The organism is Pseudactinotalea sp. HY158 (assembly GCF_009660225.1).
In the GTDB taxonomy this organism is placed as follows: domain Bacteria; phylum Actinomycetota; class Actinomycetes; order Actinomycetales; family Beutenbergiaceae; genus HY158.
The window spans coordinates 1373603-1834975 of sequence record NZ_CP045920.1 but is presented as its reverse complement, the minus strand read 5'-3'; the positions used below and the strand labels follow the sequence as shown (position 1 = coordinate 1834975).

Below are 461373 nucleotides of genomic sequence, written 5' to 3'. Positions count from 1 at the left end.
CGCGAGCAGGAACGGCCACAGCTGCTTGATCACCGGTTCGATCCGCAACCGGGCCACGCGTGCCCCGACGAAGAGCACATTGCCCACCGGCGGGGTGATCACCCCGACCGACAGGTTCATCACGACCATCGCACCGAAGTGCACCGGGTCGACTCCGAGCTCGAGCGCGATGGGCAGGAAGATCGGCACGAAGATGAGGATCGCCGGCGTCGGGTCCATGAAGGTTCCGACGATGAGCAGGATGACCATCATGATGAGCAGCACGACGACCTTGCTGTCCGTGGCCCCGAGGATCGTGTCGGAGATGACGTCCGGGATCCGCGCGAAGGACATGACGAAGGACAGCGCGGTCGAGACCGCCACGAGCAGCATGACGATGGCGGTCGTGCGGCCGGCGTCGATGAGGATGCCCGGCAGTTCCCGGAACTTGATCGAGCGGTAGATCGCCGAGAGCACGAGGCAGTAGACGACGGCGATCGATGCCGACTCGGTGGCGGTGAAGTAGCCGAAGATGATGCCCCCGACCACGACGATGATCATGAGCATCGAGGGCACGGCGCGCCAGAACACGAGCATCGCCTGGGCGAAGGTCACCCGATCGGTGGACTTGAGCTTGCCCTTCTGGCGGCGCGCGTACAGGTACACGATGACCATGCAGGCCAGGGCCCACAGGATGCCCGGGAAGACCCCGGCCATGAACAGCGCCGCGATCGACGTGCTCGAGACGAGCGAGTAGACGATGAACGTGTTCGAGGGCGGGATGAGCATCCCCGACGGCGCCGAGGCGACGTTCACCGCGGCGGAGAACGGCTTCTTGTATCCCTCGGCGGACATCCGCGGGTTCATGACCGTGCCGACCGCCGCGGCGGCGGCCACCGCGGCCCCCGAGACCGCGCCGAACATGGCGTTGGCCACGACGTTCGTCTGCGCGAGCGAGGCGGGCATGCGCCCGGTGACGACCTTCGCGGCGTCGACGAGCCGGCCCGCGATGCCGCCGTTGTTCATGATGACGCCCGCGAGCACGAACAGCGGGATCGCCAGCAGCGGGAAGGAGTTGATCCCGGTGAACATGCGCTGGGAGGTGACGAGGACCGCCTCCTGCATCCCGAGCAGGGGCACGGCGGCGATGAACGAGACGGCGCCGATGACGACCGCGATGGGCACCGAGAGCACGATGCCGATGATGATGCCGAAGAGCAGGATGAGTCCGGCGAGCGTTGCGGGATCCATGGTCAGCCCTCCCTGGTCTGGTCGATTGCCTCGGGCGACTGGGTCGATTCCGGCAGCAGCTCACTGCTCGCCGAGTACTTGCTCAGCTGCACTTCGGGGTCGTCCTCGGACTCGACGTCGGGATAGGGGGAGACGTCGCCCCGGACGAGCCCCCTGAGGTAGAAGATCGAGTAGAACGCCATGAGGAGTCCGGAGACCGGCAGCGCGAGGTACATCTGCCCGAACGTGAACGGCAGCGCGCTGAGCTCCTGGGTCCAGGCGTTCTGCGAGGCCCGCCAGCCGCCCCAGACGAGCACGATGAGCGCGAAGGCGAGCACGATGAGCTGCACGACGATCGCGATGATCTGCTCGGTCCGCGGCGGGAAGCGCCGCACGATCACCTCGACGGCGATGTGCCCGCGTTCCCCGAAGAGGAACGCGGAGGCGAACAGGCCGAGCCAGACGAAGGTCTGTCGGGCTCCCTCATCGGTCCAGGTGGCCGGGCTGCTCAGCACCTGTCGGCTGAACACCTGCCACACGACGATGAGTACGAGGAGTGCGAAGAGGACGACGGTGATCCAGTAGAGGGTCCTGTCCAGGCCCTTCTTGATCGATTCCATGGTGCTCCTCCCTTCTTGAATGTCCGGCTCGGCCCGTTCGGTCACTGGCCTTCGCGGGCGTTGTCGTAGAGGGCCTGCTGGTTGTCGGTCTTGATGAACTCCTCGGCGACGGCGGCCAGGGCGTCGGAGAAGGCGGCGTCGTCGACCTCGGTGAACGTGGCCCCGCCGGCGGTCGCGCCGTCGATGGCGTCCTGGGTGGCCTGCGTCCACAGCTCGGTGTGCTCGGCCCAGGCGGCGGCCCAGCCCTCGTCGAAGGCGGCGCGGTCCTCATCGGTCATGCTCTCGAGCTTGTCCGTGTTGATGATGACGTAGTCGAGGCCGACGACGTGGTTCGTGTACGAGAAGTACGGGGCGACCTCGAAGTGCTTCTGGGTGAAGTAGGAGACCTCGTTGTTCTCGGCGGCGTCCACGACCCCGGACTGCAGGCCCGTGTAGAGCTCGCCGTAGGCCATCGGCGTGGCGGCGGCGCCGAGCGCCTCGGCGATCGCGACGTTCAGGTCGGACTCCTGCACGCGCATCTTCTTGCCGGCCAGGTCGGCCGGGCTCTCGACGGCGCCGAAGGTCGTGTAGACGCTGCGGCTGCCCTGGGTCAGGCCGCCGATGACGGTGAGGTTGTTCGACTCCTCGAGGGAGGCGAACAGCTCGCTCGTCAGCTCGCCCGGGTTGTTGATCACCTGCATCTGGTGGTCGATGTCGGTGAAGACCTTGGGCAGGTTGTAGGCGGTGAAGTCGGCGTTGAGGTTCTCGAGCTGGGCGCCCGAGACGACCGCCATGTCGACGCTGCCGTCGGAGACGAGCTGGAGGGCCTCGGCCTGGGCGCCGAGCGTCTCGTTCGGGAAGACGTCGATTCCCCAGCGGCCGTCGGTGCTCTCCTCGAGGGCCTGACCGAAGTTGTCGAGGGCGATGTAGGAGGGGTGCTCCTCGGTCTGGTTGAGCGCGAGGCGCATGGTCGAGCCGGAGCCGTCGCCGCCGTCGCTGCTGCCACCGCCGCTGCACGCTCCGAGCAGGAGGCCCGCGGACGCGATGCCGGCGACGAGGATCGGAGTCTTCTTCATACGCATGGTGCGTTCCGTTCGTAGAGTCGGGGAGCAAGCCCAGTGCGGGGGGAGTGTGACCGCATTGTCCTGGGATCGCCGTCAGATGAGCGGGCCGGTCGGGAGGCAACCACCGCCGACCCTGCTGACTAGGATTCAGCCAGATCGACGGGCTCGGTCGCTAACGGTTGCCAGGGGTTGCCACGGGCGTGCGGTCCGCGGAGATCTGGGCGGCGAGGTGCCCGGCGCCGTACCCGTTGTCGATGTTGACCACGGCGACCCCGGGCGCGCAGGCGTTGAGCATCGTGAGCAGCGGGGCGAGCCCGGCGAAGGCCGCGCCGTAGCCGACGGAGGTGGGCACGGCGATGACCGGTGCGCTCACGAGGCCCGCGACGACACCCGGTAGGGCGCCGTCCATACCCGCGGCCACGACGATCGCCGAGGCCTCGCGCAGCCGATCGACCTGGGCGAGGAGGCGGTGCAGGCCCGCCACGCCGACGTCGGCCAGGAGGGAGGCCTCCCGCCCGAGGTGGCGGGCGGTCAGCTGCGCCTCGAGCGCCACCGGCACGTCGGAGGTGCCGGCGCTGAGCACGAGCACGGAGCCCCCGGGGCGCGGGCGGCCGCGCGGGCCACGCCACGAGGCGGGCCTGCTCGTGGTGGGCGGCCTCCGGGAGCGCGGCGCGGATCGCCTCGACCTGCTCGGGTCGCACGCGCGTGAACAGGGTCGGGGTGCCGGCATCCGCGACCCGGGCCGCGACGAGGGCGACCTGCTCGGTCGACTTGGGCTCGCACAGCACGGCCTCGGGGTAGCCGCGCCGGCGGCCGCGCTCGAGATCGAGACGGACCTGCTCGAACTCCGGTCCCGGCGCCCACGCCGGTGTCGGCTGATCAGGCACGGGTGGCCCCGAGCACGAGCGGCAGGGTGAACGCGCCGGACTGGATGCCGCGCAGGTCGAGGGCCGCGAACGTGAACCCGGCGGCCGTGACGAGGGTGTGGATGGCCTCGTGCTGCCGGGCCGCGGCGGGGATCTCGGCGATGGGCACCTCGATGCGGGCGATCTCGCCGTGGTGACGAACCCGACAGTCGGTGAACCCGAGCCGGCGCAGCCCGCCCTCCGCCTCGTCGATCTGGCGCAGCTTCTCCGGCGTCACCTCCTGGAAGTGCGGGATACGGGAGGCGAGGCACGGCGCGGCGGGCTTGTCGGCGACCGGGACGCCGAGCTGCCGGGCCGCCTGCCGCACCATGAGCTTGGTCATGCCGGCCGCGGACATCGGCCGCAGCACCCGGTGGTCGACCGCGGCCTGCGCGCCGGGGCGGTCGGGGCGGCGGGCGTCGTCGGCGTTCTCGCCGTAGGCGATGGCCGCGAGCCCGAGCTCGTCCACGAGTTCGTCGGAGATCCGGGTGAACAGCTCGTCCTTGCAGTGGAAGCAGCGGTCCGGGCCGTTCGCCCGGTACGACTCGTTCTCGCCCTCGTGGGTGCGGATCTCGACGACCCGGGCGCCGATCTCGCGGGCCGTCGCGTGGGCTCGCTCACGCTCGTCGGTGGCCAGGCTCGGGGAGACGCCGAGGATCGCGACCACCTGGTCGGCCCCGAGCTCCGCGACCGCGAGGGCCAGCAGTGTGGCCGAATCGACGCCGCCGGAGTAGGCCACCCCGAGCGGGGCGTGACCGCGGAGATCGGCTCGCGCTCGGGCGAGGGCGCCGGTCAGGGCCTCGGGGGTCGGTTCGGTTCGCGGTGTCATCGGTAGCCTCCAGCTCGAGCGGCGCGGCCGGGGCCGGACTCGGGGCGGACGCGCCGGGATTCGATGGCCATCCTGCTCGGCGCTCGGACGGCCTCACCACATGTTGCCACTGGTTGCCGTTGACCCTAGCGTGTGCGCCATGGACTCCGGGAACGAGATCGTCGGGCGGGCAGTGACCATCTACGACGTCGCCACGGCCGCGGGCGTTGCCCCGTCGACGGTCTCGCGGGCGCTGGCACGGCCGGGCCGCGTGAGCGCCGTCACCGCCGCGAAGGTGCGCCGGGCGGCGGCCGAACTGGGCTATCAGCGCTCGTCCGCCGCGCCGACGCTTCCGCACGCCCCCTCCCGCCGGCTTGCGATGCTCGTCGCCGACATCGCCAATCCCGTGTTCGTCGAGGTGATCCGCGGGGCCGAGGCGGCCGCAGAGGCCGCCGACCATTCGCTCGTGCTCATCGACACCCGCGAGAGCAGCGTGCGGGAGCGGTTGGTCGAGCCGCTGCTGCCGATGCTCGACGGGCTCCTGCTCACCAGTCCGCGACTGTCGGACTCGGGAATCCGGATGCTCGCCAAGCAGCGCCCGGTCGTGGTGCTCAACCGGATCGTCCAGGGCCTGCCGTCGGTGCTCACGGATTCGGCGCGGGGGGCCCGGCGCGCGGTCGAGCATCTCGGTGCGCTCGGGCACGAGGAGGTGACCTACCTCGCTGGACCGGAGGCGTCGTGGACCGACGGTGTGCGCTGGCGGAGCATCCAGGAGGCGGGGATGGAGTTGTACCTGCGCACGAGGCGGATCGGGCCGCAGGAGCCGACCATCCAGGGCGGGCTACGCGCCGCGCGTCGCTGGGCCGCGCAGCCGACCACCGCCGTCGTGGCCTTCAACGACGTCATGGCGATCGGCTTCATCCAGGGGCTGCGGGCCCTGGGCATCGAGGTCCCGGGGGAGGTGAGCGTCGTCGGATTCGACAATTCCCAGGTCGGGTCGCTCACCACCCCCGCGCTCACCTCGGTCGCCTCCCCGCTGCGATCCCAGGGGGCGACCGCGACCCGCAACCTGCTCGCGATCATCGGGGGAGCCCGGCCGACGTCCGAACCGGTGCTGCTGCCCGTCAAGCTCGTGCCGCGGGCATCGACCGGCAAGGCCCGCCCCGGCCGGCTCGTCTTCCGCTAGGGCTGGCGCTGGTCGGCCGGCGCTGGTCGGTCGGCGCGGGTCACATGGACCGGCTTGCGTGCCGCCGCCCGGTCGCCTTGAGCACGATCGCGCCGAGCGCGGCGGCGAGCACGGAGCCGAGGATGACCCCGATGCGGGCGTGCTCGCCCTCGACGGCGGTGGGATCGAACGACAGCTGCGCGATGAGCAGCGAGACCGTGAACCCGACGCCCGCGAGCAGCGTCATCCCCGGCAGATCGCGCAGCCTCAGTCCGTCGCCGAGGAGGAGCGGGGTGAACGCGACGAGCAGGGCCGTCCCGCCCCAGATCCCGATGAACTTGCCGAGCGGGAGTGCGAGGCTGACGCCCACCGAGACGGGATCGGTCAGTACGGAGCCCAGCCCCCCGGCGTCCACGATGTTGATCCCCGCGGCGAAGAAGGCGAAGATCGGCAGCACGAAGCCCGCGGAGATCCAGTCGATCCGGCTCGCGAACCGGTCGACGAGCGGCATCGCCTCCTGCGGGCGGGTCGTGGCCGGCACGACGAGGCCCAGCAGCACGCCCGCGACCGTGGCGTGCACACCGGCGGCGTGCATGAGCGCCCACGCGAGCACCGCGAGGGGAACGAGGACCCACCAGTGCATGATCCGGGCCCGCAGCAGCAGGGCGAAGACCGCGATGGTCGCGAGCGAGGCGAGCAGCAGCAGGATGCTCACGTGGTCGGTGAAGGCCACGGCGATGATCGTGATGCCGAGCAGGTCGTCGACCACCGCCAGGGTGAGCAGGAAGGTGCGCAGCGCCGGTGGGAAGGAGCGCCCGAAGATGCCGAGCAGCGCGACCGCGAAGGCGATGTCGGTGGCGACCGGGATCGCCCAGCCCTGCCACACCTGGGCGCCGCTGACCCACTGGACGAGCAGATACACGGCGGCGGGGCCGAGCATCCCGCAGACGGCGGCGATGACCGGCACCGCGGCCCTGCGCAGGTTGTGGAGCGAGCCGTTGACGAATTCGTTCTTGAGCTCCAGGCCCACCACGAAGAAGAAGAGGGCGAGCAGGCCGTCCGCCGCCCACGTGGACAGCGAGAGCGACAGTCCCAGCGACTCCGGCCCGATCGTCACCGCCGACAGCGCGGCGTAGGTCTCGCGCCAGGGGGAGTTGGCCCACGCGAGGGCCACGACGGCGCCGCCCAGGAGGACCATGCCTGCGAAGGTCTCGGAGCCGAGTTTGCGGCGGTAGCCGGCGAGGGGGCCGCGAGGTGCAGGGGTGGTCGTCACGAGGGGTGCTTCTTTCGTCGTCGGGGCCGGCGGCGCGCGGCCATGTCACGGTACCCGGTCACCGGGCCGCCACCGGGCTCTCACCCGGTCCGGGGCGCTCAGCCCTCGTAGCGTTCGTGGTCGGCGCGGGCCAGCAGCTTCTCGCGCGTGGCCCACAGGCCGGCCGACGGGGTGGAGATGTAGAAGACCTCCTCGCCGTCCGGCATGGTGTTCCAGCCGTCCTTCATGACCGCCGGATCGTAGCGCCGCAGCGCCTCGTTCACGTCGAGGTAGCGGTAGCCGACCGACTCGATCTCCTCCCGGCCGAGGTGGCCGGGGGCGTACGTGATCGTGAACCGGCCCTCGCTCGACCCGTGCACGAGGTGGGCCGTGCCGTGGGGGATGTCCTGCATGTCCGCCTCGGTCCGGTACAGCTCGACCGCCTCCGCCTGGGAGATGTAGCCGTATTTGCGCACGAGGTCGTCGACCTCCGGCTGCTCACCGAACCGCTCGACCCCGGGTGCGATGACCACGAGCTCGCCGCCGTCGGCCAGCGCCATCCGCGTGCGGTACACCGCCTTGTTCGCGACCCAGGTCGCGCGGAACTCGTCGGCCTGCATGACCGCGACGATCTTGTGGGCGGGCTCGTCGAAGATCGTGAAGTTCTGGTCCCGGGAGGCGCGCGCGGCGTCGTAATAGGTCTCGAGGTCGTCGCCGACGTAGACGCCGGTGTGGGCCAGGCGGCCCTCGTCGTCGTAGTCCATGACCACCTGCAGGTACACGTCCGGCAGGTCGGCGAGGAAGTGCTCCTCGGCGTAGTTGAAGCAGGCCCGCACCGGGGTGAGGAGGTTGCCGAGGTTGTTCTCGATCCCGTACACGGCCGAGGCCATGTGGGAGGAGCCGAGCAGGCGCTTGCCGCCGAGTCCGATGAAGTAGTTCTTGTTGTGGTTGGCGAACCCGAGCACCTCGTGGGGCACGACGTGGCCGACGTTGACGATCAGATCCCACTGCTCGGTCATGAGCATCGTGTTCAGGTCGATCGGCATCTCCCAGTCGACCGCGCCGCCGGTCTGCTCCCGCACGAATTCGGCGGGCACGGTGCCGACGTGGGTCACGCCGTTCTTCCAGTCGTGGGCGTGGATGCGCTCCTCGGGGATCGACCCGAACATCCACTCGTTGTCGGCGCGGGTGTGGGGAACGTGCTGGCCGAGCGTGGGGATGACGTGCACCTCGGCCCCGGAATCCGTGAGCCGGTGATAGAGGTACTCGGTCATCCAGCCCGTGCCGGAGTGGGCGCGGGTGAGGTCGGGCGGCAGCAGCAGCACCCGGCGGTACTCGACGATGCCCAGCCGCTCGGCGGCCTCGTCGAGCAGGCGATCACACAGACTCTCGATCTCGGGCCGGGAGATGAACCGGGCCTCGTGCTTGAACCACGTCATGGCTCCCACCGTAGACGCCGGCCCGGGGTACACGGGAGCGAACACGGCCGCGGCCGGTCGCCGGGGGCGCGGATCCGAGCGATGACGCCGCTGCCGCCGTGGCAAGCGATGGCAACCTGTTGCCGTGGTCGCCGGCCGATCAGCACGATGTTGGGCATGCCTGCACCTGCACCGCTCACGGTCCACCCCGACCGCCTGCTCCCGGCCGACCCGACCGTCCGGGGGATCGCCCGGAGCCTGTACGAGCACACGAAGAGCCTGCCGATCATCTCCCCGCACTCTCACGTGCCCGCCGACTGGCTCTCCACGAACGAGCCCTTCGCCGACCCCACCCACCTGCTGCTCCAGCCCGACCACTACGCGCTGCGCCTCCTGCACGCGAACGGGGCGGACCTGTCGGATCTCGGTCGGGGACCGGGCGGGTTCGCCCCGCTGGCGGAGGAGGCGGCCCGGCGGGCCTGGCGGATCCTCTGCGAGAACTATCACGTCTTCCGCGGCACGCCCGTGAAGTACTGGTTCGACACCACCTTCGCCGAGGTGTTCGGGGTGAGCCGGGCGCCGAGCGCGCAGACCGCCGATGCGCTCTACGACGAGATCGCCGCGGCCCTGACGACCCCCGAGTTCCGCCCGCGCGCGCTCTTCGAGCGCTTCGGCATGAGCGTGCTGGCCACGACGGACGACCCGCTCGACGACCTGAGCGCGCACGCGGCGCTCGCCGCCGACGGCACGTTCACCGGGCGGGTGCTGCCCACATTCCGGCCCGACCGGTTCCTCGAGCCGGCCCGCGCCGACTGGCCCGACCTCGTGCGCCGGCTCGGCGAGGTGAGCGGCGTCGACACCGGTGACTACCGCGGCTACGTCGCGGCCCTGGAGAACCGCCGCGCCTATTTCAAGGCCCACGGCGCCGTCTCCAGCGACCACTCCCACGCCGACGCGGGCACCGAACCCCTCGAAGCCGGCGAGGCCGCGGTGATCTACGCCGCCGCCCTCGCGGGGGAGGCGACCCCCGCCCAGGCGACGGCGTTCCGTCGGCACATGGTCCACGAGATGGCCCGGATGGCCACCGAGGACGGCCTGGTCATGACGCTGCACCCGGCGGTGCGGCGCAACCACGACCCCCGCACCTTCGCCGAGTACGGCCCCGATACGGGCGCCGACATCCCTACGAGCGTCGAGTTCACCCACGCCCTGCAGCCGCTGCTCGGACGGTTCGGCAATCACCCCGACTTCACCCTCGTCGTCTTCACGATCGACGAGACGGTCTACTCCCGCGAGCTCGCCCCGATGGCCGGGTTCTACCGCTCGATGCACGTGGGCGTGCCCTGGTGGTTCCTCGACGCGCCGGACGCGATCCGGCGGTTCCGCGGCGCGGTGACCGAGACGGCCGGGTTCTACCGCACGTCGGGTTTCATCGACGACACCCGGGCGTTCCTCTCGATCCCGACCCGGCACGACATGGCCCGCCGGCTCGACGCCGGATATCTCGCCGGGCTCGTCGCCGAGCACCGGCTGAGCGAGGACGAGGCACACGCCGTCGCCCTCGACCTGGTCACGACCATCCCCGCGAAGGTGTTCAAGCTATGAAGAGACTCGCCCGCGACGTGTCGCACGAGCCCGCCCCCGTCCGCATCGTCCACCTGGGACTCGGGAACTTCTTCCGCGCCCATCAGGCGTGGTACACCGGCCGGGCGCCGGACGCCTCCGAGTGGGGCATCGCCGCGTTCACCGGTCGCCGCCCCGACGGGGCGCGCGTGCTCGCCCCCCAGGACGGCCTCTACACCCTCATCACCCGCGGTCCCGCTGAGGACTCGTTCGAGGTGGTCGACTCCGTCAGCGCCGTGCACACGGCGAGCGACCACGCCGCGCTGCTCGACTATTTCCGGGATCCGGAGGTCGCGCTCGTGACCATGACGGTGACCGAGGCCGGCTACCTGCACCGCGGCGGCGCGCTCGTGCTCGACGACGAGCAGGTCGTCGCCGACCTCGCGGCGCTCCGGGCCGATCCCTACCGCGCCGTGGTCACGGTGCCGGGGAAGCTCGTGGCCGGGCTGCTCGCCCGCCAGGTCGCCGGCGCCGGACCGATCACGCTGCTGCCGTGCGACAACCTGCCCGGGAACGGCGAGGTCGTCGAGCGGGTCGTGCGGGACTTCGCGGCCGCCGCCGACGGCGATCTGCTCGAGTGGATCGACGAGCACGTCGACTTCGCCTCGTCGATGGTCGACCGCATCACCCCCGCCGCCTCGGCCGAGGACGAGCGGACCGTGCGCGAGCACCTCGGGATGGAGGACGCGAGCCCGGTGCGCACGGAGCCGTTCAGCGAATGGGTCATGTCGGGCGCGTTCCCCGCCGGCCGGCCCCGCTGGGAGGACGCGGGGGCGAGCATCGTCGCCGACGTCGTCCCCTACGAGCAGCGCAAGCTGCTGCTGCTCAACGGCTCGCACTCGCTGCTCGCCTACAGCGGCCCGCTCCTCGGCCACGAGACCGTGGACGAGGCGATCGCCGATCCACGCTGTCGCGCATGGGTGAACGAGCTCTGGGACGACGCGACCGCCACCGTGCCGCTGCCGGTCGCCGAGGTGGCGGCCTACCGGAGCGCGCTGCTCGAACGGTTCGACAATCCCCGGATGGGCGACGCGCTCGCCCGCATCGCCATGGACGGCTCACAGAAGATCCCGGTCCGGATCGTGCCCGTGGTGCGCACCGAGCGGGGTGCCGGCCGGATGCCGACGGGCGCCGCCCGGGCGCTGGCCGCATGGATCGCGCACCTGCGCGGCCACGGCACCCCAGTGACGGACGTCGAGGGGGCAAGCTGGCAGGAGAGCGCCGCGGGGGAGGCGGGCGCCGCGGTCACGGCCGTGCTCGAGCGGCTCGGGATCGGCGGCGACGCGGACCTCGAGGAACTCGTAGGGCGGTACCTGGCGGAGTTCGAGCAGAACCGCCGCGCCTGACGCCCGGCGGTCGGGGCCTCCCAGTGGACCTGGGAGGCCCCGACCCCGTGACGCGGGGTCGGGACGACCCGGGTCCCGGCCGCTGGGGGAGCGGGGAGGGACCTACAGGTCGAAGTACATCTCGTACTCGTAGGGGTGCGGGCGCACCCGGATCGGGTCGACCTCGTGGGTGCGCTTGTAGTCGACCCACGTCTCGATGAGGTCGGGGGTGAACACGCCCCCCTCGGTCAGGTAGTCGTGGTCCGCCTCGAGGGCCTCGAGCACCTCGGGCAGCGACGCCGGCACCTGCTCGATCTGGGCGTGCTCGGCCGGGGGGAGCTCGTAGAGGTCCTTGTCGATCGGCTCGGGCGGCTCGATGCGGTTGCGGATCCCGTCGATCCCGGCCATGAGCATCGCCGAGAACGCGAGGTAGGGGTTCGCCGAGGGGTCCGGCACGCGGAACTCCACGCGCTTGGCCTTGGCGGAGGTGCCGGTCACGGGGATGCGGATGCACGCGGAGCGGTTCCGGGCCGAATACACGAGGTTGACCGGCGCCTCGAACCCCGGCACGAGCCGGTGGTAGGAGTTGACCGACGGGTTCGTGAACGCGAGCAGGCTCGGCGCGTGGGCGAGCAGGCCGCCGATGTACCAGCGGGCCAGGTCCGACAGGCCGCCATAGCCGCGCTCGTCGTAGAACAGCGGCCGGCCGCCCTTCCACAGGCTCTGGTGGCAGTGCATGCCCGAGCCGTTGTCGCCGAAGAGCGGCTTGGGCATGAACGTGGCCGCCTTGCTGTTGTTCCAGGCCACGTTCTTGATCACGTACTTGAACTTCATGAGGTCGTCGGCGCTGCGGCGCAGGGTGTCGAACGTGTAGTTGATCTCCTGCTGCCCGGCCGTGCCGACCTCGTGGTGGGCGCGCTCGACGTTGAGGCCCACCTGCCCGAGCACGCCGACCATCTCGTCACGCAGGTCGGCCATCTGGTCGTTCGGCCCGACCGGGAAGTAGCCGCCCTTGAAGCGGGTCTTGTAGCCGAGGTTGCCGCCGGGCTCCTCCCGGCCGGTGTTCCACGCGGCCTCGGCCGAGTCGATGTGATAGAAGCTCGACTGCGGCGTGGACTGGTAGCGAATGTCGTCGAAGACGTAGAACTCGGCCTCCGGGCCGAAGAACACCGTGTCGGCGATCCCGGTCGAGGCGAGGTAGGCCTCGGCCTTGGCGGCCACGGTGCGCGGGTCCCGGCTGTAGGGCTCACCGGTGAACGGGTCGACGATCGAGAAGTTCATCACGAGGGTCTTACGGGCGCGGAACGGGTCGACGTAGGCCGTGTCGACGTCCGGCACGAGCTTCATGTCGGATTCGTGGATCGCCTGGAAGCCCCGGATCGAGGAGCCGTCGAACATGAGCCCCTCGGTGAACGCCTCCGCGGCGAAGGCACCCACCGGCATGTTGAAGTGCTGCATCACCCCCGGCAGGTCACAGAACCGTATGTCCACGAACTCGACGTCGTTCTGCTGGATATACGCGATCGCTTCGTCGGGGCTGGTGAACATCCGCGGCTCCTCGGGGGGATGAGTGGGAGGGTGATCTGGTCTGCAATGCCGTCCGCGGTGCTCGCACGCCGCCCGGGCGGGTGGAGGCTGCGTCAGCGGCCGCGCATGCCCTTGCGGTCCGGCCGCGCCTTCATCGGGTCGACACCCTTGGGAATCGGCAGGCGGGACTGCTGCAGGGCACGCAGGCGCTTCGACACCTCGGCCACCTGCAGCTTCGTCAGCTGGGCCTTCTGCTTCTGCACGGCACGCGCGATCTTCGGCAGCGGCACCTGCCCCTCCCCACGACCGGCCTCGATCTCGATGACCGGCACGTTCGGCACGACGCGCGTGACCCGACGGGTCTCCTGGGTGAAGAGCTTGCGCACCCGGTGCGAGGGCCCCTCGGACACGAGCACGACGCCGGCGCGGCCCACGGCCCGGAACACCATGTCCTGATGGCGCGGGTCGACGGCGACCGGCTCGGACTCGATGTTCCAGCCCCGGCGGATCGTTCCGAGCGCGGCGGAGACGGCACCCGGCTGCCCCTCGATCCGCCCGTAGGCGTGCCGTTCGGCCTTGCGCCCGAGGATGAGCATCGCGATCGGCAGCGAGATCATGAATCCGAGGATGCCCGCGTAGATCGGGTGGTCGAGCAGGAACCCGACGGCCACGCCGAGGGCGGCCAGGCCGAGGATGATTCCCAGGAGCTTCCAGGTGATCGACGGTTCGGACCGGCGGACGTCCCGGAAGATCTCCCAGACCTGGTGGTACCACCGGCGCTTCTTGACCTTGGGGGCCTTCGGCTCGGTTGCGTTCTTCTTTGCCATGATGTGCACAGCGTACCGGGGAACGGCGACACGATCGCGCCCGGGCGCGGGCGTCGCTGTGGTGGTCGACACGCCCGGGGCGTAATCTTGTCTCCCATGGACATCCAGTGCGCGGCGGTCGTCGTCTGCGTGCGCCCGGGGGAGGAGTGGCCCACGGCCGCGGGCGGACGACGCGTGGTCGCCGCGTATCTGCGCTCCCCTGCCGCGGGTGCCGGGCCTGCCGACACTGCCGGCCCTGCCGAGACTGCTGGCAGGGCCGGTCGAGTCGCGGTGTACGACTATCCGGCCGGCGTCTCCCCGGCCGGCGCCGTGGGCGAGATCGCGGACCGGCACCGCGGCGAGGCCGCGGTCGCGGTCATGACGGAGGAGGAGCTCGCCGCGCTCGGCGTCTCGAGCGGCACCGCCCTGGCCGTCGACTCGGAGGGCTTCGTCCGCACCACCGCCTCCTGAGCCCGCGTCGGGTCGACCGGACGGTGTATCCGGGGGAGTTCCTGTGGATAACGGCCACGGCCCGGTTCGATCGGATTCGATGGTGCCATGTCCGGATCGGCCCCGTTCCCGCTTCCCGCCGCCGCGGCGGCGGACCTTCGCGTGCTGGGGCCGCTGGGCTTCGGCATCGGTGGCACGCTGTGGTCGGCGGCCCTTCCGGGCGGGGAGCGGGTCGCCGTCCGGCACGTCGCGCCGCCCGAGTCCGGCCGGCTGCGTTCCCGCGAGCGGTTCGAGGCCCTGACCGAGGTGCGCAGCGCCCACATCGCCCGGGTGCGGGAGGTGCGCCCGGTCGAGGGCGGCCTGCTCGTCGTCTCCGATCTGGTGCCCGGGCCCACGCTGGCGACCGTGCGGGCCGGAACGGCGGGCCTGAGCAGGCCCGAGTGCTGGCGCCTGCTCGTGGACCTGTGCGAGGGCCTGGCGGCCCTGCACGCGCGCGGACTCATCCACGGTGACGTGGCCCCGGCGAACATCGTGCTGTGCCCGACGATGGGCGACGGCCGGGTGCGCGAGGCACCGGAGGTTCGCGGGGTCGACGAGGGGAACGAGGGGCACGAGGGGCACGGTGGCCATCGGGGAACGCGCCCGGTGCTGGTCGACCTCGGCGGCTCCGGCGACTGGGAGGACGGAACGGCCGGATTCCGTGCGCCGGAACTGCGCACGGGCGCGCCCGCGGGTGCGGCGGCCGACGTCTGGTCCGCCGCGACGGTGGCCCTGTGGGCGGTGGCGGAGCACGAGCGTGCCCGGCTGAGCGCGGAGCTCGCGGCGGCGCTGGCCGCCGAGCCCGCCGCCCGGCCCACGGCGCGGGCGCTGCTCGACACCGGCCGAACCGTGGCGGCGGAGACGATCGAGATCCCGGACCCGGCCGGCCTGGCCCGGGCACGTCTGCGGGAGCAGGCTCAGCGAGATCCCACCCGGCTCGCCCGCGGCCACCGTGCCCGCCGTGCCCACCGTCCCCGCCGTGCCCCCAGTACCCGTCCCATTCGCCGTGCCGATCGGCACCGCCGACGACCCCGGCGCGACCCGGCCCGCAGCCCTGAGCGACCCCAGCTGCCCCACCTACCCCACCGGCGCGACCGGCAGGACCGGCAGGACGAGTACCACCGACGCTGGATCGTCCGGCTCGCGCGGGTCGTGGCGATCGCGGTCACGGCGGTCGCCGTCGCCCTCGGGGCGGGAACCATCGCCGGCGGCCCCGAACGGGCGCCCACCGGGCCCGAGGTGGGCCGGAGCGACGCCCCCGCGTCCACGGTCGAGCCGGCGGACGCCGTCCGTGCGCTCACACGACTACGAGACGCCGCCCTGAACGACGGCGACGGCCCGGCGCTGCTCCGGCTCGCCGCGCCGGGCTCGCCCGCGGAACGGGGCGACGCCGCCCTGGCGGAGGCGTTGAGGCGGCGCCACCCGCTCGATCTGGAGACCCGGACGGAGGTCGTCGCGATCGGCGGTTCGGCCGCGGCTCCACGGGTCCGAGTACTGCTCAGTCAGGAGAAGCACGAGCGGGTCGACGCGGCGGGCCGCACCTGGCAGGTGGCGGGCAGCGGGGCGAGGTGCGTCGAGCTGGAACTGTCCGCGTCGGCGGGCCGCTGGCGGGTGTGGGAGGTGGAGGCCTGCGGAATCGGCTGAGGGTCAGCGGCACATGACGGCGCGGGCGGCGGAGTCCACCTCCGGATGGACGAAGGAGTAGCCCAGCTCGGTCAGCACGTGCGGCACGGCGCGTTGGGAGCGGAGGATCTCCTCGCCGAAACCGTCGAGTGCGACCCGCAGGGCCCAGCCCGGCGCCCGGATGAGGGAGGGGCGGTGGGCGGCCCGGGCGAGTGCGGCGATGACGTCGCGGTTGCGGCTCGGGTGGGGCGCGGTGAGATTGACGGGGCCGACGTGATCGCTCTCGAGCACATGGATCACGGCGCCGACCCAGTCGTCGACGTGGATCCAGGCCCACCACTGCGTGCCCGGGCCGAGGGGGCCCGCCAGTCCCAGCTTGATGAGCGGGAGGAGCGGGCCCATGGCGCCGCCGTGGGGGCTGAGCACGATGCCCGTGCGGAGCGTGACCACCTCGGCCCCGGCCTCCCGCGCCGGCCCGGCCGCCGCCTCCCAGGCGCGGCACAGGTGGGCCAGTGGCGTGGAACCGGCGGGCATCGACTCGGTGAGGTCGTGCTCGCCGCCGTCGCCGTACCAGCCGATCGCCCCCGCCTGGAGGTAGCGGATCCGGGAGCCACCGGCCACCTTTCGGGCGATCGCCCGGGAGAGGGTCGACGTGGGACCGACCCGGGAGTCGAGGAGCAGCCGCTTGCGGGCGCGGGTCCAGCGGCGGTCCGAGACCCCGGCCCCGCCGAGGTTGATCACGGCGCTCACGCCGTCGAGGACCTCCCCGTCGAGGTCGCGGGAGGGGTCCCAGCGGACCTGGCCGGGCGCGGTGGGCTCGCGGCGCACGAGCCGGCGTATCGTCTGCCCGCGCGCGGCGAGCGATCGGGTCAGCGCGGATCCGAGGAGGCCGGAGGCGCCGGCGAGGAGGACGACCATGGTCGCGACCCTATCCGAGGACATGCCGAAGGGGACCCCGCGAGGTGCGGGGTCCCCTTCGAGTCGGTGCGCCGGTGCGCGGAGGGTCAGAGGCCCAGGTCGGCCTCGAACGCGCCCTCTTCGAGCCGGTTCTTGATCGCGGTGAGGAATCGCGCCGCGTCGGCGCCGTCCACGAGCCGGTGGTCGTAGGAGATCGCGAGGTAGACCATGTGGCGGATCGCGATCATGTCGGCGCCGTAGTCGTCGGCGACGACGACGGGCCGCTTGACGATCGTGCCGACACCGAGGATGCCGACCTGTGGCTGCAGCAGGATCGGGGTGTCGAAGAGCGCCCCGCCGCTGCCCGTGTTCGTGATCGTGAACGTGCCGCCGCTCAGCTCGTCCGGTCCGGCCTTGTTCGACCGGGTCCGGGCGGCGAGGTCGCCGATCTTCCGGGCGAACCCACCGATGTTCAGGTCGCCGGCGTCCTTGATCACGGGCACCACGAGGCCGCGCTCGGTGTCGACCGCGATGCCGAGGTTCTCGGAGCCGTGGTAGACGATCTCGTCGCCGTCGATGCTCGCGTTGAGCTTCGGGTAGGCCTTGAGCGCCTCGGTCGCGGCGAGCGTGAAGAACGGCAGGTAGGTGAGCTTGGCGCCCTCCCGGGCCAGGAACTCGTCCTTCGCGCGGGCCCGGAGACGGGCCACGTTGGTCATGTCGACCTCGAGCACGGTGGTGAGCTGCGCGCTCGTCTGCAGCGACTCCACCATCCGGGACGCGACGACCTTACGGAGCCGGGACATGGGCTCGCGGGTGCCGCGCAGCGGCGAGACCGGCTGCTTCGTGCTCGGCTTGGCCGGGACCGACTGCGCCGCAGGGGCAGCCGCCGACTGGGTCGACCGGGCCGCCTGGGCGGCTTCGGCCGCCTTGCGGGCCTCGGCGGCCTCGAGCACGTCCTGCTTGCGGATCCGTCCGCCGACGCCGGTGCCGGTCACCGACGACAGGTCCACACCGTTGTCCGCGGCGAGCTTGCGCACGAGCGGGGTCACGTAGGACGACGCGGCCACGGCCGCCGGCGCCGGTGTGCTCGGAGCGGCAGCGGACGCGGCAGGAGCCGCGGGTGCCGGCACGGGAGCCGAGGCGGCGGGTGCTGCGGGCGCCGGAGCCGCCGAGGCGGCAGGCGCTGCGGGAGCCGAGGCGGCCGGCGCGGCACTGGCCGGGGCGGCTGGTGCCGACGCGGCGGGGGCCGGGGCCCCGGAGCCGACGTAGGCGAGGGTCGTGCCGACCTCGACGGTCTCGTCCTCCCCGACGACGATCTCCAGCAGGGTGCCCTCGACCGGCGAGGGGACCTCGGTGTCGACCTTGTCGGTCGCCACCTCGAGCAGCGGCTCGTCCAGGGCGACGTCCTCGCCGACGGCCTTGAGCCAGCGCGTCACGGTTCCCTCGGTCACACTCTCACCGAGGGCAGGCATCGTGATGGCCTCACCGCTGCTGCCGCCGCCGGCGGGGGCGGACGGCTCGGCGGGAGCGGATTGTTCGGCGGGAGCGGGGGCCGCTGCCGCGGAGGCGGGCGCCGACGCCGGTGCTGATTGCGGTGCCGGCTCCGGGGCCGGGGAGGCCGGGGCGGACTGCGCGGGCTCGGCGGGAGCGGACTCCGCGCCGGCGCCGGAGCCGTCGCCGATGAGGACCAGGTCGGTCCCGACCTCGACGGTCTCGTCCTCCTCCACGAGGATCTTCTCGATCACGCCGGCGACCGGGGAGGGAACTTCGGTGTCGACCTTGTCGGTCGCGACCTCGAGCAGCGGCTCGTCGACCTCGATGGTGTCACCCACGGACTTCAGCCAACGGGTGACGGTGCCTTCGGTGACGCTCTCGCCGAGGGCCGGCATCTTCACAGACTGTGACATGAGGATGAGTCTCCTTTGCGGACTTCAGTTGTGGGAGTGCAGCGGCTTGCCGGCGAGTGCCAGCGCGGCCTCGCCCAGGGCCTCGTTCTGCGTCGGGTGGGCGTGGATGAGGTTGGCCACGTCTTCGGGGTAGGCCTCCCAGTTGACGATGAGCTGCCCCTCTCCGACCTGCTCACCCATGCGGGTGCCGAGCATGTGGACGCCGACGATCGGGCCGTCCTTGGCGCGGACGAGCTTGACGAAGCCGGTCGTGCCGAGGATGGAGCTCTTGCCGTTGCCGGCGAGGTTGTACTCGACGGTCTCGACCTCGCCGTGGGCCTCCTTGGCCTCGGCCTCGGTCAGGCCGACGGAGGCGACCTCGGGCTCGCAGTAGGTGACGCGGGGGATTCCCGACTCGACGATCGGCATCGGGTTCAGCCCGGCGATGTGCTCGGCCACGAAGATGCCGTGCGCGAAGCCGCGGTGGGCGAGCTGCAGGCCCGGAGTGATGTCTCCGACGGCGTAGATGTTGCCGACGCCGGTGTGGAGGTTGTCGTCGGTGAGCACGAAACCGCGCTCCATGCGCAGGCCCTGCGCCTCGTAGCCGAGGTCGGCCGTGGCGGGGCCGCGGCCGACGGCCACGAGCAGCACCTCGGCCTCGAGGGTCGTGCCGTCCTCGAGGCTGACGACGACGCCCTGGTCGTTCTGCTCGACGCCGGCGAAACGGACGCCGGTCGATGCCTTGATGCCGCGCTTGCGGAACGCCCGCTCGAGGCCCTTGCTCAGCGCGATGTCCTCGTTCGGTACGAGGTTCGGGAGCGCCTCGACCACGGTCACCTCGGCGCCGAAGGAGCGCCAGACGCTGGCGAACTCCACCCCGATGACGCCGCCCCCGAGGATGACGGCGCTGCCCGGGACGTAGTCGAGGGTGAGCGCCTGATCCGAGGTGATGACCCGGCCGCCGATCTCCAGGCCCGGCAGCGATCGCGCGTAGGAGCCGGAGGCGAGCACGATGTTCTTGCCCGTGAGGGTGCGGTCGCCGACCTGCACGGTGTTCGGGCCGGTCAGGGTGCCCCAGCCCTGCACGAGCTCCACCTTGCGGGCGGAGACGAGGCCTGCGAGGCCCTTGTACAGGCGGGAGACGACCCCGTCCTTGTAGCTGTTCACCTTGGGCATGTCGATACCTTCGAACGTGGCCTGCACGCCGAAGTCGCCGCTCGACTTGGCCGAATCGGCCACTTCCGCCGCATGCAGCAACGCCTTCGTGGGGATACAGCCGCGGTGGAGGCACGTGCCGCCCACCTTGTCGGCTTCCACCAGGGCAACGCTCATTCCGAGCTCGGCTCCCCGAAGGGCCGCGGCATAACCGCCGCTGCCGGCGCCCAGGATGACGAGGTCGTAGGTCTGGCTCACGCTCGCTCCTCAGTTCTCCCGCGGCGATCCGCCGCTCTATGGGATTGTGTCAGACCGGTGCGGTCGAGTGTCGCCGTCCACACCGATGGTCGTTCTGCTCCAGTCCATCTTGTCATCACCGGCACTGGGCCCCCAGCTCTATGGAGTGGCGATCTGGGTGGGATGCGTCACGCGGCCCGGCGGGCCGCATTCTCCAGGAGTGTCAGCAGCGTGCGCACCCCGGCGCCCGTGCCACCCTCGGCCTCGTAGTGGCGCGGCTTGCCGCTGTTGAACGAGGGGCCCGCGATGTCGAGGTGCGCCCACGGCCGCGAGCCCGTGAACTCCTTGAGGAAGAGGCCGGCCACGAGCATGCCCCCGAACCGCTCACCGATATTGGCCAGGTCGGCCACGGCCGAGTCGAGGGAGGCGCGCAACGCGACCGGCAGCGGCATCGGCCACATCTGCTCGCCGGCGGCATCCGCGGCCGCGATCACGTGCTCGCGGGCATCGTCGGTGCCCATGACCGCACTCACCTGGTTGCCGAGCGCGACCATCTGCGCACCCGTCAACGTGGCGATGTCGACGACCACGTCCGGATCCTCCTCGCCCGCGGCCACGAGTGCGTCGGCGAGCACGAGGCGGCCCTCGGCGTCGGTGTTGAGCACCTCGACGGTCGTGCCGCCCCGGATGGTGATGACGTCGGAGGGGCGCTGGGCCGTTCCCGAGGGCATGTTCTCGGCGAGGGCGAGCCAGCCGGTCACGCGCACACCCACGCCCAGCGCGGCGGCGGCGAGGACGGTGTGCAGCACCGCCGCGGCGCCCGCCATGTCGGACTTCATGGTCTCCATCCCCGCGGCGGGCTTGATCGAGAGCCCGCCCGAGTCGAACGTGATGCCCTTGCCCACGAGCGCGTAGTGTGCGGCCGGCTTGGCGGGGGTGTAGCTCAGCTTGACCAGGCGCGGACCGCGCTGCGACCCCTGGCCGACGCCGACGAGGCCGCCGTAACCACCCGCGCGCAGGTCGTCGCCCGCGACCACGGTCATCTTGATCCCCGTGCCCTTGACGAGGGCGCGCGCACGATCGGCGAAGCTCTCGGGGAACAGCACGTTCGGCGGGGTGTTGACCAGGTCGCGGGTGCCGTGGACGGCGGCGGCGACGACCCGGGCGCGGGCCAGGGCGTCCTTGGTCTGCTTGGGCTTGAGTGGGGTGGCGACCGTCACGTGGCCGAGGGGGAGTGTGCCTTCGGACGACGCCGCGCGGCTCTTCCCGCCCCTCGCCTCGAGCTCGGGGCGCACCCGGTAGGCGCCGAGGAGGGCGCCCTCGGCGACCGCGCCGAGCTGCTCGGGGGAGTGGGCCGGCAGCGCGAGCACGGCGCCGTCCCTGCCCGGGAGTGCGCGGGTGGCGGCGCCGGCGGCGCGGCGCAGGCTCTCGAGCGAGGGCTCCTCGGCCTCCGCGAGATCGCCGAGGCCGGTGAAGGCCACGAGCCGGGCGGCGACCGGCTCCGGGGCGGGCAGTCGGACGACCTCGTCGGCCTTCCCGGTCACCTCGAGCACGGCGATCGCCTGCTCCAGCGCCGCGCGGGCGGCGGGGGCGAACATGCCGGCGTTCGCCAGGCGCGCGGTGGTGCCCGCGGCGACCGCCACCACCAGGGCGTCGGCGCTCACTCGAGCCGGATCCTTCGAAGTCACATCGATGTTGGTCACCGGGTCATCCTAGGCGAGTCCACTAGGATCATCGGTTGTGCCGTTCCTCAACTGGATTCTCTTCGCCTGTTCCCTGGGCCTGGCGGCGTGGGCCGGTCTGCGCACCGCCCGCGATCAGCCCGTCGTCTTCAAGCAACTCATCGTCGCCGGCGGGATCCTCGTGCTCCTGTTCGCCACGATGATCGTCGCCGGCATCCAGCTCGGCCGCGGCCACGAGATCGCCGACGGGGTCACCTTCTGGGGCTACTTCATCGCGGCGGCGCTGCTGTTCCCGCTCGCCGGGGTGTGGGCGATCGCCGAGCGGACGAGGTGGAGTTCGGTCGTGCTCATCGTGGCGGGGGTCGCCTTCGCCGTCGTGCAGCTGCGCCTGCTGCAGCTGTGGGGCACGCTCGGCGCGATCACCCAGATCGGTGCCCCGTGAACGCCCCGCTCGACGGCGACCCCGCGGCCGGCGCCGCCGTACCCGACACCCGCAGGCCCGCCTACGGCGCCGGCCGGGCGCTCATCGCCGCCTACGGCGTGTTCGCCCTGGCGGCGAGCGCGCGGGCGAGCGTGCAGTTGATCCGGGACTCCTCGGAGGCACCGCTGGCGTACACGCTGTCGGCCTTCTCGGCGCTCGTGTACATCGCGGCCACGATCGCCCTCGCCCACAACGGCAGGCGGATGCGCCGCGTGGGCTGGATCGCGGTGGCGATCGAACTGGTCGGCGTGGTGCTCGTGGGCACTCTCAGCCTCACCCATCCCGAACTGTTCCAGCACGACTCGGTGTGGTCGTTGTACGGGCGCGGCTACGGATTCGTGCCGCTCGTGCTGCCGGTCCTCGGCATCACCTGGTTGTGGCGGTCGAGCCCCGGTCGGATAGCGGCCGGCGACACACATCGCTCGGGCCGGGCGGGCGCCGTCCGTCAGCGTGCGAATCGAGACGAACGACAGGAGAAGGCGTGAGCCCCTATCGGAAGCTGTTCGACAAGGTCCTCGTGCGGATGGATCCCGAACGCGCCCACCACGGTGCGGCCGCGCTCATCGCGGCCGCCGGGAGGGCGCCGCTGCGGCCCGTCGTCTCGGCGGCCCTGACCCGCACGGACGGTACGCCCGGTGGCGCCACGCGGGCGTGGGGCCGGGAGCTGGCCGGGCCGCTGGGGATCGCGGCCGGGTTCGACAAGGACGCCCGGATGGCGCTCGGGCTCGCGGCGATGGGGTTCGCGTTCGTCGAGGTCGGCACCGTGACGGCGCGGCCGCAGCCCGGGAACGAGCGTCCGCGGATGTTCCGTTTTCCGCAGGAGCGGGCGATCGTCAACCGGATGGGCTTCAACAACGAGGGCGCGGTCGCCGCGGCCGCACGGCTGCGGCGACTGCGGCGCACCCCGGCCGGCAAGGCGCTCGTGCTCGGGGCGAATATCGGCAAATCGAAGGTGACACCGGCGAGCGAGGCCGTCGGAGACTACGTGTTCAGCGCACGCCGGCTCGCCCCGTTCGTGGACTATCTCGTGGTGAACGTGTCGTCGCCGAACACGCCGGGGCTGCGGGACCTGCAGGCCTCCGAGTCCCTGCGGCCGATCCTGGACGCCGTGACTCAGCAGGCGGCGTATGCGGCGGGGCGCGACGTGCCGGTGCTGGTGAAGATCGCCCCGGACCTGGCCGATGCCGATATCGACGCGGTCGCGGACCTGGCGCGCGAGCTCGGCCTGGCGGGCGTGAGCGCCGTGAACACGACGATCGACCACGACCACGGCGCGGGCGGAATGAGCGGCCCGCTGCTCCTCGAGCGCGGACTCACCGTGGTCTCCCGGCTGCGCCGGCGGCTCGGCGTGGGACCGTTGATCATCGGAATGGGCGGGATCAGCTCGGCCACCGACGTGCGCGCCTACCTCGCGGCCGGCGCCGACCTGACACAGGCCTACACCGGCTTCATCTATGGGGGCCCGACCTGGCCCGGGCGGATCAACAGGGAGGCCGCGGGGCCTCGCTGAGCCGCTGAGGAACTGAGCCACTGGGCCAGTGGCCCACGGAGCCACTGAGCCACGGGGCTACGGGGCTACGGGGCTACGGCGGATCATGCGGCGACCCTGCGCGGGCGCTCTCGAGTGGTGGGTCGCAGCAGCCCGCCCGAGCAGTGGTCCCGGGTAGTGGTCCCGGGTAGGGGTCCCGGGTAGGGGTCCCGGGTAGGGGTCCCGGGTAGGGGTCCCGAGGTCGACATCAGTGCCGCGGGGGCGAGCCCGCGTCAGCCGGGTAGGCATGTTCGGGTGCCGTGATCGTGCTGCCGTCGATGCGGGTGAAACGCCAGTGGCCGTCCCGGCGGGCGATCGTGATCTCGCGTCGGTGGACGAGCTCGTGATGGGTCCAGCACAGGAGGATCCCGTGGCTCACGGCGGTGGGGCCGTCGTGTCTTCCCCACCACAGCGAGTGGTGGATCTCGCCGAATCCCGGTGGTTCGTGGCAGCCTGGATACTGACAATGTCGATCCCGAGCGATGACCGCGCGGGCCTGATTCGCCGGGAAGATGCGCTGTTCGCGGCCGACGTCCAGCACCGTGGACTCGGGACCGAACACGACCCGGGCCAGGGACGAATCACAGGCGAACCGAGCCAGTTGCGCCGGTGCCAACGGCGTTCCGTCGGGGAAGGTCGCCGGTTCCAGTCCGCGCATCCGCCCGGTGTCGAGCCGAGTGGAGATCACGGCGTCGTCGTCGGACGTTCGGGCCCGCGCCCACGTGTCCTCCATGTCCTCAGCGTCTCCCGTGGCCCCCGTGGCCTCCGTCTCCTCAGGGGGGCGCGTCGTGTCGGACTGCGGCGCGCCGGGGTCGGCACTGCCGACACTGCCGACAGTGCCGACAGTGCCGACATTGCCGACACTGCCGGCGGCGGCGACCATGGCCTCAAGGGTGAGCCAGGGGACCGTGATGGTCAGGTGGGGCCGAATCCGAGCGGAGGACTGCTGCCGCCCGGCGGTGAGCGATTCCTGCGCGAGGGAGGTGAGGGCTGCGGCGCGTCGTTGGGCGGGGGTGCGGGCGTCGTCAGCGCTGGGCCGGCCCAGGTGCGCCGAGAGCGCCTCCTGCACGAGGCGCCCGCTTCCGGGGTCGAGCCAGCCGGTCAGGTGATAGCCGCCGGTGGTCTCGGCCAACGTGACCTGCTCCTTCGCGCCGTCCTCGCGCCAGGCGCGGTCCGCCGCCTGCGGATCGGCGGCGATCGCCCAGGCCTGGCCGATCCGGGCGAACGTGGTGGCGTCGAGACCCCGGGCATGACTCAGGAGGAAGTCCTCTCCGGCCTCGTCGCTGCGGAGCTGTTCGCGCATCCGCCCGGTCCGCGTGGTCTCGCGTACGAGAACAGCGACGTGGTCGGCGCCGACCTGCCCGGCGCGCAGCGCGTCGAATGTACCCGGGAGGTGGTCGCGCAGGCTGCGCGCGGTCCGCACCGTCCGCAGCGCGCTCCCGCGGCTGGCACCCGTATGGGTCTGGAGCCAGACCGGCAGGGTCCGCGACCCGTCCAGAGCCCACAGTCCGTCGGATTCGGCAGCGGCGGTCACCCGTGCCTGCAGTGCCTCGAGCCGGCGGGTCAGCTGCTCCACGCCGGTGAGGGCATCGAGCGCGGACTGCCCCGGGGCGCCGGCCCAGTCCAGTCCGGCCAGGGCCTCCACCTCGTCCGTGAGCCGTTCCAGGGCGGCGACCGCGGCGGCGTCTGCCACCTGACCGTCGCGCCGGCGAACTGCGGTGTCACCCGTGCTGAGGTCCTCGTCCGGGGACTCGGTCACACGACTGTCCCCCGATGCGGGGCGGTCGCCCGGCGCGGAGCCGGGCCTCACGATCGTCATGATCACCACGCTCCTTTCGCCTCCGTCAGCGGGAACCATCACCATCCATACTATCGAACAGATGTGCTAATCACAAGGGTTGGCGCGATATCGACCCGAGACAGTCTCGCCACGACCGTGTACCCCGCGGCGCGCCCCCGTTCCGCTGCCCGACTCGCATCAAGGGCCGGCGGGATCAGGACCCGATCGGCTTGTGAGACGGCGCCGGGCAGGCCGGACTTCGAGCGACACCTGGTCAACTCCCGCGTCGCGTGACGTCGACCCCACCCTCCCGGAGACGTGGGCGGTCGATCACGATGCCACGGACGCGCTGGTGCGAGTGCCCGCGGGACCAGCGCGCATGCGAGAGGGTGGGAGAGCGTCGTCTCGGCCTCCCGACACCACGGGGCGACGTGAACAGGGTGAGCCGCGGGCCCGCCCGGCCTACCCGACGACCGGAGCCGTGGACTCACGCGCGAGGGCGCGCATGAGCCGACCGCCGCCGGCCGCAGCCGGCGCGCCGCCGGGGGTACGGCGGGCTACCCCATGCGACGGGGGTCGACCGCACGAGGCCGCGGGCGTCGTCCGTACGCGTGAGCGAGGACCGGAACCGGTCGCCTCCCGCTCAGTGCGGGAACTCGCCCCTCTTGACCTGCGGCTTGGGCAGGCGCATCCGGCGCATCTGCATCGCGCGGCCCACCGCGTACATGTGGGTGCCCCGCGCCGACCCGAACTTCTTGATCAGTTCCTTCTTGATCGCGAACGAGACCCAGACGGCGTGGGCGAGGGTGGCCAGCACCACGACGTAGAGAGCGATGAGGATGAGGACGCCCGCCTCGGGGGAGAGGACGCTCTGGGCCACGAGGAGCACGAGCACGATCACGAGGGTCAGCGGGAAGAACCACTCGCCGAGCATGAATCGGGCGTCGACGGAGTCGCGGATATAGCGCCGGACGGGGCCGCGGTGGGCCGCAGGGAGATGTTGCTCATCGCCCGTGACCAGGGCCTCGTTCACCTTCATGCGCTCGATCCGTGCCGCTTCGCGTGCCGCGCGCTTGTCGGCCTTCGGATCCGCCGAGATCAGGGGAGAGCGATTGCGAGCCTCCGCCTCCTTGCGGGAGGGCGTGGGACGGCCCTTCCCGCCGAGCAGGGGCGTCTCTTCAACCGGGGCGGCCTCAGCCGACTTCTTGCGTCCGAACACACGGCCAGTCTACTGGGCATGTGGGCCGGGGCAGACGGCGAGGCTGTGCGCCCGGTGGCCGACGAGGTTGTGCACAGGGGCCGTCGGCGTGCTGCGGGATCGGGTCGGATTGTCTACCGTGGGGTGATGCTGACCAGAGTCGGGAGCAGACGAACGGGGATCGCGGCGACGATCCTCGCGGGGACCATGCTGGTGACGGGCTGCTCGGGCGGCGACGAGCCGTCGGCCGGCCCGCCGACCACAGACACGGCAGGCCCGACGACGACGGCGCCACCGACGACCGAACAGACGACGCCCAGCGAGGAGCCGGTACCCGAACCGAATCCGCTTCCCAAACCGGAAAGGCCCGCCGCGATGGACGACACCGGTGCAAAGGGCGCCATCGCCGCAGCCGAATACTTTCTCGAGCTTCACAATTACGCCGCCTCCACTGGAGATATATCCGACTTTCAAGCTATGGGCCGTGACGCGTGCGATTTCTGCAACGCGATGACCGCAACATTTAAGGACGTTTACAGCAACGATGGTTGGATTGTTGGAATATCGGCTCATATTTCTAACCCGGTCGCCACTCGCACCATTGATGACTTGGCATATGAGGTAGCTTTCGACTTAAATCTTGACAGCGGAGCCTCCTACACGAACGAGGGTCTAGTCAAACGATACGGTGAAAGCCAAGAGGTCGGCACACGTATCGTCGTTCAACATTTTGCGGATTGGCAGGTCGTGGCTCTCTTTTCGGGAACGGAGATAGAATGATCCGCGCTCTGGCAGTTGCGATGACACTCGTGGGGATCGCCGGGCTCGGGCTAGATACCAGCTTCGACGACTGGGATGACCCCGATACGGCGTGGAAAGGGAACACTGACGGCGACCAAGCGACGATAGGAATTGGCGAGGTCGACCAGCATAATCCTGGTGCTGATCGGAGCGCCGGCGGTGCGCCGGATTGGGAGCCTGGTGGTGCTGCGGTGGATGAGCCGGGCGATCCGGTGGATGCGGATCGGTGGTTGTCGCAGTGTTCGAGTCTGGGGGACCGGTTGTACTGCGGGATCGAGTTCGAGCTGAACTCGGACGACCCATGGGCCGCGGGCCCACCGGAGGAGCCGATCGACATCGTCGCTGCGGTGCTGGCACGAATCGAGCTGGCGACGTTCACGATCGAGCCGTCACCGATCCACGTCCAGCCCGCCGGTGGCCAGGTGCTGGTGGGGATGTACACGATCTTCTACACCGAACCGACGGTTCAGCGCTTCTCCACGAGGCTGCTCGATCGCCGTGTCGTGCTCGAGGTCGAACCCGTCCAGTACGTATGGGACTTCGGCGACGACACCGACCCGGTCACCACGACCGACCCGGGCCAGGCCTACCCGCAGCACACGATCACCCACACCTACACCTCCCAGGCCACCGTGACCCCCGAACTCGCGACCCGCTGGGTCGGACGCGTCTGGATCGAGGGAATCGGAGGCTGGTTCGCCGTCCGCGGCCAAGGCCTCACCACCGGCCACGGCACCCCGATCGAGACCATCACCAAACAAAACCGCCTCGTCGCCGGTCGGTGACGCTCGCACTGATCGGGGCCAAGCTGTCCACAGGGCAGCCGGGGTGGCTGCGAGATCGACCCCGAGTGTCTACCGTGGGGTGATGCTGACCAGAGTCGGGAGCAGACGAACGGGGATCGCGGCGACGATCCTCGCGGGGACCATGCTGGTGACGGGCTGCTCGGGCGGCGACGAGCCGTCGGCCGGCCCGCCGACCACAGACACGGCAGGCCCGACGACGACGGAGCCACCGACGACCGAGCAGACGACGCCCAGCGAGGAGCCGGTAACCGAACCGAGTCCGCTTCCCAAACCGGAACGACCCGCCGCGATGGAAGACACCGGCAAGAAGGGCGCCATCGCCGCAGCCGAATACTTCTTCGACCTGTACAACTATGCGGCGTCGACCGGAGACGTCGAAAGCTTTCTCGCCATGGGCCATACAAGTTGTGATTTTTGCACCAAGACTGCGAGCCAATTTTCCGCGCGCTACGACGCCGGCCAATGGCTTACAGGATTGATCGCGACTCCTCGACACCTGACCGCGAAGCGGACCATCGACGATTTGGCATACGAAGTAACACTCGACATCGAGGTCTCAGCCGGCACCGTGTACTCCGAGAGCGGTCTCGAATCGTCCGTAAAAGCGTTAAGCCAGCAGGACGCCAGGATCATCATGCAACATTTTGACGACTGGAGAGCAATTGGCTACTTTTCAGGAATTGATGCCCAATGAAGACAGTCGGTCTGATCGCCATCGCATTGGCCATGGGCACACTAATTCCGGACGGAGATCTCGACAATCCGTTTGAAGCGAACGTTGACGGAGATACCGCAAATGTCGGCCTCGGCGACCCGGGCGGCGCCCCACATCCAAAGCCTCAAGATCCTCGATCTGGGAACGGCGGTGCGCCCGAGTGGGAGCCTGGTGGTGCTGCGGTGGATGAGCCGGGCGATCCGGTGGATGCGGATCGGTGGTTGTCGCAGTGTTCGAGTCTGGGGGACCGGTTGTACTGCGGGATCGAGTTCGAGCTGAACTCGGACGACCCGTGGGCCGCGGGCCCACCGGAGGAGCCGATCGACATCGTCGCTGCGGTGCTGGCACGAATCGAACTGGCGACGTTCACGATCGAGCCGTCACCGATCCACGTCCAGCCCGCCGGTGGCCAGGTGCTGGTGGGGATGTACACGATCTTCTACACCGAACCGACGGTTCAGCGCTTCTCCACGACCCTGCTCGATCGCCGTGTCGTGCTCGAGGTCGAACCCGTCCAGTACGTATGGGACTTCGGCGACGACACCGACCCGGTCACCACGACCGACCCGGGCCAGGCCTACCCGCAGCACACGATCACCCACACCTACACCTCCCAGGCCACCGTGACCCCCGAACTCGCGACCCGCTGGGTCGGACGCGTCTGGATCGAGGGAATCGGAGGCTGGTTCGCCGTCCGCGGCCAAGGCCTCACCACCGGCCACGGCACCCCGATCGAGACCATCACCAAACAAAACCGCCTCGTCGCGGGGGAGTAGCCGCCACCGATGTCCTGCGACATAACGGCCACCGGCGACGCGGTCGACCTCCCCACCGCGACGTGCCCACGTCGACGGAAGAGGCCGGCCGCGAGGCCGATCACACCCCTGCACCGGAACGGCTCACGAGGTCCACGCCCGCCACAACGCCGCGTATTCGCCGCCCGCGCCCATGAGCTCCTCATGCGAACCGAGTTCGACGATCCGACCCTCCTGCACCACGGCGATCCGGTCCGCGTCGTGCGCGGTGTGCAACCGGTGGGCGATCGCCACGACGGTTCGGCCGTCGAGCAGGGCGTTCATGGACCCCTCGAGGTGCCGGGCCGTGCGCGGATCGATGAGCGAGGTGGCCTCGTCGAGCACGAGGGTGTGCGGGTCGGCGAGAATGAGCCGGGCGAGCGCGATCTGCTGGGACTGCGCGGGCGTGAGCGCCTGGGATCCCGAGCCGAGCACGGTGTCGAGCCCGCCGGGAAGCGCCTGCACCCAGCGCCACGCATCCACGGTCGCCAGCGCCGCAATAACGGCGTCGTCGCCCGCGCCCTCCCGGGCCAGCACGACGTTGTCGCGGACCGTGCCGCGGAACACGTGGTGCTCCTGCGTCACGAGGGCGACCTCTCGGCGCAGCCGCTCGAGCGGGAGCTGGATGAGATCCGCCCCGCCGACCTGCACCGATCCGGCCCGGGGACCGTGGATCCCGGAGAGCAGCCGGCCCAGCGTCGACTTCCCGGAGCCCGAGGGGCCGACGATCGCGAGCCGCTCCCCGGTCCGCAGGTTCAGGTCGATGCCGTGGAGCACGTCCTCACCCTCGCGATAGGCGTACCGCAGACCCGTCCCCGCCAGCTGCCGGTCGAGCGGCAGCGCGTCGCCCGCCTGACGGTCCGGCGGCACGGAGGCCAGCCCGAGGAGCCGGGTGGTCGAGGCGATCCCCACCTGCAGGTTGTCGATCGTGACCACGAGCCGGTCGAAGGGCCCGTAGAACGCTTCCACGTACAGCATCCCCGTGGTGATCTGCCCGAGGTCGAGCCGGCCCTCGAAGTATGCCCACGCGCCGATCGCCAGCGTGATCACCCGCGGCAACGAGAAGGCCGTGTCCATGACCGTCAGCAGCACGACCCGCAGCGAGAGTCCGTATCGCTCGGCCTGCCCGGAGGTCTCGAGATCCTCCCGGCCATGACGACGCCGCCGCCGGCCCAGGCGCAGCGCCTCGAGGGTCCGGGCCCCCTCGACGGTCTCGGTCAGGGTGGTGTTGATCCGGGAATAGGTGGCCCCCTCGTACAGGTACGCCGTCGGCGCCTCGCGGAGGTACCGGCGCACCTGCAGGGTCGCGAGCCCGGCGAGCACGAGCGAGGGCAGCGCCAGCAGCCAGGAGTTGATCACCATCGCGACCATCGTCAGCGCGACGGTGATCACGGCGATGATGCCCTCCGGCAGCGCCCAGCGCACCGTGGCGCTCATCGAATTGACGTCGCGGGTCACCCGCGTGACCAGGTCGCCGGTCGAGGCCGATTCGACCGTTCCCAGCGGCAGCCGCAGCACCGACCGGATCACGTACTCGCGCGCCTGGGCGAGCACGTCCTGGCCGAGCATCGCCGCGACCGCCCGCGCCGTGAACGTGAGCGCCGTCTGCAGCACGAGCAGCACCGTGACGATCGCGACGAGGCGCAGCACCGCCGAATCCTCGCCTGCTCCGCCCGCGACCGTCGTCGTGTTCACGAGGTCGCCCAACAGCTTCGGGACGGCGAGGGCCGTGGCCGCAGCGGCGGCGTTGGCGAGCACGAGGCCCGCCACGATCGCCTTCCGCGACGAGAACAGCCCGCCCAGGAACGAGACGACCTGGCCGCTCGTAGCCACCGGCAGGCCCTTGTCCGGATCGAAGGCGCGGGCCCGATGCTCCTGGGCGCGCCGCCGCCGGGCTGCGTGCCGCGCCTGGTAGGCGCGCCACCGGGCGCGTGGATTACGGACGGCGCCCGGTTCCGCGGGCGCGCCGGTGACCGGTCGGTCCGTGGCGGGGGCGGGGTCGGCCGCGGCCAGCCAGGTGCGCGCGGAGTCCGCGCGCAGGTCGTTCGAGAGCGCATCGCGCACTGCACTCGGCTCAGTCATCGCGGCCTCCGCACTGCCCGCCGCCCACATCCGGGACCGTTGAGCTCGGCCGGCCCGCGCGAGGCGATCCCGGGCCGGAGCCTGCCGCACCGTCGAGTTCGTCGGAGCCGCGCATGACCACGGCCCGGTACCGGGGGCTGGTCGCGAACAGGTCCGCGTGCGTTCCCCGCTCGACGATCCGCCCGCCGGCGAGGAGTTGGACCTCGTCGGCGTGGCGCAGCAGCAGCGGAGAGACGGTCATGACGGCGGTCGTGCGTCCGGCCCGCGCCGCGGGAAGGCGGTCGGCGATGACCGCCTCGGTGTGGGCGTCCACCGCCGAGGTCGGCTCGACCAGCACGAGGATCGGCGCGTCCGCGGCGAGGGCCCGGGCGAGCACGAGCCGCTGGCGCTGCCCGCCCGAGAGGCCACGGCCACGCTCATCCAGCCGGCCCTGCCAGCCACCCGGGGTCGCGTCGTAGACGTCCTCGCCGGCCGCGGCCGCCAGCGCGTCCTCGGCCTGCTCGCGTGTGAGTCGCCCGGTCGGATCGAGGGCCTGCTGGAGGGTGCCGGCGAACACGGTCGATCCTGTGTCGCTCACCAGGATCGCGGCCCGCACCTGCTCGATCGACGCCTCCGCCAGGTCCACGTCGCCGAGCCGGACCCCCCAGGGGGCGTGCGCCCGGGCGTGGTCGTGTTCGGCCGCCGCCCGCCGCCGGCGCGCGTTCGCCCGGCGGGCGGTCCTCGCGGCCCGGCCCGTGAGGTCCTCGCCGGCGTCGAGCGAGGTGGGTTCGGCCTCCGCCGGCAGGTAGCGCCCGAACCGGTCGGCCAGCGCCGCGGCCTCGTCCGGGTCGGCCGAGACGACCATCGTCAGCAGCCCCGGCGCGAGCCGCGCGCCGGAGGCCTCATCGAGAAGGGGAGCGGCGTCGTCCATACGCCTGTTCCGATCGCCCGGCCAGGGCGAGCCGTGGGCGAAGATGTTGATCGCCTTCTCGGCGGAGACGAGGGAGCGCACGAACTTCTGCACGAACTCGAAGAACACGCGGATGGGTTGGAGGAGGAAGAGCGCGTAGCCGAGGAACGCGACGAGGCCGCCGATGCTCAGCTCGCCCGCGTGCACGGCGCGCACGCCCAGGTACATGAGCGCGACCACGAACAGGCCCGAGAGCAGCACGCCGGCGGCCTCGACCACCGCGCCCCAGACCCCCGCGCGCACGCCGGCGCCGCGGGCGCGCTGCGACTGAACTGCGTAGTTCCGCCCGAACGTGGCCTCCCCGCCGACCCCGCGCAGGATCCGCAGGCCGGCCACGATGTCCGTGGCCATCGAGGTGAGCTCGGACGTGCGGGAGCGCTCCTGCGCCTGGGAACGCTGTAGCGGGCGCAGGATCGGGCCCGTGACGGCCACGAGCAGCGGCGCCACGAGCAGCACGATGACCCCGAGGCGGACGTTCGTCGTGAGCACGATCGCTGCGACCACGAGGTAGGTGAGCGCGTTCGCGATCGCGCGGGTCGTCACCTCGAGGAACGCCGCGAACTGGTCGGCATCGGAACCCGCGACCGAGAGCACCTCGCCCGTGGGTGTGCGCCGATGCAGCACGTGCCCGAGTTCGGTCGACTTGTTCGTGACGAGCCCGATCGTGCCGAACGAGGCGATGAGCCACGACCGCACCTGCGCGATGTGCCAGATCCCGCCGGTCAGCGCGCCGGCGAGGGTGACGACGGCGAGCACGCCGATCCACAGCAGCACGGCGCCGGTGTCGCGAGCCGTGATCCCCGAGTCGATGACGTTGCCGAGGGCCCACGGCGCGACCGCGGCGGGCAGGGCGAACAGGGTGGCGAGCAGGATCGTCCACCAGAGCACCGAGCCCTGCTCCCGCAGCAGCCACAGCAGGAAGCGGACGGGGGAGCGCGTGTCGGGGTGTTGGGTCGAGCCCGCCGTGAAGGCCGTGGTCTCGGGAGGGAAGTCACGCACGAGTATCCAGCGTAGGTCTCGGTGTAGGGGAAGGCGAGAGGATTATGGACGACGGCCGCCGCGGTTCGCGCGCGCCGTTCAACTCGCGTCGGGCTGCTTCGGGCGGCGGGCACTGCGCTCGACGGGCGCGCGGCATGGGCACGGTGAGGCGGTGTGGCGTGCGTCTCACCCGCGGGGCCGCGCGGATTACCGGTTGGCGCCGGGCGTGCGGTAGTCTCATCACGGTTGAACGGGCTGTGGCGCAGCTTGGTAGCGCACTTGACTGGGGGTCAAGGGGTCGTGGGTTCAAATCCCGCCAGCCCGACCATGTGAAAGAGGCAGAGAATGCCTGCAAAGACGCGGTTTAAGGACACTGGGGCACTGTCCACCCCGGACCCCTTCAACACCCCGCCAGGCCCCCTGGACGCCAACTTGGACGCCATCTTTGGCGGCCCGAGCAGACGCCATCGGACACTCTCGGAAAATCCCGCACACATGACGTGCATGGATGATGATCTACCCACTGGCCAGCGGATCCGAGACATCCTGACCGGGCTCGGTGTGAAGGGGCCGGGGAAATGGTGGGAGTACTGGGTTCCAGCCCGCAGCGAAGCGACGAGCGGGACCAGGCAGGCCACCACCGACGGGTCGGCATCGCGGTGCGGCGACCGCTTCGACAGCATTCGCAGGCCCGCCCGGGCCGGGACCGTCCGTGCCCCTGGTGTGCGCAGCCCCAGAATCAATGCTGCATCAGTAGCGACCGGATGCCGGGCCAGGGTCGGGTTGCCGGCGAGGGCGGCCAGTTGCTGAGCCGACAACCACTGCGACGCCTGACACCTGGACCAACGCATCGCGCTGCGATACGCCCTGACCTTGATGACCCAGACCGAGACGAAGAGCTACCTCGCTCATCACCTCGCACTGGCCGGCCGCTTGGACCCGATCTTCTCCGATGACGCCACCACCCTGATCCGCCAAGTAGGACGCGGCACCCGCCGAGCAGTCAACAACCTCGCCGTCCAAGCACTCGGCGCCGCCTCTGCCGGTAACGCCGTCGTCGGCGAATCAGCCGCACGCGCCGCCGTCACCGAGGTCACCGCCGAATAGCCGCCGCGACGACATGAGGACCATCACGACAGCGTGACCATCAAGGCCCCACCGGCAACCCTCCGGTGGGGCCTTCCCTCAACCCGATACATCCTCACCGAGAACGACGCCTTCGTCCTCAACGGACGTGGCCGCCAACACCAGACAGGACTCTTGACCGCCACCGGGCGGGCCCTAGGACCACCTATGGGCAAAACTCGATGGTTCTTGACACATACCTGGTAGCCTCATGGGGAACTGGCATCGCCGCCCGTGACTCCGCGACATCTCGGAGGCTGGAGGATTCAATGTTATCGAATTCAGAGGCAAGTGCACGGTCTGTGATGCCCTCGGAGTGGGCGGAAGCGGTCGCCATCGTCGGGATCGGATGTCGCTTTCCCGGAGGTGTCCACGACACTGACTCCTACTGGGATCTATTGCGCCGTGGCAGGGATGGGATCGTCGACATTCCTGCGGATCGCTGGTCGGCGCGAAAGTTCTATGACCCGGATCTCGGGCCAGGGCACTCGCGGGTTCAGCGGGGGGGCTTCCTCGAACAGAACGTGTCCGAGTGGGACGCCCAGTTCTTCGGGATCAGCCCCCGCGAGGCGGATTTCGTTGATCCCCAACATCGCTTCCTGATGGAGGTGGCCTACGAGGCCATCGAGGACTCAGGAACTCCCGTGGACACGCTCGCCGGTTCGCGGACCGGCGTGTTCGTCGGCGGTTTCACGCTGGACTACAGCCAGCTGCAGTTCTCCGGTGCCACTGGGTCGCGCGGGCTGTTGCGTGCCCACACCGCGACCGGTGTCGTGATGACGATGTTCTCCAACCGCATCTCCCACGCGTTCGACCTGACCGGGCCCAGCATGACCGTCGACACCGCGTGCTCCTCGTCGCTGGTCGCCGTACACCTGGCCTGTCAGTCGCTACTCACGGGCGAGAGCACCATGGCCATCGCCGGCGGGGTGAACCTGATGTTGGCGCCTAACTTCACGATCGCGGCGTCCCAGGGAGGCTTCCTGTCGCCGACCAGCCGGTCGCGTCCGTTCCACGCGGAGGCGGACGGCTACGTGCGAGCCGAGGGCTGTGGTGTCGTCCTACTCGAACCTCTCTCGGTCGCAATCGGATCCGGCCGCCGCATCTACGCGATCATCCGTGGGTCGGCCGTGAACCAGGACGGGCGCACCAACGGCATCACCGTCCCCAACGGCACGAGTCAGAAGAAGGCCATGAAACACGCGCTGGCGGTCTCCGGCATCGACCGGGACGCGGTGGGCTACGTGGAGGCGCACGGCACCGGCACCCCGGTGGGAGACCCGATTGAGGCGAACGCGATCGGGGACGTCTACGGCCGGGGGCGTGATCCGCGCAGCGCCTGCATGATCGCGTCCGTCAAGTCCAATATCGGACACACCGAGGCAGCAGCCGGTGTGGCAGGCCTGATCAAGGCAGCACTGGTGCTGCGCCACAGGGAAGTCCCGGCCCACCTTCACCTCACCGAGCTCAACCCGAAGATCGACCTGGAGGACCTGAGGCTGCGGATCCCTACCAAGTCGTGTGCGTTGCCGGTGTCGGACGGTGTCGGGTTCGCAGCAGTCAACTCGTTCGGGTTCGGTGGGACCAACGCGCACTTGATCCTGCAGGAGGCCCCCGACCCAGCACAGGTTGACGGGGACGCTGAGCGGTCACCGGCCAGTCGTGGCATCACACCGATCCTGCCACTGGCTGCCCGGAGCAACGGTGCCCTGTCCGCCCTGGCTACCCAGGATGCGCGGATGCTCACGAGTGGCGCCGCGGCAGACCAGATCGCCGCCGCCCGTGTCCACCACCGGGCACTGCACCCGCAGTCTCGGGCGGCGGTGCTCGTGGGAGATCTCGAGTCGACCCGGGCGGCCCTGGATGCTCTGTCCCAAGGTTCCCCGCACGCCGACCTGGTGACCGGTGGCGCTGCCGGGTCGACGCTCGTCTGGCTGTTCACAGGGATGGGCCCGCAGTGGTGGGGCATGGCCCGCGACCTGCTCGAGCGCAACCCCATCTTCGCAGCTCAGGTGGAACGGGTGGACGCCGCGTTGACTCCGTTGGCGGGCTGGTCGATCGTCGACGAGCTGCGACGGGATGAGGACTCCTCGCTGATGGGCCGGACCCAGATCTCCCAGTGCGCGAACTTCACGGTGCAGCTCGGCCTGGCCGCCGTGTGGCGCGAACTCGGAGTCCCCATGGACGCGGTGATCGGCCACAGCGCCGGTGAGGTCGCAGCCGCCTACGTCACGGGCGCGCTCTCCTTCGACGACGCCGTGACCGTGGTGTTCCACCGGGCCCGCCTGCAGCAGAGCACCTCCGGGCAGGGCAGACTGCTCGCAGCGTCGATCTCACCGCAGGAGGCGCAGGGCCTGGCGCCCGTGGTCGACGGGAGGCTGCACTTGGCCGCGATCAACGGCCCGGAGTCGATCGCGCTGGTCGGCGACGTGGACATCCTGGTGTCGGTGCAGGAGGATCTGGAGAAGCGCGACGTGTTCGCACGCATGGTTCCCGGTGACGTGCCGTTCCACGGGCCCGGCATGGACCCGCTGGAGGAGGAGCTACGCGAGGTGCTGGCCGACGTCGTACCGTCGGCGCCGACCTGCCCGATGTACTCGACCGTTACTGGAGAGTCCGTCACGGGCCCCGTCCACGACGCAGATTACTGGTGGCGCAACGTGCGCCAGCCGGTCCAGTTCGCGCATGCCGCGCGGTGCGCCATTCGTGACGGCCACCGCGCTTACCTCGAACTCGGACCCAACCCGGTGCTCGGGTATTCGGTGCAGTCCTGCCTGACAGAGGCCGGCGTGGACGGAGTGACCGTGTCCTCGCTCCGCCGCAAGGACCCGGATGCCCAAGCCATGGCCGTGGCGTGCGCACGACTGTTCGTGAACGGCCTCGGTCCAGACTGGCGGGCGTTCTACACCACCCCCGGTTCACTGCGGCTGCCGCTGTACCCGTGGCACCGCGACCGCTATTGGATGGAGAGCGAGGCGACCCGAGCCGACCGGACGGGTGATATGCCGCACCCGCTGCTAGGCAGGCGGCAGGACACGGCGACGGCGGCGTGGAGCCGAGAGCTGGACGGATCCCGGCCTGCCTACCTGTCCGACCACATGGTGCACGGCGCGAACTTGTTCCCCGGCGCCGGCTACGTGGACATGGCGCTCCGTGCCGGGCAGGAGGAGGCGCCTGCCGCCAGGCTCTCCATCTTCGACGTCACGTTCCACAATCCGGTCGTGATGCAAGGCACCCTGTCCGGTGAGTTGGAGACGGTCATGGACCGCACGACCTCGATGGTCCAGATCAACGGTCGTGCCACCTCGGACCGTCCGTGGACGCAGCACATGACGGGGTTCCTCGCCCCGGCGCGGGGTGCGGCGCGTCACTTCGACATCGCGGCTGCCCGCGACCGCTGCCCCTCCCTACAGAAGCGTGCGGAGTGCTACAGCACGTTTGCGGGGGGTGGCTTCGACTACGGGCCGCAGTTTCAGATGATCGAGGCCCTGTGGCTGGGCGATGGAGAGGCGGTCGCGCGATTCGACTCGCAGTTGTTGGGCGGGGAGGCCCGGGCCGAGCGCGGCGAGTCAATCCTCGACCCGATCCTGTTGGACGGCTGCTTCCAGCTTCTCCTGCCGCTGGCCCAGGCGCAGTCGGTGGACCTGACCCAGGCGATCCCTGTCGGTGTCGGGCGGATCGAAATGCTGCCTGCCCTGGATGACCACGTGCCGACCGCGACGGTCTGGACGCGTGCACGGATCAGCGAGGTCGGGCCGGACCTCGTCGCCGGGGACGTCGTCGTGACGGACGACGCCGGCAACGTGCTGCTGCAGGTCGATCGATTCCAGGTCCGGCTCGTGGACCCCGACGCGCAGGTACCCCGTCAGGGTCATCACTGGCTCTACGAGGTCGACTGGGAGGCCGCGGAGTCGCAGGGGTCAGAGCACCTGGCCGGCGCCCTGTCCGCCACCTCGTCGGCGCCCGTGGAGGACGAGGGGACGGTGACCACGGACCCGCAGCCTGAACCCGGGCCGCTGCGCCGGGCCCGGCACTGGCTGATGCTGAATCCCGGCACGGGAGCGGGGGAGCGACTGGCGCACATGCTGACTGCCCGCGGCGACCGGGTGCTGATGGCCACCACGGACTCCCGTGGCAAGGCGTTAGCGCCGGGATCGTGGGTCGCCGACCTCAACCACCGCAGCGACCTGGAAGCAGTGCTGGCCTGGGCAGCAGCCGAGCTCGTAGGCGAGACACCGGGAGTCATCGACCTGCGCGCGCTGGGCGCGCCGGAGGCGAGCCTTGACCGGTCCCCGTCACTCGCCCACCAGTACGCCGGCGGGCTGCTCGACCTGGTCCAGGCGATGGATGCGCGCGACCTGGCCTGGCCACTGACCCTCGTGACCGCGGGAGCGCAGCCGGTGACCGGTCCGGTCCACCCGGCCGGGGTCGGGCAGGCGGCCGTGTGGGGCATGGGCCGGGTCTTGCACCAGGAGTCGGTGGAGCTGGCTCCCCGACTGGTCGACCTGGACCCGGACGATCTGCAGAACTGCCTGCCCGCGCTAGTGGACGAACTGCACGGCGACACGGGGGAAGACCAGCTCGGCCTGCGTAGCGAGGGGCGCTTCGTTGCCCGGCTGCAGCCCTCGACGGAGCCGGACACCTGGCTCCCCGCGCGGCTGGCCCCATTCGGCACCTACCTGATCACGGGCGGCCTGGGTGCCCTGGGCGTGGTGTGTGCGCGATGGTTGGCCCGTCGGGGCGCTCGTCGGGTCGTGCTGACCAGCCGCAAGGGTCTGCCACCCCGTGACCAGTGGGACAGGGTCACCGACACCCGCCAGCGCGAGCAGATCAATACGGTCCTCGGGATTGAGCAGGAGGGGACGACCGTGGAAGTGGTCGCCCTCGATACCACCGACGCTGAGCAGGTGCGGGAGTTCGTGACCCAGCGGCGTCGCGCGGCGCTGCCACCGCTCCACGGCGTGTTGCACGCGGCCGGTGTCCTGCACGATACCGTCATGGTCCGGATGAGTCCGGACGACCTGCACACGGTCCTCAACCCCAAGGTAGAGGGCACCTTGGCCCTGCACCACGGGCTGGAGGGGGAGCCGCTGGACTTCTTCGCGCTGTTCTCCTCCGTCAGCAGCGTGGTGGTGACCAGCGGCCAGGCGAACTACGCGGCCGCCAACGCCTACATGGACGCCTTCGCATCCCGCCTGCGGGCGGCAGGGGTTGCCGCCGTAAGCATCAACTGGGGTCCGTGGGACGTCGGCATGATTGCCGAGATGAACCTGCAGGCCTTCTACGGCCGTCGCGGCATCGACCTGATCCCCGAGCGGGTCGGCGTCCAGCTACTGTCGGTGATCCTCGGCAAGTCCACGGCCCAGCAGGTGATCGTGTCCGCCGACTGGCCGACCCTGATCGCCAGCTACCCGGTCGTCCCCCGGATGATCGAACACCTCGGCCAGGCCGGTGCCGACGACCAGGACAACGGGGAGGGCGTCGACTGGAAGTCCGCGATCGCCGGCGCTGAACCCGACCAACGCCTGCCCGTCGTCACCGACGGCGTCGCGAACGTGCTGGGAGCAGTGCTGCGGATCGGCCCCGACGAACTGAACCGCGACGTCCCGCTGAACCAGCTCGGCCTCGACTCGATGATCGCCGTCGAGGTGCGCATCCGCATCGAACGGGCGCTCGGCTACTCCCCAAAGGTGGTCACCCTGCTGCAGGGAGTGACGGTCAGCGACGTCGCAGCACTCATCGACAGTGAGCTGGCACCGGCCGGCGACGAGACACCCGATGGCATCAGCGAAATGGTCCAGAACGTCGACCCGGACGTGCTGGAGGCGCTGTTGAGTGAGATCGAGCAGATCGGCCCGAATGGAACGGCGTCATGACACAGCTGAGCGAACGACTCGCCAACCTCTCCCCTGAGCAGCGGGAGATGCTGCTGGCCCGGCTGGGCAAGACTCGCACCAGACCGGACCGGATCGTCGCCGAGGAGCACGATCCGGTCCGGCCCCTGTCCTCTACCCAGCAACGGCTGTGGTTCCTCGAACAGTTCGCCCCGAGCGAGCCGTTCAACGTCATGTCGGGAGTGGCGCGGATACCCTTCACCATCGAGCCGGACCCGTTCATCGAATGCCTGCAGCGGGTAACCGCCCGGCACGACATCCTGCGCACCGCATTCGTTATCGACCAAGGCGTGCCCCGGGCACGGGTCGAGCCGTCGGTGACGGTGCCGGCCACCGTGCTGATCGGCCTGGAGGCGGCGGAGCTAGAGGCACGGTTCGAGCAGGACGCCCACACCCCGTTCGACCTCGCGCAAGCGCCGCTGTTCCGAGTGGCCATCGTGCCAGCCCCGGACTACACGCTCGTCCAATTGACAATGCACCACCTGATCTCCGACGGCTTCTCCAACGGTGTGCTGTTCAACGAGCTGGCCAGCGAATGGGCCGCCCACCAGTCGCGCAATGCGGTGGCCCGCCCGGCTCCGCCGCAGTTCCAGTTCGCCGACGTCGTCAGCTGGCAGCAGCGGAGGTTGCACGACTCCGACCACGGGAAGGCCAGTGTCAACTACTGGGTGCGGCACCTGACCGGAGCACCGGAGCGGCTGACGCTCAAGACCACCTGGCAGCGTCCCGCGCACATGTCCTACCGCGGCGGGCGGCTTCCCGTAGCCTTCCCGCCGGAGCTGGTCGAGCGGGTCCGCAAAGCCGCTGCCGAGCAGGCCGTGACGCCTTTCAGTGTGGTTCTGGCCGGATACGTCGCCGTGCTGTCCCGGTTCGCCGACCAGCAGGAGATCATCGTCGGCATCCCCGTGGCCGGGCGTGACGAGCCGGGCACCGAGGCACTGATCGGCCCGTTCCTGAACACGCTGGCGATGCGTTTCGACGTCACCGACCAGCCGACCTTCGCCACGCTCGTGGGTCGGGTCGGGTCGGTCGTCAATGACGGTATGCACCATCAGGACGCGCCGTTCGAGGAGGTCCTGCGTGCGCTCGCAGTGGCTCGCGACCCATCCCGCAGTCCGGTCTTTCAGACAGTGTTCAACTTCCAGTTCAACCAGACGGGCCGGGTCGGCGAGTTCGAACTGCGCGACATCCACAACGGGTCCGCTCAGAGCGACCTGCGGCTCGACCTGGTCTCCGCCGGAAACCAGCTGACCGGTCACGTCGACTACGCCAGCGACGTGTACAGCCAGGCCGCGGTGCAGTCGATCATCGACGCCCTCGACGCCTTCCTGGACGCCGCCCTGACCCGCCCCGGCACCCCGATCCGGTCGCTCCCGCTGATGAGTCCCGAGCGGGCCGGGCATCTAGTCGCGGACGGGTCGACGCGGATGGATGACCCGCCGGTCGACGCCGGTGCCACCGCGGCCTCGATGATTATCGAACAGTGCCGCCGCACTCCGCAGCGGACCGCCATCACCACCGAGACGATGCACCTGACGTACGCCGAGCTGGACACGGCCAGCGCCGCCCTGGCCGCGAGGCTGCGAGAGCAGGTCACCGCGCCTCACGCCCGAATCGGACTGTTGCTGCCCCGTAGCCCGCACACCATCGTCGCGATGCTTGCGCTGATGCGGGCCGGCTGCTCCTACGTGCCACTCGACCCGGACTACCCGAGGGAACGCCTCTCGTTCATCTGCCAGGACGCCGACCTGGCCGCCCTGATCACCGTGGACGAGCACGCTGCGACCGCGGGCGAGCTGGTGGCGTCCGGCGACGTGCCGGTGCTCGTCGCCGACGCTGCGCAGGAGCCAGCGCACGACGGGCAGCCCGACACCGTCGGGCCGGAGGTGGACGCCGTGGGGGACGGGGCGAGCGAGGCTTACACGATCTACACATCCGGGTCGACCGGCCTGCCCAAGGGAGTGCAGATCAGCCACACCAGCCTGGTCAACTTTCTGACCTCGATGCAGCACGAGCCCGGCATCGGCACCGACGACGTGCTGCTCGCCGTGACCAGCCCATCATTCGACATCGCCGCGCTCGAACTGTTGGCGCCGCTGACGGTGGGGGCAAACGTCGTGGTGGCCAGCGGGCGGGACGCCGGGGACGGGCGCCGGCTCGCGGCCCTCCTGGATGCCCACCACGTGACAATCATGCAGGCTACCCCGGCCACCTGGCAGATCCTGCTGGCCAGTGGCTGGCCTGGCAACCCTCGGCTCCTTGCCCTCTGCGGGGGTGAGGCCCTGCCGAGTGCTCTGGCCCAGGGCCTCACCGACCGCGTGTTCCGGTTGTGGAACATGTACGGGCCGACCGAGACCACTATCTGGTCCACCATCCATCCGGTGACGCCCGACGACGCCGGCGCGACGGTCCCCATCGGCCGGCCCATCCGGCGGACCGCCGCCATCGTGGTCGACGAGAAGCTGCATCCCGTGCCTGCGGGCGTGTTCGGTGAACTTTGCTTGGGGGGCGACGGGCTGGCCATCGGCTACCTGGACCGCCCCGAGTTGACCGCCGACCGGTTCGCTCACCCGGACTGGCTGGAAGGGCGGCCGCTCTACCGAACCGGCGACCTGGTCGTGGCCCGCGCCGACGGGGTCCTGGAGTACGTCACCCGGATGGACACCCAGGTCAAGGTGCGCGGCTACCGCATCGAGCTGGGGGAGATCGAGACGGTCTTGGATACCCATCACGCGGTGGACCGGTCGGTGGTCGTCGTGGCTGGTGCTGACCAGAACACCCAGCTGGTCGCCTACGTCCAAGGCGCCGTCCCGGAGCAGGAGCGTCAGGTCGACCTACCCGGCTGGCTCGCCGAGCGGCTGCCGCAGTACATGGTGCCGACGCAGGTGCTGTGGCTCGACCGGCTGCCGTTGACCCCGAACGGCAAGATCGACCGCAAGGCCCTGCCGGAACCGCACACCGCCTCCCGGGAGTCCACCGGCGGCGGGCACACCGAACCGGTGGTGCCCCCTTCCACCGGGACCGAGCAGGCGGTGATCGGCATCTGGCAGGAGCTGCTCGACCGGCACGACTTCGGCGTCGACGACGGCTTCTTCACCCTTGGCGGGCATTCCCTGATGGCCACCAAGCTGATCTTCCGGATCCGGGAGGTCACGGGTGCCGAGCTGCCCCTGCAGGTGCTCTTCGAGGGGGAGCCCACCGTGCGACGGATCAGCGCCCTGCTTGACCAGGGCCAGGACGCGGCGGCCGCACCGGCGGATGACCTGGACCTTGCCGAGGAGGCCGTGCTGCCCGACAGCATCCGGCCGGATCCGTCCGCGCACGTGCACAGCGTGTCCAGCCCGCAGCACCCACTGGTGACCGGGGGCACCGGATTCATGGGGTCCTTCCTGCTCGCGGAAATCCTGGAGACCACCGACGCGGCGCCGTTCTGCCACGTGCGGGCCCCGAGCGAGGCCGAGGGCCTGGCCCGGCTGCGCGAGTCCATGTCACAGTACGGCATTTGGCGGGACGGATACGCCGACCGGATCATCCCCGTGCTGGGAGACCTGCGCCGCGAGCGGATCGGCCTATCCACCCCGATGTGGGACCACCTGTCTGAGAGCGTGGACGAGATCTTCCACTGCGGCGCCGAGGTGAACTTCCTCAGCCCCTATGCGACCCTCAAACCGGCGAACGTGGACGGCACGCTGGCCGTCTTGCGGCTGGCGGTGAACCGCACGACCAAACCGGTCCACTTCGTGTCGACCACCTACGTGTTCTCTCGCTTCTCCTATCCCCCGGACACCGTGTTCACCGAGGACATGGCGCCGATCCACGACCTCAACCACACGTTCGGCTACACCCAGTCCAAGTGGGTCAGCGAGAGCATGGTGGCCGAGGCCGGCCGGCGAGGTGTGCCGACCTACATCTATCGGGCGGGACGCATCGCGGGGCACAGCCGCACGGGGGCCTGCCAGACCTACGACTTCGTCTGGCAGGCCGTCCGTGCCGCGGTGGAGATGGGCGCTGCGCCGTACGTCAACATGCAGGTGGACGTGACACCGGTCGACTACGCGGTAGCGGCGCTGGTCCGCATCGCCCGACAGCCCGGTCAGGGCGGCAAGGCGTTCCACCTAGTGGCGCCTCAACCTGTCGAAGAGCCCACCCTCGTGGAGTGGATGCTGGAGCGTGGGTACACCGCGGAGACCCTCACGTTCACCGAGTGGTGCGCGCGGATGGTCGAGCGGGCCGCGCAGTTGTCCGACCGCACCGCCGGCGCGCTCGCTCCGTTCTTCTCCGGCATCCTGCCCCTGGACCAGATGCCGCCGGCGGAGTTCTCCACTGACAACGTCCAGTCGGCCCTCGTAGGCACCGGCATCAGGTGCCCGGACATCACCCAGGACCTGATCAACCTCTACCTCGACTACTTCGTCGATGTCGGGTTCCTTCCCCCGACCACCCAGCAGTTCAGTGACCCCCAGCCCCGGGAGACATCATGAAGGCAATACGGATCCACGAGACGGGCGGCCCGGACGTGCTGCGCGTCGAAGAGCTGCAGGTCCCGCCCACTGGGCCGGGCACGGTGCTGATCCGAGTTGGCGCGAGCGGCGTCAACTTTACCGACGTGCTAGCCCGCCAAGGGATCTACATGTCCCGCGAGGCCGGGAACCGCCTACCGCACACCATGGGCACCGAGGCGGCCGGTGTCGTCACCGGTGTGGGTGACGGGGTTGACCCAGGCCTGGTCGGGACCCGGGTGGTCGCGTTCGTCGACGGCGGGTATGCGGAGTACGCCCTCGCGGACCACCGGCTCACCTACCCTCTGCCGGACAGCATCGACTTCGTCGACGCCGTCGCGTTCCTGGTGCAGGGCGTCACTGCCTGGGAGTTGGTGCACGAGCGAGGTGCAGTGCAGCCCGGCGAGACCGTGTTGGTCCACTCGGCCGCCGGTGGCGTCGGTGGCCTGGCCGTGCAACTGGCCCGGCTGGCGGGCGCCGAGCTGGTCATCGGCACCGCTGGGTCCAACGCCAAACTGGAGCTTGCCTCGGCCCTGGGCGCTCACGAGACGGTCAACTACAGCCAATCGGACTGGGCCGACCGGGTGCTGGAGCTGACCGAGGGCCGTGGTGCCGACCTGATCGTCGAGGCCGTGGGCGGCGAGATTGGTGAGCAGAGCCTGCGCTGCCTCGGCGACCACGGCCGGCTCATCGTGTACGGTGTCGCCAGCAAGCGGCTGTCCCCGTTCGCCGGCACCCAGCTGATGCAGCACAACCAGTCGGTCACCGGCTACTGGCTGACTAGCCGGCTGGCGCCGGACTCTCCCACGGCCGCGGTGGTGCCACAGTTGCTGCACCTGGCCGCCGAAGACAAGCTGCAGGCCACGATCAAGCACGTCTACTCGCTGGAGCACGCCGCCGATGCGCATCGAGCTCTGGCCAACCGTGCCACCGTCGGTAAGGTGGTGCTGGTCGGATGAGCGTGTCACCTCGTAGTGCGGCCGTCATCGGCGCGGGAGTGATCGGCCAGGTCTACGCCGGTCGCCTGGCCGCAGCCGGCCACTCCACCTGGCTCCTCGCGCGCGGGGAGACCCTGGACCGCATGCGAGACCGCGGGGTCACGCTCATCCGGGATGGCCAGTCCACCACGGCGCCGGTCACCGTGGTCGGGTCCGTCGAGGAGATCCCCCCGGTGGACGTGGTCTACCTGGCTGTCCGGGGCGACCAGGTGGTTGAGGCCCTGCCGGTGGTGCAGGGAGTCCGGGCGACCACTGTCGTCACGCTGGTCAACCTCGCCGGTGACGCCCTCGAGGTCGCCGAGCGGATCGGGGCCGACCGGGTGGTGCTCGGGTTCCCCGGCGTCGGAGGGACCCGCACCGATGACGCGGTCACCTACCAGGTGGTGAAGCAGCAACCCACCACCCTCGGCAAGTACGACGGTCGGGAGGAACCGGTCGTGGCGGACCTGCACGACGCCGGGTTCGCTGTCGAGGTAGTCGATGACGCAGCTTCCTGGCTGGCCACGCACGCTGTGTTCATCGCAGGCGCCGGCGCGGCGATCCTCGCCGCCGGGAGCAGTCAGGCCGTCGGCGAGGACCGGAAACGCACCGCGGCCATGGTGGCGTCGGTGCGCGACGGGTTTGAGGCGATCGCCCAGCACGGCGTCACGGTCACGCCCACCCCGCTGAAGGTCATCTTCACCGTGGTGCCGAAGTTCTTCGCCGTGTACTACTGGGGCAAGCAGATGCGGGGTGACCTCGGGCGACTCGCGCTGGCCCCGCACGTCCTCGCCACTCGCGACACGGAGTTCTCGCTGCTCGCCAGGGAGGTGCGCGACCTGACCGGAGGCGACGCCCCGCTGCTGGACGCCGCCCTCGAGCAGGCCGGCTTCCCGGACGCAGATCTGCCCGGGGCGGCCACATGAGCAGAGCCGCCTCGCAAGACAGCAGGGTCCACCAGGCTCGTTGGCTGATCCTGACGATCATGTGTCTGAGCGTCCTGCTGGTCGCCATCGACAACACCATCGTCAACGTCGCGCTGCCCACCATCTCCCGTGACGTCACCGCCTCCACCTCCGAGCTGCAGTGGATCGTCGACGCCTATGCCATGGTGTTCGCCGGGCTGCTGCTGGTGGCGGGCAACCTCGGGGATCGCTTCGGCCGCAAACGGGTCCTGCAGGTCGGCCTGGTGCTGTTCGCGATCGCGTCCCTGGTCGCCACGTGGTCGGGCTCGGTGGGGAACCTGATCGCCAGCCGGGGAGCGATGGGCGTGGCCGCCGCGATGGTGTATCCCTCGACCCTGGCCACCGTTCCCCAAGTCTTCCGCAACCGGCAGGAGCGAGCGGTCGCGATCGGGGTGTGGGCGGGCGTGTCCGGGCTGGCGATCGCCCTCGGCCCGGTCGTGGGCGGACTGCTGCTCGAACACTTCTGGTGGGGCTCCATCTTCCTGGTGAATGTGCCGATCGCGGCCGTTGCCCTGGTCGCGGGCGCCATCCTCATCCCGGAGTCCAAGGATCCCGACCCCGGCAGATTCGACTACGTCGGGGCGATCTCGTCTTCCGCGGGGATCGGGCTGCTGGTCTGGACCATTATCGAAGCTCCCGACAACGGATGGGCCAGTGCCACCACACTGACCGGGTTCGGCATCGCCGCGATCCTGTTGGTGTTGTTCGGTTTCTGGGAGACCCGGTGCACCGACCCTCTGCTGGAGGTCCGGTTCTTCCGCAATCCCCGGCTCAGCGCGGCAGCCGCCACCACTGGGATGGCGTTCTTCGGGCTTTTCGGGTTCATATTCATGATCACGCTGTACTTTCAACTGATTCTCGGGTGGGACGCACTCAAGGCCGGTCTGGCGACCCTGCCGTATGCCCTGGTCATGGGGGCGATGTCGCCGATCGCGATGATCTTCACCAACAAGATCGGTACCAAGATCATCGTCGGCGGCGGGATGGCTCTCAGCGCTGCCGGGTTCCTGCTTGCCTCCTGGGCGGAGGTGGACTCGCCCTATTGGAGCTTCATCGTCGTGTGCATGGTGCTGATGGCCGCCGGGATGGGCTTGGCAACCGGGCCCGCGACCGACGCGGTGCTCGCGGCCCTGCCCAAGGAGAAGTCAGGCGTGGGTTCGGCCATCAACGACACGACCCGCGAGGTGGGCGGCGCCCTGGGCGTGGCCGTGGTCGGCTCCGCCCTAAACTCCGTGTTCGGGCACCACCTGGCGCAGCAGTGGACGGCTCTGAACATCCCGCACGAGGCCATCGAGCAGTCCAAGGGATCCGTCGCCGTTGCCCTGACGGTGGCAGGGAGCCAACCCGATGCGCTCGCCGCGCGCGCGGTGGCCGAGGTCGGCAACGCCTTCATCGAGGGGCTCCGCCTGGGCTGCTACATAGTCGCAGGCGCCATCCTCCTGGCGTCCCTCGCCGCGTGGCTGTTCCTGCCGGCCCGCGACACGCCCGCCCTGCCTGCGGACCCGCAGACCGAGCCGCGGTCCAGCGAAGCCCCGTGAGCACAGGATGCCTGCACCGGTTTGGGCCGGAGCGCCGTGGCGCTCGGCTGCTCTGTGTGCCGCACGCGGGGGCCAGCGCTGACGCCTACGCACCCTGGGTGCGCGACCTGGGCGGTGCACTGGAGCTGTGGGCGGTCACCCCTGCCGGACGGAGAGACCGCGCAGACGAGCCATTGAACCGCGACCCACAGCGGCTGGTCACGGAAGTGGTCTCTGCGCTCACCGCGCTCGATGAGCGGCCGCTGTTCGTCTTCGGGCACAGCATGGGTGCCCTGATCGGCTTCGAGGTTGCAGCGGAGCTGGCTGGATCGCCCCACCAGCCGCGGGCGGTGATCGTCTCGGGGTCACCAGCTCCGCATATCCGCTCCCGTCACCGCGAGAACGACTACACCGACGACGACCTTGCCGAGTCCCTTGTCGACTGGGGTGGCACCGCGCAGGAGCTCGTGGGCGACCTGGAGCTGAGGGAACTACTGTTCCCGCCGCTACGAGCGGATCTACAGCTGTGCGACCGCTATCACCGCACCGCACCGTGGGCGTCGCCTGTCCCACTGGCTGCGCTGGCTGGACGCGACGACCAGGTGGCGCCGCCTTCCGACGTCACCCCGTGGGAGGACTACACGACCGATTTTCTCGGGCTCAGGACCTTCACCGGCGGCCACTTCTTCCCCGCCACCTCCCGTCGGGAGGTCATCGATCACGTTGTGAGCCTGGCCATGCAGGTACTCACGCGACACTGACCGCGGCCGGTTTTGTCATGGGAAGACCCACCGGATCCCGGCCGTCTGCTGCGCGACCGCGACCGCGATCACCAGTCCCGGCGGCGCGTTGTCGCCTGTGAGTACCACCACTCGATCGCGCTCGCCGTCGACCTCGAGTGACGCGAAGTCCTGGGTGAGCCCGACACCGCTGCGCTTGGTCACGGCCTCCTTGAGGCACCAGCGGGTCAAGAACCACCGAGAGGCCGCCAACTCGTCCAGCCGGTCGAGACGGGCACGTTCCTCGGCCGTCAGCGCGAGAGCGGCCATCCCGCGCAGCTCCGTGACCCGGCGGTCCACCTCCACGTCTACGCCTATCGGCCCATCGACAGTCATACCGACGAGCACATTGCCCTCTCGGTGAGCGACCGACACCTGGACGGCCTCTACGCCACGGATGATCGGCCTGCCGTGCGTGGTGCTGCCACAGACGACACACTCCTGCTGGATCTGCACCTGACTCGGGTGACTTCCCGAAACCGCACCGGCGAGCGTCTTGGCTACCGCTCGCCCGGTCACGAACTCAGCGCGCTGTTCCTTGCTACGGATCGCTGCCGCCCGGATCGATTCGGACCCGCTCAGCAACGAAGCCCAGGCCGCCGCGTCTGCTCGCACGAGCGCGAGATGCACCAATCCCGAGATGCGTAGGTTGGGCGCTGCACGGTATAACCGGGCCGAATCATGCCACGCCTTCACCGCGACGCCGTCCACACCACACCTCCACGACTTGACGTGTTTCTGAGTTAGTGCCGCACTTCGGTGGTCCCATGACACAACGTCGTCGGGCTCCTTGTGTGTCTCATCTTCTCGGGCGTGGCGGTGGTAGGCAAGTCGTCGTGTCCGTGCTCGCTCAAGGCTTTGGCGGCGGGCGGCACGGATTGTGGGCCCGCGTCCTTGGTGCTCGTCGCTGGGAGTGACGTAGCCGATGCTTGTCCCGCCCCGGGGATGATGGAGGCATCGAAGCCACGGAAGGCCGCACAGCGACCCGCCGTGGCCCGCGTCGCCGCGGCGGACGATGCGAGTCTCCGCCGGGTCTCTTGGACACTCCGCCCCGATCCGGCATGATCAGGGCCGGATGGATCCGTCCATCGATTCATGCACCACCCTGCTGCGAAAGGCCTTCGACATGGCGCGACCCGCTCGATTCCCCACCATGCTCGCACTCGCACTGGTCGCCGCCGGCACGCTCGCCGCGTGCGCGAGCCCGGCCGCCGACGGCGGTTCGCCCACGCCCGGTTCGCCCACGCCGGACACGCCGACAGCGGAACCCGCCGGCACCGACCTGAGCGGCGCGTGGCTCGACAACGGCCGCATGATCGGCCTCGTCACGCAGGGCAGCTCGACGTGCGTGCCCGTGGCCGACGGGGTCACGGCCACGGGCGGGACCATCGAGGTCACTTTGGCGACCCCCGACCCGAACGCCGACTGCACGGACGACCTCGTGCCTCGGGTGACCCTCGTAGGCACACCCCCGGGCGTCGACCCGACGCAGGACGTCACGATCCACCTGACCGGAGGCGACCTCACCGGGAACACCGACCTCGCCGGCGTCGCCGGCCTCTCCCTCGAGGGCATGACGGACTACGAGCCGTCGGCCGGCTGGACGGGCGAGCCGGGGGAGTTCGTGCTGCTCTCCTGGGGTTCGTCCAGTTGCCCTCCGATCATCGGGGCGGTCGAGGTCGGCTCCGCGACCGAACTCGCCGTGACCGTGATCGACCCGCCCGCCGACCAGCCCTGCACCGCCGATATCGCCCCCCGGACCGCGGTGCTTCAGGTCGCCGATACCGCGGAGTTGAGCGGCGACACCGTCGCCGTGCTCACGGGCGGCGGGTTCGACGGCGTCCGCGTGCCGATCGTGGGAGCGCGATGAGCGCGCGCGTCGGCGTCGTCTGGAATCCGGCGAAGGCCGAGCGCGGCGAGCTCGAGGTGGCGCTCGCCGAGGTCCACACCGGCCCGGCCCGCTGGTACGAGACCACCGAGGACGATCCCGGCCAGGCGGCCTGCCGGCGCGCCCTCGACGACGGCGCCGACCTCGTGCTCGCGTGCGGGGGAGACGGCACCATCAGAGCCGTGACCGAGCACCTCGCCGCCACGGACTCGGCGGCGGAGATGGGCATCGTCCCCCTCGGCACCGGCAACCTCCTCGCCCGCAACCTCGACGTGCCGCTCGCCGACCTCCCCGCGGCGATCGCCCGCGCACTCGAGGGCACGGCCCGGCCAATCGACGTCGGCTGGCTCGAGGCCGATCTCGACGGCGGCACCGAGCGGCACGCCTTCGCCGTGATGGCGGGCTTCGGGATCGACGCCCACATGATCACCGAGACCGACGAGGACCTCAAGGAGAAGGCGGGCTGGCTCGCCTACGTCGAGTCCCTCGGGCGGGCGGTCTCGGCGAGCGAGGTCATCGGCCTTCGCCTCGCCCTCGACGGCGGCGCCGCGGAGGCGCACCAGGCCCACACGCTCATCGTCGGCAACTGCGGCAGCCTCCAGGGAGGCCTCACCCTGCTGCCCGACGCAGACCCGGCGGACGGGCGGCTCGACCTCCTCGTGCTCCACGAGGGCGGCGTCTCCGGATGGCTCGACACGCTGCGGAACATGGCCTGGGACAACGGCCTCAAGCGGCTGCTCCGGCGCGATGACGAGGTCACCGCCGAGAGCACCGACGCCACGACCCTCGGCCGACTCACCCGGGCGAGGGTCGAGCTCGACGAGCCGCGCGTCGTCGAGGTGGACGGCGACGACCTCGGCGAGACCACCCGAATCGAGATCAGCATCCAGCCGAGCGCCGTCCGCATCCGATAGCCGGCCGGTCGCCGTGATCGCCGATCCGGACGGGGCTGCGGCCGACCACGCCGCCACGGGATCCCCGCTGCACGGCGTCGTGGCCCAGGGCCCTGCGGCGCACGGGTACGGAGGTGGGCCACGAGGGCGGCCGCCGGCTTTCCAGTTCCTCGGCGAGCCGGGCGAGGCAGTCGCCCGCTCACAGCCAGGTCGATGCCCGGTGGCCGGTCCGGCTTCTACACCCAGGAGGAGTCCCGCGCCATCGTGGCCTACGCCGCCGCGCGCCACATCGAGGTGATCCCCGAGGTCGAGACCTCGAGACACTCCTCGGCCGCGATCGCCGCCTATCCGGAGTTCGCCTGTGGCTCCACCGGCACGCTGTGTACGACCTCGCCGGTGGTCGGCCAGTACTTCACCGCCGTCATCGGCGAACTCGCCGCGATGAGCAGTTCCGACCTCGTCCGTATCGGCGGCGATGGGTCGATCTGCGGGCAGGCGTACATCGACTTCGTCAAGAAGGTCGAGGGATCGTCATGGCCACGGGCAAGCGCATGGTCGGCTGGACCCCGCTTCCCATAGCGGGCCTCGATCCGAGCTCCGTGCACCAGTAAGACGACTCGAACGAGGTGATCCTCTCGCGCACCGCGCGCGCCTACCTCTACTACTGGTACCCGTCGCACAACTCGGTCACGACCCACGACGGGGTCCGGCGCCCGAGGGGCCGCCGACCACTGCGCCCACCGATCCGACTGGCGACCGGACGCTCTGACCGCCCCGGTCGTACTCGGGCTCGCCGGGGCCGGCCTGAGCGCCACCCTCGCCGCTCACGGCACACGGGCCACCCCTCCGGCGGATGATCCCGACCAACTGCCGGCGACGATCGACTGATCACGGCCGGCGGGCTCAGCCGAGGATCGCCGCGAGATCGAGCCGCTCGAGGCGCGCGGGATCGGAGAGCACCTCGATGCCGGAGATGCGGCCGGCCCGGAGTTCGAAGGCCATGATGGAGACGAGTCGGCCGGCCATCACGGCGGCCACCCCCGGGCGGCCATCGATCCGGATCGGAGTCGAGTGCGCGGCGAGTCGGGCCGCGAACATGGCCTGCTGCGCGATCTCGCGCGCGCCCCGGAGGATCTCGGTACGCGCGCCGTCGTCGGCCCGGAGCACGGCCCCCTCGTCGAGCAGGGCGAGCAGCGCGTCGAAGTTTCCATGTTCGACGGCCGAGAGCCACGCCCGCACGAGAGAGTGTTCGGCGCTCCACGCCATCGGGCGCGGGGGAGGGGCGTCCCGCACAAGCCGCCGGCCGCGGGAGGCCGACTGGCGCGCCGACGCCTCGGACCTGCCCATGATCTCGGCGATCTCATCGAACCTCAGTCCGAACACGTCGTGCAGCACGAAGGCCAACCGCTCCGCCGGTGACAACGTCTCGAGCACCACCATGAGCGCGACCGCCACCCGGTCGTTGTCCACGGCCCGGGTCTCGGGGTCGGGCGCGTTCGCGGCGGGCTCGGACCAGGGCTCCACCAGCCACGAGCGTTCCCGGGCCCGCCGGGGCGTCCGGAGCAGGTCGAGGGCGATCCTCGAGACCACCGTCGTGAGCCACGCGTCGAGGTTGTCCAGCGCACCGGCATCCGTGCGCTCGAGCCGGAACCAGGCCTCCTGCACCGCGTCCTCGGCGTCCGCAGCCGAACCGAGCAGATGGGTCGCGATCGCGATGAGCCGGGGGCGCTGCACCTCGAACCGTCTCGCCAGGAACCGTCGGTCGACCATGTCACATTCTCCCTCTCGCATCCGTCACGAAGATGACGGGGCACACGTCCCGTTCGTGACAAGGAGGCAGACATGATTCTCGTGACAGGCGGAACCGGCACCCTCGGCACCCACGTCGTGGCGCGGCTGCGGCGGGCCGGCAGACCGGTGCGCGTGCTCACCCGCGGCAACCATCCGGACGGAGGTCTCGATGCTGGTGCCGGCGGCGGTGTGGAGTACGTTCGCGGCGACACGGTCGCGGGCCTCGGCCTGACGGAGGCCTTCGCGGGGGCCGAGACCGTCGTGCACCTCGCAGGCGGCGCGAAGGGCGACGATGTGGCGGCGCAGAACGTCGCGTACGCAGCCCGGTCCGCGCGCGCGGACCACCTGCTGCTCATCTCGGTCGTCGGGGCGGATGCCATGCCGATCGGCTACTTCCGTGCGAAGGCGGCGGCGGAGGAGACCGTGCGGCACGCACAGGTGCCCTACACGATCCTCCGTGCCGCGCAGTTCCACGAGTTCGTGGCCAGGACGATCGCGCCGCTGGCGAAGTGGCCGGTCGTTCCGGTACCGGGCGGGCTGCGGTTCGAGCCGATCGCGGCCACGGAGGTCGCGGAGCGGCTCGCGGACCTCGTCCTGGCAGGGCCGCACGGGGACGTGCCGGATCTGGTCGGCCCGGAGGTGCTGGACGTGCGCGAGATCCTCGCCCCGCTGACCGGTGGGCATCAGCTGCACATACCGGTGCGGATCCCGGGTGCGATCGGGCGGGCGTACCGGGGAGGCGACAACCTCGCCGCTCCGGGGGCCGACCGGGGCGAGCGGACGTGGGCGGAATTCGTCCTGGGCCGGGGAGTGTCGGCGTCGGCATGATCCGGGCGCTCGCCCGTGGCGGGGGCGAGCAGCGCCGTCCGGAAGCGGGCTGCGCGGGGCGAGCTACGCCGTCCCGCCGCGGGCGCCGCGCGCCCCAGCTCAGCCCCGCAGCACCTCGTGCACGAACCGGACCGCGACCGATCCTTCGCCGACCGCGGAGGCGACCCGCTTGACGGAGCTCGCCCGCACGTCGCCGACGGCGAAGACCCCCGGGGCGCTCGTCTCGTACAGGAACGGGTCGCGGTCGCCGTCGAGGGTGTGGTGGCGCCGGGCTCCGAGGCCCGGGCCGGTGAGGATGAAGCCGCGCCCGTCGCGGGCGATCTGTGGCGGCAGCCAGTCGGTGTGCGGGGAGGCGCCGATGAACACGAACAGCGCCGACGTGGCCAGCTCCTGCGTGTCTCCGGTGGCGGCGTCGGCGATCGTCACGCTCTCCACCCGGTCGGTGCCGCCGACGGCGCGCACGCTCGCGCCGCAGCGCACGACGATGTTCTCCCGGGCGGCGATCTGCTCGACGAGGTAGCTCGACATCTTCGCGCCCAGCCCGCCCGCCCGGCACAGGATCGTGACCGAGCGGGCGTAGTCCGAGAAGAAGACGGCGGCCTGGCCCGCCGAATTCGCCCCGCCGACCACCACGATGTGCTCGCCCGTGACCGTGTCCCGCTCGCTCACCGCGGCCCCGTAGAACACGCCCCGGCCCTCGAACTCGGTGCTGCCCGGAACGTCGAGGCTCCGGTAGGAGACCCCGCAGGCCAGGATCACCGCCCCGCAGTTGATCGCCGACCCGTCCACGAGTTCGATCCGCGGATACGGGCCGGTCAGGTCGAGGCCCGCCGCCGCCGTGGGGGCGAGCAGGTCCACGTGGAAGCGTCGCGCCTGGGTCACGGCCCGCCGCGCCAGATCGCCCCCGGAGATCCCGCTCGGGAAGCCCAGGTAGTTCTCGATCCGGGAGGACTGCCCGGCCTGCCCGCCCGGCACGAGCTGCTCGAGACACACGGTGCGCAGCCCCTCGCTCGCGCCGTACACCGCCGCCGCGAGCCCCGCGGGCCCGGCCCCGACGATCGCCAGGTCGAAGGACTCCGCATCCGCGCGCGTCTTCTGCCCGAGCGCGGCGGCCAGGTCGGCCAGGCCGGGGGAGTGCAGGGCCGCGCCGTCCGGGGTGATCACGAGCGGCAGCCCATCGGGCCCCGCCGCCCCCGACAACACCCGGGCCTCCTCGCTCGAATCCACGTCGAGCCACTGCATCGGGATCTGGTTGCGCTGCAGGAAGTCGCGGATCTCGTGCGTGCGGGCCGACCACCGGCTGCCGACCACCCGCGTCACGACGTGGCCGGGCCGGTGGTGCGCGTGCCAGTCCTCGAGCAGGTCGTCCACGATCGGGAACAGCCGCTCCTCGGGCGGATCCCACGGCTTGAGGATGTAGTAGTCCAGGTGCAGGTCGTTGATCGCGCCGATCGCCACATCCGTGTCGGCATAGGCGGTCAGCAGCACCGTGCGCACCTCCGGGAAGAGCCGCCGCGCCGCGCCCAGCACCGCCGTCCCGCTCACCTCCGGCATCCGTTGATCCGAGACGACGACGGCGACCGCATCGCCGCGTAGCTTGAGCGCGTCGAGCGTGTCGATCGCCTCGGCGCCGCCGCCCGCGGTGAGCACCCGGTAGTGGCGGCCGTACCGCCCGCGCAGGTCGCCCCGTACCGCGCTGAGCACGGCCGGGTCGTCGTCGGCGGCGAGGATGACCGGGCGCCGCGGCGCGGCCTGCGCGCCGGTCACGCGGGCTCTCCCTGCGGGCGGCGCGGCGGCAGCCACACCCGGAACACGGTGCGGCCCGGCTCGGACCGCACGTCGACCGTGCCGCCCGAGCCCGTGATCATGTTGAACACGATGTTCAGGCCGAGGCCGGTGCCCTGCCCGGGCGGCTTCGTGGTGAAGAACGGATCGAACACGTCGGCGACCACCTCCCCCGGGATGCCCGGGCCGTCGTCCTCGATCTCCACGGCGACCCCGCCGCCCGCCGCCGCCCGCGTGCGGATCGTCAGGTGACCGGAGCCGCCCATGGCGTCCGCCGCGTTGTCGATCAGGTTCGTCCAGACCTGGTTGAGCTCGCTGCCGAGGGTCTCGATGCGCGGCACGTCCCGGCCGTAGTCGCGCCGCACCTCGATGCCCTGCGTGAGCTTGGACTGCAGCATCACGAGCGTGCTGTCGAGGCCGTCGTGCACGTCGACGTCCTGCACCGGCGCTCGGTCCATGTAGCTGTACTCCTTGAGCGCCGCGACGATCCGCGAGATCCGCTCCGAGCCGTGCCCGATCTGCGCGATGAGCCCGTACGCGGTGCGCGCCCGCGACAGCGCCGTGATCGCGGCGCCCAGGTGGCCCGGCGCGAACGTGTCGGCGAGGGCGTCCAGGCCCGCCGCGTCCATGCCCAGGTCGACGAGGGCACCGGCCGCCTCCCACTGGTCCTCGAGCCAGTGGGCGGCCAGCCAGTCCTCGACCTCGGCCTCGCGGTCGCCGCGCGCGAGCGGATCCAGATGGACGGCGTCGCTCGCCCGGGTGGCCGACGCGCCGAGGAGTTCGGCCAGCCGGGCGGCCTCGCCGGCGCCCTGCGCCGAGCGGGCGAGGGTGAGCAGCGCCGTGCACGTGGCGGTGAACGCCTCCTCCAGCAGCAGCGCGCCGCGCCGGGCCGCGGCGGCCGGGTTGTTCAGCTCGTGCGCCATGCCCGCGCTCAACCGGCCGAGGGTCGCGAGCTTCTCGCTCTGCACGAGCGCGGCGGAGCGTTCGGCCACCTCGTTCTCGAGCCGGCGCCGGTAGTCGGCCTGCAGGGCCTCGGCCCGGCGGCGGTCGCTGATGTCGCGGAAGAACGTGTGCGTCGCCACGAACACCCCGTCGCGGAACCTGCCCGTCGCGTTCCCCTCGACCGGGAAGGTGTGCCCGTCCTTGGCCACGAACGTGATCTCGACGTGGTCGAACGAGAGCCCGCTCATGATCTGGCCGATGAGGATCGTGCAATGGTCGTGATCGGCCTCGTCGACGATGTCGAAGAGCGTGAGGTCCGGGAGCTCCTCGGGGGTGTAGCCGAGGTGGGTGTGCCAGGCGTGGTTGACGAACTCGAGGTGCCCGTCGGGCAGGATGCTCTGCACGATGTCGTGGGCGGACTCGATCAGGTCGAGGTATCTGCGCTCGCTCTCGTGCACGAGCGCCTCGGCCTCGTGGCGGGGCGTCAGGTCGCGGGCCACGGCGCGGTAGGCGCCCTCGCCCGGCACCCCGATCGCCGTCCACGCGAGCCACCGGACCGCCCCGCCTGCGGTGAGGAACCGGTTCTGGAACCGGGCGATCGCGCGGCCCCCGCGGGCGGCCTCGAGTCGGGCCGACGTCGCGGCGACGTCCTCGGGGTGCACGAACTCGAGCAGCGGCCGGGAGAGGAGAACCTGCGCGCTCCAGCCGAGCAGCGCCGTCCATTCGCCCGTGACCTGGCGCAGGTAGCCGTCGAAGCCGGCCACGCACGCCAGGTCGGCGCTCAGGTCGAGCAGGCGCGCCGCGACATCGTGCGGCCAGGTGTCGATACCAAGGCCCTCGGGCGGCATGTCGGCCTCCTCCACTCCTCGGCCCCGCCGGTCAGAACACCCGGTAGGAGACCTCCGCGGGGGCGGTGAGCAGGGGGGCGAGCTCGTCGTCCACCCTGAGCATCGTGAGCGAGGCGCCGGCCATCTCCAGGGAGGTGCAGTACTCGCCCACGTAGCTGCGGAACACGGAGATCCCGCGCTCGGCGAGCTTGCGGTGGGCGATCCCGTAGAGCAGGTACAGCTCGCCGATGGGCGTGCCGCCGAGCCCGTTGAGCATGAGGGCCACCCGGTCGCCCGAGGAGAACGGCAGATCGGGCACCACCGAATCGAGGAGGAGGTCGACCACCTCGTCCGCCGACACGAGCGTCGTGCGCCGGCGCCCCGGCTCGCCGTGGATGCCGATGCCGACCTCCATCTCGTCCTCGGCCAGTTCGAACAGGGGAGTGCCGCGCTGCGGCGGGGTGCAGCCGCTGATCGCGATGCCCATGCTGCGCACGCCGGCGATCACCTTCTCGCCGATGCGCACCAGCTCGTCGAGTTCGGCGCCGTTCTCGGCGGCGGCGCCGGTCGCCTTGATCACGAAGAAGTTGCCGGCCACGCCGCGCCGGCCCACGGTGTACGTCGAGTCCTTGACCGCCACGTCGTCGTCGACGAGGAGGGCACCCACCTTCATGCCCTCGTCCTCGCACATCTCCTTGGCCATCTCCCACGCGGTGCGGTCGCCCGTGTAGTTGTTGACGATGTGCAGGATGCCCTTCGGCGTGTAGAGCAGCTTGGTCGTCTCGTACACGAACTCCACCGGGGGACCCGCGAACACGTCGCCCGGGCATGCGCCGTCGAGCATTCCCGGGCCGACGATCATCGTGTGCGCCGGCTCGTGTCCCGAGCCGGAGCCCTGGATGATCGAGACCTTGTCGGGGCGCGGCGCGTCGGCACGATAGATGAGGTTGTACGCAGGTTCGTATCTCAGGGCGCCGCCGCTGGCCAGCTGGATGCCGGTGAGCATCTCCGGGACGTACTGCCGGGGATCGTTGATGAACTTCTTCACGGTGAGACTCCTTCGCTGTGTCGTGAATCGCGCCAGGCGGCGCTGATCGCCTGCAGGATGACGCCGATGGCCGTGGCGCCCGCGTCCACGGAGTCGCGGCTCCGTTCCCCCGTATAGGCCGCCCGCCCCCGTTTGGCGAGCATGCCGAGCGTTCCCTCGGCGGCCGTGACCGCGGCGTCGGCCGCGTGTTGGAGGGCCGTGGCGCCGTCGTCGCCCGCGGTGAGGGCCGCCTCGAGCGCGTCGATCGCCGGCACGAGCGCGTCGAGCAGGGTCTTGTCGCCGACCTCCGCCTGGCCCCGATGCTTGACGCCCTCGACGGCCGCGCGCATCGCCTCGACCACCTCGGGGCCGGTCAGTTCCGTGCGGTCGCCGGCCGCGGCACCCGCCCGCATGAACGCGGTGCCCCAGATCGGCCCGCTCACGCCGCCGACCTTGCCGGCGATCGTGAACCCGATCTTCTTGAGCAGCGCGCCCACGCTCGAATGATCGAAGGACTCGTAGTCGGCGAGCACGACCTCGAAGCCGGCGCGCAGCGAGAAGCCGAAGTCGCCGTCGCCGGCGACGGCATCCAATTGGGCGAATTCCTCCGCATGGTCGACGATCGTTCGCGCCGCCGTGAGCAGCACCAGGTCGACGTCCGTGCCTACCGCATCCATGGGACCTCCTCGGGTTCCAGCCGTCCGGTCATTCCAGGCAGCGGGCCAGGTCGGCCAGCGTGACGACCTCGCCGGGAGTGGCCCTGCTCCGGTTCGCGATCACGCGGGTGTGTTCGCCGTCGGGATCGCCGAGCGTGGAGACGACGAGGATCGCCTCGTCGTTCGGCTCACCCTCGGTGTAGCCGTTCACGGTGAGCAGGCAGCGCAGCCCGGCCGCGGTCGCGGCGAGGAGACCGTTGCGGGAGTCCTCGACGACGAGCACGTCGGCCGGGTCGACTCCGAGCCGCTCGAGGGCGAGCAGGTAGATGTCGGGGGCCGGCTTCTTCGCCTTGACGACGTCGCCGGCGAGCACGGCGTCGAAGCGGGCCGCGCGCTCCGGGCCGACGGCGGCCTCGAGGATGGCCCGGACCGACGCCTCGGCGGAGGTGGAGGCGACCGCCAGGGTCCAGCCCGCGTCCTGGGCGGCCGCGATGATCCGGTGCACGCCGGGCCGCGGCGGCAGCTTCCCGGCCGCGGCCATCTGCGTGTAGATCGCCGTCTTGCGCGCATGCCAGGCGGCGATCGTGGCGGCCTGGCCCTCCGGGTCGGTGGGCAGGCCGTTGGCGCGCACGAACTCGGGGGTGAGTTCGCTCGCCATCCGCTCCTTGCCGCCGGCGATCTGCAGCTTGTGCGCGTACTCCTCCTCGGACCAGTCGAGCGGCACACTCATCTCGGCGAAGGTCTGGTTGAATGCCGGACGGTGCCCGTCCCGCTCGGTGTCGGAGAGCACGCCGTCGCAGTCGAAGATGAGGGTGGTCACGACGCCCGCCCGGCCTTCCCGTCGCTGCCGAACATGCGGATGTGGTTCGCGGCCATCTCCTTGACCGCCGCATGCTGGACGGCGAACTGGGACGGCGGATCGAAGGCGCCGGGATGGTCGTTCATGAAGGCCTGACCGGCGGACATGAGGGCGATCTTCAGCGCCGTGGAGATGTTCACCTTCGCGCAGCCCCGGGAGATGAGGTCGCTGAACTGCTCGGCGCTCATGCCGGTCCCGCCGTGCAGCGCCACGGGGATGCCGGTGGCCGCCACGATGTCGGTGACGCGCTGGTTGTCGAGGGTGGGCGTGGCGCGGTACATCCCGTGGGCGTTGCCGATGGCCGGGGCGAACACGTCGACGCCCGTGTCGCGGATGAAGTCGACCGCGGCGGCCAGGCTCAGCTCCGGTGGGGTGATGCCCGCCTCGCCCGTGTCCTCGATCCGGGCGAACGGCTCGATCTCACCCTCGACCAACGCGCCGTAGGGGCGGGCCTCCTCGACCACCTCGCGGCACTGGCGCTGGTTCTCCTCCACGCTCAGCTTCGAGCCGTCGAAGAGCACGGAGTTCCACCCGAGCCGGAGGCAGGTCGCGATGACGGCCCGGTCGGGGCAGTGGTCCAGGTGCAGCGCCACCGGCACCGCGACCTGGGCCGCCATCGCCCGCCACATCGCGTAGAGCACCTCGGCGCCGATGCTCCGGACCGTCTTGACCGAGGTCTGCACGATGAGCGGCGCGGCGAGCTCCTCCGCCGCCGCCAGCACGGCCGCCATGCTCAGGTCGTTCACGACGTTGATCGCCGCGACGCCGTAGCCTTGATCGAAGGCGCGGGAGACGATCTCCTGGGTCGGCGCGATGGGCATCATCCACCTCCTGGTCGGGGATGCCCGGTCCCTCCGAGCACCGTCGGGACGAGCACTGCCGGCACTGTCAGCAGGGGGAGCACGGCGAATCGACGGTCGCCGACGCGGGCGGGGCGCGGGCCGCGCAGCCCGCACCGGCCGCGCGGCAGTGGCGCGTGCTCCTCGTGAGCCGACTGCACCGACATCGACGCCTCCAGCGCTCATGCGCTCGACCTACCCGGGATCAGCAGCCGCTCATCACCGAGACCACGATCAACGTAACACCGTGCTCACCGAGCGTCGAGGTAGGAGGCGTCTTTAGTCTCATCGATATCGACCAACGTCGACCAGCGTCGAATGGCCGCCCCGCGGGGCCGCGCCGGTGACCGAGCTGGCCGGAACCGGCGATCAGGGCCGCTCCGGATTCGCGGGTCCGCCGGCCTCGGTTCGGATCGAACGGCCGGCGGGGATGAAGTAGAACAGCCCCAGGGTGATGCAGACGGCCAGGGTGAGATACGGCGTCACCAGTCCGAGCAGCGCCGCCACGAGGTAGACGGGCGGGGCGAGGAGGCCTCGGCGCAGGAGCGCCCGGCGCCGGGCGGGGGTCAACTCGGCGGGCAGCAGGTGCGCCCGGCGCATGAGGATGAGCCATTGCAGCGCGAGGAACACGAGCGAGGTCACGAGGAAGGAACCCGCGTACACGACCGCCGCGAGGTGACCTCCGGCCGGTTGGTCCAGGTAGGTCGCGAAGAGTGAGGTCGTGAACGGCAGGGCCACGATGCACAGCAGCAGGAGCAGGTTGACCACGATCACCGCGTGATCCACGGCCCGCAGCCGGCGAAGCGCCGCATGGTGGTTGATCCAGAGGATCCCGATCGCGAGGAACGAGATGACGTAGGCCAGGTAGTTGGGCCACAACTGGCCGAGCCGGGCGGCCAGGCCGATCCCCGCCTCCGGGGCCGGCACGCGCAGATCCAGCACGAGCAGCGTGATCGCGACGGCGATCACCCCGTCCGAGAGGGCCTCGGTCCGGCCGATTCCGAACGACTCCCGGCCCGGCGCGGCGGTCATGGCGCATCCGGTGACATGGGCTGCTCCTTCGCGGAGTCGCCGCTCGGCGTGCGGGAGCGGTGTCCCTCGGACGATACACCCGGGGGCGGTCCGTGGTTGACTGGGCGACCATGACCGAAACCGCTGCCACCTCGAGCCACCTTCGCCGGTCCCTCGAGGGTGTCGCCGCCGGAGTCGTGGCGGCGGCCGCCGGCCTGCTGCCGTGGCTCGTCGGCGGGGGCCGGCTTCCGCTCCAGAACCTCTGGGCGAACGAGACCCTCCCCGGCGGCATGCCGTTCGTGCTCCTGCCGGTGAGCCAGTACAAGGCGATCACGCTGCTCGTGCTGCTCGTGGTGCCGGCGGTCGCCGCCGGGCTCGCCGTCCGGGCGGCGGCGAGCCGGGTCGCCCTTCCCGCGTGGAGCGTGGCGGCCGGGCTGCTGCTCGCCCACGCCGGCGCCACGGCGCAGAGCTTCGTGGTCGTGGCCCGCGGCCTGGAACTCGGGCAGACGGTCGACGCCCGAGTGGGGTTGTACTTCTTCGGTCTCCTCGGCGGAGTCGTCGCCTCGATCCTGCTCGCGCAGGCGGGATTCCTGCTCACCTCTCGGGCCTCCCGCGGGCCCGCCGCGCTCGGACTGTCCCTGGCGGCCACGCCGCTCGCGTACTGGCTCAACGAGGCGGTCGCCGCGCTCTCCGGCCCGGGCCAGTACCCCGCAATCATGTCGGGCGTCGTGCGCTGGCTCCCGGCGGTCGTCGTCGGGCTGACCCTGGCCTGGTACGGGCTGCGCCCCGGCCGGCAGATCGCGGTCTGGGCGGCCGCGCTCGCGGCGCTGTGGGTGACGCCGGCCCTGTTCGTCTCGCTCCAGTACGGCCTCGGGATGCGCATCCTCCGGGGAGACGTCGGCGAGATGCTCTCGGCGTCCGCACAGCTCTTTCCGCAGGTGCTCGAGCTCATGGTGGCCCCGGTCGCCGTCGCGCTCGCGCTCGGTCTCGCCGCAGCGGCCGCCCGCGCCGGGCTCGCCCGGCGGGGCCGACCCGGACGGGTCGCCCCGGAGGGGAGACGGCACGCGAATCAGCGTGAGGCGCGCAGGCTCGCCTCGCCGATGCGGGCGAGCTGCACGCGGGAGTCGGCCCCCGTCTTGGCGTAGAGCGCGCCGACGTGGGTCTTGACCGTGGTCAGCCCGATGTACAGCTCGGCGGCGATCGCCTGGTTCGACAGCCCCCGGGTGAGGAGCTCGAGCACCTGACGTTCCCGCGTCGTCAGCTCATCGACGTCGACCGCCGCGCCGGCCGGCGCGGCGGGGTCGGCCGGCTCCCCGGCGTTGAGGCGCGCGATGACGGCCCCGGCCACGGCCGGGTCGAGCACGTGCCGATCGGCGGCCACGTGGCGTACCGCCGCGATGAGCTCGGCGCCGCTCGTGCTCTTGAGCAGGTACCCGCGGGCCCCGGCCGCCAGCGCGCGGGTGAGGAGGTCGTCGGAGTCGAAGGTGGTGAGCACGAGCACCCGCGCCGAGGTCTCGGCCGTGATCCGCTCGGTCGCCCAGATCCCGTCGGTCCCCGGCATCCGCAGGTCGACGAGCGCCACGTCGGGCCCGTGCCGGTGGCAGGCGGCCAGCGCGTCGAACCCGTTCTCGGCCTCGGCCATCACCTCGATGTCGGGGTCGGTGCCGAGGATCGCCGCGACGCCGCTGCGCACCGCCTCGTGATCGTCCGCGATGACCACCCGTACGACCCGCGTCATGCCGGCCTCCCTCGTTCCACGTCCGATTCCGCCGGGAGCCGCAACCGTGCGCGCCACCGGCCGGTGGGGGAGTCCCCGCCGGGCTCGACAGGCTCGACCTGCTCGACCGGCTCGACCGGGCCGGCGTCCAGGCTCGCGCCCGTGCCGCTGAGCAGGAGCACGGCCCCGCTGATCCCGATCCCAGTGCCCGGCCGGACCCGCCCGGCGGGTGCCCGGTCGTTCGTCACCGTGACCTCGAGACCGTGCCCGCCGGCGTGCTGCGCGTTCGGGCCCGGCCCCGCCTGCATCGGCCCCACGTCGACCTGGACGTCTCCCGTGCCGTGCTTGGCCGCATTCGCCAGCAGCTCCTGCAGCACGCGCATGACCACGTGCGAGCGCGTGGCCGGGGCCCGGTCGAGGGCGGCCCACAGCCCCGCGCGGCCCTGCCCCGACCAGCGCAGCGCGCGACCGGCCGGCAGCAGCCGCGGAAGGTCCTCGAGTGCCTCCGCCGGGGCGATCAGGGCCACCTCGTCCAGGTCCTCGACCGCCGTGAGCACGGTGATGAGGCCCCGCAGCTGCCGGTGCGCCTCGTCCGTGCCGCGCTTGGCCTGGTCGAGGCCGCGGGTGAGGGCGGCGGAATCGACGCGTGGCCCGGCGGACTGCAGCTTCGCGGCCTCGATGTGCAGGCCCGCCACGGCGATCTGGTTGGCCACGAGATCGTGCAGATCGTGGGCGATCCGGTCACGCAGCCGCCGCGTCGCCCGCCCGTGCTCCTCGCTCATCGTCGCCCGGGTCCGCAGGCGTTCACGGCGCACGTTCCAGCCCCACAGCCCGGAGACGAGCAGCACGAGCCCCCACTGCACCCCGAGCACCACGACCCGGCCGTCGTCCGGGCGGAACACCACGAGGGCCGCACCGCAGCCGATCGCTGCGACCAGCGCCCACCGGAACAGCAGCCGCACGCCCCGGTCGCCACCGTATTTGACGGCGGCGTAGATCAGGTCGGTCAGGATGAGCACGACGCCGAGGGATCCGCCGAACATCAGGTCGACCCCGGCCACCGCCGCCCCCGCACCGAGCGCCGCGAACGGGCGCCGGGAGCGGCGGGTCGCGATGAGGGCCATGCCCAGCAGCGTGAGCAGGAACACGCCCCCGGTCGACTGCCAGGGCGTGAGGTCCCCCCACAGGCCGTAGCCGCCGAACTGCAGCGCGGCGAGCCCGACGAGCAGCCAGCTCGCGCCGATGACGGCGTCGCGACTGGCCGGGTGGGCGTCGAGCTGCCGGAACCAGCGCACGATCATGACCCCATCCTCGCCCATCCTCCGACCGTCCCGCCTCCTCCGATCGAAGGAGGTGGGACGGGCCGCCCGGAGGATCCGCGCCGGAGGGAGGAGGGCCACGCTCGAATCATGACCCTCCTGGTGATCCTCGCGTGTGAAATCGGCTTCTGGGTGCTGCTCGTCTCGGGCCTCGCGGCCCGCTACCTGCTGCGCCGGCGGCGGCTGTCGAGCGCCCTGCTGCTGTGTGTGCCGCTGCTCGACGTGGTGCTCCTCACGGCGATCGGCTGGGACCTCCTGGCGAACGGGACCACGGCCGAGTTCACGCACGGGCTCGGCGCCGTCTACCTCGGCTTCACGGTCGCGTTCGGACACCAGATCATCGCCCGGGTCGACGCCTGGTTCGCCCACCGGTTCGCCGGCGCGCCGGCGCCGGTCAAGGCGCCGGCCGCGGGCACCGCCCGGGTGCGCCACGAATGGGGCCAGTGGCTGCGGATGCTCCTGTGCGCGGCCGTGGCCAGCGCCGTTCTCGGCGGGATCGTGCTGCTCGTGGCCGACCCCGCCCGCACGGGCGAGCTCCTCGTCTGGTTCGCCCGCATCTGGCTCGCGACCGGGATCTGGCTGATCGTCGGGCCCGTCTGGGAGGGCGTGCGCCAGGCGGTGACGGCCGTGCCCGTCCTGCGGCCCCTGCTCGCCGAAGCGCGCGGCCCCGTTCGCGAACGGACGCGCGACAACGCGCGGTGAGCTGCGTCGTCCCCACGCCGTGCCCACGCCGTGCCCAGGCCGTGCCGACGCCGTGCCCACGCCGCGGGATGGCCGCTCCCCGGCGAGCGGTAGCGTGGTTCGCACACCACCGAAGAATGAGGAGTCATGTCGGCAATTGTCGCGGCGCACGGTCCGTTCGACGAGCAACTCGGGCGCAGGATGCTCGACCGGATGCGGCACCGAGGCCCGGACGGCTCGGGAACCCGCAGGGTCGGGCAGGCGTGGCTCGGCAGCCACTACCTCGCGATCATCGACCCCGACGCGGGCGAGCAGCCGATCGGGAGCAGCCGGCCCGGCAGCTGGCTCATCGGCGACGGCGAGATCTACAACCACCAGCGCATCCGCGACCGGCTCGGTGCGGACCGGTTCAGCACCGACTCCGACCTCGAGGCGGCCCTCGAGCTGTTCGAGGACGAGGGGGTCGCCGCCTTCGAGCGGCTCTGGGGAACGTTCGCCCTCGTCGTGGCGGCCGAGGACGGCCGGTTCGCGGCCGCGCGGGACGTGCTCGGGATCTCGCCGCTGTACTGGGCGCGGCGCGGGGAGACCGTCGTGTTCGCCTCCGAACTCAAGGCGTTCGACGAGGACTGGCGCGCGCTGGTCGAGCCGTTCCCGCCCGGCCACGCCTGGACCCCGCAGGACGGCCTCATCGCCGGGCCCGCACTACCGGGCGCCTCGCCCGTGCTGCTCAAGAGCCGCGCCCCCTCCGAGCAGCCGCCGGCCTGGGTGTTCGCCGCGCTGCGCGAGACCCTCGTGCGGGCGGTCGAGCGCAGCCTGCCGAGCCGGTCCTCCGTGGGGATCCTGCTGTCCGGGGGCGTCGACTCGAGCATCATCACCGCGATCGCCGCCCGCATCGCGCGGGAACAGGGGCGGGTCCTGCCCACGTTCGCGGTCGGGATGGCGGGCAGCGGCGACCTCGCGGCCGCGCGGCTCGTGGCCGAGCACGTGGGCACCGACCATCACGAGCTCGTCTACACGGCCGAGGACGCGATCGCCCTCGTGCCGCGGATCATCGCCGAGCTCGAGTCCTTCGACCCGACCCTCGTGCACTCGGCCGTGCCGCACCACCTCGTGGCCTCCCTCGCCGCCCGGCACGTCACCGTGGTGCTCGCGGGGGAGGGCGCGGACGAACTGTTCGCCGGCTATTCCCACTACGGGCGCCACGACACCGGCGAGGCGCTCCACGAGGATCTGCTCGCGACGCTCGAGGGCATGCACATCGGCGGCCTGCAGCGGGTCGATCGGGTGGCCGGGGCCCACGGCATCGAGCCGCGGCTGCCGTTCCTCGACCTCGACTTCGTGGAGCTCGCCCTCGCGCTCCCGCCGGGCTGGAAGCTCCTCGAGGAGGGCCGGCCCGCGAAGTGGCTGCTGCGGCAGGCGTTCGACTCCTGGCTGCCGGCCGAGGTGCTGTGGCGCCGCAAGGAGCAGTTCGGCGAGGGAACGGGCATGAACACGGTGCTGAGCGAGCACTACGAGCAGACCGTCACCGGCGCCGAGCTCGACCGGGCCGCCGCCGAGCTGTCCCACCTCGACCCGCCGCTGCGCACGCGCGAGGAACTCGCCTACTACCGGCTCTTCACCGAGGCGCTGCCGGGGATCGACGCGCAGCGCACCGTCGGCCGCTTCGCCGAGGCCTGAGAACGGGACCGGCCGGCCGCCGCGGGAAACCGCGGGGGCCGGCCGGTGCGCGCCGGGGGCGGGTGGTCAGCCGAGGAAGCCCTCGTCCGTGAGCCACTCCTCGGCGACGTCGCGGGGCTGCTCGCCGTCGTTGTCGACCTGGCCGTTCAGGCTGGTCATCACCTCGTTCGTGAGCGCCTGCGAGATCGGGTCGAGGATCTCGGCGATCTCGGGGTAGGCGTCGAGGGTCTCCTGACGCAGGGTCACCGCGCCCGCGTACTGGATGAAGAAGTCCTTGTCGTCCTCGAGCACGAGCAGGTCGTTCGAGACGATGCGGGCGTCGGTGGAGAACACCTCGCCGAACTGGCAGGAGTCGCCGACCTGGGTGTAGATGAGGTTGAGGTCGAGCTCGACGATCTCGGTGAACTCGAAGCCGTAGGCCTCCTCGAGGCCGGGCAGGCCGTCGTCGCGGTTGATGAACTCGCTCGCCGCGCAGATCGCGCCCTGGTCCGGGTTCGCCTGGATGAACGCGGCCGCGTCGCTCGTGGTGGTCAGCCCGTTCTCCTGGGCGAACGCGGCGCTCGTGGCGAGCCGGTAGGTGTTCTCGAAGTTCGCCGGGGGCAGCCAGGCGATCCCGTTGGCCGCGTCGGCCTCCTTGACCGCCTCGTACAGGTCGTCGGGGACCTCCTCGGTGCTGTTGCCGAGGATGTTGACCCAGCCCGTGCCGGTGTAGTCCCAGTACAGGTCGATCTCGCCGGTCTCGAGCGCCTCGCGCACCGTGGCGCTGCCGGACAGCCCGGTCTGGTCGGTGATCGAGGCGCCGGCGTGCTCGAGTGCGACGGCCGCGATCTGGCCGAGGATCTCCGACTCCGTGAACTCCTTCGAGCCGACGGTCAGGTCCGCTCCGGCGAGCGGCCCGTCACCGCCGCCGCTGCCCGAGTCGCCGCCGCAGGCCGCGAGGGTGAGGGCGAGGCCGAGGAACGCGGCGGTGGCCGCGGTGGTTCTGTGCAGTCTCTTCATGGGTATCTCCTTCGTGGGGACGACGGCCGGTCGAGTCGGGCCGAAACGGTTGCGTTCCGTCGCTCTCGCGCTGGCGTGCGTGGCGTGTGCGGCGCGGCCGGTCAGAGCCCGCGCGGGCGCAGCAGGTCTTCCGTGATCCCGGCGAGGTAGTCGATGACCAGCGCCAGGACGGCGGTGAGGGCGGCGCCCACGAGCTGCACCGTGAAACGGTTCGTGGACAGGCCGCCGACGATGATGTCGCCCAGTCCGCCGGCATTGATGTACGTGACCAGGGTAGCCGTACCGACGTTGATGACCAGCGCCGTGCGGATGCCGGCGAGGATCACGGGCACGGCGAGCGGCAGTTCGAGCCTGCGCAGCACGGTGAACTTCGACATGCCCATCCCGCGGCCGGCCTCGAGCACGGCCGCGTCGACCTGTTCCAGGCCGACCATCGTGTTGAGCAGGACCGGCACGATCGCGTACAGGACGAGCCCGACGATCGCCGCATTGAAGCCGAGGAAGAGGAAGGCGACCGCGAGCAGCACGAGGATCGCGATCGTCGGAACCGCCTGCCCGAGGGTGAGCAGGCCGATGAGGAACGGACGCACGCGGCGGGCGAACGGCCGGGTGAGGATCACCCCGAGCGGGACGGCGATGACGAGGGTGAGCACGGTGGAGACCGCGGTGAGCTGGACGTGCTGCCAGATGGCGGAGCCGAGCCGGTCCGCGTTGAGGAGGCGTCGTTCGATGGAATCGAGATCCCGGCTCGCGACGTACAGGTACAGGGCGAGGCAGACGGCCGCCAGGATGAGCGGCATCGTGATGTAACCGCCCACGGTGCGCCGCCGCCCGCGCAGCACGGGCGACGCGAGGCGCTCGGGGGCGGCGGTGCTCATGCGCCCTCCCGCAGGCCGGACCGCTCGGCACTGACGGCGCTGGCCCGCATCTCGCGGATGGCCTCGTTGATCTGGTCGATGTCGACCACGCCGAGGAGGGCGCCGTCGTCGCCGGTCACGATGGCGACCGAGTGCCGGGCCGTGATGAGCTCGTTCAGGGCGTCGGAGAGCGTGGCCCGGGGGGTGATCGCGGGTGAGATCGGGCTCCCGACCCCCGCGAGGTCCGGCCCGGTCGCGCGGCGCAGGTCCGCGGCGCCGACCCAGCGCGCGGGTGTGCCGGATCCGTCGAGCACGAGCAGCGCGCTCTCGGGCACGTCGCGGAGCCGGTCGAGGGCGGCCGCCGGATCGGTGGCCTCGGGCACGGTCGGCCAGCTGCGCAGCTGGATGTCGGCGACGTGGGTGAGGTTGAGCCGCTTGAGGGAGGCGCCCCTGCCGATGAAGTCGGAGACGAACGGGTTCGCCGGGGCGGTGAGGATCTGCTCGGGGGTGTCGTACTGGGCGACCCGCGAGCCCTCCTGCAGGATCGCGATGCGGTCGCCGAGCTTGATGGCCTCGTCGATGTCGTGGGTCACGAACACGATGGTCTTGCGCACCTCGGACTGCAGCCGCAGGAGCTCGTTCTGCAGCCGGTCCCGGGTGATCGGGTCGATCGCGCCGAACGGCTCGTCCATGAGCAGCACGTCCGGGTCGGCCCCGAGCGCCCGGGCGACGCCGATCCGCTGCTGCTGACCGCCCGAGAGCTGCTTGGGGTAGCGGTGCCGGTACTCCTCGGGGGGCATGCTCACCATCCGCATGAGCTCGTCCACCCGCCGGTCGATGCGTGCGGCATCCCAGCCCAGCAGCTTGGGCACGGTGGCGATGTTCTCCCCGATGGTCATGTGCGGGAAGAGGCCGATCTGCTGGATCACGTATCCGATCCGGCGGCGCAACCGATCCGGATCGGTGGTGGTCACGTCCTCCCCGTCGAGGAGGATGCGCCCGCCGCTCGGTTCGATGATGCGGTTGATCATCTTCATCGTCGTGGTCTTGCCGCATCCGGAGGGGCCCACGAGCACGACGATCTCGCCCTCGTGGATGTCCAGGTCGAGGGCGTCGACGGCGTTGGCTCCCTGCCCGGGGTAGCGCTTGGTCAGACCCTGGAGGCGGATCATCACCCGGTCGCCGGTGGTGGCTGCGTCGGTCATCGAATTCCTTCGGAGGTGGTGAGTCGGCGGGCGGCGTGGAAGATCAGGTCGAACAGCACCGCGAGGATGATCACGCCGAGGGTTCCGGCGAGCACGAGGTTGACGGCGACCGGGGTTCCCACGCGGTTGAGGCCGGTGAAGATGAGGTCGCCGTAGCCGGGACCGTTGACGATCCAGCCGATCGCCGCGATCCCGAGCAGCACGAGGGTCGTCACCCGGATGCCCGTGATGATGACCGGCCACGCGAGCGGCAGCTCGATCCTGCGCAGGCGCTGGAACCGGGTCATTCCCATGCCGCGGGCGGCCTCGACGATCGCCGGATCCACGCTCTGCAGTCCCGTGACCGTGTTGCGGATGATCGGCATGAGGCCATAGGCGGTCAGGGCCACGACGACGGGCTTCGCCCCGAGGCCGAGCGGCCCGAGGAGCAGGATGAACAGCGCGAAGGAGGGGATCGTGAGCATCGCCCCGCTCAGGGCGAGCACGATCTCGCGCGGTCGGGCGTGCTGATAGGTGAGCACGCCCAGGGAGATGCCGATGATCGCGGCGAAGCCGACGGAGACCGCGACCACCGCGGCGTGTGCCAGGCCGAGCTCGACCATGTCGTCGCTGCGTTTGATCAGGAATTGGACGAAGTCCATCAAGCCTCCTCGTGGCGTCGTGAGACCGTGTGCCGCACCCCGTCGTGGTGCCGGTCAAGTCTAATCGCGGATCCGAACGGCGACGGCTCGCGCGTACCGGTACACCCTCGAGTGCGCGTCGCGGGCGAGCGCGCGCCACAGTTGGATGGCGAGCCGGGGATCGCGATCCTCAAGCTCGTCGATCGCCTCCGCGTCGAGCACCATGACCTCGACCGGGCCCGTGGCCTTGACGGTCGCCTCCTGGCGATCCTCGCTCGCGAGGGACAGGTCGCCGAAGGTCATCCCGGCCCCGAGGGCGGTGACCCGCACCCTGTTCCCGTCGGAGTCGGTCGTGATCGTGCTGATCCGGCCGGAGAGGATGAAGAAGACGCCCCCGAACCGCTGGCCGACCCGGCGGATGATCTCCCCGTCCGCGAAGCTGCGGCGCTCCATGAGTCCCGCGAGTGCGTCGACGTCCTCCTGGTCGAGCATCGCGAGCGCGGGGGAGTCGGCCACGAGCACGCGCCCCGGGTCGAGCAGGGCGCTGCCGTACCGCTCGAGCAGGAGGTGCTCGCACCGGGCGATCGCCCCCTCCCGGGATTCGAACGTCGCGAGCTCCGGCAGGGCGTGGGCCAGGGTGTCCTCGGGATCGACGAGGAGCAGGGTGGCGCCGCCGCGCGCGAACTGCTCGGCGATCGTGCCGAGCATGTCGAGGGCGACCCGGCCGAACTCGTCCACCCGGCGCACGTCGAGCACCACGAGCTCGACCTGCGGGTCGAGGCCGGTGAGTTCCCGCACGACCGATTCGGTGCCGGCGAAGAAGAGGTCCCCGGCGAGCTCGACCACCACGGCCCGGTGTGCGTGTTCGGCCAGCAGTTCGGTGGCCTCGTCGGTGCGCCGGATCGCGCTCGGCTCGCGATCGATCGGGTAGGAGTCGCGGATCGCGGATCGGCCGATGCGGGCCGACCGCACGAAGTGCATCTCCATGTCGCGCGAGAGCTGCCGGCAGGCCGCCACGCCGCGCACGCTGTTGCCGTGCCGGTCGAGCGGGGGAGAGTAGACCGCGAGGCCGGCCTGGCCCGGAAGCACCGCGATGATGCCCCCGCCCACGCCCGATTTCGCTGGCATCCCCACGTGACTGGCCCAATCGCCGGCGTCGTCGTACATTCCCGAGGTCATCATGACCGAGAGCACGCGCTCGACCGCGTCGAGCGTGAGCGCCTGCGTGCCGGTGATCGGGTGGGTGCCGCCGTTGGCGAGGGTGGCGGCCATGAGCGCGAGGTCTCGGCAGGTCACCTGCACGGTGCACTGGCGCAGGTAGGTCGCCAGCGCCTCCGTGGGCCTGCCCTCGATCACGCCGACCGAGCTGAGCAGGTATGCCAGTCCGTGGTTGCGGTCGCTGTGACGACGCTCGGCCTGGTAGGCGCGCCCGGCGCTGCGCAGCGGGCGGCCGGCGCACTGGGAGTACAACTCGGTGATCCGTTGCACGGCGCTACGCCCACCGCCGCCCTTGATGAGGGAGGCGACCGCGAGTGCCCCGGCGTTGATCATCGCGTTGGCGGGCCGGCTCGTGCCCGAGGTGAGGGAGAGGTCGTTGAACGCGTCTCCGGACGGTTCGACGTCGATCTTGGCGTCGACTGCCGCCATGCCGAGGTCGTCGAGCGCGAGTCCGTAGCTGAAGGGCTTGGAGATCGACTGCATCGAGAACTCGTGATCGGTCACTCCCACCTCGTAGACGTAGCCGTCGACCGTGGCCAACGCGATGCCGAAGTGGTCCGGATCGATCAGGGTCCCGGCAGGGCCGACCTCATAGGGGACGCCGTCGCGCACCCGGGCGATACGCGCGTGGATGTCCTGCAGGTAGGTGGTGATCGGGGACGACGTCATGGTTCCGAGCGTAGGGGAGTCGTCAGAGGCCGGCTTGGTCGACTCCGTATGTGGCCTGGTCGAGGGTGTAGCCGTCACCGTATTCCGACGTCAACTGCTCGATCAACCCCTTGCGTGAGAAGGCCATGAGGTCGAGGTAGTTCGCGGCGGCCTTGGCTGCCTGTTCGTTCCAGTCCACCTCGACGTTGTCCGCCGCGAATGTGGCATCCTCGACGGAATATCCATCGCCGTACTCCGATGACAACTGTTCGATCAAACCGTTCCGTGAAAACGGCATGAAGCTGAGATACGACTCGGCAGCGCGCAGCGCATTCGACTGACCGGCGGTGAGCGCTGCTTGAGCCGCAGCCTCCTCCTCGGCTTTGGCGGCTGCCTTCGACGCCTCTTCCTCCGCGGCTCGGGAGGACTCCTCCTCCGCGGCCCTCGACGCTTCTTCCTCCGCGGCCCTCGATGCCTCCTCCTCCGCGGCCCTCGCGGACTCCTCCTCGTCCGCGGCCTCGGTCTCTGTCTGCCCGGCAGTCGCCGACGGCGCCCGACCTTCGCCTTCCACCTGTGCCGATGGCACCGCCGTCCCGGGATCGTCCCGCCCACCACCGACGATGGCGATGGCCACGAGGAGGGCGACACCGCCAAGAGGCAGGATGAAGCGCTTCTTCTTGTACCAAGGCCGCGCCGTCGGCTGACGGTCTGTCGATTCCGTGGCGCCGTATCCGGGGGCGTGCTGCTGATATTCGGGTGCCCCGTCGTCCACCAGCAGCGGCCAGCCCTCCGGTGCCGGCGGCCATGACGCGGGTGGTATCCAATCGGGCGGGGGCAGCCAGCCCTCGGGAGGTATCGGCCACCCAGGGGCCGGATTGAATCGGAGTGTCATTTCATGACCCTATCCGAAGCGGTCCGCGCGAGAGTGGGATTCAGCACGTCGACCGGAATACATTTCCCAGCGGGCCCGGACGGTTTCGAGTGCCGGTTTGTCGGACGTGCGCGGCTCCGTGATACTCCGGCTTCCTTCGACCTGGAGTCCGCGGCCGGCGCTATTCGCGCGAGAGGTCGCCGATCTGGGCGCCGTCGGAGTCGTAGAGGTGCATCGTGTCGCCGTCCACCACGGCGCTCGCCGGATCGATCAGCCAGACGTCCACGTCCGGGCACGCCATGAGCGTGGTCGCAAGGCCGGCGAGGGTGACGTCGTCGCCGTCCTGCTGCCACGTGCCCGAGAGCCGGTTGCAGCCGTCGGTGCCGGTGATGAGTCCCTCCCCGGTGAACGTCAGCCGGGTCTCGTCCCCGCCGGAGGACCCCCAGGTTCCCTGTGCCGACGTGGCCGCCTCGCCGCAGCCGCTCAGCGCCGACGCGGCGACGGCCAGGACCACCATTCCCACGCGAAGACGACGCATCGGTCCGACCTCCTGCCAACGGCTACATTGCTCGTGTCAGCCTACGCTCGATTCCGCGCCGGTGTCGGCCCCTCGGCTGCGAGGAGGTCGGCGAGGCGGAACGAGATGGCACCGCGCACCCGGCGGCGCCCCAGCGGATCGACCGGTCGATCGCCGCGACGGCCGGGAGCACTCGCGCCTCAGGCGGGTGCGGCCGAGGGCTTCTTCTTGAGAAGCAGCGGCGGCAGGATCCAGCCGCCGACGGCGGTGACGAACCAGACGATGACGGTCGCGAGGATCCACGTTCCCAACCCGGCGATGGTCAGCCCGCCGGGAACGAGCGAGGCGAGGAGCAGGGCGATGAACGTCGAGATGAGCCCGACGCCGCTCATGAGGGCGGCGGCGCGCTTCTGGGTCTGGTGCACCACGAACGGCGAGACGAGCGCCTGCGCGAGGGTGAAGACGAGGACGGCGACGACGAAGCCGGACGCCGCGAGCGTGAGCCGCTCGAGTAGGAACGCGGCGAGCAGGAACCCGAGGGCCGCCGTGGCCAGGTGGATGAGCGCTCGGAGGATGGATCGGATCATGGCGTTCCTCGTTTCGGGAGCCCGTCATCGGGGCGGTCGGGCATCGACATATCCAACGCCGCGAGTCTATCGGAACCGGTCCTGCACGCGTGTGGGTCGTCGGCCTCCACCGAGGAGTGGCTGCTAGACTCCGGTGCCCGGCCCTGAGCCGACTGTCGACGCCCGACTTCGTGGCTTGCCTCGTCCAGCGAGCGGTTCGGCACACGGTTCGATCACTGCGTTCTTGGAGGACATCGGATGGGATTCATCAAGGCATTCGCGGGCGCGATCGGCGGCACGTTCGCGGATCAGTGGAAGGACTTCCTCGTTCCTCCGCACAACCTCGCGCCGACGGCCGCCATCTTCCCGGCCGTTCCGCAGGGCCAGAACGCCGGGCGCGGGTCGAACACCAAGGGCTCCGAGCACATCATCACGAACGGCAGCCGGATCATCGTTCCCGAGGGCTACGGCCTCGTGACGTTCCAGGACGGCCAGCTCACCGGGTTCATCGCCGAACCCGGTGGCTTCATCTTCACCTCCGACGACCAGAACTCGCAGTCGATCTTCGCCGGCGACGGGATCGTGAGCCCCACCGTCAAGACCTCCTGGGAACGGTTCAAGTTCGGCGGCCAGCCCGGCTCGCAGCAATTGGCGTTCTACGTCAACCTCAAGGAGATCCCGAACAACCGCTTCGGCACCCAGTCCGAGATCTATTGGGACGACGCCTACCTGGGCGCGCAGGTCGGTGCGATCACGCGCGGCAGCTACACCATGCGCATCGTCGACCCGATCCTGCTCGTCAAGCAGTACGTGCCGCTCACGTACCTGAGCGCGAGCCCGCGGGTCTTCGACTTCTCCGATCTCGACAACGACGCGGCCAGCCAGCTCTTCAACGAGGTGGTCGGCTCGCTCGCGCAGGCGTTCTCGATCTACACGAACGATCCGAGCCAGGGGAACCGGATCACGCGGATTCAGTCGGACTCGGTCGGCTTCGCCCAGTCGCTCAGCCAGGCCGTCGAGCAGGGCTACAGCTGGACCACCGATCGCGGCCTGACGATCGTCAAGGTCGCCCTGCAGTCGATCGAGTACGACGAGGACACGCGCGCGCTCCTGAGCGACGTGAAGAAGGCCGATGCGCTCGGAGGCGCCCGGGGGAACTCCTTCATGCAGCAGGCCGCCGCCCGCGGTTTCCAGGCAGCGGGGGAGGGTGGCGGGGGAGCCGCCAACATGGCCTTCCTCGGCATGGGACTCAACGCGACCGGCGGCGCGGCCGCCGGACTCCAGCAGCCGGTGCCGCAGCAGGGGTACCAGCAGGTGCCGCAGCAGGGATACGGGCAGCAGCACCCGCAGGGTTATGGGCAGCAGCCACCCCAGGGTTATGGCCAGCAGCCCCCGCAGGGTTATGGACAGCAGCCGCCCCAGGGCTATGGACAGCAGCCACCCCAGGGCTACGGTCAACAGCCGCCCCAGTCGCCGTCGGCGCCGGAGGATCCCGTGGCGAAGCTGACCCAGCTCAAGACGATGCTCGACCAGGGGCTCATCACGGCGGACGACTATGAGGCCGCCAAGGCGAAGATCCTCGGGATCTAGAGGACGTCGGAGTGAACCCGAGCAACCCGAATTCAGAAGCCACCCCGCCCGCGAACCCGGGAGCGCCGGCGACGACCGGCGGTGCGGGGTATGGGATCGACCCCGCCCAGGGCGCGCCGCGTCCGTCCGCCGACGGCTACGGGATGGTCGATCCCGCAGCGGCGGCGGCAACCGGTCTGCCTCCGGTCTCCCCGGCGGGGCCGCGCATCATCGAGACGGACGCCGCGGCGAAGGACGGACTGTCCAAGTGTGCCCGGTGCGGTGCAACGGAGATCTCGCTCAACCCCGCCACCGGCATGCTCCGGTGCGGCTTCTGTCGATTCGAGTGGGCCACCGGGAGCGCGGAGCAGGCGCTGGGGCTCAACAGCGACATCTCCGAGCTGTCCGGCCTCGTCATGGGATCCGGTTCCCAGGACATCGTGCCCTCGACCGATGTGGTGCTCACCTTCAAGTGCAGCGCCTGCGGCGCCGAGGTCGTGATCAACACCGATGAGAGCACACAGGCCCGGTGTCACTGGTGCCGCAACAAGCTCTCGATGAATCAGCAGATCCCCAACGGCGCCGTCCCCGACATGGTGCTGCCGTTCGCGCTGCGCAAGGAGCAGGCGACCGAGAAGATCTCGCAATTCGTCAAGAAGCGTCGGTTCTACGCGCATCCGAAGTTCCTCAAGGAATTCGAGCCGGAGAACGTCATGGGCGTGTACCTGCCCTACATGGTGGTCGACATCAACGCCCATGCCCGGCTCACCGGGCAGGGTGAGCATCAGACGCGGACCTACACCGTCAAACGTGGCGACAACACCCAGCGCGTCTACGACGCCGACATCTACCACGTCATGCGCGATTTCGACGTCTACATCAATGATCTGACCGTCGAGTCCTCGAGCGAACGGCGCGACCAGGACTCCTCCCGCAACACGAACAACATCATCAACACGATCATGCCGTTCGATGTCGAGAATGCGGTCCGGTACGACTCGAACTACCTCGCCGGTTTCACCTCCCAGCGACGGGACACGAATATCGACGACCTCACTCCGCTCGTCGATGCCCAGGCACGGGACATCACCCGCTACCGGGTCAACGACACCCTCAGGTTCTACGACCGCGGGGTTCGCTGGGATTCGGAGCAGGTCGACGTCAAGGGTCAGCGCTGGGCCTCGGCCTATCTTCCCGTGTGGCTCTACAGCTACCAACAGCGCCGGTCCAACGGGCAGACCTTCCTGCACTACGTCGCGGTGAACGCGCGCACGGGCGAGACGATGGGCAGCGTGCCGATCAACAAGCCGAAACTGTTCGCGGTCTCCGCCGTCGTGCAGGTGGTCGGTATGGTTCTCGGAACGATCATCATGGTGGTGGGTGGCTGATGGGCATCGACGTTCTCGCTGCGGGTGGCCAGGTGTGGGCGAGCGGATCCTCCGACGGTGGCGGCGGCAGCATCGGCTGGGTCTTCTTCCTCGCCGGCTTCCTCTACTACGGGATGATGTACCTGCGCTACCGCAACTCCGACAAGCGGCACCGGCACGAGCTCGAGACCGAGGCGACCCTGGACAACGTGCAGGTGGCCGACGATTACGCCGGTTCCCTCAAGGGCGTCTCGCACTCGCGGATGCGCGGCGCGAACTACAAGCAGGTCGAGGGCGCGCAGAACAAGCGCCCCTGGTAGCCCTCATCGGGCCCTGCTCGAGCACCGGTCCGGATCTGCTTGGGCCTTGCTCGAGCACTGATCAGGCCGTGATGGGCCCTGCGGAGCCGGCGCAACCGGTCAGCCGCGTTCGCACACCCAGCCCGCGGGAATGCGGCCCTCGCGAAGGAACTCGCGCAGATGCACCTGCGCCGGATCGTCCAGGTCCGCGTCGAGATGCGGATAGATGATCGGCTCCTCCTTGCTGTTGTGCACCTCGAGCAGGTGGAGCATCCGGTGACAGGCGGCGATCACCTCCGAACGGGCGGGTTCCTCGATGGCGGCAGGCCCGGCCAGCCGTGCCTCGAGGGCATCCATGGCCCGCCAGAGTTCGCCGTGCTCGCGGAGCATGACCATGACCGGCATCATGAGCGCGCCGGTGTTGATCCGCGGAAACACGATCGCCTCTTCGAGGTAGATGTGCCGCCGCAGGGCCCTCATCGCCCCCACCAGCGGCTGTGCCCAGTCCCGCACCGTTTCGGTGGTGCGGGACTGGGCGATGAACAGCTCGATTCCGGCGTCGATCTCATGGTGTTCGCGGGTGAGCGCCTCCGCCAGTGAGGGAGGATCGGATTCGAGCGTGCTCATGGCGGTCTCAGGCGGTGGCGAGCTGGGCGTCGACCGTGATCGTGGCGCCAGCGAACAGCCGCGAGACCGGACACAGGGCCGAGGCCTTCTCGATGACGGCCTGGAACGCGTCGTCGGCAATGCCCTCGACGGTCGCCCGAACGGTGAGCTTCGACGTGCTGATCGTGGGGACGCCGTCGACCTCCTCGAGCGTCAGGGTGGCGCTCACGTCGAGCTTCTGCGGCGGCGTGCCGTTCTCACCCAGGGTGAGCGAGAGCGCCATCGCGTAGCACGAGGAGTGCGCCGCCGCGGCGAGTTCCTCCGGACTGCTCTTGCCCGCCGGAGCCTCGGTGCGCGATCCCCAGGTGACCTGCAGGTCGTCGAGGACCCCGCTGCTCGTCCCGTTGAACGTTCCGGTTCCGGAGGCCAGCGGGCCCTCCCATGTGGTCTGGACGGTACGTGCGGCAATGCTCATGATCATCCCTTTCGGCGTCATAGACGCAATTCTGCAACAAGATATTGCTCTAAATGATAGGGGACCGTGTCAAGGAGACTCGGGACCATCGGCCCGCGCGCCCGGCCCGCGTGGATGCACCGGGGCGCCGCCCGACCGCGCTCGTGCGGAGGGACGGCGCCCCGGGGTGCGGTGCGCGTCGAGGTCAGCTCTCGCGGGCCGAGCGGTACCTCGCCAGGATCAGCGCCAGCCCACCCGCGGCCAGGAGGAGGCCCGTGACCACGACGACGGGGCCGAGGCCCGCGCCGGTGTCGGGCATCGCGTCGAGGTCGTCGCCCCGATCCGGCCCGGCTTCCGGCCCCGCTTCCGATCCGGCGTCCGATCCCGCTTCCGATCCGGCGCCTGATCTGGCGTCCGCGTCGTCGGTCGGCGCGGGGTCGGTCGGATCGGGATCGGTCGGATCGGGATCGGAGCCGCCCCCATCTGAACCGGCCTGGTCACTGCCACCGGAGTCGGTGGTTCCACCGGAGTCGGCGGTGCCATCGGCCTGGTCGGTGCCACCCGAGTCGGCAGTACCACCCGAATCAGCGGTGCCGTCCGCCTGGTCGGTGCCACCCGAGTCGGCAGTAGCACCCGAATCGGCGGCGCCACCGGCCTGGTCCGTGCCGTCGGCGTCGGCAGAGCCGCCGGCCTGGTCGGTCCCATCCGAGTCGGCGGTGCCGCCGGCCTGGTCCGTGCCGTCCGAGTCGGCAGAGCCACTCGCCTGGTCGGTCCCATCCGAGTCGGCGGTGCCGCCGGCCTGGTCGGTCCCGTCCGAGTCGGCGGCGCCGTCCGCCCGGTCCGTGCCACCCGAGTCGGCGGTGCCATCGGCCTCGGCGGCGCCGTCCGCCTGGTCGGTGCCACCCGAGTCGGCGGTACCACCGGCGTCGCTCGACCCGTCGGGATCCCCCGAGCCGGAGTCGTCCTGGCAGACGAGCCGGGCGTCCCCCCAGATTCCGTGGGCGGCAGCGACTCCGTTCGGCGCCTCGATGATGAGGTCGAGGTACATCGCCCCGCTCACGTCGACGTCGACCTCCTCGGGCGCCATGGCACTCGTGAGCGTCTTCCCGTTGAACAGCTTCTGCCCATCCGCCTCGACCCGGAAGATGACGTTGCCGGCGAAGCCGTCCTCCTGGGTCGCCTCGGCCGTGAAGGAGAGGCAGGTGCCGCCGAGGTAGTAGCGGATCTTCCCGTTCGCGTGGACGCCCAGGCCCTTCTCGTAGGTCCGTGGCTCACCCGTCTCCGGGTCCACCCACAGGCTGGTCAAGGGAGCGTCGGGGGAGTCGGCGGAGTCCTTGTTGGCCACGTCCCTTCCGATCACGCCCCAGCCGTTCGTTGCCGACTCCCATTCCAGATCGGAGATCCAGTTCTCACCGGTCGGGCCCGGCTCGAGTTCCCGATCGACCACGGTCCAGCTGAACAGCTTGACGGCGGGGGCGGTGGGGAGCTCGACCGCGCGAACCGTCTTGTTCGGGTCGAGATAGATCGAGTTCTCGTAGATCTGGTAGCCGTAGGTCTCGTACTCGTACTCGCCCGACGCGTTGTTCCGCCCCATCGACGTCAGGGCGACCCGCGCGCTGCCGAGGCCGCTCGCCTGCGGGAGCCAGTTCGGGAAGAAGATCGACTCGGTCGACCTGGTCCCGTCCTCGTAGACCACGGTGAGCGGCAGCGAGACGCCGCTGCCCGCGGCCGCCGAGGCGAGCACCGACAGGTGGTTCCCGGAGCCCGAGACGGAGATCGTCTGGCCGGCCGGTTCGACCGAGTTCGGAGCCGACACGGACTCGGGCCAGGGGTACTCGGCGCCGTCGAAGGCGACGGTGCCACCGGCCTGAGCGCCCGCCTCGGCGAGCGCCGCCGCGGAGAACGTGGCGCCGCCGCCGTCGAAGTCCCCCTCGCCGGCGTGTTCGAGGTCGGTGATGGAGATCGCGTTGTACGCGGACTGGAGCGAACCGTAGGCGACCCCGATCTGGTTCGCCCCCGTGAGTTCCAGGGCCTGGCCGGAGGCCGAGGTGTACGTCGCGTTCACCCGCACGGTCTGCCGGCCACCCGCCGAGCCCGCCTCCGGACGGACGACGAAGGTCGCCTCGCGCCGTTCGCCCGCCGGCACGGTTCCCACCTCGGCGCCCTCGCTGCTCACGACGGTCCATCCCGCCGGGAGTTCGGGGGTGAGCGTCACGTCGGTCTTGTCCTGGTTGCCGAAGTTGGAGAAGGACGCCGTCACGGTCGTCTCCTCGCCCTGGAACACCTGGTCGGGCACGGCGACGCGGACCTGCGCGGCCCCGGCGTCGCCGTCCTCGCCGCCGACGGCGGAGGTCCCTGCGAGCGTGACCGTGGCGGCCGAGTCCGAGGCCACCGGCCCGAGGTTGACGGTCACGACGCCGTCGGCGTACGACCAGCCCACGGAGTCCGTGGCGTCCGCGACCTCGCTCAGGTCGGTGCCGTCCACGTCGACACCGTCCGGCGCGGAGTCCGTGTGGGCCTCGATGAGGTACGGCCGGCTCGGCGCCATGCCCGTGTACGAACCGTTCCGGTCGCCGATGGTCACGACGACGTCGCCGGGCCCCACCTCGGGGGCCGAGACGTCGAACCGCTGGGTCGCGAACGCGCCGTCCTTGTACTCACGGGTGACCCCGTCGTCCTCGTACAGCTCGAACGAGGCGTCGCCGCTGGGGTAGACCGCCAGGGTGAGCGGGGCGTCCTCGGCAACGAGGGAGGCGTTGCGGGCGATCGGTCCCATCGGGACGAGGGCGCCGGCGCGAACGAAGATCGGCAGCCGGTCGAGCGGCGCCGGGTGCCCGTCGAGCACCTGGCCGCCCTCGTAGCGCCGTCCGGTCCAGAAGTCGACCCAGGTGTCGCCCGCGGGCAGATAGATGCCGTTGCGGACGTCGGTGTCGGTGAAGACCGGGGCGACGAGGTAGTCGGTGCCGAGCAGGAACTCGTTGTTCGCCTCGACCGAGTACGCGCCCGGATCCTGTGGATACTCGAGGGCGACCGAGCGCATCATCGGCGTGCCGGTCGCGTGGGAGTCCTGGGCAAGGCTGTAGATGAACGGCATGAGCTGCTGGCGCAGCTGGAGGTAGAACCGGTTGATCTCGGTCGCCTCCTCGCCGTAGAGCCACGGGCGCTTGTCCACCGATGCCCAGCCGCTCATCGAGTACAGGGCCGGGGCGAAGGCCTTCCACTGCAGGTCGCGCACGTAGCTCTCGGTGGAGCCGCCGAAGATGCCGTCGACGTCGCCGGTGGTGAAGGCCAGCCCGGAGTTCCCCGCGCCCGTGAGCGCCGAGACCTGCCAGCGCACCGCGTCGAGGTTGCCGGAGTGGTCGCCGGTCCACTGCATGCCGCACCGCTGGGAGCCGGCCCAGCCCTCGACCATGAGCGAGGTGCCGCGCGCGTCCGAGTACTGCTCGAACCCGTCGTAGGCGGCCTCGCAGCCGGTCAGCGCCATCCGGTACCCCTGCCCGACCCAGGCGACGTCGAGCTTGCGCATGCGGATCCCCGCCTCACCGACCTCGAACTCCTGCTCGGTCAGGCTGCGTTGGGTCCACAGGCCGGTCTTCAGGCCGGTCTTCTCCTCGATCTGCTCGACGGTCTCGGGCAGTTCGACGTACTCGCACCCGTAGCCGTCGTTCACGAGCATCCAGCCGGCCGGCATGTCGTGCTCGACGAACTCCTCGGCGATGGCGACCGCGTCGGGGGTCCGGAGCTTGCCCGGGGTGGCCGCGCCCTCGTAGGTGGGGCTGCTGCGGTTGTAGCAGTCGGCGTCGCCGTATTCGAGGGCGTAGACGGGCGGCAGGAGCGGGCGGCCGGTGAGCCGGGTGTAGGAGTCGAGCGCCTCCTTGTAGTCGCCGGCGAAGTAGTACGCGTCGAACCGGGCCTCGGCATGGGTCGTGGTCCCGGCCGCGAAGTCGTACGTGCCGGGGGCGAACGTGTTCCGCAGCACGCCGTAGCCGGCGGAGGACATGTAATACGGCACCGCGTTCGGGTAGCCGTCGTCGTCCCAGTCGAAGTTCCTGGCGATGTTGATCGTCGCGCCGGTGTGGATCGAGCGGCCGTTCTGCATCCCGCCGCCGAGGAACTGCTCGCCCTCGTCGATGGCCAGGTGCTGGGTCGCGGCCGCCCCGGTGAACGTGAGCGGGGAGGATTCGGCGAAGATCGGCGTGCCGTCGGTGCGTTCGGCCGCCAGGCGCCCCGTCGCCTTGTCGATCGAGACGCGGACGGCGTCCGTGGCGAGGGTGGCGACGTCGCCGTCGGTCAGGGTCGGGGCCGCGCCGGCGAAGTCGCCGGCGCCCACCACGATGTCGGCCGAGCGTTCCGGGTCGCCGCTCGGGCTGTTGGCCGGGTCGGTGAACTCGCCGCCCGGCACGGCCTCGATCCGGAACGTCTCCGCGTCGAGGAAGCTGATTCGGATCGCACCGCGCTCGGTCGTGACGAGGGCACTCGCCCCGTCCTGGGTGACCGCGGTGACCGCGCCGAGGGTGTCACCGTCGGCGACGGGCACCTCCGCCGCGACGGGCCCGGGAGCGATCGGGGTGGCCCCGACCGACTCGGCCCCGTCGACGGTGAACGCCGAACTGGAGGTCGCCGTGCCCGTCACCGCGGCGGCGACGCCGGAGGTCACGATCAGGCCGGCGGTCAATGCCGCCGAGAGCCATCGGCGCTGCTGGGGACTGCGTTGTCTCACGGTCGAGGCTCGCTTCCATAGGGAGTCATTCGATGATTGATTCTCGCCTAATATAAGCAGCAATGCTCACGCGTGCAAGCGTGAGCCCGCACGCGTCCGCCGTCCATTCCGGCGCGCGAGCGCCCGTGGCCCGGCGCGATTCCATTCGCGCCGGGCCACGGGCCGGATCGGGGTGGGGAGCCCTCAGGCGTTGAGAACGGCCGAGAGGAAGTCCCGCGTTCGCTGCTGGGTCGGGGCGGTGAAGATCGTCTCCGGATCCCCCTCCTCGACCACCTTGCCGCCGTCGAACATGAGCACCCGGTTCGACACGTCCCGCGCGAACTGCATCTCGTGGGTGACGATGAGCATCGTGATGTCCGTCGTGCGCGCGACCTCGCGCAGGATGTTGAGCACCTCCCCGACGATCTCCGGGTCGAGGGCCGAGGTCACCTCGTCGAGGAGCAGGATATCGGGTTCCATCGCCATCGCCCGGGCGATCGCGACCCGCTGCTGCTGCCCGCCGGACAGCTCCGACGGGTGCGCATTCTCCTTGTCCGTCAGGCCCACCTTCTCGAGCAGCTCGCGGCCCGTGGCGATGGCCTCCGCCTTGCTCTTGCCGAGCACGTGCACGGGCGCCTCGATGAGGTTCTGCATGACGGTCATGTTCGGGAAGAGGTTGAAGTGCTGGAACACCATCCCGATCCGCTTGCGCATGATGTTCTTGTGCTTCTCCCGCAGCTCCACCCGCTTGCCGTCGCGGTCCTCGTGCGTCAGCGGCTGGCCGTCGATGTAGATGAAGCCCTCGTTGGCCTCCTCGAGGGTCATCACGAGGCGCAGGATCGTGGTCTTGCCCGAACCACTGGGCCCGATGAGCGTGACCCGGTCGCCCTTGGTCACGGTGAAGTCGAGGTCGTGCAGCACGACGTTGTCGCCGAAGCGCTTCTCCACCTTGTCGAAGCGGATCGCGGGTTGGGCATCAGGTTGTGAAGGCAAGGCGCTTCTCCAATCGGCCGATGAGCAGTGAGGTCGGGTAGCTGGCGAGCAGGAAGATGACGCCCGCCAGGGTGAAGGCCTCGACATACCGGAAGTGGTCGCCGCCGTAGGTCAGTGCCGCCCGCACCAGTTCGACCACGGAGATCGAGATGAGGAAGGGGGTGTCCTTGAACAGCGAGATCACGTAGTTGCCGAGGGAGGGGATGGTCGCCCGCAACGCCTGCGGGATGATGACGGCGGTCCAGGTGCGGCCCGTGGACATCGACAGGGCCCTGGTCGCCTCCCACTGCCCCCGGGGCACGGACTCGATGCCCGCCCGGTACACCTCCGCCATGTAGGTGGCGTAGTGGATGCCGAAGACCACGACGCCGATCGTCAGCGGCGAGAGCTCGAGGAAGAACGCATAGGCGAACATGAGCTGGACCACGATCGGGGTCATGCGGATGAAGTTCACCACGAAGCCGAGGATCGCCGGGATCGGCTGCGGGGCCGTGCGCCGCAGCACGGCGATGACGAGGCCGAGGATGGCGGCGATGATGCTGCTGAGGACGGTCACCACGAGGGTGGCGGTGAGGAATGCCTCGAGCAGGTGGGGGAGTGCCTCCCAGGCGGCGCTCCAGTGCCAGAGGGAACCGTTCACGAGGCCACCTCCGGCTGGCGCGGACGTCGGAAGCTCAACGCCTGACGCAGCGACTCGCCCTGCCCGAGGCGATGCTTCGCGCGCACCTCGAGCGCGTTCATGATGAGGGTGAGCACGTAGGCGAACACGAAGTACAGCAGCAGGCTCACGGTGTAGGCGAAGATCGTTCCGGTCGAGTGCCGCAGCTTGTCCGTGGCGTAGGTGAGGTCGGTCAGGGTGATGAAGCTGACGATCGCGGTGCCCTTGAGCAGCTGGATGAGCAGGTTCGTGAGCGAGGGGATCATCAACGCCCACGCCTGCGGGAAGATGATCCGGAACATTCGGCCCCACCGGCCCAGGCTCAGCGCCTTCGTGGCCTCCCACTGCCCCTGCGGCACCGAGTTGATCGATCCGCGCACGACCTCGGCGCCGTAGGCGCCGTAGTTGAGGCCGAGGCCCGCGATGCCCACGAGCACCGCGGGCAGTTCGACCCCGACCTGCGGGAGCACGAAGAACAGGAAGAACAGCTGGACCACCAGGGACGTCCCCCGGAAGAACTCGATCACCACCCGCGCGAAGCCGCGGATCGCCAGCTTCTTCGAGCGCGCCATGAGGCCGAGCACGATCGCGAGCACGATCGCCAGGGCGGCGCCGCCGATGGTCAGCAGGACGGTGATCTTGAATCCGTCCAGGATCATCGGCAGCGCCCCCTGGAGCGCTGAGAGCTTGTCGCCCAAGGTCAGCTCAGATCACTCAGGTCACCGGAGCACAGCTGCTCGGTGGTCAGGTCCGCCGGCGGCAGGTTCTCGGCGGTGAAGCCGTAGTCGCCGACGAGGCCCAGGTAGGTGTCCACGTCCGAGGTGATCCCGGACAGCGCCTCGTTGTAGGCCGCGAGCAGCGCGGTGTCCTCCTTGCGGAACACGGTCGACCCGGCACCGATCTGCTTGACGTCGTCGATCACGGCGACGAAGGCCGGGGTGACCTCCACGCCCGCGTCGGGGGAGTTCGTGGCCATCCAGTTGAGCGAGATCGCGGTCATCGCGAACGCGTCCGCCCGGCCGTTGGACACGGCGTCCATGCCGTCCTGGGCGTTGTCGACCTTCATGGTGTTGCCGATTCCCAGGTCGTCCGCGTATCCGGATTCGATCCCGCCCGCGAGCACCGCGAGCTTGACGTCGCCCGCGTCGACGACCGAGTGCAGGTCCGACAGCCCCTTCGGGTTCCCCTCGGGAACCATGAGCGCCGTCGTGTACATGATCTCCGGATCGGAGAAGGCGGCCTGCGCACACCGGTCGGGCAGGATCGACATGCCCGCGCTCACCGCGTCGAAGCGGCCGGCGTTGAGGCCCGGGATGAGCGAGTTCCAGTCGACCTCGACCACCTCGATGTTCGGGATGCCGACCTCCGGGAAGATCTTCTCGTGCATCGCGATCGTGGCGCCCTGCGGGGTGCCGTCGTCGCCGACCCAGGAGTAGGGCCGCTCGTCGGCGATCGCGAGCTTGATCGTGCCCTCGTCCCGGAGACGGTCGAGCGTTCCCGATCCGCCGGCGTCGCCGGAGGTCTCGCCGCCATTGGTCTCGCCACCGGTCGTCTCGCCCCCGGAGCCTGAGTCGGACCCGCACGCTGCGGTCATTCCGAGAGTAAGGGCGGCCACGGCGGCCAGTCCTGCGAACTTGAGTCGCTGAGTCATCGGTTTCCTCTTTCGGTTTCCAGGGGCCCAATCCCCTCACGCCCCTGCCAGGCGCGGGGTCCGAACCCGAGTGCGGTGTGGCCGTGACCCACCATATGCACATCTCTGGACAGGCGGATAGTCTGCAAGGCAGAGTGTCTGATTGTATACAAACTTGTTATAGTCGGTGGACGGCGAGCCGGTCGCTCCGGACAGCCCGTGACCTCATGAGGGCCGACGCGGGCGTGCGCAGGCGCGCATGGATCCGCTACGCGCTGCACGGAGCGGGACGCCCATAATGTGATTCGTGCCGGGCCGTGCCCGGGAGGATCGAAGGGATGCACATGTCAGTCTCCAGCTCACGAACGGCCGCGCCGGTCTCCGTGTTCCGGGTCCCGCGGACCTCGACCGTCGACCTCATCGCCACGGAGCTGCGGAACGCGATCTTCTCGGGTGCGCTGGCCGTGGGAACGCCGATCCGGGAGGTGGAGATCTCGCGCCAGCTCGGCGTGAGCCGCAGCCCGCTCCGGGAGGCCACCCAGCGACTGCTGCAGGAGGGCGTGCTCACCGCGACCCCGGGGCGGGGCCTGCGGGTGAGCAAGATCGGCCCCGACCACCTGCCCGATCTGTACTCCGCACGCGACGCGATCGAGTCCCGGGCGATCCGGATGATCGTCGACGCCAGGGACACCGACGCGATCGCCGCGCTCGAGGCGAGCTACGACCTGCTCGTCGCGGCGTCCGCCGGCACCGACGCGCGCTCGATCGGCGACGCGGACCTGGCGTTCCACCAGACCCTCGTGGACGGCGCCGGCAGCCGCCGGCTGTCGCACTACATGGCCACCCTCGCCCTCGAGACGCGGATCGCGAGCCTCTCGGTACCCGAGGGATACGCGGTGCGGCGGACCGTCTCGTCGACCTACGAGGAATTGTTGACGGCGCTGCGCGGGTGGGACGCCGATCGCGCCAGTGCCGCTCTGCGCGAGCAGTTCGCCGCGGCCATCGCCCGGCTCACCGGCCACGCCGCCTCGGTCGAGACGGTCGAGAGCTCGCCCGAGGAGGAGACGCCCACCGTCGGGCCCCTCGGCGCGCACTGACCCCCGCGCCGGGTGCGCGGGAACGTCGACACCCGTCCGGCCATGCCCACCCGCGTCAGGCGTGCACGGCGGGGGACTGTTCGTGCTCGCTCACGAGGCCGTGGGCCGCGAGGAACAGGTCCGTCGTCCCTGCCGTGTCGGCCTGCCGGATCGCGTGGCCGAGCAGATGGGTCGCGGTGACGGCGACGACCCGGTCCGGGAATCCCGGATCGGCCGGGCGCGCCCACGTGCCCCGCCAGGCAACCGCGAGCTCACGCACCCGCGCCGCCGCCGGCGCCCGATCGGAATGGTCCAGGTGCCGTCCGAGCACGAGGAGATGGGCGAAGAGCGCGGCGGCGTCGTCCGCGGGATCGCCGGACCCCGCCGTGTCGATGTCGAGCACGCCGGTGATCGCTCCCGGATCGGCCGGATCCACGAAGATCTGGCCCACGTGCAGGTCGGCGTGGATCGTCACCTCGGGAACGGGGGCGCTGCGGCCGCGGGCCAGCAGCCGGTCGATCCGCACACCGAGGGCCTCGATGTGGCTCGCGTACTCCGGCAGCGCCTGGGAGACGTGGTCGACGTACCAGTCGACCCGTTCGACCAGGGAACGACGGGCCCTCTCCTGCGAGGGCACGGTCGCGATCCGCTGCACGAGCGCGGAGACCTGGGCGATGAAGGTGTCGGGAAGCTCGCCACAGATGCTCTGCGCCTCGACCCCCGGCAACGCCGCCAGCGCGAGCAGCCCGTCGTCGCTCCAGCCGAGCACGCGCGGGACGAGCACGCCGGCGTCCTTGAACGCCTGGTGGCGGGCGACGAGCGGCTCCGCCCGGCCGGGCCGGACGACCTTGAGGAAGACGGGCGTCGGCGCGGCGTCCACCCGGATGACCGCACGCCGTCCCGGGCGATAGGAGACGACCTTGAGGTGCGGCTGGTCCACGTCGATGCCGATCCGGGCGAGCAGCCGCTGGGCGGCGCTTCGGAACACGGTCGCCTCGAGGGCCGGCAACGCGGGATCCTTCGGATAGAGCCACACGGCCACGGTCTGCCCGGTCGAGGGGTCGGTCACCCGGAAGACGCCCTCGCGCTCGCCCGGCTCCGGATCGGTCTCCACGAACACGGTGTGCTTGACCGTGGCGCCGGCGGCCGTGGTGACCTCGAGGTCGAATCCCTTCACCTCACCCCCGCGGGCGGGCTCGGAGACGGTCGCCCGCCAGCTCTGCAGCGATCCCTGCAGCGCGCCGGCGATCGCCTCGAGCAGGGCGCGAGTCGGCTCATTCCTCTGTGGGCGCATGCTCCCACTGTGCTGCCTGCGTGTCGCCTTGGCTACCACCGACACCCGAGCTCCTCGCCTCGAGCGACCGCAGCGGCGGCCGGTCGGGGGCCATGCCGGCACCGCCCGGCCCCGAGTCCGCGGGGTCGTATCGTTTCGATCGGTGTGCCAGACTGGTTCTGTCAGACGTCCCGCCTGCTTCGAGGATCCACCGATGGCCCACGCTGCCCGAGCCGCGCGACGCTCCACCCGTTCGACCGCGGACCGGACCGACGGTCGAAGCGCCCGGCGGCCGGAGTCCGCGCGCCGGACCGGGAGCGGGGCCAAGCGCCGGACCGGCCGGCTCGCCGCCGCCCGCTCGACCCCGCTCCCGCGCGGACCGGAGCTGAGCCGCCGCCAGCTCGTCCGGATCACCCTGCTGCTGGGCATGATGACCGCGCTCGGCCCCGCCACGGTGGACATGTACCTGCCGGCGCTGCCGCAGCTGGAGAGCGAGTTCCTCACCTCGACCGCGAGCGTGCAGGCGACCCTGACCGGCTCCCTCCTCGGCATGGCGTGCGGGCAGCTTCTCATGGGCCCGCTCTCGGACACGATCGGTCGGCGCCGCCCGCTGCTCGCGGGGGTCGGGGTGCACGTGCTCTCCTCGTTGGCCATGATCGGCGCCCCGACGATCGGGGTCCTCATGGCGCTGCGGGTGCTGCAGGGCTTCGGCGCGGCCTCGGGGGCCATCATCGCGTTGGCGATCGTGCGCGACCTGTTCGTGGGCCGGGGCGCCTCGACGATGCTCTCCCGGCTCGTGCTCGTCACCGGGATCGCCCCGGTGCTCGCGCCGGCCGTGGGCGGCTTCATGCTCTCCTTCACCGGCTGGCGCGGCATCTTCCTCGTGCTCGCGGCCGTCTCGCTCGTGGTCATCGTGCTGTGCGGACTCGCCCTGCCGGAGACCCTGCCGCCCGAACGCCGCATTCCCGCCGCCCCGCGGGCGATGGCCTCGACCGTGGGCATCCTCGTGCGTGATCGGATCTACGTCGGCGCCCTGCTCACGCAGGCCCTCATGTTCGCCGCGTCGTTCTCCTACGTCTCGGGGATGTCGTTCATCCTCCAGGACGGGTACGGCCTGAGCCCCGGCGAGTTCGGATACCTGTTCTCGGCCGGAACGTTCGGCATGATCGCGATGAGCCAGGTCAACCCGATCCTGCTGCGCCGCTTCTCCCCGGGGCACGTGCTCGTCATCGGCCTGGCCGGAGTCGTGGCCATGGGGGCGACGATGACGGCCCTCACCTCGCTCGAGATCGCCGACATGTGGGGCCTGATCGTCCCGCTGTGGGCGGCGCTCGCCTTCCAGCAGCTCATCACCCCCAACGCCCAGACGATCGCCCTGGCCCATCACGGTCACCGGGCCGGCACGGCGGCCGCCTTCCTCACCGCGAGCACGTCGGTCGCCGGCGCGCTCGCCGCGCCGCTCCTCGGGTTCGTCGGCACGACGGCGGTCACCCTCGCGGTCGTCATGCTCGGCTTCTACGTGCTCTCGGCCACCGCCACCGCGACCCTCGTCCGCCGCTCGGGGATCCGGGCGAGCGACGTGGACGGCCCCCCGGTCATCCCGCCCGCCCGCGACTCGACGGAGTCCTAGCTCGCCCGGGCGGCACCGATCCGGCCGCACGGCACCGATCCGCCGGCACGGTCCGGATGCGTCACACTGTCACCATGTCGCCCGATTCGCTCTGGGGTCTCCCGCAGATCCGGGCCGTGTGCCTCATGGCGTTCGCGGGGATCTCCAGCTTCGCCGTCATGCTCGCCGCGCTGCCGGTCTGGGGCGTGGGCCACGCGGTGCCCGCCCACCTCGCGGGCACGATCACCACCGTCATGCTCGCGGCCACCGTCCTGACCCAGGTGGTCTCGCCGGCTCTCATGCGCCGGTTCTCGCTGCGCGGCCTGCTCGTCTGGGGACTCGTCCTGCTCGGCCTGCCCGCCCCGCTCTACCTGTGGGCGACGGCCCTGCCCGGCCTGTATGCCGTCTCCGCCGTCCGAGGCGTGGGCTTCGGGCTGCTCACGGTGACGGCGGCCCTCGCGATCCAGGTCGCCGCGCCGCCGGGGCGCCAGGGGGAGGCGATCGGGCTCTTCGGCCTCGCGGGCGCGATCCCGACGATGATCGGGGCCGCGATCGGGGCGGGCCTCACGCTGAGCGGGAACTTCGGGTGGGTGTGCGTCATCGCGGCCACCCCGCTGCTCGGCCTCGCGGCGGCCCGGGGCGTGACCGCCGACGGCACGGCACCGGGCGGGGCGGGGGAGTCCCTGCCCATGCGGATCGCGCTCCGCCGCCTCGTCGTGCCCGTGGTCCTGCTCTTCGCCGCGACGGCCGCCGGGGGAGCGGTCATCACGGTCGTTCCGCTCGAACTCACCGGCTCCGCCCGGGCCGCCCTCGTGCTGCTCGTGTTCGGGGCCGTGACCGCCTACGCCCGCTGGCGCATCGGCCGGTTCACCGACCGCCGCGGGCATCGCCTGGTGCCGCAGACCCTCACGGTCATCGGCGCCGCGGGGATGGCCGTGGCCGGGTGGGGCTTCGCCGCCGCGTCGGTCCCGCTGCTCCTCGCCGGCGCCATCGGCACCGGGATCGCCTACGGCGCGCTCCAGTCGGTCACCCTCGACCTCGCCTTCTCCCGCGTGCCCGCCGGTCAGGCGCCGATCGCCAGCGCCACCTGGAATGCGTTCTTCGACGCCGGCACGGCCACCGGCGCGGCCGTGTTCGCCGCCGTCGCCGCCGGCTCGGCGGGCGGGGCCGGTTCGATGCTCGTGGGCACCGGCCTCTTCCTCCTCGTCGGACTCGCGACCGTGCGCTCCGCCCTGGCCCCCTGGCTCGAACGTCGCCGCGGGCCTGGGAGGATGGAGCCATGACTACGGGGTCCGGAGAACAGCCGATCGATCGTTCCGTCGCCCGGGCGCGGCACCTCCTTCCCGGCGCGGTCGAGACCGGGATCTCCCGCCGCCTCGCCCTCGCCCACGACGCCTCGCACTACCTCCTCACCCCGGCCGCGGTGGTCACGGCCACGAGCAGGGACGACGTCGCTCGCCTCCTCGCCGCGGGTGCCGGTCCGCTCACCTTCCGCTCGGGAGGGACGAGCCTGAGTGGGCAGGCGGGCACCTCGGCCATCCTCGTCGACGTCCGGCGCCACTTCCGCCGCGTCGACGTCCTCGACGACGGCCTGCGGGTCCGGGCCCAACCGGGGGCGACCGTGCGATCTGTCAACGCCCGGCTCGCCCGGCGCGGGCGCAAGCTCGGCCCGGACCCCGCGAGCGAGGCCGCCTGCACCATCGGCGGGGTGGTGGCCGACAACTCCTCGGGAATGGCCTGCGGGACCGAACAGAACACCTACCGCACCCTCGATTCGGCCGTGCTCGCGCTCGCCTCGGGGACGGTCGTCGACACCGGCTCGCCGACCGCCGACGCCGATCTCGCCCGATCCGAGCCCGAGCTGCACGCCGGGCTCGCCCGTCTCCGTGACGAGCTTCGATCCGACCCGGAGTCCGTCGCGCGGATCGAGGCGATGTTCGCGATCAAGAACACGATGGGGTACGGCCTCAACGCCTTCCTCGACCACGACGATCCGGTGGACATCCTCGCCCACGTGGTCGTGGGTTCCGAGGGCACCCTGGCGTTCGTGGCCGAGGCGACCTTCCACACGGTGCCGCTGCTGACCCACACCGCCACCGCCCTGCTCACGTTCGCCGATCTCGCGGATGCGACCGCGGCGCTGCCGGCACTCGTCGCGGCCTCGTGCGCGACCATCGAGCTCCTCGACGCCACGTCGCTGCGCGTGGCCCAGCGCGACCCGCGCGCACCCGAGCAGCTCCGCCGACTCGACGTGACCGACCAGGCGGCCCTGCTCATCGAGTTCCAGGAGGCGGATGCGGCCGAGCTCACCGCCCGGTGCGCCGCGGCCGCCCGGGTGCTCGATTCGCTGCCGCTGCTCTCCCCGCCGGACCTCACGACCGAGCCGATCCGCCGCGGCGACCTCTGGCACATCCGCAAGGGCCTGTACGCGAGCATCGCCGGCAGCCGCCCGCCCGGAACGACCGCCCTGCTCGAGGACATCGCCGTGCCGGTCGAACGGCTCCGGGCCACCTGCCACGGACTGCACGAGCTCTTCGACCGGCACGGCTACGCCGACGCGGTGATCTTCGGGCACGCCAAGGACGGCAACGTCCACTTCATGATCACGCCCGACCTGGCCGATCCGGATGCCCTCGCCTCGTACTCGCAGTTCACCGACGACCTGGTCGACCTCGTGCTCGCCGCGGGCGGAACGCTCAAGGCGGAGCACGGCACCGGGCGGACGATGGCACCGTTCGTGCGGCGTCAGTACGGCCCGACCCTGCACGAGGCGATGGTCCGACTCAAGCACCTGGCCGATCCCCGCGCCCTGCTCAATCCCGGCGTGCTCCTGACCGACGACCCCCACGCCCATCTCGCCGACCTCAAGTGGAGCCCGCCGGTCGAGGTCGAGGTCGACCGGTGCGTCGAATGCGGCTACTGCGAACCGGTGTGCCCGAGCCGCGACCTCACGCTCACGCCCAGGCAACGGATCGTGCTCCGCCGGGAGCTGGTGCGCGCCGAGGAGAACGGCGAGGTCGAGCTCGCGGATCGGCTGCGCTCCGACTTCGCGTACGAGGGCGTGGACACGTGCGCGGTCGACGGCATGTGCCGCACCGCCTGCCCGGTCGGCATCGATACCGGCGATCTGGTGCGCAGGCTGCGGGCCGAGCAGGCCTCCGCCCTCGCCGGCGGACTGTGGTCGGCGGCCGCCCGGAACTGGGACGCCGTGACGCGCGCCGGCGGTCTCGGCCTCACGGCCGCCGGCGCGCTGCCGGCGGCGCTGCCCCGCGCCGCGACCGGGCTCGGCCGCCGCATGCTCGGGGCCGACACGGTACCCGAGTGGTCGGGCGACCTGCCCCGGGGCGGCACGCGGCGCCGGCCCCGCGCCGAGGCCGATCCCGATCTGGTGTTCTTCCCCTCGTGCCTGGGAACCCTCTTCGCCCCGGAGGGCGGGGGCGACGGGTCGGGAGCCGGCGGCGCGGCCGCCGCGTTCCTGCGTCTGTGCGAGCTGGCGGGCCGCCGGGTCCGCATCCCCGCCGGGATCGGGGCGATGTGCTGCGGCACCCCCTGGTCCTCCAAGGGCATGACCGGCGGCTACGAACGGATGCGATCCCGGGTGCGCGAGGCGCTGTGGCGGGCGACCGACGCGGGCCGGCTGCCGGTCGTCGTCGATGCCGCGAGCTGCACCGAGGGACTGCTGCGGGGCGTCGGCGAGGAGATCACCGTGCTCGATGCCGTGAGCTACACCCGCACGGACCTGCTGCCCGCCTTCGCGACCGCGGGACCGGGCGAGGCGCTCATGGGGGCGCTGGAGCGCGTCGTCGTCCATCCCACCTGCGCGAGCACGGCGCTCGGGGTGACGGCCGATCTCGTCGCGGTGGCGGGCGCGGCCGCGCGCGAGGTGATCGTGCCCACGGACTGGGGCTGCTGCGGCTTCGCGGGCGACCGGGGCATGCTCCATCCGGAGCTGACGGCCGCGGCGACCGCGCCCGAGTCGGCCCAGGTGACCCAGCCGGCCCAGTCGACCCAGTCGGCCCAGGCGGCCGATCGGGGGCCGGCCGATGCCTACGTCTCGCTCAATCGAACGTGTGAGATCGGCATGTCGCGGGCCACCGGGCGCCCGTACCGGCACGTGCTCGAGGTGCTCCGGGACGTGCTCGAGGCCGCGGACCCGATCGGTGATCAGGTACGCAGCTGACGCCGGCGGAACCGCGCCCGGCGGCGGAGCGCGACGATGACGGCGACGATCGCCGCCACGACGGCGGCGACGACGAGGATCGGCACCATGATCGCGATGGCCGCGAGCGCGACCGCGGTGGCGTCCTCCATCGCGGAGGCCACGGGGGCTCCGAGCCCGGCGGTCGTGAGGTTGATCATGGCGCGCACGGCCGACTTGATCAGGTGGATGAGCAGCGCGATCGCCACGCCGAGGAGGAAGGGCACGAGCACTCGCTCATCGAACAGGTCCGGATCGGGCATCGCCACGGTCGTCGAGGTCGCCCCGCTTGCGAAGACGATGCCCCCGGAGGCGGGTCGCACGCCGGTCTGCACGATGTCGTTCAGGTGATCGACCGCGGGCACCTTGTCCGCGACGACGTCGAGCAGGAGGAGCAGCCCCATGACCGCGAGTGCCCACGGGTCCGTGAGCCACTCCCACGGGGCCGGCAGGGTGAGCAGGTCGGTGTAGCGCCCGAGCAGGCCGACGGCGAGCAGTGGGATGAACGCGTTGAGGCCGGCGGCGAGGGCGAGGCCGCCGCCGGTGAGCAGTTCCAGCACGGGCACTCCTCACGATCGCGCGGCGGGCAGGGCGGGTGTGTCGTCCGCGTCCACGGCACATGACCTAGGATGCGATGCTGTGACCTCACATTTCGATGCTGTCGACGGGGATCATCGTATCTGGACGGTTCCGAATGTCATCTCGATGGCACGGTTGCTGCTCGTGCCCGTCGTGCTCGTGCTCATCCTCAACGGCTACGGCGTCCTCGCCGTCGTCACGCTCGCCGTGGCCGGCCTGAGCGACTACGTCGACGGCTATATCGCGCGCCGCTTCGACCAGATGTCCAAGCTCGGCAAGCTGCTCGATCCGATGGCCGACCGGTTGTTCATCGCGGTCACGCTCATCGGCATGGCCGCGCGCGCACTCATCCCGTGGTGGCTCGTGGCCGCGATCGCCGCACGGGAGCTGCTCGTGGGCCTCACGCTGCCCGTCCTCGCGCGCCGAGGCTTCCCCGGCTACCCGGTCCACCTCGCCGGGAAGGCCGGCACGATGGCGCTCATGTACGCGTTCCCGCTGCTCCTGCTCGCCGAGGTGGACGGGGTCGTCGGTGAGGTGTCCTACGTCATCGGGTGGGCGGCGGTGCTCTGGGGGGTCTTCCTCTACTGGTGCGCCGGCGCGCTCTACCTCCATCAGTTCCGGGACGTGCTCCGCACGGGTGCCCGGGCGCGCCCGGCGCTCTGACCGGTCGGACCGGGCCGGGTGGGCACGGGGCCGAGGTGGGCACGGACGCCTGACCACCGGCGCATAGAATCGCCGTGGAACCGCCCGATCCCACCTAGACGCAGCGGAGGGTGCCATGGCTGAGCAGCCGCGTCGTCCCGACGCGTCCATGACGCTGCTGACCGAGGTGATGGAGCGACCGCTCGATCCCGGCTATGCGGCGATGGCCGAACGGCGGGGGAGCGGGGGCGCGCGCCCGCGCGGGTCGCGGCTGCAGGAGCTGTTCGTGCTGCTCCTGGCGATCGCGATCGGGGTCGGCGGGGTGTGGGCCGCCCGACAGCTGCGTGCCCCGGTGGACAGCGCCTTGAGTGCCCGCGGCGTGCTCGAGGAGCAGATCCGCGACCGGGTCGCGATCGCCGACGGCCTGCGGGAGGACATCGCGGGCCTGCGCGGGGAGATCAACGAGCTGCAGGCGGAGCAGGGGGACGTGAGCGAGGAGTTCCTCTCCCGCGCGCGCGATGCCGCCGTCTCGGCCGGCACGATCGCGGTGACCGGACCGGGGGTCGCGGTGACCCTGGAGGACTCGACCCGCGCCGTCGGGGGCGACGACCCGGCCCGCGTGTTCGACGTCGACCTCCAGCTCGTCGTCAACGCGCTGTGGGCCGCGGGGGCCGAGGCGATCGCCATCAACGGGCATCGCGTGAGCGCGGGCACGGCGATCCGCTCGGCGGGCGAGGCGATCCTCGTCGACCTCAAGCCGCTCGTCTCGCCCTATGAGGTCGAGGCGATCGGCGACCCGAACGGTCTGCGCACGGAGTTCGCGCGGAGCACCGCGGCCGCGCAACTGGCCACGCTCGGTTCGATGTACGGCATCGGCAGCTCGGTCGTCCAGGCCGCCGATCTCGCCCTGCCGGCGGGGACCGCGCCCAAGCTCCACTACGTCACAGAGCAGGGGTAGCCCGTGTCAGACTTGCCCCACCCCCGGCGTGGACACACGTGCGCGGGGCACCCGGGTCCGGTCGAGGAAGGAGACTGAATGGTCGCCGTCGCCGGACTGGTCATCGGCATCGTCCTCGGCCTGCTGTTCAAGCCGAACATCCCCGTGGAGCTGCAGCCCTACCTTCCGATCGCGGTGGTCGCGGCCCTCGATGCGCTGCTCGGGGCCGTGCGCGCGCGATTCGAGGCCACGTTCGACGAGCGGGTCTTCGTGACGTCGTTCCTGTTCAACGTGCTCGTCGCCTGCTTCCTCGTGTTCCTCGGCGATCAGCTCGGAGTGGGGGCGCAGTTGTCGACCGCGGTCGTGGTCGTGCTGGGCATCCGGATCTTCTCCAACGCGGCCTCCATCCGCCGCCACGTCTTCAAGGCGTGACGATGGCCGAGGAGAACCCCGACTCGCAGGGCACAGCGAACGCCCCGGACCCACAGGGCACAGCGGACCCACAGGGCACAGCGAACACAGTGCCCACAGCGAACACAGCGGGCCCAGCGAACACAGCGGGCACGGACCGGCCACGGCGGCGCCGGATCGGCCGGCGCACGAGCGCCCTGATCGGCGTGCTCACCATGCTCGTGGGATTCGCCGTCGTCGTGCAGGTACGCCAGACCCAGACCGACGAGCTCTCGAGCATGCGGCAGGACGACCTCGTGCGGCTCCTCGACGAGGTCACCCAGCGCAACGAGGACCTCACGGCCGAACGTTCCCAGCTGCGCCTCGACCGCAGCAATCTCCAGTCGGGCTCCGACCAGGGCCGCTACCTTCGCAACTACGCGACGCTGCAGGGAATCCTCGCCGGCACGGTGCCCGTCGAGGGCCAGGGCGTCACGGTGCGGGTGGACGATCCCGACCACGGCGTCGCGGCCCAGGACATGGTGCACATGCTCGAGGAGCTTCGTAATTCGGGAGCCGAGGCGATCTCGGTGAGCGGTGTCCGGATCGTGGCCAGTTCCTATTTCCTCGACGCCGGCGGTGAGCTCCTCGCCGACGGCCAGATCATCTCCCCGCCCTATCTGTGGTCGGCGATCGGCAACCCGGACACGATCGCGGGCGCGCTGGAGATCCCCGGGGGAGCGCTCGCCGGGTTCCGGAACGCGGGTGCCGCGGTGCAGATGACGACGTCGGAATTGATTCGCATCGATGCGGTGCGTACCGTGTCCCCTCCCGAATATGCGACGCCCGTGACCGAGGAATGACCGCGCGAGCCGGGCATCGCCTCACCCTCGACCGAACGGTAAGGTTCTAGGCATCACTTCGATGCGCAGATGAGCGAGGAACGACCATGACGACCCAGGGCCCACAGGTTCCGGACCCCGCGTCCGCCCAGTCTGCGGCCGGCCGGGACCAGGAGCAGCAGGAGCACGCCGTGGAGTCACCCGCGCGCCCGGACGTGCACACCACCGCGACCTTCGACCGGGTGGGTTCGGTCGATCCGGACTACGCCCCGCCCTCGGCCATCGCCGCGGGGGATCGCGCGGCCATCGAGGCACTGCCTCCCGCCTCGGCCCTGCTCATCGTTCAGCACGGCCCGAACGCGGGCGCCCGGTTCCTCCTCGACGCCGAACGGGTGACCGCCGGGCGGCACACCCGTGCCGACATCTTCCTCGACGACGTGACCGTCTCCCGCAAGCACGCCGAGTTCCTGTCCGCGGCGGGCGGCTTCACGGTGCGCGACGTCGGGAGCCTCAACGGCACCTACGTCAATCGCGAGCGGATCGAGACCGCCACGCTCCGCGCGGGCGACGAGGTGCAGATCGGCAAGTACCGGCTGACGTTCCATCCGAGCCCGAACCGGCCGGCCACCGGCACGGCCGCCGGCCCCGAGAGCGCCGCCGACCGATGAACGCACTGTCCGCCGCCTCCTCCGGCGCAGACGATCCGCACACCGAGCAGTGGCCGTTCGGGGTCTCGCGCACTCCCACGATGAGCATCGGCACCGCGCTGTCGATCCTCACGCAGGAGTTCCCCACGGTCCGGATCTCGAAGATCCGGTTCCTCGAGGAGCAGGGCATCGTCACCCCCCACCGCACCCCGTCGGGCTATCGCACCTATTCCCAGGCCGACGTCGAGCGGCTCCGATTCGCCCTCGCCGCCCAGCGGGACTCGTTCCTGCCGCTCAAGGTGATCCGGGAGCGGCTGCGTGAACTCGACCGTGCGGGGGCCGGGGCGCCGGCGCCCGGGGCGCGGGTCGTGACCGAGGACGGCGAGCTCACGGCGGCCGCTACCCGCACGCGCATGTCGATCGCGCAGCTGGCCGAGGCGGCCGGCCTCGAGGCGACCTTCGTGGCCGAGTTGGCGGAGGCCGGCATCATCGTGGCCGATCGGGGCCGCCGGTACGGACCGGGGGTGCTCCCGGTCGTGAGCGAGGCCGCGAGCCTGGCCGAGTACGGCGTTGCGCCCCGGCACCTGCGTACCCTGCGGATCGCCGCGGACCGCCAGGTCGACCTCATCGAGCAGATCACCGCCCCGATCCGCTCCCATCGAACGCGCGGGTCCGCGGAGGCCGCCGCGCAGGCGCAGGCCGGTGAGCTCGCCCAGGTGCTCACGCGACTCCACGCGGCGCTCGTGACGGACGGCATCGAGCGGCTCTGAGGATCATCTCCTCCGTCAAAACCATTCGCTCACGGTGGCCCGGAGCGTACCTTGGTCTCATGCAGCGAATGGACATTCTCGGGGTGCGCGTGCGGGTCTCCAGCTCGGCGCACGATGTGGTGGTGCTCCTGCAGCAGAGCGACGGAGCACTCACCCTGCCGATCCTCATCGGCCCGCACGAGGGCGTGGCCATCGCCGCCGCCCAGAGCGGCCTGCACTCCCCGCGGCCCGGGCCGTACGAGCTGCTGCTCGCGAGCCTGAACGCCGTGGGGTCCGAGTTGCTGCGGGTGCACATCGTCTCGCTCACCGACGGCACCTTCATCGCCGAACTCGTGCTCACGAACGACCGGCGGGTGGACTCCCGCGCCTCGGATGCGATCGCGCTGGCGGTCCGGGCCGGGGTGGGGATCTGGTGCGCGGAGGCCGTGCTCGCCGAGGCCGGCGTGGAACTCCTGCCGGACGGCGACGAGATCTACCTCGCCAACCACGCGGATCCCGACGAGGAGGTCGCGGAGTTCCGCCACTTCCTCGATACGGTCAGCCCGGAGGACTTCCTGGGCGAGGACGAGCACGAGGACGACGACGAGGATCCCGACGAGGAGGACGAGTAGCCCGGCGTGTGCAGCCTCACCCCGGACGGGTCCGGTGCCACCGGCCGCCTCCCGGGAGGTGCGCGGCCCGGGAATCCCGCGGAAATCCACGGGCGACCACCGGCCACCCTCAACCTCTACTCGAAGGTGAGACACGCCGTCCCGACACGCCGGGCACGTCCCGCGGCGCGGATCGTTGACGCGGCGCCTCCGCGGCCCTACGTTAGCCAGAGAACACCGGCCCTGTGGCATGAGACGCCCGGGGCGTACAGTGGTGTCGACTGCCGTCGAGGAGAGTGAGTGGCGTGAGCGGGAACGACGTGGCCGCGGACGTGGCATCCCACGCCCCCCAACGAGCCCAGGGGATGCTGTTCGGGGACACCCTTCCCGATCTCGACCAGGCGACCGGATACCGGGGGTCGACCGCCTGCCGCGCGGCCGGCATCACGTACCGCCAGCTCGACTACTGGGCCCGCACCGGACTCGTCGAACCGAGCATCCGGGGAGCCACCGGCTCCGGCACCCAACGCCTGTACAGCTTCCGCGACATCCTCGTCCTCAAGGTGGTCAAGCGCCTCCTCGACAGCGGCGTCTCCCTGCAGCAGATCCGCACCGCGGTCGACCACCTGCACGAACGCGGGGTCGACGACCTCGCCGAGATCACGCTCATGAGCGATGGCGCGAGCGTGTACGAATGCACCTCGGCCGATGAGGTCTTCGACCTCGTCCAGGGCGGCCAGGGCGTCTTCGGCATCGCCGTCGGACGGGTCTGGCGCGAGGTCGAGGGAAGCCTCGCCGAGTTCCCCACGGAACGCGCCGCCGACGAGGGCACCGGGCTCGACGAGCTCGCCCGGCGTCGCTCGCGCAAGATCGGCTGACACCGCCGCCGTATCCCGGTGGCGACGACCGAGGCGGACACTCGCCCCGGTCGGTCCGCGCCGTGGCGCGAGGTCTCGTGGGCCACGCGGCGTGGCATGGCGTGACATGGCATGGCATGGCCCGCGCCCGTCGCCGCCGGCTCGCAGGAGGGGAGGGCACGGCCGCGTGCGTGAGACTGCTGCGCGCCGGGGCCGGATGGGGGAGTAGTTTGCAGGAAATCCCGCTGTCGACGTTGTTGAGGAAGGTTCATGTTCTCCACCGTGCTGGTCGCCAATCGGGCCGAGATCGCTGTTCGCGCGTTCCGGGCCGCCTACGAACTGGGGGCCCGAACCGTCGCGGTCTTCCCGCATGAGGACCGCGCGTCGGAACACCGACTCAAGGCCGACGAGGCCTACCTCATCGGGCAGGAGGGCCACCCCGTGCGGGCCTACCTCGACATCGACGAGATCCTCCGGGTCGCGCGGGAGTCCGGGGCCGACGCCATCTACCCGGGCTACGGCTTCCTCTCCGAGCAGCCGGACCTCGCGCGGGCCGCCGCCGCCGCCGGGATCACGTTCGTCGGCCCGCCGGCCGACGTGCTCGACATGGCCGGCAACAAGGTCGCCGCGAAGCGGGCCGCGCAGCGCGCCGGGATCCCCGTGCTCGACTCGAGCGAGCCCTCCAGCGACGTCGAGGCCCTCGTCGCCGCCGCGGCGGACGTCGGATTCCCGCTGTTCGTCAAGGCCGTCGCCGGCGGCGGTGGCCGGGGAATGCGCCGCGTCGAGCGGCCCGAGGACCTGCCCGCGGCTCTCACCGCGGCCATGCACGAGGCCGGCAGCGCGTTCGGCGACCCGACGGTCTTCCTCGAGCAGGCCGTGCAGCGGCCCCGGCACATCGAGGTTCAGATCCTCGCCGACGCCCACGGCGACGTCGTGCACCTGTTCGAACGGGACTGTTCCCTCCAGCGCCGCCACCAGAAGGTGATCGAGATGGCGCCCGCGCCGAACCTCGATCCCGAGATCCGGGCGGCCCTGTGCGCCGACGCGGTCGCGTTCGCCCGCGCCATCGGCTACCAGAACGCGGGCACGGTCGAGTTCCTGCTCGAGACCTCGGGGGAGCGGGCCGGCCGGCACGTGTTCATCGAGATGAACCCGCGCATCCAGGTCGAGCACACCGTGACCGAGGAGGTGACCGACGTCGATCTCGTGGCCGCCCAGATGCGTATCGCCGCCGGCGACAGCCTCGCGGACCTGGGCATCCGGCAGGAGGACCTGCGGGTCAACGGCTACGCCCTGCAGTGCCGGATCACGACCGAGGATCCCGCGAACGGCTTCCGGCCCGACACGGGGCGGATCACCGCCTACCGCTCCCCGGGCGGCGCCGGAGTGCGTCTCGACGGGGCGACCGCCCACGCCGGCGCGGAGATCACCGGACACTTCGACTCGATGCTCGTCAAGCTCACGTGCCGCGGCTCGCTCTTCCCGATGGCGGTGCGTCGCGCCCGGCGGGCCCTGGCCGAGTTCCGCATCCGGGGCGTGCGCACGAACATCCCGTTCCTGCGCGCGGTGCTCGACGACGAGGCCTTCCTCGCGGGTGACATCGCCACTTCGTTCATCGAGGAACGGCCCGAGCTGCTCACCCCCCGGGAGAGCGCCGACCGCGGCACCCGGATGCTGCGCTACCTCGCGGACGTGACCGTCAACCGGCCGCACGGGGCCCGCCCGGCCCACCTCATCGCCCCGGGCAGCAAGCTTCCGGACGTCGACCTCTCGGTCGCCCCGCCGAACGGGACCCGCCAGCTCATCGCCGCCGAGGGCGCGGAGGGATTCGCCCGCCGGCTGCGGGAGCAGACCGCGGTCGCGCTCACGGACACGACCTTCCGCGATGCCCACCAGTCGCTGCTCGCCACCCGCGTGCGCACGGCCGACCTGCTCGCCGTCGCCCCGCACGTGGCCCGCACGACCCCCGGCCTGCTCTCGATCGAGGCATGGGGCGGGGCGACCTACGACGTCGCGCTGCGCTTCCTCGGGGAGGACCCGTGGCAGCGACTCGAACGCCTGCGGGAGGCGGCCCCGAACATCGCGCTGCAGATGCTCCTGCGCGGGCGCAACACCGTGGGCTACACCCCGTACCCGACCGAGGTGACCGACAGCTTCATCAAGGAGGCGGCGGAGACCGGGATCGACCTGTTCCGGATCTTCGACGCGCTCAACGACGTCGAGCAGATGGCCCCGGCGATCCGGGCGGTGCGCGAGACCCACGCCGTGGCCGAGGTGGCGCTGTGCTACACCGGCAACCTGACCGACCCGGGCGAGCGGCTCTACACCCTCGACTACTACCTGCGCCTGGCCGAGCGGATCGTCGCCGCGGGCGCCCACGTGCTCGCGATCAAGGACATGGCCGGGCTGCTCCGCCCGCCCGCGGCCGCGACCCTCGTGGCCGCGTTGCGGGAACGGTTCGACCTGCCCGTGCACCTGCACACCCACGACACCGCCGGCGGCCAGCTCGCCACGCTCCTCGCCGCGATCGACGCGGGCGTCGACGCCGTCGACGTCGCCAGCGCCCCGCTGGGCGGCACCACGAGCCAGGTCCCGGCCTCGGCGCTCGTGGCCGCGCTCGAACACACCGAGCGGGCACCCGAGGTGGAGCTGCGGGCCGTGACCGAGCTCGAGCCCTATTGGGAGGCGGTCCGCACCGCCTACGCGCCGTTCGAGAAGGGCCTGCGCGCCCCGACGGGGCGGGTGTACGACCACGAGATCCCCGGCGGGCAGCTGTCGAACCTGCGCCAGCAGGCGATCGCGCTCGGCCTGGGGGAGCGGTTCGAGCAGATCGAGTCGATGTACGCGGCGGCCGACCGCATCCTCGGGCACCTGGTCAAGGTGACGCCCTCCTCGAAGGTCGTCGGCGATCTCGCCCTCCACCTCGTGGCCACGGGCGCCGACCCCGCGGAGTTCGAGGCCGATCCCGGCTCCTTCGACATCCCGGACTCGGTCATCGCCTTCCTGCACGGCGAGCTCGGCACGCCCCCCGGCGGTTGGCCCGAGCCGTTCCGTACGCGGGCCCTGGCCGGGCGCCCCGGCCCCCGCCCGACGGCGCACCTGACGGACGAGGACCTCATCGAGCTCGGCGCCGACTCCGGCCGGCGCCGCGACCGCCTGAGCCGGCTGCTGTTCCCGGGCCCGGCAGCCGCCTTCGAGCAGCTGCGCACCGAATACGGCGACGTCTCCGTGATCGACACGATCGACTACCTCTACGGGCTCGACCACGGGCGGGAGGTCGTGGTCACCCTCGACCGCGGCGTGCGCCTGCTCATCAACCTCGAGGCGATCTCCGAGCCGGACGACCGTGGAATGCGCACGGTCATGGCGACCCTGAACAATCACCTGCGCCCCGTCGAGGTTCGTGACTCCTCCGCGACCGTGACGGCCGAGACGGTCGAGAAGGCCGACCCGTCCCGCCCCGGTCACATCGCGGCCCCGTTCGCGGGTGCCGTGACCCCCGTCGTCGAGGTCGGCGAGGAGGTCGAGGCCGGGCAGTCGGTCGCGACGATCGAGGCGATGAAGATGGAGGCCTCGATCACCACCCCCGTGGCCGGCACCGTGCAGCGGGTGCCGGCGGGCACCTCGCGCCCGGTCGACGGCGGCGACCTCGTGCTCGTCGTCGACGAGGCCTGAGCACGCCGGCGGGCCCGGGGCGGCGTTCTCCACCCCGGGCCCGCCGGGATCGATAGGGTTGGTTCATGGCACGCTACTTCGATGTCCATCCCGTCAATCCACAAGTGCGGAGCATCCGCGCGGCCGCCGAGATCCTGCGCGAGGGCGGCATGATCGCCTATCCCACGGACTCGATGTACGCCCTCGGGTCGGCCCTGGGGAACCAGTCCGGCAAGGAGCGCATCCTGCGGCTGCGGGGGCTGGGGGACCGGCACGACTTCACGCTCGTGTGCGCCGACTTCTCCCAGCTCGGCCAGTTCGTGCACATCTCCAACCGGGTCTTCCGGGCCGTGCGGGCGGCGACCCCGGGCCAGTACACCTTCATCCTGCCCGCCACGAAGGAGGTGCCCCGGCAGTTCCTCCACCCGAAGAAGAAGACCGTCGGGGTCCGCATCCCCGAGCACCCCGTGGTCAAGGCCCTGCTCGAGGAGCTGGGGGAGCCGATCCTCTCCTCCACGCTCATCCTGCCGGGGCACGAGGGTGCGCTCACCCAGGGCTGGGAGATCAAGGATCTCCTCGACCACGAGCTCGATGCCGTGATCGATTCCGGTGACGTCTTCGGGGAGCCGACGACCGTCGTCCAGTTCATCGACGACGCCCCCGAGGTGCTCCGCGTCGGTGCGGGCGACCCCGCCCCGTTCGAGTGACCTGACGTGACCACCGGCGCCGGGCCTCCCTTCCTGTGGGGCGCCGCGACGGCCGCCTACCAGGTCGAGGGGGCCGCGGCCGAGGGCGGGCGCACGCGCTCCATCTGGGACACGTTCTCCCACACTCCCGGGCGGACCGCGCGCGGGGAGACCGGCGATGTCGCCGCCGGGCACTACCACCGCCTGATCGACGACGTCGAGCTCATGGCCGCGCTCGGGCTCCAGGCCTACCGGTTCTCCACCTCGTGGTCGCGGATCGTGCCGCACGGGCGGGGCCCGGTGAACCCGCTCGGCATCGACTTCTACTCCCGGCTCATCGACGGCCTCCTCGAGGCGGGCATCGAGCCGGTGCTCACGCTCTACCACTGGGATCTGCCGCAGGAACTCGAGGACGCCGGCGGCTGGCCCGAACGCGAGACCGCCTACGCGTTCGCCGACTACGCCGGCGAGGTCGCCCGCCGGCTCGGCGACCGGGTGAGCCTGTGGACGACGGTCAACGAGCCGTGGTGTTCGGCCTACCTCGGCTACGGCTCGGGCGTGCACGCCCCGGGCCGGAGCGAGCCGGCGGCGGCGCTGGCGGCCGCCCATCACCTCAACCTCGCCCACGGGCTCGCCACCCAGGCGATCCGATCGGTGCTCGGCGACGACACCCCGGTCTCGGCCGCGCTCAACGTGCACGTCGTGCGCCCGGACGATCCGGGCGATCCGCGCGACGTGGACGCCGCCCGCCGGATCGACGCCGTGGGCAACCGCATCTTCCTCGACCCGATGACCGGTCACGGGTATCCGCCGGACCTGCTCGCCGACGTCGCCCACGTGAGCGACTTCGACTTCGTGCGCGACGGCGACCTGCGCCGGATCGGGCAGCGGCTCGACGCACTCGGGGTCAACTACTACACGACCTCCCGCGTGCGCTTCGCTCCCGGACGCCGACCGGACGCCGGCGGCGGCCACGGCGCGGGGAACCCCTGGGTGGGTGCGAGCGACATCGAGTTCCTCGACCCGCCGGGCGAGCGCACCCAGATGGGCTGGCTGGTCGAGCCGGCGGGCCTGACCGAGGTGCTGGTGCGGCTGAGCGCCGAGCACCCGCGGCTGCCGCTCATCGTCACCGAGAACGGCGCGGCCTATCCGGACGAGCTGGGCGCGGACGGACGGGTGCGCGACGTCGAACGCGAGGCGTACCTGCGGGCGCACATCGGCGCCGTCGAGCGGGCCCGCGCCGGCGGGGCGGATGTGCGCGGCTACTTCGTGTGGTCGCTGCTCGACAACTTCGAGTGGTCCTTCGGATACGACCGCCGCTTCGGGATCGTCCACGTCGACTTCGAGACGCTCCGGCGCACCGTCAAGGACTCCGGCCGCTGGTATGCGGACATCATCGCCGCCGGTGGCCCCGCCGGCACCTGAACGGAGGCGAGGATCGGCGTATCGTCGATATCGGGTCGGGCACCGGCGTCGCCCGAAGGAACTCGCCGGTGAGCCGCCAGGTGGGCGCGCCCGGCCGACCTGGGAGGTCGCCATGCCAGCGGAATCCATGTACCACCCCACCACGCCCGAGATCGCGGACCGGCGCAAGGGGCTCGCGCCGCGCACGCACGAGGCGTACGAGGCGTTCTCCGCGGCCGTCTTCGCCGACGGCGCCCTGTCGGAGCAGACGAAGCAGCTCATCGCCGTCGCGGTGGCCCACACCACCCAGTGCCCGTTCTGCATCCGGGGCCATACCCGCCTCGCCCGCCGCCGGGGAGCGAGCGACGAGCAGATCATGGAGGCGATCTGGGTCGCCGCGGAGATGCGTGCGGGCGGGGCCTACGCCCATTCGACGCTCGCGCTCGAGGAGCTCTCCCACGATCCGCGCCGCCCGTAGTCCCGCGCGCCCGGTGTCCGGTCATCGACACACGGAACCGATGGCGGGGGAGTCGCGCGTGTTCCACTTCGTCTCCACCTGGGTGGCCCCGGCCCCGGCGGAGGCGGTCTGGCGCGTGCTCGCCGAGGTCGAGGCGTGGCCGGACTGGTGGAGCGGGATCGAGTCGGTCCGGTCGTCGGCGCCGTCGACGGATGCCGAACCGCAGGCGGCGCAGGTCGTCGTGCGCAGCCCGCTCGGCTATCGGCTCCGGTTCACCCTCGAACTGACCCGATCCGAGCCGCCGCGGCGATCGACGTTCGGGGTGCGCGGGCAGCTGCGGGGGAGCGGTTTCTGGGCCGCCGACCCCGCCGACTCTGCCGCCGCTTCCGATGCCACCGACGGCGCCCCGGTGACCAGGATGCGGATCGGGTGGTGCGTCGTCTCGGATCGTCGGCTCGTGCGCCTGCTGGCGCCGCTCGCCCGCTGGGCACACGGGCGGATCATGGCCGCCGGCAGCGCCGGCCTGGCGCGACGGCTGCGTGAGCAGCCGCCGGCCGGGCTCAGTCGGTGACCGCGCCCGCCCCCTCGACGCCCGGGCACCCCTGGTCGCCGCACGGTGGCACGGAGTCGTGGTGGCCGGCCTCGACGAGGAGCCGGTACTCCTCGACCACGGCGGGCGCCCCGGGCAGGTCGTTCGGGAAGATCGTGTCCTCCTCGAGCACCACGCCGGTGTCCGGGTCGAGGAGGACGACGATCTCGATCGGAATCTCGGTGCCCTCGTCGACGACGACCCGCGTGGCGCCGAACGCGAGACCGTCGCGGCCGAGCCGGTCGGTGGCTCGGCCATAGGAGGTGACGTCGCCGGCGAGTGCGAAGGCGTCGACATAGGTGGCGCGGTCCTCGGCGGTCAGTCGCGGTGCCAGCGAGGAATAGTCGCTCAACAGATAGTTGCCCGGGTAGCGGCCCGCGGTACCGCCGAAGCGAGTCGTGCTCTCCAGCACCTCCTCGGCCGTGCCCGGAACGGTGGCGCTGGCGGGCGACCACTCCTCGCCGGGCCCGTACACGCTCCCCGGTTCCGGCACGCCGTTCCGCACGGCGAGTTCCCCGCCGGAGCCATCGCTCCCGTCACCCCACCGGTAGTAGTCGTACTCTCGGCGGATGAGTCGGTCGACCTCCCAGTGGCCGTCCGATACCTCCGTCTCGCCCATGGAGTAGCCGACCGACCGCCAATGGCTGAAGAAGTACCGGCCCGTCTCGGGCTCCGCGGGCGCGGCCCGCAGGTCGGCGGCGAGCCCGGCGAGTTCGGCGCCGGCGGGGGCGCCGTCGGGCTGCTCGAAGTCGAGCATCGGGATCGCAGCGGCCGGGGGAGTCGTCAGGCCGCCGTCGACGAGGCTCGGGAGCACGCCGACGAGGCCGAGCACGAGCACCGCGGCCGCTCCGGTGAGCACGAGCCGCCGGCCGGTGTGCCGCCTCGGGACAGCGCCGGGCGCTGGCTCCGTCGTGTTGTCGGCGCGGTACTGCGCGTGGATCCGCGCGCGGGTCCGGTCGGCGGTGGCGGGGTCCGTGCCGGTCCAGCCGGCCGCCGGGTCGAGGTCGGCGAGGTCGCGAAGGAGGGTACTGTCGCTGGTGATCATGAGAGGACTCCTTTGGGGAGCGGCTCGGCGCGGAGCGGGCCGGGGTCGGGGAGGCGTTCGAGCAGGTGGAGGAGGTGGCGGCGGGCGCGCAGCAGGCGCATGCGGAAGGTCCCGGTCTGGCAGCCGAGCACGCCCGCCGCCTCCTTCGGACTCAGCCCGTCCCAGGCCACCAGCGCGAGCACCTCCTGCTCGCCGGGGGTGAGCCTGGCCCAGGCGCGGGTCAGGTCGGTGCGGGTGGCCACGGTTCCGGCCAGTTCCTCACTCGGACCGGCGGGTTCGGCCGCGAGTCGCACCTGGAGGGAGTTCCAGCGGCCTGCCGTGCGGATGCTGCGCAGCAGCACGTTCCGGGCGATGCCGAACAGCCAGGGCCGCGGCTCCGCGGGCGCGTCGTCCAGGCGGCGCCAGGCGGTCAGGAACGTCTCGGCCACGACGTCCTCGACGTGTGACGGGGGCACGCGTCGGTAGACGAATCGTTCGAGATCGGCGCGGTGCGCCGCGTACAGGCGATTGAACCGTTCTTCATCGGACATGGGCGACCACCGGGGAGTAGGGGACGGGCGTGCTCTCACCCGGTACGTCTCCGGCAGGTGGGCTCTCGTCACATCCATGATGCCGATCGTTGCGCCGGACCGCGGGCGAGGTGGCGGGCCGGTGGGATGGATGGGAGTCGACCCACTCGAATCACGACAGCGACCCATCAAACCGAGTGATGCTATGCTGTCAGAATGCGCACGACGGTCACGCTGGACGCCGACACCGAGGCGTTGGTGCGCCGGCTCATGGCCGAGCGTGGAGTCTCGTTCAAGCGAGCGTTGAACGACGCCATTCGTGCGGGGGACCCTTCGAAGGCGCCGAAGCGGGGGAGGATCACTCGAACGCGGCGCATGGGCGCGGCGGCCGTGGACCTGGATCGCGCGTTGAGCCTGGCCGGCACCCTCGAGGACGACGAACTGATCCGGCGCCTGCAGGTGGGCACGTGAGGGTGGTCGACGCGAACGTTCTGCTGTACGCGGTGAACGAGGACGCCAGGAACCACGCCTCCGCCCTGGAGTGGCTCGAACGAGCGCTCGCGGGGGAGGATACGGTCGGATTCGGCTGGATCGCGATCGTGGCGTTCGTGCGACTGTCGACCCGGCCCGGAATCTTCAGTGCGCCGCTGTCGAGCGCGGAGGCGTTCGCGCAGGTCGACGACTGGATCTCGGCACCGGGCGGACGCATCCTCCATCCCGGCGAGCGGCACCTCGGCATCCTGTCCTCGTTGCTCGACGAGCTCGGCACTGCGGGCAACCTCGTCAACGACGCGCACCTCGCCGCGCTCGCGGTCGAGCACCGCGCGAGCATCGTCAGCTACGACAACGACTCCTCCCGCTTCGACGTCCGCCGGTACACACCCGAGCAGCTCCTGCGGTGACCAGGGAACCGGCGGTGACCAGGGAACCGGGCGCAAGCCGGATCAGCCGGCCGGAACCGAGCGCGGACGTTCGAGCGTGACACCACAAATGACATAATGCACATTATCGGAGTTGGGTGATCGGGCGTAGACGAGCCTCAGGGCGCCACGAAGCCGAGGTGCGCCTGTGCCGACCGGTCGAAACTCGCGACCTCAAGGCAGCCACGCGCTGCGCAGTGCGCCGCGATCATGGCGTCCGGGAACTGAGCGCCGGTCGAGGCCAGTGCCAACGCCTGCCGCACGACCTCGCGGTCCTGGATCTCGACGCCGTCCCGGTCGAGCAACTCACTCAGGGCGGTCAGAACATCGGCCGGCGCGAGTCGGTAGGCCCGCGTGAGCACCCGGTAGGCCTCCGCGAGCACGACGGTCGTGACATAGCCCGAATCGTTCACCGTCATCCGCGTGAACAGCGCGAGCGCACGTCTGCCGGTCAAGTCCCTTGGAGTGGTGTAGCGGTGGGTGATCCTTCGTAGGGGTTCAGGCGGTCAGGGCGGGCATGGTTTCGGCTCCGATCTCGGGGTCGGTGGTGGTGATGAGGGTGATGCGGCAGCGGGCGAGGACGTCGAGGCCGAGGTAGCGCCGGCCTTCGGCCCATTCGTCGGTCTGCTCGGCCAGGACGGCGCCGACGAGGCGCACGATGGCGTTGCGGTTGGGGAAGATGCCCACGGAGTCGGTCCGGCGGCGGATCTCGCGGTTGAGACGCTCCTGGGGGTTGTTCGACCAGATCTGTGTCCACACGTCCTTGGGGAACGCGGTGAACGCCAAGATGTCCTCCCGTGCGCCGGTGAGGTGCTCGGCCGCGTCGGGCAGCTTCTCGTCGACGTACTCGATGAGCCGGTCGAACTGGGCCTGCACGCTGGGTGCGTCGGGCTGGTCATAGACGCTGTGGAGCATGGCCTTGACGGCCGGCCACATGCTCTTGGGTGTCACGTCCATCAGGTTCGCGCTGTAGTGGGTACGGCACCGTTGCCACGCGGCACCGGTCAAGTTCGCCCCGATCGCTTCCTTCAAGCCCTGGTGGGCGTCGGAGGTGACCAAGCGCACGCCCGTCAGGCCGCGCGCGACGAGGTCGGCGAAGAACTCGTTCCACGCCGACCCGGTCTCACTGGTGGCCACGCGTAGGCCGAGGACCTCGCGGTGCCCGTCGGCGTTGACCCCGGTCGCCAGCAGTACCGAGGTGGCGACCACGCGCCCGCCCTCGCGGACCTTCATCGTGAGCGCGTCGGCCGCGACGAACGTGAACGGTCCCGCCTCATCCAGGGGGCGGTGGCGGAAGTCCTCGACGATCTGGTCCAGGTCGGCCGTCATCCGCGAGACCTGCGACTTGCTCAGTGAGTCGATCCCCAAGGTCTTGACCAACTTGTCCATCCGGCGGGTGGACACCCCGGCCAGGTAGCAGTCGGCCACGACGGTGATCATCGCCGACTCGGCCCGCTTGCGCCGCTCGAGTAGCCACTCGGGGAAGTAGTTGCCCTTGCGCAGCTTGGGGATGGCCACGTCCACGGTCCCCACGCGGGTGTCCAGGTCGCGGTGGCGGTAGCCGTTACGCTGCGCCGTACGCGAGGCGCTGGGCCGGCCGTACTCGGCGCCGACGACGGCGTCGGCGTCCGCGGACAGCAGCGCGTTGATCATCGTCTGCAACAGCGAACGCATCAGATCCGGGCTTGCTTCGCTCAGGGCTTCACTGAGCAGGCCGCCAGGGTCGACAATATGTGGTGCGGTCATCGTGATGACTCCGTTCGAGGATTCGGTAGAAGGTTGACTCGAAGGATCACGCGGTGGCCGCACCCACGTCCACGACCGGGACGAGCTGGGCGACCGCGCTACACCACTCTAAGGGGCACTACTCGTCTGCCCTGCTCCGGATCGTCCTGAACGAGGAACCGAACCAGAACGTTCGTGTCCACTCCGATCATTGCGTTCCGCGCGCTCCCGCGGCGATCGCGGAGTCCATCTCCTCGAGCGAGATGCTCGGTCCCGCATACGCGAGGCATCCTGCGAGCTCCTCGACCCGCCGGCGGCGCTCTCCCACCGCGAGGGAATTCGCCGTGCCCGGTAACTTTCGGGCTCGGGCGGCCATTCCCTAATATGAGCACGGATGAGCAACCGATACCCGACATGACCGGTCGGCCCGAGGCGCAGCGATTCGCGCACCTGTGGGACGAATGCAGCGGCCGCGTGCTCGCATACGCCATCCGCCACGTCGGTCCGGATCTCGCCGAGGAGGTCGTCGCCGAGACGTTCCTCATCGCGTGGCGTCGGCTCGCCGTCGTCCCCGGGGAGCCGCTGCCCTGGCTGCTCGTCGTCGCCCGCAACACGATCCGCTCCCACCGACGCTCCAGCTATCGCCGGCGTGCCCTGGAGACGGAGCTCGCCCGGCTCGAACGCTCGACGGCGTCCGGGGTCGGTGTCGACGTGCACGTCGTCGAACGGGACGTCCTGCTGCGCGGGCTCGCCCAGCTCGGCCCACGACAGCGCGAGGCCTTGCTGCTCATCGCCTGGGACGGACTGAGCTACGAGCAGGCCGCGGCCGTGGCCGGATGCTCCCTCGGCGCGTTCAAGGTGCGTGTGCACCGCGCCCGGGACCGGCTCCGGCGAGAGATCGACACTCCCCGGTCGGCCGGCGCCGACTCCCCCGGCACGGGATCGATCGACACCCTGCACGGACTCCTCCCGGAAGGACGGACATCATGAACTCCACGGCCGACCCCATGGACCTGCTCGAGCGGATGCGTCCCGGGCCACAGGGCGACCGCGCGGCGCTGGCCCGGATCCGCGCGAGCCTCGACGAGGCGATCATCCGGGACGACGGGGTCTCCACCGGTCCGCGCCGGCGCCCCACGGGCACTCGCCGCGGGCGGGGCGGCGAGTCCGGCCGCGGCCGCTGGCTGGGGGCCGCCGCCGCCGTCGCCGTGGGCGCGCTCATTCTCGCTCCGGCGCTGCGCCCGACACCGGCGCAGGCGGCCACGCCGCCGATGCTCACCTACTCGGCCTCGGCGATCGGGTCGGTCGCGGACGGCAGCGCTCCCTCCGGAGCACCCGTGGCCGCGGACCTGGCGGCCGTCGCCGCGGCCACGCCGGTCGCCGAGCACGCCGGTGACGTCTCCCTCGTCGAGTCCGCGTACTGGGCACTCGAGGCCGTCCACGAGGACGAGCGGACCCGCCTCGTCGTCGCCCCCGTCGAACGCCGGACCTGGGCGAGTACGACGGACGGGAGCATGCGCTTCCGGGAGGTCCGCGGGACCGCGTTGAGTCGGGACGGCTCCACGAGCCTTCCCGACGTCGACCTCTCGGGTCCGGCGCTCCTCGACTACGAGCTGCCCGCCGATCACGACGCGGGGGTGCTCCGGGCGGACCGGCTTCCGCGAGACCCGGGGCCACTGCTGGAGGCCGTCTCCCACGCCCGGGGACCGCACACATGCGACCTGGGGGTGGCCGCCGCGCGGATCGACTGCCTCGCCGACGCCCTCGCGATGATGGTCCGGACACGGCCCGTGCCGCCGGACCTGCTCGCGGCGTTCTGGAACTCCCTGGCCCGACAGGACGACCTGTACTCGCTCGGCACCACGACCGATCGCCTCGGCCGCGACGGCGTCACCCTCGCCTACCTCTCCCCCGAGACGGGAACCGTGAGCGTGCTCATCGCCGACCCCGTGACGGGCGCGCTCCTGGGGACCGAGGGCGTGGACCTGACCGGCGCGGCCACCGGCTCCGAGTCCCCCGCCGTGTTCTGGCTCGAGGCCTTCGAGCCGGCCCGGTGGGTCGGCGGCCTCGACGAGTCCTGATCGTCGCCGTGGCCGCGGGGCAGGCCCTCCCCCGCGGCCGCGCCCCGGCGACACTCCCCCGGCACGGCTGCGCGCCGCCCGCCGGGCCTGCGATGATGGGCCCGTGCGCAGGATCATCCAGAGTCAGAAGCTGAAGAACGTCCGCTACGACGTGCGCGGCCCCATCCTCGAGGAGGCCCAGCGCCTCGAGGCCATGGGACACCGCATCCTCAAGCTGAACGTCGGCAACACCGCCCCGTTCGGATTCGATGCTCCCCCCTCGATCCTCGCCGACGTCGTGCACCACCTGCCCGAGGCGCAGGGGTACTCCGACTCCCGCGGCATCTTCTCGGCCCGCACCGCCGTGGCGCAGTACTACCAGTCCCACGGCCTGACCGATACGCACGTGGACGACGTCTTCATCGGCAACGGCGTCTCCGAGCTCATCTCGATGGTGCTGCAGACCTTCGTCGACACCGGCAACGAGATCCTCGTGCCCGCCCCGGACTATCCCCTGTGGACGGGGGCCGTCTCGCTCGCCGGCGGTACGCCGGTGCACTACCTGTGCGACGAGGCGAACGGGTGGATGCCCGACCTGGCCGACATCGAATCGAAGATCACCCCGAACACCCACGGGCTCGTGCTCATCAACCCGAACAACCCGACCGGTGCCGTCTACAGCGAGGAGATGGTCCGGGCGCTCGTCGACATCGCCCGCCGCCACGACCTGACGATCTTCAGCGACGAGATCTACGAGAAGATCCTCTTCAATGGTGCCCGCCACCACCACACGGCGACCTTCGCGGCGGACGACGTCTTCTGCCTGACGTTCTCGGGACTGTCGAAGGCCTACCGGGTCTGCGGCTACCGCGCGGGCTGGCTACTCGTCTCCGGTCCGAAGCATCTCGCCTCGGACTTCCTCGAGGGCCTCACCCTCATGGCGAACATGCGCATGTGCGCGAACGTTCCCGGTCAGCACGCGATCCAGACGGCGCTCGGCGGCTACCAGTCCGTCGAGGAACTCATCGTGCCCGGCGGGCGGTACTACGACCAGTCGATGCTCGCGGACCGGCTGCTCAACGAGATTCCGGGCGTCTCCTCCGTTCGACCGGACGGTGCGCTGTATTGCTTCCCGCGGCTCGATCCCGAGATCTACCCGATCGAGGACGACGAGAAGTTCGTCATCGACCTCCTGCGGAGCAAGCACCTGCTCGTGACCCATGGGCGCGGCTTCAACTGGCCCGCCCCGGACCACTTCCGGCTCGTCACCCTGCCCGACGTGGCGACGCTCGAGGAGGCCATCGGGCGCATCGCGGAGTACCTTGAGGAGATGCGCCTCCGGCGGCGCTGACCGATCGAGGAGGCGGCCATGGCCCGAGAATTCCAGGTGACGTTCGACGCCGCCGATCCGGCCGCGCTCTCGACCTTCTGGGCCGAGGTGCTCGGGTACCGGCTTCCGGCACCCCCGGGTGTCGAGGTCGAGGAGGGTCGGGACGTCCTCGCCGCGTGGGAGGAGTTCCTCACCCGGGCGGGCGTGCCGGCAGAGGAGCACAACTCCGCAGCGGCGCTCGAGGACCCGGACGGCGCCGGTCCGCGCCTGTTCTTCCAACGGGTGCCCGAGCCCAAGACGGCGAAGAACCGCGTGCACCTCGACGTGCGGGCCGCACCCGGGCTCGCCGGGGCCGAGCGGATGGCCGCGCTCGAGGTCGAGTGCGCGCGGCTCCTCGCGCTCGGAGCACGCCGGCTCGAGCGGTTCGAGCCCGCTCCCCCGCTCTCGAACGGCTTCATCGTCATGGCCGACCCCGAGGGCAACGAGTTCTGCCTCGATTAGCGCACCCGGCTCCCGATCAGTGCCCGTGCCACGTTCCGAGCGTCGCGGCGATCCCTTCCAGCTCGTGAGCACCACCGGCGACCCGCATGACCGCGTCGAAGGCCTCGTCGTCCGGCGCCTGCAGATCAACACGGTTGAGCCCGTAGAAGACCACCGTCGCAAGCCACCCCAGGCGCTTGTTGCCGTCGACCAGCGGATGATTGCCGACGATGGATTGCAGGAGGGCGGCGGCCTTGAGGTCGAGGGAGGGGTACGCGTCCACGCCGAAGAGCCGTACGCCCGGCCGGTGCGCGGCCGAGGCGAGGAGACCCAGGTCGCGAACGGGGCCGACCCGGAGGTCACCGACGAGGCCGAGGAGATCCTCAAGGGTGAGGAGCGTGGTCACCGACCCAGGCGCTCGAGCACATCCGCGTATCGGTGGCGCGCGCGTTCTGACAACTCGGCGACCCTCCCTTCGTGCCCGCTCCGGGCGACGGCCTCACGGATCGCTCGCAGGACCGCCTCGTTGCGGCTGATCCCCTCGTCGTCGGCGAGCTGCGCCAACGCACGCTCGTCCTCCGCGCTCAGCCGTAGTGTCATCGCCATCACTCGACGGTACCACTGTGGTATCAGATCTCCCAGGTGATCCGTGCATCCGTCCCCCCTCGGGACGGCGGGTTCACCGACCGACGTAGGCCGCCAGGTGCTCGCCGGTGAGTGTCGATCGGTCCGCCACGAGTTGGGCCGGGGTGCCCTCGAAGACGACGCGCCCGCCGTCGTGGCCGGCTCCCGGGCCGAGGTCGATGATCCAGTCCGCGTGGGCCATGACGGCCTGGTGGTGTTCGATCACGATGATCGACTTGCCTGCGTCCACGAGCCGGTCGAGCAGCCCGAGCAGGTGGTCGACGTCGGCCAGGTGCAGTCCCGTCGTCGGCTCGTCGAGCACGTAGATCCCGCCCCGCTCGCCCAGGTGCATGGCGAGCTTGAGGCGCTGCCGCTCCCCGCCCGAGAGGGTCGTGAGCGGCTGGCCCAGCGTGAGGTAGCCGAGGCCGACCTCGTCGAGCCGGCGCGCGATCGTGGCTGCGGCCGGCACGGCCCCCTCCCCCGCGAAGAACTCGTGGGCGCCCGCCGCGGGCAGGGCGAGCACCTCGGCGATGTTCCGACCCGCGAGGCGATAGTCGAGCACCTCGGCCTGGAAACGCTTGCCGCCGCACTCCTCGCACGGTGATTCGACCGTGGCCATGACACCGAGGTCGGTGTAGATCACGCCGGCGCCGTTGCAGACCGGGCATGCGCCGGCCGAGTTGGAGGAGAACAGCGCGGGCTTGACGCCGTTCGCCTTCGCGAAGGCCTTGCGGATCGGATCGAGCAGGCCCGTGTAGGTGGCCGGATTCGATCGCCGGGAACCGCGGATCGCCTGCTGGTCGACCGTCACGACCCCGTCCAGGCCCGAGATCGAACCGTCCACGAGAGAACTCTTGCCCGAGCCCGCGACGCCCGTGAGCACGGTGAGCACCCCGAGCGGGATGTCGACGTCGACGCCGGCGAGGTTGTGGGTGGAGGCGCCCCGGACCGGCAGCCGGCCCGCGGGCGTGCGCACGGCCGCCTTGAGCCCCACCCGGTCGTCCAGGTGCCTCCCGGTCAGGGTGTCCGAGGCGCGCAGGCCCGCCACATCGCCGCGGTAGACGATGTGCCCGCCGGCCGATCCCGCGCCGGGTCCGAGGTCGACCACGTGATCGGCGATCTCGATCATCTCCGGCTTGTGCTCGACCACGAGCACGGTGTTGCCCTTGTCCCGCAGTCGCAGCAGGAGGGTGTTCATGCGTTCGATGTCGTGCGGGTGCAGGCCGATCGTCGGCTCGTCGAACACGTAGGTCACGTCGGTCAGGGCCGAGCCGAGGTGCCGGATCATCTTCGTACGCTGGGCCTCCCCGCCCGAGAGCGTGCCCGCGGGCCGGTCGAGGGAGAGGTAGCCGAGGCCGATCTCCACGAAGGAGTCGAGGGTCGCCGAGAGGGAGTCGAGCAGCGGCGCCACCGACGGCTCGTCGAGCCCGCGGATCCACTCGGCCAGATCGGAGATCTGCATCCCGCTCACGTCGGCGATGCTCCTCCCGGCGACGAGTGAGGAGCGGGCGGTCTCGTTCAGCCGGGTGCCCCCGCAGTCCGGGCACGTGCCGAACGTGATCGCCCGGTCGACGAACGCGCGGATGTGCGGCTGCATCGCGTCGCGGTCCTTGCTCAGGAACGACTTGCGGATCTTCGGCACGAGTCCCTCGTAGGTGACGTTGATGCCCTCGACCTTGATCTTCACCGGTCCGGAGTACAGCAGGGCGTCGAGCTCCCGCGTCGAGAAGTCCCGGATCGGCGTGTCCGGATCGAAGAACCCGGCCCCCCGGAAGATCCGGCCGTACCAGCCGTCCATGCTGTAGCCGGGGATCGTCAGGGCGCCCTCGTTGAGGGACTTGTCCGCGTCGAACAGGGCGGTCACGTCGAAGTCGCTCACCTGCCCGCGGCCCTCACACTGGGCGCACATGCCGCCGAGGATGCTGAAGTCGCGGCGTTCCTTGACCTTCTTGCCCTCCTTCTCGAACGTCACCGCCCCCGCCCCGCTGATCGAGGCGACGTTGAAGGAGAAGGCCTGCGGCGACCCGATATGCGGGGTTCCGAGCCGGCTGAAGAGGATTCTCAGCATCGTTCCCGTGTCGGTCACGGTCCCCACGGTCGAGCGCGGATCGGCGCCCATGCGTTCCTGGTCGACGACGATCGCGGTCGTCAGCCCGTCCAGCACGTCCACGTCGGGCCGGGCCCGGTTCGCCATGAAGCCCTGCAGGAACGCGCTGTAGGTCTCGTTGATCATCCGCTGCGACTCGGCGGCGATCGTGGCGAACACGAGCGAACTCTTACCGGAACCCGAGACGCCGGTGAACACGGTCAGGCGCCGCTTGGGCAGCTCCACCGAGACGTCGGCGAGGTTGTTCTCGCGCGCGCCGACGACTCGGATGAGGTCGTGGCCGTCGGCGAGCGGACGGGTGGACGGGGCGGACGGGGCGGACGTCGTCATGGTCGCCTTTCAGCACGGGCGTCGGTGGTCGGTCGGGCTAGGCCTGGTTGATGCGCAGCAGGTTGCCGCTCGGGTCCCGGACCGCGGCGTCGCGCACCCCGTAGAACTGATCGGCCGGCTCCTGCAGGATGTCGGCCCCCGCGGCGACGAGCCGCTCGAACAGTCCGTCCAGGTCGTCGGTCGCGAGCGTGAGCCCGGCGTAGCTGCCCTTGGCGATGAGCTCGAGCACGGTGCGCCGCTCGTCCTCGGTCAGCCCGGGGTCGACCGCGGGCGGATGCAGCACGATGGTGGTCTCGGGCCGGCCTGGAGGGCCGACGGTGATCCAGTGCAGACCGTCGTTCTCGACGTCGCGGTGGACCTCGAAACCGAGGACGTCGCGGTAGAACCGGATCGCGGCGTCCGGATCCGTCTGGGGCAGGAAGGCATGGTGAATGGTGATCGTCATGGCTGCACGCTATGCCGTGCGACGTCGCGGCGCTTCTCGATTTCCGACGTGTCCCGGATCGGGCGGCTCACCTGCTTGGCGTGGCAGGCGGGGATACCCGCGGTCTCGTCGGCGTGGCGGCGCCGGTACTCGCTCGGCGTGACCCCGACGAGTTCGGTGAAGCGGGTGCTGAAGGTTCCCAGGGAGGAGCCGCCGACGGCGAAGCACGCCTCGGTCACGGTGACGTCGCCGCGGCGCAGCAACGCCTTCGCCCGCTCGATCCGGCGGGTCATGAGATAGCTGTAGGGAGACTCGCCGAAGGCTCGCCGGAACTCCCGACTCAAATGCCCCGCGGACATGAACTCCCCGGCCGCCAGCGTCGGCACGTCGAGCGGGGAGGCGTATTCCCGGTCGATGCGGTCGCGGACTCGCCGCAGGCGCACGAGTGCGGCGAGTCGCTCCTGCTGTTCCGCGCCGCCCACGCCGACGATCCTTCCACGAAGCCGCTCCTGCTCCAAGCGCGCACCGGGATCCGGTTGCCGCCCGCTTCGCCGCGTCGATCACTACGCTGGCCCCATGCGCATCCTCCTCGTTCCCGGTCTCTGGCTCGACGCCTCCTCCTGGTCCGGGGTGGTGCCGCTGCTCGAGGTGATCGATCATCATGCCCATCCCGTCACCCTGCCCGGCGCCGGGCGCTACGACGGGCGCCGCAGCGAGGTCACCCTCGCCGATCAGATCGCCGCGGTGGTCGAGTTGATCGACGGGCTCGATGACGACGTCGTGCTCGTGGGGCACTCCGCGGGCGCCGCCGTGGTCCACGCGGCCGCGGACGCTCGCCCGGAACGCGTCGCCCGACTCGTCTACGTCGACGCCGTGCCCGGCGGTCCCGGCTCACGGGTCGCCCCCGACCTGCCGGTCACCGGCGGGGTGATCCCGCTGCCCGACTGGGACGTCTTCGAGGAGGCGGACCTCGTGGACCTGACCGAGGAGCTGCGGGCGGACCTGCGCGCCCGGGCGATCCCGGCCCCGGCCCGGGTCGCCTCGGACGAACTCGACCTCCACGACGAGGCCCGCTTCACGATCCCCGCGACCGTCGTCTCGTGCGAGTTCACGCCCGAGCAGCTCCGCGCGTGGATGGCCGCGGGCGAGCCCGCGACCGCCGAACTCGCGCGCATGGACGACGTCACGATCGTTCACCTGCCGACGGGCCACTGGCCGCAGTTCACCCGCCCGGGCGATCTGGCCGCCACCCTCGCCAGGGTCGTCGGGCCCGCCTGAGCACGGCCGCGAGGTGGGCGGCCCGCCCGTCGCCTCGAGGTCGCCGACGACGGCTTCACACGGATGCGGGCTCCGGCGTCTCGATCGCCCTCCTGAGGAGGTGCGCCGGAAGGATGGACAGGGCCGCGACGGCGAGCCCGAGTCCGAGCCGGCCCGTCGCGTACAGGGCACCGGTCATGATGAGGCAACCGGCGCAGGCGGCGAGCGCCAGGACACCGCCGCGCACGGATCGACCCTGCCGGTGATTGCGGCGCAGCGCCCAGCTGCACAGCAGGATGAGCGAGCCGATGACGACGAGCGCGAACACCTCCGCCGCGGCACCCCACCCCGCAGCCGACAATCCCACTCCGATCGCCAGGAGGATGACGTAGCCGATCAGTCCCACCATTGCACCGACCCCCATCTGCTCACGACTGCGTCGTCTGCCGCCGTGGACGTTCCCTCAAGTCGACCCCCACCAGCACACTTTCACCCTAGCGCCACGACTCGGACCGTCAATGGCCCGACGCCGCAACGCCCGCCCTCAGGCCTCGCGCCACCAGGTGTCGTCGGGGCCGATCGGCTGCCGGCGCTTGTGCCGGCTGGCCCAGAACTTCGCCTCGAGGTCCGCGGCCGCGCGCTCCTCGATCGTCTTGCCCTCGAGGTAGTCGTCGATCTGGTCGTAGGTCAGTCCGAGGCTCGCCTCGTCGCTCTGGCCCGGGTCCTGATCGAGCAGGTCGGCCGTCGGCACCTTCTCGTACAGCGCGGCCGGGCTGCCCGCGGCGACGAGCAGCGCCCGCCCCTGCCGCTTCGTCAGGCCGGCGAGCGGGGTGAGGTCGGCGGCGCCGTCCCCGAACTTGGTGTAGAAGCCCGTGACCGCCTCCGCGGCGTGGTCGGTGCCGAGCACCGCGAGCGAGCGCTCCCCCGCGATCGCGTACTGGGCGGTCATGCGCAGGCGGGCCTTGACGTTTCCGCGCGTGACGTCTCCCCACGCCGCGCCGGCGGCGCTCCCCTGCGCGACGAGCGCGTCCGTCGCCCCGCCAACGTCAAGGGTGATGACTTCATCCGGTTGAATGAAGTCGAGGGCCTTCTGCGCATCGTCCTCGTCGAACTGGACCCGATACGGCAGGCGCACGGCGACGAAGACGACGCGGGCGCCGTCCGCACGCAGTTCGGTGACGGCTCGCTGGGCGAGCCGGCCTGCCAGGGTCGAGTCCTGGCCGCCGGAGATCCCGAGCACGAACCCTCCCAGGCCCGTGCGCGCGAGGTAGTCCCGGAGGAAGTCGATCCGGCGGCGCAACTCCGCCGGCGGATCGATCCGGGGCCGCGCACCGACCGTCGCGATGATGAGTTCCTGGAGGCGATGCATGCCGCCCATCCTGCCGCACTTCCTCCCGCGGCGACTCCGCGCGCACCTGGGAATCCCCTGGGTGCGGCCTGCATGGAGGCCGGGGTGGTGACGCGCGCCACGACCTCCGGGCGAGACGTTCACATCACCTTCACCACCGCGTGGGAACATCGCTGCATGATCGGGCGTTATCCCCCATGCGACGCGCGGCCACCCCGCGCCCAGCACTAGCCAGAGGAGAGACACGATGGCCGAACGTTCACTGCGTGGATCCAGCATCGGATCCAAGAGTCTCGAGACGGAGTCCGGGGTCGAGTTCGCTCCCCGGGTCGAAGCGACCTACGACCTGCCCGACGGTCGTGTCGTCGTGGTGCCCTTCTCGGCCGAGGCCGAGATCCCCCCGGTCTGGGAGACTCCGGTCGGGGAGGGACTGCTCCGCGACGCCCAGCGCCCCGAGGACGCGCCCGGCAAGAAGCAGCGCACCCACTGGGACATGCTGCTCGAACGGCGTACCCGCGCCGAACTGCAGGAGCTGCTCGACGAGCGCCTCGACCTGCTCCGTTCCGGACAGTTGCGCCGCCGCAGCGCCTGAGCCACACCGGATTTCCGAACGGGGCGCCGCGGACCGCGGCGCCCCGTTCGGCTTCGCTCGCGTGACCGGGGCCCGGGCCCGGGATCCTCAGGCCGAGCGCGGGCCGGGCCGCACGAGGCCGCGCAGCTGCTGCCACCGTCGGGCCGCACCCCAGCCGGTCACCTTGACCAGCGCCTCGCGCACGATCGCCCCGGACATCTTCGACTGGCCCTCGGAGCGTTCGACGAAGGTGATCGGCACCTCGACGATCCGCCCGCCCGCCCGGTACACCCGCCACGTCATGTCGATCTGGAAGCAGTAGCCCTGGGAGTCCACCTCGTCGAGGTCGAGGGAGCCGAGCTGCCGCGCGGAATAGACCCGGAACCCGGCGGTGGCATCGCGCACGGGCAGGCCCATCGCCAGCCGCGTGTAGGTCGTCGCCCCGCGCGAGAGGAGCTGCCGGTGCAGCGGCCAGTTCTCGACCGCCCCGCCGGGCACCCACCGGGAGCCGATCACGAGGTCGGCCCCATCGGCCGCGGCGCGCAGCAGCGCCGGCAGGTCGAGCGAGCGATGCGAGCTGTCCGCGTCCATCTCCACGATCGAGGCGTACCCCCGCGCGAGCGCCCAGCGGAAGCCCGCGATGTACGCCCGCCCGAGCCCGTCCTTGGAGCTGCGGTGAAGCACCTGCACCCGCGGGTCGCCGGCCGCGTACTCGTCGGCCCAGCGGCCCGTGCCGTCCGGGGAGTTGTCGTCGACGATGAGCACGTCGACCTCGGGCACGTCCGCGCGCAGCGCGGCGAGCGTGATCGGCAGAGCCTCCCGCTCGTTATAGGTGGGGATGATCACCACGGTGCGCATGCAGTCCGTGCCTTTCCTCAGCGGTGACGGCGGTGGGAGACCACTCCCAGAGTGAACCCTATCCCGGTGAGCGCGAGCAGCAGGACGACGGGGGCGTCGCCCAGGCGGTCGGCGAGCGTGATCGAGGTGCGCAGCGGGAGGTCGGCCGCGAACTCCTCGGCCGTGTACAGCCCGGTCTGCTCCGAGACGGACCCGTCGGGCATGATCACCCCGGAGACGCCCACGGTGGAGATCTGAACGACCGCCCGGCCGTGCTCGACCGCCCGGAACCGGGACATCGCGAACTGCTGGGTCGATTCCGAGGTGTACCCGAACGTCGCATTATTCGTCGGCACGAGCAGGAACTCCGCGCCGGCGAGGGCGGCGTCGCGGGCCACCGAGTCGTAGGCGACCTCGAAGCAGATGATCGTTCCCACGTCGACCGAACGGTCCGCCAGCGGCACGGTCAGGTTCGCCACCTCCGTGCCCCGGGCCATGTCGACCTGGACCAGGTCGACCGCCGCGGAGAACTTCCGGGCGATCGAGCGCATCGGGATGTACTCGGCGAACGCCGCCGGGATCTGCTTGGCGTAGGCGTCCCCCGCCCCGGTGACCGGATCCCAGATGAGCATCTCGTTATAGCGGGCGTCGTCGGTGTAGCGCACCGTGCCCACCAGGATCGGGACCCCGGCGCTCGCTGCCGCCTCCTCGACGAGCGCGCGGGCCTGCCGGTTCGAGCGGGGGTCGCGGTCCGCGGCGTTCTCGGGCCACACGACGAGGTCGACCGGTCCGTGTTCGGCGATGAGCCGCTGCGTGCCGCGGACGTGGTTGGTGGTCACCTGGAGGGCCTCGCCGAACGCGTCCAGCCCGGGCTCGGCCACGTTCCCCTGCACGGCCCCGACTCGCAGGGTGCCGGCCTCTGCCCGGGTGTCGAGGCCGATGAGCAGCGGGGCCCCGAGCCCGAGCGCGAGGATGAGCACGGCCGCCGGCACCCGCACGAGATCGAACCGGCGGACCGCCTGCCAGCCGACCCCGGCGACGCCGCCGAGGAGGGCGACGACGAAGGACACGCCGATGGCGCCCACCACTCCGGCGAGTGCCAGGAGCGGGCCGTCCGTCTGGGAGAACGCGAGCCGCCCCCAGGGGAACCCGCCGAAGGGCCAGACCTGACGCACCTGTTCGGCGCTCGTCCAGGCGGCGGCGAAGGCGATCGCGGCGAGGAGGCCGCCCCGGCGCAGCCCGGGCATCCGCCGGATCCACACGTAACAGGCGCAGCCCGCCGCCATGATCAGGCTCTCCGCGACCGACAGCGCGATCCACGGTACGGGCCCGACCGCCTCGCGCGCCCACCACAGATGGGGCAGGAAGAAGCCGACGCCCCACGTGAAGCCGACCAGGACGGCCCACCGGGCCGAGTCCCGGCGCAGGGCCAGGAAGAGCATCGCCATCCCCACGAGGGCCAGCGGCCACAGATTCCGCTGCGGGAACGCCGCGTCCGTGAGCACTCCGGCGAGGGCCGCCGACACGAGGGTGGTGAGGCGGCGCGGAGTGTGCATATGCTCCAGGATACGGTGCCGTCGCGACGCATCGGACGCGGGGTGGCGCGGCGAGGATGGCCCGGCCGGTCCGCGCGTCCTTCGGTCCGTCACGGCGCTGCCGTGGACGTTTTCTATGGAACTCGCGGATCCGGCCGGCCCGTGCTTCGTTGACGAAGCCACGCCTCACGAAGATACCGACGACACCGGCTTCGCACAAACCCGTGTTCGTGCAGGTCAGCAACGTCTGCGCAGGTCAGGCGCCCACGATCGGCGCGGGTGACTTGGGCCCCGTCGGCGTGTCAGGCTGGACGGGGAAGGATCGACTCGTCCCACGCGACGACCTCGCCGCCGGCGAGGGTGAACGCGTGCACGGGGCGGACCTCGCCGGGGCCGAGCGCCGGGAGCAGCGGCGTGCCCGCGCGCGGATCGGTCGACCAGGACGCGACCCGCTCGTCCGGGGTCTGCACGGCGAGCGCCTCGACGGCCCAGCCGGCCACCGAGGCGGGAGAGCCGACGGCGATCGTGCCCCGCGGAATCGCGGCGGGCGGGCCGAGGCGCCAGACCTGACGACTGTGGGCGTTGAAGGCCGCCCGGGCTGTCAGCGGTGCGGGTCCGGTGCTCACGGCCGCCGTGATGGTCGACCACGGATCGTGCCAGTCCCGGCCGCCGCTTCCGAAGGCGACGAGCACCCCCTCGGCGACGAGGCGGGCGAGCGGGAGGGCGAATCCGCCGTCGGCTGCCGCGGTGACGACGACGGCGTGCGCGCGGACGATCGCCTCGACGTCGCCGTCGGTCAGGGTGAGTGATCCGGGCAGGTGCAGCCGCGGGGGCCCTCCGGCCACGGGGCCGGCGCTCGCTCGCTCGAGCGCGGCGCCGAGGGCTCCCGCCTCCCGCACGTGGACCGCGGCGATCTCGGTCACCTCGAGTCCCGGCGCGGCCAGGGTGGCCGGCGCCGCCACCTGTGCGGCGACGACTCCCGGGGGCACCGCGCCCTCCCCCGCGGGCGCCCACGCATCCGCGAAGGCCGGGGTCAGCAGCAGGCCGTCGAGGTCGACGACGGTCTCCGCCGCCAGCGTGTCGGCGGTGCTCTCCTGGCCGATCCAGGCGATCGTGCCCCGGTCGATGAGCACCGCGGTGGCGAATGGGTCGCCCACGGAGTGGATGGTGCCGTTGCGTAGCAGCAGAGTCATGCCCCCATTCTCACCCAGGAGGCATGCGCACCCGACGGCGGCCGCCGGTCCGTGTCGGGGCCGGCGGGCTCAGCCGAAGACGTCCTGGGCGACGACCCCGCGGCGCACGAGCCGGATGGCCGCCCGGGCCCGGTCGCGCTGCGCGGCGGTCGGGGCGGTGAGGGTGAGCTGGTCGAGCAGGTCGAGCACCTGCCGGGCCCAGCGGACGAAGTCGCCCGCGGCGAGGTCGGCGCCGCTGAGCACGCTGTCGAGTCCGTCGCCGGAGGCCCAGCGCAGCATCGGGAGGACGAGCCCGAGATCGAGCGGGTCCCCGGCCGTCAGGCCCGTGCCGCGTTCGAGCGCGGCGACGTCGTGGCTCACCGCGACGGTCCGCAGGAGCGCCCGGCCCAGCTGCCCCTCCCGCCCACCGGGGACGGGTGGAAACGGGGAGACCTCGTCCCCGCGGGCCTCGTACAGCACCCCGGCGACGACGGCCGCGAGTTCCGGGGCGTCCAGGTCCTGCCAGAATCGTCCGCGCAGGCTCTCGGCGACGATGAGGTCACGCTCGGAGTAGATCCGGCGCAGCCGCCGCCCCTGCTCGGTCACGGTCAGCCCGCCCCCGCCCGCCGGCTCCTCCTCGGCGCCGGAGTCGTCGAGGTATCCGAGCGCGAGGAGGACCTCGCACACGCGGTCGAAGTCCCGGGCGATCGAGCTCGTGCGGCCTTCGATCCGGCGCATGAGCTTGTCGTGTTCGACCTTGAGCCGGTGCCATCGCTGCGCCCACCGGGCGTGGTCCTCCCGTTCGGCGCAGCCGTGGCAGGGGTGGGCCCGCAGCGCCGCCCGGAGGCGGGCGAGGTCGTCGTCCGAGCCGGCCCTCGAGGGCAGCCGCTCGGGGCCGGGAGCGGCGTGGGCGAGGGCGCCGAGCGCGGCCCGCATGCTCGCGCCGAGATCCTTGCGGTCGTGTGGACGACGCGGGTTGAACTGCTTGGGGATGCGCACCTGGGCGATCGCGCGGGTGCCGTACGGGAGCTCGGCGCCACCGAGGCGGCGGACCCGGGACTCGTCCGTGAGCACGAGCACGCTCGGCCCGTCGAGGTCGGCGCGGTCGGGGCGTTCGAGCACGACCGCATGCCCGGACCGGCGCCCGCCGGGCAGCTGGATGACGTCGCCCCGGCGCAGCCCGGCGACCGCCTCCGCCACGGCCTCCCGCTGCTCCCGGGATCGGGAGCGGGAGAGCTCCTTCTCGCGTCGGCTGATGCGATCGCGCAGCTCGATGTACTCTCCGAAGTCGCCGAGGTGACACGACATCGCCTCGGCATAGCCCTCGAGGGCCTCGGTGTGCGCGCGCGCCTGCCGCGCCAGCCCGACCACGGCCCGGTCGGCCTGGAACTGGGCGAAGGAGGTCTCGAGGGTCTCTCGCGCCCGGGCCGCCCCCGTGGCGTCGATGAGGTTGACGGCCATGTTGTACGTGGGCCGGAAGGCGGACCGCAGCGGGTAGGTCCGTCGGGACGCGAGCCCGGCGATGCCCACCGGGTCCATCCCGGAGGAGTAGAGCACGACCGCGTGCCCCTCGACGTCGATCCCCCGCCGGCCGGCCCGGCCCGTGAGCTGGGTGTACTCCCCCGCCGTGATGTCCGCGTGGCGTTGGCCGTCCCACTTGTCGAGCTTCTCGAGCACGACGCTGCGCGCCGGCATGTTGATGCCGAGGGCGAGGGTCTCGGTGGCGAAGACGACCTTGATCAGCCCCGCCGTGAAGAGCGTCTCGACCGTCTCCTTGAAGACCGGCAGGAGGCCGGCGTGGTGGGAGGCGACGCCCGCGAGCAGGGCCTGTCGCCAGCTCCAGAATCCGAGCACCTCGAGATCCTCCCGCGGGAGGGCCGCGGTCCGCTCGGCGAGGATCTCCTCGATCCGGTCCTGCTCCGCCGGCGTCGTCAGCTGCACGCCCGAGGTGAGCAGTTGCAGCACCGCGGCGTCGCAGCCCGCACGGGAGAAGATGAAGACGATCGCGGGCAGGAGTCCGGCCCGGTCGAGGCGGTCCACGACGATCGAGCGGGGGGCGGGGCGCACCTGCCAGGGCCGGTGTCCGCCGCGCTGTCCCCGCCGGTGCCCTCCGCCGGAGCCCCGCCGGCCCGGGCCGCCGCCGCGGGAGCCCGGACGGGAGCTCTCCGCGTCCCGGATGGCCTCGACGAGATCCGGTGAGATCGGCGGGTTGACCCCCGGTGCGGTCGGGTCGACCTCGGAGGCGTACAGGTCGACGAGCCGGGGCCCGACCATCACGTGTTGCCACAGCGGCACGGGCCGGTGCTCGGAGACGATCACCGCCGTGTCGCCGCGGACCTCGGTGAGCCATTGCCCGAACTCCTCGGCGTTGGAGACCGTGGCCGAGAGGGAGACGAGCTGCACGTCGTCCGCGAGATGGAGGATGACCTCCTCCCAGACGGGCCCGCGGAACCGGTCCGCCAGGTAGTGCACCTCGTCCATGACGACGTAGCCGAGCCCGCGCAGCGCATCCGAGCCCGCGTAGAGCATGTTCCGCAGGACCTCGGTGGTCATCACCACGATCGGTGCCTGACCGTTGATCGACGTGTCCCCCGTGAGCAGGCCGACGTTCTCGGCCCCGTGCACGGCGGTGAGGTCGGCGAACTTCTGGTTGCTCAGCGCCTTGATCGGCGTCGTGTAGAACGCCTTGCGCCCCGTCGCCAGCGCCGCATGGACGGCGTACTCGCCCACCACGGTCTTGCCCGCGCCGGTCGGGGCCGCCACGAGCACGCCGCGGCCCTCGTCGATCGCCCGACAGCCCTCCCGCTGGAACTCGTCGAGGGCGAAGGAGTAGCCGAGCTCGAAGCGCTTCGACCGACTCGAGCGGGAGCGCGATGCAGCGTAGCGTTCTGCCGGGGAGGTCATGGTGTCAGCCTACGGCGCGCGGGTGCCCGCCTCTGCCGGGTCCCAGGAAGCGCACGGCGCCGGGCCGGATCGTGGCCTCGAGGGGCACGGCCCCCAGGGGTTCGCCGTCGGCGAAGGCCACCGGGACCGGGCTGGGATGGCCCTCGATCGCCTCGATCCGCACGTGCCGGGCCCGGAGGACCTCCACGGCGGGGTGATCGACGTGGGTGCCCCGGTACACCCGCGGGAACACGCGCAGGAGTTCGGCCCGGCCGATGTCGCGGGCGATGACGACGTCGATGAGCCCGTCGTCGAGGCGGGCGTCCGGGGCGATCGCCATGCCGCCGCCGAAGGTGCGACCGTTCGCCAGGGCGACGAGGGCGCCGTCGAACTCCCGGGTGGCGCCGTCGATCGTGAGCCGGTAGCCGTAGGGTCGGAACGTGCGCAGCTCCGCGAGCACCCCACGCACGTACCGTGCCCCGCCCCGGGGCCTGCGGTAGGAGTTGGCCCGGTCGTTCACGGCGGCGTCGAAGCCGGCCGAGACGATCGCCGCGGCCCAGTCGAGCCCGTCCGGCCGCGTCGAGACGCGCGCCGGGTGCGGCGCCGCGACGGTGGTCTCGATGGCGTCGATGCGCCGCGGCGGGCCGCTCAGGGCGGCGCCGATGAGGGCGATGCCCGCGGGCACGTCGTGGATCGGCAGCCCGAGGCTGCGGGCGAGATCGTTCCCGGAGCCGACGGCGATGAGACCGAGCGGGGTCGGCGTGCCGGCCACGGCGTTGAAGCCGAGGTGGGCCATCCCGTCCCCGCCGACGACCACGAGCGCGTCGTAGTCCGCCCGGGCGGAGTGCGCATGACGCAGCGCGTCGGTGGCGCTCTGCCCGGAGAGGTCGACGACCTCGTAGCCGCATCGCGCCAGTTCGGTCAGCACGGTGTGCCCGCCGGTGCGGCCGCGGCCGTGGCCGGCGACCGGATTGACGATCACACCCAACCGGTGCGATCGCCTCATCGGGACCGGTCTGTCACATCCGCCGGATTCGCCCCGATGGTCTCCGCAGGCTCCCCCGACCCTGCCGAACCCGCCGACTCGTCCTCGGCGGCCAGTTCGGCGTCGAGCGCGGCCCGGCGCTTCGCGATCCGCTTGTCCTGTCGCACGCTGAAGAAGACCGCGATGAAGTAGAGGGCGATGATCGGCGAGGCCATGATGAACATGGACACGACGTCGGTCGTCGGCGTCGCGATCGCGCAGAAGAGGAAGATCGCCAGGATCGCCCAGCGCCAGCCGCGCAGCCAGGTCCTCCCCTTGACGATGCCCATGGCCGAGAGCACGACCATGAACAGCGGCATGAGGAAGGCCGCCCCGAAGGCGAGCACGAACTGCATGACGAACTTGAGGTAGACGTTCGCGTCGATGAAGTTGACGACGCCCTCGGGGGTGAACTGCGTGAGGATCGCCACGGCCTTGGGCAGGACCAGCCAGGCCATCGTCGCACCGGCGAGGAACAGCGGCACCCCGGCCGCCACGACCGCGATCGTGCGGCGGCGTTCCTTCTTGGTCAGGCCCGGGGTGATGAAGGCCCACATCTGGTAGAGCCACCACGGGGCCGACACGAGCGTGCCGACGAAGAGGGAGATCCGGATCTTCAGGTCGAAGGACGAGGCGATCGCGGTGAAGTTCAGCTTGGCGACCAGGCCCCGGTCGTTCAGCTTGTCGAACGGCTCCTGCAGGATCGCGAAGACGAGGTCGAAGGCGAGCCACCCGATGACGGCGCCGACGACGAGGCCGATCGCGCCGAGCATGAAGCGCCGCCGCAGCTCCCGCAGATGGTCGCCCAGCGCCATCTTTCCTTCCGGATTTCCCTTGCGGGAGAGTCCGGGACGTTGGGCCACGGACGACTACCGGTTGGTGTCGGCGGGGGGCGTGCTCGGATGCGGCGCGGCCGGCGGCTGCTCGGGCTGTGCGGGGGCGGCCTGCGGCGACGGGGCGGACGCGGTTCCCTCGACCACGGGGGGCGTGGCCGCGGTCGAACCGGTGGTGCCCGTGTTCACGTTCGTGTCGTCCTTGAGCTCGCGGACCTCCTGCTTGAAGATCTTGAGGGACTTGCCCACGTTCCGGGTGATGTCGGGCAGCTTCGAGGCGCCGAAGAGCACGATGACGATCCCGATGAGGACGAGCCAGATGACTGGATTCTTCAGACCCATGACTATTCTCCGCCTTGTGTGGAAGGTGTGTGGTTCATTCTAGACCGCGGGTCCGGTCGCGCCGCGACCACGCGTTCCAATTGCCAGCGGGTGAGCGTCCGGCGGCGTCGTTCCTGCGTGCGCCGGCGGCGCCGCGCGCGGTTCTCCTCGATCCGGGCACGCAGCCGGATCCGCCGCTCCGGGCTCGCCGCCAGATCCGGGGTGAACGCGGGATCCGGGCCGCGTAGCTCGGTCAGCTCCTCGATCCGCTCCTCGAGCCGTTCGAGCACGATCGTCGTGTCCCGCAACTGGGCGAGGAAGCGTCGGACCTGCCGATAGAGCCGCAGGGCCAGCCACGTGGCACCGGCGAGCGTGGCGACGACGAGCACGCTCCAGACGATGACCCACTGCATCCGCACAGGTTAACCCAGCGATGAGCACGCGTTCCACCGCGGATGAACGGGGCACGCATCTGCGGCCCAACCGTGACCTGACCGATGGGCCCCTATGGGAGCTGTTCGCCGGCCGCGTCGGGGCGCTCGAACGCGGCGTAGGCCTCGAGTGCGGCCCGCGCCGAGCCCGCCACGTCCCGCGCCACGGGCCCTGGGCCGACGCCCAGGAGCAGCGGGCCGAGTTCGAGACACAGCCGCCGGAGCCAGCGGGGGTCGGTCACGCCGAGGTGGAGGGTGAAGGAGCCGTCGTCGTGGTCGTCGACCCGGGTGTGCGGCACCTGATCGGCCACCCAGCGCGCCCGGCCGGCCAGTCGCAGGGCGACCTGGTCGCCGGCGGCCCCCGGTCCGCGCCGCCCGGCATGCCCAGCATGTCCGGCGTGCCGAGCGCGCGGGACCGGCAGGGCCGAGGCCGAGAGGATTCGGTCGAGCCGGAACTGCCGGGGCGCGCGGGCCCGGTGGCACCAGGCGTCGAGGTACCAGTGCTGCCCGTCGGTCAGGAGCGTGAGGGGGTCGACGTCCCGCTCGGTCTCCTCGTCGGCGCCGGAGAGGTAGCGCAGCCGCACTCGCCGGTCGGCGGAGATCGCCGTGGCCAGCAGGCCGCGATGCTCGGCGGGCTCGGGGCCGTCGATGCGGACCGCCTCGGTCAGCCGCGCGGCGTCGCCCGCGGCCTCGCGCAGCTTGACGGAGGTGGAGGCCACGAGCGCGTTCTCCCCGATGACGGCGGCCAGCGACTGCAGGGCCACGAGGAGCGCGACGGCCTCCGCCGGATCGAGTCGGAGCGGGGTGGACATCGACTGGTCGTCCGTGAGCGTGAGCACGCCGTGGTCGTACTCGTCGGCCGCGAAGTCGATGAGGTCGCCGTGCAGGTAGCCGGGGGCGCCGCTGACCCACAGCGTGTTCACGTCCTCGAGCACCTGCTGCTCGCGCACGCCGAAGTGTTCGGCGACCCGGGCCACGGGCACGCCCGGGTTCTCCTCGAGGTAGGCGATGAGCGCCAGCAGGCGGGCCAGCCGGTCGGGGGCGTGATCCGTCATGACGCGCTCCCCTCGGCCGGCGCCTCGCCCGCCTGTTCCGCCAGGCCCGCGACCGCCCGGAGCCGCGCGAGCACGGCTGCCCGCAGGTCGGCGGGGGCGAGGACGACGACGGCGTCCCCGTAGCCGGCGAGTTCGCCCGCGAATGTCTCCGGGTCCGCGACCTCGATCTCGAGGACGTCCCGCTCCTCGCCGGCGCCGTCCCGCTCGCCCGCCCGCCCGCCGAGTCGTCCGGTCACGCGCCCGGCGGCGCGCAGGCGGCCGGCCCGATCGGTACGGACGGCGAGCTCCGCCGTCACGAGAGCAGACCGAGCAGACCGAGCAGACCGAGTAGGCCCTGTGGACCCTGGAGACCCGCCGGATTCCGCCGGGTCCACCTCCGCGGGGGGAATCTCGATCGGCGCGCCCTCGGCGAGGCGGGTCACGGCCCCCTCGATCCGGGAGAGCCGGAAGGTTCGCCGGTCCCGCCGGTCACGGTCCCACCCCACGAGGTACCAGCCGCGTTCGCGGGCGACGATGCGCCACGGCTCGACCCGTCGCCCACTCGTGCGTCCGGTGCGGGCGGCGTGGTAGGAGAACGCGACCGCGACCCGGTCGGTGATCGCCCCGAGCAGGTCGGCCAGGGACTCCTGCGGCGCCGACAGCACCGCCGCGCCGGCGAGCCATGGAGACGGACCCGGGCCCGTCTCCCCGGCCTCCTGGGGGCTGCGGGCGCGCAGCTTCGTGAGCGCGCGCCGCGCCGATCGCGCCACCTGGGAGTCCTGCCAGGCCTCGGCCGCCAGCGAGAGCACGCCGAGCTCGGCCGTGGTGAGCCGCACCCGCGGCAGCTCGTAGTCGTCCATGTCGATCCGGTAGCCCACCTCGTCCTCGTGGACGACGCTCGTGAGGGTGAGCAGCGGAACGCCCAGCCTGCGCAGGGTCTCCTTGTCGCGGTCGAACTTGCGCTCGAAGGCCTCCTGCGCACGACCGCCGCCCTCGCCGGAGCCCTCGTAGCCGCGCACCCGCCGACGGATCTGCTCCTTGGTCATCATCGGGCGCGCCTGCGTCAGGGCGATCACGAGGTCGAGGAGGCGTTCGTGGGCGGGGACTGCCGTCATTCCTCGGTCCCCGGACGGCCCGGCGTTCTCATGGGAGTCAGCCTAGCCGCACCGGCGCATCGGACGGATCGGGCCGGCGGGAGACGCTCGGGCCGGATCGGGCCGGATCGCAGCATGGGACGGGGCGGGCACGGTACGTTGCGAGGCATGATGATCTGGCGAGAGGCGACGGTCCGGGCCGAGGACGAGGGCTGGCCCGGGGTGCAGCAGCTGCGGGCCGAACTCGGTGACGGCACGCCGGTGCGCGCGCTCGCCTACACGGATCTCGTGGGGGTGGCCCGCGTGGGCGAGCGGGTGCTGCTGTCCGCGGCGGCGCTCGCCAAGGGGCTGGGAACGGGGGGCTTCGCGTTCGTCGTGGCGATCCCCGACCGACTCCCGGCCGACCCGCCGCCGGCCCCGGGTCACATCGTCAAGGCCCGCTATACCCCGATGCAGACGGTCCGGCTCGGCGTCGACGAGCAGGAGTCCCCCCATCACGAGGTGCTCGCCACCGCCGACGACCTCGGCGGCCTGCCCGTGATCACGGCCGATCTCCACTCGGCACTCCCCGCGATCGCGGCGGGCGTGCGGGCCCGCGCCCCTCGGGCACGGATCGCCTACGTCATGACCGACGGCGGCGCCCTGCCGGCCGCGTTCTCCCGGACGATCAGCGCCCTGCGGGAGGCCGCGTGGATCGCCTCGGTCATCACGGTCGGGCAGGCCTACGGGGGCGACCTCGAGGCCGTGAACGTCCACACCGGGCTGCTCGCCGCCCGGCACGTGGCCGGCGCCGATCTCGCCATCGTGGCCCAGGGGCCGGGAAACCTCGGCACCGGCACCCGGTGGGGCTTCTCCGGCACGCACGCGGGCGATGTCCTCAACGCCGCCGCGGTCCTCGGCGGCCGACCGATCGGGAGCCTGCGGGTCTCGGGCGCCGACCCACGCGAGCGGCATCGGGGCATCTCCCACCACTCCCTCACCGCGTACGGGCGCGTGGCGCTCGCCCCGGCGACGATCGTCGTGCCCGACCTGCCGGGCGGGCTCGGTGACCTCGTGCACCGGCAGGCGGGCACCCTCCCGGGCCGGCACACCCTCGTGACCGAGCCCGTCACGGGCCTCGACGAGGCGCTCGCCACCTCGCCCGTACGGCTGAGCACGATGGGCCGCGGCCACGACCAGGATCCCGCCCCGTTCCTCGCCGCCGCGGCGGCGGGGCGGTACGCGGCGACTAGGCTGGGTGACCGTGGCTGATCTCACCAGTGGCACCCTGCCGATCATGATGCTGCACGACCGCGTGATCGTGCGACCGGACGCGGATTCCGAGCGCCGCAGCGCCGGCGGGATCCTCATCCCCGCGACGGCCGAGATGGCGTCCCGGCTGGTCTGGGCGGAGGTGCTGGGAACGGGGCCCGAGGTGCGTCACGTGACCACCGGCGACCACGTGCTCTTCGCGCCGGAGAACCGACACGAGGTGGAGATCCAGGGCCACAGCTACGTCATCCTGCGTGAGAAGGACCTGCACGCCGTGGCCGCAGAACGGGTCGAGGTCTCCACGGGCCTGTACCTCTAGTCCGCACGGCTTCGGACCCGGCCCTCACGGATTCGGATCGGTCCCCTCCCGGTCCTGCACCCAGCCGGCAAGCCGCCGCGCCTGCTCGTGCCCGTAGGCGCCGTCGGCGGACTGGATCGCCATGACCGGCCACGTCGTGCCGTCGTCCAGGTCGAGCTGGGCCCACGGCCGGTCCGGACCGAACCGCACCGAGACGATCGACTCCCACGGGAGGAGCCGCCGCCGCACGAGGTTGCGCACGTAGAGACCCTGCGCGGTGGCACGGGCCACGACGAGCGCCTGCAGCAGCAGGAACACGGCGGCCCCGAGTGCGAGGGCGATGATCCACAGCGCGAACATCGACTGCAGCAGGCCGTCGAGCGCGAGCATGACCATGAGGGTGGCGGCCCCGCCGAGCGTGAGTACCACGAGCCCGCCGGCGACCCACCGGGTGGCCCGGGGGCGGAGCGGCGAGGCCGTGGTCTCGGACATCGGTCAGAGGCGACAGGCTTCGATCGAGGTGACCAGGATCGCCCGGGCACCCAGGTCGTAGAGCCGGTCCATGGTCCGGTGCGCCTGCTCCGCGTCGACCATCGCCCGCACGGCCATCCAGCCATCGGAATGGAGCGGGGAGACGGTGGGCGATTCGAGCCCCGGCGTGATCGAGACCGCCACGTCGACGAGGTCCTCGGGCACGTCGTAGTCCATCATCACGTACTGCCGGGCGACCTGGACGGACTTGATGCGCCGGTCGAGGATCTCCATGCCCGCCCGCGGCTCGCCGGTGGGTCGGATGAGCACGGCCTCGGACTCGAGGATCTTCTCCCCGAAGACCTCGAGTCCGGCGGCCCGCAGGGTCGCACCGGTCTCGACCACGTCGGCCACGAGGTCGGCCACGCCCAGGTGCACGGTCGACTCGATCGCGCCGTCGAGCCGCACGACCGTGGCCTCGACGTCGTGGTCGCGCAGGTAGTCGCGCACGACCCCCGCATAGGAGGTGGCCACGCGCTTGCCCCGGATGTCGCCGAGCGAGGCCATCGTCCCCACCGGTGCGGCGAACCGGAACGTGGAGCGCGCGAAGCCGAGGCGGCGATGCTCGACCGCCTCGACCCCGGAGTCGAGCATGAGGTCGCGGCCGGTGATCCCGGCGTCGACCGTGCCGGCGCCGACGTACACCGCGATGTCGCGCGGGCGCAGGTAGAAGAACTCGACCTCGTTCTCCGGGTCGATGAGCACGAGCTCCCGGCCCTCGCCGCGCTGGCGGTAGCCCGCCTCCCGGAGCAGGTCGGAGGTGGGGCCGGCGAGGGCGCCCTTATTCGGTACAGCGATCCGCAACATTCGTTCCTCTAAAGGTGCTTGTAGACGTCGTCGAGAGTGAGGCCCTTGGCCACCATGAGCACCTGGAGGTGGTAGAGCAGCTGCGAGACCTCCAGGGCCGTGTCGTCATCGGTCTCGTATTCGGCGGCCATCCACACCTCGGCCGCCTCCTCGACGATCTTCTTGCCGATGCCGTGCACCCCGGCGTCCAGCTGTGCCACCGTGCCCGAGCCCTCGGGTCGGGTGCGTGCCTTGTGTGTCAGCTCTGCGAACAGTTCCTCGAAGGTCTTCACGACGGCCCAGCCTACTGGTTCGCGGCGATCTCGTCGGTCACGGCCTCACCGGGCGAGACGGCGCCCTCGAGCAGCCCCTGGGCGGACATGAAGTCGGCCATCCCCTGCCAGCGCCCGACCTCGGGCGTGCCCCAGGCCGCCGCGTCGACGTCCCCGTAGAGCGGGATCGTCGCCTCGATGCTCCGCCGCATCGCCTCCTCCTGGTCCGGGGTGATCGTGCCGGGGATGTGCTCCCGGGCCGCGTCGATCGCCACCTGGGGATCGGCGACGATGTCCTGGACGGCCCGGTGCACCGCCGTGAGGATTCCGGCGAGGGCGGCCGGCTCGGAGTCGATCATCGCGCCGGCCGCGCCCATCCCCACCCCCACGAGCGGCACGGGATCCTGGTCGAGGACCCGCACGGCCAGCCCCGCGGAACGGAACTTGGGCACGTCGTTGTTGACGAATCCGACCACGGCATCGACCCGGCCGGCGCTCAGGGCGGTCTGCTGGGTGAAGCCGATCTCCGCGATCGTCACATCGTGCTCGGTCAGCCCGGCCTGTTCGAGGGCGGCGAGCAGCCCGAACCAGCTCTGCCCGTAGCGACCGGGGATCCCGATGCTCGCGCCCCGCAGGTCGGCCAGCGTGTGGATCGGCGAGTCCGCCGGGACGACGAGGCGCACGGGGTAGTCCTGGTAGACGGTGGCGAAGTCGACCACGTCGACGCCCTGGGAACGGGCCTGCAGGATCTCGTCGCCGGCGGAGACGACGACCTGCTCGACCCCCGCGGCGAGGGCCCCGAAGAGATCCTCGTCCTGGCCGTGATGACGCAGGGTGACCTCGACCCCGGCGTCGGTGAAGTAGCCGGCCTCCTCGGCGACGTACCACGGCGCGAACTGGATGTTCGGCACGTACGTGAGTCCGATCGTCACCGGCGTGTCCGCTCCCCCTCCCCCCTGCCCCGGCGGGGAGCCGGCACCCGAGGCGCCATCGGCCGCTCCCCCACCTCCCGCACCACAGGCGGCGAGCGCGAGCGCTCCCAGGGTGAGCAGCGTCGTCCCCACGATCGAACGGCGGATCGTTACCATTCCAGCTTCCTCTCCAGTAGGCGCACCAGCCCGAACAGGGCGATGGCCGCGAGCACGAGCGCGCCGAGGACCGCCATGAGGCCGGCGGTGTCACCGCGATCGCGGTACACCGCCAGCAGCTGCCCGAGCCCCTGGCCACCCATGACGAACTCCCCGACCACCGCTCCGGTGACCGAGAGCACGAACCCGTTGCGGACCCCGGCGAGGATCGCCGGAAGCGCGAGGGGGAACTCGATCCAGGTGAGCAGCATGACCTGGCCGGCGCCGTCGACGCGGGCGGCGCCGATGATGTCGGGATCGAGCCGGGTGAAGCCGAGCACCGTGTTGATGGTGATCGGGAAGAACACCATGAGGGTGCACAGCAGGGCTGTGGGCAGGGCGCCGTAGCCGACCCAGACGACCAGCAGCGGCGCGAGGGCCACCGCGGGGATCGCCTGGGATGCGGCCAGATAGGGCCCGATGGCGGCCGAGACGACCGGGATGTGGGCGATGAGATAGCCCAGCGGAAACGCGATGGCGACACCGAAGACGCAGCCCAGGACGCTCACGCCCAGGGTGACGACGGCGTGGCCGAGGAGGCCCCCTGCGGTCAGCTCCAGCCAGAGACGGGAGACCACCGCACCGGGGCCCGGCAGCACCTGCGGGCCGGCGACCGGCGCGAGGAGCGACCACAGCAGCACGCCGACGGCGCCCAACACCAGGGGCGCGACCAGCCGGCGGGTGAGCATCGCGTCCACCTTCCCGGACGTATCGTCCGGGGCAGGCGACGCCACGCGCGTTCGCCTGGAGACGGCGCATGTCGGATGCGCCGCGTGCTTCCTCCCATCCGGACTCTCACCGTCGGTCCCGGAATTCCACCAGGTCAACCGTTCGCCCGATGATGCTGGGCGCGCGGGTCGCGGACTGTCACCGCCGGCTCGGAATTTCACCGACCCCGGAGCACGTCAAACTCGGGGCCGAGTATATCGCCTCGTGCCCGCCGGGTCAGGCCGCGGGGGTGCGCTCTGCCTGCGCCAGCCGGCGCAGGGCCTCGATCTCGGCGTTCGGGTCGGCGGCCGAATACACCGCGGAGCCGGCCACGAACATGTCCGCGCCGGCGCGGGCGGCGGCGCCGATGGTCGCGCGGGAGACGCCGCCGTCGACCTGGACCCAGATGTCGCGGCCCGTCGCGTCCACCGCCGCCCGGGTGCGGGCGATCTTGCCGAGCGTGCCCTCGATGAAGGACTGGCCGCCGAAGCCGGGTTCGACGGTCATGAGCAGCACCATGTCGAACTCCGGCAGCAGGTCGACGTAGGCGGCGATGTCGGTGGCGGGTTTGAGCGCGATGCCGGCCCGGGCGCCGGCGGCCCGCAGCTCCCGGGCGAGGCGCACGGGCGCGGCCGAGGCCTCGGCGTGGAATGTGACCGAGGCCGCACCCGCCCGCGCGTACTCGGGTGCCCAGGTGTCGGGATCGGCGATCATCAGGTGCACGTCCGCCGGCAGCGTGATCCGCTGAAGCAGGCGTTCCACCACGGGCAGCCCGAACGTGAGGTTCGGCACGAAGTGGCTGTCCATCACGTCGAGATGGACGAAGTCGGCGTTGCCGATGCGGGCCACCTCCCCGGCCAGGTCGGCGAGGTCGGAGTTGAGCACGCTCGGAGAGATTCGGATCGTCACCGGACCCACAGTAGCCGGGCCCGCCAGGCCGGGGGCCGAGCCGGCGGCGCGGGCGAGCGATAGGCTCGTCGCCCAGATCGACCGCGCCCGCTGAGGCGACCGGTGAGCCGGCTCGGCGTCGACGGGGAGGAGGCCGCGGGAATGATGAGAGAACGGACGTTGGCCGGTGCGGTGAGCGAGCTCGCCGACCTGCTGGTCGGCGACTATGACGTCGCCGACCTCCTCGACCTCCTCGTGGCGAAGATCGTGCTGCTGGTCGACGTCGCCGAGGCCGCGCTGCTGCTGCCGGACCAGCACGGTTCGTTGCAGGTGATGGCGTCCTCCGATGAGCGGGCGGGACTGGTGGAGTTGTACCAGGCGCAGGCCGGCGAGGGCCCCTGCCGCGATTGCCACCGGACCGGCGAGATGGTGCGGGTCGCGGATCTGAACGAGGCGACGAGCCGCTGGCCGCGGTTCGCGAGGCTGGCGCTCGAGCAGGGATACGCGGCGGTGCACGCGATCCCGCTGCGATCGCGCGACGAGGTCATCGGCGCCGTGACCCTGTTCGGCACGACCCCCGGCGACCTGCCCATCGAAGCGCTGAGCCTCGCGCGAGCGCTCGCGGACGTGGCCACCATCGGGATCGTCCACGCCCGTGCCGGCGGCCGCCGTGATGTCCTGGTCGCGCAGCTCGAGCACGCGCTGCACAGCCGCATCGTCATCGAACAGGCCAAGGGCGTCCTCGCCGAGCGGGATCGGACCACCGTGGACGAGGCCTTCCGGGCCCTCCGCGATTTCGCTCGCCGGAACGGGTACCGGCTGACCGACGTGGCGCGCGAGGTCGCCGAACGCCGACTGCCGCCGGAGCGCATCGTCGAAGGCCGGACGGGGCCCGGGCGCGTCGGTGGGGAACCCTGAACGTCGGCCGCTCGAATCAGGTGCGGCGCAGGAGGGCGAGGAACACCGCGTCGGTGCCGTGCCGGTGGGGCCACAGCTGCACGTACGGGCCCTGCTGATCCGCGAGTTCGGTCACGGCGACCCGGTCGAGCACCTCGACCGCGTCGACGACGGCGACCGGCGTACCGGCCGCGGCGGCCCGTTTGATCACGTCCGACACGACGAAGCGCGTCTCGGCCACGTGGGGTGAACAGGTCAGGTAGCCGATCATCCCGCCCACGCGCGTGGCCGCGATCGCCGACAGTGTCAGCTCCCGCTGAAGTGCGGCCAACCTCGCCAGGTCCGCCGTGCTGCGACGCCACTTGGCCTCGGGGTGTCGGCGCAGCGCGCCCAGGCCCGTGCACGGCGCGTCGACGAGCACGCGATCGTAGGCCGCGGGCTCGTGCCCCCCGACGAGCCGGCCGTCCCCGGTGCGCACCGTCACGTCGATCGAGCCCGGAATCGCCCTGAGAGCCGCGCGCACCTGATCGCTGCGCTGCTGGAACAGCTCATTCGCAACGAGCCGGCGGGTGCGCCGGCGCCGGTCCTGCCCATGGCCCGCCTCGGCCTCCCCCGGCTCGGGGACCTCCTCGTGAAGCGGGCTACCGGTGCGGGCCGCGAGCCACGACGCGAGCAGCGCCGCCGTGCCTCCCGGGCCGGCGCACAGGTCGAGCCAGGTCCGATCCGGTCCCGTGATCGGGGCCGTCGCGAACGCCAGCGTGAGCAACTGGGAGCCCTCGTCCTGCACGCCGACCAGGCCCTCCTTGACCATGGTCAACGCACCGGGATCCCCGGCCTGAAGGACCCGTGCCGTTGGGGCGTACCGGCCCCGGGTCGTCTGCGGCAGATCCACCAGGTCCACGAGCCCGGGGCGCACTGCGAGCGTGATCGGCGCGGGCGCGTTGTTCGCCTCGAGCAGCGCGGTCAGCTCCTCCGTCGCCGCGCCGAGCCCCTGACGGAAGGCTCGCACGATCCACTGCGGATGGGAGTGGATCCGGCCCAACCGTTCGTCCTCGGAGGCCGCAGCCGCCTCGATCCGCTCCAGCCAGGCGTCCAGATCCCGCTCGGCCACCCGTCGCAACACCGCCGCGACCGACTGCGACCGGACCTGGCCGAGCTCCGCATGCGCCAACGCCACCGTCTCCGAGACGGCGGCGCCCGCAGGAACCTGCATCGCCAGCAGCTGGTGACAGCCGAGGCGCAGCACGTCCAGCACCTCGTCATCGGGTTCGCCGAGCCGCCCCGCGGCCGCGATCGCGATGATCCGGTCGTACCGGCCCCGCAGCCGCAGGGTCCCATACGTCAACTCCGTGGTCCAGGCGGCGTCTCCGCCGTACACACCGTGACGGCGCATGAGCGCCGGCAGCACCCACTCGGTGAACGACTCGCCGTGCACGACCGCCCGCAACGCGGCATACGCCGTGGTGCGGGCCGGATCGACCGCCCAGGCATGCTCCGCGGCGCGCCGGCGGGACCGAATGAGGCCCACGGCGGACGCCACCCCGGTCGCCCGGCGGACACCCGTCACGTCGACGGCCCCGGTCTTCGAGAACTCCTGTGTTGACATTCAGCCACCTACCCGACATCGCGCACGAGGGCCATCGAGGTGGCCCTGATGGAATTCAAGTCGAGGGTCGGGGTCTGGGACCGTCTGCACGCAGCCTATCCACATCGTGCCCGGAACGCGAACGACGGCGCCGTCACGCGTGCTCGTGCGGGCCGGCGGGTTTCGCCGGCGTTCAGACCCTGCGCAGGATCGCCAGGAACATCGCGTCGGTGCCGTGCCGGTGGGGCCACAGCTGCACGTACGGGCCCTGCTGATCGGGCAGCGGGGTCAGGGCGACCTGGGCGAGTGCCGCGGCGGCGTCCACGACCTCGACCGGCATCCCGAGCTTGGCGGCCCGCTTGATCACGTCGGCGATCACGAAGGTGGTCTCGGCGACATGCGGCGAACAGGTGACGTAGCCGACGACGCCGCCGATCCGGGTCGCCTCGATCGCGGAGATGACCAGCTCCCGCTGCACCCCCGCCAGGGAGGCGAGATCGGCGGTGCTGCGGCGCCAGCGCGCCTCCGGACGGCGGCGCAGCGCGCCCAGGCCGGTACAGGGGGCGTCGACGAGCACCCGGTCGTAGGTCTGCGGCTCGTACTCCCCGACCATCCGCCCGTCCCCCGTGCGCACCTCGACGTCGATCGAGTCGGGGATGGCCCGCAGTGAGGCGCGCACCAGGTCGGCCCGATGGTGGAAGAGCTCGTTCGCGACGAGGCGGCGGGTCCGGGGGCGGTGGTCCTGCCCGTGGGGGTGGTCCGCGGGATCGGACGGGGCGGGGCCGCCCGTGCGTGCCCCGAGCCAGGAGGCGAGCAGCGCGGCCTTGCCCCCCGGGCCGGCGCACAGGTCGAGCCAGGTCCGGTCGGGTCCCTCGATCGGCGTGGTCGCGAGGGCCAGGGTGACGAGCTGGGAGCCCTCGTCCTGGACCCCGACGAGCCCCTCGCGTACGACGCTCAGGGCACCCGGGTCTCCCCCGCGCAGGACCCGGGCGGTCGGCGCGTACCGTCCCCGGGTGGTCTCGGGCAGGTCGGTCTTCGTGGTGAGGCCGGGCCGGATCACCAGGGTGACCTCGGCGGGGCTGTTGTTCGCCTCGAGGGCCTCGACCAGTTCCTCCCCGGTGCCGTCGAGCGCCTGCCGCAGCGACCGCACGATCCACTGCGGGTGGGAGTGGAGGCGCGCGAGCCGCTCGTCCTCGCCGGTGGACCGGTCCGCGAGCTCGGTGAGCCAGTCGTCGAGCCCGCGTTCGCTCACCCGCCGCAGCACCGCGTTGACCAGTTGGGCTCGGCCGGCCCCGAGCACGGTCCGCGCCAGCGCGACCGTCTCGGAGACCGCGGCGTGGGACGGCACCCGCATCGCGAGGAGCTGATGACAGCCGAGCCGGAGCACATCGAGGAGGTCGTCGTCCAGCTTGCGGATGTCGCGGTCCGCGGCGATCGCGATGATCGGATCGTAGCGGCCGTGCAGCCGCAGCGTGCCGTAGGTCAACTCGGTCGTGAAGGCCGCATCGCGCCCATAGACCCCGCGCCGGTGCATGAGCGGCGGCAGCACGAGGTTGGCGTAGGAATCACTCTCCGCAACGGCGCGCAGCACCTCGTAGGCGAGCAGGCGCGCCGGGTCGGCCGTTCGGCTCCGCTCCCGTGGCCGCTGCCCACTCCGCGTCGCCGCGGGGGCGCGGCCGCCACGGCGGCGCGGCGGCCGGCCGGCGCGGGAGTCCCGGAAGTCGCCGCTGTGCTCACCCTGGCTCATTCATCCACCTCGAATCCGATGTCGTGTCGTGCCCCGCGCGCCCAGTCCGACGCCGCCATCCACGGCTTGCCGGGGGGCGCGATCCGTGTGAGCCGGACGGGCACGGAGCCGGTGCCGACGATGACGCCGGATTCGTCGATGCCGACCCGCCCCGGCGCGAGGGAGGGGACGGCCGTGCTGCCCGTGCCGGTCGTCGCATTCGTCGCGCTCGTCGCGGAAGCGACCGGTTCGACCGGGCCGAGCTTGTAGCGACCCCGGTCGTCCCGGGTCCACGCGCCCGGCGCCGGGGTGAGACCGCGGATGCGGCGATCGATCGCCGCCGCGGGGTGGCGCCAGTCGATCCGCCCGTCCGCGCTCGTCAGGGTGGGGGCCAGGGAGACCCCCTCGGCGGGCTGCGGGATCGGGTCCGCCGTGCCCGCCGCGACGGCATCGAGGGTGGCCCGCAGGAGCGCGGGTCCGGCGTGGGCGAGCCGGTCGAGCAGGTCGCCGGCCGTGTCCCGGGGGCGGATCCGCTCGGTCATCGTGGCGAAGACCGGCCCGGTGTCGAGGCCGGCCTCGATCCGGAAGGTCGAGGCGCCGGAGATCTCGTCGCCCGCCATGACGGCGTACTGCACGGGCGCGGCGCCCCGCCACGCCGGCAACAGGGAGAAGTGCAGGTTGATCCAGCCGTGGACGGGCAGACTGAGCGCCGGCTCCCGCAGGAGGGCGCCGTAGGCCACGACCGCGGCGCAGTCGAGGTCCAGCTCCCGCAGCCGCGTGAGCGCCGGCTCCTCGTGCGGCCGGGTCGCGGTGATCACCTCGAGTCCCGCGGCCGTTGCGGCCTCGTGCACGGGGCTCGGGCGCAGGGTGCGTCGCCGCCCCGCGGGCGCGGGTGGGCGGGTGAGGACGGCGACGACCTCGTGTTCGGATTCCAGCAGCGCGCCCAGCGCCGGCACGGCCACGGCGGGGGTGCCCGCGAACAACAGACGCATGCGGGACAGTCTAGGCAGTGCGGGGCGGGGCGTCGGACGGGCCGCGCCCGCGATCGACCGGGAGGCCGAGGTCGGCGAGGCGCCGGCGCAGGTCGGCGGTCGAGCGGAAGTGGATGCCGCGCAGACCGGCGGCCTCGGCGGCCTCGACATTCGGCAGCGAGTCGTCGACGAAGACGGTCTCGGCCGGCCGCAGCCCGAACCGGTCGATGAGCAGCGAGAAGATCGCCGGATCGGGCTTGGCCACCCCCTCTCGGCCGGAGACCAGGATGTCCTCGAGAAGGCCGAGGGCGGGCGCCGCCTCCCGGGCGTGGTGGAACGTCTCGGCGGACCAGTTGGTCAGCCCGAGCAGCCGGATCCCCGCCGCGTGGAGTTCGGCCACGAGCTCGGCGGACCCGGGGATCGGCCCCGTGAGCGAGTCGGCGAAGGCGTCCCAGTACTGGCGCAGCGGCAGGGCGTGCGCGGGCCACGTGGCGCGCACCTGGGCATGGGCGTCCTCGAACGGGCGCCCCGCGTCGAGGCTGTGATTGAGCGCACGGAAGTTGATCGTCTCGGTGAACTCGCTGATCTGCTCGGGGCTCATCGTGCGCGACCACACCCGGTTCGGATCCCAGCCGATGAGCACCTGGCCCAGATCGTAGACGACGGTGCTCACCGCTCCCGTTCCGCTCGCCTTGCTCATCGCGTCCCTCTCGCTCGTCGGTGCCGCATCCTCGCTGGTGCTCCGAGGTGCTCGCCGGTGATCAGGTGTCCTCGGAATTCTCGGTGTCCGGCTCCTACACTACGTCCGGGTCGACCCGCACATGCACGGGTGCCCCGTCCTTGCGGGCGCTGCGGACGGCCTGGGCCGCGACGACCGCGGCGCTCAGCTCGGCGCCGCGGGAACGCTCGATCCGCAGCAGCAGCCGCAGCCGCGGCTCGTGGGCGGCGACGAGGCCGTCCCCCGGCCCGGGATCGGGCCCGCCGCCCGCGATCGGGACGGGCCCGAGTTCGATGGCCCCACGCGGGAGGCGGCAATGGCGCCGGAAGGATCGCAGGTCGCTCGCCGTGCCGGTCACCGCGATCATCCGGGTGGCGGGCGGGAATCCCAGCTCGGTGCGCTCGGCGAGTTCACGGGCTGCGAATCCCGCCGGATCCCATCGCACGAGGGCCTGAACGACCGCGGGGGCACCCTGCCCGAGCACCATGACCGTGCCGTCGGGGCGCACGAGCGCGGCCGCGCGCAGCCAGCGTCGCAGCGCCTCCACGCCGGCGCCGAGCTCCGGCCGGTTCGTCAGCAGGGCGGCGTCGAGGCAGATCGCGGCCCGGTAGCCGCCGGCGGCCACGGGCTCGGCGCCCGGAGTGGCGATGACCAGCCGGGCGCGCCCGTCGACGGCCGCCACCATGCCCGCCGTCCGCCCCGAGACGACCACGGGGGTCCCGGGGAACGCGCGCCCGAGTTCCTCCGCCGTGCGGTCGCTGCCGACCTGACTCGCGCGGTACCGGGTGCCGTGACAGTGGGGGCAACGCCAGCCTCCGGCCCCCGGGTCACCGCCGGCACCGCCGGCACCGTCGTCATCGGTGCGGGTGTCGTCTCCGGTGCGCGCGGGGTCACCGGCCGGATCGTCGTCGCCGGTGCCGGCGAGGCGGGCGCACCAGCGGCAGCGCAGCATCCCGGACTCCGCCGCGGGGCGCCCGTCTACACGAGCACCGGGAGCACTAGGAGCACCGGGAGCACCGGCCGGGTCGCGCCCGTCGACGGCGAGCGGGCCGGAGCAGCGCGAACAGCGCGCCGGTTCCCGGCAGTGCGCGCAGGTGAGGAGCGGGATGTAGCCGGCGCGCGGCACCTGCACGAGCACGGGCCCGTGCTCGAGGGCGCGGCGGGCCACCTCCCAGGCGGGGCGGGGAAAGCGGGCCCGGCCGGCCGGCCCTCGCGCTGCAGGTCGAATTCGTCCGGGGCGACGATCCGGGCCGTGCCGGCCCGCAGCACCGCCCGGGGCGCCGCGAGCTCCCGCGCCCACCCGGAGTGCACGAGCTCCTGCGCCTCGACGCTGCGGGCATAGCCACCGAACAGCGCGGCCGCGCCGGAGTGCTCGGCGCGGCGGGTGAGGATCGTCCGCGCGTGCGGGTAGGGAGCGCGCGGGTCGGAGTAGGCGTCGTGGCCGTCGTCCCAGCACACGACGAGGCCGAGGTCGGCCAGCGGCGCGAAGGCGGCGGAGCGGGTGCCGAGCACGATGCGGACCCGGCCGGTCAGGGCGAGGAGAAAGCTGCGATAGCGGGCGGCCGGCCCGGCCTCGGCGGTCAGGGTGACGTGGTCGAGCTCCCAGTCCGAGAGCGCGGCGGCGAGCTGGTCGACCTCGGTGGCGGTGGGCACGAGCAGGAGCGCCGATCGGCCGCCGGTGACCGTGGCGGCCGCGGCCGCGGCGACGGACTCGGCCCAGGCGGGGCCCGTCGGGGTGTCCCGGTCGGCCTGGTCGGCCCGGTCGGCCTGAGTGGCCGGGGGCACAGAGCGTGGCCACGGCACGGCGCACCAGGCGGCACGCGGGGCGTCGCCGGCGACGAGCCGCCGGATGAGGGCGCCGCCCCCGCCATAGGTGGACCAGGCGGCGTCCGCACGCGCGAGCCGCGCCGACCTGAGCTCGGCGCCGGCGTGGCCGAGGAGATCCTCGGGATCCCCGGCGGGTCGGGGGTGGACGGGCTCGACCGGTCGAGCGGATTCCGGCTCGGCGGCCGGCGCGGATTCCGGCCGTTCGGCCCGCACGCTCTTCTCGGTGCGGGCGTGCCGGGGCGGGATGGCGAGCCGGAGCACGTCGCCGAGGGTGCCGGCGTAGTGGGCGGCGATCTCCCGGGCCACGGCGAGCACGTCGGGGGTGAGTACCGGCAGGGGTGAGACGACGCGCCGCAGCGGTGCGGTGGTCTGCGCCGTCGTGGGTCCGACGGCGAGCACGAGGCCGTCGCGGTCCTTCCCGGCGAATCGGACCCGGACCCGGATCCCCGCCCGGACGTCGCCGGCCAGCGCGGGCGGTATCCCGTAGTCGAAGGTGCGGTCGAGGTGTGGCACCGGGGTGTCGACGAGCACGGCCGCGCTCCCGACGAACTCGGCGGGAGCGCGGCCGGGGAGGATCGCGCCGGGGTCGAGCAGGCTCGGCTGGGAGCCGCTCGTCTCCGGCACCGCCATCCTCCTCACCTCCTCGTCAACGCGCGTCCACGTCGCCGGCTCCCCCGACCATCCCGGGTGTCCCGACTTCCCCGGCGGTCTCGGCTATCCGACGGCCGTCTGCAGGTCGTGCACACGATCGGTCCGCTCCCACGTGAACTGCGGCAGTTCGCGCCCGAAGTGGCCGTAGTTGGAGGTCGTGGCGTAGATCGGCCGGAGCAGGTCGAGATCGCGGATGATGGCCGCGGGCCGCAGGTCGAAGACCTCGGCGACGGCCTGCTCGATCCGTTCGACGGGCACGGTCTGCGTGCCGAAGGTCTCGACGTACAGCGAGATCGGGTGGGCGATGCCGATCGCGTAGGAGACCTGCACCTCGCAGCGGCGCGCGAGGCCCGCCGCCACGACGTTCTTCGCCACCCAGCGCAGGGCGTAGGACGCGGACCGGTCCACCTTCGAGGGGTCCTTGCCGGAGAAGGCCCCGCCGCCGTGCCGGGACATGCCCCCGTAGGTGTCGACGATGATCTTGCGGCCGGTCAGGCCGGCGTCGCCCATCGGCCCGCCGACGACGAAGCTGCCGGTCGGGTTGACGTGGATGTCGAGGCCGGAGACGTCGAGGTCGGTTCGGGCGGTGAAGGTCTCGAGCACCGGGGTGAGCACGTGCTCGGTCAAGGCCTCCCGCAGCGAGGCGACGACCGCGGGGTCGTCGTCGTGCTGGGAGGACATGACCAGCGAGGTGACGGCGACGGGCCGGTCGCCCTCGTAGCGCACGCTCACCTGGGTCTTGCCGTCGGGTCGCAGCCCGCCGACCTCGCCGCTCTTGCGCACGGCGGTGAGCCGTTCGGCCAGCCGGTGCGAGAGCAGGATCGGCAGCGGCATGAGCTCGGGGGTCTCGGAGCACGCATAGCCGAACATGAGGCCCTGATCGCCGGCCCCCTGCAGGTCGAGGGCGTCCTCGGCGGCCTCGCCCTCCTGCCGTGCCTCGAGGCTGCGGTCGACGCCCCGGGCGATGTCCGGGGACTGTTGCCCGATCGAGAGCGAGATTCCGCAGGAGTCGCCGTCGAAGCCGATCTCGGAGGAGGTGTAGCCGATCGAGTTGATCGTGGCCCGCACGAGCGCCGGGATCTCGATATAGGCCCTCGTGTTGATCTCGCCGACGATGTGCACGAGGCCGGTCGTGGCGACCGTCTCGATCGCCACCCGGGATCGGGGATCCTCGGCCAGCAGCGCATCCAACAGGGTGTCGGAGATGAGGTCGCAGACCTTGTCGGGATGGCCCTCGGTCACTGATTCGGAAGTGAACACTCGATTCGTCACAACAAGGGAGACTATCCCCTCGCTCCGACGGCGACCGCCGACGGCCCGTCGGCGTTCAACCGGTGGACGGGTGGATCGCGTTCAGTCGACGGACGGGGCGAGCAGCGCGGCGGCGACGTCGAGGAGGGCCGCGGCGACGTCGTCCTTGCTCCCGTGGGCCTCGCCGCGCACGCGGCCGGAGGAGTCCACGAGGGTGACCCGGTTCGGCACGTCGCCGAAGCCGGCGCTCGCACCGACCTCGTTCACGGCGAGCAGATCCGCCCCCTTGCTTCGGGCCTTGGTGCGGCCGTGCTCGAGCACCGATCCCGCGTCGTCGCCGGTCTCGGCGGCGAAGCCGACGATCACCTGGCCGGGGCGACGTCCGGCCACGAGTCCCGCGAGGATGTCGGGATTCTGCACGAGTTCGATCGTCGGCGGGCCGGCCGTCTTCTTCAGCTTGGCGGCGGCCGGGCGGGCGGGGCGGTAGTCCGCCACGGCGGCGGCCATGACGAGCAGGTCCGCGTCGGCGGCCCAGGCGGTCATGGCCCGGTCGAGCTCGGCGGTGGTCTCCACCGCGCGCACCTCGACCCCGCGGGGAAGACCCGCGAGGAGGCCGGCGTCGACGTTCGCCGCGGCCAGCCGCACCCGGGCACCGGCCGCGACCGCGGCCCGGGCCAGGGCGAGACCCTGCCGGCCGGAGGATCGGTTGCCGAGGAAGCGCACGGGATCGAGCGGTTCGCGTGTCCCGCCCGCGGAGATCGCGACGGTCCGCCCCCCGAGCGGTCCGGCCGGTGCCCCCGGCTCGCCCGCTCGCGCCGCCGACGGAACGAGGGCGAGGGCCGCGGCCATGATGGCCTCGGGTTCCGGAAGCCGCCCGGGACCGGTGTCGCTGCCCGTGAGGCGGCCGGAGTCCGGGTCGAGGACGTGGATGCCGCGGGCGCGCAGGGTCGCGACGTTCGCGGCGGTCGCGGGGTGCTGCCACATCTCGGTATGCATCGCCGGGGCCATGAGCACCGGCGCCGTGAGGGTGAGCAGCGTCGAGGAGAGCAGGTCGTCCGCGTGACCGCCGGCCGCGCGGGCCAGCAGGTCCGCGGTCGCCGGGGCGACGATCGCCAGGTCCGCCTCGCGGCCGATGCGGACGTGGTCCACCTCGAGCGCCCCGGAGAAGACGTCCGGGCGTGCCGGCCGGCCGGAGAGCGCCTCCCACGTGGGGGCTCCGACGAACTCGAGGGCGGCGCTCGTGGGCACGACCCGGACCTCGTGGCCGGCCTCGCGCAGCAGTCGCAGCAGGAGCACGGCCTTATAGGCGGCGATGCCCCCGGCGACGCCGAGAACGATCCGCACGCCCGGGCCCGTCAGTCCTTGATCGTGATCGGCTGGAGCAGCCCGGAGTTGATCTCGCGCATCGCGATCGAGAGCGGCTTCTCCTGCGGCTCGGTCTCCACGAGCGGGCCGACGTATTCGAGCAGGCCCTCGTTCAGCTGCGCGTAGTAGGCGTTGATCTGGCGGGCGCGCTTGGCGCTCCAGATCACCAGGGCGTACTTGGAGTCACTGGCCTCGAGCAGATCATCGATCGGCGGGTCGGTGATGCCTTCGGGCACGGCGACGGTTCCGGACATGAAAAACCTCATAACTCGGTCGGTGGGCGCGCTGGGCGCTCGGCCATCCTACTCGCTCCGGGCCGGGCCCGCTCGGGTGACACGGGCCACCGGCGGCGACGGTCAGGCACCCTCCATGAGGGTGACGAGCTCGTCGGTCGCGCGGTGGACCTCGTCGTTGACGATCGTGTGGTCGAACTCCGGCTCGGCCGCGAGCTCGATCGTGGCCGTGGCGAGGCGGCGGGACCGCTCCTCGGCGTCCTCGGTGCCGCGACCCACGAGCCGGCGCTCGAGTTCCTCCCAGCTCGGTGGCGCGAGGAAGACGAAGCGGGCATCGGGCATCGTGCGGCGCACCTGCCGGGCCCCCTGGAGGTCGATCTCGAGCAGCGCGAGGCCGCCCCGGCCGAGGACGTCCTCGACGGGACGGCGCAGCGTGCCGTAGTGGTGGCGACCGTGGACGATGGCGTGCTCGAGGAACTCCCCCTGGGCGACGAGCTCGGCGAAGCGCTGCGGGGTGAGGAAGTGATAGTGCACGCCGTCCACCTCGCCGGGGCGAGGAGCGCGGGTCGTGGCCGAGACCGAGAGCCACACGCGCGGGAAGCGGGCGCGCAGATCGGCGGAGACCGTGCCCTTGCCCACGGCGGTCGGCCCGGCGAGCACGGTGAGCCGGCTGCGGTGGGACTCAGCCAAACCGGTCCACCAGCTCGGCGATCTGATGCGGGCCGAGGCCGCGGACGCGCCGAGACTCGGCGATACCCACCTCGGCCATGATGGCCCGTGCCTTGACCTTGCCCACTCCGGGCAGGGATTCGAGCAGCGCGAGCACGCGCAGTCGGCTCACGGCCTCGTTCTCCCCGGCGAGCTCGATGACCTCGGAGATCCGTCCCCCGCTGTACTTCAGTCGATTCTTCACCTCGGCCCGCGCGGTGCGGGCGGCGGCGGCCTTCTCGAGTGCGGCCGCGCGCTGTTCGGGGCTCAGTTCTGGCAGTGCCACGGACCACCTCGTTCCGCCGCGGCGGGCGTGTTCAGGATGACGCTCATGCAGGCGAACCTAGCACGGCCCGATCCCCGCGTCCGCCCGGCCGGCCTGGGGCCGGGACCCGGGCGACCCGGCCGGCGGGCGGTCCCCCTCACGCCAGCGCCGCGCGCAGCTCGGCGGTGGTGCGGGCGGCGGCCGCCCGGAGTGCGCCGGCCTCCGGGCCGGCGGCCAGGATCGCGCGGGAGGAGTTGGCCAGTACCTGTGAGCGGGCGGGGCCGAACGCCGCGGCCAGGTCCGCGGCCGTGGCGCCCTGCGCCCCGAGTCCCGGGGCGAGGAGCGGTCCGGCGACCGCGGCCAGGTCGATCCCGAGTCGCTCGGCGACCGGGCCGAGCGTGGCGCCGACGACGAGGCCGACGTCGCCGAGCCGGCCCGCCGGGTCCCCGGTCGATTCGCCCGATCCGAGTGATTCGGGTAATTCGCGTGATCCGAGTGATCCGGCGTTGAGTCGCCCCGCCGCGGCGGCGATCGCCCCGGCGACGCTCGCGCCGTCCGCGCCCCGGGCGTGCTGGACCTCGGCACCCTCGGGATTGGACGTGAGGGTGAGCACGAAGACCCCGCGCCCGTGCTCCCGGGCGAGCTCGATCGCGGGCGCGAGGGAGCCGAAGCCCAGATATGGCGAGAGGGTCACGGCGTCCCCCGCGAGCGGGCTGTCCGGGTGGAGATAGGCGTGGGCGTAGCCGGCCATGGTCGAGCCGATGTCGCCCCGCTTCGCATCGAGGATGGTCAGCTGGTCCAGGGCCGCGCAGGCGGCCACGACCTCCTCGAGCACCGCCATCCCGGCGCTGCCGTGCCGCTCGAAGAACGCAACCTGCGGCTTGATGGCGGCCACCCGGGAGCCGAGTGCCTCGACGACCCGCAGCGAGAACTCCCGAAGGCCCGCGACGTCGTCCGCCAGCCCCCACGCGGCCAGGAGCTGCGGGTGGGGATCGACGCCCACGCACAGCGGACCGCGCGCGGCCATCGCCGCGCCCAGCCGCACCCCGAAACCGGGCCGCCCGCCACCCGGCCGGTCGGTCGCGGCGCTCACGCGCGGGCCGGGACGGTCGTCGACCGGGTTGACTGGGCCGACTGGGTCGCCTGGGCCGACTGGGCCGCCTGGGCGACACGGGCGGCGCGAGCACGGTCGTGGTCCTGCAGGGAGGTGACCTCGAACGGGCCGCGGCGGACCGCCTCGATCGCCTGCACGGCCGCCGTGTACTGCTGCACGGTCGTCGAGATCGCCTTCCCCGCCGCGGTCGTGGCCGTGCGGATGTCGTAGCCGTCGGCCCGGGCGCCCTTCGAGCCGGGCGTGTTCGTGACCATGTCGACCTGATCGCTCGAGATGAGATCGATGATCGTGGGCTCGCCGTCCGGGCCGGGCCCGTCCGAGGCCTTGCGCACCACCTCGGCCGTGATCCCGTGACGCTGCAGCACCGAGGCGGTCCCCTCGGTCGCGAGGATCCTGAAGCCCAGCTCCACGAGCCGGCTCGTGGGCAGGCCGATGGCCCGCTTGTCGCGGTCGGCGACGGACACGAAGACCGTGCCGCCGGTCGGCAGGCCGCCGAACGCCGCCGCCTGGGACTTGGCGAACGCCAGCGGGAAGTCCCGGTCGAAGCCCATGACCTCGCCCGTGGAACGCATCTCGGGCCCGAGCACGGAGTCGACCACCTGTCCGGAGGCGGTGCGGAACCGGTTGAACGGCAGCACCGACTCCTTCACGGCGATCGGGGCGCCCGAGTCGTCGATGACGGCGTCGTGGTCCGGCAGGACTCCGGCGCTGCGCAGGTCGGCGATGCACTCCCCCGCCATGACTCGGGCCGCGGCCTTGGCGAGCGGGATGCCGGTCGCCTTCGACACGAACGGCACGGTTCGCGACGCGCGCGGATTCGCCTCGAGCACATAGAGGGTGTCCGAGGAGAGCGCGAACTGGATGTTGATGAGGCCACGCACGCCGACGCCGGCGGCGATCGCCTCGGTGGAGGTGCGGATCCGCCGGATCATCGAGGTGGACAGCGTGATCGGGGGCAGCACGCACGCCGAGTCGCCCGAGTGGATGCCGGCCTCCTCGATGTGCTCCATGACGCCGCCGAGGAAGAGTTCGGTGCCGTCGTAGATCGCGTCGACGTCGATCTCGATCGCCTGGTCGAGGAAGCGGTCGACGAGCACGGGGGCGGGGAACACGGCGAAGTCGGCGTCCGTGTGGTCATCGGAGCCATCGGACCGAACGGTGCCGGTGGCCCGCCGCACGTAGGAGGTGAGCTGGGGTTCGTCGTAGACGATCTCCATCCCCCGGCCGCCGAGCACGTACGACGGGCGCACGAGCACCGGGTAGCCGATGCGGTCGGCGATCTCGCGCGCCTGCTGCAGGGAGATGGCGGTGCCGAACGCGGGGGCGGGCAGGTCGGCGGCGAGGAGCACCTGGCCGAAGAGGCCGCGGTCCTCGGCGGCGTCGATCGCCTCGGGCGGCGTGCCCAGGATCGGCACGCCCGCGTCCCGCAGCCGGGCGGCGAGCCCGAGCGGGGTCTGGCCGCCCAACTGGACGACGACACCGGCGATCGGGCCGACGGCGAGCTCGGCGTGGTAGACCTCGAGCACGTCCTCGAAGGTGAGCGGCTCGAAGTAGAGCCGGTCCGAGGTGTCGTAGTCGGTCGAGACCGTCTCCGGGTTGCAGTTGATCATGATCGTCTCGTACTGCTCCGACAGTGCGAGGGTGGCGTGCACGCAGGAGTAGTCGAACTCGATCCCCTGGCCGATCCGGTTCGGGCCGGAGCCGAGGATGATGACGGCCTCCCGCTCGCGCGGGCGCACCTCGGTCTCGGAGTCGTAGCTCGAGTAGTGGTAGGGGGTGCGGGCCTCGAACTCGGCGGCGCACGTGTCGACCGTCTTGTACACCGGCCGAAGGCCGTAGGCGTGGCGCATCTCCCGCACCGTGGCCTCGCCGATGCCGCGGATCTCGCCGATCTGACGGTCGGAGAAGCCGTGACGCTTCGCCTCGGCAAGGGTGTCGGCGTCGAGCCCGTCGGCCGCGGCGACCGCCGTGGCCACCTCGTGCAGGAGGAACATCTGGTCGATGAACCAGGGGTCCATCGACGTGGCGTCGTGGATCTGCTCGAGCGTGGCCCCGCCCCGGATGGCCTGCTGCAGGTCGACGAAGCGGCCCGGAGTGGGCACCCGGGAGGACTCGAGCAGCCGGGCGGTGGCCGCTGCGTCGGGCGCGTCACCGCGCCAGTGGAAGCTCGCCTCGGGGGTGTCGATCGAGCGCAGCGCCTTCTGCAGCGCCTCCGTGTAGTTGCGCCCGAGCGCCATCGCCTCCCCCACCGACTTCATCGTGGTCGTCAGGGTGGGATCCGCGGCCGGGAACTTCTCGAACGTGAACCGCGGAACCTTGGCCACGATGTAGTCGAGCGCGGGCTCGAACGAGGCGGGGGTCGAGCCGGTGATGTCGTTGGCGACCTCGTCCATCGTGTAGCCGAGGGCGAGCATCGCGGCGAGCTTGGCGATCGGGAAGCCGGTCGCCTTGGAGGCGAGCGCGGAGGACCGCGAGACCCGCGGGTTCATCTCGATCACGACGACCCGGCCGGTGGTCGGTTCGATGGCGAACTGGATGTTGCAGCCGCCGGTCTCGACGCCGACCTCGCGGATGACCGCGATCGAGATGTCTCGCAGGTTCTGGTACTCGCGGTCGGTCAGGGTCAGGGCCGGGGCGATCGTGACGGAGTCCCCTGTGTGCACGCCCACGGGGTCGACGTTCTCGATCGAGCACACGACCACGACGTTGTCGGCGCGGTCGCGCATGAGCTCGAGCTCGAACTCCTTCCAGCCGAGGATCGACTCCTCGAGGAGCACCTCGGTCGTGGGCGAGTAGTGCAGGCCGGCGCCCGCGATCGTGTGCAGGTCCTCCTCGTCGTAGGCGATGCCCGAGCCGAGCCCGCCCATGGTGAAGGAGGGGCGCACGACGACCGGATACTTGAGGTCGACGACGGCCTCGAGGCAGTCCGCCATGCTGTGGCAGATCCGGGAGCGCGCGGACTCGGCTCCGCAGCGCTCGACGATGTCCTTGAACGCCTGCCGGTCCTCGCCGGCGTGGATCGCGGCGACGTTGGCCCCGATCAGCTCGACCCCGTGCGCCGCGAGGATCCCGGCCTCGTGCAGCGCGACGGCGGCGTTCAGGGCGGTCTGGCCGCCGAGGGTGGCGAGGAGCGCGTCGGGGCGCTCCTTGACGATGATCGCCTCGAGCACCTCGGTGGTGATCGGCTCGACGTACGTGGCGTCGGCGAACTCGGGGTCGGTCATGATCGTGGCCGGGTTGGAGTTGACGAGGATGACCCTCATCCCCTCCTCCCGGAGCACGCGGCAGGCCTGGGTGCCGGAGTAGTCGAACTCGGCGGCCTGACCGATGACGATCGGGCCCGAGCCGATGACGAGGACACTGGAGATATCGGTACGGCGAGGCATCAGGCGCCCTTCATCATGGTGAGGAACTGGTCGAACAGGTGGGCAGCGTCATTCGGTCCCGACGCGGCCTCGGGGTGGTATTGAACGGCGAACGCGGGCAGATCGAGGGCGCGGATGCCCTCGACGACACGATCGTTCAGGCAGATGTGGCTCACCTCGACCCGGCCGAACCGGCCGCCGTCGTGCGGGGCGGTGACCGGCTCACCGATCGGGACGTCGACGGCGAAGCCGTGGTTGTGGCTCGTGATGTCGACCTTCCCGGTGGCCAGGTCCTGCACCGGCTGGTTGATCCCCCGGTGCCCGAAGGTGAGCTTGTAGGTGTCGAAGCCCAGGGCGCGGCCGAGCAGCTGGTTGCCGAAGCAGATCCCGAAGAACGGCGTCTTCGCGTCGAGCACCTCGCGGATCGTGGCGACGACGTCGGTCGCGGCCGCCGGGTCGCCGGGCCCGTTGGAGTAGAACACCCCGTCGGGTGCGAGGGCGGCGATGTCGGCGTAGGTCGCGTCCGCCGGCAGCACGTGCACGCGGGCGCCGCGCTCGGTCAGGCGCTTGGCGGTCATCGCCTTCATGCCCAGGTCGATCGCGACGACGACGGCGCGGGGTTCCGTTCCCGCGAACGAGCCGCTCGGTTCGAGCACGTAGGCCTCGGGTGTCGTCACCTCCCGCGCGAGGTCGGCCCCGGCCATGGCCGGTTCGGCGAGCACGGTCGCGAGGAGCGCCGCGCTCTCGTCGGCGCCCAGGTGGGCGGGAAGCGAGTCGCCGGAGAAGATCCCGGCGCGCATGACGCCGGCGTCGCGGAGCCTGCGGGTGAGCGCCCGGGTGTCGAGGTGGCTGATGCCGACGACGCCCTGCTCGGTCAGTTCGCTCGCGAGGTCTCCGGTGGCGCGCCAGCTGGAGGTGCGTCGGGCCGGGTCGCGCACGACGAGTCCGGCGACCTGCAGGCCGGCGGATTCGGCGTCCTCGTCGTTGACGCCGGTGTTGCCGATGTGCGGGGCCGTCATGACGACGATCTGGCGGTGGTAGGAGGGGTCGGTCAGGGTCTCCTGATAGCCGCTCATCCCGGTGGTGAAGACGACCTCGCCGGTGGTCGTGCCTCGTCGGCCGTAGGCCCGGCCCCGGTAGGTGGTGCCGTCCTCGAGGACGAGCACCGCAGCGTCTGGGTCATGCGCAGCAGTCATGTGGGTCCTTAACCTTCCGGGTTGGCATTCTCGCCGGTCGCGACGAGGAGGGAGTGGATGCGGTCGTGCAGGCGGGCACGGTCGGCGCCGTAGCGGGTGCGCAGGCCGGTGTCGAGGAGCGTCTCACCCACCTGCCAGGTGATGACGACGAGACCGTCGGTGTCGACGACCTTGCCGATCATGCCGCTGGCGCGATGGACGTCGTGGATGGTCCCGGCCGGGATGAAGACGTCGCGCGCGCCGCGACGGGTGAGCAGGACGCCGCCGGGGAGGCCGGCGCGCGCGGGCAGGACCTGGATGTCCACGGCCGAGCGGGCCCCCAGGCCCTGGGCGAGCACCCGCTCCCACGGCCGGCCGGCGATCGTCGTCGAGACGTAGACGCCCTCGACGGGCGGATCTGCGGGGGCGGCGGGGCTCCCGGCCGGCAGCGCGGGCAGGTCGGTCACGACGACGCCGCGGGCGCGCCGGCGCCAGCTGCGGTACATGGCCGAGAGGATGAGGGCGGTGGCCGCCGCGAGCAGCAGCACGGGAAGGACGTAGGGCATCAGTGTCCCGCCTCGCGCGGTGCGTCGACCGGGCGGCCGTCGAGCACCGTGGCCCGGCCGCCGTAGAAGGTGGCGAGGACGCGGGCGGGCAGGTCGCGGCCGGCGAACGGGGTGTTCTCGCTCGCGGTCGTCAGCGCCGCGGGCTCGACGCGCCAGGTCGCGCCGGGGTCGACGAGCGTGAGGTGGGCGGGCTCGCCGGCCCGGATCGGCCGGCCCTGGCCCGCGACCCGGCCGATCCGGGCGGGGGTGGCCGACATGACCCGGGCCAGGTCGGCCCAGTCGAAGTCGTGGGCGGGATTGTCGATCATCGACTCGGCGACGACGGAGACGGCGGTCTCGAGGCCGGTCATGCCGAACGCGGCCGCCCCGAACTCGCAGTCCTTGGCCTCGGCGGGGTGCGGGGCGTGGTCGGTGGCCACGATGTCGATCGTGCCGTCGGCCAGGCCCGCACGCACGGCCTCGACGTCGGCGGCCGTGCGCAGCGGCGGGTTGACCTTGAACTGCGGGTCGTAGCCGCGCACGGCCTCGTCCGTGAGCACGAGGTGGTGCGGGGTGACCTCGGCGGTCACGTCGATGCCACGGGCCTTGGCCCAGCGGACGATGTCGACGGAGCCGGCGGTCGACAGGTGGCAGATGTGCACCCGGGACCCGACGTGCTCGGCGAGGAGCACGTCGCGGGCGATGATCGCCTCCTCCGCCACCGACGGCCAGCCCGGCAGCCCGAGGTCGGCCGAGACGACGCCCTCGTTCATCACCGCGCCCTCGGTCAGGCGCGGCTCCTGTGCGTGCTGGGCGATGACGCCGTCGAACGCCTTGACGTATTCGAGCGCCCGGCGCATGAGCACCGGGTCGTGCACGCAGATGCCGTCGTCGGAGAAGACGCGTACGGCGGCGTCGGACTCGGACATCGCGCCGAGCTCGGCGAGCTCCTTGCCCGCGAGCCCCACGGAGACGGCGCCGACGGGGCGGACCTCGCACCAGCCGGCCTCGAGGCCGCGTCGCCACACCTGCTCGACGACGCCGGCGGTGTCGGCGACCGGGGAGGTGTTGGCCATGGCGTGCACGCAGGTGAACCCGCCCATGGCGGCGGCGCGGGTGCCCGAGCGGATCGTCTCGGCGTCCTCGCGGCCCGGCTCCCGCAGGTGGGTGTGCAGGTCGACGAGGCCGGGCAGGGCGATCGTGCCGGCGGCGTCGACGACGACGGCAGCCTCGGGCGGGTCGATCCGCGGGGCGAGGTCGGCGATCGTGCCCCCGTCCAGGAGGAGGTCGACGGGGTCGGCGCCGAGCGGTCGGGTCTGACGGATGAGGTAGGTGGTCACGCGGGGATCCCTTCGGCCGAACCGGCCAGGATGAGGTAGAGGACGGCCATGCGCACGGCGACGCCGTTGGTCACCTGCTCGAGCACGACGGAGCGCTCGGAGTCGGCGGCGGCCGCGGAGATCTCGAGGCCGCGGTTCATGGGCCCGGGGTGGAGCACGATGGCCCGATCCGTCAGCGCGCCGAGGCGCCGGGCGTCGAGTCCGTAGCGGCGCGAGTACTCCATCGCGGAGGGGAAGTACCCGCCGCCGGCCGCGGTCATCCGCTCGTGCTGGATGCGCAGCATCATGACGGCGTCCGGGCGCAGGTCCGTCAGGGCGGCGTCGAGGTCGTAGGAGACGGTGCACGGCCAGGTCTCGACCCCGACCGGCACGAGGGTCGGCGGGGCGACGAGCACGACCTCCGCCCCGAGGGTGTGCAGGAGGTCGACGTTCGAGCGGGCCACCCGGGAGTGGAGCACGTCGCCGACGATCGCGACCCTGACCCCGTCGAGCCCCTGCCCCGTGGCGCGAGCGTCCTGCCCGGACCCGACGAGGTGGCGGCGGATGGTGAAGGCGTCGAGCAGCGCCTGGGTGGGGTGCTGGTGGGTGCCGTCACCGGCGTTGACGACGCCCGCGTCGATCCAGCCCGAGGTCGCCAGCCGCTGCGGCGCACCGGAGGCGGAGTGGCGGATGATGACGGCGTCGGCTCCCATCGCCTGCAGGGTCTGGGCGGTGTCCTTGAGGGACTCGCCCTTCGACAGGCTCGAGCCCTTCGCGGCGAAGTTGATGACATCGGCCGAGAGCCGCTTGGCGGCGGCCTCGAAGGAGATGCGGGTGCGGGTCGAGTCCTCGAAGAAGAGGTTGACCACGGTCTTGCCGAGCAGCGGGGGCAGCTTCTTCACCTGCCGGGACTGGGTGGCGGCCATCGCGGCGGCGGTGTCGAGCACCGTGATGGCCTCGGCGCGGTCGAGGTCCTTGGCGGAGAGCAGATGCCTCATGGGTGCAGCACGACCCGGTCGTCGCCGTCGAGTTCGCTCAGGCGCACCTGCACCCGCTCGGTCCGGGCGGTCGGCAGGTTCTTGCCGATGAAGTCGGCGCGGATCGGCAGCTCCCGGTGGCCCCGGTCGACGAGGACGGCGAGCTGGACGGCGCGCGGTCGGCCGAGATCGCTCACGGCGTCGAGTGCGGCGCGGACCGTGCGCCCGGAGTAGAGGACGTCGTCCACGAGCACGACGATCTTCTCGTCGATCCCGCCGGCGGGGATGCGGCTCGCGGTCAGCGCGCGCGTGGGCTGGCTGCGCAGGTCGTCGCGGTGGAGGGTGATGTCGATCGTGCCGACGATCCCGTTCGGTTCCCCGCCGCGGCCGTCGGCCGCGAGGAGGCGCTCGCCGAGGCGGGCCGCGAGGGGCACGCCACGGGTGGGGATCCCGAGGAGGACGACGCCGTCCGCGCCCCGGTTGCGTTCGATGATCTCGTGGGAGATGCGTGTCAGTGCGCGCGCGATGTCGCCGTCACTGAGCACGAGGGTGCCTTGGTCGGATGTCATGTCCGGCCTGCCTCCTTCTTCGCCTCACTGGACGATGTTAAAGGGATGCTTGCCGAGCAACCACGATACTCCTCGTCGGGCGCCGATCCGGCCACGGCCCGCGCGCGGGCACGTGACACGGGCCACGTCCCGGGCGGGCGCCCGGCTAGGCCCCGGCCGGGTCGGTCTTCATCCGGAAGTCGAGGTGCCGGGGGATGTCGATCGCGCCGGGATCGTGATCGCCGCCCGCCCGTCGATAGTCGATCCACAGGTCCGTGAGCACCGTGTCGCCCTCCTGCAGGTCGGGCACCTCGAGGTCGGCGAGCAGTGCGCCGGCCCGGTCGAGCCGGCCGGCACCGACCGCGGCGCGCGCCTCGGCGAGGCGGATCCTGCCCGCCCGGCGCAGGTCGGCGGGGAGTGCGTCGATCCGGTCGAGGGCGTCGTCGTGGGCTCCGACGGCGAGGAGGGCGTCGAGGCCCTCCCGCAGCAGCGGGAGGAACTCGGGCACGAGGGCCAGCGCCCTGCGGTAGCAGTCGGCGGCCTCCTCGGGCCGGCCGCGATGGTCGAGCACCCGGGCGAGGTGGCGCCAGGCCCAGGCGGTGGGCTCGGCCTCGAGCGAGCGTCGGAAGAAGTCCTCGGCGGCCGCGGGCTCGTCCCGCGCGGCGGCGAGCACCCCGCGGTGCAGCAGCGCCTGCCAGCCGGTCATCTCGGCCAGGTGGGCGTCCCACTGCTGGTCGACCTGGTAGGACCGCGGCGGCACGGACGGGTCGCCGGACCAGTCGCGGGCGCCCTCGAGCACGGCGACCCAGTCGCGCTGATCGGCACCGAGCGTGCCGGCGGTGAAGGGGGTGCCGGGCCGGTCCACCCGTTCCCTTCCGCCCATGAGCCGCTGCCGCAGCGCGCCCCAGCCGGATCCGGCCTCGATCACCTCGATCGGCTCGGCGTCGACCCATTCGGCCGTGCGCTCGAGCACCTCCTCGAGGTCGATCCCCCCGAGCATCAGCTGGATCGCCGACTCCCCCTGCTCGCGCGCGGCCGCCCAGTCCCGGCCGTGGGAGACGGCGGGATCGGTGTGCAGCGGGCCGTAGGCCTCGACCCACTGCCAGCTCGCCCCCGGCGGCATGCGCAGGTGCTCGAGCTGGGTGCGCGCGAGCCCCGCCTGGATCTCCAGGTAGGGGGCGCCGGGGCCCGAGAGCCATTCCTGCCAGTGCTGCCCGCCGCGGCCACTCCCCCACAGGAACAGCTTGCGGCCCTGCAGCCGGCTCGTGGAGACCTGTCCGAGGCCCGACCCCGTGCCGTCCACCGCCGCGATCCACGGGCGGGAGGTGGCGGTGACGTCGAAGAAGTAGTCGGCGGCGTCGTGGGCCCGGGCGGAGTAGGTGAGGTCGGCTCGCCCCGGTTCGGGCACGGGTACGGGCACGGAGTTGATGATCCCGGAGTAGTCGAACTTCCAGGCGGCGTCGGCCGGGGCGAGCACGCGCACGTCGTCGTTCTCCGGCACCGCGATATTCGACCACCAGTACATCGGCACGTCGGCGTCGGTGGGATTGACGATGCGCACATGCACCGCGAGCACGGCCGATCCCCCGGGCAGCCAGGCGTCGACCTGGTAGACGACGCCGCGCAGCCGCTCGTATTCGTACATCCGGATCGCGGGCTCGCCGTCGGGGCCCCGCACGCGGGCGGTGTGGAGCGGCTCCGCGGTGAGGACCGTGTGGCCGATCGTGCCGATGTTCCACTCGACCCCGCCGGCGACCCAGGCGTTGCGCAACGCGAAGTGGGCGGGCTGGAGCAGCTCGTTGCGGTGGAGGAGCTCGGTCGTGACGCCCGTCGCCGGGTCCGTCGCCTCGAGCGACCACAGCCGCCCGCCCATGCCCAGGAGGAACTCGGCCCGCAGGCGCTCGTTCTCCAGCACGACGACGTCGACCTCGGCCGGGGCGCGATCCCGGCCGTAGGAGTCCTGGTCGAGATAGGGAAGCACGGACGAGATCCGGCCGTAGCGGGCGCCCGCAAGCATCTCCTCGTCGGCGTCCCCGGCCCCCTCGACCTGATGGATGTCCCAGCCGCTGAACAGCGGGGGCAGCGGATTGGGGGAGTCGATCGGCGCGGCGCTCAGGCGGCGGGTGGCGCGGGTCAGGGACGTCATCGTGCAGCCTCATTCATGGCGGTGGGGTCGGGGCCGGCGTCAGGCCTTGAGTTGGAGGATCCGTCCGAGCAGCCCGTTGACGAAGCCCGGCGACTCGTCCGTGGACAGGTCTCCCGCCAGGGCGACGGCCTCGTCGATGGCGACGGCGTCCGGCACCTCGTCGTTGTAGAGCAGTTCCCACGCCCCGACCCGCAGGATGGCGCGGTCGACCGCGGGCATGCGTTCGAGGGTCCAGCCGTGGGAGTAGGTCGAGATCTCCTCGTCGATGCGGGCGAGGTGGGCGCTGACGCCCTGGGCGATCTCGACGCTGTATTCCGGCAGCCCGGTCTGGCGTCCCGGTTCCACGATCCGCTCGCGCAGCACCTCGACGATGACCTCGTCGAGGTGTCGCCCGGGAGTCGGCTCGGGCTCCGGTTCGTCGTCGCGGCGCCCCGTCGGGTTCTCCGGCTGCCGGGACGTGACGACGCGCTGATCGGCCTCGAAGATCAGGTCGATCGCCCGCTTGCGGGCCTTGGTGCGAGCGGCCACTAGTCGTTCGCGCGTCCGAGATACTCACCCGTGCGGGTGTCCACCCGCACCTTCGTGCCGATGTCGAGGAAGAGCGGCACCTGGAGCTCGTACCCGGTCTCCACGGTGGCCGGCTTGGTGCCGGCGTTCGACCGGTCGCCCTGCAGGCCCGGTTCGGTGAAGGTGATCTCGAGGTTCACGGCCGTGGGCAGGTCGATGTAGAGCACCTGCCCGTCGTGCATCGCGAGCGTGGCGATGGCCCCCTCGAGGAGGTAGTGGGCGGTGTCGCCGACGAGGTCGACGGGCACGACGATCTGCTCGTAGTCGGAGGTGTCCATGAAGACGAAGTCCTCGCCCTCCTTGTACAGGTACTGCATGTCGCGCCGGTCGACGTTCGCGGTCTCGACCTTGAGGCCGGCGTTGAAGGTCTTCGAGACGGTCTTCCCGCTCGGGATCGCCTTGAGCTTCGTGCGCACGAACGCCGGCCCCTTGCCCGGCTTCACGTGCAGGAACTCGACCACGGACCACAACTGTCCTTCGAGGTTGAGTACCATGCCGTTCTTCAGATCATTCGTGGTTGCCACTGGCCGTCCTTCGTCGCGGGAGTCTGCTCCCTCTAGGCTACCCTCCTGCGCCACGGGCGACCGACACGGACCGGTGTGGCCCGCCGCGGCCGACCACAGCCCACACGACCCACACGGCCGACACGCCTACACCACCGCCGAGACGGCGGCCGAGCCCGCGACCCCGAGCGCGGCGGCCCAGAGCAGCGAGGCGAGGGTGCCGATGATGAACCGTTCCGAGACGCCGGCTCCGGCGCGGAGTTCGGGGAAGCGACCGAGCCCCTTGATCGCCACGATCACGGCGATCGCGGCCGGATACCCCACGAGGATCGCGCCGGTCGTGGCGACCCGCTCGAGGATGCCGATCCACCGGCCGCCGCGCAACACCTCGGCGGGATCGAGCTCTCCGCCGCCCGGCCGCCGGTGCCGATTCGGCGCGAGCAGGAGGCGCACGAGCGGGCTCCCGGCCAGGCCCGATACCACGAGGGCGACGACCGCGATGAGCCCGATGAGCAGCGGGGTGGGCATTCAGTCCTCCTCGAGGGGTTCGTCCCCGGACGAGCGCGGGTCGGCTGCGCGGTGCAGCGCGATGAGCAGCTCTCGCAGGAGTGGCTCGACGGCCTGCACCTCGGCCCATCGGGCCGCTCGCAGGCGCTGGCTCACGGCCGCGGGGGTGATACCGAGGCGGTCCGACACGGCGGCCTGGGTCGTGCCGGGCAGCAGGTCGATCACCTCCCAGCCCGCGTCGCTGCGGCGGCGCTCGATCGAGGCCACGAGTCGCATGAGCGCCTCGGCATGGTCGACCTCCGCGCCTCGGGAGGGCCGGCTCCAGTCGACCGCCACCGGCACGGGGACGGCCTTGCTGCGCGCCCGCTCGACCGCCCGGCGCGCCGCCACGAAGACCGGCCCGCGAGAGGCGGCCGAGGTCCGGGCCAGCTCCTCCACCGGGCCGGCCCCGATTCCGACGGCCCAGTGCCCGTGCCGATTGAGCCGGGCCGCGGCGCGGATCACGTCGGCGGCGTCGCCGAGCACGCCCTGGATCTCGTCGCCGACCGTGCGCTCGAAGGCGCGCACCGTGCGCAGGCCGGGGGCGGCGGCGAGCGCCTCGAGGATGGCCGGCACGCGGTCCGGCGTCCGCTGCGACGCGTGCTGATCGGCCGTGATCACGAACATGAAGTCAAGGCTATCGGCTTGATTCTTTCGGATCAAGCCCCCTGGCTGCCGGGTGCGCGGCCGCGTCGGCGAGTGCGCTCAGGGCCAGTCGATAGGAGTGCGGCCCGAAGCCGGCGATCGTGCCGGTCGCGACGCCCGCGACGACCGAGAGGTGTCGGAACCGCTCCCGGGTGGCGGGATTCGTCAGGTGCACCTCGATGAGGCGGCCACCGGCCGTGCCCACCTGGGCGGCCGCGTCGCGCACGGCATAGGCGTAGTGGGTGAAGGCCGCCGGGTTGAGCACGACGTCGCAGCCCGCATCCGCGGCCTCGTGCAACCAGTGCACGAGTTCGGCCTCGGAGTCGGTCTGGCGCACGTCGACCTCGAGGCCGAGCTCCGCCGCCCAGGACCCGATGGCGCGGGTGATCTCGGCGTGGTCGAGCCGGCCGTAGACGTCCGGTTCGCGTGAGCCGAGGCGCCCGAGGTTGGGACCGTTGAGCACGAGCACGCGCCTCGTCACAGCAGCACCGTCCGGTTCGCGGGGGCGGCCTCGCTGATCTCGGCGTACGCGGCCACGAGGAGCGTCGGGTCGGGCCCCTCGAGCCGGGTGGGCCGTGCCAGCCCGTCGAGCACCACGAACCGCAGCAGGCTGCCCCGGGCCTTCTTGTCGCGGCGCATCGCGTCGAGCAGCTGCGGCCAGCGGTCGCCCCGGTACGTTGTCGGCAGCCCGAGGAGCGTGAGCACGCGCCGGTGCCGCTCGACGATCTCCTCGTCGAGGTGTCCGGCCAGGCGCGCGAGCTCGGCGACGTACATCATCCCGACGCTCACGGCCGCGCCGTGGCGCCACTGGTAGCGCTCCGCGAGCTCGATCGCGTGGGCGAGGGTGTGCCCGTAGTTGAGGATCTCCCGCAGGTGGGACTCCCGCAGGTCGGCGCTCACGACGTCCGCCTTGACCCGGACGGCCCGGTGCACGAGTTCGGCGAGGGTGTCCGAGGCCGGATCGGTCGCGCCCTGCGGATCGGACTCGATGAGGTCGAGGATGACCGGATCGGCGATGAAGCCCGCCTTGACCACCTCGGCCAGCCCGGCCACCAGCTCGTTGCGGGGCAGGGACTCGAGGGTGGCGAGGTCGGCGAGCACGCCCACGGGGGAATGGAACGCACCCACGAGGTTCTTGCCGTCCGGGGTGTTGATCCCCGTCTTTCCGCCCACCGCGGCGTCGACCATGCCGAGCAGCGTCGTCGGGATCTGGACCACCCGGACCCCCCGCAGCCAGGTCGCCGCCACGAAGCCGGCGAGGTCGGTCGTGGCGCCGCCGCCGATGCCGACGATCGCGTCGGAGCGGGTGAAGGAGGCCTGGCCGAGCACTCCCCAGCAGAAGGCGGCGACCTGACCGGTCTTGGCCTCCTCCGCGTCCGGGACCTCGGCGATGAACGCCTCGTAGCCGTGGGCCAGGAGATCCTCCCGGACCGCCGCGGCGGTCGTGGCCAGCGCGTGGGGTGCGAGCAGGAGCACCTTGCAGGGTTCGCCGAGGAGTCGCGGGAGTTCGCCCAGGAGCGCCCGCCCGATGGTCACCTCGTAATCGTGCTCGGCGCTGATCGAGACGGTGTTCATCAGTCCTCGTCCTTCCGGTCGCCGCGACGGGACAGGTCCGCGAGTCCGTCGAGGACCCGCCGGGTCACGCCGTCGGGCTCGACGTCGTCGGTGTCGACGGTGATCGTCGCGCAGCCCCGATAGATGGGCGCGCGTTCGCGCATGAGCCGCAGCCACTCGCGCCGGGGACTGCCGAGCAGCAGCGGCCGGCTGCCGGTCAGCCCGACCCGGGGTGCGGCGGCGGCGAGGCTCGCCATGAGGAGCACGACCGTGTGTGCGGCGAGATCCCGGCGGGTCTCGGGATCGAGGACCGCGCCGCCGCCGAGGGAGACCACCCCGCTCTCGCGGCTCAGCGCGGTGATGACCGCCGCCCGTTCCCGCTCCCGGAAGTAGGCCTCGCCGTGGTCGATGAAGATCTCGGGGATCTTCATGCCGGTCGTCGCCTCGATCGAGGCGTCGGTGTCGATGAACGGCACGTCGAGCGCGAGGGCGAGCCGTCGACCCACGGTCGACTTGCCCGCCCCGGGCGGCCCGATGATCACGATGAGCCGGTCGCCTCCCTCCGGTTGAACCGGTTGAACCGGCTGAACCGGATCGCTCGGCCGGCCGTGCCGGCTCGGCTCACTCTGCGGGCCGGTCATCGCATGGCCGCCGGGATCGCGTCGGTGTAGGCGGCCAGGTTGCGCGCGACCTCGGTGAGCGAGTCGCCGCCGGTCTTCTCGAGCAGCGCCTCCGCGAGCACGAGGGCGACCATGGCCTCGGCGACGACGGCGGCCGGGGCGGCCGCGCAGACGTCGGAACGCTGATGGATGGCCGTGGCGGCCTCGCCCGTGGCGACGTCGATCGTCGCGAGCGCCCGGGGCACGGTGGAGATCGGCTTGAGCGCCGCGCGCACCCGGAGCACCTCGCCGTTGCTCATCCCGCCCTCGACGCCGCCGGCGCGGTTGGTGAGCCGGTGGATCGCCCCGTCCTCGCCGCGGGCGATCTCGTCGTGGGCCACGCTGCCGCGGCGGGTGGCGGTGAGGAACCCGTCGCCGACCGCGACGCCCTTGATCGCCTGGATGCCCATGAGCGCACCCGCGAGCCGGGCATCGAGCCGGCGGTCGGAGTGCACGTACGACCCGAGGCCGGGGGGCATGCCGTAGGCGAGCACCTCGACGACGCCGCCGAGCGTGTCGCCGGCCTTCTTGGCGTCGTCGATCTCGTCGATCATCTCCGCCGCGGTCGCCTCGTGGTGACAGCGGATCGGGTTCGCGTCGAGGGCGGCCACGTCGTCCGGTCCGGGCAGGGGCGCGTCGTCGGGCACGGCGACCGGGCCGACGGAGACGACGTGGGACACGAGGCGGATGCCCGCGGCCTGGTCGAGCAGGGCGGCGGCGACGGTGGCCAGGGCCACCCGGGTCGCGGTCTCGCGCGCCGAGGCGCGCTCGAGCACGGGCCGGGCCTCGTCGAATCCGTATTTGGCCATGCCCACGAGGTCCGCGTGCCCGGGGCGGGGGCGGGTCAGGGGCCGATTCCGGGCGATCTCCCGGGTGTCACCCACCCCGGCGTCCACCTGGAGCAGCTCGGGGGCGACCGGCTCGGCGGACATGACCGCCTCCCACTTGGGCCATTCGGAGTTGCCGATCTCGATCGCGACCGGGCCCCCCTGGGTCCGTCCATGGCGGACGCCCGTGAGCATCCGCACCGCGTCGGCCTCGAACTTCATCCGGGCGCCCCGGCCGTAGCCGAGTCGGCGGCGGGCCAGCGCCGCGGCGACGTCGGCCGAGGCCACCTCGACGCCCGCCGGCATCCCCTCGATGATCCCCACGAGCGCTTGACCGTGAGATTCTCCGGCCGTCAACCATCTGAGCATGGGCCTCAGTCTGTCACGTCCGGCCGGTGCCGCGATCCCCGGGCCGTGATCGGGCCGCGCCGGGCCCGCGCCGGCCCCGGGATGGGCCGGGATGGGACCGGGATCAGGAGCCGGAGACCGTGAGCGCGATCCCGGCGACCGAGCCGAGGATGAGCCAGGGGCCGAACGCGAGGTGATCGCGCACCCCGGTCCGCCGCAGCGCGAGTCCGATGAGCGCGACCACTCCCCCGCACACGAAGCCGGCGAGGATCCCGGTGAGCGCCGCCTGCCATCCGAACCAGCCGAGCACGGTGCCGAGGACGGCCGCGAGTTTGACGTCCCCGAGGCCCAGTCCGGTCGGGCTGGCGAGCGCGAGTAGGAGGAACCCCGCGCCGACGACGATGCCGGCGAGGAGCGCCCGGCCCCAGGGCTGCCAGGAGCCGCTCTCCCAGGCGGCCGCGGCGGTGCCGGTCACGGCCACGGCGGCCGCCGCGAGCACGATCCGGTCGGGCAGCCGGTGCACGGCGAGGTCGATCGTCACGAGCAGGCCGGCGGCGACCGCCAGCCCGGTGAAGGTGACCCGCTCGGACCAGGTTCCGGCCGCGAGCGTGCCCGCGGCGGCGAGGAGCGCGGCGACGAGGGCGTGCAGGCCAGATCCGAGCCACGGCGAGTCGGCGTCCGCGAGGCGCCGCATCCACGGCGTCAGGCCCAGGGCGACGAGGCCGGCGACGGCCGCGCACGCGAGCGCGACCAGGGCTCAGCCCCCCGCGAGGGCCAGGTCGAGGGCGGTGCGCATCGGCTCCACGGCCGGGCTCCGGCCCGTCATGAGCCGGACCTGCTCGACGGCCTGGTGCAGGAGCATGTCGGATCCGGGCACCGCGGTGCCGCCGGCGCCACGCCAGGCGAGCGGGAACGCGGTCGGCCAGCCCTCGTAGACCACGTCGAGGAGCACCTGTCCGTGCCCGAGGCGCACCCCCTCGACGAGGGGCACGAGCCGGTCGGAGGCGCCGCCCGGGATGGTCGAGACGACGACGTCGGCCGAGCGGACGAGGGCGCCCGCCCGGGGTGAGTCGAGCGAGACGAGCTCGGGCTCGACCCCCATCGAGTTCGCCGCGCGGATGACGGCGCCGGCCCGGCCCTTCGATCGCACGAGCACGGCCGGCCGGGTGATGCCCAGCTCGCCGAGGGCGGCGACGGCCGAGGCGGCCGTGGCCCCCCCGCCGACGATCACCCCGGTGGGCCGGGACGAACCGGAGTCCGCGCCGGCGAGGCGGACCGCCGTGGCGATTCCGTAGACGTCGGTGTTCGCGCCGACCTTGAGCCCACCGGCGGAGAAGAGCAGCGTGTTGACGGCGCCGACCGCCTCGGCCAGGGGCTCGACCGCGTCGAGCAGGCCGAGCACGGTGCGCTTGAGCGGCATCGTGAGCGAGAGGCCGGCCCATTCGGGCCCGCAGCCGGCGACGAAGCCGGCGAGGCCGTCCTCGGTCACGTCGTGGCTCGTGTACCGCCAGTCCGTGAGCCCGAGGGATGCGTAGGCCGCCCGATGCAGCACCGGCGAGAGCGAGTGGGCGATCGGATGCCCGAGCACCCCCGCCCGCGCGGGTCCGCCGGCGTGGGGGGCCGGGGCGCTCACTCGCCGGTCTCCGTGGGAGCCGAGGTCTGCTCCCGGAGCCACTGCCGGTACTCCTCCTGGTTCTTCAGATGCTGCTTGAGGTCGTCGGTGAACTTCGTCTCCTGGGTCTCGAGGTTGACGCTCACGAAGTAGCACCAGTCCCCCTCCGGCGGATCGAGCACCGCGTCGATCGCGCCCGTTCCGGGGGCGCCGATCGGCGTGGGCGGGAGTCCGGGCGGACCCTCCCGGCCGTTGTACGGGTCGTCCTTGCGCCACTCCTCGGAGGTGATGTCGTTCGCCTTCTTGCCGAGTCGGTAGACGTACGTGGCGTCCATCCCGAGCCGGCCGTCGCCGGAGCAGCCCTCGAGCCTGTTCTCGACGACGCGGGCGATCTTGCCCCAGTACTGCTCGGTCCCCTCCTTCTCGACGATCGAGGCCTTGATGAGGAGCGCCTCGCGCTCCTTCTCGGGGACCTCGCGGGCGTCCAGTTCGGAGATCATCTTGTCGAGCATGCGCTCCAGCACGCTCGCGGGAGTGTCGTCGGGGCTCAGGGTGTAGGTGCTCGGGAAGAGCCAGCCCTCGAGTTCCCCTCCGGCCGACTCCGGCAGGGCGCTCGCCGCGAGCTTCTCGGCCGCGGCCTCGACGTCCTCGACCGGGACCATGAGCAGGTCGGCCATCTTCCCGTAGATCTGCGTCACGGTCCACCCCTCGGGCACGGTGAGGCGCAGGTCGATTCGGCTGGCCGGGTCGAGCAGCGCGGCCACGGCGTCGACGGACCGCATCCCCTCCTGCAGCTCGTAGGTCCCGGCCTGGATGGACGTGGCGTTCGGGTTGGCGCTGTAGGCGTTCGTGAACGCCTCGACCGTCTTGACGACGCCCGCATCGGTCAGGGTCTCCCCGATGGCCGTGCCGGAGTCGCCGTCGTCGACGACGACCTCCACGCTCCCCTGCCCGGGGCCGGGAAAGTCGTTGCTCTCGGGTGTGGTGTGGGTGAGCAGGGGCCGGATGAAGACGATGGCCCCGCCGACGAGCAGCACGAGCGCCAGCACCATGACCAGGAACGAGACGACGTTCTTGCGCCGCTGGTTGCGGCGGCGCGCCGCCGCCCGGCGATGGCTGCGCGAGGGCGGGGCCGGTGCCTCGTCCCCGGCGGGTTCGTGGAACAGATCCGTCACGCCTGGGTCTCTTTCGTCCGATCAACGGGGGTGGGCGGCAGGTGCTCGCCGGGTGGGCGGCCCGTGCTGCGCTCCAGGTCGAGGGCGGATTGGAGGATCATCACCGCCGCGACCTGGTCGACGACACTGCGATGGCGGCGACCGGAGCGTCCGGAGGCGTGCATCGCCTGATGCGCGCTGACCGTGGTCAGCCGTTCATCGACCATCCGGACAGGGACCGTCACGGCCGCTGCCAGGTCGCCAGCATACGCCCGTGCGGCGGCGGCTGCAGCCCCCTCCTTTCCCTGGAGGGTCCGGGGGAGGCCGACGATCACCTCGACCACCTCGAGCTCGGCGACGATTCCGGCGATCTCGGCCACGGTCCGGTCCGCTCCCGTGCGCGGCCTCGTGATCGTGCTCACGGGCGTGGCGAGGGTGCCGCGCGGATCGCTCCGCGCGACGCCGATGCGCACGCTGCCGATGTCGAGGCCGAGGCGGACGCCGGGGCGCGGGTCAGCCATGGGCGGCCGCCAGCTCGTCGGACAGGGCCGCCACGGCCGCGCCGGTCGCGGCCGGGTCGGTCCCGCCCCTGGGCGAGGTCGTCCTTCCCGCCGCCACCGCCGCCGAGACGGGTCGCGGCGACACGCACGAGGGCACCGGCCTTGACGCCGGCCGCCCGCGCGGCCGGGTTCACCGCGACGACCACGACGGGCCGCTCCCCCGCGACTCCGACGAGGGCGACGACGGCGGGCTCGGCGCCGCTGCGCTCCCGCAGGTCGAGGGCGAGGGTGCGCACGTCGTCGGCCGATCCGACCGGACCCAGGTCCGCGACGATCACGCGCAGGGCCCCGATGCGAGCCGCCCCGTCGAGCAGCGAGCCCGCGCGGGCGAGCACCTGCTCGGCCCGCATCGTGGCCACCTCCCGTTCGGCGTCCTTGAGGCGGGTGAGCAGGCCGGAGATCCGCTCGGGCAGTTCCTCCCCGCGCGCGCCGACGAGCTGGGACAGCTGGCCGACGAGCGCATGCTCGCGGGCGTGGAACTCGTGCGCCCCGGTTCCCACGAGGGCGTCGATCCGCCGCACGCCCGAGCCGATGCTCGCCTCGCTCAGCAGGGTGATCCGTCCGATCCTCCCGGAGCTGGCCACGTGGGTGCCTCCGCACAGCTCCCTGGACCAGTCGCCGCCCACGGAGACCACGCGGACGCGGCTGCCGTACTTCTCGCCGAAGAGGGCCATCGCCCCGGCGGCGCGCGCGTCGTCCAGGTCCATGACCTGATCGGTCACCTCGAGGTCGTCCATGAGCCGGGCGTTGGCGCGCTCCTCGACCTCGCTCAGCGCCCCGGCGGGCAACCCGGTGCCGGATCGGAAGTCGAACCTCACCCGGGAGGGCGCGTTCTCCGAGCCGGCCTGGGTCGCGGTGTCCCCGAGCGCCTCCCGGACCGCCTTGTGCACGATGTGCGTCGCGGTGTGGGCGCGGCTGATCGCGAGGCGCCGGGTGGTGGAGATCGCGGCGAGGGCCCCCTCGTCGAGCGTGATCGAGCCGTCGACGAGCCGGCCGCGGTGGAGCGGCATCCCCTTGATCGGGGCCTGGACGTCGTCGACCTCGACGAGCCCGCCGCCGTCGAGGCGCAGGGTGCCGTGGTCGGCGAGCTGCCCCCCGGCCTCGGCGTAGAACGGGGTCGCGGCGAGGATGACCTCGACGTCGGCCGGGGCGTGCGCCGCGGGCACGGGCACCCCGTCGGCGAGGAGGCCGACGACCCGGGAGCGGGCCTCGGACTCGTCGTAGCCGAGGAAGGTGACCGGCGCATCGAGCTCGGCGCGCAGCTGCTGGTAGGCCTGGGTGTCGGCGTGGCCGGCCCGTTTGGCGAGCGCGTCCGTGCGGGCGCGCTGCTTCTGCTCGGTCATGAGACGACGGAAGGTGGCCTCGTCGACGCTCAGTCCCCGCTCGGCCGCCATCTCCAGGGTGAGGTCGATCGGGAACCCGTGCGTGTCGTGCAGGGCGAAGGCGTCGGCGCCGGGGAGCACGTCGACGCCGGCCTCCTCGAGCCGGGCCACGGCGCCGGTGAGCAGGCTGAGCCCGGACTCCAGGGTGCGCCGGAAGGAGGCCTCCTCGGTGTAGGCGATCCGCGAGATCCGGTCGAACTCGGCGTCGAGCTCGGGGTAGGACTCCTTCATGGCGTCCTTGGAGGTGGGCAGCAGCACCGGCAGCGCCTCCTGCTCCACGCCGAGGAGCCGGACGGCGCGGATCGCGCGCCGCAGCAGCCGCCGCAGCACGTAGCCCCGCCCCTCGTTGCCCGGGCGGATGCCGTCGCCGATGAGCATGAGCGCCGAGCGCACATGGTCGGCGACCACGCGCATGCGGACGTCGTCCTCGTGGTTCTCGCCGTACTTCTTGCCGGAGAGCCGCTCGGTGGCCGCGATCACCGGGTAGACCTGGTCGATCTCGTACAGGTTGTCCACGCCCTGCTTGAGCAGCGCGACCCGCTCGAGGCCCATGCCGGTGTCGATGTTCTTCTGGGTCAGGTCCCCGAGGATCGGGAAGTCGTCCTTCGTGCCGCCGTCCCCGCGCTCGTACTGCATGAACACGAGGTTCCAGATCTCGAGGTATCGGTCCTCGTCGACGACGGGACCGCCCTCGGCTCCGTAGGCGGGGCCGCGGTCGATGTAGATCTCGGAGCACGGCCCGGCCGGCCCGCGGGCGCCGGTGGACCAGTAGTTGTCGGCCATGCCGCGGCGCTGGATCCGCTCGGCGGGGAGTCCCGCGATCTCCTGCCAGAAGGCGGCTGCCTCGTGGTCGTCGGTATAGACGGTCACCCAGACGTCCGCGGGGTCGAAGCCGAGGCAGCCCTCCTCCTCCGCACCGGTGACGAACTCCCAGGCGTACCGGATCGCCTGCTCCTTGAAGTAGTCCCCGAAGGAGAAGTTTCCGTTCATCTGGAAGAACGTGCCGTGCCGGGTGGTCTTGCCCACCTCGTCGATGTCGGCGGTGCGCACGCACTTCTGCACGCTCGTGGCCCGCGACCACGGCGGCTGCTGCTCGGCGAGCATGTAGGGGATGAAGGGAACCATCCCGGCGATGACGAAGAGCGTCGAGGGATCCGGCGAGATGACCGAGCTCGAGGGCACCACGGCGTGGCCGCGGTCGGCGAAGAACGTGAGCCAACGGCGGCGGATCTCAGCGGTGCGCATGGGGACTTCCTTCGGTGCGAGACGAATGCGGGATGCGTGTGGGACGGGGCCGGTGGTGGCGGGTGGCCGGTGGTGGCAGGTGGTTGCAGGGGCCCGTTCAGAGATACAGGTCGGGGTCGTCGGAGTCCAACCCCCAGGTGTCGCGATCGGTGCGTGCGTCCGGGCGGCGGTGCCGCGACCGCGACCCGGCACCGGGCGACTGTCCGGGCGACTCACCGGCCGACTCGGAGCGCGCGAGCAGCGTATCGGTGAGCCGGCGCTCCTCCTCGGCCATGGCGGTCCTGAACTCCGCGGTCGCCTCGGTGAGGGACCCGGCGAGCCGGCCGATCGAGTCGGCCAGGTTGCCGGGCGCGAGGGTGCGCACGAACCCGGAGGCACGCTCGAGCCGTCGCAGTGCCACGACGGTCACCCCGACCCCGACCGCGACCCAGAACAGGCGTCGCATCAGCGGCCCCGGTCCTTGCGGAAGAACCCGCGGACGGCGAGGGAGAACGCGGCCGCCTTGACGAGCGGGGCGCCGACCGTGGCCGCGACGAGGGAGGTCATCGCCGAGATGTTCTGCGTCGTCTCGGCCGCGGCCGTGGTCATCGTGTCGATCTTGGCGAGCTGTCCGTTCGCGGTGGTGACGGTCTGGGCGGCCTCGTCGATCACCGGCAGGGTGTGCTCGGTCACGTCCCGGAGCGAGTCGGAGGCGGTGTCGAGCACGCGGCCGAGCTTGACGAGCGGCACGGCGAGCACGCCGACGAGGATGAGGAACGCCGCCGCCGCCAGGAGGCCGGCGATATCTCCAACGGACATGAGCTGCCTTTCGTCGCGGGGTACGACCGCGAGCCTATCGGGCCGGGAGGGAATGCCTGCGCCCCGGCAGCCGAGGCAACCGGGGCGCGGGCGCGAGGGGGATCAGCGCGAGTAGTACTCGACCACGAGCTGGACCTCGCACGTGATGGGCACCTCGGCGCGCTTGGGGCGACGGGCGAGCTCGAAGCGCAGCTTCTCGAGGTCGACCTGCAGGTACCCGGGCACCTCGGGCAGGACGCCCGCGTGCGCGCCGGCGGCGGCGACCTGGAACGGCACCGTCGTCTGGCTGCGCGGCTTGACCTGCACGACCTGGCCGACCTTGACCCGGTAGGAGGGGCGGTCCACGATCTTGCCGTCGACGAGGATGTGACGGTGGGTCACGGCCTGGCGGGCCTGGGCGATGGTGCGGCCGAAGCCGGCGCGCAGCACGAGCGCGTCGAGGCGCATCTCGAGCAGCTCGACCAGGGACTCACCGGTCAGGTACGGCTCGCGGCGGGCCTCGTCGAAGACGCGGCGCAGCTGCACCTCGCGCAGCCCGTACTGGGCGCGCAGCCGCTGCTTCTCCTTGAGTCGGACCGCGTAGTCGGACTCGGTGCGGCGACGGGCGCGGCCGTGCTCGCCCGGCGGGTAGGGGCGCTTCTCGAAGTACTTGGCGGCCTTCGGCGTCAGGGCGAGGCCGAGGGCACGGGACTGGCGGACCTGGCGGCGCGCCTTCTGAGCGTGATTGCTCATACGTATTCCAGCTTTCTGTCGTTTCTACGTCACCCCGGCGACGGGTCCCGGTGGTTCCGGGGGCCGGGGTGGGGTCCACTCGTAGCGGCTAAGACCCCAGGGGTCCATGGCGGTGTTCGACGGCTGTTCGACGGCTGCTCGACAGCTGTTCGACAGCGCATGGCCCTGCGCCCAGGTGGGCGACCCCGATAGATTACCGCATCACCGCGTGGGGACGGCGCCCCCGCCGCGAGCAGGCCCGTCACCCGGGGTGTTCTTGGTCACCTCGTCGCCGCCGCGGGCGGGTCGCAGGAGGGAACGGATCCGCCCGAGCCGCTCCCCGATCGTGCGCTCGTAGCCGCGCTCGCTCGGCTCGTAGTAGCGCCGGTCCGCCAGGCCCGGCGGCAGGTAGGTCTGCTCGGCGACGGCGTGGGGGGCGTCGTGGGCGTACCGGTAGCCCTCCCCGTGGCCGAGGCCGTCCGCTCCCGCATAGTGGGTGTCGCGCAGATGGAGCGGCACCGGTTCGCTCCGGCCGGCCCGGACGTCGGCGAGGGCGGCGTCGACCGCGCGATAGGCGGCGTTCGACTTGGGCGCGGTCGCGATGTGCACGACCGCCTGCGAGAGCACGATCCGCGCCTCGGGCATGCCGATGAGGGCGACGGCCTGGGCGGCGGCGACGGCGGTCTGCAGGGCCGTCGGGTCGGCCATGCCGACCTCCTCGGAGGCGGCGATTACGAGCCGACGGGCGATGAATCGGGGGTCCTCCCCCGCCGCGACCATGCGGGCGAGATAGTGCAGGGAGGCGTCGACGTCCGAGCCGCGCAGCGACTTGATGAAGGCGCTGATGACGTCGTAGTGCTGGTCCCCGGCCCGGTCGTAGCGCACGGCGGCGACGTCGATGGCCTTCTCCACGTCCTCGACGCCGATCCGGGCCGGGGCGGGACCGGTGCCGCCGTCGCCCGCCGTGCTCACGGGTGTCGCCGTGGTCGATACGGCCGTCGCCGGCACCCCGGACAGGGCCGTGCCCGCGGCCGCCTCGAGGATGGTGAGCGACTTGCGCGCGTCCCCGCCGGCGAGTCGCAGGAGCGTCGCCCGCGCCTCGTCGGTGAGCTCGACCCGGCCGCCGAGCCCGCGGGCATCGGCGACGGCCCGGGTGAGGAGCGAGTCGAGGTCCTCCGGGGTGAGGGGCTGGAGGGTGAGCATGATCGAGCGGGACAGCAGCGGTGAGATGACGGAGAAGCTCGGGTTCTCGGTCGTGGCGGCCACGAGCGTGACCCAGCGGTTCTCGACCGCGGGCAGGAGGGCGTCCTGTTGCGTCTTGGAGAAGCGGTGCACCTCGTCGATGAACAGGACCGTCTCCGTGGCGCCGCCCCGGCTCGTGGCGAGGCGGCGTCGGGCGGCGTCGACGACGGCGCGCACGTCCTTGACGCCGGCGGTCACCGCGGACAGTTCCGTGAACTCGCGCCCCGAGGTGCGGGCGACGAGGTAGGCCAGCGTCGTCTTCCCGGTCCCGGGCGGGCCCCACAGGATGACGGAGGCGGGCGGAAGCGCCCCGGGCGTCGGCCGGGCGATGAGCCGCTGCAGCGGGGATCCTGGTCCGAGCAGGTGCCCCTGACCGACGACCTCGGTCACGTCGGCGGGCCGCATCCGCACGGCGAGCGGCGCCCGCGCGTCGGCCAGGGGCACGCCGGCGTCGTCGGTCGCGACGGCCTCGAACAGATCCACGCCGCACAGCCTATGCGAGTCTCAGTGGTGCAGCCCGATCCGGGCGTGCAGCCGGCGCAGCGGGGCGGGGGCCCACCAGTTCCACTCGCCCAGCAGGGTCATCGTGGCGGGAACGAGCAGCATCCGCACGAGGGTCGCGTCCACGAGCACCGTGACGGCCAGGGCGATCCCGACCTCCTTGATCGCGAGCAGGTCCCCGAAGGCGAAGCCCGCGAAGACGACCATGATCACCAGGGCGGCGGAGGTGATGATCCGGCCGGTGCGCTGCAGCCCGTCCCGGACCGCGGTGTCGTTGTCGGCCCCGGCGTCGTGGAGCTCCTTGATCCCGGCGAGGAGGAAGACCTCGTAGTCCATCGCAAGCCCGAACCCGAAGGCCACGACGACGGCCACGACATAGGATTCCAGGCCCCCGGCGGAGGTGAAGCCGAGGAGGGACTCGAGGTGCCCCTCGGCGAAGATCCACGAGGTGATGCCCAGGCTCGCCCCGAGCGAGAGCACGTTGATCGCCAGCGCCTTGACCGGCACGAGCAGCGATCCGGTCATGAGGAACAGCAGCAGGAACGTCGCGAGCACGACGATGCCCACCGCCCAGGGCAGGCCGTCGGCCAGCGCGGCGTTGAAGTCGATCTGGTTGGCCGCCTGACCCACGACCCAGAACTCACCGGCCGACGCGGGAACCGGGCCCTCGCGCAGGTCGCGGATCGTGCGGACGACGTCGCTCGCCTCGTCGCCGCCGGCGTCGGTCACGTCGAGGTGCACCCCGATGGTCGCGTACCCCTCCCCCAGGTCCGCGGGCTCGCCGACCCGCGTGACGTGAGCGATCCCGCCGATCTCCCGGGCGAGGTCGGCCGCGATCGGGGCCTCCGCGACGACGGTGAGCTGCGGGCTCGCTGCGGCCGGGAAGTCGGCCTCGATCCGGTCGATGAACTCCCGTTGGCTCGAATCCGAGGGGAGGAGCTCGGTGGTGGAGTTGCGCATCTCCATCGAGAGGGTCGGGGCCGCGAGCACGGCGAGCACGACGGTCACGATCCCGAGGGTCCACCAGGGCCGCCGCTGCACGAGGCCGGCGAGCCGGGAGAAGACGCCGGTGGGTGGGGGCACGTCGCCGAAGCGCCCGAGCGCGGCCCCGAGCCCGGGCACCCGGGTGAGCGCCGAGGGCCTGGCCATGCGCCGGCCCAGGAGCGTGAGCACGGCCGGGACGAGGGTGAGGGAGGAGAGCACGGCGATGAGCACCACCGAGACGCCGGCCGCACCGAGCGAGCGCAGGATCTCCGGGCTCAGCAGCATGAGCCCCGCGATCGAGATCGCCACGGTGATGGCCGAGAACGTGACGGTCCGCCCGGCCGTCGCCATCGTTGCGGCGATCGCGGCCGAGACCGCCGGGTCCTGCCGCCGCCGGCGCCGGCCGTCCTCGCCGGCGATCGCCGCCCGGAGTTCCTGACGGTATCGACTGACGAAGAGCAGGCCGTAATCGATCGAGAGCCCGAGCCCGAGCACGGTCACGACGTTGACCACGACGCTGTCGAGTTCGAGCACGTAGGAGAAGCCCCACAACGCCCCGAGCCCGCCGGCGATCGAGGCGAGCGCCCCGAGCAGGGGCATACCCGCCGCGAGGAAGCCGCCGAAGACGATGACCATGATGACGAGGGAGATCGGCAGTGCGACGGCCTCCCCGGTCTGGAGGTCCTGCTGGAGCTGGCCGATGATGTCCTCGACCATGATCGACTCCGAGGAGACGATGCCCTGCGCGCCGAGGTCCTCGAGCAGTCCGTCCATCTCGGCGACGACCTCGTCGTGCGCCGCGGCCTGCTCGGCCGAGCTCAGGTCCGGTGCGAGGGAGACGCTCGCGAGGAAGCCGTCGGCGGAGACGAGTGCGGCCGCCCGGGGATCCTCGAGGCCGTCGGGGAAGACGAACGGGTCGACGACGCCGACGACGTCCTCGAGCGAGAACACCTTCGTGTGGAAGACCCCGATCGGGCCGGCGAGCTCGGCCGGATCGCTCAGGTCGACGTCCCACGTGAGCAGCGTCAGGGTCTCCGAGGAGGTCGCGTGCTCGGCGAGCAGCTCCTGACCGATGTCGCTCTCCGACCCGGGCACCTTCGGCTCGCCGGAGTGGAGTCGGTCGAACAGGCCCTGCCCGGCGACCCCGGTGAGCGCCAGCAACAGCAGCGCCGCGGTGGCCACGAGCCAGCTGACGGCGGTGATCTTCGGTCGGCGGGCGATCGCCTCGCCCAGGCGGGTGAACACGAGCGGGCTACGCGCTCGCCGCTCCCGCCCGGGCTGATCCGGTTCCGCCGCCGGCGGCGGCGGCCTGTTCCCCCTTGGGCCGGGCGTCGACGCCGGCCTCGCGGCGCTGCTGCGCCGTGATGGGCGCGGGCGCCTGGGTCAGCGGATCGAAACCGCCGCCGGACTTGGGGAAGGCGATGACGTCGCGGATGGACTCCGAGTGGGTGAGCAGGGCGACGATGCGGTCCCAGCCGAAGGCGATGCCGCCGTGGGGCGGCGCGCCGAAGGCGAAGGCCTCGAGCAGGAACCCGAACTTCTCCTGCGCCTCCGCGGCGTCGATGCCCATGACCGCGAACACGCGCTCCTGCACGTCCCGGCGGTGGATACGGATGGAGCCGCCGCCGATCTCGTTGCCGTTGCACACGATGTCGTAGGCGTAGGCCAGGGCGGCGCCCGGGTCCTGCTCGAAGGTGTCGATCCATTCGGGCGTCGGGGAGGTGAAGGCGTGGTGGACAGCGGTCCACGCACCCTCCCCCACGGCCACGTCGTCGTCCTCGCCGGTCGGCTTGAACAGCGGGGCGTCGACGACCCAGGTGAAGGCCCAGGCGTCGGGGTCGATGAGGCCGGTGCGCTCGGCGATCTCGACCCGCGCGGCGCCGAGCAGCGCCCGGGAGGCCGTCTCGCCGCCGGCGGCGAAGAAGACCGCGTCGCCCGGGGAGGCACCGGTGGCCGCCACGAGCCCGGCCCGTTCCTCCTCGGACAGGTTCTTGGCCACGGGCCCGCCGAGGGTTCCGTCCTCGGCCACGGTGACGTAGGCGAGGCCCTTCGCGCCGCGCTGCTTCGCCCACTCCTGCCAGCCGTCGAAGGCGCGCCGGGGCTGGCCCGCGCCGCCGGGCATGACGACGGCGCCCACGTACGGGGCCTGGAACACCCGGAACGGGGTGTCGGCGAAGTAGTCGGTCAGCTCGACCAGCTCGAGGTCGAAGCGCAGGTCCGGCTTGTCCGTGCCGAAGCGGCGCATCGCGTCGGCGAACGTGATCCGCGGGATCGGGGTCGGGATCGTGTACCCGATGAGCTCCCACAGGGCCCCGAGCACCTGCTCGGCCAGCTCGATCACGTCGTCCTGTTCCACGAAGCTCAGCTCCACATCGAGCTGGGTGAACTCGGGCTGGCGGTCGGCGCGGAAGTCCTCGTCGCGGTAGCAGCGGGCGATCTGGTAGTAGCGCTCCATGCCGGCGACCATGAGGAGCTGCTTGAACAGCTGCGGGGACTGTGGCAGCGCGTACCACGATCCGGGCGCGAGCCGGGCGGGCACGAGGAAGTCCCGGGCGCCCTCGGGCGTCGACCGGGTCAGGGTCGGGGTCTCGACCTCGACGAAGCCGGCGTCGTCGAGCACCGCCCGGGCCGCCCGGTTCGCGCGGGCACGCAGGCGCAGGGCGCGCGCCGGAGCGGGCCGGCGCAGGTCGAGGTAGCGGTGGGCGAGCCGGGCCTCCTCGCCGACGGTGACGTTCTCCTCCAGGGCCGTGGAGACCTGGAAGGGCAGCGCGGCGGAGGTGTTGAGCACGGTGACCTCGGCCGCGATCACCTCGATCTGCCCGGAGGGCAGGTTCGGGTTCTCGTTCCCCTCGGGCCGGCGGGCGACCTCGCCCGTGACGGAGAGCACGAACTCCGAGCGCAGCGGGTGGGCCACCTCGTCGTCGCGGATGACGACCTGGGCGATCCCGCTCGCGTCCCGAAGATCGATGAACGCCACACCGCCGTGGTCACGCCTGCGATCCACCCACCCGGCGAGGGTGATGGTCGTGCCGATGTCCCCGGCACTGAGCGTGCCGGCCTCGTGGGTGCGGTACACGGGGAGTCCTCTCGAAGTGCCCTGAATCTGCCGGGCCTCATCCTACGGTGTGCCACCGACCCCGATTCACGCCGCGAACGGGCCGGTGGTGACGAGCAGCACAGCGCCCCTCCCTGGGAATCGGACCGCCGGCCCCATAGACTTGGACAGCTTCGGAGCCGGCCGCTCGCCCGTCCTTGTGTCACCAGTCAACTGTGTGGGCCTTAGCGGATCTGGACCTGTTCCGGTCCTCGCTCCCCCTCCATAAGAACGGTGTCACCTGTGACCACATTCGCCGATCTCGGCTTGTCCACTGCTGCGCTCGATCGCGTGGCCTCCCTCGGCTTCACCACTCCGACCGATATCCAGATCCAGGCGATCCCGGTGCTGCTCGCCGGCTCCGACGTCGTGGGCGTGGCCCAGACGGGCACGGGCAAGACCGCCGCCTTCGGCCTGCCGCTCCTCGCCCGCGTCGACGCCGACCTCCGGCAGGTCCAGGCCCTCGTGCTCACGCCGACCCGCGAGCTCGCCATGCAGGTCGCCGATGCCGTGGCCGAGCTCGGCGATCGCGCGATCGAGGTGCTGCCCGTCTACGGCGGCTCCCCCTTCGGCCCGCAGTTGCGCGGACTCGCCGGGGGCGCGCAGGTCGTGGTCGGCACGCCGGGACGCGTGATCGACATGATCGAGCGCGGCGCCCTCGACCTGTCGACGGTGCGCTACGTCGTGCTCGACGAGGCGGACGAGATGCTGCGCATGGGCTTCGCCGAGGACGTCGACCAGATCCTCGCCGGCGCCGCCCGCGACCGGCAGACGGCGCTCTTCTCCGCCACCATGCCCGCGACCATCCGCCGCGTGGCCCGCACCCACATGCACGACCCGGTCGAGGTGACCACCTCGCCGGTCACCTCCGCGACCCGCACCATCACCCAGCAGTACGCGGTCGTGCCCTTCCGGCACAAGGTCGGCGCCCTGGGCCGGATCCTCGAGACGACCGAGGCGGAGGCGGCGATCATCTTCGTGCGCACCCGCAAGGACGCCGACGAGGTCGGCGCGCAGCTGAGCGCCCAGGGGATCAACGCCGCCTCCATCAGCGGTGACGTGGCCCAGCGCGACCGGGAGCGCATCGTCGAGCGGCTCCGGTCGGGCCGCCTCGACGTGCTCGTCGCGACCGACGTCGCCGCCCGCGGACTCGACGTCGAGCGGATCGGCCTCGTGGTCAACTACGACGTCCCGCGCGAGGTCGAGGCCTACGTCCACCGGATCGGCCGGACCGGCCGCGCCGGCCGCGCCGGCACCGCCTTCACCTTCTTCACGCCGAAGGAGGCCCACCGGCTGCGTCAGATCGAGAAGGTCACCGGTTCCAAGCTGGTGGAGACCGCCGTGCCCTCCCCGGCCCAGGTGAGCGCCCACAAGGCGCGCGCCGTGCTCGCGGCGGTGCCCGAGCGGATCGGCTCCGGCCGACTCGAGTCCTACCGGGAGCAGCTCACCACCCTCGTGGCCGAGTCGTCCCTCGACCTGCTCGACGTCGCCGCCGCCCTCGTGGCCGCCGGCGTCGGCGACTCCGGTCCCCGCCGAATCGAGCACGACCGCCGCGAGTCCCGCGCGGGCGAGACCGAGCGCTTCGACCGCACGGACCGGTTCGACCGGTCCCCTGCGTCATCGGCGTCCTCGGGACGCGAGGACCGCGGGCGCTTCGACCGGCAGAGTCGCCCGGATCGCTCGGATCGTCCGGATCGACGGGACCGCGGCACCCGGTTCGCGGGCAGCACCGTGTACCGGGTGAGCGTCGGACGCAATCACGGCGTGCGGCCGGAGGGGATCGTCGGGGCCGTCACCGGTGAGGCCGGGCTGCGCGGCTCCGATCTGGGCAAGATCACGATCAACTCGACCTTCTCGCTCGTGGAGATCTCGGCCGACCTCGACTCCGATCAGCTCCACCGGCTCGACCGGGCCATGGTCGCGGGCAAGCCGCTGCGTCTGCGGGCGGACACGGGCCGCGCCCCCCGCGACTTCGATCGTTCCTCCCGAAGCCGGGAGCGGAGCCGGGAGTCCTGGTCGGCGAACCGTCGCCCGAACACTCACGGGGGCGAGCGTCGCGCCGGCGAACGACGCCAGAGCTGGGCGGATCGCTGAGCAGTCGGGCTCGTTCCCACTCTCACCCCCACTCACCGACACTCACCCACACTGACCCACACTGACCGACACTGACCGACACTGACACTGCGGCCGGTCGCGGCGCTCCTCGAGCGCCGCGGCCGGCCGCGGCCCTTCCCGCACCGATTCGGTGGGTTCGCGACTGACCCGCGACTGATTCGCGACTGATTCGCGACTGATCAGGCGTCGCCGGCGCGCACCCCGGGCCACAGATCGGCCGCGGCCGGCTCCCACACGCTCGGGTCGGCCGGCTGCTGGTCGCCCGAGCGGATGTCCTTGACCTCGCCGGTCCCGGCCGCGTCCTGCGCGGGGAACCAGACGTACGGAATGCCCCGCCGGTCGGCGAAGCGGATCTGCTTGCCGAGCTTGGCGGCGGTCGGCGCGACCTCGCACGGGATGCCCCGCGCCCGCAGGGCCGCGGCGATCTCCTCGCTGCGGGGCCGGGAGTCCTCGTGCCAGACCGACACGAGCACGGCACTCGGCACGGACCGGGTCGCCGTCACGAGGCCCGCGCCCAGCAGGCGCGAGACGAGCCGGGTGACGCCCACCGAGATCCCGACGCCGGGATAGGTGCGCTTGCCGTCCGTGGCCAGCGAATCGTATCGGCCACCGGAACAGATGGACCCGAGGCCCTCGTGGCCCACGAGCGTCGTCTCGTAGACGGAGCCGGTGTAGTAGTCGAGGCCCCGGGCGATCTTCAGATCCGCAACGATGACACCGGGGGCACGCACCATGGCGGCGTCGATGAGCCGGGCGAGCTCTCCCAGCCCCTCCTCGAGCAGGTCGTTCGTCACGCCGAGCGCGCGGACCCGATCGACCACCGAGGTGTCCGCGCCCGAGATCGCGGCCAGCGCGAGGGCGGCCTCGGCCTGCTCGGCCGTCGCCCCCTGCTCCGCCCGCAGGAGCTCACCGACCGCGTCCGGGCCGATCTTGTCGAGCTTGTCGACCGTGCGCAGGGTGCCGTCGACGTCGGTGAGCCCGATGCCCTGGTAGAAGCCCTGGCAGATCTTGCGGTTGTTCACGCTGATCCGGATCGCCGGCACGCCGATCGAGCGCAGTCGAGCGAACGCGTCGGCGATGACGAGCGGCATCTCGACCTCGTAATGGAACGGCAGGGTGCCGTCGCCGATGACGTCGATGTCCGCCTGGCAGAACTCCCGGTAGCGCCCGTCCTGTGGGCGCTCGCCGCGCCACACCTTCTGGATCTGGTGTCGGCGGAACGGAAAGGCCAGCCGGCCGGCGTTCTCCAGCACGTATCGTGCGAGCGGCACCGTCAGGTCGAAGTGGAGCCCGAGCGTGTCCCCGGCGGTGCCCCGGTCCGACGTGGCGTCGGGCTCATCGGGTTCGTCGGCGCCCTGGAGCCGGCGCAGCAGGTAGACCTCCTTCGAGGTCTCCCCCTTGGCGAGGAGCCGGTCCAGCGGTTCGACCGCGCGGGTCTCGATCCCGGCGTATCCGTGCAACTCGAAGGTCCGCCGCAGCGTGTCGAGGATATGGGATTCCACGACGCGTTCGGCTGGGGACCATTCGGGGAATCCGGACAAGGGCGCGATTCTGCTCATGCGACAAGCTTTCCACACCACGACGAAACCGTCGGAACACGCCCGGCCCCGGGGGCCCGCCGTGACCACACCGTGACCCGCAGCGGTCTCGGACCCACCCGCGGACTGCCTAGACTGATGCGCTGAGGTGGCTACGAGGAGGTCGGGTGTCCAAGGAACGGGAGCGCGCTCAGCAGCGCGCGCGCGCCAAGAAGGCCGAGGAACGTCGGGAGCGGGCCGTCCGTGCCCGACGCCGACGCACGGTGATCGTGACCGCGGTGGTGATCTGCGTCGTCCTCGCGCTCGTGATCGTGGTGAACCAGCTCGACGGCGACGGCCCCGGGGAGGGCGCCTCCCCGACGCCGACCGCGGTCGGCTACTCCGACCCTGATGACACTGCAGACACGACCGGCACTGCCGACACCGCCCCCACGACCGAGGCGCCGGGATACGACGCGCCGCCGCCGCCGTCCGAGGCCCGCAACGCCGAGGTGATCGTTCAGACCAGCCAGGGCGACCTCACCCTCGACCTCGACGCGGACGCCGCCCCGCAGGCGGTCGCGAGCTTCGAGTTCCTCACCGAGGAGGGGTTCTTCGACGGCACCTCCTGCCATCGCCTCCTGCCCTCGGCGCTCTTGCAGTGCGGCGATCCCACCGGCACGGGCACCGGGGGGCCCGGGTATTCCTTCGGTCCGATCGAGAATGCCCCCACCGACCAGATCTATCCGGCCGGAACGGTCGCGATGGCCCGGGTCGGCGGCCAGGGGGATTCGATGGGCTCGCAGTTCTTCCTGGTCTTCGAGGATACGCCGTTGCCGGACGATGCCGCCGGTGGTTATACCGTTATGGGTACGATCACCTCGGGATTGGACGTGTTGCGGCAGATCGGAGCGGCCGGGACCGTCGACGGTTCTTCGGACGGGCGTCCGAAGAACGACGTCATCATTGAAAGTATGGAGATCACGTGACCGAACAGACCCCTGCCACCCAGCCCGAGGCCGACGTGCCCGCGCAGGAGCCCGACGCAGCCGTCGAGCAGCCCGCGGTCACCGACGCTCCACTCGCCGACGCCGCCGAACCGGCCGTGCCCGCTGTGCCGGTCGCTCCCGCTGCCCGCCCCGCCCCGCCGCGGGCCGTGCCGACCCCCGCGATGGTGGCCAAGGCCGTCAAGCCGGCCGCCCCGGCGGTCACCGCCACCCCGGGCACCCCCGTCGCCTCCGCCCCGGCCGGTGCCGCCGCGTCGGCCGCGTCGGAGGCCGAGACCCGGATCGATCCCGCCGATTTCGCGGCCGCGGCCGCGTTCGGCAGGGTGGCACCCGACGGCACCGTGAGCCTGCTCGAGGCCGGGGGCGAACGCGTCATCGGGCAGTACCCGGACGTGACGGCGGAGGAGGCCCTCGCGCTCTACATCCGCCGCTTCCTCGATCTCGAGGCGCAGGTCACGCTGTTCGCCACCCGCCTCGACCAGCTCTCCGCGCGCGACCTCGACCAGGGCCTGCAGACCCTGGTCGAGGCGCTCGTCGAGCCCGCCGTCGTCGGTGACCTCGAGGGGCTGCGCGGCCGGGTGGAGGAGTTGCGCGCCCGCGTGACGGAGCGCAAGGCCGCCCTCGCCGCCGAGCGGGAGGCAGCGCGCGCCCAGGCCCACGCGCTGCGCACCCAGATCGTCGAGCGCGCCGAGGCCCTCGCCGCGCTCGCACCCGAGAAGGTGCAGTGGCGCGCCCAGGGTGAACAGCTGCGCGCCCTGCTCGACGAGTGGAAGGCCGCCCAGCGCGGTGAGGTCCGTCTCGACCGGGCCGCCGAGGACGAGCTGTGGAAGCGGTTCTCGGCCGCACGCTCGACCTTCGACCGCAATCGCCGCCAGCACTTCGCCGAGCTCGACCGCCGTCACGGACAGGTCAAGGAGGCCAAGGAGCGACTCATCGCCCGCGCACAGGAGCTCGCGACCTCGACCGACTGGGGCGCGACGTCCGCGGCGATGCGCTCCCTCATGGACGAGTGGAAGGCGGCCGGCCGCGCCTCCCGCAAGGACGACGACGCCCTCTGGGCACGGTTCCGGGGTGCGCAGGACACGTTCTACCAGGCACGCCAGGAGCAGAACGCGGCCACGGACGCCGAATACGGGGCGAACCTCCAGGTCAAGCTGGAGATCCTCGTCGAGGCGGAGAAGCTCGTGCCCGTCACGGACATCGCCGCCGCCAAGAGCGCGCTGCGCGGCCTGCAGGATCGCTGGGAGGAGGCCGGCCGGGTCCCACGCGACGACCTCAAGAGCACCGAGGCGCGGATGCGCGCGGTCGAACAGGCGGTCCGCGACGCCGACGAATCGCAGTGGAAGCGCACGGATCCGCGGATGCGGGCCCGCGCGGAGGGGGCCGCGGCCCAGCTCGAGGCCGCGATCGCCGACCTGCGCAGCGACCTCGACAAGGCCCGCGCCGGCGGCGACGAACGCCGGATCACCCAGGCCCAGGACGCGCTCGTCGCTCGCGAGGCGTGGCTCGAACAGGTGCTCCGCGCCGCCGAGGACGCCGGCTGAATCCAGCCGGCACCTGCCGACACCGGCCCACATTCCGGGGGCGCCCGCTCCGCGAGCGGGCGTCCCCGGACGTGGTCAGTCCTCGGGGGGAACGAGCGCCTTCGGCTTCGCGCCGGTGAGCCGGAAGACGTCGAAGACGCCGTCGATCTGGCGCACGGCGCGCAGCACGTGACCCAGGTGCGAGGGTTCGGCCATCTCGAACAGGAACCGTGAGACCGCCACCCGGTCGCGGCTCGTGGCCACGTTCGCCGAGAGGATGTTCACGTGATTCTCCGTGAGTACCTTCGTCACATCGGACAGGAGTCCGCTCCGGTCGAGCGCCTCGACCTGGATGTTCACGAGGAACACGCTCGTGGTCGAGGAGGTCCACTCCACCCCGATGAACCGCTCCGGTTCCCGCCGCAGGGCCGTCACGTTCGAGCAGTCCGAGCGGTGCACGGAGATGCCCGAGCCGCGGGTGATGAAGCCGACGATGTCGTCGCCGGGCACGGGCGTGCAGCAGCGGGCGAGCTTGACCCACATGTCCGTGTCGTCCATGCCGGAGACGAGCACCGCCGGGCCCGCCGAGCTCGAGCGGGGGCTCGGGCGGCCGGGGAGCGTGGCCTCGGCCAGGTCCTCCTCCGCCCCCTCCTCGCCGCCGAGGCTGCCCACGAGTCGGGTGACGACGTTCGCGGCCGAGATGTGCCCCTCGCCCACGGCCGCGTAGAGGCCGGTGACGTCGCGGTAGGGCAGTTCCTGGATGATTCCGACGAGGTTCTCGGGCTTGAGGAGCCGCTGGATCGGCAGGTTCTGCTTGCGCAGCGCCTTGGCGATGAGGGACTTGCCGGTCTCGACCGCCTCGTCGCGGCGCTCCTTCGTGAACCATTGCCGGATCTTGTTCCGGGCGCGCGGACTCTTGACGAACGCGAGCCAGTCCCGGCTCGGCCCCGCCGACTCCGACCGGGAGGTGAAGACCTCGATCGTGTCGCCGTTCTCGAGGGTCGAGTCGAGGGGCACGAGCCGGCCGTTCACGCGGGCCCCGACCGTGTGGTGGCCGACCTCGGTGTGCACCGCGTATGCGAAGTCGATCGGGGTGGCCGCCGCGGGCAGTGACATGACGTCGCCCTTGGGGGTGAAGACGAAGACCTGCGCGCCGGACATCTCGAAGCGGAGCGATTCGAGGAACTCCCCGGGGTCCGCGGTCTCGCGCTGCCAGTCCACGAGTTGGCGCAGCCACGGCATCGAATCCGCCTCGGCCTCGCCCTTGCCGCCCGCGGCCCGGCCCGCTTCCTTGTACTTCCAGTGCGCGGCGACCCCGTACTCGGCGCGCCGGTGCATGTCGAAGCTGCGGATCTGGATCTCGACCGGCTTGCCGTTCGGGCCGATGACGGTCGTGTGCAACGACTGGTACATGTTGAACTTCGGCATCGCGATGTAGTCCTTGAACCGGCCCGGCACGGGGTTCCACTGGCTGTGGATCTCCCCGAGCGCGGCATAGCAGTCCCGGACCGAGTCGACGAGCACGCGCACGCCCACGAGGTCGTAGATATCGGCGAAGTCGCGGCCCCGCACGATCATCTTCTGATAGATGGAGTAGTAGTGCTTGGGCCGCCCGGTCACCGTGGCCTTGATCTTGGCCACGCGCAGATCCTCGCTGATCCGGTCCCGCACGACCGCGAGGTATTCCTCCCGGGCGGGGGCCCGCTCGGCCACGAGGTGGACGATCTCCTCGTACACCTTCGGGTACAGGGTGGCGAAGGAGAGGTCCTCGAGCTCCCACTTGAGCGTGTTCATTCCGAGCCGGTGGGCCAGCGGGGCATAGATCTCGATGGTCTCGCGGGCCTTGCGGGAGGCGGAGTCCGAGGAGACGTACTTCCACGTGCGGGCATTGTGGAGCCGGTCGGCGAGCTTGATCACGAGCACCCGGATGTCGCGGGCCATGGCGATGACCATCTTACGCACGGTCTCGGCCTGCGCAGCCTCCCCGTAGGTCACCTTGTCGAGCTTGGTGACGCCGTCGACCAGCAGCGTGACCTCCTCACCGAAGTCCTGTCGCAGGCTCTCGAGAGAATAGGACGTGTCCTCGACCGTGTCGTGCAGGAGGGCGGCGGCGAGCGTGGGCGGGGTGAGGCCGAGCTCGGCCAGGATGGTCGCCACGGCCACGGGGTGCGTGATGTACGGATCGCCGCTCTTGCGCATCTGGCCGCGATGGGCGCGTTCGGCCACCGAGTAGGCGCGCTCGAGCAGCGCGACGTCGGCCTTCGGGTGATTCGCGCGCAGGGCGCGCATGAGCGGCTCGATCGCCGGCGGCGTCGGATGGGCGCCGCGCGACCCGAACCAGACGAGGGCGGAGCGCACCCGCGACCCGGGCACGACCGGGTCGGTCTCAGTGCTGCCGTGTTCCTCGCTCACCACTCAATGATAGGCCCGCGCCCACCCGGGCCCGGCCCATTCGAGCGGGTGCGGGGTCGGTCGCCGCGCCCGGTCAGTAGGTGACGACGGAATAGACCTCGTGCTCGCCGAGGGCGGCCCGTCCCCCGAGCTCGCTCAGTTCCATGAGCATGGCGATGCCGGAGACCTCGAGGCCGGCCTGCTCGAGCAGCGAGGCGGCGGCCCCCGCGGTGCCGCCGGTGGCGAGCACGTCGTCCAGGAGCAGCACGCGCTGGCCCGGGACCACGACGGTGGCGGCCACCTCGACCTCGGCGGTGCCGTACTCGAGGGTGTAGGCGGAGGAGATGGTCGGCGGCGGCAGCTTGCCCGCCTTCCGCACGACCATCGTTCCCACCCCGAGCACGGCCGACAGCGGCGCGGAGAGCAGGAAGCCCCGCGCCTCGACGCCGGCGACCATGTCGATCCGGCCCCGGTACCGGTCGGCGAGGTGCTCGATCACCTCACCGAACGTCGGCCCGTCCGCCAGCAGCGGCGTGATGTCGCGAAAGACGATCCCCGGCTCGGGGAAGTCGGCTACGTTGCGGATGAGGCCGCGCACCCGCTGGGCGAGCTCGGCGTCGGAGCTGCTCGAGGTCATCTGCGGCTCTTGCGACGAACCGGCTGGGCGGCCTGACCCCGGTGGGCTCCGGCGCGGAGGCCGCCGGCATAGGAGCCGACCGTCACGGGGGCGTCGTCGTCCTCCCCCGCGGCATTCTCGGCCGCTGCCCGCTTCGCGAGCACGGTCGCGGTGTGCTCCGCGATCGCCGGGTCGCGCTGACGCAGCGCGACCTCGATCGGCGTCGCGATGAAGATCGAGGAGAGGGTGGAGAAGATGAGGCCGATGAACAGCGCCAGGGCGATGTCGCGCAGCGTGCTCGCGCCGAGCAGGAACGATCCGACGAACAGGATCGAGGCGACCGGCAGGAGCCCCACGACCGAGGTGTTGAGGGAGCGCACCATCGTCTGGTTCACCGCGAGGTTCGCCGACTCGGCATACGTGTACCGCGTCTGTTCGAGCACTCCCTCGGTGTTCTCGCGCACCTTGTCGAAGACCACGACCGTGTCGTAGAGGGAATAGCCGAGGATGGTGAGGAAGCCGATGACACTCGCCGGCGTCACCTCGAAGCCCACGCCCGCGTACAGGCCGACCGTGACGACGAGGTCGTGCAGCAGCGCGATGAGCGCCGCGACGGCCATCTTCCAGTGCCGGAAGTACAGCGCCATGACGAGCGTGACGAGCACGAGGAAGATGACCAGACCCTGAATCGCCTTGGTGGTCACGTCCGCGCCCCACGCGGGTCCGACGAACGAGGACGTCACGCTGTTGACGTCGACCCCGTAGGCCTCGGCGAGGGCCTCCTTCAGGTCGGTCGTCTGGGCGTCGGTCAGCTCCTCGGTCTGCACCCGGATCGAGTCGCCGCCGACCTGGGAGACGCGCGGCTGCTGCCCCTCGGCGACCGAGTCGACCGCGTCGTAGGCCGGCTGTTGCTCGGTCGTGGCCACGCCCGAGACCGTGAACTCGGAGCCGCCGCGGAACTCGATCCCGGGATTGAGCTTGACGGTCACGAGCAGGATGATCGAGAGCAGCACGAGGCCGGCGGCGGCCACCATCCAGGTCTTGCGCCGGCCGACGATGTCGAAGGAGCGCTTCCCCGTGTAGAGGTCGTTCCCCAGCTGGGCGAAACTAGCCATCACTGACCGTCCTTCGTGTCGGAGTCGGAGTCGGAGCCGGCGACGGCGCCCGCCATCGCCTCCTCCTGCTGGCGTGCCGCACGTTTGCGTTCTGCGATGCTCAACGCCTGCTCGCGCTCACCCCTGCTGAGCACCCGGCCCGCCCCGCGGTAGGCGGTGACGCTCGAACCGAGGTGCACCGGGTCGAGTCCGGAGAACCGGTGACCGCCTCCGAAGAACTTGGTGCGGATGAGCACCCGCATGATCGGGTGGGTGAACAGGAACACGACGACGAGGTCGATGACCGTGGTCAGCCCGAGCGTGAACGCGAACCCGCGCACGCTGCCGACCGCGAGGAAGTAGAGGACCGCCGCCGCGAGCAGGTTGACCATGTCCGAGGCGATGACCGTGCGGCGGGCACGCAGCCAGCCCTGGTCCACGGCCGCGGACAGCTCCCTGCCCTCGCGCACCTCGTCCCGGATGCGTTCGAAGTAGATGATGAACGAGTCGGCGGTGATGCCGATCGCGATGATCAGCCCCGCGACCCCGGGCAGGGAGAGTCGATACCCCATGAGCCACGACAGCAGGGCGATGGTTCCGAACACCAGGCCGGCGGCCACGGTGAGGGAGGTGACCGTGACGAGCGCCAGGCCGCGGTACTGCAGCAGCGAGTAGAGCACCACGAGGCCGAGCCCGATGAGGCCGGCGATGAGGCCGGTCTGGAGCTGCTCGGAGCCGAGGGTCGCCGAGATCTGCGCCTCGGACTGCACCTCGAAGTGGATGGGCAGGGCACCGAAGCTGAGCTGGCGGGCCATCGTGGCCGCCGCCTCACGGGTGAACCCGCCGGTGATCTGCGCCTCCCCGTTGGGGATGACGTCGTTCACGCTCGGCGCGCTCACGACGAGCGAGTCGAGCACGATGGCGAACCGGTTGCGCTGGGAGGAGACCATCTCCGGCTGACGCAGCCGCTCGGTGATCTCCTTGAACGTCGCGGTGCCCTCGGCGTTGAACTTGAGGTTGACCGCGTACTCGCCGGTCGGCGCGCCCGCCTGGCTGTAGGCCATCCCGGAGGAGGCGCTGGCGATGTCGGTCCCGGGGATCTCCATCGGGCCGACGATGTACTTCGAACTGCCGTCCGTGGCGCACGTGACGAGCGGCTTGGCGGGATCGTCCCCGCCGCCGCCGATGAGGTTCTCGGGATCGGTGCAGTTGAGGGTGTAGAAGTCGTACCAGTCCTGCTCGGTGATCCAGGCCTGGTCGCTCGGGGAGGTCGGCTCGGTCGTGGGGGTGTCCGAGATCTCGCCGTCGCCGTCGAGGTCGGCCGCCTTGCGGGCCGCCTCGTCGATCTGAGCCGTCGTGGGCGCGGCTCCCGACTCGGTCGAGGGCGCGTCGTCCTCCGTCGCGGGCTCGTCGGCCGGTGCCGCCCCCTCCTCGGGGGCCGCGCTCTCCGTATCGGCGGAACCGTCGGTCCCCTCGGTACCGTCGGTGGGGTTCGCCTCCTGGGTCGCCTCCTCCTGCTCGGCGAGGGCCTGGTCGAGCGCCTGCGGGTCGATGGGTCCGGGCGGCGCCTGGTAGAGGAAGGCACGGAACCGCAGCTGGGCGCTCTGACGCACGAGGTTGAGCGTGTCCTCGTCCGGCTCGCCGGGCAGCGCGACGACGATGTTGGTGCCGCCCTGGCTCGTGATCTCCGCCTCCGAGACGCCGGAGGAGTTGACGCGCTGCCGGATGATCTCGATCGCCTGCTGCACGTCACTGTCGGTGATCTGCGAGCCGTCGTCGGTCTGCGGGGTGAGGATCAGCTGCGTGCCGCCCTCGAGGTCGAGCGCGAGATTGGGCGACCACGACGCGTCGGACAGCTTCGTTCCTCCGAAGATGGAGCCGAAGATGAGCACGACGAGCACGCCGAGCAGGATGAGGCGTGAGGACGGGCGGGACTGCGCAGGAGGGCGTGTAGCCACGGTATGCCTTTCAGGACCGAGCGGATCGGGTCCGCGGGTCAGCGGGATTCGTTGTCAGCGCCGCCCGGGGCCGAGTCCGGGCTCGTGGGTGAGTCCGGGCCGGCGGCGTCCCGCTCGGCGGCCTCGGGCTCGTCGGTCTCGTCGGCGATCTCCCCCAGGTCGGCCACCGACGGCTCAGGCAGCTTGCCCATGATCGCCTGCGGCACGAACGTCACGACGACGCCCGGCGCGACCTCGACGAAGGCCTCACGCGTTCCGATACTCACGATGGTTCCCTGCATGCCGCCGCTCAGCTGCACCTTGTCCCCCGGACGCAGTGAGGCGAGCTGGTCGGCGTTCTTCTTCTGCCGACGACGATTGGAGAACATCATGAAGCCGATGAAGGCCACCGCGATGAGCAGCAGCGGCAACATGCCGGCACCCGCTCCGGTCGCCGCGCCGTTCTGGGCGCTGGGAAGGGCGGTGGCAAGAATATGAAGACCCATGGGGCTTGGTCACTCCATCATGATGTGAACACGGACTGGCTGAGTCTACGTCACTTTGCTGAGGAGGATCGCCAGCGGTTCGGGGACGGAACCCGGCCGCGACCGGGGGCGCGTCAACCGAAGAGCGTGCCCTCCCGGGCCGGCGGCACGAGGCCGATGTGCACGAAGCCGGCGTCGGTGGCCACGCGGCCACGGGCGGTGCGCGCGATCAGCCCCTCACGAACGAGGAACGGCTCCGCGACGGTCTCGACCGTCTCGGGCTCCTCGCCCACGGCGACCGCCAGCGTGCTCAAGCCGACCGGCCCGCCGCCGAAGCGTCGACACAGGGAGTGCAGCACGGACCGGTCGAGCCGGTCGAGCCCGCGGGCGTCCACCTCGAACACGGTGAGCGCCGCCTGGGCGGCGGCGAGGTCGAGCACGCCCGTGCCGCGCACCTGGGCCCAGTCCTGCACGCGCCGCAGCAGCCGGTTCGCGATCCGCGGCGTTCCCCGCGACCTCGTGGCGATCTCCGCGGCCGCGCGCTCGTCGAGCTCGGCGCCGAGCAGCCGCGCGGATCGGGTGAGCACGGTGCGCAGGTCGTCGGCGGAGTAGAAGTCCAGGTGGCCGGTGAAGCCGAACCTGTCGCGCAGCGGCGCGGGCAGCAGGCCGGAGCGGGTCGTGGCTCCGACGACCGTGAACGGGGGCAGCGTGAGCGGGATGGAGGTCGCCCCAGGGCCCTTTCCGACGACCACGTCGACCCGGAAGTCCTCCATCGCGAGGTAGAGCATCTCCTCCGCCGGTCGGGCCAGGCGATGGATCTCGTCGATGAAGAGGATGTCTCCCTCCTGGACCCCGGAGAGGATCGCGGCCAGGTCACCGGCGTGGGTGATCGCCGGGCCGGACGTGAGTCGCAGGGAGCCCCCGACCTCGCCGGCGATGATCATGGCCAGCGTCGTCTTCCCGAGCCCGGGCGGACCGGCGAGGAGGACGTGATCGGGAGTGCGCCCGCGCGCCCGCGCGGCCTCAAGCACGAGGCTCAGCTGGTCGCCCACGACCGGCTGTCCGACGAACTCGGAGAGCCGCTTGGGGCGCAGTGCCGACTCCGCCGCACGCTCGACCTCGTCGGCCTCGGCCGCGAGCAGGTGGGCCTCATCCACGGGTGCCTCCCAGGGCCTGGAGCGCCGCCCGGAGCACGCCTGCGGTGTCGGCCGGGTCGAGGCCGTCCGCGGTGACCGCGGCGATGGCCTTCTCGGCGGCCTTCGGGTTCCAGCCGAGGCCCTCGAGCGCGGCGAGCACGTCCGCGCTCACCGCGGCCGCGGCGCCGGCGGCGGGACCGGGCCCGCCCGTGTCACCGGCGGGCGCTCCGAGCTTGCCCTGCAGCTCGAGCACGAGCCGCTTGGCGGACTTCTCCCCCACGCCCGGGACCCGCCGCAGCGCGGCGGTGTCCTCGCGGTCGATCGCGCCGCGGACCTCGTCCGGGGTGTGGACGGCGAGCATCGCCAGGGCGAGCCGGGGGCCGACCCCGGAGACGGTCTGGAGGGTCTCGAACATGTCCCGCTCCTCGACGGCCGCGAAGCCGTAGAGGGTGAGCGCCTCCTCGCGCACCACGAGGGAGGTCGCGAGCACCGCCTCCCGACCGTGGCGCAGCTGCGCGAGGGTGTGGGGCGTGGTGTAGACCCGGTAGCCGAGACCGGAGACGTCGACATCGACCGAGTCGAGGCCGATCCGCAGGACATCGCCGCGCACGGACGCGATCATCGAGGCACCTCATTCATCCGAACGTTTGTACGACACCGTACCGCGGTCGCGGGCGCCCGCGTCAAGCGACGCGCCCGGCCACCGGTCCCGGACGGACGGCGATCGCGCTCGCTCATGTGTTCGGCGCGCGCCGGGAGGCCCGCTCGGCGGCCGCCCGCGCCCGGGCCCACCGGTGTTGGGCGGGGGTCATCGTCGAGGCGGCGGCCACGGCGGGTGCGGTGTGTCCGCCCCGGTCGAGGGCCGCGGCCCGGCCTCGCCACGCGTGGGTGATCGCGAGGGCGAGCGCGTCGGCCGCGTCGGCGGGCCGCGGCGGCTCCTCGAGCTCGAGGATCCGCCGGACCATCTCCTGCACCTGCGCCTTGCCCGCGCCGCCGTAGCCGCTCACCGTCGCCTTGACCTCGGTGGGCGTATGCAGGGCGACGGCGCAGCCCGCGCGGGCGGCGGCGACCATCGCCAGGCCGGCGACCTGGGTCGTCGCCGAGACGGTACTGACGTTGTTGCCCACATAGACCCGCTCGATCGCGACGGCTTCGGGTTCCAGTCGGGCGATCCAGGCCGTCAGTTCATCGGCGATGGCGAGGAGGCGTTCCTCGAGCGGCATCTCGGGGGTGGTCCGGGCGACCCCGACGTCGACGAGCCGCACCCGCCGCTCGCGCACCTCGACGGCGCCGAGGCCGCATCGCGTCAGGCCCGGGTCGACGCCGAGGATCCGCATTCGACCAGCCTGCCACGGCCGCCCGCCCGGGGGCCGGAGCGAGGCCGCCGAGTCGCGCTCGCTCCGGGCGTGCTCGCTCCGGGCGCGATCACTCCGCCTCGAGTTCGGCCATGACCTCGTCGGAGGCGTCGAAGTTGGCATACACGTTCTGCACGTCGTCCGATTCCTCGAGGGTGTCGATGAGGCGGAGCACCTTCCGGGCGCCGTCGGCATCGACCTCGACCTCCATCGAGGGGTGGAAGACGACGTCGGCGGAGTCGTATTCGATCCCCGCGTCCTGGAGCGCGACCCGGGCCTGGACGACGTCGGTCGCCTCGGTGAGGACCTCGATGAACTCGCCGTGATCGGTCACCTCCTCGCCACCCGCCTCGAGCACCGCCTCGAGCACCGCCTCCTCGGACGTGCCGTCGCTCGGAACGACGATGAGGCCCTTGCGGTGGAAGAGGTAGGAGACGGAGCCGGGGTCGGCGAGGTTTCCGCCGTTGCGGGTGAACGCCACGCGCACGTCGGACGCCGCCCGGTTGCGGTTGTCGGTCAGGCATTCGACGAGCACCGCCACGCCGCCGGGCGCATAGCCCTCGTACATGATCGTGTCGTAGTCGGACCCCCCGGCCTCCGCACCCGAGCCGCGCTTGACGGCCCGGTCGATGTTGTCGTTCGGGACCGAGGACTTCTTCGCCTTCTGGATGGCGTCATACAAGGTGGGGTTCCCGGCCGGGTCACCGCCGCCCGTGCGCGCCGCCACCTCGATGTTCTTGATCATCTTCGCGAACAGCTTGCCGCGCTTCGCGTCGATGGCCGCCTTCTTGTGCTTGGTCGTGGCCCACTTGGAGTGACCTGCCATGCCGTATCTCCTTCGCTGTCGTGGTCCGGCCGCGCGCCCGAACCGATCGATGGGCCGACTCGCGGTGACCCGCGGAGCCCCACAGATCCGGTCGGGTACCCGCCTCGAGGGGCGCGGGGGCCGGGCTGACGTCCGCCGTCGATCCTACCCGTTCGACGGCCCGTGACGCCGCTCGCCGCCCGGAGGGGCCGGGCGCTGGTCGTCGTTGTCGTCGGCCAGGTGGATGAGCGTGCCGTCCCAGCCGCGCGCCAACCGGGCCGCGAGCGTGGGCAGGCCGTGCGGGAACACCTCGGCGGCGGTGGCGGAGAGCTCCCCGAGCGGCCACCACCGCAGTTCGTCCATGAAGTCGCGCTCGATCGCGGTCCAGCCCGCCCGGCTCAGCGTCGTCTCGCCGTCGGCGCGGGCGAGGAAGAAGTCCTCGTCCTGCCGCACGGTCTCGGCGAAGAAGTCGAATCGCGCCCGGCGGCGCAGCACCGGTCCGACCAGTCCGGCCGGGTCCAACCGCATCCCGGTCTCCTCGTCGACCTCGCGCACGGCCGCCTCCCGCGGGGACTCGCCGGGGTCGATCCCGCCGCCGATCGTGAACCACCAGCTGCGCCCGGGGTCGTCCGCGTCGTGACCGCGAGCCAGCAGCAGCCGGTCCTCGTCGTCGAAGAGCAGCACGCGGGCGGCGCTGCGGTACAGCACCCCGTCCGCGCACCGGACCCAGTCCGGACCGAGCGAGCTCACCGGACGCGCTCGCCCGTGTGGCCACGCCGGCCGCGCGCGGCGGCGAGCCTGGAACCTGCGTGCATAGCGGCCAGGATAGCGGGCGCGCCGTCATCGCCGGGCGGATCGCGCTCGAGGTCGGCCACGCCGCGGGTGACCACGTGCCCGCGCTGTCCTCTCAGCCTGCCGCTACCGGATAGCCCCGCATCATCTCGGTGGAGTCTGTGACACGTGGGTCCAGTCCTGGATCACCGAACAACAGGACCGCGACCGACGTGTCGAGAACGATCACGATCGGTTGCGTTCGGCGTCCCGGGCAGCCAGCACGTCCTCGGTCGTCAGGCTCGACCGGCCGCGCCGGGCGACGACGTCATCGATCAGTGCACGGTTCCCCGCGAACGACGCCTCCCGCACAACGATCTCTCGGAGGTACATGGTCAACGACTGCCCACGCTCGCGCGCACGCTCGGCGAGGACGATGCGGATCTCGTCCGGAACGTCACGAATCTGCAGGTGCGTCATGCATGAACGCTACATGCGTTCTACCAACAGGAGAAGGGGATCATGCAGTCAAACGCGCCCGGCCGCGCCGGGCGACGACGTCGTCGATCGGTGCGCGCCTCCCGGATCAACGCGCCGATTCGCCCCCTACCAGCCGCGTTCGGCCATGCGATGCGGCACCGGCACGTCGTCGACGTTGATGCCGACCATGGCCTCGCCGAGGCCGCGGGAGACCCGCGCGATGACGTCCGGGTCGTCGAAGTGTGCGGTGGCCTCGACCACGGCCGCGGCCCGCTGGGCCGGGTTGCCGGACTTGAAGATCCCAGATCCCACGAACACGCCCTGCGCGCCGAGCTGCATCATCATGGCGGCGTCGGCCGGCGTGGCGATCCCGCCGGCGGTGAGCAGCGGTACCGGGAGCTCGCCGGTGGCGGCGACCGACTGCACCAGGTCGTACGGCGCGGCGAGGTCCTTGGCGGCGACGTACAGCTCGTCCTCCGGAAGGTTCGCCAGGCGCCGCAGCTCCTGGCGGATCTGGCGCATGTGGGTCGTGGCGTTGGAGACGTCCCCGGTGCCCGCCTCGCCCTTCGAGCGGATCATCGCGGCCCCCTCGTTGATCCGCCGCAGCGCCTCACCCAGGTTCGTCGCGCCGCACACGAAGCCCGTCCGATACGCCCACTTGTCGATGTGGTGGGCGTAGTCGGCGGGCGTGAGCACCTCGGACTCGTCGATGAAGTCGACGCCGAGGCTCTCGAGCACCTGGGCTTCGACGAAGTGCCCGATGCGGACCTTCGCCATGACGGGGATCGAGACGGCCTCGACGATCGAGCCGATCATGTCCGGGTCGCTCATGCGGGAGACGCCGCCCTGGGCGCGGATGTCCGCGGGCACGCGCTCGAGCGCCATGACGGCGATGGCGCCCGCGTCGGCGGCGATCCGCGCCTGTTCGGCGGTGACGACGTCCATGATGACGCCGCCCTTGAGGTGGTCGGCGAGGCCGCTCTTGACGCGCGGGGTTGCGGCGGGCTGGGTGCTCACGATGCTCCTCGGAGGGATCTGGACGGGCGTGATGCTCAGGATGTGTCCGAGCCTACCGCCGTCGCCGCGCCATCCCATGCCCCGGGCGGCGCCGTCTCGGCTGTCGGTCATCGAGCGGATGCGGCGGCGAACGCCCTGCGGTTCTCGCTCAGCGACGCGAGGAGACGACGCTCCCTCGCCTCCATGTCGGCGGGTGCGCGCCCGTGCACCGCCCGGTTGCGCAACAGCGCGATCCGGGTGGCGTTGCGCTGGAACTGGGCCATCGCGTCCTTCGCGCGGACGCCGTAGCGGCCCGCCCACCGCAGCGCGTCCGCCCGGCGTCGCAGGGAGGTGAGCATGGCGACCTCGTGCGGCGCGAACCAGCCCTGCTGCAGATAGTCCCCGAGGCGGGCCGCGAGCATCCTGCGTTCCTGGCGGCGCAGCCACAGGCCGAGGGCGAGGAAGGCGAGGAAGATCGGCACCTGGAGCACGAGATAGCCGAGCAGGAACGCCTCGCCGAGGAACGAGGTGACGTTCCACAGCGCGTGCAATCCGACGGCCGCGAGCCACCCGAGCGGGAAGACGAGCAGGGCGACGGTCACCCGGCGGGCACGGACGCTCGCGAGCCCGATCGCGAGCCCCATACAGGTCGTGAAGATGATGTGCGCGAACGGGGAGACGACCGCCCGGGCGAAGAACACCTGCCCGAGCGCGGCCGCCATCTCCCCGCGGGCGAAGTAGAGGACGTTCTCGGTGAACGCGAACCCGGCGGCGATCGTGGCCGCGTACACGACCCCGTCGACCGCGCCGTCGAAGAGCCGCCGGCTCAGCAGGAACAGTCCGAGCAGGCCTGCACCCTTGAGGGTCTCCTCGACGACCGGGGCGACCGCCACCGCCGCGAGCAGCTGGGTCACGCCGGGGTCCCCCGAGGCGGAGTGGATCGCCCGCGCGAGGAACGTGTTGATCCCGAGGGCCGAGGCGGTGGAGACGCCCGCGCCCCACAGGAACGTGAGCAGGAGCAGCCGGCGCGGTTCGGGCTCCCACCGGTCGAGCCAGAGCACCGCGGCCATGACGACGCTCAGCGGCACGAGGGCCGCGAGGAAGGCGACGAACGTGGAGGCCGCCGACGTCTCGCTCCAGACGATGCCGAGCACGACGACGACCCCGATGAGGCCGGCGACGATGGCGATCGTGCCGACGACCGGCACCGGGGACCGCCGGGGCTGCGCCGCGGCGGCGGACATGGGCACCGCGGGGCCCGCGGCGTGCGGGGCCCCTGGCACGGCCGGTGCCGCCGGCGCTCCGGGGTAGCCACCGCTTGCGCGGCTGCGTTCGGAGGGCCGGTGCGCGGGCGGGTAGGTCCACGGCTGACCGGGCGGGCCGGTCATGTGCGGGGGGCCTGGTCGAAGACGGCGTCGTCCATGTCGACGGGACGGGGCAACGGTGCCCGGCCCGCGAGGTGGAAGAACCGGACGAACCACGATCCGCGCAGCGAGAGCACGGCCACGACCACCTCGTTGTGGAACCGGCGCGCGAGCTGGGCTCGGTAGCAGCACCGCTCCACCTGCTCGAGCAGTTCCCTCGCCCCGCTGGTCGCGGCCATGAGCTCCCGGTCCGCCGGCTCACCGAGGGCCGCGCGCAGCGCGACGGTCAGGTCCGACTCGGCCTGCCCGCGGTCGAGCCCGCCGGTCAGCGGCGCGGCGGCCCGGATGCCGATCGAGCCGTGGGCCGGGTCGATCGGGATGAGCCGGTCGGCGTGGATGCCCGCCTGCCACGCGGCCTCGGCCACGACGACGGAGCTCGCGGCGTCGAGCAGTCCGGAGTGCGCCAGTTGCGCGGCGACCTCCGAGCGCTGGCCCAGCTGGGTCTCGAGGATCGCGCGGGTGTCGAGCACCCGGCGGTGGAGGCGGTCGAGCCGGCGGGCGTGCCACAGGAGCAGCCCGGCGACGATCGCGGCGCCCGCGATGACCAGGAGGACGATCTCGGCCGCACTCACCCCGTCCCCCCGATCAGCCGGCCGAACAGGCCCCGGCGCCGCTGCGCGCCGGCCCCGCCCTGCACGATCTCGTACACGTCGAGGATCCGGGCGGCCACGGTGCTCCAATCGAAGCGGTCGGCGGCGGAGCGCGCGTATGCCCGCTTCGCCGCCGTGCGGTCCGGCTCGTCGAGGCTCTCGACGACGGCGCGGGCCAGGTCGGCGGGGTCGCCGACCCGGAAGAGGTCCCCGGCGGCGCCGTCGTCGAGCACGGCCCGGAACGCCGCGAGGCCGGAGGCCACGACGTGGCTGCCGGCGCTCATCGCCTCGACCAGCACGATCCCGAAGGACTCGCCGCCGGTCTGGGGGGCGACGTAGACGTCCACGGAGGAGAGCAGGGCGGCCTTGTCGGCGTCGGAGATGGGCCCGAGCCGGGTGACGCCCGGGTCCCCGGCCCATGCGGCCGGCAGGTCCCCCGGGCCGGCGATGAGGAGGCGGGCGCCGGGATAATGGGCGCGGATGCCGCCGACGGCGTCGAGGAGGACCTGCAGTCCCTTGCGGGGCTCGTCGAGCCGGCCGAGGAACGCGATGGTCGGCGCATCGGGGGTGCCCTGCCAGCGGGGGTCGGGCGCGGCCCTCATCCGGTCCACGTAGACCCCGTTCGGGATGACGACGGCGTCCCCGCCCAGGTGCTCGACGACGGTCCGGCGGGCCTCCTCGGAGACCGCGATGCGGGCGGCGATCCGTTCGAGCCCGGGCCGCATGAACGGGGCGGCGAGGAGGAGGGCCCGGGACTGCTCCTGGGCGGAGTGGAACGTGGCGACCACCGGGGCGCTCGAGTGGCGCAGCGCGATGAGGGAGCAGCTCGGGGCGAACGGCTCATGGATGTGCACGACGTCGAAGTCGCCCGCGCTCAGCCAGCGCTGGGTGCGGCGCGAGACCATCGGACCGTACGCGAGACGGGCCACGGAGCCGTTGTACTTGACCGGAACCGCGGAGCCGACGGAGGTGAGGTAGTCCGGCACCTCCGTCCCCTCCTCCGCCGGGGCGAGCACGCTCACGTCGTGGCCCTCGAGGCGCAGCCGTTCCGCGAGATCACGGATGTGGAACTGCACCCCGCCGGGCACGTCGAAGGAATACGGACACACGATCCCGATGCGCATCAGTCCGCACCCCCGGCGATCGAGCCGTCGGGCGTCGCCCGGCCACCGGCGCCCTGGAGTCGGTCGAGGTCCAGGTCCGCGAGGAAGCACTTCTGGAGCATGTGCCAGTCCTGCGGGTGATCCGCGAGGGCGCGGGTCAGGTGATCCGCCCAGGTCTGCATCATGGCGGCCACGGCCTCGCGGGATCCGGCTCCCGCCGGCGGCTCGATCGGCGCGGTGAACTCGATCGCGATCCCCCAAGGGCTCCCGGCGGCGCGCCGGCGGGCGCCCCGCAGCCGCTCGTAGTGGATGAACACCCCGATGAACGGCTGTTTGGTGGCGAGCGCCACGGCGGCCGCCCCCGGCGCCACCCGCATGGGGTGCCCGTTCACCCGGACGACGACGCCGTCCCGGCCCAGGTCCCGGTCCGCGAGCATGGGCATGAATCCGGGGCGGGTGCGGGCCTCGCCGAGCAGCTGCCGGAACACCCCGGTCCCCTTGCGGTAGGGGAAGATCGTCATGCCCAGTCCCTCGCGCAGGTCGAGGAACTCTCGGAAGAGCGACTCGGGTTCGAGGGTCTCGGCGACGGTGGTCACGTGAGCGAAGTGCTGCCCGGACCACGCCCCCGCGAGATCCCAGTTCCCCATGTGCGGGAGGGCTCCGATCACCATGTGCTCGGTCACCTGCTCGCGGTAGTCCCGCAGCCCGATGGTCCGCACCCGCGCCCGGAGCTGGTCCCGGGTGACCGTACGCAGCTGGAACAGTTCGCTGTAGTAGCGCATATAGGAGCGCATCGCGCGGCGGGAGAGCCGCCGCAGCGCCGCGGCGTCCGGCACGTCGGCCACGCGGGCCAAGTTCGCCTCGAGCCGGCGCACCCCTGCGATCCGGGCCGCGTGCGCGAGCACGCCGCCGAGCTCGAAGGCGCGCCGGGTGAGGCCGGCGGGCAGGCGGGGGACGACTCGCCAGGCGAGGGCGAACAGGGCGCCGGCGTCAGCCATGGATGGTCCGCAACTGGCGGGAGACGGCCGCCATCCGCTGCAGTACGGTGACGAGCGAGGCCACGGCGAGCAGCGCGAGGGCGAGGGCGAGCACGGCGGACGGCACCCCGAGCCCGGTCAGGAACACGGCGGCGAGCACGACGATGATTCGATCGGCCCGCTCGGCGATGCCCACGGAGGCACGGACCCCGAGCGCCTCCGCCTTCGCCCGGGCATAGGAGACGAGCGATCCGAGGGCGAGGCACGCCGTCGCGGACACCATGCCCGCGACCTGCCAGGCCCCATCCGTGTGCGCGACGAACCAGAAGAGCACACCGGCGAAGATGGCCGCGTCGGTCACGCGGTCGAGGGTGGAGTCGAGGAACGCCCCGTACGGGCCGTCCCGACCCGTCAGGCGTGCCATGACCCCGTCGACCGAGTCGGCCAGCGCCAGGAACCCGAGCAGCAGGGCGCCGAGCACGAGGTGGCCCGTGGGCAGGAGCCACAGGGCCAGCCCGGAGGTGAACACGGTGCCGGCAATCGTCACCGCGTTGGGGCTCACTCGCAGCGACAGCAGGAGGCGGGCGAACGGCGTGAACAGCGCGGCCTGCACGCCGCGTCCGTGATTACCGAGGACCATGCCCCTCGCCCCCGGTCTCGGCCCCGGCCTCCCGCTCCGACACGAGGTCCCAGGCCCTCGCCAGTTGGTCGCGGGTGTCGGCGAGCAGTTCCGGCAGGGCCTTCGTGCGGCCGATGACCGGCAGGAAGTTCGCGTCGCCGTCCCATCGCGGAACGACGTGCTGATGAGCGTGCGCCGCCACGCCCGCCCCGGCCCCGGCGCCCTGATTCATGCCGAGGTTGAAGCCGGACGGCGCCTTGGCCGTGCGCAGCACGGTCATGGACCGGGCCACGAGGTCGGCCGACTCGTACCGCTCCTCGCGGGTCAGGTCCGTGTAGTCGCCCACGTGCCGATACGGGCACACGAGCAGGTGTCCGGGGTTGTACGGGAACAGGTTGAGGATGACGTAGCACGTGCTGCCGCGGGCGACGATGAGCGCGTCGGCGTCCTCCCGCCGGGGCGCGAGGCAGAAGGGGCAGTCGGCGGGCGCCGTCGAGGTGACCTTCGCCTCGCCGTCGATGTAGACGAGCCGGTGTGGGGTCCACAGCCGGTCCACCCCGTCCTCGATGCGGGGGAAGTCGGCGGCCGCCTCGAGTGGGCCGCTCGCGCGCGGGCCCTCGGGGCTCGGGTCGCCGGCGGCGTCGGGGCTGCTCACACCTGCGCCTTCGTGCGGATCGCCTCGGTGACGAGCGCGATCGCCTCGTCGACGGGCACGCCGTTGCGCTGGCTGCCGTCGCGGTAGCGGAAGGAGACGGCGCCGGCCTCGGCGTCCTCTCCCCCGGCGATCAGGGTGAAGGGGACCTTCGCCTTCGTGGCGGTACGGATCTTCTTGTTGAAGCGGTCGTCGCTCGTGTCCACCTCGACCCGCACGCCCGCCGCCCGCAGCTTCGCCGCGACCTCGTCGAGGTAGTCGGTGAACACGTCGGCCACGGGCACGCACACGACCTGCACGGGCGCCAGCCACGGCGGGAACACGCCGGCGTAGTGCTCGAGCAGCACGCCGAAGAAGCGTTCGATCGAGCCGAACAGGGCACGGTGGATCATGACGGGCCGCTGCCGGGAGCCGTCGGAGGCCTGGTACTCGAGGTCGAAGAGCTCCGGCTCGAAGAAGTCGAGCTGGATCGTCGACAGCTGCCAGGTGCGCCCGATCGCGTCCTTGGCCTGCACCGAGATCTTCGGCCCGTAGAACGCGGCGCCGCCCGGGTCGGGAACGAGCTCGAGGCCCGAGGCCCGGGCCACGTCCGCGAGGGTCTGGGTCGCCTCCTCCCAGGTGGCCTCGTCGCCGACGGACTTCTCGGGGTCGCGGGTGGAGAGCTCGAGGTAGAAGTCCTCGAGGCCGTAGTCCTTGAGGAGGTCGAGCACGAAGGTGAGCAGCGAGGCGAGCTCCTCGTGCAGTTGCTCGCGGGTGCAGTAGATGTGGGCGTCGTCCTGGGTGAATCCGCGCGCCCGGGTGAGCCCGTGCACGACCCCGGACTTCTCGTACCGGTACACGTGCCCGAACTCGAACAGCCGCAGCGGCAGTTCGCGGTAGGAGCGGCCCCGGGAGCTGTACACGAGGTTGTGCATCGGGCAGTTCATCGGCTTGAGGTAGTAGTCCTGGCCGGCCTTGGTCACCGCGCCGTCCGCGTCGGTCACCTCGTCGACGTGCATCGGGGGGTACATGCCCTCGGAGTACCAGTCGAGGTGGCGGGAGGTCTCGAACAGCTTCGCCTTGGTGATGTGCGGGGTGTTGACGAAGGAGTAGCCGGACTCGACGTGGCGGCGGCGGGAGTAGTCCTCCATCTCCATCCGGATCATCGCGCCCTTGGGGTGGAAGATCGGCAGGCCGGAGCCGACCTCGTCGGGGAAGGAGAACAGGTCGAGTTCGGCGCCGAGCTTGCGGTGGTCGCGGCGCTCGGCCTCGGCGAGGCGTTCCTTATAGGCGGTCAGCTCGTCCTTGGTCGGCCAGGCCGTGCCGTAGACCCGCTGGAGCTGCGGGTTCTTCTCACTGCCCCGCCAGTACGCCGCGGCGCTGCGCATGAGCGAGAAGCCGTTGCCGAGGAGGCGGGTGGAGGGCAGGTGCGGGCCGCGGCACAGGTCCTTCCAGGCGAGGTCGCCGCCGCGGCGCAGGTTGTCGTAGATCGTCAGCTCGGCGCCGCCGACCTCGACCGAGGCGCCCTCGGCCGCCTGCTCGGCGTCGCCGCCGCCCTTGAGCCCGATGAGCTCGAGCTTGTACGGCTCGCCGGCGAGCTCGGCGCGCGCCTCCTCGTCGGTGACCACGCGGCGCGCGAAGGTCTGCCCCTCCTTGACGATGCGCATCATCGCCTTCTCGAGCGCCTTGAGATCGTCGGGGGTGAACGGCTCGTCGACGTCGAAGTCGTAGTAGAAGCCGTCGGTGATCGGCGGGCCGATGCCGAGCTTGGCGTCGGGGTTGACCTGCTGCACCGCCTGGGCGAGCACGTGTGCGGCCGAGTGGCGCAGGATCGCCAGGCCGTCGGGCGAGTCGATCACGATCTTCTCGACGACGTCGCCCGGCTCGAGCGGTACGAACAGGTCGCGCAGCTCGCCGTTGACCCGCATCGCGACGACCTCGCGGTCGGACTCGTACAGGGCCGTTCCGGTCAGCGCCGTTCCGGTCGTGCCGTCGACCGGTGGGGTCGGGTTGCCGTCGACGGTCAGGGAATCGGGCACTGTGCTGCTCCTTGGATCGAATGAGGGCCGGGTCGTTTGCATAGATCGTACCGATGCGTGCGGCGGCGGCCCGCTACATGCCCACCCACGCCACCTACAGATCCCACACCTGCACGGACGGTGGATTGGACCCACCGGTCACACGGCGGTCGAATCCGCTGCTCGAAGCTCGATGTCGAGCAAGCGCGAAGCTTCCTAGCGCAGCGATCGACTAAGCTAACCCTCCTGAACAAAAATTGTTCAGACTCAACAGCTCAGCAGGTAGGATGCCGTCATGATGCTGCTCAGCTTCACCGTGCAGAACCACCGTAGCCTCCGCGACGAACTGACGATCGACTTGACACGCCCGACACTGCGCACGCTGCGTCCGCGAGCGGGTGAGGACTGGCGTAGCCATGTCTATCCGCTCGCCGGGGTCTTCGGTGCGAACGCCACCGGCAAGTCCGCGATCCTCGATGCCCTGACGTATACATTCACCGCGATCCACTCCTCCGCAACCATCTGGCAGGCTTCACGCACGATGCCGAGAGTGCCGTTCGCTCTCGACGACGAGTCTCCCGAGAAGGTGAGCACATACCGACTCGACTTCGTGCATGCGGATCGACGCCATGAATACGGCTTCGAGGTAGACGACACCGGAGTGGTACGCGAGTGGCTCCGGGACATCCCCGGGACCCGGTGGCGGACCCTCCTCGAGCGTGTATCCGGCGACGGAACTCTCAGGACTCATGGCTCAGTCCGCCCGCTCGGGGCGATCACCCGACGCGAACTGGCGCTGAGCCGTGCACTTCTGCTCGAGCACCCGCAGCTCGGCCCGATCGCCCGTAATCTCGTACGGTCCTTCGACTCGCTATCGGTGAGGGACGAGGACCGTGAGCGGCGCCTCGCAGCCCTCCCTCGGTCCCTCCTGGAGCGAGACGTCACGTTCGACACGATCGTCTCGTTGCTGCAGGTCGCAGACATCGGCGTCGTCGACGTGGATGTACAGGAGGACGAGGTGCCCGCGACCTTGCGCGAGATCCTGCGTGAGGTAACGCAGCGACTTCGTGAAGACGAGGGCGACGAGCCGGCGCCGCTCAACGCACTCGAGGACGACGAGTCGGACGCCGTCGTCCGGAGCCTCGTCTTCACGCACCAGGGGACTGCCTCCGAGCAGCGACGGTTCTCGATCGGCGACGAGAGCGACGGCACGATCGCGTGGCTCGCGATCATCGTGCCGGCGCTCGAGATCCTGCGACGCGGCGGCGTCTTCTGCGTGGACGAGATCGACTCGAGCCTGCATCCCCACCTCGTCGACGTCTTACTGGGCGCGTTCTCGGACCCGGAGATCAACACGAAGGGGGCACAGCTTCTGTTCACGAGCCATGACACCTATATTCTCTCCCCGCTCAGCCAGGTCGACCTCGAGCCGGAGCAGGTGTGGTTCACCGAGAAAACACGCGACGGTGCCACCGAACTCTCTTGCCTGGCAGACTTCCCTCGGAACAAGGGTGCGAACGTCGCCCGGCGGTATCTTCTCGGCCGCTACGGTGGCACGCCCCGCCTCGCTCCGAGCGTCCTCACGGCGCTTATCCGGTTCAAGGACGCCTGAATGGCACGTGGACGCAGGCCGCGCCGGCCGTTCCGGACCGAACGTAGCCGGATCCTCGTCGTGACCGAGGGTCGGGTGACTGAGAAGGAGTACGTCGAACGGCTGCAGCAGTTCCTCCGAGGACCGATCTCGGTGTCGGTCACCGCGGTCGGGATCGGTAGGGATCCACTCAAGGTCGTTCGGGAATGCATCCGAATCCGCGACGAGGCGCGAAAGAGGCAGAAGCCGTTCGACTGTTCAGCCTGGATCCACCGTCCGGGTCGTGGTGACGGTGTGAGGTCCGGGTTCTGGCGGGTCGGGTCGTGTGGGCATGGCGGGGCCGCCGGTCTGCCCGGCGTTTCCACTTGTGTTCCGGTCGTGCCCGTGGGGGCCGGTGGTCAGGTCCTCGGGGCTGGGGGTGGCCCGCAGGCAGCGACATAGAGCGCTTCCCAGGGGTCTTGGTGGGCCCAGTTCCGGGGTAGGTGCATGGTCAGCCGTCGTGCCGAGCGGGCGAGCCGGGCGGGGATGCGGATGAGGTGTTCTCGGATGGTCGCGGTGGTGGCCCGGGCGTGGAAGAGGGAGGCCAGGGCCCCGGCGGCGCGGGTGAGGTTGAACGCGATCGCGGCCAGAACGAGCCAGGCCGCGTTCGCGGTGAACTTGCCCGAGGGTGCGTGGGCCAGGGCCGAGGCGCGTAGATCGGCGTGGACGCCCTCGATGATCGCGTGGGCGCGGTGGGCCTTCTCGGCCTCGAGCATGCTCCGGGGCGAGTCGGTGAAGACGGCGTGGTACCGGTAGGTGGCGAACAGTTCGTCCTGCCCGGCCCTGGTGGCTGCGGGGTTGAGGCGTTTGACGCGGCGCACGATCAGCCGTGCCGTGATGTGCTCGGCCTTGGGACGGGAGGTGAACGCGGTGAAGGGGATCTCGGCGACCTGGGCATCGGAGATCAGCCGGGCCTCGTCTTCGTCCCAGATCGCGTTCGGGTACCGGATCGGGGTCCAGGCTTGCTCGTCGATGCTGGTGATGGCGGCCGTGATCGCCGGGTTCATCCGCGCGGTCAACGAGAAGTGGGCACCGGCCCGGCCCGCCGCGGCGGCCACCTCACGGCTGTAGTAGGCCGAATCGGCGCGCAGGATCACCACCCCGCCGGCGCCGGCCGTCCGGGCGGTGGCGAGGGCGTCGGCGACGAACTTGCCCGCCCCGCGCGCGGAGTTGGCCGGGCCCCGGCGTAGCCGCGTGCCGACGATCACCGGGGCGGCCACCGGGGTGGCCACGGTCGCGATCAGCGCGTTGAGGCCCTTGACCTTGTTGTAGCCGTACCCGGCGCCCTGCTTGGCGTACCCGTAGGTCTCCTTGATCGTGTCGTCGATATCGACGTAGGCGATCTGATCGGCACCGGCCAGCACCGGGGCCTGCCCGGCCAGGCGGGTCAGGAAGCGGGAGGCGATCGCGTCGAGCTGGCGGACATGCCCGAAGGTGAACGCGCGTAGGAACGTGCCCAGCGTCGAGGGCGCACGCGCATCCTGGAACAATTTGCCCATCCCGCCGTGGCGCAACAGGTCCATGTCATCGATGGAGTCGGCCCCGGCCGTCATGCCCGCGACCAGCGCCAACACCTTCGCCCCGGGATTCGCGCTGCCCGCACCCGACAGACTCAGATGCTCACCGACCAGCGCCGACAGCCCGGCACGCTCGGCCAGCGCCATCACCGGGACAAGACCCGCCACGCCGACCAGATTCGGATCGTCGAACCGTACCGAGGAGACATGAGATAGTTGCATCTACGAGATGCCCTTCTTTTTTGGGACTGCGTGCGTTGACAACACGCATTATCCCAGGTCAGAAGGGCATTCTCATGCGCCCACGCCACCCAGACTCAAACCAGCACGGTGGATCCAGGTTCAGTGTGCCTGGTCGACGTCGACACCCATACGACGCTCAAGTCGGCGATCGAGACCGCCCAGCGCGAAGGCATCGACCTGCTGGTCACGCGGTTGAAGTTCGAGACCTGGCTCTACTGGCACGTTTCCGAGTCGCGCGCCGCACACTCGACTCGACAGCTGGACGAGCTGATGTCCAAACACAAGCTCCTCCGGGACGGCAAGCATCTCGCGACACACTTTCCGTTCGCGAGTGTCGACGACGCCATTCGCACAGCTCGTGCGGCGGACCTCAGCCTCGGATCCTGTCGGTGTGGCCCTGACCCTTCCTCGGGAATGCCCGTGCTCGTCGAACTCATGCGTGGACTGACCCCCCGCACGTAGCGCTCCCCTGCGCGCGGGTCCCCTCCGGCCACCTCACCGGCCGCCCGTCAGGCCACTTCCCGTGGATCGGCGGTCCTGCGAACCTCGTCCAGGGTGGCGACGATGACGTCGATGTCCGCATCGGGGAAGAAGTAGTCCGGGCCGGTCGGCGCGTGATCGGTATACGGCGATTCGAAGAGTCGGGCGGGCTCCATGACCCCGTTGCGGGTGAGCTCGTCGACGATGAGGTTGACGAAGCGGAGCTGGTCGATCGAGAACCGGGCGCCGTCGAGGTAGCTCGCGAACGCCTCCGCCACCGCGGCCCGGTCCAGGCCCACGAGGGAGCGCACGAACAGCCCGAGCCCGTCGGCCTGATCCCTGGCCCACGCGATGTCGACGGTGCGCCCGCCCGCGGCCACGAGCAGCCGCTCCAGCTCGCTCAGGTCGCCCGGTGTGAGCTGCCTGTTGCGGCGCAGCCGCTGCAGGGTGAGGTTGTCGAGGTGGCCCCGGAGGTAGGCCTCGGCCTTGGCGCGGAAGCGTTCGAAGTCGGTGCCCGGGGTCGTGCCCGGCAGGTCGATCTCCACCGACTCACCCAGCGCGTCCTCGACGTCGGTGTAGACGGGGCTCCGGGAGGCGCGCTCGATGAAGCCCGCGAGACCGCGGATGCGCACGCGCGCGAGCTCGAGCATCGGCAGCGTCACGCCCGTCCACCACTCGTCGCCGACGACGGCCTCGAGCAGCACCGCCTGGTCGGCGACCGACGGGATCGCGGTCTTGGCCAGGAGCGCCGCCGCGATGTCCTGGACCGCCTCGCGCACGCGTTCGGCCGTCACGGCATCGCCCTCGAGTTGCGCCGATTGACGACGCAGGATGAGCAGGTCGAACCGCTTGGCGTCCTCGTCGTCGTCCCGGACCGAGGAGGGCAGCGCCGCCAGGGCGAGCAGGTCGGGCCCGTCCGTGGCGGTGAGCTCGCGCCAGGCGTCCGCGGCGGCGAAGCGCTCGACCGCCCGCCGGTGCGGCCGGACCACGAAGTTGTCGGGGTTCATGCCCGCCACGATCTGCCGGAGCGTGTGGGTCGTCGCGGCGCGCAGCTCGCCGTCCTCCTCCCCCAGCGCCCGCACGAGCGCCAGGCGGGCCTCGAACAGGCGCTGCGTCAGGGACGTGCGCACCTGCCCCTGGGAGCCGGGCAGGTCCTGACCGAAGAATTCGAGGTTGCCGCAGAAGTCGAACACGAGGAAGTCCCGCTTGTGCTCGCCGGGGCCGAACAGGTCGCGGCAGGTGCGGGTGCCGCGCCCGATCATCTGCCAGAACTTGGTCTTCGAGCGCACGGCCTTGAAGAACACGAGGTTGACCACCTCGGGCACGTCGATACCGGTGTCGAGCATGTCGACGCTGATCGCGAGGTGCGGCGCCTGCTCCTTGACGGAGAAGGCGTCGATGAGGGATTGGGCATACGGCGCGGCATGGGTGATCACCCTCGCGAACCGGCCCGCGAATTCGGGGTAGGCGGCGTTGAAGCGCTGCTCGATGAACTCCGCATGTCGCTGGTTCTTGGCGAACACGATCGTCTTGCCGAGGCGGTCGCCGCCGGCCACCTTATAGCCATGGACCATGAGCGCGCCGAGCACCTTGTCCACCGTGTCCTCGTTGAAGAGGAATCGGTTGAGCTCCTCGGCTCCGACCTCGTCGGGCGGTCCGTCCTCGCCCCAGTCGAGCGCGTCCCACTCGTCCTTCTCCTCCTCGGAGAGCTGGTCGTAGGCGATGCCCGAACGCAGGAACCGGGTGCCGGTGCTCACCCCCTTGGGAGGAACGAGCCAGCCCTCCGCGACGGCCTCGTGGAGAGGGTAGTCGTCGGTCGGCACGCCGTCCTCGAGCCGGAACAGGCGGTAGGTGTTGTGGTCCACCTCGTCCTTGGGCGTGGCCGTCAGGCCCACGAGGAGGGAGTCGAAATAGGCGAAGATCGCGCCGTACTTCGCGTAGACGGAACGGTGTGCCTCGTCGATCACGATGAGGTCGAAGTAGCCGGGGCCGAAGCGCCGCTCGCCGTCGTCGATGCGGTCGATGAGGTTCATCATCGTCGGGTAGGTGGAGACGTACACCCGCCCGTCCGCCGTCTTCTCGTTCATGAGGTTGACGGTGGTCGATCCGGGCAGGTGCGCCGTGAACGCGTTCGCGGCCTGGTTCACGAGCGCGGTGCGGTCGGCGAGGAAGAGCACCCGTTTGGCCCAGTTCGCCCGCTGGAGCAGATCGACGAGCGCGATGGTGGTGCGGGTCTTGCCCGAGCCGGTGGCCATGACGAGCAGCGCCTCACGCTGCCTGCCCTCGAACGCGTCGGCGACCGCCTTGATCGCCCGCTGCTGGTAGGGGCGGTCGACGATGCCGGTGTCGATCGCGGCGGTGGCGAGCGGGAGTCGGCTGCGTCGGCGCTGGATGAGCAGCTCCAGTTCGCCTGCGGTGTAGAAGCCCTGGACCTCGCGCGGCGGGTAGCCGCCCGCATCGTCCCAGATGCGGTGCTCGTACCCGTTGGAGCAGAAGATGACCGGGCGCCGTCCGAACTGGTGCTCGAGGCAGTCGGCGTACAGCTTCGCCTGGTGCTGGCCGATCTCGGGTGAGGACGACGTCCGCTTGGCCTCGACGAGGGCGAGCGGCAGGCCGTCCGCTCCCCACAGCACGTAGTCGACGTAGCCGCGCCCCTGGGCGTTCGGCATGCCCGAGACCTCGTACTCCCGGTCGCGTTCGTTCTCGAGCGGCCACCCGGACTCGCGTAGGAGCACGTCGATGAACGCGACGCGGGCCTCGGCCTCGGAGTAGTCGCGTTCGTCGGGGGCGGCGCCCGCCTGCGCGGCCGCGATCCGGGCGCGGAGCTCGGCGATCTGGGCCTCGCGCTCGGCGAGCAGGTCGTCCTTCTCGGCGAGCGCCCGGGCGTGGTTCTCGTCCTGCTCGGTGAACTTCGCGGCGAGGGCGAGCACCTCCTCGCGCGTGAGCGGGGCGGCGCGTCGCGCGAGTGCCGGGTCGAACGCGGCGCGCAGGGGCGCCGCGTCGGGCCGCGGCGAGTGGTGGTAGGAGGCCCAGACGACGACGTGGAAGAGTTCGCGCAGCACCGCGAGCGAGGCGTCCTTGCCGATGCGTCGCTGGTCGTGCACGGCCGTGTTGGCGATGCGGCGGATCGCGGTGAGCTTTTGGGTGATCGCCGGTGGCACGCACGCCTTGAACGCGGCGGCGTCGAGCCGGGCCGCCAGGTCGTTGCGATAGGGGGCGGGCAGCTCGAGCACCTCGTACAGGTAGCCGGCGACCTCCTCGACCACGCGGCGCGCATAGAAGCACGCCGAGCGCGGGTCGGTGGCGACGTAGGACTCGGCCCGGGCACAGTCCTCGTGGATCGAGGGCATCGTGATCCGGACGAATTCGAAGTTGCTCATGCCAGCGCCACCAGGACCACGTCCGCCAGATACGTCCGCAGCACCGGGACGTCGCTCGTCACCGTGCGCCAGACCCGCAGAGGATCGAGGTCGTCGTATTGGTGAGCCGCAAAGTTGCGCATGGCGACGATGAGGCGCCACGGCTGGCCGTCGAACGTCTCCAGCACTGCCCGCGGGACGCGGTTGACGCCCTCCCCGATCCGGATCAGGCCCATCTCCACTGCCCACTGACTTCGGACGTCGGCGGCGAACTCCTCGTAGCCGATCTCGGTCAGCTCGGCCAGTGTGTCGCAGACGGCGAGGACTCCTTCGATGGCATCGCGCGCCAACGTCGCATCGCTCCTCACACGGGCACCGATTCACGCAGAACCCGGTCGCGGAAGCTGCCGCGGAGGGTGTCGGAGGCGACGATATCGACCTCGACACCGAGCAGGTCGGTCAGCGCGAGCCGGAGCCCGATCTCGTCGAAGAGGCTGGCCTCGTCCGTGAAGGTGACGAGCAGGTCCAGGTCGGAGCCACCGATGTCCTCCCCTCGGCTCACCGAACCGAAGATCCTGGGGTCCGTGCCGTGATGTGCGGTGACCGCGGCGAGGATCGCCTCCCGATGCTGGGCGATCCGGGCGGACGGACGTGCGCGCAGCGCGCTCCGGATCCGGTCGAGCACTTCGGGGCTCGGGGAACGTCGATTGTTCTCATAGGCGGAGAGATTGGGCTGCGGCACATGCGCGGCCCGCGCCAATTCGGATTGGCTCATCCCCGCCCCCAGTCGCTCCGCCCGGATGTTCATGGCCATCACAGTAGCGGAGAGTTATCGGGGGCGATATGGCAGCTGATGGGGCTATTCGAAGAAGTCCTCGTCGATCTCGACGATCTCGATGCGCCGTTTCACCTGCACCCCCACGCCGTAACGGATCATGAGGCGGGCGAGCCGGTCGCCGTCGATGAGGATCACGCGGGTCGCGATCGACCCGGCGTAGTCGATCGCCGTGCGGGAGAAGCGACTCGTGGTGATGAAGACACCCTGGTTGGCCTGGTTCCCGGCCAGGGCGCCGACGAAGGCCTGGATCGCCTCCCGGCCGACCGTGTTCTCGGCGCCGTAGCGCTTCGCCTGCACATAGATCCGGGAGAGACCGAGGGCATCCTGGTCGATGATGCCGTCGATACCGACGTCATTCGAAAGCTGTGTGCGGGTGGCCTCCCCCTCGGCACCGCCGTAGCCCATCGCCATGAGCAGGTCGAGCACCGCCTGCTCGAAGAACACCGGCTCCTGCGCCCAGATGCGGGTGAGGAGCTGATCGGCGACGTCCTCGTCGATCCGGGCGACGCCGAAGGAGATCTGCTCCTCCGGGTCGAGGGCCGACTCCTCCACCGCGGCCACCGCGCGCGGTCGCGGGGCCCCGCTCGCGCCCGGACCCGGGGCGCTGCTCGGGAGCGCGTCCGACGTGGCCGCCGGGAACGCCTTGATCGTGTGCGGCGCGTTCGGATCGCCCGACAGTGCCCGCAGGTGCCGCTCGGTGATCCCGCCGGGGTGATCAGCGAGGAGCCTGCGCCCAACCTCCGTGATCCGGTAGTGGCCCCGGGCGGGGCGCTCGACGGCGCCCGCGCGGGCGAGGTAGGAGAGCGCCCAGTTCCCGCGGTTGCGGTACTGCTCCTGCCCGGAGGGGATGACGACGGCCCGGTGCTCGCCCGAGAGGTCGAGCAGATCGGCGGCGGCCGCCACGATGTCGCGCCCGCGGTGCACCTCACCGCCGGCGAGCACCCGCAGCGACGGGGCCATGTACTGGTCCCAGGTGGGCGCGCGCATCACAGCTCTCCTCGGAACGCTCGGGACTGGAGGGAGGCGAAGAGTTCGTCTGAACACTCTTCAGCGACCTCGACGACTTTACGTTGCTCGGTCAACTGTTCTACTCTCGCCGCAAACTCTCGTTGATCATCAATTGACGCGCGCGGGATTTCAATCTGGCGAATCATTGAAAGATTCAAATTCTTTTGACGAACACCGCGTCGTCGCTTATTGACCTGTGGGCGGATAGCCTGCACAGCAAAGTACACAAATTCAGCCAGCGCTGCGCCGTCATCAACAATCGCAAACGCTACAGCCTGGTTGCATGCACCCGGACTTGTTGCAATACTGGAATTCAAGGCAGCCGTGTCATACATTCCCAGAAGAATCGCGCCTGCAGGAATGGCCTTAGCCGAACTCATTAATAGCGCCTCGGCCGAGATGTGCTCCTTCGAATCATCCACGTACATAGACCCCAATTCGCCCGAGGAGTACCACGGAATGTCCCCCTCGAAGAATTCTGGCCTTGTTCGAGTCGGAGTCCCCCCACTACGCCATACTGCGAGCTCACCGAGGGCGATTCTGTCTCTCACCGATGAAAACATGTCGTGGAAGATCGCCTGGGTGAGGGAGTCGAGGTGGGCGAGGACTTGTCGTCGTTTCGCTCGCAGGGCGTCGGCGTGATCGAGGATCGCGGCGATGCGGCGCTGCTCGGGCAGCGGTGGCAGCGGGATGCGAAGCTCTCGCAAGAAGATGGCGGGAACACGCCGCTGCCCTCCGCTCCCAATCATCCTCAGCGCACCGGTGGCGCGCACGTGAGATTGCCGAAGAAAATGAAGTAGGTAACGATCGTGCAATCGTTCCAACGGTCGCACTACATGGAACTCGGTCGACCCGACACCGACAGCATGATCAAGCTGCGCCTGGCCGATCTTGACGTTCTCCCAACACGGCGTGATCTTCGCCGCAAGGATGTCACCGTCACGGAAAGTCGTGTACCCGCTGGAGACATCGCGGAACCGTCGGCTCTCGAGTGGGCGCGCACGAGCTGTGATCGGGTCGAGTTCCGCCATGCCAACAAATGAGACCGGCGCGTCGTCCTCAACCTTCTCACCCCGCGGATTGATCGTCGCAACGTCGCCCAGGATCGCTGTTCTCACGAGAGCATTGCCTTGAGGTCGTCGAGGCCCCGGGCGATCTCGGTCTCGAGCTCCTCGATGTCGGCGATGATCGCGAGCGGGTCTCGGTGGGCGACCTGCTCGAACTCGATCTCCTGGTAGCGGTTGATCGAGAGGTCGTAACCCTGCTCGACGATCTCGGCCTTGGGCACGAGGAACGACTGATCGGTGCGGCCCCGCCCCTGCTCGGCGGTGCGGTCCTGCCAGCGGGCGAGCACGTCGGGCAGGTCGTTCGCCTCGATCGGGTTGCGCTTGTCGTCGAGGGAGAAGCCGTCGGCGCGCACGTCGTAGAACCAGACGTCCTCGGTGCCGCCGGAGTCGGTCCGGGTGAAGAACAGGATCGCGGTCGACACCCCGGCATAGGGCCGGAAGACGCCCGAGGGCAGCTTGACCACGGCGTCGAGCTTCTGCTCCTCCACGAGGATCCGGCGCAGCTCCCGGTGCGCCTTGCTCGAGCCGAAGAGCACGCCGTCGGGCACGATCACGGCCGCCCGGCCGCCGGGCGCGAGCAGCTTGAGGAACAGGGCGAGGAAGAGCAGCTCGGTCTTCTTCGTCCGCACCACCCGCTGCAGGTCCTTCGCGGTGGACTCGTAGTCGAGTGAGCCGGCGAACGGCGGATTGGCGAGGATGAGACTGTACCGGGCGGCGTCCTCACTCGCCCCCTCCGAGAGGGAGTCGCGATAGCGGATATCGGGCGACTCGATGCCGTGCAGGAGCATGTTCATGCTGCCGATGCGCAGCATGGTCGAGTCGAAGTCGTAGCCGTGGAACATCGACCGGTGGAAGTGCTCGCGCTGGGTCGCATCGAGCAGCGCGTCGGCGTGGGTCTCGCGCACGTACTCGCTCGCCGCCACGAGGAACCCGGCCGTGCCGCAGGCCGGATCACAGATCTCGTCCCCCGGCTCCGGCGCGGTCATCCGCACCATGAGGTCGATGATGTGGCGGGGCGTGCGGAACTGCCCGTTCGTGCCCGCCGTCGCGATCTTGGCGAGCATGTACTCGTACAGGTCGCCGTTCGTGTCGCGATCGGCCATCGGGATGGCGTCGAGCATGTCGACCACGCGGCTGAGCAGCGCCGCGGTCGGGATCGTGAACCGGGCACCCTTCATGTGCTCGGAGTAGGTCGACCCGTCGCCACCGATCCGGCCCCCGAGGGAGCGCAGGAACGGGAACACGTGCCGGTCGATCGTCTCGAACATCTCCCCGGGCGCCGTGTTCTTGAGCCTTCCCCAGCGCAGGTGCTCCTGACCCGGTAGGAACACCGGATCCTCGATCGGGCCGCGGGTGGTCCGCGCCTTCTTCTCGGCGAGCACCTGGAGGTCGTCGAGTCGGCGGATGAAGAGGAGGTAGGTGATCTGCTCGATCACCTCGATCGGATTGCTGATGCCGCCCGACCAGAAGGCGTCCCAGACGCGGTCGATCCTGCTCTTCAACTCACCGGTGATCACGGTGGCCACTGTAGCGAGGACGGCGCCTGCTCCCACCGTGCTCGCCGGCGGCACGAGGCGGCTTCTCCCGGGCGAGCCCAGGAACGACGAACGCCCCACACCAAAGGTGCGGGGCGCCGTCCATACGCGCATGTCGGTGGGCGATACTGGGTTCGAACCAGTGACCTCCTCGGTGTGAACGAGGCGCTCTACCACTGAGCCAATCGCCCGAGCCGGCCGATCGAACCGGCCGCCTGCTGCTTCGGCAATGCTAGCAGCACGCCGGCGCGGGCTCGGACCACGCGGCCGCAGCCCGGGCGCTCGCGAGCCGCGCCCGAGCGCTCACGGGTCGAGGTGGTCGAGGCGGCGGCGGCGGAAGATCTCGGCCATGGCGCGCGTGAGGTCGCCGGGCGCGAGCTCGCGGTCGTCCACCGCGACGATCGGCACGAGGCCCCGGGTGGAGGAGGACAGCGCGGCGTGGTTCGTGGTGCGGATCACATCGAGGGGCAGTGTCGCCTCCGCCACCGGCACGCCCTCCTCCCGCGCCCACTCGAGCACGAGGGCGCGCGTGACCCCGGCGAGTGCCCCGGAGTCGAGCGCCGGGGTGAGCAGCCGGCCGTCGTGCTCGACGAACACGTTCGTGCCGGTGCCCTCGCACAGCTCCCCGCGGGTGTTCGCGAGGATCGCCTCGCCGGCGCCGCGGGCCTTGGCATCGGCCAGCGCGAGCACGTTCTCGGCGTAGGAGATCGACTTGACTCCCGTGAGCGGGGAGCGCTCGTTGCGCACCCAGCGCGAGAGCCGCACGCGCACGGGCCGCGGCTCGGCGGCCGGGCCGGCGGAGACCAGGAGGGTGGCCGGGCCGTCTCCCCGATCCGACCCCATGGGCCCGGGACCGGAGGTCCACGTGATCCGCAGCCGGCCGCTCGAACCGGCCTCCGCCCGGGCCCACGCGCCCTCGATGGCCGCGACCGCGGCGAGGATCTCATCGCGGTCCGGGGCGGCCAGGCCGAGTGCACGCACGGAGGACTCGAGCCGGTCCAGATGTCGGGTGAGGGCGAAGGTGCGACCGTCGATGAGTTCACACGTCTCGAACGCGCCGTCGCCCACGAGCACCCCGTGGTCGCTCGCCGTGATGACGGGGGTGTCCGGGTCGATGAGGCGTCCGCCCGCATAGAGGAACATCGCCCCACCCTAGGCGGTGGGTCGATCCGGCCCGGTCGGGCCGGGCGGGCCGGTCGGGGCAGTCAGGGCGGGCAGGTCGGCTGGGTCGGCTGGGGCGGCGAGGAGGTCCTCGGCCAGCTCCACGAGGCGGCGGGCCTTGAGCTCGGTCTCCGCCCACTCCCCCGCGGGCGTGGATCCCGCGGTGATCCCGGCCCCGGTGCCGAAGTGCAGGAGCCCGTCGCGGTGCCAGAAGATCCTGATGCCGGCGGCGAGGGTCGCCCGGCCGGCGTCGGCGTCGATCCAGCCGAACTGGCCGCAGTAGGGACCGCGCGGCACCGGCTCCACGGACCCGATCCAGTCGAGTGCCGCCGCGCGCGGCACCCCCGCGACCGAGCACGGCGGCTGCGTGGCCGTGAGGATGTCCATCCAGTCCCGCGGTCCGGGCCGGGCCGCCGTCAGTGCGCCGCTCACGCGCGCGACCAGATGGACGAGGCCCGGATGGTGTTCGAGCACGGCGGGTTCGGTGCGGACGCTGCCGGGCCGGCAGAGCGGTGCGAGTTCGGCGGCGAGGGCACCCGCCACGAGTTCGTTCTCGCGCCCGTCCTTGGGGAGCAGCTCCGCGGCCGTGCGGGCCGTGCCCTTGATCGGCCGGGCCGCGATCCGGCCGGAGTCGACCTCGATCGCCAGCTCGGGCGAGGCACTGACCAGCCACGCCCCCGGATCCGACGGTCCCGCCGCGCCCGCCGGAATGTCCCAGTACCCCCCGTAGGGAGACGGATGCGCCGCGGCGAGACGGGCGTGCAGAGCCCGGGCCGGGACGGGAACGGGCAGGCGGCGGTGGAGGATCCGACCCAGGTTCACCTGCTCGAGTCGACCGCGGCGGATCGCCTCGACGGTCGCCGTCACCGCCGCCTCGTATCCCGCCCGGTCGAGCGAGGAGGTCCAACGCGCGGCCGCGTCGTCCCGCCCGGCCGCCGCCGCGCGCCGATCCGAGGTGATCGTGCTCACAGCCGGGCCCGGGGTGGCGCGGTTGACAGCATCGAAGCGCCAGGCGTGCCACCGGCCGTCGAACTCGGCCAGAACCGCCCACAGGCCGGTGCCGAGCGCCTCGGGCGATTCGCGCAGATCGGCGTATTCCCGCGGGTTCGAGGCGGTGACGCCGTCGAAGTGGACGGCCGGGCGCGGCGGCGGATCGTTCAGTCGGGAGGTCACGGCTTCACGGTAGCGAGCGCGGGGTTCGGGCGGACGGAGCGGGCACCGGTTGGACTCGGGTGCCGATCGTCGGTTAATGTTCTGGTTGTTCGCCCCGAACGGGGTGACATGCGGATGTGGCTCAGTTGGTAGAGCATCACCTTGCCAAGGTGAGGGTCGCGGGTTCGAGTCCCGTCATCCGCTCGGAGGCATGGCCCACACACCGATTTCGGGTCAGAAGTCATCCACGGTGGGTTGGCCGAGAGGCGAGGCAGCGGCCTGCAAAGCCGTATACACGGGTTCGAATCCCGTACCCACCTCGCATGGGCGATTGGCGCAGCGGTAGCGCGCTTCCCTGACACGGAAGAGGTCACTGGTTCGATCCCAGTATCGCCCACCACACTGTCCATCTCGACTCCGGACAGCAGGTTCCCTGGTCAAGGGTGTCGAACGCCCCGTTCTCCGACGGCGGCCGGCCACGGACAGTGGTCGTTTCACGCGCCGATTCCGGCGTTGCTTCCCATCGAGGAGTTCCCGGTGCCGAATCACGGCTCATCCGCCGCACCCCGCACCAGCCCACGGGCGGGCGAGGTCGCCCCGATCATCCCGATCCTCGCGCGCAAGGTGCGCGAGGTCGAGGCCAAGTCGAACCGCGGCAAGGTCGGCCCGACCAACCGCACGCGGTTCCAGGTCATCGCCCTGCTCGTGCGCGACGAGCGGTCCCGCATCCGCGACGACTCCGCCCTGAGCGGCAACACGCGCAGCGAGCTGCTCAAGCGGCTCGACGGCATCGCGACCATCCTCGCGCGGATCGCCGCGCGCGACACCTCGCTCCTGTCCCTCCTCGACTCCCAGACCCAGCCGGGACCCTCGGCGCAGCGGATGCGGAACGAGTGGCTCCTCTCCTCCGGTGCCGAGCTGTCGGAGGAGGAGCTGCAGATCAAGGCCCCGGCGCCGGCCCGCACCCCCGTGGTCTCGGCCTCGCTCGCCCAGAAGCAGGTGGTGCCGGCCGGGGTTCCCAAGCGCCTCAAGGCCCGGCCGTTCGCCCCGCCGGTCTTCCCGTCGGGAACCTCGCCCGCCGTCGGTCACCTGTCGGGCTGGGACCTCCTCGAACCGCTCTACCGCTCCTTCGAGCAGGGGGCCGGTGGCGGGGCGGCGTCGATGCCACTGCCACCGTCACCGCGGATCGATCAGTACTCCCCCAAACCACTCGAGCTCATGGCGCACCAGCTACAGCTGCTCGAGTCCGTCAAGCAGGGCCACCGCAGCTTCCTGCTGGCCGATGAGCCGGGGCTCGGGAAGACCGCGCAGTCGGTCATCGCCGCGTCCGTCGCGCACGCCTACCCGCTCCTGGCCGTCGTGCCGAACGTGGTCAAGATCAACTGGGCCCGCGAGGTCTCCCTCTGGACCCCGCGACGGAAGGTGAGCGTCATCCACGGCGACGGCCGCGACGTCGACGCCTTCGCCGACGTCTTCGTGATCAACTACGAGATCCTCGACCGCCACCTCGGCTGGCTCTCGAAGTTCGGCTTCCGCGGGATGGTCGTCGACGAGGCACACTTCATCAAGAACCTGAGCAGCCAGCGCTCCCAGCACGTGCTCGCGCTCGCGGACCAGATCCGGCGCTCGACACCCGACGGGGATCCGCTGCTCATGGCGCTCACGGGCACTCCGCTCATCAACGACATCGAGGACTTCCACGCGATCTGGCGATTCCTCGGCTGGGTCGACGCCGAGGGGCCGACCCCCCGGTTGCGGCAGGCCCTCGAGGCGATCGGGCGCACTCCGGCCGACCGCGCCTTCTACCCCGAGGCCCGGACCGCCGTGGTCGATCAGGGCATCGTGCGCCGCGTCAAGACCGAGGTGGCGAAGGACCTGCCGGCCCGCCGGGTCGTGGACCTGCCGGTGGAGCTCGACGACGACCTCGGCCGCTCGATCCGTCAGGCGGAGCGGGAGCTCGGCGCCCGACTCGCGGCGAAGTACCGGGCGCTCACCGCCTCCAGGTCGCCGCGCGAGGGCTGGGACCTGGACATCATGCGCCACGTCGCCGAGGGAGAACTCGAGGCGTCCCGCAGCGCGTCCTCGGGCGAGAACGTCTTCACGATGGTGCGCAGGATCGGGCAGGCCAAGGCCTCCCTCGCGAGCGACTACACCGCGCAGCTGGCGCACTCGGTGGGCAAGGTCGTGCTCTTCGCCAAGCACATCGACGTCATGGACACGGCCGAACGACTCCTGGCCGAGGCGGGGCTGCGCACGGTGTCGATCCGGGGCGAGCAGAGTTCGAGCACGCGGCAGCGGGCGATCGACGCCTTCACGACCGACCCCGGCGTGTCGGTGGCGATCTGCTCGCTCACCGCGGCGGGGGTCGGCCTCAACCTGCACGTGGCCTCGAACGTCGTGCTCGCCGAGCTGAGCTGGACCGCGGCCGAGCAGGCGCAGGCGATCGACCGCGTCCACCGCATCGGCCAGGAGGAGCCGGTCACCGCCTGGCGGATCCTCGCCGCGCACACGGTGGACACGAAGATCGCCGAACTCATCGACGCGAAGAAGGGCCTCGCCGCCCGCGCCCTCGACGGCAGCGACGAGGAGATCGTCTCGACGACGACCGTGCAGGTCGACGCACTCGTGCACCTGCTCATGGAGGCCCTCGAGGGCTGAGGCACCCGCCTGCGGTGCACGTTCTCAGGAAGTTCGAGCAGACTACTCGGGTGACCGTCATCGCCCCGCCCCAGACCCTGTCCCCCCGGCGCCTGTACCGAATCCTCGCAGTGGCCGAAACGATCACCTGGACCCTGCTGATCGCCGGCATGATCCTCAAGTACCTCCTCCACGTGGGCGACTGGCCGGTGCGCGTCTTCGGCCTCACCCACGGCGTCGTGTTCGTGGCGTACGCCCTGACGGCGCTGCTCGTCGGCGTCAACCAGTTCTGGCCGCTGCGCCAGATCGTCGCCGCCGTCGCGACCGCGATCGTGCCCTATGCGACGATCCCCTTCGATCGCTCCCTCGAGCGGCGCGGGCTCCTCACGGGCGGCTGGCGCGTCACGGCCACCGACGACCCCCGCGACCACACGCGCACGAGCGCCGCCCTGCGGTTCTTCCTGCGCCACCCGTTCACGCTCGGTCTGGCCATGGTCGTCGCCGTCGTCGCGATCGTCGGCATCCTGCTCACGCTCGGCCCGCCCACCCAGTGGTTCGGCTAGCTCACGCCGATCGACTCGATCCGCTCGCGGGTGGACTGGCACGTGTAGTACATGCCGATGCGGTTGCCCCCGACGAGCTCGACCGGGATCTCCAGACCGTAGATGAGCCGCATCTGCTCGGTCGTGATGATCTCCTCGGGGGAGCCCTCGGCCACGATCCGGCCGTCCCGCATGGCGATGATCCGGTCGGAGTAGACGCTCGCGAAGTTGATGTCGTGGAGCACCATGACCACGGTCTTGCCCAGCTCGTCGCAGGTGCGCCGCAGGATCTGCATCATCCCGGCCGAGTGCACCATGTCGAGGTTGTTGAGCGGCTCGTCGAGGAGCACGTAGTCGGTCTCCTGCGCGAGCACCATCGCCACGAACGCCCGCTGCCGCTGGCCGCCGGAGAGTTCGTCCAGGTAGCGGTTCGCGAGCGGCCCCAGGTGCAGGTAGTCGATCGCCCGGCCGATGGCGTCGGCGTCGGTCGTCGTCAGCCGCCCCTTCGAGTGCGGGTAGCGGCCGAACGTCACGAGCTCGCGCACGGTGAGCCGGACCGCGAGGTGATTGTCCTGGCGCAGGATGGCCAGGCGGCGCGCGATCCGGTCGCCGGGCGTCGTCGTCACGTCGAGTCCCTCGACCGTGACCGACCCGGCGCTCATCGGCAGCAGCCGGGCCACCATCGACAGCAGGGTCGACTTCCCCGCCCCGTTCGCGCCGATGACCGAGGTCATCCCGCCCGCCGGGATGGTCGTGGTGACGTCGTCGACCACGGTGGTCGACCCGTACACCTTGCTCACTCCGCGGATCTCGATCACCGGTTCCGTCCTCTCACCAGCAGGGCGATGAACACCAGTCCTCCAACGAATTCGATGATGACGCTGAGCACGGTGCCCAGACCGAGCGCGTGCTGGAGCACGGCCTGGGCGCCGATGAGCATCGTGATCGCCACGAGTGCCGACGCCGGCAGCACGATCGCGTGCCGGCTCGACCGGCAGATCTGGTAGGCCACGTTCGAGACGATGAGCCCGAAGAACAGCACCGGGCCGACGAGCGCGGTGGCGACCGCCACCTGCACGGCGCCGAGGCTCAGCACCCCGAGCACGAGCCCGCGGTAGTTGAGCCCGAGGGCCGTCGAGCGGCTCGGCCCGAGGGCCACCACGTCGAGCCGGCGGCGCAGCAGCCAGATCCCCAGCGAGCTCAGGACGATCCCGGCGGTGGCGTAGGGGAGCAGCGAGGCGTCGACGGACGTGAAGCTCGCGAACAGCCGGTCGGTGATGATGAGGCTCTCGTTCGGGTCGATCACCCGCTGCATGAACGTCGAGATGGAGCGGAAGAAGGTGCCGAACACGATCCCCACGAGCACGAGCAGGACGACGTCGCGCCGGCGCCCGCCGAACAGCCACCAGAACAGGGCGAGCGAGAGGCCGAGCATGGCGGCGAGCTCGAGCCCGAACATCGCCGGGCCCGCGAGCCGGTTCACCGCGGTGGCGCCGAGGAAGAAGACCATCCCCGTCTGAATCAACTCGTACAACGAGTCGAAGCCCATGATCTGCGGGGTGAGGATCCTGTTCTCGGTGATGGTCTGGAAGACCACCGTGGACCAGCCGATGGCCACCGAGACGAGCACGAGTCCCAGCAGGGTGCGGCTGCGCAACTCCAATGCGAAGGCCCAGTCGCCGCGGGTGTTGATCGTGAGGAAGGCGGCCATCGCGGCCACGGCGAGGGCCCCGAGCAGGACGAGCCTGGCCCGGTCGCCCACGTGCTCCCACCGGCGCGGGCGGCGGGGTCCGATCGAGCGGTCCCGGCGGCGACGCGCGGGGGCCGGGGGCGCGGTCCGCGCCGGACGGATCGACGTCGAGGTCATCGCGCGTCCACCTCCGTGGCCCGGTCCCGCGCGCGGGCGGGACGGCGCGCGCGGACCTCACGCCGGTCGCGCGGCTCGTACAGGAGCAGGTAGAGGAACACGCCGGAGCCGACGAGACCCACGACCACCCCGATGGGCACCTCGTACGGGAAGCGCACGATGCGCCCGAGGATGTCGCATGCGAGCACGAACCCGGCGCCGAGCAGCGCGACCCACGGCAGGCTGCGGCGCAGGTTGTCGCCCACGAAGCGGGAGACGATGTTCGGCACGACGAGGCCGAGGAACGGCAGGCTGCCGACGACGACGATGACCAGCGCCGTCACGACGGCCACGAGCCCGAGTCCGACGTTCATGGCCGTGCGGTAGTTGAGCCCGAGGTTCGTGGTGAACTCCTCCCCCATCCCGGTCACCGTGAACCGGTCGGCCATGACGTAGACGAGGATCCCCGCGATCGCCACGAGCCAGAGCAGCTCGTACCGGTTCTGGATGACGCCCGAGAAGTCGCCGGTGAGCCACGAGGACAGGGTCTGGGTCATCTGCCGCCGGTAGGCGATGAACGTCGTCACGGCGGCGATCACGGCGCCGAGCATCATGCCCACGAGCGGCACCACGATGACCGAGCGCAGCGGGATGGACCGCAGGATGCGCAGGAAGAGCATCGTGCCGGCGAGGGCGAAGACCGCGGCCACGACCATCTTGCCCACGAGCGGCATCCCGGGGGAGACGATCGTGACGACGAGGAGCCCGAAGGCGGCCGACTCGCTCGTACCGGCGGTCGCGGGCTCGACGAACTTGTTCCGCACGAGCATCTGCATGACGAGCCCGACGATCGCGATCGAGGCGCCGGCGAGCACGATCGAGATCGTCCGCGGCAGCCGGGAGACCACGAGGGTCTGGCGCTCGACGTCGGTCAGCGTCCCGGTGAGCACCCGGAGCGGATCGAGGTCGCTCACGCCGACGAACAGCGAGACCCCGGCGAGCAGCAGCACGACGGCGACCGCCGCGATCAGCCGGCCGGTGCCGGCGGATCGGGCGGTCGCGCTCCCCGGGGACCCGGGGCTGGAAACAGTCACTCTCATCCTTCGTTACGACGGGCCCGTGCGCTCCGGAGCCGGTCGGGCTCAGGCGAAGGCGTCGCCGATCTGGGCGAACATCTCCCGAGTGTTGTCGACGCCGGCCATGACGATGTACCAGCGCTGGGCGTCGAGGTAGACCACCTGCTCCTTCTCCCACGCGGTCGTGGCGTGGACGAGCTCGTTGTCGAGGATCGCCTCGGCGCTCTCACCGGACTGTCCGATGGCGGCGTCGCGGTCGTTGACGAAGAGCCAGTCGGGGTTCGTGTCGCGGATCATCTCGAAGCTGATCGCCTCGCCGTGCGGGAGTGCCTCGACCTCGTTCACGGCCGCCGGCACGCCGAGCACCGAGTGGATGAGGCCGAAGCGGGAGTCCTCGCCGTACACGGTCACCTCGCCCCCCGAGGTGGACAGGATGAGCCCGGGGCCCGCGCCCTCGGTCGCGGCCCGGACCTGCTCGACCGTCTCGTCGAGGTCGGCGAGCGCATCCGCCGCCAGGTCCTGCTCGCCGAAGATCTCGCCGAGCAGTTCGGTGTGCGCATGGACGTCGTCCATGAACGTCGCGTAGTCGACCGACAGGTCGATCGTGGGCCAGTGCTCGCTCAGCTGCGGGTACGCGGCGGCGGACCGGCCGGCGACGATCACCAGGTCCGGATCGATCGCGTTGATCGCCTCGAGATCCGGTTCGAAGAGCGTTCCGACGTTCTCGTGGTCGGCGCCCGCGTAGGCGGAGAGGAAGTCGGGCAGGTTCTCCTGCGGGACGCCGGCGACGTCGACCCCGAGGGTGTCGAGGGTGTCGAGCGAGGCGTAGTCGAACACGACGACGGTCTCCGGGTCGAGCTCGACCTCCGTCTCGCCCTGGGCGTGCTCGACGGTCATCGTGCCGGCCTCGCCGGCGGCGGTCGGCGCATCGGCCGCGGGCTCGTCGGCTGCGGCGCCGCCGCACGCTCCGAGGGCGAGGGCGCCGGCGGCCCCCACGACGAGTGCTGCGAGTGGACGGGGGGTGCGGCGACGATTCACGGTGTGCTCCAGGGAGACGATCGGGACGGACAGCACTTAGGTATACCTAACGTCGTCATTTACGCGCAAGTCGAGTAGCGTAAATCCGCGGCGGCTTCGGTTAGCCTGGTCACATGACGAGCGTGTTCACCCGCATCATCGGCGGCGAGATCCCCGGCCGGTTCCTGTGGTCCGATCCGAGCTGTGTGGCCTTCCTCACGATCGCCCCGATCGTGCCCGGCCACACCCTCGTGGTCCCCCGGGCGGAGATCGACCACTGGCTCGACGTGCCGGCCGAGCTCGGCGCGCACCTGTTCGCGGTCGCGGCCACGATCGGCCGGGCACAGCGGCAGGTCTACTCCCCCGCCCGGATCGGTCTGCTCATCCAGGGGCTCGAGGTGCCCCACACCCACCTGCACGTGTGGCCCGCCGAGAACCTCGCCGACTTCGACCTCGCGCGCGCCGATCACGATCCCGATCCGGGCGACCTCGACCGCGCGGGTCGGGCCCTGCGCACCGAACTGGAGCGCGCGGGTCACGGCGAACACGTGCCCGCATCCATGGCCCGCGCGGACTGACCCGTCCGGGGCGACCGGTCAGACCGGTCCGAGCGCCTCGTCCCGCCGGCTCAGGGCGTCGAGGCGGGAGATGGCCCGCAGGTACTTCTTCCGGTACCCACCCGCCCGCATCCGCTCGCTCACGAGCTCCCGGGCACCGATCCCGGCGAGGCGCACGGGGATCCCCCGGTCGTAGAGCCGGTCGATGAGCACGACGAGCCGGAGCCCGGCCACGTCGTCGGTGAGGGTGGCCCCGCCGGTGAGCCCCAGGAACGTCACCCCGTCGACGAGCTGACCGTACCTCGATGGGTGGACCCGGCCCAGATGCCCGAGCAGCGTCGAGAAGTCGTCGAGCGCCCCGCCGCGACCGGCGTGGGCCGTCGCCTCGGCCCGGACCTGCCCGTCGGTGGGCACCGGCCGGTCGAAGTCGAGGGTGCGGGCACGGTAGTCGGGGCCGTCGATGCGCATCACCTCGAACCGGCTCGCGAGCGAGGTGATCTCCCGCAGGAAGTCGTCCGCGGCGAAGCGCCCCTCCCCGAGCGCCCCGGGCTGGGTGTTCGATGTGGCCACGAGCGTCACCCCGGCGTCCGAGAGCTCCCGCAGGAGCCGGCTCATGAGCACGGTGTCGCCGGGATCGTCGAGCTCGAACTCGTCGATGCACAGCACGACCGCGCCCGACAGCTCCGCCACCGCGGCGCCGAAGCCCAGCGCCCCCACGAGGTGCGTGTACTCCACGAACGTCCCGTACAGCGCGCGCTCCGGGCCGAGCGCGTGCGCGAGGGCGGCGATCAGGTGGGTCTTGCCCACACCGTAACCGCCGTCGAGGTAGACGCCGGTGCTCGCACGCCCCCGGCCCCGCAGCAGCCGCCGCCGCGGCCGCTCGATCGAATGGGCCAGTGCTCGCATCCGCCGCAGCGCCGCGGTCTGTGAGGGGTGGGAGATGTCGGGTCGATAGCTGTCGAAGCTCGCGTCGTCGAATTGCGGGGGCGGGACCTGCTGGGCGAGCAGCCGGGCCCGGTCCAGCCGGGGCGACCGGTCGGTCAGCGTGAGGAGCGCGACCTCGTCGCGCCCCTGCCTTCCCGAGCCCACTCCTGCCGGCTCCTGCTCACCCCCGCTCACCCTGGTCAACCGCGCTCACTCGTCCCGGTCGTCCCGGTCGGGTGATACGCCGCGAACTTGCGGAACTGGTTGACCATCGCCCCGGCCACGTAGAGCCACCGCCGGGCGCCGTGTTCGGCCCGGTAGTAGTAGGGATTGGTGACGGCGCCCGCCCGCCGGAGCCTGCGCACGCGCGCGCGCAGGTGCTCGGGGAGGTACCGGCGCAGTAGGGCGAGGGGCACGACCGTGAACAGGTGCTCGGCCGTGCCCTCGACCGGCTCGGCCGGGGCGGGCTCGCCGTCGGCGAACGCGCGCACGTACCAGTCGGCCACGTTGTAGCCGGCGGCGGTCACGGCGTATCCGGAGCGGCCGACCCGCGGATTGAGCTCGAGGAAGTAGTACGTGCCGTCCGGTCCACGCTTGAGGTCGAGGTTGGCGAAGCCGGTCCAGCCGAGGGCGGAGAGCAGCCGCCGCGCGTGCTCGAGGGTCGGGGCGTGGGCCGCCCCGCCCCCGGTGATCTGGGCCACGGAGTTGCCGCGCCCGTTCGGGGTGTGCTCCTCGAGGAGCACCTGCCCGAACAGCAGGAGGTGCCCGCGCCCGTCCGGGCCGTAGCAGGCGTTCACCGCGGCCATGTCGGAGTCGGCGCCGGGCACGTGCTCCTGCACCACGAACTCGCCCCCGTAGCCGGCGGCCGCGACCCGCCCGAAATAGGCCCCGAGCTCGTTTCGGTCGGCGAGGAACTCCACCTTGTTCTTCCCGTCGAGCTCGAGGGCGTGGAACGCCGCACTCGAGGCGGCCTTGACCACGCAGGGAGCCGGGACGTCGGACGGGATCGGCTCGTCGGCGCGGAGCACGACGGTGCGCGGGTGCGGGATGCCGAGCTCGTCGCACAGCCGCGAGAACGCGGCCTTGTCGGTCGCGCGGGCGAGCAGCTCCGGCCCCGGATAGGGCACGATGACGCCCGCCGCGGCGAGCTCGTCGCGCCGGGCGCCGAGCAGCTCGACGTACCAGTCCGCCGACCCGAGCACGATCGGACGGGTGCCGGGGGCCTCCGCGGCCACGTCGAGGACCGCGCGCACGGCCGCGTCGGGGTGCTCGAGACCGTCGAGGATCCGCAGGTCGACGATCGCCGAATCGGCGACCGGGCCGGTGCGCACGCCGGTGAGGACGACCGATCGCACGCCGCGCGCCTCGTGGAATGCCCGGGCGGTGGCGTAGGCGCCGAGGTCGCCGCCCAGGATGATCGGCCGGATCGTTGTCATGACTCGTTAGCCTAATGGGATTGTCGCCCCGCCCCGGCGTGGCCTCCGCGGCGGGGCGGGGGTGCACTCGTAGGGTGGGCGGGTGAGCGCTGAACGTCGTGTGCCGGCCGATTTCGAGGCCGCGCTGCTGAGTCTTCGAGGGCATCGGCCACGGCCCGAGTTCCGGCTCGAGGAGGTGCCGCCCCCGACCCGCATCGCCCCGTTCGCGCTCGCACTCACCGGTGAGGTCAATCCGACCGGCGACCCCGACGACCACCTCGGTGGCGGCCGATTCGTCGTGCTCTACGACCCCGACGGGCAGCCGGCGTGGAACGGCGAGTTCCGGGTGATCGTCATGGCCCGGGCGCAGCTCGAGCCCGAGCTCGGGTCCGATCCCCTGCTCGGGGAGGTCGGCTGGACCTGGCTGACCGACGCCCTCGCCGCCGAGGGCGCCCCGTATCACTCGCTCTCCGGCACGGTCACCCGCGCCCTCTCCGAGACCTTCGGCGGCCTCGAATTGCGATCGGGTACCGTCGACATCGAGATCCGGGCGTCCTGGACGCCCACAGCCCTCGATCTGGCGCCGCACCTGCGCGCCTGGGCGTTGCTCACGTGCCAGGCGGCAGGCCTGCCGCCCGCGCCGTACAACGTCAGCACCCTCTATCGGAATCGGTGATCCGTGCCTTCCAGCACACCCTCCTCCTCCCCCACCCAGTCGGCCCAGTCGGCCGACTCGGCCCCATCGGCAGACTCGGCCCCCGAGGTCGAGACCACCCCGCTGACCGAGCCGGCCGGCGGCGTGCCCGAGGTGACCACGACGGACGCCGCCCTGCGCACGGTCACCGGGGCCCTCGCCGGCGGCACCGGACCCGTCGCCGTCGACGCCGAGCGCGCATCGGGATTCCGCTACGGGCAGCAGGCCTACCTCGTGCAACTGCGCCGGGCCGGTGCAGGCACCGTGCTCATCGACCCGCGCGCCCTGCCAGAGCTCACCGAGGTGACCGACGCCCTCGCCGGGATCGAGTGGGTCTTCCACGCGGCGAGTCAGGACCTGCCGAGTCTGGCCGAGGTGGGACTCCGCCCCGATTCGATCTTCGACACCGAGCTCGCCGCCCGCCTCCTCAACAAGGATCGCGTGGGCCTCGGCCCGCTCGTGGCCGCGGAGCTGCACCTGGCCCTCGCCAAGGAGCATTCCGCCGCGGACTGGTCCACCCGACCGTTGCCGCAGGAGTGGCTGCGCTACGCCGCGCTCGACGTCGAGTTGCTGGTCGAGCTGCGCGACCTGCTCGAGGAGCAGCTCGTGGCCGCGGGAAAGCTCGACTGGGCCCGCCAGGAGTTCGACGCGGTGCGCACCGCGGCGCCGCCGGCCCCGCGGATCGACCCGTGGCGGCGCACGAGCGGCAGCCACAGGATCCGCGATCGGCGCGGCCTGGGGGTCGTGCGCGAGCTCTGGCTGGCGCGTGACGAGGCGGCCCGGACCGCGGACATCTCTCCGGGCCGGATCCTGCCCGATGCGGCCATCGTCGCCGCGGCCACCTCGGCCGGGCCGACCTGAACTCGCTGCGCGAGTTCCGCGGCCGGGGCGCCGCCCGGCGGCTGCGGCTGTGGCAGCGCACGCTCGATCACGCGCTCGCGCTGCCGGAGGCGGACCTGCCCTCGCGCCGGCTCGAGGATCCCGATCACCTGCCCAATCCGCGCGGCTGGAAGGAACACCATCCCGACTCCGCCGTGCGCCTCGAGGCCGTCAAGCGCATCGTGCGCTCCACCGCCGCCGATCTCGACCTCCCGCAGGAGAACCTCCTCACCCCGGACTATCAGCGCCGGCTCGCCTGGGCGCCCCCCGCGGAGCCGACCGCGGCCACCGTGCGCGCCCAGCTCGCGCTGCTCGGTGCCCGCCCGTGGCAGCTCGATCAGCTCGCCGAGCCGCTGACGGACGCCGTCACCCGACCCGAACACGTGCTCGAGGTGGTTCCGGCGCCGAGCACCTGAGGTCTCACCGGGTCGGCCGGGCCCCATTGTGAGGCGCCTCACGTCCGGTAGGCTGGCGAATAGCCAGTACCGCCGGTTTCGCAATCCCCTCGGGGGGAATGGAGGCGCTCATGCTCGGTCGCGACGTCGTACTCGTCGATGCGGTCCGCTCCCCGTTCGGGCGTGCCCGCCCGGACGGCCTCTTCGCCCACCTGCGCGCCGACGACCTGATCGTCGCCGTCGTGCGTGACCTGTTGCGGCGCCACCCGTCGCTGCCGCGGGACGCCCTCGGCGAGGTCGCGATCGCCGCCACCACCCAGGCCGGCGACCAAGCCCCGACCCTGGGCCGCACGGTGGCCCTGCTCAGCGGCCTCGGCTCCGGCATACCCGGCTACGCGATCGACCGGATGTGCGCCGGGGCGATGACGGCCGCGACCTCGACCGCGAGCAGCATCGCGGTCGGCTCGATCGACGCCGCGATCGCCGGCGGCGTCGAGCACATGGGCCACCACCCCCTCGGCTCCGGGATCGAGCCGAATCCCCGCTTCCTGACCGAACGGATCCTCGCGCCCGACGCCCTCGACATGGGCGCGACCGCCGAGAATGTCCACGACACCTACCCGGCGCTCACCCGGGAGCGCGCGGACGCCTACGCCGCGGCGAGCCAGCACCGCTATGCCCGGGCGCTCGCGGAGGGGAACATCGGCGGCGACCTCGTTCCGATCGCCGCACCCGACCCGGAGCGCGGCTGGGGCGTGGCCACCGCGGACGAGCCGCCCCGCCCCGGCACGACCGTGGCGGGCATGGCGGATCTTCCCACCCCGTTCCGGGCCGGCGGGCGGGTCACCGCGGCGACCTCCTCCCCGCTGACCGACGGCGCGACCGCCGCGTTGCTCGTCGCCGCCGAACGGGCCGAGGAATGGGGGCTGACCCCGCGGATGCGGCTCGTCTCCTTCGCCTACGCCGGCGTTCCGCCCGAGCTCATGGGGCTCGGCCCGGTGCCCGCCGCCACGCGGGCGCTCGCGCTCGCCGGCCTGGGCATCGACGACGTCGGCCTCATCGAGATCAACGAGGCGTTCGCCGTCCAGGTGCTCGCGTTCCTCGACGCCTTCGGGCTGGCGGACGACGACCCGCGGGTCAATCCCTACGGCGGTGCCATCGCCGTGGGGCACCCCCTGGCCGCCTCCGGGGTGCGGCTCATGAGCCAGCTCGCCCGGCAGTTCTCCCACCGCCCGGACGTGCGCTACGGGATGACCACGATGTGTGTCGGGCTCGGGCAGGGCGGCGCCGTCGTCTGGGAGAACCCCCACTACGGACAGGAGCGGGCGTCATGACCGAACGAGTGACCCGGGCGCTGCTCCGGGACGTCCCCCTCGCGGGTGTCGGCACCCTGGCCCTCCTCACCCTGGACAACGGGGAGGGGCCGCGGGTGCCGAACACGTTCGGCCCGCTCGGGATCGCCGAGCTCACCGCGGCGCTCGAGCGGGTGCGCGACCGCGCCGAGTCCGGCGAGATCGTCGCCGTGGCGATCACCGGCAAGCCGTTCCATTTCGCTGCGGGCGCGGATCTGCACCAGGCCGCTGCCCTGGCGGGGAGCCGGGAGTCGGCCGCGGCGATCGCCCGCGCCGGGCACGACGCCTACCGGATCCTGCTCGAACTGCCGGTGCCGAGCTTCGCCTACGTCTCCGGGGTGGCACTCGGCGGGGGCCTCGAGCTCGCGCTCTCGTGCCGGTACCGCACCGTGTCGTCCCAGGTGCGCGACATCGGCCTGCCGGAGGTCTCCCTCGGCCTCGTGCCGGGCTGGGGCGGGACCTACCTGCTTCCCCGGCTCGTGGGCATCGAGACCGCGATCGAGGTGATCCTGACCAATCCACTCCGGCAGAACCGCCGGCTCACCGCGGCCCGGGCCACGGACATGGGGATCATGGACCGCTGCCTCGAACCGGCCGACTTCCTCGTCGAGTCGATCCGGTGGACCGCGGCGGTGCTCCGCGGGGAGGAGACTGTGACCCGCACCGACCACACTGAGCCCACCGAGTCCACCGACCCCATCGGGGCGGGCTGGGCGGAGGCCGTGCGCGCCGCGGGCGAGCAGGTGCGCGCCCGCCTGGCGGGCGCCTCCCCGGCCGCGACGCGGGCCGTCGACCTCCTCGCGCTCGCCTCGCGGGGAGATCGTGAGGCCTCCTACGCCGCCGAGGAGGAGGCCCTGACCGATCTGCTCACCTCGCCCGAGTTCGCGGCCTCGATGCACGCGTTCGACCTGACCACGCGCCGGGCCCGCTCCCCGCTCGGTGCCCCGCCGGCGGAGCTCGCCCGGCCCGTGCGCCGGGTCGGGGTCATCGGCGCGGGGCTCATGGCGAGCCAGCTCGCGCTCCTGTTCGCCCGGCGCCTGCAGGTTCCGGTGGTCATGCGCGATCTCGACGCCGACCGCGCCGCCCGGGGAGTGGGCTACGTCGCCGCGGAGGTGCGCGCCCTCGTGGACAAGGGCCGGCTGAGCGAGGCGCAGGGGCGCCGGATCACCTCCCTCGTCTCCGGCACGACCGACCCGGCCGACCTCGCCGGCGCGGACCTCGTGATCGAGGCCGTGTTCGAGGAGCTCGAGGTGAAGAAGGCGGTCTTCGCCGAGATCGAGCCGTTCCTCGATCCGACGGCGGTGCTCGCCACGAACACCTCCGCCCTGTCGGTCTCGGCGATGTCCGGGCAGCTCGCGCATCCCGAACGCGTGGTCGGACTCCACTTCTTCAACCCTGTGGCCCAGATGCCGCTCGTCGAGGTGGTCCGCACCCCGAGCACGGACGACGCCGCCTACGCCACGGCCTTCGCGGTCGCCCGCGGCTGCCGTAAGACCGCGGTGGCGGTCGCGGACAGGCCGGGCTTCGTCGTCAACAGGCTGCTCGTGCGGCTCCTCGGGGAGGTGCTCGGCTCGCTCGAGGAGGGCACGAGCGTCGCGGACGCCGACGCCGCGCTGCGGCCGCTCGGGCTGCCCATGGGGCCGTTCCAGCTGCTCCAGCTCGTCGGGCCGGCGGTGGCGATGCACGTGCTCGAGACGCTCCACGCGGACCTCGGGCCCCGGTTCCCGGCGAGCCCGGGGCTGGCGCGGATGGTCGCCGAGGGAGCACCGTTCGTGCGGTTCGAGGGGCGCCCGAGCGCGACGAGCCCAGTCGATCCCGAGATCGCCCGCTTCTTCGGCTCGCGGGCCGGCACCGGCCAGGCTCCGGCCGAGCTGCTGCGGCGGGTGCGTGACGCCCTGGCCGAGGAGGTCGGTCTCATGCTCGCCGATGTCGTCGCCGGCGACGGCGACGACATCGACCTGGCGATGATCCTGGGCGCCGGCTGGCCCTTCCACCTCGGCGGGATCATCCCGTACCTGGAGCGCACCGCCGGGTAGCCCGGGCGAAGGACGGCATGGACTCGTTGACGATCCCGTTCTGATCTTCGACGGTGTGATCGTGTGCGGGGCCGAGGTTGTGGGTGCCCCGCGTAGGGCACCGAGTCGCCGCATTCGAAGTACACGCCGTGCCGTCTGCGGCGAGCGTCACCGCGCCGTGAGCGCAATCCTGCGGACGACGGCTCTGTCCGTGTCCCCACCACATCGAGGCACGCCGCCGGGCGGGTCAACGGGCTGCGTCCAGTCTCCGACTGGCGCTCCGACGACAACAAACACAGGGCCACCAGTCGGTCACGTCCACGCACAACAGTCCCAGGTGATCTCCAGGTGCACTGCGGGCTCATCGACGCCGAGGCGTGGGCGTCGTCCGTGTGCACGCCGCGCATCTGCGGACCCGAATGTGGCTCCGCGGGCATTGATCCAGGTGTCGCAGAGACCAACAAACCTGGACTTCCGAATACGTTCCGAATATGATGAACGGTATGGCGACCGCGACCGACTCCCCCGTAGCCACCCGGCGATCCTCGGACCTGAGCAAGCACTCGGCGGAGGTCTTCGCCGAGGCTGAGAACCACCCTGTCACGGTGACCCGCCGCGACGGCGAGTCCCTGGTACTGATGTCCCAGCGCGAGGCCGACGCCCGCACCGAACTCCTGCACATCGCCGCCGCGCTCATCTCGGTGACGCTCGAGGACGGCCCCCTGGTCGAACGTATGGCCGGCCGATACCCGTGGATGTACGCGCTCAGCACCCGGGACCGGGAACAGTGTGCCCGTGACCTCATCGACGCCGCCCGGGCGTCCTTCTCGACACATCAGCCACATCTGGCCATCGCCAAGCTCACGAGCTGGCGCGAGACGGCCACGGCGATCGCCGCGGGCCTGGGCTCACAGTCGGTCGAGTGGGTCGACGAGGACCATGACGCCGTCGACGGCACGGTCGTCGAGCGCCCCTGAGCATGCCCAGGGAGACCATGGTCCCACGACCGGCGAAGAAGTCGGAGTACGTGCTGAAGTGCGCCACCAAGCAGTCCGAGAAGGGTTGGCGCGACCTCGTAGCCACGATCAGGAACCCCATGAGCGAGACCTGGGACTTCCTTACCCGCACGCCGCTGATGACGACCCCGACCAACTATCCGCTCGAGGGGTCGCTGGGCGCGATCACCCGGGACGGTCGGACCTTTCAACGCTGGCAGCACAAGCCCACGCTGAAGGGCACTGCGCGGGTGTGGTTCTACGTCGACGGCGGCACCGTCTACCTGGAACAGGTGCACACCGCGCACCCCCACGAGACCAAGTAGCCGGAATAGGAACCTTCACCCCGCGTGTGACGCTGAGCGTCCCCGCTGACGCGCAGCGGCTGACCGACGTGTTCAGCGATGCGCTGAAGAGGATGGTCCAGGACGCATTCATCGGCTGGGGCAGCGACGATGCCCTGCGCGACAAGTGGGACAGGATACTGCGCGAGAACGGCTTCGACCTCGACGAGCCAACCGGCACCGTACGCACTGGCAGAGCCGGGAGTCGGCTGACCGAGCACGCGCTCCGCCTTCCCCGACCCGCAACCCATCCAGGACCACCTGCACAGGCTCGGCGACAGCGTCGACACGGACCCACGGGCGCGCCGTCAGCACAGCCACGGCCCTGATGGAGTCCACCCCCACATGCGTGCTCACCGCCCGCGGGCAGGCCTACGCCCGCAAGGTGACGGTGCCCGCCCTGGTCAACGCCGCCCAGGAGTCGCTCGGTCTCGCACCCAAGCCGGCCAGCGACGAGGACCGCCCGCTCCGCCAGGCTCTGCAGTCCTTGGTAGCTCTCGCCCAGAGCGTGACCGAGCTCAGGAACAACGTTGACATCGACCACGGAGCTGAGGAGGTGCCGAGGTGGATGCGTCCGCAGCACGCCCACCTCGTGGTTGGCGCAGCACAGGTCTGGTGCCAGCGCATGCTTGAGACCCTCGCCGATCCCGATGCCCCCTGGCGTCGTTCGGTACTCTGACCGCGGCGATGCCAACGCACGCTTCACCTGCTCGACGCGTCGGAAGGCCACGCCATACTGGCAGCATGACCGAGACCACCGGTGTCGATGACAGCTCAGGCGAGACTCACGCGAAGCCGCAGCTTGACCCGGGGAAGCGTCTAACCCTGCGCTCCCTGGCCCCTGAGCCTGGATCCACCGTGCTGGTTTGAGTCTGGGTGGCGTGGGCGCATGAGAATGCCCTCCTGACCTGGGATAATGCGTGTTGTCAACGCACGCAGTCCCAAAAAAGAAGGGCATCTCGTAGATGCAACTATCTCATGTCTCCTCGGTACGGTTCGACGATCCGAATCTGGTCGGCGTGGCGGGTCTTATCCCGGTGATGGCGCTGGCCGAGCGTGCCGGGCTGTCGGCGCTGGTCGGTGAGCATCTGAGTCTGTCGGGTACGGGCAGCGCGAACCCGGGGCGAAGGTGTTGGCGCTGGTCGCGGGCATGACCGCCGGGCCGACTCCATCGATGACATGGTACCTGTTGCGCCACGGCGGGATGGGCAAACTGTTCCAGGATGCGCGTGCGCCCTCGACGCTGGGCACGTTCCTACGCGCGTTTCACCTTCGTGGGCATGTCCCCCAGCTCGACGCGATCGCCTCCCGCTTCCTGACCCGCCTGGCCGGGCAGCCCCGGTGCTGGCCGGTGCCGGTCAGATCGCCTACGTCGATATCGACGCACGATCAAGGAGACCTACGGGTACGCCAAGCAGGGCGCCGGTACGGCTACAACAAGGTCAAGGGCCTCAACGCGCTGATCGCGACCATCTCCACCCCGGTGGCCGCGCCGCTGATCGTCGGCACGCGGCTACGCCGGGCCGGCCAACAGTGCGCGCGTGGCGGGCAAGTTCGTCGCCGACGCCCTCGCCACCGCCCGGACGGCCGGCGCCCGGCGGGGTGGTGATCCTGCGCGCCGATTCGGCCTACTACAGCCGTGAGGTGGCCGCCTCGCGGCGGGCCGGGCCGGTGCCACTTCTCGTTGACCGCGCGGATGAACCCGGCCATCACCGCCGCCATCACCAGCATCGACGAGCAGCCTGGACCCCGATCCGGTACCCGAACGCGATCTGACGAAGACGAGGCCCGCCTGATCTCCGATGCCCAGGTCGCCGAGCTCCCCTTCACCGCGTTCTCACCTCCCGTCCAAGGCCGAGCACATCACGGCACGCTGATCGTGCGCCGCGTCAAACGCCTCAACCCCGCAGCCACCAGGGCCGGTCAGGACGAACTATTCGCCACCTACCGGTACCACGCCGTCTTCACCGACTCGCCCCCCTGATCATGCTCGAGGCCGAGAAGGCCCACCGCGCCCACGCCATCATCGATGTGCGTCCACGCCGATCTACGCGCCTCGGCCCTGGCCCCACCCCGGCAGGGCACGTTCACCGCGAACGCGCCATGTGCTCGTTCTGGCCGCGATCGCGTTCAACCTCACCCGCGCCGCCGGGGCCCTGGCCTCCCTCTTCCACGCCCGGGCCACCACCGCGACCATCCGAGAACACCTCATCCGCATCCCCGCCCGGCTCGCCCGCTCGGCACGACGGCTGACCATGCACCTACCCCGGAACTGGGCCCACCAAGACCCCTGGGAAGCGCTCTATGTCGCTGCCTGCGGGCCACCCCCAGCCCCGGCGACCTGACCACCAGCCCCCACGGGCACGACCGGAACACAAGTGGAAAAGCCGGGCAGACCGGCAGCCCCGCCATGCCCACACGACCCGACCCGCCATAACCCGGACCTCACACCATCACGACGACCCGGACGGTGGATCCAGGCTGAGTATCTTCCGGACCACAGCGTGTACGTCCAGCACCTCGAGGACGCGGTCAAGGATCCCAAGAACAGGAATATCGCACTCACGGGCCGCTACGGCTCTGGAAAGTCCAGTGTGCTCGACGAGTTCCAGAAGAAGCACGAGAGCACGACCATTCGAATCAGCATCAATACCCTTGGTCCTGACAAAGACGACAAAGACCTGACGAACCGGATCCAGAAGGAACTCGTCAAGCAGCTCATCTATCGGGCGAAGCCAGGCAAGCTTCGGCGCTCCAGGTTTGCTCGCAGCCGTCCGCTGACTCCATGGCGCGCGCTCGTCCAAGCCGGTATTGCTACCACTGTCGGGCTGACACTGCTCTGGTTGGTGGGTCTGCGCCACGCGGAGCCGTGGTTCGGGCCCACCACCGATAGGGCCCTCGAGAGCTGGCTCACTGCGCTCTTCATCATGCTCACGTGGATGGTGGTGTGGGGCGTGCGGTGGGTGATCGGCGATCGCATCGTGTCAGAGGTCGCAACCGCAGGAACGACGATCACGCTCGGCGAGAGGGCGACGACCTACTTCGACGGGTTCCTCGACGAGATTGTCACGTTCTTCGACGCCGTCAAACCGGAGTACGTGATCGTCGAGGATCTGGACCGGTTCGATGACCCGAAGATCTTCGACTCGCTCCGAGAGCTGAACACCCTCATCAACGAGTCGTCGCGCTGGAAGAGCAGGGATCATCCCCTCCGGTTCATCTACGCGATCAAGGACAGCCTGTTCGAACAGCTGGGAGCGGAATCCGATCGTGAAGACCCGAAGCGACCGGCGAGGGGAGCACCAGATTCCACCACGAGCGAAGCCGCGACCGACGTTCCTGCAGTGAGGGTCGGTGCCGAGGAGACTGAGAAGAGGGCGCACACCCTCGACCTCGCGGAAGCCGCGGTGGAGAGGGCGAACCGAACCAAGTTCTTCGAGCTCGTGATCCCGATGGTGCCGTTCATCACGCACCGCAACGCACGTGACCACCTCAGCGCCGCACTGCGTCACCTCCGTCTCCCCGATGACATGGTGTCTCGGGCTCTGCTCGATCTCGTCGCGCGCCACGCCACGGACATGCGGCTCCTGATCAATATCTGCAATGAGTTCGTCGTGTTCGCTGAGAAGCTCCTGTGGGTCGAGACCAGCGCTCCGGGCATGGAGGCCGACGACCTGTTCGCCCTCGTCTCCTACAAGAATTTCCACCTGGCTGACTTCGAGGCCATACCCCAGCGCAGCAGCACCCTCGACATCCTCGAGCAACACCGTCGCGACCTGGTCAGGACCACGATCGAGGATCTGCAGATGACGAGGCGCGAGCGAGTCCACACGGAAGAGCAACGTCGACGCCGGGACGAACTCGCGAAGACGCTGGGCGCGCGACTCCGGAGCATCACGGACGCTCTGCCCCCGCGGTTCGGCTGGTCAGTGGGCCCGTTTGAGGTGGGCGACGAGCAGTACTCGGTCGGGGCGATCGATGGTGAAGCCTTCTGGGGGCGAGTCGCCACATCGGGATCTCTGGCAGTGGTCGGCAACCACAACTACCAGATCGAGTTCAGCGGAGAGCGACTCGCCCTCGTGTTCCCCGAAGCGGCCGACCCCAAGTGGTGGGCTCCTCCCAGCGCAGCCGACCTGGAACGGCAGGTGAAGCAGATCGACGACGACATCGCCCACCTTCGCGGGGCAGACTTCGACGGTCTGGCCCAGTACGAGCGCTTCCCGAGCGGATCCGCGACGTTCTCCGCACGGATCACGAACACGCTGAAGTCCGATCTGGCCCGCGACCTCGTCCGCCGCGGCTTCATCACCAGGAACTATGCCGAGTACTCCGCGGTCTTCTACGGGAGCTTCATCGGCGTTGATGTCGCGTTCTTCTACAACCACAGCGTCCAGCCGAACGAGATGTACCTCGACCATGAGTTCACGACCAAGAACGCTGTGAGCAACCTGCTCGAACAGGTTCCGGCAGACTTCACGAGCACGGTCAGTGCGTTCAACATCCAGGTGGCCACGTATCTTGTTACAGAGCGGCCCGACGACGCGAAGTCGCTCGTCGCGTTCGTGATCGCCGATCGCAGCAAGGATTCACAGACGTTCCTCGACGCGTTCCTGAACGCTGCCGACGCTCCGCGGGAGCGACTCATTGAGCTCCTCGCGGCCCATCCGTGGTCCGGCTTGTTCAACTACCTCACCAATCACCCTGGTCTGCCGGATGAGACGACCCGGATCCGCTTGGTGGATGCGGCGATGCTCAGTGCACATTCCGTCGACCTCTACGAGGTCGACGAGTCGACTCGGGCCTGGTTCACCGCCCACTACCGCGAGTTGAGCGCCTTCAACATGTCCCAGTCCAGCGAGCGAACGGATCGCATCTTCACGTTTGCGAAGGAAGCGCGCATCACGGTCGTCGAGCTGGACGACCTCGCCTCTCCCCTCCGCGATCGCATCGTCGACGCTCAGATGTACGAGATCACCACGGCGAACTTGCGACGTGCGCTGAGCACGACCGCCGAACCTACGCTGGATGAAGTCCGCAAGCGGGACATCGTCTGGGACTACGTCCGATCGAGCATGAACGTGTACCTCACCGCGGTGCGCGGCGAAGACGCCATCGAGTACGTCGTGCTGTCGGAGCCCGTGCTTGTCGATGTTCTCAACGAGCAGTGCGAGTTCTGGACGGGAGATCAGCTCGAGCAAGTCCTCGAAGCGAGCTCTCCCGTCGCCGCGGTCGACGACCTGACCGATGTGCCGTCCGAGGTCTGGCCTGCGCTTGCCGGCTCCTCCCTCGTGCGGCCGACCGTCGCGAACATCTGGCGATACGCGCAGCACCATGGCATCGACGAGCACATGGCCCGCTTCCTCACACTTTCCGGGTCAGATCCGATTGAGCTGCGTGACGTCGACGAGACCGACGCAGAAGACAGGCGCGCGCTCGCGGCCCAGATACTCAACACGTCAGGGCTCATCCCCTCAAGATCCCGTGTTCGACTGGCCGAGAGACTGGACCTCGCCGGTCACATCGACGTCGTCGATCTCGTCGCTGCCGCCGACGACCTACTGGCGCGAGCGATCGAAGCCGACCTGGTGGCTGACTCTTTCGAGACGTTCAGTCATTTCGCGCGTGCTGGGTGGGCCGCGGTCTCCGAGGCCTTCGGCGTTTCGGGGAAGGTCAGCGAGTTCTTCGGCCCGACGCTAGTTGACGGGCTCGTCGCCGATCTCGTCCGAAGCCCGCAAGTTCCCGATGCCCTACGGCGCGTGGTCGTCGAGAACCTTCGGGACTACGTTCACGACGGCGACAGCGATGGGCTCGCCGCGGCAGGGCAGTACGCGCGGGCCAACCGGATCCGGCTCCCCCTCGACGAGGTTCGGCGCATCGCCCAGGCGACGCAGAATCCCGATCTGGTCGTCGGACAGTTGGTGCACCTGAGGGACACCGCACCGGATGACGTGATCGACGTGCTGGCAGTGCTTGGCGCTCCCTACAGCCAGCTGCTCGACGGAGCTGGATCAGAGTTCGACCTTCCTTCCGGGTCGTCCAATAACACACTGTTCCAGCGTCTCGAGTCCAAGGGCAAGGTGGAGATCGTCTCGCGCGGTCGGCGCGGAGGAAGGAAGGTCCGGGTGCTTGCGTGACCGGTTCCGCGGATTCGCTGCCTGCTCCAGTCGTCGCCGGCCGGGGCCACGCTCCGTGGGTTCCGCTCCCTACAGTTCGGCCGGGCTACCTCAGGACGACACAAGCGCCCCGCTGGGCCGAAGCCTGACGGGGCGCTTGTGTGAGACGCTGGGATGACCGCCGGTTACGGCGAGTCAGCTACCCGCCTCCTGGTGGACGAGCCGCTCAGCCGTCAGCCGACGAGGGAGCGCAGCACGTACTGCAGGATCCCGCCGTTGCGGTAGTAGTCCGCCTCACCAGGGGTGTCGATCCGCACGACGGCGTCGAACGTGACGTCCGCTCCGCCCTGCTTGGCGGCCGTGACCGAGACGGTCTGCGGGATCCCGCCGTCGTTCAGGGCGGTGATGCCCGAGATCGCGAAGGTCTCGGTGCCGTCGAGGCCGAGCGAAGCGGCGGTCTGACCGGCCGGGTACTCGAGCGGGAGGACGCCCATGCCGATGAGGTTCGAGCGGTGGATCCGCTCGAAGCTCTCGGCGATGACGGCGCGCACCCCGAGGAGCACCGTGCCCTTGGCCGCCCAGTCGCGGGAGGATCCGGAGCCGTACTCCTTGCCGGCGAGCACGACGAGCGGGATGTCGGCCTCGGCGTAGGCCTGGGCCGCGTCGTAGATCGACTGCTGCTCACCGGTGAGGAGGTTCTTGGTGAACCCGCCCTCGACGCCGTCGAGCAACTGGTTGCGCAGCCGGATGTTCGCGAACGTACCCCGGATCATCACCTCGTGGTTCCCGCGCCGGGAGCCGTAGGAGTTGAAGTCGCGGCGGGCGATGCCGTGCTCGCGCAGGTACCGTCCGGCCGGGGAGTCCGAGCTGATGGAGCCGGCGGGCGAGATGTGGTCGGTCGTGACCGAGTCGCCGAGCTTGGCCAGCACCCGGGCGCCGGCGAGGTCGGCGACCGGCTCCGGCGTCATCGTCATGCCCTCGAAGTACGGGGGCTTGCGCACGTAGGTCGATTCCGGATCCCACGCGAAGATGTCGCCCTCGGGGGTCTCGAGCGCGCGCCAGTGCTCGTCGCCGGCGAAGACGTCGGCGTAGTCGGCCGCGAACATGTCGCGGTTGATCGAGCCGGTGATGGTCTCGTGGACCTCCTCGTTCGAGGGCCAGATGTCCGTGAGGAACACGGCCTCGCCCGACTCGTCGTGGCCGAGTGGCTCGGTCGCGAAGTCGAACTCCATCGTGCCCGCCAGCGCGTAGGCGATGACGAGCGGCGGGGAGGCGAGGTAGTTCATCTTGACGTCGGGATTGATGCGGCCCTCGAAGTTCCGGTTCCCCGAGAGCACCGAGACGACGGCGAGGTCGTGGTCGTTGACGACCTTGGAGACCTCCTCCGGCAGTGGCCCGGAGTTGCCGATGCACGTGGTGCAGCCGTAGCCCACCAGGTGGTATCCGAGCTTCTCCAGGTACGGCCACAGGCCGGCCTTCTCGTAGTAGTTCGTGACCACCTGCGAGCCGGGAGCCATCGAGGTCTTGACCCACGGCTTGACGGTCAGGCCCCGCTCGACGGCCTTCTTCGCCAGGAGCCCGGCCGCGAGCATGACCTCCGGGTTCGACGTGTTCGTGCACGAGGTGATCGAGGCGATCGCGACCCGGCCGTGGTCGAGTTCGTAGGTGCTGCCGTCCGCGCCGGTCACCGTGACGAGCTTGGAGGGGCGGCGCGGGGCGTGGGTGGCCGAGGAGGCGACCGGCTCCCCCAACGCCGAGGACTCCTCGTGGGCGTCGTGCGAGGGCGAGTCGGAGGCCGGGAAGGTGTCGGACAGCTCGATGTCGACGGGGCTCTTCTCGATGCTGTGACCGTCGACCACGTAGTTCTGCAGGTCCGCGAGGAACTGCTCCTTCGCGCGGGTGACCTCGATCCGGTCCTGCGGGCGCTTCGGCCCCGCGATCGAGGGCACGACCGTGGACAGGTCGAGCTCGATGTACTCGGAGAACGTCGGCTCGACGTAGTCCGGGTCGCCGGGGGCGAGCCACATGCCCTGTTCCTTGGCGTAGGCCTCGACGAGGGCGACCTGGGCCTCGTCGCGGCTCGTCAGGCGCAGGTAGTCGAGGGTGACGTCGTCGATCGGGAACATCGCGGCCGTCGAGCCGAACTCGGGGCTCATGTTGCCGATCGTGGCGCGGTTGGCCAGCGGCACCTGGGCCACTCCCTCGCCGTAGAACTCGACGAACTTGCCGACCACCCCGTGCTGGCGGAGCATCTCGGTGATCGTGAGCACGACGTCGGTCGCGGTCACCCCGGCCGGGATCTCACCGCCGAGCCGGAATCCGACGACCCGCGGGATGAGCATGGAGACGGGCTGGCCGAGCATCGCCGCCTCGGCCTCGATGCCGCCGACACCCCAGCCGAGCACGCCGAGGCCGTTGACCATCGTCGTGTGGGAGTCTGTGCCCACGCACGTGTCCGGGTAGGCCCGCACCACGGCGTCCGCGCCGCTGCCGTGCTCGCGGGTCATGACGACCCGGGCGAGATACTCGATGTTCACCTGGTGCACGATGCCGGTGCCCGGGGGAACGACCTTGAAGTCGTGGAACGAGCCCTGGCCCCAGCGCAGGAACTGGTAGCGCTCGTGGTTGCGCTGATACTCGATCTCGACGTTGCGCCGGAAGGCATCGGCCCGTCCGAACACGTCGATCTGCACCGAGTGGTCGATCACCAGTTCGGCGGGGGCGAGCGGGTTGATCGCCGCCGGGTCTCCCCCGAGTTCGGCGACCGCCTCGCGCATCGTGGCCAGGTCGACCACGCAGGGCACGCCGGTGAAGTCCTGCATGATCACGCGGGCGGGCGTGAACTGGATCTCCGTATTCGGCTGCGAGGTCGGATCCCAGTTCGCGAGCGCCTCGATGTGCGCGGCGGTGATGTTCGCCCCGTCCTCGGTGCGCAGGAGGTTCTCGGCGAGGACCTTGAGGCTGTAGGGCAGGCGCTCCAGTCCGGGGACCGCGCTGAGGCGGTAGACCTCGTAGTCGGTCCCTCCGACCTCGAGCGTGCCCTTCGCGGAGAAGGTGTCGACGTTACTCACTTTCACTCCTCAATCCGAGTCTTCCGTTCAGGTCGACCAAGTATCTTGACATCAAGATAGTCTAGCGCAGCCCGCGCACCGCCGTGGCCGCGGCACGCCGCCTCGACCGCGGCGCAGGCCGGCGCGGAGTCCGGTCGACCCCGCCGATTCTACCGATGCGTCCGGCCGAATTCAGTCGCTCCGGCTAGCGTCCGGCCCGCGCGTGCAGCAGCGGCAGCACCCGCGATCCGAACGCATCGAGGAACCGGTGCTGATCGGGGTCGGGATCGTGGAAGACCAGGTGGGTGAAGCCCATGTCGACATAGGACCAGATCTGCTCCGCCAGGTGCTCGGGGTCGTTCGAGACGATCCAGCGGGTGACCGTGCGCTCGGTGGGGAGGGCGTCGGCGAGCCGCTCCATCTCGACCGGGTCGCTCACGCCCGTCTTCTCCTCCGGCGACAGGGCGAGCGCGCCCCAGTACCGGGTGGCCTCGCGGGCGTGGGAGAGGTCGGGATCGAAGGAGACCTTCACCTCCATCATCAGGTCGAGGTCGGCGGCGGAACGCCCCGCGGCCGCCGCCCCCTCGGCCAGGGCCGGCAGGAGCGTGCCGGTGTAGAGCCCGGCACCCTTGCCGCTCGTGGTGATGAAGCCGTCGCCGAGCTCCCCCGCCGAGCGGGTCGCCCGGGGGCCGGACGCGGCGAGGTAGATCGGCACCGGCACCTCGGGCCGGTCGTAGACGGTCGCGCGGTCGGTGCGGTAGTACTCGCCCTCGAAGGTCACACGCTCCCGCTCCCACAGCGCCCGGATGAGTTCGACCGCCTCCCGCAGCCGGTCGAGCCGCTCGCGCCCACTCGGCCACGCTCTCCCGAGCGGGGCCTCGTTCATCGACTCCCCCGTCCCGAGCCCGAGGATCACCCGCCCGGGAGCGAGCAGCCCGAGCGTGGCGAAGGCCTGGGCGATGACGGCCGGGTGGTAGCGCAGGGTCGGGGTGAGCACGCTCGTGCCGATATGGACGGCGGAGGTCGAGGCCGCGAGCGCGCCGAGCCACGGCAGGGCGGCCGGGGCGTGCCCGCCGTGATGGCGCCACGGCTGGAGGTGATCGCTCGTGAACACCGAGTCGAAGCCGGCCCGTTCGGCCGCGACCGCGAACTGCAACAGGTCGGCGGGCGAGAACTGCTCGGCCGAGGCCTTGTACCCGAATCTGATCCGTGTCATCGCCACTCCCTGCGTCCGGAGCCGGTGCCGGCATCCGTTCGGGCCCCGGTGGGGGCCCCGGAGGACACCCCGCCGGGTCTCGCCCGGCGCTCCCGCCAACGATAGATCACCTCGACCAGGGCGCAGCCGATCACCGCGGCCACGAGCACGAGCAGGGCCGCACCCGGAGTCGGGATCTCGAGCGCGAAGAAGTGCCGGATCGGCGAGATCAGGAGCGCCCCGGCGGCTCCGAGGGTCATCGCCGCCACGACCGCCATCCGGTAGGGGGTGAGCGGCCGGGCGAGGGCCCCCAGGAGCCACAGTCCGATGAGCACGAGGGTGAGCGTCGCCGCGGTCGAGGCCTGCGCCTCGCTCCCCCGCAGGTGGAGGGTTCCGTAGACCGCGAGTACGGCGGCGGCGGCCACGACACCGCACGGGATCGCGAGCTTGAGGACCCGTCCGAGGAAGCCCGGCCGGTACCGGCGGGTGTTCGGGGCCAGGGCGAGCAGGAAGGCGGGGGTGCCGATCGTCAGGGTGCCGACGATCGTCAGGTGCCGCGGCAGGAACGGATACGGCCAGGAGACGAGGGCCACGGTCAGGGCCAGCAGCACGGCGTAGGTGGTCTTGGCGAGGAAGAGGGCGGCGACGCGTTCCATGTTCGCGATGACCCGCCGGCCCTGCGCCACGACTCCCGGCAGCTCGGAGAAGCGGCCGTCGACGAGCACGAGCCGTGCCACGGCCTTCGTCGCGGCGGCACCGCTGCCCATCGCGATGCCGAGGTCGGCGTCCTTGAGGGCGAGGGCGTCGTTCACCCCGTCGCCGGTCATCGCCACCGTGTGCCCATCGGCCTGGAGGGCGTGCACGAACTGTCGTTTCTGCTCGGGGCTCACGCGCCCGAACACGTGGTGGTCGCGCAGCATCGCGGCGGTGCTCTCCGCGGTGAGCGTGCGGGCGTCGACCCCGCCGTCCGCCTCGAGCCCGACCGAGGTCGCGATCGCGGCGACCGTGCGCGGATTGTCCCCGGAGAGCACCTTGACCCGCACCCCCTGCCGTTCGAAGTAGCGCAGGGTCTCGGCCGCGTCCGGGCGTACCCGCTCACGCATGGCGGCCAGGGCCACGGGGCGCAGGTCCCCGCCCGGTTCCCGCACCTGGCCCGGTGCGCGGGCCAGCAGCAGCACCCGGGCCCCCGCGGCGGCCCGCTCGCGCACGTCGGCCACGACCTCACCCGCATCCTCGAGGCCCGCGACGAGCACCTCCGGCGCCCCGAAGTACCAGGTCGTCTCGCCGTCGAAGGCACTGCTCCACTTGCGCGCGGAGGAGAACGGCACGAGCACACGCAGCGCGGCGGGGGCGACGTCCTCGAGCGCGGGCGCCATCGCGCGGGCCGTCGGATTCGCCTCCGGATCGCCCGCGATGCCCGCGAGCACCGCCCGGATCCGGCCGAGTTCCGCCGGGTCGCCCGGCCCGATCGGCACGATCGCGTCGAGGGCGATCGAGCCGTCGGTGATCGTGCCCGTCTTGTCGAGGCAGAGCACGTCGACCCGGGCGAGCACCTCGACCGCCGGCAGTTCCTGCACGAGCACCGACCGGCGCGCGAGGATGAGGGCCGCGAGCGCGAAGTTGATCGAGGTGAGCAGCACGAGTCCCTCGGGCACCATGCCCACGATGCCGGCGACCGCCTGGACCACGGCATCGCGCCACGTGCCGTCGGCGAAGCTCGCCGCGGCGCCGCCCTCGGCCCGCAGCTGGCTCCAGAACAGCAGCAACGCCATCGGCACGATGATCCAGGAGATGATCACGAGGATCCGGTTGATGCCGTCACGCAGCTCCGAGCCCACGAGTGAGAACCGCTTCGCCTCGGCCGTGATGCGCTGGGCGTAGCCGTCCGCTCCGACCTTCGTCACCCGGTAGAGGCCCGACCCGGCCACGACCGCGGCCCCCGAGTAGAGTTCCGCGCCGGCCGGCTTGGACACCGGGTCGGACTCGCCGGTGAGCATGGACTCGTCGAGCTCGAGGCCGGTCGAGTCGAGCACCCGGCCGTCGGCGGGCACCTGGTCGCCCGTGCTCAGGAGCACGAGGTCGTCGAGCACGATCTCCTCGAGCTCGACCTCGGTGCGCCGGCCGTCGCGCAGGACCCGGAGGCGGCCCCGGTCGAGGATGGCCAGCCGGTCGAGGGCGCGCTTGGCGCGCAGCTCGGTGATCGCGCCGATGAGGGTGTTGGAGATGATCACCCCGCCGAACACGGCGTCGCGCCAGGCCCCGACGACGAGCACGAGCACGAGCGCCGTGCCGAGCATCGCGTTGAACAGGGTGAACAGGTTCCCCCGCAGGATGTCCCACAGGCCGCGGGAGGCGACGTCGTGGGTGCGGTTCACCTGCCCGGCGGCCACCCGCTCGACGACGTCGGATGCGCTCAGCCCGGAGGGCCTGCCGGTCGCACTCAGCGTGTTCACGTCGGAATTATCGCCTATTCCGACGACGCGGGCCGCAGCACGGCGATCGACTCGACGTGGTGCGTGTGCGGGAAGAGGTCGTGGCCGACGACGCGGTCGGCGCGGTAGCCCGCCGCGGCCGCGAACGCGAGGTCCCGGGCCAGGGCGGCCGGATCGCAGGCCACGTAGACGATCCGTTCGGGCCGGCGCTCGACGACGCGGGCCATGACATGCCTGCCGGCCCCGGTCCGGGGCGGGTCGAGCACGACGACGTCCGCGCGCTCGGGGGCGTCCTTGGCGAGGACCCGGGCGACGTCCCCGCTCCGGCCGGTCAGCTGCGCCAGGCCCCGGCCGTTGCGCCGGGCGGCCTGGGCGGCACGACGATCCCCCTCGACGGCGTAGACCGCCCCGGTCGGCCCGACGGCGTGGGCGAGCGGGAGCGAGAACAGTCCGGCACCGGAGTACAGGTCGAAGACCCGCGCGCCGGTCAGGGATCCGCCCGCCGGGTGCGCGGCGGCGAGGACGGCGCCCGCGAGGCTCGCGGGGGCGGCGCGGTGGCTCTGCCAGAACCCGCCCGCCGCGACGCGGTAGGTGAGGTCGGCGGCGGCAACGCGGACGACCTCGGTGACCCACGGCCGGGGCGAGGTGCCCTCGAGGGCCGCCGGGGCGTCGTCCACGAGCAGGACGGGTTCGCCCACGCTCGGGGCCACGAGGGTGAGGACGGCGTGAGCGGGCCAGCGGCGGGTGAAGACGTCGAGGCGGGCGAGCGCCGCGACCGCGAGCGGCATGCTCTCCAGGGGCACGATGCGGTCGCTGCGGTGGGCGTGCATGCCCGCGCGGCCGTCGGCGTCGCAGGCGAGCCGGATCCGCGTGCGGGTGCCCCAGCCGTCGGATCCGGGTTCGGGATCGACCATCGTGACCGGCAGGTCGAGGCCGCCGATCCGGCGCAGGGCATCGACGATCACCTCGCTCTTCCAGCGCAGCTGCGCGGGCCGGCTCAGGTGGGCCAGTTCGACGGCGCCGACGCCGCCGGGCCCGGCCGCCCGCCACGGCACGTCCACCCGGTCGGGTGAGGGCTCGAGGATCCGGACGGCGTCCGCGCGCCAGACCTTGCCGGTGTCGGTGAGGCGGGCGCGCACGAGCTCGCCGGGGGCGCCGTGGCGCACGAAGACGACGCGGCCCTCGGCCGTCCGGGCGAGGCAGTGGCCGCCGTGGACGGGGCCCGCGATCCGTAGGGTGAGGTCCGCCGCCGGGGCCGGGGTGCCGATCGATGCTGTCATGGCTCTAGTCTCGCGGCTGCCGGGGCGCGGCCGCGCCGAGCTGCCACGGCACGGAGGCGACGACCACCCCCCGCGTGAACAGCAGCCGGGACTTGAGCCGCAGGGCGTTCTGATTGTGCAGCACCTGCGCCCACCAGTGGTCGACCACGTACTCGGGGATGTAGACGACCACGAGATCGCGCGGGGACTCCCGGCGGATGTTCCGAACGAAGTCGAGGACCGGGCGCACGATCTCGCGATAGGGCGAGTCCACGACGGTGAGCGGCAACGGCACCCCGGCGGCGTCCCAGGCGGCCCGGATCGACTCGGCGTCGCCCGGCTCGACGGCGACGGTCAGCGCCTGCAGCGTCGAGGGCCTGGTCGCGCGGGCGTAGGCGAGGGCCCGCATCGTGGGCTTGTGCACCTGGGAGACGAGCACGACGGCGTGCACCCGGGAGGGCAGGGCGCGTTCCGCGTCGTAGTCGGTCACCGTCAGGTCCTCGCGCACGTCGGCGTAGTGACGGCTGATCCGGGTCATGAGCGCGAACAGGACGCCCATGAGCACGAGGGTGATCCAGGCCCCGTGCGTGGCCTTCGTGATGAGGACGACGACGAGCACGATCCCCGTCAGGGCGAAGCCGAAGGCGTTGAGGGCGCGGGAGGTGCGTACGCGGCGCCGCTCGCCCGGGTCGACCGAGGTGCGCAGCACCCCGCCCCAGTGCTTGACCATGCCGAGCTGGCACAGCGTGAAGGAGACGAACACGCCGACGATGTAGAGCTGGATGAGGCGGGTGACCTGCGCGTCGAAGATCCAGATGAGGGCCGCCGCGGCGAGGCTGAGCACGACGATCCCGTTGGAGTATGCGAGCCGGTCCCCCCGGGTGTGCAGCTGCCGGGGCAGATAGCCCTCCCGCGCGAGGATCGACCCGAGGATCGGGAACCCGTTGTAGGCGGTGTTCGCCGCGAGCAGCAGGATGATGCCGGTCGAGATCGTCAACAGGTAGAACATCGGCTGGAAGCCGGCGAAGACCGTGCTCGCGAGCTGGCCGATCACGGGGTTCTGGACGTAGTCGGCTCCGACGCCCACGCCGTCGCGCAGCAGTTGGGACGCCGGATCCTCGACGAAGCGCACCCCGGTCGCGCCGGCGAGCAGCAGCACCGTGAGCAGCATGGCCGAGCCGAGGCCGCCGAGCAGGAGGAGCGTGGTGCCGGCGTTGCGGGACTTGGGCTTGCGGAAGTTCGGCACGCCGTTGGCGATCGCCTCGACCCCCGTGAGCGCCGCCGACCCGGAGGAGAACGCGCGCAGGATGAGCAGTCCCCCGGCCAGGCCCATGAGGCCCTGGTCGAAGCCCGGTTCGCTCACGAGCGCCAGGTCCGCCGACGGGGCCCGGCCCAGGCTCCCGGCCAGCCACTGGACGGCGCCCGCGACCGCGAGCACGCCCATCGAGAGCATGAACACGTAGACGGGGATCGCGGTCTTCGCCCCGGATTCGCGCACCCCACGCAGGTTGAGCAGGGCGAGCAGGAGCACGATGCCGATCGCGATCCCCGTCTCGTGGCCGCCGGCCGCCGGGAGCACCGTGGCCAGGTACTGGGTGCCCGAGGAGATCGAGACGGCGACGGTGAGCACGTAGTCGACCAGGAGTGCGCTGGCCACCGTGAGCCCCGCACCCTTGCCGAGGTTGGTCGCGGTCACCTCGTACGCGCCGCCGCCCGAGGGATACGCCCGCACCGTCTGCCGGTAGGAGGTGACGACGGTGAGCATGACCACGACGACCGCGATCCCCACCCACGGGGAGACGGCGTACGCGGTGAGCCCCGCCAGGGAGAGGGTGAGCAGGATCTCGTCGGGCGCGTACGCGACCGAGGAGAGCGCATCGGAGGCGAACACGGGCAGCGCGAGACGCTTGGGCAGGAGCGTGTGTCCCAAGCGGTCGGACCGCATCGGGCGGCCCACGAGCAGACGCTTCGCGGCGTCACCAATATTCGGCACGGCCACTGATCGTACGCTCCCCGGGGGCGGTGTAGCGTCGGTCCCGTGCATTTCGTGATCATGGGCGCCGGCCGGGTGGGAACGACCCTCGCGCGCTCGCTCGAGACCCACGGTCATTCGGTCGCGATCATCGATCAGAATCCGGATTCGTTCCGCCGGCTGCCCGACGAGTTCGAGGGCCAGCGGGTCGTCGGCCTGGGCTTCGACCGGGACGCGCTCGCCCGCGCGGGGATCGAGGACGCGCACGCGTTCGCGGCCGTCTCCTCGGGCGACAACTCGAACATCCTCGCCGCCCGGGTCGTGCGCGAGGTCTTCGGCGTCGAGCACGTCGTGGCCCGAATCTACGATCCGAAGCGGGCGGAGATCTACGAGCGCCTCGGCATCACGACCGTGGCCACCGTCCGCTGGACCGCCGATCAGGTGCTGCGCCGGCTCATCCCCGCGGGGGCGCACTCGCTGTTCCGGGACGCCTCCGGTGCGGTCTCGCTCGTGCAGGCGGACAGCCACCCGGGCTGGATCGGATGGTCGATCACCCACATCGAGGCCGCGATCGGCGCGCGCGTGGCCTACCTCGCCCGGCTCGGGGTGGGGTACGTTCCGGCGGCGCACGACCTGCTCCAGGAGGGCGACCTCGTGCACCTGCTGGTGGGGACCGACGGAATCGACGAGGTGCAGCGCCGGCTCGCGGTGGCCCCCGCCGAGGAGGAGGACTGATGCGTGTCGTCATCGCCGGGGCCGGATCGGTCGGCCGGTCCATCGCCCGCGAACTCCTCGGCCACGGGCACGAGGTGCTGCTCATGGACCATCAGCCGGCGGCGATGCGCGTGTCCACGGTGGCCGAGGCGGACTGGCTGCTGGGGGACGCCTGCGAGATCGCGACCCTGGAACGCGCAGAGCTCGAACGGACCGACGTCGTGGTAGCGGCGACCGGCGACGACAAGGTCAATCTCGTCGTCTCGCTGCTCGCGAAGACCGAGTACACGGTCTCGCGCGTCGTGGCCCGGGTGAACAACCCGAAGAACGAGTGGATGTTCGACGACGCGTGGGGGGTCGACGTCGCCGTCTCCACGCCGCGGATCATGACGGCGCTCGTGGAGGAGGCCGTCTCGGTCGGGGACCTCGTGAAGATCTTCACGTTCCACGCCTCGCAGGCGAACATGTTCGAGATCACGCTCCCGGCCGATTCACCGGCCGTGGGAACCCGCGTCGCCGACCTGCGCTGGCCCGGCCACACCGTGCTCGCCGCGATCATCCGCGACGCGGACCCACTCCCGCCGACCGGCGACGACACCCTCGAGGTGGGTGATCAGCTGCTGCTCATCAGCTCGGCTCCGGATCAGCGTCTTCCCGAGATCGCCCGGCTGCTGGTTCCCGAACGATCGGACTGACCATGATCCAGGTGATCCACAGCACGAGCACCCACATCGGGGCGCCCATGACGAGCCGGGCGGTGCCCAGCCAGCCGACCTCGTCGTTGAAGTAGAGCGGAACCTGCACGGCCAGGCGGGCGAGGAACGCGCCGCACCACAGCCACGTCGCCTGCCGGAACCGGCGCATGGCGGCCGCCGGATCGGAGCTGTCGCGCCAGCGCAGGTCGTGCCCGGTGAGCCCGGCGGCGAACACGGCCACGGCCGGGAATCGCGCGAGCACGGACACGAGCATCGCGGTCGCGAAGCCCGCGTTCACCCACAGCCCCCACGCGAAGAAGTCGGCCGCCTCCCCGCTCCGCCACGCCCAGACCGCCCCGATGACGACGCCGGCGAGTCCGCCGACGGCCTGGGTGATCGGCGTGCGCACGACGAGCCGGGCGATCGTGGCGACGACCGCGCACCCGACCGCGAGGGCCACGGACAGCGTGATGTCGCGGGTGATGACGAAGACCACGAGGAAGACGAGCCCGGGCAGGACGGACTCGATCAGGCCGCGCACGCCGCCCATCGCGGCGGCGACGTCGAAGGAGTCGGAGGTCAGCTGGCGCAGGCCGCGATCGTCGGCGGGGGCCGGGCCGGTGCCGGTGGGCGGTGAATCGGTCATCGGGCGGGTTCCTTCGCGGGCAGGCGCGCGGGTGGCAGCAGCCGATACGCGGGGTTGAACAGATGCATCCGGGCGCTGCCCGGCAGGTGCGCCCCGATCCGGCCGTGGACGGCCAGCCGGCGGCCGGGGACGATACCGGCGATCTCGCGCCGCCCGAGGAAGATGAGATCGGCGCTGCCGGAGCCGTCGTAGAGCTCGGCCGAGACCGTGGGCGGGGCGCCGGGGGGCGAATAGGTGAGGGAGCGGACCGTGCCGAGCAGGTCGACGACCGTGCCGGGCACCGCATCACCGATGAGCTGGGTTCCCTCGGCCCGGGCGGCGGCGCGCTCCTCCCCCGCGTCCAGCTCGGCCTCCGAGGCGAGCGCCCGGCGCCACAGCGACCGCACGCCCATTCAGCCGACCTCGGTGATCTCGGGTCCCCGGCCCTGCCCCAGGTCGAGCACCGGACGCGTCGGTTCGGGCGCGACCTCCTCGCCCGGCTTCCCGGGCAGGTGCAGGGGCAGCAGGTCGCGCGGCGCCCGGGGCGCCGTTCCACGCACGACGACGACGTCCGCGAACACCTCCTCGAGGGCGGCACCCGCCTCCGGGTCGACCGCGGCCGGCCCCGTGAGCACGCCGCGCAGGAACCAGCGGGAGCCGTCGAAGCCGAGGAAGCGCGCGGGCCGGTGCCCGCTGCGCCCGTCCTTGGTCCGCACCGGCAGCCGGGCGAGGAGTTCCTCGCCGAAGCCGCCCTCGCGAGCCTCGACCGTGCCGCCCTGCTTCGTGATCGACTCGACGATCTCCGGGCGGAGCGTCTCCCACAGGCCCTCGCTGCGCGGGGCGGCGAAGGCCTGCAGCTGCAGCGCGGACCCGCCGAGGGCGATGTTGACCGAGACGATGCGGCGGCTCTTGGGCTCGAGCTCCATGCGCACCTGCATCCCCTGCCGGGCGGGGATGCGCAGGCCCCCGACGTCCACGCGGGTGCCCAGCTCGGGCTGTTCGTCGAGATCCCACGGACCCCGTGCCGCTGCGCCGTCCGCGCCGTCGGGATCGCCCGGACCCGTCGGCTCCCCCGTGTTCACTGTGTCCACTGGGTCGCCTGTGTTCGCTGTGTTCACCGGTCCCGGGGCCCGCGTACCGGCGGAGGTCTCCTCCGCCGGCTCGGCGGCCTCCTGCGGCGGGGCCGCGGCCCGGGAATTCTTACGACGGAAGAAGCTCACGATGCGGTTCCCTTCAGCCAGCCGCCGGTGGACCCGAAGCCGCCGGCTCCGCGATCGCTGCCCGGGAGCCGGGATACTTCGATGAGGTCGGCGACGGCCACCTTCTGGATGACCACCTGCGCGATGCGGTCGCCCCGGCTGATGGTGTGCGCGCGGGAGTCGGTGTTGAGCAGCGCCACGGAGATCTCCCCGCGGTAGCCCGCATCGACCGTTCCGGGGGCGTTGACGATCGTGATCCCCGCACGCGCCGCCAGGCCGGAACGGGGGTGGAGGAAGGCCGCGTAACCCAGGGGCAACGCGATCGCCAGCCCCGTGGGCACGAGGGCGCGCTCCCCCGGTCCCAGGTCCACGTCGACGCGGGCTCGGATGTCGAGGCCGGCATCGCCCGGGTGCGCGTAGGACGGCGCGGGCAGGTCCGGGTCGAGGCGCTGCCAGAGCACCTCGGCCACGTCGGCCTCGCCGTGGTGCAGGCCACGGCTCTCGGAATAGGTCACAGGTCGATCCTAGGCCGACTTCTGGCAGGCTGAGCACATGAGCAGCCCGCAGGACACCGGCCGGACCACCCTGATCCACTCCGAACGACTCACCCCGTCCTGGCTGTGGTGGCTGTTCGTGCCCGGCGCGGCCGGCACGATGGCGATCGTGCTGCTGCCGATCAGCACTCGGGCCGCGATCGCCGGGGCCGTGTGCGTGGCGGTCCTCGCCGGCGCCTGGCTCTGGTCGTTCGCCACCCGGGTCGAGGTGGACGAGCGGATGCTCCGCGCCGGACGGGCGCGGATCGAGCGGCGGTTCGTCGGGGCGGTCACCGTGCTCGAGCCCGCCGAGCTGCGGGCCCTCATGGGCCCCATGTCCGACGCCCGTACCCACGTGCTGCATCGCCCGTGGATCCGGCTCGCGGTGCAGGTCGAGATCATCGACCCCGAGGACCCGTGCCCCTCGTGGCTCATCTCCTCCCGCGACGCGTACGCCCTGGCGCGCGCGCTGTCGCCGGCGGCGCCCGGTCGCTGACGCGGCCGGCACGCCTGCCGCCGTCGGTACGACCGGTACGAGTCGGTCCGCCGGTTCCGGCCGGCGCGTCTCCCCCCGCGCCGGACGAGCGAACCGATCAGGCGGCGCACTCCGAGCACACCGGCCGGCCGTTCTCGGTGTAGGCCAGCTGCGAGCGGTGGTGCACGAGGAAGCACTTCGAGCACGTGAACTCGTCGGCCTGCCGCGGGATCACCCGCACGGACAGTTCCTCGCCGGACAGGTCGGCGCCGGGCAGCTCGAAGCCCTCGGCGGCCTCGGTCTCGTCCTCGTCGACCACGCCGGACTGCTGGTCGGAACGGCGGGCCTTGAGCTCTTCGAGCGAATCCTCGCTCAGGTCTTCCTCGGTCTTGCGTGGGGCATCGTAGTCAGTGGCCATCGGGGCAAGCGCTCCAAATCTGTTCGTGCTGGGCCCGGGCGGGCAGTGGGGTCCGGGGCCGTGCTGGGGAGTGTGGTGGACGTGGGGTGGACGTGTGGTGGACCACGAGTGATCCACGGTGGTGGGGCGGTTCGATTGCTCGGGTCGCGGGGACGGGGCCCGACAGTACAACGCTGCCGTGCACCAGGTGTTCCCACGCGGCGATGGGATTGTGCATCATCCGACCGTTTTTTACCATCCCCGCGCCGGGTGTCTGTGACGGGAATCGCATTCGATCCCGGCATCGCCTGCGCCGCGGGTGGAAAAGTGCGACGCCACACCGGTCGCCTCCTGGCATGTGGATGCCGAGGGTGGCAGGCTCGTGCCGATGCCGGCGAGACCGGGGAGGGTTGGCACTGATGATCGAACTTGAGCTGGTCGGAATCCACAACGACGGCGAGACCGTGGTCCTCATCGACGCCACGGGCAGCCGATACCGACTGGTCATCGACGACGCCCTGCGGGCCGCGGTCCGGCGGGACCGGCCCCAGCTCGAGCAGCTGCGGTCGGTGCACATGCGTCCGCGGGAGATCCAGGTGCTCATCCGGGCCGGCGCGACCGCGGCCGAGGTCGCGGACCAGGGCGGACTGCCGATCGAGCAGGTGCGCAGGTACGAGGGGCCCGTGCTCGCCGAACGCGCCCACGTCGCGAACCGCTCCCAGGCGCTGCTCGTCGGCCGTGAGACGGGCGCCCCGACCCTCGGCGATCTCGTGGTCGACCGGCTCGCCGCCCGCGGCATCGCCCAGGTCGAGTGGGACGCCCGCCGCCGCGACAGCGACCCGTGGGAGGTCGTGGCCAGCTACGAGGACGGCGACGTGACCCAGCAGGCCGCGTGGCAGGTCGACCTCGCCGCCCAGTCCTTCCGCGCGCTCGACGAGGCCGCCCGGCTCCTCTCGGAGATCGACCTCGCGGCGGCGCCGCGCCGCCACCTGAGCGCGGTGCCCGCGGCCCGGGTCTACGACGTCGAGCACGACGGCGATATCCAGCCCGTGCTGCGCACGATCGACGACGACCTCAACCACGGCCACCCGGAGGAGCTCGAGTCCGGGGCGCGGCCGGAGCCCGCGGCCGACACCGAGGCGATCCTCGCCGAGCTCGCCGCGGCGCGCGGGGTGCGCCAGCAGCTGAGCGCGCCCGATCACGAGGAGCCGACGCTCTGGGACGACGTCTCCCGGCCCGGCCGGGAGACCACCGGTTCCGCCTCGACCTCCTCGGCGGACGGGCCGCCCGGGTCGGAGGCGGCACCGGCCGAGGGCGCTGATGGCGCCGGCGGCACCGGGGGGACCGGCGGCGGGCCGGACCGGACGGACGGCCCGGGCGAGGTCGTCGCGCTGCCGCGCCCCGAATCCGCGCCGACACCCGACCCCGAGCCGGCACCGGCCAAGCGACGCAGCCGCAGCCGGCGCACGTCCGTGCCGAGCTGGGACGAGATCGTGTTCGGGGCGAAGAACGACTGAGCCGTGGCCAAACTGTATTTCCGCTACGGGGCGATGAACTCGGGCAAGTCGACCGCGCTCCTGCAGGCGGCGTTCAACTATGAGGAACGCGGGCAGCGGGTGCTGCTCGCCAAGCCGGCCACCGACACGAAGGGGTCGGGGGCGATCGTCTCCCGGCTCGGCGTCACCCGCGAGACCGACCTCCAGATCGGAGCCGGCGAGTCGCTTTCGGAGGCGTTCGAGGCGGCCCGCGGTGCGACGCCCGTCGCCTGCCTGCTCGTGGACGAGGCCCAGTTCCTCACCGCCGCGCAGGTCGACGACCTCTTCCGGATCTCGGTGCAGCAGGACGTGCCGGTCATGGCCTACGGGCTCCGCACGGACTTCCGCACGAGCAGCTTCCCGGGATCGGCTCGGCTCCTCGAGCTCGCCCACAGCCTCGAGGAGCTCAAGACGATCTGCCGGTGCGGCAAGAAGGCGATCCTCAACGGCCGCAAGGCGGGCGAACGGTTCGTGTTCGAGGGCGACCAGGTGGCCATCGACGGTCGCGAGACCACCTACGAGTCGCTGTGCGGGCGCTGCTACCTCACCGAGTCCGCGGGCCGGTTCGGCTGAGCCTCACGCGAGGGTGAGGCCGACCGGGATCCCCCGCTCCTGCTCGCCGATCGACCCGTGCATGCCCACGAGCGACCGGCTCGCCTCGGACTGGCTGCGTGAGTCCACGAGGCAGACGTCCCCGTGCGCGGCCGCGATCACGTCGCCCAGCGCCGGCTCGTGCCGCGGGTCGACCTCACCGAACCAGTCCGCCGCGATCGCCTCGGCGCGCGTGAGAACGGTGGCCCGGTCGCCGAGCTCGCCGCGCCATCGGGAGGCGACCCCCGCGGCGTCGGCGGCATAGGCGTGCACGAACCGGGGCTCCCCGGCGACGAGCTCGACCCTCTGCCAGAGGGCGGCCCGGGCGGAGATGTCGATCCGCGCCGGCCCGCCGAAGACCTCGGAGGACCCGAGCGGGATGTCGACCATGCCGTGATCCGCGGTGACCACGAGGGCGGTGTCCGCCGGCAGGGAGGCGGCCAGCCGCGCGAGCTCGGCGTCGACCCGTCCCAGTTCGGCCGACCATTCACGTCCGCCCCATCCGAGCGAGTGCCCGATGGCATCGATCTCGGACCAGTACAGGTACACGAGGGAGACGTCCGGCTCCCGGAGCACCTCGAGGGTCCGGTCGACCCGGTCCGCGAGGGTCTCGGCCGCCTCGTACTCCGCGCCCCGCAACGCGGCCGTCGTGAGCGGGGAGCCCTCGAACTTCCACGGCCCCACGCTCACGCTCACGGCACCGTCGGCGTCGAGACGTTCGAACACGGTCGGCACCCGCTGCCACCGGCGCGGATCCGGCCCGCCCGCCCACGAGACGAGGTTCATACCCCGGCCCGTGGCCGGATTGCGCACGGAATAGCCGAGCATCCCGGTGCGGCCCGGCAGCGCGCCGGTGCCCAGATAGGCGAGGTTCGCCGCGGTCGTGCTCGGGATCGCGGACTCGGCGCGCACGAGCCGGTCCATCCCGCCGCTGAGGAACGGGGCGGCGTCGGCGCGCGCGTGCAGGTTCGCCCAGCCGAGGCCGTCGACGAGCACGACGCAGTAGGCGCGCGCGGCGGGCAGGCCGAGACGTCCGGCCGCGGCCACGCCGTCCGGCAGCAGGCCCGTGGCGGCGCCGGCCGCGCCCAGCAGGACGTCGCCGAGGGCCGGACGGCTCACGCGTGCTTGACGGTCGCGGCGGAGAGCGCCCGGGCGAACTCGGCGGCGGCGGTCATCGCCCGGTCCCCCTCGGCGGCCGCGGAGACCCGCACGACGAGGTCGTCCGGCACCGACGTGCCGGTGTAACCGTGATCGGCGTCGCAGTCGGGGTCGGCGCACGTGGCCGGCTCGAGGTCGATCCGCTCGATCGCCCCCCACGCGATCGCGAGCGTCAGCTCGGTCGGGCTCTGCCCGGAGATGTAGTTCGCGGGGTCGGCGATGCCGTGGGTGAGGCCGACCGAGCGGATCTCGCGCAGCGCCACGGCCTCGGTGGAGGCCGCCGCCATCGACTCCTCGTCGGGGTGCTCGGGCGGCAGGTCGTCCACGTGGGCGACGATGAGTCGGGTGGGGCTGAGCACGAGCACCGTGACGTGCCGGCGGACCTCGGTCCGGTCGAAGATGGTCTCGACGTGGACGAGATGACTGACGACCGGCTCCACATCGAGGGCGACCCCGAGGATGTCGGCGACGACATCGGGATAGTAGCCGGCACGTTGGATGTCGGATCGCAGGGATTCCAGCTGGTTCGAGCGCGAAGATGCCACGGGTCCAGTCTGCCCTATCCGGGCAGCACCCGGCGGGCGGTATCGCCCCGGCCGGGAAGGGTGAGGTCGACGGTGGCCGAGAGGATGACCGCCTCCCGCTCGGTCACGAGCACCGGGTTGAACTCGACCCGGGCGATCTCGGCGAGCTCCTCCTTGAGTACGCTCGTGCGTGCGATGACGTCGGCCAACGCCGGCACCGCGAGCGCGGGCAGGTCACGGTGCCCGAGCAGCCGGGGCGCCGCGCGCACGGAGGTGATGAGGGAGGAGACGTCCGCCTCGGTCAACGGCGGCACCCGGTAGGACACGTCGCCGAGGAGTTCGACCGCGTCGCCGGCCAGCCCGAAGGAGAGGATCGGCCCGTAGAGGGGATCCTCCTCGGCGCGCAGCACGCACGCGGCCCCGGCCTCGGCCATCGCCTGCACCTCGAAGGCCACCTCCCGCTCGCCGCGGCCGAGCCGGCGCAGCCGGGAGGCCATCACGGCGAACGCGTGGCGGACCTCCCCCGCGGAGGCGAGATCGAGCCGCACCCCGCCGAGGTCGGTGCGGTGCCGCAGCGCCTCGTCCGCCACCTTGAGCGCCACGGGCCAGCCCACCGCCTCGGCCGCCTCGACGGCCTCCTCCTCGGTGCGCGCCACGCGGCTGGCCAGCACGGGCAGCCCGTAGGCCGCGAGCAGCTCCGCGGTCCGCTCCGCGTCGAGACGGCGCAGCTCACCCGGGGGAAGTCCGCTCACCCCGGCCCGGACGAGCCCGAGCGCGCGCCGCCGATCGACGCCGGGCGGGTCGACGCGGGGACTCGGGGCGGCCTCGCGCCGTTCGGCGTAGGCCAGGCCCGCTCGCAGCGCCGCCACGGCGTCGTCGCCCGTGGCGAATCCCGGCACCGACGTGTCGCCGTGCCGCAGCAGCGGATCGAGCCCGCTCAGGCCGTGCACCCGGGCGAGCACGAGCCGGCCGGTCCGGTCGGCGAACTCGGCGATGGCGGGCGCGATCCGCTCGGCGTCGTCGTCGAGGAACGGGCCGTAGCCCACGAGCGCGCAGTCCCAGTCGTCGCGGCCGGCCAGCCCGGCGAGCACGCGCCGGTAGTCGTCGGCGGCGGCGACGGGATTGAGAGTCGCCACCCCGGGCACCGGGCGGGCCCCGATCGAGCCGAGCAGCTCGGCCAGGATCGCGGTCTGGGTGCCGGAGTTGGTCACGACCGCGACCCGCGGGCCGCGCGGCAGCGGCTGGGTGGAGAACATCATCGCCCAGTCGAGCTGCTGGTCGACCGAGTCGGCCAGCAGCACCCCGGCCTGATTCATCAGCTCCTCGAGCGCTCGACGCGGGGTCCGGGTCGTGCGCACCGGGTGGCCGGGCGGGCGCACCTGCCCGGAGCGGCCCGCGACCCGCACGATGACCGGACGGTCCTGGGCGAGCCGACGGGCGACCCGGGAGAACTTGCGCGGATTGCCCATGGACTCGAGGTGGACGCAGGCGACCGCGGTGCGGGGGTCCGCGGTCCAGAACTGCATCGTGTCGTTGCCCGAGACGTCCGCGCGGTGACCGGCCGAGAGCACGGTCGAGAGGGTGAGCCGGCGCCGGCCCGCGCCGTCGAGCAGGGAGCGGGTGGCGTGCGCGCTCTGGCAGAAGAGGCCGATGCCCGAGGCGCCCGGAGCGCCCGGGCGAGCGACGTCGTCCATGATCCCGGGATAGAGCAGCGCGGGCAGGGCGCCGGACTCGCCCCGGGCGAGCACGCCGACGGACCGTGGCCCGACGAGCCGGATGCCCGACCGTCGCAGCAGCCGCAGGAGGTCCGTCTGCGGGGTGCCCTCGCCCCCGGCCGTGGCGAAGCCGCCGGTGAGCACGAGCAGCGCGCCGGTGTCGAGCCGGGCCAGGTGCGGCACGATCCGCAGCACCTCCGGTGCGGGCGCCCGACGACCGCGAGGTCGAAGGGACCCGCGAGCGCGGCGAGGTCGGCCTCGGTGGCCGTGTGGACCAGGCGACCCGTGAAGCCGCCGGGGCGGGCCGCCGCCCCGGCGACGTGCTCCCACACGCGGCCGGCGAGCGCAGCCCCCTCCTGCCCGGAGCCGTGGACGAGGACGCTCGTGGCCGCGAGGATCCGCCGCATGCTCAGCGATTCGGCGCGGCGTTCGCGCTCGGCGAGCACCTCCATCGACCGGTCGGTCGAGTGGATCGTGAAGGAAACCGTGACGATCCCGTCGTCGAACCGCTTGCGCACGTCGTAGCCCGCGTCGGAGAACACGCGGATCATCCGGGTGTTCGCGGGCAGGACGTCGGCGACGAAGCGGCCGATGCCGCGCTCCCGGCCGGCGGCGGCGAGGTGTTCGAGCAGCACGGAGCCGACCCCGCGGCCCTGGGCCCGGTCGGAGACGTTGAAGGCGACCTCGGCGTCGTCGGTGTCGTCGATGCGGTCGTAGCGGCCCACGGCCAGGATCTCGTCGCCGGCCACGAGCACGAGTGCGACCCGGTCCCGGTGGTCGACGCGGGTGAACCGGGCCAGGTCCCGCTGCGTCAGGCGTGCGAGCGGCGCGAAGAATCGCAGGTAGACCGATTCCGGGGACTGGGCGAGGTGGAAGCGCTGCAGCGCGTCGGCATCGGTGGGTCGGATCGGCCGGATCCGCATCGTGGAGCCGTCGCGCAGCACGACGTCCGCCTCCCAGTGGCCGGGATACTCGGGGGGCTCGGGATCATCCGAGGCTGCCGGTGCCGGAACGGTGGGGCTCATACCCTCGATGGTACTGAGCGCCCCGCCGGGCCGGGACGGTGGCGCGCACCGCGGGGCGGATCAGGGAGAATGGGGCCATGGCACCACGCTCGACGAGTCCCACTCCACCGACCGGCGACGGTCCGGCGACCGCGGAGCGGATCCTCGACACCGACGTGTCCACCGAGATGCAGGACTCGTTCCTCGAGTACGCGTACTCGGTCATCTACTCGCGCGCGCTGCCGGACGCCCGCGACGGCCTCAAGCCCGTGCAGCGGCGCATCCTCTACCAGATGGCCGAGATGGGGCTGCGGCCCGAGAAGGGGCACGTCAAGTCCTCCCGCGTCGTCGGCGAGGTCATGGGCAAGCTCCACCCGCACGGGGACACGGCGATCTACGACGCGCTCGTGCGGATGGCGCAGGACTTCTCGCTGCGGCTCCCGCTCGTCGACGGTCACGGCAACTTCGGCTCCCTCGACGACGGCCCCGCCGCCCCGCGGTACACGGAGGCCCGGCTCGCCCCGGCCGCGATCGTCATGACCGCGGACCTCGACTGCGACGTCGTCGACTTCGTTCCCAACTACGACAACCAGCTGACACAGCCGGAGGTGCTGCCCTCGGCGCTGCCGAACCTGCTCGTCAACGGCGCCTCCGGGATCGCGGTCGGGATGGCCACGAACATGGCCCCGCACAACCTCGTCGAGGTGATCGCGGCGGCCCGCCACCTCATCGCCCATCCCGACGCGACCCTGGAGGACCTCATCCGGTTCGTGCCGGGCCCGGACCTGCCCGGGGGCGGCCGGATCGTCGGCCTCGAGGGCATCCGGGACGCCTACGCCACGGGTCGGGGCAGCTTCCGCACCCGGGCCACCACCCGGATCGAGAACGTCACGGCCCGCCGCAAGGCGATCATCGTGACCGAGCTGCCCTATCTCATCGGCCCGGAGCGGGTGATCGAGAAGCTCAAGTCGGCGGTGCAGGCGAAGAAGGTCGTGGGCGTGTCCGGGGTGAACGACCTGACGGACCGCAAGCACGGGCTGCGCCTCGAGATCGAGATCAAGACCGGGTTCAATCCCGAGGCCGTGCTCGAGAACCTCTACCGGCACACCCCGCTCGAGGACTCCTTCGGGATGAACAACGTCGCGCTCGTGGACGGCCGGCCGCGCACCCTGGGCCTGCGGGACCTGCTGCAGGTGTACGTGGATCACCGGATCGACGTCGTGGAGCGGCGCACCCGGTACCTGCTCGCGCGCAGGCAGGAGCGCCTCCACCTGATCGAGGGGCTGCTCGTCGCGATCGCCGACATCGACGAGGTCATCTCCGTCATCCGCTCGAGCGACGACGCCGCCGCCGCCCGGGACCGGCTCATGCTCGTGTTCGACCTGTCGGAGCCGCAGGCGGACTACATCCTCGCCCTGCGGCTGCGGCGGCTGACGAAGTTCTCCCGGATCGAGCTGGAGACCGAGCGGGACGAGCTGACCGCGGAGATCGCCCGCCTCGAGGCGATCCTCGCCGACGACGCGGTGCTTCGGGACGTGGTCTCGAGCGAGCTGGCCCGGGTCGCGGCGGAGCACGGCACGCAGCGCCGCACCGTGCTGCTCGAGTCGGCCGCCGCCCGGCCCGCGGCCTCCGCCGCCGCGCCCCTGGAGATCCCGGACGCCCCCTGCTGGGTGCTGCTGTCGAGCACCGGGCTGCTCGCCCGCACCTCGGATGCGGACCGGCCCGCCCGGGCGGGCCGGCGCAGCGCCCACGACGCCCTCGGCTCGCTCGTGCCCGCGACCGCGCGCGGCCAGATCGGCGCGGTCACCTCGGCCGGCCGGCTCGTCAAGGTCTCCGTGCTGGAGATCCCCGCCCTGCCGCCCACCGACGGCCCACCCGGCCTCTCGGGCGGCCTCGCGATCGACGAGCTCGTCCCCCTCGCCGGGGGCGAGCGGGTCGTCGGGCTCGCCGAACTCACCGGACCGAGCGAACCCGCCGGACCCGGCGGACCCGGCGAACCCGGCGGACCCGGCGGACCCGGCGAGCCGGCGACCGGCCCCGGGGTGCTCACGGTGGCCACGGCCGCCGGCGTGGTCAAGCGGGTCGTCGCCGACTGGCCCGCCCGCGCGGAGGACTGGGAGGTCATCGGCCTCAAGGACGGCGACGAGGTGGTCGGGGTCGGCGTGGCCCGCGACGACGACCGGCTCGTGTTCGTGACCTCCGATGCCCAACTGCTCCACTTCGCCGCCGGGGACGTGCGCCCGCAGGGTCGCCAGGCGGGTGGGATGGCCGGAATCCGGCTGCGCCCGGACGTCCGGGTGCTGTTCTTCGGCGTCGTGCCCGCGCACGACCGGGCCGAGGTCGTCACCGTCGCCGGCTCGGCCGGTGCGCTGCCGGGCACGGTGACCGGGAGCGCGAAGGTCACCCCGTTCGAGCTCTACCCCGGCAAGGGCCGCGGCACCGCCGGGGTGCGGGCACACCGGTTCCTGCGGGGCGAGGACGAGCTCTACGCGGCGGCGGTCGTGCCCGCGCCCGCTCGCGCCGTGGCCGCCGCCGGTCAGCCGGTCGAGCTGCCCGAACCCGATGAGCGCCGCGACGGCTCCGGCGCCCCGCTCGAGGTGCCGATCGCCGGCATCGGCTGAGCCCGGGGCTCGTCCGGGGCGTCCCCGGGCCTGCCCGCGCCGCTCAGAACTCGATGCTGTACATGGTCGAGGAGTGGATGGCCTGGAAGTCGAGGGCGGCGAAGAGGCCGTAGTTGGGATCGGGCTGGGCCGTGTCGAGGCCGACCGAGGCGAAGTCGATGCCCGCCGCGGCGTAGGCGCGCATCGCGCGCACGACCAGCGCCGTCGCGATCTGCCGGTTGCGCCAGTCGGGGCGCACCCCGAGCATGTCGATGTACCCCTCGGACCAACCCTGGCAGATCCAGTCCTGTTCGTACCGGCCCGAGAGCAGGTATCCGACGACCTGGGCCCGGTCGCTCGTGCGGTCGAGCACGAGGAAGCTCCACTCGGGCGCGAAGAAGGCGCGTTCGGCGTGCCACCGTTCGGCGCTCATCGGCTCCGAGGCCCAGTGCGCGGAGAAGGATTCGTTGTGCGCCTGGCGCACCTGCTCGTCGAGGTCGGCCGTCCACGGCACGGTCTCGAGGTTGCGGGCGAGGTCGATCTGCGGCAACGGCGCCGCGAGGTCGCGCTGCAGGTCGAAGTACCAGCGACGCGCCTCGAAGCCGCGCTCGAGCAGCATCGGGGCGGCGTCCGGGGTCGTCTCCTCGACGTTCGCGACGATCCGCGCCCGCACAGGGCGGTCCACCCCGGCCAGCAGCTGCCGGGCGCGGCCCAGTTCCCACTCGAGCAGCGCCGTGCCGACCCCGCTGCGGCGATACTGGGGATGGACCCCGCCGTCGAGGAAGACCCGGGCGGACTGCTCGTCGTCCGGGGCGTACCGAACGAGGCCGAACGCCCGCATCTGCCCGGCATGGTCGTAGCCGCCGAGCACGTTGAGGGCGGAGTCCGGGCCCTGCTCGCCGACGCGGTCGCTCGTCTCCTCGAGCGAGGAGCGATAGGGCAGCCGGTCCCAGTCCTCGAGCGCCTCGACGAGGGCGTGCAGCGCCGCGGCGTCGTCGGGTCCGATCCCCCGCCAGGTCAACCCCCACTGGGAGCCGGGAACCGCGAGCTCGGCGGGCGCCTGGGCGCGCACGCTGAGCGGAGCGAGCGGTTCAGCTGGGGTCATGGCTTCCTTGTGGGTCGACGCGGGCGATCCGGGCTGCCGGTCGCTCGGGCGGCGGTCGTTCCTGGCAGCGTACGCATGGTCCGCGGCGGGAGCAAAACCGGTCCGGGCCGGTCGGGCCGGTCGGACCGGTCCGCTTCAGGCATCGATCCGCTGCCGGTCGAGGGCGGCGGCGCCGGCGATGAGGAAGTCCTTGCGGGGCGCCACGTCGTTGCCCATGAGCAGCTCGAACACGCGCTCCGCCTCGCGCAGTGCCGCCTCGTCGGCCATGGTGATCTTGCGCAGGGTCCGGTGCTGGGGATCCATCGTGGTCTCGGCGAGCTGCTCGGCGTCCATCTCCCCCAGCCCCTTATAGCGCTGGATGGGCTCCTTGTAGCGACGGCCGGACCGCTCGAGCCTCGTCAGGTGCCGGTGCAGCTCCGCCTCCGAGTAGGTGTAGACGACCTCGGCCTTCGACCGGCCGTGGGCGATCGTCTCGATCCGGTGCAGCGGCGGCACGGCGGCGAAGACCCGCCCCGCCTCGACCAGGGGACGCATGTACCGGAAGAACAGGGTGAGCAGGAGGGTGCGGATGTGCGCGCCGTCGACGTCGGCGTCGGTCATGAGCACGACCTTGCCGTAGCGCACCGCGTCGAGGTCGAAGGTGCGCCCCGATCCGGCCCCGAGCACCTGGATGATCGAGGCGCATTCGGCGTTCTTGAGCATGTCGGCCAGCGAGGCCTTCTGCACGTTGAGGATCTTGCCCCGGATGGGCAGGAGCGCCTGGAACTGCGAGGAGCGGGCGTGCTTGGCGGTGCCGAGCGCCGAGTCGCCCTCGACGATGAACAGCTCGGAGGAGTCCACGTCGTTCGTGCGGCAGTCGGCGAGCTTGGCGGGCAGGGTCGAGTTCTCGAGCGCGTTCTTGCGGCGCGAGATCTCCTTGTGGGTGCGGGCCGCGATCCGGGCGCGCATCTCCCCGACGACCTTCTCGAGCACGAGCGCGGCCTGGGACTTCTCGTGGCGGGCGCTCGAGGTGAGGATCCGGGTGAGCTCCTGCTCGACCACCTTGGCCACGATCGGGCGCACCGGCGCGGTGCCGAGCACCTCCTTCGTCTGCCCCTCGAACTGCGGCTCGGGCACCTGCACGGTGACGACGGCGGTGAGCCCGGCGAGCACGTCGTCCTTCTCGATGCGCTCCTTCGTGTCCTTCGCGGTGAGCTTGAGCTTGCGGGAGTTCGCGTCGATCTGCTTGCGCAGCACCTTGAGCACGGCCTGCTCGAACCCGGTCACGTGGGTCCCGCCCTTGGGCGTGGCGATGATGTTGACGAACGCGCGGGCCTCGGTCTCGTACCCGGTACCCCAGCGCAGGGCGACGTCGACCTCACACGTGCGTTCGACGTCCTTGGGCCGGAGCCGGCCCTGCGCGTCGAGCGCCTGCACGGTCTCGGTGAACGTGCCCGAGCCCCGCAGCCGCCACGCGTCGCTCACGGGCGGATCGGTGGCGAGGAAGTCGACGAAGTCGACCACGCCGCCCTCGTGCAGGAAGACCTCCTCGACGGGCCCGTCCGCACCCGGCGTGCCGGCCAGGCGCCGCTCGTCGCGGACCGTCAACTGCAGCCCGGGCACGAGGAAGGAGGTCTGGCGGGCGCGGGTGACGAGTTCGTCGTAGGAGAACGCGGCACTCTCGGGGAAGATCTGCCGGTCCGCCCAGTAGCGCACGCGGGTGCCGGTGCGCTTGCGGGGCACCTTCCCGGCGACGGTCAGCTGCGAGACCGTGGTGAACGCCTCGAACGGGGCGTCCGGGGAGGGGGCGCCCGCATCTGTGAACACGCCCGGTTCGCCCCGGTGGAACGACATCGCGTGGGTCAGCCCGCCCCGGTCGATCTCGACGTCGAGCCGGCTCGAGAGCGCGTTGACCACCGAGGCGCCGACGCCGTGCAGCCCGCCGGAGGCGGCGTAGGAGCCCCCGCCGAACTTCCCGCCGGCATGCAGCTTGGTGAACACCACCTCGACGCCCGACAGCCCCGCCGAGGCCACGGTGTCGACCGGGATGCCGCGGCCGGTGTCGCGCACCTCGACCGAGGAGTCCGGGTGGAGCACGATCGTGATCTCGGTGCCGTGCCCCTCGAGCGCCTCGTCGACGGAGTTGTCGATGATCTCCCACAGGCAGTGCATGAGCCCGCGTGAATCGGTCGAGCCGATGTACATGCCGGGCCGCTTGCGGACGGCTTCGAGGCCCTCCAGGACGGACAGGTGGCGGGCGGTGTAACTGGACGGGCTGGACGTGGTCGACACGCCCTCATCGTACGGGCAGGATCGCCCGGATTCCGGCTACGCCACTCGCCACCCTCCCGGACGACGCCCGCCGGGTACGCGGGTAGCGAAACCGGAGGGCTCGGGGGAGGAAAATCGGCGCCCGGATGGTTTGATGCTGATGTGACTACTACTGCTTCCCCGGACCTGACCGCATCGGCCCTGACCGCCGCCGACAGGTGCGACGCCTGCGGCGCCCAGGGCTACGTGCGCGTGCTGATGGACGCCGGCGAGCTGATCTTCTGCGCCCACCACGCCCGCAAGCACGCAGAGACGATCGATCGCGTGGCCACGCACGTCCACGACGAGACCAGCAAGCTGTACGAACCCGAGTCCGCCGAGGCCTGACCGGCCGCCGGCGGGCCCCACGGCCCGGCCGGTACAGCGACGAGAACGGCACAGCGACGAGAACGCCGCCGCCCCGAACGGGGGCGGCGGCGTTCTGCCGTGCCGGGCGATCGGCGTCGCCGGGGATCAGTCGAGGTAGTCGCGCAGGACCTGGGAGCGCGAGGGGTGGCGCAGCTTCGACATGGTCTTCGATTCGATCTGGCGGATCCGCTCGCGGGTGACGCCGTAGACCTTCCCGATCTCGTCGAGGGTCTTCGGCTGGCCGTCGGTCAGGCCGAAGCGCATCTGCACGACGCCCGCCTCGCGTTCGGAGAGCGTGTCGAGCACGGAGTGGAGCTGCTCCTGCAGGAGGGTGAAGGAGACGGCGTCCGCCGGGACGACCGCCTCGGAGTCCTCGATCAGGTCGCCGAACTCGGAGTCGCCGTCCTCCCCGAGCGGGGTGTGCAGGGAGATCGGCTCGCGGCCGTACTTCTGTACCTCGACCACCTTCTCCGGGGTCATGTCGAGTTCCTTGGCGAGTTCCTCGGGCGTGGGTTCGCGGCCGAGATCCTGGAGCATCTGGCGCTGCACCCGGGCGAGCTTGTTGATGACCTCGACCATGTGCACGGGGATGCGGATCGTTCGGGCCTGATCGGCCATGGCACGGGTGATCGCCTGCCGGATCCACCAGGTCGCGTACGTGGAGAACTTGTAGCCCTTGGTGTAGTCGAACTTCTCGACCGCACGGATGAGCCCGAGGTTGCCCTCCTGGATGAGGTCGAGGAAGAGCATGCCCCGGCCGGTGTACCGCTTGGCGAGTGAGACGACGAGACGCAGGTTCGCCTCGAGCAGGTGGTTCTTGGCCCGGCGGCCGTCCTGGGCGATCCACTCGAGTTCGCGGCGGAGCTTGCCCTTGAGCGAGGCCCCCTCCTCGGCGAGCTTCTCGTCGGCGAACAGTCCGGCCTCGATCCGCTTGGCGAGTTCGACCTCCTGCTCGGCGTTGAGGAGCGCCACCTTGCCGATCTGCTTGAGGTAGTCCTTGACCGGATCGGCCGTCGCACCCGCGGTGACGACCTGCTGCGCGGGCGCATCGTCGTCGTCGGCGTCGGAGTAGACGAAGCCGCCCTGGTCGGCCGCGGCGGCCTTGTCCTCCGTGGTGGTCTTCGCGGTCGTCTCCTCCTCGACCTCGTCGGGTGTCTCGGCGTCGTCCCCGGTCGGCTCGACCACCGAGGTCGCGGCCTTCTTACGGGTCGCCGGCGTCTTCTTCGCGGCGGCCTTCTTCGCCGGGGCCTTCTTGGCGGGGGCCTTCGCCGCGGGGGCCTTCGCCGCGGGGGCCTTCGTGCCCTCCGCGTCGGCGGGCTCCGGGTCCGCCTTCGCCGCGGTGGACGCCTTCGGGGCGGCCGCCTTCGCCGGGGCCTTGGCCGCCTTCTTGCCGGCGGCCGGCTGCTGCACCGGCGCGCTCTCCGCGGCGGCGGATCCGGAATCGGTCTTCTTGGTCACCGTGGCATCGGTGCGGCTGCGGGTCTTCGTGGCGGCGACCGCCGTGGCCTGGATGTCGGACACTGTGACACCTGCTTCCTGCATGGCTTTGAGGACGTGCTTGAGGCGGCGAGGCGCGACATCGGCGTCCTCGCACGCGATTCGGAACGAGGCCGCGTCGATGGTTCCTCGGTTGACTCCGCGCGCGAGCGCCTGCTGCAGGGCGGGGTGCGAGAACTCGGACGGAAGTGCGGGCATGGCGGGACGAGACGACAAGGAATACCTTTCGGCGGCCCAGGCTCGGAGAGCCTCGGCGAAGCGATCGATCGGATCGGATGGTGGGCCCGGACTGCTCTCGCAGTCACAACTACCCGTCATTATAATCGCTCGGACGGTACCGGTTTATTCCACCGGCGGGGAGGGCGACCTCACAACGGCCGATTCCGAGACCGGCGGACAGGCGCACACGAGGTTCCGGTCGCCGTGGGCGCCGTCGATTCGCCGCACCGGGGGCCAGTACTTCGCGGCGGGCTCGCCGCCGGGGTAGACGGCGACGTCGCGCGAGTACGGATGCGGCCAGGGCCCGGTGAGCATGCGGGCCGGGTGGGGCGCGTTGACGAGCGGGTTGTCCTCCCGCGGCCACCGCCCCTGCTCCACTCGGTCGATCTCGCTGCGGATCCCGCGCATCGCCGCGACGAATCGGTCGAGTTCGGCCAGGTCCTCCGACTCGGTCGGTTCGACCATGAGCGTGCCCGGTACCGGGAAGCTCATCGTCGGCGCGTGGAATCCGTAGTCGATGAGGCGCTTGGCCACGTCCTCGACCGTGATGCCGCTGCGCCGGGTGAGGTCGCGCAGGTCGAGCACGCATTCGTGCGCGACCCGCCCGCCGGGGCCGCGGTAGAGCACGGGATAGTCCTCGGCGAGTTCCTCTGCGAGGTAGTTCGCCGCCAGCACCGCCGCGCCGGTCGCCCGGCGCAGGCCGTCGACCCCCATGAGCCGCAGATAGGCCCAGCTGATCGGGAGGATGGACGGCGATCCGTCCGGCGCCGCCGCGACGGCGCCGTCCGACCGACCGGCGGCCCCGCGCACGGCGGGCGCGCAGGGGTGGCCGGGCAGGTGCGGCACGAGGTGGGCCGCGGCGACGACCGGGCCGACCCCCGGGCCGCCGCCGCCGTGCGGGATGCAGAACGTCTTGTGCAGGTTGAGGTGGGAGACGTCTCCCCCGCAGGCGGCGAGCGTGGTCACGCCGACGAGGGCGTTGAAGTTGGCCCCGTCGAGGTAGACCTGGCCCCCGGCCTCGTGGACGGCGCGCGTGACGGCGACGATCTCGGGCTCGTACACGCCGTGGGTCGAGGGGTAGGTGATCATGATCGCGGCGATGCGGCCCGCATGCTCGGTGAGCACCCGGTGCAGGTCGCCCCGATCGATGCCCCCGTCGGGGCCGGTCGCGACCACGGCGACCCGGAAGCCCGCGAGCACGGCGGAGGCCGCGTTCGTTCCGTGGGCGCTCGCGGGAACGATGCACACGTCGCGCCGGGGCTCGCGTCCGCCCGCGTGCTCGGCGTGGTATCGCCGGATGGCAAGCAGGCCCGCGAGCTCGCCCTGGGAACCGGCGTTCGGCTGCACGCTCGTGCCGTCGTAGCCGGCGAGCGCCGCGAGCCAGGTCTCGAGATCGTCGATGAGCCGCCGGTAGCCGCGGGCGTCCGCGGCGGGCGCGAAGGGGTGCAGGTCCGCGAAGCCCGGCCGGCTCATCGCCCCCATGAGCTCGGCCGAGTTGAGCTTCATGGTGCACGAGCCGAGTGGGATCATGCCGCGGTCGAGGGCGAGGTCGGCGTCCGCGAGGCGCCGCAGGTAGCGCATGAGCCGGTTCTCGCTGCGGTGCTCGTGGAAGACGGGATGGGTGAGGTAGTCCCGGCCGCGGAGCTGGTCCGGCGGGATGCCGCCGGGCTCCGGGCGGGTGTGCCGCCCGGAGCCCGGCCGGTCCGCCTCGCGGGCGGCGCCCTCGAGCACCGCGGCCACGACCTCGGCGACGATCCCCGGTGTGGTCCGTTCGTCGCAGGAGAGGCGCACCTCGTCGTTCGTGGGCGCCCACACCGTGAGGTTGCGCGCGAGCGCGGCGCGGGCCACCGCCCGCGCGCGGCCCGGCACGTCGAGGGTGAGGGTGTCGAAGAAGGTGTCGTTGCGGGGCGGGAGGCCGGCCGCGGACAGCGCACCGGCGACCGCGCGCGCCCGGTCGTGCACCCGGGCCGCGATCGCGTGCAGGCCGTCCGGGCCGTGGTAGACCGCGAAGGCCGCGGCCATGACGGCGAGGAGGACCTGGGAGGTGCAGATATTGGACGTGGCCCGGTCGCGGCGGATGTGCTGCTCGCGGGTCTGCAGGGCGAGGCGGTACGCGCCGCGGCCGTCCGCATCCCGGCTCACGCCGACGAGCCGGCCCGGCAGTCGGCGCTCGAGCCCGGCGCGGACCGCGAGGTAGGCGGCGTGGGGCCCGCCGTAGCCCATCGGAACACCGAACCGCTGGCTGCTGCCGACCGCGATGTCGGCTCCCCAAGCTTCGGGTGCCTCGATGAGCGTGAGGGCGAGCGGGTCCGTCACGGCGGTGCACAGCGCGCCGGCCTCGTGGGCGGCGTCGGCCCAGGCGCGGCACCGGCTCCGGTCGAGGATCCGGCCGGTGGCGCCGGGCACCGCGAGCAGCACCCCGAAGGCGTCCGGGAGGTGGCCGGGAGGGCTGAGAGAGCCCGCCGGGTCGATCTCCTCGAGCCGGATCCCCAGCGGTGCGGCGCGGGTGGCGAGCACGGCCCGGGTCTGGACGAAGAGGTCGCGGTCGACGTAGAAGGTGTGACCGGCCGGGCTGTGCCGGTGGCTCAGGGTCATGGCCTCGGCCGCGGCCGTCGCCTCGTCGAGCATCGAGGCCCCGGCGATCGCGAGACCGGTGAGGTCGGCGATCATCGTCTGGAAGGTGAGGAGCGCTTCGAGCCGGCCCTGCGAGATCTCGGCCTGGTACGGGGTGTAGGCGCTGTACCAGGCCGGGTTCTCGAGCACCTGGCGCCGGATGACGGCGGGGGTGATCGTGTCGTAGTAGCCCTGGCCGATCATCGAGGTGCGCACCGTGTTCGAATCCGCGAGCGCGTGCAGTTCGGCGACCATGGTCGCCTCGTCGACGGCGGGCGGCAGGCCGTCGACGTGGGCGTGGTGGAGCGCCCCGGGCAGCGCCGTGCGCAGGAGCGAGTCGACGTCGGCGGCTCCGATGCGATCGAGCATGCGCCGCTGCTCCGCCGCGGAGGAACCGATGTGCCGCCCCTCGAAGGCGCCGACGGGCGCGCTCACTCCCGCACGCTCGCGGCGTACGCGGCGGCGTCCATGGTCGGCCCGACGTCGGTCACGGTCACCGTGAACAGCCAGCCCTGCCCGTACGGGTCGGCATCGACCCGCTCGGGGTGCGCCTCCAGGTCGGAATTGACGCCGGACACCGTGCCGCTCACGGGCGAGAACAGGTCGCTCACGCTCTTGGTGGACTCGATCTCGCCGCAGGCCGCGCCCGCGATCACCTCGGTTCCGACCTCGGGCAGGTCGACGTAGACGACGTCGCCGAGCGCCTCGGTCGCGTAGCTCGTGACGCCGACGGTCGCGACGCCGGCTTCGATCCGGACCCATTCGTGTTCGGCCGTGTAGGCCCGGTCGGTGGGGTGGCTCATGCGGTCTCCGTTCGATCCGTTCCTCGATCATCGCTGCGGTCGCACCGTTCTTTCAAGGTCCTTCGAGGTCCGTCACGGCCTGCGGTAGAAGGGGGGCTCCCGGACCCGCATGACCTGCTCCCGGCCACGGACGTCGACCGTGAGCTCGCTGCCCACCGGGACGGGCCGCTCGCAGCGCGCGAATGCGATCGGGTGACCGAGCGTGGGCGAGAGGGCCCCGGACGTGATCCGCCCGATCCGTCTCCCGCCCGCCAGGACGGCGTCGCCGGGCCGCGCCGCGCGACGTCCCTCGCCCGCGAGCGCGACGAGGCTCGTGGTCTCCCCGGCCCGTTCGACGAGTGCCGCTCGGCCGACGAACTCCCGCCCGAGGTCGACGAGGCGCCCGAGGCCGGCGCCGGCGGGGGTGAGGTCCTCGGTCAGCTCGTTGCCGTACAGGGCCATCCCCGCCTCGAGGCGGAGGGAGTCGCGGGCGGCGAGCCCGCACGGAACGAGCCCGAGCGGCTCGCCGGCCGCGAGCAGTCCCTCCCAGATCGCGACGGCGCTCGCCGCGGGCACGGCGAGCTCATAGCCGTCCTCGCCGGTGTAGCCGGTGCGGGCGAGCAGCACCGGCACAGTCGGCCCAGTGGGCGGTCGGGCCACGGCCTGGGCGCATCGGAAGGGTCGCATGGTGAGCGCCTCGGCGGGCACGAGCCCGGCGAGGGCCCGCGCGGCGGCCGGGCCCTGCACGGCGATGAGGGCGCGGTGGCTCGTGCGATCGACGACCGTCGCCCGCAGCCGCCGGGCGGCCGCGGCCAGGCGATCGCCCACGCGCACCCGGTTCGCGGCGTTGCACACGATGAGCAGGTCGTCCGCGGCGAGGCGGTAGACGATGAGGTCGTCGACGATCCCCCCGTCCGGCCCGACCATGATCGTGTAGCGGGCACGGCCGGGCTCCAGGTTCGCGATCCGGGAGACGAACGAGCACTCCCCCAGCCTGGCCGCGTCGGGACCGTGCACCTCGAGCTGGCCCATGTGCGACAGGTCGAACGCGCCGGCCCGGGTGCGCACGGCGGCGTGCTCGGCCAGCTCGGAACCGAACCGCAGCGGCATCTCCCAGCCGGCGAAGCCGGTCATCGTGGCGCCGGCTCGTGCGTGCGCGGCCGCCAGCGGGCTCCTCAGGGCGCTCGCGGGTGGCTCCTCGTCGCCCGCGCGGGGCGGTGGATGGGCCACGGCGGAGTCCCCGTCAGGGCTTGACCGCGAGCACCGGCGTCGGCGAATCGAGCAGGATCCGCTGAGCGTTCGAGCCGAGGATGAGCTTGCCCGTGGGCGAGCGGCGACGCAGCCCGATCACGATGAGGTTCGCGTCGCTCGTCTCGGCCACGCGCAGGAGTTCCTCGGCCAGGTCCTCGCTGCGGACCGGTTCCCGGATGTCGCCGCTCACGCCCGCGTCCGCCAGCGTCGCCCTCGCCTCCGCCGCCGTGGCGGAGACGTCGACCGGTTCCGGTCCCTGGATCGGGTACACGAGGACCACGAGGTCCTCACCGCGGAGCCCGGCCTCGGCGATGCCGCCCCGCAGCGCCGCACGCCCTTCGTTGTTTGCGAGGAATCCGACCACGACAGCCATGAGCACGCTCCCTTGTCTCGATGACCAAACCCTAGCGGTCCGGGCGGTGTCACGGCTGCCGTTCGCCCTCCTCGACGCCGCGGACCCATCCCGGTGGGATCCGCGCGTCCAGCATTCGACGCAGGAGCACGGCCAGCCGATAGCCGGGGTCGACGCGTTCGGCCTCCGCGAGGAGCAGGTCGCAGCGCGCGCCGTCGCCGACCCACCACGCGAGCCAGGCGGTGACGGTCCAGGCGGGCGGGGAGGACTCGACGCTCGAGTGGCGGATCGTGTTCTCGAGGAGGGCCACGGCCCGGTCGATCGGGCCGGACTCGGGCGGCTCCGCAGCACCGAAGGCCGCGTCGACCGCCTCGGGCCGGGCGAGGGCCTCCTCGACGCCGCAGCGGCCGGCGGCGGCGGTCACGACGGCGTCCCGCACGGCCCGGTCGGTCAGTCCGGCGAGCAGGAGGCCGTACCGTGCCGGGCTCGGTTCCGGTGCCCCCTCCGCGAGGGCGTCGTCCCAGGCCCGGGCGCTGCGCCGTCGCCACGCGGAGCGCCGGCCCGCCCCCGACTGCCGCGCGAGTTCCTCGACCCGGGCCGCGCAGGCCCCCTGGGCGCGGGAGGCCGCCGGGGCGCTGTCGGCCCGCACCCGCACGAGGGCGGCGCGGGTGGGGCGACCCCGTGGCCGTGGACGACCATGGCCGCGGCGATCGCGGTCGAGTCGAGTTCGCCCCGCCCGCGGCCGTTCGGCGGGCAGGCCGGGTCGTGGGTGCACTCGAGGCAGTACCAGCGCGCGCCGGAGACGAGGTAGCAGCGGCCGGCCGAGGTGCGCGGGTCGCGCCGCCACGGGGCCAGGACGCGGCGGGCCCGCTCGAGCGTCGCCGGTTCGCCGGCCTCGGCCGGGTCGCAGTAGGCGAGGAGCCAGGCGGCCACGCAGTGCTCGGCGCTCAGGTGACCGGTGATCTCCGAGAGCAGGGTCCGCTCGAGCCGGGGATCGGCCAGGTCCGCCAGATCCATTCGGGCGACGAGGCCGAGGCCGACGCGGTCCGGGCCGTGTCGGCGCACCGAGAGCACGACGAGGGAGTTCTCGGGCCGGAAGCCGAGCCGGTAGGGCACGTAGGCGACGACCTCGGCCGGGTCGTCGAGGTCGAGGGTGTGGACGTCGGTGTCGATCATGGCCCCAGCCGATCACGGCGGCCCCCGGCGGCGTCTCGGCCGGCCCCGAGGCTGTGGATCGGCACGCATCGCGGGTCCGTTGTGGAGGGAGGGCCTCCGGGGCCGGGCCGACGGCGGTCCCGCGGCCGCGTAGAGTGCGGGGTGTGAGTGACGTGGACGGGCCCGTGTGGCTGGATGACCTTCGTTCCGCCGTGGCGGCACGCGTGGCCACGACCATGACCGAGACGCACGATCGATTCGCCGGGGTGGGCGGCGAGATCGACGACCTGTTCACCGTGTCGGCGCCCCTCCTCGCCCGCGGCAAGCGGCTCCGCGCCGCGTTCCTGGCGGCCGGGTGGCGCGTGTTCTCGGGCGAGCCACTCGCCGCCGCCGAGGTCCGGGCGGGCTCGGGCCTGGAGATCTTCCAGCTGGCCGCCCTCGTCCACGACGACCTCATGGACGGCTCCCTCACGCGCCGCGGCCTGCCCGCGAGCCACCGGCGGTTCACCGCGCTGCACGAGGAGCGCGGCATGATCTCCGACCCGGAGCATTTCGGTGCGGCGGGCGCGATTCTGCTGGGCGACCTGCTGCTCGTCGCGGCGAGCGCCGATCTGCACGCCGCGATCGCCCTGCTCGACCCCGCCCGGTACGCCTCCTCGGCCGCGCTGGTCGAGACCATGATGGCCGAGGTCACGATCGGTCAATACCTCGACATCTACGCGCAGTCGGCGCCGTGGTCGGATGATCCCGCCGTCGAGCTCGACCGGGCCCGCCGGGTCATCCGCTCCAAGTCCGCACGGTACTCGGTGGAGTACCCGCTCCGCCTCGGCGCGGCCATGGCCGGGGCCTCCGCCGCCGAGTCCGACGCGATCGGCACGGTCGGCCTGCCGATCGGCGAGGCCTTCCAGCTCCGCGACGACGTGCTCGGCGTCTTCGGCGATCCGCACGTCACCGGCAAGCCCGCGGGCGACGACCTGCGTGAGGGCAAGCGGACCGTGCTCGTGACGCTCGGGATGACGCTCGCGGGCCCCGCCGAGCGCGACACCCTCCGCCGGGCGCTCGGCCGGGCCGACCTGGGGCCGGCCGAGGTCGATCGCGTCCGCCGGATCCTCACGGACACGGGCGCGCAGGCCCAGGTGGAGGAACTCATCGCAGAGCGGCTGGCGACCGGCAGGGCGGCGATCGACGCGCTCGGGGCGGACCCCGAGGACGCCGCCCGGCTCCGGCACCTCGCGGACGCCGCGGTCACGCGCACGCACTGACCCCCACTGACCCCCACGCCGGGCCACCGGTGGCCACCGTGGCACCGGCGACCGTTCAGCCGACCGTCTGGGCCAGCCTGCGCACGGTCGTCGTGCGGCCCTGGTGCAGGGCCGCCAGCGGGCTCGCTCCGAGTTCGGACCGCTCGGCGAAGAGCCAGTCGACGATCTCCCGATCCGTCAGCCCGGCGTCGGCGAGCACGATGATCGTCCCCCGCAGTGCGGGCAGCGGCGCCGGCCCCTTCGGGTGACCCGCGGGGAGCAGGAACTGCGCGGGCACGGACCGGATCGCCTCGGTGCCGACCGGGATCGCGAGCAGGGCCCGATCCGTGATGAGCGTCCGCACCCGCCGGAGCGGGAGCTCGAGCATCTCGGCGACGTCGGGGACGGACGTCCAGGTCGGCGTGGTCATGTCCGGGAGTTCCGCAGCTGTGGTCACCGGCCCAGGCTACGGGTTGTGCGCATTCTCGTTAGCCACTACTGTCACACCCGTCTCATACATCACGTTCGGCACACCCGTCCCGGCCCAACGGCGGCGTGTCGCCGCATTCGTAAGGAGTGCTCATGGCCCGCGCCGCTGCTCGACGGACCCCTGCCCAACGCTCCACTCCGCGCGGGACGACCCTCATGACCGCGGCCGGCGCGATCATCGGCGCCACGGCCGTCTCGCTCACCTACGCCTCACCCGCGTCGGCGGCGCCCGCCCACGAGGCGCCGCGGTCCGTCCCGCCGGCCTTCGTTCGCTCGGCGCCGCAGCACACCCCGACGACGACCCCGACGACGGCGACGACGCCGACCGCCGCGAACCGGGCCGTGAGCGCCGTGCCGACCGCGAAGAAGCCGGGCACGATCACGCACCGGGTGGTCGCCGGCGACACGGTCTGGGCACTCGCGAAGACCTACCGCAGCTCGGTCCCCGCGATCGTCCGCGCCAACGACCTCGATCGTTCGGCCCTCATCCGCATCGGTCAGCGGCTGACGATCCCGGCCGGCAGCACCCCGGCGACCTCGCCCCGGCAGCCCGCCCAGAAGCCGTCGACGTCCGCCCCCTCGACGGGAGCCTCGTCGACCGCCAAGCACAAGGTCGTCTCCGGCGACACCGTCGGGGCGCTGGCGATCCGGTACTCCTCGAGCGTCGGCGCGATCGTCCGGGCGAACCGGCTCAACGCCGCGGCGATGATCTACGTCGGTCAGACCCTGACGATCCCCGGCTCAGCGGGCGGTTCGACGACCGCCGCGCCCCCGTCCTCGTCGTCCTCGGGCGGCTCGGGGTCCTCGTCCTCCACGGGAGCCTCGTCGGCCGGCAGGCACAAGGTCGTCTCCGGCGACACGGTCGGGGCGCTGGCCCGCAGCTACGGATCGACCGTCGCGGCGATCGTCAAGGCGAACGGCCTCAATTCCGCCGCCACGATCTACGTCGGTCAGACCCTGACGATCCCCGGCTCCGGCGGCGGCTCCGGCTCGTCGCCGGCCGGCGCGGATCGACCGCAGCTCGTGCCGAACACGTTCCTGCACTACACCTACCCGGACGACGTCGTGCGCGCCGCCAACGACAACAAGTACGCCCTGCTGGCGATGAACGTGCCCTCGAGTTCGCAGCTGCGCGACCTCATCCGTTCCACCGCCCGCCAGTACGGCGTGGACCCGGCCCTCGCGCTGGCGATCGCCCAGCAGGAGTCCGGGATCAACCAGCGGGCGGTCTCCCCCGCGAACGCGATCGGCACGATGCAGGTGATCCCGAGCACGGGCGCGTGGATCGGCGGGATGGTCGGACGCGAGCTCAACCTGCTCGACGCCCGGGACAACGTGACCGCCGGGGTGCGCTTCATCAAGTGGCTCACCGACCACGCCGACAGCACCGACGAGGCGATCGGCGGCTACTACCAGGGGCTCGGGTCGGTGCAGAAGTACGGCCTGGCCTCGGACACCCGCTCCTACGTCGCCAACGTCACGAGCCTCATGACACGCTTCGGCTGAGGCGGGAGTCCCGCCGGGCGGCGCCGTAGACTGCGCACGTGGCGACCACTGTGACAGATCCTCTGATCGGCCGGCTGATCGACGGTCGCTACGAGGTCGTCGCCAGGATCGCCCGCGGCGGGATGGCCACGGTCTATCGCGCCCGCGATCGCCGGCTCGACCGCGAGGTCGCGCTCAAACTCATGCACCCCCACCTGGCGGAGGGCACGGACGTCGCGGCCCGGTTCCGGCGGGAGGCCCGTGCGGCCGCCCGGCTCGCCCACCCCGGCGTCGTCCAGGTGTTCGACCAGGGCAGCGAGGGCGAGACGTCCTACCTGACGATGGAGTACGTCGAGGGCACGAACCTTCGCCGACTGCTCGGCCGTGCGGGCGCGTTGAGCGTGGGCGTCGCCCTCGACGTGACGATCGCGATCCTCGACGCCCTCGCGGCGGCCCACCGGGCGGGGTTCGTGCACCGCGACATCAAGCCCGAGAACGTGCTCGTCGCGACGAACGCGGGTGCCGGCGGGGTCGGCGGCATCAAGGTCGCCGACTTCGGCCTCGCCCGGGCCGCGACCGAGGCGACCGCCGCGAGCACCGGCACCCTGCTCGGCACGGTCGCCTACCTGGCACCGGAGATCATCACCGACGGCCGGGCGGATGCCCGCGCGGACGTCTACGCCGTCGGGGTGCTGTGCTACGAGCTCCTCACCGGCCGGCAGCCCTTCGAGGGCGAGACCGCGATCCAGGTCGCCTATCAGCACGTGCACGAGGACCTGCCGGTGCCGAGTTCGCAGGCGCCGGAGCTGCCCCGTGAGGTCGACGAGTTCGTGGCGACCCTCACGGCCCGGGACCCGGCCGATCGACCGGCCGGCGCCGGTGCCGCCCTCGACCTCGCGCTCGAGTTGCGCCGTCGGCTCGACGCCGACAGTCTCGCCGTGCGCGCCGACGTCCCCGGCAGCGACGAGGGGCCGGCGGACGACGCGACCCTCGCCCTCGCCGACGGTCGTGAGGGGGGCGGAACGATCGCCCTCCCGATCGGGGCCGTCAACCCCGAGTCCGCGGGCGCCGGCCCCGGGGACACCGCCGCGCTGCCCCGCCGGCGGCGGCGGTGGCCGGTCCTCGTGCTCCTCCTGCTCCTCCTCGTCGCGGCGCTCGGGGCCGGCGCCTGGTGGTACTTCGAGCACGGCCCCGGCGCGTACACGACCGTCCCGGAGGTCGCGGGCGGCGATGCGGCGAGTGCGGCCTCCGCGCTCGAGCTCGCCGGCCTGCGCAGCGAGACCGAGCGCGCCTATTCCGACGACGTCGCCCGCGGCCGGGTCATCACCACGGATCCGTCGGCCGGCACCCGCGTCCTCCTGGACGCCGAGGTCACGCTCGTGCTCTCCGACGGCATCCGCATGATCGAGATGCCCGAGCTCACCGGGCTCGACGAGGAGGGCATCCGCTCCGCCCTGGCCGAGGCCGGCTGGGACGGCGAGGCCGGCGCGCTCACGCTCGCGTCGGACTGGAGCACCGAGGTCGAGGCCGGCCGCTATCTCTCCGGTGGACCCGATCCGGGAACGTCCCTGCGCCACGACGAGGCGCTCGCGCTCACCCTCTCCGGCGGGCCCGCGCCCGTGACGATCATCAACGTCGAGGGCTCCTCCGCCGAGGAGGCCCGCGCCGACCTCGAGGACACGGGCCTCGTCTACGTCGAGGCGGAGGAGGCGGAGTTCTCCGACGACGTCCCCGCCGGGAACGTACTGAGCCAGGAGCCCGCGGCCGGCAGCGAGGGCCACGAGGGCGACGAGGTGACCGTCGTGCTCTCCCAGGGCCCCGAGCTGTTCGAGGTGCCCGGCGTCTTCGGCAAGCGGTTCGAGGCGGCGAAGGAGATCCTCGAGGAGGCGGGCTTCGAGGTCGAGCGCAGCAACGCCCTCGGCGGCCTGCTCGGCCTCGTGCAGTCGCAGTCCGTGGCCGCCGGCGAGATGAAGCCGCGCGACACCGTCATCGTGCTCACGGTCGTCTGACGGCGCTCCCCCGCCTCACCCCTGATAGTCGTAGCGTTCCTCCCGCCACACCCCGCCGTGGCGGTGATAGCCGTGGTCCTCCCAGAACCCGAGATCCGGATCGCCCGGACGCAGGTAGTTCCAGCCGCGGAGCCACTTGGGCCCCTTCCACGTGTACAGCTGCGGAATGACGAGGCGCAGCGGCGCGCCCCGTTCGAGGCTCAGGGGGACGCCGTCCAGGTGCGTGGCGAGGATCGCCTCGCCCGAGGCGAGCTCCTCCAGGGGCACGTTCGCGGCGTAGCCGAACTCGGCGAACACGAGCGCGGAGGTCACCCCCTCCGCGGCCGGCGCGAGCGCGACCATCGCGGCGGCACTCACCCCGGACCAGTGCTGGTCGAGCACGGTCCAGTGGGTCGCGCAGTGCATGTCGGCCACGCGCTCCAGCGCCGGCAGGGCGAGCACCTCGTCGAGGCCGAGGACACGCTCCCGCCCCGAGCGGGTCGCCCCGCCCACGGTGAAGGTCCACGGCCGCCGCGCCGGCTTGGGCACGGGCCCGTAGTGCATGATCGGCGCCTCGGCCTGCACCCGTTGCCCGGGCGGGACGCGCCGTCCCGCCCACGGGGATGACTCACCGGGATCGCCGGGGACAATGGGCATCGCTCAGCTTTCGCGGAGCATCTCCGCCACCAGGAAGGCCATCTCGAGGGACTGCTGGTGGTTGAGCCGGGGGTCCACGAGGGTCGTGTAGTTGCGCGTGAGGCCGAGGTCGTCGATCGCCTCGGTCCCGCCGAGCACCTCGGTCACGTCGTCACCGGTGAGCTCGACGTGCAGCCCGCCGGGAACGGTGCCCAGGGAGCGGTGCACGTCGAAGAACCCGCGCACCTCGTCGATCACGTCGCTGAACCGGCGGGTCTTGTAGCCGTTCTCGGAGGTGATGCCGTTGCCGTGCATCGGGTCGCAGATCCACGTGACCGGGCGGCCGTCGGCCGTGACCTCCTCGACGAGCGTCGGCAGGACGTCGCGGATCCTGCCGGCACCCATGCGCGTGATGAAGGTGAGCCGGCCGGGCTCGCCGTCGGGGTTGAGCCGGTCCATGAGCGCGATCGCGTCGGCGCCGGTCGTGGTCGGGCCGAGCTTGACCCCGAGCGGGTTGCGCACGCGCGAGAAGAACTCGACGTGGGCGCCGTCGAGCTGGCGGGTCCGCTCCCCCACCCACAGGAAGTGCCCGGAGCACGCGTACGGCTCCCCGGTGCGGGAGTCGACCCGGGTCAGGGGGCGCTCGTAGTCGAGCAGCAGGCCCTCGTGCGAGGAGTAGAACTCGACGGTCTTGAGGGCGTCGAAGTCGGCGCCGGCGGCCTGCATGAACCGGATCGCCCGGTCGATCTCGCGGGCGAACGCGTCATAGGCCGAGTAGGACCGGTTGGCCATGAAGCCCCGGTTCCACTCGTGCACCTGCCGCAGGTCGGCGAAGCCGCCCTGCGTGAACGCCCGGATGAGGTTGAGGGTCGAGGCCGAGTTCCGGTAGGCCTCGAGCAGCCGGTGCGGGTCGGGCATCCGGGCCTCGGGGGTGAACTCGAACCCGTTGATGATGTCGCCGCGGTAGGCCGGCAGGGTGAGGCCGTCGCGGGTCTCGGTGTCGGAGGATCGCGGCTTCGCGAACTGCCCCGCCATCCGGCCCATCTTGACGATCGGCATCGACGCGCCGTACGTGAGCACGACCGCCATCTGCAGGATGGTCTTGACCTTGTCGCGGATGTTGTCGGCCGTGAGCTCGGCGAAGGTCTCGGCGCAGTCGCCGCCCTGGAGCACGAACGCCTCGCCGCGGCCCGCCGCCGCCATCCGCTCGCGCAGTCGGTCCGCCTCGCCGGCGAACACGAGCGGCGGCTGCTGGGAGAGCTCGACGCTCACGCGGGCGAGTTCACCGGCGTCCGGCCAGGAGGGCTGCTGGTGCGCGGTCAGGTCGCGCCACGAGTCCAGGCCGGCGAGCACCTCGGAGGAAGAATCTACGGTCACGCCTCCAGCATAGGTGCTGACCCACGCGGCACCGACCATCGTCCGGCGTACGGACGGCGCCCCTCACCCTGCCAGGGCGAGGGGCGCCGTCCGTACGCGGTCGGCTTCGGTTCCCGCGCGGAACCGGCCGGTCGCCGTCAGTGGGCGGCGGCGGGGGCGTGCGCCTGGCCGATCCCGGCGAGGAGCTCGGTGAACCACGGCTCGTCGATGTCGAAGGCCTTTCCGCCGGCGATCCGCGGGAACTCGATGACCCGCAGTTCCTCGCCCCGCTCCTCGTCGTGGCCGACGACCCCGGCGGTGCCGGCGACGGCGGCCTCGACCGCCACCTCGACCATGCTCGCGATGAGGGCGAGGTCGGTCGCGTTCGCCTTGGCCGAGCGGGAGAAGTAGCCCGACTTCTGCACCATGGTCTTCTCGGCGCCGATGAGCTGGGCGAACCGGTCGGCGAACCAGGCGCCGGGGTTGATCGTGTCGAGCTTGACGTGCCCGAACGGGTCCCGCTGCACCTCGACGCCGGCGGCCTCGAGCTCGGCGATGATCTCCGGCACCCCCGCCCCCTCGGACAGGAAGATGTTCACGTTGCCGATCTCGTCCATGATCCCGCGCAGCCGGTCGGCCTCGGCGTGCATGTCGATGGCGAGCTCGGGCAGGAACACGGCGTGGACGTCCCAGCGGTCCTTGGTCAGGCCCAGGTCGGGGTTCCACTCCTGGGTCTCGAGCCAGTCGCGGTAGTCGCGCGCGGCGGCGGCGGTGAGCCAGCCGCAGTGCCGGCCCATGACCTCGTGCACGATGAGCATCCGCGGGTTGGAGCGGTGCTCGCCGATGATGTTCTGGGCGTAGACGGAGGCCTGCTCGGCGGCGGTCTGGGCACCGAGGGACTGCCGGATCGGCACGATGTCGTTGTCGATCGTCTTCGGCAGGCCCACGACCGTGAGGTGGTGGCCGTTGTTCTCGAGATACTCCGCCAGGCTCGCCGCGGTGATGTTCGTGTCGTCGCCGCCGATGGTGTGGAGCACGTCGACGCCGTCGGCGCGCAGCTGCTCGGCCGCGACCTGCAGCGGATCCTGGCCCTCGCGCACGAGGCCGCGCTCGACGAGGTTCTTCGCATTGGTCAGCTTCACGCGGGAGTTCCCGATCGGGCTGCCGCCGAAGTCGTGCAGCCGGGCGGCGTTCGCGCGCGCCTCGGGGGTGATCGTGACCGAGTTGCCCGTGAGCAGGCCGTGGTAGCCGTACTGGTAGGCGATGATCTCGACATCCGGGTACTTCTCGGTGTAGCGCTCGATCAGGCCGCCGACGGCGGAGGACAGGCACGGCGCGAAGCCACCGGCCGTGAGCAGCGCGACCTTGCGGATAGCGGCAGACATTGAACACCTTTGCTTTGGGAGCTGGAGACGCCCCCATCCTATTGGGCGCTGCAACCGCGCCCGAAGCCGGCTCCGTCACGGCCCATGCGCGCATGGCGCCCGCACCACCGGTCCGGTTAGTATCTGCGCATGGACGCAGATACTAAGGTGGTCGAGTCGCCGGACGAGGCCGAGTTGCCGGACGAACAGGTGGAGTTCGCGGTCGAGGTCTTCCGGATGCTCGCCGACGGCACGCGGATCCGGCTGCTGTGGGCCCTGCGGGAGGGGGAGCTGTCGGTCGGCGACCTCGCCGGGCGGGTCGGGAAGTCCGGCCCGGCGGTGTCGCAGCACCTGGCGAAGTTGCGGATGGCTCGGATGGTCCGGACCCGCCGCGAGGGGAACCTCGTGTTCTACCGGGTGGACGACGCGCACGTCGCAGACCTGGTGCGCGACGCCGTCCACAACGCCGAGCATGCGGCCGACGGCGTCCCCGCCCACCACCGCCCCGAGGCACGCGACCTCGCCGCGATCCGGCGAGAGGCCATGCGGTGACCGCCCCGCCTGGCCACGCCGAGGGTGCGACCGGGTCCAACCACGGGTCCGGTCACGATCACGGTCACGGTGACGACCACGGGGCCGGTCGACGGCGGCGACTCGCCCACGCGCTGCGGCCGCACTCCCACGACGCCGCGGATTCGATCGACCCGGCGATCGAATCGAGTGCCCGCGGCATCCGCGCGGTCAAGATCGGCCTCGCCGGGCTGGGCCTCACCGCAGCCGCGCAGCTGGTCATCGTCTCGTTCTCGGGATCGGTCGCCCTCCTGGCCGACACGATCCACAACCTCTCCGATGCCCTGACAGCGGTACCGCTGTGGATCGCGTTCGCGCTCGGCCGCCGGGCGGCCACGCGACGCTACACCCACGGCTACGGCCGCGCCGAGGACCTCGCGGGCCTGGTCGTCGTCGCGATGATCGCCCTGTCCGCGCTCATGGCCGGCTGGCAGGCGGTCGAGAGACTGCTCCACCCGGCCCCGGTCCAGGACCTCGGTTGGGTCGCCGCCGCCGGATTCTTCGGATTCCTCGGCAACGAGGCCGTGGCCCTGTTCCGGATCCGTGAGGGCCGGGCGATCGGCTCGGCCGCGCTCGTGGCCGACGGCCTCCACGCCCGCACCGACGGCTACACCTCCCTCGCCGTGCTCGTCGGAGCCGGCGGGGTGGCGCTCGGATGGTCCTGGGCCGATCCGGTCATCGGCCTGGTCATCACCGTGGCGATCCTGCTCGTGCTGCGCACCGCCGGGCGCGACGTGCTCCGCCGGCTCATGGACGGGATCGATCCCGAGCTGGTCGACCGGGCCGAGGCGACCGTGCTGGCCGTCCCCGGCGTCGTCGCGGTTCCCGGGCTCCGGATGCGGTGGATCGGTCACGAGATCCGCGCCGAGGCCGACGTGGACGTCGACGCCGGAGCGAGCCTGTCCGCGGCGCACGAGATCGCGCACCGCGCGGAAGCGGACCTCCGCGGCGCCGTCCCAAGACTGTCGCGGGCGATCGTGCACGCCTACCCCGCGCGCCCGGCCGGGCACCGCGAGGACCATCCCGGCGACCGTTCGAACGGCCGATGAGCCGCCACGCGGTACCCGGCGACGACCGGCACGATTAGGCTGGGGCCATGGTGAACGACGGCGGCGAGGGAGCGCTCCCCGGTGGGCCCGACGAGCCCGACCGGCTCGAACGGCCCGATGGGGCCCGGGCGGGATCGGACGACCTCGCCCACGAACAGGCGCCCGAACCCGGCGACCCGCGCGAGCGCCTGCGCGACGCCCGCACCCGTGCGGAGATCGACGCGGCCTTCGCCGAGATCACCGCGGAGCTGGGCCCGAGCGGGCTCACGCCCGCGGCGATCCAGCCGGGGCCGGAGAACGCCTCGGACCTCGGCGGCCCGCGCGATTTCAGCGTCGCGCCCGAGCCGGAGGGGTACGAGCCACCGGAGCCGGATCCGATCGACGTCTCCGACCCCTTCCTCGTCTCGGCCTGGGTGGCCACGGTCGGCGGCCCGCTCGCGCTGCTCGTGTTCGCGATCCTGTGGCCCTCGGCACCGGCGATCGCCTGGATCTCCGGCATCGTCGTCGCGGTGCTCGGGGGGCTCGTCCTGGCCAGGCGGCTGCCGCGCCACCGCCGCGAGGAGGGCGACGACGGGGCCGTCGTCTAGACGAAGGTCCTGCAGCATCGCGACCGCCGGGTAGGGTGGTGCGCATCACATCCTGAGCCCGTTGGAGTCCTAGTGGAAACTACGTCCGTGCCGCTCCTGGTCGAGACGCCGTCCGAACTCTCGATCGGCGACCTCCTGGCCGATCATGCCGCGACCGACCCCGGAAAGGTCCTGCTCGAACGGCAGGAGAACGGCGCCTGGCTGCCGATCACGGCCGCCGAGCTGCACCGGAGCGCGACCGACATCGCCCGTGGGCTCATCGCCTCGGGTGTCGGGCCGGGCGACCGGGTCGCGATCATGGCCCGGACCCGCGCCGAATGGACGATGCTCGACTTCGGGATCTGGTACGCCGGCGCGGTCTCCGTGCCCGTGTACGAGACCTCGTCGGTCGACCAGACCGCCTGGATCCTCGCGAACTCATCGACCAAGGCGATCGTCGTCGAGAACGCCACCCACGCCGAGGTCGTCGAGGAGGCCCGAGCGGACGTCCCCACGCTCGAGCACGTGTGGCAGATCGAGGCGGACGGGATCGAGGCGCTGCGGCAGGCGGGCGCCGACGTGACCGCGGATCAGGTGCGCGAGCGCCGCGACGCCGCCCGCCTCGACGACCTGGCCACCATCATCTACACCTCCGGCACGACCGGGCGACCCAAGGGCGCCGAGCTCACCCACGGCAACTTCGTCGAGCTCTCCCGGAACGCGCTCGGAGCGCTCGGCCCGACCATCCTCGGCCCGAACTCGCGCACGCTGTTGTTCATGCCGCTGGCGCACGTCTTCGCCCGGTTCGTCGAGGTGCTGTGCATCGCGGCGGGCAGGCCGGTCGGCCACACGCCGGACACGGCCACGCTCATGGCGGACGTCGCCACGTTCAAGCCGACGTTCATCCTCTCCGTGCCCCGGGTCTTCGAGAAGGTGTACAACGCGTCGGAGGCGAAGGCCGCGGCCGGCGGCAAGGTGAAGATCTTCCGGTGGGCGGCTCAGGTCGCCGGCGACTACTCGCGGGCGCTGGACGTCCCGGGCGGCCCCGGCCTCGGACTGCGCCTGCGGCACAGGCTCGCCCACGCCCTCGTGCTCAAGAAGATCGCCGAGGCCCTCGGCGGCCGGGTCGACTTCGCGATCTCCGGCGGCGCCCCGCTCGGGGAGCGGCTCGGCCACTTCTTCCGGGGCGTCGGAATCCAGGTGCTCGAGGGCTACGGCCTGACCGAGACGACGGCGCCGGTGAGCGTCAACGTGCCCGAGGGTGTCAAGATCGGCACCGTCGGCCCCGCGCTGCCGGGGATCAGCCTGCGGATCGACACCGACGGGGAGATCCTCGCCCGGGGCATCGCCGTGTTCCGGGGCTATCACGACAATCCCGAGGCGAGTGCCGCCGCCATCGAGGACGGCTGGTTCCACACCGGCGACCTGGGCGAGCTCGACGCGGACGGCTACCTGCGGATCACGGGCCGGAAGAAGGAGATCATCGTCACCGCGGGCGGCAAGAACGTCGTCCCATCGGCCATGGAGGACGCGCTGCGCGGGCATCCGCTCATCAGTCAATGCATCGTCGTGGGCGATCAGCGTCCGTTCATCGCCGCACTCCTGACCCTCGACGCGGAGATGCTGCCCTCCTGGCTCGCCAACAAGGGGCTGCCGGAGCTGACCGTGGCGGAGGCGGCCGAGAACCCGGAGGTGCTCGCCGCGCTCGATCGGGCGGTCGCCCGCAACAACAAGCACGTGTCCCGCGCCGAGTCCATCCGCAGGTTCGAGGTTCTCACGAGCGACTTCACGATCGCCAACGACTACCTCACCCCGTCTCTCAAGGTGAAGCGCTCCCGCGTGCTCGCCGACTACGCCGGCGTGATCGACGCCCTGTACGAACGGGCCGCCGCCGAGCGCCACACGGAGACCGGCCGCTAGACCCCGCGGCAGGCCGCCCGCCACCCGAGGTCGGCGTGTCGGCGTGTCGGCGGCGGCTCGTACCCTGGCGGCCATGACCAACCTGCTCACGCCACCGCCGGGCCGGCACGTTCCGGGTACCACGGACGTCTCGGACGGGCTCGAGGTGCAGCCGGGCGCGGTGGCACGGCAGCTGAGTTTCGAGGATCTGGGCCCGCCCCTGTCCGAGGTGACGTTCGTGGTGGTCGACCTCGAGACCACCGGGGGCTCGGCCACGGCCGATGCGATCACCGAGATCGGCGCGGTCAGGGTCCGGGGCGGGGAGGTGCTCGGCGAGTTCGGCACGCTCGTCGACCCGGGGCGGCCGGTCCCGCCGATGATCACGGTGCTCACCGGGATCACGAACACGATGCTCGTGGGCGCCCCACCGATCGGCGAGGTGCTCCCGGCGTTCCTCGAGTTCGCGCGCGGGGCGGTCCTCGTCGCGCACAACGCCCGCTTCGACGTCGGGTTCCTCCGGGCGGCGGCGCGGGCGATGGAGCTGCGCTGGCCCGGCCCGCAGGTGGTCGACACGGTGCAACTGGCACGAGCCGTGGTTCCGAAGGACGAGGCGCCGAACCACAAGCTCTCGACCCTCGCCCGACTCTTCCACGCCACCATCGAACCCGACCACCGGGCGCTGACCGACGCCCGGGCCACGGTCGACGTGCTCCACGCCCTGCTCGAGCGCCTGGGCTCGCTCGGGGTGACCCATCTCGACGACCTCGCCACCGCCACCGATCCCGTGCCGCCGGCGCGACGCCGGAAGGTCTCGCTCGCCGACGGGTTGCCGTCCGCTCCGGGGGTCTACCTCTTCCTCGGCCCGCGGGAGGAGGTGCTCTACGTCGGCACCGCCACGAACCTCCGCCGGCGGGTGCGTCAATACTTCACCGCCTCCGAGAAGCGGCGGCGCATGGGAGAGATGGTCGACCTCGCCACCCGCGTTCACGTGGTCGAGTGCGCCACGCCGCTCGAGGCACAGGTGCGCGAGCTGCGGCTCATCGCCACACACGCACCGCCGTACAACCGCCGCTCCAAGCGGCCCGATCGGCTGCCGTGGCTGCGGTTGACCGACGAGGCCCTCCCACGGCTGTCGATCGTGCGCTCGGTTCCCGCGGGGGCGGTGGCCGTCGGCCCCTTCGCCTCCCGGCAGTCGGCCGAGCAGGCCCTCGAGGCGGCCACGGGCCTCGGGCTGCGGGGTTGCACCGACCGCCTGCCGCGGCTCCCCATCGCCGGCCGCAGCCCGTGCATGCTCGGGCAGATCGGCCGCTGCAGCGCTCCGTGCGCCGACGAGTCGGCGGCCCTGACCTATCACGAGGTGGTCGCTGCGGCCGCCGCCGCCCTCACCACGGACCCGGAGCCGGTGGTGAGCGAACTCCTGCGGCGGATGGGAGAGCTCTCCGCCGGCGAGCGCTTCGAGGAGGCGGCGGTGCTGCGCGACCAGCTCGCCGCCCTGCTGGGGGGCATCCGGCGCACCCAGCGCCTCGATCCACTCGTGCGCGCGTCGCAGGTGATCGCCGCCCGGTGGGTGCCGCCGAGCGAGCACACCTGGATCGCGCGCGGCACTCGGGCGGCCGCGGAGGCACGGGGCGGCTGGGAGTTCATGATCTCCCGGCACGGCCGGCTGTGCGGAACCGCGTTCGGCCCGGCCGGCCTCGACCCCATGCCGGTGGTCTCCGCCCTCGAGGCCACCGCCGCCCACGTCGATCCGCCGACCGGTCGCGGCGGCGCCGCCGACGTGCCGGAGAGCGAACTGCTGCTCACGTGGCTCGAGCGTCCCGGCGTGCGGCTCATCGCATTCGATTCACCCGACGGCGGATGGGCCACGCCGATCCGGGGTGGCGCCCACTGGCTCGATCGCGTGAGCCCGTGAGCCCGTGAGTCCGGACCGGACCCGTGCGCCGGGCCGACGGGCCGGTGTGCGGTGCGGGCGGCCCGCACGGCATGATGGACCCACCACTACGTCCCAGGAGGCAGACATGCTCACCGCCATCGCGCTCATCGACACCGAGGCCGACCGGATCCCCGAGGTGGCTCAGGCCGTCGCCGAGATCCCCGGCGTGAGCGAGGTCTACTCCGTCACCGGAGACGTCGACCTCATCGCCATGGTGCGCGTGCGTGAGCACGAGGAGCTCTCGGGCATCATCGCCGACCGGATCGGCAAGGTCGACGGCGTCCTGCGCACCCAGACCTACATCGCCTTCCAGGCCTATTCCCAGCACGACCTCGAGGCCGCCTACAACCTCGGACTCGACTAGCACGCCCGGCTCGCTCCCCGTCCGGCACAGCGTCGCGGCTCAGCGCTGCGAGGCGCTCACCCAGGCGGCGAGGACGTCGGCCGCGGCACCCTCGTCGAGGCTCGCGGCCGCATGCCCGAGGCCGGCGGTGAGCCGCTCCGGCAGGGTGCCCTCCCGGGTGCCGGGCAGGGTGGCGTCGGCGACGAACGCGGCTGCGGCGTTGAGCATGACGGCATCGCGAACGGGACCGCCCTGCCCGGCGAACAGCCTGCGTGCCACGGCGGCGTTGAACGTCGGATCACCGCCGCGCAGGTCGTCCAGGGTGGCCGGGGCGAGCCCGAGGTCACGGGCCGGATCGATCCGGCCCGGCACCACGACACCGCCGGTCGCCTCGGTCACCTCCCACACGTGTGCGGGAGAGGTCGGCGACAGTTCGTCGAGGCCGTCGTCGCTGCGGAAGACCAGGGTGTGATTGCCCCGCTCGGCGAACACCCCCGCCATGAGCGGAGCCATCCGCTCGTTGCCGACCCCGATCGCCCCGGCCCCGGGCCGGCCCGGGTTCGTCAGCGGGCCCAGCACGTTGAAGGCGGTGGCGACCCCGAGCCCGGCCCGCGCGGCGGCGGCGTGCCGGAACGCCGGGTGGAACTGCTGGGCGAAGAGGAAGGTGATCCCGACCTCGTCGACGAGCTCGGCCGCCCGCTCGGGCGTGAGCCGCAGCTTGATCCCGAGCGCCTCGAGCACGTCGGCACTGCCGCTCGCCGAGCTCGCCGCCCGGTTGCCGTGCTTGACCACGGGCAGTCCCGCACCGGCCACGACGAGCGCGGCCATCGTCGAGATGTTCACGCTGCGGTGCCGGTCTCCTCCCGTGCCGACGATGTCGACCGTCCGGGTCGAGGCGACCGCGACCGGCACGGCGTGCGCGAGCATCTCGTCCGCGAGACCGCGCAGTTCCGCGACGGTCTCACCCTTCGCGGCCAGCGCCACGAGGAACCCGGCGAGGGCGATCGGGTCGGCCTCCCCCCTCATGACCCGGCGCATCGCCCACGAGGTCTGGTGCGCGCTCAGGTCACGGGCCGCGATGAGATCGGTGATCAGGCCCGGCCAGGTCAGGGCGGCGGGGGTGTCCGCGCTCATGAGCGCTGCGTCGTCCTCGCGCGAAGCTGCTCCGCGACGGCCTCCTGCAGAACGACCGCATCGAGCGGATAGGAGACGACGCTCTCGGCCTCGCTCCACGAGGCGAGCCAGGCGTCCTGCTGGCGGGCGATCGTCACGAGCACCGGCGGCAGTGCGAAGACCTCGCTCTTGAGCGTGCGGGTGAGACCGAGGCCGCCGACCTTTCCGGCCTCGCCGTCGAGGATGAGCAGGTCGAACGTCTCGTTCTCCACCCGTGAGACCACGGCGGCGGCCGTGGCGGTCTCGGTCCACTCGATCCGCGGGGTGTCGATCGAGGCGCGCCGTCCCACGAGGGTGCGGATCTCGTCGCGGGTGGCCCGGTCATCGCTGTAGAGCAGGATGCGCGCGGGTTCGTTGTCCGGAGTCGGGGTGGTCTCGTGCGCGGCGGTCATGACTACCTTCTTCTCGTTCTGGGCCGCGAGCTCGGGCCCCGGGGATACGACATCCACACCCTAGTGCTTCCCGGGCGCCGCCCGCCCTCCGAGCGGTCGGCGCGTGGACGGGCGAGCGATCGCCTCCGCGGCCGGCGACGGCCGGCGCACGTCACTCCCGAACGTGACACGGACCACCCGAACGCCGGCACCGGGGTTGCTCCGGGGCGACCTGTGGGGTCCGAACGGCCCCTTGCTGACACGACGTCGGCGTGTCGTGCCGAGATCTGCGCCGGAATGCCGCCGAATCGAAGTTCGGGCGTGGTGCTGGCCCCAAGCACTCCCAAGAGACGCCATAATGACAGGGTGTCGTCTGCAACTGGCGCTGTGCGCACTCCAGTCACCGTGAACCGCCCCGACCTGACCAAGGTCGGGGTGATCGTTTGGCTGTCCAGCGAACTGATGTTCTTCGCCGGACTCTTCGCCATCTACTTCAGCCACCGCTCGGTGGCCGGGGCGGAGGTGTTCAACGATGCCCACAGTCAACTCAACGTGGTGTTCTCGACCGCGAACACCACCGTGCTGGTGCTGTCGTCGGTGACGTGCCAGATGGCCGTGTGGGCGGCGGAGCGACTCCAGCCGCGCCGCATGGGAACGCTGTTCCAGGTGAACAAGTGGGGCATGAACGAATGGCTCACCCTCACCTACGTCATGGGCGCCTTCTTCGTCGGCGGGCAGATCTTCGAGTACGCCGAGCTCGTCGACCACGGCATCAGCATCCAGAACTCCAGCTACGGCTCGGCGTTCTACCTGGCCACGGGCTTCCACGGCCTCCACGTGCTCGGCGGCCTCATCGCGTTCCTCTACCTGCTCGGGCGTTCGTTCGCGACTAAGCGGTTCAACCACCACGACGCGAGCAGCGCGGTCGCCATCTCCTACTACTGGCACTTCGTGGACATCGTGTGGATCGCCCTGTTCGGAACGATCTACATCCTCCCGTACTTCACCTAGGCCGCCCGTAACCCCTCGACCATCGCCACCGCGCGACCCGATTGACCTCGTACCCCGCTCATCCGATTGATCCCAGAGGACGACGAAACGTGACAGCTTTAGCCAAGGGCAGACGACACCGGCTCGCGCCGGCCGTGCTCATGATGCTGGCTTTGATGCTGGTCGGCGTCGGCTACGCCGTACTGAGCCCCAGCTCCGCCCAGGCCGACCCACTCAGCAACGCCAGCGCCGAGGAGGGCCAGCGGCTCTTCGTGGCCAACTGCGCCACCTGCCACGGCCTCGACGCCGAGGGCGGTGAATACGGACCCTCCCTCATCGGAGTGGGTGCCGCATCGGTGCACTTCCAGGTGACGACCGGCCGGATGCCGATGGCCGAGCACGGCCCGCAGGCGCCCACCAAGCCGCCGCAGCTGACCGACGCCCAGGCACTCGACCTCGCCGCGTACATCGCCGAGCTGGGCCCCGGGCCGTCGATCCCCTCGGACACCCAGGTCGACCCGGCCAAGGGCGATGCCGCCGCCGGTCACGTGCTCTTCCTGACGAACTGCGCGATGTGCCACAACGCCGTCGGCGCGGGTGGCGCCCTGACCCACGGCAAGGAGGCCCCGCCGCTGGACGAGGCCACTCCCACCGAGATCTACGAGGCCATGCTCACCGGTCCGCAGGCGATGCCCGGATTCAACGACGCCGTCGTCACGCCGGACGAGAAGCGCGACATCATCTCCTACCTCATGACCACTCGCGAGGCGAACCCGGGCGGGTTCTCACTCGGCTCCATCGGGCCGGTCTCCGAGGCCGTGTGGGTGTTCGTCATCGGTATCGGCGGGCTCATCGGCGCAGCCGTGTGGATCGGAGCACGTTCCTCATGACCAAGGATTCCCTGCAGACCACCGACGCCGACGGCGGCGACCTCACTCCCCCGGGCTTCTCGAATCCCGGGATGGAACCGCACCGTCCGCGCCTGAGTGACACCTCCCCACGGGGCGCCAAGCGTGCCGAGCGGCAGGTCGTCTTCATCTTCACGATCTCGATCCTCGCCACGATCGGCGGGATCGTCGGCTACTTCGCGTTCCCGCTCGACGGCGTCAAGCTGTTCAACGTGCGGATGTCCACCCTGAGCATCGGCGCGGGCCTGGGCATCGGGATGCTCGGCATCGGAATCGGTGCGATCCACTGGGCCAAGTCGCTCATGGACGACCGGGAGAAGTCGGAGCCCCGGCACCCGATGGTCTCGGACAAGCCGACCCGCGCGGAGGCACTCGAGATGCTGCGGGAGGGGATCTCGGAATCGAAGATCGCCCGCCGCCCGCTCCTCAAGGGCGCACTCGGCACCGCCGTGGCGATCGCGCCGCTCACGTTCCTCGTGCCGCTCATCGGAAACCTCGGCGGCGACTGGGACGTGGAGAAGTTCAAGCGCACCGCGTGGCGGCCCGTCGAGAACGGCAACCCGGAGCACTATCACGAGGGCAAGTACCGGTACATCACGGTCGACCCCTCGAACCGCAAGCTCAAGGCCTCGGACATCACGAACGGCAACATCGTGCACGTCCTCCCCGCGGGCCTGCACGACGATCCGGACTTCCTGACCGAGAAGGCCAAGGCGGCGGTGATCCTCGTCCGCGTGGATCCCGAGATCATCACCCCCCTGCCCGGGCGCGAGGACTGGACCTACGAGGGCATCATCGCCTACTCGAAGATCTGCACCCACGTCGGCTGCCCCGTGGCGCTGTACGAACGCACGACGCACCATCTGCTGTGCCCGTGCCACCAGTCCACCTTCGATGTGACCGACCACGCCAAGGTCGTCTTCGGGCCGGCCAAGCGCGCGCTGCCGCAGCTGCCGATCGCGGTCGACGACGAGGGCTACCTCTACGCGATGGACGACTTCGACGAGGCCGTCGGCCCGAGCTTCTGGGAGCGTGAGCGATGAGCACGAACATCGACCTGAGCAAGGCCGAGCCCACGCTCGACTTCCTCGACGAGCGCGTCGGTGCAGCCGGGATGATCAAGGGTCTCGCCCGCAAGATCTTCCCCGACCACTGGTCGTTCCTCCTCGGCGAGATCGCCCTCTACAGCTTCATCGTGCTGCTCCTGTCGGGTACGTTCCTCACGATGTTCTTCGTGCCCTCGATGGCCGAGACCGTCTACCCGACCGACGCACTGCCCACCTCGCTGCAGGGGATGGAGATGTCCGAGGCCATGGCCTCGACCGTCCACATGTCCTTCGAGGTGCGCGGCGGCCTGCTCATGCGCCAGATCCACCACTGGGCCGCGCTGCTGTTCATGGCCGCCATCACGGTGCACATGCTGCGGATCTTCTTCACCGGAGCATTCCGCAAGCCGCGCGAGCTCAACTACCTCGTCGGCTTCTCGATGCTCGTGCTCGGCATGCTCGCGGGCCTCACGGGCTACTCCCTTCCCGACGACGTGCTCTCCGGCAACGGCCTGCGCATCCTCGAGGGTGTGGTCCGCTCCATCCCGATCCTCGGCTCGCGCCTGAGCTACATGATCTTCGGGGGCGAGTTCCCCGGCGACGACATCATCAGCCGCATGTTCACGGTGCACATCCTGCTCATCCCCGGGATCATCCTGGCGCTCATCGCCGTGCACCTGTTCCTGGTGTTCTGGCAGAAGCACACCCAGTACCCCGGGCCCGGCCGCACCAACAAGAACGTCGTCGGGTTCCCGCTGTTCCCGATCTACACCGCGAAGGCCGGCGGCTTCTTCTTCATGGTGTTCGGAGCGCTCGCCCTCATGGGGGCGTTCATGAGCATCAACTCGGTGTGGGTCTACGGTCCGTACGACCCGGGGCTGGTCTCCGCCGGTGCCCAGCCCGACTGGTACATGCTGTTCCTCGAGGGGTCGCTGCGCCTCATGCCCGGCCAGACCGAGTTCGTCATCGGCGGGTACACGCTCTCGCTCAACGTGCTCATTCCGGGTGCGATCGTGCCCGGGGTGCTCATCACGTTCTTCGGTGCGTACCCGTTCATCGAGCGGCTCGTGACCAAGGACACCGGCGAGCACCACATCCTCGACCGGCCCCGGAACGTTCCGACCCGCACCGGGCTCGGCGTGGCGGTTCTCGCCGCGTTCTTCGTGCTCCTGGGGGCGGGCGCGAACGACATCATGGCCACCCACTTCCACCTCAACCTCAACGAGATCACGTGGGCCTTCCGAGTGCTGTTCTTCGTGCTCCCGGTGGTCTCGTTCATCGTGACGAAGCGGATCTGCCTCGCGCTCCAGCGCAAGGATCGCGAGGTCGTCCTGCACGGCCACGAGACGGGGACGGTGCGCCGTTCCCCGGAGGGCCGCTACTACGAGGTGCACGAGCCGCTGTCGGAGTACGAGATCTGGGCCCGCGTCAGCCACCACGTCTACCGGCCGGTGGAGATCGAGCCGGCCGAGGACTCCAACGGCGTCGCCCGGCCCGGGTACAAGCGCGACCTGCGTCGCCGGAACCTGTCTCGCTGGTTCTTCGAGGACAGGGTCGAGCCCGTCTCCGCCGCCGAGTATGCCCAGGCGCGTGCCCACCACGACGCCGGACCGAACGCGATCGAAGTGAGCGAGGAGCCCACGGAGATCTCGCGCTGATCCCCATCAGCGCCCGTGACGCCGCGACAACACCGGAATCTTCTCGAAGATGCCGGTGTTGTCGCGGTTGTGACACCCAATCGAGAAGGAGAAACGATGGCTAAGTACACGCTTCCGGAACTGCCCTACGACTATGCGGCCTTGGAGCCTCACATCTCGGCCAAGATCATGGAGCTGCATCACGACAAGCACCACGCGGCCTACGTGGGCGGCGCGAACACGGCGCTCGACAAGCTCTCCGAGGCCCGCTCGGCCGGCGACCTCGCCGCCGTCAACCTGTACGAGAAGAACCTCGCGTTCAACCTGGGTGGTCACATCAACCACACCGTGTTCTGGAACAACCTCTCCCCCGAGGGTGGCGGCGAGCCCGAGGGCGAGCTGCGGGCGGCGATCGACGAGTACTTCGGTTCCTTCGATGCCTTCCAGAAGCACTTCGCGGCCAACGCGGCCGGGATCCAGGGATCCGGATGGTCCGTGCTCGGCTGGGACACCCTCGGCCAGCGGCTCTCGATCTTCCAGCTCTTCGACCAGCAGTCGAACGTGCCGGTGAGCATCCAGCCGGTGCTCATGCTCGACATGTGGGAGCACGCGTTCTACCTGGACTACCTCAACGTCAAGGCGGACTACATCAAGGCGTTCTGGAACATCGCCAACTGGCAGGACGTCGCCGCCCGGTTCGAGCGCGCCCGCCAGGGCGGCTCCAGCCTCGCCTGAGACGCCGCACGACACCGGCGAATACGAGACACCGGCCGGCACGCCGCCGCGGGCTTCATCCCCGCCGGCTGGCTGTCCCGGAGGTGACGAGGAGGGCCCCCACCACACGGTGGGGGCCCTCCTCGCATGTCTGGATGCCTCGAGGTTGCCAGACTCGGCCGGCCGTGTCCGAGGACGCCGGCCGCTCCCAGGACACAGCAGCCACTCCCAGGACACAGCAGCGAGCGTGGTGAGGCAGCGACGCCGGCCCGATCCCAAGCGAGAAGGGGCCCCACCAGGCGGTGGGGCCCCTTCTCGGACGCTGCGGTGTGTCAGTGGGTGTCAGTGGGCGTGGTGCCCGCGGCTGAACTCGAAGACCTGACCGATGAGCCCGATGGCTCCGATCGCGCCGCCGATGCCCATGAGCCACCACTGGTGGAGCGCCGGCCCCAGGAAGATGAGGCTCACGGCGATGCCGAGCACGAGCGGCCACCAGGACCACGGGGAGAATCGGCCGTATTCGCCGGCGTAGTCCTCGACCTCGGCGAGCGGATTGTCCTCGGGCCGGTCGTCGATCTCACGCGTGAGCTTGAGCAGGTAGAAGCCGGCGAAGCCGTTGAGCCCGGCGAGCAGCGCGAGTGCGGTCGTGCCGACCGGCTCCCAATACGACCAGAAGCCGTACAGGAGGCTGACGACCACGAAGAAGGCCGTGAGCCCGAGGAAGAAGAGCGACTCGTCGCCCATCGGGGTGCGGGGCTTGGGGGTCTTGATACTCATTTGCTCTCCTCCTCGACGCTCCCGGCACCGGCCCCGGCGCCGACGAGAACCTGGGGGTCCACGAAGTCCATCGAGGCGACCTCCGGGTGGTGCAGGTCGAATGCCGGACGCTCGGAACGGATCCGCGGCAGCTTGACGAAGTTGTGTCGCGGCGGGGGCGAGGAGGTCGCCCACTCGAGCGACATGCCGTAGCCCCACGGATCGTCCATGTTCACCAGCGGCGCGTGCTTCCACGTCTTGTACACGTTGTAGATGAACGGCAGCGTGGAGACCGCCAGCAAGAACGCCGACACGGTCGAGATCTGATTCATGATGACGAAGTCGGGCTCGGGCAGGTAGTCCGGAATGCGCCGCTGCATGCCCATGACGCCGAGCCAGTGCTGGATGAGGAACGTGCCGTGGAAGCCGAAGAACAGCATCCAGAAGTGGATCTTGCCGAGCCGCTCGTCGAGCATGCGGCCCGTCCACTTCGGCCACCAGAAGTAGAATCCGGCGAACATCGCGAACACCACGGTGCCGAACACGACGTAGTGGAAGTGGGCCACGACGAAGTAGGTGTCGGTGACGTGGAAGTCGAGCGGCGGGGAGGCGAGGATCACGCCCGTGAGACCGCCGAAGAGGAACGTGGCGAGGAAGCCGATCGACCAGAGCATCGGGGTCTCGAACGTGAGCTTGCCGCGCCAGATCGTTCCGAGCCAGTTGAAGAACTTCACCCCGGTGGGCACGGCGATGAGCATCGTCATCACGGAGAAGAACGGCAGCAGCACCGCGCCGGTCGCGTACATGTGGTGCGCCCACACTGTGACCGACAGCGCCGCGATCGAGATCGTGGCGAAGACGAGACCCTTGTAGCCGAAGATCGGCTTGCGCGAGAACACCGGGAAGATCTCGGAGACGATCCCGAAGAACGGCAGCGCGATGATGTAGACCTCGGGGTGCCCGAAGAACCAGAAGAGGTGCTGCCACAGCATCGCTCCCCCGTTCTCGGGGGCGAATATCTGCGATCCGAGGATGCGGTCGGAACCGAGGCCGAACAGGGCGGAGGCGAGCACGGGGAAGGCCATGAGCGCGAGCACCGAGGTGATGAAGATGTTCCAGGTGAAGATCGGCATCCGGAACATGGTCATGCCCGGGGCCCGCATGCACAGGATGGTCGTGATGAAGTTGACCGATCCGAAGATCGTGCCGAAACCGGTCATCGCCAGTCCCATGACCCACATGTCGCCGCCGGCTCCGGGGGAGAACGTGGCGTCGGCCAGCGGCGCGTAGCCGAACCAGCCGAAGCTCGCGGCCCCGCCCGGGGTGAAGAACCCGGCAACGGTGATGAGCCCGCCGAACAGGTAGAGCCAGTAGGCGAACATGTTCAGGCGCGGGAAGGCGACGTCCGGGGCGCCGATCTGCAGCGGCACGATGATGTTGCCGAAGCCGACGAACAGCGGGGTGGCGAAGAGCAGCAGCATGATCGTGCCGTGCATCGTGAACAGCTCGTTGAACTGCCCGGCGCTCTGAACGATCTGCGTTCCGGGCTCGAAGAGCTCGGCCCGGATCATCAACGCGAGCAGCCCGCCGAAGCAGAAGAACACGAACGTGGTGATGATGTACATGTACCCGATCACCTTGTGATCGGTGCTCGTGGTCCACTTGACGATCGTGCGGCCGAGCTGTCGGCGCTCGGGGGTCAGGCCCGGGGTTACCTCGACGGCTTCCTGCGTAGCCATGATCACTTCTCCTTCGTGGCCGCGTCGGCGTACTGCGACGTCACGGCGCGGTCGTACGACTCGTCCAGCACGCCGGTCTGACCCAGATCGCGCAGCTTTTGAATGTGGTCCTGGTATTCCGCCTCCGAGACGACCTTGACGTTGAACAGCATGTAGCCGTGGAGCTCTCCGCACAGTTCGGCGCACTTGCCGAGGTAGGTCCCCTCCTCCTCGGGAACGACCTGGAACGTGTTGGTCATGTAGGGGAAGACGTCGAGCTTGTACAGGAACGCCGGCACCCAGAACGAGTGGATGACGTCGCGGGAGTCGAGCGTGAACTCGACCCGCTTGTCCACCGGCAGGTAGAGGGTGGGCAGGTCGTCCGCGGGGGCCATCGTGCCGTCGAGCTTGGCCTCGACGCCCGCGTCCCACACCTGCTCGTCCAGGTAGTTGAAGTCCCAGGACCACTGCTTCCCGTACACCTGGATGTGTACGTCGGCTTCCTTGCTCGTGTCGGTGATCTCGTTCTGGGTCTGCACCGTGAAGTAGAACAGCACGCCGACCATGACGAGCGGCACGAACGTGTAGAGCAGCTCGAGCGGGAGGTGATAGCGCAGCTGGACCGGCAGCGTGTTGTCGTTCTTGCGCTTGCGGTACACGATGATGCACCAGATGAGCAGGCCCCAGACGAGCGCGCCGATGCCCAGCGCCGCGATCCAGGCGCCCACCCAGAGATCCGTGATCATCCCGGTGAGGTTGGTGGTGCCGTCGTTTCCGGGGAGGAAGCCGCGTGCCGGGTCGACGGAGCAACCGGCGAGGAGAACCGCCGACGCGGAACCCGCGGCGGTCAGCGTAAGAGCCCGACGACGCTTCTGTCGCGGCTGGAGGGATGACACAGTCGAGGACCTTTCGATCTCTGGTTCTGCTAGCTCAGCAGCAGTCGACCCCCGCGCTCCACAACGGGCGCGATGGTGACGGCATGACACCTCCACACTCTATCGCCCCCCACCCTCACGCGAGGCCACCACACCCGGAATATCGCCGCGGGTTCGTCAGCAAACGGGCGGTTCGCCGGCGCGGGTCCCCGGTACGGGTCACTGGCATGCGTGAGGACGACGTCGGGGCCGGGCCGGTCACACCGACCGGCCCGGCCCCGACGTCCGATGAAAGCTAGACGACCCCGATGAGTTCGGCGACCATGGCCATGGCCGGCGCCTGCTCGGTCGCAGGCTCGATCACGAGGATCCGCGAGCCGACGGTCATCCCGGCCACGTCGTCCCACAGGTCGCCGGCCCCGACCTGAACGGTCGCCGGGCCCCGACCCGGCCCGGTCTCCTCCTGCCAGGAGCCGAGCCCCTGGCCGGTCTCCCAGTCGGTGCGCGAGTAGGTGACCACGACGGTCCGGCCGGCCTCGATGGTCTCCCCCGTGCCCTCGGTGAGCTGGATCATGCGCGAGTCGGTCGGGACCTCGGCCCCCTCGGGGATCGTGACGGTGAACGGCTTCCCGGGGGCGCCCTCGACGGTCACGGGCAGGTCGGCCTCGTCGGCGACCGCGGCCGCGTCGGGATCGCCGAACTGCTCCGGACCGTAGGCGGCGACGATGTCGACCACGAACACGATCGTGTCCGTGCCGCCGATTCCGGCCTGCGGGTTCCCGTTCTCTCCGTAGCCGAGGCTGGGGGGCACGGTGATGAGCAGCCGCGAGCCGACCGTGTGGCCGGGGATTCCCTGCGACCAGCCCTGGATCACCCGGTTGAGGGAGAACCCGGTCGAGCCGCCGCGGGCGAAGGAGCTGTCGAAGGCGGTGTCGCTGCCCCAGACGTAGCCGGCGTAGTTCGCCGCGACCACCGACTGCGCCTCGACCTGCGAGCCGTCTCCCTCGGAGAGCACCTGGACCTGCAGGTTCGCGTCCGGGTCGCCGTCGGGCCACGTGAACTCGGGGGCGTCGCCGAAGTCGCCGCTCACCTCGGGCATGGCGACGCCGGTGCCGTCACCGATCTCGGACGACGCGTCGGCCGTGCTCGTGCCATCGCCCGTGGGACTGTCGCTCTCCCCGGCGGACTCGCCGGAGCCGGTCGAACATGCCGTGACCACGAGGGCAGCACTGAAGAGCACCGGCAGCAGCCGGCGAAGTGTTCGATTCATCTATGACCTGTCAGTGGAAGGAGTCGCCGCAGGCACACGAGCCGCCGGCCTGGGGATTGTCGATGGTGAAGCCCTGCTGGGAGATCGTGTCGGCGAAGTCGATCGTCGCCCCCTCGAGGTACGGAACGCTCATCTTGTCCACGACGACCGAGACCCCGTCGAAGTCGCGCACCGCGTCGCCGTCGAGGTTGCGGTTGTCGAAGTGCAGTTGATAGATGAGGCCGGAGCATCCCCCCGGCTGAACGCCGATGCGCAGGAACAGGTCGTCGCGGCCCTCTTGCTCGAGGAGCGAACGCACCTTCGCGGCGGCCGTGTCGGTGAGGAGCACGTCGTGGGCGAAGGTGTCGGTGTCAGTCTGGCTCATGATCTTCTTCTCTCGCGGTTACCCATGGGTTCGGTGGGGCGAACACCCGAATGCCCCGGCGCGCCTCCCGGCTCGCCTGGGCACGCATCCAAATGTACGCCAACGACCTGGGAATTCGTCGAATCGTGTCACCGGTCACCGGGACCAGCTGCGGGCGACTCGGGCCGCCCGGGCCCGAAGGGCCTGCGGCGTGATCGCCTCGAGGTCGGGGACCTCGCCGGGCCCGGTGTCGATCACCGGGTAGGAACCGTGCACACCGACGGTCGCGAGCTGGCGGAAGGTCGCGTCGATCCGACCGCCGATGGCCACGACCGGCAGGGCGTGCGGCTCGGCGCGCGAGCCGACCTCGGCGACGACACCGTGGGAGAGCTCGCGGTCGGCGAGCACCCGGGCGCCGGTCACGACCAGGTCGACCCGGGCGATCGCCCCGCTCAGGCGCAGTTCCTCCGCCACGACCCATGCCCCCGGCAGGGTCCGGGCGCCGAGCAGGCCGAGCACGAAGGCCGCGCCGCCGCCGGCGCCGGAGGAGGGACGACGCGAGGGGCGCCGCTCGTTCGTCTCACCGCCCGTGGCGAGCAGGTTCCGCGGCGCCCAGCGCGCCGCGAGCGCCTCGGCGGCGGCGATGAACCGGGTGGTGCGGGCCTCGATCGCCTGGGCCCGAGCCGGGTCGATGCCGCGGGCCGCGAGCCCCGCGCCCGCGCCGTGCAGGCCGAGCAGGGGCGCGTCGGTCTGGGCGGCAACGACCAGTTCGACTCCGGCCAGCGCCCGCGCCGCGGCCTCGAGATGCGCCAGCGCGTCGGCACCGGCGGTGCCCGCGGGCAGCGATGCGGCCGGATCCCCCGCGCGCTCGAGCCCGAGGGTCGCGGCGAGGCCCTCGACGAGACCGGTTCCGCCGTCGTGCCAGGGCACGTCCCCGGCGGCGAGGACGATCCGGCGGGTCCCGGCGGTGATGGCGCGGCCGATCGCCTCGCCGAGGCCACGGCTGTTCGCCCGGGTGGGATCGGGTCTCGCCGCCGGGGCGTTCCAGCTCTCGGTCGTCAGGTAGACCGCGCCCGCGGCCGTGCGGACGACGCCGATCGGCCCGGGCTCCCCGGACGCGGCCGGCACCGTGAGGACGTCGAGTTCCCCGAGCGGGGCGAGGGCCTCGAGGAAGCCGGCCGAGCCGTCCGACATGGGCAGACCCTCGACCCGGTCGTCGGGCCGAGCCTCGAGCCAGCCGGCCTCCAGGTGCTCGGTCGCGACGGTCGAGGGAAGAAGGGGACCGAAACTGTGGGGGGCGATGAGCACATGCACGTGACCCAGTCTCCCAGATGCGCAGCTGGGCCGCCGCGGCTCGACTCGTGACCGACACCCGCGGGCCCGACGGTTCGGGGTACCCACCCCGTGCCCGGACACCCCGCCCGGTCGCCCGTTCCTCCTTGTCGGCCGCTAGACACCGGGCACGAGTCGGTTCTGCTTGGAGACCGCCTCGACCGGGTCCCCCTGGTCGAGTGTGACTCCTTGCCCGCGCACGGCGAACCAGCCCCCGATTCCCTCGATCCACACCCGACCGACCCACCGGGTGGTCAGCTCCGGGGCGACCGTGCCGGAGGTCGTGTAGGTGTGGGTGATCGTGTGCTGCGGATACGCCCGACCCGGGTCGCTCGTGACGAAGACCTCGGAGCCGTCGCCGAAGTCCCACTCGTAGAGCACCGGCTCCACTTCGAGCACCACGCCGTGATCGAGCAACGTCGTGGAGAATCGCTGCACGGCCGGGTCGGTGTAGAAGATCGTGTACATCCCTACCAGCACCTCCCCGCCCGCAGGCTGCACGATCACCGGCGCCGGCGCAATCGTGAAACTCGCCATCTCCCGCTCCATCCGGGCAAGGATCACCTCGACGATATCGACCTCACTGGGCTCCTCCCCCAGATCCTCGACCTCGGGCCCCTCCCCGAAATCGAAATCCGGAATGCAGATCCGCCGCTCGGCATCACTCATACACGCCGCCAACGATGGGTCCATCGGCTCATCCCGCTCCGGCACCACAAACGACACATCGCCGGGACCCGGATTCCAATCAACATGTTCCCGGCGAGGTACGTCAGCCTCCGACCCATCAGACGTCTCGCCCGTCACTATGTCAACCTTGTTTCCATCGGTATTTGCACACCATCGGCACGGAGAATCACCGAATCCGCTGGGAACGACTCCGGCGACGCAGAGCGCAAGGGAGGCGAACATCTTCATTCGATCGCCTCTCCGGAATAAACGCTCAGTATCTTCCAGTCATTGAATCGTTGAACACCTATTCGCGCTCCCTCCTCACTCAGTTCTGGATACTCCTCCAGGAGACCGGATTCGGAATACACTCGCCCCGCGTCGAGACTGAGACCGAATGTGACCTCATACGCCAGCCCGTCCACCGTCGGCTCAGCGGTCACATCAACAATCCGCGCGTTGTATCCTTTGAGCCAACTCCCCTCGCCATAGATTTCGTTGAACATTTCTACCATTCCGGCGCAAAAACCACAGTTTGGATGGCTGATCCCTTGGAATTCTCCAACGTCCCCCGTCGACGCCGCGTAGTTGTACAGGTCGATGAAGTACTCGGCCGCGGCGATGGCTCCCTTCTCCCCCGTGTCGTCCATGGCCGCGGGCCGTTCCGGCTCGGGATACGGACTCGGCTCGGGCACCGGCTCGTCGGTGGCCGTCGGTTCGGGGCTCGTCGGTTCGGGGCTCGTGGGATCGGCCGCCCGATCCGTCGCCGGATCGGAGACCTCCACAGTCGCCGGGTCGACGGGCGGATCATCTCCGTTCGAGCACCCCGCCATCAGCAGCGCCCCCGCAAGGAACGCCGCCCCGAGGCCCACGACTCTGCTACCCGCGCCGGTCGGCATCACCCCACGGTAGACAACCCGGCCAGATTCGTCAGCAGTTTCGGTGGCCCTGTGGACAACTCGGAATCCAGCCTCCGTCGACTCCACGCTCGATGGGCGTCGTGATCCGCGGGGACGGGCGCCCGGCCGGGCAGGCCGGCAGGACGAGCGGCCGGGAGTCCTGCGGGCAACGGCGAGAATGGGCGGCCATCCGCCTTCGTTGGCATGTCCACCGCGGACCCTGTCGCAAGGTGAGTGGTGACCGTCCAGCCTGCTGCCCTACCCTTCCTGCCCTCCCTGCCCGATCAGGCCGAGCGCTTGATCGACCTCGGCGTGGACACTCTCGCAGCACGCTCCTCGCGCTCCACCCGCACCGTGCACCGGCCTCGAGCCTCGCACCGTTGATCACCCGTCGCGGCAAGCCGGGGTTCGTGGTCTCGGATATGACCGACGTCGACGACTTCCTGCCCATTGATGGAACGGAACCGCCGGCCCCGATCCAGTTGAGCAAGCCGAACGGGCGCCTCGATTCGCGCACGCCGGCGCTGTGGATCGGCAACCGCACGGGCAGGGACGGTCCCGACCACCGGAACGCCCCGAAGATCGGATGGTGCTGGGCCGGGAACCGCCACACGTGGCTCGGTTTCGCCTCGGCGGCGACCCGCGCTCCGCTGCCGGCGTGATCGGTCCTCCCGGCCCGCCCGGCCGGCGACTACGTCGGGTGCCCCGCGCCGTCAACCCGAGCCCGCGTCGTCCATCCGCCCGGTGGCCGGCTCCTCAGCGCCGGCGGCGCTTCTCCCGCACCCGCACGCTCAGCTCGATCGGGCTCCCCTCGAAGGAGAACGCCTCGCGCAGGCGGCGCTCGATGAACCGGCGATACGTCGGCTCGAGGAATCCGGTGGCGAAGAGCACGAACCGTGGCGGCCGGTTCGACGCCTGGGTCGCAAACAGGATCCGCGGCTGCTTCCCGCCCCGGACCGGGTGCGGGTGGGCCGCCACGAGTTCACCGAGGAAGGCGTTGAGGCGGCCGGTCGGGATCCGCTGATCCCACGAGGCCAGGGCCGTGTCGAGCGCCCGCACGAGCCGGTCGGTGTGCCAGCCTGTCCGCGCCGAGAAGTTGATCCGCGGGGCCCAGGTGAGCTGCACCATCTCCCGCTCGATCTCCCGTTCGAGGAGCATCCGGCGGTCGTCGTCGAGGAGGTCCCACTTGTTGTAGGCGACCACGAGTGCCCGGCCGGCGTCGACGGTCTGCTGGACCACCCGGATGTCCTGCTCGGTCACGGGCTGGGAGGCGTCGATGAGCACCACCGCGACCTCGGCCTTCTCGAGTGCGGCCTGGGTGCGCAGCGAGGCGTAGAAGTCGGGCCCCGAGGTCTGGTGCACGCGCCGGCGGATGCCCGCGGTGTCGACGAACCACCAGTCGCGGCCCGCGAGGCTCACGAGTTCGTCGACCGGGTCGCGGGTGGTGCCGGCGACCGAGTCGACCACGACCCGGTCGGTGCCGGTCAGCTTGTTCAGGAGGGAGGACTTGCCCACGTTCGGACGGCCCACGAGGGCGACGCGGCGAGGCCCGCCCTGGGGCAGCGCGTCGCCGACGGCCGATCGGGCCGGCAGGAGTTCGAGCACCCGGTCGAGCAGATCCCCCGAGCCGCGACCGTGCAGCGCGGAGACGAGGAACGGCTCGCCGAGGCCGAGGTTCCACAGCGCGAGGGCGTCGGCCTCGGAGCGCTGGTCGTCCACCTTGTTCGCGACGAGCAGGCTCGGCTTCTTCGTACGCCGCAGCAGCCTGACCACGTGCTCGTCGGCATCGGTCGCGCCGACGCTCGCGTCGACCACGAACAGCACCGCATCGGCCAGCTCGATCGCCGCCTCGGCCTGGTCCGCGACCCGTCCGGGCAGCCCCTTGGCTCCCCGCTCCCAGCCGCCGGTGTCGACCACGGTGAAGCGCCGCCCGGACCACTCGGCCGAATACGAGACCCGGTCTCGGGTCACCCCCGGGGTGTCCTGGACGACGGCCTCGCGACGCCCGAGGATCCGGTTGACCAGCGTGGACTTGCCCACGTTCGGCCGCCCCACGATGGCGAGCACCGGCAGCGGCCCCTCACCGTCGTTCTCGGCCTGCTCCCCCTCGTGCGCGTCGAGGAGCGCGGCGTCGGCATCGTCCAGGAGGTAGTCCGCGAGTCCCGCACGCAGGGCCTCGGCGTGACGGACGTCGTCAGCGCTCTCGGCCACGTCGAAGCGCGCGTCCATACTCTCGGTCTCGGCGGGGTCCCACGCATCGAGGGGCTGCGGGGCGGAGGTCGGCTCGGAGGTCGTCACCACCGTATTCTGACAGGCTCGGGCCGGGCTCGCATTCCCGCCGGTGTCACTCGGCGGACTCGGGCAGGTCGATCCCGGTCCGGGCGATCGCGGCCGCGACGTTGTCGGCCATGTGGGTGCGCACCTGCTCGACCGCGGCGGTGACGGCCGCACGGCCCGTGCCGAGCGCGGGGTCGGCCGCGACGAACGGCTCGCCGATCACGACGGCCAGGCGGGCCCGGAATCCCGGCACGTGGCCGCGCTTGTCGCCGGGCCGACGGGTGCCGAGGATCGCGACGGGAACGACCGGAGCCTGCGCCCGGACCGCGAGCCACGCGACCCCGGCCTTCGCGTCGGTCACATCGCCGCGGCCGCGAGTGCCCTCCGGGAACACGCCCACGAGCCGGTCCTCGTTCAGCAGCGCGAGGGCGGTCGTCAGCGCCGCCCGGCCGCTCTTGCGGTCGACCGGTATCTGCCCGGCCCCGCGCATGAGGATCCCGATGAAGCCGGAGAACGCCTCCTCCTTGATGATGAAGTGCGACCGGCGCGGCAACGCGCCGTGCAACACCGGCCCGTCGATGATGCCCGTGTGGTTCGCCGCCACGATGATCCGGCCCGTGGCGGGGATGTTCTCGGCCCCGATGATCGTCGTGTTCCACACGATCCGGGCGAGGAACTGGCCCACGCGCCGCGACCACGCGGTTCCCCATCGGCGGATGTCCTCGGGGCGGATGGACTGGCCCGGGGTGGGCTTGCCGGCCGCCCGGCTCATGCGCCCAGCACCAGCTCGCGCACGGCCGCGATCGTCTCGGGCAGGGTCAGGTGCGTCGAGTCGACGGTGATCACCCCGTCGGCCGCCATCCGGAAGTTCGAGACGGTCGAGTCGTCGGCGTCGCGGCGCACCACCTGGTCGGCGGTCGCGGCCAGGGCCGCCGGATCGTCGCTGCCGTGGACCTCCCGGGCGCGCCGCGCGAGCCGGGCGGACTCGTCGGCCACGAGCAGGATCCGCACGTCGGCATCGGGGGCGATGACCGTGGTGATGTCGCGCCCCTCGGCGATGATGCCGGCCGGCGCGGCGGCGATGATCGCGCGCTGCGCCTCCTTCATCCAGGCCCGGACGGCCAGGTTGGTGGCGACCTTCGAGACCTCGGTCGCGATGCGGGTCTCGCGGATCGCGCCGGTCACGTCGACGCCGTCGACGACGAAGCGCGGGTCGAGTGGGTCCGTGCCGATGATCCAGGGCACCGCGGCGACCGCGGCCGCCGTGGCCGCCCGGTCGGTCAGGTCGACCCCGCGGCGATGGCACCACCAGGTGGCGCATCGGTACATGGCCCCGGTGTCGAGGTAGCCCATGCCCAGTTCCCGGGCGATCGCCCGGGAGATGGTCGACTTGCCGGATCCGGAGGGTCCGTCGATCGCCACGGTCGTCACGCCGACACCACCCGCCACCCACGCTCGGTCAATGCATCCTCCAGTTGCTGCGCCGCCGCCGGAACGACGGAGACGATCGCCATGCCGACCTTCTGCTTCGGTGAGTGTTCCATGGCGAAGTCCTCGATGTTCACGCCGATCTCCCCCACCTCGCCGAACAGCCGACCGAGTTCGCCCGGCTGGTCGGGCACGAGCACGATCACCTCGGTGTACCGCTTGCGGGCTCCGCCGTGCTTGCCGGGGATCCGCCCCACGCCGTCGTTGCCCGCCGAGATCACCCCGGCGATCCCGTGCATGGCGCCGACGGCGAGCGGGCCGTCCTCGGCGGCCCGGTCGAGGGCCTCGAGGAGGCCGTCGAGGTCGTCGCGCAGCTCGCGCATGACGGTCCGTACCGACGACGCGTTCCCGGTGATGATCGCGGTCCACAGTTTCGCGTCGCTCGCCGCGATCCGGGTGAGGTCGCGCACGCCCTGCCCGGCCAGGCCGAGGGCGGGTTCGGGTGCCTCGAGCAGCCGGGCGGCCACGAGCGAGGCGACGAGCTGCGGCATGTGGGAGACGAGCGCGACGGCGTCGTCGTGCTCGCGCGCGCCGAGGTAGGCGGGGGCGCCCCCGAGGTCGCCCGCGAGGTTGCGCACGGCGAGCACGGCGGCCGGATCTGCGTCCTCGTGGGCGCAGATCACCCAGGGGCGGCCCGCGAAGAGCTCGCCGGTCGCTGCCGAGGCGCCGGACTTCTCACGGCCGGCCATCGGGTGGGAGCCGACATAGCGGCTGAGGTCGAGGGTGGCGAAGTCGCGCAACTCCTCGAGGATCACGCCCTTGACGCTCGCGACGTCGGTGACGACCGCGCGCGGGAACGTGTGCAGCGCCGACCCGACGATGCCCGCGGTCACGTCGGGCGGGGTCGCCACGACGACGAGCGTCGGCGGCTCGGCCCCGGGGGCGTCGAGTTCCCCGGCGCCCAGGTCCCGGGCGAGCGCCTGCGCTACCGGCGAGGCGTCGCGGATGCGCACGCTCACCCCGAGCGCCGTCAGGGCCAGTCCGATGCTGGCTCCGAGCAGGCCGCTTCCGATGATGAGAACGGGGCCGACGGTGGCCGCTGGTTCGCTGGTCACCCCACGACCCTACTCGTCCGACCCGATCGCCGGGCTCGTACCGGGTGGACGCGCCGGGCGGGTGTGCGGGTCATCACACCCGTCACAGGTCGACGGCGCGCATGAGCCGGCCGAGCTCCTGTCCGCCGACGACCCGGGTGCGACCGGGCTTGAGGGTGCCGAGGTGGATCGGCCCGAAGTCGGTGCGGGAGAGCCGGGTCACGGGGTGGCCCACCTCGGCCAGCAGCCGGCGCACGATGTGGTTGCGGCCCTCGTGGAGCACGACCTGCACGAGCGAGGCGTCCGCGGCCTGCTCCAGCACGGTGAACCGGTCCACGGCCGCGGGCCCGTCCTCGAGCTCGACGCCCGCGAGCAGCCGCCGCCCGAGGCCACGGCTCACGCGCCCCTGCACCCGGGCGACGTAGGTCTTGCTCACCTCGTAGGAGGGGTGGGCGAGCCGGTGCGCCAGTTCCCCGTCGTTCGTCAGCAGCAGCAGGCCCTCGGTCTCGGCGTCGAGGCGGCCCACGTGGAAGAGCCGCTCCGGGCGGGCGCCCACGAACTCCGACAGGTCGGGCCGGCCCCGCTCGTCGTTCATCGTGGAGACGACGCCGCGCGGCTTGTTGAGCGCGAGCGTCACCAGCCCCTCGTCCAGCTGAACCCGCAGCCCGTCGACGTGGATGACGGCCGTCGCGGGATCGACCCGGGTGCCGAGCTCGCGCACGGTCACGCCGCCGACGCTCACCCGGCCGGCGGCGATGAGCACCTCGCAGGCGCGGCGCGAGCCCACCCCGGCCCCCGCGAGCACCTTCTGCAGTCGCACCCCGGTGGGTTCGTGTCGGTCGGTCATGCTCGTCTCCTCGTTCGCCGGTCGCGGGCCGCCACGGCGGCGCCCGCCTCGCCGATCGGACTCATCGCGGCGCGTCGACGTCGTCCAGCGCCTCGACCTCGGGCAGGTACGGCGCCAGCGGCGGCAACTCGTCCAAACCGCGCAATCCTAGCCGCTCGAGGAACACGTCGGTCGTGGCGTAGAGCACGGCACCGGTCTCGACGTCGGTCCCCGTCTCGGTCACCAGCCCCCGGGTCGTGAGCGTCCGCACGACGGAGTCGACGTTCACGCCGCGGATGCCGGCGATGCGGCCGCGGGAGATCGGCTGGCGGTAGGCGACGACCGCGAGGGTCTCGAGCGCCGCCTGGGTGAGCCGCGCCGTCTGACCGTCCCGCACGAACTCGGTGACGACGTCGGCGTAGTCCGGGTGGGAGTAGAACCGCCAGCCGCGGCCCACCTCCCGCAGCACGAAGCCGCGGCCCGCGTACTGCCCGGACAGCGCGTGCAGGGCCTCGAGCACCACGGCCCGCGGCACCGCGAGCACCGCGGCCAGGCGCGTAGCGGACACGGGCTCGTCGGCGACCATGAGGATCGCCTCGATCGCGGCGGGCACACCCCCGGCGCCCTGGTCGGCCCCCGTGTCGTCGTCCTGCTGCGGCCCGGTGCTCGCTGGGCTCCTCATGAGCGCTCCTCGTCGAAATCGTCGCCGATGTTCACGGTACCCTCGTCCTGCCCCGTCCAGCGCACGGTGAGATCGCCGAGCGGGACCGCCTGCTCGAAGCCCACGAGCTGCTCGCGGAAGAGCTCGAGCAGCGCGAGGAAGCGGGCCACGACGTGGCCGAGCGACTCGGCGTCGGCCACGAGATCCCGGAAGGTGGCCGCCCGGCTCCGTCGCAACCGCTCGACGAGGACCGCGGCCTGCTCCCGCACGCTCACCACCGGATGGTGCAGGTGCGTCAGGTCCACGCCCGGGGGTGGCTCCTTCGGCGCCATGGCGCCCGCCGCGAGGCGGGCCAGGTCCTCGGCCCCGATCTGCATGACCAGCTCGGGCAGCACCGCAGCGAAGGCCGGTTCGAGTCCGACCTCACGGGGCAGGGAGCGGCCCTCGTCGTGCCAGCGCCCCTCGAGCCAGCCGGCCACCTCCTTGAATGCCCGATACTGCAGCAGCCGGGCGAAGAGCAGGTCCCGGGCCTCGAGGAGTTCGAGGTCCTCGGTGTCGTCGACCGTGCCCGAGGGCAGCAGCCGCGCGGCCTTGAGGTCGAGGAGGGTCGCGGCGATGACGAGGAACTCGCTCGCCTGCGACAGGTCCCAGCCGCCCTGGCCGCGGATATAGGAGATGAACTCGTCCGTGACGACGGCGAGCGCCACCTCGGTCACGTCCAGCCGCCGGCGGGCGATGAGCTGCAGGAGCAGGTCGAAGGGGCCCGAGAAGTTCTCGAGCGTGACCTCGAATTCGCGCCGGGGGTCTGCAGGCGGGTCAGGCGACGTCGCCACGGGAGATGAGTTCGCGCGCGAGCGCCCGGTAGGCGTGGGCCCCGGCGTGGGTGGGCGCATACGTGAGGATCGACTCGGTGGCCACCGAGGCGTCCGGGAACTTGATCGTGCGGGCGATCACCGTGGTGAAGACCTTGTCGCCGAACGCCTCGCGCACCCGCTCGAGCACCTCCCGGGCGTGCAGCGTGCGCCCGTCGTACATCGTGGCGAGGATGCCGTCGGTGTGCAGGCGCGGGTTGAGGCGGTCGCGCACCTTGTCGATGGTCTCGACCAGGAGGGCGACCCCCCGCAGCGCGAAGAACTCGGTCTCGAGCGGGATGATCACCCCGTGTGCGGCCGTGAGGGCGTTGACGGTGAGGAGCCCGAGGGAGGGCTGGCAGTCGACGAGGATGACGTCGTAGTCGTCGAGCACGGGCCGCAGCACCCGCGTGAGCGCCTGTTCGCGGGCGACCTCGGAGACCAGCTGCACCTCGGCGGCCGACAGGTCGATGTTCGCGGGCACGACGTCGAGGCCCTCGACCGAGGTGCGGTGGATGACCTCGCGCACGTCCGAGCGGGGCGACATGAGCACGGTGTAGATCGACTCGTCGAGCTCGTGGGCGCTGACGCCGAGGCCGGCGGAGGCCGCGCCCTGGGGATCGAAGTCCACGATGAGCACGCGGCGACCGCACTCGGCGAGCGCCGCACCCAGGTTGATGGTCGTGGTCGTCTTGCCGACGCCGCCCTTCTGGTTGCACATGGCAATAATCCGCGCCGGGCCGTGCCCGGTCAGGGCAGGGGGCTCCGGGAAGTTCGGAACGGGCGCAAGATCGTCGGTGCTCATCACTTCGTAACCTACTGGCCGAACGCTCCCGCGCCAAAGCACACCGCCGGACGACGCGCAATCCGTCTCGTTCGGGCCGCCCTCCCGAACGGCTCAGCGCCGCTCGCGCTCGGTGCCCTCTGTGCCGTCTGGGCCCTCTGTGCCATCTGGGCCCTCTGGGCCCTCTCTGCCCACTGTGTTCTCTGTGTTCTCTGTGTTCTCTGTGCCGGCCTCGGTCTCGGTGATCCCACCCGCGGACTCCCCCGGATCCTCGATCGTGCCGGTCTCGGCGACATAGCGCGCCTCGTCGTCCGTGGCGACGGTCGGGCTCCCGCCGGGGAGCCGCCGGCGCGCGGTCTCGGGCGTGAAGAACACGCACACGATTCCCACGATGCCGGCGACGATGAGGACGTAGGCGGGCATCATCTCGTTCCCGGTCCAGGAGACGAGCCCCTCGGAGATGAGCGGCGTCGTGCCGCCGAAGGCCGAGACGGAGATGTTGAAGGCCACCGCCAGCGCCCCATAGCGCACGTTCGTGGGGAACAGCGCGGGCAGGGTCGAGGGCTCCGTGCTGTTGAAGCACAACAACATGATGCCGACGATCAGCACCCCGAGGAACACCACGAGATGCTCACCGGAACGCATGAGCGCGAACGCCGGGATCGAGGCCACGACGAGAAGCCCGCAGCCGGTCCACATGACCGGCTTGCGCCCGACCGCATCGGAGAGCCGCGCCACGAACAGCACCGCCGCCGCCAGCACGAGCATGACCGCGGTGACGATGACGAGCGCGACGGTGCTCGAGAGGGAGGCGATGCTCTCGAGGTAGGTCGGCAGGTACCCGCTGAGCATGTAGTTCGTCACGTTGAACGTGAGCACGAGCCCCATGCACACGAGCAGCCGCGGCCACTGCTCGACGACCGTCTGTCGGAATTGCTGGGCCCCGCCGCCCTCGGAGCCCGCCTTCTCCTCCTCGGTGAGCTTCTCGAAGGCCGGCGTCTCCTGGAGCCGCAGCCGCATGTACAGCGCGACGAGGCCGAGCGGCCCGCCGAGCAGGAACGGGATCCGCCATCCCCACGCGAGCATCGCGTCCTGGGAGAGGCCCGCCGTCAACCCGGTGACCAGCGCCGCGCCGCAGATGTAGCCGGACAGGGTGCCCACGGGCAGGAAGCCCGCGAGGAATCCGCGGCGACGATCCGGGGCGTGCTCGTCGATGTAGGTCATCGCCCCGACGTACTCGCCGCCGGTCGAGAAGCCCTGCACCATCCGGGTGACCAGGAGCAGGATCGCCGCCCAGAAGCCGATGCCGCTCCCCCACGGGCCCCAGCTGTCATAACCCGGCAGGAGGCCCGTCGCCGTGGTCGCGCAGGCCATGAGCGTGATCGTGACCATGAGGACCCGCCGGCGTCCGATCCGGTCGCCCAGCGGGCCGAGCACGAACCCTCCGAGCGGGCGCACGAGGAACGAGGCGGCGAGGATCCCGAAGGTGCCGATCAACGAGGCCGTGCCCGAGGCGCCCGAGGGGAAGAACACCTGGGCGATGACGGTCGCGAGATAGGCGTAGACGCCGAAGTCGTACCACTCCATGAAGTTGCCGACCGCGGTCCCGGTCACCGATCGGCGCATCGCCTCCGGATCGGCGACCGTGACGTCCTCCAGCCGCCACGTCCGTCGGTGGACGGCCACCGCGGAGCCACCGTCGACGCGCCCGGTGTCTCGCCCGTCGTCCTGCCCGGCATCTCGCCCGCTACCTCGCCCGGTGTCTCGCTCGGCCATGTCTTCAGTTCTACGCCCGACTCCCGCGCGGGGATACGGCTGCGGCGATCCGCGTGCGGAACCGACGCGGCGGTCACGTCCCGACCGAGGGAACCGTCTCAGCCGAGGGCGCGTCTCAGCCGAGGGCGCGGGGGTGAGCCGCGGTGTAGATCTCCCGGAGCGTGTCGGGGCTGACCATCGTGTAGATCTGGGTCGTGGCCACCGAGGCGTGACCGAGGAGCTCCTGCACCACCCGTACATCGGCGCCGCCGGAGAGCAGGTGCGTGGCATAGGAGTGTCGCAGGGTGTGCGGGGAGATGTGGGCGTCGAGGCCGCCGCGGTCGGCCGCCGCCTGCAGGATCGCCCAGGCGCTCTGCCGGGACAGCGGATTGCCCCGCTGGTTGACGAACAGCGCGCCGTGTCCGCCGCCGGCCTGCATGAGCACGGGTCGGCACCGCACGAGGTACGCCTCGATCGCCTCGACCGCGTACCGCCCGATCGGCACGACCCGCTCCTTGCGGCCCTTGCCGAAGAGCCGGATCGCGGGGGCCTGCCCCGTCTCGACGTCGTCGACCGCCAGACCGACCGCCTCGCTGATCCGGGCCCCCGTGCCGTAGAGCACCTCGACCAGCGCGCGATCGCGCAGGCCGAGCGGGTCCGGGGCCGCCTCGGCGCCCGAGAGCAGCCGGTTCACCTGGTCGAGCCCGATCGCCTTGGGCAGCGCCTTCATCCCGCCCGGGGGCCGCACCCGCCGCGACGGATCCTCGGCGGACCGCCCCTCCTGCAGCTGGAACCGGTGCCAGCCGCGCACGGCGACCACCGCCCGGGCCGTGGACGAGGCGGACAGCGCGCTGCCGCCGTCCGTACCCGTACGGAGGGCCTCGACGTACTCGGCGACGTCCCGCTCCCGGACGCGGGCGACGTCGTCCACACCCCGCTCCTGCAGATACCGCACGTAGCGCTGCAGGTCGCGGCGGTACGCCGCCTGGGTATGGCTCGAGGCGCCGCGCTCGACCGCGAGATGGTCGAGGTACTGGCGCAGCGGCGTGCCCAGTCCGGCCGGGAGGTCCCCAGCGGTCCCGGGGCTGGTCATCGCGCCGGCACGGCTCAGAAGGGCAGGAACGGATCGACGAGCACGGCCAGGAACACGATCGTGAGATACGTGATGGAGCCGTGGAACACCTTCATCGCGAGCAGCTTGCGCGCACCGGAGCGTGCCCGGCGCCACAGCTGCACGCACAGGAGGCCGAACCAGGCACCCGCGGCGAGCGCCACGATCCCGTAGAACCAACCCATCCCGGCGACCGGGACGAGCGCGAGGGAGCAGCCGATCATCGCCGCCGCGTAGGCGACCATCTGCCAGGCCACGAGCGGGGCCGGAGCCGAGACGGGCAGCATCGGCACACCCGCGTCGGCGTAGTCCTTCTTGAACTTCATGCTCAGCGGCCAGTAGTGGGGCGGGGTCCAGAAGAAGATGATCCCGAACAGCAGCACGGGTGCCCAGCCGAGCGAATCGGTCACGGCCGCCCAGCCGATGAGCACGGGCATGCAGCCGGCCGCGCCGCCCCAGACGATGTTCTGGGTGGTGTGGCGCTTGAGGAGGATCGTGTACCCGATCGAGTACATGGCGTTCGCGGCGAGGGCGAGCCAGGCCGCGAGCCAGTTGACGAGGAGCCCGAGCCACAGCACCGAGGCCGCGGCGAGCACGAAGGCGAACACGAGCGCGGCGACCGGGCTCACGACCCCGGTCACGAGCGGACGCTTCTGCGTGCGGCTCATGATCGCGTCGATGTCGCGGTCGTACCACATGTTGAACGTGTTCGCGCTGCCGGCCGCGAGGGTGCCGCCGATCACGGTCGCGATCACGAGCAGGAGGCCGTCGAGCGCACCCTCCCCGGGCCAGCCCCCGGCCGCCAGGACCATCGTGGGCACGGTGGTCACGAGCAGGAGCTCGATGATGCGCGGCTTGGTCAACGCGACGAAGCCGCCGATGCGATCGCGGACGCTCACCGCTCCGGAGCGCCGGCTTCCGAGGTTCGGCGCGGTCGAAACGGGAGGATGCGCCACGTCTGAGAACTCCTGAGATCAACGGGCGACCTCTGCGCGGTCACCCAGCACGATGCGAACCCCTCCAGTCTAGGCGACGCCCACCGGGGACCGAAGCCGACGACGAGGAGTGGACGCCCGTGCGGCCGGACGATCGCAGCCACTATCCTCGATGGAATGGATCCGCGCGCCGATCGTGCGTCGGCGCGATTCTCGAACGTCAGAGCCACATCGGCTGGAAAGTAGGCCCCGTGAACGTCTCCGCCCCGAAGGTCGCCTCCCTCAACTGGTCCGAGGTCGATGTCAAGGCCGTGGCCGTGGCCAAGGCACTCGCCGCCGACGCGGTCGAGAAGTGCGGCAGCGGCCACCCCGGCGCGCCGATCAGCCTGGCCCCCGCGGCCTATCTGCTCTACCAGCACGTCATGACCTCCGACCCGGCCGACCCGCACTGGCTCGGCCGCGACCGCTTCGTGCTCTCGAACGGCCACGCCTGCCTGCTCCAGTACATCCAGCTGTACCTGGGCGGTTTCGGCCTCGAGCTCGACGACATCGAGCACCTGCGCACGTGGGGCTCGCGCACCCCCGGGCACCCCGAGGTGAACCACACCCCGGGCATCGAGGTGACCACCGGGCCGCTCGGTCAGGGGATCGCGATGGCCGTCGGGGTCGCGATGGCCGCGCGCCGTGAGCGCGGGCTCCTCGACCCCGACGCCGCGCCCGGAACCTCCCCGTTCGACCACCACGTCTACTGCGTCGTGGGCGACGGCTGCCTGCAGGAGGGCGTCTCCTCCGAGGCCTCCTCCCTCGCCGGCACGCAGAACCTCGGCAACCTCATCACGATCTGGGACGACAACCGCATCTCGATCGAGGGCCACACCTCGATCGCGTTCACCGAGGACGTCTGCGCCCGCTACGAGGCCTACGGCTGGCACGTGCAGGAGGTCGACTGGACCCACGGCGGCACCGAGTACTTCGAGGACGTCGACGCCCTGCACGCCGCGCTCGTGGCCGCGAAGGCCGAGCGGGACCGCCCCTCGTTCATCCGCCTCAAGACCATCATGGCCTGGCCGAGCCCGACCAAGCAGGACACCGGCGACGCCCACGGCGCCAAGCTCGGCACCGAGGAGGTCGCGGGCCTGAAGGAGAACCTCGGCCTCGACCCCGCGGGGATCTTCGACGTGCCCGCCGACGTCATCGACCACACCCGCGGCCTGGTCGAGCGCGGCGCCGCGCTGCGGGCGCAGTGGGACGTGAGCTACGAGGCGTGGCGGCAGGCGAACCCGGAGCGGGCGGCCCTGCTCGACCGTCTGCGCGCCCGCGAGCTGCCGGGCGGCTGGGACGCCGTCCTCCCGCACTTCCCCGCGGGCACGGCCGTGGCCACCCGCGCCGCCTCCGGCAAGGTGCTCGCCGCCCTCGCCCCGGAGCTGCCCGAACTGTGGGGCGGCTCGGCCGACCTGGCCGGGTCGAACAACACGACGATGCCGGACGTGCCCTCGTTCTTCCCGGCGGAGCGCTCGAGCGACACGTTCCAGGGCGACGAGTACGGGCGCACCCTGCACTTCGGGATCCGCGAGTTCGCCATGGCCGCGATCCTCAACGGCATCTCGATCAACGGCCTCACCCGCGCCTACGGCGGCACGTTCCTCACGTTCTCCGACTACATGCGCCCGGCCGTGCGGCTCGCGGCCCTGCAGGAGGCCGGGAGCATCTTCGTGTGGACCCACGACTCCATCGGACTCGGGGAGGACGGCCCCACCCACCAGCCGATCGAGCATCTCGCCGCGCTCCGGGCGATCCCGCAGCTGTCGGTCGTGCGGCCCGCGGACGCGAACGAGACCGCCGCGGCCTGGGCCGAGGTGCTGCGCCGCCCCGGCCACGCCGCCGGCCTCGCCCTCACCCGCCAGGGCGTGCCCACCTTCCCGCGCGGGACGGACGGTTTCGCGAGTGTGGACGGCGTCGCCCGGGGCGCGTACGTGCTCATCGACTCCTCCACGCCCACCCCGGACGTCATCCTCATCGGCACCGGTTCCGAGGTTCAGCACGCCGTGGCCGCCCGGGAGCAGCTCGAGGCCGCCGGGATCGGCACCCGGGTCGTGTCCGCGCCGTGCCTCGAGTGGTTCGACGCCGAGGACGCCGAGTACCGCGAGTCCGTGCTGCCGGCGGCCGTCCGGGCCCGCGTGAGCATCGAGGCGGGCGTGGCGATGCCGTGGTTCAAGTACCTCGGCACCGCGGGCCGGGCCGTCTCGATCGAGCACTTCGGCGCCTCGGCGGACGCTGCCACGCTGTTCCGCGAGTTCGGCTTCACCCCCGAGGCCGTCGTGGCCGCGGCGAAGGAATCGATCGCGGCCGACGCCGGTTGACACGGGTAGACCAACGAACTCAACGATCGAGGAGCTACGGTGACGAAGACAGCTTTGGACAGACTCAACGACGCGGGCGTGGCGATCTGGCTCGACGACCTCTCCCGGGAGGCGCTGGGTGACGGCAGCCTCGCGGACCTCATCGCGACGAAGAACGTCGTGGGCGTGACGAGCAACCCGACGATCTTCCAGAAGTCGGTCGGGGACGGCACGGCCTACGCCGAGCAGCTCGCGGACCTGGCGGGCCGCGGGGTGAGCGTGGCGGAGGCCGTCACGACCATCACGACCGATGACGTCCGGGCGGCGTGCGACCTGTTCCTGCCCACGTACGAGGCGACCGGCGGCAAGGACGGTCGCGTCTCGATCGAGGTCGATCCGCGGCTGGCCCACGACACGGACGGCTCGGTCGCCCAGGCGTTCGAGCTCGCCCGGATCGTCGACCGACCCAACCTCATGGTCAAGATCCCGGCCACGGTCGAGGGGCTGCCCGCGATCACCGCGGCCACGGCTGCGGGGATCAGCGTGAACGTCACGCTCATCTTCTCCCTCGACCGATACCGGGCGGTGGCGACCGCGTTCGTCGACGGCCTGGAGCAGGCGCGGGCCGCGGGCATCGACCCGGGCACGATCCGCTCGACCGCCTCGATCTTCCTCTCCCGGATCGACGTGAAGGTGGACGACCGGCTCGACCGGATCGGATCCCCGGAGGCGCTCGCCGCCCGAGGAACGATCGCCGTGGCGAACGCGCGCCTCGCCTACGAGGTGTACGAGGAGATCTTCTCGGCTCCGAGGTTCGCCGACCTGGCGGCGGCCGGGGCGCACGCCCAGCGGCCGCTGTGGGCCTCCACCGGCACGAAGAACCCGGAGTACTCCGACACGAAGTACGTGGACGAGCTCGTGACCGACGACGTGGTGAACACGATGCCACACGCGACCCTCGAGGCGGTGCTCGACCACTCGCGCGCGGGCGCGGACACCGTTCGCGGCCACTACGACGAGGCCCGGGCGGCGATGGCGACCGTGACCGAACTCGGCATCGACCTGGACGCCGTCATGGCCGAGCTCGAGGCCGAGGGCGTGGAGAAGTTCGAGAAGTCGTGGCAGTCCCTCATCGACACCGTCTCCGCCGAGATGGGTCGTTGATGGCAGGGCCGTCCGCCGCCGGCGCCAATCCGCTCCGGCTGGAGGGCGACCGCCGTCTACCCCGGATCGCGGGCCCGTGTTCGCTGGTGATCTTCGGGGTCACCGGCGACCTGGCCACGAAGAAGCTCATGCCGGCGGTCTACGACCTCGCCAACCGCGGACTCCTGCCACCCGGCTTCGGCCTCACCGGGTTCGCCCGCCGGGACTGGGAGACCCAGGACTTCCAGCAGATCGCGCACGACGCGGTCCGCACCTACGCCCGCACCGAATTCCGTGAGGAGGTGTGGGAGCAGCTCTGCAAGGGCGTGCGGTTCGTCTCCGGCGAGTTCGGCGACGATCACGCGTTCGAGAAGCTCGCCGAGACGGTCCGGGAGCTCGACACCGAGCGGGGCACGGGCGGGAACCACGCGTTCTACCTGTCGGTCCCGCCGGGTCAGTTCCCCCTCGTCTGCCGCCAGCTCGCCGAGTCCGGGCTGTCCCGGGGCGGGGAGGGCTCGTGGCGGCGGGTCATCATCGAGAAGCCGTTCGGGCACGACCTGCTCAGCGCCCAGGCGCTCGACGACGTGGTCTCCGAGGTGTTCCCCCCCGATGCGGTCTTCCGGATCGACCACTACCTCGGCAAGGAGACGGTGCAGAACATCCTCGCGCTGCGCTTCGCGAACCAGATGTTCGAACCGATCTGGAACAACAACTACGTCGACCACGTGCAGATCACGATGGCCGAGGACATCGGCATCGGCTCCCGAGCCGGCTACTACGACGGCATCGGCGCAGCCCGGGACGTGATCCAGAACCACCTGCTCCAGTTGCTCGCGCTCACCGCGATGGAGGAGCCGGTCTCCTTCGACGCGGACGATCTGCGGGCCGAGAAGGAGAAGCTCCTCTCGGCCGTGCGGCTGCCCGAGGATCTGGCCGCGCACACCGCCAGGGGCCAGTACCTGGGCGGCTGGCAGGGCGGACACGAGGTGGTCGGGTTCCTCGACGAGCAGGGGATGAACCCCGAGTCCGTCACCGAGTCCTATGCCGCGATGCGGCTCGACATCGACACCCGCCGGTGGGCCGGCGTGCCGTTCTACCTCCGTACCGGCAAGCGGCTCGGCCGCCGCGTCACCGAGATCGCGGTCGTGTTCAAGCGGGCGCCCCACCTGCCCTTCGACTCCGAGGCCACTCAGGAGCTGGGGCAGAACGCCGTCGTCATCCGGGTCCAGCCCGACGAGGGGGTGACGATCCGGTTCGGCTCCAAGGTGCCGGGCACCTCGATGGAGGTGCGCGACGTGACCATGGACTTCGGCTACGGGCACGCGTTCACGGAGGCCTCCCCCGAGGCCTACGAGCGGCTCATCCTCGACGTCCTCCTCGGCGACCCGCCGTTGTTCCCGCGCCAGCGCGAGGTGGAGCTGTCGTGGGAGATCCTCGATCCCATCACGGAGTACTGGGCCACTCACGACCGGCCGGACACGTACCGTCCCGGCACGTGGGGGCCGGCCTCCGCCGACGCGATGCTGGCCCGGGACGGCCGGAAATGGAGGCGACCGTGATCGTCACGCTCGAAGGAACGAACACCGGCGAGATCGGCTCCAAGCTGCTCGAGTTGCGGGAGGAGGGCGGGGTCGTCGCACTCGGTCGCGTGCTCACCCTCATCGTCGTCGCCACCGGCGGCGACGTCGAACGCACGATCGCAGCGGCGAACGATGCGAGCCGCGAGCACCCGAGCCGGGTCATCGTCGTCGACGGTTCTCAGCCGGAGAACGGCGGCCGGATCGACGCCCAGATCCGCCTCGGGGCCGATGCGGGGGCGAGTGAGGTGGTCGTGCTGCACACCTCGATCGAGGAACACCTCTCGCCCGACACCCTCGTCAATCCGCTGCTGCTGCCGGACACGCCGATCGCGGTCTGGTGGCGCAATCGGGCACCCGAGAGCATGAGCGGCAGCCTCATCGGCGCGATCGCCCAGCGGCGCATCAGCGACGTGCTCGCCGGCGACGACCCGATCGGCGACCTGTACGCCCTCGCCGAGAACTACGCCCCCGGCGACACCGATCTGTCGTGGGCCCGCACCACCCTGTGGCGCGGGCTCGCCGCCGCCGCCCTCGACCAGCCTCCGCATCAGGCGGTCGACTCGGTCGAGGTGTGCGGCAATGCGCGCCGACCGTCCGTGCGCCTGTTCGCCGCCTGGTTCGCCTACGCCCTCGGTGTGCCGGTCCGGGTGGTGCACGAGGAGGACGCGACGGCGATCACGGCGTTCCGGCTCTTCCGCCAGGCCGGGATGATCTGCATGCGGCGTCCCGAGGGCAGCGCCGTGCTCACGATCACCGCCCCCGGGCAGCCCGAGCAGCAGATCGCGATGCCGCTGCGGACCACGGCCGACTGCCTCATGGAGGATCTGCGCCGACTCGACGCCGACACCATCTACGGCGCCACCCTGACGCAGGGACTGTCCGCCATCACCATCTCCGAGGAGGTCCTGCCATGAGCGCCCCGGCCCGTGAGCGCGCCGTCATCGTCCACCCCGATGCCCGCGCCCTCGCCCGCGCGACCGCAGCCCGGCTGCTGCTCGCCCTGATCGACGCCCAGGCCGTGCGCGAGCACGTGCACATCGCCGTCTCGGGCGGTTCCGTGGGCACCGAGGTGCTCGGCGCGGTCGCCGAATCCGACCTGCTCGACCTGGTCGATCTCGGCTCCGTGCACGTGTGGTGGGTCGACGAACGGTTCGTGCCCGCCGCCGACGCCGACCGGAACGCCGTCCAGGCCCGCGACGCGCTCTTCGACCGGATCGACCTGCCGGCGGAGAACCTGCACCCGATGCCCGCCTCCGACGAGGGGCTCACCCTGGCGGAGGCCGGCGATCGGTACGCGGCCGAGCTCGCCCGCTTCGCCGCCGACGGCGAGCCGCAGCCGGTGTTCGACGTCGTGCTGCTGGGGATGGGTCCGGACGGGCACATCGCCTCCCTGTTCCCGGGGCACGCCGGCCTGACGGCGACCGGTGTGACAGTCGTCGAGGCGGACTCCCCCAAGCCCCCACCGGAGCGTGTCTCCCTCACCTTCGAGTCGATCAACACGGCCCGGCAGGTGTGGCTGGCCGCATGGGGTGCGGGCAAGGCCGACGCCATCGCCTCCGCCCTGCGGGACGAGCCGGTCTCCACGACGCCCGCGGCCGGGGCGCGTGGCCGGGAGGTCACGCTGTGGATCCTCGACCCGGCGGCCGCGAGTCGCACGGCCTGAGGCCGCCTCCGGCAGATCGGCCCAGCCGAGTCCGCGGGGAAACTCCTCGGTGCACCGCACCGGCTCCCTACCCCGCACCGAGTCGACACCCCGCCCACGGGCAGGATCGGGGACGATCCCCGGTGCCCGACACCAGCAAGTCTCCCCACACCGACGGGGCAGCATCAGACTCCGCCCAGCCGACCCCGCGGGGAAACTCCTCGGCGCAGCGCACCGGCTCCCCACCACGCACCGAGTCGACACCCGGCCCACGGGCAGGATCGGGGACGATCCCCGGTGCCCGACACCAGCAAGTCTCCCCGCACCGACGCGGCAGCATCAGACTCCGCCCAGCCGACCCCGCGGGGAAACTCCTCGGCGCAGCGCACCGGCTCCCCACCACGCACCGAGTCGACACCCGGCCCACGGGCAGGATCGGGGACGATCCCCGGTGCCCGACACCAGCAAGTCTCCCCACACCGACGGGGCAGCATGCCGGCAGGCGCACGAACGCCCGCCGCCCCTCACGGGGTGCGGCGGGCGTTTCGGAAAGTCGGCTGTGTCAGCCGCCGCGGCGGGCGCGGAGCGCGGCGAGCGCCTCCTCGAGCAGGGCGGCGCCGTCCTCCTCGGAGCGTCGTTCCTTCACATAGGCCAGGTGGGTCTTATAGGGCTCGTTCCGCGGCGGGGCCGGCGGATTCTGCTGGTCCTGCCCGGCGGGAAGTCCGCACCGCGGGCAGTCCCACGTCTCGGGGATCGCCATCCCCGGTTCGCCGGCGAAGCTCGGGCGCACCTCGTGCCCGGTCGCGCACCAGTACGAGACCCAGACCCGTGGGGCCGCCTCGCCCCGCTCGGCCTCGCCCATCGGCCCCGCACCGACGCGGGACCCTCGAATAGCATTACCGCCTGTGACCACAGGGAGACTCCTTCAGAGGTGGAACCGACTCGACTCAGAAGTCGAACTTGCCCGCAAGGTTCAACAGCACGATCACGATGACCCAGACGGCGCTGCAGCCGATCGTGATCCGGTTGAGGTTCCGCTCGGCCACACCGGAGGAGCCCATGCGCGAGGAGACACCGCCACCGAACATGTCGGAGACCCCGCCGCCGCGGCCCTTGTGCATGAGCACGCTGAGCACGAGCAGCAGGCTCGTGATGATGAGCAGGATCTGGAGGGTGAGGCGAAGCGCGTCCACTCGGTTTCCTCTGTTGGTTCGGGGTGATCCGGGGCACGACTAAGTGACCTGGATTCTAGGGACGTGGATAGTTTACGCGATATCCGGCGGCGCCGCGACGAGCACCGCCGCGACCGCGCGCCGTCGCCGGCCGGGAGGCGTGTCCCGGCCGGCGATGGCGGTGGAGCGACTCAGGCGCCGGTCGTGTGCGACTGGTAACGCACGATCGCCGCGAACTCCTCGGCGTCGAGGCTCGCGCCGCCCACGAGAGCACCGTCGACATCCTCCTTGACCATGAGGGCCGCGACGTTGCCGGACTTGACCGACCCGCCGTAGAGGATCCGCACGGCATCGGCGGTCTCGGCCGAGTACAGCTCGGCGATACGCCCGCGAATCGCGGCGCAGACCTCCTGCGCGTCCTCGGGAGTGGCGACCTCGCCGGTTCCGATCGCCCACACGGGCTCGTACGCGATGACGCTGCGGGCCACGTCGCCGGCGGAGATGCCGGCGAGGGCGCCGTCGACCTGGGCGAGGGTGTGGGGCACGTGCTCGCCGGCCTTGCGCACCTCGAGGCCCTCCCCGACGCAGACGATCGGGGTGATGTCGGCCGCGAGTGCCGCCGTCGCCTTGGCGTTGACGACGGCCTCGTCCTCGCCGTGGTACTGACGGCGCTCCGAGTGCCCGATGACGGCGTAGCTCACGCCGAGCTTGCCGAGCATCGTCGCGGAGATCTCGCCGGTGTAGGCGCCGGAGGCGTGGGCGGAGATGTCCTGGGAGGCGTAGCCGATGCTCAGCTTGTCGGCGTCCACGAGGGTCTGGACCGAGCGCAGGTCCGTGAACGGCGCCGCGACGACGACCTCGACGGCGCTGAAGTCGTGCTTGACGTCGCCCAGGGTCCAGGCGAGTTTCTGCACGAGGTGCGTGGCCTGGTGGTGGTCCAGGTTCATCTTCCAGTTGCCCGCCATGAGCGGGGTACGGGTGGTGGCCACGTGGGCCCCCTTTCAGTGAGTGAGGACGTCGATTCCGGGCAGGGTCTTGCCCTCGAGGAACTCGAGGGAGGCCCCACCGCCGGTGGAGATGTGGGAGAAGCCGGCCTCGTCGAAGCCGAGGAGCCGCACGGCCGCGGCGGAGTCGCCACCGCCGACGATCGAGAACGCGCCGGCCGTGGTCGCCTCGACCATCGCGGCCGCGACGGCCTTGGTGCCGCCCGCGAACGCGGCGAACTCGAACACGCCCATGGGACCGTTCCACACGACCGTCTTGGCGTCGCGGATCGCGTCGGCGAACGCCACCGAGGCGTCCGGGCCGATGTCCAGGCCGAGCTGGTCCGTGGGGATCGCGTCGGCCGCCACGACGGTCGCCGGGGCGTCGGCCTTGAACTCGGGCGCCACGACGATGTCGGCGGGCAGCACGATCTCCACGCCGCGCTCGGCGGCGGTGGCGAGGTATCCGCGGACCGTCTCGATCTGGTCGGCCTCGAGCAGGGACTTGCCCACGTCGTGGCCCTGGGCGGCGAGGAACGTGAACACCATGCCGCCCCCGATGAGGAGCCGGTCGGCCTTGGTCAGCAGGTTCTCGATCACGCCGAGCTTGTCGGAGACCTTGGAGCCGCCGAGCACGACGACGTACGGCCGGGCCGGGTCCTCGGTGGCCTTGCTCAGCGCCGCGATCTCCTTGGCCACGAGCAGTCCCGAGGCGGCCGGCAGCAGCGTGGCGATGTCGTAGACACTCGCCTGCTTGCGGTGCACGACCCCGAACCCGTCCGAGACGTAGGCGTCGGCCAGGGCGGCCAGCTCGCCGGCGAGCTCGGCCCGGGCGGCCTCGTCCTTGGAGGTCTCACGGGCGTCGAAGCGGACGTTCTCGAGCAGGGCGACCTGGCCGTCGGCGAGACCGGCGGTCACCGCCCGGGCCGAGGGACCCACGAGGTCGTCTGCGAGAGTGACGGGCGCGCCGAGGAGCTCGCCGAGGCGGGCGGCGACGGGGGCGAGCGAGTAGGCCGGGTCGACCTGCCCCTTGGGGCGGCCGAGGTGGGCCATGAGGACGACCCGGGCTCCGGCGCCGGTGAGCGCCGTGATGGTGGGCAGGGCGGCGCGGATGCGGCCGTCGTCGGTGATGGTCGTGCCGTCGAGGGGCACGTTGAAGTCGGCACGGACGAGCACGCGCTTGCCGCGCAGGTCGCCGAGCGAATCGATGGTCTTCATGAATCCTCCGCATCAGTGCGCCCGCGGACCCCTCGAGGGATCCGCGGGCGCAGCGATCACTGGTTGGTCAAGCTGTGTGTCAGAGACCGGCGCCGACGAGCTTGGTCAGGCTGACGAGGCTCGTGGAGTAGCCCCACTCGTTGTCGTACCAGGAGACGACCTTGACCTGGTTCCCGCTCACCTTGGTGAGCTTGGAGTCGAAGATCGAGGTGTGCGGGTTCGAGATGATGTCGGAGGAGACGATGTCCTCGTCGACGTACTCGAGCACGCCGGCCAGCGGGCCCTCGGCCGCGGCCTTGACGGCGGCGTTGACCTCGTCGACGGTCACCTCGCGGTTCGCGGTGAACGTGAGGTCGGTGGCCGAGCCGGTGATGACCGGAACGCGCAGGGCGTACCCGTCGAGCTTGCCCTTGAGTTCGGGCAGCACGAGCGAGACGGCCTTGGCGGCGCCGGTGGAGGTCGGCACGATGTTCAGCGCGGCGGCGCGGGCGCGGCGCAGGTCACGGTGCGGGCCGTCCTGGAGGTTCTGGTCGCCGGTGTAGGCGTGGATCGTGGTCATGAGGCCACGCTCGATGCCGATCGCGTCGTTCAGGGCCTTGGCCAGGGGCGCGAGGCAGTTCGTGGTGCACGACGCGTTCGAGATGATGTGGTGGCTCGCCGGGTCGTAGCTGTCGGAGTTGACGCCCATGACGAACGTCGCGTCCTCGTTCTTCGCCGGGGCGGAGATGATGACCTTCTTGGCCCCACCGTCGATGTGGGCCTTGGCGGCGGTCGCGTCCGTGAAGAAACCGGTGGACTCGATCACGATGTCGACGCCCAGCTCGCCCCAGGGCAGGTTCTTCGGGTCCCGCTCGGCGAACGCGCGCACCTTGGCTCCGTCGACGATGATGTTCTCGTCGTCGTAGGTGACGTCGTCGCTCAGCTTGCCCTGCACGGTGTCCCACTTGAGCAGGTGCGCGAGGGTCTTGTTGTCGGTGAGGTCGTTCACGGCGACGACCTCGATGTCGGCGCCCGAGGCGACGACTGCGCGATAGAAGTTTCGGCCGATGCGGCCAAAGCCGTTGATTCCGACGCGGATGGTCACAGTTTTCCTCCTGGCGCGCACCCGGCGCGCAAAATAGCGTCCGATGGTCACTGCTGCACCGTGGGAAACGAGCGGGCTCGCGGGCACAGCAAAGGTGAGGACTACTCGGCTAGGGGCGCCATCGTCGTCCTCACGCCTCTTACTTTACTACGTCTTGGCGCGCCGCGGATACGGGTGCCGCGGAGTGAGACCGGAGTCTCACCCGCGGCGCGCGTCGATGCCGCACGTCGGGCCTACAGGTCGAGCATGTCGGGGGTCAGGCCCGCCTCGGTGTCGGGCACCCCGGACTCGTGCGCCCGCTTGTCGGCCATCGCCAGGAGACGGCGGATCCTCCCGGCGATCGCGTCCTTGGTCAGCGGGGGCTCGGAGAGTTGGCCGAGCTCCTCGAGGGAGGCCTGCTTGTGTTCGAGCCGCAGGGTGCCGGCCTGGCGGAGGTGATCGGGCACGTCCTTGCCGAGGATCTCGAACGCGCGCTGCACGCGGGCGCCCGCGGCGACGGCGGCCTGGGCGGATCGGCGCAGGTTCGCGTCGTCGAAGTTCGCGAGCCGGTTGGCGGTGCCGCGCACCTCCCGGCGGATCCGTCGCTCCTCCCAGGCGAGCACGGCCTCGTGGGCGCCCATCCGGGTGAGCATGGCGCTGATGGCGTCGCCGTCGCGGATCACGACCCGGTCGACCCCGCGGACCTCCCGGGCCTTGGCCCCCACGTCGAAGCGGCGGGCCGCACCGACGAGCGCGAGCGCGGCCTCCGGTCCGGGGCAGGTGACCTCGAGCGAACTGGACCGGCCGGGCTCGGTGAGGGAGCCGCGGGCGAGGAACGCCCCGCGCCAGGCGGCGACCGCGTCGGTGAGCGAGGCGGAGACCACCTGCGGCGGCAGGCCGCGCACGGGACGGCCGCGGGAGTCGAGGAGACCGGTCTGGCGGGCGAGGGCCTCGCCGTCCTTGACGACGCGCACGACGTAGCGGTTCCCGCGCCGGAGCGCGCCGCCGGAGACGACGATCACCTCACTCGCGTGCCCGTACACCTCGGCGATCGCGACCCGCAGCCGGCGCGCGGCGATCCCGGTGTCGAGTTCGGCCTCGATGACGATCCGGCCGGAGATGATGTGCAACCCGCCGGCGAACCGCAGGGTCGCGGCCACCTCCGACTTCCGCGCGGAGACCCGCTCGATCTGCAGCCGGGCCAGTTCGTCCTTGACGGTCGCCGTGAGCGACATGGCCGATGCCGGCGCGGTCATTCGGCGTGCTCCCCGACGTCGCCCATGGTCCGCTCGAAGGCGTCCCGATACGCGGCGGCCAACCGTAGATTGTCGTGCCGCGGGGTCCCGTCCCCGGCACTCACCTGGCGCAATAACACCCGAGCTCCTACTTCCTTGGCACTGTCGGCCAGGTCGTCCACGTCCTCCACCGCGCTGGGGTCGGCGATGATGACATCGATGTGCTGAGCGGGAGCGTACTCCCGGAACGACCGGACGTGATCGGCTGCTGAGAAGCCGGCGGTCTCCCCCGGCTGCGAGGCCAGGTTCAGCGTCAGGGCCAGTTTAGCGCGCGTGGCGCGCAGCGCATCGGCGAGCTCGGGCACGAGCAGGTGTGGCATGACCGACGTGTACCAGGAGCCGGGTCCGAGCACGACCCAGTCGCTGCGCCGGATCGAGGTCACGGCCTCCGGGCACGCGGGCGCGTCGGGCGGGCAGAGGCGCACCTGGTGCACCCGACCGGACGTCACGGCCACGCGGCTCTGGCCCCGGATCAGCTGGGTGCCGGGCCAGCCGGGGTGGCTGATCTCCGCCTCGATCTCGAGCGGCACGGCGGCCATCGGCAGCACCCGGCCGTCGGCGTCGAGGAGCCGAGCGATGAGGTCGAGGCCCGCCACCTGGTCGCCGAGCAGCTCCCACAGCGCGACGATGAGCAGGTTCCCCACCGCATGCCCGTTGAGCGGGCCCGAGCTGGTGAAGCGGTGCTGGAGCACGTCGCGCCAGGTCTGCCCCCAGTCGGACACGTCACACAGGGCCGACAGCGCCATCCGCAGGTCGCCCGGGGGGAGCACGTCGAGTTCCTGCCGCAGCCGCCCCGAGGAGCCGCCGTCGTCCGCGACCGTGACCACGGCCGTCAGGTCGGAGGTGAGGTGGCGCAGCGCCGAGAGCGTGGCGGCGAGCCCGTGCCCGCCGCCGAGGGCCGTGACCTTGAGCGGCGCCGGCCGCGTGGGCGGCGTCACCCCCGGGGGGAGGTGCCGGGGCGTGGCGGGCAGGCTCATTCCCGCCCCAGGTCCCGGTGGAGGGTGCGCACGCTCTGGCCCGCGGCGCGCAGCCCGGCGGCGATCGCCTCGGTGATGGCGACGGAGCGGTGCTTGCCGCCGGTGCAGCCCACCGCGATCGTCACGTACGGCTTCTGCTCGTGCACGTAGCCGTCGAGCACCCCGGCGAGGAGTTCGACGTACCTCTCGATGAACACCTCGACGCCGCTGCGGCCGAGCACGTAGTCGCGCACCGGGGCGTCCTTGCCGGTGAGGTTGCGCAGTTCCGTGACCCAGTACGGGTTGGAGATGAAGCGCACGTCGACCACGTGGTCGGCGTCGAGCGGCAGCCCGTACTTGAACCCGAAGGAGACGACGTTGATCCGCAGCGCCCGGTCGGTCTCGCCGGCCACGACGTCGCGGACCATCCGGGCCAGGTCGTGCACGGACAGGTCCGTCGTGTCGATCGTCACGTCGGCGCGGGTGCGCAGGTGGGCGAGCAGGGTGCGCTCGTGGGTGATGCCGTCGAGCATCCGACCCTGCCCCTGGAGCGGGTGGGGGCGCCGGTTCGACTCGTAGCGGCGCACGAGCTCGGAGTCGTCGGCGTCGAGGAAGACGATCCGGTAGTCGATGTTCTGGGAGCGCAGGTCGGCCAGCGCGCCCACGAGGTCCTCGAAGAACTGGCCCGAGCGCACGTCGACGACGGCCGCGAGCCGGTGCACGCCGCCGGAGCCCTGGCTCATCATCCCCGAGAGCACGGCGAGCAGCTTCGGCGGCAGGTTGTCGACGACGTACCAGTCGAGATCCTCGAGCACGGCGGCCGCCCGGGAACGGCCCGCGCCGGACATGCCGGTGATGATGATGATCTCGGGGCGGACGTCCGGCACCGGGGCCGCCTGCTGCTCGAGCACCGGGACGCCGGTGGGCACGGTGAGCGGGTTGGACGGGTCACTCGGGGCGGTCATGCCCCCAGGATGTCACGACGGAGGCGCGGACGGGCCCGCGTGCAGCGCCACCACGATGGCCTGGGCGAGCGCAGGCCCGATTCCCGTCACCGTGGCCAGTTCCTCCGGGGTGGCCCGGCGCAGCGCCCGGACGGAGCCGAACGCCGCGAGCAGGGCCCGCTGCCGCGCGGGGCCGAGCCCGGGCACGGCGTCGAGCTCCGAGCGGGTCATCCCGGTCGAGCGCCGCTTGCGGTGGTGGGTGATGGCGAACCGGTGCGCCTCGTCGCGGAGGCGTTGGAGCAGGTAGAGGCCGGGGGCCGTGCGCGGCAGCACGACCGGATAGTCGTCGTCGGGGAGCCAGACCTCCTCGAGCCGTTTCGCGAGACCGACGAGGGCGACGTCCGTGATCCCCAGCTCGTCCAGGGCGCGCGCGGCGGCCGCGACCTGCGGCCGGCCGCCGTCGACGACCACGAGGTTGGGCGGGTAGGCGAATCGGCGTGCGCGCCCCGGCCCGGCGGCCTCCGTGCCTGTGGACGACGCAGCCTCGCCCGGGGCGTCCGGCTCGCCGCCCGTGGCGGCCGATTCGCTGGCCCGGGCGGCGGCCTCCTCCTCCTCGGTGAGCACCCAGCTGCCGTCGCTGCGGGCCGGGCTGCCGGAGTGGTCGCGCAGGTAGTGCCGGAACCGGCGGGTGATCACCTCGGCCATGGCCTCGGTGTCGTCGCGGGCACCCTCGCCGTCCGCGCCGCGGATGTTGAACCGGCGGTATTCGCCCTTGCGGGGCAGGCCGTCCTCGAACACGACCATCGAGGCCACCTGGTTGGTGCCGCCGGTGTGGGAGACGTCATAGCACTCGATCCGCAGCGGCGAGGTGTCCAGGTCGAGGTGCTCCTGCAGGTCCGCGAGCGCCTGCGAGCGGGCCGTCAGGTCGCCGGCGCGGCGGGTCTTGTGCAGCGCGAGGGCGTGGTCGGCGTTGCGACGCACGGTCTCGGCCAGGGCCCGCTTGTCGCCGCGCTGCGGGGTGCGGATGCGCACCTTGGCGCCCCGCTTGGCGGTGAGGAAGCGTTCGAGCTCGGCGTGATCGGTCGGCTCGGTGGGGACGAGGATCTCCTTCGGGGTGGCGTCGCGGTCGCCGGCCGGGGCGTCCCCGTAGACCTGCAGGAGCAGGATCTCGACGAGTTCGGCCTCCGAGGCGTCCTCGACCCGCTCGGTCACCCAGCCGCGCTGGCCGCGCACCCGGCCCTCCCGCACGTGGAACACCTGCACGGAGGCCTCGAGGTCGTCGGCGGCCATCGCGAAGATGTCGGCGCTCGTGCCGTCGGAGAACACGACGGCGTTCTTCTCGACCACCTTGGTCAGCGCGGCCAGGTCGTCGCGGAGCCTCGCGGCCCGCTCGAAGTCGAGCTCCGCCGAGGCCTCCCGCATCTCGGCCTCGAGCCGGCGCGTGTACGGTCCGGTCGCCCCGGCCATGAAGTCGCAGAACTGCTCGGCCAGGTCGCGGTGATCCTCGGGGCTGATCCGGCCCACGCACGGCGCCGCGCACTTGTCGATGTAGCCGAGCAGGCACGGCCGGCCCGACTGCTCCGCGCGCCGGTACACCCCGGCCGAGCAGGAGCGGATCGGGAACACCCGCAGCAGCAGGTCGACGGTCTCCCGGATGGCCCACGCGTGGGAGTACGGCCCGAAGTAGCGGGTGCCGGGCTTCTTCGCTCCGCGCATGACCTGCGCGCGCGGGATCGTCTCGCCCATGGTGACCGCGAGGTAGGGGTAGGACTTGTCGTCGCGGTACTTGACGTTGAACCGCGGGTCGAACTCCTTGATCCACGCGTATTCGAGGGTGAGGGATTCCACCTCGGTGGCCACGACGGTCCACTCGACGCTCGCGGCCGTGGTGACCATCTGGAAGGTGCGCGGATGCAGGCCGGCGGGATTCTGGAAATAGGAGGAGAGCCGCTGCCGGAGCGACTTCGCCTTGCCCACGTAGATGACTCGGCCGACCGCGTCGCGGAACTTGTACACCCCGGGCTCGGCGGGGATCTCCCCCGCCTTGGGGCGATAGGTGGACGGATCGGCCATACCCGACAGCCTAGTTCGCGCTAGCGTGTGGTCATGAGCGGCGTGCACTCCTACACGGTGAACGTGCTGTGGACCGGGGCCGGGACGTCCGGCACCGAGTCCTATACCTCCTACGCCCGCGACCACGAGGTCGTGGTCGCCGGGAAGCCCGCGATCGAGGGGTCCTCCGACCCGGCCTTCCGCGGCGACGAGTCCCGCTACGCCCCCGAGGAGCTCTTCGTGGCCTCCCTCTCGCAGTGCCACATGCTCTGGGCGCTGCAGATGGCCGCCCGCGCCGGCGTGCGGGTGGTGGGCTACTCCGACCGGGCGATCGGCGCGATGCGCATCCAGTCGGTCGGCGGCGGCCAGTTCATCGGCGTGACCCTGCATCCCCAGCTCACCGTCGCCGACGAGGTGGACGAGGAGGCCGTGGCCCGCATCCACGCCGACGCCCACGCGTACTGCTTCATCTCCCGCTCGGTCAACTTCCCCGTGCGGATCTCGCCGGTGACCACGATCGTCGCCGCGCCCGAGCAGCCCTGAGCCACCGGCGGGCCTCACCCGACCAGCATCCTCGATGATCCCCGAACACGGTGTTCCCCGAACACAGTGGTCCCCGAACACAGAGAGCGGACATGATCCCATGAACGATTCCAAGCAGGGCGAGGCCTGGTACGAGGAGTTCAAGGTCGCGGGCGACAATCTCGTGGCGAAGGTCAAGGAGCTCGTCGCCGAGGGGAACGTGCGCCGGGTCTACATCAAGAACGACTCGGGGCGCACGCTGCTGGAGATCCCGCTCACGGCCGGGGTCGCGGTCACAGCGGCCGCCGCGATCCTCGCCCCGGTGCTCGTGGCCGTCGGCGCCGTCGCGGCGCTGCTCACGAGCGTGACCGTGGGCGTCGAGCGGGTCGGCACGAGCGAGGGCGACGCACCCGCCGACCCGGACGACGAGGCGGACCTAGGCCACTCCTAGCGTCACTGGCCGCTCAGCGACTCGAACCCGTCAGGCTGTGGCCGTCTCGATCTTCTGCGCCTTCGACGAGGCACCCGCCTCGTGAGCCTCACCGCTCGGCGCGAGCCGCTCCCTCACTGAGGCGGTGACATGCGCTCGGCGGCGGGGTCAACCTGGACCACAATGTGACACGAAGCGGTCCGAGCGCTGAACGAATATCCGGACTCGAGGCACTGACCGACCTGCGCGGGCATCCGCTGACCCCGAATATCCTGGCTAGCCTGACCCGGCCGGTCGAACGGTAGATCGTGCACCGAAATCCGCCGGGGGCGGTGCCAGAAGCACCATTCGGTAGGCGAAGTCAGGCCGGAAGGTCATCCTCAGGCCGTGGCGGCCTTGACCTTCGCCGCCTTCGCCTTCACGGCCGCCGCGGACTTGCGCGCGGAGCGCGCCTTCGGGCGGGCGAGGGCCGCGACCGGGGTGACGGGCTTGAGCTCGGGTGAGGAGCCGGCGTCCAGAATCTCGGCGATGAAACGGCCGGTGTGACTCGCGGGCACGGCGGCCACCTGCTCGGGCGTGCCCTGGGCGACCACCGTGCCGCCGCCGTCGCCGCCCTCGGGCCCCATGTCGATGAGCCAGTCGGCGCTCTTGATCACGTCGAGGTTGTGCTCGATCACGATCACGGTGTTGCCCTTGTCGACGAGCCCCTCGAGCACGTGCATGAGCTTGCGCACGTCCTCGAAGTGGAGCCCTGTGGTGGGCTCGTCGAGCACGTACACGGTGCGCCCGCTCGAGCGCTTCTGCAGCTCGGAGGCGAGCTTGACCCGCTGGGCCTCCCCGCCGGAGAGGGTCGGGGCGCTCTGCCCGAGCCGCACGTACCCGAGGCCGACGTCCACGAGGGTGGTGAGGTGGCGGGCGATCGCCGGCACCGCCGCGAAGAACTCGGCCGCCTCGGCGATCGGCATGTGGAGCACGTCGGCCACGGACTTGCCCTTGAAGTGCACCTCGAGGGTCTCCCGGTTGTAGCGCGCGCCGTCGCAGACCTCGCACGGCACGTACACGTCGGGCAGGAAGTTCATCTCGATCTTCAGGGTGCCGTCGCCGGAGCAGGCCTCGCACCGGCCGCCCTTGACGTTGAAGGAGAATCGGCCCGGCGTGTAGCCGCGCACCTTCGCCTCCTCGGTCTCGGCGAAGAGCCGGCGCACGTGGTCCCACACCCCGGTGTAGGTGGCCGGGTTCGAGCGGGGGGTGCGCCCGATCGGGCTCTGGTCGACGTGCACGACCTTGTCGAGGTTGTCGATCCCCGTGACCCGCTTGTGCCGCCCGGGCACGAGCCGGGCGCCGTTCAGCTCGTTCGCGAGCACCTGGTAGAGCACCGTGTTCACCAGGGTCGACTTGCCCGAGCCGGACACGCCGGTCACCCCGATGAAGCAGCCGATCGGGAACTTCACCGTGATGCCGCCGAGGTTGTTCTCCCGCGCCCCCTCGACCGTGATCCACCGGTCGGGATCGGGCCGGCGACGCGCGTCGGGCAGCTCGATCCGCCGGCGGCCGGCAAGGTAGGCGCCCGTGAGCGACTCGGTGTTCGCGAGCAGGCCGGCGACGTCGCCCGAGTGCACGATGTGTCCGCCGAGCTCACCGGCACCGGGCCCGATGTCGACGATGTGGTCGGCGGTGCGGATCGTGTCCTCGTCGTGCTCGACCACGATGAGCGTGTTGCCGAGGTCCCGCAGCCGCGTCAGCGTGTCGATGAGGCGGCGGTTGTCGCGCTGGTGCAGCCCGATCGAGGGCTCGTCGAGCACGTAGAGCACGCCCACGAGCCCGGACCCGATCTGGGTGGCGAGCCGGATCCGCTGCGCCTCGCCGCCGGAGAGCGTGGCGGCCGCCCGGGCGAGGGTGAGGTAGTCGAGGCCGACGTCGAGGAGGAACCCGAGGCGGGCGTGGATCTCCTTGAGCACCTGGGCCGCGATCGCCGCCTCCCGCTCCCCCAGGGTCAGCTCGTCGAGGAAGACCTTGGCCGAGCGGATCGGCAGGTGCGTGAGCTCGGCGATCGACTTGCCGCCGACGGTCACGGCAAGCACCTCCGGCTTGAGCCGCGTGCCCCGGCACACGGGGCACGGCACCTCGCGCATATACCCCTCGTACTTCTCCCGCGACCACTCGGATTCGGTCTCGCCGTGCCGGCGCTGGAGGAAGTCGATCGCGCCCTCGAACCCGGTGGAGTACTGACGCTCGCGCCCCCACCGGTTCTTGTAGCGCACGTGCACCTTGTGATCCTTGCCGTAGAGCACGGAGTCCTTCGCGCGCTGCGGCAGGGCGCGCCACGGGGTGGTCATGGAGAAGCCCAGGTCGTCGGCGAGGGCCGTGAGCACCCGCTCGAAGTATTGACTGTTCGTGGACGCCCACGGCGCGACCGCGCCCTCCGCGAGGCTCAGGTCCTCGTCCGGAACCACGAGCTCCGGGTCGACCTCGAGCCTGGTGCCGATGCCCGTGCACTCCGGGCAGGCGCCGTAGGGGGCGTTGAAGGAGAACGTGCGCGGCTCGATCTCGTCCAGCGCGAGCGGGTGCTCGTTCGGGCACGCCCGCTTCTCGGAGAAGCGCCGTTGCCGGCCCTCGTCGCCGGGGTCGAGGTCGACCAGGTCGATGATCACGAGGCCCTCGGCGATGTCGAGCGCGGTCTCCACCGAGTCCGTGAGCCGGCGCCGGATGTTCTCCCGCACGACGAGCCGGTCGACCACCACGCTGATCGTGTGCTTGATGTTCTTCTCGAGTACCGGCGGCTCGGCGAGGGAGATCGTCTCACCGTCGACCTGCGCGCGGGAGTAGCCGCGGGTCTGCAGGTCACGGAACAGGTCGGCATACTCGCCCTTGCGGCCCCGCACCATCGGCGCGAGCACCTGGAACCTCGTGCCCTCGGGCAATTCGCGCAGCTGGTCCACGATCTGCTGCGGCGTCTGCGCGGTGACCCGTTCCCCGCACACCGGGCAGTGCTGCGTGCCGGCGCGGGAGTAGAGCAGCCGCAGGTAGTCGTACACCTCGGTGATCGTGCCCACCGTCGAGCGGGGGTTCCGGTTCGTCGACTTCTGGTCGATCGACACCGCGGGCGAGAGCCCCTCGATGAAGTCGACGTCCGGCTTGTCCATCTGCCCGAGGAACTGGCGCGCGTACGCGCTGAGAGATTCGACGTAGCGGCGTTGCCCCTCCGCGAAGATCGTGTCGAACGCCAGCGACGACTTACCCGAACCGGACAGGCCCGTGAAGACGATGAGCCGGTCCCGGGGAAGCTCGATGCTGACGTTCTGGAGGTTGTGTTCACGCGCGCCGCGAACCACGAGGGAGTCACTCACGGCGTCCATGGTAGACGCCCGAACGCGGCTCGTACAGCCGTTCGAACCTCGTGTGCCTGCTTGCGGCGGTCACCGCACCGGCCGCGCCCCGGGTCGCGAGGACGGGAGTAGCATCCGGATCGTCATCGGTGGGGCGGTCCGCCCCGCCCTCCACGCAACGCTTTCGAATGGACGACGCAGCTCATGTTCGTAGTCACGTACACCTATGACCCGGTCACCGCCGAGACGGCCGACCGGGTGCGCCCCGACCACCGCGCGTTCCTCGCCGCCCTCGCGGCCACCGGTGAGCTCGTGGCCTCGGGGCCGTGGCTCGACGGAGAGGCGGGAGCGCTCATCCTTCTGCGCGCCGACTCCCGCCAGGCGGTGCTCGACCTCCTCGAGGCAGATCCGTTCCGTGCGGCCGGCGTGATCGCCGAGCGCACGGTGCGGGAGTGGAACCCGGTCATCGGGGTCTTCGCCGAGTAGCCACTCCGGCCGCGGCGCCGTCGAAGCAGCGTCAGGCCCGAGACACCGTGAGGCGCCCTTCAGCGCCGCCTTCGACGACCGAACGAGCCACTCTCTCTCGTGGCTGCGGCCCCACCGCGAAGACGGTTCACGCCAGGCTGGCTCGGCGCAGGGTCACAGTCCGGAGGGCGGCGACGGGGGCCGATCGGCGAGGATGGCCTCGAGGTCGGCCTCGCTGGGGTCGACGTCACTGTCGGCATTGCCGTATTCGTAGTCGAGGGCGTCCATGAAGGCCTCGTCGAGGTCGTCACGGCGAGCCCGCGAGTCCGGTCCTGCCGCAGTGTTCGGGTGACCCCGGTGAGCTTCGAGATCCGTGCGAGCGGCGGGGTTCTCGCGTGCGCCGAGCGCCGTGTCGGCCTCGAGTCCCGGGGCCTCCTCGAGTCCCGGGAGAGTCTCGTTGCCCGGAAGAGTCCGATGAGCCGGGCGATCCGGGCGAGCCGGGCGATCCGGGCGATCCAAGTCCGGCTCGCGGCCGGAAACGGCGCCGAGCGCCTGGAGGTCCGGGAGCGCCTCGTGGCTCTGGGGTGCGCCGGGCCCCTGGAGGCCCTGGAGCGCACGGAGGTCACGGCGGTGCCAGGCCTGGTCGGTGACCTCGGTCGTGCCGGTCGGGGTGCGTAGGAACCGTAGGCCCATGGGGCCGCTCCAGTAGTAGGTTCCGGGTCCGAGCGTGACGTAGGACCAGGAGCCGCGTCCCTGCGGCTGCCCGGGATGGTTGTGGGTCTTCCAGCGATGGTGCCGGCGGCACAGGCTCGCGAGGTTGCAGGTGCAGGTGGGCCCGCCGGCCGGGTCGCCCTGGGCATCGGTCTTCCAGGGGTCGATGTGGTCGGCATCGCAGGCCCGCGCCGGGCGGGCGCACTTGGGGAAGGCGCAGGTTCGATCGCGTAGGTGGAGGTGGTCCTTGATCACGTCTCCGGCGGCATAGCCGGTCACTTCGTGTTCGGTTTCGAGGTCGATGACCGGACGCACGAATATCTGCGGCCCCCACGACCCACCAGACCCGCGCGGCCCACCGGACCCCCACGGCCCACCGGACCCGCGCGGCCTATCAGAGCCCCGTGGTCCGTCAACGGGCGCGCTGTCGGGCATGGCCGCGTCGTGGGGCGCGGTGAACATGGCCGCGACCTCGGCGGCGGTGATCACGAGCCCGGGCGGGATCCCCGGCCCCTCAATGCGCACGGGTTCACGGGCCAACCGCCCCGCGACATAGGCCGGACCGGTGGCGTGCTCGGGACAGGCCGTTCCTGCCGCGCCCGCGCAGGAGCCATCGACAGACGCGCCGCCGGCGGGCAGGCCGCCGTGATGGTGATCGGGATGATCAGGGGATAGGCCGCCGGGCCGGCGATCGGGACAGGCCGCGCCGGCTACGTGTTCGGGATCGGCCGTGCGCGGCGGATCAGAGCACGATCCACCGGCGGATAGGCCACCGTGATGACGATCGGGATGATCAGGGGATGGGCCGTCGGGATGACGATCGGGTGGTCGGCTTCCAGAATGAGGATCGGGTCGGTCGGGTGGCCTGCCGTCGGGCCAGAATGCGGAGGCGTTCATGTGCAGGTACATGACGACCTTCGCCCGCGGCACACCCCGACCCGACCACGCAGGCCCGCAGGACACACCACCGCCCGCAGCGGTGGCAGGCGCCTCGCCGGTCGGGTCCGCCGCAGCTCCGGCCGCCGCCGCTCCGGGCGCGCCTCCCACGGCTGGACTCGCGCCCGTGCCCGCGGCCATGACGTTGGTGCCGCCCGTGCAGTCCGGCGCCCCCGCCGCCGGTCCCTGAGCCTGCCGGGTCCCCCGGGCCTGCTGAACCTGCTGGTCTGGCTGCCCTGCGGTGAGGTCGAGGGCGTCCTGTCGGGCCGGTTTGGGGTGGTGGGTGGCGGCGATGATGCCCTCGAAGGTGAGGGAGCGTCGGGCATCGAGGACCTCACCGGATCCGGCGGCCTTGAGTTGCGCGGCCCCGAAGACCAGGCTCTGCTCCAGATCGAGGGCCGCGAACGTGGACACGATCGCGTCGATGCGGCCGGTGCCGTCGGTGCCGATATGGACATCGGCCCGGCGCGGATCGGCCTGCGCCCGCTGCAGGTCGGCGTACTGGTCGGGCATGTGGGTGATCATCGCCTCCCGCACCAGACCCTTGATCGCGTATCGGCCCCGGATCGCCCCGGCGGCAGCGACCTGGACATCGACGAACCGGGCCGCCTCCACAGTCAAACCGAGGGTCTGTTCGGCCACGAGCCGGGCCGTGTGCGCCCGGGTACGCCCATCGAGCACCCGCCCATACAACAGCGGCAGGCGTTCGGCGACCTCGAGGGCTTCGAGGAGCATCGCCTGGGCGGCGTCGGTGGAGAAGCCGGTCACGGCCGCGAACCAGTTCGCCACCGAATCACAATACGAGACCCCCAGGGCCAGATCGGTGTGGCACGACCACGCCCCGCACTCTTCGGTGACCGGGCTGCGCTGGGCGATCTCGATCGCCAGGAAGAACAGATCGGCCTCCGCACCCGCCTGGACCTTGCGCACCTGGCGGACCCGGTCCAGTACCGCGTCCTCGGACGCGATCGAGGCGATCTCCGCTCGCCTCGCTCGCATCTGCCGGGCCGCCTTCGTGCTCATGAAACAACCCTAGAACCGAGCACCGACATTCACCCCGGACAGCGGGACGACGGGGACGACGGCCCGGATCCCGCGGGAACCCGGGGAACCCACGGAACCTCGAGGCCACCGTGAGACCTCGGGGAGGCGGCCGGCAGTAGGTCGGGCACGCCGGCGGGGAAGGCGAGGGGTCAGACCGTCGGGTGCTCGATCGTCTTGGACTTGCCGACCGTGAGCGAGAGCACCGTGGTGACCGCGAGGATCCCGAGAATGAGCACGAGCGAGAGCGTCGTCGGAATCTCCGGGACGCCGAGCACCGGCTCGCCGCCGTTGATGAACGGCAGCTCGTTCGTGTGCAGCGCGTGGATCACGAGCTTGGCGCCGATGAGGGCGAGGATCGCGGCGAGCCCGTAATTGAGGTAGACGAGCTTGTCGAGCAGGCCGTCGATGAGGAAGAACAACTGGCGCAGGCCGAGGAGCGAGAACGCGTTCGCGGCGAAGATGAGGAATACGTGGTCGGTCAGGCCGAAGATCGCGGGAATCGAATCGACCGCGAAGAGCACGTCCGCCGAGCCGATCGCGATCATCACGATGAGCATGGGGGTGATGTACAGCTTGCCCTCGATGCGGTGGAACATCCGGTCCTGCACGTAGTTCGGCGTGGTCGGGAAGATCCGCCGGGTCCAGCGCAGAATCGCGTTCTCGTGGTATTCACCCTCGGTGCTCGAGGTGCGCACCTGCGAGTACGCCGTCCACAGCAGGAACGCCCCGAAGATGTAGAAGACGAACGACCACTGCTCGATGGCCGCGGCACCGATGAAGATGAACACGGTGCGCAGCGCGAGGGCGATAGCGATGCCGAGCAGCAGCACCTTCTGCTGATTCTCCCGTGGCACCTTGAAGCTCGCCATGATGAGCACGAACACGAACAGGTTGTCGACACTCAGCGACTTCTCGGTGATGTACCCGGCGAAGAACTGCTGCCCGTAGTCGTGGCCGCCCGTGATCCACACGATCACCCCGAACACGAGCGCGATCGCGATGTAGACGACCGACCACGTCGCGGCCTCCTTCATCGACGGCGCGTGCGGCGTGCGCACGTGCCCGACGAAGTCGACAGTGAGCATGACGAGGATGAGGCCGACCGTGGCGGCCCAGGCCCAGAGTGGCACGTCGAACATTCAAGCCTCCGGTGGATAGCGGGATTCACCGGAGGTCTCCCCCACCCTTCGGGGCCGATGGTGCCGAACCGGTCCGAGACCGATCGTGTTGACGACATCACCGCTTGCGGGGTACTCCCCTCCAACTGCGAGCAGGATACCCCATCTGTGGAATCACGCCCGCGGGCGCTCCCCCGCCCCGGCCCTCACGACACCGGCCGGCGGGTCGAGATGGTCGAGCAGGTCGAGGACGGCGGCGGCGGACCGGCTGCTCGCGAGCCCGAGGCCGTCGTGGAAGTCCTCGCCCGCGCGCGGGCTGCACAGGTCGGAGATGCCACGGACCGAGACGAAACGCTCGACGCCGAGCACGTGACAGGCCTGGGCGAGCGCGGCGGATTCCATGTCCACGGCCAGCGCCTGCGGGATCCGGGTGCGGATCCGGGCGGCGAGCTCGGCGCCCACGAAGGACGAGCTCGTGACGATGAGGCCGCTGTGCGCGTGCGCGGCGGTCTCGCCCGGGGCCGGCGCGACACCGGACGGGTACTCGGGCGGCATGCCGGGGACCTGCCCGAACTCGTACCCGAACTCCCGGGCGTCGACGTCGGCGTAACGGTAGGACCGCCCGAGCACGACGTCGCCGACCGACACCGTCTCCGCGAGGCCGCCCGCCGAGCCGAGGCTGACGACGGTTCCCGGCCACGGCCCACTCCCCCGAGCGCTACGGCCGACATCCCGCAGCCACGCGGTGAGCGCGGTGGCCGCGTTGACGGCGCCGATCCCCGTGGTCAGGAGCGTGCCGTTGCGGCCGGCGACGGTGATCGGGGTGTGGGTCGCGCGCGCGGTGGGCCCGGCCTGCTCGGGGCCGACGGCGTCGCTCCGGTGGCGTACGGCGGTGGCCTCCTCGGTCATCGCCGCGAGCAGCAGGAACTCACTCACCGGCGAAGACCGTTCCCCACTCGTCACGGGCGGCGAGGAAGCGCGAGACCGCCGCCTGGGCCGCCTCGAGACTGTGGCTCGCGGCCCAGCCGCACTGCGCCTCGTTCGCGGCCGGCACCGCCGTGGCGGCCAGGATGTCGCGACACGCGCTCTCGAGAACGGGAGCGATCTCGTCGACCGTGCGGGCGCCGTCCATGAGCAGATAGAAGCCGGTCTGGCAGCCCATCGGCGAGATGTCGATGACGCCGCGGGTGTGGTCGCGCAGGAATCCGGCGAGCATGTGCTCGATCGAGTGCACGGCGGGCATCTCGAGGTGGTCGACGTTCGGCTGGCAGAAGCGCAGGTCGAACTTCGTGACGGCGCTGCCGCCCGTGAGCGTGAGCCGATCGGCCACACGGATGTACGGCGCGGCGACCGCGGTGTGGTCGAGTCCGAACGATTCCGGTTGAGTCATGGTGTACCTCCTGGGCGCCACTGTATTGCGTCGCCGGCCCGGGCCCGGCCCTCAGTCGAAGGAATAGGCGAACCGGAACACCCGCTCCGGGTCCCACCGCTCCTTGATCGCGTCGAGGCGGGCGCGGGTCGGCGCGTCCCACGCCGCCCGGGCGCGCTGCGTGGCGTAGCCCTGGAAGTTGATGAGCGAGCCGCCCGTGGCCCAGGGCGCGAGCGCGGCGAGGACCGCGGCGCTGCCCGCGTCCACGGCGGGGCGCAGGGGCGGTGGATACGCGCCGACGACCGTGACGTTGTACGCCGCCTCCCGCCCACCGACGGCGGACGCCGCACCCTGCTCGCGGGCGAGCGCGCCGCCGAGGTGTCGCAGCTCGACCACGACGAGCGGGAGGTCGGCGCCCGGGCCGGCCGCCTCGAGGAGTGCGTCGATCGCGCCCGGGGGCAGGTCGCGCAGGGTCATGCCCTCGTCGCGGGCCGGCATCGGCTCGGTCGGATCCCGGTGCACCGAGGCGATGTCCACCGAGGGGTATTCGGCCACGAGATCGACGATCGGGGTCCCCGCGGCGAGCATCGGCGCGAGGAGTTCGGCGCCCCGGGCCGGGTCGCCGACGTGGACGAACCGCAGGTGCACGCTCAGGCGGCCCCGCAGCGGCTCCGGCACGACCGGCACGTCGGGCAGGCGCAGGAGCGCGGCCGAGGCGGTGACCGAGTCGGGCAGGGACGGCGCCCAGTCGCCGAAGGCGTGGAGGATCCGTTCCGCCTGCTCGCCCGGGAAGTACACGCCGCCGCCGTAGTAGGTCGGAGCGGTCACGAGGTCGAACTCGAGTTCGGTCACGATGCCGACGTCCGGTTTGCCACCGCGCATCGCCCAGAAGAGGTCGGGTTCGCGCTCCGCGTCGATCTCCAGCTCGCGGCCGCCGGCGTCGATCATCCGCAGCCGGCGCACGCCGTCGGAGTTGAAGCCGAAGGTCCGCCCCATCGGGCCCGTGCCGCCGCCGAGGGTGTAGCCGACCACTCCGACGGCCGGCGTCGAGCCGCACAGGCCCATGAGGCCGTGGGCGGCCGCGACGGGGAGCAGGTCCTGCCAACGGGCCCCGGCGCCGACCCGGGCGGTGCGGTGCGCGGGATCCACCTCGACGCCGCGGAGCCGGTCGGTGAGCACGAGCAGGCCGCCGTCCATCGGCTCCCCCTTGCCGTGGCCGGTGGCCTGCGCGCGCACCCGGAGGCCGTGCTCGGCCCCGAAGTCGATCGCGGCACGGATGTCGGCGGCGTCGGCCACCCGGACCACGACCTCCGGTCGGTGCTCGGCGGCCGGGTTGAACCCGGAGTGCGCGGATGCGTACCGGGGGTCCTCCCCCGTGAGCACGTCGCCTCGAACGTGTGAGCGTAAGCCGGATAGTGCAGTCATCCGCCGTCCTTCCACCGCCCCTCAGCGTAATTCCGCGGCGGGGCCCGCGTACAGCCCCGCTTCGCCCGCGACGCCTCAGATACCTCGCCGACGACGACGGCCCGCCCCGGCGGATGCCGGGACGGGCCGTATCGATCGAACTCGCCGCCGCCGACGAGGCTCGACGGTGATGTCAGCCGCCTACTTGCTCGACCCCTGGGAGACCGATCCCTGCAGCTGACGCTGGAAGAAGATGTAGAACACGAGCACGGGAACGACCACGATGACGAAGGCCGCGAACATCGAGCCGAAGTCCACCGCGTAGCCGGCGCTCACTGCGTAGCGGGCGATCGACTGGGTGAGCACGTAGTTCTCCTGCTTCGTGTTGAGCGCGACGGGCAGCAGGTACTGGTTCCACAGGCCGAGGAAGTTCATGATCGTCACCGCGGCGATGCCGGGCTTCGCCATGGGCGCCATGACCTGGAAGAACGTGCGCCACTTCCCGGCACCGTCGATCTGGGCCGCCTCGCTGATCTCGGTGGGCAGCCCCTGGAAGAACGCGTAGAGGAAGAACACCGTGAACGGCAGGGCGAACGCCACGTAGGTGAGCGCGAGGCCCGGGAGGGTGTTGAGCAGGTACATGTTCTGCAGCACGAAGAACAGCGGCACCACGGCGAGGAAGATCGGGAAGGTGAGCCCGGCGAGCATCGCGTAGTAGATGAGCCGGCTTCCGAAGAACCGGAAGCGTGCGAGCACGTAGGCACACATCGCCCCGAGCAGCATCACCGCGATGAGCGCGGTGCCGACCACGAAGATCGTGTTGAGGAACGAGCGCCCCATCCCCTCGGAGACCCACACCGTGTAGTAGTTGGAGAAGTGCCACTTCTCCGGCAGGCCGAACGGCGAGGACAGCACCTCGGTCTTGCCCTTGAAGGACTGCAGGAGCACCCAGAGCATCGGGGCGACCACGATGATCGACCAGATGATGAGCACGCCGTGCGAGATGGTGGCGACGGCGCGGTCGCCCTTGCCCGTGATCGCTCCGTCGTGCGTGCGGGCGTGTGCGGAATCGGTCTGGCTGGTCATCGCTTCGCCTTCCTGTTGCCGCCTCCGGTGAGGTAGTTGACCGAGAACACCAACGCCGCGAACAGCAGCGTGATGACGGCCAGGAACACGCCGATGGCACTCGCGTACCCGAACTTGAAGTCGTTGAACGCCACCCGGTAGAGGTACTGGGTGATCACGAGGGTGCTGTATTCGGGCCCGCCCGTGGAGTTGAGCACGCTCATGTAGGCGAAGGCGTCGAGGGCGAAGATCCCGAGGTAGATCCAGGCCGTCTGCACGTTCTCGCGGATGAGCGGGATCGTGATCGAGATCGCGGTGCGGAACCGGCCCGCGCCGTCGAGCCGGGCGGCCTCGTACGTCTCCGCCGGCACGTCCTTGATCGCGGCGATGAACAACAGCATGTAGAAGCCGATGAGGCCCCACATGATGACGAAGATCGACACGGGCATCGCCGTGGTCTTGTCCCCGAGCCAGGCGAACCCGGCGAAGCCGTCGAAGCCGAGCTCGACCAGCAGACTGTTGACCAACCCGCCGTTCGGCAGCAGCACGAGTTGCCACAGCAGCCCGATGGCGACGCCCGGAATGGTGTAGGGGAAGAAGGAGACGACCCGGTAGAAGCTCGACCCCTTGAGCCCGCGGATCTGCCCCTTCGAGGCGCCGCCGACGGTGATGAGCGTGGCGAACGTCAGGGCGATGATGAGGATGAGGGTCGGCACGACCGCCAGGAGCAGCACGCTGTTCCCCAGGGCCTTCATGAACAGGTCGTCGTTCAGCAGGCGCTCGAAGTTGTCCAACCCGATGAAGTTCATGGAGGCCGTGAGGCCGTTCCAGTCGGTCAGCGAGTAGTACGCCGCCTGGATGAACGGCCAGATCACCAGGAAGAGGAACACCGCGAGCGGCACGCCCAGGAACACGAGGAAGAACGAGATACTGTCAAAACTGAAGTCGCGGCGGCTCCGCCGCCGAGGCACGACTGGTGCCTCGGCAGCGGAGGTGCGGATGTTGTCAGTCACAACACTCCGATCGATCGGTCAGGAAGATTCGGAACACGTCAGGAGATCTTGACCTTCTCGATCGAGTCGTCCTCACGGGTCTTGTCGGTCAGGCCCTGCAGGTCGGAGGTGAGCTCCTCCACCGACTTGTCCCCGCTGAGGAACGAGTTCATGTAGACGAGCTGGTCGGTGTTCATTCCGTACAGGTTGATGAACTTGATGGTGAAGAAGCTGTTGTTCGCATCGGCGAGCATCTTGCCCTGGGACTGCAGCGCCGTCGAACCGAAGCCGTCTTCCGGCACGGTGTCGAGCACGATCGTCGGGGCCTTCTTCTCCTTGGCGAAGTTGACAGCCGCCTCCTTCGACAGCATGGTCCGGAGGACCTCCTTGCCTCCGGCGATGTTGTCAGCCTGCGAGGGCACGCAGAACGGCTCGCCGGCCTCCGCACGCAGGCCCAGCCCACCGGGGTTCGCAGTCAAGCTCAGGTCCGGGACGGCCCGCATCTGGAAGTCCGGGGCAGTGGCGTCCTTCATCTCGTTCTCGATCCACGAGCCCGAGGGGTAGAGGATCGCGTCCTGGTCCTTCGACCACTGCGCCTGCGCGGCGGTGAACTGCGTGCCGGCACCACCAGGCATGAAGTAGCCCTTGTCCACGCACTCCTTCATCTTGGTGAACACGGTCTGGATCTCGGGCTGAGACCAGCTGTCCGGCTCGAGGTTCTCGAGCGCGAGGCGGACCTTGTCCCCGCCCTCCCGGACTGCGCCGTCGACCGCGAGGGTCAGGTAGTAGGTCGCGGCCTCCTTGCCCCACGTGAACAGGTACTTGCCCTGCTCCTTCGCCTTGGCTCCGAGGGCGAGTGCGTCGTCCCACGTGGCGGGCGCGTCCCAGCCGTTCTCCTCGAACAGCGAGCCGGAGTACCAGACGCCGTAGACGGTGAGCACGTAGTTGAGCGCGACGAACTTGCCGTCGAACGTGCCCGGGTCCTTCGCACCCGAGAAGAGCGAGTCCTTGATCGGCTTGCCCTCGAGGTTGTTGGCCTCGAGCACGTCGTCGAGGGTCTCGAGACGATCGCGGATGTCGTTCCAGCCGATCGAGTCGGCACCCGAGTTGTCGATGAGGTCGGGCACGTCGCCGGAGACGAAGCGGGGCTGGAGCTCCTGGGCGACCTTCTGGGTCGCCTTCACCTCGGTGGTGGTGCCGAGGTTCTTGTCGACGATGCCGCCGGCGAAGGACACGTAGTCGGTGCCGTAGCCACCGTCGAAGATCACGGCCTCGATCGAGCTACCCTCTTCGACGCCGAAGGGGTTCTTCGTGGGGTCGTTCTCGGTGTCGCCACCATCAGTGGTGGCGTCGTCGGTCGGTTCCTCCGAGCCGCCGCCACTGCTGGCACAGGAGGCAAGGGCGACCCCAAACGGCAGCGCGACAGCGGTCGCGGCGGCGCCGCGCAGGATGCTGCGGCGAGAAAGGCTCTTGTCGTTCATGGTTCTAACTGATCCTTCACAGGTTGGTGATGAGGGTGAGCCCGGTCGGGCTCGCGGTGTTGTGAGGCTCAGGCACTCCGGCGAATCCGGTCGCCGTAGCGCTCCTCCAATGCATGATTGTGTTCGTCACCTCCAGGGCGATTGGCAGAGATGTACATGGGCGGCGTGTGGCCGTCGGCGACCATGCGCTCGGCGGCGCTGATGGTCAGGATCTGGGCGATGTAGGCAGCGGTGAGGGAGGAGACCGCCCCGACCCCGATGCCGTCGCCGACACTCAGGGTCGCGTCGCCGAAGGGGGCGAGGTTGTCGATCACCACGTCGGCGATCTCGCTCAGCCGCTTCCCGCTCGGGTGCTTGGGGGTGACCGCGTTCGTGTGCTGCAGGCTGGTCACCGCGATGAGCTTGTGGCCGCGCTCCTTGATCGCGAGCGCGAGCCCGACGATCGAGCCGTTGACCCCGGAGTTCGAGGCGATGAGGAAGACGTCCTCGGGGTGGAAGTCGTACAGGCCCACGAGGTCGTCGACGATCTGCGGGTCACGCTCCAGCTCCCCGCCGCTGAGGATGGCCTCGTCGCGTCCACCGCGCAGGACGAGGTCGCGCAGCGCGATCTTGTTCGTGGGGATGAACCCGCCGGCCCGGCCGGCGATCTCCATCGCGAACGCCTCGGAGTGTCCCGTGCCGAACGCCTGCAGCACCCCGCCCGAGGCGAGGCTCTCGGTGGTCAGGGCGATGGCCTCGTCCAGGCCGCCCGCGGCGATCGTGCGCCCGAGCTCCTCGAGCCGGCCGATCACCTCGGCGTGGAACGCTTGTTGAATCTGAGTCACTGAACCCTCCGGGACGTGCGCGAACGCGCCATGTGGCGTCGAGCGACCACGGCCATGGCCGAGTCGGTCAACTTGGTCAAACTGTCCTCGTAGTCGACACCGGCCACGAGCAGGTAGAGCAGATCGAGCACGAAGAGCTGCGCGTGCTTGGCGGACAGGTCCGCCGGGTGCAGGTACTTCGAGGGCACGGCCGCGACGAGGGTGAGGTCGGCGACGTCGGACAGCGGCGTCGAGGTGTTGTTCGAGACGGCGACCGTCAGCGCTCCCGCCTGGCTCGCGCACAGCAGCATGTCGATCGTCTCGCGGGTCTCCCCGCTGTGCGAGATGCCGAGGGCCACCGTGCCCGGCCCCTGGAGCGTCGCCGAGGCGAGACCCTCGTGCACGTCCCGCCAGGCGTGGGTGTTGACGCCGATCCGGTAGAGCCGGTCCTGCATCTCCTCCGCCATCGCCCCGGAGCCCCCGACACCGTAGAGGTCGACGTGCGAGGCCTGGGCGATCTGGGCGGCGACGCGGGCACAGGCCGACAGGTCGAGCAGTCCCGCCGTCGCCTTGAGTGACCGCACGTGCCCGTTGAGCAGCATGGTCATGACCTCCCGCGGCGAGTCGGACGGGCCGAACGCCCGCCCGATCTCGACCTGGGCGCCCTCGTCCGGCCGTCCGCTGTCGGCGGCGATGCCGACGCGGAACTGCACGTACCCGGGATAGCCGATCGCCCGGCAGAACCGGGTGATCGTCGCCGGCGACGTGCCCGCGTGCTCGGCGAGCTCGGTGATCGAGTACTCGAGCGCCGCGCGCGGATCGGCGAGCACGAGCTCGGCCACCTTGCGCATCGCGGTGGGCAGGGCCGGAATCGCGCTCTCGATACGCTCGGTCACGCGCATCCCGGCGTCACCGTTGGCGAATACTGAGCTCGACACGTGAACTCCCGTCATCCTCGACTGTCTGATCGTCTTCGACCTGGACGCTGTGTCCGTGGTCACGTCTGAAATATATTCTTATCTTCCCCACTTGTCAGCCCCCCGGAAGGAAAATTTTTCTTGAAGAGTCTGATTGCGCTCGATGCGGGCGGAACCTCGGTGCGCGCGGCCCTCCTCGCGGGTGATGGAACAGTGCGTTCGGTGGCGGTCGGTGGACGCGCGAATCCGGTGTCATCCGGCCGAAAAGTCGCCTTCGAGTCGGTGCTCGACACGGTCACCCGCGCGACGTCCGAACGCACCCTCATCGACGAAGGTCTCGATTCCATCACGATCTGCTCCGCCGGCGGTTCGGAGTTCCTCCGCGACGGTTGGCTTGCGAAAGAATTTCACCATGCGGGATTCACGATGCCCGTGCACCTCCGCTCCGACATCCTCGCGGCCTACTGCTCGGGGGCGGTGGAGCTCGACGGCTACGGCCTCGTCTCGGGCACGGGCGCCGCGGCCGTGCGCGTGCGTGCCGGGGAGATCGTCGCGGTCGCGGACGGGATGGGCTGGCTCCTCGGCGACGAGGGGTCCGGCTTCCAGATCGGACAGGCGGTCGCGCGGGCCGTCGTGGCCGACCTCGACCGGCGCGGGCCCGCCACCGCCCTCACCGCGGCGCTGACGGAACTCCTCGACATCGAGGTCGACCCGCGCGCCGGGCACGAGGGGCGGGTACGCACGCTGCTCAACCTGAGCGACGTGCTCTTCGGCTGGTCACCCATCGAGCTGGCGCGCCTCACCCCGCTCGCCTTCGAGTTCCCGCACGACGAGGCGGCCCGCGAGATCGTGGCCGGCGCCCAGCAGCGCCTCGGCACGACCCTGACGGCCGTGCTCGATCCCCACTCCCCCGGGCCGGTCGTGCTCGGCGGCAGCGTGCTCACCCGGCAGCCGGCGATGTCCGCCCCGGTCGTCGAGGCGATGACCGCCGCGGGCTTCCCCGCCGACCTGCGCACGGTCGGCGACGGGCTCGTGGGCGCGGCCGTCGTGGCGCTGCGGGCGGCCGGCACGGACGTCGACGACGCCGTGCACCGTCGCCTCACCGAGGGCGTCGCCCGGTTCCGGGTGTGAGTCGTGGACGTGTCGCTGATGGGTTTGTGCTGGTCAGCCTCTACTCTGATTGTGGATAGCATAATCAGCATTGGAGGGTGTGTGATGGACAAGGACTACTCGACGATGGCGGTGGGCGAGCTCGAGGAGCTGCGTTCGCTGGTGCTGGACCGTATGGCCGCGGTTCCGCAGTTCCGGCGTGGGTCGTTGCAGGTGGGCTATCGCAAGTGCGGGCGGGCGACGTGTCGGTGTGCTCGTCCCGGCGAGCAGGGTCATGGCCCGCGGGGGTTGTGGACTCGGACGGCCAAGGGGCCGGGTGGCTCGCGCGGGCAGTACATCCCGGTCGATCAGGTCGACCAGGTCCGCGCCGAGCTGGACAATTACGCCCAGTTCGAGGATCTGGTGGCCGATTACGTGGAGATCAACGAGGCGCTGTGCAAGGCGCGGGTGAGGCCACCAGGGCGACGTGGGAACGTCGTCCCCGCTGGCTCTGGCGGGGAAAAAGGGGGGCCTGGGACCGGGACGGCCTCGCGGAGAGTCTGAGCGCGCTGGCCGAGGGGGTCGCTGAGTTGGCCGCGGCCGAGGCCCGTCGGCTGGTACTTGCCACGGCCGAGCTCGCCGAGCACGGCGAGGCGAGTGTCTTGGAAGCGATCGAGCGCGCGGCTCAGCAATCGGCCGCGACGATCGGGCTGGCCGCCGTGGCCGGGATCATGGACTGGGCCGGCCAACACAGCCCGGCCCGCATGTCCTGCCCCGACGGTGAGCACGCCGCGCGGCTGGTGGCCCGGCGTACCAAGACGATCCGCACCCTGCTCGGGAGCGTGGAGATCACCCGCGGCTACTACCACTGCGGCGCGTGTCGAGCCGGATTCGCGCCGCTGGATACCCGCCTGGGAGTCCAGGGAACCGGCCTGTCACCGGGACTGGCGCGGGCGTGCGCACTGGCCGGGTCCGAGATGCCCTACGCCAAGGGCTTCGAGCTCATCACCGCCGTCACCGGCCTCGACCTGGCCTCCACCTCGACCCTGGCGCGCACGACCCGCGCCCAGGGCGCCCGGGCCCGAGAAGTCATCGACGCCGAGCAGAACGCCGCCATGACCTCACCCCGCCCGATCCCCGCCGCCGTAGATGAGGCGGGAATGGGGCTGTGCTACATCGTCATGGACGGAACCGGGGCCCCCATGCTGCCCCGCGAGACCACTGGCCGCCACGGGAAGACCCCCGGCACCAGAGCCGGGACCAGGGAAGTGAAGATCGGCTGCTTCTTCACCCAATCCGGGTGTGACCCACTCACCGGCGACCCCGTCCAGGACCCCGGCACGGCGAGCTACATCTCCACCTTCGAACCCGCGGCCGGGTTCGGCGCCCAGGCCAAGGCCGAATACCTGCGCCGAGGATTCGACCAGATCCGCCAACCCGTCGTCCTGGGCGATGGCGCCAAATGGATCTGGAACATCGCCGACCAGCACTTCACCACCGCCACCCAGATCGTGGACTACTTCCACGCCCGCGAACACCTCGCAGACCTGACCAAGCTCCTCACCCCCGTCCTGACCGACCCGACCACCTTCACCCGCGACCTCATCGATCAACTCGACCTGGGCAACACCGCCGCAATCGCCACCGCCATCGACCAGCTCGACCTCCCCGCCAAGGCGCCCGACCTGGCCAGACCCGCAGCGACCGAGACCGGCTACTTCACCAGCAATCACCACCGCATGCAATACGCCGACTTCCGCGCAGCCGGCTACTACATCGGCTCCGGCCCGGTCGAATCCGCCTGCAACACCATCGTCAAACAACGCTCCAAACGAGCCGGCATGCACTGGACCATCGCCGGCCTCGCCCCCGTCCTAGCCCTACGCACCCTGCACCAGTCCAACCGAGACCAAGAACTCTGGCCCGCAACACAAACCTGACGCACACCCCCCGGTTCCGCCGGTAGCCGGGATTGTCGCCCCGCTACGAGAGACTGGAAACGCCGGGCAACCTGTGCCACGGATCGCCAAGCACACGGAGGACATATGGACAGGCATCGATGGACGCCGATCCTCGCCTGCGCACTCTTCGGCACACTCTTCGGCGTGCTCCTGGCCGTGATCATGCTCGGACGCCTTCCGCTCGTCTCGGATGCGGGAGTGATCATGCTGCTCGCCGGCGGGTTCGCCATCGCGGGGGTCGCGCTCCTGCCGCCACTCGCGCGCAGGCGAGGCGCGGGCGGCGGGCCGAACGCGTCCCAGTGGCCCTTCCTCGCCCTCGGCGTGGCCGCGTGGTGCGCCGCGCCCGTGTTGCAGCTCGTGTGGGCGGACGGTGACCTGATGTCGCAGGTCGGCAGCGGCGGGAGGGCCATCCCGACGTGGCTGCTCATCCTCCTCACGTGGGGCACAGCGGCGCTCATGCTCGTGGCGGGACTGCGGCAGCACGGGCGCGCCCGCCGCGAAGGCGCGGGCCACGGACGCTGAACCCGGCCCCTCGGGCCACGTTCGTCAGGACGTGGCGGCACTCATCTGTCGCAGCTCCTTCTTCAGGTCGGAGATCTCGTCCCGCAGCCGGGCGGCCACCTCGAACTGCAGCTCGGCGGCCGCGGAGTGCATCTGATCGGAGAGTTCCTGGATGAGCGCGGCGAGGTCGCCCGTCGCGGCCCCGGCGAGGTTCGCCCGCGCGGTCACCGCCCCGGCGGCGGCCCCCGAGCGGGACTCGACCGGCTTGCGATACCCACCGGCGAGGAGTTCCTTGGTGTCGATGTCCTCCCGGGCGAGCAGGTCGGTGATGTCCCCGATCCGCTTGCGCAGCGGCGTCGGGTCGATGCCGTGGGTGTGGTTGTAGTCCACCTGGATCTGCCGGCGGCGGTTCGTCTCGTCGATCGCGTGCCGCATCGAGTCGGTGACGACGTCGGCGTACATGTGCACCTGCCCGGAGACGTTCCGGGCGGCCCGGCCGATCGTCTGGATGAGGGAGGTGCCCGAGCGCAGGAATCCCTCCTTGTCGGCGTCGAGGATCGCCACGAGGGAGACCTCCGGCAGGTCGAGGCCCTCGCGCAGCAGGTTGATCCCCACGAGCACGTCGAAGACCCCCGAGCGCAGCTCCCGCAGCAGTTCCACCCGGCGCAGGGTGTCCACCTCGGAGTGGAGGTACTGCACGCGCACCCCGCGCTCGATGAAGTAGTCGGTCAGGTCCTCGGCCATCTTCTTCGTCAGCGTGGTCACGAGCACCCGTTCGTCCCGGCTCGTGCGGTCGTGGATCTCGGCGAGCAGGTCGTCGATCTGGCCCTCCGTCGGCTTGACCACCACCTCCGGGTCCACGAGGCCGGTCGGGCGGATGATCTGCTGGACCACCCCGTCGGACTGGCTCAGCTCGTACGGCCCGGGGGTGGCCGAGAGGTAGACGGTCTGCCCGATCCGCTCCTGGAACTCCTCCCAGCGCAGCGGGCGGTTGTCCATGGCCGAGGGCAGCCGGAAGCCGTGATCCACGAGCGTGCGCTTGCGCGACATGTCCCCCTCGTACATCGCGCCGATCTGCGGCACGGTCACGTGCGACTCGTCGATGACGATGAGGAAGTCCTCGGGGAAGAAGTCGAGCAGGGTGTTGGGCGCCGAACCGGCCTCGCGCCCGTCGATGTGGCGGGAGTAGTTCTCGATGCCCGAGCAGCTCCCGACCTGGCGCATCATCTCGATGTCGTAGGTGGTGCGCATCCGCAGCCGCTGCGCCTCGAGGAGCTTGCCGGCCTGCTCGAATCGTTCGAGCTGCTCGGCGAGCTCGGTCTCGATCCCGGTGATCGCCCGTTCCATCCGCTCCGGCCCGGCCACGTAGTGCGTGGCCGGGAACAGGTACATCTCGCCCTCGGAGGCGAGCACGTCCCCCGTGATCGGATGGAGGGTCTGCAGCGACTCGATCTCGTCGCCGAACATCTCGATCCGGATCGCCAGCTCCTCGTACACGGGGATGATCTCGACCGTGTCGCCGCGCACGCGGAACGTGCCGCGGGTGAAGGCCATGTCGTTGCGGGTGTACTGCATCTGCACGAATCGGCGCAGCAGGTCGTCCCGGTCGAGCTGCTGCCCCACCCGCAGCCGCACCATCCGGTCGACGTACTCCTGCGGCGTTCCGAGGCCGTAGATGCACGAGACGGACGCCACGACCACGGTGTCGCGCCGGGTGAGGAGGGAGTTCGTGGCCGAGTGCCGCAGCCGCTCCACCTCGTCGTTGATCGAGGAGTCCTTCTCGATATAGGTGTCCGAGGAGGGCACGTACGCCTCGGGCTGGTAGTAGTCGTAGTACGACACGAAGTACTCGACCGCGTTGTTCGGCAGCAGCTCGCGGAACTCGTTGGCGAGCTGCGCCGCGAGGGTCTTGTTCGGCGCCATGACGAGGGTGGGTCGCTGCACCTGCTCGATCAGCCACGCGGTGGTCGCGGACTTCCCGGTCCCCGTGGCGCCGAGCAGCACGATGTCCTTCTCGCCCGCGTTGATCCGTTCGGTCAGATCGGCGATGGCGGTCGGCTGATCCCCGGAGGGCTCGTATTCGGCGACGACCTCGAACGGTGCGACGGTTCGCTGCAGATCGGTCACTGGGCGCATGGCACCAACCTACGCCGCGGCGCCGACAGACCTCCACCGTGTTCGCGTGAGTCCGCGTGAGTCCGCGTGAGTCCGCGTGCAGCAGACTGGTGCCATGGACCGACCCGAGATCCTCCCGATCGACGATTCCGCCACCGTGTGGACCACGTTCCGGCCCACGGGCCGGCCCCTGCTCGTGCTCATGCACGGTTACGGCGCGAACGAACGCGATCTCCTCCCGCTCGCGGCCCAGCTGCCGCCAGAATTCGCGGTCGCCGCCCTGCGTGCGCCGCTGCCCCTGGGCCGCGGTGGCCACGCCTGGTTCCCCATCACCGCCGATCCGGGCACGCCGACGCTCGCCGACGCCGACGCCGCCACCGCCGGCGTCCTCGCCTGGCTCGAGACCGTCCGCGCCGAGCACGCCCCCGGCCCGGTCGTGCTCCTCGGCTTCTCCCAGGGCGGCGCGATGGCCGCGCATCTCCTCCGACGCGCTCCCGCGGCGTTCGCGGCGGCCGTCGTGCTCTCGGGCTTCTCCGTTCCGGGGAGTGTGGACGGCGACGCCCGCCTCGCGCAGTTGCGCCCGCCGTTGTTCTGGGGGTACGACCCGGCCGATCCGATCGTGCCGGGGGCCGCCTTCGACCGCACCCGGGACTTCCTCTCCGGGCACGTGGACCTGCGCGAGCACCGGTACGCGGTGGGCCATTCGATCTCCGCGGCGGAACTCGACGACGTCGCCGAGTTCCTCGCCGGCGTGCTCGACGGGGTGGGACCCGTGATCGAACCATGATCGAACCGGAGGACGGCCGAACGACGGGCGAGGCAGCGCGCCATCGTTCCCGGTCGGACTGATTCGACCACCGCGGGCCGACACGAGCAGGTCAATCCCGGGTGTGCGTCAGGTTTGTGTTGCGGGCCAGAGTTCTTGGTCTCGGTTGGACTGGTGCAGGGTGCGTAGGGCTAGGACGGGGGCGAGGCCGGCGATGGTCCAGTGCATGCCGGCTCGTTTGGAGCGTTGTTTGACGATGGTGTTGCAGGCGGATTCGACCGGGCCGGAGCCGATGTAGTAGCCGGCTGCGCGGAAGTCGGCGTATTGCATGCGGTGGTGATTGCTGGTGAAGTAGCCGGTCTCGGTCGCTGCGGGTCTGGCCAGGTCGGGCGCCTTGGCGGGGAGGTCGAGCTGGTCGATGGCGGTGGCGATTGCGGCGGTGTTGCCCAGGTCGAGTTGATCGATGAGGTCGCGGGTGAAGGTGGTCGGGTCGGTCAGGACGGGGGTGAGGAGCTTGGTCAGGTCTGCGAGGTGTTCGCGGGCGTGGAAGTAGTCCACGATCTGGGTGGCGGTGGTGAAGTGCTGGTCGGCGATGTTCCAGATCCATTTGGCGCCATCGCCCAGGACGACGGGTTGGCGGATCTGGTCGAATCCTCGGCGCAGGTATTCGGCCTTGGCCTGGGCGCCGAACCCGGCCGCGGGTTCGAAGGTGGAGATGTAGCTCGCCGTGCCGGGGTCCTGGACGGGGTCGCCGGTGAGTGGGTCACACCCGGATTGGGTGAAGAAGCAGCCGATCTTCACTTCCCTGGTCCCGGCTCTGGTGCCGGGGGTCTTCCCGTGGCGGCCAGTGGTCTCGCGGGGCAGCATGGGGGCCCCGGTTCCGTCCATGACGATGTAGCACAGCCCCATTCCCGCCTCATCTACGGCGGCGGGGATCGGGCGGGGTGAGGTCATGGCGGCGTTCTGCTCGGCGTCGATGACTTCTCGGGCCCGGGCGCCCTGGGCGCGGGTCGTGCGCGCCAGGGTCGAGGTGGAGGCCAGGTCGAGGCCGGTGACGGCGGTGATGAGCTCGAAGCCCTTGGCGTAGGGCATCTCGGACCCGGCCAGTGCGCACGCCCGCGCCAGTCCCGGTGACAGGCCGGTTCCCTGGACTCCCAGGCGGGTATCCAGCGGCGCGAATCCGGCTCGACACGCGCCGCAGTGGTAGTAGCCGCGGGTGATCTCCACGCTCCCGAGCAGGGTGCGGATCGTCTTGGTACGCCGGGCCACCAGCCGCGCGGCGTGCTCACCGTCGGGGCAGGACATGCGGGCCGGGCTGTGTTGGCCGGCCCAGTCCATGATCCCGGCCACGGCGGCCAGCCCGATCGTCGCGGCCGATTGCTGAGCCGCGCGCTCGATCGCTTCCAAGACACTCGCCTCGCCGTGCTCGGCGAGCTCGGCCGTGGCAAGTACCAGCCGACGGGCCTCGGCCGCGGCCAACTCAGCGACCCCCTCGGCCAGCGCGCTCAGACTCTCCGCGAGGCCGTCCCGGTCCCAGGCCCCCCTTTTTCCCCGCCAGAGCCAGCGGGGACGACGTTCCCACGTCGCCCTGGTGGCCTCACCCGCGCCTTGCACAGCGCCTCGTTGATCTCCACGTAATCGGCCACCAGATCCTCGAACTGGGCGTAATTGTCCAGCTCGGCGCGGACCTGGTCGACCTGATCGACCGGGATGTACTGCCCGCGCGAGCCACCCGGCCCCTTGGCCGTCCGAGTCCACAACCCCCGCGGGCCATGACCCTGCTCGCCGGGACGAGCACACCGACACGTCGCCCGCCCGCACTTGCGATAGCCCACCTGCAACGACCCACGCCGGAACTGCGGAACCGCGGCCATACGGTCCAGCACCAGCGAACGCAGCTCCTCGAGCTCGCCCACCGCCATCGTCGAGTAGTCCTTGTCCATCACACACCCTCCAATGCTGATTATGCTATCCACAATCAGAGTAGAGGCTGACCAGCACAAACCCATCAGCGACACGTCCACGACTCACACCCTCAATCCCCGAGTGGCGCCGTCCTATTGGAGCACCACGGTCCCGTCCGCCTCGATGCGCCAGCCGGGGTTGTATGCGATCTCCCAGATGATGCCGTTGGGATCGGTCGCGTGACCATGGAAGACGCCACCGAAGGCACCCTCCTGAGCAGGCTGGATGATCGTGCCACCGGCCCTCTCGATGGCTGCGAGCGTGGTAGCGACACTCTCACGGTCCGGCACGTTGTGCGCCAGGGTGATGCCCGCGACGCCCGCGGTCGAGTGACCGGGGGGAAGGTCGGCGGCGAACTTCTCGGCGTCGAACAGTCCGAGCAGGAGGCCGGGTGCGATCTGGAAGAAGATGATCTCCCCCGGCACGTCCATCGTGGGCGTCCATCCCAGACCATCGCGATAGAAGCCGCGCGCCGCGTCGAGATCGGGCGTCGCAATCGTGAGGAAGTGCAGTCGCTGATCCATCCGGACAGGTTATGCCCGGGCAGCGAGCAGCGGCAGCACGCGCTCGCGCCAGACCGCCCGGACCTGCTCGGCCAGGTCGGCCTCGGCGCCGTCGTTGCGCAGCACGACGTCGGCGATCGACTCGCGCCGTGCGTCGTCCGCCTGCCCGGCGATGCGGCGGCGCACGTCCGCGGCGTCCATCCCCCGCGCGACCGCGCGCTCGACCCGCACCTGGGGCTCGGCGCTCACGACGACCACGAGATCCATCTGGCCCGCCAGGCCCGCCTCGTAGAGCAGCGGGATGTCGTGGACGACCACCGCGTCCGGCTCCGCGCGCGCGATCCGGTCGAGCTCCTCCCGGGTCCGCCGATGCACGAGCGGGTGGACGATGGAATTGAGGTCCGCGAGTGCCGCGGCGTCGTCGAACACGATCGCCGCCAGCCTCGGCCGGTCGAGCCGGTCGAGCCGGTCGGGACCACCGGCATCGCCGCGATCGTCACCGGGCTCGGCCGGGGCGAGCACGCCGGGTCCGAAGCGATCCACGACGGCGGCCAGGCCCGGTGTGCCGGGATCGAGCACCTCCCGGGCAAGCACGTCGGCGTCGATCAGGTGCGCCCCGAGGCGGGCGAAGTGGCGGGCCGCGGTGGACTTGCCCGCTCCGATGCCGCCCGTGAGGCCGATCCGGATCACGCGAGCGCCCCGGCGGCGGCCTCCCTCGCCTCCCGCGAGTCGGTGGTGGCGAGCGCGGCCGCGGCGGCCCGTTCGCAGTCGGCCAGGGTCGCCCCGGCCAGCCGGGCCCCGACGGCCGGTAGGGCGATCGGCGCCGCGGAGAGTGAGGAGACCCCCATCCCCACGAGCACGCAGGCGAGCAGCGGGTCCGCGGCGGCCTCCCCGCACACGCCGACCCGCTTCCCGGTGGCCCTGCCCGCCTGGGCGACCCGGTCGATCAGGGCGAGCACGGCCGGCTGCCACGGATCGCACAGGCTCGCCAGCGCCGGGGAGAGTCGGTCGGCCGCCATCGTGTACTGGGACAGGTCGTTCGTGCCGATCGAGACGAAGTCCACCTCGGCGAGGATCGACTCGGCGAGCAGTGCGGCGGCCGGCACCTCGATCATGACCCCGGGCACGAGGCCCCGCGCCCGGGCGCGTTCGGCGAAGAACCGCGCCTCGGCGACGGTGGCGACCATCGGTGCCATGACCCAGGGATCGACCGCGGCCCCGACGGCCCGCGCGGCGGCGGCGATCGCGTCGAGCTGGCGGTCGAGGATGCCGGGATCGTCGGCCGCGATCCGCAGGCCACGGACGCCGAGGGCGGGGTTGGACTCGTCCTCGAACTCGATGAACGGCAGGGGCTTGTCGGAGCCGGCGTCCAGGGTGCGGATGATCACCTTCGCGTCGGGGAACGCCCGGAGCACGTCGCCGTAGACGTGGGCCTGATGGTCGCTGCTCGGCTCCGTGGCCGAGGCCATGAAGGCGAGCTCGGTGCGCATGAGGCCGACGCCCACGGCCACGCCCTGGGCCGCGGCCCGGGCTCCGGCGCCGTCCTGCACGTTCGCGAGCAGGTCGACGCCGTGACCGTCCGACGTCGCCCCCTCGCCCCGCCACGCGGCGGCCGTGGCCGCCTGCTCGCGTGCCTCGGCCACCCGGTCCCGGGCGGACTGCGGCTCGGGATCGACGGTGACGGTACCCGCCGTTCCGTCGACGAGGATGAGGTGGTCGTCGGCGGTCTCGTCGAGCCTGTGGACTCCGACGACGCACGGGATCCCCAGCTGACGCGCGATGATCGCGGTGTGACTCGTCGGTCCCCCGAGCCGCACGGCGATCGCGGTGATGAGTTCGGGATCGAGGAGCGCGGCATCCGCCGGGGCCAGATCGGCGGCCAGCAGCACGGACGGGGCCTCGGGCACCGGCACGCCCGGCTCGGGCAGGCCGAGGAGTTCGGCCGCGACCCGGTCGCGGATGTCCTCGAGGTCGGTCACGCGCTCGGCCATGAGCCCGCCGGCGGCCTCGAACGCGGACGTGAACTCCGCGGCGGCACTCCACAGCGCCTGGCAGGCCGAGCGCCCCTCCCGGATCGCCTTCTTCGCGACCGACCGCAGTCCCGGGTCGTCCGCCATCACGGCCCCGGTGCGCAGCACGTCGGCCGCCGCGCCGGAGACGTGACCGGCGCGCTCGTTCAGGCGGTCGGCCACCGCCGTGACCGCCCGCTCGAGCCGGTCGAGCTCGGTCTCGGGATCGCTCGGCGCCGCCGACATGGCCACCGCGGGATCGGGCCGCGGCATCGGGCGCACGGCCGGGCCGTAGCCGGCCCCGGGGACGACGGGGGTACCGCGAAGGAGGAGCCGCGAACTGTCCATGGACCCACTGTAGGGCTGAACCGACAGCCCTAGGGTCTACTCCTCCGGGTCGGACGGGTCGATCGGGGCGTGGTGGTCGGCGTCGGCCTCGCCGCGGCGCCAGTAGCCGTCCACGGCGACCTGACCGCCGGGCAGTCCGAGCTCGCGCCGCAGGTAGCGACGCACGCCGATGAGCGAGGTCGCCTCCCCCGCGGCCCAGATGAAGCCGGTGCCGGCGAAGTCGGGACTCGAGTCGAGGTCGAGGGCGCGCACCACGGGCTCGGGGTCGTCCGTGGTGAGCACCCAGTCGACGTCCGCCCCCTCGGGCAGCGGGTAGTCGGCCAGGGTGTCGGTGTCGGCGAACACGAGGGCCCGCACGGGCAGGCCCGCGGGGGCGTCCGCGAGCCAGCGTCCGAGCGAGGGCAGCGCCGTGGCGTCGGCGCACAGGAGCCACCAGTCGGCCCCCTCGGGTGCGGACTTCGAACCGCGGGGTCCGGCGACGACGAGGGGGTCCCCCGCCCCGGCGCGTGCGGCCCAGGCGGAGGCGGGACCGGTGTCGCCGTGGAGCACGAAGTCGAGGTCGAGCGAGGTCTCGGTCCAGTTGAGCGGCGTGTAGTCCCGGGAAATGTACGTGGCGTCGGGGTCGCGCACGATCCGATCCCCCTCGAGCTGCGGCGCCCGGAGTACGCCGGCTCCGTCGGGGAAGAACACCTTGACATGATCGGCGGGACCGGTGCTCGTGAAGCCCGACAGGTCGCCCGTGAGGGTGATCCGGACCATCGTCTCGGTCAGCGGCGTCACCGCCTCGACGGTCAGGTGGCGGATGGCGAACGGATGGCGGGTGCGCGTACGGGTCACAGTCACGCCGTCCACCATATACGACACGCGGCCATCACCTAAATGCGCTCGCGGGGAGACGGCGACAGCCCGCCACCACGAGGGTGACGGGCTGCGTCGGTCGCACGTGCGGCCGTGGGTGCGTCAGTTGCCGGTGAGCTTCTCACGCAGCGCGGCGAGCGCCTCGTCGGACGCGAGGGTGCCCGCGGCCTCCGGGGTGGCCGAGCTGTAGGTCGTGGCCTCGGCCGGTGCGGCGCCGCCGCCCTTGACCTCGGTCGTGTCGGCGTCGAGCGCCGCGGCGACCTGCTGCTTGTGGGCCTCCCAGCGAGAGTGGGCCTGCGCGTACTGCGCCTCCCAAGCCTCGCGCTGAGCCTCGTAGCCCTCGATCCACTCCTGGGTCTCGGGGTCGAAGCCCTCGGGGTACTTGTACTCGCCCTTCTCGTCGTACTCCGCGGCCATGCCGTACATCGACGGGTCGAAGTCGTCGCCGGCCGGGTCCACGCCCTCGTTCGCCTGCTTGAGGGAGAGGGAGATGCGGCGACGCTCGAGGTCGATGTCGATGACCTTGACGAACACCTCGTCGTCGACCTTGACCACCTGCTCGGGCAGCTCGACGTGGCGCTGGGCCAGCTCGGAGATGTGCACGAGGCCCTCGATGCCGTCCTCGACGCGCACGAAGGCACCGAACGGAACGAGCTTGGTGACCTTGCCCGGAACGACCTGGCCGATCGCGTGGGTGCGGGCGAACGCCTGCCACGGGTCTTCCTGGGTGGCCTTGAGCGACAGGGAGACGCGCTCGCGGTCGAAGTCCACGTCGAGCACCTCGACGGTGACCTCCTGGCCCACCTCGACGACCTCGTTCGGGTGGTCGATGTGCTTCCAGGAGAGCTCGGAGACGTGCACGAGGCCGTCGACGCCGCCCAGGTCCACGAACGCACCGAAGTTGACGATCGAGGAGACGACACCGGGGCGCACCTGGCCCTTGGCGAGGGTCTTGAGGAAGCCGGAGCGGACCTCGGACTGGGTCTGCTCGAGCCACGCCCGCCGGGAGAGGACCACGTTGTTGCGGTTCTTGTCGAGCTCGATGATCTTCGCCTCGATCTCCTGGCCGATGTACGGGGCCAGGTCGCGCACGCGGCGCATCTCCACCAGCGATGCCGGGAGGAAGCCGCGCAGGCCGATGTCGAGGATGAGGCCACCCTTGACGACCTCGATGACCGTGCCGGTGACGACGCCGTCCTCTTCCTTGATCTTCTCGATCGTGCCCCAGGCCCGCTCGTACTGCGCGCGCTTCTTGGACAGGAGGAGGCGGCCCTCCTTGTCCTCCTTCTGGAGAACCAGGGCCTCGACGACCTCGCCCACCGAGACGACCTCATCCGGGTCGACGTCGTGCTTGATGGACAGTTCGCGGGAGAGGATGACGCCTTCGGTCTTGTAACCGATGTCGAGGAGCACCTCGTCGCGGTCGACCTTCACGATGGTGCCTTCGACGATGTCGCCGTCGTTGAAGTACTTGATGGTGGCGTCGACGGCGGCGAGGAAGTCTTCCTCCGAGCCGATGTCGTTGACGGCGACCTGCGGTGCGTTCGCCTGGTGGGCGGTGATAGTCAAGAGATGAACTCCGATGTGGACAGGGGGATCGTATGGATAATGGACATTCGGCCGCTCGCGGAACGCTGAGCGCCGACGGCGTCCCGGGGCGAGCCGAGCCGACTCCGTCGATCACGGCCGATCACGGTCGATGTGGCGAACACATCGGCCGCATCGGCGGGACGAACGGGTCGGAACGCGCGCTATGCACTGGGAACCGCCCTTCAGCATATCAGGCGGGCCGAGCCGCCGACACCGGCGACCGGCTCACAGTCCGGCGTCCCCCGGCGGGACGGTGAGTGGTCGGGCGGCGCGGCGGACTCAGGGGCCGAGCAGGGTGAGCCAGCCGGCCAGGGCGAGGAGCGTGACGGCCAGGACGGGAACGGTGAGCACAATTCCGACCTTGAAGTACGTCCCCCAGCCGATGTGCATGTGCCTGCGGTCGAGCACGGCGAGCCACAGCAGGGTGGCGAGACTGCCGATCGGGGTGATCTTCGGGCCGAGGTCGGCACCGATGACGGCGGCATAGGCCATCATCTGTTCGGTCAGCCCGCCGACTCCCGCGGCGTCGATGCCCAGGGCCGCGATGAGGGTGGTGGGCATGTTGTTCATCACCGCGGACATTCCGGCCACGAGGAACCCGGTCCCGGTGGCGGTCACGACGTCGCCGTGGGCGGCCAGGGCGGACAGGAGCGAGCCCAGGTGGTCCGTAAGCCCCGCGTTCTGCAGGCCATAGACCACGAGGTACATCCCGACGCTGAAGAGCACGACCTGCCAGGGCGCGGATCGGATGACGGAACCGACGGCGATCGGCGGCGCAGCCGGAGCGTGCGCCTCGGCCGCCGGCCCGCCGCTCTCCCCGGCCCCGGCGGCCGGACCCGTTCCCCGCCCTGCGACGGAGCGCTCGGGCGCGGAGGGGGTGAGGTGGGCGATCTCGCGGGCCGCGGGGCGGCGCGCGCTCACCCATTGGACGAGCCGGCGCGGACGCCGGGCCGCGATGAGGGCCAGGGCGAGGGCGCACAGGCCGGCGACGGCGGCGACGGGCACGCCGATGGCGTCGGCCGTGAAGTACCCGACGAGGAGGACGCCGAGCACGGCGAAGCCGGCGCGGAAGGTCATCGGATCGACGACCGCGTCGGCGGGGCGCCGGAGCGCGGTCACGTCGTACCGGCCCGGAATGGAGCGGCGGAAGAAGAGGCGCAGGACCGCCAGACTCGCCAGCAGGGAGACGATCGCGACGGGCACCATCACGAGCGCGTAGCGCGCGAAGCCGATGCCGAAATAGTCGGCGATGACGATGTTCACCAGGTTCGAGACGACGAACGGCAGGCTCGCGGTGTCCGCGATGAACCCCGTGGCGATGACGAGCCCGAACGCGACCTTCGGGGAGAAGCGCAGGGCGACGATCATCTGGAACACGATCGGGGTCATGACCAGCGCCGCGCCGTCGTTGGCGAACAGGGCCGCCACCGCCGCGCCGAGCACGACGATGAGGTTGAACAGGGCGCTTCCGCTGCCCCGCGCCCAGCGCGCCACGTGGAGCGCGGCCCAGTCGAAGAACCCCGCCTCGTCGAGGATCGAACAGATGATGAGGACCGTCACGAACGTGAGCGTGGCGTTCCACACGATGTCCCACACCGTGGGCACGTCGCTCAGGTCGACGACCCCGACGAGGAGTGCGACCACCGCACCCCCGAGGGCGCTCCAGCCGATGCCCAGGCCGCGCGGCTGCCAGACGACCAGCACGAGCGTGACGAGGAAGATGAGTACCGCGAGCAGCACGGTCAGGCCTCCCCGGGGTGGCTGCTGGCGGGGTGGGTGCAGCCGCACCGGACCGGCCGGCGGGGTTCCTTCGTCAGGGCGCTCATGCGCGGTCCGTCCATCCTTGTTCGTTCGTCCGGGGCGGGTGCCCCGGGCAAGGGTAGGAGGCTATATTGATATTCGTCAATTCAAGGTCGGTGGCCCGGCGACCGAACCACCGGTCAGCGCGGGCGATCGATGGCGGCGACCACGGCCACCCGGTCGAGCGCGGCGGGCACGAGCGAGTAGTGCACCCACGTGCCCCGTCGTTCGCTCGTGACCAGGCCGGCCTCGCGGAGCACCCGCAGGTGATGGGACACGGTGGGCTGGCTCAGCCCGAGCGGCTCGGTCAGGTCGCAGACGCACGCGCGGCCGCCCTCGTGGGCGGCGATGAGCGAGAGGAGCCGGAGCCGGCTGGGATCTCCGAGCGCCTTGAACAGCCGCGCGAGCTCCACCGCCTCGGGCCCGGCGATCGGCTCACGGGCGAGCGAGGTGACACAGTCCGCATCGGTCGAAGGTGGCGACGAACTCATGGCACCAGTATGCGGCCGGTCCGGCGCGGGGGCATCGGGGCCGCCGACGTCACTGAGGGTCGAGATGATCGGCACAGTCGGCGGCGACCTGATCCCAGGTCCAGCCCTCGACCACGCGCGCCCGGCCGCGCCGGCCCATCGCGAGGCGCAGCCCGGGGTCGCGGAGCAGGTCGACGAGCCGGCGCGCGATGTCGTCCGGGTCGCGGGGGTCCACCAGGTAGCCGGTCTCGCCGTCGACCACGGTGTCCGGCGCCCCGCCGCTGCGACCGACGACGATCGGCCGCTCGCAGGCGGAGGCCTCGAGGTAGACGATCCCCAGCCCCTCCGGCTCGAGCCCGAACAGCCGGGTGCGGGAGGGGCCGGCGAACACGTCGGCGGCGTCGACGTAACCCGGGATCCGCTCCCAGGGCACTCCCCCGGTGAAGACCACCGACTCCCGGACGCCCAACCGGCCGGCGAGCCGCTCGAGTGCGCGGCGGCGCGGGCCGTCGCCCACGAGCACGAGCCGGGCGCCCGGAACGGCGGCGAGCACGCGCGGCCAGGCGCGCACGAGCATGTCCTGCCCCTTGCGCTTGACGAGGCGGGCGGTGCACACGACGACCGGGACGTCGTCCCCGAGCCCGAGGTCGGCGCGCACGCGGGCGCCGCCACTGCCGGGGCGGAACCGCTCCGGATCGACGCCCGGGGTGAGGCGCTGCTGACGCGCGCGGCCGGCTTGCGAGAGGCCGCGGGCGATCTCGTCGCGGGTCCAGGTGGAGATGTAGGTGAGCACGTCGACGGCGTCCCCGACCCGGCGCAGCAGCGGCCGGGTGAGCGGCACGCGCGCCCACCAGGTCTCGTGGCCGTGGGTGATCGCGACGATCCGCCGGGCACCGGCCGCACGCAGCGCCGGGGCGAGCAGGCCGAGCGGGACCGAGGATCCGATGAGCACCCGGTCGCAGCCGTGTTCGCGCAGGGCCGCCACGACGGCCCGGCGCACCCGCGGCGTCGGCAGCAGCATCGAGCTGCGATCCCGGATCACGGGGAAGTCGAGGCCCGCATCCACCTCGGCGTCGCCGGGCATCGCGGCGGTGTACACGACCAGATCCGGGCCGAGCCGGTCGGTCAGCGCCGCGATGAAGGTCTCGATCCCGCCCTGGCGGGGCGGGAAGTCATTGGTGAGCACAAGGGTGCGGGGCATCTTCTCTCCACCTGGGCGCCGCGGGACTCCCGCCAATCTATCCGGCTTCGGCCCCGACCGGTCCCGCGCGAGCCCACCGGAGCGTGCGTGAGTCTCTGGCAGGCTGGGGCCCATGTGTGCAGCTGAGCGCCCGGGCCGCGCGGGCTACTTCCCGGTGGATCCCGAAGCGGCAGTCGACGGCAACCGCGCCTACTGGAGCGGGCACGCCCGGGAGTACCTGGCCGAGTTCGGCGAGTTCCTCGGGCCGGCCGAGTTCCGGTGGTGCCCCGAGGGGCTGCTCGAATCCGAGGCCCGCCTCCTCGGCGACCTCGACTCCCTCCGCGGACAGCGGCTGCTGGAGATCGGGGCGGGGGCCGCCCAGTGCGCCCGCTGGCTCACCGCCCGCGGCGTCGACGTGGTGGCCACGGACCTGGCTCCCGGGATGGTCGAGGCGGCCCGCGAGCTCAACGCCGGCACGGGAGTCGTCGTGCCGGTCCAGGTGGCCGATGCCCGCTCCCAGCCCTTCGCAGCGAGCAGCTTCGACCAGGTGTTCACGGCGTTCGGGGCGATCCCGTTCGTCGCCGACGCCCGCGAGGTGCACCGGGAGGTGGCCCGGGTGCTCCGACCGGGCGGGCACTGGACGTTCGCCACCACGCACCCGATCCGCTGGGCGTTCCCGGACGACCCCACCGCCCTCACGGCCGATCGCTCCTATTTCGACCGCACCCCGTACGCGGAGACCTCGGCCGACGGCACGTACGCCGAGTTCCATCGCACGATCGGCGACCACGTGCGCGACCTGACCGAGAGCGGATTCCGGATCGTCGAGCTGGTCGAGCCGGAGTGGCAGCCGGGCAACACCCACGTGTGGGGAGGCTGGGGGCCGGTGCGGGGTGAGTACCTGCCGGGCACGCTGATCATCCGGTCGCAGCTGACCGGCTGAGGCGCTCTCAGTGGCCCGCGGTGCGCCAGCTGTCCCCGGCCCCGACGGACACCTCGAGCGGCACCGACAGGTCCGCCGCCCCGGCCATCTCGGCCCGCAGGATCCGCTCGACCTCCGCCCGCTCCCCCGGCGCGACCTCGACCACGAGTTCGTCGTGCACCTGCAGCAGCAGCCGCGAGGCGAGCCCGGCGGCCGTGAACGCCTCGGCCACCCGCACCATCGCCACCTTGACGAGGTCGGCCGCGCTGCCCTGGATCGGCGCGTTGAGGGCCATCCGCTCGGCCATCTCCCGCCGCTGCCGGTTGTCGCTCGTAAGGTCCGGCAGGTAGCGGCGCCGGCCGAGCAGGGTCTGCGTGTAGCCGCTCGAGCGCGCCTGCGCCACGACCCCCTCGAGGTAGTCGCGCACCCCGCCGAACCGCTCGAAGTAGTCGGCCATGAGCCCGCGCGCCTCCGACGTCGCGATCCGCAGCTGCTTCGAGAGCCCGAAGGCCGACAGCCCGTACGCGAGCCCGTAGCTCATCGCCTTGATCTTCGAGCGCATCGGCGCGGTCACCTCGGACGGCTCGACGCCGAACACGCGCGAGCCCACGAACGAGTGCAGGTCCTCCCCGGAGTTGAACGCGGCGATGAGCCCGGCATCGCCGGACATGTGCGCCATGATGCGCATCTCGATCTGGGAGTAGTCGGCGGTGAGGAGGGTCTCGAAGCCCTCGCCCACCACGAACGCCTCCCGGATGCGGGTGCCGGCCTCCGTGCGGATGGGGATGTTCTGCAGGTTCGGATCGGCCGAGCTGAGTCGGCCCGTGGCCGCCACCGTCTGGGAGTAGGTCGTGTGGATGCGCCCGTCGGGGGCGACGAATCGCAGCAGCGACTCGACCGTCTGCCGCAGCCGGATCGCGTCGCGGTGGGTGAGCAGGTGCTGCAGGAACGCATGCTCGGTCTTGGCGAACAGGTCGGCGAGCGCGTCGGCGTCGGTCGTGTAGCCCGTCTTGGTCTTGCGGGTCTTGGGCATCTCCAGGTCCTCGAAGAGCACCTGCTGCAGCTGCTTCGGCGAGGAGAGGTTGACCTCCCGTCCGATCACCTCGTACGCGGCCGCCGCGGCCTCCTCGACGGCCCGCGTGAAGTCCCGTTCGAGGCCCTCGAGGTAGTCGACGTCGGCCGCGATGCCCGTCTTCTCCATGTCGGCGAGCACCCACGCGACCGGCAGCTCGAGGTCGGTGAGCAGGTCGCAGGCCTCCCGGATGGTCAGCTCGCCGTCGAGGGCTCCCACGAGCGCATGGACGGCGCCCGCTCGCCTCGCGCCGTCGACGTCGGCATCCCCGCCGTCGAGGTTGAGGGCCTGCTGTCCCCCGGTGCCCTCCTCGGCCACCAGTTCGCGTTGGAGGTGCCGCAGCGCCAGGTCCTCGAGTGCGTAGGAGCGCTGGTCGGGGTGGCACAGGTAGGCGGCGATCGCGGTGTCGAAGGCGACCCCCGCGAGCGGGAGGCCGCTGCCGTCGAGCCGGTGCCAGGCGTCCTTCGCCTCGTGCAGCGCCTTGGGGGCCGCCGGGTCGGCGAGCCAGTCGGCCAGGGCGCGCTCCTCCTGGCCCGAGACCTGGGCGAGGTCCCGGGTGACGGCGCTCTCGCCGTCCGAGATCGCGATCGACCAGGCCTCGCCGCTGCCGTGGGCGAGGCCGCCGCTCACGTGCACCCCGAGCACCCGACCGGTGCGGGCGGCGAGCCAGTCCGCGAGCGGATCGGCGGAGACGGAGACGTCGAAGGTCTCGGCCGAGACGGTCTCGACGTCGGCGCCGCCGAGGGCGAAGAGGCGGTCGCGCAGCACCCGGAACTCGAGCGCGTCGAAGATCTCGTGCACGGCCTCGCGCTCGTAGGCCCGGCGCTCCGCGGCGACGGCGGGCACGGGCAGGTCGAGATCGGTCAGGAGCCCGTTGAGCGTCTTGTTGAGCACGACCTGGTCGAGATGCTCCCGCAGGTTCGACCCGGCGACCCCGCCGATGACGTCGGCGTGGGCGACGATCCCGTCGAGGCCGTCGTACAGCCCGATCCACTTCGCGGCGGTCTTGGGCCCGACCTTGGGCACGCCGGGCAGGTTGTCGGCCGATTCCCCGACGAGGGCGGCCAGGTCGCGGTACTGGGCGGGCCAGACGCCGTACTTGGTGAACACCGCGTCCGGGTCCATCCGGGCGAGCTCCGAGACGCCGCGGATCGGATAGAGCACCGTGACCCGATCGGTCACGAGCTGGAAGGCGTCCCGGTCGCCCGAGCAGATGAGCGTGTCGATGTCGGCGGCCTCGGCCTGGGTCGACCAGGTCGCGAGGATGTCGTCGGCCTCGTAGCCGTCGAGGGCCACGTGCGGGATCGCGAGGGCGTCGAGCACGTTCATGATCAGTGGGATCTGGCCGCGGAACTCCTGCGGGGTCTCCGCCCGGCCGGCCTTGTACTCGGGGTAGGTGTCGGTGCGGAACGTGTGCGAGGACTTGTCGAACGCGACCGCGACGTGGGTCGGGCTCTCGTCGCGCAGGAGGTTGATGAGCATCGACGTGAACCCGTAGACGGCGTTCGTGGTCTGCCCGGTCGAGGTGGAGAAGTTCTCGGCCGGGAGGGCGAAGAACGCCCGGTAGGCCATCGAGTGGCCGTCGATGATCAGCAGTCGCGCTCGCGCAGGTGTCGTCACACCTGCCACCCTAGGTGGCATGACCGACACGCCGCCACCGAGCCCGACCGCACCCGCCCCGGACCTGGACGCCGTGTCACAGCGGCTACGGCGGATGCGGGACGAGGGGTATTCGCTCGAGGGCACACTCATCGAGCGGATGGGCATCGAGCTGACGGAGCTGGGCGCGGGCCGGTGCACGGCCCGGATGCCGGTCGCCGGGAACACCCAACCCGCCGGGCTGCTGCACGGCGGAGCGAGTGCGGCCCTGGCCGAGACGGTCGGCTCCTTCGCGGCGATGCTCCACGGCGGGCCGGGCCGGCTCGCCGTGGGGATCGAGCTGAGTGCCTCCCACCACCGCTCCGCCCGGGAGGGCTGGGTCGTGGCGACGGCCGAGGCCCGTCACCTGGGCCGCACGCTCGCGGTCTACGCGGTCGAGGTGCGCACCGAGGAGGGCGACCGGCTGCTGTGCTCGGCCCGGCTCACCTGTCTCATCCGGGAGGCGTGAGCGCGACGAGCCGGATCAGTGCTGGGCGGCGGTGAGCTCGCGGCTGCGGCGGCGGCGGGCGATGAGGTCGTCGAAGCCGCGCACCCGGCGCTCCCGGTGGCTCACGGGCACCTCGAGGCGCCGCAGGAGCGCGGTGGTGTCGACGATCCGGCGCGACCCGGCCGGTCCGAATCCGAGGCCGGCGAGGAAGCGCTGCTCGCTCCGGGCGCCGGTGAGCACGATCGTGACGATCCGCTCGGCCTCGACCTCGACGGCGAGGTGCGCGACCTCGGTCATGAGCATGCGGCCCACGCCCCGGCGGCGGAACTCCGGATGCACGAAGACCGCCTCGATCTGCAGGAACCGCAGGTCGGCGAAGACGCTCGTGTCCACGATCTGGCAGAACGTGATGCCCATGATCCGGTCGTCGGACTCGGCCACGACCAGGTGGGTGTCGGCGAGCTCGAACCAGGCGGCCAGCTGCTCGGCCACGCGATCGCCGTCGGGGCTGCACAGGTGCGGTCCGAGCGGGGAGTCGGCCCGGGCGAGGCGGAGGATCTCGAGCACGTCGTCGAAGTCGCCGGGTACAGCCCGGCGCGCGGAGAGGTTACCCCAGGCCACGGTCATCACTCCTGTTCATCCTCGTGCCGCGGGCGCGCGGCCACCGAACCGGTCCAGCGGCGCCGACCGCTCGGACCGGCGTGTCGGTACAGGCCGGGCGTCAACTGCTGCGCTAGGGTCCGCAGTCTGTCACACCGACCGGACGGATGGCGACCCCCGCCGGCAGCCGGATGGGGCTACTTCTTGCCGCCGACCTGATCGATGACGGCGTCGGCCACCTCACGCATGGTCAGGCGACGGTCCATCGAGGTCTTCTGGATCCACCGGAACGACTCCGGCTCGCTCAGGCCCATCTTCGACATGAGCAGGCCCTTGGCGCGGTCGACGCGCTTACGGGTCTCGAACCGGTCGGTCAGGTCGGCGACCTCGGCCTCGAGGGCGGAGATCTCACGGTGCCGGTGCATCGCGATCTCGATCGCCGGGAGCAGGTCCGCGGGCGTGAACGGCTTGACCACATAGGCCATGGCGCCGGCGTCCCGGGCGCGCTCGACCAGTTCCGTCTGGGAGAACGCCGTGAGCAGCACGACCGGGGCGATCCGGGCCTTGGTGATCCGCTCGGCGGCGCTGATTCCGTCGAGGATCGGCATCTTGACGTCCATGACCACGAGATCGGGTTCGAGCTCGGTGGCGAGCTTGACGGCGGCCTCGCCGTCACCGGCCTCGCCGACCACCTCGTATCCGGCCTCGTTCAGGGTCTCGACCACGTCGAGCCGGATGAGGGCCTCGTCCTCGGCCACGACGACGCGGCCGCGGTGCTGGGCGGGGGTGTCCCCCACGGAGCCGAGATCGATGTCGTCGAGATCGATCGTCGGCGCGTCGGGGTGCTGGTCACGGTTAGGCTTCTCATCGCTCACAAGAGGCAGCCTAGCCCCCGAACGGTCTGGGAGTGTGCCGAAGAACGGTATCCTGTGTCTCACTTGCCCCGATAGCCCAACCGGCAGAGGCGTTCGGCTCAAACCCGATCCAGTGTGGGTTCGAATCCCACTCGGGGCACCGCCGCGGCGAACGGTCTTCGACGGCGAGCCGGTCGATCGACCGGCCCCGCCGCCCGTTTCACGAGCCGGCCGCCGATCCGGGCATCGTGAACGTCGCGGAGCGGACCGAGGTCCCGGGAGCGGCACCCCCTGTCGAGTCCGGGCTGGAACGACCCGGCTCACGCATCGCAGCGGCAGACGAAGTTCCACTCGACGACCTGCTCCTCCGGCCGGGCCCATGCCTCCGCCTCGGCGCGGGAGGCGAAGGAACGAGGGGCGAGGCGCCCGTCGGCCATGACGACTCCGACCGTGATCTGCTCGCGCGGGTCGTCGGTCTCCTCGAGTGCGCGGCCGGCCGCCGCAGCGGTGGCCGTTCGGGTGGTCGTTGTGGAGCTCATACCTCTATTGTCCCTCCGGAGCCCGCCGTCCGAAAGACGGGGACGCCGGTCAGGCCGCCTCGCCCTCGGTGACCGGTGCGGGCACGAACTCGAGCGTGTCGCGCGCCCACAGCCACGGCGCGGCGCCGACGAGGCAGACGATCCCGGTCGCGAGGAACGCCGCCTCGAAGCCGGCCCGGTCGGCGACGACCCCGATGAGGATCGGTCCGAGGATCGCGCCGCCGTCCTGGGACATCTGGAACGCCGACAGCACCGTGCCGCCGCCGCGTTCGCGCCCGATCACGTCCGCCACGGCCGCCTGCAGACCGGGGCTCACGAACCCGGCGCCGATCCCGGAGAGCAGGGAGAGCGCGAAGAGGGCGCCGAGTCCGACCCCGTCCCCGAGTCCGTCGCGGCCCGTGAGCCCGAGCAGGCCCATCGCCACGGCCATGACGAGCATGCCCGCCACGATGAGCGGGCGGCGCCCGATCCGGTCCGCGAGCCGCCCCGAGACCTGCAGCGTGCCGGCCGTTCCGACGGCCCCGATCGCGAGCACCGCGCCCGCGACCCACGGCTCGTCGAGCACGGCGATCGCGAGCAGCGGCAGCACCGCCATGCGCACCCCGAAGTTCGTCCAGCCGTTGGCCGCGCCGGAGACGAGGGTCGCGCGGTAGGCGGGCAGCGCCCACGCCTCCCGCAGGGTCATCGCGGCGGCGCCGCCCGCCCCGGGGTCGTGCCGGACCAGCCGGCTCCCGCCGAGCCCGATCGCCACGACCGTCGCCGCCACGAGCAGCGCGATCCCGTACACGATGAACGGCACCCGCATCCCGTAGACGGCGAGGAGGCCGCCGAGCACCGGGCCGATCATCCCGCCGATGAGGAACGCCGAGCCGTAGGCCGAGGACACCCGGCCCCGGGCCGACGTCGGCGCGAGCCGCACGAGCAGCGCCATCGCCGAGATCGTGAACATCGTCGAGCCGATGCCCCCGAGCCCGCGGAACAGCAGCAGCTGCGGATACGACGTGGCGAAGGCGGTCGCGATCGAGGAGGCCGCCACGATGAGCAGGCCCACGAGGTAGACCGGCCGCTCCCCCAGCAGCCCCACGAGCCGGCCGCCCACGGGGGCGAACACGAGCCGGAAGAACGCGAACGCCGAGACGATCACGGAGGCGGCCGCGACCCCGACGTCGAAGGAGCGCGCATACGCCGGCAGCACGGGCGAGACGAGCCCGAACCCGATCGCGATGACGAACGCGGCCCCCACGAGCACCCAGATCTGACCCGGGATCGGCACCCGCGGGCCACGGACATGAACTGACACGCCCCCATTCTGCCCCGGAGTCGGCCGAGGCCGCCCGAGGCTGCCCGAAGCCGCCCCGAAGCCGCCCAGAGCCGCCCAGAGCCCAGCGCAGCCCGCCCTGGCAGGGCGCCCGCGGCGCGTGGGATCCTGGCGAACATGAGCACCCCGCCCCTCGCCCTGCGCCGGCACGGCCCCGCCGGCGGCCTCCCGCTCGTGCTGCTGCACGCCTTTCCGCTCGATTCGAGGATCTGGGACGACGCCCTCCCGCACCTGCGCAGCGTGCCGGTCGTCACGCTCGACGCACCCGGGTTCGGCGGCTCGGCCCCGCTCCCGGGCGAGCCCTCGCTCGAGGCGTACGCGGACGCCGTCCATTCGACGCTCACCGGCGCCGGGATCGGGCGCGCCGTCGTGGCCGGGCTCTCGATGGGCGGGTACACGGCCCTCGCCCTCGCGGAGCGCCATCCGGGACTCCTCGCCGGGATCGGGCTGCTCGACACGAAGGCCGAGGCCGATTCGGAGCAGGCACGCGCCGGCCGGCTCGCGGTGGCGGGGCGCGCGGAGGAGGTCGGGGCCGAGGCGGTGCTGGGGATGGTCGAGACCCTGCTCGCCCCCGCGACCCGGGCGCGGCGCCCGGAGATCACGGACCGGGTGCGCAGCCGGCTCGCCGAGGCTCCGGGTCCGGCGATCGCCTGGGCGCAGCGGGCGATGGCGGCCCGGCCGGGCCGGCTCGGGGTGCTCGAGCGCGTCGCCGGCCCGGGTCTCGTGCTCCGCGGCGAGTTCGACGCCGCGATCCCGCCCGCGGCGCTCACCTCGATGGCGGCGGCGCTCGGTCGGGGGCCGGGCCCGGGGGCGGAGCCGGTCACAGTGCCGGGCGCCGGGCACCTGAGCTGCCTCGAGGCGCCCGCCGAGGTGGCCGCCGCGCTCCTCCGGCTGCACGGTCGGGCCCGGTAGGGTCCCGGTGGTCCGGGTGGGCTCCGGCCGGCCCGGGTAGGGTCGATGGCATGAGCTGCCAGCCGGGCGCCGACGGTCCACCCCTGCGGATCGCCCTCGTCTCCATGCACACCTCCCCGATCGGGCGCCCGGGCGCGGGCGACGTCGGCGGCATGAACGTCGTCGTGCGTCAGGTCGCCGAGCGTCTCGGCGCGGCCGGCCACAGCGTGGACATCTACTGCCGGCGCGGGGACGGCGCGTCCCCGGCCCGGGTCTCCCACTCACCGGGCGTGGTCGTGCACCATCTGCCGGCCGGCCCGCCCACCCCGCTGAGCAAGGCCGAGCTCGAGGATCACGTCGAGGAGTTCACCGAGGCGCTCGCCCGCGAGGGACCGTGGGACATCCTCCACTCCCACCACTGGTTCTCCGGGATGAGCGCGCTGGCGATCGCCCGCGAGCGCGGCCTGGGCCACGTGCAGAGCTTCCACTCGATCGCCGCCGACCCGGCCGATCCGCTCGCGTTCGGGGAGCGCCCGGAGGGCCCGGGGCGCCTGCCCGGTGAGCGGCTGCTCGCGCGCGAGTCCGATGCTGTGATCGCGGTGAGCCACGCCGAGGCGAACACGGCCGTGGGCCGGCTCGGCAGCGCGCCCTCGCGGGTGGTCGTGGTGCCGCCGGGGGTGGACTCGGAACAATTCCATCCGATCGCTCCGACAGGTCCGACCGTCCCGGGCACCTCCGCCGGGCGGCCACGACTCGTGGTCGCCGCCCGGCTCGAACCGCTCAAGGGCGTCGACCTGGCGATCGAGGCCCTCGCCCGCCTCGACGAGCCGCGCCCGCTGCTCGTGGTCTCCGGCGCCCCGACCGGCGGCTTCGCCGACTACGCCGCCGATCTGCACGAGCTGGCCCGCGGCCTCCATGTCGCCGGCGACGTGGAGTTCGCCGGTCCGCTCGGACGGGCCGACCTGGCCGAGCGGATGCGGCACGCGCTCGCCGTGCTCGTGCCCTCCCACTCCGAGACGTACGGGCTCGTCGCCCTCGAGGGCGCGGCCTCGGGCCGGCCGGTCATCGCCTCCCGTGCCGGGGGCCTGAGCGACGCCGTGCTCGACGGGGTCACCGGCATCCTGCTGCCGGACCGGGACCCGGAGGTCTGGGCCGGCACGATCCGCTCCCTCCTCGAGGATCCCGGCCGCGCCGCCGAGTTGGGCCGGGCGGGCCGCGAGCACGCCCTGGCGCATCCCTGGCAGGCGACCGCCGCGGGGTGGGAACGCACCTATCGGCACGTGATCGCCACGGGTGGGCACGGCTAGGCTGACGTGATGACGACCGCCGCCACCCTCACCCTGGCCGACGGCACCGTCGTGCCGAGGCTCGGGCAGGGCACCTGGTATCTGGGCGACGACCCGGGCACACGCGACATCGAGATCGCGGCCCTGCGCGCGGGGATCGAGGCGGGCCTCACCCTCGTCGACACGGCCGAGATGTACGGCGGGGGCCGCAGCGAGAGCCTCGTCGGGGAGGCGATCGCGCCGGTGCGCGACGAGGTCTACCTCGTGGACAAGGTGCTGCCCTCGAACGCCTCGGCCCGGGGCACGATCGAGGCCTGCGAGCGCTCGCTGCGGGCTCTCGGGACGGACCGGATCGACCTCTACCTGCTCCACTGGCCCGGCCCCCATCCCGTGGCCGAGACCGTCGAGGCGTTCGAGCATCTGCGCGGGCGCGGGCTCATCGGCGCCTGGGGAGTGAGCAACCTCGACGCCCTCGACCTGGCCGACCTGCCCGCGCCGCCCCTCGTCAACCAGGTCCTGTACAACCCCTCGCGCCGGGGCGTCGAGTTCGACCTGCTGCCGGCGCACCGCCGCCGCGACCCGGCGATCACGACGATGGCCTACTCCCCCATCGAGCAGGGCCGGCTGCTGGGCGATCCGGTGCTGGCCGAGGTCGCCGAGGGTCATGGGGTCGACGTCGCGCAGGTGCTGCTCGCCTGGGCGATCCGGGACGGCGACGTGGTCGCCATCCCGAAGGCCTCCTCGCCCGAGCACGCGCGCGCCAACGCCCGCGCGGGAACGCTGCGGCTCACGCCGGCGGACCTGCGCCGCATCGACGCCGCCTTCCCGCCGCCCACCGGGCCGGCCCCGCTCGAGATGCTCTGAGTCGCTCCGAGGCACCGGCCCGCCGCTGCGTCGCCCGGGTATCGGTATGGTGACGAGCGGTGGGGCCGGCCGCCCGTGGCCACGCCGTGCCACCGGGAAGGGACCCACGTGAGTGCTCGATGAACCGTGCCTGGGAGTACGCCCGCACGCTGCTGCCGCAACGTTCCGACTACGCCGGCCTGGGCCGCAGTTGGCGCGGTGACCTGCTCGCCGGCCTGACGGTCGGGATCGTCGCCCTGCCGCTGGCGCTCGGCTTCGGGATCTCCTCCGGCGCCGGCGCGCAGGCCGGCCTCGTCACCGCGATCGTCGCCGGCTTCCTCGCGGCCGTCTTCGGCGGTTCGAACGTGCAGGTCTCCGGACCCACCGGCGCCATGGTCGTCGTGCTCGCCCCGATCGTGGCCACCCACGGGATCGAGGCCGTCGCGCTCGTCAGCCTCATGGGCGGGGTGATCGTGCTCGTGGCCGGGATGCTGCGGCTCGGGCGGACCGTCTCCTTCATCCCGTGGCCGGTGATCGAGGGCTTCACCCTCGGCATCGGCGTGATCATCTTCCTCCAGCAGATCCCCTCGGTCGCCGGTCGTACGCCCGAGCACACGAACGTCGTCGTCGCCGCCTACCGGGCGCTCGCCGCCGCCGAGCCGGTCTACCTGCTGTGGTCGCTCGGGGCCGTGGCGATCGTGGCCGCCTGCATGATCGGCCTGCCCCGAATACATTCGGGGATCCCCGGCTCGCTCGTCGGGATCGTCGTTGTCACCGTGATCGCGCTCGTGCTACCCACGCCGCTCGCGGTCATCGGCGAGCTGCCGAGCGCGATCACCGCCCCGCGCCTGCCGGCGATCGACGCGGCCACGGCGGCCTCCCTGCTCCTGCCGGCCGTCACGGTCGCGGCCCTCGCGGGCATCGAGTCGCTGCTGTCGGTGCGGGTGGCGGCCTCGATGGGCGACACCGGCCGCTACGACCCGGACCGCGAGCTCGTGGGGCAGGGGATCGCCTCGATCGGTGCCGGCCTGTTCGGCGGGATGCCCGCCACGGGCGCGATCGCGCGCACCGCCGTCAACCTGCGCGCCGGCGCCCGCACCCGGGTCGCCTCCTCCGCCCACGCGGTCGTGCTGCTGCTCATCGTGCTCGTGGCGGCGGCCCCCGTGGGCGCCGTGCCGCTCGCGGCACTGGCGGGCGTGCTCATGGTCACCGCCTCCCGGATGGTCAACCGGCGCGCGGCCCGATCGATCCTGTTCTCCACGCGGGCCGACGCGGCCGCCTACGTCGTCACCGCGGTCGTGACGATCTCGGTCGACCTCATCGTCGCGGTGATCATCGGGATCGTCGTGGCGGGCTTCTTCGCCCTGCGCTCCCTCTCCCGCTCGACCGGAGTGCGCCGCGAACAGATCCGCGGCGCCCGCGAGCCGGGCGACGACCGGATCGCGCTCGTGCGCATCCGCGGCCCGCTGTTCTTCGCCGCGGCCGACCGCGTGCTCGAGGCCGTCACCGGGATCGACGACGTCTCCGTGGTCGTGCTGCAGATGTCCCAGCTCGAACTGGTCGATGCGACCGGGGCGCACACGCTGAGCGAGATCGTGCAGCGGCTCGAGGCGCGCGGGGTCACCGTGCTCATCAAGGGGGTCCGGCCCGGCCACAGCTCCCTGTTCGAGACGATCGGCGTGCTCGGCTCGCTGCGGCACCACAGGCACCTCTTCCTCGAGCTCGACGACGCGCTCGCCCACGCCCGCTCCCACGTGCGGCGGGAGCGGGAGTCCGCCACGGAGTAGGGTGCGAGCCATGAGGGCCTACGATCCGGCGACCGATCTCGTCCAGCCGATCCTCGTGCCCCGCTCGGGAACGCACCTGGCCACGATCCGGGCCGTCGCCGCCGCGTCCCTCGCCGCCTATCTCGACGCGCCCGCCGGCGAATCGGTCGCCACGCAGGCCGGTCCGCCGGAGCCGTGGGCGACGTGGCTCGACGTCGCCCCCGCGAAGACCGTGCGCCGGGTCAAGGCGGGCGCCCACCTCGACCAGGTACGGCGGTGGGCGGTCGAGACCGGGGCGGACTGCGCCGTCCGCACGCTCCCGCAGGGCGACGTCATCGCCCTGGCGCCCATGCACTACGGGGAGTTCCCGCGGCGCGCGGCCGGGGCACAGGTGAGCGGCCTCGACTACCCCCGCGAGCCCGACGAGATCAGTGAGCCCAGTGAGCCCAGTGAGAATGGCCCGGTTCACATCGCCGTCATGACCGAGATCTCCACGGGCAAGGCCGCCGCGCAGGCCGCCCATGCGCTCTGGCACTGGGCGCTCGGTTCCCTGGCCACGCCCGCGGGCGCGGCGGAACTGCGGGAATGGGCGCAGGCGGGGATGCCGATGCGGATCACGCTCGTGCCCGGGGCCGAACTCTCGCTGTGGGCCGCCCGTCCGGGCGCCGCCGCGCCGGTCCACGACGCCGGCCGGACCGAGGTCGCGCCGCACACGCTCACCGCGGTGGCGGTGGCCCGGTAGCCGAGCGCCCGCGGGCCGAGCGCCCGCGGGCCGAGCGCCCGCGGGCCGAGCGCCCGCGGGCGGAGCGCCCGCGGGCGGAGCGCCCGCTCAGGAGACCGGCGCGTCCACCTCGACCGAGGCGATGAGCTCCGCGCAGCCGTCGGTGATGATCTCCTCGTAGGCGGGATCGGTCCACTGGCAGTAGATGTGCAGGAGCTGGGTGGTGGAGAAGAGCCAGTAGCCCTCGTAGCTGTACTTGGACACCTCGAGGCTCTGCCGCATCGCCGGGTAGCCGCCGACCTCGGTCAGCTCCGGGTCGTCGAGGGGCACGGCACCGATGACCTGGCGGTAGTGGGCGAGCCGGTCACTCACGGCCGAGAGCGGCACGGCCCCGCACTCCTCCCCGCCCTCGGTCCATTGGAGGCCGTCGTAGCTGACGACGTCGAGCACGTTGAGCGTGGGCACCGTGCCGACCGGCTTCGCGACCCACAGGTCGAGGATGTTCTCCTCCACCGGGTTGTCCTCGTAGTAGCCGCCCGTGACCTCGAAGCCCTCGGGCAGGTCCCAGGTCGCGCGCGTCAGATCGGTGTCGGCCAGGGTGAGTTGGTCCTCGCCGCCGGTGCCGCAGTCCTGCAGTTGCGGGGCGAGGGTGACCGGCGGGTCGCCCGCCGCCGAGCCGCCGCGGCCCGAGGGGGCCTCGTCGCCCGCCGCCCCGCCGTCGGGCAGCACCCCGCAGGCGGCGAGCAGGGCCGCCGCGGTCAGCGCCGCAGCGACGGTGGACAGCCGTCGGGATCGCACGTTCACACGCCCTCCTGCATCTGATGGAACCCTCGTCCCCGTGGATGGTAGCGAATGCACCTGATGGCCCTCCCCGAGCGCGAGACGGCGGCGCCCCCGGGGGAGCGCCGCCGCCTCATCACCGTGCCTCGGGCATCGAGGGCATCGACGTCAGTCGAACCGGTCGCCCATCTTGTGCACGCGGATCGAGTTCGTGCTGCCGGCGATCCCCGGGGGCGCACCGGCGACGACGACCACGCGGTCGCCCTCCCGGCTCGCCCCCTGCTCGCGCAGCGTCACGTCGACCTGGCGCACCATGTCGTCGGTGTGCGCGACCTGCGGAACGAGGAAGGTCTGCACTCCCCAGCTGAGCGCGAGCCGGGAGCGCACGTCGGCGACCGGGGTGAAGGCGAGCAGCGGGATGCGCGACCGCAGCCGCGACATCCGCCGGGCCGAGTCGCCCGACTGGGTGAAGCAGGCGAGGTAGGTGGCGTCGAGGGCCTCGCCGATGTCGTTCGCGGCCTTCGTGATCACGCCGCCGCGGGTGTGCGGATCCTGCGCCTTGCGCGTGATCCGGTCCATCCCGTTCTCCTCGGTGGTGGCGATGATCCGCGCCATGGTCTCCACGCACACGATCGGGTACTTGCCCACGCTCGTCTCGCCCGAGAGCATGACCGCGTCCGCGCCGTCGAGCACCGCGTTGGCGCAGTCGGAGGCCTCGGCGCGGGTGGGCCGCGGGGAGGAGATCATCGACTCGAGCACCTGGGTGGCCACGATGACCGGCTTGGCGTACTGCTGGCACAGCTCCACCGCGCGCTTCTGCACGATCGGCACCTGCTCGAGCGGGAGCTCGACGCCGAGGTCGCCGCGGGCGACCATGATGCCGTCGAAGGCGTCGACGATCTCCTCGAGGTTGTCCACGGCCTGCGGCTTCTCGATCTTGGCGACGACCGGCACGATCCGGCCCTTCTCGTCCATGATCGCCCGCACGTCGTCGTAGTCGGCCGCGCTGCGCACGAACGACAGCGCGATGAAGTCGGCGCCGAGGTCGAGCGCCCAGCGCAGGTCCTCGGCGTCCTTCTCGCTCAGGGCGGGCACGTTGACGGCCACGCCGGGCAGGTTGAGCCCCTTGTTGTTCGAGACGGGTCCGGGCACCTCGACGCGGGTGGTCACGCGGGTGGCGGTCACGTCGGTGACCCGGACGGTCACGCGGCCGTCGTCGATGAGGATGGCGTCCCCGACGGACACGTCCTGCGGGAGGCCCTTGAACGTCGTCGAGACGAGCTCCTTCGTGCCGGGCACGTCCTCGGTGGTGATCGTGAAGATGTCGCCCTCGGCGAGCTCGTGGTGGCCCTCGGCGAACCGGCCGAGCCGGATCTTCGGCCCCTGCAGGTCGACGAGCACCGCGACGGCCCGGCCCGAGGCCTCGGCGGCGGCGCGCACCCGGTGGTACACCCGCGCGTGGTCCTCCGCGTCACCGTGGCTGCGGTTGATCCGCGCCACGTCCATTCCGGCATCGACTAGTGCTTGCACCATCTCGTCCGATTCCGTCGCCGGACCGAGCGTGCACACGATTTTGGCTCTTCGCATGGGGGTCAGCCTATTCCCTTCTTCCTGCTTCTCGAGACGAGCGTCCACTGCGCAGACCCCCGCCGTCCGTATCCGTCGTCGCCCCGGTCGAGGCGGCGACGTGGTTCAGTGCCAGCGCCGGGCGATGATCCGCTCCCAGGCGTTGGTGACGTGGCTCACCCGCTCGGATCGGGGGCCGGCGCCGGTGTCGATCGCCCGCGGCTGCACGCGCGTGAACCGGGTCTCGATGTCGTCGGGGTTCGACAGCAGCGCCGTGGCGATCCGGGAATCGGTCACCTCGGCGTGCTCGGCCAGGAGCACGGTCAGGGCCCGGACGTCGAACTCGTCGACGCCGCCGGTGCGCAACTGTCCGCCCCGCGCCCGATGGAGCAGCTCCTCCTCCAGGTCGAGCACGTACGCCACTCCACCGCTCATCCCGGCACCGAGGTTCCAGCCGGTCGGGCCGAGGATGAGCACGGTCCCGCCGGACATGAACTCGCAGGCATGGTCGCCGGCGCCCTCGCAGATGAGGGTCGCCCCGTCGTTGCGCAGCCCGAACCGCTCCCCCACGGTGCCGCCGAGGAAGACCGATCCCGAACTGGCGCCGTAGGCCACCGCGTTGCCCGCGATGACGTTCGCCCCGGAGGCGAACACCGATGCCCGGTCGGGCCGCACGATGACCCGCCCCCCGGAGAGCCCCTTGGCCACGTAGTCGTTCGCGTCGCCGACGACGCTCAGCGTGACGCCGGCCGGCAGGAACGCGCCGAGGCTCTGCCCGGCCGTGCCCCGCAGGTCGACCGTGACCGTCCCGGCCGGCAGGCCGACCGGTCCGTATCGGCGGGTCACCTCGGCCCCCAGACGCGTTCCGATGCTCGCGTCGGCGCTGTCGATCCTCGCCTCGAGCCGGACGGCGCCGCCACCGGTCAGGGCGGTGCGGGCGCCGCGCGCCAACGCCTCCTCGAGGGCGGAGGGACGCTCGAACGGCTCAGGCGGCCCGTCGGGTGTGTCGGGGTGTGCCGCCGGGCTGCTCGGGCCCGCCGGCTGCCCGGGTGTCGGGGCGAGGAGGTCGCTCAGGTCGAGCCCGTGCCCGGCCCATTCGGACACGGCGCGGGAGGTGTCGAGGAACTCGCCGCGTCCGACGATCCCGGCGAGGCCGCGGGCGCCGAGGCGTCCGAGCAGCTCCCGGACCTCCGCGGCGACGGCTTCGGGGTCGGCCTCGGGGGCGAGCACGAACTCCTCGGCCCCCAGCAGCGCGGCGACGACGACGTCGTGGCCGTCGCGCAGGTCGGCGTCCGCCACGAGGCGGACGGTCCGGTCGCCGGCCCGGTCGAGTCGACGTCGGGTCGCGAGCAGCCCCAGTTCCCACGGCAGGCCGCGGCGATGGAGGTCGTCGAGCAGGTCGCCGCGGCCGCGGGCCGCTCCCGCGACGGCCTCGGCCTCGGCGGAGACGACGATCGCGTCGGCGTGGGAGTCCACGATCCCGGGCACGTAGGAGCCCATCGTCGGCTCGGTGAGCAGCTGCACCCAGATCCGGGCGGCGGGGGCGGCGCGGCGCAGGTCCCGCACGAGCTGAGCGAGATCGTCGGTGCCGGTCACGTCGTGGTGGGGCGGGGGCGCGAGCCGCAGGACCGACGCCGCCGCGACGGCCGCCGCCGTGAGGGCGTAGCGGCTCACCGTGACGTCGACCGGCCGGTGCGTCGAGGAGTGGACGTGCAGGCGCGCGCGGATCGCCTCGACGGGCTCGACGGACTCGACGGACTCGGCGGACTCGGCGGACTCGGCGGACTCGACACGGTCGAGGGCGCCGTCGGACCGCCCCCGGGGGCGCGGGGGCGCGTCGGCGCGCAGGTCGAGCAGGTCCTGCAGGGGCCGCGCCGGGGCGACCGGCGGGTCGACCGTGCCCGCCCGGCCGCGCGGCAGGTCGGCGACGATGCGTTCGAGGCCGACGCCGCCGACCATGCTCGCGGTGCCGGGGAAGAATTCGGCCACGAGGTCGTGGTCGAGGCCGAGGGTGTGGCACAGCCTCGATCCCCGATAGGCGCCGAGGGCGGAGATGCCGTGCGCGCCCATGACCTGCAGGAGTCCGCGCCCGAGCCCGCCGAGGAGGTTCTGCACCGCGACCTCGGGATGAATGCCGGCCAGCGCGCCGGTGCGGACCCGGTGGACGACGGTGGAGATGGCCACGTACGGGTTGACGCACGCCGCGCCGTAGTCGATGAGCCGGGCGAGCTGGTGCACGTCGCGCACGTCCCCGGCCTCGACCACGAGACTCACCCGGGCGCGATCCCCCGTGCGACCCAGGTGGGAGTGCACGGCCGAGGTGACGAGCAGCGACGGGATCGGCGACCGGGCGGACCCGGGGGCCACCCGGTCCGAGAGCAGGAGGAAGTCGACCCCGTCGGCCACGGCCGCATCGACCTCCGCGAGGATCTGCGCCAGCCGCGCGCGCAGGGCGCTCGCCCCCCGTGCCGGATCGACCGTGGCCGAGATCCGCCGGGTGGTGAAGCCGCCGTCGCGCCCGTCCATGGCCGCGAGCATCGCGAGCTCGTCGTTGGCGATCGCCGGCCCGCGGACCACGACCTTGCGGGCGTGCTCGGGACCGTCGGCGAGGAGGTTGGCCTCGGGGCCGATCGCGGCCGCGAGCGAACTGACGACCTCCTCCCGCACGGCGTCGATGGGGGCCTGGGTCACCTGGGGGCGGGGCTCGCAGAAGTAGTCGAAGAGGAGCCGGGGCCGCGTGCCCGCGGCCGCGGCGACGGCCGGTCCGATCGGCGCGATGCCGGTCATGGCCGTGGGCACGAGGAGGGCCTGGATCTCCTCCCCCCGGTACCCGAAGAGGTGATGCCAGCGGGCCAGCTCCCGCGAATCGGGCTCGGCCGCCGTGCGCGCTCCCGGCTCCGGCTCGAGCGGGCGCAGGTTGGCCTCGAGCCATTCCGAGTACGGGTACCGCTCGGCGAGCGGGGACTTGATCGCCCGATCCTCGAGGATCTGCCCGATGCCCGTGTCGACGAGGAAGATGGTGCCCGGGGCCAGCCGGCCCTTCCGGGCGATCCGGGAGGGATCGATGTCGAGCACGCCGACCTCGGAGGCGAGCACCACGAGGCCGTCCTCGGTGAGCACGTACCGGCCCGCGCGCAGGCCGTGGCGGTCGCCCGTCGCCCCCACGAACCGGCCGTCGGTGAAGCACACCGCCGCCGGGCCGTCCCACGACTCCAGCATCGTGGCGTAGTACTGGTAGAAGGCACGGTGATGCGGATCCATGCCGGCATGGTGCTCCCAGGCCTCGGGGAGCATCATGAGAACGGCGTGCGGCAGGGACCGCCCCGAGACGTGGAGCAGTTCGAGCAGTTCGTCGAAGCTCGCGGCGGGCGACTCCTGGGGCGAGCAGATCGGCCCGAGGTCCGCCACGTCGCCGAGGCCCTCGGCCGCGAACGCGTGCGCCCGCGCCGCCACCCAGCTGCGGTTCGCGTTGATCGACGTGATCGTGCCGTCGTGGGCGGCGACCCGGAAGGGGTGGGCGTGGGCCCAGTCGAGGCTCTCGGACTGCGCGGCGCGGGAGTGGACGACCGCGATCTCGGAGGCGAACCGCGGATCCGACAGGTCCGGATAGAACCGCTCGAGGTCGCCGGCCCCCACGAGCGCCTTGTACAGGATCGTGCGGGCGGAGAAGCTGGCGAAATAGGCGTCGGTGGCGTGTTCACTGCGCTTGCGCAGCCGGTAGACCTGCCGCTGGAGCGCCTCGGGGTCGCCGTGCTCGGGTTGCGAGGCGGGCTGCGCGAGCCGCACGAACAGCTGCCAGACCGAGGGCATCGTGGCGGCGACCGGCCCGGCGGCCACGTCGGGCCGGGTCGGCACCGGACGCCAGGTGAGCACGCTCAGCCCCTCCTCGCCGGCGAGGAGGTCGATCGAGGCGCGCACCCGCCCGGCCCGCTCCTCGTCGGCCGACAGGAAGCACATGCCCACGGCATAGTGCCCCGCGCGCGGCAGGTCCGCGACGGTCACGTCGCGCATGAGGGCGTCGGGGATCTGGGTGAGCACGCCCGCCCCGCCGCCGGGGCCGCCGCGGCGGTGGTCGAGGTTGCGCAGGGCCGTGAGGCCGTGATCGATGATGTCCCGCCCGGGCATGCCCCGCAGGGTCGCGATGAACGCCACCCCGCCCGCGGCCGACCCCGCCTCCGCGCCGGCTCCGTCCGGGGCCTCGCGAGGGGACGGCTGCGGGTCGTTCAGCTGGTCGGCGAGGTCGCTCAGGTCGGGCAGTGCGCGCGCTGCCGCCAGTTCACGACCACTGATCATCCGACCGTCCTCACGTCCTCTGGAGAGGTTCACTTCTTCCGGTAGGGACGACGTCGGCCCGTGACACGCATCACGATAGCGCCTATGGCTGCGCCGGCGCTGCGTGCCCGGTCACAATCCGGACTCATTCCGGTCGCGCGCCCGTTCCGGCGGCGCCGCAGGCTCCTCGGCTCCGGTCGCCTCGTCCTCGGCTCCGGTCACGGGCTCGCCCGGGTCCGGTGCCTCCTCGCCCGGGTCCGGCGCCTCCTCGCCCACCGTGTCCGGCTCCCGCCCGGGCAGGTACGGGCCGAGCTCGCGGCCGCGATGACGACGACCGATGACGACGACCATGGTGACGGCGAACGCGAACACGAGGATCGCCGTCCACACGTTGAGCCGCAGCCCGAGCACGTGCTCGGCCTGGTCGATGCGGAGCGTCTCGATCCAGCCGCGTCCGAGGGTGTAGAGCGCGACGTAGGACCAGAAGACACGCCCGTGGCCGAGCCGGAAGCGGCGGTCGAGCCACACGAGCACGCCCGCCGCGGCGAGGTTCCACAGCAGTTCGTAGAGGAAGGTCGGGTGGAACAGCGTGCCGGGCGGGAAGTCGAGGCCCTGCGCGGCGAGCGTGCCGTCGGAGATCTGCAGCCCCCACGGCAGGGTGGTCGGGCTGCCGAAGAGCTCCTGGTTGAAATAGTTGCCGAGCCGGCCGACGGCCTGCGCCACGAGGATGCCGGGTGCCAGGGCGTCGGCGAAGGTGTCCAGCCGCAGGCCCCGATGGCGCAGGAAGAGCCACGCGGCCAGCCCCCCGGCGGGGATGGCGCCCCAGATCCCCAGGCCGCCCTCCCAGATGTACAGGGCGCGCACGAGGTCGCCGTCCGGGCCGAAGTAGGCGTCCGGGGAGGAGAACACGTGGTAGAGCCGGGCGCCGATGATCCCGGCCGGGACGGCCCAGAACATCGCGTCCACGACGGTGTTCTCGGGGCCGCCGCGGGCACGGTAGCGGCGGATCGCGATCCAGGCGCCGAGGGCGATCCCCGCGAGGATCGCGATGGCGTAGGCGCGGATCGGCACGGGCCCGAGGTGCCAGACCCCCTGCGTGGGGCTGGGGATGCCCGCCATCGGGACCAGCTGAGTCACGTGAGCCCCCTGCGCCATGGAGATCATCGGCTCGCCCCCACGCCGGCGGCGAGCTCTCCGACGATCGTCGAGACCGCCTCGAGGGCCGTCTGCGGGTCGGGGCTCGAGGAGAGCGCCTTGACCACCGCCGAACCGACGATCACCCCGTCGGCGTAGCGGGCGACCTCCGCGGCCTGGGCCCCGGTCGAGACGCCGAGTCCAACGCACACCCGCTCGGCACCGGCGTCCCGCAACCGGGTCACGAGCGAGTGGGCGGCCACGCCGACGCTGGCCCGGGTGCCGGTCACGCCCATGGTCGAGGCTGCGTACACGAATCCCCGGCCGGCGGCGGCGGTCATCGCGAGCCGGGCGTCGGTGGAGGAGGGGGCGACGACGAAGACCTTGTCGAGGTCGTGCCCGTCGGCGGCGGCCACCCAGTCGCCGGCCTCGTCGGGGATGAGGTCGGCGGTGATGAGGCCCGCTCCCCCGGCCGCGGCCAGGTCGGCGGCGAACCGGTCGACGCCGTAGCGGAACACGGGGTTGTAGTAGGTCATGACGAGGGTCGGCGCCCCGGTGGCCGCGACCTCGGAGACGGCGGCGAGCACGTCCCGGGTGCGCGTGCCCTGGGCCAGTGCCCGGCCCGCGGCGGCCTCGATCACCGGGCCGTCCATGCCCGGGTCCGAATACGGCAGCCCGAGCTCGATGACGTCGGCGCCCGCGGCGACGGCCCGCTTGGCCGCCTCGACGGAGAGCTCGAGGGTCGGGTAGCCGACGGGCAGGTAGATGATGAGCGCGGCCCGGCCCTCGGCCCGGGCGGCGTCGATCGCGGCGGCGGTCAGGCTCATGCGCCCTGCCCTTCGTTCTCGAGTCCGAACCAGTGCGCGGCCGTGGCCACGTCCTTGTCACCGCGTCCGGAGAGGCTGACGAGCAGGTGTGTGTGCTCCGGGTCGGCGCCGGCGGCCGCGAGCTCGGCGCCGAGGTCGATCGTGGCGGCGAGCGCGTGCGAGGACTCGATCGCGGGCATGATCCCCTCGGTGCGGGTGAGCAGCGCGAAGGCGTCCATCGCGGCGGAATCGGTGATCGCGCGGTATTCGGCCCGGCCGATGCTCGCGAGGTAGGAGTGTTCGGGCCCGACGCCCGGGTAGTCGAGGCCGGCGGAGATCGAGTGGGACTCGATGGTCTGACCGTCCTCGTCCTGCAGCAGGTAGCTCTTGGCGCCGTGGAGCACCCCGGGCGCTCCCTTGGTGATCGTGGCGGCGTGGCGGCCGGTCTCGACCCCGTCGCCCGCGGCCTCGGCGCCGAGGAGACGCACGCCGTCGTCGTCGAGGAAGGCGTTGAAGATGCCCATGGCGTTCGACCCGCCGCCGACGCAGGCGAGCACCGCGTCCGGGAGCCGTCCGGTGCGTTCGAGCAGCTGCTCCCGGGCCTCCTCGCCGATGATCTTCTGCAGGTCGCGGACCATCTCGGGGAACGGGTGCGGCCCGGCGACCGTGCCGAAGACGTAGTTCGTGGTCTCGACGTTCGTGACCCAGTCGCGGAAGGCCTCGTTGATCGCGTCCTTGAGCGTGCGCGAGCCCGAGGAGACGGCGACGACCTCGGCGCCGAGGAGGCGCATCCGCGCCACGTTGAGGGCCTGCCGCTCAACGTCGACCGCGCCCATGTAGATCGTGCAGTCGAGCCCGAACAGGGCGGCCGCGGTCGCGGTGGCGACACCGTGCTGGCCGGCGCCCGTCTCGGCGATCACGCGGCGCTTGCCCACCCGGCGGGTGAGGAGCGCCTGGCCGAGCACGTTGTTGATCTTGTGGGACCCGGTGTGGTTGAGGTCCTCCCGCTTGAGGAAGACCCGCACCCCGCCGGCGTGCTGGGCGAACCGGGGCACCTCGGTGATCGGAGACGGCCGGCCGACGTAGTCTCGCAGGAGGGCGGACAGCTCCTCCCGGAAGGCCGGGTCGGCCTTCATGGCGCGCCAACCGGCGGTCAGGTCGTCGAGGGCCGCGATGAGCGCCTCGGGCACGAACCGGCCCCCGAACTCACCGAAGTAGGGCCCGGCCAGGTGTTGCAGATCGCTCATCCTTCTCCTTGGATCACGGGCGCGCCGAGCGCAACGCCGGGTGGGCTCCGGCCGCGACCATGTCGGCCACGGCCGTCCGGGGTTCGCCCTGGGTCACGAGGGCCTCGCCGACGAGCACGGCATCCGCCCCCCACCGGGCGTACTCGAGCACGTCGTGGGGTCCGCGGACACCCGATTCGGCCACCTTGACGATCCCGGCGGGGATCTGCGGGGCGACGTCGGCGAACACGTCGCGGTGCACCTCGAGGGTGCGCAGATCGCGGGCGTTGACCCCGATGATGCGGGCGCCCGCGTCCACGGCGCGGCCGGCCTCCTCGGCCGTGTGTGCCTCCACGAGTGCGGTCATGCCGAGGGAGTGCACCCGGTCCACGAGGCCCGCGAGGGCGGGCTGGTCGAGGGCCGCGACGATGAGGAGCACGAGGTCGGCGCCGTGGGCGCGCGCCTCCCACACCTGATAGGGCGTGACGATGAAGTCCTTGCGCAGCAGGGGCACGCTCACCCGGGCCCGCACGGCGTCGAAGTCGGCGAGCGATCCGCCGAAGCGGCGCGACTCGGTGAGCACCGAGATCGCCGCGGCGCCCCCGGCCTCGTAGTCCTCGGCCAGCCCGGCGGGATCGGCGATGTCGGCCAGCGCCCCCTTGGACGGGCTCGACCGCTTGACCTCGGCGATGACGGTCACGACGTCCTCGCGCTTGAGAGCGGAGACGGCGTCGATCGCGGAGTCGCGCCCGTGCGCGAGTTCCTTGAGTTCGCCGAGGCTGAGCTTCGCCTCGCGCTCGGCCACGTCGATCCGGGTATCCGCCACGATCTGATCCAGAACAGTCACTCCGGTGCCCTCCTCGTTCCGCCCGTCCACTGACTCGGCTGCCACCCATCGTAGTTGGACGCGGGACCTGCTCGATCCAGCACCCGGATCCGGCCACGTGCCGGCCGGCGTGCCCACCGAAGCGCCCGCCGACGTGCCGGCCGAAGCGCGTCGCCCCATCGGCACCGCCCCGGTGATCGACCAGGGCCGAATCGTTGAAATCCGGGCAGGATTCAACCGCTTCGCCCTGCTCGCCGAGGACAATGCGGCCGTCACCCTGCTCACCGAGGACAGTGCGGCCGTCACCCTGCTCACCGAGGACAGTGCGGCCGTCACCCTGCTCACCGAGGACAGTGCGCCTGTGGCATCGCGCGGCCGACTGACGCCCGTCAGAGCAGGTGGGGTGCCAGCACCGGCGCGAGGGCGGGGAGGTTGCGGAGGAGCGCGAAGAGGACGGCCACGGCACCGGCCGTGATCACGAGCCAGGTCGGCAGTTGCCGGGCCCGACGACCGGTCCAGGCCCGGATCGTCCAGGCGACGAGGGCGAGCGCCGCCACCGGCACCGCGAGGGTGACCAGGGGATTCATCGCCCACGCGCCCGCCAGGTCGCCGGCGGTCAGGTCGTGGACCGCCCGCAGCCCGCCGCACGTGGGGCAGAACCAGCCGGTCAGGGCGAGCACCGGGCAGAGCCCGTATCCGCCGCCGTGCGGGTCACGCACCGCCACGACTGCGGTGGCCGCGGCGGCCACTGCCAGCAGCAGGCTCGGGGTGCGCCGGTCCCGGCGCTCAGGCCGCGCCATCGCCCTGCGCCAGCCCGAGCAGCGCGAGTCCGGCGGCCGCCAGCCCGAGGACCAGGGCGATGATCCCGATGACGAGCCCTCCGGTCGCCACGCCGGAATTGCTCGCGGTGCCCCGGGCTGCGGCACCGCGCCCCTGCGCCCCGAGCACGATCGCGGCGATCGCCAGCACCGAGCTGACGATCGGGATGCAGCACAGCACGAGGGCGACGATCGAGCAGACGAGGGCGCCCGTTCCCTTGCCGTTGTCGGTCGTGACCGCCGGAGCGAGACCGAACGGGCCCGCCTGCCACGGTCCGGCCTGAGCGTACTGAGGGTGTGGTGGGTGCTGAGCGTACTGAGGGTGCTGCGGGTACCGCCCCGGGGGCGGCCCGGCTTGCCACGGCCCGTGCTCAGGGTCTGGCGGGTGCTGAACGTGCTGCGGGTACTGGGTTGGCTGCGGGTACTGGGTTGGCTGCGGGTACTGGGGCGGCGGCGGGAACGGCCCCGGGGGCGGCGCGGGATGCTCCCACGATGGGTGCGGCGGCGACTGCCCCGACGGGGGCGACGGCTGCTCCGGCGGCCCGGACGGCGGCGGGTGCCCACCGGAGTGCATTCCGGCATAGGGGTCGGAGCCGCGGTCGGGCTCCGAGGGCGGATAGGCGGTCATGAATCCACTTCTGGGCAGATCACCGGCAGCTGACCGGCGGGTCATTCACGGGCTCACTGGCGGGTTGTCCGCAGGGCTCGCCGGCGGATAGTGCGGGTGGCTCAGCGCACGTCGGGGACCGGGCCGGTGAGCGGATCCGTGAGCGAGGGCACGGGCCGACTGGTCTTCGGCTGACCGTGCCCGAGCCCGCGGAGCACGAGGCTCACGATGAGGCCCACGGCGATGACCACGGCGCCGCCGATGATGACACCCCAGTGATCGGAGACGGCACCGATCGCGATCACGATCGCCCCGGCGGCCACGATCCAGAACAGCGCCCAACCGGCGACGGTGCGGCCGTGATTGGCGTACGGCGCCACGGGCGGTGGGTCCATGAGGGGCTGCACCGGTTCGCGGCGGGTCACATCCTGAGTCATCGGTCCTTCGTCCTTCGGCAGGTCAATCGGGTGCTTGGGCGTGTTGCGTGAAGCTGCTGGGCCGCAGGCCCAAGGGCGGTGTCGCTGCCTTCCCGCCACGCGCTCATCCTACCGGTCGGGATCGGCCGACGGGTCTTCGCCACGGCCGATCGCGTCCCAATCGTCCATCGCCCGCACGCGGCGGGCGGCGCTGCCGTCGTCGGCGGGTCCGGCCTGCCCCGACGGCCCAGCCTGCCCCGCAGTGTCCGCGGTGTCCGCAGAGTCCGCCGGTCCGCGCTGGTATCGCCGCCCCACGGCCGCCCACCGCCCGAACTGCCACGGCAGCACGAGCACGACGAGCGCCACGACCGCGGCCGCCACGACGGTCACGACCGGCCACGCGGTGACCGAGACCGCGCCCACGAGATCGCGCACCCGGGTCGCCTCGCCGGCGGCGGAGACGAGCGGCGGCTCGGGATCGCCCAGGAACGCGATGCCGGACCAGCCGGCGAGGAGCGCGGCGAGCCCGGCCCCGGCGAGCGCCGCGATCCGCGTGGCCCGGCCCGAGAGCCCGATCACGAGCGCCGCCACGATGATCACGAGCCCGGCGCTCGGCACGGCGGGTGCCGCGTCGGTGCCGGCGAGCACGATCGGCACCGGCCCGTCGGTGCCGCGGCCCTCGCCGCGGGCCCACGTGGGCAGCGAGGTGCCCACGAGCACGATCCCGAGCAGCCCGACGAGCAGGACGGCCCGGCCGCGGGTGAGCGAGGCTTTCATACCGGCCGGATCCGGGCGGCGGTGGCGATCGCGTGGACCACGGCGGCGGCCTTGTTGCGGGTCTCCACGTACTCCGTGTGCGGATCCGAATCGGCCACGAGCCCGGCGCCGGCCTGCACGGTGGCCACGCCGCCGGCGATCACGGCGGTGCGGATCGCGATGGCCATGTCCATCTCGCCCGCGAAGTCGAAATATCCGACCGTGCCGCCGTAGAGCCCCCGCCGGGCGGGCTCGTGGGAGTCGATGAGCTCGATGGCCCGCGGCTTGGGCGCGCCCGAGAGCGTGCCGGCCGGGAAGGCGGCCGTGAACGCGTCGAGCGCGGTCGCATCGGCGCGCAGCCGCCCGCTCACGGTCGAGGTGATGTGCATGATGTGGGAGAACCGGTGGATCGCCATGAACTCCTCGACGGTCACGCTGCCCGGGCGGCACACCTTGCCGAGGTCGTTGCGGGCGAGATCGACGAGCATGAGGTGCTCGGAGCGTTCCTTCGGGTCGGCGAGCAACTCGACTCCGAGCTCCTGATCCTCGGCCGGGGTGGCCCCGCGCGGGCGGGACCCGGCGATCGGGAAGCTCGTGACCCGGCCGGAATCCACCTTGACGAGGGTCTCCGGGGAGGAGCCGACGACGTGGAACTCCCGACCGCCGGGTTCGGCGAGGTGGACGAGGTACATGTACGGGCTCGGGTTGATCGTGCGCAGCGCCCGGTACACGTCGAGCGGGTCGGCCTCGCAGTCGAGGTCGAGCCGCTGACTGAACACGACCTGGAACACCTCGCCCTCGGTGATCGCGCGCTTCGCGGACCGCACGCTCTCCTCGAACTCGGCCTGCGTGCTGCGGTAGCGCACCTGTGGTTCGTGCGCGGCGGGATCGAGGACGGCGACGCTCGCCTCGGCGGGGCGTCCCACCCGGGCGGCGAGCGAGTCCAGGCGACGGACCGCGTCGTCGTAGGCCTCCTCGACGCCGCCGGAGGTGTCGTTGGTGTTGATCGCGTTCGCGATGAGCCAGATCGAGCCGTCGTGGTGGTCGACCGCGACCATGTCGGCCACGAGCAGGAGCGCCAGGTCCGGCAGGCCCTGCTCGTCCGGGGCCTCCCGCGGCAGGGTCGGCTCCCACTCCCGGGTGAGATCCCAGCCCATCGCGCCCACGAGGCCGCCCGTGAGCGGCGGCAGCCCCTCGAAGCGTTCGGTGTGCAGGGCCGCGAGCGTGCCGCGCAGCACGTCGAGGATCGGGCCCGACTGCGGCACGGAGACGGGCGGCTCCCCGGTCCAGGCGGCCTGCCCGTCCCGGGCGGTCAGGGTCGCCCGCGTGCTCACGCCGACGAACGACCACCGGTTCCACGCACCGTCGGTCTCGGCCGATTCGAGGATGAACGTGCCGGGGCGACCGGCGGCCAGGCGCCGGTACAGACCGACCGGGGTGACGTCGTCCGCAAGCAGGCGGCGCACGACGGGGATGACGCGACGATCGCCGGCGAAGGTGACGAACTCCTCCCGGCTCGGCCAGGTGCGGCCCCATTCGAGCGTGCTCATTCGCCGACCACCGCCCCGAGGTCGCCGCCGGCCTCGAAGCAGGTGCGCGCGCCGGTGTGGCAGGCTGCGCCGACCTGGATCACGCGCACGAGCACGGCGTCGCCGTCGCAGTCGAGGGCGGCCGAGCGCACCCACTGCACGTGCCCGGACGTGTCGCCCTTGCGCCAGTACTCGCCGCGGGAGCGCGACCAGAACGTCACGCGCCCCTCGGTCAGGGTGCGGTGGAGGGCCTCGTCGTCCATCCAGCCGACCATGAGCACCGCATCGGTCTCATCGTCCTGGATCACGGCACACACGAGGCCCGCGGCGTCGCGGCGCAGGCGCTGGGAGATTTCGGGATCGAGCGGCACCCGAGCATCCTCCCACGATCAGGGTCGGGTGAGCTGCGCCGAGCCGGTCATGACCGTCGAGACTGAGATCGGAACGGTTCGAGTCCGGGTGAGGCGGGTCCTTCCTGGTGCGGCGTGTCAGGGTGGAGCCATGTGGTCAGGTATCGAACGCGACGCATTGGTGCGGGCTCTGCTCGCCACCGATCCCCAGACACCCACCCTATGCGAGGGCTGGCAGGCCCGCCATCTCGCGGCGCACCTATATCTTCGGCGGCACCGGCCCTGGGCGATGGGGCAGCTGTCTTCCCTGGCCGAGCGCGCTGCCGACCCGGCGGCCTATCTCGACGTGGTGGCCGGGTTCGCGGCACCCGTACCGGCCCGCTCACCGCTCGCGCTGCTCGACCGCTCGGATGCGGCGAACCTCGCCGAGTACGTCATCCATCACGAAGACCTGCGCCGCGGGGAGGCCGCAGGCGCCGAATCGGCGGCGCGGGAGTTCCCGGCCGAGATGACCGCGGCGGTGCTCGCGCAGCTGCGCGTCTTCAGCATGCGGATGTTGCGTGGCTGCCCGGTTGGCGTGGCGCTCGCGACGCCTGAGGGGATCTCGCGGGTGGTGCGCACCGGCCCCGCGCCGGTGACGATCCGCGGCACGGCAGCGGATCTGGCCCTGGCCCTGGCCGGGCGGCTCCGGGCCGCCCACGTGAGATGGGTTGGCCCGCCCCGAGCCATCGAGGCCCTCCGCCACCAGCTGCACTGACCCCACCGAAACGGCGACACCGATCCGATAAGGGAAGCGTCAAAAGTTCGCGGCAAATTTTGAGCAATCCAGCTTTTCGGATGCGATTCCCGCGCGCCCCGTCGGATCCTTGACAAATTCCGGAACGCCGGATAGCTTTTTGAGATCAGACGATGATGACCGAACGGGAGCGACAGCAGTGGCACGGGGAAGAGTTAAGGCAATCTTGGGGGTGGTGGCGCTGACCTCGGCATTGGTGGTGGCCGCGCCGGCCTCCGCGGACACGGTGGGGCCGGTCTATTGCAGTGGTGATTCAGGTGTGCTGGGTGCCACGGAGGCCACTGGCCAGATCACGTACCTGGCGGGCATCGGTTTCAGCCACTGCGGAACCCTGGGGGTGCGCGCTAACTACACTCACGTGGGCGGCACCAGCTGGACGAACTGGACTCACAGCACGTGGGGGGACGGAAGCGCGGTGCTGTACATCAAGAATGGCGTCAAGTCTCAACACTCGACGTCCGTCGGAAACCTCCTGTTCACCTCATACCGATAGTCGGTCAGGGGTGACGGCGGTGAGGGTGCGGAGGTGGCTGCTTGCTGCTGCGGTGGCGCTGTTAGGCGGATGCTCCACCTCAGGCACTGAGCAGTCCACAGCTGTTCCTGCTGGTTGGCTGAAGGACGCCGACACGTCAAACGTGTCGGCAGCACAGGCTGAGGAGATCAGCGACCGCGTGGCAACGGCCGAAGAATACCAGGCGGCGTTCACCCGCTACCGAGAATGTTTGAGAGCCTCCGGATTCGAATTAGAGGACGTGCGATTCGAAAATCACGAATACCACTTCGGGGTTCCTAATGCGGCGGTGAGCGATGGTGCAGACTACGAATGCTATCAGGCGGAATATCGATATGTGGACATACTCTGGCAAAACTCGGATCTGGTCCAGGAGGCCCGTGATCCCTCTCCGGCTTTTCGGGAGTGCTTGCAGGAACGTGGCATCGAGCCGGCGGAGAATATGAACGAGATTCTCGAGCAGCTGCGGGAGGCGGGCATCGAACCGCCTGAGTGCCTCCAATAGGGCGTTGTCGATGACAAGCGGTGAGGGGTGAGGTAGCAGATGGTGCGAGTCCGTGACGGCGCCAAGCCAGGTTCTGGGGTGAGCCCGTGGCTGCGGTTGGTGCCGTTGGTGGCGCTGTGGGCGGTCCCCGTCGTGGCGGTGGCCGTGGCCGTGCCGGCGGTCGGCATGCGGGAAGAGGCGAGCATCGCGCCACCGTTGCCGTCGGTGGTGACCGTGGGAAGCCAGTCCACCGACGACCGCACGTCAGTGACCGCGTCGGTTGAGATCGAGGAGACCGGGCACGTCCGGTCCCCGGTATCGGGCCTGCTCACCTCGCTCGCCGAGATCGACGGTCCGGTCCGCCCGGGCCAGGAGCTGTTCGCCGTCGACGGGGTCCCGATACTGGCACAGCCCGGCACCGCCCCGCTCCATCGCGACCTGCGCGAGGGCGATGCGGGCGAGGACGTCGAAGTCCTCGCCCGATTTCTGGTGGACGCCGGACTGTTGGACGGGGACCTCGCAGGCTCCACATTCGACCGCGGCACGCGTACCGCGGTCGTGCAGCTGCAGGAGGAACTCGGGGTGCGCGCCGACGGGGTGTTCCGCCCGGGCTACGTCGCCTACCTGCCGCGATCCGCGGCCGAGCTCGGGGAGCCGCAGCTGACCGTGGGCAGCATGGTTGCCGCCGGCGAGACGATCCTGGAGACCGCGCCGGTTCCGATGCGGATCAGGTTCATCCCGACCAGCATGAGCACATCCCTCACTGAGCTGCAGGATGCGCCGCTCACACTAACCTTCGGTGACCTGCAGATCGCGGTCTCGGGCCTCGAGCCCACCGCGGCGGAACTGGCGACGATCCACGCGGGCCTGCGCGAAGCGGTCGCCGGTGGCGAGGCGCAGGTCACGGAAAGCGAGGTGCCCGGTGAGCCGGAGCAGTACGACGGCGGGCTGCTCAGCCGCGCCGAGCCACAGGTACGCGCGGTCGTGCCCGGCACCTCCGTGCACGTCAACGGTTCGGGGACGCAGTGTCTATTCGAGCGGCAGGAGGACGGCGGCTGGGCGCCCGAACGGATTCGGGCCCTGGAGCCCGCCGTGGGAACACTGGGCGCATTTTACGTCGACCCCTCGCTGATCGACGCGCGCATCGCGCGGGACCCGCTGACCCTTCCTGGCGAGGTGCTCGCCGAATGCCGATGAACGCCGTGCAGATCGACGTCGTCGACGCAACGGTCCGCTTTGGGACCACCACGGCGTTCGCGGGCCTTGACGCACACTTCCCCGCAGCACGGGTCACCGCGCTGGTGGGCCCCTCCGGCAGCGGCAAGTCGACCTTGCTGGCGGCCATCTCGGGCTACCAGTCGCTCGGCACCGGTCGCGTCGAGCTCCGCAATAGCCCGACCTGCCCGTCGTCTCCGCCGGACCCTGGGCGGGTCGCGTGGGTGCCGCAGGGCTCGAATGCGCTGGGCCGGCGCAGCGTGCTGGACAACGTAGCGATCGCTCCACTGGCCTCCGGCGCGCCGCTGCGCGAGGCCCACGAACGCGCCGTCGAGGCGCTCGAGGTCGTCGGGCTCGGAGCGCTGCTGCACCAGCAGGCTCGCCGCCTGTCCGGCGGGGAGCTGCAGCGCGTTGCGCTGGCCCGGGCCCTGGCCTCGAATAAGGAGGTGATCCTGGCCGACGAGCCATCGGCCAACCTCGACGCCGCCAATACCGACCTGATCGCCCAGATCCTCGACGGGCTGACCGCGCGGGCAACGATCGTCGTGGCTACCCACGATCCGGTACTCGTCGCCGCTGCCGAGGTCACAGTTCACATGCGCGATGAGGCGCTCGATGCAGCGTGACCGATGGCACCTGGGCCTGCTCGCCCGCGAAGCAATCCGGAACGTCTTCGGTGCCGGCTCGCGCATGCTCGCGATCCTTGCGCTCGCGATCCTCGCCGGTGCGGGATCCAGCGCCTACATCGCCCTCGAGACGCAGATCATGCGCCAGGAGATCCACGACCTTGCCGCCGAGGGACGCAACGTGCTGGTGTTCTCGGCGCTGAACAACGACGCACCCGCTCGCATCACCCGTGCCTCCTGCGAGGTGCTCGCCGGGCAGCACGGAATCCGCCACGCCGGGATGCTCGAGCACGCCGGAGAACTCGAGGTGCTGCCGGTCGGCAGCCGCCTGCCGACGCAACGGGCCAGCATGACCCTGTTCCCCGAACTCGCCGAAGCCGACCTGCTCGTCGGCCGCACCCTCTCCGAGCGGGCCGCGCGCCCGTTCATCGTCCGGACCGGCCAGGACCTGGCCACCGCCGTGCACGCCGATCGCCATCCCGGCGGCCTCGGCACGGGTTCCAGCATCACGCTGCCGCCGCGCCCCAGCGACGTCACCACCGAACGATGCGTCGTCGTTCTCGATGAATTCTCCGACGCCGGCACCGCCCTGCCCGCCGTCGCCGCCCAGCTGAAGGTCACGGAGAACTCGATCTCGGGTAGCGAACTGCTCACCGCCACCAGCGACCCAGTCGCCGACTACCTGCAGCGCCCCAGCCGCTGGCTCCCCCTACTGCTCGGCCTGTTCGGCGCGATCGCCACCGCTGTCACGACCCGACTGCGCGCCAGTGAGTTCGCCGTCTACCGCATGTCCGGCACCTCCCCCGTCTCGGTCATGACCCTGCTGACCCTCGAGGCCCTCCTCATCGCCGGCACCGCCGCTCTGTCCGCCACCGCAGCATCCCTGGCGCTGGCCCCGCATCATCTCGATCCGACCATCCCGATCCTGTGGGGACTCGCCCTCGCGGGCACGTGGGCTCTCAGCGCCGTAGCCAGTTCCCTCGACCTCGCGGTCCGCCGCCCCAGCGACCTCGCCAAGGACCGCTGACTGGGCCGAGTTCAGCGCACGGGGACGCCGGCCCCGGCGAGCGCGGCCTTGACCTCGGCGATCGTCACGACCCCGAAGTGGAACACGGACGCGGCGAGCACGGCGTCCGCGCCCGCCTGGACGGCCTCGACGAAGTGCTCGGCCGTGCCGGCGCCGCCGGAGGCGATGAGCGGCACGTCGGCGGCGGCCCGCACGGCGCGGATCATCTCGAGGTCGAAGCCGGCGTTCGTGCCGTCGGCGTCGATCGAGTTGAGCAGGATCTCCCCCACCCCGGCCGCGGCGGCGCGCGCGGCCCAGTCGACCGCGTCGATGCCCGTGCCGCGACGCCCCCCGTGGGTGGTGACCTCGTAGCCGGACGCCGTCCGGGCGCCGTCGCGGGTCCGCCGGGCGTCGACCGAGAGCACGAGCACCTGCGAGCCGAACCGCTCGGCGATCTCGGAGATGAGTTCGGGGCGCGCGATCGCGGCGGTGTTGACGCCGACCTTGTCGGCCCCGGCCCGCAGCAGCCGGTCGACGTCGTCGGTGGTGCGCACTCCCCCGCCGACGGTCAGCGGCACCGACAACCGCGACGCGGCCGCCGAGACGATCTCGGTCGTCGTCGCCCGGCCGTCGACGGTCGCACTCACGTCGAGGAACGTCAGCTCGTCGGCCCCCGCGTCGTGATAGCGCTGGGCGAGTTCGACCGGGTCCCCGGCATCGCGCAGGTTCTCGAAGTTCACGCCTTTGACGACGCGGCCGGCGTCGACGTCGAGGCACGGGATCACGCGGACGGCCAGGGTCATGTCAGTCTCCCTCAGGGGCGGGGTCGGGGGCGGTCGACGCGGCGAGCACGTCGATGACGAAGACGACGGTATCGGTACCGAAGGCGTCCTCGGGCGGGGCGATGATCATGTACTGGGAGCCGGCGGTGGCGTCGGTCAGGCCCCCCTGCCAGGCGGGGATGAGGCCCTCGAACGGGAGGGTCTGCGGCGCGTTGCCGTTGCCCCAGGTCGTCTCGAGCACCTCGCCCGTGTCCCAGGCCACGGACGTGTACTGCACCGTGATCGTCCCGCCGGTGCGCACCTGCGGGCCCGTGCCCCGGATGAGGGGCACGACCTCGAGCTGCGAGGGCGGTTCGGCGTCGGGGATCGTCACCTCGGGTTCGCCCCGCTCGCCGAGGGTGACCGTGGGCAGGTCGTCGGCCCCGGCGGGTGGGGGCAGCTCCTCGCCCCAGGCGCGGGTGTGCAGGATGTCGTAGACGACGAGGGTCGGATGCGACGTCGAGGCCGTGGGCGGGTCCGCGCGCAGCAGCCGGGTGCCCTCCCGGGCCCCGAGGAGGGAGGAGTACAGCGGCCCCGCCTCGCTCTTCGAGAGCAGCAGCACGCGCGGTTCCCGGGTGTAGGAGTCGTCGATCGTCTCGCCGGTCTGGGCGTCGACGGCGAGGTAGGCGAGCAGCACCGGGTCCCCGTCGGCCAGTTCCCTGCCGTCGCCCTCGATGATCGTCTCCGTGGCGCTGTGCTGGACGACGAGCGGGACGGGGGCGATGAGCTGCGGGCGGCGCCCGAAGTCGCCGGTCACCTCGACCCGGTCGAGCGGCCCCTCGGGCACGTCCTCCGTGCAGCCGAGGAGCCCGAACAGGAGCGAGGCCACGGCCAGCAGCCCGGCCACGGCCCGGACTCGGCTCATCGGCCGCCCCCCGGCTCGGTGACGAGCTCGATGAGCCGGTCGACGCGCTCGTCGGAGTGGATGAAGGGATCCTTGCACAGCACGGTGCGCCCGGACTGATCGTTCACCTTGAGGTGCACCCAGTCGACCGTGTAGTCGCGGCGGTTCGCGGTGGCGGCGGTCACGAAGTCCCCCCGCAGCTTCGCCCGGGTGGTCTGCGGGGGCGTCGTCGTGGCGGCTTCGATCTCCTGCTCGCTCGCGAGCCGTGTGGCCAGCCCGCGCTCCATGAGCCGGTGGAAGATCCCGGTGCGCGGGGAGATGTCGTGGTAGGCGAGGTCGAGACGGCGCACGCGCGGGTCGGTCAGGGCACGGTCGCCCGCCTCGACGTACCGGTCGATGAGCCGCTTCTTGATCACCCAGTCGAGTTCGGTCTCGACGGCGCTCAGGTCGCCGCCGGCGAGGGCGTCGAGGCCGCGCTGCCACAGGTCGACCACCCAGTCGTCGTGGGAGCTCGAGCCGTGCTCGCCGAGGTGGGCCCGGACCCGGTCGAGGTAGGCCCGCTGCGCATCGAGCGCGCTCGCGGTGCCGCCGCCGGCCAGCGGCAGCTGCGTCGTCGCGGTCAGGTCGTGGGAGATGGCCCGGATCGAGCGCACGGGTTCCGCGAGGATGAGATCGGGCAGGATCGCCCCGGCCTCGAGGAGCCGGAGCACGAGGTCGGTCATGCCGACCTTGAGCATGGTCGAGGCGTGCGACATCGAGGAGTCCCCGCTGATGACGTGCAGGCGCCGGTACTTGTCGGCGTCGGCGTGCGGTTCGTCGCGGGTGTTGATGATCGGCCGGGACCGGGTCGTGGCCGAGCTCGTGGCCTCCCACATGTGATCGGATCGCTGGGAGAACACGTACCGGGAGCCGGAGGGGGTGATCCGCACGTGCCCGGCGCCGGTGAGGATCTGGCGGGTGATGAGGAACGGCACGAGCTGGTCGGTCGTGCGGGCGAAGTCGGCGCGGCGGCGCAGCAGGTAGTTCTCGTGGCAGCCGTAGGAGTTGTCGGCCGAGTCGAGGTTGTTCTTGAACAGGTGGATGCGCCCGTCGATGCCGTCGGCCTCGAGGCGCTCCTGGGCGTCGTCCACGAGCGTGCTCATGAGCACCTCACCGGCCTTGTCGTGCACGAGCAGCTGGTGGATGTCGTCGCATTCGGCGGTGGCGTATTCGGGGTGGGAGCCGACGTCGAGGTAGAGGCGGGAGCCGTTGCCGAGGAAGACGTTCGAGGAGCGCCCCCACGCGACGACCTTGCGGAAGAGGTAGCGGGCGATCTCCTCGGGGGTCGGCGCGCGCCCGGACGTGGTCGAGCAGGTGACCCCGAACTCGGTCTCCAGCCCGAAGATGCGTCGGCTCATGCGCCCTCGGGCTCCACGATCAGGCCGGTGATCTCCTCGGGCCGGAGCCGTCGGAACGACCGGCGCAGCCGGGACCGGTCGAGCACCGCCGCCTCGACGACCTCGGCGGCGAGCCGGCGCGGCTCCTCCTCGGCCCCGCTCGCGCCCGGGCCTGCGCCCAGCGTCGCGAGCGCGAGGCGCAGCGCCTCGGCGAGCGTGAGGCCGGGGCGCCAGCCCTCGCCGAGCCGGACGCCGAGCCGCTGGGCGTCCCCGCCCATGACCAGGTACCCGTTCTCGTCGGCGACCGAGCCGTCGTAGGAGAGCCGGTATATCTGGTCCTCGGACTGGGCCGGGCCCACCTCGGCGACGGCGATCTCCACCTCGAGCGGCTTCGCCTCCGTGGTGAAGACCGATCCGAGCGTCTGGGCGTAGGCGTTGGCCAGGCCCCGGGCGGTGACGTCGGCTCGATCGTAGGAGTAGCCTCGCAGGTCGGCGTAGCGCACTCCCGCCACCCGCAGGTTCTCGAACTCGTTGTACTTGCCCACGGCGGCGAAGCCGATCCGGTCGTAGATCTCGCTGATCTTGTGCAGCGCCCGGGAGGGGTTCTCGGTGGCGAAGGCGATCCCGCCGTCGTAGCCGACGACGACGACGGAGCGGCCCCGGGCGATCCCCTTCCGGGCGAAGTCCGCCCGGTCCTTCATCAGTTGTTCGGGCGAGACGTAGAACGGCTGGGTCATGAGGCTCCCCCGCGCTCGGGCCGGGCGGCCCGGGCGCGCTCGATCCGGTCGGTGGAGGCGGCCAGGTCGGCCTGCGTCACGGGCCGGTACCCCTCGGCGCTCACGGTGGCGACCATCGGGTAGATGCCGCGGGCGGCGTCCGGGCCGCCGGTGGCGGAGTCCTCGTCGGCCGCGTCGACGAGCGCGTGCAGGGCCACCTCGATCGCCTCCGCGGCGCCCATGCCGGGGCTCCACTGCTTCTTCAGGGAGCCGCGCGCATACACCGAGCCGGAGCCCACGCTGTGGTGGTCCTGCTCCTCGTACCGCCCGCCGACCACGTCGTAGGAGAAGATGCGGCCGATGCCGCGGCCCTCGTCGTAGCCGCCGAAGAGCGGCACGGCCGCGAGGCCCTGGAGCGCGAGCGGAAGGTTCGCGCGGACCATGGTCGCGAGCCGATTCGCCTTGCCCTCGAGGGACAGGAGCGAGCCCTCGATCTTCTCGTAGTGCTCGAGCTCGAGCTGGAAGAGGCGCACGAGGTCGATCGCCAGCCCGGCCGTGCCGGCGATCCCGATCGCCGAGAACTCGTCGGCGGGGAACACCTTCTCGATCTGCCGGTGCGCGATCGCCGTGCCCATCGTGGCGCGCCGGTCACCGGCCATGACCACGCCGCCGGCGTAGGTGAGCGCGACGATCGTCGTCGCGTGCGCGGTCGTCGGGGCCGCGGCGCGGGCGTCGGCGGCTTGCGGCAGCAGCTCGGGGGCGTGGGCGCCGAGGAAGTCCACGAAGGAGGAGCTGCCGGGGGTGAGGAAGCTCGCCGGCAGCCGATCCGGTGGCAGCGGACTCACTGGCCGCCCTTCTGCACGAACCCGCGGACGAAGGACTCCGCGTTGGTCTCCAGCACGTCGTCGATCTCCGACAGCAGGGAATCGACCTCGACATCGCGCGCCTGGGCCGCCGTGGGCGGGGGTGGGACCGCCGCATCGTCCTCGGGCGGACGCGGCTTCTCGAATCTCTGGGCCACGATTCCTCCTTAGTTCTCCCTCTGATCCTAGACGCTCACGCCCCCGGGTCGGACGCCTCCCGCAGCGCGGCCACGAGGTCGGTCGCGGTCGGGCTCGTGGTGAGCAGGTCGTGCACGTGACCGCGGGTGCCACGGTGGGGTTCGGGCATCGGAATGCGGTGCAGATTCTCCTCGCCCGGGAGGTCGAACACGACCGCGTCCCAGTTCGCGGAGTCGATCTCGTCGCCGTAGCGGCGGATGCACTCGCCTCGGAAGTAGGCGCGGGTGTCCTCGGGGGCGACCGAGATCGCGGCGGCGGCCTCCTCCGCGGTCACGAGCACCTCGACCGCGCCGGCTCGCTCGAGGGTGTGATAGATCCCCTTCTCGGGCCGCAGGTCCGACCATTGCAGGTCGAGGGCGGCGAGCCGAGGGCTGTCCCAGTCGAGTCCGTCCCGGGTGCGCATCCCCTCGAGCAGTCGATACTTCGCCACCCATTCGACGTCCCGGGCGCAGCTGAGGACGTCGACCTCGAGCCGGTCGAGCACGTCGGCCCAGCGGCGCATCACCTCGGCGGTCTCGGGGTCGGTGGCCGGGGCCCCGGGCCGGGCCGCCTCGGCGGCGAGCCGGTCGCGGACGGCGCCCAGATAGATCCGCTGGATCTCGAGGGCGGTGAGCTCCCGGCCGTCGGTCGTGGGAACGGCCGCGGTCAGGGTCAGGTCGTGGCTGATCGTGCCCGCGGCGCCGACGGGGTCGGCCAGGTGCAGGTTCCACAGCTCCGGCGGCACGCCGCCGGTCTCGAGGAGCCACAGCACGAGCGAGGTGGTGCCCGCCTTGAGGAGGGTCGAGGGCTGTACGAGGTTCGCATCGCCGACGATCACGTGCAGGCGCCGATAGCGGTCCGGGTCGGCGTGCGGCTCGTCGCGGGTGTTGATGATCGGGCGCCGCAGCGTCGTCTCGAGTCCGACCTCGGCCTCGATGAAGTCGGCGCGCTGACTCAGTTGGAAGCCCGCCCGCTCGCCGCGCTGACCGAGGCCGACCCGGCCGGCGCCGCAGAAGATCGGCCGGCTGAGCAGGAACGGGGTGAGCACCGAGACGATGTCGGCGAACGGCACGCCCCGGTCGACGAGGTAGTTCTCGTGGGTGCCGTAGGAGGCGCCCTTGCCGTCGGTGTTGTTCTTGTACAGCGCCACGGGCGGCAGGCCGGGGTACTGGGCCAGCAGCCGCGAGGAGCGCAGCAGGATCTCGTCGCCCGCTCGGTCCCAGCGCACGAGATCGCCCGGGCCGGTGACCTCCGGGCCCGAGTACTCGGGATGGGCGTGGTCGACGTAGTAGCGGGCGCCGTTCGGGAGGATGACGTTTGAGGTGAGTTCGCCCCGACCCGCCTCGTCCGCGCGGCGGCGCTGGGTCACCGTGCCCCACACCTGCGGCGGGTCGGCTGCGTCGCCGGTGTCACCGGCGTCACCAGCGTCACCGTCCGTGAGCTGGCTGGGGTGCGCCGCCGCCCGGTCGAGCCGGAAGCCGCGCGCGTCGTTCAGGGGATCCTCGTCGTGGAAGTCCCAGCGCGCCCGCCCCAGACCGACCGCGGCCGCGTAGGCCGTGACGAGCTGGGCGCTCATGAGCATGGGATTCGCCCAGGGATCGCCCACGCCGACGACGCCGTACTCGGTCTCGATCCCCATGATCCGGCGGACGGTCACAGGTACTGCCCCGTGGTTCCCACCTGTTCGATCCGCCGGTGCGCCTCCGGGGCGCCCTTGTGCTGGACGATCGTGCGGATGAACACGATGCGTTCGCCCTTCTTGCCGGACACCCGAGCCCAGTCGTCCGGGTTCGTGGTGTTCGGAAGGTCCTCGTTCTCGCGGAACTCGGCCAGGCAGCCCGCGAGCAGGTGGTCGAGCCGGATGCCGCGGGTGCCGGTGGCGAGCAGATCCTTGATGGCGCCCTTCTTCGCCCGGTCCACGATATTGGCGATCATCGCGCCGGAGGCGAAGTCCTTGAAGTAGAGGATCTCCTTGTCGCCGCTGGCGTAGGTGACCTCGAGGAACTCGTTCTCCGGCTCGCGGGAGTACATCCGCTCGACGGTCGCATCGATCATCGCGGCCACGGCGCGCGCGTGGCCGCCGTCGTGCTCGGCGAGGTCGTCGGGGTGGATGGGCAGGTCAGCGGTGAGGTACTTGGCGAAGATGTCGCGCGCGGACTCGGCGTCGGGGCGCTCGATCTTCACCTTGACGTCGAGGCGGCCCGGCCGCAGGATCGCCGGGTCGATCATGTCCTCCCGGTTCGAGGCGCCGATGACGATGACGTTGTCGAGCCGTTCGACACCGTCGATCTCGGCGAGGAGCTGCGGCACGATCGTCGTCTCGACGTCCGAGGAGACGCCGGTGCCACGGGTGCGGAACAGCGACTCCATCTCGTCGAAGAACACGACGACGGGGATGCCCTGGGAGGCCTTCTCGCGGGCTCGGCCGAAGATCAGCCGGATGTGGCGTTCCGTCTCGCCCACGAACTTGTTGAGCAGCTCGGGGCCCTTGACGTTGATGAAGTACGACTTCTGCGCGACCTGGGAACCGCCGTGCTCGTCCCGGCGCCCCGGTGCGCCGCCGTCCGTGCGCGCGAGCGCGGTGGCGGCCAGCGAGGTGGCCACGGCCTTGGCGATGAGGGTCTTGCCGCAGCCGGGCGGGCCGTAGAGCAGGAGGCCCTTCGGGGGCTTGAGGCCGTGCTCGCGGTAGAGGTCGGGGTGGAGGAAGGGCAGCTCGACCGCGTCGCGGATCTGCTCGATCTGGGTGGTCAGGCCGCCGATGTCGCCGTAGCCGACGTCGGGCACCTCCTCGAGCGTGAGCTCCTCGACGTCGGTGCGGGCGATCTTCTCGAAGGCGAAGCCCGTGCGTGGGTCCGCGCTCAGGGTGTCGCCCACCCGGACCGGCTCGGCGAGCAGGGGACCGGACAGGCGAAGGACGCGCTCGTCGTCCGCGCGCCCGACGACGAGCACCCGATCGGCGCCGTAGGTCTCCTTCACGGTGACCAGCTCGCCGGCTCGCTCGTACTCGCCGGCCGCCACGACGGTCATGGCGTCGTTGAGCTGCAGCTCCTGGCCGGGGTGCAGCGCGTCGACGTCGATCGCGGCGACCACCCCCAGGCGCAGCTTCCGCCCGGAGGAGAAGACGTCGACCGTGCGGTCCTCGTGTCGGGCGAGGAACGTGGCATACGAGGCCGGGGGCCTGCTCATCTCCTCGAGTTGGCCACGCAGCTCGACCAGCTGCGTGCGCGCCGAGGTGAGGGCGGCCACGAGCCGCTCGTTCTTGGCCGCCAGATCCACGGCCTCCTTGCGCACCTCGTCGATCGTGCGCGCGCCGGAACCGATCCGACCGGGAACGTCACTCATCGGGCACCTCCTCCTCCACGATAGGCACAGAATCCGCGTCCGGGGAGGCCGGGTCCACGTGGCGGGCGGCGCGATCGTCCCGCGCTGCGCGATCGGCCTCGTGGGCGCGGCGCACCCGGCGGATCTTCTTCGCGGAGACCTCCCGCTCGCCCAGGTCCTCGGCGAGGCGCGTCGGGTCGACCTCGACCGGCGGCTCGGAGTAGGCGCCGGGGGCCGGGCGGCGGCGTCGGGTCGGGGCCACCGTTCCCGGGGCGAGGCGGCGGGTGGAGATGAGGAAGCCGGTGTGGGCGACCATGCGGTGGTCGGGCCGGACGGCCAGGCCCTCGAGATGCCAGCCGCGGACCATGGTCTCCCACGCGATCGGCTCGGTCCAGCGGCCGTCGTCCTTGATGTCCTCGGCGAGGCGCGAGAGCTGGGTGGTCGTGGCGACGTAGGCCACGAGCAGTCCGCCCGGGGCGAGGGCTCCGGCGGCGGCGTCGATGTTCTCCCACGGGGCGAGCATGTCGAGCACGATCCGGTCGATGCTGCCGGGCGCCGCGACCCGCGGCAGCACGTCGGCGAAGTCCCCCGCTTCGAGCCGCCAGGCGGGGTGGGGGCCGCCGAAGAAGTTCTCGACGTTCCCCCGCGCGATCGCCGCGAAGTCCTCCCGGCGCTCGATGCTCAGCACGCTGCCCGCGTCGCCGACGGCGCGCAGGAGCGAGAGGGTGAGCCCGCCGGAGCCGACGCCGGCCTCGACGACCCGGGCGCCCGGGTAGATGTCGGCCTCGGTGACGATCTGGCCGGCGTCCTTGGGGTAGATGACCGTGGCCCCGCGCGGCATGGACAGCACGTAGTCGCTCAGCAGCGGCCGCAGCGCGAGGTATTCGATCCCGCCGCTCGAGGCGACCACGGTGCCCTCGGGCGCGCCGATGAGGGCGTCGTGGGAGAACCAGCCGCGATGGGTGTGGAACGCCCCGGCCTCCTCGAGCGTGATCGTGGACAGCCGCCCCTTGGGGTCGGTCAACTGGACCTTGTCGCCCGCGCGGAAGGGGCCTCGGCGCACGTCGGCGCCGGTGGGTTCGATGCTCACGACCGGCCAGTCTAATTGAGCCGCTCGCACCGGCCGGACGCCTTGATCCCGCTGGCGCCGCAGACGTCGTCCGCGGCCTGTCGACGGCGGCTCAGCCGCCGGTCTCGAGGCGATGGATGACGGCGGTGACGTCGACGATGGCTGTGGCGGCGCCGTCCCTCATGACGACGGTCACGTTGCCGCTGCGATGCTGGAGGATCTGCGCCAACTGGCCGAGCGCGGCGGGGCCCGCCGTCTCGGTCATGACGGCGACCGGCGCGCTCGCGTCGAGCACCGCGGTCACGGGTGTGCCGGCGCGGACTGGCCCGGGTACGGCGGCGAGCGCGGCGCCGTCGACGACGCCGAGGGGGCGGCCGGAGGCGTCGAGGACGAGGGTGGGCAGGGCCTGGACGTCGGCCACGCTCGCCGCCTCGGGGAGCAGCCGGGCGGGGCGGAGGAAGTGGTGCACGTCGAAGTCGGCCGCCCGGGCCCGCGCCCGGGCCACGCGAACGCTCGCCGCGGCGCCCTGCCAGATGACGCCCGCGATGAGGATGCCCCAGATCGCGGTGGTCAGCTCGGGGCGCCGCCCCGAGAGCAGGGGCCAGCCGAGGACTCCCACGGCGATGAGCACGGCCGCGACCTGCCCGCAGCGGCCGCTGATCCGCATCCCGAGGTAGCGGTCCCCGGTGATCTTCCAGATGAGTGCCTCGAGGAGGCGGCCGCCGTCGAGCGGGAGCGCGGGCACGAGGTTGAACACGGCCACCACGGCGTTCGTGATCGCGATCGTGGTGAGCAGGAAAAAGCCGATGGCGTGCCCGGGCGTGACCATGACCGCCCACCAGCACGCCACCGCGATCGCCGCGTTGGCGAGCGGACCGACGACGGCGACGAGCGCCGAGGCGCCCGGGCGATCGATGTCGCGGGCGAAGGAGGTGTGTCCGCCCCACAGGGAGATGACGAACTCGTCGACGTCGTAGCCGGCGCGGCGGGCGGTGAGCCCGTGCGCGAGTTCGTGGGCGAGCACGCTCAGCGCGAGCAGCAGCGGGATCGCGAGCGCGATCGCCCCGGCCGGCAGCAGGCCCGTGATCCCGAGCCGGCTCTGCACGATCGGGGTGAAGAGCACCACGAGCACGACGGCGATGAGCGCCCACCCGCGGGTGAGCACGATCGGAGCCCCCGCGACGGAGCCGACGCGCAGGCCCGGGGTGGTCGAACGGCGGGAGGAGGACGGCCGAGGTGCGGCCGGGGTTCTCATGCGGCGTCGGGATCCGTGAGCGGGAGGAGATCGGTGGGCGCCACGCGGGCGAGGGTCTCGATGATCCGCACGCCCGGCTCCGCCTGCAGGGGCACGTGCGCCGGCACCCCGAGGACCCGGGCGCCCGAGGCGAGCGCCGATGCGACGCCGGGGACGGAGTCCTCGATCGCCACGCAGTCGGCGATGTCGACCCCGATGCGTTCGGCCGCGGTCAGGTACGGCTCCGGGTGCGGCTTGCCGCGGGTGACCATGTCGCCGGTGACGCGCGCCGCGAAGCTGCCCGGGGGAAGCATGTCGACGACCACGTCCGCGAGCCGGGCATAGGACATCGTCACGAGCACGCAGGGGACGCCGGCCGCCCGCAGGGCCGCGAGCAGCTCGACTGCTCCGGGCCGCCAGGCGGCCTCGCCCGCGCGGACCTTCTCGACGACCTGCCCGATGAGGGCCTCGACGAGCTCCTCGTCTCCGAGCGGAATCCCGGCGCGCTCGCGCAGCAGGGCGGCGCTGTCGGTGAGCGCCTTGCCGATGAGCTCCATGGCCAGGCCCTCGTCCCACGTGCCCCCATGGGCGCGGGAGAGCGCCATCTCGGCGCCGATCCACTGCGGTTCGGTGTCGATGAGCGTGCCGTCCATGTCCCACAGGACGGCCGCCGGCAGTCGCTGCTCGGCGACGGCGGATTCCTCCGCCCGGACGCTGCTGTCAAGTTGAGGCAACCGGTTCTCCCACGTTCGTCTCGGCCCATGTACGCCCCGCCAGCCTAGTCGCATCCCGCGGACGGGCCGTTTTTCCAGCCCCCTCCCCCTGGTCCGGCCGGGCCCGGCGCGCGATGGTGGACGGATGGATCAGACACAGGTGGCTGCGCTCGATGCCTGGTGGCGGGCCGCGAACTATCTCTCGGTCGGGCAGATCTACCTGCTCGACAACCCGCTCCTGCGGGAGCCGTTGCGAGCCGAGCACATCAAACCCCGACTCCTCGGGCACTGGGGCACCTCCCCCGGGCAGAACTTCCTGTACGCGCACCTGAACCGGGCGATCATCGAACGGGACCTCGACATGTTCTATGTCTCCGGTCCGGGCCACGGCGGCCCGTCGCTCGTGTCGGCCGCGTGGCTCGAGGGAACCTACAGCGAGATCTACTCGGCGGTCGGGGACGACGCCGAGGGGATGCGCGCGCTCTTCCGACAGTTCTCCTTCCCCGGGGGGATCCCCAGCCACGTCGCGCCCGAGACGCCCGGCTCCATCCACGAGGGCGGGGAACTGGGCTACTCCCTCGCCCACGCCTACGGTGCGGCCTTCGACAACCCCGGCCTGATCGTGGCCGCGGTCATCGGCGACGGCGAGGCGGAGACCGGGCCGCTCGCCGCCTCCTGGCACTCCAACAAGTTCCTCGACCCGGTCACCGACGGCGCCGTGCTGCCGATCCTGCACCTCAACGGCTACAAGATCGCCAATCCGGCGGTGCTGGCCCGCATCTCACCGGAGGAGCTGACCGCGCTGCTCACCGGCTACGGCTACCGGCCGTACTGGTTCTCGGGCGGCTTCGACGGGGAGGACCCGCGCGCCGTCCACACGCGGTTCGCGCAGGTGCTGGACCAGGTGCTCGACGAGATCGCCCGTATCCAACACGCGGCCCGCGCCGGCGGGGAGACGATCCGGCCGGCGTGGCCGGTCCTCGTGTTCGCCACGCCGAAGGGCTGGACCGGGCCGCGGGAGGTCGACGGCACCCCGGTCGAGAACACCCATCGAGCACACCAGGTGCCGCTCAGTGGGGTGCGCGAGAACGCCGCGCATCGCCGCCGGCTCGAGGAGTGGATGCGCAGCTACCGGCCCGAGGAGTTGTTCGACGCCGACGGGCGCCTCGCCGAGTTGCCCCGCCGCCTCAATCCCACCGGCACGCGGCGCATGAGCGCCAATCCCCACACGAACGGCGGCCATCTCACCCGCGACCTCCACCTCCCGGACTTCCGGGAGTACGCCGTCGACGTGCCCGCCCCGGGCGGGGCGGTCGCCGAGGCCACGCGGGTGCTGGGCGGCTGGCTCGCCGAGGTCGTGCGGCGCAACCCGGACAACTTCCGCATCGTCGGCGCGGACGAGACGGCCTCGAACCGGCTCGATGCCACGATCGAGGCCGGCGGGAAGGCGTGGATCGGGGACCGCCTGCCCGGCGATGCCGACCTGACCCCGACCGGGCGGGTGCTGGAGGTGCTCTCGGAGCATCTGTGCCAGGGCTGGCTCGAGGGTTACCTGCTCACGGGCCGACACGGCCTGTTCAACAGCTACGAGGCGTTCGTGCACATCGTCGACTCCATGTTCAATCAGCACGCCAAGTGGCTCAAGGTCACCCGCACCCTGCCGTGGCGGATGCCGATCCCCTCGCTCAACTACCTCCTCTCCTCGCACGTGTGGCGCCAGGATCACAACGGCTTCAGCCACCAGGACCCGGGTTTCATCGATCACGTGGTGAACAAGAAGGCGGACGTGATCCGGGTGTATCTCCCACCGGATGCGAACACGCTGCTCAGCACCTACGATCACTGCCTCCGCAGCCGCGACTACGTCAACGTGGTGGTCGCGGGCAAGCAGCCGCAGCCCCAGTGGCTCACGATCGAGGAGGCGGTCGCGCACTGCACCCGGGGAATCGGGATCTGGCCGTGGGCGAGCAACGATGCCGGCGACCCCGACGTCGTCCTCGCGTGCGCGGGAGACGTGCCGACGCTCGAGACCCTCGCGGCCGCCGACCTGCTGCGCACCCGTCTCCCGGAGCTGCGGGTCCGCGTGATCAACGTGGTCGACCTCATGCGCCTCCAGGACGAGCGGGAGCATCCGCACGGGCTCCCCGGCCGGGAATTCGACTCGCTGTTCACCACGGACAAGCACGTGGTGTTCGCCTATCACGGGTATCCGTGGCTCATCCACCGGCTCACCTACCGGCGCACGAACCACTCCCGGATCCACGTGCGCGGCTACAAGGAGGAGGGCACCACGACCACCCCGTTCGACATGGTCATGCTCAACGAGCTCGACCGGTTCCACTTGGTGATGGACGTGATCGACCGAGTGCCGGGGCTCGGCACTCGCGCGGCCGAGCTGCGCCAGGAGATGGCCGACGCGCGCACGACGGCCCGGGCGTACACGCGCGCCCACGGCGAGGATCCTCCCGAGATCAGGGAGTGGACCTGGCCCGCGTGAGTCCCGCCGGTGCTGCTCGACTCGACTCGGCTCCGTCGACCGGAGTCGAGTCGCGCACGATCCGTCCGCGTGTGGTTCGGTCCGACGGCGCTCGCGTGGGGACGACGGCCCGCGGGTTTCGTCGGTCTCCTCCGTCGCGGAATGCAGCGCGTCCCTCGGTGTACCCGCGGATTTGCGGGTTCGGCTCTCCTACCTCCTGCTCTCGGCATCGTGCCGGCACCGATTCCGTGCGCGCTCGCGTCCGCCGGTCGTGCCCGCTCGGGCCGGTCGCGCAGGTGCGGGCTCCCGCCATGCGTCTCCCCTCGGCTCCGGCCCGGTCGAGTCCGGCCCGGTCGAGTCCGGCTGCGACACCATCGTCGAACGACCCTCCGAACGAGCCGGCATGCACTGGCCCGTCGCCGGCCTCGTCCCGGCCAGCCGCGTCCCGCAGCCGTGCGGCCGAGGGTCACGAACTCCGGCCCGCGACCCCCACCGGACGCAACCCGTTGCCGAGTCGCCGATTCGCTAAGTCCCCGAGTCACCGAGTCACCGATGGTGTCTCGGGGGAATGTCGGTGGGTGCTGGGACGATGTTTTCTATGGAACTTCAGCGGTTCGAGCGGGAGGTGGTCGATGATTCGGCCATGCTCGCCCGGCTGCGTCGGGGCCGGGAGGTCATGGACGAGGTGATGATCGAGCGGCTCGCGTTGGCGGCGATGTGGGTCGAGCATCATCCGTATGTGATCGCGGCCGAGGACGAGGGTGAGGACACCCTGGCCCATCTGCCCCCGCTGGTCGTGGAGGCCACCCTGGCCCAGAAGGCCGAATGGGACCAGATCGATCACGACGCCCGCCAACGCGAGATCACCGCGATCCACACCGCCGCCGCCAACAACAACACGAACACCCGGAGGAGCGGCAGCCGGAGCAGCAGCGATGGTCCCGACGGCGTGACGAGCGTGCTGGATCGTGCTACGGATCCGGCGTCGCATCCGTTGACGGCCGCGGATCTGGTTCCGGGTGTGGGATCGGGGCAGCGGGGGTTGTGGACGGTGGAGGAGTACTCGATCTCCACGTTCGCGGCCGGGGCCGGGATGGGCCTGGACGCCGCCCAGCGTCTCCTGCTCGAGGCCGAACAGTTACGTACCCGGCTCCCGCTGCTGTTCGCCCGGGCCCTGGCCGGGCGGGTGCGGGTCTGGCGGGCCCGTCAGATCGCGGCGGCGACCCTGTTCCTGTCGGTCGAGGCCTGCGGGTTCGTCGACTCCCAGCTCTCGCTCGTGCCGTTGAACTTCGGGCGTTCCCAGCTCGATGGGCTGATCAAGGAGGCCCTCATCCGGCACATGCCCACCGAGTACGAGGCCGCCGAACAAGCCGCCGATCAGGGCCCGGCTCGGGATGTCACCTTCACCCACGCCGAGACCGCCACCGGGGACTCGCGCATGCACGCGGTCCTACCCGCGGCCGATGGCCGGATCCTGCAGGACGTGATCGATCACCTCGCCGGCATGATCCAGGCCCAGGGCTGGGACCTGCCCGCCGGAGACCTACGCGCCTACGCCCTGGGCGACCTCGCCCGCGCCCGCTACGGCGACACACCCCTGCCCGGCTGCACCCCCACCGGCACCGACCAACCAGCCCAACCAGACCAACCGGGCGAGCCCGACCCGCACGCGACGCCCGCCCGACCGGGCGACCCCGTCCGCCCGGGTGCCCCCGTCCGCCCGGGCGAGTCCGTCCGCCCGGGCGAGTCCGGCCGCCCGGGCGAGCCGGGCACGTTCGGTCGTATCTGCCCACCGCCCGATGGCACCGCCGAACAGGCCGAGCAGGCCGGGGCCGCCGAGCAGTCCGGGGTCGCCGAGCAGTCCGGAACCTTCGAACCATCCAGCACCCCGGGTCATCAGGGCGCGGCCGGTCATCAGGGCTCGGCAAGCGCGGCGGGTCATCAGGGCGCGCCGGGGACGGGTGGTGCGGGCGTGCCACGGGGCCGGATCCTGATGTACCTGCACCTCCAGGCCGCCGACCTCTGGCCCGCCGGACTCCTGACCACCAGCCCACCACGACCACCCGGCGATCGGGGCGATCCCGGCGATCCGGGTGATCTTTCCGATTCCGGTGATCGTGGTGATCGTGGTGTGTCGGGTGCCGGCGGGCGGGCCGTGGGTGGCGGGTTCGATCGTGAACGGCTGCGCCGGGTCCCGGTCCGGGTCGAGGCCCGCGGCCTACCCCGCGGCGCGGTCATCACCGCCGCCGAACTCGGCTCCCTCTTCCACCGCCCCACCACCCTGCCGCCCGCACCCGCGCCCGCGGCACCGGGCACACCCGCACCCGGCCCTCAGGGGACGGGTGTGCCCGAGGGGCCGTGCCTCAACGGGACAGCTGCGCCCGCATCCCCGGGACGGCCCGGCACCGTACCGCCCGGCACCGGTCTGGCCGAGACCGTGCTGCCCGGAACCGGTCTGCCTGGGACCGGTCTGCCTGGGACCGGTCTGCCTGGGACCGGTCTGCTCGGGACCGGTCTGCCCGGCGCGGGTGGGTCCGGGTCGTGTTTCGTGCCCGAGATCATCGTGCGCCCGGTCCTCGATCTGGACGAGCCCCTCGCGACCGATTCCTACACCCCGACCGAACGGATGCGCACCCAGGCCATCCTGACCACCGACCGATGCGCCTTCCCCTGGTGCACCCGCACCGCCCGCGCCTGCGACCTCGACCACATCGACGCCTGGCACACCACCACACGCACCAGGCACGACAGACACGCCGCACACGACGGGCGCGACGGACACGGCGGGCACGACGCCGGCGGGAGCGCCGCCGGCAGCGGGAGCGGCGAGGGCGGCGGCGTGGTCGTGACCGGGGGCGCGACCTGCCCGTGCAACCTCGCCCCGCTGTGCAGGGCGCATCACCGCCTCAAGACCCACGCCCACACCGATTCCGCCTCGCGCGGGCGTCACGCGGCCTGGTCCTACGCCAAGCTCGACGCCGGCACCTACCTGTGGACCGGCCCCCACGGCATCCGCCTCCTACGCACCCCCTGGGGCACCCTCGACACCCAGGCCACCACCGGCCCCACCGGCCCCATCGGCCCCATCGAGACCGCCGAGAGCATCGAGACCGCTCAGCACACCGAACCCGCCGGGAGCTGTGGCACGGGCGAGCACCGCGACACGCACGAAAACACCGAGAACGCCGCCACGAGCGGCGGCACCAGCAGCGGCACGGGAGCGATCCAGCCGGCCACCAGCCCGACGACCGGCACCCGAGAGAACACCGCCCTCGGCACCACCGTCCGCGGCACCAGCGCGTCCGGCCCGATCGTGACAGCCCGTGCATCCGGCGCAGCTCATGCCGCGGACACAACTCGTGCCCCGGGCGTGGAGGCCCCGCCCGAGACGACCTCGCCCGCCCGGCCCGCGCCGCTCTCCCCGCAGCGGGAACGCGCCAACCGGGCCCACTGGTCCCAGGCCACCCCCGACACCCTCGCCATCGTCCACAGCCGAGACACCCGCCTGAGCGACCGCGCCGACACCACCCGCGCAGCCCACCGCGCCGCCGAGGAAGACGACGCCCGCCGCTACCCCGACGAACCACCCTTCTGAAGCAGCCGGCCCATCCGAGGCGGCCGGCTTGTCGCGGGGCCGACCGGTCCGAACGCCCATCGTCTGAGGACCCGCCCAGTCTCGTCGACTGAACGGCCACGACGCCCGGGCCATCCCTCCGACCCCGCACCAGGCCGGAGCCCACCCACGCGACGAGGCTCAGCCCCGAGCAGGCACCGATCGACCGCACGGCCACCCGCTGCGCCGCCCACGGAATGGTCCGACTAGGCTGGCTGTGTGAGTCCGCTACCCCAATCCGAATCCGCGCCGGCGATGCTCATCGCGGCCTTCGAAGGCTGGAACGACGCCGGCGGCGCCGCGACCGCCGCCGTGCATTGGCTGGCGACCGAGTGGAATGCTCGGGAGGTCGACACGATCGACCCCGAGGAGTACCACGATTTCCAGGTGAACCGCCCGGTCACGAGCCTCGACGACGACGGGGAGCGCCGCCTCAGCTGGCCGGTGACCTCCCTCTCGGTCGCGCTCAGCCCCGAGGGTCGCAGCATCGTGTTCGCCCAGGGGGTCGAACCATCGCTCAAATGGCGCACCTTCTGCGATGAACTCCTCACGAAGGCCGAGGAGCTGAACGTCGGCACGATCGTCTGCCTCGGAGCCCTGCTCGCGGACGCACCCCACAGCCGCCCGATCCCGGTGCAGGCCACCTCCGACGACACGAAGGTGCAGGCGCTCCTCGACATCGAGACGTCTGAGTACGAGGGGCCGAGCGGCATCGTGGGTGTGCTCGCCCAGCTGGCGCAGGCGCGCGGGATGCACGCGCTCTCGATCTGGGCGGCCGTCCCGCACTACGTGGCCCAGCCCCCCTCCCCCAAGGCCACCCTGGCCCTGCTCGGGCTGCTCGAGGACGTCGTGGGCGAGCGCATCGCCACCGGCGACCTCGACGAGGACGCCCGGGCATGGCAGCAGGGAGTCGACGAACTGGCGGCCGAGGACCCCGAGATCTCCGAGTACGTGCGCCAGCTCGAGGAGGCGAAGGACACCGCCGAACTGCCGGAGGCGAGCGGCGAGGCGATCGCGCGCGAATTCGAGCGCTTCCTGCGTCGACGCGGCGACGGCGAGGGCCCGGAGGCCCGCTAGGCGCGGTCCCCGCCGAGCACCCCGCACCCGCCGATCAGTCGCCGCGCGAGCGCCGGCCGAGCGCTCAGGCGTCGAGCGACACCCCGAGCAACGCGTCCACCGCATCGCGCACGAGTCGCCCGTCGCCCCCGCCGGCACGGGCCCACTCGTCCACGGCCGCGACGGCCGCGGGCGTGTCCAGGTCGTCCGCGAGCGCGGCCCGCATCGCCGTGAGGACGACGCCCCCGGCCTCCCCCGTGCCGCCGGGACGCTCCGCCGCCTCCCGCCAGGCCTGCCACCGGTCCCGCGCCACGTCCAGGTCGGCGGCCGTGTACTCCCAGTTCTCGCGGAAGTGGTGCCCGACCAACAGGAGCCGAATGACCGGGGCGGGCACGCCGTCCGACAGCAGTTCGGAGACGAACACGAGGTTCCCGAGCGACTTGCTCATCTTCTCGCCCTGATAGGCGATGAGGCCGGTGTGCATGAACAGCCCGGCCGGCTCGCTCTCGCCGGTGAGCATCCGCAGGTGCGAGGTGGACATCTCGTGGTGCGGGAAGATCAGATCCTCCCCACCGCCCTGCACGGTGAACGGAACGGGAAGGTACTTGCGCGCGATCACGGCACACTCGACGTGCCAGCCGGGGCGGCCCTCGCCGAGCACCCCGCCGTCCCAGTGCGGTTCACCCTCGCGCCGGCCGCGCCAGAGCAGTGGGTCGAGCGGATCGCGCTTGCCCGGAACGTCTGGATCCCCGCCGCGCTCGGCGAAGAGTTTGAGCTGGGTGGCGCGGTCGTAGCCGCTCTCCTCGCCGTAGTGCGCATCGACGCTCAGGTCCGCGTAGTAGTCGCGCCCGACCGGGTAGGCGACGGCGGAGTCGTCCATCGCGGTGACGCCGTCGACCACGAGCGGCATCGATTCGACCACGCCGACGAGTTCCGTGGGGGGAATCACCCGAAGCGCGTCCATGTCGCCGCGGAACAGATCGGTCTGGGACTCGGCGAGCTCACGCCAATCGATCCCCAGCGCCTCGGCGCGTTCGAGCAGCGGGTCGTCCACGTCGGTCACGTTCTGGATGTACGTCGCCTCGAGGCCGGCGTCGAGCCAGGCCCGATAGAGGACGTCGTAGGCCACGTACGTAGCGGCGTGTCCCAGGTGCGTCGCGTCATAGGGCGTGATTCCGCAGACGTACATGCTCGCCGTCGGGTTCTCGCGCGATCCGCTCACGGCTCGAATCGCCCGTCCCGTCGCGGTATCGGTGATCGTCGGGATGACCCCGGCGCCGGGCAGGGACGGAATCTCGGGACGCGACCATGAATGCACATCCCGAGCCTAACAAACACTTGAACGATCAACCTGCCTTGGCGGAGGTAGCCTGCGGCCATGGAACTGCGGCGCGTGGGCTCGAGCGGATTGCGGGTATCGGCGATCGGTCTGGGGACCCTCACCTGGGGGCGCGACACGGATGAGCACGAGGCGGATCAGCAACTGCGCACGCTACTCGATGCCGGCGGCACGCTCGTGGACACCGCCGGCAGCTACGGCGACGGCCGCGCCGAGGCCGTCATCGGGCAGATCCTCACGACCTCGGTCAGCCGCGACGAGATCGTCCTCTCCTCCAAGTCCGGTGTCCGCCCCGACGGCGTCGACGCCTCCCGGGGGCACCTGCTCGCCTCCCTCGACGCCACGTTGACGCGACTCGGCACCGACTATCTCGACCTGTGGTTCGTGCAGGCCCCCGATCCGGTCACGCCCCTGGCCGAGACCCTCTCCGCGCTGCGGATGGCCGTCTCCTCCGGCCGGGTGCGATACGTCGGCCTGTCGAATTTCCCGGCATGGCGCACGGCCCAGGCGGCCACCCTGCTCGGTGACGAGCCGGGCCTGGCCGCGGCACAGGTCGAGTACTCCCTCCTCGCCCGGGACGTCGAGACGGAACTCGTGCCAGCGTGCGCGGGGCTCGGATGCGGGATCCTCGCCTGGTCCCCGCTCGGGCGGGGCGTGCTCACCGGCAAGTATCGCCACTCGATCCCGGCGGACTCGCGGGCCGCCTCGCCCCATCTGCGCGGCTTCGTCGAGCCGTACCTGACTCAGGACGCGCGCTCGATCGTCGAGGCCGTGACCGCGGCCGCCGACGGGCTCGGGCGGACGGCGGCGGAGGTCGCCCTCGCATGGGTGCGGGACGCCCCGCAGGTGGCGAGCGCCGTCGTGGGCGCGCGGACGCCGGCCCAGCTCGCCGGGCTCCTCAGCGGTGACGACCTCGTGCTGCCGGCACAGATCCGAGCGGTGCTCGACGAGGTCTCCTAGCTAGAGGTCGATGCCGTCGCGCTCCTCGGCGTGGAGGTCGTCCTCGTCGATCTCGTCGTCGAGGTCCTCGTCGTCATCGTCGCCCTCGTCGTCGAGGTCGTCGTCCTCGTCGTCATCGTCATCATCGTCGTAGTCGTCGTCGTCGTCGATGTTGTCGAGCGGGGTGTCGACGCCGGTGGCCTCGAAGAGGGCCTCGTCGTAGATGTCGAAGGCGTCGCCGAGCTCGTCGGCGGAGTCGAGCACCGCGTCGTCATCGGCGTCGTGGACCTGCATGGCGATCGCGTAGTGATCCTCGAAGGCGGCGATGAGTTGGTCGAGCGCGGCGCGCGGGTCGATGGGCATGACACAGACGGTATCGCTCCTGCGCGCAAACCGCACGACCGATTATGGTGGGCCCATGGCAGTGAGTCGTCAGTCAGCCGCCGAGTACGAGGTCCGGGTGGTCACCCTGCCGCGCGGGGTCAGCCGCGGCGAGGTACGTTCGCTCCTGACGGAGCAGGCCGAATACGGCCGCTGGGAGCTCGCCCGGCACCGGATCTACATGGGCGGGGAACGCAAGGTGTGGCTGCGCCGGCGCATCATCCGCGTCCGGTCGACCTTCGACCCCGAGCTCGCCTACAGCTCCTGAACGCCTCTCTCAGGCGTCCGCGAGGAAGCGGGCCAGCACCCGCACCCCGAATTCGATCGCGTCGACCGGCACCCGCTCGTCGACCCCGTGGAACATGCCGGCGAAGTCGAGGTCCGGAGTGAGCCGCAGCGGCGCGAAGCCGTAGCCGGTGATGCCGAGTCGGGCGAGGGACTTGTTGTCGGTTCCGCCGGAGAGCATGTACGGCAGCACGAGCGCGCCGGGGTCCTCCGCGTCGAGGGAGCCGATCATCCGGTCCACGAGGCCACCGGAGAACGGCGCCTCGAGGGCGATGTCGCGGTGGATGTCCTCGATTGTGATGTTCTCGCCGGCGAGTTCGGCGATCGTGGCCATCGCCGCCTCCTCCTCCCCGGGCAGGAACCGCAGGTCGACCGCGGCGCTGGCACCGCCGGGGATGACGTTGGCCTTGTAGCCGGCGTCGAGCCGGGTCGGATTCGCGTTCGTGCGCAGGGTCGCGCCCACGAACTTCGAGGCCGGCCCCAGGGCCGCCACGAGGTCGTCGATCGTGGCCGGATCCGCCGGGTCGAACGGGCGCCCGGTCAGGTCGGCGACACCGGCGAGGAGGTCGCGCACGGTCGGGTGGAGCGCCGTCTCGAAGCGGTGGGCGCCGATCCGCGCGATGGCGCCGGCGAGCTCGGTCACGGCGTTGTCGGTGTTGATCTGCGAGCCGTGCCCCGCCGTGCCCCGCGCCAGCAGGCGCAGCCATGCCAGGCCCTTCTCCGCCGTCTGCAGGAGGTAGACGCGGCGGCCGTCCACCTCCACCGAGTAGCCCCCGACCTCGCTGATCGCCTCGGTCGCCCCGGCGAACAGGTCCGCGTGGCGGTCCACGAGCCAGCGGGCCCCGTAGGTGCCGCCCGCCTCCTCATCGGCGAAGAACGCGACCACGAGGTCGCGGCGGGGTCGCCAGTCCGAGCGCTTCATGTCGCGCACGACCGCGAGGATCATCGCGTCCATGTTCTTCATGTCCACGGCCCCGCGGCCCCAGATCATGCCGTCCATCTCCTCGCCGCCGAACGGATCCATCTTCCATTCGGAGGCGTCCGCGGGCACGACGTCGGTGTGGCCGTGCACCACGAGGGCATCGCGGGCGGAGTCCGTGCCGGGGATCCGCAGAATCACGTTTCCGCGGCGGTCGTCGGATTCGAGGTAGACCGGGTCGTAGCCGACGTCGGTCAGCTGCTCCATCACGTACTCGGCGGCGGCACGCTCCCCCGGGCCCGTGTTGTCGCCGGGGTTGGTGGAGTCGATCCGGATGAGTTCGCGGCACATGCGCACCGCATCCAGTTCGGCCCGGCGGAGCTGGTCGGCGCGGGTGGTCGATGCGGACATACGGTCGGCCCTTCTCGTCGGTGTGCACGGCCTCGTCGGTGTGCTCAGCCTAGTTGGGCGCCGCTGTGATCGGCGTCTCATGCGCCCGCGGGGCAGGATTGGTTCCACCCTCGACCCCCGTGGTACGTTTACCTGCGTTCAAGGGCAATCGAAGTTGCCGGAGAACACCACCCGTCCGGGTGGCGGAATGGCAGACGCGCTAGCTTGAGGTGCTAGTGCCCTTTATCGGGCGTGGGGGTTCAAGTCCCCCTCCGGACACCAGCAGGTCGATTGCACGGCACAGGGCCGGATCACTCCCTCGGGAGCGATCCGGCCCTCTGCATTGGCGGGGGCGTGGTGCCGCGGAGGGGTAGGAGGCATCACGAACTGACGGGTACAGTGATGAGCGTTACACTCGGTGACCAACGTCCACGAGGAAGATCCGTTCACGCATGCCACTCTCACCGTCGCGATGGTTCCACCGCAACGCGCGCCCCACACGCAGCAACCGTCGCCACACCGGCGCGATGCTGGCTGCCGCGACCGTGCTCGTGGCGATCACCATCACGGGGGCCGGGCGCCCACCGGAGCCCGCCTACTCCGCGGTCGACCCGGCGCTCGTCGACGTCGGCAGCCCCGCGCTGACCCAGCCGCTCCTGCCGAGCAGCGTGCCGGTGCAGATCGTGTCGCCGACCACGGCCGGAGCTCTCCTCGGCTTCGGGAGTCTCTTCGGGAACGTGACGGCCACGGCCCCACCCGAGGGCGAGGCCCAGGTGGGTGAGGGCGAGGTGTGCATCTCCTCCCCCCTCATGCCCGGCACGTACCGCATCACCTCCAAGTACGGCATGCGCAGCAACCCGTTCGGCGGGCGCTACATGCTCCATGCGGGCACCGACATGGCCGCCCCGTTCGGCACCCCGATCCACGTCGTCGCGGACGGGATCGTCTCCTACACCGGCCCCGGCCGGGCGGGCCGTTCGAGCGAGCTGGTGATCGTCGACCACGAGGTCGACGGCAAGAAGTTCTCCTCGTGGTACGTGCACATGTACCCCGACGGCGTCTTCGTCGAGGCCGGGCAGAAGGTCCGCGCCGGCGAGGTGATCGCCGAGGTCGGCTCGAACGGCAACTCGACCGGGCCCCACGTCCACGTCGAGATCCACGCCACGGCGCCCGTGACCAAGGGGCTCGGCCTCATGGTGCCGCCGCGGATGCTCGCCGGCACCGCCCCGGATCCCTCCGCGACCTCCGTCTCACCCGAGGCGAGCCCCTCCGCCGCCGCCCTCCCCGACCCGTCCGAATCGGCCACGGACGGCGAGTCCTCGCCGTCGCCGACCGACCCGAGCGAGACCCCCACGGGTGAGACCCCGGACCCGACCGAGACGCCCGACCCGAGCGAGACCCCCACGGGCGAGACCCCGGACCCGAGCGAAACCCCCGACCCGAGCGAGACCCCCACGGGCGAGACCCCCGACCCCAGCGAGACGCCCACGGGCGAGACACCCGACCCGAGCGAGACGCCCACGGGCGAGACCCCGTCGGATCGGCCCTCGCCCTCGCCGAGCGGGCCGACGAGCCCGACGGGCACCCCCTCCCCCACGGACGAGCCGACGGGCGACGCCACCGAGGAGCCCACGGACGACCCGTCCGAGGACCCGTCCGAGGACCGGAGCGGGGAGGCCACGCCGCGGACCACGGGCTACTTCGACCCGGCGACCGGCGCCTACACCACCGACCCGCTCGCCTTCCTCGAGGCCCTCGGCTACGGCATCTCCTCCCCGACGGCCTGCTTCCGCTGACCGGCATGCCGTCCGCGACCTGACCGAGCGCGGCTACGAGGTCGCCGGGTGGGCCGCACCCGGGCCGGCTTCGCCCTCGCCCATCCCGACCCGCGCGGCGCGCTGGCGGGCCTCATCCCCTCCTGAGGCGCCCCGGGCCGGTTCGTGAGACGAGTCGGCCTCCGCCGGCACGCCGCGGGCGGCGGGCAATACAGTTCGTCGAAGGATCACGCCGAACGAGAGGATGCCGCCATGGGCGCCTACGACGCCATCACCGCCGAGCAGCTGCGAGCCGTCGGGGGCATGAAGTGGTCGGCGTTCCCGGAGTCCGTGGGGGCGTGGATCGCGGAGATGGACTTCGGCCTGGCCGAGCCGATCGCCGCCGCGCTGCACGACGCGGTCGCCCGCGGGCTCGTGGGCTACCTGCCGCCGCGGCTCACGGCGGACCTGGCGCAGGCGTTCGCCGGCTTCGCCGTCGACCGGTACGGCTGGGCCGTGGACCCGGGCGACGTGCGACCGCTGCCCGACGTGCTCACCGCGCTCTCGGCGATCATCGAGCGGTTCACCCCGGCCGGTTCCCCGGTGATCGTGCCCACACCCGCGTACATGCCGTTCCTGACGATCCCGGGCTACTGCTCGCGGGAGGTGGTGCAGGTGGCGATGGTCCGCGACGGTGACCGGTACGTCTACGATCTCGACGCGCTGGCGGCGGCGTTCACGGTGCCGGGCCAGCTGTTCGTGCTGTGCAACCCGCACAACCCGATCGGGCGGGTACTCGAGCCGGCGGAGCTGCTCGCGATCTCCGAGGTGGTCGAGGCCAAGGGCGGGCGAGTGTTCTCCGACGAGATCCACGCCCCGCTGGTGTTCGACGGGCACCGGCACGTGCCGTACGCGAGCCTGAACGAGACCACGGCCGGACACACGATCACGGCCACCTCGGCCTCGAAGGCGTGGAACCTGCCGGGCCTCAAGGCGGCCCAACTCGTGCTCTCCAACGACGCCGACCGGGCGGTGTGGCAGGCACGGGCCGGCCGAACCGCGGAGGGGACCTCGACCCTCGGGGTCATCGCCCACACGGCCGCCTACACCGGCGCGCTCGACTGGCTCGACGCGACGATCGGCTACCTCGACGCGAACCGGCGCGAGCTCGCCGGCCTCGTGGCCGAACACCTGCCCGGCGCCGAGTACATCCCGCCGGAGGGCACCTACCTCGGCTGGCTCGACCTGCGCGAGGCAGGCCTGCCCGCGGAACCGGCCGACTACCTGCGCAGCCACGCCGGCGTGGCCGCCACCTCGGGCGCGGCCTGCGGGGCGCCCGGCTTCCTGCGCTACAACTTCGCCACCCCCGCCCCGATCATGCGGGAGTCGATCGCGGCGATCGGGGCGGCCGTGGCGCGGTAGGGCCCGGGTCGTCCACAGCCTCCCCAACTCCCGGACACGCCCGCGGTTTCCGCGTAGCTTGGTGCCTCGAGGCTCACCATGTCCACTGCCGCACAGTTGCTCGAAGTCGAGGTCCGCGAACTCATCCGTCGCCGCGGACTCGACCCGGCACGCGACGACACCCGGACCCGCGAGCTCATCGCCGAGGCACTCGCCGACTACGAGACCCGCTCGCTGCGCGGGATCGTTCCGCAGCTGCCCGACCTCACCGAGGCCGCCAAGGCCCTGCACGACGTGGTCGTGGGCTTCGGGCCGCTCCAGCGCTACCTCGACGACCCGGAGATCGAGGAGATCTGGATCAACGAACCCGGCCTGGTCTTCGTGGCCCGACACGGCAAGGCCGAACTGACCACCACGCTGCTCACCGAGCGGCAGGTGCACGACCTGGTCGAACGGATGCTGCGCTCCACCGGGCGCCGCCTCGACCTGAGCACCCCGTTCGTCGACGCCTCCCTGCCCGGCGGGGAGCGGCTCCACGTGGTCATCCCCGACGTCACCCGCCGGCACTGGGCGGTGAACATCCGCAAGTACATCGCCCGCGCCGACCACATCCGCGACCTCGTCGACCTCGGCTCCCTCACCCCGGCGGCCGCGACCTTCCTCGAGGCCTCCGTCACAGCCGGACTGAGCATCCTCGTCTCCGGCGCCACCCAGGCCGGAAAGACGACGGCGCTGAACAGCCTCGCCGGCGCGATCCCCGGCGGGGAGCACGTGATCACGTGCGAGGAGGTGTTCGAGCTGCGGCCCGCGGGCAGGGACGTCGTGGCGATGCAGTGCCGCCAGCCGAACCTCGAGGGCACCGGCGAGATCCCGCTGCGCCGGCTCGTCAAGGAGGCCCTGCGGATGCGGCCGAACCGGCTGATCATCGGGGAGGTGCGTGAGGCGGAGGCGCTCGACCTGCTCATCGCGCTCAACAGCGGCATCCCGGGCATGGCCACCGTGCACGCGAACTCCGCGCGGGAGGCCCTGGTGAAGATGTGCACCCTGCCGCTGCTGGCCGGAGAGAACATCTCCGACCGGTTCGTCGTGCCGACGGTCGCGAGCGCGATCGATCTCATCGTGCACCTCGACCTCGATCGGGACGGGCATCGTCGCACCCGCGAGATCCTCGCCGTCACCGGTCGCGTCGAGGGCTCCGTGATCGAGACGGCCACGCTGTTCGAACTGCGGGAGGGCCGACTCGCGCGCGGCGACGGCATGCCCCCGCACGAGGAGCGGTTCCACCGGCTCGGCTACGACCTGGCCGATCTCCTCCAGCCCGCCCCGGAGCGCTCATGGGCACGGTGACCGGCCTGCTGCTCGGCGCGGGCCTCGTGTGCATCTGGTGGTCCTGCTGGGATCCGCCGCCACCGAAGGAGTCTGCTCCGTCCTCCTGGCGGGCGCGGGCACACGACCGGCTCACGCAGGCGGGCATGCATCAGGTCACCCCCACGGCGCTCGCCGCCGTCTCGATCGGGCTCGCGCTCGTCGTCTATCTCGGCGGGCTCGCCCTGAGCGGCTCGGTCGCGGTCTCGTGCTCCTTCGCCCTCATGGCGGCCGCGGCTCCCGCGGGCTACGTGCAGTTCCGGGCCCGGCGCCGCATCCGGGAGGTCCGGGAACTGTGGCCGGACGTCGTCGACGACCTGCTCTCCGCGATCCGCGCCGGCATGTCGCTGCCCGAGGCGATGCTGGCGCTCGCCGACCGGGGCCCGGCCGAACTCCGGCCCGACTTCGCCGTCTTCGCCGCCGACTATCGCGCCACCGGCCGGTTCTCGGACTCCCTCGACCTGCTCAAGGACAGGCTCGCCGACCCGGTGGCAGATCGGATCATCGAGGCGCTCCGCCTCACGAGGGAGGTCGGCGGCACCGAGTTGGGCCGGCTGCTGCGCACGCTCTCGCAGTTCCTGCGCGACGACCTGCGCACCCGGGCCGAACTCGCCGCCCGCCAGTCCTGGACCGTCAACGGTGCGCGCGTGGCCGCCGTCGCACCCTGGATCGTGCTCGCGCTGCTCGCCACGAGGGGGGAGACGGCCCGCGCGTTCGACACCGCGGCCGGGGTCGTCGTGCTCGTCATCGGCGCCGCGGTGACCGTCGTGGCCTACGCACTCATGGTCCGCATCGGCCGGCTGCCGGAGGACGCGCGGGTGCTGCGATGACCGAGAGCCTGAGCGCGACCGGCGCGGTCGTGGGGTTGCTGTTCGGATTGGGCGCCGCGCTCGTGGCCTGGCGGGTGAGTGCACGCCGGCCGCGGCTCATCGACCGGGTCGGCCCCTACCTGCGGGAGGCTCCGGCCACCTCCGCGCTGCTCGCCGCCCGGGCCACCCCGTTCCCGTACGTCGAGCGGATCATCGCACCGGTGCTGACCGACATCGGACGGCTGTTGGAACGGCTCGGATCACGGTCGGGTTCGATCGAGCGCCGGCTCGTGCGCACCGGCTCGGAGCCGAACGTCGAGGCCTTCCGGATCGAGCAGGTGCTGTGGGCGGTCGGCGGGCTCGCCGGCGGCCTGGCCCTCGCTCTGCTCGTCGGTGCCACCCGCGGGGTGCGGCTCGTGCCGCTCACGGTGCTCGTGCTCCTGTGCGCCCTGACCGGGGCGCTCCTGCGCGACCACCTGCTCACCCGCGCCGTGCGCGACCGGGAGCGGGCGATGGCGGCCGAGTTCCCCACGGTCGCCGAGCTGCTGGCGTTGGCGATCAGCGCCGGTGAGTCTCCCCTGGCGGCGCTCGAACGACTCGCCGCCACGACCTCGGGGGTGCTCGCGGCGGAGATCGACCGGACCCTGGCCGACGTGCGCTCCGGCCGGGGAGTGGCGGAGGCGCTCGAACGGATGGCCGGGCGCACCGACCTGCCGGCGATCGCCCGGTTCACCGACGGGGTGGCCACCGCCATCGAACGCGGGACGCCGCTGGCCGAGGTGCTCCAGTCCCAGGCCGTGGACGCCCGGGTGATCGGGCACCGGGAACTCATGGAGGCGGCCGGCCGCAAGGAGGTCGCCATGATGATCCCGGTCGTCTTCCTCATCCTCCCGATCACCGTGCTCTTCGCGCTGTTCCCGGGCTTGAGTGTGCTCTCGCTCGGGTAAGGCCCGGGTGGGAGGACGGGTGAGCGGCTGGGCGCGTCAGCGCCGACCTCTCGCGAAGTACCAGATCGGGCCGACGAAGTTGATCAACGTGATCGCGCGCCATCTCCCCTTGGAGCCGCGGATCTGCGCCGCGTCACGGTGGGACAGGTCCCAGTGGGCCGCACCGAGCAGTCCGAGCTGGATCCCGGCGAGCGCGCACACGAGGACCTTGATGCGTGGCGGCTGGTCCGCCCATGACCTTCTCATCAGCGTCGTCCGTTCTGTCGTTCCGACCCTCCCGTCAACCGTGCCACACCGTGTCCCCCCGCCACCAGGGCACGTAGGCTGGGAACCGAGGAGCGTGGCAGTCGAGCGTCGATCACCTGGAGGCCCTGTGAACACCGATCCGACGCCGAGTTCCGAGCGCAGCACCGCCTCCGGATCGCCGGCCGAGATCCCGCCCGCCGGCTGGCGCTACGCCACCGGTCGCGCCGTCCGCGGGTTCCTGTCCGACCAGGGAACCGACCTGGCCGCCGCGCTCACCTACTATTCGGTGCTGGCGGTCTTCCCCGGCCTCATCGCCGCGCTCTCCCTCCTGGGCATTCTCGGGCAACGCCAGCAGACCCTCGAGACGGTCATGCCGGTGCTCGAGCGGGTCCTCGGATCCTCCGCCTCGGAGACGATCGCGCCGGTGATCGGATCGCTCGCGACCGCTCCGGGCGCCGGACTGGCCCTGATCTTCGGCCTGGTCACGGCCCTGTGGTCGTCCTCCGCCTACGTCACCGCGTTCAGCCGCGCCGTGAACCGGGTCTACGGGGTCCGTGAGGGACGGCCGGTCTGGAAGCTGCGCCCGCTCATGCTCCTCGTGACGCTCGCGGTGCTCGTGCTCGTCGTCGCCGCCGCGCTCATGCTCGTGCTCTCCGGCGGCGTGGCCGCCGCGATCGGGGAGGCGATCGGGTTGAGTTCGACCGTCGTGACCGTGTGGAGCTTTGCGAAGTGGCCGATCGTGCTCGTGATCGTGCTCATCATCGTGGCCCTGCTGTACTACGCCACCCCGAACGTGAAGCAGCCGAGGTTTCGCTGGATCAGCGCCGGGGCCGCGGTCGCGATCGTCGTGTGGATCGTCGCCTCGGTCGGCTTCGGGCTCTACCTCGCGAACTTCGCCTCCTACGCCACGACCTATGGCGCGTTCGCCGGCCTCATCATCTTCCTGCTGTGGCTGTGGATCACGAACCTCGCCCTGGTCTTCGGGGCGGAGTTCGACGCCGAGCTCGAGCGCTCCCGCGAATTGGCGGCCGGGATCGCCGCGGAGCGGGACATTCAATTGCCGGTGCGCGACGACGCCAAGATCGTCAAGGGCGACCGGAGGCTGCAGGCCGACATCGACGCCGGGCGCCGGCTCCGCCTCGCCGGCCGGGACTCCGCGGACTCGACCGGCTCGACCGGCTCGACCGGCTCGACCGGCTCGGAGTAGCCGCCCGCACTCCCTCCACCCGCCGTATCCACAAGGCCCCCGAACCGGCACCATTTCGACTCCCGGCCGCGTAGCGTGGATCCTCAGGCAGACTCGAGGAGTGTCACATGAGGAGTCAACGATGACCCGTCGACTATTCCGGCGCGGCGACCGGAGCCGTCACCGGGCGCCACGACCCGCACCGTGGCAGCGGCTCGTGCGCGAGGACCGGGGCGACATCCCGGGCTGGGTGATGATCGTCGTCATGACGGCGGGACTCGTCATCCTCATCTGGGCGCTCGCGGGCGAGGCGTTGACGAACGTCTTCAACACGGCGATCGACCGCATCCTGGGGGCATGAGTCCCGCCGGCGCCGCCCCGGAGCACCGCCGGAGTGACTCCGGCTCGGCGATCGTCGACTTCGTGCTCGTGAGCGTCCTGGTGATCACGCTGTGCGTGGGCGTGATGCAACTCGCGCTGGCGCTGCACGTGCGCACGGTGCTCATCGACAGCGCCGCCGAGGGTGCCCGATACGCGGCCCGGTACGGCAGCGGCCTGGACGACGGCGCCCGCCGCGCGCGCGAGCTCATCACCGGCACCCTGCCGGCGGCCTATGCCGCCGACGTCCGGGCCGAGTACACGCCGCTGCACCCGTCGACGGGCCCGGCCCGGCAGGCCGTCGTGATCCACGTGCGGGCCCCGCTGCCGCTGTTCGGCCTGCTCGGCCCCGCGGTCGTCGACGTCTCCGGCCGGGCGGTGGCCGAATGACCGGCCGGCCCCTCGCCCGACTCCGGGCACGCCTGGCGCGGGTGGCCGCGGGCGGGGATTCGGGCAGCGCGGTCGTGGAGTTCCTCGGGGTGACCCTCCTGCTGCTCGTGCCCACGGTCTACCTCGTGCTCACCCTCGCCCGGGTGGAGGCCGCCGCATTCGCCGCGGAGGGGGCCGCGCGCGAGGCCGGGCGGATCATCGCCGCGGCCGAGAGTATGGACGACGCCCTGGTCACCATGCATCAGGCCGTCGAGTTGGCCTTCGCCGACCAGGGCATCGACGTCGATCCGCAGGCCGCCGTGGCCGTCACCTGCTCGGACGACCCGTGCCTGAGCCCGGGGGCGTATGTCCACGTCGCCGTGGCGGCCACGGTGGATCTGCCGCTGCTGCCCGACGTGGTCGCCGACGCGACGAGGTCGTCCGTGCGGATCGAGGCGAGCGCGACCACGGGCATCGACCGATTCCGGGAGCGACCGTGAGCATGCGGCGGGCCGGTTCCGACGAGGGTCAGGTGTTGCTGCTCTCGATCGCACTCGGGGTCGTGGTGCTCGCGCTCGTCATGGTGCTCGGGTCGATCGCATCGATCTACCTCGAACGGAAGCAGCTGTTCGACCTGGCCGATTCGATGGCGGCCGACGCCGCCGACGCCCTCGACGAGGACCTCTACTTCGACGATCCGGGATCCGAGGTCACCCTGAGTGATGCGAGCGTCGCGGCCTCGGTCGCGGACTACCTCGCCGGCGCACCGGCCACGACGACGTCGCGCTTCGAGCACCTTCGCGTCGTCTCGGCGACGACCCCGGACGGGCGCACCGCCCGGGTGCACGTGACGAGCCGGGCCCGGCCCCCGCTCATCCCCTGGGTGCTCGTGCCCTGGAGCGACGGATTCACGATCGAGGCCGTGAGCCTCGCCCGGGCCGACTGACCTGGCGCTCCGCACGCGGCGTGGGGAACATCCCGGGTCGCCACGACACAAAAAGTTCCCCAGCCGGTGGAGCGCACCCCGCCCCGGCGCAAGCGGGGAACATCCCTGGTCGCCACGACACAAGAAGTTCCCCAGCCGGTGGAGCGCACCCCGCACCGGCGCAAGCGGGGAACATCCCTGGTCGCCACGACGCAAGAAGTTCCCCGCGCGATCCGCGCGGCCCGCCGACGAGCCCCGGCGACCCGAGCGGGAGTCCACGTCGACGACCGGGGCGAGCGGGCGCCGTCCAGACGCGATCAGCGCCCCGGCTCCTCTCCTCGCGGCCGCCGACGCCGAGCGCGGGCGCGGTCACGTTGCCCTCGACCGCGGCCCCGGCGGCCCGGGACCTGCCGCTCGTGCGCCGACCGATCCGGCCGGCGATCGCCTCCGCGATGCGCGAGAGCACGTAGTTGAGGACGATGAAGATGACGGCGGCCACGAACATCGTCTGCAGGATCGGGTAGGGGGCGTCGCTGCCGAGCAGGCGCGCCGCGCGCAGCAACTCGGAGTAGGTGATGATGTAGCCGAGGGCCGAGTCCTTGAGGATGATGATGAACTGGCTCACGAGGGCCGGCAGCATCGCCAGCAGCGCCTGCGGCAGCTCGATCGAGCGGATCGACTGGCCCCGGGTCATCCCGATCGCCAGGCCCGCCTCCCGCTGCCCCTTCGGCAGCCCGAAGACCCCGGAACGCACGAGCTCGGCGATGACCGCCCCGTTGTACAGGGTGAGACCGATAATCACCGCGTACATGGGCGCGGACTCCGACGGGATGACGTCGAAGCCCGACAGCAGGAACCAGGCCGCGATCATCATGATGAGCACGGGCACCGCCCGGAAGAACTCGACGATGATCCCGCAGGCCCACCGCAGCGCGCGGTTGGCGGCGAGCCGCCCGACGCCGAAGAGCATCCCGAACACGAGCGCGAGCACGACCGAGTAGAGGGCCGCGATCACGGTGTTCTGCAGCCCCGGCAGGAAGTAGAACCTCCAGGCCCGGGCGGTGAAGATCGGCTCCCACAGCTCGCCCGCGAACTGCCCGTGGTCGGCGAGCTGCCAGATCACGTAGGCGCCGATGCCCAACACGACGAGCGCGCCGACGATGTTGCCGTAGACCTGCCGGCGGCGCGCCCTCGGCCCGGGGGCGTCGAACAGAACGGACTGGGAGGTCATCGGGTCACCGCCAGACGCTGGGAGAGATAGGTCATGAGGAGGCCGACCGGGATGACGATGACCACGAACCCGGCCGCGATCGTGAGGAAGATCGGCATGACGTAGTTGCCGTGGTCACGGATCATGTCGCCCATGATGATGGAGATCTCCTCCACGGACGCCGCGGAGGCGACGGTCGTGTTCTTGATCAGCGCGATGACCGTGTTGCCGACCGGGGCGATCGAGCCGCGGAAGGCCTGTGGGAGGATGACGAGCCGGGCTGCGGGCAGGAAGCCGAGGCCGATCGCCCGGGCCGCCTCCGCCTGCCCCACCGGCACGGTGTTGACGCCCGAACGGAACGACTCGCACATGAACGCCGCGTGGTAGACCGTGAGCGCGAGGGTCGCGAGCCAGAAGAAGTTCGTGGGGAAGTCCTTCGAGAACTCCACCCCGAGCTGGGGCCAGAGCACGAGCACGGCGAACACGACGATGATCGTCAGCGGCGTGTTCCGCACGAGGGTGACGTACGTGCTGCCCGCCCACTGGAGGGAGCGGATCGGTGAGATCCGCATGAGGGCGAGCACAGCACCGATGACGATCGAGCCGATGCCGGCATAGATCGCCATCTGGATGTTGAGCCAGTACGCCCCCAGGATGTCGTACTCGGAGAGCACGTCGAGGAATTCGCTCACGCGGGCCTCACCTTCGTCGGTCGCCGGGATCAGGGCCCGTCGTCGACGGGCCGGAGCGGGCGGGGCCGGTCACTCGACCCGCCCCGCCGCCTCGACTCAGGAGCCGCAGGGCTTGGGCGTGGGCGGGTTCTTGTCACTCGGGGTGTAGTTGGCACCCTCGGTGTTCTTCTGGATGAACTTCTCCCAGCTGCCGTCGTCGATCATCTCGGTGATCGCCTCGGTGATCGGCTCGCACTTGTCGGATCCCTCGGGCAGGCCGACCCCGTAGTTCTCGTCGGAGAACGGGTTGCCGACGACCTTCATGGTGCCGCTGCCGTCGGCCGCGGCCAATCCGGCGAGGATGATGTCGTCCGTGGTCACGGCATCGACCTGGCCGCCCTTGAGGAACTGGATGCACTCCGAGTAGCCGGGCTGCTCGATCAGCTGGACCTGGTCCGCGAAGTCGTCCTTGATCCGCTTGGCCGAGGTCGACCCGGAGACCGAGCACAGGTTCTTGCCGTTGAGATCCTCCGGGCCCTGGATGGAGTCGTCGTCGGCGCGCACGAGCAGGTCCTGGCCGGCGATGAAGTACGGCCCGGCGAAGTCCACGACCTCGTCGCGTTCGGGGGTGATCGAGTAGGTGGCCACGATCATGTCGACCTGGCCGTTCTGGAGCATCGTCTCGCGCTGGGCGGAGACCGATTCGACCCATTCGATCTGGTCGGGCGAGAAGCCGAGCTTGTCGGCGATGTAGGTGGCCACGTCGACGTCGAAGCCGGTGTAGGTGTCGCCGTCCTTGAAGCCGAGGCCCGGCTGGTCGAACTTGATACCGATGCGGATGCCGTCACCGCCCCCCTCGTCACCGGAGTCGCCGGTCGAGGTCGCGGTGTTCTCACCGCCGGTGTCGCCCCCGCCCTCACCGGGGGTGGCGCTCCCGCAGGCGGCGAGCATGAGGGCTCCGGTCGCGGCGAGCGCGGCCAGGACGGGAAGTCGTCGCTTCATGTGATTCTCTCCTTCGATGGTGGGCGGCGGGTGGGCCGCCGCGTTCGTCACGGTGGAAACGGGTCGGAGTCAGTGGGTGAGGATCTTGCCGAGGAAGTCCTTCGCCCGGTCGCTCGTGGGATGGGCGAAGAACTCGTCGGGCTCGTTCTCCTCGACGATCTGCCCATCGGACATGAACACGACCCGGTCGGCCGCCCGGTGCGCGAAGCCCATCTCGTGGGTCACGACGACCATGGTCATGCCCTCCTTCGCGAGGGCGACCATGACGTCGAGCACCTCGTTGACCATCTCGGGGTCGAGTGCCGAGGTCGGCTCGTCGAAGAGGAGCACCTTCGGTCGCATCGCGAGGGCGCGGGCGATGGCCACGCGCTGCTGCTGCCCTCCGGAGAGCTGCGCCGGCAGCTTCTCGGCCTGATTCGCCACGCCGACGCGTTCGAGCAGCTCCATCGCGAGCTTCTTCGCCGCGGCGCTCTTCATCCGCTTGACCTTGATCGGGCCGAGCGTGACGTTCTCGAGGATCGTCTTGTGCGCGAACAGGTTGAACGACTGGAACACCATCCCCACGTCGGCGCGCAGCCGGGCGAGCGCCCTGCCCTCCTCGGGCAGCTCCTGGCCGTCGAGGGTGATCGATCCGTCGTCGATCGGCTCGAGCCGGTTGATCGCCCGGCAGAGCGTGGACTTGCCGGACCCCGAGGGCCCGATGACCACGACCACCTCTCCCCGGTGCACGGTCAGGTTGATGTTCTGGAGCACGTGCAACTCACCGAAGTGCTTGTTCACGCGGTCGAGGACGACGAGCGGCTCGCCCCGGTGGGTCGGGCCGCCGGCCGCGGGGGTGACGGGGCTCACATCTGCGTCTGGCATGGGTCGAACATAACGCAGCAGCCGCTACCGCGCAGCGCTGCGCGGTAACGTTGCGGACACGATCGGAGCCGGAGGGGACCGGCGCGAGGCGGATCAGAGCCAGCGTTGCCGCTTGAAGACGACGTAGAGGGTCGTCGCGGCCGCGAGCATGATCGCCAGCGCGTACGGGTAGCCGAGGAACCAGTCCAGTTCGGGCATGTTCGTGAAGTTCATGCCGTAGATGCCGGCGACGACGGTCGGCGTGAACAGGATCGCCGCCCAGGCGGAGACCTTCTTGGTCTGCTCGCCCTGCCGCAGCGCCGTCTCGGTCATCCGGGCCATCTCCTCGTTCTGCTGCTGGCTCACGAGGGCCGTGTGCAGCTGCAGCCCGGAGGCGAGGATGTCGCGGTAGGAGTCGAGTTGACCGGCGATGCGCAGCACGTGGTCGAAGACGTCGCGCAGGTGGGCACGCAGCTGGTCGTTCTCGATCTCCGTGGCCGACTGCATCGCGTCGTGACCGGTCAGCTGCTCGAGGATCTCGACGAGCGGGTGCACGGCCCGCTGCAGCGCGATGATGTCGCGGATGTGCTGGTAGATGCGTCGGGGCACGTCCCGGTCGCCGGAGAAGAGGGCGTCCTCGACGTCGTCGATCGCCTCGAGCAGGTGCGCCACGACGGGGGCGTAGTCGTCGACGAGCTGGTCGAGGATGGCGTACAGGATCGCGGTCGGGCCGAGCCCGAGCTCGGTCGGGTCGGCCTCGAGGCGGGCCCGCACGCCGGCCAGGTCGGGGGACTCGGCGTGGCGCACGCTCACCACGAAATTCGGGCCGACGAACAGGTGCAACTCCCCCACCTCGACCCGGCCGGCGGCGATCATCGCCGGGCGGAGCACGATGAAGTCGGTCCGGTCGTACCGCTCCAGCTTGGATCGCTGGTGCGCCCGGACCGTGTCCTCCACCGCGAGGTCGTGGAGCGAGAACTCGTCCGCGACCTGGCGCATCTCCTGCTCGTCCGGCCGGTAGAGCGCGATCCACGCCACCCCTCCCCGCCGGCGCAGCTCCTCGAACGTGCGCTCGAGCGAGCTGGGCTCGGCCGCCCGGACGCCGTCGACGTAGATGGCGTTGGTGATCATCGTCATCGGACCATCATGACGCGTCGCCGGGCCGCGCCGGGGGCGGTCGCCGGATCGCCTGCACGGATATGGAACCGATACGGCACCGATACGGCACCGATACGGCAGAATGATCCGTTGTGTTCCATCTGATGTTCCACGAGCCGAAGATCCCGCCGAACACGGGCAATGCGATCCGGATGGTGGCGGCCACGGGCGCGGCGCTGCACCTGGTGGAGCCGCTGGGCTTCGTGCTCACCGATGCGCACCTGCGGCGCGCGGGACTCGACTACCACGACCTGTCCCGGGTGTACGTGCACCGCGACCTCGAGACGGCGCTGGACTTCGTGACCCGGCACGGCAGCGGCCGGATCTTCGCCTTCACGGGCCACGCCGCCACCTCGTTCGCCGACGTGGCCTACGAGCCGGGCGACACGCTGCTCTTCGGCACGGAGCCGACCGGGCTGCCCGCGCACGTGCTCGACGACCCGCGCCTCACCGCGCCGGTGCGGATTCCGATGCTTCCCCAGATCCGCTCGCTCAACCTCTCCAACGCCGCCGCCGTGGCCGCCTATGAGGCCTGGCGCCAGCACGACTACGCCGCCCCGCCGCCGGGGTGGCTTCCCCGCCACCCCACCGGGACCTGAGGGCTCGCCCCCGGCACCCGTCGACACCCGCCGGCACCCGTCGGCACCCGCCGGCACCCGTCGACACACGGCCCAACGTCGTGCGCGCGGGCGGTGGGCGTAGCAGACTTCCCCCATGAGACTGCTGCCGTCCTTCGGTCGGGGCCGGATCCGCCGGGCGCCCTCGGTGCCACAGGCGCCCTCGGATCCTCCGGGCCCGTCCGAGCCGACCTCCCGGGTCCTCGCCTCGGCCCGGCCGGCCTATCGGGGCTCCCGGGTGCGCTCGGCCCGGCTGCCGGTGGGCTACCAGAGCCGGGAGGCGATCGACGACGGCGTCCCGCGCTGGCTGCGCAGGGCCGCCGGCATCTCGTGGCGGATCCTCGCCGTCGTCGCGCTCGTCGTGCTCTTCGTGTACGCGATGGCGAAGATCCAGCTGGTCTTCATCGCCGTGTTCCTCTCGCTCGTCGTCGCCTCCGTGCTGCGCCCGGTGGTCAACACCTACGCGAAGGTGATGCCGCGCGGGCTGGCGACCGCGGCGGCGATCCTCTCCGGCCTCGTCGTCGTGGGCGGGCTCATCACCTACGTCGTCATCTCGGTCACGGGGCAGTGGGAGGGGCTCGTGCAGCAGTTCTCCTCCGGCATCGGCGACCTGACCACGAGCCTGCAGAATCTGCTCTCCCGGTTCGGGCTCCCACACGATCAGCTGCAGCGGTGGACCTCCCCCGACCAGCTCGACCAGTGGCGGCAGGAGGCGTTGCAGTGGTTCGAGCAGAACCAGTCGAACGTCATCTCCTCGGCCGCCTCGAGCGCCGGGTCGATCGTCGAGGTGTTCGCCACCCTCGCGCTCTCGACCTTCGTCACCATCTTCTTCCTCGCCCGCGGCGCGGAGATGTGGCACTGGTTCATCAACCAGCTGCCCGCCCGGGTCCGCCCCGGCTGGATCCTCGGCGCGGAGGCCGGCTGGTACACCTTCTCCGGTTACGCCCGCGGCACCGTGATCATCGCCCTGTCCGACGGCATCCTCGCCGCGATCCTGCTCTCGATCGTCGGCGTGCCGCTCGCGCTGCCGCTCGCGGTGCTCGTCTTCATCGGCGCGTTCATCCCCCTCGTCGGCGCCCCGGCGGCGATGATCATCGCCGCCATCGTCGCCCTCGCCGCCAACGGCTGGGTCTCGGCCATCATCGTGACCATCGGGATCGCGCTCATCGGCCAGTTCGAGGGCCATGTGCTCCAGCCGCTGGTCATGGGCCGGCAGGTGTCGCTGCACCCGGTCGTCGTGGCGGTCGCCGTCACGGCCGGAACCCTCGTGGCCGGCATCCTCGGCGCGGTCATCGTCATCCCCCTCGTGGCGGTCGTGTGGGCGGTGTACTCGGCGCTGCACGACAAGGACCAGCCCGTCCCGGACGAGGAGTTCACCCGGGCCCGCGAGACGATGCGACAACGCAAGGTCGCCGACCGCGAGCACGACTGAGGCGCCGCAGCCGCGCATCGGCCGTCACCGGAAGTCCCGCGAGCGGGAGGGCACCCGCAGCGGCAGGTCCGTCAGGGTCTCGGCGAGCACGTTGCTCACCCCGTCGGCCCGCTCGACCATCCCGCGGATGATCAGGGCGGCCGACGTGCGGGCCACCCGCCGGTAGCGGTCCCACACCGCCACCGGGCAGACGACGTTGACCAGGCCCGTCTCGTCCTCCAGGGAGAGGAACGTGACCCCGCGGGCCGTGGCGGGCCGCTGCCGGTGCGTGACCACCCCGGCGACCCGGATCCGGCGACGGTCGGTCACCCGCTGGCACTGCACCGCCGTGAGCACCCCGGCGCGCTCCAGTTCCGCCCGCAGGAACTGGGTGGGATAGGAGTCCGGGGAGAGCCCGCTCGCCCACACGTCCGCCACGGCGGTGGACACCTCGTCCATCGGCGGCAGGGCCGGCGCCCGGGTTCCCACCTCGAACGGCAGCACCGGTTGTACGAAACCCTTGCTACGTCGTCCATTCGCCCCCGCGAGCGCGCCCGCCTGCCACAGCGCCTCGCGGCGGCTCAGCCCGAAGCACTCCAGCGCCCCGGCGGTGGCGAGGGCCTCGAGCTGGGCGGCGCTCAGCTCGACCCGGCGCGCCAGCTCCCCGAGCCCGGCCGGCGGCGACTGCTCCCGGGCGGCGACCACCGCCGCCGCGGCCCTCTCCCCCAGGCCCCGGATCGGCGCGAGCCCGAGCTGCACGAACAGCCCGGCGGCGTCGGAGTGCACCTGCGCCTGCACCCCGGAGACGTCCACCCGGGCCCGCTCCACCCGCACCCCGCGGCGGCGGGCGTCGGCCACGAGCGAGGCCGGGGAGTAGAACCCCATCGGCTGCGCGGCGAGCAGCGCGGCGTAGAACGCCTCCGGATGATGCACCTTGAGCCACGCGCTCGCGTACACGAGGTAGGCGAAGGAGAACGCGTGCGATTCCGGGAAGCCGAAGTCGGCGAATCCCTTGAGCTTCTCGAAGATCTCCGCCCCGGTCTCGCGGGAGATCCCGCGCTCCGCCATGCCCTCGAGGAGCCGGCCGCGCAGGGCCTCCATCCGCTCGGCGGACCGTTTGGAGCCCATCGCCTTGCGCAGCCGGTCGGCCTCGGCGGGGGTGAACCCGGCCGCGTCGATCGCGATCTGCATGAGCTGCTCCTGGAACAGCGGCACGCCGAGGGTCTTGGCCAGCGCCGGCTCGAGCAGCGGGTGCAGATAGGTGACCGGTTCCCGCCCGCGTGCCCGCTCGATATAGGGGTGCACGCTCGCGCCCTGGATCGGGCCGGGGCGGATGAGCGCCACCTCGACCACGATGTCGTAGAAGCGGCGCGGGCGCAGCCGCGGCAGCGTGGCCATCTGGGCGCGGGACTCCACCTGGAACACCCCGACCGTGTCGGCGGCGCACAGCAGGTCGTACACGGCGCCGTCCTCCTGCGGGATGCTGTGCAGGTCGAGGTCGGTGCCGGTGAGCTCGCGCACCGTGTCGAACGCGATCCGCAGCGCGGTGAGCATCCCCAGCCCGAGCAGGTCGAACTTGACCAGGCCGGCGTCGGCGGCGTCGTCCTTGTCCCATTGGATGACCGTGCGGCCCTCCTTCGCCGCCCATTCCACGGGCACGACGTCGATGACCGGGCCCTCGCAGATGACCATGCCGCCGGAGTGGATGCCCAGGTGGCGGGGCAGGCGCAGAAACCGCTCGGCCAGGTCGAGCACGGGTGCGGGGATGCCGGCCGTGTCGCCGCCGTCGCCGCTGCGGGCCGCCGCCTCCGCCTCCGGTGAGGGGATCCACGGGCCGTCGCGGGTGGGGCGTTCCCGCTTCTGGACGACGCCGCTCGCCCCGGGCGGGTCGCCCGCCGGCCGCAGGCTCCCCCAGCGTTCGATGCCCTTGGCCCAGGCGTCGGTCCGGCCCGCGTCGTGTCCGAGCGCCCGGGCGGCGTCGCGGATCGCCGAGCGGGGCCGGTAGGAGATGACGTTGGCGACCTGGGCGGCGTGGTGACGCCCGTAGCGGGAGTAGACGAACTGGATCACCTCCTCGCGGCGGCCGGCCTCGATGTCGATGTCGATGTCGGGCGGTCCGGAGCGGCCCGGGGAGAGGAAGCGTTCGAAGAGCAGCCGGTGCTGCACGGCGTCGACGGCGGTGATGCCGAGGGCGAAGCACACGGCCGAGTTGGCGGCGCTGCCGCGGCCCTGACACAGGATCCCGTTCGCGCGGGCGAACTCGACGATCTCGTGCACGATGAGGAAGTAGCCACTGAAGTCGAGCCGGTCGATCGTGGTCAGCTCGTGCTCGAGCATCGCGTAGGCGCCCGTCTGGCGTTCGGCCTCCGGCGGGCCGTAGCGCTCCCGGGCGCCGACGTCGGTGAGGTGGCGCAGCCAGGTGGTCTCGGTGTGCCCGGCCGGCACGGGGAACGGGGGCAGGTTGGGGGCCACGAGCGCCAGGTCGAAGGCGGTCTCGGCGGCGATGGCGACCGTGGCCGCGAGCGCGCCGGGGGTGCGGGCGTGCAGGCGGGCCATCTCGGCCGGGGAACGGAGGAAGGCGGGTGCGGCGGGGAGCCGGCCGTCGATCTCGGCGAGGGTGCGCCGGGCGCGGGTGGCGGCCAGGGCGGTGGCCAGGGGCTGATCGGCCGGGGTCGCGCAGTGCACGGCCCCGGTGGCCACGGCCCCCACCCCGGCCCGGGCGGCGACCTCGGCGAGTGCGGCGCAGCGCAGGTCGTCTCCGGGGGCGCCGTGGTGGGTGAGCTCGACGTAGACGTTCGTGCGGCCGAAGGTGTCCGCGAGGAGCCGGGTCTCACGGACGGCGGCGTCGAGATCCCAGCGGCCCGGTGCGGGTTCGAGGGCGCGGCGCACGGCGCCCTTGCGGCAGCCGGTGAGCACGATCCATTCGCCGGCGGCGGTCTCGGCGAGGCCCTCGAGGCTGTAGTCCACACGGCCCTTGACGCCGGTGGCCAGGTGCCCGAGCGCCAGGGCCCGGGAGAGGCGGTGATAGCCGGCCGGACCGCGGGCGAGCAGCACGAGGTGGTTCCCGCCCGGGTCGGGCGTGCCGGTGCGCTCGGGCGAGCCGCCCGCATCCGCCGCGGAGTCGAGGGTGACCTCCGCCCCGAAGATGCTCGGCAGGCCGAGGGCGCGGGCGGCCTCGGCGAAACGAACCACCCCGTACAGGCCGTTGTGGTCGGTCAGCGCCAGGGCGCGCAGGCCCCGGCCCGCCGCCTCGGTCGCGAGCTCCTCGGGCAGGCTGGCCCCGTCGAGGAAGCTGTAGGCGGAGTGGGCGTGCAGCTCCGCGTAGTCGAACATGCGTTCTAGCATACTCGACCCCGCCACGCCAGAGACCCCCCAACCGAGCCCACGATCGAGAGGAGTGTGCTTACCTAGAGTCCATCGCCCCAAGGGGGCATAGGGAGGAGAACGTCAATGCCGAGGGGCACGCGCAGTGCAGTCACTGCCACCTTGCATGTCGGAGCGGTAATCATTTTCAACGATCCCCACCCGGGCGGAGAGCGGAGAATGTGCCGATCGACAAATCGTGGAGGACCTGCTCGCCGAGGCGGCACCACCCTCTCTATTGAAAGAGACGTGTAAGCATGCACATCTTCGCAGCAGCTGCATCCGGGATTGTTATTGGAAGATTCGTCTACACGACCTGGAAACGGGGACGACAGCCCACCTGGCTACTCGTCGGCAACCTCGGGCTCGTGGGCCAGTTATTCCTCCTCAAAGATGAGATCACACTCCTGATCTCCTTCTTTGCGGCATTCGTTGCAACAGCCCTCATATCAATGCAATTGCCTGAGCAAAGCGGAGATCACGGCGACGAAGAGGACCTGCTCACTGCAGCCCAGACGCGGGAGGCCAGGGCGTCAGACGGTCCCGAGGGTTAGCGTGAGAGAAATGTGGGTAGCAAAGGGTCAAGTCCCGCAGCCTCGGCGACCTCTCGGTCGTCGAGAACGTCCACCGCCGCACGCCCCCACCTTCGGGCGCGACTCGGGGTGACCGCTCTCCGCCCTCCCGGTACCGTGAGCCCATGAGCACGGATCAGCGGATCGGTTTCATCGGCCTGGGGGCGATGGGGTCCCCGATGGCCGTCCATATCGCGCGGGCACAGGCCGCCACCGGGCGGGCGCTACACGTGCACGCGCGCCGGCACGCGTCGGCGGAGGAGTCGCTCGCGGCGGGGGCCGAGTGGGCGCCCACGCCGGCCGATCTCGCGCGGGTGAGCGACGTCGTCCTCACGGTGTTGCCGGACCTGCCCGAACTCGAACAGGTCCTCGACGGCGAGACCGGGCTGCTCGCGGGCACGGACCATCCGCTCGCGCTCGTCGCGTGCTCGACGAGTTCGCCCGCGGGCGTGCGAGACCTGGGCGCGCGGCTCGCGGAACGCACCGGCGGGCTCGTCTCACTCGTGGACGCGCCGATCAGCGGCGGGGTCGAGGGGGCGCGGGAGGGCTCCCTGAGCATCTTCGTCGGGGGCGATCACGACCCGGCCCAGGCAGCGGCCGCGGCGCTCGCCCCGTGCGGGAGTGCCGTGCACCTGGGCCCGCTCGGATCCGGGCAGGTGGCCAAGGCGGCCAATCAGCTCATCGTCGCGGCGACCACGGCCGCGCTGGCCGAGGCGCTCGTCGCCGCCGAGCGGGCCGGGCTCGACCTGGCCGCACTCGTGCCCATCCTCGCCGGCGGCTACGCGGGCTCACGGCTGCTCGAGGTCAAGGGGCAGCGCTTCGTCGACCACGACCACTCCCCCGCGAGCCCCGCCTCCTTCATGATCAAGGACCTGCGCTACGCCCACGAGGTCGCCCGCGCGTCGGGGATCCCCTCACCGGTGCTCGACGCGGCGGCCGGGGTCTACGACGCGATGGTCGCCGCGGGGCTCGGCGATCTCGACTCCTCCGGCGTGCAGGCCTACCTGGAGCGGGCGTGAGGCTCGGCCGATCCCGACACGGGCAGCTGCGCAACGCACCGCCCTCGAGGAGGTCAGGGAGGTGCTACCGATCCATGGGTACGACCGAGACGTTGTCGAACACCCAGCGGTGTGACCGGCGCACGCTCAACGCACCGGCAGATCATCCGGGTACACGACGTCGATCTCGGTGATCGCCCGGGGGAAGTCCTTGCGATTATCGGTGAGGAACCGGTCGGCACCGGCGGCCACGGCGCTCGCGAGGTGCACGGCATCCGCAGCGCGCAGGCGATAGGTGATCGACAGGGTCAGGGCGAGCCGCGCCGCCGCCTCGTCGACCGGGAGGAGCTCGATCCGGCTGAGCAGGCTCAGCAGCGCCGCCGTCTCGTCCGAATTCGGATCATCGCGCATGGGCTTCGCCAGCACCTCCGTGAGGAGTAGCACCGACCCGATCCCGACGATCGAGGGCGCATCGGTCGGGAAGAGCGCCGCCACCCGCGCCCCGGTCGGATGATCGGCGGCGGCGGCATAGATCAGGACGTCGGCGTGGAATGCCGTGAGGACGCTCACCGTTCGGCTCTACCGCGGCGGACGGCCTCGACCAGCCCCTCGGCACGTTCGATACTGATCGCGGCTCCCCTCACAGGGCGAGCCCGGGCTTCCTCGAGGAGCGCACGGATACGGTCGGCTTCACCCCATGCCCGGGAAGCACGCCGAGGCACGAGCGTTGCAGGATCCACCAGCACGGCGACGACGCGCCCGTGGCGCGTGATTGCGATCTGCTCACCGCCCTCGACGCGATCGAGTTGGGCGGGGAGGGTCTGACGCGCGACGCTCGCGCTGATCGTCTCCATGCATTGACTGTACGTGCTTGTACAAGCACGTACAATACGAGTGACGTCTTCCTCAGCCGCCGGAGTCGGCGAGCGCGTCCGTCACGTCCGCCGCCTCCGCCGGGTCGGGGCGCTTGAACAGGCAGGCGACGACCACGGCGACGAGGCCGATGCCGCCCGCGACCATGAACCCGGCCCGGATGCCGGTCGCGTCGGGGATCCCGCCCGGGCTCGCGCTGCCGAGGGCCGCGACGGTGACGAACACGGCGCTTCCCAGTGCGCCCGCGACCTGCTGGAGGGTGGCGAGCAGGGCGCTCCCGTGCGAATAGAGATCGCTGGGCAGGGCGCTGAGGGAGTCGGTCATGAGCGGGGTCATCATGAGCCCGAGGGAGAGCATGAGGAGCACGTGGGCGGCGATGACCGCCCCGAGCGGGGCGCCGCCCCCGAGCAGGGCGAGGATCCACAGCGCCACGGTCATTCCGATCGCGCCGGGGATGACCAGCGGCCGGGCACCGACGCGGTCGTACAGGGCACCGACCGGCCGCGCGACCGCAGCCATGGCCAGGCCGCCCGGCAGGAGCGCGAGCCCCGCGACGAGGGTCCCGTGGTCGAGCACGTTCTGCAGATAGATGGGCAGCAGGATCGCGCCGGCCCCGATGAGGGCCATGAACAGGAACAGCGAGAGGATGAGCGCGAGCCGGAACCGGGGGCGCGTGAGCGTGCGCAGGTCGAGCAGGGGGCGGTCCTGACGCTGGAGCCGCCCCTGCCGCCACACGAACAGGGCGATGCCGGCGACGCCGATGACCAGCGACGCCCAGGGCGGCAGCACCCCGCCGCCCTGGCCGATGGAGGCGAGTCCGTAGACGATCCCGGCGAAGCCGATCGCCGAGAGTGCGACGGATACGAGGTCGAGTGGAACCCGGCGGGTCTCGTTCGGCACGTGCAGGCGGGCGATCCCGACCGTGAACATGGCGAGGGCCAGGATGAGCACGAGCCAGAACATCCACCGCCACCCGAAGGCGGCGAGGATCGCCCCGCCGACCGTGGGGCCGATCGCGGGCGCCACGCCGATGACGATGGAGATCGTGCCCATCGTGGCGCCGCGCCGCGATGGGGGCACGAGGCGCATGACCGTCGTCATGACCAGCGGGATCATGACCGCCGTGCCGCACGCCTGCACCATCCGCCCGATGAGCAGCGCGGGGAAGGTGGGCGCCACGGCGCACAGGAGCGTGCCGGCGGCGAAGGAGCCGATCGCCATGAGGAAGATCCGGCGCGGGCTGAACCGCTGGAGGAGGTATCCGGTGGTCGGGATGACGACGGCCATGGTCAGCAGGAAGCCGCTGATGAGCCACTGCACGGTCGTGGTCGTGACCGACATGACCACGGCGAGATCGGGCAGCGCGATGGAGACGATCGTCTCGTTGAGGATCATCACGAACGCCGCGACGACCATGACCCCGATGATGAGGCCCGAGCCGGTGCTCGGGGCCTGCGGGTCGTCACGTGTGACGGCGGCCGGTGTGTGTTGCTCGGGCACTCGCGTGCTCCTTCCGTGGCCGAGCCGGTGATGCCCGTGACCATTCGTGTCTGTGCCGGGGCCGGATCTCCCGGCGCCGCCCCATGCGATCCGGACTCGAGCCGGTGGGTGGCGAATGCCCCAGAGCACGATACCGCCATCCGTCACCGGAGTCCCAGTTGATTTCCTCGATCGGTGACGAGCGTCTCCGCCCCATCGCCGGGAGATCGGCGGTAGGTCGGCGGGAGGTGGGCGGGCGCGGGCAGCGGCGTCAATCGTAGATTCCCTCGATCCACCATTCGCCCGCGCCGCCGCCGGCCGCTCCCGCCTGCCCACCGCCCACGGCGAGCAGGAAGGCCCCCTGGTCGCCGCAGAGCACCTGCAGGTGCGCGCGCACCGGTGGCGCGGGCCCGGCCGGATCGTCCTCCCACCACCGTTCGTGGAGCGGCCAGGGACCCGCCCAGCCCGTGATCCGCCGGGCCTCCGGCACCCCGGCCAGGGTCGCGGGATCGGCGGTGAGCATCCCCCGGTCGCTCAGATGGACGCTGTGGCCGCGCGCATCGAGCAGGGTCACGGGATGGCGACCGGCCGGGAGCCTCGCCGGCAGCGGCGGCGGGATCTGTCCGGGCCAGGGGGCCGCGGGCTCCCGGTCGGCGGTGGGGTCGTCGCCCCAGGCCACCATCCGGATCCGGTCGCGCGGCGACCGCCCGCCCTCGGCCACGGGGGTGAGCACTCCCTCCGGGCCGAGGAGGGACTGCATGCGCAACGCCGCCCGATGAGCCTGGGCCTGGCCGCGTCCGACCCGCCCCCAGAGCCCGTCGGTGGCGATCGCGGCGGGGCTGAGATCCTCGGCGCCGAGCTCGAGGAAGACGAGCGGGGCGCTGGGGGCGAGGCCGCTGCGCCCGGCGAGCCACCCCTCCAGCTGCCAGCGCACCCGGTCGGTCAGTTCATTCGCGGTCAGCGCGCCGTCGATACGCCAGCTGCGGCTCAGGGTGACGCCGTTCTGCGCGCGGGCGTTCACCCGCAGATAGGCGCAGACCATTCCTCGGCGCTGCAGCTGCCGGTGCAGATCCTCGGCCAGCCTGCGAGCGGCGAAGGCGGCCGCGTCGATCCGGGCCGCGGGCGGCTCCAGTTCGACGTGCACGGCGAGGTCCGGTTCGGGGCGGTAGGGCCGGGCCGCCTGCACGTCGCCCCCGCGGGCGAGCCGGTGGGCCTGGAGGCCCACGTCCCCGAACCGCGGCCCGACATGCGCCGGGCGCAGCCGGGCGACGTCTCCGAGAGTGGCGAGCCCGAGGCGCCGCCAGAGCCCGATCAGATCCTCGTACTGGGCACGCATCGCCCGTGTACCGGCCGCGAGGAGCAGGGTGCGACTCGGGTGCGGGGCGAGGAAGGTGGGCGACTCCCCGGCCGGCACGAGCGTATGGCCCCGGGCCGCGAGGATCGCCGCCAGCAGCCCGTCGGCGACCCCGGCCTGCGCCTCGCTTCCCGCCTCGGCCACCGCGCCGATGAGGGAGTCGATCACCGCGTGCTCGCTGCCCTGATAGCGGGCCGCCCCGGCGATCCCGAGCTGGAGGAGTCCCGGGCGCAGAAGGGCCACCTCGGCGACGACCCCCTGGGCCGCCTGCACGATCGGGTCGAACGCGCGCAGGTCCCGACCGGGATCGGCGGGCGCGAACACCACCTGCGGGCACAGGCTCCGGGCGCTCCGGCCGGTCATCCCCACCCGCAGCCCCTGGCGACGGGCGGCGGCGGAGACGGCGGTCAGACACCGGCCGTCGTGCACCGCCGAGACGTCCCCGGCGGTGAGGAGTCCGTCGGCGATGGCCGCGACGACCGGCCAGTCCGGCACCCAGAGCACCGCGATCCGCCGCCCGACCGGTTCGGCGGCCATCATCCCACCCGCGCCAGGGAGGCCGGCATCCCCGCCGGCCCCTCGAGCCCGGTGAGCCCGTCGCCGTCCAGCCGGACCTGCATCGACCGGTCGACCCCCCGGCCGGTGAGGCGCACCCGGATCTCCTGGCCGCTCAGCAGGCCGAATCCGCGCTCGACGCCCTGCCAGCTACGACCGGTCACCCGCACCGTCAGCGCCGCTCCCGGGCACGGCTCGCTCGTGAGCAGCACCCCCGAACGGTGACGCACCCGGTGGAGCAGGGCACGCAGCTCCCGTTCCCGCAGCCCCACCGCGGGCCCGAGGAGGACCGTCTCGAACCCGTCCACCGCCGCCGCCGCGACCCCCGCCCCCCGCTCCCCCGGATCGGGCACGACCACGACCCGGTCCAGATCGAGTCCCGCTCCCGCGGCCGCGGCCAGGCACAGGTCGGGCATCCCCACCACGGCGATCCACCCCTCCCCGCGGCCGGGACCGGTCGTGGCCGCGGCGGCGAAGGCCAGCAGCAACGACGTCGACCCCTCGATTCGGACGGCGCCCCCGCGCGGCAGGCCCGCGACGACCGGCGCGAACGGGGCCGGCACCGGAACCCAGCCGTCCGCGGGTCCCGCCCCCCAGGTCGGCACCTGATCGACCCGTTCGGCACGCTCGCTCCGATCGACCCGATCGACCCGATCGACCTGCTCGGCGACTCCCGTTCGCGCCGGCGACAGCCCCCGGGGTCCGGGGGCGCGCACCCCGACCCGGTCCTCGGCCCGCCGCAGCACCTCGAGCGCACGCTCACGCCGCGCCTCCCACCCCTCCCGAGCATCCGCCCCGGCGAGACGACTCCCCGGGCGAGCTGCGTCGTCCTCCAGCATGCTTCGTGCCATGGCGATCACCTCCTGCCGCGACCGTAGGACCACCCGCCGACAGTCGAACGCGTGTTCTAGTGAACGTCGCCCGTCCCCGCCTGTCAACCGCATCCACCACACCGCTCCGGGCCCACGTGTCGGCGGGCGTGGGTACGGTGGACGCACAGCCCATCGACGTGAGGAACATCATGGATCTCGATCGCCCGAACGCCCCGGATCCCTACGGCCTGCTGCCCGCGGTGCCCTCGTTCGCACTCACCTCCACGGTGCTCGACGCCGGTGCGCGCCTGCCCGATCGGTTCAGCATCGGCGGGGCGAACGTCTCCCCGCCGCTGGCCTGGTCCGGCTTCCCGGACCGGACCCGCAGCTTCACGATCAACTGCTTCGACCCGGACGCCCCCACCCCCGCCGGGTACTGGCACTGGGGCGTGGCGAACCTGCCCGTCGGCGTGACCGCGCTCGCCGAGGACGCCGGCAGCGGCGACGACACCCTCCCCGGCGGCGCCCTCCACGTGCGCACGGACGGCGGGGCCCTCGCCTACGAGGGCGCCGGGCCGCCTCCGGGCGACCGCGCCCACCGGTACGTGTTCGCGGTGCACGCCCTCGACGTGGACGCACTCGAGGTCACCGCCGCCACCTCCCCCACCAAGCTCGCCTTCCTCTCCCTGTTCCACACGCTGGCCCGGGCCACCCTGACCGTGACCTTCAGCAGCTGACCCACCCACCTCCCCCGCCGACACGTCCGGGCTTTGCCGCATCGAGGGACCCGCTTGGTGCCGGGCAGTGCCGTCCATGGGCTATGGTCAGATGCTGGCGATCGGCCCCGGCCGCGTGGACCTACGAGTGCTCCTGCGGCCGCCGCGGTGATCGCCGCCCGGCTCGAGAGGTCGAGTCGGCACGTCAGCGTGCGCGAACGAGGAGAGTGATCACCACAGCCGAGACCTCGGCGGACACCGCATGTCCACCGACACCATACGAAACTCGACGAATAATTGAACACGTGAGGAGGGGTGCGTGAACGAGCTGTTCCAGTTCAACACACTCACCATTATCGCATTATTGCTCTTCTTCTACGGGGGAACCTTCTGGATCTCCACCCGGATCGGGAAGAAGCAAGAGAACGCCGATGGATACATGACCGCCGGAAACAAGGTCGGTTTCGGCATCTCCGCGGCGAGCATGACCGCGACGTGGATCTGGGCATCATCGATGTACGCCTCGGCCACCTCCGGCTACACCTACGGCATCTCCGGACCGATCCACTACGGTCTCTGGGGCGCCCTGATGATTCTCTTCATCTACCCGTTCGGAAAGCGGATCCGCAAGGTCGCCCCCCGCGCCCACACGCTGGCCGAGGTGATGTTCGCCCGGCACGGCCGCTCGAGTCAGCTCATGCTGGCGGGGTCGAACGTCGTGGGCAGCGTCATCTCGCTCATGTCGAACTTCATCGCGGGCGGCGTGCTCATCAGCCTCCTCTCCCCGTTCAACTTCATCCAGGGCGTGATCATCGTGGCCTCGGGCGTGCTGCTGTACACGCTGTGGTCCGGCTTCCGCGCCTCCGTGCTCACCGACTTCATCCAGGTGATCGCGATGCTCGGGGCGGTCGCCGTGCTCATCCCGGTCATCTTCTTCGCCGCGGACTTTCCCACGATGTTCGAGTCCGGCGCCGCGAACCTCACCCCGCAGCAGTCGAACTTCTTCTCCTCCGACGCATTCATGAACCAGGGTGCGCCCTATATCGCGGCGGTCCTCGCCTACGCCATCGGTAATCAGACGATCGCCCAGCGGCTCTTCGCGGTGCGCAAGGATCTGATCAAGCCGACCTTCATCACGGCGACCGTCGGCTACGGCGCGATGGTCATCGGCGTGGGAATGCTCGGCGTCATGGCCCTGTACCTGGGCGTCGACCCCCTGGGCGGCGACCCGAACAACCTCGTGCCGCAGATGGCCGCGGAGTACCTCTCCCCCGTGCTGCTCGCGGTGTTCTTCATCATGATCATCGGGGCGCTGAGCTCGACCGCCGACTCCGACCTGGCGGCGCTCAGCTCGATCGTCATGACCGACATGTACGGCCAGAGCGTCGGCAAGGACAAGGCCGACCCGAAGCTCATGCTGACCATCGGCCGGCTCACCATGGTCGCGGCCTCCGCGATCGCCGTCGTCTTTGCCAGCATGCAACTGAATATTTTGGATCTCCTGGTATTCGTCGGGGCCCTGTGGGGCGCGCTCGTGTTCCCGGTCATCGCGAGCTTCTACTGGAAGAAGGTCACGAACGCGGCGTTCACGGTCGCGGTCATCGCCGCCCTCGTGGTGTTCCTCCCCGTGCGGTTCTCGCTCGTCTCGATGGACGGCGGGGTCGGCCTGATCGTCGACGTCCTCGCGATCGTCGGCGTCGGGGTCGTGCTCGGGCTCATGGCCTTCGGCTTCTTCGGCCTCAAGCCGGCGCTCATCATCGCCGCGGTCGCCACCCTCGGGGTCGCCCCGTTCGCGTTCGGGACGCTGCACACGTACGCAACCCTCAGTGGCTCGCTCGTGGCCTATTCGGTGAGCACGATCGTGTGTGCCGCGATGTCGTGGCGTTCGAAGGTCAACTTCGACTTCTCCCAGATCCAGAAGAGCGTCGGCGACTTCGACGACCGCGATGACGACAGCAACCGGGCGGAGGTGATGGCGTGACGACGTTTCTGCTGACCGTGTACATCCTCATGTGGCCGGTGATCGTCGCCGGTGTGCTGTTCGTGCTCTGCCGCGGGTTCATGAAGGAATGGCTCGAGGCCCGGCGCGAGGGCCGCGACATCATCTGACCCCTCGCCCACCCGGATCGATCCACCCGAACGCAGGCCCGCACCCGGCGGGCCTGCGTTCGCCGTGTTCAGCCGGGTTCAGCCGTGTTCAGCCGGGCTCAGCCGTGTTCAGCCGGGCTCAATCATGGTCGGCCGCCAGGGCCGCCCGCACCCGCGCGACCGAGCCGCCCAGGCCCCAGGTGTCGGCGAGGCGGGTCACGGCGGCCTCGTCGTCGAAGGCGTGCGGACGACGCAGCTCGCCCCAGTCCGCCGGGATCGGCAGGGTCCGGGTCACCTCGACCACCCGTGGGGCCACGTCGAGGTAGCCCGCCGCGGCGAGCAGGTTGGCGCGCACGCCGGCCGCGAGCGCCGTCGACGGGTCGGCGGCGGCCGCCCGGATCCCGGCGAGGGTGCCGAACTCGGCCAGGAGCCGGGCCGCCGTCTTGTCCCCCACGCCCTTGACGCCCGGGAGCCCGTCGGAGGCGTCCCCGCGCAGGGTCGCGAAGTCCGCGTACTGATCGGCGCGCACCCCGTACTTCGCCCGCACGACCTCGCCCGTGACCTGTTCGTGCCTGCCCACGCCGCGGGCCGTGTAGAGCACCCGGATCTCGCGCTCGTCGTCCACGAGTTGGAAGAGGTCCCGGTCGCCGGTGACCACGTCGGCGGGCATTCCGGCCGTCGTCGCGAGCGTGCCGATCACGTCGTCCGCCTCGTATCCGTCGACCCCACGGACGGCGATGCCCATCGCCGCGAGCACCTCGGCGATCACCGGCACCTGAACCGCGAGGGCATCGGGCACCTCCTCGGCGTCGACGCCATCGCCGCCGGCCGTGCGCGCGAGCCGGTGCTCCTTGTAGCTGGGCAGGAGTTCGACCCGCCAGGTCGGGCGCCAGTCGTTGTCCCAGCAGCACACGAGGTGGCTCGGGGCGTAGTCGGACACGAGCCGCGCGATGAAGTCGAGCAGCCCGCGCACCGCGTTGACCGGTGTGCCGTCGGGCGCACGCAGCGAATCGGGCATCCCGAAGAAGGCTCGGAAGTAGAGCGATGCGGTGTCGAGCAGCATGATCCTCATGCGAGAAGAGTCTGGCAGACGTTGCGCCGAGCCCGTCGGCCGACCCGATGATCGCCGCGGGACACCTGACGTCTTTCCGAGCCCCTCAAGCGTCGAAGGCGATCCGGAACCCCTGGTTCCCGGAGGCCGAATCGGCACTGTTCTGCGTGCGCGCCGCCACCCGGTAGCGGTTGCAGTAGGAGTCGTGGCACAGGTAGGAGCCGCCGCGCATGACCCGCAGCATGCCGTCTCCCCCGTCCGAGGCGACGAGCGGATCGGTCACCGGGCCGGCCGGGTGGCGCACGCGCCACCGGTCGGCGCACATCTCCCACACGTTCCCGGCCACGTTGTACAGGCCGTATCCGTTCGGCGGAAAGCTGCGCGCAGGCGCCGTGCCGCGGTAGCCGTCCGCGGCGGTGTTCTTCGTGGGGAAGGTGCCCTGCCAGATATTGCACCGGTGCTCGCCGCCCGGGGTGAGGTCGTCTCCCCACGGGTACCGGGCGCCCACGAGCCCGCCCCGGGCTGCGTACTCCCATTCGGCCTCGCTCGGGAGGCGTCCGCCGGCCCAGGCCGCGTAGGTCTCGGCGTCGCGCCAGGAGACGTGCACCACCGGATGGTCGCCGCGGTCGGACACGTCCGAGTCGGGGCCCTCGGGGCGGTTCCAGGCGGCGCGGGGCACCGCCGACCACCACGGCGCCTGCGCGACCCGCATCTCCCGCCGGCGCAGGTGGCCGGGCAGGAAGGCGACAAAGGTGAACGACCAGCCGAGATCCTCGGCCTCCGTCACATACCCGGTCTGTTCGACGAAGGCGGCGAATTCGCTGTTCGTCACGGTGGTCGCCCCGATCGCGAACGGGCTCAACGTGGCCTCGCGGATCGGCCCCTCCCCGTCGAGGGGGTTCGCGTCGAGATCGTTCCCGCCCATGCGGAACGTGCCACCGGGCAGGTGCACCGGATCGGGGACGCCCGCCGGGCGCCGCTCCCGCGCATGGACGACGCCGCCCGCCCCTCGTACCGGCGTCACCGTCTCGACTGGGCCGACAGAGGCGACAGTGCCGACAGAGCCGCCGGGTCCGACAGTGCCGCCGGGGCCACCGGGCCGGTCGCCTGGTCGGCCCGGGGCGCAGCACGCCGCCGGCGCATCGTGATTCATCCCGCCATGGTGCCACGCCGGGCCCGACTGCCCGGAGCTCCGCTCATCACCGGGGATCATCGGATGACGACCGCGCACGGGCCACGCTGTCGGTTCGAGTACATCGAATGAGGCCTATTGCCCCGGCCGGAGCACGATCCGCCCGCGCACCTGCCCCGCCTCCATGCGCCGGTGGGCATCGGCGACCTCGGACAGCGGCAGCACCTCGGTGACGTCGGCCGTCAGCGTTCCGGCGGTCAGACCCGCATTGAGCCGGGCGGCGGCGCGGGCGAGCTGATCCACCCGGGCGCGGGAGTGCACGAACCCGACCACGTCGATGTCCCGGGTGTAGATCCGGGCCCACGGCACGGGCGCGGGCTCCGGCCCGGCCGCCGAGACGAGGATGCGGCCCCCGGGGGCGGTCACGTCCGCGAGGGTTCCATAGTCCATCCGGCCCGAGGTGTCCCAGGCGATGTCGACCCCGCTCGGCACCACCCCGGCGATCCGGGCCCCCAGGTCGGGCTCATGGTGGTCGAGCACCACGTCGGCACCGGCCGCGAGTACCCGGCCGGCATCCCGCGGGGAGGCGGTAGCGACGATCCGCGCCCCCGCCCCGGCGGCGAGCACCACCGCGGCCGTGCCGACGTTCCCGCCGCCCCCGCCCACGAGTACGGTCTGCCCGGCGCGCAGCCCGCCGTGGGAGAACCAGCCGAGCGCGGCGGTGCTCCCCGGATGGGCGAGCGCGACCGCCCGGGCCGGGTCGGTGCCGTCCGCAAGCGGATAGCACCGCTCGGCGGGAACCACGGCCCGGTCGGCGAAGGCCCCCTGGAGGCCGTCGTGGCCGATGCTGTTCGCCCACACCCACTGGCCCGCCCGGAAGGGGGTGTGCGCCGGGGCGGACGCGACGCGGCCCACGAGATCCCGGCCGAGCACGAGCGGCAGCGGCACGGCCGTGGGGTAGCGGCCGGAGCGCACGAGGGTGTCGACCGGGTCGAGCGCGACGGCCTCGACGTCGACGAGCACGTCGTTCCCGCCGGGGGCCGCGACCTCGAGCGGGCCGTGGCGGATGTTCTCGACCGGCCCGAGTTCGCTCACATAGGCCGCCGTCACCTCGATCGTCGCGGGCATCGGCTCGCTCCCTCCCGTCGGTCCGGACTCCTCCTCGAGGTTACGCCCGCCCGCCAGGGGCTATCGTGTGCTCCCGTGCCGATCGTCGATCTGAGCGACCCGTCCGTTCCCGCCCATGCCGCGCTCCCGCTGCCCGAGTACACCCGGCTGACCGATGTGGCCCTGCGGCGCCGCCTCGAACCGGAGCGCGGCCTCTACCTGGCCGAGTCCACGAACGTGATCGCCCGCGCGGTCGAGGCCGGGCATGAGCCGATCTCGTTCCTCACCGCCCCGCGCTGGCTGCCCGACCTGGACCCGCTGTTGCGGCGCACCGGCGCGGGCCAGTACGGGCACGTGCCGGTGTACGTGGCGCCGGAGGAGGTGCTCGAGAAGATCACGGGCTTCCACCTGCACCGCAGCGCGATCGCGGCGATGCACCGGCCCGAGCTGCCCGCCGTGGCCGACGTGCTCCGCGGGGCGCGCCGCGTGGCCGTGCTCGAGGGGATCACCGACCACGCGAACGTGGGCGCCGCGCTCCGCAGCGCCGCGGGCCTGGCGGTCGATGCCGTGCTCGTGACCCCCACGTGCGCCGATCCGCTGTACCGGCGCAGCATCCGGGTCTCGATGGGCACGGTGTTCCAGGTGCCGTGGACGAGGATCGATCCGTGGCCCGGCGGCCTCGGGCAGCTGCGTGCCGCCGGCTTCACCACCGCGGCCCTGGCGCTGCGCGAGGATGCCCTCACCCTCGACGAGCTCGCCGCCGATCCGCCCGAACGGCTCGCCCTCATCCTCGGAACCGAGGGCCCTGGCCTGTCCGAGGCCACGATCGCGGCCGCCGACCTCGCCGTACGGATCCCGATGAGCCACGGGGTCGACTCCCTCAACGTGGCGGCGGCCGCCGCGGTGGCGTTCTGGGCCACGCGATAGGCCGCCTCCGGGACGCGGGTGGCCCCGGCCTTCGACAACGGCATCCGCATCACTCCATGCCGGCGAATGGCCCATCGTTTCGATCAGACGTTGCGTCAGCCTCGAAAATTATAGTCGGCACACAACTGGTTCATGGCCTTGAGCCACCTGTGCATAAAAACATATGGGCCGATGACGATCAGGATGCCCAGCGTCCCCCAGAGCCAGAAGTCCGCGGGCGTCACAGTGGGCTGGAGCCCCCGGCGTCGGAGTTCGTTTCTGATTCGACCCGACGTCTTGTGCCACCACACCATCTGCGCGATCCCGAGCGTGATCGGACCGACAAGAAGGGCGAGCAGCCAGTAGTTCATCGAGCGCTTGTTGTCCCATCGCCCAGCCACCGAGTTCAGATCCTCGCCCGCGCGCGCAGTCACCCAGAGC

The 461373-nt window shown here is 71.6% G+C and carries 413 protein-coding genes, 7 tRNA genes, 4 pseudogenes and 1 riboswitch (2 of these 425 only partly in view); of the genes and pseudogenes, 152 read left to right on the top strand and 272 right to left on the bottom strand.

What is annotated here, in order from left to right:
• The 5 genes from GCE65_RS08190 to larE all read right to left on the bottom strand — a co-directional run.
• Positions 1-1230: the 5' portion of a TRAP transporter large permease gene (locus GCE65_RS08190; protein WP_152819012.1), read on the bottom strand. Its footprint begins 84 nt before the window's first position; 1230 of the gene's 1314 nt are visible here — the first part of the coding sequence; the start codon lies at positions 1228-1230; its stop codon lies beyond the left edge, outside the window.
• A gap of 2 nt (positions 1231-1232) precedes the next feature.
• Positions 1233-1829 (bottom strand): TRAP transporter small permease, encoded by a 597-nt coding sequence (locus GCE65_RS08185; protein WP_153878039.1) that lies wholly within the window; start codon positions 1827-1829, stop codon positions 1233-1235.
• Between the two features lie 41 nt (positions 1830-1870).
• A complete protein-coding gene (locus GCE65_RS08180; RefSeq protein WP_228759841.1) occupies positions 1871-2890 on the bottom strand; it encodes a TRAP transporter substrate-binding protein in 1020 nt (339 codons plus the stop codon).
• A gap of 154 nt (positions 2891-3044) precedes the next feature.
• Complete coding sequence (gene larB / locus GCE65_RS17050) at positions 3045-3461, bottom strand: nickel pincer cofactor biosynthesis protein LarB (protein ID WP_370460085.1); 417 nt, start codon at positions 3459-3461, stop codon at positions 3045-3047.
• Positions 3462-3751: 290 nt separating this feature from the next.
• Positions 3752-4606 carry an ATP-dependent sacrificial sulfur transferase LarE gene (larE, locus tag GCE65_RS08170; RefSeq protein WP_153878038.1) on the bottom strand — a complete coding sequence of 285 codons (855 nt, stop codon included), beginning with the start codon at positions 4604-4606 and terminating at the stop codon, positions 3752-3754.
• Between the two features lie 139 nt (positions 4607-4745).
• Here larE and GCE65_RS08165 point away from each other — a divergent pair, with 139 nt between their 5' ends.
• Positions 4746-5771, top strand: coding sequence for a LacI family DNA-binding transcriptional regulator (locus tag GCE65_RS08165; protein WP_153878037.1), 1026 nt, complete (start codon positions 4746-4748; stop codon positions 5769-5771).
• A gap of 40 nt (positions 5772-5811) precedes the next feature.
• On the opposite strand, the gene nhaA is transcribed toward GCE65_RS08165, so the two are convergent.
• Together nhaA and GCE65_RS08155 are read right to left on the bottom strand one after the other, a co-directional pair.
• Positions 5812-7023 (bottom strand): Na+/H+ antiporter NhaA, encoded by a 1212-nt coding sequence (gene nhaA, locus GCE65_RS08160; RefSeq protein ID WP_153878036.1) that lies wholly within the window; start codon positions 7021-7023, stop codon positions 5812-5814.
• A gap of 98 nt (positions 7024-7121) precedes the next feature.
• A complete protein-coding gene (locus GCE65_RS08155; RefSeq protein WP_152819021.1) occupies positions 7122-8441 on the bottom strand; it encodes a lactate racemase domain-containing protein in 1320 nt (439 codons plus the stop codon).
• A gap of 156 nt (positions 8442-8597) precedes the next feature.
• Here GCE65_RS08155 and uxaC point away from each other — a divergent pair, with 156 nt between their 5' ends.
• Both uxaC and GCE65_RS08145 read left to right on the top strand, forming a co-directional pair.
• Positions 8598-10025 carry a glucuronate isomerase gene (gene uxaC, locus GCE65_RS08150; protein WP_153878035.1) on the top strand — a complete coding sequence of 476 codons (1428 nt, stop codon included), beginning with the start codon at positions 8598-8600 and terminating at the stop codon, positions 10023-10025.
• Positions 10022-11389: a mannitol dehydrogenase family protein gene (locus GCE65_RS08145; protein ID WP_153878034.1), complete on the top strand. Its 1368-nt coding sequence runs from the start codon at positions 10022-10024 to the stop codon at positions 11387-11389. Before uxaC ends, GCE65_RS08145 begins: the two co-directional genes overlap by 4 nt.
• Before the next feature lie 102 nt (positions 11390-11491).
• Here the strand turns inward: GCE65_RS08145 and glnA are convergent, their stop codons facing one another.
• A complete protein-coding gene (glnA, locus tag GCE65_RS08140; RefSeq protein ID WP_152819025.1) occupies positions 11492-12916 on the bottom strand; it encodes a type I glutamate--ammonia ligase in 1425 nt (474 codons plus the stop codon).
• Positions 12917-13008: 92 nt separating this feature from the next.
• The gene (locus GCE65_RS08135; protein WP_152819027.1) at positions 13009-13722 is read right to left on the bottom strand and encodes a DUF4191 domain-containing protein; all 714 of its coding nucleotides are present in this window, start codon (positions 13720-13722) and stop codon (positions 13009-13011) included.
• Positions 13723-13818: 96 nt separating this feature from the next.
• Here GCE65_RS08135 and GCE65_RS08130 point away from each other — a divergent pair, with 96 nt between their 5' ends.
• Both GCE65_RS08130 and GCE65_RS08125 read left to right on the top strand, forming a co-directional pair.
• Positions 13819-14172: a hypothetical protein gene (locus tag GCE65_RS08130; protein ID WP_152819029.1), complete on the top strand. Its 354-nt coding sequence runs from the start codon at positions 13819-13821 to the stop codon at positions 14170-14172.
• Positions 14173-14259: 87 nt separating this feature from the next.
• Complete coding sequence (locus tag GCE65_RS08125; protein WP_153878033.1) at positions 14260-15834, top strand: protein kinase; 1575 nt, start codon at positions 14260-14262, stop codon at positions 15832-15834.
• Positions 15835-15837: 3 nt separating this feature from the next.
• Here the strand turns inward: GCE65_RS08125 and GCE65_RS08120 are convergent, their stop codons facing one another.
• The 4 genes from GCE65_RS08120 to GCE65_RS08105 all read right to left on the bottom strand — a co-directional run bounded on the left by GCE65_RS08120 (position 15838) and on the right by GCE65_RS08105 (position 21691).
• Positions 15838-16731, bottom strand: coding sequence for a TIGR01777 family oxidoreductase (locus GCE65_RS08120; protein ID WP_153878032.1), 894 nt, complete (start codon positions 16729-16731; stop codon positions 15838-15840).
• An 86-nt stretch (positions 16732-16817) separates the two neighbouring features.
• On the bottom strand, positions 16818-18617 hold the full coding sequence (sucB, locus tag GCE65_RS08115) for a 2-oxoglutarate dehydrogenase, E2 component, dihydrolipoamide succinyltransferase (protein ID WP_153878031.1): 1800 nt from the start codon (positions 18615-18617) through the stop codon (positions 16818-16820).
• Between the two features lie 24 nt (positions 18618-18641).
• Positions 18642-20009, bottom strand: a complete 1368-nt coding sequence (gene lpdA / locus GCE65_RS08110; protein ID WP_153878030.1) for a dihydrolipoyl dehydrogenase — start codon at positions 20007-20009, stop codon at positions 18642-18644.
• A 167-nt stretch (positions 20010-20176) separates the two neighbouring features.
• A complete protein-coding gene (locus tag GCE65_RS08105; RefSeq protein WP_153878029.1) occupies positions 20177-21691 on the bottom strand; it encodes a leucyl aminopeptidase in 1515 nt (504 codons plus the stop codon).
• A gap of 37 nt (positions 21692-21728) precedes the next feature.
• Between GCE65_RS08105 and GCE65_RS08100 the strand changes: the two genes are divergently transcribed.
• The 3 genes from GCE65_RS08100 to GCE65_RS08090 are packed head-to-tail and all read left to right on the top strand — an operon-like array spanning position 21729 to position 23661.
• Positions 21729-22112, top strand: coding sequence for a hypothetical protein (locus tag GCE65_RS08100; RefSeq protein WP_152819037.1), 384 nt, complete (start codon positions 21729-21731; stop codon positions 22110-22112).
• Positions 22109-22636: a hypothetical protein gene (locus GCE65_RS16590; protein ID WP_228760171.1), complete on the top strand. Its 528-nt coding sequence runs from the start codon at positions 22109-22111 to the stop codon at positions 22634-22636. The genes GCE65_RS08100 and GCE65_RS16590 overlap by 4 nt, the downstream gene beginning before the upstream one ends.
• Positions 22633-23661: a quinone-dependent dihydroorotate dehydrogenase gene (locus GCE65_RS08090; RefSeq protein WP_153878028.1), complete on the top strand. Its 1029-nt coding sequence runs from the start codon at positions 22633-22635 to the stop codon at positions 23659-23661. The genes GCE65_RS16590 and GCE65_RS08090 overlap by 4 nt, the downstream gene beginning before the upstream one ends.
• 226 nt (positions 23662-23887) lie before the next feature.
• On the opposite strand, the gene GCE65_RS08085 is transcribed toward GCE65_RS08090, so the two are convergent.
• Together GCE65_RS08085 and GCE65_RS08080 are read right to left on the bottom strand one after the other, a co-directional pair.
• Positions 23888-25498, bottom strand: coding sequence for an HNH endonuclease signature motif containing protein (locus tag GCE65_RS08085; RefSeq protein WP_194928871.1), 1611 nt, complete (start codon positions 25496-25498; stop codon positions 23888-23890).
• Positions 25499-26102: 604 nt separating this feature from the next.
• Positions 26103-26678, bottom strand: a complete 576-nt coding sequence (locus GCE65_RS08080; RefSeq protein ID WP_153878026.1) for a DUF3043 domain-containing protein — start codon at positions 26676-26678, stop codon at positions 26103-26105.
• Between the two features lie 126 nt (positions 26679-26804).
• Here GCE65_RS08080 and GCE65_RS08075 point away from each other — a divergent pair, with 126 nt between their 5' ends.
• The 4 genes from GCE65_RS08075 (at position 26805) to GCE65_RS08060 (ending at position 29755) form a co-directional block, all read left to right on the top strand.
• The gene (locus GCE65_RS08075; RefSeq protein ID WP_153878025.1) at positions 26805-27437 is read left to right on the top strand and encodes a DUF6318 family protein; all 633 of its coding nucleotides are present in this window, start codon (positions 26805-26807) and stop codon (positions 27435-27437) included.
• Positions 27434-28243, top strand: coding sequence for a hypothetical protein (locus GCE65_RS08070; protein ID WP_153878024.1), 810 nt, complete (start codon positions 27434-27436; stop codon positions 28241-28243). The genes GCE65_RS08075 and GCE65_RS08070 overlap by 4 nt, the downstream gene beginning before the upstream one ends.
• A gap of 82 nt (positions 28244-28325) precedes the next feature.
• Positions 28326-28958, top strand: coding sequence for a DUF6318 family protein (locus GCE65_RS08065; RefSeq protein ID WP_153878023.1), 633 nt, complete (start codon positions 28326-28328; stop codon positions 28956-28958).
• Positions 28955-29755, top strand: a complete 801-nt coding sequence (locus GCE65_RS08060; RefSeq protein WP_153878022.1) for a hypothetical protein — start codon at positions 28955-28957, stop codon at positions 29753-29755. Before GCE65_RS08065 ends, GCE65_RS08060 begins: the two co-directional genes overlap by 4 nt.
• A gap of 123 nt (positions 29756-29878) precedes the next feature.
• Here GCE65_RS08060 and GCE65_RS08055 read toward each other — a convergent pair whose 3' ends face one another.
• Together GCE65_RS08055 and GCE65_RS16880 are read right to left on the bottom strand one after the other, a co-directional pair.
• Positions 29879-31855, bottom strand: coding sequence for an ABC transporter ATP-binding protein (locus GCE65_RS08055; RefSeq protein ID WP_153878021.1), 1977 nt, complete (start codon positions 31853-31855; stop codon positions 29879-29881).
• Positions 31848-33803 (bottom strand): ABC transporter ATP-binding protein, encoded by a 1956-nt coding sequence (locus GCE65_RS16880; RefSeq protein WP_153878020.1) that lies wholly within the window; start codon positions 33801-33803, stop codon positions 31848-31850. Before GCE65_RS16880 ends, GCE65_RS08055 begins: the two co-directional genes overlap by 8 nt.
• 230 nt (positions 33804-34033) lie before the next feature.
• Here GCE65_RS16880 and GCE65_RS08045 point away from each other — a divergent pair.
• The 8 genes from GCE65_RS08045 to GCE65_RS08010 all read left to right on the top strand — a co-directional run bounded on the left by GCE65_RS08045 (position 34034) and on the right by GCE65_RS08010 (position 49520).
• Positions 34034-34110 (top strand) — tRNA-Pro (locus GCE65_RS08045).
• Positions 34111-34658: 548 nt separating this feature from the next.
• The gene (locus GCE65_RS08040) at positions 34659-34889 is read left to right on the top strand and encodes a hypothetical protein (RefSeq protein WP_153878019.1); all 231 of its coding nucleotides are present in this window, start codon (positions 34659-34661) and stop codon (positions 34887-34889) included.
• 323 nt (positions 34890-35212) lie between these two features.
• The gene (locus GCE65_RS08035) at positions 35213-40783 is read left to right on the top strand and encodes a type I polyketide synthase (protein ID WP_194928870.1); all 5571 of its coding nucleotides are present in this window, start codon (positions 35213-35215) and stop codon (positions 40781-40783) included.
• Positions 40780-45282, top strand: a complete 4503-nt coding sequence (locus GCE65_RS08030) for a non-ribosomal peptide synthetase (protein ID WP_153878017.1) — start codon at positions 40780-40782, stop codon at positions 45280-45282. The genes GCE65_RS08035 and GCE65_RS08030 overlap by 4 nt, the downstream gene beginning before the upstream one ends.
• Entirely contained in the window at positions 45279-46259 is a 981-nt protein-coding gene (locus GCE65_RS08025) for an NADPH:quinone oxidoreductase family protein (protein ID WP_153878016.1), read from the top strand. The genes GCE65_RS08030 and GCE65_RS08025 overlap by 4 nt, the downstream gene beginning before the upstream one ends.
• Complete coding sequence (locus tag GCE65_RS08020) at positions 46256-47203, top strand: ketopantoate reductase family protein (protein ID WP_153878015.1); 948 nt, start codon at positions 46256-46258, stop codon at positions 47201-47203. Before GCE65_RS08025 ends, GCE65_RS08020 begins: the two co-directional genes overlap by 4 nt.
• Entirely contained in the window at positions 47200-48780 is a 1581-nt protein-coding gene (locus tag GCE65_RS08015) for a DHA2 family efflux MFS transporter permease subunit (protein WP_153878014.1), read from the top strand. Before GCE65_RS08020 ends, GCE65_RS08015 begins: the two co-directional genes overlap by 4 nt.
• Positions 48699-49520, top strand: coding sequence for a thioesterase II family protein (locus tag GCE65_RS08010; RefSeq protein ID WP_228760170.1), 822 nt, complete (start codon positions 48699-48701; stop codon positions 49518-49520). The genes GCE65_RS08015 and GCE65_RS08010 overlap by 82 nt, the downstream gene beginning before the upstream one ends.
• 15 nt (positions 49521-49535) lie before the next feature.
• On the opposite strand, the gene GCE65_RS08005 is transcribed toward GCE65_RS08010, so the two are convergent.
• On the bottom strand, positions 49536-50249 hold the full coding sequence (locus GCE65_RS08005; RefSeq protein WP_153878012.1) for a 4'-phosphopantetheinyl transferase superfamily protein: 714 nt from the start codon (positions 50247-50249) through the stop codon (positions 49536-49538).
• Positions 50250-50691: 442 nt separating this feature from the next.
• On the opposite strand from GCE65_RS08005, the gene GCE65_RS08000 reads away from it, so the two are divergent.
• The 3 genes from GCE65_RS08000 to GCE65_RS07990 all read left to right on the top strand — a co-directional run bounded on the left by GCE65_RS08000 (position 50692) and on the right by GCE65_RS07990 (position 52898).
• The gene (locus GCE65_RS08000; RefSeq protein ID WP_228760169.1) at positions 50692-51408 is read left to right on the top strand and encodes a hypothetical protein; all 717 of its coding nucleotides are present in this window, start codon (positions 50692-50694) and stop codon (positions 51406-51408) included.
• Positions 51405-52340, top strand: coding sequence for a diacylglycerol kinase family protein (locus tag GCE65_RS07995; RefSeq protein ID WP_153878010.1), 936 nt, complete (start codon positions 51405-51407; stop codon positions 52338-52340). Before GCE65_RS08000 ends, GCE65_RS07995 begins: the two co-directional genes overlap by 4 nt.
• A gap of 192 nt (positions 52341-52532) precedes the next feature.
• Entirely contained in the window at positions 52533-52898 is a 366-nt protein-coding gene (locus tag GCE65_RS07990; protein WP_153878009.1) for a family 20 glycosylhydrolase, read from the top strand.
• Positions 52899-53222: 324 nt separating this feature from the next.
• Here GCE65_RS07990 and GCE65_RS07985 read toward each other — a convergent pair whose 3' ends face one another.
• Positions 53223-54089, bottom strand: a complete 867-nt coding sequence (locus GCE65_RS07985; RefSeq protein WP_153878008.1) for a sigma-70 family RNA polymerase sigma factor — start codon at positions 54087-54089, stop codon at positions 53223-53225.
• 72 nt (positions 54090-54161) lie between these two features.
• On the opposite strand from GCE65_RS07985, the gene GCE65_RS07980 reads away from it, so the two are divergent.
• Entirely contained in the window at positions 54162-54938 is a 777-nt protein-coding gene (locus tag GCE65_RS07980) for an SDR family oxidoreductase (protein ID WP_153878007.1), read from the top strand.
• Positions 54939-55037: 99 nt separating this feature from the next.
• Here the strand turns inward: GCE65_RS07980 and GCE65_RS07975 are convergent, their stop codons facing one another.
• The 7 genes from GCE65_RS07975 to GCE65_RS07945 all read right to left on the bottom strand — a co-directional run bounded on the left by GCE65_RS07975 (position 55038) and on the right by GCE65_RS07945 (position 62905).
• The gene (locus GCE65_RS07975) at positions 55038-56705 is read right to left on the bottom strand and encodes an FAD-dependent oxidoreductase (protein ID WP_153878006.1); all 1668 of its coding nucleotides are present in this window, start codon (positions 56703-56705) and stop codon (positions 55038-55040) included.
• Positions 56702-58513 carry a PAS domain S-box protein gene (locus tag GCE65_RS07970; protein WP_153878005.1) on the bottom strand — a complete coding sequence of 604 codons (1812 nt, stop codon included), beginning with the start codon at positions 58511-58513 and terminating at the stop codon, positions 56702-56704. Before GCE65_RS07970 ends, GCE65_RS07975 begins: the two co-directional genes overlap by 4 nt.
• 31 nt (positions 58514-58544) lie before the next feature.
• Complete coding sequence (locus tag GCE65_RS07965) at positions 58545-59540, bottom strand: dihydroxyacetone kinase subunit DhaK (protein WP_153878004.1); 996 nt, start codon at positions 59538-59540, stop codon at positions 58545-58547.
• A complete protein-coding gene (dhaL, locus tag GCE65_RS07960; protein WP_153878003.1) occupies positions 59537-60196 on the bottom strand; it encodes a dihydroxyacetone kinase subunit DhaL in 660 nt (219 codons plus the stop codon). Before dhaL ends, GCE65_RS07965 begins: the two co-directional genes overlap by 4 nt.
• Before the next feature lie 28 nt (positions 60197-60224).
• On the bottom strand, positions 60225-60995 hold the full coding sequence (locus GCE65_RS07955) for an HAD-IA family hydrolase (RefSeq protein WP_153878002.1): 771 nt from the start codon (positions 60993-60995) through the stop codon (positions 60225-60227).
• Positions 60992-61855, bottom strand: a complete 864-nt coding sequence (locus GCE65_RS07950) for a class II fructose-bisphosphate aldolase (RefSeq protein WP_153878001.1) — start codon at positions 61853-61855, stop codon at positions 60992-60994. The genes GCE65_RS07955 and GCE65_RS07950 overlap by 4 nt, the downstream gene beginning before the upstream one ends.
• A gap of 387 nt (positions 61856-62242) precedes the next feature.
• The gene (locus GCE65_RS07945) at positions 62243-62905 is read right to left on the bottom strand and encodes a TMEM175 family protein (protein WP_153878000.1); all 663 of its coding nucleotides are present in this window, start codon (positions 62903-62905) and stop codon (positions 62243-62245) included.
• 110 nt (positions 62906-63015) lie between these two features.
• On the opposite strand from GCE65_RS07945, the gene GCE65_RS07940 reads away from it, so the two are divergent.
• Positions 63016-64029: a hypothetical protein gene (locus tag GCE65_RS07940; RefSeq protein ID WP_153877999.1), complete on the top strand. Its 1014-nt coding sequence runs from the start codon at positions 63016-63018 to the stop codon at positions 64027-64029.
• On the opposite strand, the gene GCE65_RS07935 is transcribed toward GCE65_RS07940, so the two are convergent.
• Positions 63954-64622, bottom strand: coding sequence for a response regulator transcription factor (locus tag GCE65_RS07935; protein WP_153877998.1), 669 nt, complete (start codon positions 64620-64622; stop codon positions 63954-63956). The genes GCE65_RS07940 and GCE65_RS07935 overlap by 76 nt on opposite strands.
• Positions 64619-65902: a sensor histidine kinase gene (locus GCE65_RS07930; RefSeq protein ID WP_194928868.1), complete on the bottom strand. Its 1284-nt coding sequence runs from the start codon at positions 65900-65902 to the stop codon at positions 64619-64621. The genes GCE65_RS07935 and GCE65_RS07930 overlap by 4 nt, the downstream gene beginning before the upstream one ends.
• 108 nt (positions 65903-66010) lie before the next feature.
• Here GCE65_RS07930 and GCE65_RS07925 point away from each other — a divergent pair, with 108 nt between their 5' ends.
• Positions 66011-66622, top strand: coding sequence for a hypothetical protein (locus GCE65_RS07925; RefSeq protein ID WP_194164939.1), 612 nt, complete (start codon positions 66011-66013; stop codon positions 66620-66622).
• 126 nt (positions 66623-66748) lie between these two features.
• Positions 66749-68278 carry an asparagine synthase (glutamine-hydrolyzing) gene (gene asnB / locus GCE65_RS07920; RefSeq protein ID WP_152818076.1) on the top strand — a complete coding sequence of 510 codons (1530 nt, stop codon included), beginning with the start codon at positions 66749-66751 and terminating at the stop codon, positions 68276-68278.
• 66 nt (positions 68279-68344) lie between these two features.
• Here asnB and GCE65_RS07915 read toward each other — a convergent pair whose 3' ends face one another.
• From GCE65_RS07915 to GCE65_RS07880, 8 genes are all read right to left on the bottom strand, one after another.
• On the bottom strand, positions 68345-69277 hold the full coding sequence (locus tag GCE65_RS07915) for a glycine betaine ABC transporter substrate-binding protein (protein ID WP_152818077.1): 933 nt from the start codon (positions 69275-69277) through the stop codon (positions 68345-68347).
• A gap of 101 nt (positions 69278-69378) precedes the next feature.
• Entirely contained in the window at positions 69379-70155 is a 777-nt protein-coding gene (locus tag GCE65_RS07910; RefSeq protein ID WP_153877996.1) for an ABC transporter permease, read from the bottom strand.
• Positions 70152-71339, bottom strand: a complete 1188-nt coding sequence (locus GCE65_RS07905) for an ABC transporter ATP-binding protein (RefSeq protein ID WP_152818079.1) — start codon at positions 71337-71339, stop codon at positions 70152-70154. Before GCE65_RS07905 ends, GCE65_RS07910 begins: the two co-directional genes overlap by 4 nt.
• The gene (locus GCE65_RS07900) at positions 71336-71980 is read right to left on the bottom strand and encodes an ABC transporter permease (RefSeq protein ID WP_152818080.1); all 645 of its coding nucleotides are present in this window, start codon (positions 71978-71980) and stop codon (positions 71336-71338) included. The genes GCE65_RS07905 and GCE65_RS07900 overlap by 4 nt, the downstream gene beginning before the upstream one ends.
• Positions 71981-72040: 60 nt before the next feature.
• Entirely contained in the window at positions 72041-73846 is a 1806-nt protein-coding gene (gene glsA / locus GCE65_RS07895; protein ID WP_152818081.1) for a glutaminase A, read from the bottom strand.
• Positions 73847-73868: 22 nt separating this feature from the next.
• Entirely contained in the window at positions 73869-74597 is a 729-nt protein-coding gene (locus GCE65_RS07890) for an Ltp family lipoprotein (RefSeq protein WP_228760168.1), read from the bottom strand.
• Between the two features lie 280 nt (positions 74598-74877).
• Positions 74878-75234, bottom strand: a complete 357-nt coding sequence (locus tag GCE65_RS07885; protein ID WP_152818083.1) for an META domain-containing protein — start codon at positions 75232-75234, stop codon at positions 74878-74880.
• Between the two features lie 179 nt (positions 75235-75413).
• Positions 75414-75800, bottom strand: coding sequence for a phage holin family protein (locus GCE65_RS07880; protein WP_152818084.1), 387 nt, complete (start codon positions 75798-75800; stop codon positions 75414-75416).
• A 237-nt stretch (positions 75801-76037) separates the two neighbouring features.
• Here GCE65_RS07880 and GCE65_RS07875 point away from each other — a divergent pair, with 237 nt between their 5' ends.
• Genes GCE65_RS07875 through GCE65_RS07865 form a run of 3 tightly spaced genes read left to right on the top strand, consistent with a single transcriptional unit; the run spans position 76038 to position 79035 of the window.
• The gene (locus tag GCE65_RS07875) at positions 76038-77369 is read left to right on the top strand and encodes an SHOCT domain-containing protein (protein WP_153877995.1); all 1332 of its coding nucleotides are present in this window, start codon (positions 76038-76040) and stop codon (positions 77367-77369) included.
• An 11-nt stretch (positions 77370-77380) separates the two neighbouring features.
• Positions 77381-78736 (top strand): TFIIB-type zinc ribbon-containing protein, encoded by a 1356-nt coding sequence (locus tag GCE65_RS07870; RefSeq protein ID WP_228760167.1) that lies wholly within the window; start codon positions 77381-77383, stop codon positions 78734-78736.
• Positions 78736-79035 carry a growth/differentiation factor gene (locus tag GCE65_RS07865; protein WP_152818086.1) on the top strand — a complete coding sequence of 100 codons (300 nt, stop codon included), beginning with the start codon at positions 78736-78738 and terminating at the stop codon, positions 79033-79035. The genes GCE65_RS07870 and GCE65_RS07865 overlap by 1 nt, the downstream gene beginning before the upstream one ends.
• Positions 79036-79134: 99 nt before the next feature.
• Here GCE65_RS07865 and GCE65_RS07860 read toward each other — a convergent pair whose 3' ends face one another.
• The 7 genes from GCE65_RS07860 to GCE65_RS07830 all read right to left on the bottom strand — a co-directional run bounded on the left by GCE65_RS07860 (position 79135) and on the right by GCE65_RS07830 (position 88075).
• A complete protein-coding gene (locus GCE65_RS07860) occupies positions 79135-79641 on the bottom strand; it encodes a hemerythrin domain-containing protein (RefSeq protein WP_152818087.1) in 507 nt (168 codons plus the stop codon).
• Positions 79642-79648: 7 nt separating this feature from the next.
• The gene (locus GCE65_RS07855; RefSeq protein ID WP_152818088.1) at positions 79649-80095 is read right to left on the bottom strand and encodes an OsmC family peroxiredoxin; all 447 of its coding nucleotides are present in this window, start codon (positions 80093-80095) and stop codon (positions 79649-79651) included.
• 184 nt (positions 80096-80279) lie between these two features.
• Positions 80280-84794 (bottom strand): NPCBM/NEW2 domain-containing protein, encoded by a 4515-nt coding sequence (locus GCE65_RS07850; RefSeq protein ID WP_305071550.1) that lies wholly within the window; start codon positions 84792-84794, stop codon positions 80280-80282.
• A 183-nt stretch (positions 84795-84977) separates the two neighbouring features.
• Positions 84978-85766, bottom strand: a complete 789-nt coding sequence (ehuA, locus tag GCE65_RS07845; RefSeq protein WP_227993228.1) for an ectoine/hydroxyectoine ABC transporter ATP-binding protein EhuA — start codon at positions 85764-85766, stop codon at positions 84978-84980.
• Complete coding sequence (ehuD, locus tag GCE65_RS07840; protein WP_153877994.1) at positions 85750-86406, bottom strand: ectoine/hydroxyectoine ABC transporter permease subunit EhuD; 657 nt, start codon at positions 86404-86406, stop codon at positions 85750-85752. Before ehuD ends, ehuA begins: the two co-directional genes overlap by 17 nt.
• On the bottom strand, positions 86403-87122 hold the full coding sequence (ehuC, locus tag GCE65_RS07835) for an ectoine/hydroxyectoine ABC transporter permease subunit EhuC (RefSeq protein WP_227993231.1): 720 nt from the start codon (positions 87120-87122) through the stop codon (positions 86403-86405). Before ehuC ends, ehuD begins: the two co-directional genes overlap by 4 nt.
• Before the next feature lie 2 nt (positions 87123-87124).
• Positions 87125-88075 (bottom strand): transporter substrate-binding domain-containing protein, encoded by a 951-nt coding sequence (locus GCE65_RS07830; RefSeq protein WP_153877993.1) that lies wholly within the window; start codon positions 88073-88075, stop codon positions 87125-87127.
• 323 nt (positions 88076-88398) lie between these two features.
• On the opposite strand from GCE65_RS07830, the gene GCE65_RS07825 reads away from it, so the two are divergent.
• A complete protein-coding gene (locus GCE65_RS07825) occupies positions 88399-89151 on the top strand; it encodes a GntR family transcriptional regulator (protein ID WP_194164940.1) in 753 nt (250 codons plus the stop codon).
• A gap of 55 nt (positions 89152-89206) precedes the next feature.
• Here GCE65_RS07825 and GCE65_RS07820 read toward each other — a convergent pair whose 3' ends face one another.
• Positions 89207-90424, bottom strand: coding sequence for a phosphotransferase family protein (locus tag GCE65_RS07820; RefSeq protein ID WP_153877992.1), 1218 nt, complete (start codon positions 90422-90424; stop codon positions 89207-89209).
• 193 nt (positions 90425-90617) lie between these two features.
• Between GCE65_RS07820 and GCE65_RS07815 the strand changes: the two genes are divergently transcribed.
• The 3 genes from GCE65_RS07815 (at position 90618) to GCE65_RS07805 (ending at position 96192) form a co-directional block, all read left to right on the top strand.
• The gene (locus tag GCE65_RS07815) at positions 90618-92033 is read left to right on the top strand and encodes a multidrug effflux MFS transporter (protein ID WP_153877991.1); all 1416 of its coding nucleotides are present in this window, start codon (positions 90618-90620) and stop codon (positions 92031-92033) included.
• 74 nt (positions 92034-92107) lie between these two features.
• Positions 92108-93295, top strand: coding sequence for an MFS transporter (locus GCE65_RS07810; RefSeq protein WP_194928867.1), 1188 nt, complete (start codon positions 92108-92110; stop codon positions 93293-93295).
• On the top strand, positions 93292-96192 hold the full coding sequence (locus tag GCE65_RS07805; RefSeq protein WP_153877989.1) for an FAD-binding and (Fe-S)-binding domain-containing protein: 2901 nt from the start codon (positions 93292-93294) through the stop codon (positions 96190-96192). The genes GCE65_RS07810 and GCE65_RS07805 overlap by 4 nt, the downstream gene beginning before the upstream one ends.
• Here GCE65_RS07805 and GCE65_RS07800 read toward each other — a convergent pair.
• A complete protein-coding gene (locus tag GCE65_RS07800) occupies positions 96177-96770 on the bottom strand; it encodes a DUF4126 domain-containing protein (RefSeq protein ID WP_153877988.1) in 594 nt (197 codons plus the stop codon). The genes GCE65_RS07805 and GCE65_RS07800 overlap by 16 nt on opposite strands.
• A gap of 79 nt (positions 96771-96849) precedes the next feature.
• Here GCE65_RS07800 and GCE65_RS07795 point away from each other — a divergent pair, with 79 nt between their 5' ends.
• From GCE65_RS07795 to GCE65_RS07735, 13 genes are all read left to right on the top strand, one after another.
• Positions 96850-97452: a CDP-alcohol phosphatidyltransferase family protein gene (locus GCE65_RS07795; RefSeq protein ID WP_228760166.1), complete on the top strand. Its 603-nt coding sequence runs from the start codon at positions 96850-96852 to the stop codon at positions 97450-97452.
• Between the two features lie 115 nt (positions 97453-97567).
• Entirely contained in the window at positions 97568-98389 is an 822-nt protein-coding gene (locus GCE65_RS07790) for a DUF881 domain-containing protein (RefSeq protein ID WP_153877986.1), read from the top strand.
• A 78-nt stretch (positions 98390-98467) separates the two neighbouring features.
• A complete protein-coding gene (locus tag GCE65_RS07785; RefSeq protein WP_152818098.1) occupies positions 98468-98800 on the top strand; it encodes a small basic family protein in 333 nt (110 codons plus the stop codon).
• A 2-nt stretch (positions 98801-98802) separates the two neighbouring features.
• On the top strand, positions 98803-99621 hold the full coding sequence (locus tag GCE65_RS07780) for a DUF881 domain-containing protein (protein ID WP_153877985.1): 819 nt from the start codon (positions 98803-98805) through the stop codon (positions 99619-99621).
• 86 nt (positions 99622-99707) lie between these two features.
• Positions 99708-100268, top strand: a complete 561-nt coding sequence (locus GCE65_RS07775) for an FHA domain-containing protein (protein ID WP_152818100.1) — start codon at positions 99708-99710, stop codon at positions 100266-100268.
• The gene (locus GCE65_RS07770) at positions 100265-101017 is read left to right on the top strand and encodes a MerR family transcriptional regulator (protein WP_153877984.1); all 753 of its coding nucleotides are present in this window, start codon (positions 100265-100267) and stop codon (positions 101015-101017) included. Before GCE65_RS07775 ends, GCE65_RS07770 begins: the two co-directional genes overlap by 4 nt.
• Positions 101018-101076: 59 nt before the next feature.
• Positions 101077-101628 (top strand): bifunctional nuclease family protein, encoded by a 552-nt coding sequence (locus GCE65_RS07765; protein ID WP_194164942.1) that lies wholly within the window; start codon positions 101077-101079, stop codon positions 101626-101628.
• Positions 101629-101972: 344 nt separating this feature from the next.
• A complete protein-coding gene (locus GCE65_RS07760; RefSeq protein ID WP_152818240.1) occupies positions 101973-102485 on the top strand; it encodes a MerR family transcriptional regulator in 513 nt (170 codons plus the stop codon).
• Between the two features lie 249 nt (positions 102486-102734).
• A complete protein-coding gene (locus tag GCE65_RS07755) occupies positions 102735-106139 on the top strand; it encodes a pyruvate carboxylase (RefSeq protein WP_153877983.1) in 3405 nt (1134 codons plus the stop codon).
• 65 nt (positions 106140-106204) lie between these two features.
• Positions 106205-106825 carry an L-threonylcarbamoyladenylate synthase gene (locus tag GCE65_RS07750; RefSeq protein WP_152818103.1) on the top strand — a complete coding sequence of 207 codons (621 nt, stop codon included), beginning with the start codon at positions 106205-106207 and terminating at the stop codon, positions 106823-106825.
• 6 nt (positions 106826-106831) lie between these two features.
• Positions 106832-108229 carry a GH1 family beta-glucosidase gene (locus GCE65_RS07745; protein WP_153877982.1) on the top strand — a complete coding sequence of 466 codons (1398 nt, stop codon included), beginning with the start codon at positions 106832-106834 and terminating at the stop codon, positions 108227-108229.
• Between the two features lie 112 nt (positions 108230-108341).
• Positions 108342-108686, top strand: coding sequence for a carboxymuconolactone decarboxylase family protein (locus GCE65_RS07740; protein ID WP_152818104.1), 345 nt, complete (start codon positions 108342-108344; stop codon positions 108684-108686).
• A 40-nt stretch (positions 108687-108726) separates the two neighbouring features.
• Entirely contained in the window at positions 108727-109236 is a 510-nt protein-coding gene (locus tag GCE65_RS07735; protein ID WP_153877981.1) for an SRPBCC family protein, read from the top strand.
• Here the strand turns inward: GCE65_RS07735 and GCE65_RS07730 are convergent.
• Both GCE65_RS07730 and GCE65_RS07725 read right to left on the bottom strand, forming a co-directional pair.
• Complete coding sequence (locus tag GCE65_RS07730) at positions 109226-110299, bottom strand: hypothetical protein (protein WP_153877980.1); 1074 nt, start codon at positions 110297-110299, stop codon at positions 109226-109228. The genes GCE65_RS07735 and GCE65_RS07730 overlap by 11 nt on opposite strands.
• Positions 110296-110829, bottom strand: coding sequence for an RNA polymerase sigma factor (locus GCE65_RS07725; protein ID WP_194928866.1), 534 nt, complete (start codon positions 110827-110829; stop codon positions 110296-110298). Before GCE65_RS07725 ends, GCE65_RS07730 begins: the two co-directional genes overlap by 4 nt.
• Before the next feature lie 195 nt (positions 110830-111024).
• Here GCE65_RS07725 and GCE65_RS07720 point away from each other — a divergent pair, with 195 nt between their 5' ends.
• The gene (locus GCE65_RS07720) at positions 111025-111279 is read left to right on the top strand and encodes an antitoxin (RefSeq protein WP_153877978.1); all 255 of its coding nucleotides are present in this window, start codon (positions 111025-111027) and stop codon (positions 111277-111279) included.
• Complete coding sequence (locus GCE65_RS07715) at positions 111276-111710, top strand: type II toxin-antitoxin system VapC family toxin (RefSeq protein ID WP_153877977.1); 435 nt, start codon at positions 111276-111278, stop codon at positions 111708-111710. Before GCE65_RS07720 ends, GCE65_RS07715 begins: the two co-directional genes overlap by 4 nt.
• Positions 111711-111847: 137 nt before the next feature.
• On the opposite strand, the gene GCE65_RS07710 is transcribed toward GCE65_RS07715, so the two are convergent.
• Both GCE65_RS07710 and GCE65_RS07705 read right to left on the bottom strand, forming a co-directional pair.
• The gene (locus GCE65_RS07710; protein ID WP_153877976.1) at positions 111848-112183 is read right to left on the bottom strand and encodes a PIN domain-containing protein; all 336 of its coding nucleotides are present in this window, start codon (positions 112181-112183) and stop codon (positions 111848-111850) included.
• Between the two features lie 43 nt (positions 112184-112226).
• A complete protein-coding gene (locus GCE65_RS07705; protein ID WP_153877975.1) occupies positions 112227-113474 on the bottom strand; it encodes an IS256 family transposase in 1248 nt (415 codons plus the stop codon).
• A 393-nt stretch (positions 113475-113867) separates the two neighbouring features.
• Between GCE65_RS07705 and GCE65_RS07700 the strand changes: the two genes are divergently transcribed.
• The 4 genes from GCE65_RS07700 (at position 113868) to GCE65_RS07685 (ending at position 117344) form a co-directional block, all read left to right on the top strand.
• Positions 113868-114443, top strand: a complete 576-nt coding sequence (locus GCE65_RS07700) for an RNA polymerase sigma factor (protein WP_153877974.1) — start codon at positions 113868-113870, stop codon at positions 114441-114443.
• Positions 114440-115534: a hypothetical protein gene (locus tag GCE65_RS07695; protein ID WP_153877973.1), complete on the top strand. Its 1095-nt coding sequence runs from the start codon at positions 114440-114442 to the stop codon at positions 115532-115534. Before GCE65_RS07700 ends, GCE65_RS07695 begins: the two co-directional genes overlap by 4 nt.
• Before the next feature lie 103 nt (positions 115535-115637).
• Positions 115638-116864 carry a pyridoxal phosphate-dependent aminotransferase gene (locus GCE65_RS07690; RefSeq protein WP_153877972.1) on the top strand — a complete coding sequence of 409 codons (1227 nt, stop codon included), beginning with the start codon at positions 115638-115640 and terminating at the stop codon, positions 116862-116864.
• A gap of 18 nt (positions 116865-116882) precedes the next feature.
• On the top strand, positions 116883-117344 hold the full coding sequence (locus tag GCE65_RS07685) for a VOC family protein (RefSeq protein ID WP_153877971.1): 462 nt from the start codon (positions 116883-116885) through the stop codon (positions 117342-117344).
• 16 nt (positions 117345-117360) lie between these two features.
• Here the strand turns inward: GCE65_RS07685 and GCE65_RS07680 are convergent, their stop codons facing one another.
• From GCE65_RS07680 to GCE65_RS07660, 5 genes are all read right to left on the bottom strand, one after another.
• Complete coding sequence (locus GCE65_RS07680) at positions 117361-117729, bottom strand: type II toxin-antitoxin system death-on-curing family toxin (protein WP_153877970.1); 369 nt, start codon at positions 117727-117729, stop codon at positions 117361-117363.
• Positions 117726-117929, bottom strand: coding sequence for a ribbon-helix-helix protein, CopG family (locus GCE65_RS07675; RefSeq protein WP_153877969.1), 204 nt, complete (start codon positions 117927-117929; stop codon positions 117726-117728). Before GCE65_RS07675 ends, GCE65_RS07680 begins: the two co-directional genes overlap by 4 nt.
• A gap of 73 nt (positions 117930-118002) precedes the next feature.
• Positions 118003-120384 (bottom strand): excinuclease ABC subunit UvrA, encoded by a 2382-nt coding sequence (locus tag GCE65_RS07670; protein WP_153877968.1) that lies wholly within the window; start codon positions 120382-120384, stop codon positions 118003-118005.
• 37 nt (positions 120385-120421) lie between these two features.
• Positions 120422-120829: a VOC family protein gene (locus GCE65_RS07665; RefSeq protein WP_152818114.1), complete on the bottom strand. Its 408-nt coding sequence runs from the start codon at positions 120827-120829 to the stop codon at positions 120422-120424.
• Positions 120826-121290: a helix-turn-helix transcriptional regulator gene (locus GCE65_RS07660; RefSeq protein ID WP_153877967.1), complete on the bottom strand. Its 465-nt coding sequence runs from the start codon at positions 121288-121290 to the stop codon at positions 120826-120828. Before GCE65_RS07660 ends, GCE65_RS07665 begins: the two co-directional genes overlap by 4 nt.
• 94 nt (positions 121291-121384) lie before the next feature.
• On the opposite strand from GCE65_RS07660, the gene GCE65_RS07655 reads away from it, so the two are divergent.
• Positions 121385-122086, top strand: a complete 702-nt coding sequence (locus tag GCE65_RS07655) for an alpha/beta fold hydrolase (protein WP_152818116.1) — start codon at positions 121385-121387, stop codon at positions 122084-122086.
• A 55-nt stretch (positions 122087-122141) separates the two neighbouring features.
• On the opposite strand, the gene GCE65_RS07650 is transcribed toward GCE65_RS07655, so the two are convergent.
• Both GCE65_RS07650 and nadE read right to left on the bottom strand, forming a co-directional pair.
• The gene (locus GCE65_RS07650) at positions 122142-122474 is read right to left on the bottom strand and encodes a hypothetical protein (RefSeq protein ID WP_153877966.1); all 333 of its coding nucleotides are present in this window, start codon (positions 122472-122474) and stop codon (positions 122142-122144) included.
• Positions 122475-122609: 135 nt separating this feature from the next.
• Positions 122610-123434 (bottom strand): ammonia-dependent NAD(+) synthetase, encoded by an 825-nt coding sequence (gene nadE, locus GCE65_RS07645; protein ID WP_153877965.1) that lies wholly within the window; start codon positions 123432-123434, stop codon positions 122610-122612.
• A 226-nt stretch (positions 123435-123660) separates the two neighbouring features.
• On the opposite strand from nadE, the gene GCE65_RS07640 reads away from it, so the two are divergent.
• Positions 123661-124005: an RNA polymerase-binding protein RbpA gene (locus tag GCE65_RS07640; RefSeq protein ID WP_152818119.1), complete on the top strand. Its 345-nt coding sequence runs from the start codon at positions 123661-123663 to the stop codon at positions 124003-124005.
• Positions 124006-124092: 87 nt separating this feature from the next.
• On the opposite strand, the gene GCE65_RS07635 is transcribed toward GCE65_RS07640, so the two are convergent.
• From GCE65_RS07635 to GCE65_RS07590, 10 genes are all read right to left on the bottom strand, one after another.
• A complete protein-coding gene (locus GCE65_RS07635) occupies positions 124093-124842 on the bottom strand; it encodes a polyprenol monophosphomannose synthase (protein WP_153877964.1) in 750 nt (249 codons plus the stop codon).
• A 17-nt stretch (positions 124843-124859) separates the two neighbouring features.
• Positions 124860-126377 (bottom strand): apolipoprotein N-acyltransferase, encoded by a 1518-nt coding sequence (gene lnt, locus GCE65_RS07630; protein WP_153877963.1) that lies wholly within the window; start codon positions 126375-126377, stop codon positions 124860-124862.
• 281 nt (positions 126378-126658) lie between these two features.
• Entirely contained in the window at positions 126659-127549 is an 891-nt protein-coding gene (locus tag GCE65_RS07625; RefSeq protein ID WP_153877962.1) for a hypothetical protein, read from the bottom strand.
• Between the two features lie 69 nt (positions 127550-127618).
• Positions 127619-130432, bottom strand: coding sequence for an RNA helicase (locus GCE65_RS07620; RefSeq protein WP_153877961.1), 2814 nt, complete (start codon positions 130430-130432; stop codon positions 127619-127621).
• A 4-nt stretch (positions 130433-130436) separates the two neighbouring features.
• Positions 130437-131417, bottom strand: coding sequence for a diacylglycerol kinase family protein (locus GCE65_RS07615; RefSeq protein WP_153877960.1), 981 nt, complete (start codon positions 131415-131417; stop codon positions 130437-130439).
• The gene (tatC, locus tag GCE65_RS07610; RefSeq protein ID WP_152818125.1) at positions 131414-132250 is read right to left on the bottom strand and encodes a twin-arginine translocase subunit TatC; all 837 of its coding nucleotides are present in this window, start codon (positions 132248-132250) and stop codon (positions 131414-131416) included. The genes GCE65_RS07615 and tatC overlap by 4 nt, the downstream gene beginning before the upstream one ends.
• 54 nt (positions 132251-132304) lie before the next feature.
• Positions 132305-132610: a twin-arginine translocase TatA/TatE family subunit gene (gene tatA / locus GCE65_RS07605; protein ID WP_152818126.1), complete on the bottom strand. Its 306-nt coding sequence runs from the start codon at positions 132608-132610 to the stop codon at positions 132305-132307.
• Positions 132611-132612: 2 nt separating this feature from the next.
• Positions 132613-133002 (bottom strand): hypothetical protein, encoded by a 390-nt coding sequence (locus GCE65_RS07600; protein WP_152818127.1) that lies wholly within the window; start codon positions 133000-133002, stop codon positions 132613-132615.
• A gap of 92 nt (positions 133003-133094) precedes the next feature.
• Positions 133095-134075, bottom strand: a complete 981-nt coding sequence (locus GCE65_RS07595; RefSeq protein WP_153877959.1) for a YafY family protein — start codon at positions 134073-134075, stop codon at positions 133095-133097.
• The gene (locus GCE65_RS07590; protein WP_153877958.1) at positions 134072-135169 is read right to left on the bottom strand and encodes a YafY family protein; all 1098 of its coding nucleotides are present in this window, start codon (positions 135167-135169) and stop codon (positions 134072-134074) included. Before GCE65_RS07590 ends, GCE65_RS07595 begins: the two co-directional genes overlap by 4 nt.
• A gap of 147 nt (positions 135170-135316) precedes the next feature.
• Between GCE65_RS07590 and GCE65_RS07585 the strand changes: the two genes are divergently transcribed.
• Together GCE65_RS07585 and GCE65_RS07580 are read left to right on the top strand one after the other, a co-directional pair.
• The gene (locus GCE65_RS07585) at positions 135317-136399 is read left to right on the top strand and encodes a DUF3866 family protein (RefSeq protein ID WP_153877957.1); all 1083 of its coding nucleotides are present in this window, start codon (positions 135317-135319) and stop codon (positions 136397-136399) included.
• On the top strand, positions 136392-136718 hold the full coding sequence (locus GCE65_RS07580; RefSeq protein ID WP_255475302.1) for a co-chaperone GroES: 327 nt from the start codon (positions 136392-136394) through the stop codon (positions 136716-136718). Before GCE65_RS07585 ends, GCE65_RS07580 begins: the two co-directional genes overlap by 8 nt.
• Before the next feature lie 24 nt (positions 136719-136742).
• Here the strand turns inward: GCE65_RS07580 and GCE65_RS07575 are convergent, their stop codons facing one another.
• The 6 genes from GCE65_RS07575 to rpe all read right to left on the bottom strand — a co-directional run bounded on the left by GCE65_RS07575 (position 136743) and on the right by rpe (position 141030).
• Positions 136743-137189, bottom strand: a complete 447-nt coding sequence (locus GCE65_RS07575) for a PH domain-containing protein (protein ID WP_152818131.1) — start codon at positions 137187-137189, stop codon at positions 136743-136745.
• A 3-nt stretch (positions 137190-137192) separates the two neighbouring features.
• On the bottom strand, positions 137193-138035 hold the full coding sequence (gene hisG, locus GCE65_RS07570) for an ATP phosphoribosyltransferase (protein WP_152818132.1): 843 nt from the start codon (positions 138033-138035) through the stop codon (positions 137193-137195).
• Between the two features lie 8 nt (positions 138036-138043).
• Positions 138044-138307 (bottom strand): phosphoribosyl-ATP diphosphatase, encoded by a 264-nt coding sequence (locus GCE65_RS07565; RefSeq protein ID WP_153877956.1) that lies wholly within the window; start codon positions 138305-138307, stop codon positions 138044-138046.
• An 11-nt stretch (positions 138308-138318) separates the two neighbouring features.
• On the bottom strand, positions 138319-139374 hold the full coding sequence (locus tag GCE65_RS07560; protein WP_153877955.1) for an ABC transporter substrate-binding protein: 1056 nt from the start codon (positions 139372-139374) through the stop codon (positions 138319-138321).
• Positions 139368-140102, bottom strand: coding sequence for an ABC transporter permease (locus GCE65_RS07555; RefSeq protein ID WP_152818134.1), 735 nt, complete (start codon positions 140100-140102; stop codon positions 139368-139370). The genes GCE65_RS07560 and GCE65_RS07555 overlap by 7 nt, the downstream gene beginning before the upstream one ends.
• An 82-nt stretch (positions 140103-140184) precedes the next feature.
• Positions 140185-140319, bottom strand: a riboswitch (FMN riboswitch).
• A 39-nt stretch (positions 140320-140358) separates the two neighbouring features.
• Positions 140359-141030 carry a ribulose-phosphate 3-epimerase gene (gene rpe / locus GCE65_RS07550; protein ID WP_153877954.1) on the bottom strand — a complete coding sequence of 224 codons (672 nt, stop codon included), beginning with the start codon at positions 141028-141030 and terminating at the stop codon, positions 140359-140361.
• A gap of 102 nt (positions 141031-141132) precedes the next feature.
• Here rpe and GCE65_RS07545 point away from each other — a divergent pair, with 102 nt between their 5' ends.
• The gene (locus GCE65_RS07545; RefSeq protein WP_228760165.1) at positions 141133-141927 is read left to right on the top strand and encodes a GAF and ANTAR domain-containing protein; all 795 of its coding nucleotides are present in this window, start codon (positions 141133-141135) and stop codon (positions 141925-141927) included.
• 16 nt (positions 141928-141943) lie between these two features.
• Here GCE65_RS07545 and GCE65_RS07540 read toward each other — a convergent pair whose 3' ends face one another.
• The 38 genes and pseudogenes from GCE65_RS07540 to aspS all read right to left on the bottom strand — a co-directional run bounded on the left by GCE65_RS07540 (position 141944) and on the right by aspS (position 183309).
• A complete protein-coding gene (locus GCE65_RS07540) occupies positions 141944-143512 on the bottom strand; it encodes an RsmB/NOP family class I SAM-dependent RNA methyltransferase (protein WP_153877953.1) in 1569 nt (522 codons plus the stop codon).
• Between the two features lie 172 nt (positions 143513-143684).
• Positions 143685-145238: an RsmB/NOP family class I SAM-dependent RNA methyltransferase gene (locus tag GCE65_RS07535; RefSeq protein WP_153877952.1), complete on the bottom strand. Its 1554-nt coding sequence runs from the start codon at positions 145236-145238 to the stop codon at positions 143685-143687.
• The gene (gene fmt, locus GCE65_RS07530; protein WP_153877951.1) at positions 145235-146209 is read right to left on the bottom strand and encodes a methionyl-tRNA formyltransferase; all 975 of its coding nucleotides are present in this window, start codon (positions 146207-146209) and stop codon (positions 145235-145237) included. The genes GCE65_RS07535 and fmt overlap by 4 nt, the downstream gene beginning before the upstream one ends.
• A gap of 10 nt (positions 146210-146219) precedes the next feature.
• The gene (locus tag GCE65_RS07525) at positions 146220-146888 is read right to left on the bottom strand and encodes an HAD family phosphatase (protein ID WP_152818139.1); all 669 of its coding nucleotides are present in this window, start codon (positions 146886-146888) and stop codon (positions 146220-146222) included.
• 94 nt (positions 146889-146982) lie between these two features.
• Positions 146983-147858 carry a hypothetical protein gene (locus tag GCE65_RS07520; protein WP_153877950.1) on the bottom strand — a complete coding sequence of 292 codons (876 nt, stop codon included), beginning with the start codon at positions 147856-147858 and terminating at the stop codon, positions 146983-146985.
• Positions 147859-147884: 26 nt separating this feature from the next.
• Positions 147885-149363: a hypothetical protein gene (locus GCE65_RS07515; RefSeq protein WP_153877949.1), complete on the bottom strand. Its 1479-nt coding sequence runs from the start codon at positions 149361-149363 to the stop codon at positions 147885-147887.
• Positions 149364-149447: 84 nt separating this feature from the next.
• Positions 149448-150656, bottom strand: coding sequence for a methionine adenosyltransferase (gene metK, locus GCE65_RS07510; protein ID WP_153877948.1), 1209 nt, complete (start codon positions 150654-150656; stop codon positions 149448-149450).
• An 81-nt stretch (positions 150657-150737) separates the two neighbouring features.
• A complete protein-coding gene (gene coaBC, locus GCE65_RS07505) occupies positions 150738-151979 on the bottom strand; it encodes a bifunctional phosphopantothenoylcysteine decarboxylase/phosphopantothenate--cysteine ligase CoaBC (RefSeq protein WP_153877947.1) in 1242 nt (413 codons plus the stop codon).
• Positions 151980-151990: 11 nt separating this feature from the next.
• Positions 151991-152254: a DNA-directed RNA polymerase subunit omega gene (rpoZ, locus tag GCE65_RS07500; protein WP_152818141.1), complete on the bottom strand. Its 264-nt coding sequence runs from the start codon at positions 152252-152254 to the stop codon at positions 151991-151993.
• A 102-nt stretch (positions 152255-152356) separates the two neighbouring features.
• A complete protein-coding gene (gene gmk / locus GCE65_RS07495) occupies positions 152357-152923 on the bottom strand; it encodes a guanylate kinase (protein WP_152818142.1) in 567 nt (188 codons plus the stop codon).
• Positions 152916-153227, bottom strand: coding sequence for an integration host factor, actinobacterial type (gene mihF, locus GCE65_RS07490; RefSeq protein ID WP_153877946.1), 312 nt, complete (start codon positions 153225-153227; stop codon positions 152916-152918). Before mihF ends, gmk begins: the two co-directional genes overlap by 8 nt.
• Positions 153228-153363: 136 nt before the next feature.
• Positions 153364-154233 carry an orotidine-5'-phosphate decarboxylase gene (pyrF, locus tag GCE65_RS07485; RefSeq protein WP_152818249.1) on the bottom strand — a complete coding sequence of 290 codons (870 nt, stop codon included), beginning with the start codon at positions 154231-154233 and terminating at the stop codon, positions 153364-153366.
• Between the two features lie 62 nt (positions 154234-154295).
• The gene (carB, locus tag GCE65_RS07480; protein WP_153877945.1) at positions 154296-157706 is read right to left on the bottom strand and encodes a carbamoyl-phosphate synthase large subunit; all 3411 of its coding nucleotides are present in this window, start codon (positions 157704-157706) and stop codon (positions 154296-154298) included.
• A complete protein-coding gene (gene carA / locus GCE65_RS07475) occupies positions 157706-158881 on the bottom strand; it encodes a glutamine-hydrolyzing carbamoyl-phosphate synthase small subunit (protein ID WP_153877944.1) in 1176 nt (391 codons plus the stop codon). The genes carB and carA overlap by 1 nt, the downstream gene beginning before the upstream one ends.
• Positions 158882-158889: 8 nt before the next feature.
• Positions 158890-159426, bottom strand: a complete 537-nt coding sequence (locus tag GCE65_RS07470; protein WP_153877943.1) for a hypothetical protein — start codon at positions 159424-159426, stop codon at positions 158890-158892.
• Entirely contained in the window at positions 159426-160745 is a 1320-nt protein-coding gene (locus GCE65_RS07465; RefSeq protein ID WP_153877942.1) for a dihydroorotase, read from the bottom strand. The genes GCE65_RS07470 and GCE65_RS07465 overlap by 1 nt, the downstream gene beginning before the upstream one ends.
• Complete coding sequence (locus GCE65_RS07460; RefSeq protein ID WP_153877941.1) at positions 160742-161722, bottom strand: aspartate carbamoyltransferase catalytic subunit; 981 nt, start codon at positions 161720-161722, stop codon at positions 160742-160744. The genes GCE65_RS07465 and GCE65_RS07460 overlap by 4 nt, the downstream gene beginning before the upstream one ends.
• Positions 161719-162270 carry a bifunctional pyr operon transcriptional regulator/uracil phosphoribosyltransferase PyrR gene (gene pyrR, locus GCE65_RS07455; protein ID WP_153877940.1) on the bottom strand — a complete coding sequence of 184 codons (552 nt, stop codon included), beginning with the start codon at positions 162268-162270 and terminating at the stop codon, positions 161719-161721. Before pyrR ends, GCE65_RS07460 begins: the two co-directional genes overlap by 4 nt.
• 145 nt (positions 162271-162415) lie before the next feature.
• Positions 162416-164395 carry a DUF5107 domain-containing protein gene (locus GCE65_RS07450; RefSeq protein WP_153877939.1) on the bottom strand — a complete coding sequence of 660 codons (1980 nt, stop codon included), beginning with the start codon at positions 164393-164395 and terminating at the stop codon, positions 162416-162418.
• 39 nt (positions 164396-164434) lie between these two features.
• Entirely contained in the window at positions 164435-164923 is a 489-nt protein-coding gene (gene nusB, locus GCE65_RS07445; protein ID WP_153877938.1) for a transcription antitermination factor NusB, read from the bottom strand.
• The gene (gene efp, locus GCE65_RS07440; RefSeq protein WP_153877937.1) at positions 164923-165486 is read right to left on the bottom strand and encodes an elongation factor P; all 564 of its coding nucleotides are present in this window, start codon (positions 165484-165486) and stop codon (positions 164923-164925) included. Before efp ends, nusB begins: the two co-directional genes overlap by 1 nt.
• Positions 165487-165612: 126 nt before the next feature.
• Entirely contained in the window at positions 165613-165993 is a 381-nt protein-coding gene (locus GCE65_RS07435) for a hypothetical protein (protein WP_153877936.1), read from the bottom strand.
• Complete coding sequence (locus GCE65_RS07430) at positions 165994-166638, bottom strand: hypothetical protein (RefSeq protein ID WP_194928865.1); 645 nt, start codon at positions 166636-166638, stop codon at positions 165994-165996. It abuts the gene before it with no gap.
• 10 nt (positions 166639-166648) lie between these two features.
• Positions 166649-167137 (bottom strand): type II 3-dehydroquinate dehydratase, encoded by a 489-nt coding sequence (locus tag GCE65_RS07425; protein WP_153877935.1) that lies wholly within the window; start codon positions 167135-167137, stop codon positions 166649-166651.
• Positions 167134-168231 (bottom strand): 3-dehydroquinate synthase, encoded by a 1098-nt coding sequence (aroB, locus tag GCE65_RS07420; RefSeq protein WP_153877934.1) that lies wholly within the window; start codon positions 168229-168231, stop codon positions 167134-167136. The genes GCE65_RS07425 and aroB overlap by 4 nt, the downstream gene beginning before the upstream one ends.
• Positions 168231-168752 carry a shikimate kinase gene (locus GCE65_RS07415; protein WP_228760163.1) on the bottom strand — a complete coding sequence of 174 codons (522 nt, stop codon included), beginning with the start codon at positions 168750-168752 and terminating at the stop codon, positions 168231-168233. The genes aroB and GCE65_RS07415 overlap by 1 nt, the downstream gene beginning before the upstream one ends.
• A gap of 95 nt (positions 168753-168847) precedes the next feature.
• The gene (gene aroC, locus GCE65_RS07410) at positions 168848-170065 is read right to left on the bottom strand and encodes a chorismate synthase (protein WP_153877932.1); all 1218 of its coding nucleotides are present in this window, start codon (positions 170063-170065) and stop codon (positions 168848-168850) included.
• A 103-nt stretch (positions 170066-170168) separates the two neighbouring features.
• The gene (locus GCE65_RS07405; protein WP_152818155.1) at positions 170169-170738 is read right to left on the bottom strand and encodes an A24 family peptidase; all 570 of its coding nucleotides are present in this window, start codon (positions 170736-170738) and stop codon (positions 170169-170171) included.
• A gap of 63 nt (positions 170739-170801) precedes the next feature.
• Complete coding sequence (locus tag GCE65_RS07400) at positions 170802-171677, bottom strand: shikimate dehydrogenase (protein WP_153877931.1); 876 nt, start codon at positions 171675-171677, stop codon at positions 170802-170804.
• Positions 171674-172831, bottom strand: coding sequence for an endolytic transglycosylase MltG (mltG, locus tag GCE65_RS07395; protein WP_153877930.1), 1158 nt, complete (start codon positions 172829-172831; stop codon positions 171674-171676). The genes GCE65_RS07400 and mltG overlap by 4 nt, the downstream gene beginning before the upstream one ends.
• Complete coding sequence (gene ruvX / locus GCE65_RS07390; RefSeq protein ID WP_153877929.1) at positions 172828-173331, bottom strand: Holliday junction resolvase RuvX; 504 nt, start codon at positions 173329-173331, stop codon at positions 172828-172830. The genes mltG and ruvX overlap by 4 nt, the downstream gene beginning before the upstream one ends.
• Positions 173324-175997, bottom strand: a pseudogene (alaS, locus tag GCE65_RS07385) (alanine--tRNA ligase). The gene ruvX and the pseudogene alaS overlap by 8 nt, the downstream one beginning before the upstream one ends.
• A gap of 97 nt (positions 175998-176094) precedes the next feature.
• The gene (locus GCE65_RS07380; RefSeq protein WP_152818159.1) at positions 176095-176442 is read right to left on the bottom strand and encodes a hypothetical protein; all 348 of its coding nucleotides are present in this window, start codon (positions 176440-176442) and stop codon (positions 176095-176097) included.
• Positions 176442-176795, bottom strand: coding sequence for a DUF948 domain-containing protein (locus tag GCE65_RS07375; protein ID WP_152818160.1), 354 nt, complete (start codon positions 176793-176795; stop codon positions 176442-176444). Before GCE65_RS07375 ends, GCE65_RS07380 begins: the two co-directional genes overlap by 1 nt.
• Positions 176796-176897: 102 nt before the next feature.
• Positions 176898-177527, bottom strand: a complete 630-nt coding sequence (gene rpsD / locus GCE65_RS07370) for a 30S ribosomal protein S4 (protein WP_152818161.1) — start codon at positions 177525-177527, stop codon at positions 176898-176900.
• A gap of 201 nt (positions 177528-177728) precedes the next feature.
• Entirely contained in the window at positions 177729-179231 is a 1503-nt protein-coding gene (locus GCE65_RS07365; protein WP_153877927.1) for a replication-associated recombination protein A, read from the bottom strand.
• Positions 179232-179252: 21 nt separating this feature from the next.
• On the bottom strand, positions 179253-181478 hold the full coding sequence (locus tag GCE65_RS07360) for an MMPL family transporter (RefSeq protein ID WP_153877926.1): 2226 nt from the start codon (positions 181476-181478) through the stop codon (positions 179253-179255).
• A 7-nt stretch (positions 181479-181485) separates the two neighbouring features.
• Positions 181486-183309 carry an aspartate--tRNA ligase gene (aspS, locus tag GCE65_RS07355; RefSeq protein WP_153877925.1) on the bottom strand — a complete coding sequence of 608 codons (1824 nt, stop codon included), beginning with the start codon at positions 183307-183309 and terminating at the stop codon, positions 181486-181488.
• Between the two features lie 261 nt (positions 183310-183570).
• Between aspS and GCE65_RS07350 the strand changes: the two genes are divergently transcribed.
• Positions 183571-185421 (top strand): DEAD/DEAH box helicase, encoded by a 1851-nt coding sequence (locus GCE65_RS07350; protein WP_228760162.1) that lies wholly within the window; start codon positions 183571-183573, stop codon positions 185419-185421.
• Positions 185422-185621: 200 nt separating this feature from the next.
• Here GCE65_RS07350 and hisS read toward each other — a convergent pair whose 3' ends face one another.
• The gene (gene hisS, locus GCE65_RS07345) at positions 185622-187001 is read right to left on the bottom strand and encodes a histidine--tRNA ligase (protein ID WP_153877923.1); all 1380 of its coding nucleotides are present in this window, start codon (positions 186999-187001) and stop codon (positions 185622-185624) included.
• Between the two features lie 146 nt (positions 187002-187147).
• Between hisS and GCE65_RS07340 the strand changes: the two genes are divergently transcribed.
• Both GCE65_RS07340 and GCE65_RS07335 read left to right on the top strand, forming a co-directional pair.
• Positions 187148-187948 (top strand): peptidylprolyl isomerase, encoded by an 801-nt coding sequence (locus GCE65_RS07340; RefSeq protein ID WP_153877922.1) that lies wholly within the window; start codon positions 187148-187150, stop codon positions 187946-187948.
• On the top strand, positions 187945-189510 hold the full coding sequence (locus GCE65_RS07335; protein WP_152818164.1) for a DUF349 domain-containing protein: 1566 nt from the start codon (positions 187945-187947) through the stop codon (positions 189508-189510). The genes GCE65_RS07340 and GCE65_RS07335 overlap by 4 nt, the downstream gene beginning before the upstream one ends.
• A gap of 75 nt (positions 189511-189585) precedes the next feature.
• Here the strand turns inward: GCE65_RS07335 and GCE65_RS07330 are convergent, their stop codons facing one another.
• From GCE65_RS07330 to thrS, 19 genes are all read right to left on the bottom strand, one after another.
• Positions 189586-191901 carry a bifunctional (p)ppGpp synthetase/guanosine-3',5'-bis(diphosphate) 3'-pyrophosphohydrolase gene (locus GCE65_RS07330; RefSeq protein ID WP_228760161.1) on the bottom strand — a complete coding sequence of 772 codons (2316 nt, stop codon included), beginning with the start codon at positions 191899-191901 and terminating at the stop codon, positions 189586-189588.
• A 73-nt stretch (positions 191902-191974) separates the two neighbouring features.
• Positions 191975-192517 (bottom strand): adenine phosphoribosyltransferase, encoded by a 543-nt coding sequence (locus GCE65_RS07325; RefSeq protein WP_153877921.1) that lies wholly within the window; start codon positions 192515-192517, stop codon positions 191975-191977.
• The gene (gene secF, locus GCE65_RS07320; protein WP_153877920.1) at positions 192514-193614 is read right to left on the bottom strand and encodes a protein translocase subunit SecF; all 1101 of its coding nucleotides are present in this window, start codon (positions 193612-193614) and stop codon (positions 192514-192516) included. The genes GCE65_RS07325 and secF overlap by 4 nt, the downstream gene beginning before the upstream one ends.
• Positions 193611-195548, bottom strand: a complete 1938-nt coding sequence (gene secD, locus GCE65_RS07315) for a protein translocase subunit SecD (protein WP_153877919.1) — start codon at positions 195546-195548, stop codon at positions 193611-193613. The genes secF and secD overlap by 4 nt, the downstream gene beginning before the upstream one ends.
• Positions 195549-195586: 38 nt before the next feature.
• Positions 195587-196033, bottom strand: a complete 447-nt coding sequence (yajC, locus tag GCE65_RS07310) for a preprotein translocase subunit YajC (protein ID WP_152818168.1) — start codon at positions 196031-196033, stop codon at positions 195587-195589.
• A 113-nt stretch (positions 196034-196146) separates the two neighbouring features.
• Positions 196147-197169, bottom strand: coding sequence for a Holliday junction branch migration DNA helicase RuvB (gene ruvB / locus GCE65_RS07305; RefSeq protein ID WP_153877918.1), 1023 nt, complete (start codon positions 197167-197169; stop codon positions 196147-196149).
• Positions 197162-197770, bottom strand: a complete 609-nt coding sequence (ruvA, locus tag GCE65_RS07300; protein WP_153877917.1) for a Holliday junction branch migration protein RuvA — start codon at positions 197768-197770, stop codon at positions 197162-197164. Before ruvA ends, ruvB begins: the two co-directional genes overlap by 8 nt.
• Before the next feature lie 112 nt (positions 197771-197882).
• Positions 197883-198485 carry a crossover junction endodeoxyribonuclease RuvC gene (gene ruvC / locus GCE65_RS07295; protein ID WP_152818170.1) on the bottom strand — a complete coding sequence of 201 codons (603 nt, stop codon included), beginning with the start codon at positions 198483-198485 and terminating at the stop codon, positions 197883-197885.
• A gap of 88 nt (positions 198486-198573) precedes the next feature.
• Entirely contained in the window at positions 198574-199329 is a 756-nt protein-coding gene (locus GCE65_RS07290) for a YebC/PmpR family DNA-binding transcriptional regulator (protein WP_152818171.1), read from the bottom strand.
• A 144-nt stretch (positions 199330-199473) separates the two neighbouring features.
• Entirely contained in the window at positions 199474-200058 is a 585-nt protein-coding gene (locus GCE65_RS07285; RefSeq protein WP_153877916.1) for an NUDIX hydrolase, read from the bottom strand.
• A gap of 267 nt (positions 200059-200325) precedes the next feature.
• Positions 200326-200559 (bottom strand): hypothetical protein, encoded by a 234-nt coding sequence (locus GCE65_RS07280; RefSeq protein ID WP_153877915.1) that lies wholly within the window; start codon positions 200557-200559, stop codon positions 200326-200328.
• A gap of 126 nt (positions 200560-200685) precedes the next feature.
• Positions 200686-201615: a pyridoxal 5'-phosphate synthase lyase subunit PdxS gene (pdxS, locus tag GCE65_RS07275; protein WP_370460223.1), complete on the bottom strand. Its 930-nt coding sequence runs from the start codon at positions 201613-201615 to the stop codon at positions 200686-200688.
• Positions 201616-201683: 68 nt separating this feature from the next.
• The gene (locus tag GCE65_RS07270) at positions 201684-202799 is read right to left on the bottom strand and encodes a PrsW family intramembrane metalloprotease (RefSeq protein WP_194928864.1); all 1116 of its coding nucleotides are present in this window, start codon (positions 202797-202799) and stop codon (positions 201684-201686) included.
• Positions 202800-202939: 140 nt separating this feature from the next.
• Positions 202940-203551: a hypothetical protein gene (locus tag GCE65_RS07265; RefSeq protein ID WP_153877913.1), complete on the bottom strand. Its 612-nt coding sequence runs from the start codon at positions 203549-203551 to the stop codon at positions 202940-202942.
• The gene (locus tag GCE65_RS07260) at positions 203548-204693 is read right to left on the bottom strand and encodes a glycosyltransferase family 4 protein (RefSeq protein WP_153877912.1); all 1146 of its coding nucleotides are present in this window, start codon (positions 204691-204693) and stop codon (positions 203548-203550) included. The genes GCE65_RS07265 and GCE65_RS07260 overlap by 4 nt, the downstream gene beginning before the upstream one ends.
• Positions 204693-205670 (bottom strand): phosphatidylinositol mannoside acyltransferase, encoded by a 978-nt coding sequence (locus tag GCE65_RS07255; protein ID WP_153877911.1) that lies wholly within the window; start codon positions 205668-205670, stop codon positions 204693-204695. The genes GCE65_RS07260 and GCE65_RS07255 overlap by 1 nt, the downstream gene beginning before the upstream one ends.
• Positions 205663-206289, bottom strand: coding sequence for a phosphatidylinositol phosphate synthase (pgsA, locus tag GCE65_RS07250; RefSeq protein WP_153877910.1), 627 nt, complete (start codon positions 206287-206289; stop codon positions 205663-205665). Before pgsA ends, GCE65_RS07255 begins: the two co-directional genes overlap by 8 nt.
• Positions 206276-206923, bottom strand: coding sequence for an HIT domain-containing protein (locus tag GCE65_RS07245; RefSeq protein WP_153877909.1), 648 nt, complete (start codon positions 206921-206923; stop codon positions 206276-206278). Before GCE65_RS07245 ends, pgsA begins: the two co-directional genes overlap by 14 nt.
• Entirely contained in the window at positions 206920-208980 is a 2061-nt protein-coding gene (gene thrS, locus GCE65_RS07240; RefSeq protein ID WP_153877908.1) for a threonine--tRNA ligase, read from the bottom strand. Before thrS ends, GCE65_RS07245 begins: the two co-directional genes overlap by 4 nt.
• A gap of 232 nt (positions 208981-209212) precedes the next feature.
• On the opposite strand from thrS, the gene GCE65_RS07235 reads away from it, so the two are divergent.
• A complete protein-coding gene (locus tag GCE65_RS07235; protein WP_153877907.1) occupies positions 209213-210529 on the top strand; it encodes an ATP/GTP-binding protein in 1317 nt (438 codons plus the stop codon).
• 377 nt (positions 210530-210906) lie between these two features.
• Here the strand turns inward: GCE65_RS07235 and GCE65_RS07230 are convergent, their stop codons facing one another.
• Positions 210907-212286 (bottom strand): IS1380 family transposase, encoded by a 1380-nt coding sequence (locus GCE65_RS07230; protein ID WP_153877906.1) that lies wholly within the window; start codon positions 212284-212286, stop codon positions 210907-210909.
• A gap of 123 nt (positions 212287-212409) precedes the next feature.
• Between GCE65_RS07230 and GCE65_RS07225 the strand changes: the two genes are divergently transcribed.
• Positions 212410-212769: an RloB domain-containing protein gene (locus GCE65_RS07225; RefSeq protein ID WP_194928863.1), complete on the top strand. Its 360-nt coding sequence runs from the start codon at positions 212410-212412 to the stop codon at positions 212767-212769.
• 47 nt (positions 212770-212816) lie between these two features.
• Here GCE65_RS07225 and GCE65_RS07220 read toward each other — a convergent pair whose 3' ends face one another.
• The 9 genes from GCE65_RS07220 to GCE65_RS07180 form a co-directional block, all read right to left on the bottom strand.
• Positions 212817-216167 carry a DEAD/DEAH box helicase family protein gene (locus GCE65_RS07220; RefSeq protein WP_153877904.1) on the bottom strand — a complete coding sequence of 1117 codons (3351 nt, stop codon included), beginning with the start codon at positions 216165-216167 and terminating at the stop codon, positions 212817-212819.
• A complete protein-coding gene (locus tag GCE65_RS07215) occupies positions 216164-216496 on the bottom strand; it encodes a DUF86 domain-containing protein (protein ID WP_194928862.1) in 333 nt (110 codons plus the stop codon). The genes GCE65_RS07220 and GCE65_RS07215 overlap by 4 nt, the downstream gene beginning before the upstream one ends.
• A 14-nt stretch (positions 216497-216510) precedes the next feature.
• Positions 216511-216960 (bottom strand): helix-turn-helix domain-containing protein, encoded by a 450-nt coding sequence (locus GCE65_RS07210; RefSeq protein ID WP_153877902.1) that lies wholly within the window; start codon positions 216958-216960, stop codon positions 216511-216513.
• Positions 216961-217005: 45 nt separating this feature from the next.
• Entirely contained in the window at positions 217006-217971 is a 966-nt protein-coding gene (locus GCE65_RS07205) for a restriction endonuclease (protein ID WP_153877901.1), read from the bottom strand.
• Positions 217971-219110 (bottom strand): restriction endonuclease subunit S, encoded by a 1140-nt coding sequence (locus tag GCE65_RS07200; RefSeq protein WP_153877900.1) that lies wholly within the window; start codon positions 219108-219110, stop codon positions 217971-217973. The genes GCE65_RS07205 and GCE65_RS07200 overlap by 1 nt, the downstream gene beginning before the upstream one ends.
• A complete protein-coding gene (locus GCE65_RS07195) occupies positions 219107-220576 on the bottom strand; it encodes a class I SAM-dependent DNA methyltransferase (protein ID WP_194928861.1) in 1470 nt (489 codons plus the stop codon). The genes GCE65_RS07200 and GCE65_RS07195 overlap by 4 nt, the downstream gene beginning before the upstream one ends.
• 137 nt (positions 220577-220713) lie before the next feature.
• Positions 220714-220785 (bottom strand) — tRNA-Val (locus GCE65_RS07190).
• Between the two features lie 112 nt (positions 220786-220897).
• On the bottom strand, positions 220898-221737 hold the full coding sequence (locus tag GCE65_RS07185) for an aminotransferase class IV (RefSeq protein WP_153877898.1): 840 nt from the start codon (positions 221735-221737) through the stop codon (positions 220898-220900).
• A 9-nt stretch (positions 221738-221746) separates the two neighbouring features.
• Entirely contained in the window at positions 221747-222928 is a 1182-nt protein-coding gene (locus GCE65_RS07180) for a chorismate-binding protein (RefSeq protein WP_194928860.1), read from the bottom strand.
• A gap of 110 nt (positions 222929-223038) precedes the next feature.
• On the opposite strand from GCE65_RS07180, the gene GCE65_RS07175 reads away from it, so the two are divergent.
• From GCE65_RS07175 to GCE65_RS07155, 5 genes are all read left to right on the top strand, one after another.
• A tRNA-Gly gene (locus GCE65_RS07175) sits at positions 223039-223111 on the top strand.
• A gap of 45 nt (positions 223112-223156) precedes the next feature.
• Positions 223157-223227 (top strand) — tRNA-Cys (locus tag GCE65_RS07170).
• 5 nt (positions 223228-223232) lie between these two features.
• Positions 223233-223307, top strand: a tRNA-Val gene (locus GCE65_RS07165).
• Between the two features lie 137 nt (positions 223308-223444).
• A complete protein-coding gene (locus GCE65_RS07160) occupies positions 223445-225565 on the top strand; it encodes a DEAD/DEAH box helicase (protein WP_153877896.1) in 2121 nt (706 codons plus the stop codon).
• Positions 225566-225615: 50 nt separating this feature from the next.
• Positions 225616-226107: a DUF3817 domain-containing protein gene (locus GCE65_RS07155; RefSeq protein WP_228760159.1), complete on the top strand. Its 492-nt coding sequence runs from the start codon at positions 225616-225618 to the stop codon at positions 226105-226107.
• Here the strand turns inward: GCE65_RS07155 and GCE65_RS07150 are convergent.
• From GCE65_RS07150 to GCE65_RS07135, 4 genes are read right to left on the bottom strand one after another with little or no spacing between them, the layout of a single operon-like run.
• The gene (locus GCE65_RS07150) at positions 226104-226904 is read right to left on the bottom strand and encodes an ABC transporter ATP-binding protein (RefSeq protein WP_152818187.1); all 801 of its coding nucleotides are present in this window, start codon (positions 226902-226904) and stop codon (positions 226104-226106) included. The genes GCE65_RS07155 and GCE65_RS07150 overlap by 4 nt on opposite strands.
• A complete protein-coding gene (locus GCE65_RS07145; protein WP_153877895.1) occupies positions 226901-227953 on the bottom strand; it encodes an iron chelate uptake ABC transporter family permease subunit in 1053 nt (350 codons plus the stop codon). Before GCE65_RS07145 ends, GCE65_RS07150 begins: the two co-directional genes overlap by 4 nt.
• Positions 227950-229032 carry an ABC transporter permease gene (locus tag GCE65_RS07140; RefSeq protein ID WP_153877894.1) on the bottom strand — a complete coding sequence of 361 codons (1083 nt, stop codon included), beginning with the start codon at positions 229030-229032 and terminating at the stop codon, positions 227950-227952. Before GCE65_RS07140 ends, GCE65_RS07145 begins: the two co-directional genes overlap by 4 nt.
• Before the next feature lie 42 nt (positions 229033-229074).
• Entirely contained in the window at positions 229075-230046 is a 972-nt protein-coding gene (locus GCE65_RS07135; RefSeq protein ID WP_153877893.1) for a siderophore ABC transporter substrate-binding protein, read from the bottom strand.
• A 113-nt stretch (positions 230047-230159) separates the two neighbouring features.
• Between GCE65_RS07135 and GCE65_RS07130 the strand changes: the two genes are divergently transcribed.
• Entirely contained in the window at positions 230160-230603 is a 444-nt protein-coding gene (locus GCE65_RS07130; RefSeq protein WP_152818190.1) for an HIT family protein, read from the top strand.
• An 18-nt stretch (positions 230604-230621) separates the two neighbouring features.
• Here GCE65_RS07130 and zapE read toward each other — a convergent pair whose 3' ends face one another.
• Positions 230622-231701 (bottom strand): cell division protein ZapE, encoded by a 1080-nt coding sequence (gene zapE / locus GCE65_RS07125; RefSeq protein WP_228760158.1) that lies wholly within the window; start codon positions 231699-231701, stop codon positions 230622-230624.
• Positions 231702-231706: 5 nt separating this feature from the next.
• The gene (locus tag GCE65_RS07120; protein WP_153877892.1) at positions 231707-232942 is read right to left on the bottom strand and encodes a carboxylate--amine ligase; all 1236 of its coding nucleotides are present in this window, start codon (positions 232940-232942) and stop codon (positions 231707-231709) included.
• Between the two features lie 82 nt (positions 232943-233024).
• Between GCE65_RS07120 and GCE65_RS07115 the strand changes: the two genes are divergently transcribed.
• The 10 genes and pseudogenes from GCE65_RS07115 to GCE65_RS07075 all read left to right on the top strand — a co-directional run bounded on the left by GCE65_RS07115 (position 233025) and on the right by GCE65_RS07075 (position 245729).
• Positions 233025-233597, top strand: coding sequence for a DUF3000 domain-containing protein (locus GCE65_RS07115; RefSeq protein ID WP_153877891.1), 573 nt, complete (start codon positions 233025-233027; stop codon positions 233595-233597).
• A 3-nt stretch (positions 233598-233600) separates the two neighbouring features.
• The gene (locus GCE65_RS17045; protein ID WP_370460206.1) at positions 233601-234476 is read left to right on the top strand and encodes a ribonuclease D; all 876 of its coding nucleotides are present in this window, start codon (positions 233601-233603) and stop codon (positions 234474-234476) included.
• 173 nt (positions 234477-234649) lie between these two features.
• The gene (locus tag GCE65_RS17040; RefSeq protein WP_370460205.1) at positions 234650-234910 is read left to right on the top strand and encodes a hypothetical protein; all 261 of its coding nucleotides are present in this window, start codon (positions 234650-234652) and stop codon (positions 234908-234910) included.
• A 110-nt stretch (positions 234911-235020) separates the two neighbouring features.
• Positions 235021-236223, top strand: a complete 1203-nt coding sequence (locus tag GCE65_RS07105) for a thiolase family protein (protein WP_153877890.1) — start codon at positions 235021-235023, stop codon at positions 236221-236223.
• The gene (locus GCE65_RS07100; RefSeq protein ID WP_153877889.1) at positions 236220-238277 is read left to right on the top strand and encodes a 3-hydroxyacyl-CoA dehydrogenase NAD-binding domain-containing protein; all 2058 of its coding nucleotides are present in this window, start codon (positions 236220-236222) and stop codon (positions 238275-238277) included. The genes GCE65_RS07105 and GCE65_RS07100 overlap by 4 nt, the downstream gene beginning before the upstream one ends.
• 482 nt (positions 238278-238759) lie before the next feature.
• The gene (locus tag GCE65_RS07095) at positions 238760-239233 is read left to right on the top strand and encodes a prevent-host-death protein (RefSeq protein WP_153877888.1); all 474 of its coding nucleotides are present in this window, start codon (positions 238760-238762) and stop codon (positions 239231-239233) included.
• A 2-nt stretch (positions 239234-239235) separates the two neighbouring features.
• Positions 239236-239577: a hypothetical protein gene (locus GCE65_RS07090; protein ID WP_153877887.1), complete on the top strand. Its 342-nt coding sequence runs from the start codon at positions 239236-239238 to the stop codon at positions 239575-239577.
• Positions 239578-239923: 346 nt separating this feature from the next.
• Positions 239924-240274 carry an abortive infection family protein gene (locus GCE65_RS07085; RefSeq protein WP_153877886.1) on the top strand — a complete coding sequence of 117 codons (351 nt, stop codon included), beginning with the start codon at positions 239924-239926 and terminating at the stop codon, positions 240272-240274.
• Positions 240275-240560: 286 nt separating this feature from the next.
• Positions 240561-241940: pseudogene (locus tag GCE65_RS07080) on the top strand (IS1380 family transposase).
• A gap of 159 nt (positions 241941-242099) precedes the next feature.
• Complete coding sequence (locus GCE65_RS07075) at positions 242100-245729, top strand: hypothetical protein (protein ID WP_153877885.1); 3630 nt, start codon at positions 242100-242102, stop codon at positions 245727-245729.
• 212 nt (positions 245730-245941) lie between these two features.
• Here the strand turns inward: GCE65_RS07075 and GCE65_RS07070 are convergent, their stop codons facing one another.
• The 5 genes from GCE65_RS07070 to GCE65_RS07050 form a co-directional block, all read right to left on the bottom strand.
• Positions 245942-248779, bottom strand: a complete 2838-nt coding sequence (locus tag GCE65_RS07070; protein ID WP_305071549.1) for an aconitate hydratase — start codon at positions 248777-248779, stop codon at positions 245942-245944.
• 184 nt (positions 248780-248963) lie between these two features.
• The gene (gene fgd, locus GCE65_RS07065; RefSeq protein ID WP_153877883.1) at positions 248964-249974 is read right to left on the bottom strand and encodes a glucose-6-phosphate dehydrogenase (coenzyme-F420); all 1011 of its coding nucleotides are present in this window, start codon (positions 249972-249974) and stop codon (positions 248964-248966) included.
• Positions 249971-252406 (bottom strand): HAD-IC family P-type ATPase, encoded by a 2436-nt coding sequence (locus tag GCE65_RS07060; protein WP_153877882.1) that lies wholly within the window; start codon positions 252404-252406, stop codon positions 249971-249973. Before GCE65_RS07060 ends, fgd begins: the two co-directional genes overlap by 4 nt.
• A 14-nt stretch (positions 252407-252420) precedes the next feature.
• Positions 252421-253665: a class I SAM-dependent RNA methyltransferase gene (locus GCE65_RS07055; RefSeq protein ID WP_153877881.1), complete on the bottom strand. Its 1245-nt coding sequence runs from the start codon at positions 253663-253665 to the stop codon at positions 252421-252423.
• A 4-nt stretch (positions 253666-253669) separates the two neighbouring features.
• Positions 253670-255637 (bottom strand): APC family permease, encoded by a 1968-nt coding sequence (locus GCE65_RS07050; protein ID WP_153877880.1) that lies wholly within the window; start codon positions 255635-255637, stop codon positions 253670-253672.
• Positions 255638-255697: 60 nt separating this feature from the next.
• On the opposite strand from GCE65_RS07050, the gene GCE65_RS07045 reads away from it, so the two are divergent.
• Entirely contained in the window at positions 255698-256351 is a 654-nt protein-coding gene (locus GCE65_RS07045) for a TrkA family potassium uptake protein (RefSeq protein ID WP_152818270.1), read from the top strand.
• Positions 256351-257025 carry a TrkA family potassium uptake protein gene (locus GCE65_RS07040; protein ID WP_152818199.1) on the top strand — a complete coding sequence of 225 codons (675 nt, stop codon included), beginning with the start codon at positions 256351-256353 and terminating at the stop codon, positions 257023-257025. Before GCE65_RS07045 ends, GCE65_RS07040 begins: the two co-directional genes overlap by 1 nt.
• Here the strand turns inward: GCE65_RS07040 and GCE65_RS07035 are convergent.
• The 4 genes from GCE65_RS07035 to dut are packed head-to-tail and all read right to left on the bottom strand — an operon-like array spanning position 256958 to position 259364.
• Entirely contained in the window at positions 256958-257671 is a 714-nt protein-coding gene (locus GCE65_RS07035; protein ID WP_152818200.1) for a DUF3159 domain-containing protein, read from the bottom strand. The genes GCE65_RS07040 and GCE65_RS07035 overlap by 68 nt on opposite strands.
• Complete coding sequence (locus GCE65_RS07030; protein ID WP_152818201.1) at positions 257668-258063, bottom strand: OB-fold nucleic acid binding domain-containing protein; 396 nt, start codon at positions 258061-258063, stop codon at positions 257668-257670. Before GCE65_RS07030 ends, GCE65_RS07035 begins: the two co-directional genes overlap by 4 nt.
• Positions 258064-258870, bottom strand: a complete 807-nt coding sequence (locus GCE65_RS07025) for a DUF3710 domain-containing protein (protein ID WP_153877879.1) — start codon at positions 258868-258870, stop codon at positions 258064-258066. It abuts the gene before it with no gap.
• A complete protein-coding gene (dut, locus tag GCE65_RS07020; RefSeq protein WP_228760157.1) occupies positions 258867-259364 on the bottom strand; it encodes a dUTP diphosphatase in 498 nt (165 codons plus the stop codon). The genes GCE65_RS07025 and dut overlap by 4 nt, the downstream gene beginning before the upstream one ends.
• Positions 259365-259401: 37 nt before the next feature.
• On the opposite strand from dut, the gene GCE65_RS07015 reads away from it, so the two are divergent.
• Positions 259402-259878, top strand: coding sequence for a DUF3093 domain-containing protein (locus GCE65_RS07015; protein ID WP_152818202.1), 477 nt, complete (start codon positions 259402-259404; stop codon positions 259876-259878).
• Between the two features lie 97 nt (positions 259879-259975).
• Here GCE65_RS07015 and GCE65_RS07010 read toward each other — a convergent pair whose 3' ends face one another.
• Positions 259976-260275, bottom strand: a complete 300-nt coding sequence (locus GCE65_RS07010; protein WP_152818203.1) for a DUF4193 domain-containing protein — start codon at positions 260273-260275, stop codon at positions 259976-259978.
• Positions 260276-260673: 398 nt separating this feature from the next.
• Here GCE65_RS07010 and sepH point away from each other — a divergent pair, with 398 nt between their 5' ends.
• Complete coding sequence (sepH, locus tag GCE65_RS07005) at positions 260674-261771, top strand: septation protein SepH (RefSeq protein WP_153877878.1); 1098 nt, start codon at positions 260674-260676, stop codon at positions 261769-261771.
• A gap of 3 nt (positions 261772-261774) precedes the next feature.
• Positions 261775-262362, top strand: coding sequence for a thymidine kinase (locus GCE65_RS07000; RefSeq protein WP_153877877.1), 588 nt, complete (start codon positions 261775-261777; stop codon positions 262360-262362).
• 3 nt (positions 262363-262365) lie between these two features.
• Here GCE65_RS07000 and GCE65_RS06995 read toward each other — a convergent pair whose 3' ends face one another.
• From GCE65_RS06995 to GCE65_RS16570, 4 genes and pseudogenes are all read right to left on the bottom strand, one after another.
• A complete protein-coding gene (locus tag GCE65_RS06995; RefSeq protein WP_153877876.1) occupies positions 262366-263499 on the bottom strand; it encodes an alkaline phosphatase family protein in 1134 nt (377 codons plus the stop codon).
• Complete coding sequence (locus GCE65_RS06990; protein ID WP_153877875.1) at positions 263496-264083, bottom strand: DUF5998 family protein; 588 nt, start codon at positions 264081-264083, stop codon at positions 263496-263498. Before GCE65_RS06990 ends, GCE65_RS06995 begins: the two co-directional genes overlap by 4 nt.
• Before the next feature lie 14 nt (positions 264084-264097).
• Entirely contained in the window at positions 264098-265972 is a 1875-nt protein-coding gene (locus tag GCE65_RS16575) for an acetate--CoA ligase family protein (RefSeq protein ID WP_228760156.1), read from the bottom strand.
• A 386-nt stretch (positions 265973-266358) separates the two neighbouring features.
• Positions 266359-266700 (bottom strand): annotated as a pseudogene (locus GCE65_RS16570) (N-acetyltransferase family protein); the annotation flags it as partial.
• 179 nt (positions 266701-266879) lie between these two features.
• Between GCE65_RS16570 and GCE65_RS06975 the strand changes: the two are divergent.
• Positions 266880-269402 carry a DNA topoisomerase (ATP-hydrolyzing) subunit A gene (locus GCE65_RS06975; protein WP_153877872.1) on the top strand — a complete coding sequence of 841 codons (2523 nt, stop codon included), beginning with the start codon at positions 266880-266882 and terminating at the stop codon, positions 269400-269402.
• Between the two features lie 43 nt (positions 269403-269445).
• Here the strand turns inward: GCE65_RS06975 and GCE65_RS06970 are convergent, their stop codons facing one another.
• Together GCE65_RS06970 and GCE65_RS06965 are read right to left on the bottom strand one after the other, a co-directional pair.
• Positions 269446-270486: a GNAT family N-acetyltransferase gene (locus GCE65_RS06970; RefSeq protein ID WP_152818208.1), complete on the bottom strand. Its 1041-nt coding sequence runs from the start codon at positions 270484-270486 to the stop codon at positions 269446-269448.
• Positions 270487-270621: 135 nt separating this feature from the next.
• Positions 270622-272757 carry a type IIA DNA topoisomerase subunit B gene (locus tag GCE65_RS06965; RefSeq protein WP_153877871.1) on the bottom strand — a complete coding sequence of 712 codons (2136 nt, stop codon included), beginning with the start codon at positions 272755-272757 and terminating at the stop codon, positions 270622-270624.
• A 141-nt stretch (positions 272758-272898) separates the two neighbouring features.
• Between GCE65_RS06965 and GCE65_RS06960 the strand changes: the two genes are divergently transcribed.
• Positions 272899-273123: a hypothetical protein gene (locus GCE65_RS06960; RefSeq protein WP_153877870.1), complete on the top strand. Its 225-nt coding sequence runs from the start codon at positions 272899-272901 to the stop codon at positions 273121-273123.
• A gap of 126 nt (positions 273124-273249) precedes the next feature.
• On the opposite strand, the gene GCE65_RS06955 is transcribed toward GCE65_RS06960, so the two are convergent.
• The 6 genes and pseudogenes from GCE65_RS06955 to GCE65_RS06925 form a co-directional block, all read right to left on the bottom strand.
• On the bottom strand, positions 273250-274839 hold the full coding sequence (locus GCE65_RS06955) for an RNA polymerase sigma factor (protein WP_153877869.1): 1590 nt from the start codon (positions 274837-274839) through the stop codon (positions 273250-273252).
• A 144-nt stretch (positions 274840-274983) separates the two neighbouring features.
• Positions 274984-277908, bottom strand: coding sequence for an aminomethyl-transferring glycine dehydrogenase (gene gcvP, locus GCE65_RS06950; protein WP_153877868.1), 2925 nt, complete (start codon positions 277906-277908; stop codon positions 274984-274986).
• Positions 277905-278276: a glycine cleavage system protein GcvH gene (gene gcvH / locus GCE65_RS06945; RefSeq protein ID WP_152818210.1), complete on the bottom strand. Its 372-nt coding sequence runs from the start codon at positions 278274-278276 to the stop codon at positions 277905-277907. Before gcvH ends, gcvP begins: the two co-directional genes overlap by 4 nt.
• A 72-nt stretch (positions 278277-278348) precedes the next feature.
• Positions 278349-279485: a glycine cleavage system aminomethyltransferase GcvT gene (gcvT, locus tag GCE65_RS06940; protein ID WP_228760155.1), complete on the bottom strand. Its 1137-nt coding sequence runs from the start codon at positions 279483-279485 to the stop codon at positions 278349-278351.
• Between the two features lie 13 nt (positions 279486-279498).
• Positions 279499-279879, bottom strand: a complete 381-nt coding sequence (locus tag GCE65_RS06935) for a universal stress protein (RefSeq protein ID WP_152818211.1) — start codon at positions 279877-279879, stop codon at positions 279499-279501.
• 49 nt (positions 279880-279928) lie between these two features.
• A pseudogene (locus GCE65_RS06925) lies at positions 279929-281034 on the bottom strand (DUF4192 domain-containing protein).
• Positions 281035-281177: 143 nt separating this feature from the next.
• Here GCE65_RS06925 and GCE65_RS06920 point away from each other — a divergent pair.
• Positions 281178-282275 carry a polyprenyl synthetase family protein gene (locus tag GCE65_RS06920; protein ID WP_228760154.1) on the top strand — a complete coding sequence of 366 codons (1098 nt, stop codon included), beginning with the start codon at positions 281178-281180 and terminating at the stop codon, positions 282273-282275.
• A gap of 55 nt (positions 282276-282330) precedes the next feature.
• Here the strand turns inward: GCE65_RS06920 and GCE65_RS06915 are convergent, their stop codons facing one another.
• On the bottom strand, positions 282331-282711 hold the full coding sequence (locus GCE65_RS06915) for an Rv2175c family DNA-binding protein (RefSeq protein WP_228760153.1): 381 nt from the start codon (positions 282709-282711) through the stop codon (positions 282331-282333).
• 125 nt (positions 282712-282836) lie between these two features.
• Between GCE65_RS06915 and GCE65_RS06910 the strand changes: the two genes are divergently transcribed.
• Together GCE65_RS06910 and pknB are read left to right on the top strand one after the other, a co-directional pair.
• Positions 282837-284249 carry a LysM peptidoglycan-binding domain-containing protein gene (locus GCE65_RS06910; protein WP_153877865.1) on the top strand — a complete coding sequence of 471 codons (1413 nt, stop codon included), beginning with the start codon at positions 282837-282839 and terminating at the stop codon, positions 284247-284249.
• A 38-nt stretch (positions 284250-284287) separates the two neighbouring features.
• Positions 284288-286237 carry a Stk1 family PASTA domain-containing Ser/Thr kinase gene (pknB, locus tag GCE65_RS06905; RefSeq protein WP_153877864.1) on the top strand — a complete coding sequence of 650 codons (1950 nt, stop codon included), beginning with the start codon at positions 284288-284290 and terminating at the stop codon, positions 286235-286237.
• A gap of 15 nt (positions 286238-286252) precedes the next feature.
• Here the strand turns inward: pknB and GCE65_RS06900 are convergent, their stop codons facing one another.
• The 3 genes from GCE65_RS06900 to GCE65_RS06890 all read right to left on the bottom strand — a co-directional run bounded on the left by GCE65_RS06900 (position 286253) and on the right by GCE65_RS06890 (position 289593).
• Positions 286253-286873, bottom strand: coding sequence for a molybdopterin-dependent oxidoreductase (locus GCE65_RS06900; protein ID WP_153877863.1), 621 nt, complete (start codon positions 286871-286873; stop codon positions 286253-286255).
• A gap of 3 nt (positions 286874-286876) precedes the next feature.
• The gene (locus GCE65_RS06895; RefSeq protein WP_370460204.1) at positions 286877-288268 is read right to left on the bottom strand and encodes a class II 3-deoxy-7-phosphoheptulonate synthase; all 1392 of its coding nucleotides are present in this window, start codon (positions 288266-288268) and stop codon (positions 286877-286879) included.
• Between the two features lie 98 nt (positions 288269-288366).
• Entirely contained in the window at positions 288367-289593 is a 1227-nt protein-coding gene (locus GCE65_RS06890; RefSeq protein WP_152818216.1) for a pyrophosphate--fructose-6-phosphate 1-phosphotransferase, read from the bottom strand.
• A gap of 129 nt (positions 289594-289722) precedes the next feature.
• On the opposite strand from GCE65_RS06890, the gene GCE65_RS06885 reads away from it, so the two are divergent.
• The 6 genes from GCE65_RS06885 (at position 289723) to GCE65_RS06860 (ending at position 295953) form a co-directional block, all read left to right on the top strand.
• Positions 289723-290124: a metalloregulator ArsR/SmtB family transcription factor gene (locus GCE65_RS06885; protein WP_153877861.1), complete on the top strand. Its 402-nt coding sequence runs from the start codon at positions 289723-289725 to the stop codon at positions 290122-290124.
• Complete coding sequence (locus tag GCE65_RS06880) at positions 290121-291191, top strand: cation diffusion facilitator family transporter (RefSeq protein WP_153877860.1); 1071 nt, start codon at positions 290121-290123, stop codon at positions 291189-291191. The genes GCE65_RS06885 and GCE65_RS06880 overlap by 4 nt, the downstream gene beginning before the upstream one ends.
• A gap of 47 nt (positions 291192-291238) precedes the next feature.
• Positions 291239-291778 carry a hypothetical protein gene (locus GCE65_RS06875; RefSeq protein ID WP_152818218.1) on the top strand — a complete coding sequence of 180 codons (540 nt, stop codon included), beginning with the start codon at positions 291239-291241 and terminating at the stop codon, positions 291776-291778.
• A 72-nt stretch (positions 291779-291850) separates the two neighbouring features.
• Complete coding sequence (locus tag GCE65_RS06870) at positions 291851-293677, top strand: long-chain fatty acid--CoA ligase (RefSeq protein WP_153877859.1); 1827 nt, start codon at positions 291851-291853, stop codon at positions 293675-293677.
• 73 nt (positions 293678-293750) lie between these two features.
• A complete protein-coding gene (locus GCE65_RS06865; protein WP_153877858.1) occupies positions 293751-295568 on the top strand; it encodes a DEDD exonuclease domain-containing protein in 1818 nt (605 codons plus the stop codon).
• Positions 295569-295674: 106 nt separating this feature from the next.
• Positions 295675-295953 carry an Lrp/AsnC family transcriptional regulator gene (locus GCE65_RS06860; protein WP_152818220.1) on the top strand — a complete coding sequence of 93 codons (279 nt, stop codon included), beginning with the start codon at positions 295675-295677 and terminating at the stop codon, positions 295951-295953.
• A 39-nt stretch (positions 295954-295992) separates the two neighbouring features.
• Here the strand turns inward: GCE65_RS06860 and trpD are convergent, their stop codons facing one another.
• Positions 295993-297066 carry an anthranilate phosphoribosyltransferase gene (trpD, locus tag GCE65_RS06855; protein ID WP_152818221.1) on the bottom strand — a complete coding sequence of 358 codons (1074 nt, stop codon included), beginning with the start codon at positions 297064-297066 and terminating at the stop codon, positions 295993-295995.
• Complete coding sequence (locus tag GCE65_RS06850; protein ID WP_152818222.1) at positions 297063-297497, bottom strand: response regulator transcription factor; 435 nt, start codon at positions 297495-297497, stop codon at positions 297063-297065. Before GCE65_RS06850 ends, trpD begins: the two co-directional genes overlap by 4 nt.
• Before the next feature lie 345 nt (positions 297498-297842).
• On the opposite strand from GCE65_RS06850, the gene GCE65_RS06845 reads away from it, so the two are divergent.
• From GCE65_RS06845 to GCE65_RS06825, 5 genes are all read left to right on the top strand, one after another.
• On the top strand, positions 297843-298487 hold the full coding sequence (locus GCE65_RS06845) for a heme-copper oxidase subunit III (protein ID WP_370460203.1): 645 nt from the start codon (positions 297843-297845) through the stop codon (positions 298485-298487).
• Positions 298488-298576: 89 nt separating this feature from the next.
• Positions 298577-299356 carry a c-type cytochrome gene (locus GCE65_RS06840; protein WP_153877857.1) on the top strand — a complete coding sequence of 260 codons (780 nt, stop codon included), beginning with the start codon at positions 298577-298579 and terminating at the stop codon, positions 299354-299356.
• The gene (locus GCE65_RS06835) at positions 299353-300417 is read left to right on the top strand and encodes a ubiquinol-cytochrome c reductase iron-sulfur subunit (protein ID WP_153877856.1); all 1065 of its coding nucleotides are present in this window, start codon (positions 299353-299355) and stop codon (positions 300415-300417) included. The genes GCE65_RS06840 and GCE65_RS06835 overlap by 4 nt, the downstream gene beginning before the upstream one ends.
• Entirely contained in the window at positions 300414-302078 is a 1665-nt protein-coding gene (locus GCE65_RS06830; protein ID WP_152818225.1) for a ubiquinol-cytochrome c reductase cytochrome b subunit, read from the top strand. The genes GCE65_RS06835 and GCE65_RS06830 overlap by 4 nt, the downstream gene beginning before the upstream one ends.
• Before the next feature lie 96 nt (positions 302079-302174).
• A complete protein-coding gene (locus GCE65_RS06825; protein WP_153877855.1) occupies positions 302175-302792 on the top strand; it encodes a superoxide dismutase in 618 nt (205 codons plus the stop codon).
• 321 nt (positions 302793-303113) lie between these two features.
• Here GCE65_RS06825 and GCE65_RS06820 read toward each other — a convergent pair whose 3' ends face one another.
• From GCE65_RS06820 to GCE65_RS06785, 8 genes are all read right to left on the bottom strand, one after another.
• Positions 303114-303548, bottom strand: coding sequence for a cytochrome c oxidase subunit 4 (locus tag GCE65_RS06820; protein WP_227993240.1), 435 nt, complete (start codon positions 303546-303548; stop codon positions 303114-303116).
• A complete protein-coding gene (gene ctaD / locus GCE65_RS06815; RefSeq protein WP_152818227.1) occupies positions 303545-305266 on the bottom strand; it encodes a cytochrome c oxidase subunit I in 1722 nt (573 codons plus the stop codon). The genes GCE65_RS06820 and ctaD overlap by 4 nt, the downstream gene beginning before the upstream one ends.
• A 2-nt stretch (positions 305267-305268) precedes the next feature.
• A complete protein-coding gene (gene coxB / locus GCE65_RS06810; RefSeq protein ID WP_152818228.1) occupies positions 305269-305991 on the bottom strand; it encodes a cytochrome c oxidase subunit II in 723 nt (240 codons plus the stop codon).
• Between the two features lie 424 nt (positions 305992-306415).
• Positions 306416-307390: an FKBP-type peptidyl-prolyl cis-trans isomerase gene (locus GCE65_RS17035; RefSeq protein ID WP_153877854.1), complete on the bottom strand. Its 975-nt coding sequence runs from the start codon at positions 307388-307390 to the stop codon at positions 306416-306418.
• A gap of 10 nt (positions 307391-307400) precedes the next feature.
• On the bottom strand, positions 307401-307754 hold the full coding sequence (locus GCE65_RS06800; RefSeq protein WP_152818230.1) for an iron-sulfur cluster assembly accessory protein: 354 nt from the start codon (positions 307752-307754) through the stop codon (positions 307401-307403).
• 135 nt (positions 307755-307889) lie between these two features.
• A complete protein-coding gene (locus tag GCE65_RS06795) occupies positions 307890-309047 on the bottom strand; it encodes a glycerate kinase (RefSeq protein ID WP_194928858.1) in 1158 nt (385 codons plus the stop codon).
• Positions 309048-309182: 135 nt separating this feature from the next.
• Positions 309183-309734, bottom strand: coding sequence for a PKD domain-containing protein (locus tag GCE65_RS06790; RefSeq protein ID WP_194928857.1), 552 nt, complete (start codon positions 309732-309734; stop codon positions 309183-309185).
• Positions 309735-309979: 245 nt separating this feature from the next.
• Positions 309980-310633 (bottom strand): DUF6318 family protein, encoded by a 654-nt coding sequence (locus GCE65_RS06785; RefSeq protein ID WP_153877851.1) that lies wholly within the window; start codon positions 310631-310633, stop codon positions 309980-309982.
• 92 nt (positions 310634-310725) lie between these two features.
• Between GCE65_RS06785 and GCE65_RS17030 the strand changes: the two genes are divergently transcribed.
• Entirely contained in the window at positions 310726-311295 is a 570-nt protein-coding gene (locus tag GCE65_RS17030; protein WP_370460202.1) for a DUF5701 family protein, read from the top strand.
• Positions 311296-311389: 94 nt separating this feature from the next.
• Here the strand turns inward: GCE65_RS17030 and der are convergent, their stop codons facing one another.
• From der to GCE65_RS06725, 11 genes are all read right to left on the bottom strand, one after another.
• Positions 311390-312862 carry a ribosome biogenesis GTPase Der gene (der, locus tag GCE65_RS06775; RefSeq protein ID WP_152818985.1) on the bottom strand — a complete coding sequence of 491 codons (1473 nt, stop codon included), beginning with the start codon at positions 312860-312862 and terminating at the stop codon, positions 311390-311392.
• 115 nt (positions 312863-312977) lie between these two features.
• Positions 312978-313682, bottom strand: a complete 705-nt coding sequence (locus GCE65_RS06770; RefSeq protein ID WP_153877850.1) for a 1-acyl-sn-glycerol-3-phosphate acyltransferase — start codon at positions 313680-313682, stop codon at positions 312978-312980.
• A complete protein-coding gene (gene cmk, locus GCE65_RS06765; RefSeq protein ID WP_153877849.1) occupies positions 313679-314341 on the bottom strand; it encodes a (d)CMP kinase in 663 nt (220 codons plus the stop codon). The genes GCE65_RS06770 and cmk overlap by 4 nt, the downstream gene beginning before the upstream one ends.
• Positions 314338-315453: a prephenate dehydrogenase gene (locus GCE65_RS06760; RefSeq protein WP_153877848.1), complete on the bottom strand. Its 1116-nt coding sequence runs from the start codon at positions 315451-315453 to the stop codon at positions 314338-314340. The genes cmk and GCE65_RS06760 overlap by 4 nt, the downstream gene beginning before the upstream one ends.
• A gap of 82 nt (positions 315454-315535) precedes the next feature.
• The gene (locus GCE65_RS06755) at positions 315536-316279 is read right to left on the bottom strand and encodes a pseudouridine synthase (RefSeq protein ID WP_153877847.1); all 744 of its coding nucleotides are present in this window, start codon (positions 316277-316279) and stop codon (positions 315536-315538) included.
• Positions 316280-316340: 61 nt separating this feature from the next.
• A complete protein-coding gene (gene scpB, locus GCE65_RS06750; protein WP_153877846.1) occupies positions 316341-316940 on the bottom strand; it encodes an SMC-Scp complex subunit ScpB in 600 nt (199 codons plus the stop codon).
• Positions 316937-317812, bottom strand: a complete 876-nt coding sequence (locus GCE65_RS06745) for a ScpA family protein (RefSeq protein WP_153877845.1) — start codon at positions 317810-317812, stop codon at positions 316937-316939. Before GCE65_RS06745 ends, scpB begins: the two co-directional genes overlap by 4 nt.
• Entirely contained in the window at positions 317736-318575 is an 840-nt protein-coding gene (locus tag GCE65_RS06740; protein WP_152818920.1) for a ParA family protein, read from the bottom strand. The genes GCE65_RS06745 and GCE65_RS06740 overlap by 77 nt, the downstream gene beginning before the upstream one ends.
• 93 nt (positions 318576-318668) lie before the next feature.
• Positions 318669-320330, bottom strand: a complete 1662-nt coding sequence (locus tag GCE65_RS06735) for an MFS transporter (protein ID WP_228760150.1) — start codon at positions 320328-320330, stop codon at positions 318669-318671.
• A gap of 115 nt (positions 320331-320445) precedes the next feature.
• The gene (locus GCE65_RS06730) at positions 320446-321402 is read right to left on the bottom strand and encodes a site-specific tyrosine recombinase XerD (protein ID WP_152818919.1); all 957 of its coding nucleotides are present in this window, start codon (positions 321400-321402) and stop codon (positions 320446-320448) included.
• Between the two features lie 14 nt (positions 321403-321416).
• Entirely contained in the window at positions 321417-322319 is a 903-nt protein-coding gene (locus GCE65_RS06725; protein WP_228760149.1) for a heme o synthase, read from the bottom strand.
• A gap of 287 nt (positions 322320-322606) precedes the next feature.
• Here GCE65_RS06725 and tkt point away from each other — a divergent pair, with 287 nt between their 5' ends.
• The 5 genes from tkt to pgl are packed head-to-tail and all read left to right on the top strand — an operon-like array spanning position 322607 to position 329080.
• On the top strand, positions 322607-324715 hold the full coding sequence (tkt, locus tag GCE65_RS06720) for a transketolase (RefSeq protein ID WP_153877843.1): 2109 nt from the start codon (positions 322607-322609) through the stop codon (positions 324713-324715).
• Between the two features lie 39 nt (positions 324716-324754).
• Positions 324755-325858 (top strand): transaldolase, encoded by a 1104-nt coding sequence (gene tal / locus GCE65_RS06715; protein WP_153877842.1) that lies wholly within the window; start codon positions 324755-324757, stop codon positions 325856-325858.
• Entirely contained in the window at positions 325858-327396 is a 1539-nt protein-coding gene (gene zwf, locus GCE65_RS06710) for a glucose-6-phosphate dehydrogenase (RefSeq protein WP_152818917.1), read from the top strand. The genes tal and zwf overlap by 1 nt, the downstream gene beginning before the upstream one ends.
• On the top strand, positions 327393-328331 hold the full coding sequence (locus GCE65_RS06705) for a glucose-6-phosphate dehydrogenase assembly protein OpcA (protein WP_153877841.1): 939 nt from the start codon (positions 327393-327395) through the stop codon (positions 328329-328331). The genes zwf and GCE65_RS06705 overlap by 4 nt, the downstream gene beginning before the upstream one ends.
• Complete coding sequence (gene pgl, locus GCE65_RS06700) at positions 328328-329080, top strand: 6-phosphogluconolactonase (RefSeq protein ID WP_153877840.1); 753 nt, start codon at positions 328328-328330, stop codon at positions 329078-329080. Before GCE65_RS06705 ends, pgl begins: the two co-directional genes overlap by 4 nt.
• A gap of 541 nt (positions 329081-329621) precedes the next feature.
• Here pgl and GCE65_RS06695 read toward each other — a convergent pair.
• The 9 genes from GCE65_RS06695 to uvrC form a co-directional block, all read right to left on the bottom strand.
• A complete protein-coding gene (locus GCE65_RS06695; protein WP_153877839.1) occupies positions 329622-329972 on the bottom strand; it encodes an RNA polymerase-binding protein RbpA in 351 nt (116 codons plus the stop codon).
• 34 nt (positions 329973-330006) lie between these two features.
• The gene (gene secG, locus GCE65_RS06690) at positions 330007-330252 is read right to left on the bottom strand and encodes a preprotein translocase subunit SecG (RefSeq protein ID WP_153877838.1); all 246 of its coding nucleotides are present in this window, start codon (positions 330250-330252) and stop codon (positions 330007-330009) included.
• A gap of 170 nt (positions 330253-330422) precedes the next feature.
• Positions 330423-331220, bottom strand: coding sequence for a triose-phosphate isomerase (gene tpiA, locus GCE65_RS06685; RefSeq protein ID WP_153877837.1), 798 nt, complete (start codon positions 331218-331220; stop codon positions 330423-330425).
• A 12-nt stretch (positions 331221-331232) separates the two neighbouring features.
• Positions 331233-332432 carry a phosphoglycerate kinase gene (gene pgk, locus GCE65_RS06680; protein WP_153877836.1) on the bottom strand — a complete coding sequence of 400 codons (1200 nt, stop codon included), beginning with the start codon at positions 332430-332432 and terminating at the stop codon, positions 331233-331235.
• 79 nt (positions 332433-332511) lie between these two features.
• Positions 332512-333516 (bottom strand): type I glyceraldehyde-3-phosphate dehydrogenase, encoded by a 1005-nt coding sequence (gap, locus tag GCE65_RS06675; RefSeq protein ID WP_153877835.1) that lies wholly within the window; start codon positions 333514-333516, stop codon positions 332512-332514.
• A gap of 233 nt (positions 333517-333749) precedes the next feature.
• Positions 333750-334730 carry a DNA-binding protein WhiA gene (gene whiA / locus GCE65_RS06670; RefSeq protein ID WP_153879183.1) on the bottom strand — a complete coding sequence of 327 codons (981 nt, stop codon included), beginning with the start codon at positions 334728-334730 and terminating at the stop codon, positions 333750-333752.
• Positions 334731-334747: 17 nt separating this feature from the next.
• On the bottom strand, positions 334748-335767 hold the full coding sequence (gene yvcK / locus GCE65_RS06665; RefSeq protein WP_152818907.1) for a uridine diphosphate-N-acetylglucosamine-binding protein YvcK: 1020 nt from the start codon (positions 335765-335767) through the stop codon (positions 334748-334750).
• The gene (gene rapZ, locus GCE65_RS06660; RefSeq protein ID WP_152818905.1) at positions 335764-336711 is read right to left on the bottom strand and encodes an RNase adapter RapZ; all 948 of its coding nucleotides are present in this window, start codon (positions 336709-336711) and stop codon (positions 335764-335766) included. The genes yvcK and rapZ overlap by 4 nt, the downstream gene beginning before the upstream one ends.
• 12 nt (positions 336712-336723) lie before the next feature.
• Entirely contained in the window at positions 336724-338763 is a 2040-nt protein-coding gene (gene uvrC, locus GCE65_RS06655; protein ID WP_153877834.1) for an excinuclease ABC subunit UvrC, read from the bottom strand.
• A gap of 33 nt (positions 338764-338796) precedes the next feature.
• Between uvrC and GCE65_RS06650 the strand changes: the two genes are divergently transcribed.
• Together GCE65_RS06650 and GCE65_RS06645 are read left to right on the top strand one after the other, a co-directional pair.
• The gene (locus GCE65_RS06650; protein WP_153877833.1) at positions 338797-339285 is read left to right on the top strand and encodes an OsmC family protein; all 489 of its coding nucleotides are present in this window, start codon (positions 338797-338799) and stop codon (positions 339283-339285) included.
• Between the two features lie 100 nt (positions 339286-339385).
• A complete protein-coding gene (locus tag GCE65_RS06645) occupies positions 339386-339715 on the top strand; it encodes a DUF4342 domain-containing protein (RefSeq protein WP_153877832.1) in 330 nt (109 codons plus the stop codon).
• Positions 339716-340074: 359 nt separating this feature from the next.
• Here GCE65_RS06645 and uvrA read toward each other — a convergent pair whose 3' ends face one another.
• Positions 340075-343050 carry an excinuclease ABC subunit UvrA gene (gene uvrA, locus GCE65_RS06640; RefSeq protein WP_153877831.1) on the bottom strand — a complete coding sequence of 992 codons (2976 nt, stop codon included), beginning with the start codon at positions 343048-343050 and terminating at the stop codon, positions 340075-340077.
• Positions 343051-343224: 174 nt separating this feature from the next.
• Between uvrA and GCE65_RS06635 the strand changes: the two genes are divergently transcribed.
• Positions 343225-343506, top strand: a complete 282-nt coding sequence (locus GCE65_RS06635) for a YciI family protein (RefSeq protein ID WP_152818895.1) — start codon at positions 343225-343227, stop codon at positions 343504-343506.
• 153 nt (positions 343507-343659) lie between these two features.
• Here the strand turns inward: GCE65_RS06635 and GCE65_RS06630 are convergent, their stop codons facing one another.
• The 10 genes from GCE65_RS06630 to GCE65_RS06585 all read right to left on the bottom strand — a co-directional run bounded on the left by GCE65_RS06630 (position 343660) and on the right by GCE65_RS06585 (position 355346).
• Positions 343660-346155: an HNH endonuclease signature motif containing protein gene (locus GCE65_RS06630; protein WP_153877830.1), complete on the bottom strand. Its 2496-nt coding sequence runs from the start codon at positions 346153-346155 to the stop codon at positions 343660-343662.
• A gap of 170 nt (positions 346156-346325) precedes the next feature.
• A complete protein-coding gene (locus tag GCE65_RS06625) occupies positions 346326-347315 on the bottom strand; it encodes a TerC family protein (RefSeq protein ID WP_152818892.1) in 990 nt (329 codons plus the stop codon).
• 153 nt (positions 347316-347468) lie between these two features.
• Entirely contained in the window at positions 347469-348230 is a 762-nt protein-coding gene (mtnN, locus tag GCE65_RS06620; protein ID WP_153877829.1) for a 5'-methylthioadenosine/S-adenosylhomocysteine nucleosidase, read from the bottom strand.
• Positions 348223-348684, bottom strand: a complete 462-nt coding sequence (locus GCE65_RS06615) for an S-ribosylhomocysteine lyase (protein ID WP_152818888.1) — start codon at positions 348682-348684, stop codon at positions 348223-348225. Before GCE65_RS06615 ends, mtnN begins: the two co-directional genes overlap by 8 nt.
• Positions 348685-348735: 51 nt before the next feature.
• Positions 348736-350046 (bottom strand): FAD-binding oxidoreductase, encoded by a 1311-nt coding sequence (locus GCE65_RS06610; protein WP_194928856.1) that lies wholly within the window; start codon positions 350044-350046, stop codon positions 348736-348738.
• Between the two features lie 222 nt (positions 350047-350268).
• Positions 350269-351153 carry a carbohydrate ABC transporter permease gene (locus GCE65_RS06605; RefSeq protein ID WP_153877828.1) on the bottom strand — a complete coding sequence of 295 codons (885 nt, stop codon included), beginning with the start codon at positions 351151-351153 and terminating at the stop codon, positions 350269-350271.
• Complete coding sequence (locus GCE65_RS06600) at positions 351150-352145, bottom strand: carbohydrate ABC transporter permease (RefSeq protein ID WP_194928855.1); 996 nt, start codon at positions 352143-352145, stop codon at positions 351150-351152. The genes GCE65_RS06605 and GCE65_RS06600 overlap by 4 nt, the downstream gene beginning before the upstream one ends.
• A 38-nt stretch (positions 352146-352183) precedes the next feature.
• Positions 352184-353605, bottom strand: a complete 1422-nt coding sequence (gene ngcE / locus GCE65_RS06595; RefSeq protein ID WP_153877826.1) for an N-acetylglucosamine/diacetylchitobiose ABC transporter substrate-binding protein — start codon at positions 353603-353605, stop codon at positions 352184-352186.
• 68 nt (positions 353606-353673) lie between these two features.
• Positions 353674-354429 (bottom strand): sugar isomerase domain-containing protein, encoded by a 756-nt coding sequence (locus GCE65_RS06590; protein ID WP_228760148.1) that lies wholly within the window; start codon positions 354427-354429, stop codon positions 353674-353676.
• Entirely contained in the window at positions 354426-355346 is a 921-nt protein-coding gene (locus GCE65_RS06585) for a MurR/RpiR family transcriptional regulator (RefSeq protein ID WP_228760147.1), read from the bottom strand. The genes GCE65_RS06590 and GCE65_RS06585 overlap by 4 nt, the downstream gene beginning before the upstream one ends.
• 120 nt (positions 355347-355466) lie before the next feature.
• Here GCE65_RS06585 and GCE65_RS06580 point away from each other — a divergent pair, with 120 nt between their 5' ends.
• From GCE65_RS06580 to GCE65_RS06570, 4 genes are all read left to right on the top strand, one after another.
• A complete protein-coding gene (locus GCE65_RS06580; protein ID WP_194928854.1) occupies positions 355467-356456 on the top strand; it encodes an N-acetylglucosamine kinase in 990 nt (329 codons plus the stop codon).
• An 84-nt stretch (positions 356457-356540) separates the two neighbouring features.
• On the top strand, positions 356541-356978 hold the full coding sequence (locus GCE65_RS16255) for a DUF6788 family protein (RefSeq protein ID WP_194928852.1): 438 nt from the start codon (positions 356541-356543) through the stop codon (positions 356976-356978).
• Positions 356979-357004: 26 nt separating this feature from the next.
• The gene (locus tag GCE65_RS06575; RefSeq protein ID WP_228760146.1) at positions 357005-358354 is read left to right on the top strand and encodes an ISKra4 family transposase; all 1350 of its coding nucleotides are present in this window, start codon (positions 357005-357007) and stop codon (positions 358352-358354) included.
• Positions 358355-358459: 105 nt separating this feature from the next.
• Positions 358460-358897 carry a hypothetical protein gene (locus GCE65_RS06570; protein WP_153877822.1) on the top strand — a complete coding sequence of 146 codons (438 nt, stop codon included), beginning with the start codon at positions 358460-358462 and terminating at the stop codon, positions 358895-358897.
• A gap of 24 nt (positions 358898-358921) precedes the next feature.
• On the opposite strand, the gene uvrB is transcribed toward GCE65_RS06570, so the two are convergent.
• Complete coding sequence (gene uvrB, locus GCE65_RS06565; protein WP_153877821.1) at positions 358922-361012, bottom strand: excinuclease ABC subunit UvrB; 2091 nt, start codon at positions 361010-361012, stop codon at positions 358922-358924.
• Between the two features lie 94 nt (positions 361013-361106).
• On the opposite strand from uvrB, the gene GCE65_RS06560 reads away from it, so the two are divergent.
• The gene (locus GCE65_RS06560; RefSeq protein ID WP_153877820.1) at positions 361107-361778 is read left to right on the top strand and encodes an alpha/beta hydrolase; all 672 of its coding nucleotides are present in this window, start codon (positions 361107-361109) and stop codon (positions 361776-361778) included.
• A 108-nt stretch (positions 361779-361886) separates the two neighbouring features.
• Here the strand turns inward: GCE65_RS06560 and GCE65_RS06555 are convergent, their stop codons facing one another.
• The 10 genes from GCE65_RS06555 to GCE65_RS06515 form a co-directional block, all read right to left on the bottom strand.
• Positions 361887-363236: an ISKra4 family transposase gene (locus tag GCE65_RS06555; protein WP_228760146.1), complete on the bottom strand. Its 1350-nt coding sequence runs from the start codon at positions 363234-363236 to the stop codon at positions 361887-361889.
• 26 nt (positions 363237-363262) lie between these two features.
• Entirely contained in the window at positions 363263-363700 is a 438-nt protein-coding gene (locus tag GCE65_RS16250; protein ID WP_194928852.1) for a DUF6788 family protein, read from the bottom strand.
• Between the two features lie 114 nt (positions 363701-363814).
• Positions 363815-364246 carry a VOC family protein gene (locus GCE65_RS06550; protein WP_153877818.1) on the bottom strand — a complete coding sequence of 144 codons (432 nt, stop codon included), beginning with the start codon at positions 364244-364246 and terminating at the stop codon, positions 363815-363817.
• Between the two features lie 9 nt (positions 364247-364255).
• A complete protein-coding gene (gene coaE / locus GCE65_RS06545; RefSeq protein WP_153877817.1) occupies positions 364256-364915 on the bottom strand; it encodes a dephospho-CoA kinase in 660 nt (219 codons plus the stop codon).
• On the bottom strand, positions 364912-366582 hold the full coding sequence (locus GCE65_RS06540; RefSeq protein WP_152818868.1) for a putative PEP-binding protein: 1671 nt from the start codon (positions 366580-366582) through the stop codon (positions 364912-364914). Before GCE65_RS06540 ends, coaE begins: the two co-directional genes overlap by 4 nt.
• Positions 366583-366618: 36 nt before the next feature.
• Positions 366619-367425 carry a siderophore-interacting protein gene (locus tag GCE65_RS06535; RefSeq protein WP_228760145.1) on the bottom strand — a complete coding sequence of 269 codons (807 nt, stop codon included), beginning with the start codon at positions 367423-367425 and terminating at the stop codon, positions 366619-366621.
• 117 nt (positions 367426-367542) lie between these two features.
• The gene (gene rpsA, locus GCE65_RS06530; RefSeq protein ID WP_152818867.1) at positions 367543-369009 is read right to left on the bottom strand and encodes a 30S ribosomal protein S1; all 1467 of its coding nucleotides are present in this window, start codon (positions 369007-369009) and stop codon (positions 367543-367545) included.
• A 300-nt stretch (positions 369010-369309) separates the two neighbouring features.
• On the bottom strand, positions 369310-370770 hold the full coding sequence (locus GCE65_RS06525) for an arsenic transporter (protein WP_153877816.1): 1461 nt from the start codon (positions 370768-370770) through the stop codon (positions 369310-369312).
• A gap of 200 nt (positions 370771-370970) precedes the next feature.
• Positions 370971-371321, bottom strand: a complete 351-nt coding sequence (locus tag GCE65_RS06520) for a helix-turn-helix transcriptional regulator (RefSeq protein WP_152818866.1) — start codon at positions 371319-371321, stop codon at positions 370971-370973.
• 49 nt (positions 371322-371370) lie between these two features.
• Entirely contained in the window at positions 371371-372501 is a 1131-nt protein-coding gene (locus GCE65_RS06515) for a glycosyltransferase family 4 protein (RefSeq protein ID WP_153877815.1), read from the bottom strand.
• Between the two features lie 112 nt (positions 372502-372613).
• Here GCE65_RS06515 and GCE65_RS06510 point away from each other — a divergent pair, with 112 nt between their 5' ends.
• Positions 372614-373423 carry a class I SAM-dependent methyltransferase gene (locus GCE65_RS06510; RefSeq protein WP_153877814.1) on the top strand — a complete coding sequence of 270 codons (810 nt, stop codon included), beginning with the start codon at positions 372614-372616 and terminating at the stop codon, positions 373421-373423.
• 7 nt (positions 373424-373430) lie between these two features.
• Here the strand turns inward: GCE65_RS06510 and polA are convergent, their stop codons facing one another.
• Positions 373431-376115 carry a DNA polymerase I gene (gene polA / locus GCE65_RS06505; protein WP_153877813.1) on the bottom strand — a complete coding sequence of 895 codons (2685 nt, stop codon included), beginning with the start codon at positions 376113-376115 and terminating at the stop codon, positions 373431-373433.
• Here polA and GCE65_RS06500 point away from each other — a divergent pair.
• On the top strand, positions 376114-376581 hold the full coding sequence (locus tag GCE65_RS06500; RefSeq protein ID WP_152818863.1) for a PaaI family thioesterase: 468 nt from the start codon (positions 376114-376116) through the stop codon (positions 376579-376581). The two genes, polA and GCE65_RS06500, sit on opposite strands and share 2 nt — an antisense overlap.
• A gap of 15 nt (positions 376582-376596) precedes the next feature.
• On the opposite strand, the gene GCE65_RS06495 is transcribed toward GCE65_RS06500, so the two are convergent.
• The gene (locus GCE65_RS06495) at positions 376597-377181 is read right to left on the bottom strand and encodes a GNAT family N-acetyltransferase (RefSeq protein WP_194164996.1); all 585 of its coding nucleotides are present in this window, start codon (positions 377179-377181) and stop codon (positions 376597-376599) included.
• Between the two features lie 176 nt (positions 377182-377357).
• Entirely contained in the window at positions 377358-377987 is a 630-nt protein-coding gene (locus GCE65_RS06490; RefSeq protein ID WP_370460222.1) for an ANTAR domain-containing response regulator, read from the bottom strand.
• Positions 377988-378100: 113 nt separating this feature from the next.
• Here GCE65_RS06490 and GCE65_RS06485 point away from each other — a divergent pair.
• Positions 378101-378174 (top strand) — tRNA-Leu (locus GCE65_RS06485).
• Between the two features lie 160 nt (positions 378175-378334).
• On the opposite strand, the gene GCE65_RS06480 is transcribed toward GCE65_RS06485, so the two are convergent.
• Together GCE65_RS06480 and GCE65_RS06475 are read right to left on the bottom strand one after the other, a co-directional pair.
• Positions 378335-378553 (bottom strand): hypothetical protein, encoded by a 219-nt coding sequence (locus GCE65_RS06480; RefSeq protein ID WP_152818860.1) that lies wholly within the window; start codon positions 378551-378553, stop codon positions 378335-378337.
• Positions 378554-378602: 49 nt separating this feature from the next.
• Complete coding sequence (locus GCE65_RS06475) at positions 378603-379853, bottom strand: MFS transporter (RefSeq protein ID WP_153877811.1); 1251 nt, start codon at positions 379851-379853, stop codon at positions 378603-378605.
• Between the two features lie 135 nt (positions 379854-379988).
• Between GCE65_RS06475 and GCE65_RS06470 the strand changes: the two genes are divergently transcribed.
• From GCE65_RS06470 to GCE65_RS06450, 5 genes are all read left to right on the top strand, one after another.
• On the top strand, positions 379989-380783 hold the full coding sequence (locus GCE65_RS06470; protein WP_153877810.1) for an alpha/beta fold hydrolase: 795 nt from the start codon (positions 379989-379991) through the stop codon (positions 380781-380783).
• Between the two features lie 50 nt (positions 380784-380833).
• On the top strand, positions 380834-382069 hold the full coding sequence (locus GCE65_RS06465) for a glycosyltransferase (RefSeq protein WP_153877809.1): 1236 nt from the start codon (positions 380834-380836) through the stop codon (positions 382067-382069).
• Positions 382070-382078: 9 nt separating this feature from the next.
• Positions 382079-382912: an aldo/keto reductase gene (locus GCE65_RS06460; protein WP_153877808.1), complete on the top strand. Its 834-nt coding sequence runs from the start codon at positions 382079-382081 to the stop codon at positions 382910-382912.
• A gap of 119 nt (positions 382913-383031) precedes the next feature.
• A complete protein-coding gene (locus GCE65_RS06455; protein WP_153877807.1) occupies positions 383032-384678 on the top strand; it encodes a SulP family inorganic anion transporter in 1647 nt (548 codons plus the stop codon).
• A gap of 10 nt (positions 384679-384688) precedes the next feature.
• The gene (locus tag GCE65_RS06450) at positions 384689-385399 is read left to right on the top strand and encodes a peptidyl-tRNA hydrolase (RefSeq protein WP_153877806.1); all 711 of its coding nucleotides are present in this window, start codon (positions 384689-384691) and stop codon (positions 385397-385399) included.
• An 87-nt stretch (positions 385400-385486) separates the two neighbouring features.
• On the opposite strand, the gene GCE65_RS06445 is transcribed toward GCE65_RS06450, so the two are convergent.
• The 13 genes from GCE65_RS06445 to hisI all read right to left on the bottom strand — a co-directional run bounded on the left by GCE65_RS06445 (position 385487) and on the right by hisI (position 400485).
• A complete protein-coding gene (locus GCE65_RS06445) occupies positions 385487-386182 on the bottom strand; it encodes a hypothetical protein (RefSeq protein ID WP_152818848.1) in 696 nt (231 codons plus the stop codon).
• Between the two features lie 144 nt (positions 386183-386326).
• Positions 386327-387745, bottom strand: coding sequence for a pyruvate kinase (pyk, locus tag GCE65_RS06440; RefSeq protein WP_152818846.1), 1419 nt, complete (start codon positions 387743-387745; stop codon positions 386327-386329).
• 105 nt (positions 387746-387850) lie between these two features.
• Complete coding sequence (locus GCE65_RS06435; protein WP_153877805.1) at positions 387851-392017, bottom strand: glutamate synthase central domain-containing protein; 4167 nt, start codon at positions 392015-392017, stop codon at positions 387851-387853.
• Between the two features lie 111 nt (positions 392018-392128).
• The gene (gene lgt / locus GCE65_RS06430; protein WP_194928851.1) at positions 392129-393151 is read right to left on the bottom strand and encodes a prolipoprotein diacylglyceryl transferase; all 1023 of its coding nucleotides are present in this window, start codon (positions 393149-393151) and stop codon (positions 392129-392131) included.
• A gap of 5 nt (positions 393152-393156) precedes the next feature.
• On the bottom strand, positions 393157-393957 hold the full coding sequence (gene trpA, locus GCE65_RS06425) for a tryptophan synthase subunit alpha (RefSeq protein ID WP_153877803.1): 801 nt from the start codon (positions 393955-393957) through the stop codon (positions 393157-393159).
• The gene (trpB, locus tag GCE65_RS06420; RefSeq protein WP_153877802.1) at positions 393954-395183 is read right to left on the bottom strand and encodes a tryptophan synthase subunit beta; all 1230 of its coding nucleotides are present in this window, start codon (positions 395181-395183) and stop codon (positions 393954-393956) included. The genes trpA and trpB overlap by 4 nt, the downstream gene beginning before the upstream one ends.
• Positions 395184-395196: 13 nt before the next feature.
• Positions 395197-396009 carry an indole-3-glycerol phosphate synthase TrpC gene (gene trpC, locus GCE65_RS06415; protein ID WP_153877801.1) on the bottom strand — a complete coding sequence of 271 codons (813 nt, stop codon included), beginning with the start codon at positions 396007-396009 and terminating at the stop codon, positions 395197-395199.
• Positions 396010-396377: 368 nt separating this feature from the next.
• Positions 396378-396788, bottom strand: coding sequence for a DUF2752 domain-containing protein (locus GCE65_RS06410; protein WP_153877800.1), 411 nt, complete (start codon positions 396786-396788; stop codon positions 396378-396380).
• Positions 396775-396987: a hypothetical protein gene (locus GCE65_RS06405; RefSeq protein ID WP_153877799.1), complete on the bottom strand. Its 213-nt coding sequence runs from the start codon at positions 396985-396987 to the stop codon at positions 396775-396777. Before GCE65_RS06405 ends, GCE65_RS06410 begins: the two co-directional genes overlap by 14 nt.
• Positions 396988-397535: 548 nt before the next feature.
• A complete protein-coding gene (locus GCE65_RS06400; protein ID WP_153877798.1) occupies positions 397536-397850 on the bottom strand; it encodes a hypothetical protein in 315 nt (104 codons plus the stop codon).
• Between the two features lie 108 nt (positions 397851-397958).
• On the bottom strand, positions 397959-398606 hold the full coding sequence (locus tag GCE65_RS06395) for a Trp biosynthesis-associated membrane protein (RefSeq protein ID WP_153877797.1): 648 nt from the start codon (positions 398604-398606) through the stop codon (positions 397959-397961).
• Positions 398603-400135: an anthranilate synthase component I gene (locus tag GCE65_RS06390; protein WP_153877796.1), complete on the bottom strand. Its 1533-nt coding sequence runs from the start codon at positions 400133-400135 to the stop codon at positions 398603-398605. The genes GCE65_RS06395 and GCE65_RS06390 overlap by 4 nt, the downstream gene beginning before the upstream one ends.
• Positions 400132-400485 (bottom strand): phosphoribosyl-AMP cyclohydrolase, encoded by a 354-nt coding sequence (gene hisI, locus GCE65_RS06385; RefSeq protein ID WP_153877795.1) that lies wholly within the window; start codon positions 400483-400485, stop codon positions 400132-400134. Before hisI ends, GCE65_RS06390 begins: the two co-directional genes overlap by 4 nt.
• A 130-nt stretch (positions 400486-400615) precedes the next feature.
• Here hisI and GCE65_RS06380 point away from each other — a divergent pair, with 130 nt between their 5' ends.
• The 6 genes from GCE65_RS06380 (at position 400616) to GCE65_RS06355 (ending at position 405123) form a co-directional block, all read left to right on the top strand.
• Positions 400616-401221 carry a maleylpyruvate isomerase family mycothiol-dependent enzyme gene (locus GCE65_RS06380; RefSeq protein ID WP_194928850.1) on the top strand — a complete coding sequence of 202 codons (606 nt, stop codon included), beginning with the start codon at positions 400616-400618 and terminating at the stop codon, positions 401219-401221.
• A gap of 211 nt (positions 401222-401432) precedes the next feature.
• Positions 401433-401753, top strand: coding sequence for a hypothetical protein (locus GCE65_RS16555; protein WP_228760144.1), 321 nt, complete (start codon positions 401433-401435; stop codon positions 401751-401753).
• 142 nt (positions 401754-401895) lie between these two features.
• Positions 401896-402276 carry a hypothetical protein gene (locus tag GCE65_RS06370; protein ID WP_153877792.1) on the top strand — a complete coding sequence of 127 codons (381 nt, stop codon included), beginning with the start codon at positions 401896-401898 and terminating at the stop codon, positions 402274-402276.
• Between the two features lie 78 nt (positions 402277-402354).
• A complete protein-coding gene (locus tag GCE65_RS06365) occupies positions 402355-403452 on the top strand; it encodes a hypothetical protein (RefSeq protein WP_153877791.1) in 1098 nt (365 codons plus the stop codon).
• Positions 403443-404096 (top strand): ABC transporter ATP-binding protein, encoded by a 654-nt coding sequence (locus tag GCE65_RS06360; RefSeq protein ID WP_153877790.1) that lies wholly within the window; start codon positions 403443-403445, stop codon positions 404094-404096. The genes GCE65_RS06365 and GCE65_RS06360 overlap by 10 nt, the downstream gene beginning before the upstream one ends.
• Complete coding sequence (locus GCE65_RS06355; RefSeq protein ID WP_153877789.1) at positions 404086-405123, top strand: hypothetical protein; 1038 nt, start codon at positions 404086-404088, stop codon at positions 405121-405123. Before GCE65_RS06360 ends, GCE65_RS06355 begins: the two co-directional genes overlap by 11 nt.
• An 11-nt stretch (positions 405124-405134) precedes the next feature.
• On the opposite strand, the gene hisF is transcribed toward GCE65_RS06355, so the two are convergent.
• The 11 genes from hisF to GCE65_RS06300 form a co-directional block, all read right to left on the bottom strand.
• Positions 405135-405905, bottom strand: coding sequence for an imidazole glycerol phosphate synthase subunit HisF (hisF, locus tag GCE65_RS06350; RefSeq protein ID WP_153877788.1), 771 nt, complete (start codon positions 405903-405905; stop codon positions 405135-405137).
• Between the two features lies 1 nt (position 405906).
• The gene (locus tag GCE65_RS06345; RefSeq protein ID WP_153877787.1) at positions 405907-406788 is read right to left on the bottom strand and encodes an FKBP-type peptidyl-prolyl cis-trans isomerase; all 882 of its coding nucleotides are present in this window, start codon (positions 406786-406788) and stop codon (positions 405907-405909) included.
• The gene (gene pafA / locus GCE65_RS06340; RefSeq protein WP_153877786.1) at positions 406785-408164 is read right to left on the bottom strand and encodes a Pup--protein ligase; all 1380 of its coding nucleotides are present in this window, start codon (positions 408162-408164) and stop codon (positions 406785-406787) included. Before pafA ends, GCE65_RS06345 begins: the two co-directional genes overlap by 4 nt.
• Entirely contained in the window at positions 408161-408880 is a 720-nt protein-coding gene (gene prcA / locus GCE65_RS06335) for a proteasome subunit alpha (protein WP_153877785.1), read from the bottom strand. The genes pafA and prcA overlap by 4 nt, the downstream gene beginning before the upstream one ends.
• Positions 408877-409704 carry a proteasome subunit beta gene (gene prcB / locus GCE65_RS06330; RefSeq protein WP_153877784.1) on the bottom strand — a complete coding sequence of 276 codons (828 nt, stop codon included), beginning with the start codon at positions 409702-409704 and terminating at the stop codon, positions 408877-408879. Before prcB ends, prcA begins: the two co-directional genes overlap by 4 nt.
• Positions 409701-409880 carry a ubiquitin-like protein Pup gene (locus GCE65_RS06325; protein ID WP_228760143.1) on the bottom strand — a complete coding sequence of 60 codons (180 nt, stop codon included), beginning with the start codon at positions 409878-409880 and terminating at the stop codon, positions 409701-409703. The genes prcB and GCE65_RS06325 overlap by 4 nt, the downstream gene beginning before the upstream one ends.
• A 35-nt stretch (positions 409881-409915) precedes the next feature.
• Positions 409916-411556, bottom strand: a complete 1641-nt coding sequence (gene dop / locus GCE65_RS06320; RefSeq protein WP_153877782.1) for a depupylase/deamidase Dop — start codon at positions 411554-411556, stop codon at positions 409916-409918.
• On the bottom strand, positions 411553-413241 hold the full coding sequence (gene arc / locus GCE65_RS06315) for a proteasome ATPase (protein WP_153877781.1): 1689 nt from the start codon (positions 413239-413241) through the stop codon (positions 411553-411555). The genes dop and arc overlap by 4 nt, the downstream gene beginning before the upstream one ends.
• A complete protein-coding gene (locus GCE65_RS06310) occupies positions 413234-414310 on the bottom strand; it encodes a tRNA (adenine-N1)-methyltransferase (protein ID WP_153877780.1) in 1077 nt (358 codons plus the stop codon). Before GCE65_RS06310 ends, arc begins: the two co-directional genes overlap by 8 nt.
• Before the next feature lie 91 nt (positions 414311-414401).
• Positions 414402-415544 (bottom strand): site-2 protease family protein, encoded by a 1143-nt coding sequence (locus tag GCE65_RS06305; protein WP_152818803.1) that lies wholly within the window; start codon positions 415542-415544, stop codon positions 414402-414404.
• Positions 415541-416257 carry an HAD family phosphatase gene (locus GCE65_RS06300; RefSeq protein WP_228760142.1) on the bottom strand — a complete coding sequence of 239 codons (717 nt, stop codon included), beginning with the start codon at positions 416255-416257 and terminating at the stop codon, positions 415541-415543. Before GCE65_RS06300 ends, GCE65_RS06305 begins: the two co-directional genes overlap by 4 nt.
• A gap of 124 nt (positions 416258-416381) precedes the next feature.
• On the opposite strand from GCE65_RS06300, the gene GCE65_RS06295 reads away from it, so the two are divergent.
• The 3 genes from GCE65_RS06295 (at position 416382) to GCE65_RS06285 (ending at position 423402) form a co-directional block, all read left to right on the top strand.
• Positions 416382-418733, top strand: coding sequence for a phosphoketolase (locus tag GCE65_RS06295; protein ID WP_153877778.1), 2352 nt, complete (start codon positions 416382-416384; stop codon positions 418731-418733).
• Positions 418734-419310: 577 nt separating this feature from the next.
• Positions 419311-422307 (top strand): hypothetical protein, encoded by a 2997-nt coding sequence (locus GCE65_RS16875; protein ID WP_153877777.1) that lies wholly within the window; start codon positions 419311-419313, stop codon positions 422305-422307.
• A gap of 273 nt (positions 422308-422580) precedes the next feature.
• Complete coding sequence (locus tag GCE65_RS06285) at positions 422581-423402, top strand: PAC2 family protein (protein ID WP_152818959.1); 822 nt, start codon at positions 422581-422583, stop codon at positions 423400-423402.
• A 64-nt stretch (positions 423403-423466) separates the two neighbouring features.
• Here the strand turns inward: GCE65_RS06285 and mshC are convergent, their stop codons facing one another.
• Positions 423467-424699, bottom strand: a complete 1233-nt coding sequence (gene mshC / locus GCE65_RS06280; protein WP_153877776.1) for a cysteine--1-D-myo-inosityl 2-amino-2-deoxy-alpha-D-glucopyranoside ligase — start codon at positions 424697-424699, stop codon at positions 423467-423469.
• A gap of 60 nt (positions 424700-424759) precedes the next feature.
• Here mshC and GCE65_RS06275 point away from each other — a divergent pair, with 60 nt between their 5' ends.
• Positions 424760-425680, top strand: a complete 921-nt coding sequence (locus GCE65_RS06275; protein ID WP_152818800.1) for an aldo/keto reductase — start codon at positions 424760-424762, stop codon at positions 425678-425680.
• Here the strand turns inward: GCE65_RS06275 and GCE65_RS16245 are convergent, their stop codons facing one another.
• On the bottom strand, positions 425681-426022 hold the full coding sequence (locus tag GCE65_RS16245; protein ID WP_194928849.1) for a primosomal protein: 342 nt from the start codon (positions 426020-426022) through the stop codon (positions 425681-425683).
• Positions 426023-426077: 55 nt separating this feature from the next.
• Here GCE65_RS16245 and GCE65_RS06270 point away from each other — a divergent pair, with 55 nt between their 5' ends.
• Complete coding sequence (locus GCE65_RS06270; protein WP_152818798.1) at positions 426078-426308, top strand: DUF5703 family protein; 231 nt, start codon at positions 426078-426080, stop codon at positions 426306-426308.
• A 9-nt stretch (positions 426309-426317) separates the two neighbouring features.
• Here GCE65_RS06270 and GCE65_RS06265 read toward each other — a convergent pair whose 3' ends face one another.
• A complete protein-coding gene (locus GCE65_RS06265) occupies positions 426318-427655 on the bottom strand; it encodes a M20/M25/M40 family metallo-hydrolase (RefSeq protein ID WP_152818797.1) in 1338 nt (445 codons plus the stop codon).
• A 173-nt stretch (positions 427656-427828) separates the two neighbouring features.
• Here GCE65_RS06265 and GCE65_RS06260 point away from each other — a divergent pair.
• The 6 genes from GCE65_RS06260 (at position 427829) to GCE65_RS06235 (ending at position 433910) form a co-directional block, all read left to right on the top strand.
• Positions 427829-427916, top strand: a tRNA-Leu gene (locus tag GCE65_RS06260).
• Between the two features lie 245 nt (positions 427917-428161).
• Complete coding sequence (locus GCE65_RS06255; RefSeq protein WP_194928848.1) at positions 428162-429430, top strand: M23 family metallopeptidase; 1269 nt, start codon at positions 428162-428164, stop codon at positions 429428-429430.
• Positions 429431-429661: 231 nt separating this feature from the next.
• Positions 429662-430810 carry a MalY/PatB family protein gene (locus GCE65_RS06250; RefSeq protein WP_153877774.1) on the top strand — a complete coding sequence of 383 codons (1149 nt, stop codon included), beginning with the start codon at positions 429662-429664 and terminating at the stop codon, positions 430808-430810.
• 78 nt (positions 430811-430888) lie between these two features.
• The gene (locus GCE65_RS06245) at positions 430889-432136 is read left to right on the top strand and encodes a CpaF family protein (RefSeq protein ID WP_152818793.1); all 1248 of its coding nucleotides are present in this window, start codon (positions 430889-430891) and stop codon (positions 432134-432136) included.
• Positions 432124-432984: a type II secretion system F family protein gene (locus GCE65_RS06240; RefSeq protein WP_152818791.1), complete on the top strand. Its 861-nt coding sequence runs from the start codon at positions 432124-432126 to the stop codon at positions 432982-432984. Before GCE65_RS06245 ends, GCE65_RS06240 begins: the two co-directional genes overlap by 13 nt.
• Complete coding sequence (locus tag GCE65_RS06235; RefSeq protein WP_153877773.1) at positions 432981-433910, top strand: type II secretion system F family protein; 930 nt, start codon at positions 432981-432983, stop codon at positions 433908-433910. Before GCE65_RS06240 ends, GCE65_RS06235 begins: the two co-directional genes overlap by 4 nt.
• Before the next feature lie 36 nt (positions 433911-433946).
• Here the strand turns inward: GCE65_RS06235 and GCE65_RS06230 are convergent, their stop codons facing one another.
• Positions 433947-434156, bottom strand: a complete 210-nt coding sequence (locus GCE65_RS06230; protein WP_152818789.1) for a hypothetical protein — start codon at positions 434154-434156, stop codon at positions 433947-433949.
• A 127-nt stretch (positions 434157-434283) separates the two neighbouring features.
• Here GCE65_RS06230 and GCE65_RS06225 point away from each other — a divergent pair, with 127 nt between their 5' ends.
• The 5 genes from GCE65_RS06225 (at position 434284) to GCE65_RS06205 (ending at position 437035) form a co-directional block, all read left to right on the top strand.
• Positions 434284-435363, top strand: coding sequence for a YihY/virulence factor BrkB family protein (locus tag GCE65_RS06225; RefSeq protein WP_194928847.1), 1080 nt, complete (start codon positions 434284-434286; stop codon positions 435361-435363).
• Between the two features lie 121 nt (positions 435364-435484).
• Positions 435485-435703: a hypothetical protein gene (locus GCE65_RS06220; protein WP_152818787.1), complete on the top strand. Its 219-nt coding sequence runs from the start codon at positions 435485-435487 to the stop codon at positions 435701-435703.
• The gene (locus tag GCE65_RS06215) at positions 435700-436110 is read left to right on the top strand and encodes a TadE/TadG family type IV pilus assembly protein (RefSeq protein ID WP_153877771.1); all 411 of its coding nucleotides are present in this window, start codon (positions 435700-435702) and stop codon (positions 436108-436110) included. Before GCE65_RS06220 ends, GCE65_RS06215 begins: the two co-directional genes overlap by 4 nt.
• Positions 436107-436589, top strand: coding sequence for a pilus assembly protein (locus tag GCE65_RS06210; RefSeq protein ID WP_153877770.1), 483 nt, complete (start codon positions 436107-436109; stop codon positions 436587-436589). The genes GCE65_RS06215 and GCE65_RS06210 overlap by 4 nt, the downstream gene beginning before the upstream one ends.
• Positions 436586-437035, top strand: coding sequence for a hypothetical protein (locus GCE65_RS06205; protein ID WP_152818784.1), 450 nt, complete (start codon positions 436586-436588; stop codon positions 437033-437035). Before GCE65_RS06210 ends, GCE65_RS06205 begins: the two co-directional genes overlap by 4 nt.
• Here the strand turns inward: GCE65_RS06205 and GCE65_RS06200 are convergent.
• The 5 genes from GCE65_RS06200 to GCE65_RS06180 form a co-directional block, all read right to left on the bottom strand.
• The gene (locus GCE65_RS06200; RefSeq protein ID WP_153877769.1) at positions 436998-438245 is read right to left on the bottom strand and encodes an amino acid ABC transporter permease; all 1248 of its coding nucleotides are present in this window, start codon (positions 438243-438245) and stop codon (positions 436998-437000) included. The two genes, GCE65_RS06205 and GCE65_RS06200, sit on opposite strands and share 38 nt — an antisense overlap.
• A complete protein-coding gene (locus GCE65_RS06195; protein WP_153877768.1) occupies positions 438242-438916 on the bottom strand; it encodes an amino acid ABC transporter permease in 675 nt (224 codons plus the stop codon). The genes GCE65_RS06200 and GCE65_RS06195 overlap by 4 nt, the downstream gene beginning before the upstream one ends.
• Positions 438917-439012: 96 nt before the next feature.
• Entirely contained in the window at positions 439013-439897 is an 885-nt protein-coding gene (locus GCE65_RS06190; RefSeq protein WP_152818782.1) for a glutamate ABC transporter substrate-binding protein, read from the bottom strand.
• Positions 439898-439966: 69 nt separating this feature from the next.
• The gene (locus tag GCE65_RS06185; protein ID WP_152818781.1) at positions 439967-440761 is read right to left on the bottom strand and encodes an amino acid ABC transporter ATP-binding protein; all 795 of its coding nucleotides are present in this window, start codon (positions 440759-440761) and stop codon (positions 439967-439969) included.
• 93 nt (positions 440762-440854) lie between these two features.
• Positions 440855-441877 (bottom strand): magnesium and cobalt transport protein CorA, encoded by a 1023-nt coding sequence (locus GCE65_RS06180; protein WP_153877767.1) that lies wholly within the window; start codon positions 441875-441877, stop codon positions 440855-440857.
• Between the two features lie 113 nt (positions 441878-441990).
• Here GCE65_RS06180 and GCE65_RS06175 point away from each other — a divergent pair, with 113 nt between their 5' ends.
• Positions 441991-442497 carry a tRNA (cytidine(34)-2'-O)-methyltransferase gene (locus GCE65_RS06175; protein WP_153877766.1) on the top strand — a complete coding sequence of 169 codons (507 nt, stop codon included), beginning with the start codon at positions 441991-441993 and terminating at the stop codon, positions 442495-442497.
• Positions 442498-442612: 115 nt separating this feature from the next.
• A complete protein-coding gene (locus GCE65_RS06170; protein ID WP_153877765.1) occupies positions 442613-443947 on the top strand; it encodes an AI-2E family transporter in 1335 nt (444 codons plus the stop codon).
• 24 nt (positions 443948-443971) lie between these two features.
• Here GCE65_RS06170 and dnaE read toward each other — a convergent pair whose 3' ends face one another.
• Positions 443972-447259 (bottom strand): DNA polymerase III subunit alpha, encoded by a 3288-nt coding sequence (gene dnaE / locus GCE65_RS06165; protein WP_153877764.1) that lies wholly within the window; start codon positions 447257-447259, stop codon positions 443972-443974.
• Between the two features lie 287 nt (positions 447260-447546).
• Between dnaE and GCE65_RS06160 the strand changes: the two genes are divergently transcribed.
• Positions 447547-447843: a hypothetical protein gene (locus tag GCE65_RS06160; RefSeq protein ID WP_153877763.1), complete on the top strand. Its 297-nt coding sequence runs from the start codon at positions 447547-447549 to the stop codon at positions 447841-447843.
• A gap of 143 nt (positions 447844-447986) precedes the next feature.
• On the top strand, positions 447987-448880 hold the full coding sequence (locus tag GCE65_RS06155; protein ID WP_153877762.1) for an NAD(P)-dependent oxidoreductase: 894 nt from the start codon (positions 447987-447989) through the stop codon (positions 448878-448880).
• A 126-nt stretch (positions 448881-449006) separates the two neighbouring features.
• Here GCE65_RS06155 and GCE65_RS06150 read toward each other — a convergent pair whose 3' ends face one another.
• The 5 genes from GCE65_RS06150 to GCE65_RS06130 form a co-directional block, all read right to left on the bottom strand.
• Complete coding sequence (locus GCE65_RS06150) at positions 449007-449429, bottom strand: PIN domain-containing protein (protein WP_153877761.1); 423 nt, start codon at positions 449427-449429, stop codon at positions 449007-449009.
• On the bottom strand, positions 449426-449713 hold the full coding sequence (locus GCE65_RS06145) for a type II toxin-antitoxin system Phd/YefM family antitoxin (RefSeq protein WP_153877760.1): 288 nt from the start codon (positions 449711-449713) through the stop codon (positions 449426-449428). Before GCE65_RS06145 ends, GCE65_RS06150 begins: the two co-directional genes overlap by 4 nt.
• Positions 449714-449765: 52 nt before the next feature.
• Entirely contained in the window at positions 449766-451232 is a 1467-nt protein-coding gene (locus GCE65_RS06140) for a DHA2 family efflux MFS transporter permease subunit (protein WP_228760139.1), read from the bottom strand.
• Between the two features lie 250 nt (positions 451233-451482).
• Positions 451483-453102, bottom strand: a complete 1620-nt coding sequence (locus GCE65_RS06135; RefSeq protein WP_194928846.1) for a DNA polymerase Y family protein — start codon at positions 453100-453102, stop codon at positions 451483-451485.
• Positions 453102-453971, bottom strand: coding sequence for a hypothetical protein (locus GCE65_RS06130; RefSeq protein WP_153877758.1), 870 nt, complete (start codon positions 453969-453971; stop codon positions 453102-453104). The genes GCE65_RS06135 and GCE65_RS06130 overlap by 1 nt, the downstream gene beginning before the upstream one ends.
• 170 nt (positions 453972-454141) lie before the next feature.
• On the opposite strand from GCE65_RS06130, the gene GCE65_RS06125 reads away from it, so the two are divergent.
• From GCE65_RS06125 to GCE65_RS16540, 3 genes are all read left to right on the top strand, one after another.
• A complete protein-coding gene (locus GCE65_RS06125; RefSeq protein ID WP_152818766.1) occupies positions 454142-454669 on the top strand; it encodes a YbhB/YbcL family Raf kinase inhibitor-like protein in 528 nt (175 codons plus the stop codon).
• A 298-nt stretch (positions 454670-454967) separates the two neighbouring features.
• Positions 454968-456629: a sodium:solute symporter family protein gene (locus tag GCE65_RS06120; RefSeq protein WP_228760138.1), complete on the top strand. Its 1662-nt coding sequence runs from the start codon at positions 454968-454970 to the stop codon at positions 456627-456629.
• Positions 456626-456757, top strand: coding sequence for a putative transporter small subunit (locus GCE65_RS16540; RefSeq protein ID WP_228760137.1), 132 nt, complete (start codon positions 456626-456628; stop codon positions 456755-456757). The genes GCE65_RS06120 and GCE65_RS16540 overlap by 4 nt, the downstream gene beginning before the upstream one ends.
• Positions 456758-456875: 118 nt before the next feature.
• Here the strand turns inward: GCE65_RS16540 and GCE65_RS06115 are convergent, their stop codons facing one another.
• The 3 genes from GCE65_RS06115 to GCE65_RS06105 all read right to left on the bottom strand — a co-directional run bounded on the left by GCE65_RS06115 (position 456876) and on the right by GCE65_RS06105 (position 460047).
• Positions 456876-457799: a 5'-3' exonuclease gene (locus GCE65_RS06115; protein ID WP_153879181.1), complete on the bottom strand. Its 924-nt coding sequence runs from the start codon at positions 457797-457799 to the stop codon at positions 456876-456878.
• 94 nt (positions 457800-457893) lie between these two features.
• A complete protein-coding gene (locus tag GCE65_RS06110) occupies positions 457894-458811 on the bottom strand; it encodes a formylglycine-generating enzyme family protein (protein ID WP_228760136.1) in 918 nt (305 codons plus the stop codon).
• Between the two features lie 243 nt (positions 458812-459054).
• On the bottom strand, positions 459055-460047 hold the full coding sequence (locus GCE65_RS06105; RefSeq protein WP_153877756.1) for a zinc-binding dehydrogenase: 993 nt from the start codon (positions 460045-460047) through the stop codon (positions 459055-459057).
• A gap of 75 nt (positions 460048-460122) precedes the next feature.
• Here GCE65_RS06105 and GCE65_RS06100 point away from each other — a divergent pair, with 75 nt between their 5' ends.
• Positions 460123-460953 (top strand): RNA methyltransferase, encoded by an 831-nt coding sequence (locus GCE65_RS06100; RefSeq protein ID WP_228760135.1) that lies wholly within the window; start codon positions 460123-460125, stop codon positions 460951-460953.
• Between the two features lie 95 nt (positions 460954-461048).
• Here GCE65_RS06100 and GCE65_RS06095 read toward each other — a convergent pair whose 3' ends face one another.
• Positions 461049-461373, bottom strand: partial view of a DUF4234 domain-containing protein gene (locus tag GCE65_RS06095; protein ID WP_152818759.1) — the 3' portion only. The gene runs 107 nt beyond the window's last position; 325 of the gene's 432 nt are visible here — the last part of the coding sequence; its start codon lies off the right edge, out of view; its stop codon occupies positions 461049-461051.

Excerpts from the sequence above, each read along its gene's own strand:
- GCE65_RS08185 (WP_153878039.1), bottom strand. The coding sequence starts at position 1,829 with ATGGAATCGATCAAGAAGGGCCTGGACAGGACCCTCTACTGGATCACC.
- GCE65_RS08180 (WP_228759841.1), bottom strand. The coding sequence starts at position 2,890 with ATGCGTATGAAGAAGACTCCGATCCTCGTCGCCGGCATCGCGTCCGCG.
- larE (WP_153878038.1), bottom strand. The coding sequence starts at position 4,606 with ATGACACCGCGAACCGAACCGACCCCCGAGGCCCTGACCGGCGCCCTC.
- GCE65_RS08165 (WP_153878037.1), top strand. The coding sequence starts at position 4,746 with ATGGACTCCGGGAACGAGATCGTCGGGCGGGCAGTGACCATCTACGAC.
- GCE65_RS08155 (WP_152819021.1), bottom strand. The coding sequence starts at position 8,441 with ATGACGTGGTTCAAGCACGAGGCCCGGTTCATCTCCCGGCCCGAGATC.
- uxaC (WP_153878035.1), top strand. The coding sequence starts at position 8,598 with ATGCCTGCACCTGCACCGCTCACGGTCCACCCCGACCGCCTGCTCCCG.
- GCE65_RS08145 (WP_153878034.1), top strand. The coding sequence starts at position 10,022 with ATGAAGAGACTCGCCCGCGACGTGTCGCACGAGCCCGCCCCCGTCCGC.
- glnA (WP_152819025.1), bottom strand. The coding sequence starts at position 12,916 with ATGTTCACCAGCCCCGACGAAGCGATCGCGTATATCCAGCAGAACGAC.
- GCE65_RS08135 (WP_152819027.1), bottom strand. The coding sequence starts at position 13,722 with ATGGCAAAGAAGAACGCAACCGAGCCGAAGGCCCCCAAGGTCAAGAAG.
- GCE65_RS08130 (WP_152819029.1), top strand. The coding sequence starts at position 13,819 with ATGGACATCCAGTGCGCGGCGGTCGTCGTCTGCGTGCGCCCGGGGGAG.
- GCE65_RS08125 (WP_153878033.1), top strand. The coding sequence starts at position 14,260 with ATGTCCGGATCGGCCCCGTTCCCGCTTCCCGCCGCCGCGGCGGCGGAC.
- GCE65_RS08120 (WP_153878032.1), bottom strand. The coding sequence starts at position 16,731 with ATGGTCGTCCTCCTCGCCGGCGCCTCCGGCCTCCTCGGATCCGCGCTG.
- sucB (WP_153878031.1), bottom strand. The coding sequence starts at position 18,617 with ATGTCACAGTCTGTGAAGATGCCGGCCCTCGGCGAGAGCGTCACCGAA.
- GCE65_RS08085 (WP_194928871.1), bottom strand. The coding sequence starts at position 25,498 with ATGACGATCGTGAGGCCCGGCTCCGCGCCGGGCGACCGCCCCGCATCG.
- GCE65_RS08075 (WP_153878025.1), top strand. The coding sequence starts at position 26,805 with ATGCTGACCAGAGTCGGGAGCAGACGAACGGGGATCGCGGCGACGATC.
- GCE65_RS08070 (WP_153878024.1), top strand. The coding sequence starts at position 27,434 with ATGATCCGCGCTCTGGCAGTTGCGATGACACTCGTGGGGATCGCCGGG.
- GCE65_RS08065 (WP_153878023.1), top strand. The coding sequence starts at position 28,326 with ATGCTGACCAGAGTCGGGAGCAGACGAACGGGGATCGCGGCGACGATC.
- GCE65_RS08060 (WP_153878022.1), top strand. The coding sequence starts at position 28,955 with ATGAAGACAGTCGGTCTGATCGCCATCGCATTGGCCATGGGCACACTA.
- GCE65_RS08055 (WP_153878021.1), bottom strand. The coding sequence starts at position 31,855 with ATGACTGAGCCGAGTGCAGTGCGCGATGCGCTCTCGAACGACCTGCGC.
- GCE65_RS08040 (WP_153878019.1), top strand. The coding sequence starts at position 34,659 with ATGACCCAGACCGAGACGAAGAGCTACCTCGCTCATCACCTCGCACTG.
- GCE65_RS08035 (WP_194928870.1), top strand. The coding sequence starts at position 35,213 with ATGCCCTCGGAGTGGGCGGAAGCGGTCGCCATCGTCGGGATCGGATGT.
- GCE65_RS08030 (WP_153878017.1), top strand. The coding sequence starts at position 40,780 with ATGACACAGCTGAGCGAACGACTCGCCAACCTCTCCCCTGAGCAGCGG.
- GCE65_RS08025 (WP_153878016.1), top strand. The coding sequence starts at position 45,279 with ATGAAGGCAATACGGATCCACGAGACGGGCGGCCCGGACGTGCTGCGC.
- GCE65_RS08020 (WP_153878015.1), top strand. The coding sequence starts at position 46,256 with ATGAGCGTGTCACCTCGTAGTGCGGCCGTCATCGGCGCGGGAGTGATC.
- GCE65_RS08015 (WP_153878014.1), top strand. The coding sequence starts at position 47,200 with ATGAGCAGAGCCGCCTCGCAAGACAGCAGGGTCCACCAGGCTCGTTGG.
- GCE65_RS08000 (WP_228760169.1), top strand. The coding sequence starts at position 50,692 with ATGCTCGCACTCGCACTGGTCGCCGCCGGCACGCTCGCCGCGTGCGCG.
- GCE65_RS07995 (WP_153878010.1), top strand. The coding sequence starts at position 51,405 with ATGAGCGCGCGCGTCGGCGTCGTCTGGAATCCGGCGAAGGCCGAGCGC.
- GCE65_RS07990 (WP_153878009.1), top strand. The coding sequence starts at position 52,533 with ATGCCCGGTGGCCGGTCCGGCTTCTACACCCAGGAGGAGTCCCGCGCC.
- GCE65_RS07985 (WP_153878008.1), bottom strand. The coding sequence starts at position 54,089 with ATGGTCGACCGACGGTTCCTGGCGAGACGGTTCGAGGTGCAGCGCCCC.
- GCE65_RS07980 (WP_153878007.1), top strand. The coding sequence starts at position 54,162 with ATGATTCTCGTGACAGGCGGAACCGGCACCCTCGGCACCCACGTCGTG.
- GCE65_RS07970 (WP_153878005.1), bottom strand. The coding sequence starts at position 58,513 with ATGCCGCCCGAGGGCCTTGGTATCGACACCTGGCCGCACGATGTCGCG.
- dhaL (WP_153878003.1), bottom strand. The coding sequence starts at position 60,196 with ATGGATGCGGTAGGCACGGACGTCGACCTGGTGCTGCTCACGGCGGCG.
- GCE65_RS07950 (WP_153878001.1), bottom strand. The coding sequence starts at position 61,855 with ATGCCCATCGCGCCGACCCAGGAGATCGTCTCCCGCGCCTTCGATCAA.
- GCE65_RS07945 (WP_153878000.1), bottom strand. The coding sequence starts at position 62,905 with ATGACCGCCGCGCCGGGCCGGGAGTCGTTCGGAATCGGCCGGACCGAG.
- GCE65_RS07940 (WP_153877999.1), top strand. The coding sequence starts at position 63,016 with ATGACCGAAACCGCTGCCACCTCGAGCCACCTTCGCCGGTCCCTCGAG.
- GCE65_RS07935 (WP_153877998.1), bottom strand. The coding sequence starts at position 64,622 with ATGACGCGGGTCGTACGGGTGGTCATCGCGGACGATCACGAGGCGGTG.
- GCE65_RS07930 (WP_194928868.1), bottom strand. The coding sequence starts at position 65,902 with ATGATCGTGCGCTGGTTCCGGCAGCTCGACGCCCACCCGGCCAGTCGC.
- GCE65_RS07925 (WP_194164939.1), top strand. The coding sequence starts at position 66,011 with ATGACCCTCCTGGTGATCCTCGCGTGTGAAATCGGCTTCTGGGTGCTG.
- asnB (WP_152818076.1), top strand. The coding sequence starts at position 66,749 with ATGTCGGCAATTGTCGCGGCGCACGGTCCGTTCGACGAGCAACTCGGG.
- GCE65_RS07915 (WP_152818077.1), bottom strand. The coding sequence starts at position 69,277 with ATGAAGAGACTGCACAGAACCACCGCGGCCACCGCCGCGTTCCTCGGC.
- GCE65_RS07910 (WP_153877996.1), bottom strand. The coding sequence starts at position 70,155 with ATGAGCACCGCCGCCCCCGAGCGCCTCGCGTCGCCCGTGCTGCGCGGG.
- GCE65_RS07905 (WP_152818079.1), bottom strand. The coding sequence starts at position 71,339 with ATGACCGACGCAGCCACCACCGGCGACCGGGTGATGATCCGCCTCCAG.
- GCE65_RS07900 (WP_152818080.1), bottom strand. The coding sequence starts at position 71,980 with ATGGACTTCGTCCAATTCCTGATCAAACGCAGCGACGACATGGTCGAG.
- glsA (WP_152818081.1), bottom strand. The coding sequence starts at position 73,846 with ATGACGTCGTCCCCGATCACCACCTACCTGCAGGACATCCACGCGCGT.
- GCE65_RS07885 (WP_152818083.1), bottom strand. The coding sequence starts at position 75,234 with ATGCGTCGTCTTCGCGTGGGAATGGTGGTCCTGGCCGTCGCCGCGTCG.
- GCE65_RS07880 (WP_152818084.1), bottom strand. The coding sequence starts at position 75,800 with ATGATCCGATCCATCCTCCGAGCGCTCATCCACCTGGCCACGGCGGCC.
- GCE65_RS07875 (WP_153877995.1), top strand. The coding sequence starts at position 76,038 with ATGGGATTCATCAAGGCATTCGCGGGCGCGATCGGCGGCACGTTCGCG.
- GCE65_RS07865 (WP_152818086.1), top strand. The coding sequence starts at position 78,736 with ATGGGCATCGACGTTCTCGCTGCGGGTGGCCAGGTGTGGGCGAGCGGA.
- GCE65_RS07860 (WP_152818087.1), bottom strand. The coding sequence starts at position 79,641 with ATGAGCACGCTCGAATCCGATCCTCCCTCACTGGCGGAGGCGCTCACC.
- GCE65_RS07855 (WP_152818088.1), bottom strand. The coding sequence starts at position 80,095 with ATGAGCATTGCCGCACGTACCGTCCAGACCACATGGGAGGGCCCGCTG.
- GCE65_RS07830 (WP_153877993.1), bottom strand. The coding sequence starts at position 88,075 with ATGACTCAGCGACTCAAGTTCGCAGGACTGGCCGCCGTGGCCGCCCTT.
- GCE65_RS07825 (WP_194164940.1), top strand. The coding sequence starts at position 88,399 with ATGTCAGTCTCCAGCTCACGAACGGCCGCGCCGGTCTCCGTGTTCCGG.
- GCE65_RS07820 (WP_153877992.1), bottom strand. The coding sequence starts at position 90,424 with ATGCGCCCACAGAGGAATGAGCCGACTCGCGCCCTGCTCGAGGCGATC.
- GCE65_RS07815 (WP_153877991.1), top strand. The coding sequence starts at position 90,618 with ATGGCCCACGCTGCCCGAGCCGCGCGACGCTCCACCCGTTCGACCGCG.
- GCE65_RS07810 (WP_194928867.1), top strand. The coding sequence starts at position 92,108 with ATGTCGCCCGATTCGCTCTGGGGTCTCCCGCAGATCCGGGCCGTGTGC.
- GCE65_RS07805 (WP_153877989.1), top strand. The coding sequence starts at position 93,292 with ATGACTACGGGGTCCGGAGAACAGCCGATCGATCGTTCCGTCGCCCGG.
- GCE65_RS07790 (WP_153877986.1), top strand. The coding sequence starts at position 97,568 with ATGGCTGAGCAGCCGCGTCGTCCCGACGCGTCCATGACGCTGCTGACC.
- GCE65_RS07785 (WP_152818098.1), top strand. The coding sequence starts at position 98,468 with ATGGTCGCCGTCGCCGGACTGGTCATCGGCATCGTCCTCGGCCTGCTG.
- GCE65_RS07780 (WP_153877985.1), top strand. The coding sequence starts at position 98,803 with ATGGCCGAGGAGAACCCCGACTCGCAGGGCACAGCGAACGCCCCGGAC.
- GCE65_RS07775 (WP_152818100.1), top strand. The coding sequence starts at position 99,708 with ATGACGACCCAGGGCCCACAGGTTCCGGACCCCGCGTCCGCCCAGTCT.
- GCE65_RS07770 (WP_153877984.1), top strand. The coding sequence starts at position 100,265 with ATGAACGCACTGTCCGCCGCCTCCTCCGGCGCAGACGATCCGCACACC.
- GCE65_RS07765 (WP_194164942.1), top strand. The coding sequence starts at position 101,077 with ATGCAGCGAATGGACATTCTCGGGGTGCGCGTGCGGGTCTCCAGCTCG.
- GCE65_RS07760 (WP_152818240.1), top strand. The coding sequence starts at position 101,973 with ATGCTGTTCGGGGACACCCTTCCCGATCTCGACCAGGCGACCGGATAC.
- GCE65_RS07755 (WP_153877983.1), top strand. The coding sequence starts at position 102,735 with ATGTTCTCCACCGTGCTGGTCGCCAATCGGGCCGAGATCGCTGTTCGC.
- GCE65_RS07750 (WP_152818103.1), top strand. The coding sequence starts at position 106,205 with ATGGCACGCTACTTCGATGTCCATCCCGTCAATCCACAAGTGCGGAGC.
- GCE65_RS07740 (WP_152818104.1), top strand. The coding sequence starts at position 108,342 with ATGCCAGCGGAATCCATGTACCACCCCACCACGCCCGAGATCGCGGAC.
- GCE65_RS07735 (WP_153877981.1), top strand. The coding sequence starts at position 108,727 with ATGGCGGGGGAGTCGCGCGTGTTCCACTTCGTCTCCACCTGGGTGGCC.
- GCE65_RS07730 (WP_153877980.1), bottom strand. The coding sequence starts at position 110,299 with ATGATCACCAGCGACAGTACCCTCCTTCGCGACCTCGCCGACCTCGAC.
- GCE65_RS07725 (WP_194928866.1), bottom strand. The coding sequence starts at position 110,829 with ATGTCCGATGAAGAACGGTTCAATCGCCTGTACGCGGCGCACCGCGCC.
- GCE65_RS07720 (WP_153877978.1), top strand. The coding sequence starts at position 111,025 with ATGCGCACGACGGTCACGCTGGACGCCGACACCGAGGCGTTGGTGCGC.
- GCE65_RS07705 (WP_153877975.1), bottom strand. The coding sequence starts at position 113,474 with ATGACCGCACCACATATTGTCGACCCTGGCGGCCTGCTCAGTGAAGCC.
- GCE65_RS07700 (WP_153877974.1), top strand. The coding sequence starts at position 113,868 with ATGACCGGTCGGCCCGAGGCGCAGCGATTCGCGCACCTGTGGGACGAA.
- GCE65_RS07695 (WP_153877973.1), top strand. The coding sequence starts at position 114,440 with ATGAACTCCACGGCCGACCCCATGGACCTGCTCGAGCGGATGCGTCCC.
- GCE65_RS07685 (WP_153877971.1), top strand. The coding sequence starts at position 116,883 with ATGGCCCGAGAATTCCAGGTGACGTTCGACGCCGCCGATCCGGCCGCG.
- GCE65_RS07675 (WP_153877969.1), bottom strand. The coding sequence starts at position 117,929 with ATGGCGATGACACTACGGCTGAGCGCGGAGGACGAGCGTGCGTTGGCG.
- GCE65_RS07670 (WP_153877968.1), bottom strand. The coding sequence starts at position 120,384 with ATGACGACGTCCGCCCCGTCCGCCCCGTCCACCCGTCCGCTCGCCGAC.
- GCE65_RS07665 (WP_152818114.1), bottom strand. The coding sequence starts at position 120,829 with ATGACGATCACCATTCACCATGCCTTCCTGCCCCAGACGGATCCGGAC.
- GCE65_RS07655 (WP_152818116.1), top strand. The coding sequence starts at position 121,385 with ATGCGCATCCTCCTCGTTCCCGGTCTCTGGCTCGACGCCTCCTCCTGG.
- GCE65_RS07650 (WP_153877966.1), bottom strand. The coding sequence starts at position 122,474 with ATGGTGGGACTGATCGGCTACGTCATCCTCCTGGCGATCGGAGTGGGA.
- nadE (WP_153877965.1), bottom strand. The coding sequence starts at position 123,434 with ATGCATCGCCTCCAGGAACTCATCATCGCGACGGTCGGTGCGCGGCCC.
- GCE65_RS07640 (WP_152818119.1), top strand. The coding sequence starts at position 123,661 with ATGGCCGAACGTTCACTGCGTGGATCCAGCATCGGATCCAAGAGTCTC.
- GCE65_RS07635 (WP_153877964.1), bottom strand. The coding sequence starts at position 124,842 with ATGCGCACCGTGGTGATCATCCCCACCTATAACGAGCGGGAGGCTCTG.
- lnt (WP_153877963.1), bottom strand. The coding sequence starts at position 126,377 with ATGCACACTCCGCGCCGCCTCACCACCCTCGTGTCGGCGGCCCTCGCC.
- GCE65_RS07625 (WP_153877962.1), bottom strand. The coding sequence starts at position 127,549 with ATGACTCTGCTGCTACGCAACGGCACCATCCACTCCGTGGGCGACCCA.
- GCE65_RS07620 (WP_153877961.1), bottom strand. The coding sequence starts at position 130,432 with ATGACCTCCCCGGCAGAACGCTACGCTGCATCGCGCTCCCGCTCGAGT.
- GCE65_RS07615 (WP_153877960.1), bottom strand. The coding sequence starts at position 131,417 with ATGAGGCGATCGCACCGGTTGGGTGTGATCGTCAATCCGGTCGCCGGC.
- tatC (WP_152818125.1), bottom strand. The coding sequence starts at position 132,250 with ATGGCGCTGGGCGACCATCTGCGGGAGCTGCGGCGGCGCTTCATGCTC.
- tatA (WP_152818126.1), bottom strand. The coding sequence starts at position 132,610 with ATGGGTCTGAAGAATCCAGTCATCTGGCTCGTCCTCATCGGGATCGTC.
- GCE65_RS07600 (WP_152818127.1), bottom strand. The coding sequence starts at position 133,002 with ATGCAGTGGGTCATCGTCTGGAGCGTGCTCGTCGTCGCCACGCTCGCC.
- GCE65_RS07595 (WP_153877959.1), bottom strand. The coding sequence starts at position 134,075 with ATGACGGATCACGCCCCCGACCGGCTGGCCCGCCTGCTGGCGCTCATC.
- GCE65_RS07590 (WP_153877958.1), bottom strand. The coding sequence starts at position 135,169 with ATGACGGCAGTCCCCGCCCACGAACGCCTCCTCGACCTCGTGATCGCC.
- GCE65_RS07585 (WP_153877957.1), top strand. The coding sequence starts at position 135,317 with ATGATGATCTGGCGAGAGGCGACGGTCCGGGCCGAGGACGAGGGCTGG.
- GCE65_RS07575 (WP_152818131.1), bottom strand. The coding sequence starts at position 137,189 with ATGTCCGAGACCACGGCCTCGCCGCTCCGCCCCCGGGCCACCCGGTGG.
- hisG (WP_152818132.1), bottom strand. The coding sequence starts at position 138,035 with ATGTTGCGGATCGCTGTACCGAATAAGGGCGCCCTCGCCGGCCCCACC.
- GCE65_RS07560 (WP_153877955.1), bottom strand. The coding sequence starts at position 139,374 with ATGGTAACGATCCGCCGTTCGATCGTGGGGACGACGCTGCTCACCCTG.
- GCE65_RS07555 (WP_152818134.1), bottom strand. The coding sequence starts at position 140,102 with ATGCTCACCCGCCGGCTGGTCGCGCCCCTGGTGTTGGGCGCCGTCGGC.
- GCE65_RS07540 (WP_153877953.1), bottom strand. The coding sequence starts at position 143,512 with ATGTCAACACAGGAGTTCTCGAAGACCGGGGCCGTCGACGTGACGGGT.
- GCE65_RS07535 (WP_153877952.1), bottom strand. The coding sequence starts at position 145,238 with ATGAGCCAGGGTGAGCACAGCGGCGACTTCCGGGACTCCCGCGCCGGC.
- fmt (WP_153877951.1), bottom strand. The coding sequence starts at position 146,209 with ATGCGTCTGTTGTTCGCGGGCACCCCCGCCGTGGCCGTGCCGGCGCTG.
- GCE65_RS07525 (WP_152818139.1), bottom strand. The coding sequence starts at position 146,888 with ATGAGCAAGGCGAGCGGAACGGGAGCGGTGAGCACCGTCGTCTACGAT.
- GCE65_RS07520 (WP_153877950.1), bottom strand. The coding sequence starts at position 147,858 with ATGCTGCGCTGCCGCTGGTGCGCCCGCCTCGCCGGCACCGGCGACGAC.
- GCE65_RS07515 (WP_153877949.1), bottom strand. The coding sequence starts at position 149,363 with ATGGCGGTGCCGGAGACGAGCGGCTCCCAGCCGAGCCTGCTCGACCCC.
- rpoZ (WP_152818141.1), bottom strand. The coding sequence starts at position 152,254 with ATGTCCGGAACCGTCGCCGTGCCCGAAGGCATCACCGACCCGCCGATC.
- pyrF (WP_152818249.1), bottom strand. The coding sequence starts at position 154,233 with ATGGCCGCGCGCGGTCCGCTGTGCGTGGGCGTCGATCCCCACCCGCAG.
- carB (WP_153877945.1), bottom strand. The coding sequence starts at position 157,706 with ATGCCTCGCCGTACCGATATCTCCAGTGTCCTCGTCATCGGCTCGGGC.
- carA (WP_153877944.1), bottom strand. The coding sequence starts at position 158,881 with ATGACTGCTGCGCATGACCCAGACGCTGCGGTGCTCGTCCTCGAGGAC.
- GCE65_RS07470 (WP_153877943.1), bottom strand. The coding sequence starts at position 159,426 with ATGCCCTACGTCCTTCCCGTGCTGCTGCTCGCGGCGGCCACCGCCCTC.
- GCE65_RS07460 (WP_153877941.1), bottom strand. The coding sequence starts at position 161,722 with ATGAGGCATCTGCTCTCCGCCAAGGACCTCGACCGCGCCGAGGCCATC.
- pyrR (WP_153877940.1), bottom strand. The coding sequence starts at position 162,270 with ATGACATCCGACCAAGGCACCCTCGTGCTCAGTGACGGCGACATCGCG.
- GCE65_RS07450 (WP_153877939.1), bottom strand. The coding sequence starts at position 164,395 with ATGACGTCCCTGACCCGCGCCACCCGCCGCCTGAGCGCCGCGCCGATC.
- GCE65_RS07435 (WP_153877936.1), bottom strand. The coding sequence starts at position 165,993 with ATGCCCACCCCGCTGCTCATCGGGCTCATCGCGGTCGTCGCCCTCGTG.
- GCE65_RS07430 (WP_194928865.1), bottom strand. The coding sequence starts at position 166,638 with ATGTTCGTGATCACGGCCGATCAGCACGCGTCGCAGCGGACGCCGGAC.
- aroB (WP_153877934.1), bottom strand. The coding sequence starts at position 168,231 with ATGAACACCGTCTCGATCAGCGCCGAGCACGATTACGAGGTGACCATC.
- aroC (WP_153877932.1), bottom strand. The coding sequence starts at position 170,065 with ATGCTCAGATGGTTGACGGCCGGAGAATCTCACGGTCAAGCGCTCGTG.
- GCE65_RS07405 (WP_152818155.1), bottom strand. The coding sequence starts at position 170,738 with ATGCGGCGCCTCGCGGACGCCGACTCGCCGTGGCTCGGATCTGGCCTG.
- ruvX (WP_153877929.1), bottom strand. The coding sequence starts at position 173,331 with ATGGCTGACCCGCGCCCCGGCGTCCGCCTCGGCCTCGACATCGGCAGC.
- GCE65_RS07380 (WP_152818159.1), bottom strand. The coding sequence starts at position 176,442 with ATGCGACGCCTGTTCTGGGTCGCGGTCGGGGTCGGGGTGACCGTCGTG.
- GCE65_RS07375 (WP_152818160.1), bottom strand. The coding sequence starts at position 176,795 with ATGTCCGTTGGAGATATCGCCGGCCTCCTGGCGGCGGCGGCGTTCCTC.
- rpsD (WP_152818161.1), bottom strand. The coding sequence starts at position 177,527 with ATGAGCAATCACGCTCAGAAGGCGCGCCGCCAGGTCCGCCAGTCCCGT.
- hisS (WP_153877923.1), bottom strand. The coding sequence starts at position 187,001 with ATGAGCAGAATCGCGCCCTTGTCCGGATTCCCCGAATGGTCCCCAGCC.
- GCE65_RS07325 (WP_153877921.1), bottom strand. The coding sequence starts at position 192,517 with ATGACCTCGAGCAGCTCCGACGCCGAGCTCGCCCAGCGGGTGCGCGGC.
- yajC (WP_152818168.1), bottom strand. The coding sequence starts at position 196,033 with ATGGGTCTTCATATTCTTGCCACCGCCCTTCCCAGCGCCCAGAACGGC.
- ruvA (WP_153877917.1), bottom strand. The coding sequence starts at position 197,770 with ATGATCGCGTCCGTGCGCGGCGATGTCCTGCGGATCGGCCTCGACTCG.
- ruvC (WP_152818170.1), bottom strand. The coding sequence starts at position 198,485 with ATGCGGATCCTCGGCGTCGACCCGGGCCTGACGCGATGCGGCCTCGGC.
- GCE65_RS07290 (WP_152818171.1), bottom strand. The coding sequence starts at position 199,329 with ATGGCAGGTCACTCCAAGTGGGCCACGACCAAGCACAAGAAGGCGGCC.
- GCE65_RS07280 (WP_153877915.1), bottom strand. The coding sequence starts at position 200,559 with ATGACGCACCTGCAGATTCGTGACGTTCCGGACGAGATCCGCATCGTC.
- GCE65_RS07270 (WP_194928864.1), bottom strand. The coding sequence starts at position 202,799 with ATGTCCGCCGCCGCGGCGCAGCCCCGGCGGTCCCCGGTGCCGGTCGTC.
- GCE65_RS07260 (WP_153877912.1), bottom strand. The coding sequence starts at position 204,693 with ATGCGCATCGGGATCGTGTGTCCGTATTCCTTCGACGTGCCCGGCGGG.
- GCE65_RS07255 (WP_153877911.1), bottom strand. The coding sequence starts at position 205,670 with ATGGCTGACGCCGGCGCCCTGTTCGCCCTCGCCTGGCGAGTCGTCCCC.
- pgsA (WP_153877910.1), bottom strand. The coding sequence starts at position 206,289 with ATGGTCCTCGGTAATCACGGACGCGGCGTGCAGGCCGCGCTGTTCACG.
- thrS (WP_153877908.1), bottom strand. The coding sequence starts at position 208,980 with ATGCAAACGACCCGGCCCTCATTCGATCCAAGGAGCAGCACAGTGCCC.
- GCE65_RS07235 (WP_153877907.1), top strand. The coding sequence starts at position 209,213 with ATGATGCTGCTCAGCTTCACCGTGCAGAACCACCGTAGCCTCCGCGAC.
- GCE65_RS07230 (WP_153877906.1), bottom strand. The coding sequence starts at position 212,286 with ATGCAACTATCTCATGTCTCCTCGGTACGGTTCGACGATCCGAATCTG.
- GCE65_RS07220 (WP_153877904.1), bottom strand. The coding sequence starts at position 216,167 with ATGAGCAACTTCGAATTCGTCCGGATCACGATGCCCTCGATCCACGAG.
- GCE65_RS07210 (WP_153877902.1), bottom strand. The coding sequence starts at position 216,960 with ATGGCCATGAACATCCGGGCGGAGCGACTGGGGGCGGGGATGAGCCAA.
- GCE65_RS07205 (WP_153877901.1), bottom strand. The coding sequence starts at position 217,971 with ATGCGCGCGCCCACCTGGGACCAGTACATGGCCCCGTCGCTGCGGGTG.
- GCE65_RS07185 (WP_153877898.1), bottom strand. The coding sequence starts at position 221,737 with ATGTTCCTCTATGCGGGCGGACGCCTCATCGACCCGGACACCCCCGTC.
- GCE65_RS07145 (WP_153877895.1), bottom strand. The coding sequence starts at position 227,953 with ATGACCTCGACGTCGATCCGTCCGGCGCGGACCGCGCCCCCGGCCCCC.
- GCE65_RS07140 (WP_153877894.1), bottom strand. The coding sequence starts at position 229,032 with ATGAGAGTGACTGTTTCCAGCCCCGGGTCCCCGGGGAGCGCGACCGCC.
- GCE65_RS07130 (WP_152818190.1), top strand. The coding sequence starts at position 230,160 with ATGACGAGCGTGTTCACCCGCATCATCGGCGGCGAGATCCCCGGCCGG.
- GCE65_RS07120 (WP_153877892.1), bottom strand. The coding sequence starts at position 232,942 with ATGACAACGATCCGGCCGATCATCCTGGGCGGCGACCTCGGCGCCTAC.
- GCE65_RS07105 (WP_153877890.1), top strand. The coding sequence starts at position 235,021 with ATGCTCGGTCGCGACGTCGTACTCGTCGATGCGGTCCGCTCCCCGTTC.
- GCE65_RS07100 (WP_153877889.1), top strand. The coding sequence starts at position 236,220 with ATGACCGAACGAGTGACCCGGGCGCTGCTCCGGGACGTCCCCCTCGCG.
- GCE65_RS07095 (WP_153877888.1), top strand. The coding sequence starts at position 238,760 with ATGGCGACCGCGACCGACTCCCCCGTAGCCACCCGGCGATCCTCGGAC.
- GCE65_RS07090 (WP_153877887.1), top strand. The coding sequence starts at position 239,236 with ATGCCCAGGGAGACCATGGTCCCACGACCGGCGAAGAAGTCGGAGTAC.
- GCE65_RS07085 (WP_153877886.1), top strand. The coding sequence starts at position 239,924 with ATGGAGTCCACCCCCACATGCGTGCTCACCGCCCGCGGGCAGGCCTAC.
- fgd (WP_153877883.1), bottom strand. The coding sequence starts at position 249,974 with ATGACACGGATCAGATTCGGGTACAAGGCCTCGGCCGAGCAGTTCTCG.
- GCE65_RS07055 (WP_153877881.1), bottom strand. The coding sequence starts at position 253,665 with ATGACAGCATCGATCGGCACCCCGGCCCCGGCGGCGGACCTCACCCTA.
- GCE65_RS07045 (WP_152818270.1), top strand. The coding sequence starts at position 255,698 with ATGGGCGCCGGCCGGGTGGGAACGACCCTCGCGCGCTCGCTCGAGACC.
- GCE65_RS07040 (WP_152818199.1), top strand. The coding sequence starts at position 256,351 with ATGCGTGTCGTCATCGCCGGGGCCGGATCGGTCGGCCGGTCCATCGCC.
- GCE65_RS07035 (WP_152818200.1), bottom strand. The coding sequence starts at position 257,671 with ATGACCGATTCACCGCCCACCGGCACCGGCCCGGCCCCCGCCGACGAT.
- GCE65_RS07030 (WP_152818201.1), bottom strand. The coding sequence starts at position 258,063 with ATGGGCGTGCGGTCGCTGTGGCGCCGGGCGCTCGCCTCGGAGGCCGAG.
- GCE65_RS07015 (WP_152818202.1), top strand. The coding sequence starts at position 259,402 with ATGAGCAGCCCGCAGGACACCGGCCGGACCACCCTGATCCACTCCGAA.
- GCE65_RS07010 (WP_152818203.1), bottom strand. The coding sequence starts at position 260,275 with ATGGCCACTGACTACGATGCCCCACGCAAGACCGAGGAAGACCTGAGC.
- sepH (WP_153877878.1), top strand. The coding sequence starts at position 260,674 with ATGATCGAACTTGAGCTGGTCGGAATCCACAACGACGGCGAGACCGTG.
- GCE65_RS06975 (WP_153877872.1), top strand. The coding sequence starts at position 266,880 with ATGGCACCACGCTCGACGAGTCCCACTCCACCGACCGGCGACGGTCCG.
- GCE65_RS06970 (WP_152818208.1), bottom strand. The coding sequence starts at position 270,486 with ATGACCCCAGCTGAACCGCTCGCTCCGCTCAGCGTGCGCGCCCAGGCG.
- GCE65_RS06955 (WP_153877869.1), bottom strand. The coding sequence starts at position 274,839 with ATGCCCGCACTTCCGTCCGAGTTCTCGCACCCCGCCCTGCAGCAGGCG.
- gcvH (WP_152818210.1), bottom strand. The coding sequence starts at position 278,276 with ATGAGCCACCCCACCGACCGGGCCTACACGGCCGAACACGAATGGGTC.
- GCE65_RS06935 (WP_152818211.1), bottom strand. The coding sequence starts at position 279,879 with ATGGCTGTCGTGGTCGGATTCCTCGCAAACAACGAAGGGCGTGCGGCG.
- GCE65_RS06910 (WP_153877865.1), top strand. The coding sequence starts at position 282,837 with ATGGCCCGCGCCGCTGCTCGACGGACCCCTGCCCAACGCTCCACTCCG.
- GCE65_RS06900 (WP_153877863.1), bottom strand. The coding sequence starts at position 286,873 with ATGCCCATTGTCCCCGGCGATCCCGGTGAGTCATCCCCGTGGGCGGGA.
- GCE65_RS06895 (WP_370460204.1), bottom strand. The coding sequence starts at position 288,268 with ATGGTCGGTGCCGCGTGGGTCAGCACCTATGCTGGAGGCGTGACCGTA.
- GCE65_RS06890 (WP_152818216.1), bottom strand. The coding sequence starts at position 289,593 with ATGTCTGCCGCTATCCGCAAGGTCGCGCTGCTCACGGCCGGTGGCTTC.
- GCE65_RS06885 (WP_153877861.1), top strand. The coding sequence starts at position 289,723 with ATGGACGCAGATACTAAGGTGGTCGAGTCGCCGGACGAGGCCGAGTTG.
- GCE65_RS06875 (WP_152818218.1), top strand. The coding sequence starts at position 291,239 with ATGGTGAACGACGGCGGCGAGGGAGCGCTCCCCGGTGGGCCCGACGAG.
- GCE65_RS06865 (WP_153877858.1), top strand. The coding sequence starts at position 293,751 with ATGACCAACCTGCTCACGCCACCGCCGGGCCGGCACGTTCCGGGTACC.
- GCE65_RS06860 (WP_152818220.1), top strand. The coding sequence starts at position 295,675 with ATGCTCACCGCCATCGCGCTCATCGACACCGAGGCCGACCGGATCCCC.
- trpD (WP_152818221.1), bottom strand. The coding sequence starts at position 297,066 with ATGAGCGCGGACACCCCCGCCGCCCTGACCTGGCCGGGCCTGATCACC.
- GCE65_RS06850 (WP_152818222.1), bottom strand. The coding sequence starts at position 297,497 with ATGACCGCCGCGCACGAGACCACCCCGACTCCGGACAACGAACCCGCG.
- GCE65_RS06835 (WP_153877856.1), top strand. The coding sequence starts at position 299,353 with ATGACCAAGGATTCCCTGCAGACCACCGACGCCGACGGCGGCGACCTC.
- GCE65_RS06830 (WP_152818225.1), top strand. The coding sequence starts at position 300,414 with ATGAGCACGAACATCGACCTGAGCAAGGCCGAGCCCACGCTCGACTTC.
- GCE65_RS06825 (WP_153877855.1), top strand. The coding sequence starts at position 302,175 with ATGGCTAAGTACACGCTTCCGGAACTGCCCTACGACTATGCGGCCTTG.
- GCE65_RS06820 (WP_227993240.1), bottom strand. The coding sequence starts at position 303,548 with ATGAGTATCAAGACCCCCAAGCCCCGCACCCCGATGGGCGACGAGTCG.
- ctaD (WP_152818227.1), bottom strand. The coding sequence starts at position 305,266 with ATGGCTACGCAGGAAGCCGTCGAGGTAACCCCGGGCCTGACCCCCGAG.
- coxB (WP_152818228.1), bottom strand. The coding sequence starts at position 305,991 with ATGATCACGGATCTCTGGGTGGGCGCCTGGATCGCGGCGCTGGGCATC.
- GCE65_RS17035 (WP_153877854.1), bottom strand. The coding sequence starts at position 307,390 with ATGAATCGAACACTTCGCCGGCTGCTGCCGGTGCTCTTCAGTGCTGCC.
- GCE65_RS06800 (WP_152818230.1), bottom strand. The coding sequence starts at position 307,754 with ATGAGCCAGACTGACACCGACACCTTCGCCCACGACGTGCTCCTCACC.
- GCE65_RS06790 (WP_194928857.1), bottom strand. The coding sequence starts at position 309,734 with ATGAGTGATGCCGAGCGGCGGATCTGCATTCCGGATTTCGATTTCGGG.
- GCE65_RS06785 (WP_153877851.1), bottom strand. The coding sequence starts at position 310,633 with ATGCCGACCGGCGCGGGTAGCAGAGTCGTGGGCCTCGGGGCGGCGTTC.
- GCE65_RS17030 (WP_370460202.1), top strand. The coding sequence starts at position 310,726 with ATGGGCGTCGTGATCCGCGGGGACGGGCGCCCGGCCGGGCAGGCCGGC.
- der (WP_152818985.1), bottom strand. The coding sequence starts at position 312,862 with ATGGACGCGCGCTTCGACGTGGCCGAGAGCGCTGACGACGTCCGTCAC.
- GCE65_RS06770 (WP_153877850.1), bottom strand. The coding sequence starts at position 313,682 with ATGAGCCGGGCGGCCGGCAAGCCCACCCCGGGCCAGTCCATCCGCCCC.
- GCE65_RS06755 (WP_153877847.1), bottom strand. The coding sequence starts at position 316,279 with ATGACCGACCGACACGAACCCACCGGGGTGCGACTGCAGAAGGTGCTC.
- scpB (WP_153877846.1), bottom strand. The coding sequence starts at position 316,940 with ATGAGGAGCCCAGCGAGCACCGGGCCGCAGCAGGACGACGACACGGGG.
- GCE65_RS06745 (WP_153877845.1), bottom strand. The coding sequence starts at position 317,812 with ATGCGCCCACCCACGCCGGGGCCCACGCCTACCGGGCGCTCGCGCGCG.
- GCE65_RS06740 (WP_152818920.1), bottom strand. The coding sequence starts at position 318,575 with ATGAGCACCGACGATCTTGCGCCCGTTCCGAACTTCCCGGAGCCCCCT.
- GCE65_RS06735 (WP_228760150.1), bottom strand. The coding sequence starts at position 320,330 with ATGGCCGAGCGAGACACCGGGCGAGGTAGCGGGCGAGATGCCGGGCAG.
- GCE65_RS06730 (WP_152818919.1), bottom strand. The coding sequence starts at position 321,402 with ATGACCAGCCCCGGGACCGCTGGGGACCTCCCGGCCGGACTGGGCACG.
- zwf (WP_152818917.1), top strand. The coding sequence starts at position 325,858 with ATGGCAGGGCCGTCCGCCGCCGGCGCCAATCCGCTCCGGCTGGAGGGC.
- pgl (WP_153877840.1), top strand. The coding sequence starts at position 328,328 with ATGAGCGCCCCGGCCCGTGAGCGCGCCGTCATCGTCCACCCCGATGCC.
- pgk (WP_153877836.1), bottom strand. The coding sequence starts at position 332,432 with ATGAAGACCATCGATTCGCTCGGCGACCTGCGCGGCAAGCGCGTGCTC.
- whiA (WP_153879183.1), bottom strand. The coding sequence starts at position 334,730 with ATGTCGCTCACGGCGACCGTCAAGGACGAACTGGCCCGGCTGCAGATC.
- yvcK (WP_152818907.1), bottom strand. The coding sequence starts at position 335,767 with ATGAGCCTGCCCGCCACGCCCCGGCACCTCCCCCCGGGGGTGACGCCG.
- rapZ (WP_152818905.1), bottom strand. The coding sequence starts at position 336,711 with ATGACCGCCCCGAGTGACCCGTCCAACCCGCTCACCGTGCCCACCGGC.
- uvrC (WP_153877834.1), bottom strand. The coding sequence starts at position 338,763 with ATGGCCGATCCGTCCACCTATCGCCCCAAGGCGGGGGAGATCCCCGCC.
- GCE65_RS06650 (WP_153877833.1), top strand. The coding sequence starts at position 338,797 with ATGAGCGGCGTGCACTCCTACACGGTGAACGTGCTGTGGACCGGGGCC.
- GCE65_RS06645 (WP_153877832.1), top strand. The coding sequence starts at position 339,386 with ATGAACGATTCCAAGCAGGGCGAGGCCTGGTACGAGGAGTTCAAGGTC.
- uvrA (WP_153877831.1), bottom strand. The coding sequence starts at position 343,050 with ATGGACGCCGTGAGTGACTCCCTCGTGGTTCGCGGCGCGCGTGAACAC.
- GCE65_RS06635 (WP_152818895.1), top strand. The coding sequence starts at position 343,225 with ATGTTCGTAGTCACGTACACCTATGACCCGGTCACCGCCGAGACGGCC.
- GCE65_RS06630 (WP_153877830.1), bottom strand. The coding sequence starts at position 346,155 with ATGAGCACGAAGGCGGCCCGGCAGATGCGAGCGAGGCGAGCGGAGATC.
- GCE65_RS06625 (WP_152818892.1), bottom strand. The coding sequence starts at position 347,315 with ATGTTCGACGTGCCACTCTGGGCCTGGGCCGCCACGGTCGGCCTCATC.
- GCE65_RS06615 (WP_152818888.1), bottom strand. The coding sequence starts at position 348,684 with ATGACTCAACCGGAATCGTTCGGACTCGACCACACCGCGGTCGCCGCG.
- GCE65_RS06605 (WP_153877828.1), bottom strand. The coding sequence starts at position 351,153 with ATGACCAGCCAGACCGATTCCGCACACGCCCGCACGCACGACGGAGCG.
- ngcE (WP_153877826.1), bottom strand. The coding sequence starts at position 353,605 with ATGAACGACAAGAGCCTTTCTCGCCGCAGCATCCTGCGCGGCGCCGCC.
- GCE65_RS16255 (WP_194928852.1), top strand. The coding sequence starts at position 356,541 with ATGGACAAGGACTACTCGACGATGGCGGTGGGCGAGCTCGAGGAGCTG.
- GCE65_RS06570 (WP_153877822.1), top strand. The coding sequence starts at position 358,460 with ATGGACAGGCATCGATGGACGCCGATCCTCGCCTGCGCACTCTTCGGC.
- uvrB (WP_153877821.1), bottom strand. The coding sequence starts at position 361,012 with ATGCGCCCAGTGACCGATCTGCAGCGAACCGTCGCACCGTTCGAGGTC.
- GCE65_RS06560 (WP_153877820.1), top strand. The coding sequence starts at position 361,107 with ATGGACCGACCCGAGATCCTCCCGATCGACGATTCCGCCACCGTGTGG.
- GCE65_RS16250 (WP_194928852.1), bottom strand. The coding sequence starts at position 363,700 with ATGGACAAGGACTACTCGACGATGGCGGTGGGCGAGCTCGAGGAGCTG.
- GCE65_RS06550 (WP_153877818.1), bottom strand. The coding sequence starts at position 364,246 with ATGGATCAGCGACTGCACTTCCTCACGATTGCGACGCCCGATCTCGAC.
- GCE65_RS06540 (WP_152818868.1), bottom strand. The coding sequence starts at position 366,582 with ATGGACAGTTCGCGGCTCCTCCTTCGCGGTACCCCCGTCGTCCCCGGG.
- GCE65_RS06520 (WP_152818866.1), bottom strand. The coding sequence starts at position 371,321 with ATGAGTTCGTCGCCACCTTCGACCGATGCGGACTGTGTCACCTCGCTC.
- GCE65_RS06515 (WP_153877815.1), bottom strand. The coding sequence starts at position 372,501 with ATGCCCCGCACCCTTGTGCTCACCAATGACTTCCCGCCCCGCCAGGGC.
- GCE65_RS06510 (WP_153877814.1), top strand. The coding sequence starts at position 372,614 with ATGTGTGCAGCTGAGCGCCCGGGCCGCGCGGGCTACTTCCCGGTGGAT.
- GCE65_RS06500 (WP_152818863.1), top strand. The coding sequence starts at position 376,114 with ATGACCGACACGCCGCCACCGAGCCCGACCGCACCCGCCCCGGACCTG.
- polA (WP_153877813.1), bottom strand. The coding sequence starts at position 376,115 with ATGCCACCTAGGGTGGCAGGTGTGACGACACCTGCGCGAGCGCGACTG.
- GCE65_RS06480 (WP_152818860.1), bottom strand. The coding sequence starts at position 378,553 with ATGAGCTCCACAACGACCACCCGAACGGCCACCGCTGCGGCGGCCGGC.
- GCE65_RS06470 (WP_153877810.1), top strand. The coding sequence starts at position 379,989 with ATGAGCACCCCGCCCCTCGCCCTGCGCCGGCACGGCCCCGCCGGCGGC.
- GCE65_RS06465 (WP_153877809.1), top strand. The coding sequence starts at position 380,834 with ATGAGCTGCCAGCCGGGCGCCGACGGTCCACCCCTGCGGATCGCCCTC.
- GCE65_RS06460 (WP_153877808.1), top strand. The coding sequence starts at position 382,079 with ATGACGACCGCCGCCACCCTCACCCTGGCCGACGGCACCGTCGTGCCG.
- GCE65_RS06455 (WP_153877807.1), top strand. The coding sequence starts at position 383,032 with ATGAACCGTGCCTGGGAGTACGCCCGCACGCTGCTGCCGCAACGTTCC.
- GCE65_RS06450 (WP_153877806.1), top strand. The coding sequence starts at position 384,689 with ATGAGGGCCTACGATCCGGCGACCGATCTCGTCCAGCCGATCCTCGTG.
- pyk (WP_152818846.1), bottom strand. The coding sequence starts at position 387,745 with ATGCGAAGAGCCAAAATCGTGTGCACGCTCGGTCCGGCGACGGAATCG.
- GCE65_RS06435 (WP_153877805.1), bottom strand. The coding sequence starts at position 392,017 with ATGATCAGTGGTCGTGAACTGGCGGCAGCGCGCGCACTGCCCGACCTG.
- lgt (WP_194928851.1), bottom strand. The coding sequence starts at position 393,151 with ATGGCGCAGGGGGCTCACGTGACTCAGCTGGTCCCGATGGCGGGCATC.
- trpA (WP_153877803.1), bottom strand. The coding sequence starts at position 393,957 with ATGAGCCTGACCGCCGCCGCGATCGACGCCGCCCGGGCCGAGGGCCGG.
- trpB (WP_153877802.1), bottom strand. The coding sequence starts at position 395,183 with ATGAGCGATCTGCAACACCTGGCCGGGCCCTACTTCGGTGAGTTCGGG.
- GCE65_RS06410 (WP_153877800.1), bottom strand. The coding sequence starts at position 396,788 with ATGGCGCGGCCTGAGCGCCGGGACCGGCGCACCCCGAGCCTGCTGCTG.
- GCE65_RS06400 (WP_153877798.1), bottom strand. The coding sequence starts at position 397,850 with ATGACTCAGGATGTGACCCGCCGCGAACCGGTGCAGCCCCTCATGGAC.
- GCE65_RS06395 (WP_153877797.1), bottom strand. The coding sequence starts at position 398,606 with ATGAAAGCCTCGCTCACCCGCGGCCGGGCCGTCCTGCTCGTCGGGCTG.
- GCE65_RS06390 (WP_153877796.1), bottom strand. The coding sequence starts at position 400,135 with ATGAGCACGCTCGAATGGGGCCGCACCTGGCCGAGCCGGGAGGAGTTC.
- GCE65_RS06380 (WP_194928850.1), top strand. The coding sequence starts at position 400,616 with ATGTGGTCAGGTATCGAACGCGACGCATTGGTGCGGGCTCTGCTCGCC.
- GCE65_RS06360 (WP_153877790.1), top strand. The coding sequence starts at position 403,443 with ATGCCGATGAACGCCGTGCAGATCGACGTCGTCGACGCAACGGTCCGC.
- GCE65_RS06355 (WP_153877789.1), top strand. The coding sequence starts at position 404,086 with ATGCAGCGTGACCGATGGCACCTGGGCCTGCTCGCCCGCGAAGCAATC.
- hisF (WP_153877788.1), bottom strand. The coding sequence starts at position 405,905 with ATGACCCTGGCCGTCCGCGTGATCCCGTGCCTCGACGTCGACGCCGGC.
- GCE65_RS06345 (WP_153877787.1), bottom strand. The coding sequence starts at position 406,788 with ATGAGCCGAGTCCGGGCCGTGGCCGGGCTGCTGGCCGTGGCCTCGCTC.
- pafA (WP_153877786.1), bottom strand. The coding sequence starts at position 408,164 with ATGAGCCGACGCATCTTCGGGCTGGAGACCGAGTTCGGGGTCACCTGC.
- prcA (WP_153877785.1), bottom strand. The coding sequence starts at position 408,880 with ATGACCCAGCCGTTCTACGTCTCGCCCGAACAACTGATGAAGGACCGG.
- arc (WP_153877781.1), bottom strand. The coding sequence starts at position 413,241 with ATGAGTGACGTTCCCGGTCGGATCGGTTCCGGCGCGCGCACGATCGAC.
- GCE65_RS06305 (WP_152818803.1), bottom strand. The coding sequence starts at position 415,544 with ATGAGAACCCCGGCCGCACCTCGGCCGTCCTCCTCCCGCCGTTCGACC.
- GCE65_RS06295 (WP_153877778.1), top strand. The coding sequence starts at position 416,382 with ATGGATCAGACACAGGTGGCTGCGCTCGATGCCTGGTGGCGGGCCGCG.
- GCE65_RS16875 (WP_153877777.1), top strand. The coding sequence starts at position 419,311 with ATGGAACTTCAGCGGTTCGAGCGGGAGGTGGTCGATGATTCGGCCATG.
- GCE65_RS06285 (WP_152818959.1), top strand. The coding sequence starts at position 422,581 with ATGCTCATCGCGGCCTTCGAAGGCTGGAACGACGCCGGCGGCGCCGCG.
- GCE65_RS06275 (WP_152818800.1), top strand. The coding sequence starts at position 424,760 with ATGGAACTGCGGCGCGTGGGCTCGAGCGGATTGCGGGTATCGGCGATC.
- GCE65_RS16245 (WP_194928849.1), bottom strand. The coding sequence starts at position 426,022 with ATGCCCATCGACCCGCGCGCCGCGCTCGACCAACTCATCGCCGCCTTC.
- GCE65_RS06270 (WP_152818798.1), top strand. The coding sequence starts at position 426,078 with ATGGCAGTGAGTCGTCAGTCAGCCGCCGAGTACGAGGTCCGGGTGGTC.
- GCE65_RS06265 (WP_152818797.1), bottom strand. The coding sequence starts at position 427,655 with ATGTCCGCATCGACCACCCGCGCCGACCAGCTCCGCCGGGCCGAACTG.
- GCE65_RS06255 (WP_194928848.1), top strand. The coding sequence starts at position 428,162 with ATGCTGGCTGCCGCGACCGTGCTCGTGGCGATCACCATCACGGGGGCC.
- GCE65_RS06250 (WP_153877774.1), top strand. The coding sequence starts at position 429,662 with ATGGGCGCCTACGACGCCATCACCGCCGAGCAGCTGCGAGCCGTCGGG.
- GCE65_RS06245 (WP_152818793.1), top strand. The coding sequence starts at position 430,889 with ATGTCCACTGCCGCACAGTTGCTCGAAGTCGAGGTCCGCGAACTCATC.
- GCE65_RS06240 (WP_152818791.1), top strand. The coding sequence starts at position 432,124 with ATGGGCACGGTGACCGGCCTGCTGCTCGGCGCGGGCCTCGTGTGCATC.
- GCE65_RS06235 (WP_153877773.1), top strand. The coding sequence starts at position 432,981 with ATGACCGAGAGCCTGAGCGCGACCGGCGCGGTCGTGGGGTTGCTGTTC.
- GCE65_RS06230 (WP_152818789.1), bottom strand. The coding sequence starts at position 434,156 with ATGAGAAGGTCATGGGCGGACCAGCCGCCACGCATCAAGGTCCTCGTG.
- GCE65_RS06220 (WP_152818787.1), top strand. The coding sequence starts at position 435,485 with ATGACCCGTCGACTATTCCGGCGCGGCGACCGGAGCCGTCACCGGGCG.
- GCE65_RS06215 (WP_153877771.1), top strand. The coding sequence starts at position 435,700 with ATGAGTCCCGCCGGCGCCGCCCCGGAGCACCGCCGGAGTGACTCCGGC.
- GCE65_RS06210 (WP_153877770.1), top strand. The coding sequence starts at position 436,107 with ATGACCGGCCGGCCCCTCGCCCGACTCCGGGCACGCCTGGCGCGGGTG.
- GCE65_RS06200 (WP_153877769.1), bottom strand. The coding sequence starts at position 438,245 with ATGACCTCCCAGTCCGTTCTGTTCGACGCCCCCGGGCCGAGGGCGCGC.
- GCE65_RS06190 (WP_152818782.1), bottom strand. The coding sequence starts at position 439,897 with ATGAAGCGACGACTTCCCGTCCTGGCCGCGCTCGCCGCGACCGGAGCC.
- GCE65_RS06185 (WP_152818781.1), bottom strand. The coding sequence starts at position 440,761 with ATGCCAGACGCAGATGTGAGCCCCGTCACCCCCGCGGCCGGCGGCCCG.
- GCE65_RS06180 (WP_153877767.1), bottom strand. The coding sequence starts at position 441,877 with ATGACGATGATCACCAACGCCATCTACGTCGACGGCGTCCGGGCGGCC.
- GCE65_RS06170 (WP_153877765.1), top strand. The coding sequence starts at position 442,613 with ATGAGACTGCTGCCGTCCTTCGGTCGGGGCCGGATCCGCCGGGCGCCC.
- dnaE (WP_153877764.1), bottom strand. The coding sequence starts at position 447,259 with ATGTTCGACTACGCGGAGCTGCACGCCCACTCCGCCTACAGCTTCCTC.
- GCE65_RS06160 (WP_153877763.1), top strand. The coding sequence starts at position 447,547 with ATGCACATCTTCGCAGCAGCTGCATCCGGGATTGTTATTGGAAGATTC.
- GCE65_RS06155 (WP_153877762.1), top strand. The coding sequence starts at position 447,987 with ATGAGCACGGATCAGCGGATCGGTTTCATCGGCCTGGGGGCGATGGGG.
- GCE65_RS06145 (WP_153877760.1), bottom strand. The coding sequence starts at position 449,713 with ATGGAGACGATCAGCGCGAGCGTCGCGCGTCAGACCCTCCCCGCCCAA.
- GCE65_RS06135 (WP_194928846.1), bottom strand. The coding sequence starts at position 453,102 with ATGGCCGCCGAACCGGTCGGGCGGCGGATCGCGGTGCTCTGGGTGCCG.
- GCE65_RS06130 (WP_153877758.1), bottom strand. The coding sequence starts at position 453,971 with ATGGCACGAAGCATGCTGGAGGACGACGCAGCTCGCCCGGGGAGTCGT.
- GCE65_RS06125 (WP_152818766.1), top strand. The coding sequence starts at position 454,142 with ATGGATCTCGATCGCCCGAACGCCCCGGATCCCTACGGCCTGCTGCCC.
- GCE65_RS06115 (WP_153879181.1), bottom strand. The coding sequence starts at position 457,799 with ATGCTGCTCGACACCGCATCGCTCTACTTCCGAGCCTTCTTCGGGATG.
- GCE65_RS06105 (WP_153877756.1), bottom strand. The coding sequence starts at position 460,047 with ATGCCCGCGACGATCGAGGTGACGGCGGCCTATGTGAGCGAACTCGGG.